The following is a 350,699-nucleotide window of genomic DNA, read 5'->3' as shown; positions in this document are numbered from 1 at the left end:
GCTGTGGCGGAAATCAGGCTCGGAAATCGCCGTGGCGTTACGCAACTAGCTGCGGGGTGGTGGGGCACCGAACTTGCGTGACGCTGTGGCGGAAATCAGGCTCGGAAATCGCCGTGGCGTTACGCAACTAGCTGCGGGGTGGTGGGGCACCGAACTTGCGTAACGCTGTGGCGGAAATCAGGCTCGGAAATCGCCGTGGCGTTACGCAACTGGCCTAGGGTGAGCGTGCGTGGAGATTTGCGTAACGCTGTGGCGGAAATCAGGCTCGGAAATCGCCGTGGCGTTACGCAATCAGCCGTTGAGGGCCTTGCGCAGGCGAGCGATGTCGTCGTCGGTGAGACCCGTCGCTTCGAGATAGCCCTTGAGAGAACCGAATTCGGAGTCCAGCGTGCGCCGGGCCGTGTCCAGGTACTCCTCGCGGACGCCGAGCACGGAGTCCGTGAGACGGGCCTCGGCGAGCTCCATGATCTCCGGAGCCTCGGCGGCCCTGGCCCGCACATTGGCGAGGATGCTTTCGCGCAGTTCCGGGACGGCGACGTTGCTCTGCAGGTAGTCAGCCATGATCGCGTCGCGGTCCACGCCGGCAGCCTCCAGCACAACGGCGATCGTGAAACCGGTGCGGTCCTTACCTGCGAAGCAGTGCGCCAGAACTCGCCGATCCGACCCCAGCAGCGTCACCACCTGGCGAACTGCCTTCTGCGCCAACGGAGCCGATGCGATACGCCCGTACTCCTCGGTCATGTACCGCGCCGCGGCGTCGGCGACCGCTTCATCGGCGGGCTTCTCGGTCATCATCCGCTGGAAGGCGTGCTCGTGTGGTGCCTCGTCGTCGGACGCGACCGTTTCCACGAACGGCAGGTGATGAATGTCGACACCCGAAGGGACAAGCCCCCGGCCGTGCTTCTCCAACTCCGGCAGTGAGCGAAGGTCGGCGACATCGGTGATGCCGTACCCGCTCATGGCCGCGCGTCCCGCGTCGTCGAGTTTCGAGAGCTCGCTGGCGCGAAAGAACCGGCCAGGCGCGATGCCGGTGTGTTCGGAGACGTCGCGGAAGTTCCACGCCCCCGAGAGCTCTCGGCCGGTGAAAGCCACTAGCCCGTCACCGCGGCCGCGAGAGCTGACTTCTCGCGGCCCAACTCGGCACGCGCGATGCTGCGGATGTGCACCTCGTCGGGACCGTCGAAGAGTCGCATCGCCCGGTGCCAGCCGTAGAGCCGCGCGAGCACCGTGTCGTCGCTGACGCCCGCCGCGCCGTGCACCTGGATGGCCCGGTCGAGCACGTTGCAGGCCATCTGCGGAGCGACGGCCTTGATCATCGCCACCTCGTTGCGGGCCTCTTTGTTGCCCTTCTTGTCGATGACCCACGCCGCCTTGTGGCACAACAGTCGCGCCTGGTCGATCTCGTTGCGCGACAACGCGACCTGTTGCTGCACCACACCCTGCTCGGCCAGCGGCTTGCCGAATGCGATGCGGTTGTTCGCCCGGTCCACCATCAACGCCAGCGCCCGCTCGGCGACCCCGATGGCGCGCATGCAGTGATGGATACGTCCGGGGCCCAACCGGGCCTGCGCAATCGCGAAGCCGGACCCTTCCTCGTGCAGCAGGTTCTTCGCCGGCACCCGCACGTCGTCGAAGCTGATCTCGCAGTGCCCGTGCTGGTCCTGCCAGCCGAACACCGGCAGCGACCGCTCGATGGACACCCCCGGCGTATCGGTGGGCACCAGGATCATCGACTGCTGCTGATGGCTGGCCGCATCGGGATTCGTGCGGCCCATCACGATCAGGATCTTGCAGCGGGGGTCGGCCGCGCCGGAAATCCACCACTTGCGGCCGTTGATGACGTAGTCGTCTCCGTCGCGCAGCATGGTCGTCTGGATGTTGCGGGCGTCCGACGAGGCCACAGCGGGCTCGGTCATCGCGAATGCGCTGCGGATCTCACCGGCCAGCAGTGGCTTGAGCCACTGCTCGCTCTGCTCGGGCGTGGCGAACAGGTGCAACGTCTCCATGTTCCCGGTATCGGGGGCGGCGCAGTTGGTGGCCTCGGGGGCGATCTCCATGCTCCAGCCGGTAAGCTCGGCCAGCGGCGCGTACTCCAGGTTCGTCAGGCCCGACTCCGACGGCAGGAACAGGTTCCACAGTCCGCGTTCTTTGGCCACCTTCTTGAGCTCCTCGACCACCGGCGGCACGGTGTGGTCCTTCGGCCCCTTCTCCTCGCGGTAGGCGTCGTAGGCCGCCTCGGCCGGGAAGACGTGCTCGACCATGAAATCGGTCAGCCGGTCGTAGTAGTCCTGGCCCTTGTCCGACATCGCGAAGTCCATGACCGCCACGATATGACATGTCTAAACAAGTGAGGTTCCCGGAGGTCCCCTGCCTGTTCAGGACTCCGCGCCACGCCCCTCTCGGCTGTTGTGGTACGCCGCACGGCGCAGCGAGGTCAGCCACCCGGGCAGCAGCGCCACATTGGTCCCGCTGCGCACCGTCGGGTCGAAGGGTTGGTCGCAGCCGGGCTCGTCGCCGCACAGTTCGCGGTCGAATGTCAAGGTGGCCAGCGGATGGAACGGCCCGATGCCGAACGCCTGCTCGACAGCGAATTCGATGGTGTCCGACGCGATGTGCTCGCGGATGGTGTCGAGTGACAGGCCGCCCCCTTCGAGGGTCGTCGTCATCGTGGCGCGCAACCAGAAGATGCCACTGGGATAGCCGAGGGGCATCAGAGTCGAATACTGTGCCGCGGCCCACGACCCGACGGGCCGTAGCGCAACGCGCGCCGCAGACGAGACCGTCAGGACATCCCACGGCTGGGAGCCGTCGGCGTCTTTCTGCATGCGCCATGCCAACCCGGCGAAATCCGGTAGTGAGCCGGGCGTTCCTGCGCCCTTCGAGATCCGCCCGACGACATCGCCGGACTCCAGCGGCAGCCCTTCGCCGGCCGGCGCCGTGCGTGTGACGGTGCCGCCGCACAGCACGCCCGTCGGATGGAAGAACCGCTTGTCGCGCAGCGCCGCTCCTGCGCGGACGGGCAACGTGGTCAGTTCCGAGATCGTCGTCATGGGCCCTGACTGCCCGGTCTCGGGGCGTTGAAACGACGCAGCGAGGGTGGGTCAGGCCACAACCCGGAAGCATTCCAGCGACGGGTCGGTCGCGTCGGGCAGGTTCATGCCGGCGGCCAGTCCGGAGCGTAGGTAGTTCACGACGGTGTCGTTGAGGCGCTCGCCGGGGATCGCGGCAGGAATGCCGGGTGGGTAGGGCGTGATCTGCTCGGCGCAGACACGTCCCACGGCGTCGGCGGCGGGCACCATCTCGGTCGGCCCGAAGAACGCGTCGCGGGGCAGCAGCACCGTTTCCAGCTGGAGCTCGTCGGGCCCGGGAAGGTGGATGGCCGAAGGACGGTCGAAATCCTCGGCTGCTTCTCGCCACGCGTGCAGTGCGTCGAGCAGCCGCTGCGCGCTGTCCCCGTCGTCGGCGGTGGACATCGTGGCGAGGATGCGCCGGTGATCACTCATGCCGACATCGATGCGGCAGTGTTCGCGCAGCCAGTCGTTGGCCTGATATCCGGAGGTGCCGGTCGCCGACACGTCGAGAAGCACCTGCAGCCGGTCCAGGTCGTGGGAGGCCTGCTCGCCGAGCAGCTCGTCCTCCATGACGTCGACCTGCGGGATCTCCGCGAGGGATGCACGCACCGACGACGCCAGGTGCAGGGCGTCTCCCAGCAGCGATTCGCCCCGCTCGACCATCTGCCGTCGCCAGCCGTCGATCGCCGAGTAGACGAGAACGTTGGGGCTGGTCGTCATCAACAGGTCGGCACACGCGCTCAACCGGTCGCGGTCGATCAGATCGCCCTGCACGTGGAACACCGAGCCCTGCTCGAAGCCCATGCCCATCTTGTGCACGCTGACCACGCAGACGTCGGCGCCCCCGTCCATCGCCCACGTCGGCAGGTCCTGGTGGAAGGGCAGGTGAGCGCCCCACGCCTCGTCGACGATGAGCGGCTTCCCGCGGCGATGGCAGATCTCGGCGATGCCGCTGAGGTCGGCGCACGTGCCGTACGGGCTCGGGCTGACGACCAACGCGCCATCGGCATCAGGATGGCGCTGCCAGGCCTCCTCGACCTGCTGCGGGGACGGAGGATGCGACAGGTGGCGGACCGGATCCCACTGCGGGGTGATCCAGCGCGGTTGCAGACCGCCGAAGATCAGACCCGCCACGATCGATTTGTGGCTGTCCCGGGTGACCAGGAGGCCGTCGCCTCCGCCGGCCACCGCCATCATCGCGGCCTTCACCGACAGTGAGCTGCCGCAGGTGGAGAAGAATGCGTACTCGGCGCCCACCGCATCGGCCATGAGCTCCTCGGCGCGCGAGAGATGGCCGCCCCGGGACCGGCGGTCATCGAGCCCGCCGCTGGCCAGCACGTCGTCGCGGAACGGCTCGATGCCGAGTACGTCTACGACCCGCTGGTCGACGCCTCGGCCCTGCCGGTGCCCGGGAGGGGTGAATCCGTATCGGCCCTGCCGGTGATAGTCGGCGAGCGCCTCGAGCAGTGGTGCCTGTGACTGGTCCACGCCGCAGGCGTTCCCGCTGCTGCCGACCGCAAACAGCGGCGTTTGGCGCGTTCGGCACCGGGTAAACCGCGCGCCATGGCTTCACTGTGGACCGACGGTCGAACCGAAACTGCTTCGCGCCCAGACGAGGTGGCCGACCAACGGACCGCCGACGTGGTCGTGGTCGGCGCCGGCATCACCGGATTGACCACCGCGCTCCTGCTGGCCCGTGCGGGCAAGAAGGTGGTCGTCGTCGAGGCGCGCCATGTCGGCGCATGCGCGACGGGAAACACGACCGGAAAAGTCAGCGTGCTGCAGGGCAGCAAGCTGGCGAACATCGCATCCAAGCACGGCACCTCGACGCTGCGCGCCTACATCACCGGAAACACCGAGGGCCGTGACTGGCTTCTGAGATATTGCGACGACCACGGTGTGAGCGTCCAGCGCGAGGACGACCACGCCTACGCCCAGAACGCCAAGGGTCTCGGTACGACCAGGCAGATCCTGTCGGCGTGCAGGGAAGCGGAACTCGATGCCCTCTGGGTCGACGAAGCCGACGTGCCGTTCCCGTTCGCAGGCGGGGTGCGCCTGCGAGATCAGGCACAGATCGATCCGATGCCGTACCTGTCGAGCCTGGTGACCGAACTCGAAAGGCACGGCGGCACACTGCTTCAGGGAGTGCGCGCCACGGCGGTCTCCGGGACCCGCCCCGTCACCGTCAAGCTAAGAATGACTGCAGACTCCCAGGACACCCGCGACGACCAGTTCGCAATCACCGCCCAGCGATGCGTGCTGGCAACGGGCATACCGGTTCTCGACCGCGGGTTCTTCTTCGCCAGGGCCGAGCCGATGCGTTCGTATTGCCTGGCTTTCGACGTACCGGGCGACATCACCCGGTCCATGTACATCTCCGTCGACTCGCCCAGCCGCTCGGTGCGGTACGCGCCGACTCCGACGGGCGACAAGCTGATCGTCGGCGGCGCGGGACATCCTGTGGGCAGGTCCGACCATCCCAAGGGTGCCGTCGACGAGTTGGCGCGGTGGGCCACGCTGCACTTCCCGGGCGCCCAGCAGACCCACTTCTGGTCGGCACAGGATTACCACCCCGCCGACGAGTTGCCTTACGTGGGCCCGCTACTGCCGAAAATGGAAAACATCCTGGTGGCAACGGGATTCGACAAATGGGGGATGACTAACGGGGTCGCCGCGGCGCTGGCGCTGTCGTCGCGCATCCTCGGCGGCCGGATGGACTGGGCGGAGGCGTTCGCGAGCTGGAGTCCGCATGAGCTCAGCGGGATTCCGACTGCGCTGCAGATGAACTTCGAAGTCGGGCTGCACCTGGCCAAGGGTTGGGTGGCCCCCGCGACGACACCGTCGCAGACCCCCGACGAGGGCCAGGGCCGGGTCAGTGGTCCGCCGTGGCGGCTCCGCGCGACCAGCGTCGTCGACGGAGTCGAGCGCACCGTGTCGCCGGTGTGCCCCCACCTGGGCGGCATTGTCGACTGGAACGACGCCGACAAGGCGTGGGAATGCCCGCTGCACGGGTCGCGTTTCGCTCCCGACGGCGAACTGCTCGAAGGACCGGCAACCCGCGGTCTGCGCTGATCAGTTCCTCAAAGTGTCAGAAGGATTGCGGCCGTAAGTCTTTCGATACATGGACGCGAAACGTCCGGTGTGCCCGAATCCCCAACGCGCTGAGACGATCTGAATTGTCGTCGTGGACGGGTCCGAAGTGACCAGTTCGCGGTGCGCGTGGTCCAGCCGCACCCGGCGCAGGTACTCCATCGGCGTGATGTCCAGATGCCTGCGGAACATGTACTGCAGGGCACGAGGAGTGATGTGCACGCTCGCGGCGATGTCGGCGAGCGCGATGTCCTCTTCCACGTTGCCTTCGATGTAGGCGATGGCGCGCCGCAGCAGCGGTGGCTTGCTGTCGACCCGGTCACGCGAGGTGGGCTCGGTCATCACATTGGTCGGCAGTGCCTCGATGACGACGGCAGCGAGCATGGACGCGGTAGTGGACGCCACCAGCGGGGTCGGCTCCGCGCCATCGGCGTGGACGACGGTGCGCACGTATTCGATGGCGGCGTCGAGCCGTTTCTGCGCCTGCTCCGATACCGGACGGTGACCGAGCAGGCGCACGTTGCCCTCGGCGCCGGCTTCCTCGGGCGTCGCGACCCGGTCGAGCAAGGCGGCATCGAACATCGTCAGGTCGTAGTTCGATCGGCACACGCGACCCGAGTAGGGCAGGTCGGGTTGTGTCAGCAGCGTCACGTCTCCCGGCTCGAAGACGTCCTGGCCCTGGCCGATGAAGTTCTCCTCGATGCGTCCCGTGTGCACCCGGCAGAGGCAGACCCGTTGAAGCGGATCCGCGTCGTAGGACATGTGGAAGTCCAGTTCGATCTCATCGAAACTGATCGGTCCGAGCCAACGCCGATCGATGCGTGCGGAAGCGCTTTCCCCTTCGCCTGCGGCGATGGTCATCTTCGTGTAAGTGCGTACGAGGAACTCCTCGGTTTCTCCGAGGTCGTTGCTGTCGAAAGAGAAGTTGTCGCCTGTGGGCAGTGGCGACGGCGCTGATTGCATGCTGCTACCCGCTGTGGTCCGCGGCTACAGGGCACTGGCTCGACCCCCGAGCCGTCCACAATACCGGGCCGGGCAGTTGCTGAGCGAGCAATCCCCCGGGGGCCACATCGCCCCCAACCGGTTCTAGACCTTTTCGCCGACCGACAGTGCCGCGTTGATCGCATCGACGCGGTCCTTCGCGTCACCGAACAGCATCTGGGTGTTCTCGCGGAAGAACAACGGGTTCTGTACACCGGCGTAGCCGGAGGCCATCGAGCGCTTGAACACGATGACGTTGTCGGCGTTCCACACCGTCAGCACCGGCATACCGGCGATCGGGCTCCCGGGATCCTCCGAGGCGGCGGGGTTCACGGTGTCGTTGGCGCCGATGACGAGCACGACGGAGGTGCCGTCGAAGTCGTCGTTGATCTCGTCCATCTCCAGCACGATGTCGTAGGGCACCTTGGCTTCGGCGAGCAACACGTTCATGTGACCGGGCAGGCGGCCGGCGACGGGGTGGATGCCGAAGCGGACCTCGACGCCGCGCTCGCGCAGCTTGCGGGTCAGGTCGGCCACCCCGTACTGCGCCTGAGCCACAGCCATGCCGTAGCCGGGGGTGATGATGACCGAGGTGGCGCCCGCGAGGAGTTCGGCCGCACCCTCGGCGGTGATCTCGCGGTGCTCGCCGTAGTCCTTGTCCTCGGCAGGCCCTGCCTCGATGCCGAAACCGCCTGCGATGACGGAGATGAACGACCGGTTCATCGCCTTGCACATGATGTAGGACAGGTAGGCACCGGAGGAGCCCACGAGTGCTCCGGTGATGATGAGCAGGTCGTTGCCCAGCAGGAAGCCCGAAGCCGCTGCGGCCCAACCGGAGTAGCTGTTGAGCATCGACACGACGACGGGCATGTCACCACCGCCGATCGAGGCCACCAGGTGCCAGCCGAGCAGCAGCGCCAGTACGGTGACGACGATCAGCAGCCACAGCTGTGGATCGATGACGAACCACACTGTCAGCGCGGCGAAAACCACCAGCGCACCGACATTGAGGAAGTTCTTGCCGGGCAACATCATCGGTGCGGACTTCATCCTGGCCGACAGCTTCAGATTGGCCACGACAGAGCCGGTGAAGGTGACCGCCCCGATGAAGACGCCGATGACGACCTCGGCCGAATGGATGCCCAGCATCCCCTCGTTCGCCAGCTGCGCGGCTTCCGCGCCGGCGGCATCGCCTTCGACGTGCAGGTAACCGTTCCAGCCCACCAGCACGGCGGCCAGGCCGACGAAGCTGTGCAGCAACGCGATCAGCTCGGGCATGCCCGTCATCTCGACGATCTTGGCACGCCACAACCCGATTGCCGCGCCGATGACCATCGCGACGATCAGCAGCACCAGACCCAGGGGCTCGATGTGGCGGGCCAGCGCCAGCGCGATCGTCGCGACCAGCGCGACGGCCATCCCGGCGATACCGAAACTGTTTCCCGCACGGGAGGTTTCGTGCTTGGACAACCCGGCCAGGGCCAGAATGAACAGCAGTGCGGCGACGACGTAGGCGGCGGTGGCCGCGGTCTCCAGTGTGAACATGTTCCTAGCTCCTCGAGAACATCGCGAGCATGCGTCGCGTGACCGCGAAGCCGCCGAAGACGTTGATGCTGGCCAGCAGAATCGCTGCGAAAGCCAGCGACGTCACGATGATGTCGCCGTGCCCTATCTGCAGCAGCGCGCCGACGACGATGATGCCGGAGATGGCGTTGGTCACCGACATCAGCGGGGTGTGGAGTGCGTGGTGCACGTTGCCGATCACGTAGTAGCCGATGACGATCGCCAGCGCGAAGACCGTCAGGTGCACCTGCAGGGCGGCCGGTGAGAGCGCGATCAACGCGAAAAGCGCTGCCGCGACGGCGAACGTGATGCCCAACCGGCGGCCCATCGTCATCGGCGCCTTGGCGGGCGTGGCCTGCACCGGCGCCGCTGCGGCCTTGGCCGCAGGTGCCGCCGACACCTGCACCGGCGGCGGCGGCCAGGTGATCTCACCGTCGCGCACGACGGTGACCGAGCGTTGCACGACGTCGTCAAAGTCGAGGGTCAGCTGACCGTCCTTCTCCGGCGTCAACAGCTTCAACAGGTTGACCAGGTTGGTGCCGTAGAGCTGTGACGCCGTCGCGGGCAGGCGACCGGCCAGATCGGTGTAGCCGATGATCGTCACGCCGTGGTCGGTGACGACCTTCTGATCCTTGACCGTGCCTTCGATGTTGCCGCCGTTGGCCGCAGCCATGTCGACGAGCACGCTGCCCGGCTTCATCGAGGCCACCATGTCGGCCGTGATGATGCGCGGGGCGGGCTTACCCGGGATCAGCGCGGTGGTGATGATGATGTCGACGTCTTCGGCCAGCTCGGCGTACAGCGCCGCCTCCCGGGCCTTGTAGTCCTCACCCATCTCCTTGGCGTATCCGGTGGCCGAGACCTCGCCGGCGTTCGGATCGACCGAGACGTACTCGCCGCCCAGCGAGCGGACCTGATCGGCGACCTCGGGGCGTGGGTCGGTGGCCTTCACGATGGCACCGAGGCTGCCTGCGGCGCCGATCGCCGCCAGACCAGCGACACCAGCGCCCACGACGAGCACCTTGGCCGGCGGCACCTTGCCCGCGGCGGTCACCTGGCCGGTGAAGAACCGGCCGAACTCGTGGGCTGCCTCGACGACGGCGCGGTAGCCGGCAATGTTGGCCATCGACGACAGCACGTCTAGCGACTGGGCGCGAGAGATGCGCGGCACCGCGTCCATCGCCAGCACCGTGATCGGGCGCGTCGCCAGCTTCTCGACGAGCTCGGGCCGCAGCGCGGGGGAGATCAGGCCGACCAGGGTCGTGCCGTCCTTCAGCTGCGCGATCTCGGCGTCGTCGGGGGCGTTCACCTTGAGTACGACATCGGCGGAGAGTGCCTCTTCGCGACTGCCGACATTGGCGCCCGCCTCGGCGTAGGCCGCATCTGCGAAGCTCGACGCGGCTCCGGCCCCGGATTCCACGACTACCTCGTAGCCGAGCTTGATGAGCTGGCCGACCGTCTGCGGGGTCGCGGCCACCCGCGTCTCCCCAGGTAGGGACTCTCTCGGTATCCCGATGATCATCGATGTCAGTCCGATCTAAGTGTCGCTCACGGCGCATGGAAAAGGTCAGTGTAAGAGTTCCTGCTACCGCCGGTCGCGTTCTGTAGCTCGGCTAGACAATTTGCGTGACGGATCGGTTCGCGACTGTAAACCCACGGGCGACCGCGACGATGTCGAACTTGACGGGCGTCAAGCGGGCGTTACGGTAGCGCATGCCCGAAACCACCGCGGTGTTGTCGTACGCACAAGGGGATCCGTTCGTCGTCGCCGATGTCAGGGTCGACGAACCGCGAGGTGACGAGATCCTGGTACGCATCGAGGCAGCCGGGATCTGTCACACCGATCTGGTCAATCGCGTTGCGGGAAACCAGGATCGGCCCGTTCTGCTCGGCCACGAAGGGGCAGGGACCGTCGAGGCGGTCGGCCCGCAGGTGCACGGCGTGAAGCCGGGGGATCGCGTGGTGCTGTCGTTCCGGTCGTGCGGCGTCTGCGTCAACTGTGCGGACCAGCGCCCGACATACTGCCGAAATGCGGCGAGGCTGAACAACTTCGGCGCGCGTAACGACCGTACGCCACGGGTTACTGTCGGTGGCCGGCCTGTGCTCGACGGTTTCTTCGGTCAGTCCAGCCTCGCCGGCTACGCCCTCGCGAGTCCGGACAACACCGTGGTGGTCGGGCCAGATGTCGATCCGGTCATCGCGGCGCCGATGGGTTGCGGATTCCAGACCGGGGCGGGCGCGGTGTTGAACCTGCTGAGACCGCGCCCCGCAAGCACACTGGCCGTATTCGGCGCCGGCGCAGTCGGTTTGGCGGGCGTGCTGGCCGCGCTGGCGGCAGATGTGGAGACCGTCATCGTGGTGGAACCGTCGGCGCAGCGGCGCGCGCTCGCCGAAAGCCTGGGTGTGCGAGCCGCTTTCGATCCAACGCAAGATCCGGTAGCCGGGATCCGCGAGATCACCGGCGGAGGGGTGGACTACGCCCTGGACACCACGGGCAGTCCGAACGTGCTCGCCGACGCGGTGAAATCACTTGCGGTCGGGGGTACCGCTGTCGCGGTCGGCCTCGGTGCCGGAGTACCCCCGATCGATCTGCGCGATCTCGTCATGCGGGGCAAGAGCGTGCACGGATGCCTGGAAGGCGACTCCGTGCCTTCGGTTTTCATCCCGCAGCTGCTGGCCATGCACGCCGAGGGGCGCTTTCCCGTCGACCGGCTCGTCACGTCCTTCGCCCATGGCGACGTCGAGGCCGCCCTGACCGCACAGCACACCGGTGACGTCGTCAAACCGGTGCTCACGTGGTGATCCGACTTTTGCTCGTGCTGATCGCAGCTATTCCCCGATCATGACGCATCCGTCAATGTCTGCCGGTGTCCGTTTTCGCCGATATCGCACCCGGCTCCGACTCTGACGCCCGTTCCCCGGCGCCGGGCCCCGACGCGCGTCGAGCACAGAACCGCTGGCGGGGCCTGCTGACCACGGTGGCGCTGCCGCTGCTGTCGGTCGTGATCTTCGGCCTCGTGTGGCAGGCCGCCGCCGCCAGCGGGATCTGGAACCAGACCTTTGTGCCGTACCCGGCGACGGTGTGGAACGCGTTCATCGACGTCTCGACCACCGACGACGGTGTCCGCGGGTACGCGGGCTACCTGCTGTGGGAGCACCTCTACATGACGTTGCGTCGGGTGCTCGCCGGCGTCGTGATCGGGGTTGTGCTCGGCGTGGCACTCGGACTTCTGATGGGCTCCGTCGGCTGGGTCCGCAGCGTCCTCGAACCCTGGCTGACGTTTCTACGGGCGCTGCCCCCGCTGGCCTACTTCTTCCTGCTCGTGATCTGGCTGGGCATCGACGAGGCACCCAAGGTGACGCTGCTCGCGCTTGCCGCGCTGCCGCCCGCCGCCGTCGCGACCACCGCCGCGGTCGTCGCCGCGCCCGTCGGGCTGCAGGAGGCGGCGCGGGCGCTGGGTGCTTCGCGACGTGACGTCATCCGTGACGTCGTCGTCCCGTCGGCGCTACCGGAGACGTTCACCGGCATCCGGCTCGCCGTCGGCATGGCCTACTCGTCGGTCGTGGCCGCCGAGCTGTTCAACGGCATTCCCGGAATCGGCGGATTGGTCAAGGACGCAAGCAATTACAACAACACGCCCGTCGTGCTGGTGGGCATCTTCGCGATCGGTTTCTCGGGTCTGGTCATCGACTCACTGCTGCGTTCGATCGAACGCCGCAGTGTCCCCTGGATTGGAAAGGTTTAGGACAAATCTAGATGAATTACAAAACCCTTCTCGCAGCGCTCGTCGCGGCCGTGCTGGCCCTGGCGGGTTGCTCGGTAGGCAATGGTGGGCAGTCCGGAGACCCGGACAGGCCCACCATTCGGATCGGCTATCAGACGTTCCCGAGCGGCGATCTGATCGTGAAGAACAGCAAGTGGCTCGAAGAAGCGCTGCCCGACTACAACATCAAGTGGACGAAGTTCGATTCGGGCGCCGACGTGAACACGGCGTTCATCGCCAAGGAGCTCGACTTCGGCGCCCTGGGTTCCAGCCCGGTTGCGCGCGGGCTGTCCGAGCCGCTGAACATCCCGTATCAGGTCGCGTTCGTGCTCGACGTGGCCGGCGACAACGAGGCGCTCGTCGTGCGTAACGACTCGAACATCAACACGATCGCCGAGCTCAGGGGCAAGCGCATCGGCACCCCGTTCGCCTCCACCGCGCACTACAGCCTGCTCGCCGCCCTGAACCAGAACGGCCTGTCGCCCAGCGATGTTCAGCTCGTCGACCTTCAGCCGCAGGCGATCCTCGCGGCGTGGGAGCGTGGTGACATCGAGGCCGCCTACACCTGGCTGCCGACGCTCGACCAGCTGCGTGCCACCGGCGAGAACCTGATCACCAGCAGGCAGCTGGCCAAGGACGGCAAGCCGACGCTCGACCTCGGCGTAGTGTCCGAGGAGTTCGCCGAAGCGCATCCCGATGTCGTCGACGTCTGGCGTCAGCAGGAAGCCCGCGCGCTGGATTTGATCAAGGACGATCCGGGGGCCGCGGCCACGGCGATCTCCGCCGAAATCGGCCTGACCCCGGAGGAGACGGCAGGCCAGATCAAGCAGGGCGTCTACCTCACCCCGCAAGAAGTGGCCTCCGCGGAATGGCTTGGCTCCGAAGGGAATCCGGGCAACATTGCCGCCAACCTGCAGAGCGCGTCGGAGTTCCTGGCCGAGCAGAAGCAGATCCCGGCCGCGGCACCGCTGAAGACCTTCCAGGACGCCATCTACACCAAGGGCCTTCCGGATGTCCTCGCGCAATAGCGGTGCGATCCAGATCAACTCGGTGTCGCACCGCTACGGCAAGGGCGGCGACGAGGTCACTGCGCTGGGCCCGGTCGACCTGACGGTCGACCCGGGTTCCTTCCTGGTCCTTGTCGGCGCCTCAGGGTGCGGCAAGAGCACGCTGCTGCGTCTGCTCGCCGGGTTCGAGTCACCGAGCCAGGGTTCGGTGCAGATCGCCGGTGAAGCACCGACTCCCGGCGTCACGGCCGGCGTGGTGTTCCAGCAGCCCCGGCTCTTCCCGTGGCGCACTGTCGGCGGAAACGTCGAGCTGGCCCTCAAGTACGCAAAAGTGCCGCGGAACAGGCGAACCGAGCGTCGCGACGAGCTCCTCGACCGCGTCGGCCTTGCGGGTACGGCGAATCGGCGGATCTGGGAGATCAGCGGTGGCCAGCAGCAGCGCGTGGCGATCGCCAGGGCGTTGGCCGCCGAGACGCCGTTGTTCCTGCTCGACGAGCCGTTCGCCGCGTTGGACGCGCTGACGCGGGAGCGGCTGCAGGAGGACGTGCGACAGGTGAGCGCCGAGTCGGGCCGGACCACCGTGTTCGTCACGCACAGCGCCGACGAGGCTGCGTTCCTCGGCTCTCGCATCGTCGTGCTCACCCGTCGACCCGGCCAGGTCGCGCTCGACATCCCGGTCGATCTGCCCCGGACGGGAGTGGACCCCGATGAGCTTCGACGCTCGCCTGAGTATGGAGAGCTGCGTGCTGAGGTGGGTCGGGCCGTGAAAGCAGCCGCGGCGTAGCCGGTTTGCTGAATGCTCACCTACCGGCTCGCACTCGACGTTCGTCGGTGTCATCTGGCAATCGCCTGCCAGGAGTCTGACGGCGCGCCGTGTCGGGTTTAGTTACCGGCCGGTAGGGCTACACCTCGCTCGGACAATGTGACAACGGTCACAGCCGGTATGCAGCGAGGAAGGGCGGTTCCGTGGCCGGACTGGTGAAAACGGTGGCGCGCTGGAGCAAGGCGCCCGCCCGCGACGTGGAGGCGCCGTCGGGCAGCTGGGTCAACATGGTGCGGGGACTGGCCGCGCGGGCGACGACCCCGCTGCTGCCCGACGACTACCTCTCGTTGCTGAATCCCCTGTGGTCGGCGCGGGAGCTGCGCGGAGAGATCATCGCGGTGCGGCCGGAGACCGAGGATTCGGCGACCGTCATCATCAGACCCGGCTGGGGGTTCTCCGCCGAGTACGCCGCCGGCCAGTACGTCGGCATCGGGCTGCGGGTCGATGGCCGCTGGCACTGGCGGTCGTATTCGCTGACCTCGGTGCCCGAGCAGGCCGACAACCAGATCTCGATCACGGTGAAGGCCACCCCAGAGGGTTTCCTGTCGACGCACCTCGTCGACGGTGTCGAGCCCGGCACGATCATTCGGCTCGCGGCGCCCAAGGGTGAGTTCACGCTGCCCGATCCACCGCCTCCGCGGCTGCTGTTCATCACTGCGGGAAGCGGCATCACGCCGATCATGGCCATGCTGCGGTCTCTGCGCGCCCGCGGGCAGCGCCCCGACATCGTGCACGTCCACTCCGCGCCTGACGAAGATGCCGTCATCTTCTGCGAGGAACTCCGCGAGCTCGAGCGGGCCCAGGACGGCTACCGCCTCCATCTGCACCTCACCCGCGACCGGGGCAAGGTCGACTTCGACCGATTCGACGAGCTGGTGCCCGATTGGCGCGAGCGGTCGGCGTGGATCTGCGGACCCAACGAGATGCTCGACACCGTCGAAGACCTTTTCACCGCCGAGGATCTCGCCGAGAACCTGCACATGGAGCGGTTCACCATCGCGGCCACCGACAAGGGTGGGGAGGGCGGCACGGTGACCTTCGCGCACGCCGACAAGTCGGTCGAGATCGACGGTGCCACATCGATTCTCGAAGCGGGTGAGAAGGTCGGCATCCAGATGCCGTTCGGCTGTCGGATGGGCATCTGCCAGACATGCGTGCTCCCGCTCGAAGACGGACACGTCCGCGACATCCGCTCCGGGACCGAACACGGTGCCGGCGACCGTATCCAGACCTGCGTGTCCACCGCGTCGGGCAACTGCACCATCAACATCTGAGGAGACCTCGACATGGCGATCACCGACATCAAGGCGTATGCGCACCTCACCGAAGCCGACGTCGAAGCGCTGGCCCAAGAGCTCGACCAGATTCGGGCCGACATCGAGGAATCCCGGGGCGAGCGGGACGCACGCTATATCCGCCGCTCGATCCAGCTGCAGCGGGCGCTGGCCGCGGGCGGCCGAATTGCGCTTTTCGCCAGCAGCAGTCGCATCGCCCGCTACGCCGGTACGGCAATGCTGGCCTCGGCGAAGATCATCGAGAACATGGAGTTGGGGCACAACGTCATTCACGGACAGTGGGACTGGATGAACGACCCCGAGATCCATTCGACGGAGTGGGAGTGGGACACCACCTGTCCGTCGGCGCACTGGAAGCACTCCCACAACTTCGTGCACCACAAGTACACGAACGTCGTCGGTCTCGACAGCGACGTCGGCTACGGCATCATGCGGGTCACCCGCGACGAGCCGTGGGAGCGGTGGATGATCGGCAACCCGATCTACAACCTGCTGCTGGGCACCCTGTTCGAGTGGGGAGTGGCCGCGCACCACATCGAAGTGGACAAGATCCGCAAGAAAGAGAAGACGTGGGCGCAGGCACGCAAGGATATGCGGTTGGCGGGCAAGAAGATCAGCAAGCAGGTGGGCAAGGACTATGTGGTCTTCCCGGCGCTCACCGGAACCAACTGGAAGCACACGCTCAAGGCCAATGTCGTGGCCAATCTGATCCGCAATTACTGGGCTTACATGGTGATCTTCTGCGGCCACTTCCCCGACGGCGCGGAGAAGTTCACCGTCGAGGAATTCGAGAACGAGACCCGTGGCGAGTGGTACCTGCGACAAATGCTGGGGTCGGCCAACTTTCACGCCGGGCCGGTCATGGCGTTCATGAGCGGGAATCTCTGCTACCAGATCGAACACCACCTCTTTCCCGATCTGCCCAGCAACCGGTACGCGGAGATGAGCGTGCGGGTGCGCGCACTGTGCGACAAGTACGATCTGCCTTACACCACCGGTCCGCTCTATCGCCAGTACTGGCAGTCGTTCTGGACGATCCTCAAACTCGCGCTGCCGGACCGGTACCTGCGGGCTGACAGCAACAACGCTCCGGAGACGAACTCGGAGCTGAGATTTGGTGATGCGGCGGCGCCGGCCGGCGACGGGCGACGGCGTGGCCTGCGCGCCGCGTTGCGAGAGGCCACCCGCAGCGCCGCCTGAGCCTCGTCGGCGGAGGTCTCGAAACGGCACCGATCGTGCATCGACCTCACATTGCTAGTGCGTCGGGCGCGGTGCGGGTCGCACGATATCGGCGTGAGCATGGTTGTCGAACGCGGATTGGCCCGGTGCCCCCGATGTGTCGCGGTGGCCGACTACGTCTTCGTGGAGACGTCGCAGCGGCCACCCAACGGATTGCGGTACGAGGTGCGCTGCCGCCGGTGCGGAGAGTGCTACAGCGAAGACAGTCGGCCCGTGGCGAATCTGCCTGCACTGGTGGAGGAGTCACTACGTTGGCCGCCCGATTGGCTTCCGGAGCCCGAGCGCGACTGGGTCAACGAAGCGCGGGAGAAGCTGACGGTGGTCGCTCAGCGGAGCAAGGCAGAGATGGATGCCCTGGGCCGGCACGTGCAGAGCGCATACGACCTCACCAGGGCATGGGTCAACGAGCGCCGAGCGGCGCGGATGCTGGGTCAGACCGGCGGGTACGCGGGAGGCGGATAGACCCCGCGCAGGATCCACGCGAACCAGTTGATGCCGTACTCGAGCTCGTCGCTTGCGTCGTAATCAGGGTTCGGGTCCACTGCGCCACCTCTCCGTTACCTCTGGCCACACGACGGCGGCTTGGGTCGAGTCTAGACCTGCAAGGCCCATGAGAACACCGCAACGGCCTAGACTGAACCAACCAGTTAGTAGGTCTGTGCCTGCGTCAGTTTTCCATGCCTATAGTGAATCGCCATGTCTGAATCCGTCACGACCAACGGGATGTCCCGCCGCGAGGAGCTGTTGGCGGTCGCCACCAAGCTGTTCGCCGCGCGCGGCTACCACGGCACCCGGATGGATGACGTCGCCGACGCCGTCGGCCTGAACAAGGCAACCGTCTATCACTATTACGCCAGCAAGTCGCTGATCCTCTACGACATCTACAAGGGCGCCGCCGACTTCACCGTCGATGCACTGCACGACGATCCGACAGCATCGGCGCGCGAGACGATCTACCACTTCACCCGGCGCCTGCTCGTCGGTATCGCCAGCGACATCGAGCGGGCGGCCGTGTACTTCCAGGAGGGGCCTTATATCTCGGAGTGGTTCACCGAGGAGCAGGTGGCCTACATCCGTGAAAAGGAAGCCCAGGTCTACGAACACGTCCGCGACGTCATCGACCGCGGCATCGCCAGCGGCGAGTTCTACGACTGCGACTCCCATGTGCTGGCGCTCGGCTACATCGGCATGACGCTCGGTTCGTACCGGTGGCTGCGGCCCCACGGCAGGCGCAGCGCCCAGGAGATCGCCGTGGAGTTCAGCACCGCGCTGCTGCGTGGGCTGATCCGCGACGAGGGTGTTCGCGAGCTGTCACCGCTGGGCGTCGGACTCGACGTCGCGGCGCGGACGCTCGAGGAAACCAACTAGCACCGCCGTCATCGCCGGAATTGCCGTCGTGGCGATCACCTCGTAACCGTGGGTGCTCATCGTCGGCAGGCAGAGCAGGCCGGCCTGCGCGCAGGCTCCGCTGGACTTCGAGTGCGACGCGTCTGATTCGAATGCTCCGAGCACGGCCGCCTGCGGTGCGAAACCGTGCTCGTCGGCGATGTCCATCAGCCGGTCGGCCACCCATTTGTCGTAGATACACATGGCGTCGCTGTAGGCCACGATCGGGCCCCCGCTGACGCTCGTCCCGTATTCCGGCTCCGTCGGGCCGACCTCCAACGCGAGTGTCAGATCGCCGGGCAGGGTCCGGCTGGCGAAGGTGCCGCCGAGCCCGCCGATCTCCTCGTTGGTCGTGAACACGAAGTAGACGTCGCCGGCGGGGCCCCGTCCGCTGCGAAGCTCGGCGGCGCACAGCAGCGCTGCGGTAGCGGCGGCACGGTCGTCGAGGAAGTAGGAGCCGAGGTAGCCGTGCCCGACGTCGAGGAGAGTGCGCCTGCTGCGGTCGATGCAGACGCGCGTTCCGGGGGTGACTCCGGCCTGCTCGACTTCGCGGGCGCTCAGACCGGTGAATACGTAAACATCGGGCCAGTCCAGCGCCTTGTCGCCCTGGTCGGGTTTCGTCTGCCAGATGCGGGGCGACTCGGCGGTCGTGTGTTCGGAACCCAGGGCGAGGACCCCGCACAGCGTCTTGTGGAAGCCGAGTATCGCCACGGCCCCGAGACCGAAGTTGCCGGGGTACATCGTGCCGAGCGGCGTCAGGTTCAGGGTGCCGTCCGGGTTGACCTTCTTCACCAGCATGGACAGCTCGTCCATGTGCGCCATCACCCGCACCGGGGGACCGTCGCCGCCACGCAGCACGCCGATCAGATTGCCCGCTGCGTCGACCCAGGTTTCGTCGACCACGGGTTCGAGCTCGCGCCGGCAGAGGTCGCGGACCGCATCTTCCTGACCGCACGGCCCGTACTCGAGCAGCAGCTCCTGCAGCAGCTTGCGATAGCCGTGCTCGTCGTCGGTCATACCTTCACATTGCCGGGCGCGGCCGGGCCAAACCCGGGTATCCGAACCGGGTGACCCTGCGTATCGGCACGTCGGGGTGGTCGTACAACCACTGGCGCGGCGTCCTCTATGAGCCCGGACTGCCGTCAACACGCTGGCTGCAACGCTACGTCGCCGAGTTCGACACCGTCGAACTCAACGGCAGCTTCTATCGGTGGCCCCGCGACGCACAGTTCGAGAACTGGCGCGATCAGCTCCCTCCCGGGTTCGTCATGGCGGTCAAAGCGGCCCGCGGGCTCACCCATGCCCGCCGGCTGCGGTCGCCGGAGGAGTGGGTCGAACGAATGGCACGGGGCTGGCGGGCACTGGGGGATCGCAAGGGACCGCTGCTCGTCCAGCTGCATCCGGCACTGGAACGCGACGACGGGCGGCTCGACCACTTCCTTGCGACCATGCCCGCCGAGATCCCCGTCGCGGTCGAGTTCCGGCACGCGTCCTGGGACCACCCGCAGGTGTACGAGATCCTCGAAAAGTACGACGCCGCGTACGTGGTGATGAGCGGCGCGGGACTGCCCTGCATCCTCAGAGCGACGGCATCGTTCGTCTACGTTCGGTTGCACGGGCCCGACCAGCACGCCATGTACGGCGGTTCCTACAGTTCCAACGACCTACGCTGGTGGGCCGACCGCATCACGGAATGGGACGGGCAGGGCCGTGACGTGGTGGTGTACTTCAACAACGACCTCGGCGGCAACGCCGTGCGCAACGCCTGGGACCTGCGTGCCGTGCTCGATCTCTGAGAAGACGACGGACGACGCCATCGAATGGGCAGTCGATATGCTCGGCCAATGCCTTTGGTGAGTAAGACGGTCGAGGTTTCCGCCCCGGCGGAGACGATCATGGCGATCGTCGCGGACTTCGAGAAGTATCCGGAGTGGAACGAGGAGATCAAGGGCTGCTGGATCCTCGCGCGCTACGACGACGGGCGCCCCAGCCAGCTGCGGCTCGATGTCGTGGTGCAGGGGCAGGCCGGTACGTTCATCAACGCGGTCTACTACCCGGGCGAGAACCAGATCATGACGGTTCTGCAGCAGGGTGACCACTTCACCAAACAGGAGCAGAGGTTCGCGGTCGTCGCGATCGGGCCGACGTCTCTGCTGACCGTCGATCTCGATGTCGAGGTCAGCATGCCCGTCCCTGCCGTCATGGTGAAGAAGGTCGTCGGGGACACGCTGGACTACCTCGCGGAGAACCTCAAGGCGCGCGCCGAGCAGCTCGCGACGCCCTAGCGCACCTCAGGTCCAGAGGCCGGCCTGATCCAGGTAGGCCATCATCAACGTCAGACCGTCGGTGAACTGACCCCTGGTCAGCTCGACCACCCGGTCCACGTCACGCCGTCGCAGCGCCTCGATCAGTTCGAGGTGGCTGGCCACAGCGCCCGTCCCCCACGCCTCGTTTGAGGCGAACAACTGCGGCGGCAGGTACCGGGTGGCGTGCAGAAGGAACCATGCCAGCTTGATCCGGCCGCCGGCCCGGTTGAAGGTGCGGTGAAAGTCGAACTCCGCCTGCGCAATCGGGCCGGGATCACGGTGTTCGATCGCGTCGGCCAGTACCGCGTTGAGCCGGGCGAGCTCATCGATCTGTTCGTCGGTGATCCGGCGGGCCGTGGTTGCGGCAAGCTCCTGTGCGATCGTCGACTGCAGCCAGAAGATGTCTTCGATGTCGGCCCGCGACAGCGGCATCACCCGATGGCCCCGGTGCGGTTCCAGCTCGACCATGCCCTCACCGCGCAGGGTGCGCAGTGCCTCGCGGACCGGGGTGATGCTCACCCCCAGCCGCGCGGCCGTCTCGTCGAGCCGGATGAACGTGTCCGGGCGCACCGTTCCCGTCATGATCTCGACCCGCAGCTGGGCCGCCACCTCGTCGGAGAGCTGCTCGCGGCGCACCCTGCCCAACGTCGAAGTCCTGGCAGGGGCATTCATGGGCAGCTGCCTTTCCCCGCTCCACGAGGGGGCCTTGTCCCCTCGGCACCGGGGCCATAGTGTGACCGGGGCAACACAATGTTTGATCAAATATCACGTGTGCGCAAGCCACCGAGCGGGAGCAGACGACGTTGACCGACCCCGGCACCGCGACCGAACAGCCCTATCTCGCGCGCCGCCAGAACTGGACCAATCAACTCGCCCGGCACGCCCTGATGCAACCCGATGCGACCGCGCTGCGCTTCCTCGGGAAGACCACGACGTGGGCCGAACTCGATCGACGGGTGACCGCGCTGGCCGGCTTCCTGCACGAGCGCGGGGTCGGATTCGGCGATCGGGTCCTCGTTCTCATGCTGAACCGGACCGAGTTCCTCGAAGCCGTACTCGCGACCAACAAGTTGGGCGCCATCGCGGTCCCCGTGAACTTTCGGATGACCCCGCCCGAGATCGCTTTCCTAGTCTCCGATTGCGCCGCCGAAGTCGTCGTCACCGAGTCGGTGCTCGCCAAGGTGGCGACCGCGGTGCGCGAGATCGACGCGACATTGGCCACGGTGGTCGTGGCTGGCGGCTCCTCTGAAGAAGGCGTCTTCGACTACGACGAGGCACTGGCGGAGGGAAGCGCGGTGTCTCCCGAGAAGGTCACCGTCGACATCCCGAACGACTCACCCGCGCTGATCATGTACACCTCCGGCACGACCGGTAAGCCCAAGGGCGCGGTGCTCACGCACACCAACCTGACCGGCCAGGTCATGACCCTGCTGTTCACCAACGGCGCCGACATCAACCACGACATCGGCTTCATCGGCGTCCCGTTCTTCCACATCGCGGGCGTCGGCAGCATCGTCTCGGGGCTGCTGCTCGGGCGACCGACGGTGCTCTACCCTCTCGGCGCGTTCGACCCCAACGAACTGCTCGACGTTCTGCAGGAGGAGAAGGTCACCGGCATCTTCCTCGTCCCCGCGCAATGGCAGGCGGTCTGCGCCGCGCAGCAGGCCAACCCGCGGGAGCTGAAGCTCCGGTTCTTGTCGTGGGGCGCCGCGCCGGCGTCCGACACCCTGCTCAAGCAGATGTCGCAGACCTTTCCGGGCGCGCAGATCCTGGCCGCGTTCGGCCAGACGGAGATGTCGCCGGTGACCTGCATGCTGTTGGGCGACGACGCGATCCGCAAACTCGGTTCGGTGGGCAAGGTCATCCCGACGGTGTCCGCCCGCATCGTCGACGAAGAGATGAACGACGTGCCGATCGGCCAGGTCGGCGAGATCGTCTACCGCGCTCCGACCCTGATGGAGGGTTATTGGAACAACCCGGAGGCGACCGCCGAGGCGTTCGCCGGCGGCTGGTTCCACTCCGGTGACCTGGTACGTCAGGACGACGAGGGTTACATCTGGGTCGTCGATCGTAAGAAGGACATGATCATCTCCGGCGGTGAGAACATCTACTGCGCCGAGGTCGAGAATGTCCTGGCGGCCCATCCGGACATCGTCGAGGTCGCCGTGATCGGCCGCGCGCACGACAAGTGGGGGGAGGTTCCCGTTGCTGTGGCGGTGCTGCGGAGTTCGCTGGGAGCAACCTCTGGGCAGAGTCTGGCGCTGGCCGACCTCGAGCAGTTCCTTGGCGACCGGCTCGCCCGCTACAAGCATCCGAAAGCGCTCGAAATCGTCGATGCGCTTCCGCGCAACCCCGCCGGGAAGGTTCTCAAGACGGAGCTGAGGACCAGATTCGGTGCCGACGATTCCATTGACGCCCGCGAAAGTTCTACTCCGCCAACGGTTTAAGCTGCGGCGCAACGGGATTAGCGGCGAGGAGGGCCATTTGCTAACGGTTGGATGCTCAATCCCGCGGATGCGGTACGCGGGGGCTACAGCATCGGGTACAGTCCTGTGGTCTGTAGCACTACTGGCCGGTAGGGAAACCGGCCTCACACGGACGGGGTTCAGGCTGGAAGGGAGCGTGCGACAGGTGCTGCCAGTGCGCTACGCCAGTTGTGGGGACGTCGCGGGAGCCCGCCGTTGACAACGAATTCGGGACTGTCGGGCTACGTCCGCGAACAGGTCAGGCCCGGCTTGTTGGCCGTGGGCGGATTCGTCCGCATGTGCGTTCTCGTCGGTAAGGCGACCTTCCGCACGCCGTTCCAGTGGCGGGAGTTCATCCTCCAGAGCTGGTTCCTGCTCCGCGTGGCGTTCCTGCCGACGGTCGCGGTGTCGATCCCGCTGACCGTGCTGCTGATCTTCACCCTCAACATCCTGCTGACAGAGTTCGGTGCCGCCGACATCTCCGGAGCGGGTGCGGCGCTGGGCGCCGTCACCCAGCTCGGTCCGCTGGTGACCGTGCTCGTCGTCGCCGGCGCGGGCTCGACGGCCATCTGCGCCGACCTCGGCGCCCGCACCATCCGCGAGGAGATCGACGCCCTCGAGGTCCTCGGCATCGACCCGATCCACCGTCTCGTGGTGCCCCGCGTCATCGCCTCCACATTCGTTGCGATGCTGCTCAACGGCGCGGTCATCACCATCGGCCTGGTCGGCGGCTTCATCTTCGGTGTCTACCTGCAGAACGTCTCCGCGGGCGCTTACGTGTCCACGCTCACCCTGGTCACCGGTCTCCCCGAGGTGCTGATCTCGCTGATCAAGGCTCTCACCTTCGGTCTGATCGCCGGGCTCGTCGGCTGCTACCGCGGTCTGACGGTCGCCGGAGGCGCGAAGGGCGTCGGGACCGCCGTGAACGAGACCCTGGTCCTCTGCGTCATCGCCCTGTTCGCCGTCAACGTGGTCCTGACGACCATCGGTGTTCGTTTCGGAACGGGGAGCTGACGTGTCCGATACCGCAGCAGTCCTGAGGTCACGGTTCCCGCGCGGCGTCGCGCGGGCCGAGAAGATCGTCGGAGCACCGGGTCGCGGGCTCGACAGCATCGGCCATGTCGCGTGGTTCGTCGTCACCGCGGTCGGCTCGATCGGCCACGCGGTGCGCTACTACCGCAAGGAGATGCTGCGGCTGATCGCCGAGATCGGCATGGGCACCGGCGCGATGGCTGTGGTCGGCGGCACCGTCGCGATCGTCGGCTTCGTGACGCTGTCGGGATCGTCGCTGGTCGCGATCCAGGGTTTCGCGTCTCTGGGCAACATCGGTGTGGAGGCGTTCACCGGCTTCTTCGCCGCACTGATCAACGTGCGTATCGCCGCGCCGGTGGTCGCCGGTCAGGCGCTGGCAGCCACCGTCGGCGCCGGCGCGACCGCCGAACTGGGCGCGATGCGGATCAGCGAGGAGATCGACGCCCTCGAGGTCATGGGCATCAAGTCGATCTCGTACCTGGTCTCGACCCGCATCGTCGCCGGCTTCGTCGTCATCATCCCGCTCTACGCGATGGCGATCATCATGTCGTTCCTGTCCGCCCAGGCGACCACCACGATCTTCTACGGCCAGTCCACCGGCACCTACGAGCATTACTTCCGCACGTTCCTGCGTCCCGACGACGTGTTCTGGTCCTTCGTCCAAGCCGTCATCATCTCGGTGATCGTCATGCTCAACCACTGCTACTACGGCTTCTACGCCAGCGGCGGCCCCGTCGGCGTCGGCGAGGCGGTGGGCCGCTCTATGCGCGCCTCACTGGTGGCGATCGTGTGCGTGGTGCTCTTCGCCTCGTTGGCGCTCTACGGCGTCGACCCGAACTTCAACCTGACTGTGTAGCGGCGATGACAGCACCCATCAACTCCAAGCGGCAGCCCCCGTACAAGATCGCGGGCCTGGTCCTCGCGCTGGTCGCGATCATCGCGCTGGTCCTGGTGTATCTGCAGTTCCGCGGCGACTTCCTGCCCCGCACCGAGCTCACGATGGTCTCGGCGAGGTCGGGTCTGTCGATGGACCCGGGCGCGAAGGTCACCTATAACGGCGTCGAGATCGGCCGCGTCGGCGAGGTCGAAGAGACCAACGTCGACGGGGAGCCGCGGGCCAAGATCATCCTCGAGGTCAACCCCAAGTACCTCGATCTGATCCCGCGCAACGTCGAGGCCGACATCAGCGCGACGACGGTGTTCGGCAACAAGTACGTATCGTTTCGCTCGCCGTCGGATCCGTCGCCGCAGCGCATCACGGCGTCGGACGTCATCGACGTCACCTCGGTCACGACCGAGTTCAACACGCTGTTCGAGACCGTCGTCGACATCGCCGCCCAGGTCGACCCGATCAAGCTGAACCAGACGCTGACCGCCACCGCGCAGGCCCTCGACGGACTCGGGGACCGGTTCGGCGAGTCGATCGAGAACGGCAATCAGATCCTCTCCGAGGTCAACCCACGGCTTCCCGACCTGCGCAGGGACAATCAGTTGCTCGCCGACCTCGGCGAGGTCTACGCCGACGCGGCGCCGGATCTGTTCGACGGACTCCAGAACGCCGTGACGACCGCCCGCACACTCAACGAACAGCAGGGCAACGTCGACCAGGCCCTGATGGCCGCCGTCGGCTTCGGCAACACCGGCGGCGAGGTCTTCGAGCGCAGCGGTCCGTACCTGGCGCGCGGCGTCGAAGACCTGATCCCGACCTCCGAACTGCTCGACGAGTACAGCCCGTCGCTGTTCTGCACGATCCGCAACTACCACGATGTCGAGCCGAAGATTGCAGATGCGTTGGGCGGCAATGGCTATTCGCTGCGCACCCGCTCGGAGGTCCTCGGCCTGGGCGCCGGAAACGCCTACGTCTACCCGGACAACCTGCCCCGCGTGAACGCCAAGGGCGGCCCGGGCGGACGGCCCGGCTGCTGGCAGCCCATCACCCGTGACCTGTGGCCGGCGCCGTACCTGGTCCTGGACACCGGAGCGTCGATCGCCCCGTACAACCACCTTGAACTCGGCCAGCCGCTGCTCACTGAGTACGTCTGGGGCCGCCAAGTCGGGGAGCACACGATCAACCCATGAAAATCACCGGAACCGCGATCAAGCTCGGCGCCTTCTCACTGGTGCTGCTGCTGTTCACCGGCATCATCATCGTGGTGTTCGGTCAGATGCGATTCGACCGCACCAACAACTTCTCGGCGATCTTCAGCAATGCCAGTGGTCTGCGGTCCGGACAGTTCGTCCGCGCCTCCGGCGTCGAGGTCGGCAAGGTCGAGAACGTCACTCTGATCGACGGCGGCTCGCAGGTCCGGGTCGACTTCAACGTCGACCGCTCGCTCGAACTCTTCGACGAGAGCACCGCATCGGTCCGGTACCTGAACCTCATCGGCGACCGCTACCTGGAACTCAAGCGCGGTGAGAGCAACACGAGAATGGCTGCGGGATCGACGATCCCGATCGAGCGCACCGAACCGGCGCTCGACCTCGACGCACTCATCGGCGGCTTCCGCCCCGTGTTCCAGGCGCTGGAGCCCGAGAAGGTCAACACCATCGCGCAGTCGATCATCACGGTGTTCCAGGGTCAGGGCGGCACCATCAACGACATCCTCGACCAGACCGCGACGCTGACCTCGGCGCTGGCCGACCGGGACCAGGCCATCGGCGAGGTGATCAACAACTTGAACACGGTGCTGGACACCACGGTCAAGCATCAGCAGCAGTTCGACGACACGATCAAGAACTTCGAAGTGCTGATCACCGGTCTGAAGAACCGCGCCGACCCACTCGCGGACTCGGTGGGCGACATCAGCGACGCCGCGGGCACGGTCGCCGACCTGCTGGCCGACAACCGTCCGCTGCTGCAGAGCACCATCGGCCGGCTGGAGACCATCCAGCAGCCGCTGGTCGATCAGAAGGACCAGCTCAACGACCTCCTCATCCGCTTCCCCGAGGCGCTCAAGATCATCGGTCGGTCCGGTGGCGTCTACGGTGACTTCTTCAACTTCTATGCCTGCGACGTCTCGTTGATGCTCAACGGTTTACAGCCGGGTGGCCCCGTCCGCACCGTGAAGGTCTGGAGCCAGCCGTCAGGTAGGTGCACACCGAAATGAGAGTCCTCGAAGGTTCCAACCGCGTCCGCGGCGGGCTGATGGGCATCATCATCCTGGTCGTCGTCATCGGCGTCGGGCAGAGCTTCGCCAGCGTCCCGATGCTGTTCGCGAAGCCGACGTACTACGCGCAGTTCGCCGACACCGGTGGCATCAACGTCGGCGACAAGGTCCGCATCGCCGGCGTGGACGTGGGCGTCGTGAAGTCCACCGACATCGACGGCGACCGCGTCGTCATCGGCTACTCACTCGACGGCACCGAGATCGGCACCGACAGCCGCGCCGCCATCCGGACCGACACGATCCTGGGCCGGCGCAACATCGAGATCGAACCGCGCGGCGACGAACCGCTGCAGGCCAACGGTGTTCTGCCGCTCGGGCAGACGACGACCCCTTATCAGATCTACGATGCGTTCTTCGACGTCAGCAACTCGGCGGCGAATTGGGACACCAAGACCGTTCGCGACTCGCTGAATGTGTTGTCCGAGACCATCGATCAGACCTACCCGCACCTGAGCGCCGCCCTTGACGGTGTCGCCCGGTTCTCGGACACCATCGGCAAGCGCGACGACGAGATCACCCAGCTGCTCGCCAACGCCAACAAGGTCGCCGGCGTGCTGGGCAACCGCAGCGAGCAGATCAACCAGCTGTTCGTCAACGCGCAGACGCTGCTCGCCGCGGTCAACGAACGCAACTACGCCGTCAGTCAGCTGCTCGAGCGCGTCGACAAATTCTCGACGCAGGTGCGCGGCGTCATCGACGACAACCCGAATCTGAACAGGGTCCTCGAACAGCTTCGCGTCGTCAGCGATGTGCTGCGGGAGCGCAAGTTCGACCTCGTGGACGCGCTGTCGGCGCTCGCCAAGTTCACCGTATCGCTGGGTGAGGCGGTGGCCTCGGGACCCTATTTCAAGGTCATGCTCGTCAACCTGGCGCCGTACTGGATCCTGCAGCCGTTCGTCGACGCGGCGTTCAAGAAGCGCGGCATCGATCCGGAGGAGTTCTGGCGCAACGCGGGCCTGCCGTCGTTTCGCTTCCCCGATCCGAACGGGGTCGGCTTCGAAAACGGCGCGCCCCCACCGGCACCCACGCCGATCGAGGGCACCCCGACCGACCCGGGCCCCGCCGTGCCGCCCGGCTCGCCGTGTTCCTACACCCCGCCGGCCGACGGCATCCCGAGCCCCGGCGACCCGCTGCCGTGCGCGGATCTGACACAGGGTCCCTACGGACCTGTCCCGGGCGGCTACCCGCCGCCGAACGTGGTCACCTCGGCGCCGAATGTCGATGGGCCGCAACCGCGTCCGGGTGTTCCCGCCGCGGCGATCCCCGGTCAGCTCTCGCCTGTCGTTCCGGGCGCCAACCCGCCGCTGCCGCCCGCGCCGCCCGGTGCCCGCACCGTGCCGCTGGCCCCGCAGCCGCAGCCGCCGGACTTCACCCCGGGTATCGCACCGTTGCCGCCTGCGCTTCCCGCTCCGGTGGTGCCGGGTCCGGGGCAGCAGTTGGCCCCTGCCGGGCAGCCGCCCCTGCCGGGCAACCCACCGTTTCTTCCGCCGGGATCACAGGGATAGGGGGTAGCAGACGATGTCGACCATCTTCAATGTCCGGAACATGAAACTGTCGGGTGTCTCGCGCACCGCCCTGGTCATCGGGACCCTCGTGCTGATCGTCGCCGTTGCGGGCGCGTTCCTCGGCTGGCACTTCTACAAGAAGGCGACCACCAACACCGTCGTCGCGTACTTCACGCAGACCCTGGCGCTGTATCCCGGGGACAAGGTGCAGATCATGGGTGTCCAGGTCGGCTCGATCGACAAGATCGAACCGGCGGGCGACAAGATGAAGGTCACCTTCCACTACGAGGACAAATACAAGGTTCCCGAGAACGCCAGCGCCTCGATCCTCAATCCGAGCCTGGTGGCGTCGCGCACCATCCAGCTCTCACCGCCCTACACCGGGGGCAACACGCTGCCCGACGGCGCGGTGCTCGACACCGACCGCACGCAGGTGCCGGTCGAGTACGACGACCTGAGGGATTCGGTGAGCCGGCTCCTGCGGGACCTCGGCCCGACGCCGGAGCAACCGAAGGGGCCGTTCGGCGACATCATCGAGTCCGCTGCCGACGGTTTCGCCGGGAAGGGCGAGCAGCTCAACAGGACGCTCAACGGACTGTCGGAGGCGCTGTTCGCGCTCAACCAGGGTCGCGGCGACCTGTTCAGCGTCATCAAGCGCCTGGCCCTCTTCGTCAACGCCCTGCACGAGAGCGACCAGCAGTTTGTGTCGCTGAACAACAACCTCGCGCAGTTCACCAACGCGTTCACCAACACCGACCGCGAGGTGGCCGACGCGCTGCGGGACCTCAACGAGCTGCTGTCGACGACGCGCGGATTCATCGAGGAGAACGGTGAGGTGCTCGCGACCGACATCAACAACCTCGCCGACACCACCAATGCGATCCTGCAGCCGGAACCCCTCGACGGCCTGGAGACGGGTCTGCACGTGTACCCGAACCTCGCCGCCAACATCCTGAACATCGCGTCGGCGAACTCAGGCGGCATCGTCAACATGCCGGTGATCTCGAACTTCGCCAACCCGATGGAATTCATCTGCAGCACCATCCAGGCCGGCAGCCGCCTCGGCTACCAGGAGTCGGCGGAGTTGTGCGCCCAGTACCTGGGGCCGATCCTCGACGCGATCAAGTTCAACTACCTGCCGTTCGGCGCCAATCAGCTGCAGGCAGCGATGACGCTGCCCAAGCAGATCGCCTACTCCGAGCCGCGACTGCAGCCGCCTCCGGGATACAAGGACACCACCGTGCCGGGCATCTGGTCTCGCGACACCCTATTCTCGCACGGCAACCACGAGCCGGGCTGGATCGTCGCGCCGGGCATGCAGGGCGTCGAGGTGCAGCCGTTCACCGCCAACATGCTCACTCCGGAGTCGCTGGCCGAGCTGATGGGCGGGCCCGACATCGTGCCGCCCGCCGCTCCGCCGGCCTTCGGGACGACGCGCAACGGGAACCTGCCCGGTCCGCCGAACGCGTTCGACCAGAACAATCCGTTGCCGCCGCCGTGGTACCCGCAGCCGGGTCCCCCGCCGGCGCCCGCCCCCGGGGTGATCCCCGGTGGTGGAAGTCCCCTCGGCGCGCCCGCAGCTGCGCCGGCACCCGGCCCCGCGCCCGCGGCGCCGTCGGGTCCGCTGCTGCCTGCCGAAGCTGGAGGTACGCGATGAACAGGCTGACCAAGGTCGCCAGGAGTGCCGTCGCGCTCGGGGCCGCGGCGGTAGTCCTCACGTCCTGCGGGTCGTGGAAGGGTATCGCCAACGTCCCGCTGCCGGGCGGGCCCGGCACGGGGTCGGGAGCCACCACCATCTACGTCCAGATGCCGGATACCTTGGCGCTCAACGTCAACAGCCGGGTGCGGGTCGCCGACGTCTATGTCGGCCGGGTCCGCGCGATCGAGTTGAAGAACTGGGTTGCGACGCTGACGCTGGACCTCGATCAGTCCGTGCAGCTGCCGACGAACACGCTGGCCAAGATCGGCCAGACCAGCCTCCTGGGTTCGCAGCACGTCCAGCTGGACCTGCCTCCGGATCCGGCGCCGGACAAGCTGCGGACCGGTGACACCATCCCGCTGAAGAATGCCTCGGCGTTCCCGACGACCGAGCGGGTGCTCGCGAGCATCGCGTCGATCCTGACCGGCGGCGGAGTCGCGAACCTGGAGACGATCCAGACCGAGATCTACAACGTGCTCAACGGCCGCGGCGACGAGATCCGGGAGTTCCTCGGCCGTCTCGACACCTTCACCGCGGAACTGAACCAGCAGCGCGCGGACATCACGCGGGCGATCGACTCGACGAACCGGTTGTTGACGATCGTCGCGCAACGCAACGAGACGCTCGACGCGGTGCTCACCGAATTCCCGCCGCTGATACAGCATTTCGCCGAGACCCGCGATCTGTTCGCCGACGCCGTCGAAGCACTCGGCCGCATCAGCGGCGCCGCAGAGGACGCGCTGGCCCCCGCAAGCGACAACCTCGACAGGAACCTCGACACCCTGCAGCGCCCGCTGCGGGAACTGGCGAAATCGTCGCCGTACCTGATCGGGGCCCTGAAGATGCTGCCCACCGCGCCCTTTAGTATCACGAACGTGCCGAAGGCCGTCCGCGGTGATTATGTGAACGTGTCGCTCACGGTGGACCTGACGCTGTCGGCGATCGACAACGGATTCCTCTCCGGTACAGGCGTTTCCGGAATGCTGCGGGCGCTGGAGCAGGCATGGGGTCGCGATCCGAACACGATGATCCCGGATGTGCGCTTCACGCCGAACCCGAACTCGGCGCCCAACGGCCCGCTCATCGAGAGGAGTGAGTGAGCGATGCTGACACGTTTCGTCAAAATCCAGCTGATCATCTTCTCGATCCTGACCATCCTCGCGGTCGGGGTGCTGGGCCTGTACTACCTGCGGCTGCCCAGCCTGGCAGGCGTCGGGCAGTACACGCTCTACGCCGACCTGGAGCGCTCCGGTGGTCTGTATGCCACCGGCAACGTGACCTACCGGGGCACCCAGATCGGCAAGGTCACCGAGGTCGAGCCCACCGCCACCGGCGCGCGGGCGACGATGAGCATCGACGAGAAGTACAGGATCCCGGTGGACGCGATCGCGAACGTGCACTCGGTGTCGGCGATCGGCGAGCAGTACCTCGACCTGGTGTCGCCGTCGGGAACAGACCGGTTCTTCAGCCCGGGCTCGACGATCAGCGAGAGCACGGTGCCCGAAGAGGTCGGTCCGGCGATCGACGCCGCGAACGAGGGCCTGGCCGTGCTGCCGAAGGAGAAGATCGACGCGCTGCTCACCGAGACGTCGGCCGCCGTGGGCGGGCTGGGTCCGTCCCTGCAGCGGCTCGTCGACTCGACGACGAACCTCGCTGAGGGGTTCCGCGAGAACATCCCCCAGGTCAACGACATCATCACCAACGCGGCACCGATCCTTGACAGCCAGGTCCAGTCCGGCGACGCGATCGAGCAATGGTCCCGGAACCTGAACGTCATCGCTTCGCAGACCGCCGAGCAGGACGGCGCTCTCCGGAGCGCGCTGCAGCAGGCTCCACCCACGCTCGACCAGGTGAACGGACTGTTCACCGACGTGCGTGACTCTTTGCCGCAGACGCTGGCGAACCTGTCCGTCGTGATCGACATGCTCAAGCGCTACAACAAGGGGCTAGAGCAGGCGTTCGTGATCTTCCCGCAGGGCGGTTCCGCCCTGCAGATGGGCTCGATCTTCGAGGACGGCGGCCTGCTGCACTTCGGTCTGTCCATCAACCAGCCGCCACCGTGTCTGACCGGTTTCCTCCCGGCGTCGGAGTGGCGCTCGCCGGCCGACACCAGCACGGCGCCGCTGGCCTCGGGCGTCTACTGCAAGATCCCGAAGGACTACCAGGGCAACGTCGTTCGCGGTGCGCGTAATTACCCGTGCGCCGATGTGCCGGGCAAGCGGGCGGCCTCGCCGAAGGAGTGCCGCAGCGACGAGCCGTACGTCCCGCTGGGCACCAACCCGTGGTACGGCGACCCGAACCAGATCGTCGCCTGCCCGGCCCCCGGTGCGCGGTGTGACCAGCGCGTCGCACCAGGTCAGGTGGTACCGGCCCCGTCGGTGAACAACGGCCGCAATCCGTTGCCTGCCGACGAGCTGCCCCCGCCGGCGTCGCTGGCACCGATCAGTGATCCGTTGAGCCCGCCGGGCTCGGGTACCGTCAGCTGCAGCGGCCAGCAGCCGAACCCGTGCATCTACACCCCGACGCAGGGACCTGCGGGCAGCGCCGCGGCGTACAGCCCCAGCAGCGGCGAGGTCGTGGGACCTGACGGCGTCAGATACAACGTTGGTAATTCGAGCAACCCAGGAGACGACGGATGGAAGGAGATGCTGGCACCAGCCGGCTGACCCCCCACATCGAAGACGTCGGAGAAGAGTCGTCGGCGGCCGCCACAGAGGCGGATTCCGCGGACGAAGCCCCGGTCGACACGCGTAGGCCCGCACGGCTGGGCAACGGCTGGGCGGCGGGTATCTGCGTCGTGCTGATCCTGCTGGCCGCTGGTGCCGTGGCCGGAGGCATCTTCGCGCTTCGTGCCAATGAGCGTGCCGCCGATGTGGCCCGCACCGATGAGGCCGCGCTGCAGGCCGCCAAGGAGTGCGTGGCCGCGACCCAGGCGCCCGACACGGCCGCGATGACGGCGGCCCAGTCGAAGATCCTCGAATGTTCGACCGGAGACTTCGGGGTTCAGGCTGGCCTGTTCGGCAGCGTGATCGCCGAGGCGTACTCCGCGGCCAACGCCACCGTGGCGGTCGACGACCTCCGTGCCGCCGTCGAACGGCACAACGAGGACGGATCGATCAACGTGCTCGTCGCGGTCCGCGTCAGGATCTCCAACTCCGAGGCCGCCGACCAGCAGGTCGGCTACCGACTGCGGGCGACGATGGCATGGGACGAGGGGCAGTACCGCATCGCCAGTTTGGATCAGGTCAACTCGTGACCGCGGTCCTCGACACCACCCCTGCGACCGCCGCGGACGAGCCCACACCCGGGCCTGCGCCTGCGTCGTGGCCGTCGCGGGCCGGGGCCCTCGCGGTCGATGTGCTGCCCGGCCTCGGCGTGATCGCGACGATGGTGCTGCTGGCGCTGGCCTCGCCGTCCGACGGCTGGGAGCGTTGGGTGTTCACCGTCCTGGGCGGACTGACGCTGTTCGCGATGGCAGTCAATCGGCTGGTGTTGCCGAACGCCCTCGGGTGGACGCTGGGGCGCGCACTGTTCGGCATCGCGGTCCTGCGCGATGGTGAACGGGTCGGAATCGTCCGCTTGACCGCGCGCGACGTCGCGCATGTGCTGGACACGCTCGCGTTGGGCATCGGCTGGCTGTGGCCGTTGTGGGACAAGAGGAATCGCACCTTCGCGGACATGCTGACCCGCACCGAAGTGCTTCGCGTCGACGCACCGACGTCGAACATGCGGCGCGTCGTCGCCACGGTGCTCATCGCGGCAGCGGTGCTCTCGGCCGCCGCGGCCGGGTTCGGTTACGGCGTCGTCTACCGGTACGAGCGGGCCGTGGATGGGGCGCGGCAGCAGATCGCCGAACAGGGCCCGCGCATCGTCGAACAGATGCTGAGCTACGGCGCCGACACGATGGCTGACGACTTCGCGAGGGCGCAGGGGTTGGCCACCGACGGGTACCGGGACCAGTTGATCGGCCAGCAGGAAGCCGTGCAGACGGGACCGCCGACGACCAACGAATACTGGGCCGTCAACAGCGCCGTGCTGACCAACCCGCCGGTGACACCGGATCACGCGGCGATGCTCCTGGCGATGCAGGGTCAGCGCGGAAACAATCCGGACGACCTCAAGTTCATCACCGCCACGGTCGTCGTGAACTTCGACAAGTCCTCCGACGGGCAGTGGCGCGTCGCGAACCTGACGGTGCTGAAGAAGCCGCTCATGAATCAGGCCGGCCAGTGAGCCCGCGTCGCAATTTCACCGGTACCGACGCAGACTCCGTCGACCCCGGCTACTTCCGGTCGGCCCCGAAACCCCCTGCGCGGTGGGGACTTCCCGTGATCTCGATACTGTCGGCCCTGCTGATCGCGGCCGCGATCGCCGGCAGCAGCTTCATGCTCGTCCGGCACGAGGAGGACCGTCGGGCCGCGGTCAAGAACGCGTCGGCGCTGGGTTACACCAGCGAGTTCATGGTGATGTACACCAGCCTGGATCCGTTCAACGCCAACGCATACGCCGACCGCATCACCGCGCAGGCCACCGGCGAGTTCGCGAAGAACTTCTCGGCACGCATCAACGAGATCCTGGTGCAGGTCGCCCAATCCGAACCGAGCACCGGCGAGGTGCTTTCGGCCGGGGTGCAGCGATGGCACGACGACGGTAGCGCCGAGGTGCTGATCGCCACCAAGGTCACGTCGAAGACGCCCGACGGCAAGTCGACGATGGAGAGCGGAAGTCGCTGGCTGGCAACGACTATCAAGGAAGGGCAGCAGTGGAAGATCAGCAACCTGGTTCAGGTGATCTGACCACCGAGGACCACGCCACTGCCGATCGGCCGCGTCGGCGGTTCTCCTGGCGTCGCTCGAAGCGCACGGCCGAGGAGCCAGGGATCGAGGCGCGCGAGGTCGTCGACACCGCGCCCGCGGCCGAGGCTCCCAAAGCGCCGATGGGCAAGGCTGCCCGCGCCGCCAAAGCCGAACCGGCACAGCCGGAGCCGGATGAGGCGGAGACCGAGACCGCGGAAGTGTCCGAGGAGCAGGCTTCCGAGGACTCAGTCGACGAGGCAGCAGAGGAACCGGCCTCCGAGGAGCCGGCTGTCATGGTGCCGCACCGTCCCGCGAGCAAGGGCATGATCGCGGCCGCGGCCGCCGCCTCGGTGGTGTTCATCGGCGCGAGCGCATTCGCGGGAGCCATGGTCCAGCCCTATCTGGCCGAGCGTGCACTGGTCGCGACCAAGCTGGACATCGCCCGCACCGCCACCGACGCGATCACCGCGTTGTGGACCTACACACCTGACGACATGAACACGCTGGCCGACCGTGCGACCGTGTTCCTGGGCGGCGATTTCGCCGACGAGTACCGCCGCTACATCGACGCGATCGTCGAGCCGAACAAGCAGGCTCAGGTCACCAACACGACCCAGGTGATGGGCGCGGCTGTCGAATCCGTGTCGCCTCCGTCGATTCCGACCGAAGCCACCGCGCTGGTGTACACGAACTCGGTGGCCACCAGTCCCGTTACCAAGAACATCCCCGCACTGCGGTACCTGTCATACCGGCTGACGATGCAGCGCGACGGCGGCGAATGGCGCATCACCAGGATGTCCACCATCACGTCGTTCGATCTGACACCTCAGCTCTAGCCTGCCTGCTGTGGCCATCGCCTCGCCGGTATCGCAACGGCAGACGGAGACCGCGCTCCTGCTGCTGACGTTCACGACGGGGCTGATCGATGCCGTCAGCGTGCTCGTGCTCGGCCACGTGTTCGTCGCGAACATGACCGGGAACGTGGTGTTTCTCGGCTTCTGGTTCGCGTCCCACACCGTCGTCGACCTCACCGCCGCGGTGGTGGCCTTCACCTGCTTCCTGTCGGGCACGATCCTGGGCGGCCGGCTGGTGCGGCACCTCAGCGGCGACGTGCGGGTGTGGATCGCGACGGCTCTCGGCGTCGAGGCCGTGCTGCTCGTCGTGCTGGCGATCCTGAGCGGTACAGGCGTGCTGCACTACCACGATGACACCAAACTGGTGCTGATCGCGGGCCTGGCAACAGCTTTCGGTATTCAGCACTCGACCGCGCGGCAGTTCGGCATCCAAGAGCTGACGACGACGGTGCTGACCTCCACGATCGTCGGCATCGGCGTGGACAGCAAGCTGGCGGGCGGCACCGGCGCGCGGCAGCCGTTACGCATCGCCGTCGTCGCGACGATGGGTTTCGGCGCACTCGTGGGTGCGACGTTGACGCGGTTCACCGTGGCGCCGATCATCGGAATGGCCGCGGCGGTCGTGGCCGTCAGCGCTGCCGTCTTCTGGTTCGGCCGGCCCCCGGAGTGAGTGGGGTGGCGTACGTCAAGCGTAATCCTCGCGCTCCCAAGGGTTTTTTCGCGTGTGAGGCCGCCGGTTTGCGGTGGCTCGCGGAGGCTGACGGCGGGGTGCCGTGTGCAACGGTCCTCGCGGTCGACGAGGCGTCGCTCACGCTGGAACGGTTGGCGCCGTCTGCGCCCACCGCGCATGCGGCCCGTGGCTTCGGCGCACGCCTGGCCCGCACCCACGACGCCGGCGCGAACGGCTTCGGGGCGCCGCCGTCCGGTTGGGCAGGACCCGGGTTCTTCGGTCCGCTGCACGAGCCGCTTCCGATGACCTATGACGACGAATCCTCCTGGGGTGCTTTCTACGCCGAGCACCGACTGGTCCCGATGGCTGCGCGCGCAGAGCTCGACACGGAAACGCGCGCCGCTGTGGAGGAGGTGATGAGACGTTGTAGCGCAGGCGTTTTCGACGACGACGAGCTGCCCGCCCGGCTGCACGGGGATCTGTGGAGCGGCAACGTCATGTGGACACCAGAGGGTGTGGTGCTGATCGACCCGGCAGCTCACGGTGGACATCGGGAGACCGACCTCGCAATGCTCGCGTTGTTCGGCTGCCCGCATCTGGACGCGGTGATCGGCGGCTACGAATCCGAGCATCGGCTACGGGAGGGCTGGCAAGGCCGTATCGGGTTACACCAGCTGTATCCGCTGCTCGCGCACGTGGTGCTGTTCGGCTCCGGATATCTCGCGCAGACGCGCGCCGCCGCCATCAGCGCATGCCGGCTCTAGGTGGGCTCAGTTGAACGCGAGCCACGCCGGCTGGGCGCGCTCCCGCGAGTCGCACAGCACCGCCATCGTGTCGCAGGAACCGCGGGGCGAGCCCGCGCCTGCCCACATGCCGCCGGTGTCGCGCCGCAGCACGATGGCCGAGGACCCACCGCCGTCGAGAAGCACCGCGGTGTCACTGCCCAGGCCGCGGAACAGATCCTGGATCTGGTCGGGGGTGTAGCTGCCGCCCTGGAACACGTACATCTCGTCGCGATCTCGGACGTAGGCGATCGCGGTGCGTGCCGCGCTGGGACCGGGATCGTTGAGCTGTCCCGTCTCGCCCGGCGCCAACAGGCCGAGGCCCGCGACGGCAACGAATCGGGTGCCGTCGTCGAGGAGCCGGGTGACGACAGGGGTGGCGGCGTCGAAGTCGTCGTCGCTTCTGGGTGGCACCACGAACGGTGCGCCCTGGACGGGGATGATCATCGTGGACAGCGCCATCCAGTGTTCGTCACCGCCCGAGAGGCCTTGCTTGCCCGCATAGGCAAGGGTGCCCGTGACGGCGGCGTTGGTCCGGCCCAGGCCGCGGGTGTTGTCGACGTAGGCGCCCAGCGGTGAGCTGCACCCGGTCGTTTTCCACGAGCCGCCCCGCTGGCCGCGCACGTCGAAGAAGTTGGCGTTGATCGCGATCGTGGGCTGGCCGAGCGCCTGCCACGCCTCCAGGGGCGAGAAGGTCTCGGACGCCTGGAGCAGTCCCTCGGACGTGCGAGCGCGGGGATCCCTTTCGCAGCGGGCCTGATAGCCGGCGTGGGAATCGGCGAGCAGACGGGGCGCGAGCCGCTGCGACGCCGACGTGATGATCATCAGCCGCCCGCCGTTGTTCAGCTCGTACCAATTGCCGGCAGCGTTGAGCATCGGCGCAGGGAAGCCGCCCCCGAAGTTGTAGACCAGATACGAGCCTTTGGTGTTCGCGATGGCAGCGGCGAGAAGCTCGCGCGCACTGGCGGCCTGCGCGGTCGGTGCGGCGACGATCCATGCGAGCAGCGCACACATCGTCACCGCGAAGACGGACCGCGTGCCCGAGACGAGGCGCCGGAAGTTTGCGGTCGGAGTCGTCACCGGCGGCTCCCATCGGAAAATTCGGACCAGGACTGATAACAGTAACCGCAGTAGACACACTGTCAACTTTCGTCACAGGGGCATCACAGGATGGTTCCGAGCCGGTCGCTGCGCCCTTTGCTGTACCCGGAGGCCGGCGAGGAACGATCGCCGGTTGCGTGTAGCCGACCCCGCAGCGGGTAGCAAGGACGTCATGAGGATCGTCATCACCGGAGCGTCCGGCAACGTCGGTACCGCACTGCTGCGCCGGTTGGCCGGCAGCGATGCCGACCACGACCTCGTCGGCGTCGTGCGCCGGCCACCGGAACCGGTCGGCGAGTACCGCCGGGTCGCGTGGCACGGTCTCGACCTCGCCAAATCCGAAGCGACACAACAACTCCGAGCAGTGTTCGACGGCGCCGACGCCGTTGTTCACCTGGCCTGGGGTTTCCAGCCGACGCGCAACACCAGCTATCTGCACCAGACCGGGGTGGGTGGCACAGCGGCGGTCGTGGAGGCGGCACACGCCGCCGGCGTGGGACAACTGGTGCACATGTCGTCCGTCGGGACCTACGCGGCCGGAAGCTACGGCCGCAGGGTCGACGAGTCGTGGCCGACCACCGGTATCCCGTCGTCGCCCTACAGCCGCGACAAGTCCGAGGCCGAGAAGCTGCTCGACGTCTACGAACAGAAACACGGCGCATCCGGGGTCACGGTCGCGCGCATGCGGCCGGGTTTCATCGTGCAACGTGTGGCCGCCAGCGGGTTGATGCGCTACGCGCTTCCCGGATACGTGCCGATGCTGGCGGTTCCGCTGTTGCCGTTGCTCCCGCTGGACCGGCGGTTGTGCATACCGCTCATCCACTCCGACGACGTGGGCGACGCGATCGTGCGCGTCGTGGAGCGCCGGGCAGCCGGGGCGTTCAACCTGGCGGCCGAGCCCCCGCTGACCCGAGACGATGTGGCGAAGGTGCTGCGAGCCAGGGCGATCCATGTACCCTCTGCATTGCTGGGGCCGCTGGTCGACCTGAGCTGGCGGGCGCGGTTGCAGCCGATCGACCGCGGTTGGCTGGACATGGCGTTCACCGTCCCGCTGCTGGACAGCTCACGGGCACAGCAACTGCTGGACTGGAGCCCCACGTGGTCGTCGGTCGACGCCCTCGCCGATGTCATCCACGGCGTGGCCCAGGAGGCGCACGCCGAAAGCCCGCCGTTGCGGCGGCGTTCGATGCTCGAGCAATTGCAGCGCGATCTCACCGAAGGGCTGCTCACCACCAGACGGCTGCCGTAGCCGATGGCGACTGCGGAGAAGGTGGTCGTCGTCGGCGCCGGGCCCTGCGGGTTGGCGATCGCACAGCGATTGCGACACGACCAGGGTGTCGACGCCCTCGTCATCGACCGCGCCGGGGCTCCCGCCTCGACATGGCGTGCCCGCTACGACGGGTTCCGCCTCAACACCTGCGGGTTCTGGTCGCATCTGCCGGGCCAGCGCATCCCGGCGCGGTACGGGCGCTGGCCCAAACGCGACGAGATGGTCGACTACTTCGACGACTACGTGCGGCGGCAGCGGATACCAGTGGCGTTCGGCTGCAACGTATCCCGCATCGATCGCGACCGCGCCGAGTGGCTGCTGAGCACCGACGACGCGCTGGTGCGGTGCGCCGCGGTGGTTGTTGCGACAGGCAACTACCACACCCCGACGTATCCGGCATGGGACGGGCTCGACACCTTCACCGGCGAGCTGTTGCATTCGGCGCACTACCGCAATGCGTGGCCGTTCGCCGGCAAGGACGTGCTGGTGGTCGGGGCGGGCAACTCGGCGACCGACATCGCGCTGCAGTTGAGTGACAACGTCGCCGCCCGCGTACGCATGGCCGTGCGTACCCCGCCACATCTGGTGCCGCGGGCCGCGGCAGGAATCCCCGTCGACGCGTTCAGCCCGGCCTTCGGCAAATTGCCGGTACCGGTGCTCGACGGCGCCGCCGCCGTGATGCGGCGGCTCTGGTTCGGCGACCTGTCCGACGCGGGACTGCCGCCCCCGCCGCAGGGCATCTACACCGCGCTGCTCGAGCAGGATCAGATCCCGACGCTCGGCGACGAGCTGGTTCCTCGCGTGCGCGAGGGGCGCATCGCGATCGTGCCCTCCGTGACCGCCTTCGACGGGGACGAGGTCGTGCTGGCGGACGGCTCCGCGATCACCCCGGATGCCGTGATCGCCGCAACGGGCTTCGAGCACGGTCTGGAGCCGCTGGTGGGCCACCTCGACCTGCTCGACGACGACGGCAAGCCGGTGGTCAACGGGTTGCCGGCCGCAGCGCCGGGGTTGTGGTTCGCCGGTTTCGACGAGCCGCTGATCGGGCCCTTGCAGTCGTTCCGGCTGGAGTCCGGCCCGATCGCACGCGACATCGCCGCGTGGCTCGCACCACTGACCTCGTGATGGGGTGAGTTTGCTGAAGATCGGGTAACCGCCCTAGATGCCTTCCGTTTCTCGCACCTTCACCGTCAGCCTGCCGCCGGAGAAAGTGATCGATTACCTCAAGGACTTCGAGCACGCGACGCAGTGGGATCCGGGGACGCAGTCCTGCGAGCGCATCGACCGGGGCCCGGTCGCCGAAGGCGCCTACTGGCACAACGTGTCGAAGTTTCTCGGGGTGAGGACCGAGCTGACCTACAAGCTCGAAGAACTGTCCGATCACCAGGTGGTCTTCGTCGGAGAGAACCAGTCCTCCCGCACCGTCGACACGATCACCGTCGACGCACAGGGCTCGGGCTCCGTCATCACCTATGTCGCTGATCTTGAAATGCTGGGCACCGCAAGGCTTCTGAGCCCCGTGATGAAGCTCGTCTTCGAGAAGCTGGCCGGTGACACCGAGCGGCAGATGTCGTCGGTGCTCAACACGCTCGCACCGACGACCGGTCAGGCCGGAGGCGCCAGCCGGTAGATCGCGTCGGCCGCGTCATCGGTGATGTAGACCGCGCCGTCGGGGCCGGCGACGGCGGCCACGGGACGGCCCCAGCGTGACCCGTCCTCGGCCTGGAAGTTGCCGACGAGCGTCTGCTGGTTGCCGAGCCCACCGTCCTGCCACGGATAGAACGACACCTCGGGCTCGCGCGGCGGTTGCCGGTTCCAGGACCCGTGGACGCCGATGAGGGCGCCGCGAGCGTACGGCTCGGGAAGTTCGCCGTCGACGAAGCTCAGGCCGAGGGGCGCCGAGTGTGCGCCCATGCTCTGCTCGACCGCGGGCAGCGCAGCGCAATCCATCTTCTCGCCGTCCGGGTTGGTCTGCACGTCGCGGATGAACGGCAGATCAGCCGGCCCGCCTACGTTGTTGCAGTACGGCCAGCCCAATTCACGGCCGGGCGTCAGCTTCGCGATCTGTTCCGGCGGGTTCTCGCCGACGTACTCGGGAAGCACCTGGCCGTAGGAGGGTCCCGGCTCGGGAAACTGCACGTTGTCGCGACCGTTGTTGGCCGTCCAGAGCGCACCGTCCGGAGCGACGGCCAGTCCGGTGCCGTTGCGCACTCCGGTGGCGAACGGCTCGGCGGGTCCGCCGCCCGGTGGCACCCGCATGATCGTCGCGCGGGGCGGCGTCGCGGTGCGGTCCTGTTCGGAGATGTTTCCCGTGGAACCAATGGAGAAGTAGACGGCGCCGTCGGGTCCGACGGCGACGCTCTTGAGCACATGCGAGTACGCACCGCGAAGATCGGGGCTGCGGTCATCCGGCAGGCCGCCCGCCACGGTCCGCGGATTCGTGGTCGCCCCCGCGGCGTAGTCGTACGCGTCGACCTGATCGCTCTGGGCCACATACAGGATCGAGCCCGCGAAGGCCAGCCCGTGCGGCTCGTCGAGACCGTCGAGCAGCACCGACTCTTCGGGCGGCCCGTCGGCTCCGGGCGTGTACTTCAGCACCCGGCCGGCGCTGGGTACCGACACCAACAGGCTGCCGTCGGGCGTCCACGCCATCAGCCGCGGCCGCGACGTCCGTGCCCACACCGACAACGTCCACCCCTGCGGCACCGTGGCCTGGCGCGGTTCATCGAACGGCGCGTCCGCGAGATCGTCCGGTACCTCAACTGTCACCGGAGCCGCGCCCGTCGGTGGCGCCGCGGCCGATGTCGAACTCGGGGAATCCGCTGAGGACGGCGGCGACTGAGTGGACTGCCCGCCGGTGCAACCGGCGAGCAGCGTCGCACTCAGGACCAGGACAGGAATTCGGTTATGCCGCAGCAAGTCCCGCATGCATCTCCCAGACTAGAATCTCGGCAGGTTCGGTGGCTGTCACGCGCTGGCCGCCGGAGGCGGTGAACCGCACCGCGTCGCCTTCGCGCAGGGCACCCGCGTCTTCGAGGACGACCTCGCCCCTCGGCACGAACAGGTGCAGGTACGGCGCCTCGGGGAGCTCGACGCTCTGCCCCGGCTCGAGCCGCGCTCCGTGCAACGCCGCGTACTTGTTTCGGATCGAGATGGCCGCGGCGTCACTGTGCTCGGGCATCCCCGACGCGATGGTCACCAGGTTGCCGCGCAGGAGTTCGTCGTCGATCTCGAGCTGCTGGTAGCCGGGCGTGATCCCCGACTCGTCGGGAACCACCCACATCTGGACGAAATGCACTGGCTCGCTGTGGCTTTCCTGACCGGTCAGCGTCCACGAGTCGTTCTTCTCCGAGTGCAGGATCCCGCGCCCGGCCGACATCCGCTGCGCCAGGCCGGGATAGATGACACCCGAGTGGCCGGTCGAATCCTGGTGCACGAGGGAGCCGCGCAGCACCCACGTCACGATCTCCATGTCGCGGTGCGGGTGGGTGTCGAAACCGCTGCCGGGCTTGACGATGTCGTCGTTGTTGACCAGCAGCAGGCCGTGATGGGTGTTGTCGGGTTCGTAGTGCCCGCCGAACGAGAACGAATGCTTGGAGTCCAACCACGCGATCTTGGTCTTGGCGCGATCGTCGGCACGCCGGACGTCGACGATGCTGGGGGCGGTGGTCATGAGCGATCACTCCTCGGGAGTCCCTGTCAGCCTAGGTGGCTGCCGTGCACTCGACAACATGCATGATGTGTCATGTATTCCGGCGCTACGCTGGACCGCATGGAATGGCTCACCGACGAGCAGCAGCGGATCTGGCGCGACTACCTCGCAATGACCAGCCGGCTGCACACCGCGATGCACCGTCAACTCCAGCAGGACTGCGAGCTGTCGCTGTCCGATTACGACGTGCTCGTGGCACTGTCGGAGCGCGGGTCGATGCGCATCAACGAACTCGGTGAGCTGATCGGCTGGGAGCAGAGCCGGCTGTCGCATCAGTTGCGCCGGATGCGCGGGCGCGGACTCGTCGATCGCGAAGGCGACGACGACGACCGTCGCGGGGCGACGGTCACGCTCACCGACGCCGGGCTGGCCGCACTGCGGACCGCCGCACCGGGTCACGTCGACCTCGTCCGCACCGTGGTGTTCGACGGGTTGTCCAAGGCCGAGCAACGCGCGTTCGGCGTCGCGATCGACGCGGTACTCAACCGGCTGCGCGCGGGCGGTTGACCCTCAGAGGGCGTCGGGAAGGCCGAACTTTGCGAAGAACCCGTCTTCCTTGAAAGCCACCACGTGCGCGATGCCCCCGGGGCGGATGTCGAGAACGTGCAACTGGAACGCTTCGTGATGGCCGGTCTGTGGGTTGCGCATGAACAGCGCGGCGACGGGCTGGCCATTGGCTGTTGTCGTCAGGAACCGCATATCCCCCGGCCCTTCGGCGGGACAGTGGTTCTTCGACAACGTGACGATGTCCGCAGGCCCCTGGTACCAGCCGTCGAACGGGGGCATCTCGAACACCGCGTCGGCGGTGAACAGCTCCACGAGTCGGTCCATGTCGTAGGCCTCGAACGCCGCGATGTACTTCGCGAGCAGATCGGCCGCCTCGGGTGACTCCGGCGGCGCGGGCTCCTCGTCGCGGGTGGGCTGGATTTCGTCAAGCTGGGCGCGAGCCCGCTGCAGCAGGCTGTTGACCGCGGCGGTCGAGGCGCCGATGGCCTCGCCGACCTCGGCCGCCTTCCACTGCAGCACTTCGCGCATCACGAGCACCGCCCGTTGCCGCGGCGACAGATGCTGCAGCGCCGCGATGAACGCGAGCCTTACCGACTCGCGGGACTCCGCGATCACCGACGGGTCCGACGGGTCCTCATGAGGGGAATCCGGCAGCGGCTCCAGCCACGCGACCTCGTGGCGCGCCGTGATGTCGTCGTTGGGGTCAGATGCAGGCCCGCCGAGCCCCGTCGGCAGCGGCCGGCGCTTGCGGCCCTCCAGCGACGTGAGGCAGGTATTGGTGGCGATCCGGTACAGCCACGTGCGTACCGATGATTTGCCCTGAAAGTTCTTGTGCGACTTCCAAGCGCGTAGATACGTTTCCTGGACCAGGTCTTCCGCGTCGTGCAGCGATCCGGTCATCCGGTAGCAGTGCGCCAGCAGTTCGCGCCGGTACTTCTGCGCATCGGCGAGAAATGCGTCCTCGGCACTGCCTTCGTCGAGAGCCAAGACGGTCACGAAAAGCAGCTTACGCACCGGGTGTGACACATTCGGCTCTGCGCGCACGGCTGTGGTCCAGGGCTGCCCGATAGTCTCCCTGACATGGCCGTGACCCACACCGAACGCAGTTTCGACGGCATCGGCGGCGTCCGGATCGTCTACGACGTGTGGGCGCCGGAGGCTCCTGTTCGCGGGGTCGTGGTCCTGGCGCACGGCTACGCCGAACACGCCCGCCGCTACGACCACGTCGTCGCACGGTTCGCCGACGCCGGCCTCGTCACCTACGCACTCGACCACCGCGGACACGGCCGCTCCGGCGGAAAGCGCGTCTACCTCCGCGACATCACCGAGTACACCGCCGACTTCCACACCCTCGTCGGCATCGCCCGTTCGGAGCACCCCGGCCTCAAGCTGATCGTGCTCGGCCACAGCATGGGCGGCGGCATCGTCTTCACCTACGGCGTCGAGCATCCCGACGACTACGACGCCATGGTGTTGTCGGGGCCCGCGGTCAACGCCCAGGCGGACATCTCGCCGTCGAAGAAGCTGCTGGCGAAGGTGGTGGGCAGGCTCGCGCCGGGCCTGCCGGTCGAGGACCTGCCCGCCGACGCGGTGTCACGCGATCCGCAGGTGGTGTCGGCCTACGAGAACGACCCGCTCGTCCATCACGGCAAGCTTCCCGCCGGCGTCGGCCGTGCGCTGATCGGGGTCGGCGAGACGATGCCCCAGCGGGCCGCCGCCATCACTGCGCCGCTGCTCGTCGTGCACGGTGACCACGACAAGCTGATCCCCGTCGCGGGCAGCAGGCGCCTGGTCGAGTGCATAGGGTCCACCGACGTGCACCTGAAGGTGTATCCGGGTCTCTACCACGAAGTGTTCAACGAACCGGAGCAGGCCGTGGTGCTCGACGACGTGACGTCATGGATCGAGTCGAAACTGTGAAAACGCTTACTGCGCTACTACTTTCGCTCCTGCTGCTGGTCGCGGGATGTTCGTCCGACGACAGCTCCGACGCGCAGCCGACGTGGACCGACGAGGACGTGACGTTCGAGGCCGACGGGCTGACGATGCACGGCACGTACCGGTACCGCGCTGAAGGACAACCCGCGCCTGCGGCGCTGCTGATCTCCGAGAGTGGGGGCACCGACCGCAACGGCGACAACGTCGTGGCGGGTCCGATCGGCAACATGCGCATGCTCGCCGAACTGCTGTCCGACCGCGGCGTCGCAAGCCTGCGCTACGACAAGGTCGGGACGGGACGCACCGGGCTGGGGCCGTTCAAGGACCGACCCGCCGACGTGGTCAGTTCCGTGTACACCTCGAACGCCAAGGCGGCGGTGACGTTCCTCGCCGAGCGCCCGGCAACCGACCCCGAGAGGATCTCGGTGTACGCGCTGGGGGAGGGCACCATCCACGCGATGGCGCTCGCCGGCGACACGTCGCCCGGCGCCCCGAAGATCCACTCGCTCGGCCTCTTTCAACCGCTGCCGGGACGCTACCTCGACATCATCACCAACCGGGTGAAGGCCGACGGGTCGCCGGAGACGGTCGCGACGTGGCAGGCGGCGGTGCAGGAGATCCGCACCAGGGGCACCGTCTCGGACAAACTGCCCGACGGGCTGAACTCGATCGTGAACGCGGGCAACATCAAGGCCGTCATCGAAGCCGACAAGGTGGACCCGCTGGCGCTCGCCGCCGCGATCCCTCCGGGCACCCCCGTGTTGGTCACGTGCTCGGATTCCGACAGCCAGGCGCGCTGCGACGCCGTGGCGCCCCTCGTCGACGCACTGGCGCACACCGACGTGACACTCGTGCAGCTCGAGGGCGTCAACCATGTGCTCCGCGACGACCCCACCGACAACATCGCCAACTACGCCAAGCAGGACCCGCTCTCGGGGCAGCTGGTCACCGCGCTGGACGGTTTCGTCAAGAAGTGATCCGTCGCGCTGGGGATGAAAGCTGGTGTGGGGATGGGGGATACTGGCGGCCAGTGAAACGTCGTAGAGAATTCCTAACCTCGCTGTCATGAGCACCGACGAAAAGATGCTGTCCCGTATCGCGGCGCTGTTGCGCCAGGCCGAGGGCACCGACAACCCGCACGAGGCCGAGGCCTTCATGGCGGCTGCGCAGCGGCTGGCCACCGTCACCTCCATCGACCTGGCCGTCGCCCGCAGCCACGGCGACAAGCGCACCAAGGCGCAGGCACCGGTGCAGCGCACCATCACCATCGGCGAGCCGGGTGCCCGCGGGCTGCGCACCTATGTGCAGCTGTTCGTGGTCATCGCGGCGGCCAACGACGTCAAGTGCGACATCGCGTCGAACTCGACGTTCGTGTACGCCTACGGGTTCGGCGAGGACATCGACGCCAGCCACACCCTGTACACGAGCCTCGTCATGCAGATGGTGCGGGCATCGAAGGACTACCTCGCGACGGGTGCGCACAAGCCGACCCCGACCATCACGGCGCGCATCAACTTCCAGCTGGCGTTCGGTGCGCGGGTGGGTCAGCGTCTGGCCGAAGCCCGCGAGCAGGCGCAGCAGGAGGCCAAGAGCGGGCCCGCCAGCATCCCGGGTACGGCGATCGCGTTGCGCAACAAGGATCTCGAGCTCAAGGACTACTACCGGCAGACGTCGAAGGCGCGCGGCACGTGGCGCGCAACCAGCGCGACAGCGGGGTATTCGTCGGAAGCGCGTCGCGCGGGCGACCGGGCTGGCCGGCGGGCTCGGCTCGGCGGTGGCACCGAGCTTGCCGGGGCCAGGTCAGCACTGGAGCGATGACCCGGGACGCGCAGCGTACAAAGGTCTACGCCGCAGAGGGGTTCGTGCGGACCATGTTCGACCGCGCCGCCGAGCGCGGCAATCCCGTGGTCGACTTCTTCGGAACCCAGCTGACGCTGCCGCCGGAGGCCCGGTTCGGTTCGGTGCAGTCTGTCGCGGCCTATGTCGAGCAGGTACTGGCCCATCCCGCCGTCCGCGAGCGCTGGCCCGCGACGACGCCGCTGCGGGTCCGGCCACGTCGTGGCGTCACGGCCGCGCACTACGAACGCACCGAGAACGCGGCGACGATCGCGGTGCCGGAGGGCCGAAGTGCTTGGGCGTTGCGGGAATTGGTGATCCTGCACGAGATCGCGCACCATCTTGTCGACGCCGACCCGCCGCACGGCCCCGAGTTCGTCGCCGTGTACACCGAGCTCGTTGGTGCTGTGATGGGTGCAGAGGTGGCTCACGTGTTGCGGGTCGTCTATGCGAAAGAGGGGGTGCGGTAGTGGAGACGACGCAGGTGGCCGTCGAGGACGTCGTGCAGGGCGACGAGTTGCTGATGACGAGCGACGACGATCCGAATCCCCAGGTGTTCCGCGTCGCGGCGGTCGAGCACGTACACACGATGGCCTACGGCGACGAGCCCAGAGTGGTGCTCACCTCCGAACCGACAAAGCCAGGCCGCGATCCGATGGTGCTCGCGTATCAGCGCGGCACGCGGCTGCGCAAGGTCGTCGGCTGACTGGGCGCTCGCACCCTGCAGTTTCGCGAGTACCGTCGACGCCGTGACGTCCCCGGAATGGACCGCGCTCGACGAACTGTTCACCCGCGTCTTGCACAGCGAGGACGATGCGCTGCGCGCGGCCCGGGAGGCCGCCGACGCCGCGGGCATGCCTGCCATCGAGGTGTCCGCCCAGCACGCCAAGATGCTGTCGCTTCTGGTGCGGATCTCCGGTGCGCGCCGCGTGCTGGAGATCGGCACGCTCGCCGGCTACAGCACCATCTCGCTGGCGCGGGCGGTCGGGCCGGACGGTGCCGTCGTGACGCTCGAATACGAACCCGCCCACGCCGAGGTCGCCCGGCAGAACCTGGAAAACGCGGGCGTGGCCGACCGGGTCGAGATCGTGGTCGGGGCGGCGCTGGACTCGCTGCCCGAGCTCGCCGGCCGCGAGCCGTTCGATCTGGTGTTCATCGACGCCGACAAGGAGAACAACGTCGCCTACGTCGGATGGGCGATCTCGCTCGGCAGGCCGGGCACCGTCATCGTCGTGGACAACATCGCCCGCCGGGGCCGCGTGCTCGACCCGCAGCCGGGCGACGAACAGGCTGCGGCGGTCCGTGCGATGTTCGACATGATGGGCGCCCACCCGCGGCTCGACACCGCCGCGATCCAGACCGTGGGCACGAAAGGCTGGGACGGCTTCGCCATCGCCGTCGTCGAATAGCAGCGGCTATCAGCTGATCCAGGCAGGGTCGGCCGCCGCCTCCCGAAGCGCGGACACGATCACCGATTCGTGGGCGCGGAAGCGCTCGCTCGGCGCGGGTACCGAGATCGCCACGATGTGTCCGCTCGACAGCCGGGTGGCAATGCCGGCGGCCGAGATCCCGGCGGTGTGTTCGTCGCGGTCGTACGCGACCTCCGAGACGCTCGCCGTCGCGTCGTCGAGCAATTGGAGCGCTGCCCTACCGTTGGCGGTGACGTGCAGCGGAAACCGCTCGCCGACAGCCGACACCGCGCGCAGTCGATGCGCCGACTCGATCTGGTCGATGAACCACATCTGCTTGCCGCGCAGCACCGAAAGGTCGACCGTCTCCTCGGTGGCCGCGGCGACCCGCTCGATCACCGGTCGGAACAGCGCCGCGAGGTTGGCGCCGTCCGCGCTCGCCAGGCCCAGCAACCGGTCCCCGAGGCGATAGCGTCCACCGTCTTCCACCGCCGCAAAACCCACATCGACCAATGCCACGAGAAGGCGGCGCGCGGTCGACTTCGCGAGGCCGAGGTTGGTGCCGAGATCGACCAGACGCAGCCGTCCGGGAGCGGTCGCGATCTCGTCGAGAGCAGCGGCGGCCCGGCGCAGGACCTGCAGTCCGTCCTCCCGACTATCACTGCCGTCAATTTGGTCGTTCTCGCCCGTCGCCGCCATCCCGTCACTATATTGATCCGCTGTACGGACCACCAAGATCCGGTATAAGAATCTCTCGGAGGGCGAGATGGATCTGCCGACACGACACTTCTTCCGCAACGACGACGGGTATGAGCAGGCCCGATCCCGGACCGTGTGGAACGCCCGCACCCCGCAGCGCTACCCCGACGTCGTCGTCCGGGCGACCGATGTCGACGACGTGGTCGCCACCGTCCGCTACGCCACCGAGCAGGACCTGCAGATCGGCATCCGATCCGGCGGGCACAGCTGGTCAGGCAACCACGTGCGCGGCGGCGGCGTCCTGCTCGACATGCACGACTTCAACGCCTGCGAGATCGACCTCGACGCCGGCACCGCGGTCGTCGGGCCCGGCGTGGGCGGCAGCGTTCTCGCGGGCATCCTGGAGGAGCACGACCTGTTCTTCCCCGCCGGGCACTGCAGGGGCGTGTGCATCGGCGGCTATCTGCTGCAGGGTGGCTACGGCTGGAACAGCCGCGTGCTCGGACCGGCGTGCGAAAGTGTCATCGGGATCGACGTCGTCACCGCCGACGGCGAGAAGCTGCACATCGACGCCGACAACCACCCCGATCTCTATTGGGCCGCAAGGGGTTCCGGTCCGGGGTTCTTCGCCGTGGTCACCGCGTTCCATCTCAAGCTTTACAAGAAACCCGCCGTCTGCGGCAGCAGCCTCTACGTCTACCCGATGGAACTGGCCGACGAGATCTACCCGTGGGCGCGGTCGATCAGCGCGGAGGTCGACCGGCGGGTGGAACTGCAGATCGCCGCATCGACGTCCGTGCCGGGGATGGGACTGAAGGCGCCCGGAATCGTCTTCGCCTCACCGGTTTTCGCCGACGCGGAACAAGACGCGATCGAGGCGCTCGCGCTGCTGGAGACCTGCCCGGTGCGGGACAAGGCCATCGCGGCCGTGCCGTACGCACTCGCCGACATGGAAACCTGGTACGCGGGCATCATGAGCAACTATCCCGACAACCACCGCTACACCGCAGACAACATGTGGACGTCGGCATCGGCCGACGAGCTCATGCCGGGGATCACCCGCATCCTGGAGACCATGCCGCCGCACCCGTCGCACTTCCTGTGGCTGAACTGGGGGCCGTCGCCGCAGCGGCAGGACATGGCCTACAGCCTCGAAGACGAGATCTACCTCGCGCTCTACGGCGTGTGGGAGGACCCCGCGGACGACGAAGAGTACGGCGACTGGGCACGATCCAACATGGCCGCGATGGAGCACCTGCAGAGCGGGATCCAGTTGGCCGACGAGAACCTCGGCCACCGCCCGGCGCCGTTCGCCACCCCCGAGGCCATGGCGAAGCTAGATCGGGTCCGCGCCGAGTACGACCCGAACGGCCGCTTCCACAGCTGGATGGGCCGTGTCTGATGGCCGGGAGTTCCTACCTGGGGTACCGCGGCGACGACGCGAACACCGACTTCGCGGAGTTCTTCGACCCGAAGATGGCGGCGCTGCCCGGCCATATCGTCGACGCACTGCACCACGGCCCGCAGGCAGACCAGGTGTTGCTCGACTTCGACAGTGCCGCACACCTTCTCGACGACGGCTATCACCAGACCGAGAACGGGTACGGACATCTGCGCAACGGCGGGTTCCAGGTCTCGGTGCGCACCGACATGCCCGGAGTCACCCCGCAGATGTGGGACTGGTGGTTCGGCTGGCACGGCAGCGACACCCGGCGCTACAAGCTGTGGCATCCCCGGGCGCACGCGTCGGCGCGATGGGCCGACGGCAACAACGATGGCAACGAGGACGGCCACTATGTCGGACGTACGTCGCTGATCGAGGAGTATCTCGGTTCGGCGTACGCCAAGGCCGCGATCCGCTTCCTTCCGCCCGAGCAGATGGGGCTGCCGGCGGATCGGCTCGGGGACTCCGTCGCAATCTGTGCGCGGCTGGGCTCGTCGGAGGTTCCGGTCGACATCGGCTGGTTCGTGCACCAGATCCGCCCTACACCGGACGGCGCCGAGATGCGGTCCCGGTTCTGGATGGGCGGCCCGTATGTTCGGGTGCGCCACGGAAATCTGTTGGCGAACACCGTCGTTCGGCCGGTGGCTGCGCGGCAGCTGCCTGACCCGCGGGACCTGATGGTGCACTGCGCCCAGGAGATGAACCATCTGGCCGTGTTCCTGCCCGCCCTCTACGCGAAGTTCGGGTGACGCCGGGCCGGGGTATAGGGCTGCCCATGTGGACGGTGAACAGGAAACTTGATGCTCCCGCGGACACGGTGTGGCAGATTCTCACCGACCTCGACGCGTGGCCGCGGTGGGGGTTGACCGTGGCCAAGGCGAGTTTGAACGGCGCAGCATTCGAGCTGGGCGCGACGGGCACGGTGTGGACGCCGGTCGGGGTGCCGCTGCCGTTCGTGATCTCCGAACTCGACCAGGGCAGAACCTGGGGCTGGACGGTCGCGGGCGTACCCGCGACCCGCCACGGTGTCGAGCCGCAGGATTCCGGGTCGCGCGTCTGGATGAGCGCCCCGGTGTGGGCGCCGGCCTACCTGCCGGTGCTCTCGCTGGCACTGCGGCGCATCGACGAGATGGCCGCGCAGTTTTGAAACGGCTGGTGACGGCAATAAGTGCGGCATGGCCGTCACCGAAAAGCGCGAGATCGACATCGAGGCGACACCCGACGAGATCCTCGCCGTGCTCTACGACCTCGAATCATTGACCGAATGGTCCTCGGCGCATCAGGAGATCGAGATCCTGGAGCGCGACGAAGAGGGCAGGCCGAAGCGGTCCCGCCAGGTCGTCAAGATCGTCGGTGTCAGCGACGAGCAGATCCTCGACTTCGACGTCTACGACGACGGGGTGGGCTGGACGCTGGTCAAGTCGCAACAACAGAAGGCACAGAAGGCGCGCTACACCCTCCGGCCTGACGGCGACACGACGCACGTGACGTTCGACCTGACCGTCGATCTCAATGTGCCGCTGCCCGGATTCCTGGTGAAAAAGGGTGCGAAAGGCTTGATGGACACCGCCACCGAGGGCCTGCGCAAGCGCGTGCTGGCAGTCAAGAAGTCGTGACGGCGGTGTCGCCGGAGGCGTAACTCTCCTTCACGACGTCCAGGTGTGTCCAGCTCTCCAGGCCACGGACCCCCGGTAGCGCGCGCACCGTGTCGAGCACCTCGACCAGTTGAGCCGCCGAGAAGGCCCGCACCGTGACCAGGACGTCGAACCGCCCGAGTGTGCGCGCGATGAAGATGACCGACGAGAGGCGGGCGAGCGCCGCGACCACATCGTGGTGCTCGCCGGCGAGCCGAATGCCGAAACCCATGGCGCTCTGCCGGTCCTGACCCGAATGGCGGACCACCGCGCCGATGCGGATCACCTTGGTCTCGATCAGCCGGACCACCCGGCGCCGCGCCCCGGCCGCCGACAAGCCGACCTTCTTAGCCAGGTCCACATAGGAGGCGCGGCCGTCGTCTTGGAGCGCGAGCAGAAGTGCCCAGTCGGTCTCGTCGAGATCGATGCTGACGTCCCCCACGGGCCCGATGACATCACGCACCACCTCGACGTAGGTCAGCGTGTCGACACCGGACACCCCGGGCAGGGCGCGCAGCTCGGACACCGCCCGATCCACGTCGCGCGGCGAGGCGGACCGGATCTCTGCCACCAGACCGTGCTGACCGCTCGTCAACGACAGGAACGGGACGTCGTCGCGCTCCGCGAGTTCGGCGGCGACGGGCGCGGCCGGGCCGTGAACGACGACGCTGACGTGGGCGAGCACCGGCCGTCCGAGGACGGCGGGATGGACGGCGCCGCGGATGATCACCTGACCGGTTGCGAGAAGGCGCGCAACCCGGGCCGCGGCAGCCGATCGGGAAAGCCCGACCCGGCGGGCGATCTCGCGGTGGGTGAGCCGGCCGTCGGTCTCGAGCAGTTCCACGATGGCCTCGTCGAGCTCGTCCACTGCGCCTCCGCCCCAAATTCACCCAATGATTTTTCGACCTGCTCAGGACGCCATATCGGTCGTCACGCACGCAAATTCCGTCCATTATGGGCGGAACTTCCGGTTCAATCCTGCGAATCGATATCGGAAACGTGCGCGTAACGAATGAACTGCTTGCAGGCGGTGGTGGACGGTCCTACGGTGATTCGCACCACACCCGCGGCCCTGGAGGACGTCATGGCATCCGATAACCTCGCGGCACCGCCGAAGGTCACCGAGGTGGAGGTGCACGGCGTCGAGCCGATCCCCGATGCCGAGCGCACAGCCCGCCCGTTGGATCTGTTCCGGCTGACGTTCGGCGGTGCGAACACCATCGCCACGGTCGTACTCGGCAGCTTTCCGATCATCTTTGGGCTGTCGTTTCGCGACGCGTTGCTCGCTACGCTGCTCGGTGTCGTTCTCGGCGCGGCGATCCTGGCGCCGATGGCGCTCTTCGGCCCGCGCAACGGAACCAACAACGCGGTGTCCTCGTCGGCGCACCTCGGCGTGCACGGCCGCGTCGTCGGCTCGTTCCTGTCCCTGCTGACCGCGGTGGCGTTCTTCTCGATCTCGGTGTGGACGTCGGGTGACGTACTGGTGGGCGGGGCCAACCGAGCCATCGGGCTGCCGGCCAATGATGTGGCTGTGGGCGTGGCCTACGGCATCTTCGCGCTGCTGGTGCTCGTCGTCTGCATCTACGGATTCCGATTCATGTTGCTGGTCAACAAGATCGCCGTCGTCGCGGCCACGGTGCTGTTTCTGCTCGGCATCATCGCTTTCGGTGGCACCTTCGACCCGTCGTACGCGGGCATCTTCGGCCCTGACGCCGATGCCGCGACCAATGCGCTGTACTGGCCGTCGTTCGTCGGGGCCGCGCTGATCGTGATGTCGAACCCGGTGAGTTTCGGTGCGTTCCTTGGCGATTGGGCCCGCTACATCCCACGCGAGACGCCGGCGTGGAAGCCGATGGCCGCGGCGTTCTGCGCGCAGATCGCCACGCTGGTGCCGTTCCTGTTCGGATTGGTGACGGCATCGGTGGTCGCGACCAACGCGCCGCAATTCTTCGACGAGGGCAACTACGTCGGCGGCCTCCTGGAGGTGTCGCCGGGGTGGTACTTCGTCCCCGTGTGCCTGATCGCACTCATCGGCGGCATGTCCACCGGCACCACGGCGCTCTACGGGACGGGCCTCGACTTCTCCAGTGTCTTCCCGCGTTTCAGCCGCGTGCAGGCGACGGTCTTCATCGGTGGTCTTGCCATCGTGTTCATCTTCATCGGCAGGTTCGCGTTCAACGTCGTCCAGAGCATCTCGACGTTCGCGGTGCTGATCGTCACATGCACCGCGCCGTGGATGGTCGTCATGATGATCGGCTGGCTGGTGCGGCGCGGCTGGTATGACTCCGACTCGCTGCAGGTCTTCAACCGCAGGCAGCGCGGTGGACGCTACTGGTTCGCGCACGGCTGGAACTGGCGCGGACTCGGTGCGTGGTTGGCGTCGGCGGCGCTGTCGCTGTGCTTTGTGAACCTGCCGGGCCAGTTCGTCGGTCCACTCGGCGATCTCGCCAACGGCATCGACCTCTCGATCCCCGTCGGGCTGGGCCTGGCCGCCATCCTGTATCCGATTCTGCTGATCGTGTTCCCGGAACCTGCCGACGCCTTCGGACCCGAGGGCTCCCGCCTCGTCCCCATGGGATCGGCGGCGGGTATCCCGATCACCTCCGTTGACCGACCGACCACAGAGGAAGTGCCAGCATGAGCGAGCGAGAAGCGGAGCGGGATCGCGCATCGAGTCCGGTCGGCCCTGTCGACGCGTCGAAGACGCCGCGATTCGCCGGCCCCGCCACCTTCGCGAGGCTGCCGCGACTGGACCAGGTGCCGCGCGCCGACGTCGCCGTGGTGGGCGTCCCGTTCGACTCAGGGGTGTCCTACCGGCCCGGAGCCCGATTCGGCCCGACCCACGTGCGCGAGGCCTCCCGGCTGCTGCGGCCCTACAATCCGGCCCTGGACGTGTCGCCGTTCGCCATCGCCCAGGTCGCCGATGCCGGCGATATCGCCGTTAACCCGTTCAACATCCACGAAGCGATCGAGACCATCGAGGGTGCCGCCGTCGACCTCACCAAGGGCGGCACGAAGCTCGTCACCATCGGCGGCGATCACACGATCGCGCTGCCCCTGCTGCGGGCCGCCGCGGCGGCACACGGGCCCGTGGCGCTGGTGCACTTCGACGCACACCTCGACACCTGGGACACCTACTTCGGTGCCGAATACACCCACGGCACCCCGTTCCGCCGGGCCGTGGAGGAAGGAATCGTCGACACCGAGGCACTCTCGCACGTCGGTACGCGGGGACCGCTCTACGGCAAGAAGGACCTCGAGGACGACCGCCGTTTCGGATTCGGCATCGTCACCTCGTCGGACGTCTACTACCAGGGCGTGCGCGAGATCGTCGACAAACTCCGCGACCGCCTGGGCGAGCGGCCCGTCTATGTCTCCATCGACATCGACGTGCTCGACCCGGCGCACGCACCCGGTACGGGGACGCCCGAGGCGGGCGGCATCACCAGCCGCGAGCTTCTCGAAATCCTGCGCGGCTTCCGCGGACTCAACCTGGTGGGCGCCGACATCGTCGAGGTGTCGCCGCCGTATGACCATGCCGAGATCACCGGCGTCGCCGCCTCGCACGTGGCCTATGACCTGGTGTCGCTGCTGGCGATGCGGTGTGAATCGGCATGAGCCGCAATGGTGGCGATGTCGTCGTCGAGACCCTGAGGGCCCTCGGGGTGTCGCACGTCTTCGGCATCCCCGGCCAGAACGCGCTCGCTCTGTTCGACGCGATCCGGCGCAGCGACCTGACCTTCATCAGCTCACGTGTCGAGAACAACTCGGCGTTCGGCGCGGACGGATACGCCAGGGCCACAGGTGAAGTGGGAGTGCTGTTCCTGTCCACCGGACCCGGAGCGCTGACGGCGCTCGGGGCCTTGCAGGAGGCGTACGCGTCCGGGGTGCCGCTGCTGGTGATCGCCAGCCAGGTTCCGCGATCGGGGGTAGGACTGCGGCGCGGAATGCTGCACCAGCTCGACGATCAGCAGCGCAGCGCCGTCAACGTCACGAAAAGCACCGCAGCGGCCCGTAACTCGGCAGAGATCCCGTCGCTCCTGGCCGACGCGTGGTCGCTGGCCCGGTCCGCACCCGCAGGCCCGGTGTGGGTCGAGATCCCGCAGGACGTCCTCGAGGAGCCCACCACGGCACCTCCGGTCGCCTCGGTCGTCACCGACGTCGTGGCCCGCCCGCCCCGCGCCGAGTTGATCGACGACGCGGCATCGCTGCTGCAGTCGGCCGACCGTCCCGTCATTCTCGCCGGCGGGGGAGTGCGCCGGTCTGCAGGCGGCGCCGATGCCCTGGTCTCGCTTGCGGAACTGCTTGACGCACCGGTGGTTTCGACGGTGGGCGGCAAAGGGGCGATACCGTTCTCCCATCGGCTGTCTGCGGCATCGTGGATCGAGGACCGCCACACGACCGAACTGCTGGAGAACGCCGATGTGCTCCTGGCCGTCGGCACCGCGATGGGCGAGGTGACGTCGAACTACTTCTCGTTCGCCCCCAAGGGCCGGCTGATCCACATCGACGCGGAACGGCGGGTGCTGGAAGCCAACCACCCCGCCCTGGCGATCCACGCCGACGCCGCGCGGGCCCTGACCGCGTTGGCGAAGCAGATCACGCAGCGGACCGGTGACGGTGCCCGGATCGCGAACGAGTTGCGGGTCGCCGTGGAGGACCGGCTGGCAGGTCAGGACGTCGCTTCCGAGCTTGCGCTGATACGCGACCTGCGTGCCGCGGTTCCCGCTGCCGCGCAGACGTTTTGGGACATGACGATCGCCGGGTACTGGGCGTGGTCGGCATGGGATCCGCAGGACGGCGAGTTCCATTCGGCGCAGGGCGCGGGTGGGCTCGGGTTCGCCTTTCCGGCCGCGATCGCGGCAGCGATCGGCTCCGGTCGGCGGACCTTCGCTGTCTCCGGTGACGGCGGCGCGATGTACTCGATCGCCGAGCTGGCGACCGCCCGGCAGCACGACGCCGACGTCACATGGCTGATCGTCGACGACGGCGGCTACGGAATCCTGCGGGAGTACATGACCGGAGCGTTCGGCCAGGCAACCGCCACCGAACTCGCCCGGCCTGACTTCGTGTCCCTGGCAACAAGTTTCGGCGTCCCTGCGCAGCGGGCGACGCTCGATGGCGTCGGTGAGGCAATCGCCGGCACGTTCGCGACCCGCGGCCCCGCGGTGATCGTGCTCCCCGCGCTACTGAAGATGTTCGCACCCACCTGATACAGGAGGCCCGCTATGGGCAAGCCACTCGACATCGTCATCATCGTCGTCTATCTGCTCGCAATGCTCGCCTTCGGGTTCTGGGGCAAGACGAGAACCAAGGACTCGGCCGACTTCCTCGTCGCGGGTCGCCGACTGGGACCCACGCTCTACACCGGCACCATGGCCGCAGTCGTGCTCGGTGGCGCGTCGACCGTCGGCGGTGTCGGTCTCGGCTACGAATACGGGATCTCGGGTATGTGGCTGGTGGTGGCGATCGCGGTCGGCCTGCTGTCGCTGAGCCTGTTCTTCGCCGGCCGGATCCAGCGGCTGAAGGTGTACACGGTCGCTCAGATGCTGCGGCTGCGGTACGGGGTCGACGCGACGTCGGCGTCAGGAATCGTCATGGTCGCCTACACATTGATGCTGTCGGTGACCTCGACGATCGCCTACGCCACGGTCTTCAACGTGCTGTTCGGTACCGACCGCACGGTGTCGGTGATCATCGGTGGCGCGATCGTGATGCTCTATTCGTCGATCGGCGGCATGTGGTCGATCACTCTGACGGACATGGTGCAGTTCATCCTGAAGACGATCGGCATCTTCGCGCTGCTGCTGCCGTTCACGCTTGCCAAGGCCGGCGGTTTCGACGGTATCCGGGAGCGCGCCGGTGATGCGGTGTTCGATCTCGGCGCGATCGGATTGCCCACGATCATCACGTTTTTCGTCGTGTACAGCTTTGGAATGTTGATCGGGCAGGACATCTGGCAGCGGGTGTTCACAGCCCGCTCGCCCGGTGTCGCGAAGTGGGGCGGTACGACGGCAGCGCTGTATTGCGTGTTCTACGGCGTCGCGGGCGCGGTGATCGGGATGGCGGCGTCGACATTTTTGCCCGACGTCGAGGTGAGCGACGACGTCTACGCGCAGATCGCCGAGACGATCCTGCCGGTCGGCATTAGCGGGCTGGTGCTTGCGGCCGCGGTGGCGGCGATGATGTCGACTGCCTCCGGTGCGCTGATCGCGACGGCCACGGTGGCGCGCACCGATGTGAAACCGTTGTTGCTCAGGCTCGTTGGGCGCCCGTCCGAGAACGAGGACTCGCAACGAGACCGGGGCGAGCGAAGCAACGGGGGAGATGACGTGCACTCCGACCGGATGTATGTGGTGGTGCTGGGCATCGTCGTGATCGTGATCGCGGCACTGCTCAACGACGTCGTGGCGGCGTTGACGATCGCTTACGACATCCTGGTCGGCGGACTGCTGGTCGCGATCCTGGGCGGGTTCATCTGGAAGCGGGCGACGGGTGCGGGTGCGCTGTGGTCGATGGGTGTCGGCACGGTGGTCACGCTGGCGACGATGGTCATCGTCGGCGATGTGCTCGCCAACGAGCCGATCTACTACGGCCTCGGCGCGAGCCTCATCGTCTACGTCGTGGTGAGCCTGCTGACGCCGCGCACCGCGCCGGGTGTCCTGCAGGTGTGGGACGACCGGCTGGCGGGACGGGAAGAGGCGGACACACGTGCGTCCGGATACGCCTAGCCTAACGGGATGCTCACCGAGCTCGTCGACCTTCCCGGTGGCTCGTTCCGGATGGGATCCGTCGACTTCTATCCCGAGGAGGCGCCGGTCCACACCGTGACCGTGGGCCCGTTCGCGATCGAGCGTCACCCCGTCACCAACAGGCAGTTCGCCGCGTTCGTCGACGACACGGGCTATCTGACCGTCGCCGAACGGGCCCTGGATCCCGCCGATTTCCCCGGGGTGCCGAAAGCCGACCTCGTCCCGGGCGCGCTGGTGTTCCGCGCTACCGCCGGTCCGGTGAACCTGCGGGACTGGCGGCAGTGGTGGACGTGGGAACCCGGCGCCAGCTGGCGGCATCCGCAGGGTCCGGAGTCCTCGATAGACGACCGTCTCGACCATCCCGTCGTGCAGATCGCCTATCCCGACGCCGCGGCGTATGCCGCGTGGGCCGGACGCCGGTTGCCCAGTGAGGCGCAGTGGGAGTACGCGGCCCGGGGCGGCTCGACGACCGCGTACGCCTGGGGCGACGAGGTGCGGCCGGGCGGGGGGCTGATGGCCAACACCTGGCAGGGCAAGTTTCCCTACCGCAATGACGGCGCCCTCGGCTGGTCGGGCACCAGCCCAGTGGGTACGTTCCCGCCCAACGCTTTTGGCCTCGTCGACATGATCGGCAATGTCTGGGAATGGACCACGACCCCGTACAGCCGCCGGCATCGACTCGACCGGCCGGCCGAGAACGGGTGCTGCCCTCCGTCGCCGTCGGGTGATCCGACGCGCAACCAGACGCTCAAGGGCGGCTCGCACCTGTGCGCCCCCGAGTACTGCCACCGCTACCGGCCCGCCGCGCGCTCGTCGCAGTCCCAGGACAGCGCGACAACCCACATCGGCTTCCGCTGCATCGCCTGACGGTCGTAATCCTCAGAGCGCCGGCGTCGTGGGTTGCAGCACGGCCGTCGCCACCGCTTCGGCCCGGAGATGCTCGAACTGTTGGTAGTCCGGGTCGCTGACCATGTCGACGAAATGCTGCCTGCTGGGATAACTGAACAGCGCCACCATGTCCCAATCGCCGCCTTCCGGGGGGACCAGTGACGGGTGTCCGGCGCCGCCGTAGACGACCGCCACCCCGTAGCGCTCCTTGATGCCGGAACTGCTGAACTGCCGGATGTACTGCGCGTACTTGTCGGCGCCGCCGGGCACGAACCTCACCAGATTCAGCATCACCACCGGGGCGGTGGGATCTGCGGCGACAAAGCGATCGAGGTCAGAAGGGTCGAGGGCAGACATGGGGTCTCCGTTCGTAGTTACTTGCTATACGACACACAACATAAGGCTGCGCACCGACAAGTTGGGATCGAGGAGAATGTCGGCCATGACGCAGGGGCGAGCCGTCCGACGCACCCAGGCCGAACGCAGCGCGCAGACGCGGAGCCGGGTGCTCGACGCGGCCGCCGCCCTCGTCGCTGCCCACGGATCGCACGCGGTGTCGTTGGCTGCCGTCGGTGCGGCTGCCGGGTACAGCCGCGGAATCGTCAACCACCACTTCGGAAGCAAGACGCGGCTGCTGGAAGAACTGATCCGCTACACACAGCAGTTCGACGTGGCCACCGATTCGCCGACGGGCCTGGGCCGGTTGACCCAGTTCATCAGGACTTATCTCGGCGGAATGCACGAGAGATCGCCACGTTCGGAAGCGTTCTTGAAGATGTGGGCTGAGTCCGCGGGCGCCGAACCCCTACTCGGAGCGCTGTTCGCCGAACGCGATGCGGCGTTCCGAGAGCACATCTCGGCACTCATTCGGGACGGGCTGATTGACGGCTCGATTGGGCGAACCGTCGATCCGACGGTGGCGGCAGTCGCCGTCATCGGCCTGTTGCGCGGGACCGCGATGATGTCGATGTCCACAGCTCGGGACGTCTCGGTCGCCGAGCTCTCTGCGGAGGTGGCGCGAGCCGTGGAACGCAGTCTGGCGCCGGTCGCGCCTTAACTCCAGGCCGTCAAACCCCAGTTGGCCATGACGGGCGCCACCAGCGAGGCATGAACGATGCGGCCGAACACGTCGTCGCTGTGGGCGTGCAGGATCGCGACGGCGGCGACCGTGCCATCGGGGTGGCGGGCGTACACGGGTGCTCCTGAGTCGCCGAGGTCGTCCCACGCCCGGAACGACACCTGCGTCTCGGTGATGGCAGTGATCGGGCCGCACGACAGCCCGGTGCGCGCGCCGGACTTGCACAGTTGGGGTTGTTCGCGGCGGAGGTCTTCGGCATTCATCACACGGGTCACGCGCATCGCGTCCACGTCGCTCACGAGGGGCACCGAACTGCCCGCGAGATCGACCAGGCCCATGTCGTGCACGCCGGGCAGCACCTCCCACCGGACATAGCGCCCGATGAACCGGTCGCCCGTCGGCGTGCGTTGCAACACCGTGTCGTTGGCCGGGTCGCGGCGGCAGTGCCCCGCGGTCAGCATTCCCGGCGCTCCGCTCGCCGTGCGGACGGTGAACCCGGCGGTGCACTGATAGGGCTGTCCGTTGCTCGCGAGCACCGTGCTCACGAGGAACGCCCCCGGGCTCGCCACCGGGTACTCGCCCAGGGCGTGGGCCGCGGGCATCTGCGCGACCAGCATCGCGGCAAGTGCAGCCCCCGCGGCACGAACGGCGAGCCTCAATCGGTTTCGCATCGACATCCTTCGTCCTCTCCCCCCGGGGTCGACTATTGCGAAGATCGCGTCGCCGAGGCAAGTTGGGCCGCTCCAGGCACCGACCATGCCCGGGAAACGAGGTCGGCGCACACCCTGCTGGTGGGCAGGATGTGCGCCGACACGCACTCAACTTTCAGACGCGGTCAGTCCGCGGCTCCCGCTGCGTCGCCTCCGGCTCCGCCGGAACCGCCTGCGCCGCCTTCGCCGCCCTGGGTGCCGTCGTTGTCGTCTCCGTCGTCACCGGGATCGCCGGGCTCACCCACATCCCCGCTGCCGCCGAAGCCGCCTGTGCCGCCGCCACCACCGGCGCCGCCGTCACCGCCTGTGCCGCCTTCGAGAGCGTCGCCGCCGGTGCCACCGTCACCGCCGGTGCCGCCGTCGCCGCCCTCACCGGGGCTGCCGGTCCCGCCGAGACCACCGGCACCACCGGTGCCGCCCTCACCGCCTGCACCGTTCTCGCCGCCTTCCCCACCGGTGCCGCCGTCGCCGCCGGTGCCGCCTGCGCCGCCGACGTCGCCTTCGCCGCCGGCACCACCCTCGCCGCCCTGGCCGCCGGCGCCACCGCTGGCGTTGTCGTCGAGATCCTGGCCGCCGAAGCCACCGAGGCCGCCGGTACCGCCGGCGCCGCCGGTCGACGAGCCTTCGCCGCCGTCGCCGCCGGAGCCGCCCTGGCCACCTTCGAAGCCTGCCGAACCGGAGCCGCCGGTCCCGCCGCTGCCGCCGACACCGCCGACCACGCCCTCGCCGCCGGTGCCGCCGTCGCCGCCCTGACCGCCTCCGAAGCCCTCGTCGCCGAGGCCGCCGAGGCCGCCGTCGCCGCCGGTGCCGCCGATGACGCCCGCGCCGCCGGTTCCGCCGTCGCCGCCGTTACCGCCGACGCCATCGACACCCAGAGGACCGTCGCCGCCGTCGCCGCCGTCGCCGCCGTTGCCATCGGGCCCTGCTTTTCCGAACAAGCCACCAGCACCGCCGTCACCGGCATCGCCACCGTCGCCGCCGTCGCCGGCTTCGTCGATGCCCAGGGGATCGGTGTAACCGTCACCGCCCGTGCCGCCCTTGCCGCCGGCCCCGCCGGAGCCGAAGAAGAATCCGCCGGTGCCGCCTGCGCCACCCTTGCCACCGGCCTGGCCCTCTTCTCCTGGCTCGGTGCCGTTGATGCCGGTTCCGCCCTGGCCACCGTTGCCACCGTTGCCGAAGAACAAGCCGCCGTTGCCGCCGCGGCCACCCTCGCCGCCGTTCACGCCCTGGCCGCCATCCCCGCCGTTGCCGAAGTACAGCGCGCCGTCACCGCCACGGCCGCCGGCAAATCCCTTGCCGCCGTTGCCGAACAGCAGACCGGCGTTGCCGCCGTTGCATGCGGCCCCTTCGCAGCCGGCCACCGCGTCGATGCCGTTTCCGATCAACCAGCCACCAGGGCCGACCACGCGGAAGATGTTGAAGTTGCCGTTCGCGCTCGTGACGGCCATGGCCGCAGGGCCGAAGAGGGCATTCGAGTTCGCCGAGTCGCTGCTTCCACGCTGGCCGTGCAGCAACCACCAGTCGTCGGGAAGGGCGGACTCTGTCGACATCAGCTGCACTTCCGGCGCCGCTGTGGCGGCTCCAGCGTCGTCGAGCAGACCGGCTGACAGCAGGCCTGCGCTGACCACGGCCGCGCTACCCATTCCTGCGGTGAGGAACTGACGAGCCGACACACCTGTCGTGCGCTTGCTCTCCGGTTTCGACATGAACCGCCCCCTTTGGCGTGATGTGTCAGGCCCCAGCGGCGGTTGCTCTGTGAGTTCGCTGACAGTTATCAGCAGCAATGTAAGGGCTTTGCTGGCAGCAGGTCAAGGATTGACCTGATATCCGATCAGCGATAGAAAAATTGACGAATTCAGTTATTACGGTCGGCGATAAAGGGCCGTATCAACACGTATATCGACCTTAGACTGCCGTCGCAATATTGCCGCCTGAGCAAATAATGGGCAGTTTCTGCGCGTTGCCTTGTTTTGTCATATTGACTTTGCCACAACAAAGTTGCGGCTGGCTTTTGATGTCGCCGCTTGCCGTGTCAGATCTTGTCGACGCGGCCCGCATCGACGCGCCATCTGCGGTCCAACCGGACGTTGGTCAGCATCCGGCGATCATGCGTCACCAGCAGCAACGCACCGTCGTACGAGTCCAGGGCCTGCTCGAGCTGCTCGATCGCCGGGAGGTCGAGGTGGTTGGTCGGCTCGTCGAGGACCAGCACGTTGGTGCCGCACGCCTGCAGCAACGCCATCCCCGCACGCGTCCGCTCGCCGGGCGACAGGTCGTCGACCGCACGCTCCACGTGGTCGGCGCGTAGCCCGAACTTCGCGAGCAGTGTGCGGACATCCGCAGTCGTCCAGTCCGGCACACGCTGCTCGAACCGATCGACCAGACGTGCCGAACCGGTGAAATACGAACGGGCCTGGTCGATCTCGCCGACTGCCACGTTCGCCCCGAGACTCGCGCGTCCCTCGTCGGGCTGCTGACGGCCCAGGAGCAACCGCAACAACGTCGACTTGCCCGCCCCGTTCGGACCCGTGATGCCGACCCGTTCACCCGCGTCGATCTGCAGCGACACCGGCCCCAGCGCGAAATCTCCCTGTCGCACAACAGCTTCGTCGAGGGTTGCGACCACGGCACTCGACCGCGGTGCGGCACCGATCGTGAACTGCAGCGTCCATTCCTTGCGCGGTTCCTCGACCTCTGCAAGCCGGGCGATCCGGCTTTCCATCTGACGGACCTTCTGTGCCTGCTTCTCGCTGGACTCGGTCTGTGCGCGGCGACGGTTCTTGTCGTTGTCGGGAGCCTTACGCATCGCGTTGCGCACACCCTGGCTCGACCATTCCCGCTGGGTGCGGGCGCGGGCCACCAGATCGGCCTTCTTCTCGGCGAACTCCTCGTACTGCTCGCGCCGGTGTCGGCGATTGACCTCGCGCTCTTCGAGGTAGCTGTCGTAGCCGCCGCCGAAGACGGCCGTCGTGTTCTGGGCCAGGTCGAGCTCGAGGACGCGGGTTACGGTGCGAGCGAGGAACTCTCGATCGTGACTCACCAGCACCACGCCACCGCGTAGCTCCTGCACGAACTGTTCGAGACGCGCCAGACCGTCGAGATCGAGGTCGTTCGTCGGCTCGTCGAGCAGCACGATGTCGAATCGCGACAGCATCAACGCCGCCAGCCCCACCCGTGCCGCCTGCCCGCCGGACAGCGCGGTCATCGGCGTCGAGTCGGGCACGATCGCCTCGGTGTCCAGACCGAGGTCGGCCAGCACCGCGGGCAGCCGGTCGTCGAGATCGGCCGCGCCCGTGGCAAGCCAGTGATCCAGCGCTGCCGAGTAGGCGTCCGCGCTGGCCGCCGAATCTGTCAGCACCGCGGCGGCCGCCTCCATGGCGTCGGTCGCGGCGCTGCATCCCGTGCGGCGAGCGATGTATGCGGCGACGGTCTCCCCGGGGACTCGCTCGTGCTCCTGCGGCAGCCATCCGACGAAGGCGTCGGCCGGTGCGAGGCTCACCGCCCCGTCGAGCGCTTCGAGATCGCCGGCAAGGATTCGCAACAGCGTGCTCTTGCCTGCGCCGTTGACGCCGACCACGCCGATCACGTCGCCCGGCGCCACCGTCAGGTCCACGCCCTCGAACAGGGTGCGGTGGGCGAATCCGCCCGCCACGTTCTTCGCGACGAGCGTTGCGGTCATGCGCTCATCGTCGCACCCCGCTCAGATCCAGACGGCCATCACTTCCACCGGCTTGACGGAGATCCCGTGACGGCCGTCGTCGTAGTAGATCAGCGTCCGGAGTTCCTCAGTCCTGACCGTCCAACCGTTCACCTTGTACGTCTGGCCGGTGCCGAGCACCACGTCCGAATTCGGGGGAGGGGTGATGGCGCCCGCCTCGTAGAACATCTCCCCCGTCCCCTGCACCACGGCGAGGTTCAGGTTCTTGGGCGAGGTCTGGAACGGGCTGCCGTCGGCGCGCCCGCAGATCGTCATCGGGCGACCCTGCCCTTCGAAGTCGGCGCTGATCAAGCAGCGGATCTGGCCGTCCATCACTCGAATGGTCTGGTCGCCGCCCTGAGCGGCCGCCACCGGGGCCGACAGGCCGAGGGCGAGCATCGCTGCCGAAGCCGCGGTCAACGTACGGATCATGCTGTCTCCACCGAAGAATGCGAAACGTGTGCTGAACAGCGATGCTCTCACGTCGGGGGCTGCCGGCATCGCGTTATCGCCGTCAGCGCGACGTGACTGCCATCCGCGCCGCGAGCGCCACGTAGGTCGCGGCGAAGGTGCGCCGCATCCAGGTGACGACCCTGGGCCGCCGGATGACGTGGGCGCGCACACCGGCCGCGAACGCACCGTACAGCGCGAACACCACGAAGGTCATCGCCATGAACACCGCGCTCAGAAAGAGCATCTGACCCACCGCAGGACGGGCCGGGTCGACGAACTGCGGCAGGAACGCGAAGAAGAAGATCGTCAGCTTCGGGTTCAGCACGTTGACCGCGACGGCCGTCCCCGTGATCCGCCACGGACTCGGCCGCACGGAATCAGCTGTTTCGGCGACCAATTCGGACTTGTCGCGCCATGTCGCCCACGCCAGGTACAGCAGGTAGGCGACGCCGGCCCACTTGACCGTCTGGAAGGCGACGGCGCTGCTGTGCAGGATCGCCGCGAGGCCTGTGACCGCAGCCAGCATCGCGGGCACGATCCCGAGCGTGCACCCCACCGACGCGAGCACCGCCGCCCGGGTGCCGTGCGCAAGACCGGTCGCCACGGTGTACAGAGCCCCCGTGCCCGGGGTCGCGACGACGATCAGGGACGTGAGCAGGAAGGCGAGCGTCATCGGCTCATTCTGCCCGGGCGGTCCCCCGATGCGTAGGCAAAAGGTATGACACGGGCGCCCGCTCGTCGCCGGGGGAGCCGGCTGCCCGGGCGAAGGGCCAGGCACCCATTGGGTACCGATCAGCTTGACGCCGATCGAGCCGCCTGCGGGGTAGTGCAGCCGGGCTGGCCGGCAGAAGTTCTGCTGCAGAAACACTTTCGGTCCCGTGGCCGTTTCTTGTCGGACCCTCCGGGCATGATGGGGTTGTGCGCCCGTCGACTCTTCCGTCCTTCCAACCGAGTCCCCCACGGGGGTTGCGATTGGAGGCGTTGTTCGATGAGCTGTCGGAACTTGCCGGGCAGCGCAATGCGATCGACGGTCGGATCGTGGAGATCGCGGCGGAGATGGATCGGGACGGGTTGTGGGCCGCGACGGGATGTAAGTCCATGGCCGAGTTGATCGCCTGGAAGATCGGGGTGTCGCCCCACAACGCGACATCGGTGATGACGGTCGCGCGCCGTTCCGAGGAGTTGCCGCGCTGCACCGTCGCTCTGCAAGAGGGTCGCCTCTCTTTGGATCAGGTGCAGGTCATCGCCGACAGGTCCGGTCCCGAATCGGACGCGCACTATCTGCATATCGCGGAGCGCATGACTGTGGCGCAGCTGCGTACGGCAGTAGCGCTGGAGCCCAAGCCGGTTCCTGACCCGAAACCCGAGCCGGGGCCGTCGATCTCGAAATCGGTCACGGGCGAGTACACGACGTATCGGATTCGGGTGAACAACGTCGAGGCGGCGAAGGTCGACGCGGCGCTCGCGTCGCATCGAGATGGACTGATCGGGGACTGGAAACGCGACCACGCAGATGCCGAGGCTGGCGCGCCAACGCCGCCGTTTCCCACCGCCAAGGACGCGTTCATGAGTTTGATCGACGCAGGCTGGGACGCTGATGTGGCGCGGCGCCCGCATGGTCAGCACACCACCGTGGTCGTGCACCTCGATGTCGAAAAGTCGGTCGCCAACCTGCATCTGGGGCCGGTGCTCTCCGGGGACGACCGCCGATACCTGCTGTGCGATGCCACCTGCGAGGTGTGGTTCGAACGCGACGGTCAGCCGATCGGGTCGGGGCGGGCCACCCGCACGATCAGCCGACGGCTACGTCGCGCGCTGGAGCGTCGTGACCACGGCACGTGCGTGGTGCCCGGTTGTGGCGCCACACGGGGTTTGCACGCCCATCACCTGGTCCATTGGGAGAACGGTGGGGAGACCGAACTCGACAACCTGGCCCTGGTCTGTCCGTTCCATCATCGCGCGCATCATCGAGGCGACATAACGATCGCCGGGCCGGCTCACGTTCTGACCGTCACCGACGGCGACGGGGACGTCATGCAACGAGGGTCGCTGGCCCGCCCACCGACCACCCCGCCACCGGCGGTCGCGCCCTACCGAGGACCGACCGGCGAACGTGCGCAGTGGAAGTGGTACCACCCCTTCGAACCACCGCCACCGACACCCAACTAGCTAGGTGCAGACCGCACCGACGGCCGCCGAGCCGACCAGTTTGGTGTACTTGGCGAGCACGCCGGTCTTGTAGACCGGGGGCAGCGGCGTGAAACCCGCCTTGCGCGACTCGAATTCGGCGTCGTCGACCAGGAGGTCGAGCGTGCCGTTCGCGACATCCAGACGAATGCGGTCACCGTCGCGCACGAACGCGATGGGCCCGCCGTCGACCGCCTCGGGCGCGATGTGGCCGACGCACAAGCCCGTCGTCCCGCCGGAGAACCGGCCGTCGGTCATCAAGAGGACGTCCTTGCCCAGACCCGCGCCCTTGATGGCGCCGGTGATGGCGAGCATCTCGCGCATGCCGGGCCCGCCCTTGGGGCCTTCGTAGCGGATGACGACGACATCGCCGTGCGTGATCGTGCCGTCCTCCAGCGCGTCCAGCGCAGCCCGCTCGCGCTCGAAAACCCTTGCCGTACCTTCGAACACGTCCGAGTCGAAGCCGGCCGACTTCACCACCGCGCCCTCGGGGGCCAGCGACCCGTGCAGGATCGTGATGCCGCCGGTGGGGTGGATCGGGTTGTTCATCGCCCGCAACACCTTGCCGTCGGGATCCGGTGGCTCGATGTGCGCCAGGTTCTCGGCCATCGTCTTGCCGGTGACCGTCAGGCAATCACCGTGCAGCAGGCCGGCATCGAGCAGCGCCCGCATCACAACGGGCACTCCGCCGATCTCGTCGACGTGCTTCATCACGTAGGCGCCGAAAGGCTTCACGTCGGCCAGGTGTGGCACCTTCTGCCCGATACGCGTGAAGTCCGCCAGCGTCAGCTCGACCTCGGCCTCCCACGCGATCGCCAGCAGATGCAGCACCGCGTTGGTCGAGCCACCGAACGCCATCACCACCGCGATCGCGTTCTCGAACGCCTCCTTGGTCAGGATGTCGCGGGCGGTGATCCCGCGGCGGAGCATCTCGACCACAGCCTCACCGGAGCGACGCGCGTACTCGTCGCGCCGCTTATCGATCGCGACCGGGGATGCGCTGCCCGGCAACGACATTCCGAGCGCTTCGGCGGCAGACGCCATCGTGTTGGCGGTGTACATCCCGCCGCACGCACCCTCGCCCGGACAGATCGCGCGCTCGATGATGTCGACGTCCTCGCGCGACATCAGCCCGCGTGCACAGGCGCCGACCGCCTCGAAGGCGTCGATGATGGTGACTTCCTTCTCGGTGCCGTCGGTGAGCTTGGCGGTGCCCGGCATGATCGAGCCGTTGTAGAGGAAGACGCTGGCCAGGTTGAGCCGGGCCGCGGCCATCAGCATGCCGGGGATCGACTTGTCGCAGCCGGCGAGCAGTACCGAACCGTCCATGCGCTCGGCCTGCATGACGGTCTCGACGCTGTCGGCGATCACCTCGCGCGAGACGAGGGAGAAGTGCATACCTTCGTGCCCCATCGAGATGCCGTCGGACACCGAGATGGTGCCGAACTCCAGCGGATATCCACCCGCCTCGTGCACGCCGCCCTTGACGGCCTGCGCCAGCCGCTGCAGCGACATGTTGCACGGGGTGATCTCGTTCCACGACGAACCGACACCGATCTGCGGCTTGCCCCAGTCGTCGTCGGTCATCCCGACGGCGCGCAGCATGCCGCGGGCGGCGGTCCGTTCGAGTCCGTCGGTGACGTCGCGGCTGCGCGGCTTGATGTCGATGTCGTTGGAGTCTGAGGGCATGGGGAGATTATGCGCCAGCGTGTTCCGCGCCTAAAACCCTGGTAGATACCCCCGAGGGGTACTAGTACGCTGTGCGCATGACGCCGATCGTCGTTCGCCTGATCGCCGCGCTGTCCGCGCTGTGTGTGCTCGCGGGCTGCGGCGGCGACGGCGAGGCGTCCAGTGACGCGACGCCCAGTTCGCTGATCCCGGAGACGGCCGTGATCACTGGCGCCCCGGCCGGCTACAACACTGCGGATGTCACGTTCGCCGAAACCATGGTCGGGCACCACAAGCAGGCCATCGACCTGTGCACATTGGCGTCGGAGCGCTCGGCTGATCCCGAGCTCCTGACGCTGGCCGGCGAGATCGTCGCCAAGCAGCAGCCCGAGGTCAACATCCTCAACGTGTTCCTGGTGCAGTGGAACGAGAATCCCGACGCACAGAACGACCCCGGGCCCGGGGACGACCCGCCCGAGCCGTCGATCCCGGGCACGGTCGACGATGCGACCGTCGCGAAGCTCGAGTCGCTGCGCGGCCCGGAGTTCGACAAACTGTGGCTGCAGTCGATGATCGGTCAGCTCCAGGGCGGCGTCACGATCGCCGATAACGAAGTCGCCAACGGCGCCAACGTCGACGCCATCTCGGTCGCCAAGTCGATCGCGGCGGGACTGCAACCGCGGATCGCGCAGATGAACACGATGCTGGAGGGGATGCCGTGAGCGCAGCGAACAGTTCGGCACCGAGTGAAACGCCGGACGCGGAAGCCGGCGAGCACGGCTACTCCGCGCAGAAGGAGAACTACGCCAAGCGCCTCCGCCGCATCGAGGGCCAGGTGCGCGGCATCGCCAAGATGATCGACGAGGACAAGTACTGCATCGACGTTCTCACCCAGATCAGCGCGGTGAACAGCGCGCTGCAGTCGGTCGCGCTCGGCCTGCTCGACGAACATCTCGGCCATTGCGTCACCCACGCCGTCGCCGCCGGTGGCTCCGAGGCCGACGCCAAGCTGGCCGAGGCGTCGGCCGCGATCGCCCGTCTCGTGCGTTCCTGAGCTGTTCGAGAGATCAGCCGACCGCGCTGATCGTCGCGTCGCAGATCGGCAGGAACACCTCGAGCACGCGCTGCTGGGTGTTGTCCGGCGGGATGACAGCCAATGTGCCTGTCCGCCCGCACTTTTCGCCCGTCGAGCTGTCGACTGTAGAGGACTCCACGTCCGCGCCCGCGTTGTCACCGGGCTCCAGCGTGAGGCGCGGTGCGGCGTTGGCGGGTCGCTTGGCCACGTGCACCAGCACGGTGCCGGACCCGCCGAGCAGGTCGGCCGTCGGATAGCTCACCAGACCGCACGCCTGCGACGACGTGTTCGTGAACGAGACGACGACGCGGCGCAGCGTGTCCGCCTCCTGGACGGGGCCGGCGCTGACCGTGAGGGCGGTGTCCGAGCACGGCGGGATCACACCTGGCTCCGCCGCGGCGGTAGGCGCGGCCGCCGGGGTTTCCGACGGTACGGGCGCCTGCGTTGCGGAGGCAGACGGTGCCTGCGTTGCGGAGGCCGACGGGGCAGCGCTCGACGGGGTCACGGTGACGGTTGACGGCGAGGCCGGGGTATCGGCGGGGTCATTCGAGCAGCCCGCGAACAGCAGTGCCGCGAGCACGGGCACGGAGACTGTCACGATCCCGGCGGCGGAGCGTCCGAGCATGGGTGGTCCTTTCAGGTTGGTTCCCGACGGCATCAGTTGACGTGGTCACGGCGCCTACCGATCACAAGTTGTTAGGGAAACGCGTCGACGTGGGTACCTAACCGGGCAACAGGACCCATCCGGACCCACCAGCCCCGAAGGAAGTGTCGATTGCTGCATGTCGCGCTGATCGCACACAACCACTTTCCGATACGGGAACCGTTCGCGGGAGGAATCGAGGCGCATGTCTGGCATCTCACCCGTGCGCTGGTCGGGGGCGGCCACGCCGTCACGCTGTTCGCTGCCGAGAACTCCGACCTGGCCCTGAGTCATCCCGCGCTGACCGTACGCACGCTGCCGCGCACCGCAGCCGCCTCTGTGCCGTTCCCGCTGCCCGGCGCTGTCAAGGAGTCTCACCACCAGGCCTTCGCCGAACTGATGGCCGAACTCGCGGAGCCGGGAAACGGCTTCGACGTCGTGCACAACCACAGCCTCAACTACGTGCCGCTGCTGAGCGCACCGCGACTGCGGACGCCGATGCTCACCACGCTGCACACACCGCCGTTCCCGATGCTCGAAGCGGCAGTAGGCGCCGTCGCCAAGTCCGGCGCGCGGTTCGCCGCGGTGAGCAGGCAGTCCGCCGCATCGTGGAAGCACGTCGGCATCCGACGAATGGCATTGGTACCCAACGGCGTCGACACCTCGCGATGGCCCCTCGGCCCCGGCGGCGACGATCTCGTGTGGTCGGGCCGCATCGTTGCAGAGAAGGCTCCGCACCTCGCCGTCGAGGCCGCGATGCGGTCGGGGCGCAGCCTCGTACTGGCCGGACCGGTCGGTAATCCCGACTACTTCAGGCGCAGCATCGAGCCTCGGCTCGGCGATCGCATCACGTACGTGGGTCACCTGGGCCAGCGAGACCTCGCCGCTCTGGTCGGCAACGCCGCGGCGACCCTGGTCACCCCGGCGTGGGAGGAGCCCTATGGGCAGGTGGTCGTGGAGTCGATGGCCTGCGGGACGCCCGTGGTGGCGTTCGCCAGCGGCGGCATCCCCGAACTCGTCGACGACCGCGGCGGCCGCGTGGTCCCGCCGAAGGACGTCGACGCGCTCGTGACGGCCATCACCGAGGCCGTGCAGCTGCCACGCAAGGTCGTGCGCGAGACCGCCGTCGCGCGACACGGTCTGCCCCGCATGGTCGCCGATTACGTCGCTCTGTACCGGCGGATGGTCGTGGAGTCGGCCTACCGAGCAGCGGCGTAGTCGGCTGTAGTCAGGCGAGTGCGTCGTCGATGCGCTGCACCTTCGCGGTGAGCTGACCGGTGAAGCCAGGCCGGATGTCGGCCTTGAGCACCAGGCTTACGCGCGGAGACACCGCCGCCACGGCGTCGACGGCCTGCTTCACGACCGCCATCACCTCGTCCCACTCGCCCTCGATGTTGGTGAACATCGCATTGGTCTCGTTGGGCAGCCCGGACGCCCGCACGATCCGGACGGCTTCGGCGACGGCGTCACCGACTCCTCCGGTCTCATCGGCGCCGGATGGACTGATGCTGAACGCGACGATCATGACTCCAGTCTCACCTCCTGCGGTGGCCTGCGTAACGCCAGCGGCTCCGCAGGCGATGATCAGTGCAGGTCAAGACCCTCGGCAGAGAGGGCACCGGGGTCCGGCGGTTGCCTTCGCCAGCAGGAACGAACTTGGTGCTGTGCCACACTGGGGTCAGTCGCTGGACTGGAGGTATACGCATGCGGCAGCGAAACAGGAGACGACTCATCGCCCTGCTGATGACAGCGGGCGTGGTCGCGGGATTGACGCTGGGTGCCCCGTCGGCACTCGCCCAGCCCGCTCCGCCACCGCCACCGCCGGCGCCGTTCGTGTTCCCGAACCCGTTCGCGCCGCCGCCACCGCCCGCGCCGGCCACCCCGGCGGGCCCGACGGAGGCGGACCCGTTCGCCGTCGTCCCCGGCCAGCCGATGGCGATCCCCGAGGGCACTCCGGCAGGACAGAACCCGACGCCGTTCGTCGGCCAGCCCCCGTTCGTGCCGCCGTCGTTCAACCCGACCAACGGGTCCATCGTCGGAGCGGCCAAGCCTATCTACATCAACTTCCAGCGCCCGATCGCCAACCGGCAGATGGCCGAGGATGCGATCCACATCTCGTCTGTCCCGCCGGTGCCCGGCCGCTTCTACTGGACCAGCGACACCCAGGTGCGTTGGCGCCCGCAGGACTTCTGGCCCGCAGGCACCGTCGTGAACATCGACGCCGCGGGCACGAAGTCGACCTTCTCCGTTCCCGAGCAGCTGGTCGCCACGGTCGACAACGACACCAAGCAGATGGAGATCATGCGCGACGGCGTTCTCGAGAAGACGTTCCCCGTCTCGATGGGCAAGCCCGGGTACGACACCAAGAACGGCACCTACTACGTGCTGGAGAAGTTCGACACCATCGTGATGGATTCCTCGACCTACGGTGTCCCGGTCGACGACCCCTCCGGTGAGGGCTACAAGCTGAAGGTCAAGGACGCGGTCCGCATCGACAACAGCGGCATCTTCGTTCACGGCGCACCGTGGTCGGAGGGGTCGCAGGGCTACAGCAACGTCAGCCACGGCTGCATCAACCTCAGCGCCGAAGACGCGGCGTGGTTCCGGCAGAACTTCGGCAGCGGCGACGCCGTGGTCATCAAGAACACCGACGGCGGGCTCTACACGCAACCCGACGGCGCCTCCGACTGGCAGATGTTCTGACGGGGTAACCCTTTCCGCGTCATCCGGCGCGCCTCCCGTGCCACGATGGCGCTGAGGGGCGATGAGGGGCGACGACAGGGCAGTGGGACGCACGATCGCGGTGATCGTGCTGATGACTCTGGCCCTCGTCGCGTTGCGGGGTTACCTGCCCGGCGCGCAGCGCCGTCCCGACTCCGAGGAGCTCGAGGCCGGGTCCGGCAGCATCGTCGCGGTCGTCGTCATGCTGGTCGTGTCGATCGCCGTCATCGCTATCGCGATCCTCTCCCAGGCACTTCGGCGTACGGACCGCCCCGGGCCGGGTGAACCCCAGCGGCAGTGGCGTAGCGCGCGCGGGCCGCTGCCGTGGCGGTCGCTGGCTGTCGCCGCGGTCGTGCTGCTCGCGTGGTCCCTGGTGTTGCTGCTGCTGATGCGATGGGCGGCGCCGCCCGCACTTGACGACGCTCCCGCCGCCGACACGGGGGCACCCGCCGCTCAAGCCCAGGAGGATGCCAGCGGCCAGTCGCGTCCGGGCTCGAACGACGACGGTGGCAGCGTGTTCGCGATTCTCGCGACGGCCACGGTCGTGCTGGTGCTGTTGTCGATCGCCTCGACGGTGTTCGGCCGGCGACGTCGCCCCGCCGAATCGCCGCCGCCCGCGACGACCTCGACCCCGCCGCCGGGGGGTGCGGCGGAACCCGACCTGGCTCGGGCGGCCGAGCTCGGTCTCGCCGAGATGGACGACCCGGACCGGGATCCCCGCGAGGCCATCATCGCGTGCTATCTGGCGATGGAACGCGAGCTGGAGAAGTCGCCGGGCACGACACCGCAGGATTCCGACACCCCGTCGGAGGTGTTGGCCCGCGCGATCGATCGACATGCCCTTCAGGCCGGTAACGCCACCGAATTGGTGGAACTTTTCGAAGAGGCCCGGTTCAGCCCGCACGTCATGAACGAATCGCATCGCGCCGACGCGGTGCGCGCGCTGCGTGCGGTGCAGCACGAACTGCAGGCGGTGTCATGACGAAAGTGATTGCGGCAGGGCTGCTTCTGGTCGTCGCCGTGCAGGCGTTCGCGTTTACACAGCTCGAGCGTGAACTCGTCGTCGCCGTCACCGGCGGCGCGATCGCCTGCGTGCTGATCGCCGTCCTCGCGCGTCTGGACCACGACGGGGTGATGGAGGAAGAGGCCGTGGCCGATGACGCCGCGGCGGCGGTGCGCCGATGGTTGTCGCGCACCGAGACGCTGATCTCGTGGTCGGAATCCACGCGGGCGGACTGGGATCGCAGGCTGCGTCCCATGCTGGCCCGTCAGTTCGAGTTGGCCGCGGGTCGGCGAAAAGGCAAGGATTCCAGGTCTTTCGACTCCACCGGCCGGATGGTATTCGGCGACGAGCTGTGGCAGTGGGTGGACCCGGACAACATCGCCCGGACCGGCGGCCAGGAACCCGGACCCGGTCGCCGCACGCTCGACGAGATCCTCGCGCGATTGGAGCGGCTGTGAGCACAACCGAGGTCACGACCGCCCGCTGCGAGTCGGTGCTCGACGAGATCGGAAGGGCTGTCGTCGGCAAGCGCGGCGCCCTCAACCTGATCCTGATGACGGTACTGGCCCGCGGACACGTGCTGGTCGAGGATCTGCCGGGGCTCGGAAAGACGTTGATAGCCAAGTCATTCGCGGCCGCGCTCGGTTTGGAGTTCACCCGCGTGCAGTTCACTCCCGATCTGCTGCCCGCAGATCTGCTGGGCTCGACGATCTACGACATGCAGTCGGGACGCTTCGAGTTCCGTCGCGGACCCGTCTTCACGAACCTGCTGCTCGGTGACGAGATCAACCGCACCCCGCCGAAGACACAGGCGGCACTGCTGGAGGCGATGGCCGAACGGCAGGTCAGCGTCGACGGTGTCACCCACCGTTTGCCCGAGCCGTTTCTCGTTCTGGCCACCGACAATCCGATCGAGTACGAGGGCACGTATCCGCTACCCGAGGCGCAGCTCGACCGGTTTGCGATTCGGCTGGAGCTGAACTACCTGTCCGAGCCGGAGGAAGCCACGATGTTGCGGCGGCGGCTCGACCGCGGCTCGGCGCCGGTGACGGTCCGACAGGTCGTCGACGCCACTGATCTGCTGCACATGCAGGAGTCGGTCGAGCAGGTGAGCGTGCACGACGATGTTGTGCAGTACGTGGTCTCGCTCGCCGCGGCGAGCAGGCAGCACCCGCAGGTCGCCGTCGGAGCGAGTCCCCGCGCCGAGCTCGACCTTGTCCAGCTGGCTCGGGCGCGGGCACTGCTGCTGGGCCGTGACTACGTGATCCCGGAAGACGTGAAAGCGCTTGCGGTGCCGACGATGGCGCACCGGATCAGCCTGCGTCCCGAGATGTGGGTCCGCAAGGTCCAGGGCGCCGACGTGATCGAGGAACTGCTGCGACGCACACCCGTGCCGAGGGCGCGCTGAGCATGGTGCCCGTCGAGTTACGCTGGCGTGCATCAGCTCTGGCCAGGTCGATCGCGACAGGCGCGGCCGTCGCGATCACAAGCGCGCTGGTGACGGGCAGGTGGGAGCTCGTCGCGTTCGCGGCACCGCTGGTCGGCGTGCTCTGCTCGATCGGCTGGCAGCGCCGCGTGCCGTCGGTGAACGTCGACGGAAACCCGCTGTTCCAACGATGTTTCGAAGACGAGCAGGCGCAGCTGACGGTGTCGGCGAGCGCCGACGACGGTAGCCCGGTGTCGCTGACATGCACCGCCGTCGCCGGTATGGAGCTTTCCAGCGAAGCCGGGACCGTGACCGTGCGGGCCGCTCGCTGGGGCCGCTACCCGATCAGGGCGACGGTGCGGGTCGGCGGCAGAGGCGGGCTCGTCGAGGGGACGGGCACCGCCGATGCGGCCGAGGTATGCGTATTCCCCGTCGCGCCACCGCAATCCACGGGCATCCCGCGCACCGACCTGCTCGACAGGCTCGGCACCCACCTCACCCGCCACACCGGGCCCGGCGTCGAGTTCGCCGACATCCGGCCGTACGTCCCCGGCGATCAGCTGCGCACCGTCAACTGGCCGGTCAGCGCACGGCGCGGCGCACTGCACGTGACCGAACGGCTCACCGACCGGGCCGCCGATGTCGTGGTGCTCGTCGACACATATCCGCAGCCGCCGGGGCCGGCCACCGCGGCGACCGAGCGGACGGCCAGAGGCGCAGCGCAGGTGGTTCAGAGTGCGTTGCGCTACGGCGACCGGGCGGGGCTCGTCGCCCTCGGTAGCCGCACCACCCGGTGGCTGGGCGCCGACATCGGCCAGCGCCAGTTCTACCGGATCCTGGACACCATGCTCGGCGCGGCAGACACCTACGAGACCGCGACGGGCACACTCGCGCCGCGCCCCGCCGTGCCGACCGGGGCGATCGTCATCGCGTTCTCCACCATGCTGGACACCGAATTCGCGCTGGCGCTCATCGATCTGCGCAAGCGCGGGCATCCGGTGGTCGCGGTCGACGTCCTCGAGGGCAGCCCGGTCGAAGGGGAGCACGACCCGCTGGTCCACCGCATGTGGGCGATGCAGCGCTCCTTCATGTACCGCGACATGGCCACCGTCGGCGTCGACATCGTGGGGTGGCCGGGCGACGCGACCCTGGACCAGGCCATGGCTCTGGTCCCCGTGCACAGGTCCCGGCGATGACGCGGACGCTGCTGCCGGTGGCCCTCGGCTTTCTGATGGTCGGCGCCGCCGCCTACCGCGCCGACGGCCCCGCGCTGGTGGTCGCCGGTGTCGCGGTGGCGGCCGTCATCGCATCGGCATGGTGGCGCCCCGCGGCCACCGTCGCGGTGCTGCTGGTGGTGGCGACGGTGGTGTTCGCCGACGCCGCGCCGATGCACACGCTTCTCGCCGGCTTGTCCGCCGCGGTGTATCTGGTGCTGCGGCATACCGATCCGACCGTGCCGACGATGACGTTCGCCGTCGGCTTCGCGCTGGCCGCCGCCGTGGTGGTCGTGTTGCCGGTGCATGTGCCGTGGCTGCCGCTGGCCGCCCCGCTGGCGCTCCTCGCGGGATACCTGCTGGCGCTGCGGCCGCTCCTCGCCTCGCGCTGACGCCGCGTTCCGTCGGTCACAGTCGGCATCTTTGCCGACGGCCGGGGAACTCTGCGAGCGGTACGAGGAGGTACTCATGAGCGAAACGACGACCGACGTGAAGACCGACGTGAAGACCGACGTGGCGCCCGCACTGCTGTACGACGGAATCTGCGGATTCTGCAACGGTGCCGTGCAGACCATTCTGAAGCTCGACCCCCACGGCGACCTGCGGTTCGCCGCCCTCCAGGGCGAATTCGCCGAGGGCGTGATCGAGCGACACCCGTTTCTGGCCGACGTCGACTCCGTGGTGTTCGTCGAGAGGCCGGGCCGGCCCGACGAAAAGGTGTCCGTGAAATCGGACGCCGCGCTGCGCGTGGCCGGCTACCTCGGTGGTCCCTGGCGGGTGCTGCGGGTTGCCGGTGTCGTCCCCGCCGCGCTCCGCGATGCGCTGTATGACGGTTTCGCGCGGGTGCGGTACCGCATCTTCGGCACCCACGACACCTGTCCCATCCCGGCACCGGACGTGCGGGCCCGCTTCCTGGACTGAGTTATTACGGATCCGTTCGCGCTGGTATCAGGGCACCGTTGCCGGGTATTGCGCCGATATGCACGATTTGACCGAGAGATTCGTGGAAGCACTGGGAGAGCTGCATCAGAGCGGCGACGTCGAACCGCTGATCGAGCTGTTCGGCGACGACGCGACGTTGAGCAAGGCGGGCATACCGCACGAGCAGCACGGCAAAGGCGGCGCACGGACGTTCTGGGAGCAGTACCGCGAGGTGTTCGACGACATCGACGCGACGTTCCGGCACACCGTCACCGACGACAACGTCGCCTATCTGGAGTGGACGTCGCACGGACATCTGCGTGACGGTGCGGACTTCGAGTACGACGGCGTCAGCGTGCTCGAAGGCGACGACGACGCGATCGTCGCCTTCCGCACGTACTACGACACTGCCAAGTTCCTGCCCGCATAGCGGGTACCCGCCGGGGTGTCAGTTCCAGATGTGGACGCGGCGCTCGGGCTCCAGGTAGAGCTCGTCGTCGGCACCGACGCCGAACGCGTCGTAGAACGCGTCCATGTTGCGGATGACCCCGTTGCAGCGGAACTCCGGCGGAGAGTGCGGATCCACCGCGAGGCGCCGGATCGCTTCGGCCTCACGCGATTTGGTGCGCCATACCTGCGCCCAACCGAAGAACACCCGCTGCTCGCCGGTCAGCCCGTCGATCACCGGGGCCTCCCCGCCGCCCAGTGAGAGCTTGTAGGCCAGCAGTGCGATCGAGAGGCCGCCGAGATCGCCGATGTTCTCGCCGACCGTGAAGGCGCCGTTCACATGGTGGGCCGGATCCAGGCCGCGCGGGGTGAACTGCTCGTACTGCTCGATCAACGCCTTTGTGCGCAAACCGAATTCGGCGCGGTCCTCGTCGGTCCACCAGTCCACCAGGTTGCCGTCACCGTCGTACTTGGCTCCCTGGTCGTCGAACCCGTGGCCGATCTCGTGGCCGATGACGGCCCCGATCCCGCCGTAATTCGCGGCGTCGTCGGCGTCGGCGTCGAAGAACGGCGGCTGCAGAATCGCGGCCGGGAACACGATCTCGTTCATGCCAGGGTTGTAATAGGCGTTGACGGTCTGCGGCGTCATGAACCATTCGTCGCGGTCCACCGGCCCGCCCAGCTTGCCCAGATCGCGGTCGTACTCTAGAACGTATCCCCGACGGTAGTTCCCGTACAGGTCGTCGCGCTTGATGACCAGCGACGAATAGTCGCGCCACTTCGCGGGATAACCGATCTTGGGCGTGAACTTGTCGAGTTTGACGAGCGCCTTCTCACGGGTCTGGGGCGTCATCCACTCGAGAGTGTTGATGCTGACCCGGTAGGCCTCCCGCAGGTTGGCGACCAGCTCATCCATCCGCGCCTTGGCCTGCGGCGGGAAGTGCCGCTCGACGTAGAGGCGACCCAGCGCCTCACCCATCAGGCTCTCGGTGACCGAGACGCCGCGCTTCCAGCGGTCGCGGATCTCCTCGGTGCCCGACAACCGCTTGCCGTAGAACGAGAAGTCCTCGGCGATGAGCTCGTCGGTCAGCAGGAACGTCCTGCCGTGGATGACGCGCCAGCGAAGCCAGTTCTTCCAGTCCTCGAGATCTTCGCCGGCCCACAGCCCCGCGAACGCGGTCAGGTAATCCGGCTGACGCACAACGACTTCGGACGCCTGCTCGGTGCTGGCGCCGAGGCCGCCCAGCCACCCCGTCCAGTCGAAGCCCGGTGCCTCGTCGGCGACCTCGGTGAAGGTGCGCAGGTTGTAGGTCAGGTCGGCGTCGCGACGCTTCACCACATCCCAGTGCGCGGCCGCGATCTTGGTCTCCAGCGCGACGATCTTCGCAGCGGTCTGGGCATGATCGCCGCCGTACACGAGCGCGAACATCGCAGCGATGTGCCCGGGGTAGGCGGCCAGGATCTCGGCGTGCTGCTCGTCGCGGAAGTAGGACTCGTCGGGCAGCCCGATTCCCGACTGGCTCAGGTGAAGCAGGTAGCGCGTCGAATCCTTCGAGTCGGTGTCCACGTAGAGGCCGGTGCCCCCGCCGATGCCGCTGCGCTGCAGCGAGCCCAGTACCGCGGCCAGCGCCTCGCGTGAGTCGGCGGCGTCGACGGTGGCCAGCTCGTCGAGCAGCGGCTGCAGGCCACGCTCGCGCACCGTCTCCTCGTCCATGAAGCTCGCGTACAGATCGCCGATGCGCTGCTGATCCGTGCCCTCGGGAGCATGGGCGTCGGCCGCTTCGGCGATGAGGTCGCGGATCTGTTCCTCGGCACGGTCGTAGAGCGTCCTGAAGGCGCCGTCGGTCGCCCGGTCGCCGGGGATCTGGTACTCGGCGAGCCAGCGGCCGTTGACGTGACCGAACAGGTCGTCCTGCGGGCGGGCATCAGCGTCGACGTAGCGCAGGTCGATACCGGACTTGAGATTCGGGGATGCTTCTACCGTCACCCCACCAGCGTGCCAGAAACGTCCAGGTACCCTCACGCGCATGCCCGACGACGAGCAGGTCCCCGAGCACGAACCGCGTGGTGGCGGCGTCTTCAGCGCCTTCGGAGTCGCCTCTGCCGTGCTGGGTGTGGTGGCCGTCGCGGCCCTGGTGCTGGCGGCGGTCGTGTGGGCGGGCCACCGCGGCGAGACCGACGAACTGCGGTACCGCACCCAGGTGCTGCAGACCGCCGCCGACTGGACGGGCGTCCTGATCAACATGAGCAAGGACACCGTCGACGCCGACATGACCAAGCTCCACGAGGGCACCGTCGGACAGCTCAACGCGGACTTCGAGACCAGCGTGGAGCCGTTCCGCAGGCTGGTGCAGACCCTGCAGTCCCAGACCAGGGGCCAGGTCGACTCCGTCGCCATCGAGACCATCCATCACGACCAGCCCGGCGCGCAGCCGCCCGACGAGGAGGACTTGTCGGGCTTTTCGCGGCGCACCGACACGGTGATGGTGATCGCGACGTCGCTGAGTGAGAACTCCGGCACCGAGGAACCCCAGACCGTGCGCTGGACGCTGCGGATGGACGTCACCGACGTCGACGGCAAGCTGCTCATCTCCCGGTTGGAGCCGATCCGATGAGGAACCGGCTCCGCGTGCTCGCCATCGACGTGCTCGCCCCCGCCGCCGCGGTGCTCGCGCTGGTGTACATCGGCATCGCGCTGGCGTGGCCGCTGTGGTGGGTGTCGGTGTGCTCGGTGCTGTGCGTCCTCGTCGTCGAGGGCGTCATCGTCAACGTCGCGCTCGCGCGCCGCGACGCCGTGACCGTCGGCACCGACGACGACGGGCCCGGGTTGCGGCTGGCCGTCGTCGGGATGGCCACCGCCGCGCTGGTGGCCGCCGCGGTCGTCGGCTACGTCCAGTGGACGGTCCCCGACCGCACGCTGAACGAGGACAGCGCCGAGGTGACCGGCATCGCCAGCAGCGTCGCCGAGGCCTCCGCCACGTTCACCCCGCAGAACCCGACCTCGTCGATCGACCGCGCCGCCGGCATGATGTCACCCGAGAGCGCGGAGCGGTTCAAGAACGAGTTCGCCGCAGTGGCAAAGGATCTGGGCAGCCGGAACATCTCGGCTCAGGCCAGCACCGTGTCGGCGGGCGTGGAGGCCATCGGCCCCGATGCGGCCAGTGTGGCCGTCATCCTGCGCGGCACCCAGTCCTCGCCCGGGCGACAGCCCGACACCGCGGTGCTCGCGCTGCGGGTCGCGCTGGCCAAGAGCGACGGCCGCTGGGTGGTCGAGGACGTCTCGCCGATCCACTCCCGCTGAGTTCGGCGCGGGGGGACTACTTGGGCCGCGCGGCGGGAACACCGTGGGGCCAGACGCGGGAGGAAGGGGCGCTGCCTTGGCGCAGGTTGTGGACGTGGACTGTCCGAAGCGAATGCAGTTCGGCCCCTGCGGTGGGGTCCGGCACGACGGGCAGTGCGAGATGCGGACCGGTCCCTGCGTGTTCCCCGATGTCGTCCCGTGGGACGGACCGGTGCCCGAGGCGTTCGCGGTCACCGCGCCGCTGGTCCTGACCGATTTCAGCTGCTCCCCTTTCGACCTGGAAGACATGACCGCCACGGCGGCGGCGCTTTCCGGGTCCTGCGACGCGGTGCTGGTCGGCGAGCACCAGAACCGTCCCGACTTTCCACCCGTCCTGACGGCGAGCACACTGCTCGACAGCGGTGTCCAACCGTGGATAACGCTGTCGTGCCGGGACCGCAACCGCGTGGTTCTGGAGCAGGAACTGCGCGGGCTGCAACTCGTCGGGGTACAGACGGTGCTGTGCGTGACCGGTGACGGGCGCGCCTACGACGTGCGCCCCGATGTCACCCAGACGTTCGACCTCGACGGCCCGCGGCTGGTCTCGCTGGCGGCGTCGCTGGAGATGACGCCGGCGGTTCCCGAAACCCCCACAGCGCCACCGGTTTCCCAGCGGCCACAGCGGCTGGTTCAGAAGCAGCGCGCCGGCGCCCGGCTGGCCGTCCTCAACCATGTGTCGACGCCGGCGATGGTCGCGGAGTTCATGGCCGCCGCCCGCGCGGCCGGTCTGACGATCCCGGTGCTCGCGGCGGCCGCGGTCGTGACCGACGAGGTGTCTGCCGCAGTGCTGCAGGGGCTTCCGGGTCTCGCACTCGACGATGCGGTGGTCAAGTCCATCCTTGCCTCGCCCGACCCGCGGGAGGCCGGCATCGCGGCGGCTGTCGACGAAGCTCGCGCCTTGCTCGCCATCGACGGGGTCGTCGGTGTCAACATCTCCGGTCTGGCCTCCTCCGCGGGCACGCGGGCTGGTGCGGAGATCAAAGCCGAAGTAGGACAGCGTATTCGAGCATTGGTGGCCAGCAATGAGTGAGGCGATGTCGGCCGAGTTCGACACGGTTGCCGAATGGACCGCAGAGGTCGCCCGCGACCTCGGCCCGGAGTTCTTCATCCCCGCGGGCTGTCGCGGCAGCGGCAATCCCGCCGCCCTGGACTGGCTCGTCGACGAACTCGAACTCGGGCAGGGAGAGTCGTTGCTGGACTGCGGCGCCGGCGTCGGCGGGCCCGCGGCGTTTGCCGAGCAGCGGCGCGCCGTCACCCCGGTGCTGGTCGACCCCGAAGGGGGCGCGTGCCGCGCGGCCCGGTCACTGTTCGGCTTCCCGGCCACGCGGGCCAGCGCGTCCCAACTGCCCTTCGGCGACGCGGTCTTCGACGCGGCGTGGAGCCTCGGTGTGTTGTGCACGATGCCCGACCAGGCCGGTCTGCTGGCGGAGTTGCGGCGCGTGACGCGGGCTCCCGGACGGCTCGGGCTCGTGGTGTTCCTCGCCGAGGCGGAGTTGTCGCCGCAGGACCAGCCCGAGGGCAATCATTTCCCGACCGAGGAGTCGCTGCAACAGCTCCTTTCGGCAGCCGAACTGACCGTCGTGCGTAGGCGCAGAACCGCCGACCTGCCGGAGATCCCTGCCGAGTGGCAGTCGAAGGTGGATGCGGTCGAGCATGCTCTGCGTCGGCGGCACGGCCACGAGGAGGCGTGGCGGCTGTCCGAGGAACAGTCCGACGAGATGGGTCGGCTGCTCGGCGACGGACGCGTGACCGGGCACGTGCTGAGCCTGCGACACGGCTAGGCGAGAAGGGCTGCCGCGACTTCTTCGGGATGGCTGAGCGCCGCCAGATGCCCGCCGGGGATCACCTCGACCTCGAGGCCGAGACGATCGCGGACCACCCGCCGCTGAAACTCCAGCGGGAACAGCCGGTCCTCGCTGCCGGCGAGCACGCGCGTCGAAACGCCGGGCCAGTCCGGCAGCGGCCACGGCTCGACGAACGGCGCATCCGACTGCTCGGGCTCGGGGCGGCTCAGCGCATCGTCGCGAATCTCGGGAGGCACATCGTGGAAGAAGTCCTCGACGGGATCGAAATCGGTTCTTTCCAGCCCGATTTCGCGAAAGTAGTCCACCTGCGCCTGCTTCTGGCCGGTGTTGGCCCACCAGTTGCCGGGAGATTCCCCGGGTGCGGGGACCATCGGGTTGAGCAGGATGAGCGACGCCGTCGGCAGACGCTCGGCCACGATCGGGGCGGTCATGGCCCCCAACGATTGCGCGACGACCGTCAGCGGGCCGTCGGCGTCCATCGCCGCGACGGTCGCGACGTCGGCGTAGGTCAGCAGGTCGGCTTCGGGGTCGTCGGCGGGAAGGTCGACTGCGATGACGGCCGTCCCGGCCTGTTCGAGGAGGGGGACGACGCGGTGCCAGTACCAGGCGCTGCCACCTGCACCCGGGATCAGCAGGTGGGCCATGGGTCAGTCGCTGCTGCGCTGCGAACGCATCTTGGCGAACCGGTCGGAGAGCCGGCCCATGCGGATCATCAGCGACGCCGCGGGGCTCTCACTGCCTCGCAGGTAGGCGGCGAAGTCCTCGGCGGGCACGCCGATGCGTGAGGCGAACTCCTGCTCGCCGAGCCCGGAGCGCTCCAGCAGCAGGTGCACGTGGCGGGCGACTTCGGCGCACTCGTTGGCCTCGAGGTGCTCACGGGTGCGGATCAGCACCTCCGACATGGCCCGGGACACCCCGTAGGGGCGGGCCGTCTCCAGCACTTCCTCGACCTGACGCGCGGTCCTGCCATACGGGTCGCGCTTGATCGCCACCACGATGCGCTGCCACACATTGAGGTCGTCGCTCTCCAGTGCCGCGCGGATCGCAGCGGTCGGCCAGAACTCCACCGGCCGGTTGTCGCCGGAAGGGGGCACGGCGCGACTGCGCGTCGAAGCGTCCGCAGCCCCTCGAATCTCAGGGGGCTTGGTCACGTTCGAGGTCACCTCGCTTCGTCCAGCATGGCCACCGCAACCGAGAGGCAGCGCTGCCTCACCCTGGCCCATTCGGTCTCTCCGTCAGCTCCGGCCGCCGCGATGTCCGGTCCGTCGGACGGCGCGGGCTCGGCCAGTCGACGCACCAACTGTGTTGCCACCCAGTGTCCGCGCGCCGATTGACCAGAGTAATACCGGTCCATGCCCGCCAGCACTTCTGCCGCGGTGTTGACGTCCATCGAATCCACCAGCTCGGCGAAATCGTTGTAGTCGCGGGCCGCGTTGCGCTCCATGATCAGGAAGCTCTTCAGCCGCAGCGTCTCGGCGCCGGTCGGAATCTGCAGCCTGTCACCGGTGGGCAGCAGCACGTTGGTGGTCTCCATCGGGCTGATCCGCTCGATGCGGGACGCTTCCTGAGCCGCCCGTGCGACGGCCAGCGCGTCGAGCGCGACGTCGAGCCTGCCGCGCCACATCGTCACCGGATGCTTGGGTAGCTTCACCGCGACGGTCTTGCCGTGCGCCCGGTTGGTCACCGCGGCCGTGACCCGCTCGTCGCGCCCGACCCGGGTGCCCGTCATCTTGCTGTACGGCTGGCAGCCACTGAAGGCGAGCGGGTCGGCAACGGTGATCGCTTGTGGCGCAAGGGTTTTGAACTTCGCGGCAGACTTCACCACGGTGCGCAGGTCGGACCCGGACGGGGCCAGCGCCGAGATGTCATCGGGGATGATGACCAGGTCGCCGATGTCGGCCTTGGGCAGCGGCTTCTCGAAGTCGACCGACGGCAGGATGCGGTCCAGCCAGCGCGGCAGCCACCAGTTCCATTCGTCGAACACGGCCATCAGCGCGGGCACCAGCACCAGGCGGACCACCGTCGCGTCCACCGCGATCGCGACCGCACACGCCACGCCGAGCTGGGCGACCAGCGGCATGCCCGCGAACGCGAAGCCGATGAAGACCGCGATCATGATCAGCGCCGCGCTGGTGATGGTGCGGGCGCTGGTCGACACCCCGTAGGCGACGGCGTCGCGGGTGTTGCCGGTCTGCAGGAAACGCTCTCGGATCCGGGTGAGCAGGAAGATCTCGTAGTCCATGGACAGGCCGAACGTCAGCGCCAGCACCAGGGGCGGGATGGTGCTGTCCAGCGAGGGGATCTTCTCGAAGCCCAGATCCTGCAACCAACCCCACTGGAACACGACCACCAGCGAGCCGTACGCGGCGGCCACCGACAGGACGGTCATCAGGACGCCCTTGAGGGCGAGGAACACCGAACGGATCGAGACCAGCAGCATCACGAACGCGATCAGCGCGACGAACGCGAACACCAGCGGCTGGGTCTCCGCGACGCGGTCGTCGAAATCCTTGATCAGCGCGGTCGGCCCGCCGACGTCGATGCGGGCCCCGTCCCCGGCGACCGGTGGCAGCTGCTCGCGCAGCCAGTCGATCGTGTCGCGGGCGCCCATGTCCTCGGGATCGACCGACAGCACGGCCGACAGCAGTGCGCTGCGGTAGTCGGTCCCGAACACCGGCGGGGACACCGACACCGTGTTGGGGGCCTCGGCCATCTTCTGCCGGAGCGTCTGCAGCAGGGGTTCTTTCGCGGGTGCGGAGGCCGCGTTGCCGTCGGGGAACGTGACGAGTACGCGCACGGGCCCCAATGCGCCGGGGCCGAGCGCCTCGGCCGCCGCGTTCACACCACCCCGGATCTCGTGGGTGGCGTCGAACTGCCGCTGCATGCTGTTGCCCAGCATCATCGAGAACGCGGGCGCGGCGAACGCGAGCAGCAGCGCGGCGGCGGCAATCGCCGACAGCCACGGCCTGCGCATCACCCAGCCGGTCCAGCGCGTCCAGAACTTCGACTGGGTCGCCTCGACGCCGCGGCCCCAGTGCAGATAGGACGATCGCTTGGCCGCACGCCTACCGAAGGTGGCCAGCACGGCAGGCGTCAGCGTCGTCGACGTCAGCACCGCGATGGCCACGGCCAGAATCGCGCCCGTGGCCATCGACTGCAGGACAGGGGTGTTGATCAGGTAGATGCCCGTGACCGATGCGATGACCGTGAGGCCCGACAGCACCACCGCGAGGCCCGAGGTCGCCATCGCGGCGTCGGCGGCGTCCTCGGGTTCTCGGCCCGCGCGCAGTTCCTCCCGGAACCGCATCAGGATGAACAGCGAATAGTCGATCGCGACCGCGATGCCGAACATCGACACCGTCGACGTCACGAACACCGACATCGTCATGTACATCGACAGGACGAAGACGACGCCCATCGTCACGACGACGGTGCAGATACCCAGCAGCAGCGGCATCGCCGCGGCGGCCAGCGAGCCGAACACCGCGAGCAGGATGACCAGCACGATCGGGAAGTTCCACTTCTCGGCCTGCGCGATGTCGTGCTTGGTGGCCTCCGTCGCGGCGGCGCCCAGCGCGCCCTGGCCGATGACGTAGAGGCGGACCTTGCCGTTCTCCATCTCGCCCGGCTCTTCACCGTCGACGCCGACCTTCTCCCGTAGTTGCTTGGCGATGTCGACCGCGCCGGTGTTCTCGAAGTCCAGCTGCAGGGTGATGACGTACGGGCGGTCGGGCTGCGGCGGCGGCTGGGCGGGGTTCGGCATCACCGTGATGCTGGGCACCTCGGCGGCCAGCCGTTCCAGATGCGCGACGGCCTGGTTCATGTCCTCGAACGACGCATCCGCGCGCGGCGCGGCGACGAGAGCCAGGGGTGAGGCGCCCTGATCGGGGAACTGGGCCTCGAGCTGGCGCTGCACGTACAGCGATTGGGAGCCGGCGACCTCGAAGCCGCCGCCGGTGAGGTTGCCGGCCTGGTTCATCGCCAGGTACACCGAGGGCACCAGAAGCAACAGCCACACGGTGAACACTGCCCAGCGGAACCGGCGCAGGTTGCTGCTCACGCGCATCATCAACTGCTGGATGGGAACTCCCCGCTTTCTCCCCGGCCTTTCGTAGCGGAAGCGTACAGCAGGTTGCTGTCAGGCGGCCGTCCCCAATGACCCTGCCAGCAATGCCTCATGCAGCTCTAATGCCAGCATGCGGGCCACTGAAGTGGTCGGCAGGCGCGGGGCGATGGCAGTATGTGGTTCGAGAGCTACCGGGTCGGGGACCCCGCGCAACGACACCGCTAATGATCGCAGTTTATTTGCCGAACGCCTGCGGCGTTAGCGAACTGTTAGGAGTTCGTCATGCATCCAGTCAGGGGCGCGACGCTGTCCGCCACCCGCGCGGCCGCGATCGCCGTGTTCGCCGCCGGGGCCACGGTGGTGTCCGGTCCGGCGGCCCAGGCCGCACCCGATCCATGCGCGGCCAGCGAGGTCGCCAAGACGGTGGCCGAGGTGGCCACCTACACGGGCAACTACCTCGAGGCCAATCCGAAAACCAACCAGGCGATCACCGCGATCTCGCAGCAGCAGGAGGGGCCGCAGTCGCTGGCCGCGCTGAAGGCCTACTTCGACGCCAACCCACAGGTCGCCTCGGACTTGCAACGGCTGCAGTCGCCATTGCAGTCGCTGTCGGCCCGGTGCAAGCTGCCCCTCACGCTGCCGCAGGCCCTCGGGCTCGTGCAGGCGGCCCAGCAGAGCCCGGTGTTGCCCGCGGCGCAGAACGCCGGCCTGCGGTAGTTCACCGCGGGATCGGCCTGCGGACTTTCTCACGATTGGTTAACCGCTAGGCAAGAAAGTGCGCGGCGCGTCTGCTTAGCTTTCTAGGATGGTCTCGACCGGCGGCCGATCTCGGCGCGGTCTGTCAACCTCTTCTGAAGAAGGAGCCTTCATGTTGAACTCGGCCCCCATGGTGCGCCGTGCGGTAGCAGGCGTGCTGGGCGCGGGTGCGGTGTCCGGCGCTGTGCTGTTCGGCGTCCTCGGTGCTGCGCCGGCTTCGGCTCAGCCCGTCCCGCAGAACGATCCGCCGAACTGCACCGCGGCCGACTTCGCCGGCGTCGCGTCCGGTGTCTCGGCGGCCACCTCGGCCTACCTGTTCACCCACCCCGAGGTGAACACCTTCTTCAGCAACCTGCACGGCGCACCGCGCGCGCAGATCGACGCCGAGGTCGCCGAGTACCTCGCCGCCAACCCGCAGATCGAGGCCGAGCTCAAGGGTGTCCGTCAGCCGCTCGCCGACATCAAGCACCGCTGCGGCTTCACCCCGCAGGATCCGGACGGACCCGACTTCTAAGCACGACGATGCGGGACAGGGTGGATAGTCCTCCCGCTCGCGCGGGGGAGCTGTCCGCCCAGGACGGCGCGGGCCGGACGGTTCTCATGGTGGACGACGACCCGGATGTCCGGACCTCGGTCGCCCGAGGTCTGCGACATTCCGGGTTCGACGTGCGCGTTGCGGCGACGGGCAGGGAAGCGCTGCGACTGCTGTCCAGCGAGTCCCACGACGCGCTCGTACTCGATGTGCAGATGCCCGAGCTCGACGGTGTCGCCGTGGTGACCGCGCTGCGCGCACTCGGTAACGACATCCCGATCTGCGTGCTGTCGGCGCGCGACACCGTCAACGACCGCATCGCCGGCCTTGAGGCGGGCGCCGACGACTACCTCACCAAACCCTTCGATCTGGGCGAGCTGGTCGCCCGGCTGCATGCGCTGCTGCGCCGGGCACACCACTCCGATCCGACCTCCGATTCGATGACGGTCGGTTCACTGACCATCGACACCGCGCGCAGGCTGGTGTTCGTCGCCGGCGAACGGGTCGAGCTGACCAAGCGGGAGTTCGATCTGCTTGCCGCACTCGCCGAGAATGCGGGCGTGGTGCTGAGCCGGCAGCGGCTGCTGGAGCTCGTCTGGGGCTATGACTTCGACGTCGACACCAACGTCGCCGACGTGTTCGTCTCCTATCTGCGCCGCAAGCTCGAGCGGGACGGGCTGCCCCGCGTCATCCACACGGTGCGCGGTATCGGCTACGTGCTTCGGGAAGAGCCCTGAGACTTCCCAGGTTTCTCCGGTCGGCGTCTCTGCGCACCAGGGTTGCCATCGCGGCGGCGGCCGCCGCGGCTGCGGTCGTCGCCGCCTTCACCCTTCTCACCTCGGTGGTGCTGGCCAACAACGATGAGGCGCAACTGGATCGGCGGCTCGACGCGATCGTCGACGCCAGTGGGTTTCCCGATCAGCTGAGCGACCCCCGCCGCGGCGTGCTGCAGACGGGGCGCTCGCGCTCCTCGGGGCAGGTCGTCTTCCAGCGCGGCTTCCAGTTGCCGGCGTTGCCGCCGGGCACCGAGACCGTGATCGTCAACGGCGTGGAGTATCGGGTGCGCACGATCCCGGTGGAAGAAGACGGCGGGGTGCTGATGTCGATCGGCATCCGCGCCGACAGCATCCTGTTGAGCCGCGCCCGGATTCCGTTCTACATCGGGGTCGGCGTGGTGACCGTGCTGCTGGCCGCCGTTCTCGGCTGGTTGCTGGCCGGTCCGGCGATCCGTCCACTGCGCAAACTGACCGAACACACCAAGCAGCTGGGCGACGGCAGCGAGCAGATCCCGGCCGTGCACGGTGTGCGCGAAGCCGAGGACCTCTCCGAAGCGATGAGCGCGATGTTGGACCGGCTCGCCGCCGCGCAGCGGGCGACCACGAACTCGCTGCAGGCCGCCCAGGACTTCGCCGCCAACGCCGCGCACGAACTGCGCACGCCGCTGACCGCGATGCGCGCCGACCTCGACACGCTGCGCATCCACAACCTGCCCGACGACGAACGGGCCGAGGTCGTCGCCGACCTGTCGCGCGCCCAGCGCCGGGTCGAAGGCATCATCACAGCGCTGGGCCAGCTGGCGTCCGGTCAGCTGGCCCAGGCCGAGGACCGCGAGGTGATCGACATCGCCGACCTGCTCGATCGCGTGGCGCGGGAGAACATGCGGGTGAGCCGCGACGTGCAGATCGACATCGAGGCGGCCGACGACCTCGGCACCGTGCTGGGGTGGCCCAGCGGGCTGCGGCTGGCCGTGGACAACCTGGTGCGGAACGCGATCACCCACGGCGCGGCCACCCGCATCGTGCTGGCCGCGCACCGGGACGCCAACGAGATCACGATTGTCGTCGACGACAACGGGCGGGGGCTTCCCGCCGACGAACACGAGACGGTGCTCGGGCGGTTCTCACGGGGCAGCAACGCCGCGCAGGGCGGCTCAGGGCTGGGGTTGGCGCTGGTTGCTCAGCAGGCCGAGTTGCACGGCGGGGCGATCGCGCTCACCGACGGGCCGCTCGGCGGGTTGCGTGCGACCCTCGTGGTGTCGACTTCGCCTGAGCTGCCCCAGGATTCAGAGACTGCCTCAGCGCCGTGAGAGCGCGTGGGTGGCCCCGCGCCACCCGAGCAGCAACACCGCGGTGGTCAACGACGCGACGACGATGAAGCTCGTCGCCGTGCCCTGCGAGGTCACCTTGCGCAGCAGCATCCCGACCACGACGGTCGCCGCCCAGACGATGACGCCGGTCGGCGCCGGCGAGACCGGGCGTCGCCAGCCTCGCGCGAGCAGCCATCCCACCCCGGTGCCCGTCAGGAACGGCCACGCCGTCTCGGCGATACCGGCGACGGTCAGACCTTCGGCGTGACTGCGCCGCCCTATGGTGCAGAACACCACGACGCAGAGAAGGTCGGCGGCAAGCGCCTTCAGAACGAGGGAACGGTCAGCGGTCGGCATAGGTCATCACATCGTAAACCAGTGGGCTGGTGCTGTTTTCGTCGCGCGGCGCGAAGCCCGGCACGAGTTCGGCTGGCTCGCCGTCGAGCAGGGGGTCGATGTCTGCGGTGGTTCTGGAGTCGACCCGGTAGGACCGGAACACGAACGGCGCACCGTCGGAGCGAAGCGGGTCCGGGGAGCTCATCACATGGAAGTGAAGATGCGGTGCGTCCGAGTTGCCGGTGTTCCCCAGCGATGCGATGGCCTGTCCGGTGGTCAGCCGGTCGCCGGGCTTGACCTTGACCGACCCGGTCTTCAGGTGCGCGTAGAACGCGTAGTTGCCGTCACCGAGATCCTGGACGATGTGGTTGCCGCCGTACTCGCCCAGCGTCAGTCCCGTCGGCGTGGCACCGGGGACCTGCTCCGGCAGCCCGTCCAGCACACTGACCACCGGTCCGTCGCCCACCGCGAGGATGTCGGCCCCGAAGTAGGGGTAGCTCCCCGTATCGGCTCTGTCGCCGGTGAACAGCCGGCCGTCGGGGCCGAGTTGCACGTAGTCGATGGCGAATCGTTCGGCCGCCCAGATGTCGCCGTTGATCGGGTTGAGCGCCATCCGGTGCGCGGTCATGTCGCAGCAGCTGTTGCCGTCCAGCCAGTTCGGGCCAGCCAGCGGCGGTGAGATCTCGACGGGCGTGCGCGTCGAGACGGTGACGGGGGCGACCTCTTCGGTCATCGCGCCGGGGAAAAGAGGCGGCATGGGGTCGGGCACGGTGATCGAGACGGCGTGGATCAGTTGCCGGGGGAGCGGATCGGTGGGCGGCAGCGCCACGTCGAGCCACACCGTCGCGGTTTGCGCGGCACCGATCACCGTTGTGGGCGTGGGGTTTCCGAGCACCCGGGTCCAGTACTGAAGGCGTTGGCGGGGCAGGGTGAGCAGGGCGTCGCCGTCGTGGTCGTCGGCGCGCACCTCGACCGACGTCAGGGTCACGTCCTGGGCCAGTGTGTTGGTGACCATCAGCTCGTAGGCCAGGTGGATCTTGCCGTCCGTGGCCGGTACCGGGATGGGTGCGGCGAGGACGCGGCCCACCAGCGGTGTGGCGACCGACGGGCTGTCCGCAGCCGAGGGCGCCGGAACGGGCGTGGCCACGGGCGGCGGGGCCGCACTGGTGGCTGCGGGCGTGGTCTCGGGTGAGGACGCGCACGACGCGCACAGCAGCGCTGCGACGGACAGGCCGGCAAGGGTCGAACGAATCTGCATGTGGCGCAGCTACTTTCGGGGTTCGCTGGGGTCTTGAGGGGGATCGCCGGAACTTTCCTCCGGAGCGTCCGGCGCTTCGGGGTCGGGGTCGATCCCGCTCTCGGTGCGGAACATGAAGAAGAACACCACCCACCCGATGGCCGAGATGAAAATCCAGCTGACGAGTCGGTAGATCAGCATCGCCGAGATCGCCGACGCCAGCGACATCCCGCTGGAGACCAGGCCGGGCACCAGTACCGCCTCCACGACGAGCAGACCACCCGGCATCAGCGGGATCGAGCCGACCGCGCGGGCGGCCGCGTACGCGACGGTGACCCCGGCCAGCGACGGATGCCCGCCGGTGGCATAACAGGCGAACAGCAGGCAGGCGACGTCGGCGACCCAGTTAAACAGTGACCAGCTGAACGCCTCGCCGAGGTCGCGACGGCCCAGCTGCACCGACTCCAGCTGGGCGAGGATCTCCCGCCATTTGGCCAGACCGGTCTGCGGCGGCTTGCCGCGTACCGAGTTCACCCACGTCAGCACGCGGACGCCGATGCCCTCGATGAGTTCGGGTCGGGTGGCCACCGCCTGGGCGAGCAGGACCAGCGCGACGAACACGCCCAGCGAGAAGATCAGCGACAGCGGGTTCTTGCTGGCGCCCAGCAGGAAGGCGCCGCCGAGGCCCAGCAGCGCGAGCCCGACGACCTGAAGCACGCCGGACATGACCAGCTGCCAGGAGGCCATCAAAGGCGTTGCGCCCCAAAGTCTTTGCTGCCGATAGATGAAGGTCGCCGACAGCACCGGGCCGCCGGGCAGCGTCGTCGACAGCGCGTTGCCCGCGTAGAACGCCGCCTCGGAGCGCCACTGGTGCACGCGCACCCCCGCCGACCGCAGCAGCGTGCGCTGGATCTGGGCGAAGCTGTGCATCGAAGCCATCGCCGCGCCCACGGCGGCCAGCACCCACAGCACGTTGGCCGACACCAGGCTCGCCCACGCCTTGGCCAGCTGATCGCGCACCAGCGCCAGCTCGACGGTCAGCACGATGACGGCCAGCGCGATCAGAACCCAACGCAGCCACCAGTACTTGCCGCGGGTTCGGTCCCGGCCGGCAGCTCCGGCCTGCGTGTCGCTCGCGGGCGCCTCGTGGGACACGCCCTACAGACTAAGCCGAACAGAGCCGGAAACCGCAGATCCGGGGCTCGGGCGGGCGAGCCCGTTACGCTACCGGGATGCCCGCCCGCCCGTCCCTCGACTCCTCCGCCGACGCGTCGGTCACACCCCTGGTGCGCCAGGCGGCGGCCTGGTCGTGGCGCCTGTTGGTGATCTTCGGCGCGGTGCTCGCCGTGCTGTGGATGACGCTGCGGCTCGAGATCATCGTGGTGCCCGTCGCGCTCGCGACCATCATCGCCGCGCTGCTGCTGCCCGTGGTCGACTTCCTCGACAGGCGAGGGGCTCCGCGTGGCGGTGCGGTCGCGCTGGTGCTGCTCACCAGCATCGCGCTGTTCGGTGCGCTGCTGGCGTTCGTCGTCACCCAGTTCGTCGAAGGTGCGCCGGCCCTGGTCGGCCAGGTGTCGACGAGCATCGAGGGTGTCGGCAAATGGTTGACGGACGGCCCGTTGCAGGTCAGCGACCAGCAGATCAACCAGGCACGTGACACGGCGATCGAGGCTCTTCAGAGCAACCAGGAGAAGCTGACCAGCGGTGCGTTGTCCACGGCGGGCACGCTGACCGAGATCGTCACCGGTGCGTTGCTGGTGTTCTTCACGCTGATCTTCCTGCTGCACGGCGGCCGCAACATCTTCGGGTTCGTCACCAAGGTGTTCCCCAAGCACGTGCAGGGTCGGGTGCGCGATGCGGGCCGGGCGGGTTTCCGGTCGCTGATCGGCTACATCCGCGCGACGTTCCTGGTCGCGGCCGTCGACGCGATCGGCATCGGAGTCGGCCTCGCGATCATGGGCGTGCCACTGGCGCTGCCGCTGGCCTCGCTGGTGTTCATGGGCGCGTTCGTGCCGCTCGTCGGTGCGCTGGTGACCGGATTCCTCGCGGTCGTCGTGGCGCTGATCGCGAAAGGCTGGATCTTCGCGCTCATCACGCTCGGCCTGATCATCGCCGTCCAGCAGCTGGAGGGTCACGTCCTGCAACCTCTGGTGATGGGCCGCGCCGTCGCGATCCATCCGCTGGCCATCGTGCTCGCGATCGCCGGCGGCGGCGTGCTCGCCGGGATCGTCGGTGCGCTACTCGCCGTGCCTGTCCTGGCGTTCCTGAACAGCGCGATCCGGGTGCTCGTCGCCGACGACCCCGAGGCCGAGGAAGCGGCGATGGAAGCCGACGACGAAGGCCTGGTCAACGCAGAACCCGACAACGTCGAAGCCACGGAAGGCTGACCCCGACATGGGCGAACTCGGATCCAACAGCGCGGCCCGCGCCGCCGACCTCGACCTCGACCACGAGGCGGTGCCCGGCGACCAACGTGTCGACGGCGACCCACGGACCGGGGCGGCGGAACTGACCGACTTCCACGGCGTCGAGGTGGGCGTCTGGGAGATGACGCCGGGCGTCGCCACCGACGTCGAGGTCGACGAGGTGTTCATCGTCCTGGCGGGCTCGGCGACCATCGAGTTCGGCGACGGCAGCCCCGCACTCCACGTCGGTCCCGGCGACGTGGTGCGTCTGGCCGCGGGCGCCGAGACGACATGGACCGTCACCGAAACCCTGCGCAAGGTCTACCTCACCCAGGCCTGACGCCGTCTCGCGAAAACGCGGGTGGCTACAGCCGGCCTTCGCGGCGCAGCAGGTCCTGCGCGCTGAGCCCGCCGCCACCGCGGCGGGGAGCCTCGTCGTCCGGGCGCGTGTTGAGCTTCTCCGTCGCGGCGTCGGCGTCGGTCTTGCGCTGAGCCGGGATGGCCCGCGTCGCCGCATCGTCGTCGGCGCTTTCCGGGGCGTCGCCCTGCGCCTGCGGGATCGCGGTGGTCGGCTCGTTGCTGCCGGTGTCGGGCATCGCGCGGGTCGGCTCGGCCGACGGCCGCAATGGCTGCGGGGGACCGGCCGGGGCGTTGGTGCCGCGCAGGTCGCCGAGCCACGATTCGATCTCGCGCTCCTCGCGGGGCTGCGGCGTCGCCGGCTTGTCGGGCCGTGAGCGCTGCGCGGCCGCGGCCGCGCCGCTCACCGCATTCCGCACCGCGTTCTTGGCGATCGACAGCCGGGTGGTCTGCGGCTCCGCCTCCGGCGCGGGAGCCGGCGGGGCCACCGGGGGCCGCGGCGGTCCGGTCGGGATGCGCGTCGTGCCCTGCGCAGACGGGTCGCCCGCACGCGGCGGCAACCCCGGCCGGGGGCCGGTGGGCGGACGTCCGGGCCCGGGACGGCCGGGTCCGGGATGGCCGGGATCGTGCGGCGGCAACCCCCGGCCGCCCGCCATCACCGGCGGCGGACCGCCGGCGCCGACGAGTGCCTCGGCGGGTTCGTCGCGCTCCTCGCGCAGGGTCGGGCGCTTGCGCTCATCGGGCAACTCCGTCTCGCCCAGGCCGAGCTTCTCCTGGATGCGCTTCATCCAGCGCGGCGCCCACCAGCAGTCGTCTCCGAGCAGCTTCATGATCGCGGGCACCAGGAACATACGGATGATCGTCGCGTCGAGCAGCAGCGCGATGAGCAGGCCGAACGCCAGGTACTTCATCATCACCAGGTCGGAGAACACGAACGCGCCCGCGACCACGGCAAGCACCAGGGCGGCGCCGGTGATGAGGCGGCCCGTCGTGGCGGTGCCGATGCGGATCGCCTCCGCGGTGGACATGCCGCGTTCGCGGGCCTCCACCATGCGGGAGACGAGGAAGACCTCGTAGTCGGTAGACAGGCCCCAGATCACCGCGATGATCAGGCCGATCATCGGCGCCATCAGCGGCTGCGGCGTGTAGTTCATCAGCCCGGAGCCGTGACCGTCGACGAACATCCACGTCAAAATGCCCATCGTCGATCCGAGCGTCAGCGCGCTCATCAGCGCGGCCTTGATGGGCAGCACGATGGATCCGAACGCGAGGAACATCAGGATCGTCGTGGTGACGATCAGCACGACCACCATCAGCGGCAGCTTGTCGAACAGGCTGTGGATGCTGTCCTGCTCCAGCGCCGGCGTTCCGCCGATGGAGATGTCGAGTCCGCGGGGAGGCTGGATCGAGCGGAGCTCGTCGATCTTCTGGGAGGCGTCGTTGCGGTTGACGAGGCCGTTCTGCAGGACCCGGATCGACGGGTCTTTCGAACCGCCCTCCTGGACCGAACGCTCCTGCCACATCTTGGACGGATCGTTGTCCGGGTCGATGAACCCGGCGATCGTCATCGCCTCGGCACGGACCTCGGCGAGCTGCTGGTCGGTGACCGCCTCGCCGTCCTGGCGTTCGATGACCAGCGTCAGCGGTTCGGTGCGGAAGCCGGGGAAGCTGCGGTCGAAATCCTCCTGCGCCTGGCGCACCCCGTTGTCCGGCGGCAGGTACTTCTCGCTGATGCCGCCGAGCGCGAGCTGGCCCAGTGGGATGACCAGCAGGATCATCACGATGAGGATCGGCGCGGCGAACGCGATCGGCCGCTTCATCACGACGTTGACGAGCTTGCCCCAGAAGCCCTTCTCGACTTCGGCGCGCGTCTTGGTCTTCTGCGTCTTCTCGGCCAGCCACTCGACCCACCACGTGATGGGCCCGCGCGCCAGCGGCACGTACCGCGCGAGTGCCAGACCGCCCGCGACGACGGCGACGAAGATGATCACGCCGAGCATGACCCAGTAGAGGCCACCGTCCAGGGAGTCCTTGTTGGACATGACCAGATAGGTGAGGCCGCCCAGCAGGCTGACGTAGCCGAGCGTGAGTCCGATGACCGTCAGCGGCAGTCCCTGCTCGCCGGTCTGCCGGATGCGTTTGCGCGCCAGGTGACCGAGCGCGATACCGACCGGCGGCACCAGCAGGCCCGTCGGGATCGACGCGATGGCCAGCGTGTTGGTCTTCGTGTTCGAGGGGTCCGAGCTGACGTCGGACTGGATGAACTTGAGCAGCCAGCGCACGCCGAGCGCGTCGACGCGGGGACCGAGGATGCCGAGCGCGGCGGGCAGCACGGTGATCGACAGGATCGCCGCGAGCATGACCGACGCGATGATCGCGTAGGTGATCGACTTCAGGAAGCCCTGTGGGAACAGCAGCAGCGGCACCGAGGACGCGACCAGGATGACGGCCGAGAACATGATCGTGCGGCCCGAGGTCATCACGGCTCGCCGCACGGCGGCCTCCGTGTCGTAGCCCTCCGCGAGTTCCTCCCGGAATCGGCTGACCATGAACAGGCCGTAGTCGATCGCGATGCCCAAGCCCATCAGCGTGACGACGGGCTGGGCGAAGAAGTGCACGGGCATGAACTCGGCGAACACCCGCATGATGCCGAGTGCGCCGGCGATGGTCAGACCGCCGATGATGCCGGGCAGCGCCGCGGCGATGACGCCGCCGAAGACGAAGAAGAGCACGACGCAGACCAGCGGGATGGCGGCCACCTCGGCACGCTTCTGGTCCTCGCCGATGGTTCCGGTCAGCTCACTGGCGAGCGGGTTCAGCCCGGCCAGCTGGATGCGGCCGTCGTTGACCTCGGACAGCTGGGGTTCGATGGCCTGATAGTTCTTGAGGATCTCGTCGTCGTCGTCGCCCTTGAGCGGGATGCTGATGAAAGTCTTCGACTCGTCGGCGGTCTTCATCTGCTGGACGGTCGGGGAATCGCTGTCGGGTGCGCGCAGCCAGCCGACCCAGCTGACGATCTGGTCTTCGTGGTCGGCGACCAGAGCGTTCAGCTCATCGGTGGTCGACTTGATCCACTCCGGATCGGTGACCTTCTCGCCGTCGGGCGGCGTGAGGATCGCCACGACGTGGCTGGTGCGGTCGCGGCCATAGGCCTCGTCGGATACCAGCGACGCGTGGACAGACTGGCTGCCTTCGTCATAGAACCCGCTCTGGGTGACGTGCTGTCCCAGGCTGATGCCGTAGACGCCGCCGCCCAGGCACAGTGCGACCATGACACCGATCACTATGTATCGGTACTGGTACACCGTTCGACCCCACCAGGCGAACACGTTCAGCTCCTTAAGCTTTAGTTTTCTAGACGCGCGAGGTCAGTAGCGACGACAGCGGCCTGAATGGCTGCAGCCAAGCGCCCTGCTCGGGTAGCGAATCGAGTCCGATCCGCGGTAACGGTTCCCGGAAGACACCAGCGATGTCCTCCAGATCGACGAACTCCAAGGTATCCGACGCTAACGCCCAACTGGCATGTTCGCGAAATCCGAGCACCTGGACCTTGACGCCGTTCCTGGCGATGTCCTCCAGCGGCAGTTTGAACGCCTGACCGTCGGCGGAGGCCACGATCAGACCGGCGAGCCCCTGGCTGTCGCGCAGGGCGATGTGGGCCAGCATGTCGCTGTCGACGTCGCTGTCTTCGTCCACCTTCGGCTTGGCGAACACCGCGAAGCCCACGTTACGCAGCGCTTCCACCCATGGCCGGACGACGTCGGCGCTGCCGGGGGCGATGTTGGTGAACACCGTTGCCTCGGGTTCCAGCGCCACCGACCGTCCGGTTCCCGCGTACTCGGCGGACAGGTCGGCGGTTCGGGACAGCAGCCAGCGGCCCAGGGCGTCGAATCGCGGCCGGTGCGCCGCGGTGGGGCGGCCGCCGAGGATCGATCCGAGACCCATGTCGAGGTTCGGGGCGTCCCAGACGAGCAGTACCCGGCCGGCCTGCGGTGCGGTCTCGGCGCCGAGCTCGGCGGGTGTGACGACCTCGGGGGTGTCGGTGAGGCTCACGGCGCCTTCTCCCAGAGCAGTTCGGTCACGATCGGACCTGCGAGCGCCTTGCGCTCGTACTTCGTCACGGGCCGGGACACCGAGATCGGCAGGTCTGCGGCGTCTTCGACGGCGACGCGGCGCAACCGGGGCTCGGCGTCGCCGACCTCGGCGATGTGCTCGGCATAACCCTGGTGGTCGGTGGCCGCGTGCAGCACCCCGCCGGGGCGGAGGCGGTCGGCGATCAGCGCCACGGTGTCCGGCTGCAGCAGACGCCTCTTGTGGTGGCGGGCCTTGGGCCACGGGTCGGGGAAGAACACCCGGACGCCGGTCAGCGACTCGGGCGCGAACATGAAGGTGAGCACGTCGACGCCGTCCCCGCGTATCAACCGGATGTTCGGCACGCCCTGACGGTCGATCGCGCTCAGCAGTTGCGCCAGCCCGCGCCGGTAGACCTCGACGGCGACGACGTCGATGCCGGACTCGGCCTGGGCCATCGCCAACGTCGAGGTGCCGGTGCCGCAGCCGATCTCCAGGACGACGGGAGCGTGCCTGCCGAACCACGCATCGGTGTCCAGCAGCCCCGCCGGGTCGTCGCCGTCGCGGGCCTGCCGCCCCAGCTCGGGCCACAGCCGGTCCCAGACGGCCTGCTGGTTGTCCGAGATGGTCGAGCGGCGGGCACGGAAGCTGGTGACGCGCCGGTTGAAATGCGGGTGAGGGGCCTCCCCGGTGTCCGGCGCCACGGACGCGGCGACCTCGGAACCGGTTGACTGCATCCGTCCATCGTCGCCTATCAAGGGCGTGCTCCCCGCATCGTGTTACAGATTGATACCCAACAGTTGCCTACTCCTGGTACGGCCGGTTACCCAGGCCGCCGACGGGCAAAAGAGGTGTCGTCACCCTCCCCGGACCGGTGCCACGATGTACCAGGGGGGCTGTATCCATGTCGTCAACGTGTCCGGCGCTGGCCGATGTTCTGGCACGCTACGCTGCGGTGTCGAGCGCACCGCGTCTGCACGCGATCGAAGCGCGATTGCGCGCTCCCGTCTCGGTCGCCGTGGTGGGCCGCCCCGGCGTGGGTCGCGGGGCGGTGGCCCGCGCTCTTACCGGCGCCGGGGTCGGCGTCGTGGCGGATGCGGCCGACGTTCGTGTCGTCGTCATCGCCGAGGCGCTCAAGCCCGAGGACCGGCGGGCGCTGCGCGGTGATCGTCCGTCGGTGGTCGTCGTGAACAAGGCCGATCTGTCCGGCCGGGTGGTCGGTGGACCGCTCGCCGCGGCGAGACGCGTCGCCGACGACATCGCCGTCGACGTGGGTCGGCCCGCCGTGCCGATGGTCGCCCACCTCGCCGATGTCGTGCTCGACGACCAGCTGATCGATGCGCTCCGGGCCCTGGCCGCCGCTCCCGCTGACCTGGCGTCTGTCGATGCCTTCGTCGGATCCGAGCATGTCGTTCCCATGCCCGTCCGGCAACGTCTGCTCGAACGCCTCGACCGCTTCGGCCTGGCCCACGCCGTGCTGGCCGTCGTCGAGGGTGAGGACGCCGTCTCGGTGGCGGCCGGACTGCGAAAGGTGAGTCAGGTCGACGACGTCGTCGCGAAGCTGGCCGACGTCGGTGCCGAAGTCGGATACCGGCGGGTGCGTGCCGCGCTGGCGGAACTGCAGCGGACGGCCACCGAATCCCGCGACGACGATCTCGCCGCGTTCCTGGCTTCCGACGAGGTCGTGATCGCGGTGATGGCGGCGGCTGTCGCCGTGGTGGAGGCATCCGGTGTCGGGGTCGACCCCGGCGATGACCCGGATGCCCACCTGCGCCGCGCGCTGCGGTGGCGCAGGTATGCCGATGGCCCGCTCGGCGCACTCCACCGCCGGTGCGCGGCAGACATCTCGCGCGGCTCGCTTCGCCTTCTCGGCGAGGTGTGATGAGCGCACCGGAGGTGGTGCTGGTGGCGGGTCCACCGCGTGCCGGGGTCACCGCCATGGTCGGTGCGCTGGGGCAGCGGATGCCGTCGACCCGGTTCGTCGAGTCCGGCGGGGTCACGGCGACCGACGCGGTGGCCGCGGTCGTCTTCGTCACGTCGGCCGTCGCGCCGCTGGTCGAATCCGATTGCGCAATATTGGGTTCCGTCCCGGATGCGGACCTGGTGATCGCCGTGGTGTCCAAGATCGACGACCATCGGGGTTGGCGGGATGTTCTCGCGGCCGATCGGGAGCTGCTCGGGCCTCATGTGGTGTGGGTCGGCGCGGCGGCGGCGCCCCGGCTGGGGGAACCCTCCGTGGACGAGCTCGTCGGCCTGCTGCACACCGAGCTTTACGATCCGACGACGCGTAACCGAAATCTGTTGCGCGGGAACGAGGCCCGTCTTGCTGTGCTCGGAGGGGAGCGGGACGAACTGGCACGGCGCAGGCGGCTGGCAGCCTCCGAGCGAGGGCGCAGGCTACGGAGCGAGGTCCAGCACACGCGGCTGACTCTGACGCAGGCTGCGCGCAGGCGGTGTGCGGACCTGCGCACCGAGCTGGTCGGCGAGGCCGCGTCGATGCGTCGCCGCGACGTGCGCGGTTTCGCCGACCACGTCAGGCACCGCTGCGGCGACGTGCTGGCCGAGATCGACAGCGACATCGTCGCGTACACCGACCAGGCGGCCCCGCCGTCACCGGTCGGCTTCGCGGATCCGCCGCTGCGATCGCGCCGACTGGAAAGCCGGTTGACGGCCGTGCTGGGGGCCGGTTTCGGGTTCGGGGTCGCGCTGGTGGTGACCCGGTTCGCGGCCGGGCTGGCGCCGGGGCTCGCCGCTGCGGGTCTGGCCGCAGGCGTCGGCCTGGGGGCGGCCACTGCGGTATGGGTGATCCGGGCCCGCGCCCTTCTCCATGTCCGGGCGGTTCTCCACGCGTGGGTGGCCGACGTCTGCGCCGCCGTGCGTGCCGCCGCAGAAGAGAAGGTGGCTGCCGGCATGCTCGACGCCGAAGCCGTTCTGGCGTCGGACGAAGCCGCTGCGGCATCGGAACGGGACGCCGAATTCGCCCGCAGAATCGCGTCGATCGACGTCGAAATTCGGAAACTCGCCCGTCTTCAGAAAGACCCCAGCTTGTTACCCACCGGTAGACCTCCCGGTGACGGCCATCTGAATCGTTCCTGTGAGTGAATGGACATAGTCCTGAATTCCCGCGGGTATGTCACCCGCGTTAACCTCAATACACAGTGACGGCCGTGGCTGCCACCGAGGGGACGAGCGTATGAACTCGCTTTTCGGCGCCGCCCGCGTTCTGGCAGACCTTTCGCAGAAGATGCAGGGAGACAACACAGCATGACCGCAGCGACCATTCCGGGACTGGATTCCGCACCGACCAAGCACCAGGGACTGCTCGCGTGGGTTCGCGAAGTTGCCGAGCTGACACAGCCGGATCGCGTCGCGTGGGCCGACGGTTCGCAGGAAGAGTACGAACGCCTCGCGCAGCAACTCGTCGATGCGGGCACGTTCCAGAAACTGAACAACGAGAAGCAGCCGAACTCCTACCTCGCGCTGTCCGATCCGTCCGACGTGGCGCGCGTCGAGTCGCGCACCTTCATCTGCTCGCAACGTGAGATCGACGCAGGCCCCACCAACAACTGGATGGACCCGGCCGAGATGCGCGGCATCATGACCGATCTCTACCGCGGCTCGATGCGCGGCCGCACCCTGTGGGTGGTGCCGTTCTGCATGGGTCCGCTGGACGCCGAGGATCCCAAGCTCGGCGTCGAGCTGACCGACTCCGAATACGTCGTCGTCTCGATGCGCACGATGACCCGGATGGGCAGCAAGGCGTTGGAGAAGATCGGCGAGGACGGGTTCTTCGTCAAGGCGTTGCACTCGCTCGGCGCTCCGCTCGAAGAGGGCGAGCAGGACGTGCCGTGGCCGTGCAACGACACGAAGTACATCACCCACTTCCCGGAGACCCGCGAGATCTGGAGCTACGGCTCCGGGTACGGCGGCAACGCGCTGCTGGGCAAGAAGTGCTACTCGCTGCGCATCGCCTCGGCGATGGCCCATGACGAGGGCTGGCTCGCCGAGCACATGCTGATCGTCAAACTCATCTCGCCCGAGAACAAGGCCTACTTCATCGCCGCGGCGTTCCCGTCGGCGTGCGGCAAGACGAACCTCGCGATGCTGCAGCCCACGATTCCGGGCTGGCGCGCCGAGACGGTCGGCGACGACATCGCGTGGATGCGGTTCGGCAAGGACGGCCGACTCTACGCCGTCAACCCCGAGTTCGGCTTCTTCGGCGTCGCGCCGGGCACCAACTGGGACTCCAACCCCAACGCCATGAAGACCATCGCCGCAGGCAACACCGTCTTCACCAACGTCGCCAAGACCGACGATGGTGACGTCTGGTGGGAGGGCCTGGAGGGCGAGCCCGATCACCTGATCGACTGGAAGGGCAACGACTGGATCCTGCGGGAGACGGAAACCAAAGCCGCGCACCCGAATTCGCGCTACTGCACCCCGATCTCGCAGTGCCCGACGCTGGCGCCGGAGTGGGACGACCCCCAGGGTGTGCCGATCTCGGCGATCCTGTTCGGCGGCCGTCGCAAGACCACCGTCCCTCTGATCACCGAGGCCCGCGATTGGCAGCACGGCGTCTTCATCGGCGCCACGCTGGGCTCCGAGCAGACCGCCGCCGCCGAGGGCAAGGTCGGCACCGTCCGCCGCGACCCGATGGCGATGCTGCCGTTCCTCGGCTACAACGTCGGCGACTACTTCCAGCACTGGATCAACATCGGCAAGCAGGCCGACGAGTCGCAGCTGCCGAAGGTGTTCTTCGTCAACTGGTTCCGCCGCGGCGACGACGGCCGCTTCCTGTGGCCCGGCTTCGGCGAGAACAGCCGCGTCCTGAAGTGGGCCATCGAGCGCATCGAGCACACGGCCGAGGGCAAGAGCACCCCGATCGGCATCGTGCCCACAGCGGCGGATCTCGACCTCGAAGGCCTCGACGTGAACCCGGCCGACGTCGACGAGGCGCTGAAGGTCAACGCCGACGAATGGCGTGCCGAGCTCCCGTTGATCGAGGAGTGGTTCGAGTTCGTCGGCGAGAAGCTGCCGACCGGCATCAAGGACGAGTTCGACGCGCTGAAGACCCGCCTCGCCGAAGAGGCCTAGTCCGCACTGGTAGTTCCTTCGCACCGCGAGCGCGCGTGTCTGCCCACAGACACGCCGCTCGCGTTGTGCATTTGCGCGCGCTCGCGGGCGGCAACGCGCTCGCCGCCACCACTTGACAGGTGTCAACTTTCGTTTTGTAGAGTCTTGCCATGCAGATCCGCGACACCGCCGTTGCCGCCCCTGACAAGCCCGCCATCATCATGTATCCGTCCGGAACGGTGGTGACGTTCGGCGAGCTGGAGGCCCGGGCGAACCGGCTGGCGCATCTGTTCCGCGAGGCCGGCCTCGTCGAGGGAGACGCCGTCGCGATCCTGATGGAAAACAACGAGCACGTGCACGCGGTCATGTGGGCCGCGCGTCGCTGCGGCCTCTACTACGTGCCGATCAACACGCACCTGACCGCGGCCGAGGCCGCCTACATCGTCGACAACAGCAACGCGAAGGCCATCGTCGGCTCGGGCAAGCTCAAGGACACCCTCGCCGGGCTCGGCCCCGAACTCCCCAAGGGCCTCCCCCCGGTGCTCATCATCGCCGACGGACAGCTCGACGGCTGGCAGAGCTACCCCGAATGCGTTGCAGGGCAGCCTGATACACCGATCGACGACGAGATTGAGGGCGACCTGCTGCAGTACTCCTCTGGCACCACCGGTCGCCCGAAGGGCATCAAACGCGCACTGCCGCACGTGCCGCCGTCGGAGTCCCCGGGCTTGATGGCCGCCCTGGTCTCGTTCTGGATGCACCCCGACGCCGTCTACCTGAGCCCCGCGCCGCTGTACCACACGGCGCCGTCGGTGTGGTCGATGCAGACCCAGGCCGGCGGTATCACCACGGTGGTCATGGAGAAGTTCGACGCCGAGGGTGCGCTCGACGCGATCGCCAAACACCGGGTGACACATGGCCAGTTCGTGCCGGTGATGTTCACCCGCATGCTCAAGCTCCCCGACGAGGTCCGCACCTCCTATGACGTGTCGAGCCTGGAGCGGGTCATGCATGCCGCCGCCCCGTGCCCCGTCGAGATCAAGAAGCAGATGATCGACTGGTGGGGCCCCATCGTCGACGAGTACTACGCGTCGTCCGAGGCCCACGGGTCCACACTCATCACCGCCGAGGAGTGGCTGACCCACCCGGGCTCCGTCGGGCGTCCGCTGGCCGGCGCGCTGCACATCGTCGGCGAGGACGGCACCGAGCTGCCCCCGGGTGAGGCCGGCGAGATCTACTTCGAGGGCGGCTTCGACTTCGAATACCTCAACGATCCCGACAAGACGGCGAAGTCGCGCGACACCCACGGCTGGAAGACGGTGGGGGACATCGGCTATGTCGACGAGGAGGGCTACCTCTACCTCACCGATCGCAGGCACCACATGATCATCTCGGGCGGGGTGAACATCTATCCGCAGGAAGCCGAGAACCTGCTCGTGACCCACCCGAAGGTGATGGACGCCGCGGTGTTCGGCATTCCCGACGACGAGATGGGCCAGCGGGTCAAGGGTGTCGTGCAGACCGTCGACCCCGCCGATGCCACCCCCGAGTTCGCCGAGGAACTGATCGGCTGGCTGCGAGACCGACTGGCGCACTACAAGTGCCCGCGCTCGATCTCGTTCGAGACGCAACTTCCGCGCACCGACACCGGCAAGCTCTACAAGCAGGAGCTGATAAGCAAGTACTCGTGAACGAACTGGCCGGGGGAGTGCTGGTCGCCGTCGGGGAGCCCCCAGACGGCCCCGACGGCGCGACCTTCACCTTGACCGAGGACGTCACCGACGACCCTCGCGCTGTCACCGTGACGTCGGTTCCCGACGCGCTCGCCGAGCTCACCGAGCGCTGCGAGCGCTGGCCGCAGGCGGCGGCGGTCTGCGGCGACGTGCTGCGCGCCTTCGACCCCGCGGGCTCCACGTTCACCGGCGTCATCACCGAATCGCTGGCCTACTCGACGCTGCAGTCCGGCCCGGAGTTCGCGCGCTGGCTGGCCGAGCGAGGTCCCGCCGTGGTGCCGCAGATCCCGAATCCTGTTGTCGCTGAACGTGACAGCGACCGGCTGACAGTCCGCTTCAACCGGCCTCAGCGGCACAACGCATTCTCCACCGATGCCAGGGCGGCCCTGCTCGAGGCCCTTGAGGTCGCACGCCTGGACCCCTCGGTGACCGAGATGGTCCTGACCGGTAACGGGCCGTCGTTCTGCAGCGGCGGCGACCTCGCGGAGTTCGGCACCTTCGCCGACCCGGCCGGCGCCCACATCGCCCGCACCCGGCACAGCCCCGCACTTGTGCTCGACGAGATCGCCGCCCGGCTGGGGCGGGGCTGCCGCGCGGAGATCCACGGTCAGGTGCAGGGCAGCGGCTTGGAGATGGCCGCGTACTGCGGATGGGTCACCTGCCATCCCGACGCGGTGCTCGGACTCCCGGAACTGGCGCTCGGCCTGATCCCGGGAGCCGGCGGCACCGTCAGCATCACCCGCCGTATCGGCCGGTGGCGCACCGCCTATCTCGTGCTGTCGGGCCGTTCCATCGACGCGGCGACCGCGCTGCGCTGGGGCCTCGTGGACGAAATCGGTTGACTGTCAGCGCTGCCGGGCGGGGCGGATGATCAGCTCGTTGACGTCGACGTCCGCGGGCTCGTTGACCGCGTAGGAGATGCCCCGCGCGATCGCGTCCGGGGAGATCGCGGCCGCCCGGTACTCCTGCATCGCCGCGGCGGCGGTCGGATCCGAGATCGTCTCCGCGAGTTCCGATTCGACGACGCCGGGCGAGACGGTCGTCACGCGGATCGACGGATCGGACTCCATCCGCAGACCCTCGGTGATCGCCCATGCGGCGTACTTGGTCGCGCAGTACACCGCCGCTGTCGGCACCACCTCGTGCGCCCCGATCGAGGCCACGGTGATGAAGTGACCGCCGCCCTGGCGCTCGAATTGGGGCAGCGCGGCGGCGATGAAGTTGAGCAACCCGCGGACGTTCACGTCGATCATCTGATCCCACTCGTCGACGAGCCCGGCGTCGAGCCGCGACAGCGGCATCACCCCGGCGTTGTTGACGACGACATCCACCCGACCGTGCGCAGCCACCGTCGCGTCGACGAACGCGGCGACGTCCGCGCGGTCGGTGACGTCGAGCCGGCGCGTCTCGATGCTGCCGCCGGCCTCTCGAATTGTCGCGGCGAGGTGGTCGAGGCGGTCCTCGCGACGCGCACCCGCGACCACATGGTGTCCGTCGGCGGCGAGACGCTGCGCCACCGCTTCGCCGATCCCGCTGCTGGCTCCTGTGACGACGATGATCTTCGATTCAGTCATGACCCCAGCATCAGCGCTGCATCGCTCGCGAACCAGGGTGCACTACACCCAGGCACGTGGGGAATGCGCGCCTAGGGTGGGGGAGTGGCCGAACTGGGTGACTACCTCAAGAGCAGGCGCGCCGCACTGCGTCCCGCCGATGTCGGGTTGACCAGTACCGGCGTGCGCCGCGTCCCGGGGCTGCGCAGGGAGGAAGTGGCACTTCTGGCCGGCGTCAGCGTCGACTACTACGGCCGTCTGGAGCAGGGCAGGGAACGGTCCCCGTCGGTGCAGGTGCTCGACGCCCTCGCCGCGACGCTGCGCCTCGACGACGACGGCCGCACACATCTTTTCAGGCTGGCAGGACACACCCCTCGGGCGCCGAGGCAGCCGCACCCCGACCGGGTCGACCCGGGTCTGATGCGGCTGATGGAGGCCTGGCCGGACAACCCGGCGCTGGTCTACAACCGGGCTTACGACATTCTGGCCGCGAACCCGATGGCCACCGCGCTGTTCGGTGAGCTCGGGGCGGTCGGCAACCTCATGCTGCTCGTCTTCACCGACCCGCGTGCCCGTGATTTCTACGCCGACTGGGAGGCCGTCGCCGCAGACTCCGTCGCCGGCTTCCGGATGGCCTATGGGGCCGCACCCGAGGACCCCCGCGCCCGGGCCGTGCTCGCAGATCTGCTCGCCTCAGACGAGTTCCGCACCCTCTGGGAGCGCCGCGATGCACGGCGGAAGTGTCTGGCACGCAAGACGTTCCGACACCCTGAAGTGGGCACGGTGACGCTGAACATGCAGACGTTCGACGTCCGTGCCGCACCCGGCCAGGAGCTCATCGTCTACGACGCCGACCCGGGTAGCCCCAGTGCCGACGCGCTCACGCTGCTCGGCAGCATCGCTGCCAGCCGCAACGATGACGGTCACCCCGAACGCTTCAACGTGACACGGTAGGTGTACTGCTCGGGCAGGAACTGGCTGACGGCGAGTTCTACGGGGCGGCTCGCGTCGTCGGAGTACAACCGGTCCACTCGCAGCATCGGATGGCCGGGCTCGCACGCCACCGCTGCTGCGGCGGCACCGTCGGCTGCGGTCACCGTGATCGACTGTGCCGCTTCGGCGATCGGCCTGTCCAGGTGCGGTTCGAGCAATCCGATGACGGTGTGCGTCGTCACCGCTCCCGACGCCAGCGACCGCGACCCGAGCACAGGGGCGGCCACCGCGGGCGGAAGGTGAACCACGGTGTGGCCGAATGCGATTCCGTCGTGCAATCGCCGGAAGACAACGGTGTACACCACATCGCCGTTCAGTCGCAACCGGCTGGCGGCGTCGATGTCCACGCGACGGCGCAGCCCGTCGAGGACCTCCATGGTGGTGTCGTCGGACAGGCTCATCAGGTCCTCGATGGATCCGAGCTGGCGCAGATAGCGCCTGCCCACCTCGCTCGCGTAGCTGCCGCGCCCCGGCACCCGGTACACCGAACCCTCGGCGACCAGATCCTGGAACGCACGCCGGACCGTCTGGCGCGACAGCCCGTGACGTGCCACCAGCTCCGATTCCGTGGGCAACCGGGTGCCGTCCGGGTATCGGCCCGCGGCGATCTCGTCTCGAAGCCGTTCCCGCAGAACCTGATACGCGGGCGTCATCAGATGCCGCCCCGGGCCACCAGCTGTCCGGCGATGACGTTGCGCTGGATCTCGTTGGTGCCTTCGCCGACGATCATCAGAGGTGCATCGCGGAAGTAGCGCTCGACGTCGTATTCGGTCGAGTACCCGTAGCCCCCGTGGATGCGGACGGCGTTGAGGGCGATGTCCATCGCGACTTCCGAGGCGAAGAGCTTGGCCATCCCCGCCTCCATGTCGGCGCGGGCCCCGCTGTCGTACCGGTCGGCGGCATAGAGGGTGAGCTGCCGGGCCGCGGTCAGCTTCGTCGCCATGTCGGCGAGGTAGTGGCCGACCGCCTGGTGCTTCCAGATCGGCTGTCCGAAGCTCTCCCTGTCCTGCGCGTAGGCGAGCGCATCCGCCAGTGCCGCCGATGCCACTCCCAGCGCCCGCGACGCCACCTGGATACGGCCCGTCTCAAGGCCTTTCATCATCTGCGAGAAGCCCCTGCCCGGCGCGTCGCCGAGGATCGCCGACGCAGGCACCCGGCACTGGTCGAAGGACAGCTCGCACGACTCGACGCCCTTGTAGCCCAGCTTCGGCAGGTCCCGTGACACCGTCAGACCTTCGGTCGGGTTCTCGACGAGAACGACCGAGATGCCGGCATGCCGCGGAGTCGCGTCGGGGTCCGTCTTGCAGAGCAGCGCGATCAATCCCGATCGTCGGGCGTTGGAGATCCAGGTCTTCGCCCCGTTGATCACGAGCTCGTCGCCGTCGCGCCGCGCGATCGTTCCCATGGCCTGGAGGTCAGAACCCCCGCCCGGTTCGGTCAGCGCCATCGTCGCGCGCAGTTCCCCGGTGGCCATGGCGGGCAGGTAGCGCTGTTTCTGCTCCTCGGTGCCGAACAGCGTCAGCAGTTTCGCCACCACGGTGTGGCCGCCCATCGCGCCGGCCAGGCTCATCCAGCCGCGGGCCAGCTCCTGGGTGACCAGCACGTAGCAGCGGGTGGAGACCGGGGCGCCGCCGTGGGACTCGGGGATCGCGAGCCCGTAGATGCCGATGCTCTTCATCTGCTCGATCCACGCCTCGGGGTAGGTGTTGGCGTGCTCGACGTCGCGGACGGTGGGCTTGACATCGCGATCGATGAAGGCGCGTACCGTCTCGACCAGCATGGCTTCTTCGCTGCTGAGTCCTTCGACCACGTGTGCACCTCCGCGATGTCCCAAATGTACGGCCATTTGGTAGCCATATTGACATGTGTCCAGACGCGGTGCCAGCATGCCGTCTGTGACTTTGTACGGCCAAAGACAAGGGGGCCCGTACTTCGACGACCTGCACGTCGGTCAGGTCTTCGATTCCGCCCCGTCGCTGACGCTGTCGCCCGGCGTCGCCGCGGCGCACCAAGCGATCATCGGGGACCGGTTGAGGCTGCCACTGGACACCGAACTGACCCGGGCGGTGACCGGAGCTTCGGCGCCGCTCGCCCATCCGGCGCTGGTGTGCGATGTCGCGATCGGGCAGTCCACGCTCGTGACCCAGCGGGTCAAGGCCAACCTGTTCTACCGCGGACTCACCTTTCACCGGTTTCCCGTCATCGGCGACAGCCTGTACACGCGCACCGAAGTGGTTGGTCTCAAGCAGAATTCGCCGAAGCCGGGACGGCCCGCAACCGGGCTCGCCGCATTGCGGATGACCACGGTCGACGCCACCGGCCGGCTCGTCCTGGATTTCTACCGTTGCGCCATGCTGCCGCTGAGCAGTGACGCCGTACAGACGGAACATCTCGACGACCTGTCGGACATCGGCGGGGGCGTCGATGCTGTGGCCGATCCGACGGCAGGCTGGGACGCCGACGCGTTCCGCGCCCGGGTGCCGGGACCACATTTCGACCCCGGCTTGGTGGGCCAGGTGCTGCACAGCACCGCCGACGTGGTCAGCAGTGCACCTGAGCTGGCTCGCCTGACGCTGAACATCGCGGCCACCCACCATGATTCGCGCATCGCCGGTAAACGGCTGGTGTACGGCGGCCACACCATCGGCCTGGCGCTCGCCCAGGCGACGCGGTTGCTGCCGAACCTTGTCACCGTCGTGGGCTGGGAGTCCTGCGACCACACGGGACCGGTGCACGAGGACGACACGTTGTACAGCGAGCTCACCGTGGAAGGCGCGGAAGCCCTCCCCGACGGACGCGGCGCGGTGGTCCGGCTCCGGTCGGCCGTCTACGCGGCAGAGGGCGAGGACCGGCAGGTCCTGGACTGGAAGTTCGCTGCGCTGCTGTTCTGAGGCCACAATGGTGAGGTGAGTCCCTTGCGAGTGCCCGCCGCAGTGCTGGCGCACGCGCGGGAGAACACACAGTCCATCGCCGTTCTGGCGGCGGTGCACGTCGACGCCGACGCAGCGATCGGCGGGCGGGCCGCGCTGCTCGGCCTGCAGCCGGCGGGACGCGTCTCGGCGGGCGGTGCGACGCGGCTGATGGAGGGGCCGGACGGGTGGTGTGCGTTGACGCTGTCCCGGCCCGACGACGTGGATGCTGTTCCGGCGCTCCTCGAACGCGACAGCGTGCCCGGCGAACCGTGGGACGCGGTCGCGCAGTGCGTCCGCGACCTCGGTGTGGCCGCCTTCTGCGAACGGGCGCGGATGCTCGGCCTTCCCGTCGGTGTACTGGGCGAAACCTGCTCAGCCTCAATGACTGTCAGCACCATCGGCGAACGCGGTAAGCAGGCTCCGCTGGCCGATCTGCTGGTCGTGGACCTGTCCTCGATGTGGGCGGGCCCGCTGTGCGCGCGGGTGCTCGCCGACGCGGGAGCGACCGTCGTCAAGGTCGAAAGCGCGCAACGGCCGGACGGCACCCGCAACGGCGCGGTCGAGTTCTTCGACTGGATCAACGCTGGAAAGCTCTCGTACGAGGCGGATTTCGGGGACACGACGGACATCCGCAGGCTGCTTTCGGCCGCGGATGTGGTCATCGAATCGTCGCGTCCCGCTGCGCTAGAGCGCCGCAGCCTCGGACCGGCGGATGTCGCGGCGCGTCCCGGGCGCACCTGGGTCCGGATCACCGGCCACGGCACTGCAGGCGAGCGAGCGGACTGGGTGGCCTTCGGAGACGACGCCGCGGTGTCGGGCGGACTCGTCGGCGGCACCGGCGCCGCGCCGACGTTCTGCGGCGACGCCATCGCCGACCCGTTGACAGGTATCCATGCGGCCCGTGCCGCGCTGGAATCACGCGGGCGTGGCGGCGGTGAGCTGATCGAGGTGTCGATGTCGGCAGTCGCCGCCGAGTATGCCCGCCTCGTCGACGATGACGAAACAGACTGCACCGCAGTGCCCGTGACCGCTGTTCCGGCCGCGCCACTGGGCGCCGACACCGACCTCGTACGCCGCATGGTGGCCGAACGACTGGTCGTCCCGTGCTGATCAGGCGCGCGGTCCTGCTCGACGGAACCGAGACCGACATCCGCGTCGAGGAGCAGATCGTCGACGTCGCCCCGGGGTTGGCGGCCGCACCCGGTGAGGTTGAGTACGACGCCGCGGGCGGCACGGTGGTGCCCGGACTGAACGACCATCACCTCCACCTGCGGGCGGCCGCGGCGGCGGTGCACTCCGTGCGGGTGGGCCCCGAGCATGTCCGCGACAGAAGCTCGCTGGCAGCGATTCTCGCGACCGCGGCACGGAGCGACGACGGCTGGGTGCGCGCGATCGGCTACCACGACTCCGCGGCGGGACCGTTGGATCGACATGCCCTCGACGGTGTCGCGCCCACCGTCCCGGTGCGCATCCAGCACCGCAGCGGAGTGCAGTGGACCCTCAACACGCCCGCGCTGATCCGTGTCGGTCTCGCCGAGCATCCCACCGGCATACTGCGCAGCTCCGATCCCAGCTGGGCATTGCCGCCGAGCGAGCCCGGCCTGGCCGAGCTCAGCGTGCAGTTGTGCCGCTACGGCGTCACCGGAGTCACCGACGCCACACCGGATCTCGGCGCGGGCGACATCACCGAGCTGCAGCAGCGGATGCGCCAGACGGTGCGGTGCCTGGCACCGGGTAAACGCATCCTCCACGATGACGAGTTGGACCTCGACGCGCTCACCCGCTGGATTCGCCACAGCCATTCGGTAGGGGTGCCGGTGGCGCTGCACTGTGTGACCGCCCCGCAACTGGTCGTGGGTCTGGAAGCAATCCGCGCCGCAGGCCGCCACCCGCTCGATCGCATCGAGCACGCGGCCGTCGTCCCCGACGGGACGCTGGCCGACCTTGCCGCGAGCGGCATCGCGGTGGTGACCCAGCCGAATTTCGTTGCCGAGCGCGGAGATCAGTACCTGGTCGAGGTCCCCGAGACGGAGCATCACGAGTTGTGGCGGGTGGCGTCACTGCTGAGCGCCGGCATTCCCGTTGCACTGTCCACCGATGCCCCATTCGGTAACGCGGATCCGTGGGCGGCGATGCGGGCGGCGGTGCATCGACGCACGCCGTCCGACATTGTCCTCGGCCCCGCCGAATGCGTCTCGGCGGCAACAGCATTGAGATTGTTCACGGGTAACCGACCGGGTCACCCCGCGCGCATCGAGGCGGGGACCGCCGGTGACCTGTGCATCCTGACGGCGCCACCGGCGGAAACGCTGGCCGAACTCGATGCCGGGGCGGTCGCCGCCACCGTCATCGGCGGCGAGGTCGTCTACGAACGTTGAGTCGGCGAGACTCGCGTCTCCGGCGAGGCCGCGGGCGCGAATGCCGTGCGCAGCAGAGCGCACTGACTCCGGAAGAACGACATCGACACATCGGCTTTCGGTGCCACACCGTCGAATCCGTGAAACGCACCGTCGACGACCTCCACCTCGCAGGGTACCCCCGCGGCCCGCAACCGCTCGGCGTAGGCCAGGTCCTCGTCGTGGAACAGGTCCAGGGTGCCGACGCCGATCCACGCCGGTGGAAGCCCCGCGAGGTCGTCGCGCCGCGCGGGCACGGCGACATCGGGGTCGGCGTTGCCGAGATAGGCCCGCCAGCCGAACCGGTTGCTCGCCTGATTCCACAGCCGATGCCCGGGGTTGTCCAGCCCGGTACGCTCCACGGTGCGGTCGTCGATCATCGGATATACGAGAAGCTGTGCGGCGAGCGGGATTTCGCCGCGGTCACGGGCGAGCAGGGCCAGTGATGCGGCGAGTCCGCCCCCGGCGCTGGCCCCGCCGATCGCGAGGCGGGCCGGATCGACCGCGGGCAGGGCGGCCAGCCAGCCCAGTGCCGAATAGCAGTCTTCGACCGGGGCGGGATACGGATGCTCGGGCGCGAGCCGATAGTTGACCGACGCCACGGTCGCACCGAGCTCACGGGCGAACCTGCGGCACAGCACGTCATCCTGCGCGGCGTCGCCGATGACATAGCCCCCGCCGTGGATCCACAGCAGCGCGGGAGCGGGAAGGGTGACCCCCGTTGGCCGGAAGAGCCGGACTCCGACCCCCGAATGCAGGGTGAGGACCTCGACGTCGTCGGCGGGAGCCTTGCGCCACATCATCCGCGACGCAGCGCGTATCAGCGGCAACGTCCGGGGGGTGATGACCTGCCTCGGCACCACACGTGCGGCGCGGCGGAGTTCGGGATGGAAATCGATGCTGTGCACCCGATCAGTATGCGTGTACTGCCCAGCGTGGATGGCGGCGTCCGTCAGCGAAGCAGCGGATCTCGCGGCAGCCCGAGGATCCGCTCGGCGATCGTGTTGCGGGTGATCTCCGAGGTTCCGCCCGCGATCGTCATCGCCCGGTTGCCCAGATAGCTGCGGGTCAGCTGCGGGGCCTGCTCGACCACCGCCGCCGTGCCTGCCAGCTCGAACGCCAGCTCGGTGAGGTGCTGACCGGACTCGGCGACCAGCAGCTTGGTGACATTGCCTTCCGGGCCCGGTTCGGCGCCGGCGATCGCGCGCGTGGCGCGGCGCAGGTTCAGCAGCCGCAGTGTGTGGATCTCCGCGATGACCTCGCCTGCCCGACGGACGTACGTCGCTGCGGCCGCCGGTGCGCTGTCGAGCAGTTTGATCAGGTGATCCGGTGTGGTGCCGGTCGGCGCCCCTGAGCCACCGCCGATCGAGATCCGCTCGTTGCCCAGCGTCGCCCTCGCGACCAGCCATCCCTTGTTCACGTCACCCACGACGTCGGCGTCCGGCACGAACACGTCGTCGAAGAACACCTCGTTGAAGTGGGAGTCGCCGGTGATCCCGCGCAGCGGATTGACCGTCACTCCCTCGGCGTTCATGTCGATCGCCATCATCGTCACGCCGGCGTGCTTGGGGGCATCGGGATCGGTGCGCACGGTGGCCAGTCCCCACTGGCACATGTGGGCCAGGCTGGTCCAGACCTTCTGGCCCGTCACCCGCCATCCGCCGTCGACCTTCTTGGCCGACGTGCGGACTGCGGCGGCGTCCGAGCCGGCGCCCGGCTCGGAGAACAGCTGGCACCACATCACCTGTCCGCGCAGCACCGGCTCCACCCAGCGTTCGCGCTGGTCGTCGGTGCCCGCCTGGGCGATGGTCAACGCCACCCAGCCGGTGATCCCCATGTCTGGGCGCTCGACCGGTGTCGATTCGCCCCCGCCCGCCGAGCCGAACTCCTCTTCGATGACGAGCTGTTCGAGGACGTTGGCAGCCCGGCCCCACGGTGTGGGCCAGTGCGGCACGAGATAGCCGGATTCGACGAGGAAGTCCCGCTGCTTGTCGGCGGGTAAGGATCGCACTGTTGCGGCGGCGTCGCGTGCCGGGCCGCGGAACTCCTCGGATTCCGGCGGCAGCGTGAACGACGCACCCTGCGCCCGGCCGCTGCGCTGGCCTTCCACCACATCGAGCACGGGGTCGGCGCCGTCAGCCATCAGCGCCGCAAGCGTTCTCGCTCTACGAAGGTAGAGATGCGCATCGTGTTCCCATGTGAAGCCGATACCGCCGTGCAGCTGAATATTGTTCTGCGCATTGGACACCTGGGCACGGATCGCCAGCGTCGCGGCAACCGCCGCGGGAAACCACGCACTGTCCAGATCGTCGGAGCGGGCCGCGTCCCAGGTGGCCGCCGTCGCGGTCTCGACGTCGACGAGCATGTTGGCCGCGTGATGTTTGACGGCCTGAAACGTTCCGATGGTGCGGCCGAACTGTTCACGCACCTTCGCGTACTCGACGGCCATGTCCAGCGCCGCCCATCCGACGCCGACCGCTTCGGCCGACGCCAAGATCCGGAAGACGGTCCTGGCGTGGCGCGCGGCACCGCGCAGCACCCGGTCGGAGGGTACGGAAACACCCGTCAAGGCCACCGATCCGATGCTGCGGGTGGTGTCGAGGCTTTCCAGCGCCGTCACCGTCACACCGTCGGCGGCGGAATCGACGACGAGGATGTCCTCGCCGGCGGCAAGGACCAGCAGGGCCGCGTCCGGCGCGCCGAGGACCGCGGAACATTCCCCGGCTGCACGGTGGTCGGTCGTGACGTCGATGGTGCCCGACACGCCGAGGGCGGCAACCGTCTCGCCGCTTGCAAGACCCGGAAGAAGTTCGGCCCGAACGGATTCCGCTGCGCATCGGTCGAGCACCACCGCCGCCGACGCGCTGGACAAGAACGGTCCGGGGGCAAGCTGGCGGCCGAGGCACTCGGCGACCACGGCGAGCTCGGCGAGGCCGTAGCCCGAACCGCCGTGCTCTTCGGCGATCGCCAATCCCGTCCAACCGAGATCAATTGCAGCAGACCAGATTTCGGAGGGATGAGTGGATCCGCCATCGAGCGTGGATCGCGCCTTGGCGAGGGTCTGCAACCGGGTCAGCTGACCTGCGGCGGCGTCCGCGAGGTCCTGGTGGTCGTCGGTGATGGCCAGCGCGGAGGTGCTCGCGGTCTTGCTCACGTGGGATGCCTTCTTCGGTGAAGTTGACGGATGTCAACCGACGCTATCGTGGTGCGAATTCCGCACCAGGTCTTGTGAGTCAGATCACAAATTGACCACATCTGAAAATCAGTAGACAACTTCGCTGCGATTGTCGTTTGAGATCTGTGTCACGGGGTACGCTCGCGCCCATGACGGAACGCCCGGATACGCGTTATCCCGGACCCACCTTGACTACCCGCGTGCAATGGTTGCTGAACGCGGGAATTTCCGACTACTTGCTGGCAGCGAGCGTCGCCTCGGCTTCGCTGCCGGTGATCGGGAAACACCTTGAGCCGCTTGGGGCACTGACGGCCGCGGGCGTCTGGGGCGCTCGGCATGCTCCGGACTTCGTCGGCGCACTGGCCAAGTCGCTGGTGACGCCCAACGACGCCGAGAAGAAGCAACAGGAGCGTGACTGCACCAGTGCAGTCACCGAGGCCGCTCTGCGGGGTGTTGTCTCGCCCAAAGACCTGGAGATCGAGTGGCCCGCCGCCGAGCGCACGCCGCCGATCTGGAAGATGCGCGAGCACCTGCGCAACGTGCACAAGACGTCGGTGCGGTACGGCCCGCGCCCGACTCAGCTTCTCGACGTGTGGCGTCGCGACGACACCCCCGCCGACGCGCCGGTGATGATCTTCGTCCCGGGCGGCGCCTGGGTGCACGGCGGCCGCATGCTGCAGGGCTATGCGTTGATGTCGCACCTGGCCGAGATGGGCTGGGTCTGTCTGTCCGTCGAGTACCGGGTCGCTCCGCACCACCCGTGGCCCGCGCACATCACTGATGTGAAGACCGCGATCGCCTGGGCCCGCGCGAACGTCGACAAGTTCGGCGGTGACCGTGACTTCATCGCAGTGGCCGGCACGTCGGCCGGCGGCCATCTCGCGGCGTTGGCCGGTCTGACGGCCAACGATCCCGAACTGCAGTGCGAACTGCCCGAAGGCTCCGACACATCGGTCGATGCGGTCGTCGGGATCTACGGACGCTACGACTGGGAGGACAAGTCCACCGTGGAGCGTGTCCGCTTCATGGACTTCCTCGAGAAGGTCGTCGTCAAACGCAAGTTCGCCAAGCATCCCGATGTGTTCCGCAAGGCCTCGCCGATGGCCCGCATCCATTCGGAAGCGCCGCCGTTCCTGGTCATCCACGGCACCGGTGACAGCGTCATTCCGGTGGCCCAGGCGCAGAGCTTCGTCGAACGGCTGCGCAATGTTTCACGCTCGGTGGTCGGCTACGTCGAGCTTCCCGGCGCGGGTCACGGCTTCGACATGACCGACGGCGCCCGCACCGGCGCCGCGGCCACCGCAATCGGCTTGTTCCTCAACCACATTCACCGAAACCGGAGCCTGATCGGGGCCAAAGAGGTTATATAGTCACCTCTGGCGCACGAGCGCTTGCGCGAGAAGCCGACGGGCGTTGGGAAGGTGGCGCGGTGAAGAGGCTTGCGCGATGAGAAGGCTGTCGCGGTGAAACGACTGCGCGGCTGGGACGCTGTGCTGCTGTACAGCGAGACGCCCACGGTCCACATGCACACGCTGAAGCTGGCGGTCATCGAGCTCGACGATCTGGGCGGAGCGACGTTCGGTGTCGAAGAGCTCCGCAAAGTCATCCACAGCAGGCTCTACAAACTCGAGCCCTTCCGCTTCGAACTGATCGACATCCCGTTCAAGTTCCACCATCCCATGTGGCGGGAGAACGCCGAGGTGGACCTCGAGTACCACGTACGGTCGGCCAGGGTCGCCGCGCCGGGTGGCCGACGCGAACTGGACGAGGAAGTCGGCCGGATTGCCAGCACGCCACTGGATCGCAGTAAGCCGCTGTGGGAGATGTACCTCATCGAAGGTCTCGCGGGCGGTCGCATCGCGGTGCTCGGCAAGATCCACCACGCCCTCGCCGATGGTGTCGCGTCGGCCAATCTGCTCGCGCGCGGAATGGATCTGCAGGACGGCCCGCAGGCCGACCGCGACTCCTACGCCACCGACCCGGCCCCGTCGAAAGGCGAGCTGGTGCGCACGGCCTTCACCGACCACCTCCGCCAGATCGCAAAATTTCCTGGCGTGGTGCGCTACACCGCGCAGGGCGTGCGGAGAGTACGCGACAGCGGAAACAAGCTCTCCCCGGAACTGACCCGCCCGTTCACGCCGCCGCCCACCTTCATGAACCACCAGATCGACGCGACCCGAAAGTTCGCCACCACCACACTCGCACTGGACGACGTCAAGGCCACGGGCAAACATCTCGGGGTCACGATCAACGACATGATCCTGGCGATGTCAGCGGGTGCGCTGCGAAAGTTGTTGCTGCGCTACGACGGTCACGCCGACCATCCGTTGCTCGCCTCCGTTCCGGTGAGCTTCGACTTCTCGCGCGACCGCATCTACGGCAACTACTTCACCGGCGTCCTTGTCAGCATCCCCGTGGAATTGGACGATCCGCTGGAGCGGGTCCGCGCCGCACACGACGCGGCCGTCGCCGGCAAGGAGAGCAACAACCTCCTCGGGCCCGAGCTCGTCAGCCGGTGGTCCGCGTACTTCCCGCCCGGCCCCGCCGAGGCCATGTTCCGCTGGTTGTCCCACAAAGACGGGCAGAACAAGGTGATGAACCTGCCGATCTCCAATGTGCCCGGGCCGAAAGAGCGTGCGCGCGTGGGCGGTGCGCTCGTCACCGAGATCTACTCGGTCGGGCCTCTGACGATGGGCAGCGGGCTCAACATCACCGTGTGGAGCTATGTCGACCAGATCAACATCTCGGTGCTCTCAGACGGTAAGACCGTTGAGGACCCGCATGAGCTGACGGCCGCGATGGTCGAAGACTTCGTCGAGATCCGGCGTGCTGCAGGGCTTTCCACGGAGCTGACGGTCGTCGAAACGGCCTTAGCCAATTAGTCGGCCCGCCGACGTGGCCAATTAGTCGGCCCGCCGATTCCTAGGCGGCGTCAGCGAGATGCCGCTCTGTTGCCGCCATGTTGGCGGTCGCATGCGCTGTGGTGACGGGGGCGGACTCGTTCCGGTACCGCGCCAGATATCGTTCGGCAGCCCGTCGATCCGTGTTGCCTCGTAAGGGGTCCATGCCCAGCACGATGGTGTCGGACGGATCCGCGGTGGCGATATGGCGGGCGCGAAGGACGAAGCAGAGCACTCCCAGTGCGTAACTCGCGACCATCGCTGCTCCGAGCCAGGGTGCAAGCTCGCTGTCCAGTGCCAGTGCAGCGGTGAAGCACCCCAGGAATGCGAAGCCGATCAGCGTCAGAACATATCCAACAGCCGGCAGGGGGGCGCGAGCGAACGATACGCGTCGCATCGAATACCTCCTTTCAACACGCTACGTGTAGCGTAGCGATACGTTTAGTGTAGCGTTGTTGCCGACGAGATGCACCCTGCGCGGGGAGGAGCGCGATATGGCGGCTCAGGACGATGTCGGCGCACGAATCCTCGACGCGGCGTTGGATATCCTGCGCGCCCGGGGGCCCAAGGCCGTCACCATGCAGGCGATTGTCGAAGCCACTGGCATCGCCAAGACCACCATCTATCGCCGCCATCCCAATCGGCGTGCGCTGCTGACAGCTGCTCTGGAGACCCTCGGCGAGCGCCCGTCGGCACCGCCGAGCGCAAGTCGCCGAGAGCGGTTGCGGTGGGCCATCGCCCAGTCCGTCGACGTCATCTCCCACGGCATCGGTGCCGGCGGTTTCGCCGCTCTGCTCACCGACGACGATCCGGACTTCAGCGGCGCGTTCCGGTCGATTCTGGTGACATACCGCAGGCAGGCGATAGATGCACTCGACATGGACGACACGGAGGCGGAGACGGTCATCGACATGATCGTCGGGAGCTACGTCGCCGAGCTGGCCAGAACGGGGTCAGTGAGCACCGATTGGGCCGCCAGGGTAGCGAAAATGCTTGGGGCCAAGCCGAATTGAGCCCCGGGCGAGTTCTAGCCGGCAGCCATCTTGCGGGTGGCCATGACCCACGACAGGAAGGCCTCGACGGCCTGCGCCGTGTAGTGCGCGCGCGGCGAGCCGTAGTAGAAGTCGAAAGCGTGCTGAGCATGCGGGATCTCGGCGTACACGACCGGTGACGTGGACACCGCCTTCAGCGCCTCGGCGAACTCCCGTCCCTCGGGCACGGGGATGATCGAGTCGTCCTGCCCGTGCAGGACGAAGAACGGCGGCGCGTCGGGACGCAACCGGTAGCTCGGCGACGCGTCGACGTACAGCTGCCGGTTCCCGGCGATCGGCTTTTTGACCACGAACTTCTGCAGGAACGCGATGAACTCTTTGCGGCCGTTGCCCTGCGCCGAAACCCAGTCGTAGCGACCGTAGATCGGCACCGCGGCGACCACCGAGGTGTCGGCGTCTTCGAAGCCCGGCTGGAACTGTGGGTCGTCAGCCGTCAGCGCTGCCAGCGACGACAGGTGCCCGCCCGCCGATCCGCCCGTGATCACGACGAAGTCCGGGTCGCCCCCGTATTCGGCGATGTGCTCCTTGATCCAGGCCAGGGCGCGTTTGACGTCGACGATGTGGTCGGGCCACGTGTTCTTCGGGCTGACGCGGTAGTCGATGGACACACAGATCCAGCCGTGGTCGGCGAGGTGGCTCATCAGCGGATAGCTTTGGGGCTTGCGCATGCCGATGGCCCAGGCGCCACCCGGAACCTGGAGCAGCACAGGGGCTTTACCGTCGCGTGGCAGGTCGGGCCGGCGCCAGATGTCTGCGCGGTTGACCCGGAGCGGGCCGTAATGCACGGTGCCGGCCTTCTCCACGTAACGGCGCCGGACGAAGTTGTTGGGCGGCACACCGATGAACCGGCGCCGCGAGGACTTCACCTTCTCGGCGATGGCCTGGTAGTCGGAGCCGAGCGCTTCGCGCAGCGGATCCTCGAAGAAAGGCCGAGACGCCACGTTGCGCCGGTGGGTCAGATACAGCACCACCCAGGCAATCGCGGTGAGCAGCAGCGCGATCCGCCCGCGAGTGCCACGGAAGTCGCCGCGAATGCCGCGCCGCCCCGCGTCCAGCATCGAGCCCGCCATGTAGAGCGGGGACAACTCCGAGGTCGGCCAGCCGAACGCGAACACCGGGATGGTCGGGTAGCCCTCACGGGCGAGCGGTTTGAAACCGTTGGCAGCATTGAGCAACTCTGCTGCCGCGCGCAGCAGCGGACGGCGTTTAGGCATCCCCGATACGGTCCTTCAATTCCTTGCGCGAGATCTTCCCGGTGATGCTGCGAGGAAGCTCGTCGAGCACCGTGATCTCCCTCGGCACTTTGTAGTTCGCGAGGTTGTCGCGAACGTGCTGTTTCAGCGCCTCCGGGGTAGCCGCCGCGCCGGGGTTCAAAACCACGAACGCGACGAGCCGCTGACCGAATTTCTCGTCGTCGACGCCCAGCACGTGGGCCTCGGCCACATCGGGATGGCTGGTCAGCGTCTTCTCCACCTCAATGGGATAGACGTTCTCCCCGCCGGAGACGATCATCTCGTCGTCGCGACCGACGACAAACAGACGCCCGACGACGTCGACGTAACCCAGATCGCCCGACGACATGAAGCCGTCGTGGAAGTCTTTCGTCTTACCGGATGTGTAGCCGTCGAACTGCGTCGAGTTCCGGACGTAGATGGCCCCGGTCTGCCCGGTGGGGACCTCGTTGAACTCGGGATCGAAAATGCGGATCTGGGTGCCCTCGGCCGGAACGCCCGCGGTGTCGGGTGCGGCGCGAAGATCGCGGGGCGTGGCGGTCGCGATCATGCCCGCCTCGGTCGCGTTGTAGTTGTTGTAGATCACGTCGCCGAAACGGTCCATGAACTCGATGACGACGTCGGGGCGCATCCGGGAGCCCGATGCCGCCGCGAATCGCAGCGAGCGCCCGCTGTACTTGTCGAGAACCTCGGTGGGCAGGTCCATGATCCGGTCGAACATCACCGGCACCACGCACAGCCCGGTGGCCCGGTACTTGTCGACGAGCTCCAGCGTCGCCTCGGGATCGAACTTGCGGCGCGTGATGATCGTGCACGACATCGACGCGGCGAAGGCCAGCTGGGAGAAGCCCCATGCGTGGAACATCGGGGCGACGATGACGACGGGTTGCTCTGCCCGCCACGGAGTTCGGTCCAGGATCGCCTTGAGCACGCTCGGATCGCCGCCGGAATGCTTGGCGCCCTTCGGCGTTCCGGTGGTGCCCGAGGTCAGCAGGATCACCCGACTCTTGTCGGTGGCGCGCACGGGCTCCTCACCGCCGTGCTCGGCGATCAGGTTCTCGACCGTCAGCCCATCGCCGGGGGTGTCGGTCCACGCGACGATGCGGGTGGTGTCGGGACGGTCGGTCAGCGCGCGGTCGACGATCTCGGTGAATTCGTCGTCGTAGACCACGGCGACGGTTTTCCCGTCACCCTCGCGCTCAAGCACCTCGGCCAGCGCCGGCCCGGCGAAGGACGTGTTGAGCAGCAGCACATCGGCGCCGATGCGGTTGGCCGCGATCAGCGCGTCGACGAACCCACGGTGGTTGCGTGCCATCAGCCCGATCACCTCCGGCTGCCCGCCGGGCAGCGCCTGGAGGGCCGCGGCGAACGCGTCGGCCCGGCGGTCGATCTGGCGCCATGTCAGGATGCCGAGCTCGTCGACGAGACCGGCCCGGTCGGGGCAGCGCTGTGCCGCCGCGGCGAAACCGGACGTGATGGCCATGTTCTCGCGCTGCATCGCGCCGACGATGCGCAGGTACTTGTCCGGGCGCATCGGGGCGATGACGCCCGCGCGCGCCATCGTCGAGAGCAGTCCGAAGGTGTTGGTGACGGGGTCGAGGAGGCCCATCTATCAGCCGAGCACCGGGAGCTTGCGCTCCTTGGCGAGTTCGTCGAGCGCGCGCTGCATCACCCGGCGCACGTGGGCGTCGACCTCGTCGATGTCGGGGTTCTCGCCGAACTCCTTCGCGATGTCGATGGGCGGAAGTGCTTTCATCGTGATCTTGGCAGGCAGGGGCACGTTTAGCGGGAGGACCACCGACAGCCCGAACGGGAAGCCGAAGGAGACGGGCACGATCTTGGCGCGGAACAGCCGTGCGACCGGCCCGAGGGCCTTGGCGACGTCGGTGCCGCGGGTCAGGAACAGCTGGCTCTCCTGGCCGCCGATCCCGACGGTCGGCACGATCGGGACACCCGCGTTGATGGCCGCCCTGACGTACCCGGTGCGGCCACCGAAGTCGATCTTGTTTGCCGACAGCGACGGACGGTAGACGTCGTAGTCGCCGCCCGGGAAGACCAGGACGACGCCGCCCGAGCGCAGGGCTTCGTCGGCGTTCTTGTGATTGGCAGGGATGAAGCCGGTCTTCTTGAAGAACGCGCCGGTAGGCCCGACCATCAGCATGTCGTGGCTGAGCGTGTAGACCGGCCGGTCATAGCCGAACTTGTCGTAGAAGCCGCTGGCGAACACGGGGACGTCCATCGGGAACAGCCCTCCGGAGTGGTTCGACACCACCAGGGCACCGCCGTTCGGGAAGTTCTCCAACCCGCGGACCTCGGCGCGATGCCACCCCTTGAGGAACGGCCTGAGGATGCCCATCACACGTTCGGTGAGAACCGGATCCCACTTCGTGAGCTCGGACGGAATGACGTCGGTCGCGTTCACAGCGGCCCCCTTGCAGCTTCGGCGTCGGACTGGAACATGTTCTAGTTTTGCTAGTGTACCCGCTGCTCACGGCTACCCCCGAAGCTATGACCAGCATCACTTGACCGAAGAATTCAGTACCGACGCCCGGCCGTCAAGCCCGTGGACTCGACATCTGTGCCTTGACCGTCCGGGTGAGTTCGTCGCCGATGATCTCGGTCGCCCCGGAGAGCAGACCGTCGAGGGCGAGCTCGGCCACCACCGCCGGATCGGTCTTCTGGTCGGCCGGGATGTCGCTGACCATGTCCGTGTCCATGTAGCCGACGTGCAGCGCGGCGACGTGGATGCCGCGCGGAGCGAGCTCGTCCCGAACGGCGTCGGTCATCGCCCACGCCGCGGCCTTGGCGGCCGAGTAGGCGCCGCTCGAGGCTGGGTGAAACCAGGACAGAACGGAGAGCACGTTGAGAATGGCGCCGCCCCCGCCCCCGGCGATGCTGCGTTCGATGACGGGGACGAAGGCGCGGGTGACTCCGAGGGTGCCGAAGAAGTGGGTGTCCATCTCGAGGTGGACGTCCTCGAAAGCGCCGTCCAAGAGTCCCGCGCGGGTCGAGACGCCCGCGTTGTTCACCAGGACGTTGACGTCGCCGGCGAGTTCGGCTGCGCGGCGCACGGACTCGGGGTCGGTGATGTCGAGCTGGATCGGGATGACCCCCGGAATGTCGACGGTGTCGGGTCGGCGTGCGCCGGCGTAGACCTTGGCGCCCCGAGCTACCAGCTGCTCGGCGAAGCGCTTGCCGAGACCGCGGTTCGCGCCGGTGACCAGCGCTGTGATGTGTTCGATGTTCGTCATGTCCACGACAACGCGCGGAACGCCTAGGTATAGTCCCGTGTACTCAGAAATGTGCAGGCAGCAGGTAACCGACAGGGTCGAAATGCGACGCAGCAAGACCTGGCCCCTGTAGTTTCAGAGGGCACTATGGCGGCACCCGGTCGGGGGATTCCGCCATAGTGCTTTTTCGGGCCTGCCGCCCTTGACCTGAACCGTCGTTGAGGTCGCACGATGGTCGCCATGTCCACCCTGCTCCACTCCTACTTCGCCCGGATTTCCTTCGCGGGCGCAGCCGAACCGACCCGCGAGACGCTGCACGCGATCGTCGCCGCGCACAACCGGACCATCCCGTTCGAGAACCTCGACCCGCTCACGGGGGTGCCGGTCGCCGATCTCTCGGCAGAAGCATTGGCCGACAAATTGATTCACCGACGTCGCGGCGGATACTGCTACGAGCACAACGGTCTGCTCGGCTTCGTTCTCGAAGCCCTGGGCTACGGCGTGCAGCGGCTGGCGGGACGGGTGGTGTGGATGCACGACGACGATTCGCTGCCCGCGCAGACGCACCAGGTGCTCGCGGTCACTCTCCCCGACGGGGAGGGTCCATACCTCGTCGACGTCGGCTTCGGCGGCCAGACGCTGACGTCGCCGATCCGCCTCCAGAGCGGGCCGGTGCAGCAGACCCGCCACGAGCCTTACCGATTGCTCGACCACGCCGAAGGATTCGAACTGCAGGCCGAGGTCCGCGGCACCTGGCACCCGCTGTACCTGCTGGACCCCTCGCCGCGGCCGCGGATCGACCTGGAGGTCGGCAGCTGGTACGTCTCCACCTACCCGAAGTCGGGTTTCGTCGTCGGGCTGAGTGCGGCGATCGTCACCGACGACGCCCGCTGGAACCTGCGCGGCCGCAACCTCGCCGTGCACCGCGCCGGTGGTTCCGAGAAGACCAGGCTGGAGACGGCGGGTGAGGTGCTCGAGGTGCTCGACACGACATTCGGCATCGACATCGGCGATCTCGGGGATCGCGCCGCGCTGGAGGCCCGCATCGGCGAGGTGCTCGACCGCTAGACAGCAGGAAATGTCATGTCGCCGTGGGCCGGCGGCGACGATACTCGGACACCGTGACAGACCCCGCCGAGCAATCTGCTCTTCGCGCGAGCGCTCATCGCCGACGAGACCGACTGCGCGAACTCCTCGACTCGGTCACCGACGTCGCCAACACCGACGTGGGGGACATGGCGCGCAGCAGCTTCGCCTCGGAGTTCCACTTCTCGCGCGAGGTGCGCCGGATGACCGGCGAATCCCCGGCCGCTCTGCGTCGCCGGGTCATGCTGGAGCGCGCGGCATGGCGGTTGCAGCGCGGCGAGGCCGTCAGTGCCGTGGCCGCCGACGAGGGGTGGTCCTCGGCGGAGGTGTTCTCCCGCGCCTTCAGACGCACCTACGGAGTTCCGCCGTCACAGGCGGTCGACGTCCATTTCCGGCTCCCGGCCCCCAACGGTCTGCACTTCCACCCGCCGCAGTCGCTGTGGTTGGACAGCGATCGCGACGAGACGGCGTCGGCGCTACCCGACGTGGCGCAGCTGATGGTCGCGCACGACCTGGACGACACGACGCACCTGCTGACCCAGGCGGCGCACCTGACCGCCGGGCAGTGGGTGGCCGAGGTGGCGCCCGGGCAGACCGTGCTGGAGTGGGACGGACCGGAACCCAGTATCGGCGCGGTGCTCGGCGCGATCGTATGGACCAAAGAGGTGTGGCTGGCGACCATCGCCGGTGACGACTTCCCGGCACGGACGTCGACGCAGCCCGACAGCACCGACGCCGCGGCCCTGCTCTCGCACCACACCGTGATCGCCAAGCGTTGGCGCGCAATGGTTTCCGAATACACCGCGGCCGGGCGGCTCGGTGACACCGTGATCGACGCACTGTGCGATCCGCCGGAATCGTTCCAGCTGTTCGGCATCGTCGCGCACGTCCTCACCTACTCGGCGCACCGCCGTGAACTCGCTCGCGCCATGCTCGCCGGCCACGGCGTCACCACCCGCCGCGGAGACCCGCTCGACTGGATGAGAGGAAGCTAGATGTCCACCGTCTACTACACCGCGTCAAGCCTCGACGGATACATCGTCGACGAGAACGACAGCCTCGACTGGCTGCTGTCCCGCGACATCGACTCCGAGGGCCCGTTCGCGATAGATCCGTTCATGGCGGAGGTCGGTTCCCTCGTGATGGGCGCCGACACCTACCAGTGGATCGTGAAGAACCAGCCGGGCGACTGGATGTACCCGCAGCCGTCGTGGGTGGTCACGCACCGGCCGGAGGTCGTCGTCGCCGGGCATCCGGTGCAGACGTTCGCCGGCGACGTCGCCGAACTGCATCCCACCCTGGTGTCGGCGGCCGACGGGAAGAACGTCTGGGTGGTGGGCGGCGGCGACATCGCCGCACAGTTCGTCGCCGCGGGCTTGATCGACGAGGTGATCGTCTCCTACGCACCGTGCACGCTCGGAGCGGGATCCCCCGTGCTGCCGCTGCGATCGGAATGGACGCTCGTCGGCTCGGCGGTCAACGGCGAATTCGTGTGCGCGCACTGGCGTCGCGCCTAACCCGGCCGTCCGGCCGTCGTACCCTGGCAGCACACTCGAAACGACGGGTATCACCGGAGGTCGGCCGCATGGGTCACTACAGAAGCAACGTCCGCGATCTGGAGTTCAACCTGTTCGAGGTGCTGGCGCTCGAAAAAGTACTCGCATCAGGCGAATTCGGTGACCTCGACCCGCAGTCGGTGCACGAGATGCTGCACGAGGCGGCCAAGGTGGCCGAGGGTCCCCTCGCCGACGCATTCGCCGAGACCGACCGCAACCCACCGGCATTCGATCCGGCCACCCACGTCGTGCGCATCCCCGAGCCGTTCAAGAAGTCGTTCCGCGCCTGGCATGACGGGGAATGGTTCCGCGTCGGCATGGCCGAGGACATCGGTGGGGTGCCCGCCCCGTCGATGCTGGAATGGGCGATTAACGAACTCGCGCTCGGCGCGCAGCCTGCGGTGTTCATGTACTCCGCCGGCCCCAAGATGGCCGACATCATCAACGCCATCGGCAATGACCTACAACGGCACTGGGCGGCGCTGATGATCGAGCGCAACTGGGGCGCCACGATGGTGCTCACCGAACCCGACGCCGGTTCGGACGTCGGCGCGGGCCGCACGAAGGCCGTCCCGCAGCCCGACGGCACCTGGCACCTCGAGGGCGTCAAGCGGTTCATCACCAACGGCGACACCGACGACCTGTTCGAGAACATCGTCCACGTCGTGCTGGCCCGGCCGGAGGGCGCCGGGCCCGGCACCAAGGGGCTGTCGCTGTTCCTGGTCCCCAAGTTCCATTTCGATCCGCAGACCGGCGAACCCGGCGCGCGCAACGGCGTCTACGTCACCGGCCTGGAGCACAAGATGGGCCTCAAGGCGTCGGCGACGTGTGAACTGACGTTCGGCCAGCACGGAAAGCCCGCGGTCGGCTGGCTGGTCAACGACACCCACAATGGCATCGCGCAGATGTTCAAGGTGATCGAGTACGCCCGAATGATGGTGGGCACCAAGGCGATTGCCACGCTGTCCACCGGATACCTGAACGCACTGGACTACGCCAGGACACGCGTGCAGGGGTCCGACATGACGCAGATGACGGACAAGACGGCACCGCGCGTGACGATCATCCACCACCCGGACGTGCGCCGTGCGCTGATGACGCAGAAGGCCTACGCGGAGGGCCTGCGGGCGCTGTACCTCTACACCGCCGCCCACCAGGACGCGGTCGCCGCCGACATCGTCTCCGGCGCCGACGCCGCGATGGCAGGCCGCGTCAACGACCTGCTGCTGCCGATCGTCAAAGGGGTCGGTTCCGAACGGGCCTATCAGTGCCTCACCGAATCCCTCCAGACGCTGGGCGGTTCGGGCTTCCTGCAGGACTATCCGATCGAGCAGTACATCCGCGATGCCAAGATCGACTCGCTCTACGAGGGCACCACCGCAATCCAGGCGCAGGACTTCTTCTTCCGCAAGATCGCCAGAGACCAGGGCGGCGCGCTGCTGCACGTGGTGACGAACCTGCGCCGGTTCCTGGACGATCCGGCCGCGCGCCCTGAGTTGGTGGTCGAGCGCGGCCTGCTGGCCACCGCAGTGGCCGACGTGCAGGAGATGGTCGCCTCCATGACGAAATGCCTTGTGGACTCTCAAGAGAACCCCCGCGAGCTGTACCGGCTCGGGCTGGAGTCGGTGCCGTTCCTGCTCAGTGCCGGGGATCTGCTGCTCGGCTGGCTGTTGTTGGCTCAAGCCGAGATCGCGCTCAACGCGCTGGACGGAGAGGTGAGCGAACGGGATCGGGCGTTCTACACCGGCAAAGTGGCCACCGGGAAGTTCTTCGCCAAGAACGTCCTGCCGCGGCTGAGCGCGCAGCGCGCCGTGCTGCAGGCGGTGGACCTGACCGCGATGGATCTGCCGGAGGCCGCCTTCTGAGCCGTCTTCGGTGGCCACGCGCGATGACTTCTCGCGGCGACGGAGGTCGGAACACATATGACCGATGATCAGAACACCGTCCGGGACGTCGTCGAGCGGTGGGTCGGGGCGATCCAGTCACGCGACCTCGACGGCGTCGTCGCCGCCCACACCGACGACATCGTGATGTTCGACGTACCACCGCCGCAGAACGGGATCAGGGGTCTCGCCGAATACCGGGACTGCTGGCCGCCGTTCTTCGAATTCATCGCCGGCGGCGCCGTTTTCGAGATCGTCGAACTCGACGTCACCGCCGGCGCAGAGGTCGCGTTCGCCCGTGCGCTGCTTCGGTGCGGCAAGCCCGACGAACTCGCCGCCAAGCCTGACCACCGCCTGCGCATCACCCTCGGGTTGCGCAAGGTGGACGGTGCCTGGCTGATCGCGCACGAGCACCACTCGTTCCCGCTGGCCTGAAACGCCGCGAGCGCACGGTTGTTGACGGAATCTGCGATGAATCCGTCAAGAACCGTGCGCTCGTCGACGTGTGCGGGTCAGGAAGGGGTGTAACCGAACGGCAGCAGGATGCTCTTGGGTTCGGTGTAGGCCGCGATGCCCTCGGGGCCGTTCTCGCGGCCGATGCCCGAGTTCTTGAAGCCGCCGAACGGTGCACCCGGGTCGAACGCGTACATGTTCACCGCGTAGGTGCCGGTGCGGATCTTGCGGGCGATCTTCAGAGCCTTGTCGTTGTCGGTGGTGTACACCGAACCCGCCAGGCCGTAGACGGAGTCGTTGGCGATGCGCACGGCGTCGTCCTCGTCCTCGTAGGCGATCACCGCGAGCACCGGCCCGAAGATCTCCTCCTGGGCGATCGTCATCGAGTTGTCGACATCGGCGAAGACGGTGGGCTGGACGAACCAGCCGCCGTCGAGGCCCTCGGGTCGGCCACCACCGGTGACCAGGCGCGCGCCTTCCTCGACACCCTTCTTGATGTAGCCCTCGACGCGCTCGCGCTGCTTCTCGGAGATCAGCGGCCCGATCATGGCGCCGGCGTCGTCGGGCAGCCCGACCGGCATCGCGGCCACGGCCGCGGACAGCTTTTCGACGACCTCGTCATAGCGCGACCGCGGGGCGAGGATGCGGGTCTGCCCGACGCAGGCCTGCCCGCAGTTCATCAGGCCGGAGAACACCAGCATCGGCAGCGTCGAATCCAGATCGGCGTCTTCGAGGATGATGGCCGCCGACTTGCCGCCCAGCTCGAGCGTGCACGGCTTGAGCTTCTCGGCGGCCAGCTTGCCGATCTCCTTGCCGACGCCGGAACTGCCGGTGAACGTGAACTTGTCCAGTTCCGGGTTGGCCGTGAGAGCGCGGCCGGTCTCCGGGCCGCCCGGCACGATCGAGAGCACGCCCTCGGGCAGGCCCGCCTCGGCGAACGCCTCGGCCATCGCGAAGACCGACAGCGGGGTCTCGGCGGCGGGCTTGAGGACGACCACGCAGCCGGCCAGCAGGGCCGGCCCGAGCTTGTTGGCGGCCAGGAAGAAGGGCACGTTCCAGGCGGTGACGGCGCCGACGACGCCGATGGGCTCTTTCACGACCAGCGTCTGGCCGTACACGCCGTCGCGGATGTCCTGCCACTGGAACTTGTCCGCCGCACCGACGAAGTAGTTGAACGCCGACATCGCCGCGCCGTACTGCATCATGTCGACGATCGTGGGCGGCTGCCCCGTCTCGGCGGCCAGCAGGAACTTCAGCTCCTCGGCCCGCTCCTCCATGATCTTGACGGCGCGCCCGAGAACCTCGGCGCGCTCGGCCGGGGACATGTGGGGCCACGGGCCTTCGTCGAAGGCCTTGCGCGCGGCGGCGCAGGCGGCGTCGACGTCGGCGGCCGACGCCAGCGGGACCTTGCCGACCAGCTCGCCGGTGGCGGGGGAGTGCACCTCGATCACGTCTGCGGTGGCAGGCTCGACCCACTTGCCGCCGATGAACAGCTTGTCCCACTCGGTCTTGAAGGCAGTGCTCTGGGTCATTTCGCTCCTCGCGTGCGCAGTGTCATACCGGTCACAGTACCGACAGTAGACAGAAACGAGAACCTGTTGCAGTCAGGAGATCAGGACGGGCTGAGCACAACCACCAGATTGCTCACGGCGAATTCCCGAAGACCGGGCACTCTGGTCAGTCCCCAGGCCCATCGTGGGTGGTAGCGGGGAAATGCGACGACGGGGAGACCCGTGCCCGCGGCCCATCGCAGGCCGTCTCGTGCGTGCACGGCGAACAACGACGAGCCGTAGTCGTTCTTGGGCCGATGACCGTGTTTACGGCTGTACCTCTCGGCCGCGCGGCGCCCGCCGAGGTAATGCGTGAGACCCATCTCGTGGCCACCGAACGGCCCCAGCCACACCGTGTAGGACAGCACGACCAGGCCGCCTGGCCGGGTCACCCGCAGCATCTCGTCACCGAGGCGCCACGGGTGTGGCACGTGCTCGGCGACATTCGACGACAGACACACATCCACGCTGCCATCGGCAAATGGCAATGCCATGCCTGAGGCTCGAACCAAGGTGCCAGCCCTGCTGTGGGTGCGGGGAGCGGCCGAGTGCATCTCCCTCGGGTCGGGTTCCACGCCGATGTAGCGCGACCCGGCGTCGGTGAACGCGGTCGCGAAGTACCCGGGCCCGCCGCCGACGTCGAGCACGGTCACGCCGTTCAGGCCGGTCCGAGTGGCTGAACGCCACAGGTCGGCGACCATCGCGACGGTATCGGTGGCCAGCGCGCCGTAGAAGCGGTCGGGATCGCTCTGTTCGAACCGGAACGCCGACAGCAGGCGCAGCGATCGCGACAGGGTCGCCCGCCGGGCGAACAGATCGGTAGCGACCACCCGGTCACCCTACGCAGGCCGGTTAGGCTGGCCGGGATGTCCGGCCCCCCGTCTGCGCTCGATCGCTCCTCGCGGCAAGTCCGCTCGGTGCTGCTGTTGTGCTGGCGCGATACCGGCCACCCGCAGGGCGGCGGCAGCGAGACCTATCTCCAGCGCATCGGCACTCAGCTGGCCGCGTCGGGCACCCGGGTCACGCTGCGCACCGCGAGCTATCCCGGCGCCGCGCGCCGGGAGGTCGTCGACGGGGTGGAGATCCAGCGACGCGGCGGTCCCTATTCGGTGTACGTGCGCGCGGGCCTGGCGATGGTCGCGGGACGCCTCGGGCTCGGTCCGATGCGCCGGGTGCGCCCCGACGTCGTCGTCGACACCCAGAACGGTCTGCCGTTCTTGTCCCGGCTCGCCTACGGCAGGCGGACCGTCGTGCTCGTGCACCATTGCCACCGCGAGCAGTGGCCCGTCGCGGGACCGGTGATGAGCCGCATCGGCTGGTTCGTCGAATCGCGGCTGTCGCCGCGGGTGCACCGGCGCAACCAGTACGTCACGGTGTCGCTGCCCTCGGCGCGGGACCTGACGGCGCTGGGCGTGGATCCGGCGAACGTCGCGGTGGTGCGCAACGGTGTCGATGCCGCGCCCGAGAGTTCACTGGCCATCGCGCGATCGGCGACCCCGCGCGTGGTCGTGCTGTCAAGGCTGGTGCCACACAAGCAGATCGAAGACGCCCTCGACGTCATCGCCAGATTGCGCGCCCGCATCCCCGATCTGCACCTGGACATCCTCGGCGACGGCTGGTGGTCCCAGAGGCTGGTCGAGCACGCCGCGCGGCTGGGCATCACCGATGCCGTCACGTTTCACGGCCACGTCGACGACGGCACGAAACACGCTGTGCTGCAGCGCAGCTGGGTACACGTACTGCCCTCCCGCAAGGAGGGTTGGGGGCTCGCGGTCGTCGAGGCGGCCCAGCACGGCGTGCCCACCATCGGCTACCGGTCCTCCGGCGGACTGACGGACTCCATCGTCGACGGGGTGACGGGCATGCTCGTCGACGGCTACCCCGACTTGGTCGACGGTCTGGAACGACTGCTCACCGACGACGTGCTTCGCGAGCAGTTGGGTGTCAAAGCGCAATTGCGCAGCGGCGAATTCTCCTGGGAACAGAGCGCTGACGCGATGCGCGCGGTGCTCGAGACGGTGCGTGCCGGCAGCCTCACGAGCGGTGTGCTCTAGGAACTACGCGGGCACTGCCGCCGGGGTGAGGCGCACCGGCATCGAGTGGATGCCGTTCATCAACACCGAGCGCACCCGTTCCACCGGCCCGGCGAGCTCGATCTGCTGTGTGCGGGTGAGTATTTCCCGGAATATCGCCGCGGCCTCGACTCTTGCCAGGCTGGCGCCGAGGCAGAAATGCGTTCCGCCGCCCCCGAAGGCCAGATGCTGATTGGGGGTGCGGCCGATGTCGAAGCGGTCGGGTTCGGCGAAGTGGTCCTCGTCGCGGTTCGCCGACGGGTAGAACAGCGCCACCCGTTCACCCTCGCGAATCTCGGTGCCCTGCAACGCCGTATCCCGGGTCGCGGTGCGGGTGAACACTGTCACGGGGCTGGTCCAGCGAAGCATCTCCTCGATCGCGGTCGGCATCAGCGACAGATCGGCCGCCAGCCGAGCCCACTGGTCGGGATGTTCGATCAGCGCGAGAGTCCCTGCGGCAACGAGGTTTCGGGTGGTGTCCCCGCCCGCGTTGAGCAGCAGCATGAAGAACAGGTTGAACTCCAGGTCGGTGAGCCGCTGGCCGTCCACCTCGGCGTGCAGCAGGGCTGTGGCGATGTCGTCGCGGGGGTTCGCGCGCTTGCCCGCCGCCAGTTCGGTCGCATACTCGAACAGCTGAACCTGGGCATCGATCAACTCGGGGTCGCCCATCGTGCGGGTGTTCATGATCTCGGTGAGCACGTAGAGGGCGCGGCCGTCGTCGAGCGGGATGCCGAGCAGTTCGGCGATCACGTAGGACGGCAAGGCTCCCGCCACGTCGCCGACGAACTCGCATTCGCCGCGCTCCATCGCGTTGTCGACGATGTCGCGGGCCATGTCGGCGGTGCGCTCGCTCAACCGCGCCACGTGCCTCGGGGTGAAGCCGCGGCTGATCAGCGCCCGCAGCGCGGTGTGCCGCGGCGGATCCATCGTCAGCATCATCAAGGCCAGTTGGTACGCCTCGTCGGGTGCCGGGACGTCGATGAAGACGCCCGTCGTCTGTGACGACCAGGTCTCGCTGTCACGGGAGACGGCATGGATGTCGTCGTGGCGGGTCAGCGCCCAGAAACCCCGCTGGTCGCCGTACGGGTGCCAGGCGACCGGCGCCCGGTGCCGCAGCTCTCGGAAGGCGCCGTAGGGCATCCCGGCGAGGTAGGTGTCGGGATCGGTGAGATCGACACCGCCGATCGCGATCGCGTCTGATGTGTTCCTGGGCACGACTACCTCCCGGCCGGTGGACACCACTCGGGGCGAACTCTAGTACCGACGGGCCACCGAAGACCCGGATTGGACAAGGTCTTCGAGTGAGCCGGTATTGCGCTAATCGGCCAGAACGATCATTAACATAGTGCCATGCTCACGTCGGTGCGCCGGGTCATGGACTACGAGATGACGCTGGCGGAATGGATCGGCGCCGGGCTGTTGCTCAACGCGCCGTACGGTGTGATCGGCGTGCTGTTCTCGGTCCTTCGACCCGACTATGTCGAGCACGCCGACGGTGTCGCGAAAGTGTTCGCCTTCGTGGGCTCGGTGCTGTTCTGGCCGGTGCTGCTCGTCACGGACGTATGCCCGTGATGAACCGCAACCGGGTTAACATCACGCGGCGGACCGCCCGCTGGACCGACGATCCGGTCCAGGTCGCCGACGCCATGGACTTCTGGTCGTTCGCCGCGGGCGCGGCCAACGTCATCATGCAGCTGTCCCGCCCCGGTGTCGGGCACGGCGTGGCCGAGAGCAAGGTCGACTCCGGGAATCTGATGAAGCACCCGTGGAAGCGGGCTCGCACGACGTTCCAGTATCTCGCGGTGGCGATTCTCGGCACGGACGACGACAGGGCAGCGTTTCGCGACACCGTGAACGAGGCGCATCGGCACGTGAAGTCGGGCCCGTCAAGCCCCGTGTCCTACAACGCTTTCAACCGCGATCTCCAGATGTGGGTGGCCGCCTGCCTGTTTGTCGGGTTGGAAGACACCTACCAACTGCTGCGCGGGCAGATGACCGAGGAGCAGGCCGAGCAGTTCTACCGGTCGGCGTGGACGCTGGGAACGACGCTGCAGGTCACCGAAGATCAGTGGCCGCCCACCCGGGCCGAGTTCGACGCGTGGTGGGACTCCGCCTGCCAGCAGGTGTCGATGGACGACGTCGTGCGGTCCTACCTCACCGACCTGCTCAACCTGAGGATGATCAATCCGATTCTGGCTCTTCCTTTTCGGCCGCTGCTGAAGTTCCTGACGGCGGGCTTCCTCGCGCCGGTGTTCCGAGACGCGCTCGGGGTGAGGTGGGGCCGCACGCGGCAGTTCCTGTTCGAGCGGCTGTTCCTGTTCGTGGCGTTCGCGAACCGGTTCCTGCCCGGCTTCATCCGTCAGGGCGGCAGCCGCGTGCTGCTCGCCGATGTCCGCAGCCGGGTCCGCCGGCACCGCCGGCTGGTCTGAGGAGAAGGCGATGACGAGCGTGCGTACCGCGACCCGCCGCGGATTGAGCAAGAAGGTGTCGGTCGGCGGCATGGTCGAGTTCGGGCTCTGGATGTTGATCCCGTACATCACGATGGGGCTGGCGTGGGCGTTCTTCCACGCCGGCGAGGTCCGCAGGCTCGAAGACCTGCTGGCGGGCGAGATCCCCGCGGGCGGCGGCATGGCGGCCTACCTATTGGTCGCTGCTCTCTGGCCGCTCGATGTGCTCGTGCCGTCGGTCTGTGTGGCGTGACCGCAGGCGCGAGATCGTCATCCCGAGCAGCCCGAGGAGCAGCTGGCCCAGCCAGATCACATGCGCGCCGACCAAAACGGCGCGGTGCGGTGACTCGGGTGCATCGCCGCCGACGTGGTAGACGACGAGATCGTCGTCGCGGTAGGCCCGCGGCAGCGCGAGCTCAGGCGCGTCCTCGGGATTCTCGACCACCACCCAGCCGACCCCGGCTGCCGCCAGGTCGTCGCGTCCGGCGCCCGCCGTGAGCATCCGCTGGATCTCTCTGGCACGACTGCCGTCGCCCGGCACCGTGACCCCCCCGATGGTGAGGTCTCCCGTACTCAGGACGTCGGCACGCACCCAGCGCGGCAACGGATCCAGGACGGGTGCCGCACCGGCCCAACCGAATTGACGCATGCTGTCGACCGGGAGGACCGCGACGGGTGCGGGATCGGCGTTGACGACGGCAGAGGCGGCAGTCCAGCCCGGGGGATAGTGGACCGGCGAGACACGTCCGCCGATACCCCACGCCAGGTCGGGCAGCGTTGCGATCAGCGCGGCGCAACACACCGCGGCGGTCGCCAGCGCCGGAACCCGCGGCCGAAGCGTGAGGACCGCGGCGGCGCCCGCCAGCGCGTAGGCGGGCATCGCCAGCGCCACCCATTTCTGGCCGTCCCGGAGCACGCCGAGGCCCGCAACCGCGTCGATCACGGTCTCGACCGCAGACAGGCCGGGGCCCGTGGCCATCGCTGCGGGCACGATCACAGCGAGGGCAGCCAGGATCATCAGCGGCACCGCGATTCGCCTGCGGAGCAGCTGCGGGACACCGATGGCGACGATCCCCACCAGGACGATCGCCGAGACCACCGCGAAAAGCGTTGTCCGCGAGGGCGGCACCGCGTCGGCGTTCCAGATGCCGCCCAGGCTGGCAAGGCTGCCGAGGGTGGCAAGGCCGGCTTCGGCGCGTGCTGCGAACGCCGCCACCCCCGCGCTCTGGTCGGCCGCCCACCCGGTGGCCAGCGCCGAGGCCACCAGCCACGGCAGCGCCGCCGTCACCGCCGCACCCACAGTCAGCCCCGCACACCACCATCGGGGGCGTCCTGCCCCCGGGGCCAGCGCGCAGGCCAGGGCGATCGTCGCGGCCAGCATCAGACCGGTCGGCGTCAGGCCCGCCAGCGCCAGCCAGAACACCAGCGCGCACACCGCACGAAAATTGCGTTCCGGCGATTGCCGAAGGGAGAGAACAGTCGCCGCGATCCACGGCAGACACCCGTAGCCCACCAGCAGGCTCCAGTGCCCCTGCAGAAGCCGCTCGGCGACATACGGATTCCAGATCGCAATGGTGACCGCCACGCACTGGCCGGGGATCCCGGCCGCCGGCAGCACGACGGCGACCAGACGTGCCGCTCCCCAGCCGGCCAACCACAGCCCGAGGACCAGCAGCGCCTTCACCACGACGCCGCCGTCGACGACGGCGGACGCCGTCGCCACAAAGAAGTCCTGGGGCAGCGCCCGCGGCGCGGCCTGGGTCAGGCCGAGCGCGGCGTCGGACAGATACGAGCGCGGGGTCGACACCGCGTCGCGCAGCAGCAGATAACCCGGCCCCAGCAGCGGCGCCGTCACGGCGAGCGTGAGCGCCAGCGCATACGCCGGCGCGATCAGCGCGCGGTGGAGGAACCCGATCAGACCGGTCTGTCCGGCGGCAGATCGGAGGGCCGCTGTGCGGGCAGCTTCTCGGTCTTGGCCTCGGCGCCGGGCACCGGCTCACCCTCGTCACCGCGGCCGCCGAAGAACCGGTTGCTGGTGTCGTCGAGCCCCGGGTCGATCAACATCGACTCGGCGCGCAGGCTGAACGACCCGAGCAGGGCGCCGCCGACGAGCGCGATCAACCCGAGCGCGGTGAACGTGATCGGCAGGATGCGGCCCCACAGCGACACCCGGTCGCGCTCATCCTGTGCGGCGGCCACCTGGGATTCGACTGATTCCTCGTTGGTCGTCACCGTGTAGTCGACGAATGTCACCTCGGGCCTGAGCGCCTCGCGCGCGTAGTAGTGGTAGGCCCGGTCGGTCTGCTTGACGATCGTGCCCGAGACCGGATCGACCCAGAAGGTGCGCTGCGCGGCGTAATACCGCGTCATCGTGATCTGCTCTTCGGGGTCGCCCTCGATGCCCCACAGCGCTGCGCGCGCGGTGACCTGGCTGTCGGCGTCATCGTCGTAGAGCGAGGCGTACTTGAGGGGTTCGACGAGCTCGCCGTCGGCGTCGAAGCCGATGTTCTGGGTGAACTTGTAGGCCGTCAGCCCGTTCACATCTTCTTCACCCGAGTAGTTCGCGTCGTAGGCCTTCTGGGCGATCGGGTCGAAGTACGGGTAGGTCTTCTTCTCGGTGTCGAACGGAAAGCGGTAGGCCAGCCCCTCGTGCGGCAGCGCGATGCTGGTGGGCGGGTTCTCGTCCTCGATGGCGCGCGGCTTCTGCACCGAGCCACCGGGGTTCGTCTCACTCGACACCGCGAGCGCGGTCTGCCGGTTCACGGTCACCGTGTCGACCATGGCCAGCAGCAGACCGTTGTCCTGCTGCTGATCGGAACGTCGCAGCGACGTGCCCACCTGCAGGGTGACCACGTCTGCGTTCGACGGCGATTCGACGCTCATCTGCTGTTGCATGACCACGGGAATGTCCTCGTTGACCACGAACCGCTCACCGAGCAGCGATGCCGGGTCGAAGGCGGTGCCGGTGCCGTCGCTGACGAGGGTGGTGTCGATGGTCAGCGGGATCTTGGCGATCTTGCCCTGGGTGTAGGTGGACAAGAGCAGGGCGGCGATGAGCAGGGCTGCTCCGAGGCCCATGATTCCGCACGCGGCGATCCTCAGCGCAACTGCGCGGTTCAATACCGTGTCTCCCTTCGCGCGCCGCCACGGGCGTGGCGGTGGCGGCGCCCAGCCAGACGCCCAAAAGTCCGTTCGACCCTAACAGCAGACATTAAGGTCGTCGCTTACTACGAGGCGTTCGACGGCCACGCCTGACTACCCGTTTTCGTGTCGGCCACGCGACGGGGGCACACTGTTCGGCGTGACCGGAACTCCGGACGCCGACGACACCGTGGGTGGGACGCGCGGGTTCCTGCCCGCGGTCGAGGGTCTGCGTGCGTGCGCGGCGATCGGCGTGGTGGTCACCCACGTCGCATTCCAGACAGGGATGTCGGGCGGCATCACCGGCCGGATCCTCGGCCGCTTCGACCTCGCCGTGGCGGTGTTCTTCGCGCTGTCGGGCTTTCTGCTGTGGCGCGGCCACGCCGCCGCTGCGCGCGGGCTGCGGTCGCGTCCTTCGACGGGGCACTATCTGCGGTCGCGCATCGTGCGCATCATGCCCGGCTACCTGGTGGCCGTCGTCGTGATCATGACGCTGCTGCCCGAGGTCAAGGCCGACTTCACCGTGTGGCTGGCCAACCTCACGCTGACCCAGATCTATGTGCCGCTGACATTGACAGCAGGTCTTACGCAGATGTGGAGCCTGTCGGTCGAGATGAGCTTCTATCTGGCGCTGCCGCTGCTGGCGCTGCTGGCCCGGCGCGTCCCTGTCCGCGCCAGGATCCCGGCCATCGTCGCGGTCGCCGTCGCGAGCCTGTTCTGGGTGCGGATCCCGTTCGACGCGGAGTCCGGGCACAACCTGTGGAACTGGCCGCCCGCGTTCTTCTCGTGGTTCGCCGCCGGGATGGTGCTCGCGGAGCTGACGGTCGGCCCGGTGGGCCTGGCGCACCGGCTGGCGCGGCGACGGGTGCTGATGGGACTGATCGCGCTGACGGCCTTCCTGATCGCGGCGTCCCCGTTGGCCGGCCGCGAGGGGCTGCACCCCGGCTCGATCGGGCAGGTGACGCTGAAGACCGCGATGGGGGCGGTCGTCGCGGGCGCACTGCTGGCTCCTCTGGTCCTCGACCGCCTCGACACCTCCCACCGGATCCTGGGCAGCCCCACGATGGTCACGCTGGGGCGGTGGTCCTACGGGTTGTTCGTGTGGCACCTCGCGGCACTGGCGATGGTGTTCCCGATCATCGGCGAGTTCGCGTTCAACGGACACTTCACGGTGGTGCTGGTGCTGACGGTGGTCTTCGGTTTCGCGATCGCCGCGGTCAGCTACGGCCTGGTCGAGTCGCCCTGCCGGAATGCGTTGCGGCGCTGGGAGCGCCGCAACGATCCGACACCGCTGGACTCGTCGGTCGACGAGGAGATCGAACCCGCCCGCGCCCGTTGACCACATCGGCGAGGGGGTCAGGGGACCAGGATGGTCTTGCCCGGTAGCCGGCCTGCGTCGTAGGCCTCGTGCACGTCCGCCGCTTCGGCGAGCGGACGACGGTCAGCCACGTCGACGCGCAGCTCGCCCGCGTCGACCCGGGCGACGAGCGCTGCCAGCTGCGCGCTGTCGCTGCGGACGAACACCCGTTGTGTGTGCAGGTCCCGCCGCGGCCGCTCCGGTCCTGACGTCATGGTGCCGACGTAGTGGCCGCCGTCGGCGACGACCGACGCGAGCGCCTCGGTCTGCTCCGGTGTGGTGGCGATGAGGTTGAGCACCACGTCGAACGGTGCGTTGTCCACCGTGAAAGGTGTTGCGCTGTAGTCGATGTAGTCGATCACGTGCCTGGCTCCCCGATGGCGCAGACGGTCGGCGTCGCCGGGCTTGGCCGTCGCGGTCACCACCGCTGCGGCGCTCGCGGCGAGTTGCGTGGCGTAGCTGCCGACCGCCCCACCGGCGCCGTTGATCAGAACTGTCTGCCCGGCGCGTAGACCCGCGATCTCGAAGAGCGCCTGCCACGCTGTGAGTCCCACGGTCGGCAGTGCCGCGGCGTCGGCGAGCGGCACGGACTGCGGCGCCGCCGCGAGCGAGCCGGCCGGGGCGAGTACGTACTCGGCTGCGGCGCCGTCGGCGTCCATGGGGAGCAGCGCCACGACGGCATCGCCGACGCTCCAGCCCTCGACGTCGTCGCCGAGCGCGGCGACCGTGCCTGCGACGTCGATCCCTGGTACATGCGGCAATTCGATGGCGAACACCTCGGTCAGGTAGCCGCCGCGGATGCCCGCGTCCACCGGGTTGAACGACGTCCCCGCCACCTTCAGCAGCACCTGGCCGCTGGCCGGTTCGGGTCGTTCGATCTCGACGTGATCGATGACTTCGCTGCCGCCGTAACGGCGGAACTGCACTGCTTTCATGACCTGCTCCACTTCTCCGATGTCATTGCTTCGATGTCGAAGCACCTACCCATCGTGTAACTTGCTTTGAGATCGAAGTAATCCCCCGGGATGGTGTGAGCGCCGTCTCACTGCTTCGATCTCGAAGCAGTACGATCGCGGCATGGCCAAGTCACTGGCACCCCAGCAGATGCAGACGTATTTCGCGCTCACCGAAGCGGCCAGCCTGCTCCAATACGCGGTGCGCCAACAACTGCAGAGCGAAGGCGAGCTGAGCTATGTGCAGTTCGAGATCCTGGCCAAACTCTCCGCCGCAGACGGTCCCCTCACCATGACGGAGTTGGCCGACGGCGTGGTCTACAGCCGCAGCGGCCTGACCCACCAGGCCGGGCTGCTCGAGACGGCGGGCCTCATCGCGCGCGAAGCCAGCCCCACCGACCAGCGGGCCACCCTCGTCGGCATCACCGACGCAGGCCGCGCACGCGTCGCACAGGTGCTGCCCGGCCATGTCGCGATCGTCCGAGGCCTGCTGTTCGACCCGTTGTCGAAACAGGACGTCGCCGCGCTCGGCGACATCATGGGCCGAGTGCGCGACCACATGCGCGCGCTGCCACCGCGATCGAGTCGGCCGCGCCGACGCTAGGACTGCGCGGCCCGCCGCGCTAGCACTTCGTCGCGGACCGCCGACCGTCGCGCCTTGCCCGCGTCGTCGCGCAACGGCCGGTCGGCGAACTCCACCGATCTCGGCAGCTTGTACGCCGCGATCCGCTCTGCCAGGAACGCGATGACGCCCGCCTCGTCGAGTCCGGCGGCCTGCACGATCGCGTGGGGCACCTGACCCAGATCCTCGTCGGGCACACCCACCACCAGACTCGACAGCACCGCAGGGTGCTCCGCCAGCGCCGACTCGATCTCGGCCGGGTACACATTGCGCCCGCCGACGGTGAACATGTCGACCCTCCGGTCGTTGAGGTACAGGAAACCGTCTTCGTCGAAATAGCCGAGGTCGCCCAGCGAATCCCAACCGTCCCTCGTTTTGGCGGTGCTGCCGATGTACCGGTACGTGGGCCGAGCGGCCGGCCCGGGACGCATGTAGATCTCGCCGACCACCCCGGGCGGACATTCGTTGCCGTCGTCGTCGAGAACCTTCATCTCCCCGGCGACGACGACGCCCACCGATCCGGGGTGGGTCAGCCACTGCTCGCCCGAGATGAAGGTCAGGGCCTGTAACTCGGTGCCGCCGTACAGTTCCCACACCGCCGCGGGACCGACGATCTCGATCCAGGCCTGCTTGACGGCGGGCGGGCACGGCGCGGCCAGATGCCAGAACCGTCGGATCGACGACAGGTCGAAGGCATCCGGCTCGGCACGGTAGGCGGGAAGCAGCCGCTGCATGATCGTCGGGACGGTCGCCAGGAACGTCACCCGGTGTTCGGTGACCAGCCGGAGGAATTCGCGCGGTTCGAATCGGGGCATGACGATGAGATGGTGGCCCTGCAGCAGACCGATGGCGAACGTCGTGAACCCGGTGTTGTGGCTCAACGGAACCGAGATCAGGTTCACGTCGCCTTCTTGAGCCCCGAGCGGATAGCCGATGGCCGGCGGCACCCGGCTGTTGTTGCCCGCCTCGATCAATTTCGGTCGTCCCGTGCTGCCGCCCGACGCCATCGACTTCCACACCGGAGACACCGCCTCGGGCAGCCCATCGGCGGAAAAATCGACGAACTCGGCGGCGAGATCGGTTGTGGTGCTTGTTGTCACACCGGTGGGGTCCGGCCTACCGACGAGCAGCGCCGGGCGGCGCAGCGTCAGCAGCGCGGCCAACTCCGCGTCGGGTAGCCGCGCCGACAGCGGCTGGGGAACCGCGCCGAGCTTCCAGCATGCGAGCACCGCGAACACCCAGTCCAATGAGTTCGGCAGCACGATGGTGACGTAGTCGCCCACCCCGACGCCGAGCGAGGCGAAGCCGCGGGCGATCCGGTTGGTGATCGTATCGAGCTCTGCACGGCTGACCGTCACGCCGGCACAGGTGACGGCGGGCGCATCGGGCGCCGCAGCGGCGAGCGCCGAGACCTGCGTGCCGATCGGCGCCACGGTGTCTGTCATGTCAGCCATCTTCGTCGTCAAGGCCTGGCGTGCGGTGTGATTCGGCGAACGTCACCGTCGACATCGCCACGGCGACCACCGACAGCAGGGCCAGGAATTGCACACCGGCCGAGTGCCCGAGATATCCGTCGACCGAGCGCCACGGGTATTGGCTGAGGACCGCGCCCGCGAGGATCAGACCGAAAGCGGCGGTGCCCACCGTGACCGCGTCCGCGATCCTGGCCCGCCGGCGCAGCAGATATCGGACACCGAGGCCGCCGAGTGCCACAAGCGCGCCACCAAAGCCGGAGATGACCAGTGCCGCAACGGTTGCCGCGGCGCCGATCGCGAGTGGGTGCGGTTGCCACAGCCGAGCGGGGTGGTGGCCGGCGCCGGTCCGCCGGGCGGGGACCAACGCCAGGGCGAGGAGCAGGGGAAGCAACGCGAGCCCGCCGATCAGGCCGGCCCGGTAGGTGGCGTTGGATGCGAAGTCCAGCGTGATGGTGCCCTCGGTGCCGGCGGGCACCACCCAGCCCTGCTGCCAGCCGTTGACGGTGACAGACGTCAGTTCGGTGCCTGCCGCGTCGCGCGCGACCCAACCCGGGCTGACGCTTTCCGGAACGACGAGGACCCGGGAGCGTTCCGACGCATCGACTGTGACCTCGCGGTGGTCGTTGCTCCACCCGCCGATGGTGACCGAAGATGTTGTGGCCGAGGTGATCTCGCCGGCACGGGGCGTGGCGAGCTGCACCCCGTCGACGATGAGCGCAGGGCCCGGACTGATCAGCAACTCCTGCTGGCCCGGCGGCAGAAGGATGGGAGCGCTGCGGCACGGGCGCGCCGGGACGGGCCTGCCGTCCAGCAGATCCCCGACCGTGGTGGTCACCGACGTCTGGACGAACTCCCCGGCGACGCCGATGACGGGTCCGCGCCCGCACGGCAGGCTCACGGTGCGCTTCCGGTTGGCCGCCGCATCGGCTGCTCCGATGGGGGCGCCGCGCTCGTCGAGCGCGACGATCTCGGCCAGGCCCGGCGGTTTGAGCTGGTCGAAACCGAGTGCCGTGCGGTCGATCACGTCCTCCCAGTCCAGCAGCCACACCTTGATCGAGTCGGTCACCCGGGGATGGAGGGAGAAGGTCTCCGTGCCCGCGACCATGCGCCGCACCTGCGGGCCGTCACCGAGGTCGACGGCGATCATCGTCGGGTGGGCGGGCAGCGGCGACGAGCTCGGCGTCACGCGGATCGAGGAGACGTTGCGCGGGCCGGGCAACGTGAGCGTCAGCGCGGGTGGGGTGCGCGGCTGCACGGTGCGCTGCGGGGCCGTCCAGGACGTGCCGGGGTCGCCGTCGGTGGCGGCATAGGCCGAACCGAGGACGTCGATCGGGTCGCTGTCTCCGGCCGCACGCGTCGTGTTCGGCGCCGCGATGAGGTCGGCCAGGTTGGGCCCCTGCCGCGCCCGCACCCACACCGTCGGCGTCACCGGCGTCGGCTCCGGGACCGTCAGCGTCCGGCTCAGGTTCACGGGCTCCTCGGCCGCCAACGCCATCGCCGCGGAGCAGCGGGTTCCGGTCGGGCTTTCGGCGCAGCCGGCTCGGCCCAGCAGCTCGGACCCCAGATCCCATTGCGCGACAACGGAACCCGCTGGTGGGCCGGGCACGTCGACGGTGTGCCGCAGGGTGACCGGATGAGCGAAGCCGTTCGCGTCGTACTGCGTGACGTTGATGTCGGTGAGGCCGAACTGCACGCCGGGCGAACCGTCGTCGGTGCCCGTCGCGGTGATCCGCACCCACGGCGATTCGCCGTAGGGCAACGCGACGGTTTGGGGTTTGCCCGCCTCTTCGAAGCGGACGGTGCTGGTGCCGTTCACCGTGGACACCTCGAGTCGTCGCACCTGGGCGCCGACCGCGGTCGCACTAGGAGTGACGGTCAGGGTCGCGTTGGTGACGGGATGGTCGAAGTCGATCTGCAGCCACTGGCCCAGCGCGGTCTGCAGCGAGTTCGACACCCAGCTGGTCGAGGAGTCGCCGTCGATCGCCGACGCAGGTCCCGACGACGGTGAGACGTTGGGCAGTGCCGTCGAATCCGACGCGGCGCTCGACACCGTGATGCGTCCACCGTCCCACTGACCGTAGACGGGCTCGGCGCCCTCGGACGGATAGTCGGGCACCCGGTTGAAGGTGTTGCGCGCGTCGTCGGGACCGCGGATCGCCGACGAGTGGTCGTCGACCCGGCCGTAGTCGGTTTCGCGGGCGGTCGGGGTGTCGGTGACGGTCACCACAGGGGCAGGCAAGCCGGCGCGTACAGCGTCCTGTGTCAACAGCATCGGGCCCAGCGGTGGCTGCCCCGCGAGTCTGCGGCGCTCGTCGAGGCGCTGCAGGGCCTCAGGTGCCCCATCGACGCGTGCCATGGTGTCAACCTCGGCCACATAGGGTTTCAGCGGTTGCTCGGCACCGTCGACGCGGTAGATCTCGACCGCCGGGTACCGCGGCCGCAGACCGCTGTCGGTGACGAACCCGTCCAGCGCGCCGGGACCCACCGGGTCACCGAACTCGGCGACCTTCGTCAGGCCCGCAGACCCGTCGATCGCACGGTGCACGAGGATGGGGCGCGCCGACCGCGACGAGTCGGGATCCAGATCGTTGCGCACCACCACGTACGAGATGCCCTGGCGGGCAAGGGTGTCGGCGAGGCCGTCGGACGGGCGTCCCGCGGCGAACAGCCGCTGCACCGAATCGAGAGCACGGATCGTCTCGGGCGGGTTGAGCGGGATGGAATCGCGCACACCCCATGCGCTGTCGCCGAGAACCTGCAGCGGCTCGTCATGGCTGTTGCCCCAGATCTGGGTCGCGAACGGGGCCCCCGGCGCGACGAGCACGCGGCCGCCGGAGTTGTTGTCGTCCAGCCATTCCGCGGTGTCGTGCCAGTACTGCGGGATCGCGTCGAACGCGCCGGGGGGAGTGAGCCGCCCGGTCCAGGCCAGCGCCGTCGCCGCCGTGAGCGCCGCCAGCAGCACGATGCCGACCGCGACGCGCTTGTCGTTCTCGGGGTGGGCGAACGCGTCGCGCCACACCCGGGTCGGTGCGCTGCCCGGCAGCGGGATACGTCCGAGCAGGTGGGCCAGGCCCAGAGCGAGGGGAAGGCGCAGCAGCGGTTCCAGCTTGTGCAGATTGCGCAGGGGGGTGCCGTCGGCGTCCAGAAATGCCTGCACCACCTGGGCGATCGGCGAACCCAGGCCGCCCGAGTACCCGGCACCCAGCAGGACGACGCCGACGAGCAGCATCGTGATCAGCCGGCCCCTGCCCGGCATCCGGGTCAGTGCGAGGCCGGCCAGACCGCCCGCGGCCACCAGCGTCGTCGCGAGCACCGCGACCGACCCGGTCACCAGCGGTGCGCCCGCGGTCGCCGTCGGCGCCACGTACGGGGTCCACGCCCCGGTGCCGCGCAGCATCTCCGTCAGCGACATCCACTGCGTCGTGACGCCGGAGGACTCGATGAAATCGAGGAACGGTGGGCTGATCCGACCGAGGTGCAGGAGCGCCACCACCCACCACGTCACCGCGAGAGCCACGCACGGCACCCACCAGGCGACGAAACGCCACCACGTGCGGTTGGGCCGGTGGCACAGCAGCCACACCGCGGCGCACAGGCACGCACTCAGCGTCGCGACGGCATTCACCGCACCCATCAACGCGATCGCCAGCGCGGACCTGGCCGCCAGCAGCCGCACGCGGGGGTCGCCCCGGAGAACGACTATCACCGGGAGCAGCACCCACGGCGCCAGCATCATCGGCAGCGTCTCCGACGAGATCGCGCCCAGCGTCGTCAGCACGCGCGGAGACAGCGCGAACGCGATGGCGCCGAGGATCCGCGACGTGGTGGTCCCGATGCCGAGCGCTTCGGCCACCCGCAGCAGACCCCAGTATCCGACGACGAGGATCAGCGCCCACCACAGGCGTTGTGTCACCCACCCGGGCAGGCCGAGCAGATCACCGGCCAGGAAGAACGTGCCGTGCGGGAAGAGGTAGCCGTAGGCCTGGTTCTGCGCCTGCCCGAACGGCAGTTCGCTGTTCCAGAGGGTGAACGCGCGCGAGAGGAACCGCAGCGGATTGGCGGTGAGGTCGAGCTTGGTGTCGGGGGAGATCTGTCCGGGCGACTGGGCGAATGTCAGGACCAGCGCCGCCGCGGCGGCCACCCACAACCAGCGCCGCGAGAGCGGCTGGACGTTCGTCAGCTTACGTACGGTCCCCGTACTCGACCCTGTTGAGGACCGAAGACGCCGGATCGCCCGCCTGCAGAGGAGGCTTGGTGTCCTGCTGCACCATCAGCGTCACCCCGAACACGGCCGCCGCGCCCAGCAGCAGGCCGACGACGATGCTGGCTGCGGCGGGCACGAGAAACCGATCCATGCGGCCCAAACTAGCACGGAGGCCGACGGGGCCTCGGCGCCCGCGAGCGGCGCAATCACGGCTCGGGCGGCACGATCAACACGGGACGGTGGCCGCGGCGCAACACATGATCGGCCACGCTGGACTGCAGCAACGACCGAAAACCGGTCGTCGCTCTGGTGCCCGTGACGATCAGATCGGCGTCGAGATCGTCGGCGGCCTCGATGATCGTCTGCCACACCGTGAACGCCACCGCTCGACGAAGGGGTTCGGCAGGCAGCCCCGCCGCGAGGGCGAGTTCGAGCCCTTCGTCGTTGACGCGCTGCGCCTCGGCCAACGCGATGTCGTCCTCATCGTCGTTGTGCGGGTCGGGGGGTCCGTCCAGGTCGAAATCGTAGGCACCTGGATCGCTGCCGCGATCCATCGGCGACCACACCGTCAGCACCACGGCGCGGTCGGCGGTCAGGAACCGGCCCGCGTACTGCACGGCGCGGCGCGCGGTCGGCGACCCGTCGAAGGCGATGAGCAGCACGGTCTTCTTGTCCCGGGGTACGGGGCTCTCCATCACCGCTCCTGTTCGCTGCGTGCCGTCGGGTTCCAGAATATTTGGTGGTGGCCTCAGACCAGCACCGTTTCCGGCGCTCCGGGCCGGTGCAACAGCCAGGCCATAGATCGAAGCGTGCACTGCTATTAGTGTCGTGACGATGCGCCCACCGAGGATCGTCCCGAACGCCCTGATCGGGGCCGTCGCGGCAACCGCACTTCTGGCCGGCTGCACCGCCCCCGCCGAGACCGAGCCCGCCGCGGCGCCCCACGCCGCCTCCGCCGAACCGTCCCTGGCCGCCGGGAATCTGCCCGCCGCGCCCGTGCCCGCGCCCCCTGCTGCCCCCGCCTGCGGTGATCCGGCGGCTGCCGTGGCCGGCATGTCGACGCGGGACAAGCTCGCCCAACTGCTGATGGTCGGGGTGAGCGGGGCAGCCGACGCCCGCGCGGTGGCCGCCGACCACCATGTCGGCGGCATCATGATCGGCAGCTGGACCGACATGTCGATGCTGTCGGACGGCTCGCTGCCCGACATCGTCAACGCGGGGCCGCTCCCGCTGGCGGTCAGCGTCGACGAGGAAGGCGGCCGGGTGTCGCGGCTGTCGGGACTGATCGGCAGCCAACCGCCCGCCCGGGTGCTCGCCGCGTCCAACACTCCCGAGCAGGTGTACGCGATCGCGCTCGAGCGCGGCAGAAAGATGCGCAACCTCGGCATCACGGTCGACTTCGCCCCCGTCGTCGACGTCACCGACGCCCCCGACGACACCGTCATCGGCGACCGTTCGTTCGGGGCCGACCCCACCACGGTCACCGACTACGCGGGCGCCTATGCGCGAGGACTGCGCGACGCCGGCGTGCTCCCTGTGCTGAAGCATTTCCCCGGCCACGGCGACGGATCCGGCGACTCCCACGCGGGCAGCGTCGTCACCCCGCCGATCGACCAATTGCAGGCCAAGGATCTGATCCCGTATCGGACGCTGGCCGCGCAGGCGCCCGTGGGTGTGATGGTCGGCCACCTCGAAGTGCCGGGCCTCACCGGCAGCGACCCGGCCAGCCTGAGCCCGGCCGCCTACGCGATGCTGCGATCCGGCGACTACGGGGGACCGCCGTTCGGCGGCCCGGTGTACACCGACGACCTGTCCGGCATGCAGGCGATCACCGACAGGTTCGGGATCGCCGACGCGGTACTGCGCGCGCTGCAGGCCGGGGCCGACGTGGCGCTGTGGCTGTCGACCGACCAGGTACCCGCGGTGCTCGACCGTCTCGAGGCGGCCGTCGGCGCCGGCGAGCTGACGATGTCGCGCGTGGACGCCGCGGTGATGCGCATCGCCGCGACGAAGCCCCCGTCGTCGCGGTGCGGCGGCTGATCGATCGGCAATTGCTTACCCTGTCATAGGGAAAGTGTTGCTCGACGGTCAGGGAAGGCGCGCGCATGGCAGGTGGAACCAAGCGGTTGCCGCGCGCCGTCCGTGAACAACAGATGCTCGACGCGGCTGTGGAGATCTTCTCGGTCAACGGCTATCACGAGACCTCGATGGACGCGATCGCGGCCGAAGCGCAGATCAGCAAGCCGATGCTGTATCTGTACTACGGCTCCAAAGAGGAATTGTTCGGCGCCTGTCTGAACCGCGAACTCGGCCGGTTCGTCGACGAGGTGAACAGCAACATCGATTTCAGCGCGGCGCCCAAAGAGTTGCTGCGCACCGCGGTGCTGGCGTTCCTGAACTACATCGACGCCCACCGCGCGTCCTGGATGGTGCTCTACACCCAGGCCACCAGCTCGCAGGCCTTCGCCCACACCGTGCGCGAAGGCCGGGAACGCATCATCGAGATCGTCGGCCGGCTCCTGCGCTCCGGGACACGCTTCCCCGAACCCGATACCGACTTCGACATGATGGCCGTCGCGCTGGTGGGCGCGGGCGAGGCCATCGCCTCGCGGGTGAGCACCGGCGACGCCGACGTCCACGAGGCGTCGGAGCTGATGATCAACCTGTTCTGGCTGGGCCTCAAGGGCGCGCCGTCGGCGGCGGTGGACGCCGAAGCCACCGACGCCACTGCGGTCATCTCAAGCTAGACACGGTGCCCGTCAGGTGCGGGTAGCCCTTCGACAGGTGCCGCAGTGTCAGCTCCCAGCCGTCGGTGTTGCGGTCGACGTACAGCCCGGCACGCGCCGGCAGCACCACCGGTTTGGCGAACCGCACCGAGTACTTGACCGCGTCGGGAAGCTGCCCCTCGATGTTCGCCAGAACCGCTGCGGCACTGAACATTCCGTGGGCGATGACGGTGGGGAACCCGAACAATTTGGCGGCGATCCCGTTGGTGTGGATCGGGTTGTGGTCACCGCCGACCGACGCGTAGTGCTTGATCTGGCCCGGCGTGATCTTCAGGATCGCGTTCGGTGGCGGCAGTTTCGGCTGCCTCTGCGGCGGCGCCTTGGGCTCGTCGGACAGACTGGTGCGCTGCTGATGCAGGAACGTGGTGACCTGCTGCCAGGCCAGTTCGTTGCCGACCTTCACGTCGGTGAGGATGTCGACAAGCAGACCCCTGCGGTGCTCGCGCATGTTCTCCGCGCGCACCGCGACCGAGACGGTGTCGGTCACCGCGATAGGCCGGAACTGGGTGATGTGATTCTCCAGATGCACCGAACCCATTGCGGCGAAGGGGAAATCAAAACCGGTGATCAGCTGCATCACCGTCGGGAACGTCAGCGCGAACGGGTAGGTCAGCGGGACCGAGTTGTCGAAACGCAGGCCGGTGACGGCGGCGTACTCGGCGACGTTGGCCGGGTCGATCGTGAGGTCCTCGACGGTCAGCGTGCGAGTGGGCAGCGTTTCGCTGCGCGGCACGAACGGCAGCGCACCCGCCGCGGCCAGGGCGAGGTTTCTCAGGCCCGAGGGCTGCTGTGCCATCTCAGGCCCCCAGCATGGCTTGGCCGCACACCCGGATCGTGTTGCCCGTCACGGCATTCGAACCCGGGCTGGCGAAGTACGCGATGGCCTCGGCCACGTCGACCGGCTGTCCGCCCTGGAACAGCGAGTTCAGCCGGCGGCCCACCTCACGGGTCGCCAGCGGGATCGCGTCGGTCATCTTCGTCTCGATGAAGCCCGGTGCCACCGCGTTGATGGTGATGTTCTTCTCCGCGAACTGCGGGGCCAGCGCGTCGGTCAGCCCGATCATGCCGGCCTTGGTGGTCGCGTAGTTGGTCTGCCCACGGTTGCCTGCGATGCCCGCCATCGACGACAGCCCGATGATCCGGCCGCCGTCGCCGATCAGCCCGCTCTCCACCAGGCCCTCGGCAAGGCGAAGGGGCGCAAGCAGATTCACTGCGATGACCGAATCCCAGCGGGACTCGTCCATATTGGCCAGCAGCTTGTCGCGGGTGATACCCGCGTTGTTGACGAGAATGTCCAGCTTGCCGTCATAGAGCTCTCGGACGTGCTCGGCGATGCGGTCGACCGCGTCGGCGGCGGTGACGTCGAGCGTCAGCGCCGTCCCGCTCACCTTGCTCGCGGTCTCTCCGAGCGCCTCGGCCGCCCCCTCGACGTCCACGCAGATGACCTTGGCGCCGTCGCGGGCGAACACCTCGGCGATCGTCGCGCCGATACCGCGTGCGGCACCCGTCACGACGGCCACCTTGCCATCCAGCGGTCGGTCCCAGTCGGCGGGCGGGGTGGCGTCGGCGGCACCGACGTGGAAGACCTGGCCGTCGACGTAGGCCGACTTCCCCGACAGCAGGAAGCGCAGCGTGGACTCCAGCCCCGTGGCGGCGGGCTTCGCGTCGGCCGACAGGTACACCAGCGCGGCGGTCGAGCCGTTGCGCAACTCCTTGCCCAACGACCGGGTGAATCCTTCGAGGCCACGTTGCACGGTGCGTTCGTGCACGCTGCCGGCCTCCTCGGGGGTGGTGCCGATGACCACGACGCGGCCGGAGTGGCCGAGGTTGCGCAGCAGCGGGGTGAAGAACTCGTAGAGGCCCTTGAGGCCTTCGGGCTCGGTGATGCCGGTGGCGTCGTAGACCAGCCCGCCGAACGAATCGGCCCAGCGACCCCCGAGGTTGTTGGCGACCACGTCGTAGTCGTCGACCAGCGCGGCACGGAGCGGCTCGACGACCCGCCCCTCACCTCCGATCAGCAGGGAACCGGCCAGCGGCTGCTCCCCCTGCTTGTACCGGCGCAGCGGCTCGGGCTGCGGCACCCCCAGCTGCTTGGCCAGGAACGAGCCCGGTCCGGAGTTGACGACTTGCGAGAGGAGATCGGAAGCCACTGTGCTGCCTTTCAAGAGAGGGCCGACCTTCTGGCGACCTGGGTGAGATCCGGATGAGTTCTACTTCGACGGCTCGGGGGTACCCCAACTGTCGCGTCCATCACCGAACTTACTCCAGAGTAAGAACGGTGGGTAGTATGACGCTCGACACCCAGGAGCAAGCCGGGAGGCAGACGTGGCTGACAGCAAGACAACCCGCCGGGTAGCAATCCTCGGAGGCAACCGGATCCCGTTCGCGCGGTCCGACGGGGCCTACGCGAAAGCGTCCAACCAGGACATGTTCACCGCGGCGCTCGACGGTCTGGCCGACCGCTTCGATCTCAAGGGCGAAAAGCTCGACGCCGTCATCGGTGGCGCCGTCCTCAAGCACAGCCGCGACTTCAACCTGATGCGCGAATGCGTGCTGGGCAGCTCACTGTCGTCCTACACCCCGGCTTTCGATCTCCAGCAGGCCTGTGGGACGGGTCTGCAGGCGACGATCGCGGCGGCCGACGGCATCGCGTTCGGCCGGTATGAGGTGGCGGCGGCCGGTGGTGTCGACACCGCCTCCGATGCCCCGATTGCCTTCGGCGATGACCTGCGCCAGGTGCTGCTCGGTCTGCGCCGCGCGAAGTCCAACGTCGAACGGCTCAAGCTCGTGGGTAAGTTGCCTGCCGCGCTCGGGGTCGAGATCCCCGTCAACAGCGAGCCCCGCACCGGCATGTCGATGGGCGAGCATGCCGCCGTCACCGCCAAGGAGATGGGCGTCAAGCGTACCGATCAGGACGAGCTCGCCGCGGCCAGCCACATCAACATGGCCGCCGCCTACGACCGCGGGTTCTTCGACGATCTGGTCACGCCGTTCCTCGGCCTCTACCGCGACAACAACCTGCGTCGTGACTCGTCAGCCGAGAAGCTCGCCAAGCTCAAGCCCGTCTTCGGGGTGCGCAACGGCGACGCGACGATGACGGCCGGCAACTCGACCCCGCTGACCGACGGTGCGTCGGTCGCGCTGCTGTCGTCTGAGGAATGGGCATCGGCGCGCTCGCTGCCCGTCCTGGCCTACTTCGTCGACGGTGAGACCGCCGCGGTCGACTACGTCAACGGCCGCGACGGACTGCTGATGGCGCCGACGTACGCGGTGCCGCGGCTGCTCGCGCGCAACGGCCTCACGCTGCAGGACTTCGACTTCTACGAGATTCACGAGGCGTTCGCGTCCGTCGTGCTGGCGACGCTGTCGGCCTGGGAGTCCGAGGAGTACTGCAAGGAGCGGCTCGGCCTCGACGCCGCGCTGGGCTCCATCGACCGGAGCAAGCTCAACGTCAACGGCTCGTCCCTGGCGGCGGGGCACCCGTTCGCTGCGACCGGCGGCCGGATCGTGGCGCAGCTGGCCAAGCAGCTCGCCGAGAAGAAAGCGCAGACCGGACAACCGGTGCGCGGCCTCATCTCCGTCTGCGCCGCGGGTGGCCAGGGCGTGACAGCCATCCTGGAGGCCTAGCTTCCGGCGAAAAAGTTTTCCGATCGCTGTAACGCCCGCTGGAACGCGATCGATAGATGAGATAGCTCCGTGTTGCCGTCTGACCCCCCGACCCGACGGCAACACGGGGTTCTTTTCGTCCAGGGATAGATTCCAGGCATGCAGATCAGCATGTTCGGACAGATCAACGCCCTTCACGACAGCGCGCGCGGTGGTTCGCCGATCGACGCGACCATCGCCTATCTCGGCCAACTGCGAGACGAGGGTTTCGCCCGCGTCTGGATCAGCCAGCTGCCCTACGAGCCCGACCTGCTGACGATCCTGGCCGTCGCCCTCCACGAGGTCGACACGATCGAGGTCGCCAGCGGCGTGGTCCCGATCCAGAATCAGCATCCGATGCAGATGGCACAGCGCGCGCTGACGGTCAGCCTCGCCTCCGGCGGCCGCTTCCTGCTCGGGCTCGGGATGACGCATGCGGCCGTCACCGAGGGCATGTGGGGCATCCCGTGGGACAAGCCCGTGCGCCGGCTCAACGAGTACCTCGACGGGCTGTTGCCGCTGCTCGCCGGAGAACCCGCCAATGCCTCCGGCGAGACCGTCACCACCCGCGGCGCCCTCGTGATCCCTGGCGCCCCGCGGCCCGACGTGTACATCGCCGCGCTCGGTCCGCAACTGCTGCGGCTGGCGGGCCGGCGCACCCAGGGCACCTGCACCTGGATGACAGGACCGAAGACGCTGCGCGACCACGTCAGCCCCACCCTGCGCCAGGCCGCCGCCGACGCGGGCCGTTCCGAGGATGCGGTGCGCGTCGTCGCCTCGCTTCCGATTGCCGTGACCGACGATGTCGACGCGGCACGCAAACAGGCCGCCGAGCAGTTCGCCGTCTACGGGACGCTGCCGTCCTACCGCGCCATGCTGGACCGCGAAGGCTATGCCGGACCCGAAGACGCCGCGATCATCGGCGACGAGGCGACCGTGCGCGATCGGCTGGCCGATCTGAAGGCGGCGGGAGTCGACGAGTACGTCGGCGCGGTGTTCGACACCAGTGCCGAGGGCCGCGATCGGACCCGTGCACTGTTGCGGCAAATCGGCTGAAATTGGTGTGCGACACCTCTTTTCCGAGGGTCCACCCAGGCGTAGCATCGACTGCACGACGGGTTCGGGAGTGACGGGTCCGAAGAGCCGATGAGGGATGAGAGTCGGCCGCGCGAGACGAATGAGGCGCACCCACATGTCCTCCCGAACCCGCCCTTATGTCCGGGGTGTGATCGGCCCCAGCACAGCGACCGCTAGAAATAGGTCATGACGGTGCTCAACGTGATGCAGCTGCTGACCTTTGTGGCTGCCCTCGGCCTCTTCGCCTACGCAGTGATTGCCCCGCGAGAAGCAAATCCGACGAAACGGGAACGCCGCACGCATCTGTACCTCGGTGCGTCGATGGTCGCCCTCGCAGCGTTCACGGCGACGTTGGCCCTCGACAGCGCCGGGTGGTCGAGCTACCTCAAGGGTGTCTTGGCGGCGGGTTTCCTCGTGGTGGGGCTGATGCGGATTTCGAAGAGTCGAAGGCTCAGTAGGTAGGTGCGGCAGCCGGCCCGAGCGGCGCGACAGGCCTGCCCGAGATCGCGCGGTACACGTACACCTGGTACAGGTAGGTGACCGGGATCGCGACGAAAAGGCCTACTAGGCAAGCTAATTGACCCACCGCGCCGAGTGCGGCTCCGATGAGGTACATCAGCAGCACCGGCACGACGTTGGCCTTGACGAGGCCGATGCTCGTCTTGAGCGCCTCGATGACGCCCAGCCCGCGATCCAGTAGCGCCAACGGCGCCAGAAGGGTGAAGAAGATGACGAGGATGCCCGGGACGATGCACAGGATCATGCCCACCGCTGCGGCGGCCATGACGAGTGACTGCAGGCCGAGCATCGCGCCGAGTCGGGTGGGCTTGAGGAAGGATGCCAGCGCCACCGGCTGACCGTCGGCGACCTTGAGAAAGCCCGTGAGCACTGCCGACGTCATGCACGCGACGGCGAACCACAGCAGAACGCACGCGACGATGATGAGCACGACGCTGGCTGCGCCGAACTCCATGGTCGACGTGGATGCGGAGTACTCGCTGTAGGCCGACGGGTTCGTCTCCGCCACCACGAACGCCATCGCATACGGGATACCGAACAGGGCGACGAAGGCCACCGCCCAGATCAGCAACGCCGCGACCATCGGAAAGGCGTTCTGGGTGAACGCATTCCACGCCCACCGCAGCCCGGCGCCGACATCCGTCCCCGGCGACGCAGGCGGTGGCCCGTATCCCGGTGGCCAGTATCCCGATGGCGGCGGGGGATAGCCCGGCGGTTGATCGTAGGGACGGTCGGTCATGGCATGGCCCCCTGGTCTGGAGATGGTGAGCAGAGACAAAATCGCACGAAATGGCAGCGACGTGGGCGTTTCTGTCTGCTCGCGGGGGAGCCGAAACGCAAGACGCCCCCGGGAAGAGTCCGGGGGCGTCTCGGGTCCGAAGCGATTCGAGGGGGGTCAGAAGCTCGCTTCGTCCAGTTCCATGACCTCGTTGTCGAGGTTTTCCACGATGGTCCGTGTGCTGGTCAGCAGCGGCAGGAAGTTCTTCGCGAAGAACGAGGCGACCGCGATCTTGCCCTCGTAGAAGGCGCGGTCGTCACCGGCCGCGCCGGCGTCGAGTGCCTCGATCGCCACGGCGGCCTGCTTCTGCAGCAGCCACCCGATCACCAGGTCGCCGACGCTCATCAGGAAGCGCACGGAGCCGAGGCCGACCTTGTAGATGCTGGCCGGATCCTCTTGCGAGGCCATCAGATAACCGGTCAGCGACGCGGCCATGCCCTGGACATCCTCCAGCGCGGTGGCCAGCAGTGCGCGCTCGGCCTTCAGGCGGCCGTTGCCGGTCTCGGCCTTGACGAACTCCTCGATCTGGCCTGCGACGTGGGCCAGCGCCACACCCTTGTCGCGGACGATCTTGCGGAAGAAGAAGTCCTGCGCCTGGATGGCGGTGGTGCCCTCGTAGAGCGAGTCGATCTTGGCGTCGCGGATGTACTGCTCGATCGGGTAGTCCTGCAGGAAGCCGGAGCCACCGAAGGTCTGCAGCGATTCGGTCAACTTCGCGTAGGCCTGCTCCGAACCCACACCCTTGACGATCGGCAGCATCAGGTCGTTGACCTTCACCGCCAGCTCGGGCTCGATGCCGTGCAGGGCCTTGGCCATGTCGGCGTTCTGGTGGGTCGCGGTGAACAGGTAGAGCGCGCGCAGACCCTCGGCGTAGGCCTTCTGGGTCATCAGCGAGCGGCGCACGTCGGGGTGGTGCGTGATGGTCACGCGCGGCGCGGTCTTGTCCGTCATCTGGGTCAGGTCGGCACCCTGGACGCGGTCCTTGGCGTAGGCCAGGGCGTTCAGGTATCCGGTCGAGAGCGTGGCGATCGCCTTGGTGCCCACCATCATTCGCGCTTGCTCGATGACATCGAACATCTGCGCGATGCCGTCGTGCACCTCGCCGACCAGCCAGCCCTGCGCGGGTACGCCGTGCTGACCGAGCGAGAGCTCGCAGGTGGTCGAGATCTTCAGGCCCATCTTGTGTTCGACGTTGGTGACGAACACGCCGTTGCGCTCGCCGGGCTCACCGGTCTCGCGGTCGAAGTGGAACTTCGGCACGAAGAACAGCGACAGACCCTTGGTGCCCGGACCGGCGCCTTCGGGGCGGGCCAGCACGAGATGCATGATGTTCTCGAACAGGTCGTCGGAGTCGGCCGAGGTGATGAACCGCTTCACGCCGTCGATGTGCCATGAGCCGTCGGGCTGCTGCACGGCCTTGGTGCGGCCCGCACCGACGTCGGAGCCCGCGTCGGGCTCGGTGAGCACCATGGTCGAGCCCCAGCCGCGCTCGGCGGCGAACTTGGCCCACTGCTTCTGCTCGTCGGTGCCGAGGTGGAAAAGGATGTCGGCGAAGCCGGCGCCCATCGCGTACATGTACACGGCGGGGTTGGCGCCGAGGATGTGCTCCTGCAGCGCCCAGGACAGCACGCTGGGCATCGCGGCGCCGCCGAGCTCTTCGCTGATCGACAGCTTGTCCCAGCCGCCGTCGGTGACAGCGCGCACCGACTTCTTGAACGCCTCGGGCAGCGTCACGGAGTGCGTCTTCGGGTCGAAGACGGGCGGGTTGCGGTCCGCCTCTGCGAAGGATTCCGCCACCGGGCCCTCGGCCAGCCGGGCCATTTCGCCCAGCATCTCCACGACAGTGTCCTGATCCAGGTCGGCGTATGCACCCTGACCCAGCGCCTTGTCGACGCCCAGAACTTCGAACAGGTTGAATACCTGGTCGCGAACATTGCTCTTGTAGTGGCCCACGATTCCTCCTCGATGAGAACGCCACGCGCGGTTGGGTACTCGTTGTTAAGTTACCCACCAGTAACTGTGCGCAACTATACCGCTCGGTAACTTCAACGCAAGAAGAGTGTGAGCAATTTCCGGCCCAAGGCCAACCGGGCGGTTGGCCGGGACCTGATTTGCCCGCGAAATGACCTCCTGATCTGGCCTTTTCAGACCCTGTGATCATCGTCACGTTTAGCCCGTTTAGGGTGTCTGCATGCAGAGGGCAATCGGCGTCGCGGTGTGGGGAACGGGCAACATGGGATCGACCGCGATCCGATCCGCGACGGCCTTTCCCGGGTTGCGCCTGACGGCCGTCATCACGTCCGCCCACGACAAGGCGGGCAAGGACGCGGCGGAGTTCGGCGGGCTGGGCACCGCGACGGGCACCGCCCTCACAACGGACGTCGACGCGGCACTCTCCAACTGCGACGCCGTCGCCTACATGGCCTCCGGCGACATCCGCCCCGAAGAGGCGGTCGCCGATATCGAGCGATGCCTACGGGCCGGCAAGCACGTCGTCACACCGTCGCTGTATTCCCTCTACGATCCGGCATCCGCACCGGTCGAATGGGTGGATCGCCTGACCTCGGCCGCCGAGGAAGGGCGCGCGACGCTGCTGGTCAGCGGTGTCGACCCCGGGTGGGGCAACGACGCCTTGGCGGTCACGGCGGCAAGCCTGTGCACCCGGATCGACACCATCACCTGTCAGGAGATCTTCGACTACTCGACCTACAACCAGCCGTTCGCGGTCAAGGTGTCGTGTGGTTTCGGGGGCTCGATGGACGAGACCCCGATGATGCTGCTGCCGTCGATTCCCACCATGGTGTGGGGCGGCAATGTCCGGCTCATCGGCCGCGGTCTCGGTATCGAGATCGACGACATCACCGAGGAGGTCGAACGGCTGCCGCTGGAGGAGACGGTCGACACCGTGATGGGCCCGTTCGAGAAGGGCACGCAGGGAGCGTTCTTCCTCAAGGTGATCGGCTGGTCCGGCGGCAGACAGCGCGTCGTCATCGAGCACATCACCCGTATCCATCCCTCCTGCGCACCGGACTGGCCGCAACCCGACGAGGGTGTCGGAGACCACCGCGTGATCGTCGATGGCGATCCGAAGCTGACGATCACCACCCGCGCCGACGTGCCCGGCGGCACGCGCGCCGACGGCGGCAACACCACGGCGGCCAACCGGCTGCTCGGCGCACTCAACTGGCTCGTGGAGCAGAAGCCCGGCATCTACGACGGGCTGCAGGTGCCGCTGCGCTCGGCGCTGCCCCCGGAGGCCGAAACCGCGCGCTGGAGTTAGTGGCCCGCCAGCCGTTTGTTGACGAGGCGGGTGAGCCAGGCCGGGGAGAACCGGGCCCCGGCCGCCAATGCCTTGGCCTGCAGCCCGACGGGAAAGTGCACCTGCGCCAGGGCTTTGCGGGTAGGGCTGACGTCCACCGCGGCGACGATGTCGGCGGCGATGTCCTGCGCGGTCAGGCGGATACCGAGTGACTGGGTGGTGCCGGTCTTGACGTCTTTGGTCATCGAGGTGTTCACGTACAGGGGCCACATGTCGATGACGCGGATCCCGTACCGGCCCCACTCGAGGTTCAGCGCCTCGGTGATGGCGCGCACGAAGAACTTGGTCGCCGAGTAGTTCGCCAGTTCGGCTTGGCCGTAGATCGCGGACGCGGACGCCAGATTGACGACGACCGCGCCCGGGGTGTCTTTCAAGTACGGGAACGCTGCGTGCAGGCCGTTGACAACCCCCTTGACGTTCACGTCGATCTCGCGGTGGTGGACCTTGAGCGGGATCTCCTCGAAGCGACCGGCGTTGAGCAGACCCGCGTTGTTGATCAGCACGTCGATCCGGCCGCCGGACTGTTCGGCGAACTCGGCAAGCCGCTGCGCGACCTCGTCGGCATCGGTGACGTCGAGGTGCCCGACGACCGGCGTGCCACCCACGGCGGCGACATCGGCGGCCAGCACGCGCAAACCGTCCTCGTCGAGGTCGTAGCCGCCCACACGGTAGCCGCGGTTGGCGTACAGCATCGCCGTCGCACGCCCGATGCCCGTCGCCGCCCCGGTGATGAACACGGATCTGGTCATGCCCTGATTCCGTCCTTCAGTTGTTGAGTTGCCAGACAGCGAAATTGAGGCTCAGCGCGAACGCCGACCACGCCACGTACGGCAACAGCATCGCACCGGCGATCACGCGGCGCCGCCAGAACGCGACGACGGTGCAGACGAGCACCACGAGCAGCACGCAGAGTTCGGCGAAGGCGATCCCGCGCCAACCGAGACCGAAGAACAAGGGCGTCCATGCCGCGTTGAGCACCAGCTGCACCGCGTACAAGGCCAGCGCGCGCGTCGTCTCCGCCGACGGTCCGGTCCGCCACACCAGCCACGCGGCGACCGCCATCAACACATAGAGGACCGTCCACGTGGGGCCGAAAACCCAGGACGGCGGCGCAAACCCGGGCTGCTCCAGGCGCCCGTATTCCTGCGCCGCGCTGCTGGTCGCCAGACCGCCGAGCGCCGACGCGGCGACCACCGCGAGCAACGAGACACCCAGGGCCAACGCCGATCGGGTCGGGGTTCGGGACAGGTCGGCCACCATGGACGGCAGGTTACCCCGCAGCTCCAGCCTCCCCCGCGGGTGCTTCGTGGCCATTCGATGACGTGTCGTCCGCGTCCGGCAACTGCCCGACCAGATACTCGGCGAGCCCGCCGATGGTCGGGTAGTCGAACACCGCAGTCGCGTTGATCGTGAACTTGCCCCCGAACTGGCTGTGCAGCCGGTTGCGTAGTTCGATCGCCATGAGTGAATCCGTGCCCAGGTCCAGGAACCGGCTGGTGGCCGCCGGCGGCGACGCCAGACGCAGGAAGTTCTGCACCTCGCGCTGGAGGAACTCGGTCACGAATCCGGCGCGCTGCGGCACCGGGATCTCCATGAGCTGCTTGAGCAACTCGCTGTCGCCGGTCACCTCACCTGCCGCGCTGGGCAGCACGAGGTCGAGGATCGGCGGACGCGAGGCGCCGAGAACCTTCGCCGCGCGCTGCCAGTTGGCCTTGATCACGGTGGCCTGGCCGGTTCCGTTGGCGATCACCTCGGCCAGTGCGCTCAGCGCCGCGGACGGATCCAGCGGAATGAGGCCCTGCGCACTGATGTTGGCGGTCGCCGCTTCCGACGAGGCCATGCCGCCCTGCGCCCACGGGCCGAAGTTGATGCCCGTGGCAGGCAGCCCCTGCGCCCTGCGCTGCGCGACGAGACCGTCGAGCAGCGCGTTGGCGGTCGCGTAGTTGGCCTGACCGGGCGAGCCGAACAAGCTCGACACCGAGGAGGACACCAGGAAGAAGTCCAGCTCGTCGTCCCGGGTGAGCCGGTCGAGGTGGCAGGCGCCGAACGCCTTGGGCGCCAACGTGGTCCGGAAGCGTTCGACGCTCTGCTGCGAGAGCAGGGCGTCGTCGAGCACACCGGCAAGGTGCGCTACGCCCGCCAGCGGCGGCAACTCGGCGCGGATCCGGTCCAGCAGAGCTGCCACGTCGGATCCGTCTCCGACATCGGCGGCGAACACGTGGATGCGGCACTTGAAGCGCTCGGTGATGTCGTCGATCACCTTCTGCGCGTGCGCATCGGGCGCCCGCCTGCTGGTGAGCACGATGTCGCCGGCACCCAGCTGGGCCAGGTAGGACGCCGTGTGAAGGCCGATCGCCCCGAGCCCACCGGTGATGAGGTAGCTGCGATCGGGCTTGGGCTGCAATGGATTCGGGATCTGCACGACGATCTTGCCGATGTGCCGGGCCTGCTGCATCCGCCGGAACGCGGCCCTCGCCTCGGTCAGGGGGTAGACCTCCGCGGGCAACGGCGTCCAGGCACCATCTGCCAGCCCGCCGGACACCTCGGTGAGAAGGCCGCGGATGCGCTCGGGTTCGGTGAACATCACCGTGTCCAGGGCGACGATCTCGTAGGCGATGTCGGGACGTGCCTGCGCCATCTGTTCGGTGGTCCAGATGTCGCGTTTGGCGATCTCGGCGAAGCGGCCGTTGGTGGCGGTGGCCCGCAGCGTCGCCTCGATGAAACCTTCGCTGGTGAGGCTGTTGAGCACCACGTCGACGCCGGCTCCGTCAGTGTCGGCCAGGATTTGGTCGGCGAAATCCGTTGTGCGCGAATCGTAGACATACCTCACACCGAGCTTGCGCAGTGTCGCTCGCTTGAAGGTGCTGGCCGTGGCGAACACCTCGGCCCCGCACAGCTGGGCCATCTGGACCGCGGCCAGCCCCACGCCGCCGCTGGCAGCGTGGATGAGCACCTTGTCGCCGGGCTTGAGCTGCGCCCAGTCGAACGCGAGGCGAACCGTCAACGCGGCGGCGGGGATCGTCGCGGCCTCGACGGCGCTGACCCCGTCGGGGATCGGTGCCAAGAACTGGGCGGGCACGTTGAACCGGCTGGCGAACGCGCCCTGCATCGAGCCGTAGACCCGCTGGCCCACCTCGACTCCCGTGGCACCCGCGCCCAATTGTGTGACCACACCGGCGAAGTCGCCGCCGATGGGTCCGGGGTCACCGGGGTAGAGGCCCAGCACGTTGAGCACGTCGCGGAAGTTCAGCCCGGCGGCCTCGACCCGCACCTGCACGTAGCCCTCGTCCGGCTGGGGTACGTCGGTCTCGGTCAGCCGCAGGTTGTCGATCGCGCCGCGTTCGGTGGGCGCAAGCACGTAGTCGCCGCCGCGCGGAACGGTCAGGTGACCGCTGCGGGCCCACGGCAACAACCGCGATGCCAACAGCTTTCCTTGCCGCACAGCCAGTTCCGGCTCATCGACCGGGGTCGCCAACATGCCGGCGAGCACCTGAACGACTTCCGGCGTTCCGTCGGAGTCGATGAGCTTGGCGCGCAGCGCCGGCTCCTCGTTGATCGTGGTGCGACCGAATCCCCACAGCGCAGCCTGCGCCGGGTCGACCGGCTCGCCGGACTCGGTCGCGACGGCGCGTTCGGTGACGATCCACAGGCCCCCGGGCAGCTTGATGTTGCCGCCCTGGACGGTGTGCACGGCGCTGAGGAGGTGGGCGATCTCGGCTTCGATCCGCGTTTCGACGTCCGCGGTGGACTCGCCGGCGCCCGGTGCTGCAGCGCGCCAGACGACGCCGGAGAACGGCAGACCGCGTTCCTGCGCCTCGGTGAGCACCTGGCCGAGCAGTTCCGGGTTCGTGGCGCGGTCGCACGGAACACAACCGGGCACCACGTTCGCGAGTTCGTCGAACCCGGCGATCAGCCAGGTGCCGCTGGGGGCCGCGCCGTCGGCGGGTGTGGGCGGAACCTCGTGCCAGCCGAGGGTGTAGAGCAGCCGGGTGGCGTCGCCGCCCAGTCCGCGCAGCAGAGCCTCACGCGGGGCACGCTTGACGGTGAACTCGCGGATTCCACCCAGCCGCTGGCCATCCCGGTCGAGGAAATCGAGGTCGAAGACCTGGGTCTCACTGTCGAGGGCGCTGTCGTGCCACTTCGCCCGGCAGTAGAAGCGGCGAGGCATCTTCTCCCGCAGCGACACCTGCCCGTACCGCAGCGGCAGGAACAGATCGTTCACACCTTGTTCTGCGGCCAGCAGGGCCGGGAACGCCGGGAACGCGACACCGGTGCAGAGGTCCATCAGCACAGGGTGCATCGGCTCGGTGCCGAGCTGCTCGGCGAGCTCGGCACCGACGAGGATGTCGCCGATCGCCTCACCCTCGCCGAGCCACAGGGACTTGAGGGAACCTGACCAGGTGGGTCCCCACGCCAGCTCCAGATCGGCGAACGTCTCGAACAACTCCTGCGGGCGCATGCGGTTCAGGCGCTCCAGGACGTCGTCGACCGGCTCGGCGCCGTCCTGCTCTGCCACACCGTCTTCGGTACCGCTGACCACCGTGCCCTCGGCGTTCAGCGACCACTCGGCGCCGCTCTCGCCGTACGGGCGGCTGTGCACCTGGAACGTCCACACGGCGCTCTCGGCCGGGTGCAGGGTCAGCTGCACCTCGCGAGAGGCCTTCTCGGGCAGGATGATCGGCTCGTAGAAGAACACGTCCTTCGCATGGGCCGGCGTGCCGACCGCCGCAAGGGCCATCGCCGCGTACGTCGCTCCGGGGACCACGACGGTGCCGTAGATGACGTGGTCGGACAACCACGGCTGCGATTTGACCGACAACCTGCTGGTGTAGACAGAATCACCGGAGGCGAGATCCTTGGCGCTGCCCAGGATTCCGGATCCGACCGGGCCGACAGACCCACTGACGGCGATCGAGCCGGCCTTCGGCCAGAAGCGGCGCCGCTGGAACGGATAGGTCGGCAATTCGAGCCGGCGTCCGGACTGCCGATGCAGCGCAGCGAAGTCGGGCCGGTGCCCGCCGACGTAGGCCGCCGCCAGCGCGTCGGCGATCTGCCGCCGGTCGCCGACGCTCTTGCGCAGCGAGGCGATCGCCCGCGGTGGAGCCAGGTGCTCCGGCCAGACCTGCACCGCGGCTCCGGTCAGCACCGGCTGCGGGCCGATCTCCATCAGCACCGAGCAGCCCAGCGCCGCCACGGTGCGCACGCTCTCGGCGAACTGCACGGGCTGACGTGAATGGCGGCGCCAGTACTGCGCGTCGAGCGGAGACTGCGCGGTCAGCACCGCGCCGGTGCGGTTGCAGACCAGCGGCATCGTGGGCACCGCGAACTCCAGTTGCGCGGCATACGATTCGAATTCGTCGAGCACCGGATCGAGCAGCTCGGAGTGGAACGCGTGGCTTGTCTGCAGCCAGGTGCACCGGATCCCCTCGCCGCCGAAGCGCTCCACGATCTGCTCCAGATCCTCACCGGGACCGGACAGGACGGTGTTGGGGCCGTTGTAGGCACCGACCGACACCCGCGGGAACTCACCGGCGACCTCCTCGACGTGCTTGGCGTCGGAGAACACGGCGACCATGCGCCCGCCCTCGGGGAGGCTGCCGAACAACCGGCCCCGCTCGGCCATCAGCCGCGCGCCGTCCTCGAGGCTGAACACCCCGGCGACACACGCCGCCGCGTACTGGCCCACGCTGTGGCCGAGCACCACGTCGGGCTGGATGCCCCACGACTGCCACAGCCGCGCCAGACCCATCTCGACGGCGAACAGCGCCGGCTGGGCGAACGAGGTGTGGCGCAACAACTCTGATGTCGCGCGATCGGCGGCGAACAGCACCTCCAGCAGTGGCCGGGTGACGATGTCGGCGACGGCGTCCGCACACCGGGTCACGGTGTCGGCGAACACCGGCTCGGTCTCGAAAAGTTCGCGCGCCATGCCCGGGTACTGGCTGCCCTGCCCGGTGAACAGCCATGCTGTCGTCGGATGCTGGGCGTTCTCGCCGCGGACGACGCCGGGCCGCAGGCGATTCTCGGCCAACTCGGCGAGGCCGTCTCGCGCGGTCTGCACCGAGTCGACCACCAGCGCGGCTCGGTGATCGAAGTGCGATCGGCCGGTTCCCGCGGTCAGGCACAGGCTCGCGAGGTCGATGTCGGGGTTCGCGCTGAGCCACCCCTCGTAGCGCCAGGCCATCGCCGCGAGCGCTTCCGGCGAGCGCGCCGACAGTGGCAGCACGCTCACCGGCTCGGTCGAAGCGTCCGAAACGTCCTCATCGGCCACGTCTTCGGCGATCGGCTCGGCGACGGCCGGTGCGGCCGCAGGCGCCTCCTCGATGAGCACGTGGGCGTTGGTGCCGGTGAACCCGAAGGAGCTCACCCCTGCGCGCCGAGGCCTGCCGTCGGTCTCCCAGGCAATCGCGTCGTCGACCACCCGCACCGGCAGCGAATCCCACGGGATGTGCGGCGACGGGTTGTCGAAGTGCAGGCTCTTGGGAATCAGACCGTGTTGCAGTGACAGCACCACCTTGATGAGTCCTGCTGCGCCGGAGGCGGATTCGGTGTGGCCGATGTTGGTCTTCACCGAGCCCATCAGCAGCGGCCGGTTGGGGTCACGGGAAGCGCCGTAGGCTGCGGCGGCCGCCTGCACCTCGATCGGATCGCCGAGCGGGGTGCCCGTTCCGTGTGCTTCGAGGTAGTCGACGTCGCCGCCCGACAGCCCGGCGCGGGCCAGCACAGACGTGATGAGCCGTTGCTGCGCACCGCCGTTGGGCACGGTCAGCCCGCTGGATGCGCCGTCCTGGTTGACCGCGCTGCCGGCGATCACCGCGCGGATCTGGTCACCGTCGCGTTGTGCATCGCTCAGCCGCTTGAGCACCAGGACGCCGCAGCCCTCGCTGCGCACATACCCGTCGGCCGACGCGTCGAAGGTCTTGCACCGTCCGACGGGGGAGAGCATCCGGGCGCGCGACGCGGCGACGACCGTGACCGGGCTCAGCAGGACGTTCACCCCGCCGGCCAGCGCCATGTCGCAGTCGCCGGACCGCAGGGCCAGGCAGGCCTGATGGACGGCTACGAGCGCCGAGCTGCACGCCGTGTCGATGGCGACAGCCGGGCCTTCGAGCCCGAGCGCGAACGCGACCCGGCCCGAGATGGCGTTGAGCGCGTTGCCGGTGATGAAGTGGGGCTCGATCTTGTCGACCGGCTCCGAGGACAGGAGGTGCGCGTACTCGTTGGCGGCCACACCGACGAACACACCGGTGCGGCTCCCGCGCAGAGAGGACGGCCCATACCCGGCCCGCTCCAGGCCCTCCCACACCGTCTCCAGCATCAACCGCTGCTGCGGCTCGATCCAGACCGCCTCGCGCGGCGAGATGCCGAAGAACTCGGGATCGAATCCGTCGATGCCGTCGAGGAATCCCCCGTAGCGGGTGTAGGTCTTGCCCGGCGCATCGGGGTCCGGATCGTAGAATTCGTCGATGTCGAAGCGGTCCTCCGGGACCTCCCGGATGGCGTCGATGCCGCCGGACAGCACGTCCCAGAACGCCTCGGGATCGGGCGCACCGGGGAAGCGGCAGGACACCGACACGATCGCGATCGGTTCGTCGGTGTGCGTGGTGACCACCGAGGCGGGTCGGGGCACCGAGGAGGCCTCGGCAAGTCCGAGCACCTCGCCGAGCAGGTAGTCGGCGACATCGGAGAGCCGGGGATGATCCATCGCGAGGGTCACCGGGATCTCGGTACCCACACCCTGTTCGAGGTGGCGCCGCAGCTCGACGGCCATCAGCGAATCCATGCCGAGGTCGAAGAACCCGGCGTCCTCGCGGATCTCGGCGGCGTCGACACGGGTCACCTCGGCCACCACGTTGCGCAGGTAGTCGATCAGCAGCTTCCTGCGTTGTTGCACAGGAGCATTGGTGAGACGTTCGACCAGCGCGGTCTTGCCCGAGCGCGTCGCAGGCGTCTCCGGCAGCTGTCCCGGTACCTCACGCTCCAGCTCGGCGAGGAATGACCGCCGGCCGGCCTGCTGGTAGAGCGGAAGGAAGCGCGCCCAGTCCACCCTGGCGACGACGCCCTGCGCCTGGCCCGATGCCGCGACGTCGGCCAGGCCGGCCAGCGCGTCGGTGGGGGACAACGTCTTGATGCCGCGCTGCTCCAGACGCGCACGGGATTCCGCGTCCGCCATGCCCGTCGACCACGGACCGAAGTTGACGCTGATCCCGGTGACTCCCTGCTCCCGCAGCCGCCACGCCAGCGCGTCGAGAAATGCGTTGGCCGCACCGTAGGCGGTCTGGCCGTAACCACCCCACACCGAGGCGATCGACGAGGTACTGAGGAAGAAGTCGAGCTTGAGGTCAGCGGCCGCTTCGCTGAGATGCCATGCACCCCAAACCTTTCCAGCGAAGACGCGGTCCAGCTCGGCATCGTCGAGACCGCTGAGCGCCGTGGTGCCGATCTCACCGGCCGCGTGGACGATGCCCGCCAGCGGCGGCAACTCGGCGGCCACCGTGGTCAGTAAGCGCGCGACCTGGTGCGCGTCGGCGACGTCGGCAGTGACGACCCGGATCTCGCAGCCGTGCTGCGCGGCGAGCATGTCGATGCGCTGCTGGGCTGCCTCACCGGGTGTGCGACGACTGGTCAGTACCAGGTGCCTGGCGCCGTTGGCGGCCAGGTACCCGGCGATCTCCAGCCCGATCGATCCGAGGCCGCCGGTGACGAGATAGCTTGCGTCGCTGCGTAATTGCAGAGACCCCCCGGCGGGCTGCGCCGCACGGCGGACGAGCCGGGGGACGAAGACGGCTTGATCGCGCAGGGCGATCTGATCCTCCCTGGCCGCCGAATCCGGCGGTGCGGCGATCCGGTCGACGAGCCGGGACCATTCGTCCGGGGTTCCCGCAGAGAGGTCGGCCAGCCCGCCCCACAGCTGCGGTAGCTCCAGTGCCGCGGCACGCCCGAATCCCCACAGGCAGCTCTGATCCGGCGACACCGCGTCGGTATCTGTGACCGACTGCGCGCCCCGCGTCACCACCCAGACGGGGCTGCGCAGCTCGGCGGCGAGAGCGGCGCGCAGCAGGCGCCGGGTGCCGCCCAGGACGCGGTGTTGCATGCGCAGCAGCGCCTGCATCGACGGAGCGGTCTGGTTGTCGAGGGCCGCGACGTCGATGATGCGCAGCGCCGAATCTCCGGCCGCCGCAGCGCGCAGTGCGTCCGCGAACTTCTCCTCGTCCGCGTCGGACACCGGCAGTCCCAGGATCCGGTACCGGAGGCCGCGCGCGGTCAGCACGTCTGTCAGGGGCGTCAGCGCGCCGGCGTCGTCGCCGATGAGGATCCATGAGCCGGTGTCCGCGGCGGGCGCGGGCGCCGTGGCTTTCTCCCACCGGAATTCGTAGCGATCATCGGCGATGGACTGCGACGAACGCTGCTGATTGTGTTGCGCGGCAAGCCTGTTGAGCACTTCGAGGGTCTGCAGGTCGCCTTCGGCGCCACCGAGTAGGGCGGCGAGCTCTTCGATGCGCCCGTCCTCGAGGAGGCGGACGGCCTGTGTTTGTGCGGCGCGTGCCTGTGGTTGCGCGGGCTTGGTGTGACTGTCGTTGAACCAGTACTGGCGATGCTCGAACGGGTAGGTGGGCAGGTCGAGCTTGCGGGCGTTCGCACGCCGGAACGCGGCGAAGTCCGGGGCATGGCCCAGGACGTACGCGTCGGCGACGGCTTCGGTGATCTGCCTGTGGTCGGCGGTGTTGCGGCGCAGCGACGCGATCGCGCGCGGTGCGTTCGCCGGGTCGGGCCACGCCCGCAGGGCCGCCGCGGTGAGCACCGGCTGGGGTCCGATCTCGACGAGCACCTTGCAGTTCAAACCGGCGAGGGTCCCCACGCTCTTGGCGAACTGCACGGGCTGTCGGGCATGCCTGCGCCAGTAGGCGCCGTCGAGTTTCACGCTTCGTCCGAGCGCTTCGCCGGTCCGGTTGTCGATCAGGATCCGTTGCGGTGCAGTGAAAGTGAACTTCGCCGCGTAGGCCTCGAACTCGTCGAGGATCGGGTCGAGCAACGCCGAATGGAAGGCGTGGCTGGTTTCCAGCCAGTCGCACCGGGTGCCGTCGGACGCCAGCACCGCGACGGCTTTCTCCAGATCCTCTGCTGGACCGGACAATACGATGTTGGCGCCGTTGTACGCGGCAACCGACAGGGTGGGGTACTCGTCGGTGAGGCGCTCCACGCGCTCGGCGGCGGCGAACACCGCCGCCATCCGTCCGCCCTCGGGCAGGCTGCCGAAAAGCCGTCCCCGCTCGGCCATCAACCGCATGCCGTCTTCGAGGCTGAACACCCCGGCGACACAGGCCGCCGAATACTGGCCGACGCTGTGGCCGAGCACCACATCGGGTTCGAAGCCCCACGACTGCCACAGGTGAGCCAGCCCCATCTCCACCGCGAACAGCGCAGGCTGGGCATAGCCGGTCTGCCGCAACGTCTCGCTGTCAGAATCGTCGAAAATGACGTCCAGCAAGGGCTTTTCGAGGACATCGGCGACCGCGTCCGCGCACCGCTGTAGCGTCTCGGCGAACACCGGCTCGGTGTCGAACAACTCGCGGGCCATGCCGGGGTACTGGCTGCCCTGACCGGTGAACAGCCACGCGGTCTTCGGTACGTCGTGGGTTTCGCCGCGGACCAGACCGGGCGCGGGGCGGTCGTCGGCGAGCGCACCGAGGAGTTCGACGGCCGCATCCCGCGAATCGACCACCAGCGCGGCGCGGTGCTCCAGGTGTGCGCGGCCCGCGCCCGCGGTGTAGGACAGGTCGGCCAGGGTCGCGTCCGGGTGGGCGTTGAGCCAGCTGCGGTATTCGCCGGCGAGGTGCACGAGGGCGGCCGGGGTACGCGCGGAGAGCGGCACGATGTTGAAGGTCGACGGCAGCGGCTCGGCCGGTTCCGGGGCGACGGCTTCGGGAGCTTCTTCGAGGATGACGTGGGCATTGGTTCCGGCGAATCCGAACGAGCTGACCCCGGCGACGCGCGAGCGGCCGTTGCGTTCCCACGGGGTGGTCTCGGTGACGACCTCGACGGGCAGCCGGTCCCAGGGAATGTGCGGCGACGGGTTCTCGAAGTGCAGATGCTTGGGCAGCGTCTCGTGCTCCAGCGACAGGATCACCTTGATGACGCCGGCGATTCCCGCGGCCGCCTCCAGGTGCCCGATGTTGGTCTTCGCTGAGCCGATCAACAGCGGCTGCCCGGGTTCGCGCCCGGCGCCGAGAACCTCGCCCGCCGCCTGCGCCTCGATCGGATCGCCGAGCGAGGTGCCGGTGCCGTGCGCCTCCAGGTAGGCGACGTCGCGAGGTTCCAAGCCGGCCCGCTTGAGCGCATCGGAGATGACCCGCTGCTGGGCGACACCGTTGGGCACCGTCAGGCCGCCCGATGCGCCATCCTGGTTGATCGCGCTGCCGCGGATGACCGCGCGGATCCGGTCGCCGTCGCGCAGCGCGTCCTCCAGCCGCTTGACGACGATCACGCCGCAGCCCTCGCCGCGCACGTAGCCGTCGGCGGCCGCGTCGAACGTCTTGCACCTGCCGTCGGGCGACAGCATCTGTGCGTTGGAGAACGTGATCATGGTCGCCGGGGTCAGGATGACGTTCGCGCCGCCGGCCAGCGCCAGGTCGCATTCACCCAGCTGCAGCGCCTGGCACGCCTGGTGGATCGCGACCAGCGAGGAGCTGCACGCGGTGTCGACCGCCACCGAGGGGCCCTGCAGTCCCAACCGGTAGCTGATGCGGCCGGCCGCCGCCGCGCTCGACGTGCCGATGGCCATGTAGGCCTCGATCTCGGGGTAGGTCAGCTCGTCCGACGCCATCCCGAGGTAGTCGTGGGTGGCCAGCCCGATGAAGACGCCGGTGTTGCTGTTCTCCAGCGACGTGGGTGCCGTGCCCGAATGCTCGATCGCACGCCATGCCGTCTCCAGCAGGATCCGGTGCTGCGGATCCATCAGCCGGACCTCGCGGGTCGACATCCCGAAGAACGGGGCGTCGAACCCGGTCACGTCCTCGACGAAGCCGGCCCGGCGGGTGACGACCTTGCCGGGCGTGCCCGGTTGCGGGTCGAAGAACTCGTCGACGTCCCAGCGGTCCTTGGGGATCTCCGACACGGCGTCGCGTCCCTCGCGCAGCACGTCCCAGAACTCGTCGGCGTCCCGGGCACCCGGGAACCGCGCCGCGTAGCCGACGATCGCGAAGCGCGGAGCCGACTCGTCGGCGCCTTCGACGGATGGCATGTAGCTGTCCTCCCCCACGATCAAAGTGGACCCCCCACGACCGAATGTGGACGGATCGTATGTCACTGTGCCCTGTCCCCGGGGGGTGTCGCTGCCCGGGGCTCGTCCGGTTAGCCGGACGATTTCGGCGCACTCTTCGGTATGTTGATCCGGCGACGAGCGACAGTGCTGTGGCCGGAGCCGATCCACGCGGAAGGACCAGGGGGACCCAGTATTGCGCATCGGAAAGATAACTGTTGGCGCACTTGAGGAATGGTCTCTGAATCCGGGGTCGGTCACCTCCTGGCATCCCACGGCCGCATCCGTGGAGAAGGCCCGGCAGGCGCCGGTCAGCTCGGTGCCGATCAGCTATATGCAGGGCCAACATCTGCGTAACTATTTCGAACGGAACGCGGCAGGTCGGACCTTCTCGCGTCAGATCATCGCCAGTTGCGAGGTCGCGGGGGAGTGCGACATCGCGGCGATGGACCACGCCGTCAACGCCTACATCCGCAGACACGACACCTTTCGGAGCTGGTTCGACAGGACCGACGACGGACAGTTCGTCCGGCACGCGCTCGAAGACCCCGCCGACATCGAGTTCGTGCCGATCGACCACGGCATGATGACCGTCGACGAGATCCGGGCTCACGTGGTGGACATCCCGAACCCGCTGGAATGGGGCTGCTTCACGTTCGGGATCATCCAGAGCGACGGCTATTTCGCCTTTTTCGCCGCAATGGATCACGTGCACGGGGACGCGACGCTGATCGGCACCACGATGATGGAAGCCAACGGCATGTATTCGGCGCTCAGCAGCGGCGGTGCGGCTCTGCAACTTCCCGATGCCGGAAGCTTCGACGATTTCTGCATCCGCGAACGCGAGTACACCTCGGAACTGACCGTGGATTCGCCCGGCGTACAGGCGTGGATCGATTTCGCCGAAGAGAACGACAACGGATTCCCCGAATTCCCCCTGCCCCTCGGCAATCCCCTGGAGACCACGACCAGCACGATGACCTCCGAGACCCTGATGGACGTCCCGCAGACGGAGCGCTTCGAATCGGCGTCGTCGGGCGCCGGGTCGCGCTTCGTCGGAGGCCTCTTCGCGTGCCTGGCGCAGGTCGAACACGAACTGACCGGCGCACTGACGTTCTACGGCCTCACGCCCAGGGATTCGCGCACCGCGTCGGACAACTTCATGACCCAGGGCTGGTTCACCGGGCTGATCCCGATCACCGTGCCGATCGGCGCGGCGTCGTTCGCCGAAGCGGCCGGGGCGGCGCAAGCCGCGTTCGATTCCGGTCTGAACATGGCGAAGGTGCCCTATTACCGGGTGCTGGAATTGGAGCCGTCGCTTAATTGGCCGCGGCCCAATTTCCCCGTCACGAATTTCCTGCACGGCGGTGCCGCCCCGCTGAATGCCATTCTCGCGGCAGGCGAAATGGGGCTTGCGAACAATATCGGCATCTATCCAGACGGCCGCTTCTCCTATCAGCTGACCATCTACATTTTCCGGTACGGCGAGGGCACGGTGATGGCGATCATGCACCCGGACAATCCAATTGCGAAGAAGTCGGTGCAGCGCTACATGCAGGCGATGAAGTCGGTGTGCGTGTCCGTTGCGGACAGCGGCACGTGGGGTCGCGTCGCGTAGCGTGGTGCAATTCGCAGGAGTTGGTTTCTTGCGGCGCGCAGCGTGCGGGCGGGGGGTGAGGCGATGAGACGGCTGGCCGACCTCGTGGTCAGGTGGCCCTGGGCCGTCATCGGCGTCTGGATCGCGATGGCGGTGGCGCTGCCGCTGACGGTCCCCTCCCTCGGCGAGATGGCCGCCAAGCATCCGCTGGTCATCCTGCCCGGCGACGCGCCGTCGACCGTCACCGCCAAGAAGATGTCCGAGGCGTTCGACGAGCCCGGCGCGGACAACCTCCTCGTCGTCGCGTTCGTCAACGAGGCCGGACTCGAGCCCGCCGACGAAGCCACCTACCGGCAGGTGGTGGACGCGGTGCGCGACGATGTCGCCGACGTCGTGTCCGTGCAGGACTTCGTCAGCACCCCCCAGCTGCGCCAATTCCTCACCAGCGAGGACAAGACCACCTGGGTGCTCCCGGTCGGTCTGGTCGGGGAGCTCGGCACGCCGCGCGCCTTCGAGGCGTTCAACCGGGTCGCCGACATCGTCAAGCACGAGGTCCCCGACGACGCCTCAGGCAGGTCCCTCGACGTCTACGTCACCGGCCCCGCCGCCACCGCCGCCGACCTGACCGTGGCCGGCGAGCAGGACCGCCTTCCGATCGAGGTCGCGATCGCGGTGCTGGTCCTGCTGGTGCTGTTCGTCGTCTACCGCAGCATCGTCACGATGCTGCTGCCGCTGGTGACCATCGGCTCGTCACTGCTGATCGCGCAGGGTTTGGTCGCGGCGTACTCCCAGCTCACCGGCGCGGGCGTGTCCAATCAGTCCGTCGTGTTCCTCAGCGCGATCATGGCAGGCGCAGGCACTGACTACGCCGTGTTCCTGATCAGCCGCTACCACGATTACGTGCGGGCCGGCGACGACCCCGACCGGGCGGTCCGCGCGGCGATGATCTCCATCGGCAAGGTCATCACCGCGTCCGCTCTCACCGTGGGCATCACGTTCCTCGTCATGAACTTCGCCCAGATGGGCGTGTTCCGGACCATCGGGGTATCCGCGGCGATCGGCATCGGTGTCGCGTACCTGGCCGGCGTGACGCTGCTGCCGGCGATCCTGGTGCTGGCGGGCCCGCGCGGCTGGGTCAAGCCCCGCCGCGAGCTGACGGCCCGGTTCTGGCGACGCTCCGGCATCCGTATCGTGCGCAGGCCGGTGCCGCATCTGGTCGCCAGCGTGCTGGTGCTGGTCCTGCTCGCGAGCTGCGCGATCCTCGTCCGGTTCAACTACGACGACCGCAAGGTGGTCGAGGCGTCGGCGCCGAGTTCGATCGGGTACGCGGCGATGGAGAAGCACTTCCCGATCAGCCAGTCGATCCCGCAGTACATCCTCATCCAGTCGCCGCGCGATCTGCGCACCCCGCAGGCGCTCGCGGATCTCGAGCAGATGGCGTCGCGCATCGCGCAGCTGCCGGATGTCTCCTTGATCAGCGGCATCACCCGCCCCCTCGGCGAAGTGCCGCCGGAGTTCCGCGCCACCTTCCAGGCCGGCATCGTCGGGGACCGGCTGGCCGCGGGTTCCGCCCAGATCGGGGAGCGGCGCGGCGATCTCAACACCCTCGCCGAGGGCGCCGACACGCTGGCCGACAGCCTCGGCGACGTGCGCGCGCAGGTCGACGACATCGCGCCGACCCTGGCGGGCCTCATCGACACCTTCTCGTCGGTGCGCACCGAGTACGGCGGCGACAAACTGGTGCGCGACGTCGCGACCGCGGCCAAGCTCGTCGACAGCGTCAACAAACTCGGCCTGTCCATGGGGGTCAACTTCCGCGCGGTCAAGGACATGTTCGCGTGGATCGGGCCCGTGCTCACCGCGCTGCAGGGCAACCGCGTCTGCGACGCCAACCCATCGTGCGTCGACACGCGGATGCAGTTCGAGAAGCTCGTCGCCGCCCGCGACGACGGACGGGTCGACGAGATCAACACGCTGGCAGGGCAGCTGCAGGGCGTCGACGACAGGCAGAGCCTGACTGCCACCGTGAACCAGCTCAACGCTGCCATGGCCAAGCTGACGAAGGCGATCTCGGCGATGGGTCTCGACACCCCCGCAGGTGCGCGGTCGGGACTCGACGATCTTCAGGACGGCGCCGGCCGGCTGGCCGACGGCAGCCGGCAGGTGGCAGGCGGCGTCGACGAGCTCGTCGCGCAGATCAAGGTGATGGCCGACGGGCTGGACCAGGCCGCGGCGTTCCTGCTGACGATGCGCAACGACGCGTCGACCTCCAACATGGCGGGCTTCAGCATCCCGGCCGAGGTGCTGGGCGCCGTCGAGTTCCAGAAAGCCTCCGAGGCCTACATCTCGCCCGACGGCCACTCGGTGCGCTACCTGGTGCAGACGAAGCTCAACCCGTTCAGCTCCGAGGCGATGGACCAGGTCAACACGATCAGCGACATCGCGCGCGGCGCACAGCCGAACACGGCCCTGTCGGACGCGACGATCTCGATGGGTGGCTTCCCGGCCGCGCTGCGCGACACCCGCGACTACTACGAGCGCGACATCCGCTTCATCATCGCCGCGACGCTGATCGTCGTGCTGCTGACGTTGATGGTGCTGCTGCGGTCGGTCATCGCCCCGCTGTATCTCGTGGGCTCGGTGGTCCTGTCGTACTTCGCCGCGATCGGCATCGGGGTGCTGACGTTCCAGTTCTTGCTGGGCCAGGAACTGCACTGGAGTGTGGCGCCGCTGGCGTTCGTCGTGCTCGTCGCGGTGGGTGCCGACTACAACATGCTGTTCGTGTCGCGCATGCGCGACGAATCTCCGCGCAGCATCCGGTACGGCATCATCCGCACCCTGAGCTCGACCGGCGGTGTGATCACCGCCGCGGGTCTGATCTTCGCCGCGTCGATGGCGGGTCTGCTGTTCTCCAGCATCGGCATCGTGATCCAGGGCGGCTTCGTGATCGGGGTCGGAATCCTGCTGGACACCTTCGTGGTCCGCACGATCACCGTGCCCGCGATCGCCGCACTGGTCGGACGAGCCAACTGGTGGCCGTCGAAGGTGAACCCGCCGCCGCAGGAGCACCGCGCAGGGGTTAGCGCGAGCACATGATCTGTGTGAAACTACCAACCGGGGCGGGGCGCTCAGCTATCCGAATTCGCGAGCACGCATCCCCGCGCCGCCGGATTCCACGAGTTGTTACGGACATGCTTTGACGCCTGCATCCCAGTCTTCGATTCTGTCGATGTTGCACGGTCGCGCCAGCATGCGCCCCGACGACGTCGCGTTCACCTTCACCGATTACCTGACGGATCCCGAAGGCGTGCGTGAGAGCCTGACGTGGTCGCAGCTATCCCGCCGGACGATGAACGTGGCGCGCGAACTGAGCCTTCACGGTTCCGCGGGCGCGACCGCGGTGATCCTGGCTCCCCAGGGGCTGGAGTACATCCTGGCGTTCCTGGGGTCGATGCAGGCCGGGCTCATCGCGGTGCCGTTGCCGCTGCCGCACCGCGGCAGCAGCCACGACCGCGTCAGCGCGGTCTTCGCCGACACCAAACCCGCGGTCGTGCTGACGACGTCGGCGGTCGCCGCGGACGTCGGGGACTGGGTCGACCAGTCGCCCATGGACACGGCCCCGAAGATCGTCGAGATCGACGCCCTGGAGCTCGACGCCGACGGTGGCGCCGCCCTCGAGCTGGCCGAGCTCCCCGCCATCGCCTATCTGCAGTACAGCTCGGGGTCGACCAGGCTGCCCACCGGTGTCGAGATCACGCACCGGAATCTGCAGGTGAACTTCGAGCAGCTGATGCGCAGTCTGTTCGCGGGCCCGCCGGTCACCTCGACCGCGGATCTGACGATCGTGTCGTGGCTGCCCTTCTACCACGACATGGGTCTGGTGCTGGGCGTGTGCGCACCGATCCTGGGTGGCTACCGCGCGGAGCTGACCAGCCCGGTGGCGTTCCTGGAGAAGCCGTCGCGCTGGGTCCGGGCGCTGGCCGAGAATCCGAACGCGTTCTCGGGTGCACCGAACTTCGCGTTCGATCTGGCCGCCCGCAAGACCAAGGACAGCGACCTCGCCGGGCTCGATCTCGGCGGGGTGCGGGGCATCATCAACGGCGCCGAGCGTGTGGAGCCGGCCACCCTGGAACGTTTCGCGGATCGCTTCGCCCACTTCAACTTCCGTGACCACATGTTGCGCCCCTCGTACGGCCTCGCCGAGGCGACGGTGTTCGTGGCCAGCTGTACCTGGCACGACTCGACCTCGCCGGAGAGCCGCGTCGTGCGATTCGACTCCGACGGCCTGGGGGAGGGCCGCGCAGAGCCGTGTGGGGCCGGCGCAGGCACCGCTCTGGTCAAGTACCGGCTACCGCAGTCCCCCGTGGTGCGCATCGTCGACGTCGGCACCGAACGCGAGTGCGCGCCCGACGTCGTCGGAGAGATCTGGGTGCACGGCGACAACGTCTCCACCGGCTACTGGGCCAGGCCCGACGAAGAACAGCAGTGCTTCGGCGCGTCGATCACCGAGCCGTCGGCTGGCACACCGGCCGGGCCGTGGCTGCGCACCGGCGATCTGGGGTTCATCCACGAGGGCGAATTGTTCGTCGTCGGGCGCATCAAGGACCTGCTCATCATCCGCGGCCGCAACCACCACCCCGAGGACATCGAGGCCACGGTGCAGGAGATCACCCGCGGCCGGGTGGCGGCGATCTCGGTCCCGGTCAACAGCACCGAGAACCTGGTCACCGTCATCGAACTGAAGAAGCGCCCCGATCTGAACAGCGATGCGCTGCACTGGCTGACCGAGGTCAAGAGCGACGTCACGTCGGCGATCTCCAACGCGCACGGCCTCAACGTCGGCGACCTCGTGCTGGTGTCTCCCGGATCCATTCCGACGACCACGAGCGGCAAGATCCGGCGCGCCGCCTGCGTGGAGCAGTACCGACAGGATCAGTTCACCCGGCTGGACGCCTGAGACAGGTAGGGTCATGTGATGCGCAGAGAGTTCGCTGCGGTGGCTGCCGCGGTAACCATCGGCGCCACAGGATGTTTCGGTTTCGGGATCGCGACGGCTGACGAACCGCCCCCGCCGCCTCCCGGGGCCGGTGCCGGTGGCCCGACGCCGTGGGGGACACCAGGCCGGGGCTATGCGCTCGGCGGCGCTCATGTGCTGGGCATCCCCTACGACGAATACATCATGCGTACGGGCGCGGACTGGTTCCCGGGCCTCGACCGCCAGATCGTCGACTACCCCGCCGGCCAGGTTCAGGGCCACACGTTGGAGCGGCTGTTCCCCGGCATCGGCGCGTTCGGAGACCGCGTCGCGCCCGGCCTCGGACTCGACGGTCCCAGTTACGGCGAGTCGATCGACGTCGGCGGCCCGAACCTGATCGCGGCGATCCGTGAAGGTGGTCCAGGCACGGCGATCGGGCTGTCCGAGGGCGCATCGGTGCTCGACGACGTCCAGGCGCGGCTCGCCTACGACCCCGCCGCGCCGCCGCCCGATCAGTTGAGCTTCGCCACGTTCGGGAACCCGGTGGGCAAGCATGCGTTCGGCGAGAGCTTCCTGACGCAGAACTTCCCGGTCGGCAGCGTGGTCCCGTCACTCGACTACCGCATTCCTGCCCCGGTCGAAAGTCAGTACGACACATACCAATTCGTGTCCGCCTACGACAGCATCGCCGACTGGCCGGACCGGCCCGACAACTGGCTGTCGGTCGCCAACGCGATCGTTGGCCTCGCGACCGGACATACCGCGGTCGCGTTCACGAACCCGAGCATGGTGCCGCCGCAGAACGTCAGGACCACCGTGAATTCCCGCGGGGCGAAGACGACGACGATCATGATCCCCGAAGAGCACCTGCCGCTCGTGCTGCCGTTCAAGTACCTCGGGGTCGACAAGAACACGCTGATGGAACTCGACAAGGTGCTGATGCCCTACGTCGACGCCGGATACTCGCGCAACGACAACCCGGCCACCGCGCCGGTCACCGTCGATCCGGTCAACGGCTACGACCCCGCCGAGGTCACCGCGCCGGCCACGCAGGCCGCATTCGGCGGCGGCGCCGACCCGGTGTCGCAGTTGCTCTCCGGTCTGCAGTACGTCCTGAACAACCCGCCGTAGTCATAGTCACCCCGCCCCACCTCACCGCGAGCGTGCGTGTCTGCGGCCAACACGCCGTCAGAATCGCGAACTTCGTGCACGCTCGTGGTGCTACAGGCTCGCGAATCCCACCGCCAGCAGTACGCAGCCGACGACGGCCATCAGTGCGCACACCCCGTAGCGGCCGCGCGCCCGGATCCAGTCGTTGAGGGTCGACAGCACCGCTCGGGTGCGGGCAGGCGCCACCAGATAACTCAGCAGCGGTATCTCGACGAGCGCGAAGGCCACCACGTTGAACGCCACCAGCGCGCCGAACTGCGTAGCCGCCGCGGCGCCGGACGCGGCAATCAGCGCGAGGGCGGCGAGGTAGTCCACCGACGGCAGCGCGATGCCGAGGCCCGCGGCCCCCGCCGTCCACAGCGACCGCCCCATGAGGAGTTGCCTGACGCGTGTCTGGAGTCGGCCCGGTTCGCGCTCAGTCACCCCACCGAGGAAACCGGCGCCTACCAGGGCGGCGGTGACGAGCACGACCAGACCGACCACGATCTGCACTTTGGGCAACGTGAAGTGGGCGTTGTCCACTGCGGGCCGCAGGACGAAGAGCACCGTCACGCCGACAACGGTGCCCATCACGAATCCCCCCGCGAGGAACGCGAACAGCTGCAGCAGCGGTCGTGGACGGTTCAGCATCACGACCGTCATGCCCATCCGGAACGGCTCCAAGCTGACGGCGACGGCCATCACCAGGAGCGGAAACCACATGATGGCGTCACGTTACCGGCTTGCGTTCAGGCTGATCGGGACGCTGGCCGGATGCACGCGGCGGGGTAGAAGATGGTGACGTGACCTCGGCGTACGGGTACGTGGAAGTATTGGCCTGATGAGCGGTGCCGAAGGCAGTCAAGCCCAGCCAGTCGACCTCACCCCGGCCTCGCTGCGGGAGGCGTTCGGGCACTTCCCCTCTGGCGTCATCGCCATCGCGGCCGAGGTGGACGGCACCCGCGTCGGGCTCGCCGCGAGCACGTTCGTCCCGGTCTCACTCGATCCGCCGCTGGTGTCGTTCTGCGTGCAGAACTCGTCGACCACCTGGCCCAAGCTCGCGGGCCTGCCCTACCTGGGCATCAGCGTGCTCGGCGAGGCGCACGACGACGCCGCGCGCACGCTGGCCGCCAAGACCGGCGACCGCTTCGCGGGGTTGGAGACAGAATCGTCGGAGCGTGGCGCGGTGTTCATCCACGGCACCAGCGTGTGGCTGGAGAGCAGCATCGAACAGTTGGTGCCCGCAGGTGATCACACCATCGTGGTGCTCAGGGTCAACGAGTTGAAGGTGCACCCGGACGTCGCCCCGATCGTGTTCCACCGCAGCACTTTTCGCAGACTGGGAGCCTGACGCGAAAGCGCGGGTGATACTCAGGGCCGGTCGGCCAGTTCCTCGCGGTACTTGCTGACGCGCTGGTCCAGTTCGGCGGCGTCGGCCGTGCGGCCCTCTTTGCGGGCGAGGTCGGCGCGGGTGCTGAGTTCGCGGATCGCAGTGCGAATGTCGTTGATGCTGTGAGGCTGCCGTAGCGACATCGGAGCCGCCTTTCGTCGGTGATTGGCTGCTTTGGTCAGCGTACCCGCGCAGCTGGGTCTCAAGCCTGGGCGCGAGCGTCGAACCCGGTGGGAATCACCGCGGTCAGATCGTCGGCGGCGCGCCGCGTGCGGCCCCGGGTCGTGACGATGGACAGTCCCTCCCTGGCCCAGTATTCGAAACCGCCGATGAGCTCGCGCACCCGTCGATAGCCCATGCCGCTGAGCGTGAACGCCGCCTTGGTGGCGCCGTTGCAGCCCGGGCCCCAGCAGTAGACGACGATGTCGGCGTCACGGTCCGGCAGGTCGCGGCCGGCGCGTTCGGGCAGGTGCGTACCGGGTATGTGGAGTGCGCCAGGCAGATGGCCCTGATCCCAGGCCGCTGCGGAGCGGGTGTCGACCACGATCGGGGCGGTTCCCGAGGACCGGGCGGCGGCCAGATCGGCGGCGTCGATCTCGTGGGCGAGCTTCGCGGCGAAGAACGTATGGGCGTCGATGGCGGTCATGGGTTCATCGAACATCGGCGCGAACCGGCGGGGAACCAGCAACCGACGGTGTAACGCGCGTTTGGCAGTGTGATCGACGGCGTCTGGGCGCTACGGCCGCATTTCATACGTTCCGTCGTGCGCTTTCACCTGTTCCCAGACGCGACCGAAACGGGCGGCATCGGTGGCCGGCTTGCGGACCGCCCCGAGCGCCCACCGCTGTTGCCCCTGTGTCGAACTCGGCTTGCCGTGCAGGGCGACCGCGTACGCGGAGAAGTCCCGCACCTGCACGTCGAAGATCTGGTCGACCAGGTCGTGCTCGAGGCCCGTCCGCTCTGCCTGTTCGAGAATCAGCTGCCCGTAGACGACCAGGCTGAACAGGTGCCCGACGACGAGCACGAAGTCGAGATCGCTCTGCTGGTCGGCGTCGGGCGCCGCGGTGGTGAGGAGGTCCTTGAAGGCCTTGACCTGCTCGTAGAACACGCCGACGTTCGGGATGCCGGTGTTCCTCTCGTAGACCGGGGCCCAGTCGGCGAACTGCACCTTGGACGCGCCGCGGGCCGGGCCCTGCGACCAGAAGAAGACATCGTCGGCGGGATCGCGGCGGGTACCGATCTCCGGGTAGTCGGCCGGGTTGAACATGTAGTTCGGCATGAACTTGAGGATCTGCGCGACGTTGACGTGGACGGTACCTTCGAGGCGCGGCAACGCCCCGATCAGGCGGGTCACCTGGCTGAAGTACGTGTTCTTTTCAAAGCCTTTCGCGGCCAGTACATCCCACAGAAGCGTGACAACCTTCTCGCCTTCGGAGGTGACCTTCGACTTGGTCACCGGGTTTAACAGGAGATAGCGGCGGTCCTGGGGCCCGGCGCTGCGGAAGTAGTCGATGGCGCGGTCGCTGAACAGCTTCATCGCGATCAGGCGCGCGTAGGCGTCGACGAAATTGGCACGCACGTGCGGGAAGTCGGTGACCGGGTTGCCGTAGAGGATGCGGTTGTTGGCGTGGTTGACCGCTTCGTAGAACGCGTGCTCACACATCCCGATCGAGCCGCTGCACAGGTTGAACTTGCCGACGTTGACGGTGTTCAGCGCTGCCGAGAACGCGTCGGGTCCGGTGGCGAGGATGTCTTCCTCGTAGACCGGATAGTCGTGCAGCGCAAAGTTGCTCACGAACATCTGCCCGTGCACGACGTTGTCGATCAGTTCGTAGTTGTCGTGCCTGCTGTCGGCGACGAACCACACGTACCCGTCGGCTCCCTCGACGTCGGTGCGCCGCCCGAAGACCGACACCATGCCAGCGACATTGCCGTTGCCGATGTAGTACTTCTCGCCGGACGCCCGGAAGAGAACACCCTCTTCGTCAGCCGCGGGGGACAGCAGCATGTCGGTGTTGTAGATGTCGGCGCCGTGCTCGCGCTCCGAGAGGCCGAACGCCATCACCCCGCCGGCTTCGAGCTGCGCGGCGGCCTTCTCCTTGGCCTTCATGTTGTCGCTCTGCCAGATCGGACCCAGGCCGAGGATCGTCACCTGTTCGGCGTACCAGTACGAAAGGCCGTAGAAGCCGAGGATTTCGCTGAGCACGGCGTTGCGCGAGGTGTCCCACCGCTTGTTCGGGTCGTCGCCGGCGAACTCCGACGGCGTGAGGAACGTCGCGAACAATCGTTCCTGCTTCACGAATTCCAGAAAGTCGCCGACCCAGGCGCCGTCCAGGTCGTCCTGCAGCAACCGCGCCTTCCCGCGCTCCTCAAACCACTGGATCAGTGCGCTTAGCTGGCGCCGCGACTCAGGGTCCAGGCCTTGCGGGTCGAAGTTGTTGGGGTCCAGCAGTACGGCGGTCATGACCGCGAATGTAGCGCGGTCACCTGAACCCGACGGCGCGTTCGATGCGATCATCGGCGGTATGGCGGACGCGAACGGGATCGTGCTGGACCGCACCGACGAGGCGATCCTTGGCGCCCTTCAGCGCGACGGCCGGATGAGCACCGCGGATCTGGCCAGGACGGTGACGCTGTCGCCGAGCGCCACCGCCGACCGGGTCCGCCGCCTCGTCGACCTCGGCGTGATCACCGGCTACACCGCGACGGTCTCTGCAGCGGCGCTGGGTTACACGATCACAGCGTTCGTCCGGCTGGCTTACCCGTCGGGCAACTACAAGCCGCTTCACGACCTGCTCGACGTCACCCCGGAGGTCGTCGAGGCACACCATGTCACGGGCGACGACTGCTTCATCCTCAAAGTGCTCGCGCGCTCGATGGCGGACCTGGAACGTCTCACCGGCCGCCTCGCCACGCTCGGCCCGATCACCACCAACGTCGTGTATTCCAGTCCGCTGACCGGTCGCGCGCTGGCTCCGGCCTGATCAGGCGGCGTGCACGTCGCGCAGGCCGACGGCGTTGCGCAGGCCGGTGCAGTTCACGCACCCGATGCACCCGATGCAGTCCTCGCAGTTGATACAGCCCACGCACGCTTTGCATGTCGTGCACGCAATACAACCCAGACATGCCAGGCAGCCTTTGCAGACGATGCACAGCACCGCCAGGACGCAGCCCGCGATCACGGCGCTGCCCGCGGTCGCGATCGACCCGGCGACGGCCGCACTACCGGAGGTGGCGATCGACCGCGCGACGCCCGCGCTGCCCGCCGTGGCGACCGACCCGACCACCACGGCGCTTCCCGCGGTGGCGACGGAGCCCGCCACCACCGCGCTGCCGTTCGTCGCGATCGAGCCGGCGACCACCGCACTGTCGGTGGTCGAGATGGAGCCCGCGACGGCGTAGCTGTTCTCCGTGTTCGGAGAGCGGACGACGGCGCGGGACCCCTCGAGCTCCTCGGTCACTTCCGCCGAAACAGCTTGTTGCCCAACCACACCACCGGGTCGTACTTGCGATCGGCGGCCCGCTCTTTCATCGGGATCAGCGCGTTGTCGGTGATCTTGATGTGCTCGGGACAGACCTCGGTGCAGCACTTGGTGATGTTGCAGTAGCCGAGCCCGTTGTCATCCTGCGCCTCCTCGGCCCGGTGGCCGTGAGTGTCCAGCGGATGCATGTCCAATTCGGCCTGCCGCATCAGGAAGCGCGGGCCGGAGAACGCAAGCTTGTTCTCCTCATGGTCACGCACAACGTGGCAGACGTTCTGGCACAGGAAGCACTCGATGCACTTGCGGAATTCCTGCGACCGGTTGACGTCTTCCTGCGCCATCCGGTACTCGCCGGGCTGCAGATCTTTGGGCGGCCGGAAAGCCGGTATCTCCCTTGCCTTCTCGTAGTTGAACGACACGTCGGTGACCAGATCGCGCATCACCGGGAACGTCCGCAGGGGGGTGACGGTGACCACCTCGTCCTCGCCGAAGGTCGACATCCGGGTCATGCACGCCAGCCGCGGGCGGCCGTTGATCTCCACCGAGCACGAGCCGCACTTGCCGGCCTTGCAGTTCCACCGCACGGCCAAATCCCCGGTCTGGGTCTGCTGCAGCCGGTGGATGATGTCGAGCACCACCTCGCCGTCGTTGACCTCGACGGTGTAGTCCTTCAGTTCGCCGCCGCTGGCGTCGCCCCGCCAGACCCGCATCTTCGCGTTGTACGCAGCCACGGTCTCAGCCCTTCCGTTGCGGGTGTTCGACGAGTTCGTCGTTGGTGTAGTACTTCTCGAGTTCGGACAGCTCGAAACACTCGAGCAGGTCCGGCCGCATCGGCACCTGCCGTTGCTTGTCCACGCTGACGTCGGGCACCACGGGGTCGTCACCCTCGGAACGGCACACCAGCAGCGCGTTGCGCCAGTCGGCGTCCATCTGCGGGTAGTCGTCGCGGGTGTGGCCGCCACGGCTCTCGGTGCGGGTGATCGCCGATTTCGCGACGGACTCGCTGACCAGCAGCATGTTGCGCAGGTCCATGGCAAGGTGCCAGCCGGGGTTGAACTTCCGGTCGCCCTCGACCTTGACCATCTTGTACCGCTGCCGCAGCTCCTGCAGCTTGTCGAGCGCTTCCTGCATCTCGTCGGACTTCCGGATGATGCCGACGAGGTTGTTCATCGTGTCCTGCATGTCGAGCTGCAGTGTGTACGGGTTCTCGGTCGCCTCTTCGCCGCCCGGCCCGTCGAACGGCGCGAGCGCCATCGTGAGGGCCTCGTCGACTGCGCCGTCGCTGACCGACGGCCGGTCCGAGAGGGCCCGCACGTAGTCCGACGCTCCGAGGCCGGCGCGGCGGCCGAACACCAACAGATCGGACAGCGAGTTGCCGCCGAGGCGGTTGGAGCCGTGCATGCCGCCCGCGCATTCGCCTGCGGCGAACAGTCCCGGTGTCGCAGCGGCCGCGGTGTCGGGATCGACCTCGATTCCGCCCATCACGTAGTGGCAGGTCGGACCGACTTCCATTTCGTCGGTGGTGATGTCGACCTCGGCCAGCTCGATGAACTGGTGATACATCGACGGCAGCCGGCGCTTGATCTCCTCGGCCGACATGCGCGATGCGATGTCGAGGTAGACACCGCCGTGGGGGGTGCCCCGACCCTCCTTGACCTCGGTGTTGATCGCGCGCGCGACCTCGTCGCGGGGGAGCAGGTCAGGAGTGCGCCGCGCAGAGTCGTTGTCCTTGAGCCACTGGTCGGCTTCTTCCTCGGTCTCCGCGTACTGGCCTTTGAAGACGTCGGGGATGTAGTCGAACATGAAGCGCTTGCCCTCGGAGTTCTTCAGCACCCCGCCGTCGCCGCGCACGCCCTCGGTGACCAGGATGCCCTTCACCGACAGCGGCCAGACCATGCCCGTGGGGTGGAACTGGATGAACTCCATGTTGATCAGCGCCGAGCCGGCACGCAGCGCGAGTGCGTGACCGTCGCCGGTGTACTCCCACGAATTCGAGGACACCTTGTAGGACTTGCCGATACCGCCGGTGGCCAGCACCACCGCCGGTGCCTCGAACAGCACGAACTCGCCGGTCTCCCGGTAGTACCCGAACGCCCCCGCGATCCGGTCGCCGTCTTTGATCAACTCGGTGATGGCCACCTCGTGGAACACGCGGATGCGGGCCTCGTAGTCGCCGAGCTCGGCCTTGTCCTCCTGCTGCAGCGAGACGATCTTCTGCTGCAGGGTCCGGATGATCTCCAGCCCGGTGCGGTCACCGACATGGGCGAGCCGCGGATAGGTGTGTCCGCCGAAGTTGCGCTGGCTGATGCGGCCGTCCTTGGTCCGGTCGAACAGCGCACCGTAGGTTTCCAGCTCCCACACCCGGTCGGGTGCTTCCTGGGCGTGCAGTTCGGCCATCCGCCAGTTGTTCAGGAATTTGCCACCGCGCATCGTGTCACCGAAGTGCACCTGCCAGGAGTCCTTGGTGTTCACGTTGCGCATGGCGGCCGCGCACCCGCCCTCGGCCATCACGGTGTGGGCCTTGCCGAACAGCGACTTCGTCACCACCGCGACGCGCAGGCCGCGTTCCCGGGCCTCGATCACTGCGCGTAGTCCAGCGCCGCCGGCGCCGATCACGACGACGTCGTACTCGTGCCTTTCCACGTGGCGGTCGTCGGTTTCGGGAGTCATGAAAACCTCATTCGTATCGATCTGTGAGCAGAAGAATCAGGGGAGGTGGCGGCGGGCGTCATCCGATGATGCGCAGATCCGGGAACCAGCCGGCCGCCAGGGCCATCACGTAGAAGTCGGTCAGCATCAACGTGCCCAGCGTGATCCAGGCGTACTGCTTGTGCCGCACGTTGAGCTTGCTGATCTGGGTCCACAGCCAGTACCGGACAGGGTGTTTCGAGAAGTGCTTGAGGCGGCCGCCTGCCACGTGCCTGCAGGAGTGGCACGAGATCGTGTAGGTCCACAGCAGAATCACGTTGGTGACCAGGATCAGGTTGCCCAGGCCGAGTCCGAAGCCGCCGTCGGGCTTGTGGAACGCGATGATCGCGTCGTAGGTGTTGATCACCGAGATGATCGCGGCGATGTAGAAGAAGTACCGGTGCGTGTTCTGCACGATCAGCGGGAACTTGGTTTCGCCGGTGTAGTGCACCCGAGGCTCTGCCACCGCGCACGCGGTCGGCGACTGCCACACCGTGCGGTAGTACGCGCCGCGGTAGTAGTAGCAGGTCAGCCGGAACAGCAGCAGGAACGGCAGGGACAGCGCCGCGTAGGGCAGCCACCAGACGTCAGGCAGGAACTGGCCGAAGTGACTCGCCTCGGGAACGCACCCGGTACTGATGCACGGCGAGTAGAACGGCGTGAGGTAGCCGTACTGCTCGACGTAGTAGTTGTTCTGCATGAACGCGCGCACCGTCGCGTAGATGATGAACGCGGCGAAGCCGAGGTTCGTCAGGATGGGGGACTTGAGCCAGTTGTCCGTGCGCAGCGTCCGCTGCGTGATCCGGGCCCGTCCAGGCGAGAAGACGCCGCTCGCTTTGCGGTCGGCGGTGGGTGCGCTCACAGTTGCCTTTCGATGAAGTTATGTCCCCCGAGGGGTGCCGCCTCTTCTGGGAGAAGAGGGGCACGCAATCTCAGCGCGTGCCGCCGAGACCCTCGTCGTCGACACCGCGCCAGAAATCGGTGTCGTACTGCGTGTCCGGAATCGGGATGCGCTCGGCGACGTGATGGTGCCGGCTGACACCACGGGCGAGCTCCAGCTCCTCCGCATCGATGTCGAGACGATCGATATCGTTGAGAATGCGTTCGGCGTCGTTGACGATGCGACGGGTGGCAGGGCTGTCTCCGTATCGCGACGCGAGCGACGTGACGCAACGCCTGAGGCTTCCGATCAGGTCGTGAAGCTGGGCGAGTTCGGTGGTGCTGGTGGCGGACAAGCGACCTCCTTGGGCTGAAGGGTGTCATGGATCACAGTACGCAACCGATGCTAGCTAAATCACCGGTGTTCGGCGTGAGACAAATCACTTTGAGCGAGGAAGCGGAGGACAGATGGCGACGAACGCGGATCTGAAGGCTCGTGCCGAGGCATTGCTGGCGTTGCACCAGCCCGGTAACCCGGTGGTGCTGCCGACCGTGTGGGATGCGTGGTCGGCCAACCTCGCGGTGAACGCCGGGTTCACCGCGCTGACCGTGGGCAGCCATCCGGTCGCCGACTCGGTGGGCAAACCCGACAACGAGGGAATGACGTTCGACGACGTCCTCACCCGCGTCGGTCAGATCACCGCCGCGGTGGACGTTCCGCTGTCGGTCGACATCGAATCCGGATACGCCGAGACACCGGGCCGTCTGATCGAAGGTCTGCTGTCGGTCGGAGCGGTCGGGCTGAACATCGAAGACACCGTGCACAGCGAGGGAGGCCGGCTGCGGTCCTCAGCAGAACAGGCCGAACTCGTCGGCGGGTTGCGCGCTGCGGCCGACGCGGCGGGGGTCAGGGTGGTGGTCAACGCCAGAACGGACCTGTTCCTGCGCCAGGACGGCGATGAGAGCGACCGGGTGGACCGGGCGATCGCCAGACTGAAGGAAGCCGCCGAAGCCGGGGCCGACGTGCTCTACCCGGTCGGTGTTCATCCGCCGGAAGTCATGAAGCGCCTGACCTCCGAGCTGCCGCTGCCCGTCAACGCGATCGCCCGCCCCGATCAGTCGGATCCGGCGTCCTACGGACCGCTCGGGGTGGCGCGGATCAGCTTCGGGCCGTTCTGGCAGGCGGCGCTGGCCGAACGGTCGAAGGAGATCCTGGCGCGCTGGGGGTAGCGGTTCAGCGGTGAACGTCGGTCACGACGACGGCGACGTCGCCGTCGTGACCCGTCGCCTCTGCGACGACGGACGCGACGTGTGCGCGGACCCGTTCGGCCGCGAGGGCCAGCTCGCTGCCGAAGCGACCGCTGACCTCGATGCGCACCGACTGCAGCGTTTCGCCGTCGAGCACCACCTCGATGTCGACGAGCGCCAGGTCCGGGTCGGTGGCCAGCTGGTGCGCGATCAGCGTGCGTACGGCGAGGTCGGTGACGCGGATGCGTCCCGGAGCCGACCCCGGGTCGGGATCGGCGACGGCGATCGGCCAGCCAGCGCGCGGCGTCCGCCGGACGGCTTCGATGACGGACTGCTCGATCGCTTCCCACCCCGGCTCCGGCGCAGCCCGCAGAATGCGGGACGCGCGCGCGAGCACGTCGTAGTCGCCTATCGCCATCGCTGCAGCCTTTGCTGGAGGGTTGTCCGGGCGCGGTGATGATGTCCCCGCGCGCCGTCAGGGCTCAGGCTCAGGATCTCGCCGATCGCAACGAAGGTCAATTCCTCCACCTCGCGCAGCACCCAGACGGCGCGTTGACGGGGCGGCAATTCGCCGAGCGCCGATTCGAGCGCAGCGAGGAACTCGGTGTTGGCCGCCGCGGCGAACGGGTCCGACAGCGCCGACGTGTCCGCGGGCTCCAGGAGCCGGTCGTCGAGCGGCTGAGCACGTTTGACCCGGTGCGAGTCGGCCACCTTGCGGGCGCAGATGGCGAAAAACCAGGTCTTGGGGCTGGATTCGCCCCGGAAACGCTCGATCTGTCGCCATGCGGCCACGAAGGTCTCCTGCACGATGTCCTGCACCGCGACGTCGTCGCGCGTCATCCTTCGTGCATAGCGGTGCAACGCCGGGCCGTGCCGTCTGACCAGCACCTCGAACGCGGCGCGGTCACCGGCGCGCGCCGCTGCTGCCAGTTCGGAATCGGCGGGCCCGTCTGCTTCGTCTTCCGGATCGATGTCTTCCGGATCGATCGTCACCCGGACGTCTCGACGACCAGCACCTCGGTCTTGGCGCGCCGCTTCACGAGGCGGGGCACGGAGCCGACGAGGCGACCGACCACAGAGTTCTGTCCAACGCTGCCCACGACGAGCAGATCGGCGCCCAGTTCCTCGGCGAGGTCGACCAACGCGTCGGCGGGTGCTCCCTCCAGGGCGCGGACGTCGACGTCGTGTGCGCCTGCACTCTTGGCGCGGTCGGCGGCGTCGGCGAGCAGATCGGACACCGGGGTGTCGCGCTGATGGCGCGGCTGATCTGGGTCCGGGCCGGCCGCGTCGCGCTGCGGGGTGTGAGCGGAGGCGACGACGAGCTTGGCGCCGGACTCGGCCGCCAGGGCGGCCGCTTTGTCGACGGCGCGCAGTGAGGTGTCCGATCCGTCGGTTCCGACGACGATCAGGCGGTAGCTGGGCATGGGAACTCCTCGCTCATCTTTGAGTGAACACTTGTTCTTACTTACAGTAAGAAGTGGGGTGAGGGAGGTCACAGCGATGCCACATTCGGTTTCGCTTTTCGGCTCCGACCAACAGTGGTGACGACAGAGAGAGGAGCAGAGATGAGCAACACCCAGAGCACTGCTTCGGCAGCGACGTCGGTGGTGGCGACCCAGCCCGGTCCGCTCACCACGACGCACGGGAAGACGAGCATCGCCGACACCGTGGTGTCGAAGATCGCCGGCTTGGCCGCACGGGAGGTGCACGGCGTCCACGCCCTGGGCGGCAGCGCGAGTCGCGCCGTCGGAGCCCTGCGGGAGCGCATCCCCGGCGCGACGGTCAACCACGCCCAAGGTGTGTCGGTCGAGGTCGGCGAGAAGCAGGCCGCGGTCGACATCGACATCGTCGCCGAATACGGCGTGTCCATCGCCGACCTCGCCGCGGGTATCCGCCGCAACGTGATCGCGGCGATCGAGCGCATGACGGGGCTTGAGGTCGTCGAGGTCGACATCACCGTGCACGATGTGTACGTCGGTGACGAGGAGACCGATGAACCGGCAGACAGTCGACTCGCCAGGGTCGAGTAGTGGGCTCGGTCGAACCCGCCGAACAGGCTGAACCCGTCGACACGATCGACAAGATCGTGCGGGCCGTGCCCGGCGTGGCCGATCTGCACTCCGGAATGTTCGGCGAGATCGCGACCCATCTCGCGGGCCGAAAGGTTGCGGGTGTCCGCATCGGTGATGACGCCATCGACGTGCACATCACGGCGTGGACCGGAACACCGGTGCGAGATACCGCCGCCGCGGTACGTGCGGCCGTCGTCGCCGAATTCCCGGATTTCGCGGTCGATGTCACCGTCGAGGCGGTGGCACTGAAACCGCAATCCGGCACGGACTGATGACGGACACCGCGCGACGGAGTACGCGTCGTGAGGCGATCCGCCGGCATCATCCCGATGCCGGCGGGTCGGTGGACGCGCTGATGGCGGCCCTGGCGGCCTCCGACCCGGGGCAACCGTCCCGGCCGACCATCGCGGTGTCGCGGCGCACCAGAACGCTGCGCGCGCTGAGCCGCCTCACCCGAAGATTTCGGCGACGTCGCTTTGCGACGCTGCACACCAACGCTTTTCGAACACACAGTGACACTGGAGGACACACATGACCACCGCAACCGCCGGTCTGCTGGCCGGTCTGCTTCTCGGGGTGGCCGCGGCTGCGGGCGGCTTCACCGGATTCCTGCTCGCGCTCGTTCTCGGCGCCGTCGGCTTCGTGATCGGAGGCCACCGCGACGGCGAGTTCGACGCGATGAGCATCCTGCGGGGCCGGGGCCGTGGTTGAGCAGTTCGGCGACGATGACCGGGGTGCCCGCGGCAGTTTGACCATTCGCGAAAAGGCAGTCGAGACAGTCGCTTTCGCGTCAGCTCTGGAGGTCGACGGTGTCGTCCGCTCCAGCCGGGGCATCGGGAAACTGGCGCTGCGCGAGCTTCCCCGCGTCGACGTCGTCGTCGCCGGTGACCACGTACGCGCCAGTGTGGAGGTGGCGGTGGCCTGGGGGGAGCCGCTGCCGGCGACCGCAGCCGAAGTCCGTCGCCGAGTCGGGCGCGGACTGTCCGAACTGAGCGGGCTCGTCGTCGACGGTGTGGATGTCCACGTCCGCTCCGTCGTCGCTCCTGAGCCCGGCGATCGACAGAGGGCACTGCAATGACACAGGTGAGGGCAGGTGCGCAACCGCTCGCGCCCGCGGGCGCAAGCTTCCTCGGGGCAGCGTCGGCGGTGCTTCTGATCGCGCTCGGCGCGCTCGGCGTCCGCGAAGCGCTCGTCGCCGCCGGATGGATCGGCGGAGCTCCCTGGATCGCCGACACCGTCACGGCGGCGGGCGGCTCGACTCCGATGCCGTGGACGCCGTTCGCCGGAATCGCCGCGGGGATCGCAGGGATCGCGCTCGTCGTGGTCGCGCTGAAGCCGCGACGGCGCCGCGCACTGCGGGCCAACGCACAGACCGCCGTCTACGTGGATCTGACCGATATCGCACGGATTGCCAGCGCAGCGGCAGAGGTGGTGCCCGGTGTCGTCTCGGCACGCTCAACCGCTTCCCGGCGGACGCTCACCATTCGCTGCGTGGTCTCCGGAACAGCGGACGCGGAGTTGCAGGATGCGGTGAACCGCGCCGCGACAACCGAACTCGCAGCATTGCAGCGCGCGCCTCGCATCCGGGTGCGCATGACCGGAAGGGAGTGAGCATGACGCGTGCAACCGTACTTCTGGATCGCATCGCAGTGTTCGTGCTCGGTCTGCTGCTCGTCGCCGCCGGTGTCGCAGCCGTGATGTGGTGGCAAGGGCGTCTCGCGGGAGGCGGGCCGGTTCAGCTGGCCGCGCCCCTGAAAGATGTCGACGCGTCCTGGTGGCCGTGGGCTTGCGGGGGAGTCGGCGCCACGCTCGTCATCGTCGGACTCTGGTGGCTGTCGGGCCATCGGCGCACACCGCGCGTGCGGGTTCTGCGCCTTCCCGACGAGGCGCGCACCGACGGCGCGTTGAGCGCCGACGCGGCGTCTGTCGCGTCCGCGGCGGCCGACGTTCTGGCACAGCATCCGGTGGTGCTCAAGGCGAGCGCCCGTGCCAGCGTGGAGAACAGTGCCCCGACCATCACAGTGACAGCGACGGTCGCGGCACGTCGCGCGCTGGAGCCCGCGGTGCGCGCAGCGGACGATATCGCCGCGACCGTCGCGCACATGCTCGGCGAGACGGTGGCGGTCCGCACCCGCGTCCGCGTGACGGCGCGCGATCGCAGGGGTCCGGTCGCCTAGCGAACTAGCCGAACTGGACTCGGTTGCCGCCGTTGCGCTTCGCGACGTACATCGCGGTGTCTGCCGACGCGATCAGCTCGTCGATCAGCGAATCGGCATCCCGGGCGCGCAGATGGTCCAGCGCGATGCTGCAGGTGCCGACGCTGGCGGTCACGTCCTGGGGTAATTCGGCGATGGCGCGGCACAGCTGTCCGGCGACGGATTCGACTCCCCCTCGCGGTGCGGCGATCGCGACGAGGAACTCCTCCCCGCCGGCTCGACAAATGGCGGCACCCGGTGGGCAGCGCTCACGAAGCAACTCCGCGACGGCCTTCAACGCGCGGTCGCCTGCGGCGTGGCCGTGCGTGTCGTTGACGAGCTTGAAGTTGTCGAGATCCACCATGACCAGCCCGAGGTGCGTCGCCGAAGGTGGTGCGTCGCCGAGTTGATGGGTGATCGCCTCGGCGAACCCGCGACGGTTGAGCAGCCCCGTCAACGGATCCGAGCCGGATTTCTCCGCGTAGGCACCCATGGCCTTGGTGATGCTGCGGATCGCCAGCGGAACCGTCACGTTCGGGAACCAGGCGAGCCAGAACGCGGCAACCGCGGTGCCGATGTCGGTGTCGGCGCCCAGCCGCCACGTCGCCGAGGTCGTGATCGCGATCGCCACGGCGAAGTTGAACAGGAGTAGCCGCGTGTTGTGGAAGAACGCGATGTAGCCGCCGGTGACGGCGGTCGCCGTGCAGGCCAGCACCGCGATGGACGTGTTGGGCTGGGCGACGCTCCAGATGGCGACGAACAGTGTGCCCGCGGTGACGGCGATCTCCGATTGTCTGCGGGTGGGCCAGCGCGACAGCCAGAACGCCGTCATCCCGAGGGTGAACAGGGCCCCCATCAGGCCCACGGCGAGCAGCGCCGCGGCCGGCCATCCCAGTCCGAGCACGAAACTCACCGTGACCAGCGAGGCCGAAGACGAGACGGTGGCCATCACGATCTGGGTGGAGCGCAGAAAGCCGCGCTGGCGGAGGAACTGGGTGACCCACTCGAAGTGGTCCGGCTCGTCCCACCATCGTCGAACTCTCGACGTCAAGCGGTTACCCCCAGCCGCGACGATTGTCAGCTAATTCATACCCTAGGCAACTATACAGATCACAAATATTCTCGCGGCAGAACAGCAATCTAGAGTCAGTCTAGAAGACCAGCCCGGTGGCCAAGCCCGTCAGCGGGACGGCAGAGCCCTCCGATCTCGCCGACGACGACTGCCGTTCGCCGGCGGCGCGCCGTCTCACAGGTCACGATCTGCGATCGTGAGAACACCGTGATGGGCCCTTCACACGAGGCGACATCGAGGCAATATCAGCTCCCTAGCGTGAGCGACATGGCTTCACACAAGCACGTCGTGGTCGTCGGCCACGGCATGGTCGGTCACCGGTTCGTCGAGGCGCTGCGGTCCAGGGACACCGAGAATGGCTGGCGGGTCACGATTCTTGCCGAAGAACTCGATGCGGCCTACGACCGTGTCGGGCTGACCGGCTACACCGACCACTGGGATCGCGCGCTGCTGGCGCTGCCCGGCAACGACTACAGCGGCGACGAGCTGGTGGACGTGCGGCTCGGCCGTCGCGTCGTGGCGCTCGACCCCGCCGCGAAGTCGGTCACCACCGACGACGGCACCCGATTCGACTACGACGCGCTGGTGTTGGCGACGGGCTCGTTCGCGTTCGTGCCGCCCGTGCCCGGGCGTGACCTGCCCGGCTGTCATGTGTACCGGACGCTCGACGACCTCGACGCGATCCGCGCCGCCGCGCAGCGGGCTCGCAGCGTCGGCGATGCGCCTGCGGGCGTGGTGATCGGCGGAGGACTGCTCGGCCTGGAGGCCGCCAATGCGCTGCGCGGTTTCGGACTGACCGCCCATGTCGTCGAGCGGTCCCCGCGGCTGATGGCCCAGCAGCTCGACGAAGCCGGCGGCACCCTGCTGGGCAGGATGATCGGCGAGCTCGGTATCACCGTGCACACCAACGTCGGCACAGAGTCGATCAAGCCGGCTCAGCGTAACCGGCCGCTCAAGCGCTCCGCCGAGGACGACTCGTTGCGGGTGACGCTCAGCGACGAGTCGTTTATCGACTGCGGTGTCGTCGTGTTCGCCGCGGGTGTCCGGCCCCGCGACGAGCTGGCGCGCGAGGCAGGCCTGGAGATCGCCGAGCGCGGCGGCGTGCTTACGGATCTGTCCTGTGTGACAAGCGATCCCGACATCTACGCGATCGGCGAGGTCGCCGCCATCGAGGGCCGATGCTACGGACTGGTGGGCCCGGGATACACCAGCGCCGAGGTGGTGGCGGATCGCCTGCTGGGCGGCGCGGCCGAATTCCCCGAGGCCGACATGTCGACCAAGCTGAAGTTGCTCGGCGTGGACGTCGCCAGCTTCGGCGATGCGATGGGCGCCACCACGGATTGTCTCGAGGTGGCCGTCAACGACGCGGTCAACCAGACGTACGCGAAGCTGGTGCTCTCCGACGACGCCAAAACCCTGCTGGGCGGCATCCTGGTCGGCGACGCATCCGCCTATGGCATCCTGCGGCCGATGGTCGGCGAGACGCTGCCGGGCGACCCGCTGGCGTTGATCGCCCCCGCCGGATCAGATTCGGGCTCCGCAGGTTTGGGCATCGGCGCGTTGCCGTCGGCGGCGCAGATCTGCTCGTGCAACAACGTCACCAAGGGTGATCTCACCGACGCGATCGGCACCGGTTGCTGCGACGTCGCGCAATTGAAGCAGTGCACCAAGGCGGGCACGTCCTGCGGGTCGTGCATCCCTCTGCTCAAGCAGTTGCTCGAATCCGAGGGTGTCGAACAATCGAAGGCGTTGTGCGAGCACTTCTCTCATTCACGCGCTGAGCTTTTCGAGATCGTCAGCGCTACTTCGATCCGCACGTTCACCGGTCTGATCGAGCGCTTCGGCACCGGAAAGGGTTGCGACATCTGCAAACCCGTCGTCGCCTCGATCCTGGCGTCGACGAGCTCGGAGCACATCCTCGACGGCGAGCAGGCGTCACTGCAGGACTCCAACGATCACTTCCTGGCCTACATTCAGCGCAACGGCAGCTACTCGGTGGTGCCGCGGGTGCCCGGTGGCGACATCACGCCCGAACACCTGATCCTGATCGGGCAGATCGCGAAGGACTTCGGGCTGTACACCAAGATCACCGGCGGCCAGCGCATCGACATGTTCGGGGCGCGGGTGGATCAGCTGCCCGAGATCTGGCGCCGCCTCGTCGAGGGCGGCATGGAATCCGGTCAGGCGTACGGCAAGTCACTGCGCACGGTGAAGAGCTGTGTCGGCAGTGATTGGTGCCGCTACGGCCAGCAGGATTCGGTCCAGATGGCCATCAACCTCGAGTTGCGCTATCGCGGGCTGCGTTCCCCGCACAAGATCAAGATGGGTGTCTCGGGGTGTGCGCGCGAATGCGCGGAGGCGCGCGGCAAGGACGTCGGCGTCATCGCCACCGAGAACGGTTGGAACCTCTACATCGGCGGCAACGGCGGCATGACGCCACGGCACGCCGAGCTGCTCGCCGGCGACCTCGATGACGAGACGCTGGTGCGCTACATCGACCGGTTCCTGATGTTCTACATCCGGACCGCCGACCGTCTGCAGCGCACAGCGCCGTGGGTCGAGGAGCGGGGTCTGGACCATCTGCGCGAGGTGATCTGCGACGACTCCCTGGGGCTGGCCGAGGAGTTCGAGGCGGCGATGGCCCGCCATGTCGACGGATATGCCTGTGAGTGGAAGGGCGTGCTGGAGGACCCCGACAAGCTGTCGCGGTTCGTGTCTTTCGTCAACGCCCCCGACGTCCCCGACCCGACGATCACGTTCACCGAGAACGACGGCCGCAAGGTCCCGGCACCTGTGGCCATCGGTATGCCGAAGGTAGGAAGGTAGCCCGCGATGACTGTGCTCAATGAGACCGTGAACGAGACCCGGGTGTGGACGACCGCATGCCGCTACGACTTCCTGATCCCCAACCGGGGGGTCGGAGTTCTACTGCCCGACGGTGAGCAGGCCGCGCTCTTCCGGCTCGACGACGGCAGCCTCCACGCGGTCGGCAACATCGACCCCTTCTCCGGGGCAGCGGTGATGTCGCGGGGCATCGTGGGTGACCGCGCCGGCCGCGCGACCGTGCAGTCGCCGATCAAGAAGCAGGCGTTCGCCCTCGACGACGGCAGCTGCCTCGACAACCCCGACCACGCCCTGCCCGTCTACGCCACACGGATCACTCCCGACGGCGACGTCCAGGTCGGCTCCTAACTCCCCGCGAAATATCATTCCGGGCTGCGGATCCGACGCTGACCGCGACCCGGAATGATATTTCGCGGCTACGAGGTGAGGACTTTAGGCCCCTGTGGACAGCCGGAGTGGGCAATACCGTTGACCGTATGACCTACGTGATCGGCAGCGCGTGCGTGGACATCGTCGACAAGTCCTGTGTGGCGGAGTGCCCGGCGGACTGCATCTACGAGGGCGACCGCGCCATGTACATCAACCCCAACGAGTGTGTGGACTGCGGCGCCTGCCGCATCGCGTGCCGGGTGGACGCGATCTACTACGAGACCGATCTCCCCGACGAGGAGATGGCGTTCATGGCCGACAACGCCGAGTTCTTCAGCCTGACGCTGCCCGGCCGCGACGAGCCGCTCGGCGATCCCGGCGGGGCACTGCGGGTCGGCCGCGTGGGCGTGGACACTCCGCTGGTGGCCGCCCTGCCCGCGTCAACGACGCCGCACCCCTAGCCCCTCGCCGACAGCGCGGCGACGACCGGTCGCCACGGGGCCAGCGCGGCACAGGCGCGCTGGAAGCGGTTGGCGATCAGCCGCGTCACGCCGGGGTGCGTTCCCAGCGGGTCGGTGACCAGGTCGGCGCCACTGTCGCGTAGGCGGTCCTGAAAGAGGCCCTCGGACAACAGGTATGAGGCGACCACAACGCGGCGTCCGCGACGTCGCACCCCGGTCACCGCGTCGGCGACCCGAGGTTCCCCGGTGGCGGCGAAAGCCAACTCGACCCGCGAGCCGATGGTCGCCGACAGCCACGTCGCGGTGGTGTGCAGGTCCCGCATCGCCGCCGGGTCCGACGTGCCCGCCGCAGCGAGGATCACCGAATCGTCGGGTCGCCAGCCGCTTTCGATCAACCGGTCGACCAGGACGCGGACCAGCGCTGGGTCCGGACCCAGAGCGCGGGCGACGGTGACGTCGTGATGGCCGCTCGCCGCGACGTGTGACGGGATGTCTCGGCTGACGTGGTAGCCCCGCGACAGAAACGCCGGTACCAGCACGGCCGGGCGGTCGGGGGTCTCGCCCAACAACTCCGACGGCGTCGGTCCGAGGACGTCGACGAACGCGACGCGCACGGGACGCTCCAGCGCCGAAGACACCTGTGTGGCAATGTCGCCGATCAGCGACACCCCGCTCTGCTTGCGCGTGCCGTGTGCCACCAGGATCAGGCTCATGACGCGAACGCCTCGTCGACCGGGAGCCGGTAGCCGCGCTTGACGACGGTGGCGACCATCTTCTTGTCGCCCAACGCCGTCCGCAGCCGCAACACCGCTGTCTCCACGGCGTGGGTGTCGGTGCCGCAGCCGGGAAGCGCCCGCAGCAGGTCCGTCCGCGACACCACCGCGCCCGGCCGCAGCGCCAGTGCCCGCATCGTCGCCATCGCCGCGGGGGACAGCGCCTTCACCGTGCCGTCGACGAGCACGCAGTTGCCGCGGATCTCCAGCAGATGGCCGGCGACCCGGACGGTGCGGGCCTGCAGCAGCGGAAGCTCGTCGGTGATGTGGCGGGCCAGCGCACCCAACCGCATCCGCTCGGGCGCCGACGTCGGCACCCCGAGCCGGACCAGCGGCCTGGCGGTGACCGGCCCGACGCACATCGCGTGGACGCCATTGCGCAACGCCGACAACACTTCCGCCTCGATGCCCATTTCCGTGGCACGCATCAGCACGGAGGCGACCGCGGGCGCGGACGTGAAACTGACCGCGTCGAATTTCTCCTCGGCGATGCCGGCCACCAGCGCGTCGAACTCGCCGTTGCGCGGCGCGGGATGCCAGCGGTACACCCGAATCGGGACGACTTCGGCTCCTGCGGAACGTAACTCGTCGAGGAACTCGGGGAACGGGTCCCAGTCCGCGGTGGCGCCGTGTAGCTGCACCGCGATGCGGGTTCCGGAGATGCCGCCTTCGACGAGGTACTGCAACACCTCGCGAGAGGATTCCGACTCCGGCGACCATTCCTCGGGCAGGCCGGCCGCACGCAGCGCGCCGGTGGCCTTCGGGCCGCGGGACACGATCCGAGCCTTGCCGAGGGCGGCGGTCAGCTCGGTCGCCATTCCCCAACCGTCGGCCGCCGCGACCCATCCACGGAATCCGATGCCTGTGGTGGCGATGACGATGTCGGGAGGGGTGTCGATCAGGGACTGCGTGCGCTCACGCAGCTCGTCGTCGTCGGGCAGCGGGACCATCTCGATCGCTGCGGCGCTGCTGACCGTCGCGCCGCGGCGACGCAGCAGCGCACTCAGTTCGTCAGCGCGCCGCGCGGATGTGACCGCAACCCGGAATCCGGTGAGCGGCGCCCAGTCCGGCTCACTCATGCCCAATGTCTATGCATGCCGTGTTTCGGCACGATTAAGCGACCGTTGCGCAGCTGTGTCACCCCCGCTCACGGGGTGAAATTCCGTTCACCGCGGCCCGGCTGTGCTTGTGAGATCAGTTCACCAGACGTCGCCGTTGCGCCAGTCGCAGGCAATCCCGGTGGCCGGATCCAATGTCACCGACGCGGGAAGCTCGCCCACCAGTACGAACACTCCGCCGTCGTCGTCGGGGGTGGGCACCAGCCCACCCGGCGCCAGCACCGCGGTCGGTCCTTTCCACTGGATCCAGCCGCGGCTCGTGTAGAGCGGCTCGCCGAGCTCGCTGGCACCCAGGGCTCCGAGGTGGTAGCCGCCGCGGACCACCTGCTCGACGGCGTCCATCAACACCCCGCCGAGGCCCCGCCCGCGGTGCTCCTCGGCGACCGCGACGCCCTCGACGTAGCCGCACCGCAACGCGACGTCGCCGTAGTAGAGCCTGCGCTGCACGACGGCCGCGTGCCCGATCACCTCACCGCGCTGGCAGATCAGCGCATGCATCCCACCGAGGGCGTGCTCCCAGTCGTCGTCGTCGAAGTCGCCGTCGAACGCGTCGACGACCATCCGGTGGGCATCCTCGCGGGTCTCGTCGTCGAGATCGGAGGTGTGAACGAGTCGTGCGCGCACACCCTGTGTCTACCAGCGATACGCGGGATTCGTCACTGCTCGCCCTTGAACGGGCGCCTCGGCCGCGACCAGTGCAGCCGCACCGTCTGTCCCGGCCGGGCCTGCGCGATCTTGTCGACGTCGTCGTCGGTGACCACTCCGATCACGGGGTAGCCGCCGGTTACGGGGTGGTCGGGGCCGAGGATCACCGGGAAGCCGTTGGGCGGGACCTGGATCGCTCCCCGGGTGGCGCCTTCGCTGGGCAGCTGGCGGTCCGGCCAGCGGTACTCCAGAGGCATGCCGACTAGTCGCATGCCGACGCGGTCGCTGCGGTTGGTGACCTGCCAGTTGGTGCGCACGAGCACGTCGGGGTCGACGAACCAGTCGTCGCGCGGGCCCGGTACCACCTTGAGCTCGAGCGGCGCGTCGACGATCGCCGCCACCGGTGCCTGGTCCAGTTCGGGGAAGTCGTCGGTGTGGACACCGACGGGAAGGACGTCGCCGCGCTGCAGTGGCAGCGGCCCGATCGCCGACATCACGTCATAGCTGCGCGATCCGAGCACCGGGTCGACGTCGATGCCGCCGCGCACCGCCAGATACGACCGCAACCCGGATCTCGGTGGACCAAGCGAGATCACCTCACCGTCGTGGGCGTGATGAATACTGTTGGTGCCGAACGGAATTCCGTCGACGGCGGGGTCGGCATCAGCGCCTGTGACGGCGATCGCCACGCCTTCGCCGTTGCCGCCATGCACACGCGCGGTGAAACCGCCGAGCGTGATCTCGACGGTGGCACGGTCGTCGGGGTTGGCGACGAGGCGGTTGGCCAGGGTGTGGGCGCGGCGGTCGGCCGCGCCCGAGCGGGTCACGCCGATGTGGGAGAGGCCCGCCCGGCCGAGATCTTCGACCAGGGCGAGCGGCCCGGTCTGCAGGATCTCCAGCGTGACGCCGCTCATGACCGCGTCTCCTCGAAGCGGACCCACATGCCCGGCGCCAGCAGCGCCGGTGGGTCGCGGTCGACGTCCCACAGCACCGCCGAGGTGCGGCCGATCAGTTGCCAGCCGCCGGGGGATTCCCGCGGATAGACGCCACTGAATTCGCCGGCCAGGCCGACGGAGCCGACGGGTACCTTGGTGCGCGGCTCGGACCGGCGCGGGACGGCGAGGCGCTCGTCCCCGCCGACCAGGTACGCGAAACCCGGTGCGAAACCGCTGAATCCGACGCGCCACAGCGTCCCGGTGTGGGCGGCGACGACCTCTCCTGCGCTCAGTCCGGTCAGGCGTGACACCTCGTCGAGGTCGTCCCCGTCATAGACGACGTCGATGACGACGTCGGCTTCCGTCGGGGCGGCTGACTCGGCCACCGCCTGTTCGGACAGTCGCAGGGCGCCGAGACGCTGCCGGGTCGGCTCCTGGTAGCGGCTGCCCGCCAGCTTGACCAGGATGGTCCTTGCGGCGGGCACGATGTCCACCACGCCGAGGAGGTCGGCTGCGCGCACGGCGGCTGTCCACGCCAAAACCTCTGTGTTGGTTGCGAATTCGAGCAGCAGGGCTCGATCACCGTAATCCAGAATCCGTCGTACGCCCCCGGTGCGCACTGTGTCGATCTCCTCTGCAGTCACGCTCATCCACCAAAGCTACCGCCGAGTAGCTTAGAAGTCTCCCCCCTCGGCAAACCTCTGTGAGCCTTGCCAGAGCGCCCTTAGGAACGGCTCAATTCCGGGAAGGCTCAGACGGCGGCCGGCTCGTATGTCGGTTCGCGGCGCTTGATGAAGGCGATCACCCGGTAGGTGATCGGCAGCAGCGCGACCTCGACGGCCGTCTTGTACAGCCAGCCCTGCGCGGTGTAGGCGACGAAGTCACCGAACGAGGTGATGCCGATGACGCTTGCCGCGATCGCGCAGAACACCACCGTGTCGCCCAGCTGCCCGACGAAGGTCGACCCCACCAGACGCGCCCACAGATGCTTCTCCTTGGTGCGTTCCTTGATCAGCACCAGCGACCACGCGTTGAGCGTCTGCCCGACGATGAACCCCGCGAGGCCGGCGATGATCAACCCCGTGTACGAATGCGCGATGTTCTCGAAGTGTTCCTGGTTTTCGTAGAAGTCGGCGGCGGGCAGATAGATGGTGACCCAGAGCGCGAGCGCGGCAAGGATATTCATCGCAAAGCCGGTGTAGATGGCCCGCCTCGCCGCCTTGAACCCGTACACCTCGGAGAGCACATCGCCGATCACATAGGTCAGCGGGAACACGATGAAGCCGCCGTCGGTGATGATCGGCCCGAACTCCACGCCTTTGGTCGCGGTCAAATTGGAGATGATCACCAGCGCCGTGAACACGGCGACGAGGACCGGATAGTAGGTCGATCCCACGCGCGCGAAGGAGACGTTCTGGTCGGCGGTCGGGTCAGTCACCGACCCATTAGACCTCAGGTCAGCGCTGTTGCCAGCATCGGCGGCAGCCGGTCGGCGACCACCGGATAGGACAGCGTGGAGGCGTAGGCGATGGCGCCCGTCAGCTCCTTGCCGGTGAACACGTGGCGCTGGGGCGCCCGCAGACTGGCGATGGTCGGGTCGGCGAGCAACGCAGCCTGTTCGGCGTCGTTCTCGGTGGTCCAGATCAGTACATCGGCCTCGTTCAGGACCTCTGCCATCCGGTCTCGTGGTAACAGAGGCTCTTCGGTCTCGATGACGGTCAGCCCCATCTGCGTGAGGAATTCGTGACGCCACGCGGGGCCGCTGACCTGCACGCTGTCCTCGGACAGCGCTCCGGACAGCAGCAGCGCCTTCTTGCCGGTGAACTGCGGGTTCGCGTCTTTGACCGCGGTGAACTTGGCGTCGACGTCGGTGACGAGCTTCTGCATGTCGTCGTGGCGGAACATCGCCTGCCCGATGGTATTCGCTTGATCGCGCCACGGCTCGAAGAACGCGGCCCGGCCGCTCTGGGCGACGGTCGGCGCGATGGCCGACAGCCGGCTGTACGTGTCCGCATCGAGGCCCGCGTCGGTGGCCACGATCAGGTCGGGCGCCAGGGCCGCGATCTGGTCGATCGGGATGCCGTCGGCCAGTGACAGCACGACGGGTTGCGCGCCGCCGAGCCGGGGCTGCGCCCACGGCCACACCCCGAACGGTTCCGCGCCGAACCAGTCCGTCACCGCGATCGGGACGACACCGAGCGCGAGCAGGTCGTCGGCGTCGGTCAGTCCCGCGCTGACGACCTTGGTGGGCGGCGCCGGGATCTTCGTCTCGCCGAACGCGTGGGTGACGGTGACGGAACCGTCGTCGGCGACCGCACCCGGTTTCTCGGTACCGCAGGCCGTCAGCAATGCCGCCGAACCCACCGCCATCCCGAGGAACCGGCGGCGGGACACCGAGCTGATCACATCGCGAGAGTAACTAGCCGATTTCGAAGTTTCCGAACAACACGACTGCGAGTCCGAGCGCGACCACGAAGGCGAAGATCAGGGACCAGGTGCGCAGGTCGTTGACGGTGGTGATGTGGGCCTTGTCACCGCTGTGCTGCAGATACAGCGTTCCGATGGCTGACGCTGCGATGAAGCCGAGCACGAACTTCGGGAAGTGTTCCTAGAACTGCCCGACAGCGCGTTCTCGGTGGTCTTGACGATCGCCGCAATTTAGAGCGCAACCTCCGCTACGGCACGGGTGCGGGCACCGGCACCGGCGGCCAGATCGGCGGCGGAGCCGACGCGGGGACCGGCGGCGAGCCGGGCGCGGCCGGCGGCGGCGCGAGGGCCGGGTCACCGTAGGGGGTGGGCGGTACCCACGTTGCCGGGTCCATCTGACCCGGACCGACGGTCTGCATGAACTCCGGTGAATTGCGCATGTTCCACAGGTCCCGCAGGAAGTCGAACTGACCGGTGTTGCCGAAGTTCGCGTTGGGCACCGGCGGGATGTACGGGGCTCCGGCCGGCGGCGGCGCGGGTGGTGCGACAGGACCGGACGGCGCTGCACCCGGTGAGCCGGGAGCGGCGCCCTCGGCGATCGGGATGTACTGGAAGACAGGGGTCGGCGGTTGCGCCGGTGCCGCGGCGGGCGGCGGGGGCGGCGGGTCGAACGGCACCGCCGGCTGCGCGCCGGCCTGCGTTGCGGCGGCCAGAGCGGCTCCACCGATGAGCGCATTCACTGCGGCGAGCTTGACGAGGTGCACGACTGTCACATCGACGAGGCTAGTGCCTTGCGTTACATCGCGACACTTATCGCACGATCAGCGAGATGCCGAGCCCGATCATCGTCACGGCGATCGCCGCGTCGAGGATGCGCCAGGTCCGGGGAGACGCGAAAAGGTGGCCGAGCCGTTTCGCTCCGAAACCCAGCGCGGCGAACCATACGGCGCTCGCGGTGACCGCTCCGATTCCGAACAGCCATTTGCTCTCCCGATGCTCGTTGGCGAGCGCGCCGAGCAGGATCACGGTGTCGAGGTAGACGTGCGGATTGAGGAACGTCAGTGCCAGGCAGGTGGCCAGCACGGCTGTCAGGCGCGCAGGCGCCGCATCGGCGGGGGTGAGGGTTCCGGGTTTGGCCGCGCGGCGGGCCGCCAGGAGTCCGTAGCCGATGAGGAATGCCGCGCCGCCGAGCGTGGTCAGGGTGACGATGTCGGGGTGCGCGGCGACGAGCGCGCCGAAGCCGGCAATACCCGCCGTGATGAGCAGCAGGTCCGACACCGTGCACACCGCGACGACGGGTAGGACGTGCTCGCCGCGGATCCCCTGACGCAGGACGAAGGCATTCTGGGCACCGATGGCGGCGATGAGCGCCATGGTCGTGGCGAAGCCACTGAGCACGACGAGATAGGCGGGGTTCACGCCGCCGACGGTAAGGGCAACCCGCAGAATCAGTACAGCTAATAATTCTGAAGCTGGATTAGCAGAACTTAAGCACGCTCACCTGGGGAAGCGAATTGCTCGGGGGGTGTAGGTTGCCATTCTCGATGGCGGCTTGCCATTTGAGCTGGCGGCAGTCGGCGGATCCGCCATCTGTATGGCAAATCGTATGACCTTTGTATGTCCGAACCTCACAGCGCGAGGTGCATCGCGACGCTGACGGCTCGCCCAACCGGACGGCGCACCGAGGGCAACCGCGTCCGCAACGACCTACGGCGCCCCTGTGCACGACACGAACTCGAGAACGAGGATAGTTTCAATGGATCAGCATTCTGCCCCGGTTGGAACCGACGACGTGTACGCGGCTCTGCCAAGGGCGTTGGAACTGGCGACCGAATACCTCCAGGGTCTGCCACACCGGCCGGTCGACGCGAATACGAGCTATGACGAGGTCGTCGACGCACTGAGCGGCCCGTTGCCCGACCAAGGTACGAATGCGGTCGCGGTAGTCGAGCGGTTGGCCGCCACTCTCAGTCCGGCAACCATTGCGTGCGCCGGCCCTCGCTACTTCGGCCTCGTCGTCGGAGGAACGCTACCCGCGGCGCTGGCTGCCGACTGGCTGGTATCGACCTGGGACCAGACCGCGTACAGCCGGATGTCGTCGCCGGCCGGCGCTGCGATCGATGCCGTCACCGAGCAGTGGGTTCTCGATGCTCTCGGGCTGCCCCCGCGCGCGGCCGTCGGGTTCGTCACCGGAGCCACGGCGGGAAACGTCGTCGGGTTGCTTTCCGCACGGCACGTTCTCTTAGCGCGGCAAGGCTGGGACGTTGAGGCCGATGGGCTCGCCCAGGCGCCCCGTGTTCGCGTACTCGTGGGCGACGAGGTCCATCCCTCCGTACTGCAGGCGTTGCAGATGATCGGTCTTGGATCGCGCCGCGTCGAGCGCGTAGCAGTCGACGCACAAGGAGCGATGAGAGCCGACGCGCTCGCCGACGCGCTCGCCGCCGACTCCGACCCCGCCATCGTGTGCGCACAAGTCGGCAACGTGAATTCTGGAGCATGCGATCCGATGTCAGAGATCGTCGCGGCGACCCACGAGCACGGCGGCTGGGTTCACGTCGACGGCGCATTCGGACTATGGGCTAGCGCATCGCCGCGACTGTCGGCACACGTCCGAGGTGTCGAGCTGGCCGATTCCTGGTCGACCGACGCACACAAGTGGCTCAACGTCCCCTACGACTGCGGCCTGGCCATCGTCGCCGATCCCCAAGCTGCCCGCTCCGCACTAGGCGCCAACACCAGCTATCTGCCCACAAGTGCCGAGCGCGAACCCGGCGTCCTGGTGCCCGAGATGTCCCGGCGTGCACGCGCGGTACCCGTCTACGCAGCATTCGCATCGCTAGGCAGGCAGGGGTTGCGACAACTGATCGAACGCTGCTGCGAACATGCCCGCCGCCTGGCCGAGACGATGCAAGCCTCCGACGGCTTTTCCGTATGCAACGACGTGGTGCTCAACCAGGTCCTGATCCGTGCCGACGACAGCGACGAGCGCACCTGGCATGTAGCTGAACTCGTGCGACGCAGCGGAGAGGCGTGGGTCGCGGGAACCGAATGGCACGGTCGAGCGGCGATACGCGTGTCCTTTTCCAACTGGACGACTGCAGACGACGACGTCGACCGTCTCGTTGAAGCGCTGCGGCAATCGCTGGCGGCGGCGCGGAAAGCTCAGCAGGAGTAAGGCCAAAGCTGCGGCTTAGCCGCGCCGTATGGCTGACGTGGCCCAGTGAATTTCCGCTGCCACCTAGGCCCCGGTCGCAGATGAGGCGATCGCGGCGGGGATCTTTCCAGGCGTGGCGTCCAGTCAGGAATGGGCTAACGAAGAAAGGCCTCGGGCGACATCGAGGCCACTGGCTCGTACGGAATCGCCCTGTAGCGCCTTGCCGATTTGGGTCCAACGTCATAGCGCTCCGATCAGCGACCTTGCCATAGGTTTGGCGACGCGTAACACCGCTCGCTCTCCTCTCCTAGCTCAGCCTGGAGTAACAAAAGGTCGAGGATGCCGTGGGTGATGCGTAATAATCATGCTGCCAGGCCAATTCACGAAATGTTGCACCCTGTTTCGGGTTTGGCGGTCCGGTCGACGACGTCGCCGGGGCAGTGCGTGCCACGGTGGCCGCGATGCGCCGCCTTCAGCCTGCTCACGGCACCGACGAGGCACGCGCGAAGGACCACATCTGGGCCACCCTTTCGATCTGGACGGAGGTGTGCCATTCGGTGCCTGCGGCGCGTGTTTGATACAAGTAGCTCCGCTTCGTTGGCGAAGATTCTCGGGGCGGCGTGTTGAACGGCATGTTGCAAGGGATTCCCCTAGTTGCCCAAATGTTCTCAGCAGCTATAGGTTGCGAGACGTACCGGCAAATCGCACTGGGTGCCGTCGAGCGGGGGGTCATGTTTGCAAGCGTTAGGCCGTATGTCACCGCGGGTGTGGCACTGGTTGGGGCGAGCGTCATCGCCGTCACACCGATCAGCCCCCCACCCGCGACGGCGGTGGTGGCGAGCCCAGCGGTGCAGCTGACCGCGATCCCGAGTCCGCTACAGCTCTACCCGCAGGTTCTTCAGACAACGCTCGCGAACGTGGATGCCCAGCTCGACGATTACTTCAGCGAACCCTTCCCGATCATCGCAGCGACCGTCGAGAACTATGCGCAGGCGTTCGACGACGCAGTCACCGCATTGCAGTTTGGCAGGTCCGACGAATTCTTCGTCTCCGTGGCCCGCATCGTCCTGCAACCGTTAAGGAGCATCGTGCTGAGCACCGGGGGCTTCCTCTACGAGGTGTATGGAGGACTCCCCGAAAACCTGTTTGGCGCGGCGATCGGCCCACTGTTGAACGGCATCGCCGCAACAGGTCTCGCGATCACCGACGTATTCGAGGCGATCACCACCTTCGACGTCGTCGGGCTAGTCAATGCCGTCATCAACATCCCGGCCCGCATCATCGACGGTGTGCTCAACGGTGTGCCGGGGACTTCGTTCGGCTCCTTCGACAACCTTCCCGGTCTGCTGACTCCAAGGTTCGCTCGCCCTTACAGTTCAAGCCTGATCACCTTGTTGATCCGCCTGGACCAGAATATGGGCAGGGCGATCACGCCTTACTCATCGTCGGCTGTCACCACGTGGTCCGGTCCCGGGGCGCAAAGCATGATGCTCACCACTGAGCCTGCGACGGAACCTGTTGCGGCGCAGAAGCAGTTGCCAACTCAGGACGAGGCCGCGCTGGAGGAGAGCGGCCCGGTGGCTGAGGAACTCGACCTGCCAACGTCCAATGTGCCCGGCGAAGAGGAACCCGCTCAGCCGGAAGAGCCCGCACCCGCCGGCGAGCAAGAGTTCACCGGCGACATGGGAACAGGGCCCACACCCGCTAAGGAAGAGCCCGCCGGCGACATCGGAGCAGAGCCCACACCCGCTGAGGAAGAGTCCACCGACGACACAGAGCCAGAGGACGAGGACTCGTCAGAGCCCGCGGGCGACACCGAAGGAGGCGACGGTGACGCGAACGGGAACGACTCGGGCGGCGAGGCTTCCTAGTCGCCCGCAATCTCGCGCATTCCGTTTGTCCTAAAACTCAGAAGTGTTAAGCGCTCTGCTCGAAGGATGCCACTCGCGGACCGTTGCCACGAACTCTTCAGACGCGTCGGACATCGGGTAGTGGCCGACGCGATGCAGCGTCCTCGTCGAGTGGTAGGGAAATGTGAGTTCCAACCGCTTGCGGTACTTATCGGTGAAAATAGGGTCTGAGTCGCCCCAGATGATCAGGGTCGGCAGCTTGGAAACGGGCGCAAGGTGTTCCGCTAGCTGGACGAAAAACTGCCGCGCGCCCACAAGGTCCGCTGGTTGTGTTGCGGAGGCACGCTGTTGTTCCGGCGTCGATGTCGCGCTGCGGTAGTGCGCCATCTCGGCGTCTGTCACCTTGCGCCGCTTATGCGTTGCCGGGATGAAGTAGTTGACGAGCGGGTTGAATCGCCCCATCAATGCGCGGCCAACAGGGTTGCCCATGCCGCGCGAGGCCACTTCGCTGAACAGATCGCCGTTGAGCGGCCACGCCCAGGTATTGGTCAGAATGAGACGTCTGAACAAATCCGGGCGTTGTTCTGCAGCGTATAGCCCGAGCGGACCACCCCAGCCGTGACCAACCAAGGTCAGCTCGCTCAAACCAAGATGGTCGAGGAACGACACGAGCAACTCCGCGTGGTCAATGGCGTGGTACCCATAACCGGGGGCTCCGGTAGATAGGCCGAAGCCCGGGAAGTCCAGTGCGACACAGCGAAACTGGCTTCGCAGAGCGATGATGACGTCGCGGTAGACGAAGGACCAGACAGGATTGCTGTGCAGCATCAACAGTATTGACCCTGAGCCCTCGTCGATGTGGTGCACAACGTTCCCGTCCAGCTCCGCGAAGCGGCTTTCGAACGGGAACATCGTGTCGTCGACCCATGCCGGCCTCACCGCAACGGTCATAAGAACCCCTTCTCCGACTATGTGGTTGATATAATCAAGACAGATTTAAAATATCAAGCGGACGGTGGAGATGAGTCGGAGCTACGGCCAATACTGCGGACTCGCGAGGGCGCTCGACATCGTCGGTGACCGCTGGAATCTCCTGATCATCCGTCAGCTTCTCGTCGCCCCGGCGCGCTACCGGCAGCTCGCTGAAGGGCTTCCTGGCATCGCAACCAACCTGCTCACAGATCGGCTACGCGACCTCGAATCGGCCGGCGTGGTCGAGCGCCGCCTAACCAATGACGGCGGACACATCGTGTACGCCCTTACCCAATGGGGCGCCGAACTGCGGGGTCCGATTGAGGGCCTCGTCCGTTGGTCCACGCCACTGATGATTCCCGGGCCTGAAGGTGACCAGTTCCGCTCTGAATGGCTTCTCATTGCCCTCCCCGCTCTCTTCGCGGGGCGAGTTCCCGCCAAGTGGCCGGCGACCATAGGGATAGCTGTTGACGGACGCCTGGTCCAAGTCCATGCGCTGCAGACAGGTGTCGAAGTAAAGCCCCACGATGGCCGAGAACTCGACGCCATCATCAGCGCCGACGCTCACATAACGCTCGGGCTGGCCTCCGGCATGCTCAACCTGGATCAAGTTCGCGAGATGGTCACCATCGAAGGCGATGAAGCCACCCTTCGGAGCGTCCTCACCGCGGTCGAATCAGGCGGCGGCGCATAACCGAGTCTTGTTTTTAGAGAACTGAGACGCTCTGAGCGCGTCGCCGGTCTGCCGCATAGCTCCAGGTCGAGGTATCTCGTTTTTCGTCTCATTCCGCGTGTCTCAGATCTGGACTGTCGGGCGATTTGACAGTGCGGAGCCTGCGTAGATTGCCGCGCGCGCGAATGAGGGCTCTGGGCAAGACTCGCCGGAAGAAACGCTTAACGACCGTGAAGTCCGCCAGGTGGGGCCAGGCACACTTTGCACGACCGTACGGTTCTAGGCTCCCGCCATTTAGATGGCAAAATCCCTCCGCCATCTCCATGGCAAAGCAAGAGAGACTGCAGGCCACACGACCGGCGTATGTCACGCAGTTTGGAACCTACGCCCTCAAAGGTAACGTCCACCGTGTGGGGCGGAGGCGCGGCGATCACGAGCGCGCGGTGCACGGTGATGACGGAGCTGAGCGCAGACTGCATCGAGAGATGCAGGGCGCCTTGGCGGAGGTGCGGACAGTGCAAGCGGCCGAGACGTTCCGCCAGATCGACTCGATTCTGTCGGCCACCCGCGATGGCGATGAGGTTGTCGAGATCGACTGTCTGAGGATGAAATACGAGCCGCCGCCGTTCGATCGGGTCGATTTGATCTCGCCGATCGCGCCACCGGCTCTCGAACGACCGCCCGCAGAGCCCGTCTTCCACCCGCCGCCGGAACCCACCGGCATGAGCAGGATGTTCGGCAACAAGGCCCATGCACAAGCAGTCGAGGCCGCCCGTGCGGAATGGCAAGCAGCGCATGCGCAATGGGCGTACTACGTCAACCGCGCGCTACCGCAGAAGAACGCTGCATTGCAGTCCCGGCACGCCGCCGCCGAGAAAGCACGGCGAGAGGAACTCGCCGCGGAGATGGCGCACTACGAGCGCCTCTGTGCTGACCAGAAGCGGCACGTCGAGGAAAGCAATGCCTTGCTCGAGCAATTCCGTGAGGCACTTGAGGCAGGCGACCGCACCGCCGTCGAGGACTACGTCGGGCTGGTGCTGAACAACTCTGTCTACCCCAAGGCGTTCGACGTCGATCACGATTACGGTTTCAAACCGGACGACGGCACGCTGACGGTCGAACTCACAGTCCCCGCGCCCGACACGGTTCCCGCGATCAAGGCCTACGAATACGTCGCGGCCGGCGACGAGATCCGGGAAATCCCGGTGACGGAGAACGAACAGCGGAAGCGCTACAACACGGCGGTGGCAGCCGTCGCCGTACGCACCTTTCGCGACGTGTTCACCGCAGATCGCGGCAAGTATGTGAAAGCCATCTCGTTGTCGGTCGGGACCGCGGCGATCAATCCCGCGACCGGCCTCACCGAAGACGTGGTCTTCATCAGAGCTGCAGCCGACCGCTCCGAGTTCCTGCGGCTCGACGCGGCTCACGTGGATCCCACAGCGACGCTGGCCTACCTGCGATCAGCGTTGTCCGACAACCCTTTCGCCCTTGAACCGGTGAGCGTCGGCTCACCACCGGTCCATCACGCCGAATACCTGCAACCCGTAGATGACGGCGACTGTGAGGAAGAGGACGAACACGAGTCCGACGACGACCATGCCGGCGATCGATACCGGTGTGAACCGCCGCGCCGGTAGTGGATCCCGGTTTGCCGACGCGGACAGCGATCCCGAGTCAGGCGGCGTGTCGCCGGGCTCGACGCTCCCGCCTTCGGACAACCCGGTGGTGTCGCTGGGGTCAGGGTCGGGAGGTAGCGCGGTCATACGTTCGCCGTTCCCCACTCCCGGCAACCTCTCAAACACGTTCGGCACCCACGGGACGTTTCGTCAGAGTTCGGTCACGACTGCCGGCGGTTGTTCACGTGGCAGACACACCTGGCATTCGGCCTTCCCGGAAGGCCTCTACGAAGTGGCGGTGATCGTCGCGAACCGTCGAGGCGTACGACAGCGCGAATTCGACCATATCGGTCACGAATTCGTCTTCGCGGTCCCCGATGACCGCCACGATCGCCTCCTCGGTCTGGAAATCGACGAGCGACTGGTCGCTGTCGGCGTCGCTGACGCAGTGCACCTTGGCGACCGCCTGGCCCAGTTGCTCGATGACTTCGGAGAGCTCATCGGGTTCGGTGAGCTCGCTCCAATCCAGATCGGCCTCGTACGGCGAGAGTTCGCTGACGACGAAGCCGACCCCGTCGATGTCGGTGTAGCCGAGCAAGGGGTCGGCGTGTGCCTGTAGTGCACGTTGGGACACCGCCGTGCGGTGGCCTTGGTGCTCGAAGTAGGCGTGCACCTCGGGGTCCTCGACGACGCGGCTCGGTGCAGCGACGTTTCCCTGCTTCATCGACAGCACGACGTCGTTGTCCAACGCCTGGTTGAATCCTTCGATCAGAACCGTATAGGACGGCAGACCGGCGCTGCCGATGCCGAATCCGGTCTTCGAGATGACATCCTTGACGTCGTAGGCGATCCCGCGGAAGCGCTGCGCTGTCGGGATGGTGTCGAGGTAGCGCGCGAACGCGGCCTCGACCTTCTCCCGTTCGGCATCGTCGAGTCGCACCACCCCGCTGAGCTCGCGGAAGCGGCGGTCGTTCTCATCGACGACGGTGATGTGGTTCAGCATCTCGGCGCGGGTGGACAGCCGCGCCGACTGCAGCGCAGTCAGCACCGCACCGCGGGCGGTCAGCAGATTGAGCGAGAAGGACGCATCGTCGTCGACGTCGACGAACCACCGCACCTGTCGGACATAGGCGCGGATGAACGTCGCAATCAATGCGGTGATGACGTCGTCGGAAAAGGCCTTCTGCTAACACATCAGCGCGACACTGGCCGCAAACCGCATGAGGTCCCAGGTGAAGTGCCCGACATAGGCCTCGTCGAAGTCGTTGACGTCGAAGATGAGGACGCCCGCGCCGTCCATGTAGGTGCCGAAGTTCTCGGCGTGCAGGTCGCCCTGTATCCACACCCGGCTGGTGCGCTCGTCGGCCCACCTGTCGTCACGGGCGGCAACGTCGGCGTAGAACAGGCAAGCGCTTCCGCGGTAGAACGCGAACGGATCGGCGGCCATCTTGCGGAATTTGGTACGGAATGCGTCGGGGTCGGCGGCCATGAGGTCGGAGAATGCGTCGACGAGGCTGTCGACGATGAATGTCTCCCGGTCCGTACCGCTCATCAGCCCAGAATGCCCATCCCGGGGGGCGTCGAATCCGCCCGGTCGCGGGCCCCCGAATGGCGAGACGCCAGCTCGGAGCAAGCAAACGGTTTGCGTGCGAACCCTTTTGCGGATGCGGCACAACAGGGATTAGATCCGACCAGTCGCGGGAATCCGGCAGCACGAGCAGGGACGCCTGAGTGCGGGCGTGTCTCGGCCTCACTGATTCTCGTCGAAAGAAAGGTGTGTCATGAACCGATTGATTGTTGCAGCCGGCGCATGTTCGGCCGCAGTAGCCGCATCTCTGACTTTCTCCGCAACGGCGTTCGCCGACCCCGAGGAGCCTGCTCCTGCGGTGGACGGCACGGCTTCCGAGGGGCCGAACGCAGCCGCCGAGATCGCGCGACTTCAAAGTGAAGGCAAGTCCGTGCAGGTCGTCGGTAACGACGGGGCGGCCCCGTTGGAAAGCTGTGACGTCGCGAACACGACCGAGGGCGAGGTGGCCAACACCGTGATGGTCGAGGTCACGTGCCCCGTCACTGACTTCTGACCGGTTTACGGCGCGGCGCTGGGGCAACGGGGCCCTGGTGCCGCGCTCGTCGTTTACCCGGCTCTGCGTTTCGAGTGGTTCGGAGCGGGCATCCAAGCCACATCACAGGGATGGGAGGAACGGCGTGACCGAACCAAGATCCGAGCCGTCGACCGGCGAGTTGGTCAGCCAACTCACCGAGCAGACGTCGCGACTCATCCGCGACGAGCTGCGGTAGGCGCAGAAAGAATTTCAGCAATCAGCGAAGCATGCGGGCATCGGTGCGGGGCTGGTGGGTACGGCGGGATTGCTCGCGGTGATTGGATTGATGACGCTCGTTGCCGCCGCCGTCGCCGCGTTGTCCCTCGTGCTTCCGGTGTGGGCAGCAGCAGTAATCGTCGCGGTGGTGTTGTTCGCCGCCGCGGGCGTGGCCGCCCTTCTCGGCAAGAAGCAAGCCGAACAGGTTCCTCCTCCGACGGCTGAATCCGTCGAGAGCGTGAAGGCCGACATCGTCGAGATCAAGGGAGCACGCCATGGCGTCAGAACCTGAGCCGCGTCCAGATGCCGGCATCGACGAGTTGAAAGCCGACATCGAGCAAACGAGGACAGAGCTCGGCGAAACTGTCGGCGCGTTGACGGACAAGCTGGACGTCAAGGGCCGCGCGGAGGATGCGATTCACGACGCCAAGGACACGGTTGTGCAGCGCGGCCACGATGCCGTCGACACCGTGAAGCAACAGCCGGCGGTGCCTGTGGCACTGGTGGTGGCGGCCGCGCTGGGCATCGGCCTGATCATCTGGCGACGACGACGCCGCTGAGCTAATCCTGGTCCGGTTCGGCGACTTCCGGTGCGATCTCGCGCGTCGCCATTCCGCCGTCCCGGCCGTGATCGGCCGGTCCCGGAGGCTCGAGGTCGCGATCGTTCGTGGCGTCTTCACGTGCGTGCCTGTCCATAGCGGCGGGGGTACCCCGGTGGACCAGCCGTCACACCGCGCTGTCGTCGTGGACCTTGCTGGTGAGGAACGCGCCGAACCACCGCGCCGCCGGATCGGCGTCGACGAGCATCGCCTTCGCCAACAGTGTCAGCGGAATGGCCAGAAGGGCCCCGAGCGGGCCGAGCACCCATCCCCAGAAGATCAGAGAAGCCATGGCCAGGGTCACCGACAGGCCGGCGGTGTCGCCGACGATCTTCGGCTGGATGACGGTCTGGACGACGAAGTTGATGACGCTGTAGACGACGATCACGATCAGCATCGTCACCGGCCCACCTTCGAGAAGACCCAGCAGCGCCGGCGGAACGAGACCCAGGACGAATCCGATGTTGGGAATGTAGTTCGTGATGAAGGCCAGCAGTCCCCACAGGAGCGGAAGCGGGATGCCCATGATCCACAACGCCATGACATCGAGTGCCGCCACGATCAGCCCGAAAACCGTTGACACCAAAAGGTATTGCCGGGTGCCGTGACTGAAAGTGCGTAACGCCTGCACCAGTTGCGGACGGTCCCGTTCCACGACGGCCAACCGGCGGCCGTAACCGGCGGCATCAGCTGCCATGAACAACGCCAAAGTGGCCACCAGAAGCAACGCCGACAACACGCTCACCGTGCTGCCGAGCGCGGCGCCGACCACGCTGAACACCCGGTTGGCGTCCACGTTGAGGGCCTTCTGCACCTGCTGCTCGCCGACGCCGTACTGGGCGAGAAGCTGTCGCGCCTGCCCCAGTAACTCATCGAATTTTCCTTGATACTGCGGCAGTATCGTCGCGAACCGGGCAACAGAGACCACCATCGCTGCGATGAGCCCGAGCAGGATCGCGTAGATGACCGTCAAGGCAATGGTGACCGTAGCCCATCCGGGAAGTCCCCTGCGGTGCAACCAGTCTCGCAGCGGATGAACGGCGATGACCAGCATGAGTGCCAAGACTGCCGGCCCCAGAATGCCGGCTGAGGCTTTCATGCCCGCGATGACGACCACTCCCGCGGCGAGGCCGAGCATGAGAAGCACGGCCCGCGGCAGCACCCGCGTCGACTCTCCCGAACCAGTGATGGTCACGGCCTTCCGATACCCCTGCTCCTGCGCGTTATCTGACCGCGGGGCGAACGTCAGCCGAACAGTGCGTCGGTGGCCGGGGGCTACGTGGTCAGGCGTACGCTGCTGGACGTGATCGAGATCTCCCTGAGCGAGATGCGCAGCTGGTTCGGCTTCGGCGTGGCGGGCAATTTCGCGGGCCACCTCGAACAGGCGGGCGAGGCGGTCGATTTCGTCAACGTCGCCAGCGAGGGCGCTGCCCCCAAGGGCATCTTCCCCTGGTACGCGCCCGGCTCGGATACGTTCCTGGGCGAATTCCCGCTGTCCAACGATGCCATCGTGCTTCCCGGCGAAAGTGACGGTCCCCTCAACCTGCAGATCGAGCCGGAGGTCGGGCTGGCGTGCCGGGTGGTCTGGGACGGTGACACCGTCGTCACCTTGCAGCCGTTCGCGCTCGGCGCGTTCAACGACTGCTCGATCAGGCGTCCCGGCGCCCCCAAGATCAGCGTCAAGAAAAACTGGGGACCGGAGTCCAAAGGTGTCTCGGGGCAATTCTTCGACATCAGCGACCTGACCCCGGACGGTCCGACCGCGACGTTGCGTCTGGTCTGCTATCTCGACAGCGGCGGCGAAAGGCACGAGTACGGCGTCGACAGTCCCCTGATCGGCTACTCGTATTACGGCGAGGTCCTTTTGGACTGGATCGTGGAGCGACTGGCGAACCAGAAGGGCTCGCCGGACACACCCCTTGAGGATGTCGGCGCGCTGATGGTCGCCAGCGGTCACCCGGAGAACGTGCTGATCGGTATCGGGGCCACGCGGTACACCCCGCTGGGGGAGTCCACGTTCCTGAAGACGGGCGACAACGCGATCGTGCGCGTGTACGACACCGCCTCCGACGCGTCGGCGGAGTTGCGCCAGAGCGTCCGGTAGGCCCGAATGTCGGTGGCAGGCCAGCGCGCCTTGGTGATGGGCGCGAGCGGCAATGTCGGAGCGTGCGTGGTCCGGCATCTGGCCACCGCCGGGGCTGACGTGCGGGTGCTCTTGCGAAAGACGAGCTCCACCAAGGGAATCGACGGCTTCGGGGTCGACCGTCAGGTCGGTGACCCTTTCGATCCTGAGGTGGCCGCCGCTGCCATGGCCGACCGCGAGGTCGTCTACTACTGCATCGTCGACACCCGAGCAGAATTGAAGGACCCCGCCCCACTGTTCGCGACCAACGTGGAAGGGCTGCGCGCGGTTCTCGAGGTCGCCGCGACCGCCCGGTTGAGGAAGTTCGTCTTCCTGAGCACCATCGGAACCATCGCCGTAGGGGCTGACGGGGAGGCCGTGGACGAGGACACCCCGTTCAACTGGGCGGATCGCGCGGGAAGCTACATCGAGTCGAGGCGGGCCGCTGAAGACCTGGTCTTGACGTACGCGACCGAGCGTGGCGTGCCGGCCGTCGTCGTCAACGTCTCGAACCCCTACGGCCCGCCCGACTGGCAACCCCGGCAGGGAATGTTCGTGCAGCTGGCCGCACTGGGCAAGATGCCGTTCTACGTGCGCGGCGTGGGCGCCGAGGTGGTGGGCATCGACGACGCCGCCGACGCGATGCTGCGTGCCGCCGACCGCGGCCGGGTCGGCGAACGCTACATCGCGTCCGAGCGCTTCATGTCGCACCGTGAACTGGTCACCACCGCAGCGGATGCCGTCGGCGCTCGCCGGCCGAGGATCGGAATCCCCATGCCGGTCGTGTATGCCATGGCCGCCCTCGCCGATGCGGTCGGATCCGTTCTGCCCGTGACCATTCCGATCAGCAGGCAGAGCGCCCGCCTGCTGGCCTTCACCTCGCCCGCCAGCCACGCCAAGGCCACCCGCGAACTCGGCTGGGAACCGAAACCCACCGAACACTTCATCAGGCTGGCCGCGGAGAACTATCTCGAACGCGCCAAGGCCACCGGCTGAGGCGGCTTCCGTGTTCCACGGCGCAGCGCGCGGCCTGCTATAGAGTACGTGCGATCCGCGCGACGTGGCGTCGCCGGCCAGCCCTGTTGGAGGCCCCGTGGCACAGAACGATGCCTCGCACCGCCTGGGCCCCTACCGAGACCCCCAGGTCGATACGCAGGTTCTGGATGCGGTGCGCGAGCTGCTGGTTGACCGCGGCTACCAACGAATCTCGATGGACGCCATCGCCGAAAAGGCAGGTGTCAGCAGGCCGACGATCTATCGACGTTGGCCATCGAAAGCGCATGTCGTCTATGACGCGGTCTATCCGGACACCGCGCCCCACGTCGAGGCTGCGGCAGCCGATGCCTTCTCGGAGATCAGAGGCGCGATCCGCGGCATCTTCGAGGTGATGGGCGAAGGCTACGCCCGGGAAGCGCTGCCGGGTCTGATGGCCGATATGCGCACCGACGCCACGCTGCAACCGAAACTTGCCGAGCGACACAACATCATGATCCGCACCGGTATCGAAGGTCTCATCCGCCGGAACGCCGAATCGATGCGCCAGGTCGATGCCGCCGCCCTGCTCGATCTCATCGTCGGTGCCGCTATCAGTGCTCTGTGCATCCGGGACATCGACGAAGTGGACGGATTCGTCGAGGCGGTCACCGACATTCTCCTCCATGGCGTGCTGAAGCACGCCGAGGCCGACTCGGACTAGCGCCGGGCGCTTCGGCGCGGCCGTCTGCTGATGCTGCCGTAAATTTTTGCTGGATTGCTCTTGAACCCGGGTGTGACCGCTGCTACATTGCCGTTACAACATGTAAATACAAGCTGTAATCGCTAGGAGAGCAATGTCGCCGCTGGCCCGCCGAAGTGCAGTTTCAATCTCGGAGAACGAATCCTTTGCTCGGCCTCGCGCGGGCCACGCAGGTTTCATCGGCCGTGTCGGCGCCCTTGCCGTGTTTCTGGGCGTGGGGACAGCCCTTGCTGTGCCAGGTGTGGCCGCTGCGGATTCGGCGGACTCGTCCGGATCCGGACCGTCGACCTCGCAGTCGGATGCGTCCGAATCCGACGCCGACCGCAATGCCGATGCGGGACAGGACAGCGACAGCGACAGCGCAGAGCAGAAGCGTCGTTCGACCAAGGCGTCGAATGAAGACGACAAGGCCGAAGACCTCGGTGAGGCCGACGAGGCCGACGAGGCCGACAAGGCCGACGACGTCGACGAGGCCGGCGACCACGAGGACGACGTCGAGGCGACGGTCCGGGACTCCGAATCCACTGAGGTGGTGGATATTCCGCACGGCGGCGATGACGAACCCGAGGCGCCGCCGGTAGAGCCCGAGCCCGCGATGGCAACCGTGGTCACCGCTTTGCTCACCGGAGTCTTGAACCCACAGGGAGCAGGCGACACCTCACCAACCCAGACACCTGCGAAGTGGGCGGCAGCGTCACTGGTGCGCAGACAAGAGGCCGACGCTGCGACCCCGACCGCAGGAGCGGTGCCCACCGCCGCGACGCAGGCGCTTTCACTCGAAGCCCAGGCGGCAGCGCCATCCGCGCCCCGCGCACCCTTCCTGCCCTTCACGCGGGCGGCGATCGGCAACGCGATCACCATGGTGCTTTCCCACCCATTCCAAGTGCTGTCGAAGCCCATCACGGCCGCGGTGTTCATCGTGAACTCGGTCGTCGACGGACTGCTGACCGATATGGGCCTCGTGCCCGCCCTGCCCTACGCGAACTCAGGCTGGGTGACCCTGCACGGAGATCCAGGCAACCGCAAGTTCCAGCCCGGGGTCGACCTGTCGCAGAATTACAACAGGTGGTCGGCACTGCAGGGCGCCGGAATCCTGGCCGCACCAACGATTCTGCCCAATGGAAACGTCGTGGTCACCACCGGTGTGGCCGCGGGCGGATCGAATCTGCACGTCATCGATCGTGAGGGCAACATCGTCTGGCAGGCGCAGCCGTGGGACGGTCAGGAGGGCGTCGACTCCGGCGCCGTACTGTCGAGTCCGATCATCGACCGTGCCGGCAACATCTATGTCAGCGACGGCGACCAGGTCTGGTCGTTCGCCGACGACGGGACGGTCCGCTGGGTGACCGCGTTGCCGACGGCACCGGAGAACCCGGCATTGAGGCCGGGGTCGCGCAACATCAACCCGTTCATCACCGCGACGCTGACCCATGACGGAACCGTGCTCGGCGTCACGGTCTACGGCCAGATCGTCGCGCTCGACGGCAAGACCGGCGAACTTGCGGCACCCATCTTCCAGATCCCGGGACCCCTGGCCGCCCGGGCCGCGACCGACCCGCCGCCCACGCTGTGGACCGGTGGTTACATGGATCCAACGATCATCGACCCGATCTGGCAGGTTGCCTTCGGCGGTCTCTACCGCACCACCAACACGCCGGGTGTCGATTCCAAGACCGGCCGGGTGTTCGTGGCCGCCACCGATATCGAGGCGGGCAAGGGCGCGCTGTACGGCATCGACTACATCTCCGCCACGCCCTTCTCGCAGGGCGAGATCAAGGTGGCGTTCGCGACTCAGATGGGTCCCGGCAGCGGTTCGAGTCCGACGGTGTCCACCGATGGCCGGGTGGTCTACGCCAGCGACGACGCGGGCGTGCTCTACGCCTTCAGCACGCGCACCGGTAAGCAGATCTGGGCGACCGCTTCCAACGCCGAAGCTGCCTCGGTCGCCGTCGACGGCAGTGGCAACATCTACGTGCTGACGCGTAACAACGTGATGTCGTCATTCGACTCGGCGGGCGAGTTGCGTTGGCTGGCAGACGTTTCAGCGCTGACGCAGGAGCTGCCCGTGAGTCCGATCCTGGGTGCTCCCGTCGCCATCGGCGGAGGCAACCCCACGGTGGTGAACGGTCGCGTCGTCCAATCTGTGGTGTACGGCTACAACTTCGTGGCCCAGGGGCGGACGGTGTTCGTGCCCGTGAAGGCCACGCTCGTCGAGTTCGACCCCGAGACCGGGAAAGGCATCCGGAACATCGTCGACACGAACGAGGGCACCGAGGGCATCTTGAACATCGCGCCGGACGGGCGGATGTATGCCAGCCTAGGCGCTATCACGACGACGTCGGTTGCACCTCTGGCTCCGATCATCAACTCGCTGTTGCCTGTAGGGCTCAAAGTCCTTACGCCGTCCGGCGGCTTCAACGGATTCACGCCCGCAGTGCTCTGAGCGTCACGCAACTTCTCGCAGAGTCGCCTCCCGCCAACCGGGGGAGCAGGTTGGGTGCTAGCCACCATTTCCGAACCGACTCCAGTCGAGTGGAATTTTCTGCAGTGCTCCAGACATTCCACTTGATAACGCCGCCGGAGCGGCCCGACTGAGGAGTAATTCATGTCCGATCGCCGTTCTGTTCGACGTGCTCTGATCATGGCCGGTGTCGGCGGTGTCGCCGCGGCAGGCCTGCTCGGCCCCGGGACCGCCAGCGCCCAAGCCGCCGAGTCCTGTTCCGATGTGGAAGTCGTCTTTGCCCGTGGCACAGCAGAACCCGCCGGCCTGGGTCTTGTCGGGCAGGCATTCGTCGACGACCTGCGGAACGCCCTCGACGGGCGCACCGTGAGCGCCTATGCGGTGAATTACCCCGCCTCATACGACTTCCTGCAATCGGCCCCGCTGGGTGCCGACGACGCCAGCGCCCACATCCAGGCAACCGCCGCCGCCTGCCCCGATACCAGCATCGTGGTCGGTGGCTACTCCCAGGGCGCCGCAGCCGTCGACCTGATCACCGCAGATCCCGGCGCCGCCTTCGGTTTCGGTCGGCCCATGCCGCCTGCCGTGGCCGATCATGTCGCCGCGGTCGCGGTGTTCGGCAATCCGTCGACGAAGATCGGCCGGCCGCTGACCGCCATCAGTCCGCTCTACGGCGGAAAGACCATCGACCTCTGCAACGGCGCCGACCCGGTGTGCTCCAACGGCGACAACCGTCCCGCGCACAGCCAGTACGTGCAGGCCGGCTTCGCCCAGCAGGCAGCCGACTTCGTCGCAGGCAGGATCCCCGCGCAGAGCCCGTCGGACGTGATTCGCAACACGTCGGGCGCGGTCGGCTGACGCGAATCACCGCGTACCGGCGCGCCGCCGTGCGACAGTGCCCACGTGGCGCAGCGCGTGGCGGTGATCGGAGCCGGGCCCGGTGGACTAATTTCGGCTCGCTGGTTGCTCAGCCAGGGCTTTGAGCCCACGGTGTTCGAGCAGGCGCCCATCCTGGGCGGCCAGTGGACAGGTCTGCGGGGCATCAGCGGTGTGTGGCCGGGTATGCACACGAACACCAGCCGGATCCTGACTGCCTTCAGCGACCTCGCCCACGGCGACGAGCGCACCTTCCTCCCCAGTGACGACGTTCTGGCCTACCTGCAGAGGTACGCCGCCCTGTTCGATGTGGAGCGTCGGATTCGGTTGTCCACCAAGGTCACTCGCATCGATCGGCAGGGTGGTCAATGGGTCGTCGAGCACGGCGGTGACGCCGAGGTCTTCGACAAAGTGGTGGTCGCGAGCGGGCGTTTTCGCGCTCCGGTGCTGCCCGAGGTGCCCGGGCTCGACACCTTCACCGGATCTGGCGGTGTCGCCACGACCTTCCAGTTCCGCGGGGCGGAGCGCTACCGCGGGCGGAGCGTGCTGGTCGCCGGTTGTGCGGTGAGCGCGCTGGAGATCGCGTCGGAACTGGCGCACAGCGGCGCGGCGCGGGTCGTCGTCACACAGCGACGACAGCGCTATGTACTGCCCAAGTTCGCCGCAGGCGTGCCGTCGGACCACAGGATCTTCACCCGGTACGGCACGTTGGCCGGCGAAGGGCTGCCGCCCGCCGAGGTCGATCGGCAGCTGCGTGAGATCGTCGTCGAAGCCGGTGGCAGCCCAGAGCAGTACGGAGCACCGGACCCCGGCCCGTCTCTGTTCGCCGCGGGAGTCACGCTGAGCCAGCAGTATCTGCCGCTGGTTGCCGAGGGCAGGATCGCGGTTCGCCCCTGGCTCCGATCGGTGTCCGGGAACGAGGTCGCCTTCGGCGACGGCGACACGGAACCGTTCGACGCGCTGGTCTTCGGGACCGGTTTCGCGCTCGACATCCCTTTCCTCAGCGAGGACGTCGCAAGGACGCTCGACGTCGACGCGGTCCATCTCGACACCGACCGCCACACGTTCCATCCCGACCTGCCGGGGCTGGCATTCGTCGGGATGTGGGATCAGTCCGGCGGCTACTTCGTCCCCCTCGAGCTTCAGGCGCGGTGGATCGCTTACACGTGGGGCGGCACCATACCGGCACCGGATCCGTCCGAACAGCGTGGCGCGATCGAGGCCTACCGCGCACGCCGCGGGATGCCGCAGAAGACTCGAATGAACCTGGCCGCGTTGATGTTTGCGCGTGCGGCTGGATGTGAGCCGGACCTGGACTCGTGGCCGGAGCTTCGACGGGCGCTGCTGTTCGGTCCGTTGGCACCCAGCTGCTTCCGTTTGGGTGGCCCCGATGCTCTGCCCGGCGCCGCCGACGTGTTCGCGCGTGAGGCCAGGGCGTTCGGCGCGATCGCCTCGAACGACATGACGCCGCGAGAGCAGGCGTACTGGAGCCTGCTGAGTTGATGCCGCTATGGCTCGCGAGCGCGTTTGCGTTCGTAGAGCTCGCGGTCGGCCGCCGCGAACAGCACGTCGAGCTCACGCCTGTCGGCCCGCCCGGTGGCAACGCCGTAGGTGACGTTCACGGCCAGGCCTTCACACATCTCGTCGGCAAGGGCCCGCGCCCGTTCCTCGCTGTATCCGCCGACGATGAGCACGAACTCGTCGCCACCGATTCTGCCGATCACCGTCGAGGGCGGGGCCAGCGCACGCCATCGCCGCGTGAGATCGCTCAACACGAGGTCGCCGACGGCGTGCCCGCGCTGGTCGTTGACGCCCTTGAAGTCGTCGACGTCGAACACCACCACCGAGACCTGCTGGCCCTTGCGCCGCGCCTTGGCCAGCAACCGGTTCGCCTGGCGCCGCATGCCCGCCCGGTTCCACACCAGCGTGAGGGGGTCTCGAAAGGCGGCGTCCAGCAGCGCGGAGTTGCCCAGCCCGAACACCTCCGCGGCGCCGACGATGCTCAAGACGTACAACGCCAACCACAACACGGGGACGGGCGCCGGCGCGACCATCAATGCGCCGGCGGCGGTGGCGGCCAGCGCAGGCACCGCGATCCGTGTGGTGCGCGGAGAGTGCCAGGTGCGAATGAAGATCGCGATGAACATCAACGGCACGACCGACCAGATCTGCGCAACCACCTGTTCGTGGAACACCACCGCGACGATCGGCGAAGCGCCGGCACACACCAACGCCGCGAGATAGCGCCACCCCATGAGGTCCCTCGGAAGGCACAGCGCGAGGCCGACCACCGTCAACGCCACCGAGAGCGACTCGCCGCGGGCATCGGTGCGCGGCACGTCGAGTGCAAGACTTTGGACCACGGCCAACGCATAGATGGCCAGGAGCAGCCCGAGGTAGGTGCACAGCATGCGGCGCCGCAGCAGCTCGTCCAGAGGCCGGCCCAGCGAATCGGCGTCGGCGCGGGCATTCACGACCACGGGATCAGCCTAGAAGACGATCCAGCCCGGTTCTTTGCCAGATCTGCATCAGTAGGACTGATGATTCTCGGTTTCGCTTAGCATTGTTGATGTGGCTGATCAGCTCGACACCGGCCAACTGGCAGCGCTGTCGGCGGTTGTCGAGGTCGGTAGCTTCGATGCCGCCGCGGAGCGCCTGCATGTGACACCGTCGGCGATCAGCCAGCGCATCAAAGCGCTTGAGCAGCGGGTCGGGCAGGTTCTCGTGCTGCGTGAGAAGCCCTGCGTGGCGACCGCGGCGGGCGCCCCGCTGCTGCGGTTGGCGACGCAGTTGGCCGTCCTGGAAGCCGAAGCGCTTTCCGAGATGCGCGGCGGCGTCGCCGAGTCACCCCGCGTGGCCCTCGCCGTCAACGCCGATTCGATGGCCACGTGGTTCACCGAGGTGTTTAGGCGGCTGCCCCATGTGCTGTTCGACGTCCGGATCGAAGATCAGGACCACTCCGCGCGACTTCTGCGCGAAGGCGTCGTGATGGGAGCCGTCACCACCGAACGCACTCCGGTCGGCGGTTGCCGCGTCAAGCCGCTGGGGGTGATGCGCTATCTGCCCGTGGCCACCCCCGCCTTCGTCGAACGCCACCTGCCCGACGGGTTCACCCCCGACGCAGCCGCCCGGGCGCCGTCGCTGGCGTGGAACAGAGACGATGCATTGCAGGACCAACTGGTGCGCAAGGTGTTTCGAAAGAACATTCGCCGGCCGACGCACTACATCCCGACGGCGGCGGGTTTCGGCGCCGCGGTACACGCCGGCCTCGGGTGGGGCATGTACCCGGACTCGCTGATCGACACATCGTTCGTCCCGATCGCCGACCAGCACCTCGATGTGCCGCTCTACTGGCAGTGCTGGAAGCTCGACAGCACAACCGTCACCGAGGTCACCGATGCTGTCGAGGCGGCCGCGGCAGGCCTGCTCCGCGGCCGCTGACCGCGGACAGGGACAATCGCTGGCATGGGCACGCCGGTCAGGGTCAGGATCCTCGGCGTCGGCATGGGTCCGCAACACGTCACCCCCGAGGTCGCCGAAGCATTGCGCACGGTCGATTACGTGTTGGCCGCCGAGAAATCCGACGACGACCGGCTGCTCGCACTGCGCAGGCAGATCGTTCAGGCCCACCCCGGCCCGGGCGGTCCCGCCGAACTCGTCACGCTGCCGGACCCCCGCCGCGACCGTTCGACCGGACTCACCACCGCCGGCTACGAGTCTGCCGTCGCCGACTGGCACGACGCCCGTGCAGCTCAGTACGCCGAGGTGCTGCGGGACCGGGGCGGGACGGCCGCTTTTCTGGTGTGGGGAGACCCGTCGCTCTACGACTCGACGATCCGCGTCGTCGACAAGGTGCGGGCCCTGCTGGAGTCGACGTCGGTCGACGTCGACTACGACGTCAGGGCCGGTATCAGCGCACCTCAACTCTTGGCCGCCAGGCACCGCATCGTGCTGCACGACGTTGGCAGGTCCGTGCACGTCACCACGGGCCGGCGCCTGCAGGAAGCCGTGGCGGCGGGCCAGGACAACATCGTGGCCATGCTCAATCCGCCGCCGGAGCGAATCGACTTCACCGGGCTCCAGGAGTGGACCATCTGGTGGGGCGCCAACCTCGGCGCATCGGGCGAGCGACTGCTGAGCGGCCGGCTCGGTGACGTGCTGCCCGCCATCGCCGACGCGCGTGCCGATGCCGAAGCCCACGACGGCTGGGTGATGGACGTGTTCCTGGTGAGGGCGAACCGATGACGGGGTTGCTGATCGCGGGAACCACCAGCGATGCCGGGAAGACGACGGTCGCCGCCGGGGTGTGCCGGGCGCTGGCGCGACGGGGGCTGAAGGTGGCGCCCTTCAAGGCGCAGAACATGTCGAACAATTCGATGGTGTGCCAAGGGCCCGACGGTCTCGGTGTGGAAATCGGTCGCGCACAATGGGTTCAGGCACTGGCGGCGCGCGCCACGCCGGAAGCCGCGATGAACCCCATCCTGCTCAAACCCGGTAGCGATCAGCGCAGCCACGTCGTCCTGATGGGACAACCCTGGGGGCATGTGGCCTCGTCCGACTGGCTGGAGGGCCGCCGCGTCCTGGCCGACGCCGCCCACGCCGCGTTCGACGACCTCGCCGCGCGATACGACATCGTGGTTGCCGAAGGTGCGGGCAGCCCCGCCGAGATCAACCTCCGCGCGGGGGATTACGTCAATATGGGGCTGGCTCGTCACGCCGCGCTTCCGGCCGTGGTCGTCGGCGACATCGACCGGGGCGGGGTCTTCGCGGCGTTCTTCGGTACCGTCGCGCTGCTCGCACCGGAGGATCAGGCGCTGATCGCCGGGTTCGTCGTGAACAAGTTCCGCGGCGACCTCGACCTGCTGAAGCCAGGTCTCCGTGATCTCGAAAGGCTCAGCGGCAGGAGGGTATTCGGAACCCTGCCCTGGCATCCCGACGTCTGGCTGGATTCGGAGGATGCGCTCGACCTGCAGGGCCGTCGCACCGCGCAGGATGGCGCCCGTCGGGTCGCCGTGGTGCGCCTGCCGCGCATCAGCAATTTCACCGACGTCGACGCGCTCGGCCTCGAACCCGGCCTGGACGTCGTTTTCGCCTCGCACCCGAGCGCGGTGGCGGATGCCGATCTGCTGGTGTTGCCCGGCACCCGGGCCACGATCTCCGACCTGGCGTGGCTGCGGTCGCGGGGCCTGGACCGTGCCGTGCTCGCCCACGCCGCGGCGGGAAAGCCGGTGCTCGGCATCTGCGGCGGTTTTCAGATACTCGGCCGCACCATTCGCGACCCGCACGGCGTGGAGGGCAGGCCCGCCGAGGTCGACGGCCTCGGGCTGTTGGACGTCGAGACGAATTTCATTGCGGAGAAAGCTCTTCGCCTCCCCGAGGCGAGCTGGCGCGACGCCCCTGCGGCCGGTTACGAGATCCATCACGGCCGTATCACCGTGGACGCCGGTGAGGAATTCCCCGGCGGGGCGCGGTCGGGTCAGGTGTTCGGCACGATGTGGCACGGCGCGCTCGAAGGCGACGAGCTTCGCTCGCAGTTCCTGCGCGAGACCCTCGGCATGGCACCGTCGGGTGTCTCGTTCGCCGCTGCCCGGGAGGGCCGGCTCGATCTGCTCGGCGATCTCGTGGAGGGCTGTCTCGACGTCGATGCTCTCCTCGAGTTGGCCACTCACGGTGCGCCACAGCATCTTCCGTTCCTGCCTCCGGGTGCGCCGTGACGAGGATCCTGCTTCTCGGCGGCACCGCGGAGGCGCGGACGCTGGCCGAGCTCCTCATCGCCGACGGCCTCGACGTGACGTCCTCGCTGGCGGGTCGGATCACCGACCCCCGCTTACCGGTCGGAGACGTACGCATCGGCGGATTCGGCGGAATCGACGGTCTGCGTGAGGAATTGGCGAACTACGCCGCCGTCGTCGATGCGACGCACCCGTTCGCCAAAACCATCTCCGCCAACGCCGTCACTGCCTGCGCCACCGCCGGCGTGCCGCTGTTGCGACTCGAACGTCCCGGCTGGTCCGCGCGATCCGGCGACTCGTGGTACTGGGTCGACAGCCACGAAGACGCCGCGGCCACCGCCGCGCAACTCGGCGGACGACCCTTCCTGACCGTGGGACGTCAGGAGATCGACCGCTTCATTCCCGACCTGCGCGACCATGCGGTGCTGGCACGGGTCGTGCAGGTGCCGGAGACGCCACTGCCCACCGGGTGGCAGCTGCTGACCAGTCGCGGTCCCTACGCACTCGAGGACGAACTGCGCCTGATGCGCGACCATCGCACCGACGTGCTCATCACGAAAGATTCTGGGGGCGAGCACACCTGGCCGAAGATGGCGGCCGCGGAAGCCTTGGGGGTGCCCGTCGTCATCGTGCGGCGTCCCGCTCGCACGGCAGGCGTTCCCACCGTCGGTGACATCACCGAGGCGGCGGCCTGGGTGCGCGCCCTGTCCACGGTGTCCGGGTGAAGATCCTCGTCACCGGCGGCGTCCGGTCCGGCAAGTCCCGCCACGGCGAGGCGCTTCTCGACGGTGCGGGGCGCGTGACCTATGTCGCCCCGGGACGGCCCGCCGACGGCAGCGATCCCGACTGGGATGCGCGTGTCGCGCAGCACCGGTCGCGACGGCCGGAGCACTGGCACACGGTCGAGACCATCGACGTCGCAGCCGCCGTGCGCGACGCACGTGGCGCTGTGCTCGTCGACTGTCTCGGCACATGGCTTACGGCCGTGATCGACGAGGGCGGGCTGTGGGAGGCCGACGCGCACACCGTGGCCGGCGTGATGGACGCCAGGATCACGGCGCTGTGCGATGCACTGTCCGGTGCCGCCGACGTCGTCGTCGTGACCAACGAGGTAGGACTGGGGGTCGTCCCGTCGCACCGCTCCGGCGTGCTGTTCCGCGATGTGCTCGGCACCGTCAACCAGCGCGTCGCTGCGGTGTGCGAGGAAGTCCATCTCGTGATCGCCGGCCGGGTGCTCATCCTCTGATGGCGTGCGGCCGTGCCTGAGGGCGACACCGTCTACGTGCTGGCGCGCAGGCTCGACAGCGCTCTGCGGGACCGCGTCCTCACGCGCGGCGAGCTGCGGGTGCCCCAGCACGCCACCGACGACCTCGCCGGATACACGGTGCACGCCCACGTCACCCACGGCAAGCACCTGCTCACCCGGCTGTCCGGGGGCATCACGCTGCACACGCATCTGCGGATGTCCGGGTCGTGGACCATCTCGGCCGAAGGCCGCTGGCTGCCTCGCGCGACGATGCCCGACGTGCGGGTCATCCTGCGCACGGACGGTCCCGCGGCCTACGGGGTGCGCCTACCCGTCGTCGATCTGCTCCGCACCGCCGACGAGCGCGATGTCGTCGGGCATCTCGGTCCGGATCCGTTGCGCGAGGACTGGGACCTCGAAGAGGCCGTGCGGCGTGTCACGAGCGAACCGGATCGCCCGCTCGTCGCTGTGCTTCTGGATCAGCGGTGTGTCGCGGGCTTCGGCAACCTCTGGGCCAACGAGCTGTGCTTCCTGCGGGGCCACAATCCCTGGACGCCGGTCGGGACGGTCGACGCGCACGCGCTGCTGACCCTGGGTGCGCGGGCGCTGCGCCACTCGGCCACCGTGCCGGGTGCGATGCAGGTGACGACCGGAAGCCGACGCAAGGGCGAATCACATTGGGTAGCAGGACGCGCGGGGCGGCCATGCCTGCGTTGCGGGACAAGGGTGCGTGTCGTCGCGGAGGTCGCCAATGACCCGGAGCGGCGCCGCACCTGGTGGTGTCCTGTGTGTCAGCCCGGTCCCGAGCCGGGTGAAGGAACGTGAGCCTCCCACCTGGCGCGCCGTTGCGCGTCCGTCTGCTCCCACCAGGGCGGGGATCCGCGTTCGCCCAGAGCGATCCTTGCTGCGTTGACCCCCGCGCGTGAGCCTGCCTCGTCGTCGGTGCCGCGGGTGCGGCGCACCTCGCGCCGCCACGCCATCAGGATGCGGGTCAGCTCGGCCCGACGTTCCTCGGGGATGTCCGGATCCGTTGCACGCCAACGGCGTCCGTTGACGACGATGTGGTGACCGTCCTCGGTCTTCGGCGGGTCAGAAGGCATAGCGAATCCGGCAGCCCGGCAGCTTCTCGGCGACGAGGTCTGCGAGCTGCTCTACCCAGCGGCCCTTCCATGCCGTCTTGTAGCGGACGTTCCACTGCCCGTTCTGACTCTTTTTGAGCTGCTGCAGGTCCGGACGCCACAGCAGGTCCTCGGCCTTGGGGTGCCAGCCCAGGTTGATGTCGTGCAGACCTTCGTTGTGGGTCAGGAAGATGACCTCTGCGGCGAGCTGGTCACGGGTGCGTTCGGCGGTGTTGTCGGCGATCTGCTCGAGGAGCTCGGACCAGTCGGCACGCCAGTTCTCATGCACGATCACCGGACTGAAGTTGAGGTGCACCTCATAGCCCGCCTCGACGAAGTCATCGAGGGCGGCGATGCGGTCGGCGACCTTCGAGGTGCGGATGTCGACGAGTTTCGACGTCTCGGCCGGCATCAGGCTGAACCGCACTCGTGTCCGGCCGCGCGGAGCGTAGGTCAGCAGCTCCCGGTTGACGAGCTTGGTCGCGAAACTGGCCTTCGCGTTCGGGAGGCGCGCGAACAGGTCGACGAGATCGCGGACGTTGTCCGACACCATCGCGTCGACCGAGCAGTCGCTGTTCTCACCGATGTCGTAGACCCAGTCCACCGGATCGCACTGATTGGGTTCGGGTTTCGTGCCCTGCCGCCCGGCGTGCCGTTCGAGGTACCCGGTGATCTTCTCGATATTGGTGAACACGGTGATCGGGTTCGCGTAGCCCTTGCGCCGCGGCACGTAGCAGTAGGCGCATGCCATCGCGCACCCATTGGCGGTGGACGGGGCAATCCAGTCACTGGAACGCTCGTTGCGGCGCGCAGCCAGGCTCTTCTTCTCTCCGAGGACGAGGACTTCCTGTTTGATCCGCACCCAGTCCTCGACGTTGCCGGCATTACCGTACAGACCGGGAATCTGTTGGTGCGTGGGGACTTCGATCAACTCGGCTCCCGAAAAACGCTCCACGACCTGACGCCCGCGCGGGGACTCGTCGACGCCGGGTTCGTGGTAGATCCGCTTGATGTCGAGCAGGCGATCGGCCAACGGCGACGCAGTCATGACCGGTAGTGCTCGTGATGCAGCACGCTCGACAGCGAAGAGCGGGCCCGCCATCCGAACCGCTCCAGATCCGGAATGTCGGGGAGGTCGGCGACGTGGCCGACACACAGCCAGGCGATCGGACGGACATGGTCGGGCATGCCGACGAGCGTGCGTAGGAACTGCTCGCGGTAGAAGGACACCCAGCCGACTCCGAGACCTTCGACAGTCGCTGCGAGCCAAAGATTTTGGATGGCGCACACCACCGAATACAGTCCGGCGTCGGGGATGGCGTGGCGACCCAGCACCTGCGGTCCGCCGCGGGTCGGGTCGTAGCCGACGACGATGCCGAGCCCGGACTCGCAGATCCCTTCGATCTTGATGCGCTCGAACGTCTCGGCCCGCTCGCCCGACAACCCGTCGGCGAACACGTCGCGTTCGCACGCGACGTGGTCGCGGAAAGTTCGCAGCGTCTCGGGCGACCGCACCACGACGAAATCCCACGGCTGTGACATGCCCACCGACGGAGCGGCGTGGGCCGCCAACAGGATTCGCTCCAGGACGTCATCGGCCACCGGCGCTCCCGTGAACTCCCGGCGGGTGTCGCGGCGCCGGTTGATGACGTCGTAGAGGACTGTCGCACAGTCGTTCACGCCAGTCCTCTGTTCTTCGCGCGAGCGCTCATCCCCGGCCCTCTGCTCTTCGCGCAAGCGCTCATCGCCGACCCTCCCGCGTGACCGAGCGATCCCGGGCCGGGTCGTAGAGGTGGCTCTCTCCGGCGCAGGGGTCCGGGCGTCCCGCCAGCGCGCGTCCCACCAGAATCACCGCGGCCTGCCGCAACCGGGCCTCCTCGACCGCGTCGGCGATGTCGGACACCGTGCCGCGCAACACCATCTCCTGCGGCTGCGACGCGCGATAGACGACGACCACCGGGCAACCAGGTCCGTAGTCGGGTTCGATCTCGGTCATCAGTTCTCTGATCCGGGTGATCGCCAGGTGCAGCACCAGCGTGGCCTTCGTCGCGGCAAACGCGTTGAGCGACTCCGTCTCCGGCATCGCCGTCGACCGCTGCCGGGTGCGGGTCAGCACCACCGACTGCGCGACGAGCGGTACCGTGAGCTCGCGACCGACCCGGGCGGCCGCCGCCGCGTACGTCGGCACCCCCGGTGTGACGGTCCACGGCACGCCTTCGACGTCGAGGCGACGCGTCTGCTCCGACACCGCCGAGTACACCGAAGGATCGCCGGACACCAACCGGACGACGCGAAGTCCTGACCGGTGGCCGGCGACGAGCCGGGCCACGATGGTGTCGAGATCGAGGTTGCCGGTGTCGACGAGCTCGGCGGCAGGTGAACAGTGCGCAAGCACCTCGGGGTCGAGGTAGGTGCCCGGGTAGAGCACCAGCTGGGCTTCGCCGAGCAGCCTGGTGGCGCGCACGGTCAGCAGATCGGCGGCACCGGGTCCCGCGCCGACGAACTGCACCGCACGACCATCCATCGGTGCGAGTCTAGGCGGGTGGCGCCTACGCGGTGGTCATCGCGGGGGGCTGCGTCGCCGCCGGATCGGGGTTGGCGATCGGCAGCCCCATGAAGCGCCGCGCGTTGTCGCCCATGAAGTCGTAGGTGCGGCGGACGTCCATACCTTCGGCGTACTTCCAGAAACCCTTCGGCTCGGCGAGCCCTTCGGGATGCGGGTAGTCCGAGCCGAACAGCACCTTGTCCCACCCGACGGTGTTGACGACGTCGGACACGCATCCCTCCCAGAACGGGCTGACCCAGATGTTGCGGCGGAACACGTCGAGTGGGTGCTCGGGGAAGTTCTGCGGCATCTTCTTGGCGAGCTCCTCGAAGTCGTTGAACAGCGGGAAGATCCACGAGCTGCCGTTCTCCACGCTGGCGATACGCAGCTTCGGGAAGCGGGTCAGCGTGCCGTGGCAGATCAGACTGGTGATCATGTCGGCAATCTCGCGATGGCCGAGGACCATCCAGCGGAAAGCACTCATCGCCATGAAGTTCTGGGTGTGGGGCGGCTCCCACGTGCCGACGTAGTCGTCGAGCGGCGGGTAGCTCGCGTGCAGCACGATGGGCAGCCCGGCGGCCTCGACGTCGCGCCAGAACGGGTCGAACTCAGGCAGCGCAGGCGAGCGCCAGCCGCGCAGGCCGTTGACCGGGCCCGGCTTGATCAGGGCCACCTTCGCGCCGTTGGCGAGCAGGTACTCGAGCTCACGCTGGGCGCCGTCGACCTCGGACAGGTTGATGATCGGGGTCGAGAACACCCGTCCCTGGTAGTCGAAAGTCCAGTGCTCGGCCATCCACTGGTTGAGGGCGTGGATGACGGCGAGTGTGAGTTCGGGATCGTCGGCGGTCGCGTGTTCGATGAGGCTCGCGAGCGTGGGGTAGTTGAGTGCTTCGCGCACGCCCTGCCTGTCGAGCTCCGCGACGCGGTCGGCGGGGTTGCGGGTGGCTTCGGGCGCTGCGATCGCCGGACCCTGCATCTCGCGCAGCGTCAGGCCCTCGGTGTTCTCACCGGCGAAGAACTTTTCGTGTGCGCCCGGCGCGGCGACGCGTTCGAAGGTCGGGTTGGGGATGAAGTCGGACACCCGGTTGTTGATCACGATCCGGGTGTGCCTGCCGAACTGCCCGTACTGGACGGCGCGCGAGTATCTCTCCGGCAGGTACTGGGTGAGGGCTTCGGCCGTCTCGTACATGTGCTGGTCGGCATCGAAGATCGGCGCATCCCGGAACTGCTCGGGGGAATCGGTCATGGGGCTACCTTACTGTAATACCAACGGTAGCGGTCCCGGGAGCGCGCGGCTAGTTGGGCAGTCCTTTGTCGAGAACGTCCAGTGCGGAGAGGATCGCGTCCCCGGCCAGCGGTGATTCGTCGGCGGTCACCATGAGAACGCCGGTGATCGCGCCGGCGACCACCGGGACTACGGGGTCTTCGCGGGGCCGGTTCAGCCGAACAGCCACCGCATCGGCGAGCGCGCGCATGGTGCGGAGGTACTCCTCGTAGAGCGCACCCTTGACCTCCGGCATGGTGTACATCAGGTACTGGCGTGACGCCATGACGCCGAACTCCACGCGCGGCATCGTCCCGAAGACCTGGGCCAGCGCGTACCGGTAGGCGGCCACGGGGGAGAGGTCGACGGGTGCCCGCACGAACGCGTCGATGATGGGCTCGATGCAGTCGTCGGCGATCAGCAGGGATCCTTTGGACGGAAAGTAGCGGAAGAAGGTACGCGGAGACACCTCGGCGGCTCGCGCGATCTGTTCGACGGTCGTGTTTGCGTAGCCGTTGCGCTCGAACAACCGGAAGGCCTCCCGCAGTACCGTCTCGCGGGTGCGCATCTTCTTGCGTTCCCGCAGACTCAGTTGCTGGCGACCGTCCATACCGCCAGTGTCGCAGGCACTACGCCCGCGCTACCGGGTCATTCGCCAGTCGGTTTGTGACATTCTGTTAACCATTGGAGTGTGCGGGGTCACGGGATCGGCTGTCGGAAAGGCCCAACTCCAGGATGCCGAGAGCCCTGAGAATGGCGTCCGAGCACATCGGCGAGAACCCGCATCTCGTCGTCGTCCGAATCGTGATCGAGTCGTTCGGCCATCGCGTCGGTGAGCATCCGGATTGTGCGGATGTACTCGTCGTAGAGTCTGCCCTTGGCTTCGGGCAGCGTGTACATCAGGCGCTGCCGCGCCAACGCATAGTCGTAGGCCGAGCCGGCCATGTTCGTGAACACTTCGCCCACCGCGTGGCGATACGCCGCCACCGGTGACAGTTCGGCCGGAGCGGCCAGGAACGCGTCGATGATCGGCTCGATGAACTGGTCGGTGATCAGCACCGATTCCTTGGTCGGGAAGTAGCGGAAGAACGTCCGCGGCGAAAGGTCGGCCGCTTCGGCTATCTGGTCGATGGTCGTCTGCCCGTAGCCATGGAGTTCGAACAGCCGGAAGGCCTTGCGACGCACAATCCGTGGGCTGAACTAGGGCCGGCCCCTCTTCCGGGGTGGCTTACGATTCGGGTCGTCGACGATGCCGGCCGCGACCTCGAGATCGTGCAACGCGGCCTCGACCTGGTCGGCGAGATCGGCGATGTCGGCAGCGATCTCGGGCGTGGTGATGAACCCGAAATCGATCCAGCCGCAATAGCTGAAGCACGTCACGTTGAGCGCGACGTCGAACAGAAGCGGGCCGAGCGGCATCAGATGCTCGACCCGGGCGCCCCCGAGGTAGAGGGGGAATGCCGGGCCGGGGACGTTGCTGATCACCACGTTCATCGGCGCGATGTTCTTGCCGATCCCACTCGCGGCGTACGCGCGGGACGCGAGCGCGAGCAGGCCCGGCGGCGTCGTCTCCGTGTATCCCATGATCTGGTGCGCGGTAAGGGCTTTCGTCATCTCCTTGGCGCCCTGGGTGTAGGAGTAGATCGCCTTGATGCGCTCGGCCGGGTCGGCGACGTCGGTCGCCAGCACCACCGTCATCGCGTTGACCTGGTTGCCGACGGTGTCGTCGTTCTCGGAACGGGTGGAGACCGGCACCTGCGAGACAAGGGATTTGGGCGGCAGTTCGTCGCGCTCCTTGAGATAGTTGCGCAGCGCGCCGGACACCAGCGCGAGCACGACGTCGTTGAGCTTCACGTCGAACGCCTGCTTGACGGCTTTCACCCGGTCCAGCGACACACTTGCACCGGCGACTCGCCGATGCGGCGAAATCGGCCCGTTGAAGCGGACTTTGGGCGCATCGAAGTAGCGGGGCGGCTTGTTGTCGATGTTGCGGACGGCGATCTGTTGGCGCACCGACTGCTCGACCAGCCGGGCGATTCGGTACGGCGTCTTGACCCAGACGTTGACCAGACCGTTGACCGCCTGGACCTCGCGCCGCGGCGGCTTCACGCCGACCAGGGATCGCTCGACGTCGACGGCCGCCTGACGCGGCTCCGGGGTGACGTCGAGCAGGATCTCGGACAGTCCGGCGCCGGAGACACCGTCGACGATCGCGTGGTGCATCTTGGTGATCACGGCGACCCGGCCGTTCTCCAGGCCCTCGATGAACCACAACTCCCACAGCGGCTTTGACCGGTCGAGCTTGTAGGACATCAACCGGCCGACCAGTTCGTCGAACTCGGCACGCCCGCCCGGTGAGGGCACTCCGATGCGGCGGATGTGAAAATCGACGTCGATGTCCTCGTCCTCGACGAAATAGGGCCTGTCGAGGCCCAACGGTGCACCCTCCACCCGCCACCGCAACTGCGGAAGCTCGGGCAGGCGGCTCACGATCAGGTCGCGAACCAGCTCGAAACTGAACGCCGGCGCCTCCGACGGGTCGCAGACGGCTATCGCGCCGATGTGCATGTGCCATTTGAGGTTTTCAGCGAACCAGAAGGCGGCATCGACGCTGGACAGACGCATTTGCAAGAGAGTACGGCGGTGGTGGTGCCGGCGAGGTGGATTGGGGTTATTGTCAGCCTTCGGTCACCGCGGCGGCACTCGACGAGCGTTTCCCGCGCGCCCGATGCCCGTTTCCAGCAAACGCGCCGGTCGTCAATTGTTGGGCGGGCCAGTGGTTCCGCGCACGATCAGCGTGGGTTCGAGCACGACGTCGCTGGCGCGTGCGGGCCCGTCGACGAGCATGGTGACCGCGAGTTCGACTGCGTTGAGTGCCATGTCGTGTGCGTCCTGGTGGATCGTCGTCAGGTCGATGCGGGGATTTTCCGACAGTCGGCTGTCGTCGTATCCCATCAGCGAGACCTGGCCGGGGACGTCGACTCCGGCGCGGGTGAACACGTCGAGGATGCCGAGCGCACAGCGGTCGTTGCCTGCCAGCACCGCGGTGGGTAGCGCGGGGGCGGCGAGCATCGCCCGCGCGGCCTCGGCGCCGGCCTCCTCATTGTGGGCGCCGGGGATGACGGTGATCTCGTCGGCAAGGCCCTGCGCGCGCATCGCCGTCTTGTAGGCCCGCAGCCGGTCGGCCGACCCGGGATCCGTCCCGCCGTCGACGTGGTGGATGCTGCGATGGCCGAGCCCGACGAGGTAGTCGATGGCCTGCCGAATTCCCTTGGAGTCGTTGGTGCGCACCGTCGCCAGCGGCGACTCTCCGGTCACGCCGGGAAGTCGTCGGCCTGCGACGACGACGGGTGCTCGGTCGGCCACCTGCCTCAGGAATTCCTGATCGGACCGGGGGCCGAGGAGCACGAGGGCGCCGCAGCGGTGGCTCAGGAGCGAGTCGACGACGGTTGTCTCGGTGCGGTCGGGCAGGTTCGCCGACAGAAGCACTTCGTAGCCCAGTCTCTCGGCCGCCGGGTAGATGTGGGTGACCAGCTCGGCCTGGAACAGCTGGCGCACATCCATCATCACACCCAACGTCCTGCTGCGTCCCTGGGCGAGCAGCCGCGCCGCTGAGTCGGGCCGGTAGCCGATCTCGTCGGCGATCGCGAGGACCCGCTGACGGGTCTCGTCACTGGCGCCCGGCTTGCCGTCGAGGATGAACGAGACCAAGGTGCGCGACACCCCCGCCTGCTGGGCGACATCGGCCATCGTTGGCCTGCGCGGCGCATCGCTCTGGCGGCGCCGACGGGGAGCGCTCACGGCGATCCCTCCTTTCAAGAGTGACGGTTGACACATTCGAAGGTGCGGTTCATAGTAGACCTCACGCGCGTTACTAACGCGCGTTAGTAGGAGAAACGAGGTACCCGATGTCCGTCCAGGCAACACCCGATCATTCGGGCCGCTTCCTGACCAAGCTCACCGTGATCGCCACGCTGGGTGGGCTGCTGTTCGGCTACGACACCGGCGTCATCTCCGGTGCGCTGCTCTACATGAAGGATGACCTTGCGCTGTCGGCATTCGGCGAAGCCACGGTCGTCAGCTCGCTGCTGTTTCCCGGCGCTGCCTTCGGAGCATTGTTCGGCGGGCGTGTCGCCGACCGCATCGGACGCAAGCGATCTTTGCTGGTGTGCGCAGGCCTGTTCCTCGTCGGTGCCATCGGCTGCGCGCTCGCCCCGAACGTCCAGATCATGGTCGCGGCCCGCATCGTCCTCGGGCTCGGCGTCGGTGCCGCGGCGGTGACATGCCCGCTGTACCTGGCCGAGATGGCGCCGGCCGACAGGCGCGGACGCATGGTCACCATCAACGAACTCATGATCGTCACCGGCCAGATGCTCGCCTTCGCGACCAACGCCCTGCTCGACCACCTCATCCACGACCCGCACGTGTGGCGCACCATGCTGGCCGTCGCCGCGGTGCCTGCGATCGCGCTGCTGATCGGGATGCTCGTGCTACCCGACTCCCCGCGCTGGTACGCGCTCAAGGGCAGGCTCCCCGAAGCCCGAAACGTGTTGTCGCTGAGCCGCAACCCGCAAGAGGCCGAGGCCGAGTACTCGGTGGTCGTCGAGCACACCAACCACATGCTCAAGACGACCCGCACACCGTTCTCCGTGATCCGCGACGTGCCGTGGATCCGCCGTGTCGTGCTGATCGGCTGCGGGCTCGCGATCGTGCAGCAGGCCACCGGCATCAACACGGTGAACTACTACGCGCCGACGATTCTCGAGCAGAGCGGGCTCGGTGTCAGCGCGGCGCTCGTCGCCACCATCGCCGTCGGCGTCACGTCGGTGGTCGCCACCATCATCGGGATCATCCTGCTCGGATTCATCGGCCGGCGCACGATGCTGCTCATCGGTTTCGCCGGAGTGGCGGCCTCCCAGGCCGCTCTCGCCGCGGCATTCCTGCTGCCCGTGAACGACACTCGCAGCTACACGATCCTGGCGTGCATGGTTCTGTTCGTCGCCTTCGTGCAGATGTTCATCGGCACCTGCGTGTGGCTGCTGCTGTCGGAGATCTTCCCGCTGTCGGTGCGCGGGTTCGCCATGGGCATAGCGGTGTTCGTGCTGTGGTGCACCAACGCGATCATCTCGTTCCTGTTCCCGCTTCTGAACAACGCGCTCGGCTCCACCGGCACGTTCGCGCTGTTCGTCGTCGTCAACGTCATCTCCTTCGTCTTCGTGCACCGCCTGGTGCCCGAGACCAAAGGCACCACCCTCGAACAACTCGAAGAACGCCTCGAAGCCGAGGGCACCTCGGCACGCACCGAAAGGACTGCAGTATGAGCACCATTCGCGTCGGCTCCGCCCCGGATTCGTGGGGGGTGTGGTTTCCCGACGATCCGCAGCAGACGCCGTACACCCGGTTCCTCGACGAGGTCGCCGCGTCGGGGTATGAGTGGATCGAGCTGGGCCCGTACGGGTATCTGCCGACCGACCCGGCGCAGCTCTCCGATGAGTTGGCCGCGCGTGGGTTGAAGCTGTCGGCGGGCACGGTGTTCGAACATCTGCACCAGGACGATTCGTGGTCGGCGGTGTGGAAGCAGGTCGAGGACGTCGCGAAGTTGACCGCCGCGGTGGGCGGCAAGCATGTCGTGGTGATCCCCGAGATGTGGCGCGATCCCTCGACCGGTGCGGTCCTGGAGGACCGCACTCTGAGTGCCGAGCAGTGGGCCAAGAAGACCGAGGGCATGAACGAGCTCGGCAAGGCGATGTTCGACACCTACGGGGTGCGTGCGCAATATCATCCGCACGCTGATTCCCATGTCGACACCGAAGAGAACGTGTATCGGTTCCTCGATGGCACCGACGGTCGGTTTGTGAACCTGTGCCTGGATACCGGGCACATCTCCTATTGCGGTGGGGACAACATCGCGATCATCCGCCGGGCGCCGGAGCGGATCGGGTATCTGCATCTCAAGCAGGTCGACCCGGTGGTGCGCGCGAAGGTCCAGGCCGAGGATCTGCCCTTCGGTGAGGCGGTCCGGCTGGGGGCGATGACCGAGCCGCCGCTGGGGATTCCGGAGATGGCGCCGCTGCTGGCGGAGGTCGAGCGCCTCGGTATCGATGTGTTCGCCATCGTCGAGCAGGACATGTATCCGTGCGAGGTCGACGCCCCCCTGCCCATCGCCCAGCGCACCCGCAACTACCTCGGGTCCTGCGGCATCCCGTCCGTCACGTTCACCTAGGAGCACCACACCATGTCCGACCTCCGCATTGCCGTCCTCGGCGTCGGCCTGATGGGCGCCGATCACGTCGCGCGCATCGCTTCTCGCATCTCGGGTGCCCGGGTGGCCGTGGTCAACGACTACGTCGCCGAGAAGGCCGAACAGATCGCCTCCGAGATCGAGGGCTGCCGCGCCGTCGCCGACCCTCTCGACGCGATCGCCGACCCCGACGTCGACGCCGTCGTGCTCGCCACCCCCGGCTCCACGCACGAGAAGCAACTCCTGGCCTGCCTGGAGCACCGCAAGCCGGTGCTGTGCGAGAAGCCGCTGACCACCGACGTCGAAACCTCACTGGAAGTGGTCCGCCGCGAGGCCGAGCTCGGAACCCGGTTGATCCAGGTGGGTTTCATGCGCCGCTTCGACGACGAGTACATGAACCTCAAGGCGCTCATCGACGGCGGCGAACTGGGCAACCCGCTGGTGCTGCACTGCGTGCACCGCAACCCCGCCGTGCCCGACCATTTCGACTCGGTGATGACGGTCCGCGATTCCCTCGTGCACGAGGTGGACGTCACCCGGTTCCTGTTCGGCGAGGAGATCACGTCGATTCAGATCGTGAAGCCGGTTGCGAATTCGCTTGCCCGCGAGGGTCTTTTCGACCCGCAGATCGCGATCATGAAGACCGCCGGCGGCCGGCATGTGGACGTCGAGCTGTTCGTCACCACCGGTGTGGCCTACGAGGTGCGCACCGAGCTCGTCGCCGAAAAGGGCAGTGCGATGATCGGTTTGGACGTCGGCATGGTCCGCAAGAGCGTCCCCGGCACCTGGGGCGGCGCCATCACGCCGAGCTTCAAGGAGCGGTTCGGGCGCGCCTACGACACCGAAATCCAACGCTGGGTCGACGCCGTGCGGACCGGCGGCACGACGGGGATCTACACCGATGGGCCCACCGCATGGGACGGCTATGCGGCCACCGCCGTCTGCGAAGCGGGCGTGCAGGCACTGCAGTCCGGTCAACCCGTCGCGGTCACGATGGTCGACCGCGCCTCGATCCCAGGAGCCTGAACATGAAGATCGCACTCGACCCCACGCCGTTCCACCACGACTACGACCTGCTCGAATTTCCCTCTCTGGTCGCGGAACTGGGCTACGAGTACCTGCAGCTGACGCCGCACCGGGACTTCATCCCGTTCTTCAACCATCCGCGCGCCGACGACGACCTGGTGGCGAAGTTCCGTAAAGCCTGTTCCGATGCCGGGGTGGGGATTGCCTCCGTGCTGCCCGTACTCCGCTGGTCGGGCCCTGACGAGGACGCTCGCGAGGCGGCGGTGCGCAACTGGAAGCGCGTCGTGCAGATCGTCGTCGACCTCGGCGTGAACGTCATCAACACCGAGTTCTCCGGCAGGCCGGAGAAGGCCGAGGAATCCGAGCGCGCGTTCTTCCGGTCGATGGAAGAGCTCGTGCCGATCTTCGAGCGAGAAGGCATCGATGTGCGCATCGATCCGCATCCCGACGATTTCGTCGAGGACGGACTGGAGGCGCTGCGCATCATCCGCGGCGTCAACTCCCCGAACATCGGCATGGTCTACGTGGCATGCCACAGCTTCCACATGGGCGGCAACATGGCCGAGATCATGGCCGCCGCGGGCGACAAGCTGCGTCTGGTCCATGTCGCCGACACGATGGATCACCATCGCAGCCACGGGCTTCGGTACATCACGAACCCGCCGGGCAATCCGGTGCGTGTGCACCAACACCTCAAGATCGGCGACGGTGACGTCGACTGGGACGAGTTCTTCGGCGGCCTGGCCAAGCTCGGCTTCTACGACCGTGAGGACACCGTGATGGTCTCCAGTGTCTTCGCCGAAGACGAAGCGGCTCAGGATGTCTCGCGCTACCAGCTCAAGACCATGACGGAATACGTCAACAAGTACCGGCACTAGGAGAATCGTGAAGCTGGGGCTTTACAACGCGATCCTGCACGATCGCCCGCTGACCGACGCCGTCGAGGTGATCGCCGGCCTCGGGCTGACCGGAATCGAGATCAACACCGGAGGGTTCCTCCCGCCGGTGCATGTCCCGAACATCGACGAAATCCTCACCAGCGACACCGCCCGTGACGACTTCCTCGGCGTGTTCGAAGGCACGGGAGTATCCATCGCCGGCCTGAACTGCAACGGCAATCCGTTGCATCCCGACCCCGCGATCGGTCCTCGGCACGCGGCCGACGTGCATCGGTCGATCAGGCTGGCGCAGCGGCTCGGTCAGCATCGCGTGGTGACGATGTCCGGTCTACCCGCCGGCGAACCCGCCGGGTCCCGTCCCCACTGGATCGTCAACGCCTGGAACTCGGCGGCACTCGACGTCCTGGACCACCAGTGGGAGATCGCCGCGGATTTCTGGCGGGAGACCGACCGGCTGGCCCGCGACTGCGATGTCAAGGTCGCCCTCGAGCTGCATCCGCAGAACATTGTCTTCAACTGCGCCTCGGTCCACGAACTCGTCGAACGCACCGGCGCCACCCACATCGGGGTCGAGCTGGACGCATCCCACCTGTTCTGGCAGCAGATGGATCCCGTGCAGGTGGTCCGGCACCTCGGGCACCTCGTCGTACACGCCGCCGCCAAGGACGTTCGTGTCAATCCCGAGTACGCCGCGCTGAACGGGGTGCTGGACAACAGCTTCCGCCGGCTCTCTCCCGAAGAGCCGCGCACCAATCTCGGTGGTGACGAATGGGCCAACGAGTGGCCGAAGAACTCTGCGTGGGACTTCGTCGCGCTGGGCAAGGGACACGACACGGGCTACTGGACCGAGTTCCTCCGTGCGCTTCACGACGTGGATCCCGACATGTGCGTCAACATCGAGCACGAGGACGTCGAGCTGGGGCGAATCGAGGGGATCGCCGTGGCTGCCGAGGTGCTCAAGGCTGCCGATGCCGCGCTCCGGAAGTCCTTGGCTCTGCCCGCCGAACTCACCGGGAGGCGGTGACGAGTGCGTCGATGAACTCGGCGACGAGCAGGTCGGCATCGGTCCGGAACAATGCACTCATCGCGATGGTCAGCGGCGTTCGGACCCGTACGGTCGTGATGCCGTTCTGCACGGCGGCAGAACTTGCGGGAACGAGTGCCACGCCGAGTCCGGCGGCCACCATCGCCAGCTGACTGCTGATCGACTGCGCCAGATGCTTGGCACGCGGGGTGAATCCGGCATTGCGACAGCACGCGGCGACCTGATCGTGGTAGTCGGGTGTCCCAAAGCGGGGGATCCAGACCCACGGCAGGTCGGCGGCTCTGGCCAGATCCGTACGCACGCCGCGGGGTAGGTCCCAGCCCGCAGGGGCGGCGAGGACGAACGGCTCGCTCGTCAGTGTGACGTGCCGAAGCCAGGGCCGGGCAGGCCCGTGACGCACGACCGCGATGTCGATCTCGCGTCGTTGCAACAGGTCCGAGCCCAGATGGGTGTCGACTTCGCGCACCGTGACGTCGACGGCCGGGTGCGAGCGGGCATGCGAAGCCAATGCTCGCGGTAGGACGTCTGTGAAAGACGTTGTCACGGCTCCGATTCGCAGCTCACCGAGCTGTCCTTCGGCCGCCAGCTGCGCCGCGGACCCGGCGTCTTCCGCCGCGGCGACCACCCGGCGGCAGCGGTCGAGGAACACAGTCCCCGCCGATGTCAGCACCACGTGCCGGGTCGTGCGGTTCAGCAGCAGCACCCCGAGTCGCTTCTCGATCGCTTTGACCGCTGACGACAGCGGCGGCTGCGACATCTGTAACCGCTCCGCGGCCCTGCCGAAGTTCAGCTCCTCGGCCACGGCGATGAAGTACCTGGCCTCCCGCACCTCAAGCATTGATATGTGCTTCCTATAACTGAAAGACGAAATCAGACCTTCACACGATAAATGACGTCCGGTGCAATGGTCGGGTGCCCATCAGTCCGCGTCCTGCGTCGATGACGGTCGAACGCCGCCTCGTCGTGACGTTGTGGTGCGCTGGTCTGGCTGCGTTCGCCGCGATGTACGCACCGCAGGGACTGCTGCCGCAGATCGCAGGCGACATCGAGGTGGAGGCTTCGCAAGCAGCGCTGCTCATTTCGGCTGCGACGCTGGGTCTCGCGCTGTCGGTGCTGCCGTGGGCGTGGGTGGCGGACCGGATCGGTCTGCAGAAGGCGATGCGGTTTGCTGCCGGGGCTGCGGCCGTATGCGCGGTCGCGGTGCCGTTCCTGCCCACCTTCGAGGCGATGCTTGCGGGCCGCCTGACGCACGGCATCGCGTTGGGGGGTATCCCGGCGCTCGCGATGACGCTTTCCCACGACATCGCCGTCCCGGCCCGGGCCGCAACCATCGCGGGTAGTTACGTCGCGGCCACATCGGTCGGCGGCCTGAGTGGACGCCTGCTCGCGGTTCCTGTAGCCGACCATTTCGGCTGGCGCACCGCCCTTCTCGTGCTGGGTCTGGTGGTCGCGGTGGCGATGATCGCAATGATCTGGGTCATTCCGGCCGGTACCGGGGCCCCCCGCACCGAGAGCGCTCTTCACACGGTTCGGGGGCATCTGGGCAACCGTGCGATGTGGCCGATTCTGGTTGTCGGCATGCTGTTGTCGGGCGCGGTGATGACGATGTTCAACTACCTGCCGTTCCGTTTGGCCGCCGCGCCGTACGGACTGGAGCCCGCGGTCATCTCGCTGGTCTTCCTGACCTACCTCGGCGGGACCGCCGGGTCCCGGGCCACCGGATGGCTCGGCAGGCGCTTCGGCCCGCCGATAATCCTGGGCGCCGCCGGCATGCTCGTGGTGGTCGGGGCTACCGTCACCACGGCGGGCCGGCTGCCGGTCATCGTCGCGGGAGTTGCACTGCTGACCGTCGGCTTCTTCGTCGGGCACGCCGTCGCGTCCAGTATGGTCGCAGCCCGTGCCGAGGTCGGTCGCTCGCAGGCCACCGCGCTCTACACCATCGCTTACTACTCGGGTTCGAGCATTTTCGGCTGGGCGGGCGGCATCGCGTGGTCGGGCGGGCAGTGGCGCGCGGTCGCGGTGCTGGTTGTCGCACTCGGGATCGCGGCGATCGTATTCAGCACTGTTGGTTCCCGAGCCGGCCCGCGGGCGCAGCCGTGCACGCAGTCTCGGCTCTAAGATCGCATCCGTTGAGATTCGACGGAAACACAATGCCGCGGAGCGGCGTCGCCAGCTGTGCGACGCCGCGATTGCGCTGTTGGCCGAGGATGGGCCGCGAGGCCTGAGCCACCTCAAGGTGGATCGTCGCGCGAAGGTGCCCGACGGAACGACGTCGTTCTACTACCGGACCAGGGCGGCGCTCCTGCACGGTGTCGCCGACCAGTTGATCCGTTACGACGCCGAGGCGTTCACCGAGGCGTTCAAGAATGCACCCAACAGCAGCGGGGAAGAGATCGCCGGCGTGCTGGCCGGCCAGATCCTGTCCATCCGCGACGAACCCCAGCTGTCGCGTACCCGGGCCCGCCTCGAGCTGACGATGCTCGCCAAAGGTGATCCTGATATCGCCGCGGGATTCCAGGAGATGGCGGAGAGCTTCCGGGCGGTCGTCGAACGCCTCGTCATCGCCACACAGTCCGGCAACGGGCCGCTCGACCGGGCACTGCTCGACGAACAGGCTTCGGTGGTTCTGTCCTATCTCGGCGGGCTGATCTTCGCCTTCGCCAACGGATCTCCCGAGCCGATGTCCAGGAACGACATCACGCGCCAGATCCGCGCGGTGATCGTTGGCGTCGCGGTGGAGAACAACTCAGAGCACGGCCGATAGGGGAGCCCGCACAGAGCTGCGGCACCACAGTAAGGTCGCCCTAACTAAGGGTGTACTTACTTTGTGGTGTCCGGGAAGGGTGGCTCCGAAGTGTCCGACAATTTCTCGCTGGTTCTGGGTTTCGCCACCGAGACCGGCAACTCCACGATGGTGGCCAAGAAGTTCGCGCAGGCCGCCAGGGGCGTCGGGATCGATGTCGAACCGCAGTACCTCAACGACCTGACCATGGAATCCCTCGCGGACGCCACACATTTCGTCGTCATCACGGCGACTTACGGAGACGGTGAGCTGCCCTACGACGCCGAGGTGTTCTGGGAGGAACTCAGCAGTCAGGGTGCAGACCGTCTCGACCACCTGTCATTCACCGTCTGCGGCCTCGGGGACAGCTTCTACCCCTACTTCAACAACGCCGCCAAGCTCGTCGACGCCCGCCTCGAGGAACTCGGCGCGACGCGGCTGCTCGACCGTGTCGACTGCGATCTGGAATTCGAGGAACCGTCCGAAGCGTGGACCGCCGAGGTGGTCGCGCTCCTCGGGGATCTGACAGCCGCACCGCCACGCGCAGAAGGCGCGGAAGGCGCGGAAGGCAAAGGTGCAGAACAGGATTCGGTACCGGAATCACCATGGACGCGGCGCCATCCGTTCCCTGCCCGCGTGGTGACGAATCGGTCGCTGACTGCGGCCGGTTCCGACAAGTCGGTGCGCCACTATGAGATCGACCTCGCCGACAGCGGCATCGTCTACCGGGCCGGTGACTCGCTCGGCGTGCATCCGGTCAACGACCCCGCGCTCGTCGAGGAAGTGCTGACACATTTCGGGGTGAGCGCTGAACACGCAGTGGCAGGACACGACCAACCGCTCGGAGTACTGCTCTCCGAGCACCTCGAACTCCGGATCCCGACCGGTGCGCTGCAGACGTTGGTCGCTGCACGCTCCCGGGACCTCGAGGCGGCCGCGATCCTGACCGGCGGGGACTCGGCTGCGCTGACCAGCTGGCTCTACGGGCGCGACGTCCTCGATCTGCTGCAGCTGGCCGACCTCAGCATCGACGAGGTCCTTCCCACCCTGCGACCGTTGCAGCACCGGGACTATTCGATCGCGTCGAGCCCGCTCGTGCATCCGGGACGGATCCACCTGACAGTGGCCACCGTCGAGTACGACTCGCGCGGTCGTGCGCACAGGGGCGTCGCGTCCGGCTTCCTCGCCGACCGCGCCGACACCGTGCGGATTCATGTGGCGCCCAACGACAGTTTCCGCCTACCCGCTCCCGACGCGTCGATCGTCATGGTCGGACCGGGCACCGGCATCGCCCCGTTCCGGGCCTTCCTGCAGGAGCGGCAGGCGACCGGCGCGCCGGGCAGGTCGTGGCTGTTCTTCGGCGACCGCCACCGCGCGAGCGACTTCTTGTACGGCGAGGAGTTGACCGCATTCCAGGAGTCCGGCGTGCTGACTCGGCTGAACTGCGCCTTCTCCAGGGATCAGGGCACCAAAGACTATGTGCAGCACCATATGCTGGCCAATGCCGCGGAACTGTACTCGTGGCTGCAGGACGGCGCCTACTTCTATGTCTGCGGGGACGCCGATCACATGGCCAGGGACGTCCACCGCGCCCTGCACGAAGTCGTCGCCACCGCAGGAAATATGGACGAGGCCCGCGCACACGCCTACGTCAACGACCTCATCACGACGCACCGCTACCGTCGCGACGTGTACTGAGGTGGGGTCAACCGATCAGTGACTCCAGCGGGGTCCGCGCGAAGTACACGGCGAAGCCCGCCGCCACGATCCACAACAGCGGGCTCACCTCACGGGCCTTGCCTGCCGCGGTGCGCATCACCACCCACGCGATGAAGCCGACGCCGATGCCGTTGGCGATCGAGTAGCTGAACGGCATGACCGCCACGGTCAGCACGACCGGCAGCGCGACGGAGAATTCCGACAGGTCGATGTGGCGCAGGTGCGAGACCATCATGGCGCCGACGACCACCAGCGCCGCGGCGGCGACTTCCGTCGGGACGATGGATGCCAGCGGCGCGATGAACATCGCGGCCAGAAACAGCACGCCGGTCACGACATTCGCCAGGCCGGTACGCGCGCCCTCCTCGATGCCCGCACCGGATTCGATGAAGACCGTGTTCGACGACGACGACGTCGCACCACCGACCACTGCGCCGGCACCTTCGACGACGAGTGCGGACCGCAGCCTCGGGAACGTGCCCTTTTCATCGGCCAGCCCGGCCTCCCGCGACAGGCCCGTCATCGTGCCCATCGCATCGAAGAAGTTCGCGAACACCAGCGTGAAGACGAGCATCACGGCGGCGAGCACCCCGATGCGGCTGAAGCTGTTGAGGCTGAACTCGCCGACCAGAGACAGGTCCGGCAGCGAGAACGGCGACCCGGACAGCGACGGAACCGACAGGCTCCATCCGCCGGGTTTGTCGACCGCGGACCCGAGATGCCAGATCGCCTCGATCACGACCGCGATGACGGTGCCGACCACCAGACCGATCAGAATGCCGCCCCGGACTTTTCGGGCCACCAGGATTCCGGTGAGCAGCAGCGTGAACACGAAGACGACCGTCGGGATGGTGCTGATCGACCCGAGCCCGCCCGCGCCGAGGCCGACCGGCGGCGACGGCACACCGGTGGAGGAGATGAAACCCGCATCGACCAACCCGATGAACAGGATGAACAACCCGATGCCGGCGGTGATCGCGAGCTTCAGCTGCATCGGCACCGCGTCGAAGACGAGGCGGCGCAGACCCGTCACGGCGAGGAGCACGATGATCAGGCCGTTGATCACGACCAGGCCCATCGCCTCGGCCCATGTCAGGGACCCGACCACGGTGGTGGCGAGGAAGGAGTTGATACCGAGGCCCGCCGCCAGGGCGAAGGGCAGCCGAGCGACCAGACCGAACAGGATCGTCATGACGCCGGCGGCCAGCGACGTGGTCGCCGACACCTGCGCGAAGTCGAGCGTGGCGCCGCTGACGTCGGCCGAGCCCGACAGGATGATCGGGTTCAGCACGATGATGTAGGCCATCGCGATGAACGTGACCACACCGCCGCGGATCTCGGTGCCCAGCGTCGACTGGCGGGCCGTGATTTCGAAGAAACGGTCCACTGGGTTCACAGAAGACCTAGTACCGGGACGTCGGAGCGGGAGGCGGCGGCGCAATCGGCATGCACAGGCCGGTCTGGGTGTCGAGGAACTTGCCGGGCACGCAGAACGGCGAGCACCCGTAGATCACGCCGGTCTGCCCCGGCGGGCACTGCGCGTTCGAGGTGACGGGAGCCGTGGCAGCGCTCGCGGCCAGTGGTGCCGCACCCGCCGCGACGGCGATCGCCGCCGCGCCGAGATACCGCCGAACGGTTCGGGACCTCAGTTCACGAAACATCTGCTTCCCCTCTCAGCTGGGCATCCCGGTGGCCACCCGAGGTGCGTCCCGTTCCTGCGCCACGTCGAGCACGAACGCGGCCACCCGGGCCCGGTGCTCCTCGGCGCTGCCGAGCAGCGCGGCGTCGGTGTAGGCCCGCTTGTAGTACAGGTGGGCCTGATGCTCCCAGGTGAATCCGATACCACCGTGGACCTGAATGGCGTCGGTCGCAACCCGGACGAACGCCGCCGAGCACGTCGCCTGGGCGATGCTCACGGCCAGCGCAGGATCATCGGATCCGTCGGTGAGCGCCCACACCGCGTGGAACGCCGTCGAACGCGCGTGCTCGAGCGCGACGAGATCGTCGGCCAGCCGGTGCTTGACTGCCTGGAACGACCCGATCGGCCTGCCGAACTGCAGCCGGTTCTTCGCGTAGTCGACCGAGAGATCGAGCAGATGCTGGGCAGCGCCGACCTGTTCGACGGCCAGCAGCGCGCCGCCGACATGCAGTGCATGGGCGATGACGCGGTCGGCTTCCTCGGGGCCGGCGACCAGTTGCGCCGGGGCCCCGGCCATCTCGACGTTGGCCTGCGGCCGCGTCAGGTCCAGGGTGGTCAGCGGGATACGTTGCACCGCAGTGCTGTTCGCGTCTATGGCGTACAGACCGACACCGTCGGGAGAGGTGGCGGCGACGAGCAGGACGTCCGCTGCGCCTGCGTCGACGACGCGCTCGACCGACCCGGACAGTGCCCAGCCCTGTTCGGTAGGGACGGCGTCCACCGATACCGACGAGGGATCGAAGGCGCCCGCATCGTCGCGGACGGCGAACGCCGCGGTGCGCGTGCCCTCGACGAGCGCGCCGAGCAGCTCACCGCGGTACTCGCCGCCACCGGACGCCGCGACCAGCGCCGGGATGGCGAGATACACCGTGCCGAACAGCGGCCCGCAGGCCAGCGCAGCACCGAGTTGCTCGACGGCCACCGCTTGGTCGATCAGTGAGCCGCCTGCGCCGCCGTCGGATTCGGGAACAGCCATCCCCAGCACGCCGAGCTCGGTGCCCAGCCGGGCCCACACCTTGCCATCGAACGGGGGATCGGAGGTCATCCAGCCGCGGACGGCGCTTTCGTCGACGTGGTCGGCGCAGAACTTGCGCACCGCCGCGCGCAGCTGGCCCTGCTCCTCGCTGAACACGAACTCAGTGCCTGCAGAATTAGCAGATCTGTCGGGCTGATCCGCAAGCTCCTCAGCCACGCGGGATCTCCTTCCACGCCATCCCCGCGTCCGCGCGCAGGTCTCCCGGTAGGCCGAGCACCCGCTCGGCGAGGATGTTGCGCATCACCTCGGAGGTGCCGCCCTCGATGGTGTTGGCGCGGCTGCGCAGGAACCGCTGCTGAATCGGGCCTCGCCAGTCGCTTGCGTCGCCCTCGTCCATCCCGTAGCTGTCGTACAGAATTCCCTCGGGTCCGAGCAGATCCATGCAGAACTCGTAGATGTGCTGGTTGAGTTCGGCGCCGACGAGCTTGCCGATCGAGCCTTCCGGACCGGGGCCGCCGACCGTCGCGGCCGCCCGCGACCGTTCCGAGGTCAGCCGTTGCGCTTCGCTACGCAGCCACAGCCCTGCCAGCCGATCCCGCAGGACCGGTGTCTGTAGATCGGGGCGCGACGTCCACAACGCCACCGCATCCGAGATGGTGCCTGCGCCGCGGCGGTTACCGCTGCCGCCGAGGGCGCTGCGCTCGTTCATCAGCGTCGTCATCGCCACCCGCCAGCCGTCGCCGACCGCTCCGAGGCGGAACGTGTCGGGTATCCGGGCATCGGTCATGTAGACCTCGTTGAACTCGGCGTGGCCGGTCAGCTGCCGCAGCGGACGAGTCTGGACGCCATCGCCGTGCATGTCGATGACGAAGTAGGTCAGCCCTTTGTGCTTGGGCATGTTCGGATCGGTACGCGCGAGCAGCAGCCCCCATTTGGCGCGGTGGGCGAGGCTGGTCCACACCTTCTGGCCGTTGACGATCCAGGTGTCCCCGTCGAGCACCGCCGTCGTGGCGAGCCCTGCGAGGTCCGAGCCGGCGCCGGGCTCGGAGAACAGCTGACACCAGATGTCCTCGGTGGTGGCCAGTGGACGGAGCAGACGCTTACGGACCTCATCGGTCTGAGCGTGCTCCCGCACCGTCGGGGCAGCCATCCCGTAGCCCATCGGGTTCAGTCCCAGCGGCACGGGCCCGCCTGCCCCTTGCAGGATGCGGTCGGCCACAGCCTGAAGGCCGCGGGACAGGCCAAGCCCGCCGAAGCCTTCGGGAAAATGGACCCACGACAAGCCTGCATCGAAACAGGCGCCGAGGAATTGCGGTATCGGAACGGACTTCGGGTCGTGCTCGTCGACGACGCGTCGCGCCGCGTCGGCTACCCGGTCGGCATCAGTGCCCATAGCTGCACACTAAATCAGTGCGCAGCGCCGCCGACAACGGCTCAGCGAGCAGTCAGCGCCAAACGCTCGTAGTGCGCCCTGTGGCGACGCTGGAGGAGGTACCGGAGCCACCGAACATCAAGTAACACAGTGATCCTTAAGCAGTCTTGGTGAGCAGGGGGAGCAGCTGGCGGCGCGCGACCATCGCATCGGCGAAATGGTTGAGCGCTTCGGGAACCGAGCCGGTCGCCGGGAAGTCGATCCCGGCGGCACTGAGGGTCTGCTCGACCGCACGGCTGGCGATCATGGACCACTCTTCGCCGGCGGCGGTGCAGAGGTCATCGATGACGAACAGCAGCGAAATGGCTTCCTCGGTAAAGGAATCGATGTCGCTGAGGTCCAGGACGAAGGGCTTCTCCGGAAGGATGAAGCGGTCGATGTAACGTCCGGCGCGCTCGACGTTGCGAACGTCGAGATGACCGGAGATCTTGACGACGGTGGCCAGCTGACGACAGTGCGCCCGAATGTCGGCGCCATCGCAGTGAAACGTCGGATTGCCGTACATCGCAGCCTCCCTCGAACTCGTTGGTTGTGGGCTCATCGGTGAGCGACACAATCATCAAGGTAGTGAGCCAATTTAAGGCCGCCGGCAGTAACGACTAATTGTTCGGTAAGAACCTGGACCGCCCGGCGACAGCAAACTCGCCGGTAACTTAGTCCCGGCGCAGCTGCTGGGCGCCCGTATAACCCACCCACGGGTTGTAGTCGGCGAGCAACTCCTCCTGGGGTGGGCGCTGGTCCGGTGCCACGTGCTGCAGGTTGATCCGGATCCGGTACCAGATCGAGCTGGGCCCCCGCATGCCGTCGACGAGAACATCTGCGGGCGCCAACTTTTCGGACGCCGACGGGTACTTGTCGCGCCACTGGGCCAACGCGGCCAGCGCCTCGTCCTTGGTCTTGGTCCGCGCGATCTCGATGAGCGGCATCACCGACGCTCGGCGTCCGTCGACGGATCTGTTCGCGCCTTTGGGCGCCTTCTCCGCCGGCCCCAGCTCGTCGGCGAGGTCGAGCAGGGACCCCAGACCGCCGGCGGTGTCGTCCATGCCTTCCCAGGGATCTCCGCGATCGGCGAACCGCCGCGGCACGGTGGCGACCGTGAACTCCTCGGGCCTGCATCCGGCGACCTCGTCCCAGAACAGCGGCGTCGACACCCGCGCGTCGGGGGTGGCGCGCACCGAGTACGCCGACGCGACCGTGCGGTCCTTGGCGTTCTGGTTGAAGTCGACGAAGACGCCGTGGCGTTCCTCCTTCCACCACCGCGCCGTCGCGGACTCCGGTGCCCTGCGCTCGACCTCGCGCGCGACGGTCTCGGCCGCCAGCCGCACGAACTTGAACGGCCACTGCCGGTGGATGCGCGCGTAGATGTGGAAGCCGCGCGACCCCGAGGTCTTGGGCCAGGCGACCAGACCGTGCTCCTCGAGCACCTCGCGGGCGACGAAGGCGACGTCGAGAATCTGGCGCCACCCCACTCCGGGCATCGGATCGAGGTCGACGCGGAGTTCGTCGGGGTGGTCGAGGTCGTCGGCGCGGACCGGATGCGGGTTGAGATCGACGCAGCCGAGGTTCACCGCCCAGATCAGCCCGGCGGGGTCGTGCAGCACCGCCTCCTTGGCCGACGTGCCCCGGGCGTACTTCAGTTCGGCCACGTCGACGAAGTCGGGGCGCTTCTCCGGGGCGCGCTTCTGGAAGACGGCCTCTTCGGCGATGCCCTTGACGAAGCGTTTGAGGATCATCGGACGGTCCCGCACCCCGCGCAGCGCGCCGTCGGCGACCGCGGCGTAATAGTGCATGAGATCGAGCTTGGTCAGCCCGAGTTCTCCGAACACCACCTTGTCGGGATTGGTGATGGGCACAACCTGCCCGCCGATCTCGAAATCGTCGTGAGCGGGCATTTCCTCATCGTAGGTTTCCCAGCCGGACTGCGACCGCCGTCACATAAGGTTGGCGCATGTCCAAGCTCAGCGATCTTCCGTTGCAGGCGCTCACCACGGTCCAACAGTCTGTCGGGAAATATCTGGAACGCGGTTCGGCTGAGCTGCACTACGCGCGCAAGATGTTCGAAGCGGGTGCGCTGAAACTGGAGCCGCCGCAGGACATCGCCGCATTCGTCGCCGACATGCGCCGGTGGGGAGAGATCGGGATGATTCCCGCCCTCAACGCGCGCCGCTACCCGAACCGCAACGCCGTCATCGACGACTTCGGCGAGTTCACGTTCAAAGAGCTCGACGACGCGGTCAACGCGGTGGCCAACGGATTGCTCGCCGAGGGGGTTAAGGGTGGCGACGGCGTCGCGCTCCTGGCGCGCAATCACCGCTGGTTCCTCGTGTCGGTGTATGCCACCGCCAAGATCGGCGCTCGCATCATCCTGCTCAACAGCGAGTTCTCCGGACCGCAGATCAAAGAGGTCTCTGAGCGCGAGGGCGCCAAGCTGATCATCTTCGACGACGAGTACACCGCCGCCGTCGCCCAGGCCGACCCCGAACTGGGCAAGCTGCGCGCCCTCGGCGTAAACCCGGACAAAGAAGAAGAATCGGGCAGCACCGACGAAACCCTTGAGGAATTGATTCAGCGCGCGAGCTCGACGCCGCCGCCCAAGGCGACCAAGCATTCGTCGATCATCATTCTGACCAGCGGCACCACCGGGACCCCCAAGGGCGCCAACCGCAGTGCCCCGCCGTCGCTGGCGCCGATCGGCGGCGTGCTGTCCTCGGTGCCGTTCAAATCCGGCGAGGTGACGTCGCTGCCAGCGCCGATGTTCCACGCACTCGGGTTCCTGCACGGCACCATCGCGATGATGCTGGGTTCGACGCTGGTGCTGCGCAGGCGGTTCAAGCCGGCGACGGTGCTGGCCGACATCGAGAAGCACAAGGCGACCGCGATCGTCGTCGTGCCGGTGATGCTGTCGCGCATGCTCGACGAGCTCGACAAGACCTCGCCCAAGCCGAATCTGTCGTCGCTGCGCATCGTGTTCGTCTCCGGTAGCCAGCTCGGCGCCGAGCTGGCCACCAGGGCGCTGAAGGAACTGGGCCCCGTCGTCTACAACCTGTACGGCTCCACCGAGGTGGCTTTCGCGACCATCGCTGGGCCGCAACATCTTTCGATCAACCCCGCCACCGTCGGTCCCGTCGTGAAGGGGATGAAGGTCCGCATCCTCGACGACAACGGCAACGACGTGCCCAAGGGTGAGGTCGGCCGCATCTTCGTCGGCAACTTCTTCCCGTTCGAGGGCTACACCGGCGGTGGCGGCAAGCAGATCATCGACGGCCTGCTGTCCTCGGGTGACGTCGGCTATTTCGACGAGAACGATCTGCTCTACGTCAGCGGCCGCGACGACGAGATGATCGTCTCCGGCGGCGAGAACGTCTTCCCCGCCGAGATCGAGGACCTCGTCAGCGGACATCCCGAGGTCGTCGAGGCCACCGCACTCGGCGTCGAGGACAAGGAGTGGGGTCACCGGCTGCGCTGCTTCGTGGTCAAGGTCGAGGGCGCCACCATCGACGAGGACGCCATCAAGGCCTACGTCCGGGACAATCTCGCCCGCTACAAGGTGCCGCGCGAGGTGATCTTCATCGACGAGTTGCCCCGCAACCCCACGGGCAAGATCCTCAAGCGCGAACTGCGCGAGATGGAGATTCCCGAGTAGCACCGCGTTCTGCACCGCGAGCGCGCGTGTCTGCACGGCGGCGCGCCGCCCAAGGCTGGAATTTCGCGCGCGCTCGTCGCCCGGAATACCGCGGCACCGCCGGTGGTAGTACTTCTGCGTGAACATTGATCTGACCGGAAAGACCGCGCTCGTCACGGGCTCCACCCAGGGGATCGGCCTGGCGATCGCGCAGGGACTCGCGTCCAGCGGGGCGCGGGTGGTCATCAACGGCCGCAGCCGCGACCGCGTCGACGAGGCGGCCGCGAAGATCGACGGCGACGCCGTCGGTGTCGCGGCGGACGTCGCGAGCGACGCCGGTGCCCAGGTGCTGTTCCGGGAGCTGCCGCAGGTCGACATCCTGGTCAACAACCTCGGCGTCTTCGGTGCGGTGCCTGCTCGTGAGATCACCGACGAGCAGTGGCGCACCTACTTCGAGGTCAACGTGCTGGCCGCCGCACGCCTCATCCGGCATTACCTGCCCGCAATGGTGGAACAGCACTGGGGCAGGGTGCTGCAGATCGCCAGCGACTCGGCCATCGTGATCCCCGAGGAGATGATCCACTACGGGGTCTCCAAAACTGCGCTGCTGGCGCTGTCGCGGGGTTTCGCCAAGGACGCGGCGGGCACCGGCGTCACCGTCAACTCCGTGATCGCCGGGCCGACCCACACCGCGGGCGTCGAAGACTTCGTCTACCAGCTGGTCGATCAGTCGCTGCCGTGGGAGAAGGCGCAGCGCGAGTTCATGCGGCTGCACCGGCCGCAATCGCTGATCCAGCGGCTGATCGAGCCCGAGGAGATCGCCAACATGGTCACCTACCTCGCCTCTCCGCTGGCCTCGGCGACAACGGGCGGTGCGTTGCGCGTCGACGGCGGATATGTCGACGCGATCCTGCCCTGACGCGCTGTTTCAGGAGGACACCGCGATGGCCTCGGCGACGCGACGGCCGCTGACGAGAGCCCCTTGAATCGACGCCGTGTCGCGGTGATCCCCACACACCCAGAGCCCGTCGCCGAGGTCGAGCGACCGCCGGACGCGCAGCGGAGGCGGCTGAACCGGCAGTGCTTCCGGGATCACATGCCGCGTGATCAGGCTCCACCGCGACGAGTCGGCGCCCAGGATGTCACCGGCGTGTGACTGCATGGCCGACGTCGAGGGTGGTTCCGATCCGGGGCCGAGCAGGGCGGACGCTGCGACGAGGTGCCGCCCCGCGGGCGCGTATGAGGGTGCGGCCTTGCTGATGACCGACGTGTTGACCAGTGGCCCTGAGGGTTTGGGCCGGGCATCGACCCACAGCATCGCCGGCCCGGGGAGGGGAGCGTCGGCCGCCCACCAGTCGGTGACCACGCCCTTCATGTGCGGAGCGGGAACGCCGGCAAGGGATTCCGCCGTGCGTGGATCGGTGGCCACCACGACGTGACGGGTGCGCAGCACGTCGTGTCCGTCGGAGACCTCCCAGCCGCTTCCGTCTCGCCTGAGATGACTTACCGTGCGGCGCAATTCGATTCGGTCGGCGATCGGCGCCGCGATCGCCTGGGGTAGCGCCTGCATACCGTCGGCGGGCAAGCCCGGCACGCCCAGCGCGAACATCCGGACCAGCAGCAGGATGAACGCGTTCGACGTCATCCCCCTGTCATCGAGGACGACTCCGGCGATGAACTGGTCCAGAACCCGGCGCGACAATCCGTGCACCCGTGCGCGTTCCAGGGCAGCGTACAGCGAATCGTCGTGCGTCGGCGCGGTCAATCCGCGAGCGCGCAGAGCCGGCGCCGCCCACCGCGCCAGCGCCCAGAGCTCCCGAACACCGAGTCCCGCCGACGACACCATCCGGGGCAGCCGGCCCGGCGAGCGGAGCGGATGAGCCCAGACCCGCGTCCGCTCCTTGTCTCGCAGCACCACCCCCGCCTCGAAGGGCTGCATCGTCAACGACGAGACGTCAACGGCCCGCGACAGTTCCGGGTACGCCGGGTTCAGCACCTGGAAGCCGTGATCACAGCGGTAGCCGTCCACGACATCGGTGCGGATTCGACCGCCGATCGCGTCCGCAGCTTCCCACACGGTCACGGCCAACCCGCGCTCCTGGAGAACCGATGCGCAACGCAGTCCGGCGATACCGGCACCGATGACGACGACGTCGCAGTCTGCGCCCGGGTACCGTTGCTCAGCCGCCATGGTGTGGTCGTACCCGGCACGCGCCGCGCCCCTGATGGCCGGAGCGGGGACGTCACAGATCGGTAAGCGGCGCGCTCCGGCCTCAGCGCACGCCGTCGACCATGAAGGCCGAGCCGGGAATCGCCAGTGCGACCAGCATCAGCAGCAGCAGGAACCATGCGATGCCCTGCCACGCGACCCAACCACCACCTGCCTTCCACACGCGGTAGGCACGCACCAGCGCACCCGCACCACCGAGGAACAGGAACAGCGGCACCAGCGAGGCGGCGTACACCGAATCGCGGGCGCCGAACGCATAGAACGCGAACGCGAGTCCCGCCAGCGCGACGACGGCCACGCCGTAGAGTGCGGCCGCCCGGAATGCGCCCGGCTTGTCCAGCCTCTTCTCGACGAAATCACGGTCGTTGGTCATCGACAGACGGGTTCCCCCGATTCCGCAATGCATACCTCGCTGCGGGGCCCCGTTCACTATCTACGCGCCCGCGCAGATACGTCCGCTCAAAACCGTTGTCATGCTGGCATTCTGCGAGGCCGATCGGTGAAATTCCCATTGCCGGCACCGCCTGTTTGATTCGTCGTAGAGTCGTCCGCGTGATCGGCGGCGTGCAGCGGCGGCGGGGCCACGACCGGACAGTCGTGCTCCGTCCACCGTCGCTGCACTAGGCCCCGGTCGATCAGTTGATGTTGAGGCGAAGTTCACTGGGCGTGCACGTCCGTAACTGGTGGCGCCAGGCCGATCATTTCGACTGGTTCCACGAGTACATGCAGTCACGGCGGCTGCTGCACGCCTCGCGCGCAGTCATCGTCGTCATCACCCTGTCGCTGGTGACGGTGGCGGTCGCGCTGAACCTGAGCCAATCCGACGCCCGGAGCGGTCTCGCGGCGGCACTCGGATGGACAGCGGTCGCCAACGGGATCGGCTGCGCGATGTTGTGGCTGGTCTCCTGGCCTTCGCGACCAGAGTCGGTGGCGTTCGTGGTGGTCCTCGACGTGAGCATCGCCATCGTCTGCCTCGTCCAGCCCAATCAGATGGTCGGACTGGTGGGCGTCACCGCGTTCGCGGTGACCGGCGGCTACATCGCGTGCTGTCATACGTCCCGCCTGATGCTCTACCACATCGCGACGGTGGTCCTCGTCGGCGCGTTCCTCGCATACGGCTACGTGACGGCCGGAGGCGACGCCTTCCTCACGCTGGCCGTCTTCGCCCTCGGGCAGGTCGTCAACACCCTGGTGCCCTTCTGGCTGCAGTTCGTCGTGCACACGCTCGGCGGAGACGTGGTGGACTCGGACCGCGATCCACTCACCGGCCTGCTCAACCGGCGAGCACTGTTCCAGCGCCTCAGCGTCGCACTGCTGTCGAAACGCTCGGGCGAGGAGTACCTCAGCGTGTCGATGATCGATCTGGACCGCTTCAAGAACCTCAACGACACGAGCGGGCACGACGTCGGCGACAGAGCCCTGGTCGCGGTCGGCGCCATCCTGCGGACGATGTCGCCGGACCGAACCCTCGTCGGCCGGATCGGCGGCGAAGAGTTCCTCATCGCGGAGTTCCTCGACAGCGACGATCCGGGACCGATCCCGCAGGACGTCTGCGACGCCATCGACCGGATGCCCTATCGGGTCACGGCCAGTGTCGGCGCCGCCGTCGGACGCATCGCCGACATCTCTCCGCGCGAGTTCGACGACTTCGTGTTCGCCCTCTACCGCAACGCCGACAGGGCGATGTACGAAGCGAAGCGCAACGGCGGCAACCAGATTCGACATCTGGTTGTCACCGACTGGCGTTAGGGGTCGCGGGGCAGTCCCAGCAGGCGCTCGGCGATGATGTTCAGCTGCACCTCGGAGGTGCCGCCGTAAATCGTGGTGGACCGGCTGGCCAGCAGGTAGTCCGCCCAGCGGCCGGTGTCCTCCCCGGGATCGCCGACCACGGCGTCGGTCCCGAACGAGGCCACCGCGAACTCGGCATAGCCCTGGCCGGTCTTCATCGACAGCAGCTTCGAGATCGCCGCGGCGGGCATCGGGTCGCCACCGGCCAGCGTCAGCAGTGTCGAGCGCATGTTGAGGACCTTCGCCGCATGTCCCTCGGCGATCAGGATGCCGGCGTGATTCTGCGCGATCTGGTCGAAGTGCCCCTTGCCGACGAACTCGACGAACCCGTTCAGGCTGGGCAGGAACGGCGGCTCGCTGCTGCCGATCGAAACCCGCTCGTTGGTCAGGGTGTTGCGGCTGACCTCCCAGCCGCGGTCGACCTCGCCGAGCACCAACTCGTCGGGGACGAACACGTCGTCGATGAACACGGTGTTGAACATCGCGTTGCCGGTCAGCTCACGCAGCGGCTTGACCTCGACGCCCTCGCTCTTCATGTCGAGCAGGAAGTAGGTGATGCCGTTGTGTTTCGGAGCGGACGTGTCCGTGCGCGCGAGCAGGGCACCCCACTGCGAGTACTGCGCACCCGTCGTCCAGATCTTCTGCCCGGTGATCCGCCAGCCGCCCTCGACCTTCGTGGCCTTGGTGGTCAGGCTCGCCAGGTCAGAACCTGCGCCCGGCTCGGAGAACAGCTGGCACCAGATCATCTCGCCGCGGAAGGTGGGCGGCAGGAAACGTTCCTTCTGCTCGTCGGTGCCGAACGCGACGATGGACGGGATGATCCACGCGGCGATACCCATGGCTGGTCGCTTCACCCGGCCGGTCGAGAACTCCTGCGCGATGATGATCTGCTCGATCGGGTTCGACGCCCGCCCCCACGGCACCGGCAGGTGCGGCTGGACCCAGCCACCCTCGGCGATCGCGGCGTTGCGCTCCTCCCGCGAGATCTCCTTCAGCGCAGCGACTTCGGCGCGGATCTCGTCACGCAGCTTCTCGGTTTCCGGGTCGAGGTCGATGTTGAGCTCTCGCATCCCCGTCGAGGTGGCGATGTCGACGACACGCTGCGGGTAGTCCGATGCGCGCCCGAAGCATGCCGCGAGCACCAGGGCGCGGCGGTAGTAGACGTTGGTGTCGTGTTCCCACGTGAAGCCGATACCGCCATGGACCTGGATGCAGTCCTGGGTGCAGTGCTGTGCGGCGGCGGGGGCCAGCGTGGCGGCCACCGCGGCGGCGAATTCGTAGGCGTTGTCCGGGTTGTCGCGGGCCTCGTCGATCGCCCGCGCGGCATCCCACACGGCGGCGGTGGCGCGCTCCGTCTCGGCGATCATGTTGGCGCACTTGTGCTTGATGGCCTGGAACTGGCCGATCGGACGGCCGAACTGTTCGCGGATCTTGGCGTAGGCGGCCGCAGTGTCGGTGGCCCAGCGCGCAACGCCGATCGCCTCGGCCGACAGCAGCGTCGACATCAGGGCGCGCGCATGCCCTCGGCTGAGGTTGCCGAGTACGCGCTCCCGCACCGCTTCGGGGCCGACCTCGACGGCGTTTGCGCGTACGTGGGCGACCGGCCGCAGCGGGTCTACGCTCTGCACGGGTTCAATCTCCAGGTCGGCGGCGTCGAGAACCACCCACTCCTCACCCGATTCGATCGAGACCGGTAGGACGAGCAGCGAGGCTTGCGCGGCCGCGGGCACGGCGCGGGCTTCACCCCGGATGACCAGGCTGTCACCCTGCCGTGTCGCCGTCAGGCCCGAGTCGAGGGCATACGCGGCGATGACCTCACCCGACGCCAGATCGTTGAGGACGGCAGCCTGCGGATCGTTCGCGGCGATCAGAGCGCTGGCGATGGCGGAGGGGACGAACGGGCCCGGCACCGCCCCGTAGCCGAACTCGGCGACGACGATGGCGAGCTCGAGGATGCCGAACCCCTGCCCGCCGACCGACTCCGCCAGATGAACACCCTGCAGACCCTGCTCGGAAGCCGACTTCCAGTACGGCGGAGGGTTCGGGATCGGCGTCTCGAGGGCTTCGTGAAGCACCTCCGACGGCGCGACCCGCTCCACGAACGCGCGCACGGAGTCGGCGAGGTCGTTGTGCTCTTCAAGGATCGCGATCGGCATGGCTACACCCTTCACCTCGTCGTGACCGGCCCCAACCGGTTGGTTGGGAACGAGGTTACCCCGCGACCTGGTTCACCACGTTGACCAGGTCGCGTCCGTCACGAAGCCGTTCGCAGTTGTCGACGGCGAACTCCAGGTAGCGGCGCATCGTGTCGGCGGTGTACCAGGTGACGTGCGGCGTGAGCACCACATTCGGCAGGGTGAGCAGCGGATTGTCGGTAGGGACCGGCTCGGCGGAGAAGACGTCGAGGCCTGCGGCCGCCAGGCCGCCGGAGCGCAGCGCGTCGACGAGCGCCGCCTCGTCGACGATCGGGCCGCGGGAGGTGTTGACCAGGATCGCGTCCGATTTCATCGACGCCAGCGCGTCGCGTCCGATCAGTCCGCGGGTGGCCTCGGTCAGCGGAAGATGCAGCGACACGATGTCGCTGTCAGCCAGCAGCGCGGACAGCTCGCGCCATCCCGGCTCGCCGTCATCGCGGGTGCTGGTGTGCAGCACGTCGGCGCCGATGGCCACCAGGATGCGTTCGACCTGCTTGGCCACGTTGCCGTAGCCCACGAGGCCCACCGTGCAGCCGCCGATGTCACGGACGGTCTCGCCGAGTGTGGGGTCGGACGGCCAGCCCTTGCCGGCGCGGGTTGCCCGATCGAGCTCAGGCAGCCTGCGGAGCGCGGCGAGCATCAGCAGCAGCGTGCCCTCGGCCACCGACGGGGCGTTCGCGCCCGGCATGTTCGCCACGGCGATACCGCGCGCCGTCGCGGCGTCGACGTCGATGGTGTTCACCCCGGCGCCCAGCTTGTGGACGAGTTTGGCCCTCGTCGCCCTGGCGAGATCGTCACCCGAAAGAGGCCGCAGCACATGCCAGATCACGTCGGCGAGGGGCAGCTCCCGGTAGAACGTCTCGTCGTCGTCTTCGGCGCAGTATCGAACGCGGAGCCAATCCGCTTGAGGGGCAAGGAAATCGATGACCTTGTCGCCCGGGACGAAGTGGGCGAGAACGGTCACCAGCGGCGCGTGATCCACTTCGCGATCGTATCCGCCTTCTCCGACCGCGATCCCGGCGTCGTGAAGTAGTGGTCGGTGTCCATCGAGTGCATCGTCTTGTCCGTGCTGCCGAGTGCGTCGTAGATGCGTCGCGCGTCGGACGGGAACACGCCGGTGTCCTGTTCGGCGTTGATGACCAGGGCGGGACAGTCGATACGAGCCAGGTGCGGCTCGGCCCGCGTCTGTGCGTGCCGCAGGCTCCACATCCCCAGCCAGTTGCGCAGAGTGCAGGCGGCCGCGATGCCGTGGGTGGACCGGTTGGCCTTGGCGGGGAGACCGGCGTAACACATGTTGGCGGGGCGCTTCGTGGGCTCCAGCGAGGGGTCGACCATGCGCGGATCGGCCCACGTGCGCATCACCGTGAACGGGCGGTCGGAGAATCCGGCGGCGCGCACGCGAAGCAATTCGTCCTCGGCCCAGTCGGTGATGGCGTCGTTGCGCGCGATCTGGGCGGTGCGATAGCGCTTCACAAAGTCGGCATCATATGCCGGACCATTGCGCTCGTTGAACAGGTCGAGATCGGGATCGGTTGCCACAGCGTCGGTTTCGTCGACAACCGAGGCGTCCATCCATGCGGTGAGCACATCGGGGCGTCCGGGGTGCGCGGCGCTGGCGATGTAGCCGTCCGCGGGCGGCAGATCGTCGAGACCGGCTGCGGGGCGCATGCCTTCGAGCGGCGTGACATGGCTGTCGACGGCGTTGGCCTGATAGGCCGCCATCAGCGACCCGCCGCCCGAATTGCCCAGCAGGATCACGGTTTCGATACCCTGCGACTCGCGCAGCCAGCGAACACCGACACCGATGTCGACGAGGGCGTGGTCGAGCAGGAAACTGCTCTCGAAACCCCGGAACCGCGTGTTCCAGCCGAGGAAGCCGATGCCGCGGGTGGCCATGTAGTCGGCGAGATAGTGCTCGGAGAAGTCGATCTGATAGTGGGTGGCGATCATCGCGACCTTGGGTTTGCGTCCCATCCCGCGGTGGTAGAGGCCCTGACAGGGGTGCCCGCCCGAACCTGCGCGCCGCGCCGTGGTCGAGTCGAGGCCGACGAATTCCCTGGTGACGCCGGGTGCTTGGGGGGCGGTGGTTCGGCTCATGGGTTCCGGTCTCCCGGTGGTTGTGGTCCGGCAGAAGATGTCGTCTTGATGATCCGAAAGTGGACCTGATGTTAGATTCAGTTCCTGCCCCGTGGCCAGACTTTTGGTCTTCCAGGAAGGCGCGATGATGATCAAGCCGCAGAACACCAACACAGAATTCGAGTTGGGCGGCATCAACCATGTCGCGCTGGTGTGTTCGGACATGGCGCGCACCGTCGACTTCTACAGCAATGTGCTGGGCATGCCGCTCATCAAGTCGCTCGACCTGCCGGGGGGGATCGGGCAGCACTTCTTCTTCGACGCCGGCAACGGTGACTGTGTGGCCTTCTTCTGGTTCGCCGACGCGCCGGACCGCGTACCGGGTATCTCGTCGCCGGAGGCGATCCCCGGCATCGGGGACATCGTCAGCGCCGTCAGCACGATGAACCACCTCGCGTTTCACGTGCCGGCCGAGAAGTTCGACGAATACCGGCAGCGGCTCAAGGCCAAAGGCGTGCGGGTGGGGCCGATTCTCAACCACGACGAAAGCGCGGCGCAGGTGTCGGCGACCGTGCATCCCGGTGTGTACGTGCGGTCGTTCTATTTCCTGGATCCCGACGGCATCACGCTGGAATTCGCCTGCTGGACCAAGGAATTCGGCGAGAGCGACACACAGGCGACGCCGCGGACGGCGGCGGATCGCCGTATCCCGGTCTAGTCGCGGTAGAGGGCGGGGTCGGCGAGCTGATCGATCAGCGCGCCGAGCTGGGTGGCCAACTGCGCCGGGGTGAAGGCGAGGTCGCCCGCAAGCCACGCGCTGAGCGTCTGCGCCACGCCCCCCACGACGAAATGCCCCGCGGCCTTGAGGCGGTCGTTCTGCTCGAGCCGTAGGGCACTCCCCGCGTGCTGGCCCGACAGCAGTGCGAAGAGTGCACCTGATTCCGCCCGCTTGCGGACCACCACGGGGTTGTCGAGATGGGCGCTGAAGAGCAGTCGTCCGACGCGGATGTCGCCGGAGATGGTGCGCACGATGTTGGCCATGCCCTCCCGGCTCTGTTCCCGGGCGGGTGCGGCGGCCACCGCGGCCTGCGTGGTGGCCGCGATATCGGCGATGACCCAGTCGAAGACGGCGCCGACGAACATGTCCTTGTCGGTGAAACTCTCGTAGAAATATCGCGCCGCCAAGCCGGATCGGGCGCAGATGGCCCGCACGGTGAGGTCGGCAGGGTGCGGATGCCCGCCCAGCAGATCCAGGCCGGCTTCCAAGAGCCTGCGTCGGCGCTCGGCGACCCGCTGCGGTGCCTCTACCCCGCGGTACGGACGGACCTGGGCCATAGCTCCCATATTGACACCTGGCTCACGGCGGGAGCAATATCAGGAAACGGGCGTTCGCACATTTGGCGGGCGCAGAGCGCGCCGTCGCCGAGAGGAGCACCATCCGATGACGCTGAACGAGTCGGTCGACGCACCGGAACCGCAGGTTCAGCAGCCCCCGGGCGGCGCCGGTACCCGGTCGCGCAAGCCGGCGCACGCCGACGACGGAATGCTGGGTCTCGGCCTGCTCGCCGGCCCGGCCAACGTGATCATGCAACTGGCGCGTCCAGGCGTCGGGTACGGAGTGTTGGAGAGCCGCGTCGAGAGCGGCCGCATCGATCGGCATCCGGTGAAGCGGGCCCGCACCACATTCACCTACCTCGCGGTGTCCACCACCGGCACCGCCGAGCAACAGGCCGCGTTCCGGCGGGCCGTCAACGGCGCCCACGCGCAGGTCTTCTCCACCGAGGAGAGCCCGGTCGAGTACCACGCCTTCGACAAGGATCTGCAGTTGTGGGTCGGGGCTTGCCTCTACAAGGGCGTGGTCGACGTGCACCGTCTCTTCGTGGGGGAGATGGACGAGGAGACCGCCGACCGGCTGTACCTGCAGGGTCGCGCGCTGGCCACGATGCTGCAGGTCCCCGAGAGCATGTGGCCTGCCGATCGCGCGGCGTTCGACCGGTATTGGGCTGCCTCCCTGGAAGACGTGCACATCGACGACACCGTGCGGGAGTTCCTCTTCCCGATCGCGGCATCCCGGCTGCGCGGGGTGAGGCTGCCGGCTCCGCTACAGCGGCGCGCGGAAGGACTGGCGCTGCTGATCACCACCGGTTTTCTTCCGCAGCGCTTCCGCGACGAGATGCGGCTGCCGTGGGATCCGCAGAAGCAACGCCGTTTCGACCAGCTGATGACCGTGCTGCGCGCCGCCAACCGCATCTCGCCGCGATTCGTGCGCGAGTTCCCGTTCAACCTGCTGCTCCGGGACCTGGACTGGCGTATTCGCACCGGCCGCCCCCTGGTGTGAGCGGGCCCGTCGGGCCGAACGGGTGCGTCTCGACACTGTGTCTGTGCGATGCTAACTTCAGCGCGAAGTTAGCTTAGCCATACATAATCCACGCAAGGGAGATGGCGGGGGGCCGGCGTCCAGAAGTGGGCAGATGACCCGTCCCGCGACACAGAGTTCATGGACATTAGTGACACCCTCGCGGCCCCGCCCGCTTCGGGCCGCGTCGATCAGGACGTGGTCAGCCGCTTCGCCACGTGCTGTCGCGCGCTCGGACTCGCCGTCCACGATCGTCGGCGTCCGGCCGACCTGACCGCCGCGCGCTCGGGCTTCGCCGCGCTGACGCGCATCGCCAACGACCAGTGCGACGCATGGATCGGGCTGGCCGCATCCGGCGATGTCTCACCGCAGGTGATCGAGGCCATCTGGGAGACATCGCCGGCCACCGCGGGCGTACTGCAACGCCACATCGAGCTTTCACCCGGCGCACTCGGCTTCACCTATGACAGCGGCCTGTACCTGCAGTTCCGGGCCGCCACGCCTGACGACTTCGCCCTCGCATACGCCGTTCGACTGTCCGACGCCCACCGCTACGAGGAGGCCGACGAACTGGTCAGCGCCCTTCTCGCTCGGCGCCGCGACTGGCTGGACGCCCGTTGGGTACGCGTGGCGATCTTCTACCGCACGTCCCGCTGGTCCGACGTCGTCCGGATGCTGACGCCTCTGGTCACCGACCCGACGCTCGACGAGACGTCCGCGCATGCCGCCCGCATCACGCTGGGCATCGCCCTGGCTCGACTGGGCATGTTCGCCCCGGCACTGTCGCACCTCGAGCGTCCCGAGGGTCCCGTTGCCGTCGCCGCCGTCGACGGCGGACTCGCCAAGGCGCTGGCGCTGCGCGCCCAGGGTGAGGACGACGAAGCCCAGCAGCTGCTGCAGGAGCTCTACGCCGCTGACCCGGAGAACCCGCAGATCGAAGAAGCGCTGTTGGACACCAGCTTCGGGATCCCGACGACGACGGCCGCGCGCATCGAGGCGCGAAGCAATCCGTGGGACCCGGAGACCGAACCGGGCGAGGCGGATTTCGTCGATCCCGGCGCGAAGGACCGCAAGGCGCACCTGCTCGTCGAGGCCGAAGCCGAACTCGCCGAGTTCATCGGGCTCGAGGAGGTCAAGTACCAGGTGGCGCGCTTGAAAAGTTCGGTGGCGATGGCGATCAGGCGCCAGGAGCGCGGTCTGACGGTCGCGCAGCGCACCAATCACCTGGTGTTCGCCGGGCCTCCGGGTACCGGCAAGACGACGATCGCGCGCGTCGTCGCCAAGATCTACTGCGGCCTCGGCCTTCTCAAGAAGGAGACGGTCCGCGAGGTGCACCGCGCCGATCTGATCGGTCAGCACATCGGCGAGACCGAGGCCAAGACGAACGCCATCATCGACAGCGCGCTCGACGGGGTGCTGTTCCTCGACGAGGCGTACGCGCTGGTGTCGACGGGAGCCAAGAACGACTTCGGCCTCGTCGCGATCGACACCCTGCTGGCGCGCATGGAGAACGACCGCGACCGGCTCGTCGTCATCGTGGCCGGTTACCGCAAAGACCTCGACGCGTTCCTCGACGCCAACGAGGGTCTGCGCTCCCGCTTCACCCGCAGCATCGACTTTCCGTCGTACTCACCGAAAGAGCTCGTCGAAATCGCCACGCGCATGGCCGAAAAGCGCGATTCGCGCTTCGAGGAAGCGGCCCGCTCCGACATGGAGAAGCTGTTCGCGCACCTGGCGGCGTCCTCGACTCCGGATGCCAACGGTGTGGAGCGCCGCAGCCTGGACATCGCGGGCAACGGCCGCTTCGTCCGTAACCTCGTCGAGCGTTCCGAAGAGGAGCGCGAATACCGGCTGGATCATTCGGAATCCGACGATTTCACCGACGACGAGTTGATGACCATCACCGCCGGTGACGTCGGCAACTCGGTCGCGCCTCAGCTGCGTGGCCTCGGCCTGTCGGTGCCCGAATGAGCGGCCCAGACGGCGAACGCCGTTCCTTCACCTCGCGGACGCCGGTCAACGAGAATCCGGATCGGGTCGGATACCGGCGGGGCTTTGTCACCCGCCACCAGGTCACCGGCTGGCGATTCGTCATGCGCCGCATCGCTTCCGGTGTCGCCCTGCACGACACCCGGATGCTCGTCGACCCGTTGCGCACACAATCGCGCTCCGTGCTCGTCGGCGCGCTGATCCTGGTGACCGGGCTGGTTGGCTGCTTCCTGTTCTCCCTGATCAGGCCTGCCGGCGATGCGGGCACCGATTCCGTTCTGGCCGACCGTGATACGGCGGCCCTGTACGTCCGGCTGGGCGATCAACTGCACCCGGTGCTGAACCTGACCTCGGCGCGGCTGATCACGGGCAGGCCCGACAACCCGGCGATGGTGAAGAGCAGTGAACTCGACCAGTTCCCGCGCGGGAACATGCTCGGTATCCCCGGCGCCCCGGAACGCATGGTGGCCGACGAGGGCCGTGACGCGCACTGGACGGTGTGCGACGCGGCGACCGGAAGCGTCACCGGCGTCACGGTGATCGCAGGTCCGCCCGCCGAGGGTGGCGAGCGCGCAGCGGCACTTCCAACAGGGCACGCGGTGCTCACCGAGAACGAGGGCAGGACCTGGCTGCTGTGGAACGGCAGGCGCAGTCCCATCGACCTCGCCGACCGCGCCGTCACCGGCGGTGTCGGGATCGGCGTGGACATTGCCGCGCCGCAACCCATCGCCTCCGGTCTGTTCAACGCGATCCCGGAATCGTCCGCGCTGGTCACACCGGCGATCGTCGGGGCGGGCTTGCCGTCGGATCTCGGCCTGCCGGAACCGTTCCCGGTGGGTTCGGTGGTCGTCGCCTACGACACCAACGGCTCGGCCGACACGCTGAGGCACTACGTCGTGCTGATGGAAGGCCTGCAGCCGATTTCGCCGGTCGTCGCGGCCATTCTGCGTAACAACAATTCCTGGGGCCTGGCGCAGCCGCCGCGACTGGAGGCCGACGTCGTCGCCCGCACCCCGGAGGCCTCCGAGATCGACACCGATGCGTACCCGGCAGAGCGTGTCACCCTTGTCGACACCGCGACCGAACCGGTCATCTGCGCCGCGTGGGCGGAACCCGAAGGCGCACAGACCAGTTCCCTGACCCTCCTCTCAGGAGCCGCTCTGCCGATCGCCGAAGGGCTGCGTACCGTCGCGCTCGTCAGCGCCGGCACCCCGGGCGGACCCGCCAACCAGGTCGCACTGCCCCCTGGTACCGGCTACTTCGTCGACAGCAGCGGATCGCTGTTCTGGGTGAGCGACATCGGCGTTCGCTACGGCATCGATTCAGGCGAGACGGCAGAGGTGCTCGGCCTCACCTCCGCACCGCTGCCGATCCCGTGGTCGGTGCTGTCCCAGTTCGCCGCGGGTCCCACGCTGTCGCGCAGCGACGCGTTGCTGGCCCACGACACGCTGGCGCCCAACCCCGCGCCGGCTCGAGTGGAGCAACTCACTCCTTTGGAGAACCCATGAGCAGGCTGATCTTCGAACACCGCAGGCGGGTTCCCGCACCGGTGGTTCGCAAGGGCACCATCACCATCGAGCCGCCGCCCGAACTTCCCCGGGTGGTCCCGCCGTCGCTGCTGCGCCGCGCGCTGCCGTACCTGATCGTCATCCTCATCGTCGGGATGATCGTCGCGCTCGTTGCGACGGGCCTGCGGCTCATCTCGCCGACCACCTTGTTCTTCCCCTTCGTGCTGCTACTGGCGGCCACCGCCCTCTATCGGGGCAGCGACAACAAGATGCGCACCGAGGAGGTCGACGCCGAGCGCGCCGACTATCTCCGGTACCTGTCGGTCGTCCGGGACAACGTGCGGGCCCATGCCGACGAGCAGCGCGCCGCCCTCGACTGGTCGCACCCCGAACCGGCTGCGCTGGGGAGTATTCCGGGCACCCGCAGGCAGTGGGAACGCGATCCGCACGACGCCGACTTCCTGGTGCTGCGTGCCGGTCTGCAGGATCAGGCGCTCGGCGCCACGCTGCGCGTGAAGGACACCGCCGACGAAGTCGACCTGGAGCCGGTGTCGCACACGACGCTGCGCGGCCTGCTCGACACCCAGCGCACCCTGCACAACGCCCCCGCGGGCATCGAGCTGACCCGGGTGTCGCGCGTGACTCTGCTCGGTGACGACAGCGAGGTCACCGGGGCGCTGCGCGCGTGGATCGCTCAGGCAGTGACGTGGCACGACCCGTCGGTACTCGGAATCGCCTATGCCGGAGCAGGGTTGGAAACCACCTCGTGGTCGTGGCTGAAGTGGCTGCCCCACGTCGACGTGCCAGGTCGTGTCGACGGTGTCGGTCCGGCGCGCTACCTGGCTTCCGACGCGGCGGAGCTGCGCAGGATGCTCGCGCCTGCACTGGCCGAGCGGGGCGCCTTCACCGGGGACGGCGCGACCAGCGCCAAGCACCTGCTCATCGTGGTCGACGATCCCGACGCCGACCCCGACGACTTCGTCGGCCGCGGCGTGGCGGACGTGACTTTGATCCATCGCTCGATGCGCGAACCGCACCGCGAGCAGTATTCGGACCCCGAACGACCGATCCTGCGGATTGCGGGCGGCCGGATCGAGCGCTGGCAGAACGGAAGCTGGGCCGCCTACATCGACAAGGCCGACCGGCTCGGGTCCGCCGACGCCCGGCACATCGCGCGCCGGCTGTCGCGGTGGGACTCCAATCCGAGCCACGGCCGGTCCACGACCACCAGCGGGGCGACGTTCACCACGCTGCTGGGCATCCCCGACGCATCGGCGCTCGACGTCGCCGCACTGTGGGCGCCGCGCAACCGAGACGACGAGCTGCGGGTTCCGATCGGTGTGACGTCGACGGGCGAGCCGCTGATCTTCGACCTCAAGGACGAAGCCGAAGGCGGCATGGGACCGCACGGACTGATGATCGGCATGACGGGCTCGGGTAAGTCGCAGACGCTGATGTCGATCCTGTTGTCGTTGCTGACAACTCATTCCGCCGACCGGCTGATCGTCATCTACGCCGACTTCAAGGGCGAGGCGGGCGCCGACATCTTCCGGAACTTCCCGCAGGTTGTCGCCGTCATCTCGAACATGGCCGAAAAGCGTTCGCTGGCCGACCGATTCGCCGACACCCTTCGCGGCGAGGTCGCACGCCGCGAACAGCTGCTCAAGGAGAGCGGGCGGCGCGTGCAGGGCAGCGCGTTCAACTCGGTCACCGAATACGAGAACGCCCGGCTTTCCGGGGCAGGAGATGCCGCCGACCTACCGCCGATCCCGACCCTGCTGGTCGTGGCCGACGAGTTCACCCTGATGCTGGCAGAGCACCCCGAGTACGCCGACCTGTTCGACTATGTTGCGCGCAAGGGCCGCTCGTTCCGCATCCACATCCTGTTCGCGTCTCAGACGCTCGACGTCGGCCGGATCAAGGACATCGACAAGAACACCTCGTACCGGATCGGCCTCAAGGTCGCGAGCCCCAGCGTGTCCCGCCAGATCATCGGCGTCGAGGACGCGTACCACATCGAATCGGGCCGCGACCACAAAGGCGTCGGCTTCCTGGTCCCCGCGCCGGGCGCCCTGCCGGTCAAGTTCCGCAGCACCTACGTCGACGGGATCTACGAACCGCCGCGCGTCGACACATCGATTGTGGTGCATGCGATTCCCAAGCCTCAGCTGTTCAACGCCGGCTGGGTCGACCCCGAGCCCGACACGGTCATCGTCGACGACGGAGCCGATGTCGAGGTGCTGCCGCCCCGCAAGCTGATCGCCACGATCGGCGACCAGCTCGCGCAGTACGGACCCCGCGCGCCCCGGCTGTGGCTGCAGCCGCTCGACGAGCCGATCCCGCTGCGCAAGGTGCTCGAGAATTCCGGTGTCTCGCCACGCCAGTGGCGGTGGCCGCTCGGTGAGATCGACCGGCCCTTCGACATGCGCCGCGACCCGCTGATCTTCGACGCGACGTCCGCGGCCGCCAACATGGTCATCCACGGCGGTCCGAAGTCCGGAAAGTCCACGGCGCTACAAACTTTCGTGCTGTCGGCAGCGGCGCTGCACGCTCCCGGCGACATCACGTTCTACTGCCTGGACTACGGCGGCGGCCAGCTGCGCGCGCTCGACGGTCTCGCGCACGTCGGCAGTGTGGCCTCACCGCTGGAGCCGGAACGGATTCGGCGTACGTTCGGTGAACTCGAACAGCTGCTGCGGGCCCGCCAGCGCCACGGAGCGGCGACCGGGAACAGCGACAGCGGCTCCGGATACCAGGACGGCTACGGCGAGGTCTTCCTCATCGTCGACAACCTGTACGCGTTCAGCAGGGACAACACCGACACTTTCAACACGCGAAACCCGCTGCTGTCCAAAGTGACCGAGCTGGCCAACACCGGAATGCCCTACGGCATCCACGTCGTCATCACGACCCCGAACTGGCTCGAGGTGCCGCTCGCGATGCGCGACGGGCTCGGGCTGCGGCTGGAACTGCGACTGCACGATGCCCACGACAGCAATGTGCGCGTCGCCCACGGAAACAACACAGCGCTGCGCCGGCCCGCGGAAAGTGTTCCAGCCGACCAGCCGGGACGCGGCCTCACGATGGACGCCGAGCACTTCCTGTTCGCGCGCCCCGCTGTGGATTCGATTCCGGCGCTCAACGCCCGGTACCCCGGGCAGAGCGCACCGCCGGTCCGGCTTCTGCCGACCAACCTCTCGCCGAGGGCGCTCGGGTCGCTGTACCCGGCCCCCGAGCGTGTGGTCGTCGGCCAGCGCGAAGAGGACCTCGCGCCCGTCGCGGTCGACTTCGCCGACAATCCGCTGATGATGGTGTTGGGCGACACCAAGACCGGTAAGACGACGCTGCTGCGTCACCTGATCCGCACCATCCGGGAAAACTCGCGGAGCGACCAGGTCGCGTTCACGGTGATCGACCGGCGGCTGCAGCTCGTCGACGAGCCGATCTTCCCCGACAACGAGTACACGCCCAACGTCGACCGGATTCTGCCCGCCATGCTCGGCCTGTCCTCGCTGCTCGACAAGCGCCGTCCGCCAGCGGGTCTGAGCCCGCAGGAACTCAGCGGGTGGACGTACCGCAACGGCGGCATTAACGGCAATGGCAATGGAGATGGCGCCGGCAACCATCTGCACTACCTGATCATCGACGACGTCGACCAGATCCCCGACGGTCCCGCGATGAGCGGTCCCTTCGCGGGGCAACGGCCGTGGACATCGGTGATCGGGTTACTGGCCCAGGCGTCCGAACTCGGCCTGCGGGTGATCGTCACCGCCCGCGCGGCAGGCTCGGCGCACGCCGTCATGACGGCGCCGCTGCTGCGGCGGCTCAACGACCTGCAGGCGACCACGCTGCTGCTGTCGGGAAATCCACAGGACAGCGGCAAGATTCGAGGCCACCGGTTCAGCAGACTTCCTGCAGGCCGGGCCATGCTGCTCGACGACACGGACACCCCCGCGTTCGTCCAACTCGTCAACCCCCTCGCCGACGAAGGGGCGACCGCGCAATCCGGACCCAGTGGAAAGGAATACAGCTGATGACACTGCGAGTAGTTCCCGAAGGTCTGACGGCGGCCAGCGCCGCCGTAGAAGCGCTCACCGCGAAGATGGCCGCTGCCCACGCGGCGGCTGCCCCCGCGGTGACCGCCGTCCTGCCACCCGCCGCCGACGCGGTATCGCTACAGACCGCAACCGGTTTCAGCGCCAGCGGTTCGCAGCACCAGGCGGCGGTGGCCCAGGGCGTCCAGGAATTGGGCCGTTCCGGGCTCGGTGTCGCCGAATCCGCCGCCAGCTACGCCGGCGGCGACGCGATGGCCGCGTCGACCTACCTGATCGCCCGCGGGGTTTAGATGACAGCCCCCGTCTGGATGGCGCTGCCGCCCGAGGTGCACTCGGCGTTGATCAGCAGCGGCCCCGGCCCCGGGTCGCTGCTGGCCGCAGCGGCCGCCTGGCAAGGTCTCAGCGCGGAATACGCCACCGCGGCAGCTGAACTCACCACGATCCTGGCCGGCGTGCAGTCGGGCGCGTGGGAGGGCCCGAGCTCGGAACAGTACGTCGCCGCACACACCCCGTACCTGACGTGGCTGGCCCAGCAGAGCGCCAACAGCGCAGCTGCGGCAGTTCAGCACGAGACGGCGGCAGCCGCCTACTCCACCGCGCTGGCCACGATCCCGTCCATGCCGGAACTCGCTCTCAATCACACCACCCACGCCGTCCTCGTCGGCACGAACTTCCTCGGTATCAACACGATCCCGATCGCACTGAACGAAGCCGACTACGTGCGGATGTGGATCCAGGCCGCCACCGCGATGGCGACCTATCAGGCCGTGTCCGGGGCGGCGCTCGCCGCGACGCCCGCGTCGACCCCGGCTCCCTTCGTGCTGAAGCCCGGAGTCGGGGAAGCAGGCAGGGCAGCCGCCGACTCCTCCGCGCTGGCCGCGCAGCCGATGGCCGCCGATGCCGGTTCGGCACTGAGTGTTTCGGGGATCATCGAGGACCTGCTGAGGTTCTACGGCGAGATCCTGCGCTTCCTGTTCGAGCCGATCATCAGGTTCTTGATGGATCCGATCGGCAACACAATCCAGCTGATCACCGACTTCCTGACGAACCCTTTCCAAGCCCTGATCACATGGGGGCCTTTCCTGTTCGCCGTCGTGTACCAGGTCGTCTCCTGGGTCGGCGCCTCGATCCTCTACCCGTCGCTGTTCCTGCTGCCGCTGCTGATCACCACGCTCGCGATCGTCGCGGGCGTGCTGGAGCGCCTGCTCGAGCTCTTCAACACCCCGCCCGCTGAAGAGCCTGCCGAGGAGCCCGCCGCGGAACGACCCGCGCCCACCCGCGCCGAGCAGTCCAACCCGCCTCCTGTGATGTCCGCGCCGCCTGCCCCCGGCACGGCCCCCGTTTCGCCGAGCACCGTCAGCACCGGGACGGCGCCTGCGTCGGGGACGGCCGCGACCGCCGCCGCGCCGTTCGTGCCTTACGTCATCGCGGGCCGCGATCCCGGCGAGGGCTTCTCGCCGACGGTGCGCGACACGACGAGCGCGAAGGCGCCCGCGTCGGGCATTCCCGCCGCGGCGTCGGGCGTGGCCGCCTCGGCAGCGGAACGACGCAAGCGCCGTCGCCGTCAGAAGGACGAGATCAAGGGCCGCGGCTACGCCGACGCCTACATGGATTACGAAGAGCCCGACCAGGGACCGCCCGTCGCGGCGCCCGAGCCCCGCGTCACCGCATCCGCTCGCGGTGCCGGGCCCATGGGATTCTCCGGAACCGTCTCGAAGGACACCGAGGAGGCCGCCGGCCTGGCCACGTTGGCCGGCGGCACATTCGGCGGGGGACCCAAGGAGCCCATGCTGCCGGGTTCATGGGATTCCTCAGAAGAACCAGATGATCGAGAGAACCACCACAACAGAGAGGAAAACCCATGAGCCTCTTGGATGCTCATATTCCGCAGATGGTCGCCTCGGAGGCGGCGTTCGGCGCCAAAGCGGCACTGATGCGGAGCACCATCGCCCAGGCCGAGGGTGCTGCGCAGTCCGCGCAGGCCTTCCACATGGGCGAGTCGGCAGGCGCGTTCCAGGCCGCGCACGCCCGCTTCGTCGAGGTTTCGGCGAAGATCAACGCGCTGCTCGACATCGCGCAGGCCAACGTCGGTGACGCCGCGGGCTCGTACGTCGCCGAGGATGCCACCGCCGCCAGCAACTACCCCGTCGTCTGATCGGAACAACTCGTATGTCGCAGATCATGTACAACTACCCGGCGATGCTCAACCACGCGGGTGAAATGGCTTCGTACGCAGGGGCATTGCAGGCCATCGGTGCCGACATCGCCGCCGAGCAGGCCGCGCTCAGGAGCGCCTGGCAGGGCGAGACCGGTATGACCTACCAGGCCTGGCAGGCGCAGTGGAACACCAGCATGGAGGAACTGGTGCGGGCCTACCGCGCCATGGCGAGCACGCACGAGATGAACACCACGTCGATGGCCGCGCGCGACCAGGCCGAAGGCGCCAAGTGGGGCTGACAGGTATCAGTGCGCGCTAATGCAGTCGAGCTGAACGCCGACTCGGCCTGGTTTCTCGCCGACATCCTCGGCGCGGGGTCGTATCCGTGGGTGCTGGCGGTCACGCCCGCCTACAGCGACCTGTCGCAGCGTGGGGCTTTCGAGCGGAACCAGGTCGAGCGGTTGACCCGCGCCGGGGTGCTGACCGCGGACCGGGTCATCGATCCTTCGGTGGCTCAATGGATCCGGAAGGTATGCAGGCCCACGCAATGGCTCGAGCTGCGATTCGTGGGTGCACGCGGCGCGATGTTGCGCGGCATCGTCGCGCGTGACGGGTCGGGCACGGTCGTGGCGCTGCGCAGCGGGGGACTGATCACCTTCACCGCGATGGACATCGACCATCCCCAGGCCCTGGTGCCGGCGCTGACGGTCGGGCTGTCCGGACGCGCGCCGGCCAGATTCGAAGGGTTCTCGCTGCCCGCGCGGGTCGGCGCCAAAGCCGACCACCAGATCCGCACCGGCGCTGCGGTTCACGAGCTCCTCGACTACCTGGGAATCCCGGCCGGCGCGCGCCCCGTCGTGGTGGCGGCGTTCGAGCAGCCCCGGACTTACGTCGAGATCGTGGCCGGCGAGCACCGCGACGGGCATCGGGTGAGCACCGATGTCGGCGTCAGCATCGTGGACACCGAACTCGGTCGGGTTCTGGTGAGTCCATCCAAGGCATTCGACGGAGAGTGGATCTCCACCTTCGCCCCGGGGACCGCGCCGGCGATAGCAGCGGCGGTCGAGCGCCTCAGCGCCGCACTGCCCGACGGCCCATGGTTTCCCAACCATGCGCTGACCCGAGACTTCGACGAACGTACTGCTGAGAGAGAAGAAGATAGATGCCAGAGTCTGCTCTGAGAACCAACAACGCGTTCGGTGCGGTGATGCCGATCGTGCGCGTCGCCGTGCTCACCGCGACGGAAACCGACGGCGAGCCCGACGGCAGCGGCCGGCTCACCGAGATCGCGTTGCCTGCGCAGCTCCCTCTGCGGGAGATCATCCCCGCGGTGCAGCGCATCGTCGCGCCCTCGGATGAAACGGCCGGCGCGGCTGAGCTCGTGAGTCTCGCGCCGATCGGCGGGGCGCCCTTCAGCCTGGATGCGACACTGAACACGGTCGGTGTCGTCGACGGCGATCTCCTCGCACTGCAGCCGATACCTGCCGGGCCGCCCGCTCCGCGCATCGTCGAGGACATCGCCGATGCCGCGATGATCTTCTCGGCCGAGCGTGAACGGCCTTGGGGCACAACGCAGATCCAGCGGGGGGCGACGCTGGCCGTCATCGGCCTGATCCTCGCCGCGACCGCGCTGGCCGTCGCCCACCGGCTCGCCACCGATTCGATGTTCGGGCTGTTCGCGGTCAGCGGCGTCGCTGTCGCCGCGGTGCTCGGGGCGCTTCTGGCCAGGGCGGGCTCGCCACGGCTGGCGACTGCGCTCGCCGCGGCCGCACTGCCCTCGGTCGCCGCAGCCTTCGCGCTCGCAGTGCCCGGCGAGTTCGGTTCGTCGGGTGTACTCCTTGGCGCCGCGGGGGTCGCGGCGTGGTCGATCATCAGCATCACCGTCGGGGAGCGTGCGATCGCGCTGTTCACCGCCGCCGCGGCGAGCGCGGTCGGTGTCGCGCTGGCCGCCGCCGCTGCGACGCTGTGGACGCTGGATCCGGTGAGCATCGGCAGCGCACTGATTCTGGTGGCTCTGCTGATCACCGTGCAGGCGGCTCAGCTGTCGGCGATGTGTGCGCGCCTTCCCGTCCCGGTGATCCCGGCCCCGGGAGACCCGACGCCGTCGGCCCCGCCCCTGCGGGTGCTCGAAGACCTGCCCCGTCGGATCCGTGCCGGCGACGCGCATCAGACCGGTTTCATCGCCGCGGGTGTGCTGTTGGCCGTCACCGGTTCGGTGGTCGTGCTGTGGCCTTCGATCACCGGTGACGGCACGGTGTCGCCGTGGACGTGGTATCTGGTCGCCGCCACCGCGATCGCCGCCGCCCTGCGGGCTCGGGTGTGGGATTCCGCCACCTGCAAGGCATGGCTGCTGACCCACCCCTACCTGCTCACCGTCGTGCTTCTGGGACTGTTCGCGTTATCGGGACAGTACTCCGCGGCATGGGTCACGTTGGCCGTGCTGGCTGTGCTGGTGGTGGCGTGGGCCATCGTGGCGCTGAATCCGCGCGTCGCACAGCCCGATACGTACTCGTTGCCCATGCGCCGCCTGCTCGGGTTCGTCGCCGCGGGACTCGACGCGTCGGTGATCCCGGTGATGGCCTACCTGGTCGGCCTGTTCACCTGGGTCCTGAACGGGTTCTGACGCATGAAGTTTGAGCGCGTGTTCGCCGTGCTCGCGGTGACGGCCGGTGTCTTCGTGATGAGCGGAGCGTCGGCGGGCGCGATTCCCCCGCCCGAAGTCGAACCCGCAGCCACGCCACCGGCAGGCAGCGCGGGACCCGTCCAGGCCATGGCACAACGCAACCCGTGTGTCACCAGTGGCGTCATCCCGGGCTCCGACCCCGCGGCGGTCAGCCCGATCCAGGTGTCGCTGGGCCTGTCCGAGGCGTGGACCCACAGCAAGGGAGAGGGCCAGCTGGTCGCGGTCATCGACACCGGCGTGAAGCCGGGGCCGCGCCTGCCCAACGTCGAGGCAGGGGGCGACTACCTCGAGGCCGGCGACGGGCTCACCGACTGCGACGGGCACGGCACACTGGTGGCGGGTCTGATCGCGGGACAGCCCGGGACAGACGGCTTCTCAGGTGTCGCGCCGGCCGCGCGCATCCTCGCGATCCGGCAGAGCTCACCCCGCTACACCCCGCGCGACTCCGGCGAGGATCCCGTCCTCACGCGCGCGACCGTGGACACTCAGACCCTGGCCCGCGCCGTCGTTCGCGCGGCCGACATGGGCGCCCGCGTCATCTCCATCTCCTCGGTGACCTGTATTCCGGCCGGCCTCGAGGTCGATCAGAACGAACTCGGTGCGGCCCTGCGCTACGCCGCCGTCGAGAAGAACGTCGTGATCGTGGCCGCCGCAGGCGACACCGGTACCGGCTGCACAACCAACCCGCTGTCCGACCCCGCGCTGCCCGCCGACCCGCGCAACTGGAACGGCGTCACCGCACTGTCGATTCCGGCATGGTGGCAGCAGTACGTGTTGTCCGTCGGTTCGCTGGGATCCACCGGGCAGCCCTCGCCGTACACGATGGCAGGCCCCTGGGTCGGAATCGCCGCCCCCGGCGAGAACATCACGTCGGTGAGCAATGACGAGGCGGGCGGCCTCGCCAACGGCATGCTCAACAACGAGCAGCAGATGGACCCCATCAGCGGCACCGGCTACGCGACGGCCTATGTCTCCGGAGTTGCGGCATTGGTGCGCAGCCGATTTCCCGCGATGACCGCGCAGGCGGTGGTCGACCGTCTGACCGGCACCGCGCACACCGCAGCGCGCTCGCCGTCGAATCTGGTGGGTGCGGGCACGATCGATCCGGTCGCCGCCCTGACCTGGAATGTGCCCGTCGACGCCGACGTCGACCCCGCCGCCGTGAAGCAGGTCGCCGCGCCGGCTGTGCCCGCGCCCGACGATCCGCTGCCACGGGTGGTCGCGTTCGCCGGGGTCGGCGCGTTGGCGCTGCTGGTACTTGCTGCGTTCGTGGTGAACGCGAAACGAAAGGACAGTTCGTCATGATCGTCCGCCTGACTCTGGCTGCGCTGTTCGTCGTGCCCGCGGCGATGGCCTATCCGTGGCAGACGACCGCGGATCGCTGGCTGCTCGGTGCCGCCGTTGCGGCCGTGGTGATCCTCTTCGCCTGGTGGCGTGGGCTTTTCATGACCACGATGATCGGGCGCCGCATCGCGATGCTGGCAGGCCGCACCGGCGCGGGCGCCCGGCCCGGCGAGTACGCCACCGTGGCGCTGCGCGTGGAGCCCGGCGAGACCGCCGAGCTGCCGTTGACGCTCGTGGCCGGTTACCTGGATCGCTACGGCATCAGCTTCGACAAGGTCCGGGTGCTCAGCCGCGACATCGGGGGTGCACGAACCACGTGGATCGCACTGACGCTCGGAGCGGCCGACAACGTCGCGGCCCTGACGGCGCGATCGTCGCGACTTCCCCTGCAGGACACCGCGCAACTGTCGGCGCGGCGACTGGCCGACCACCTGCGCGAGCTGGGCTGGGAGGTGTCGGTGGACGAGAACCCCGCCGCCCTGTTCGGCGAAAAGCCCAAGGAGACCTGGCGCGGCCTCGCCGACGGCGACGGCCACCTGGCGGCCTACCGGGTCAACGTCGACGACCAGCTGACCGAAACCCTGGACGCCGCACGGGCCTCCGGAGCCAACGAAGTCTGGACCGCCGTCGAATTCACCGGCAGCCGAACGCAACCCGAGGTGGCCGCGGCATGTGCGCTCCGCACCAGCGAGCGGCCGAAGGGGTCGGCGCCGCTGCCCAAGCTCACCCCTGAACGCGGCCGCCACCGCGCGGCGCTGTCGGCACTGGCTCCGGCGTCCGACCGACGGCTGTCCGCCCAACCCGCGCGCATCGACGAGCAGGCGCTGGCGCAGCTGCGATGGCCGACAGGTGCGGTACTCAGTCGAACATGAACGGCGCCAGGAATCGCGTCATACGACGCAGGTAATCCGGCTGGCTGACATGCAGCACATGGTTGCCAGGGAACCAGTGGAACGTGCAGCGATCCCAGTGCTCCCACAACATCTCGGCCTGCTCCGGTGGCGCCAGCCGGTCACCGAGGCCCGCGATGATGAGCCGTCTGTCTTTGGCCGGTAGCGGCCGGTAGTTCAGCGGTGACGAGTACATCGTGGCCGCCTCGACCAGCTCCGTGTCGGTGCCGGCGATCCAGTCCCGAAGCGCCACAACCTTGTTGGCGGGAAACCACTCGTCGACGGTGCGGTCGGGCGTGACGACGGGAACGTTCGGGATGACCGCCTGAATTCGGTCGTCGACGCTGGCGATCAGTGCCGAGGTGTATCCACCCAGCGACATCCCGGTCAGCGCGATCCGGTCCACACCGGTGTACTCCAGATAGTCGAGCAGCGACCGGAAGTCGTGCACCGCCTGGGCCATCGCCTCCGCGAAACCGGCCATGCCGTGCGCGAAGTAGCCGTGGCCGCTGAACGGCGAGTACTTCTCGGCCCGCCGACCGTGGAACGGCAGCGTGTAGAGCATGACGTCGTAACCGCAGCGGTAGAACCACGGCAGCGAGAAGAACAACCCGTTGAACAGGTATGCCGAGCCCATGAAGCCGTGAATGAGACACAGCGTGGGCCGCGGCCCGTCGTCGTGGCGCCAGTGCTGGGCGTGCACGACGTTGTTGCGAACGAAGCCCGCGCATTGATCGCGCATGTCCGGGTTGACGGCCTGGAAGTTGCTCCGGAAGCGGATGTTGCTGACGTTGCCCTTCGCCACCCACTCGGCGACCGGGTTGGCGGGTCGCGACGACACCCGCGGCAACTCCTGGGGCGAAGGGAAGGACACCTGCGGATCCTTGGCCGCGGCCAGCTCGGCATAAAACCTCAGCTGCTTCTGCTCGGCAACGGCTTCGGACCGGCGCAGAGCCCCCGCGATCGACGGCACCATCGTGGCGCTCAGAAGCGACGCGATCGACGTCCGTAGTGCGAGATCGGCGATCGCCGACGAATCGACGATCATCCGCTGCCGGAGGGTCAGATCCACCCGGCGCGGGAGCCCCCGTGCAGTCGCGTCGGCGCCGGGAACATCCGGAACCGGAATGGGCAACTCTTCGACGGGCAGACTGTCGGGCTCCACGCCTCGCATGCTAACGCGGCGTCTTGCGCCAGGCCCCTTCTCGCAGAAGTCGCAATCCGTTGAGTCCCACCAGAACGGTGGAACCCTCGTGCCCGGCGACCCCCAGCGGCAGCGGCAGATGGCCGACCAGATCCCAGGTGACCAGCACGACGATGAACGTGGCGGCGATGACGAGGTTCGCCACGACGACGCGGCGGGCGCGGCGGGCGAGGGCGACCACGGCAGGCAGGGTGGCCAGGTCGTCGCGGGTGATCACCGCATCGGCGGTGTTGAGCGCCAGATCAGAACCGGTGCGGCCCATCGCGACGGACACGTGCGCCGTGGCCATCGCGGGCGCGTCGTTGACGCCGTCCCCGACGAGCATCACCCGCGCCCCGTCGGCTTCGAGCGTCCGCACGGCGGCGACCTTGTCCTCGGGGAGGAGACCGGCGCGGACCTCACCGATCCCGAGTTCGTCGGCGAGTCGCGCCGCGGCGCGTTCGTTGTCCCCGGTGAGCAACACCGGCGGGCTGCCGGTGAGTTCGGTCAGCTGCGCGACGGCAGCCGCGGCGCCGTCCCTCGGGCTGTCGGCGAGACCCAGGACGCCCGCGGTGCGTCCGTCGACCCGCACCACGACAGCGGTGTCGCCGCGCCGCTCGATGGCGTCGGCGACGCGCATGGCGTCGACCGCACCGTCGGCGAGTCCGGGACTGCCCACCTCGACACGGTCGCCGTCGACCTCGGCGGTGACCCCGCGGCCGGGGGTCGACGAGAAGTGGGTGGCCGCAGATACCGCAAGGCCGCGGTCGCGGGCCGTCGCCACGATGGCGCGGGCCAGGGGGTGTTCGGACGGAGTCTCGGCGGCGGCGGCCACCGACAGCAGCTCGTCTTCGGATCCGCTTGCCAGCGGCCGGATCTCGGTGACGCGAGGCGTCCCCTCGGTCAGCGTGCCCGTCTTGTCGAGCGCGACCTGGCTGACGGTGGACAGCTTCTCCAGAACGACAGCGGACTTGATCAGCACGCCGTGGCGGCCGGCATTGGCGATCGCGGCCAATAGCGGCGGCATCGTCGACAGCACGAGCGCGCACGGTGACGCGACGATCATGAACGTCATCGCCCGCAGCAGCGATGATTGCAGACTCTCGCCGAGCATGAGGGGGACCCCGAACAGCGCGACGGTCGCGACCACCATGCCGACGGAGTAGCGCTGCTCCACCTTCTCGATGAACAGCTGCGTGCGAGCCTTGCTCGCCCCGGCCTCGGTGACCATCGCCGAGATCCGCGCGATGACGGTGTCGGCCGCGGGCCGTGTGACCCGAACCCGAAGCGTGCCAGTGCCGTTCACGGTGCCCGCGAACACGTCGTCGCCGGCCGTCTTGTCGACGGGCAGCGGCTCCCCGGTGATCGTGGCCTGATCCACTTCACTCGCCCCGTCGAGCACCACGCCGTCGCCACCGATCCGCTCGCCGGGTCGGATCACCAACACGTCGCCCACGTCGAGGGCGGCGGTGTCGACGATCTGTTCGCCACCGTCGGCGTTCAGCGTCGTCGCGGTGGGCGGCGCCAGATCGAACAGACCGCGCACGGAGTCCTCGGTGCGTTTGGTGGCGACCGCTTCCAGAGCACCGGACGTGGCGAAGATGACGATGAGCAGAGCGCCGTCGAAGACCTGACCGATCGCGGCGGCGCCGATCGCGGCGGCGACCATCAGCAGATCCACATCGAGGGTCCGCTGCCGCAGCGCCTTCACCCCGGCCAGCCCCGGCTCCCACCCGCCGCTGATGTAACACGCGAGGTAGAACGCCCAGAAATGCCACGCAGGCTGGCCGGTCACCTGTGCGAGCGCGCCGAGCGCGAAGAACCCCACCGCGACCAGTGCCCAGCGGACCTCGGGGAGCGTCCACGCGCCTGCCCCGACGTGCGGTGGCGCCGGCGCGTGGTGGGTGGGATCCGTAGTGGTGCACGTCATGACGGCCACCCTATCTGCATGCTCGTGCATATTCGCAAGTGCATGTCCAGATAAACAACTGACCAGCAGTATCGGGAGTATGCTCGCCCCGTGCACACGTCGATCCCCGGCTTCGCGATGCCGAGCGAGGAACAGGTCGGCCGGGCAGCCGAGGCGTTCCGGATGCTCAGCGACCCGACCCGGATCAAGGTGCTGTGGGCGCTGCTGCAGGGCGAGACGTCGGTGGCGTGCCTGGCGGAGCTCGCCGACGTTGCGCCTGCGGTCGTCAGCCAGCACCTGGCCAAGATGCGGCTCGCCGGGCTCGTGAAAGGCCGCCGCGAAGGAACGTTCGTCTACTACTCGGCCGCCGACGACGACGTCCTGCGCGTCCTCAGCCAGGCGCTGTTCGGCACGACCGCCGAGGTCGCCAAAGCCCGGTGACAGACTGGCGTCATGTGGAATCCGGACGTCTACCTCACGTACGCCGATCACCGGGGCAGGCCGTTCTACGACCTGATGGCGCGGGTCGGCGCGCGCGAGCCGCGCCGCATCGTCGACCTCGGCTGCGGTCCCGGCAATCTCACCGAGACGCTGACCGCCCGCTGGCCCGGCGCCGTCATCGAGGCGTGGGACTCCTCGCCGGAGATGGTGGAAGCCGCGCGAGAACGGGGTCTGGACGCGAGGATCGGGGATGTGCGCGACTGGACGCCCGCACCCGACACCGACATCGTCGTCAGCAATGCCACGCTGCACTGGGTGCCCGAGCATCCCGAGCTGCTGGTCCGCTGGGCCGGGCAACTGGCCGCGGGTTCGTGGATCGCGTTCCAGGTGCCGGGCAACTTCGATGCCCCCTCACACCAGTCGGTGCGCGCACTGGTGCGGCGACCCGAATGGTCGGAACTGTTGCGCGACTACCCCTTCGAGAAGTCCGAGGTCACCCGCCCGGCCGCGGGATACGCAGAGCTGATGACCGACGCCGGGTGCACGGCCGACGCGTGGGAGACCACCTACGTGCACGAACTCACCGGCGAGAACCCCGTGCTGGAATGGATCCATGGCACGGCGCTTCGCCCGGTGCGCGCAAGCCTGAGCGACGCGCAGTGGGAGCAGTTCAAGGCGGAACTGATCCCTCTGTTGGACGCGGCCTATCCGAAGCGTGCCGACGGCACCACGTTTTTCCCATTCCGGCGGATCTTCGTTGTGGCGCAGGTGAAATAGATCAGCCCCGGCGCTCGTCGAGCAGCGCGATCACCTGCGCGACGAGCTGATCGATGTCGGCGCCCGTGGTGTCCAGCACCAGGTCGGCATTCTCCGGCGGTTCGTAGGGTGCGTCGACGCCCGTGAGTCCTTTGAGCTCACCCGCCCGGGCCCTGGCGTAGAGGCCCTTCGGATCGCGCTTCTCGCACTCGTCGCGCGGTGTCGCCACATACACCTCGATGAAGGGCAGCTTCGCCGCATCGTTGAGGGCGCGTGCGATCTCGCGGTCTGATTTCAGCGGGGACACCAGTGAGGCCAGCGCGACCACGCCCGCGTCGGCGAACAACCGCGTGAGATGCCCTACTCGACGGATGTTCTCGGCGCGGTCACCCGCCGAGAAGCCGAGATCGTCGGACAGGCCGTGGCGGATGTTGTCGCCGTCGAGCAGATAGGCGACCTGCCCCGAATCGACCAGCGCGCGCTCGACCGCGACCGCGACGGTCGATTTGCCCGATGCCGGCAGGCCGGTGAACCAGATCGTCGCGCCCTTCTGCCCCGTTGCCGACTTCCGGTAGTCGCGCTCCAGAGACGAGGGATGCCAACGGATGTCGTTGCGGGTCTGCTCGCCGGGCTTGACTTCTCGGGCCTCGACGATGGTGCCGGCCCCGACCGTGTCGTTGGAGGACTCGTCGATCAGGATGAACGCGCCGCTGTCGCGGTTCTCGGTGTACGGGTCGGCGACCACGATCGAACTGGTACGCAGCGTGACCGAGCCGATGTCGTTGAGCACCAGTTCGACGGGATTGTCGATCTCGTCGAGGGTTTCGGGATCCAGCCGCGAGTGCAGTCCCTGCACGGTCGCCCGGACCGTCCGCGTGCCCTGCTTGAGCGCGAGCCGGTCACCGGCGCGCAACGGGGTGTCGCGGAACCAGCACACCGTCGCGTCGATCTCGCGGGCCAGCACCGGCAGCACGGCGTCGTCGTCTCCGCTGACGAACACGTCACCTCGGCCCACGTCGATGTCGTCGGCCAGTTCGATCGAGACCGACAGCGGCGCAACGGCGATCGGCCGGTCGTCGTCGAGGGTGTCGACGGCTGTGACGGTGGACCGGGTGCCCGCCGGGAGGCTGACGACGGTGTCGCCGACACTGAGGGTGCCCGCCGCCAGGCGGCCTGTGTAGCGGCGGCGCTGCTGCGGGCTCGGGCGGGACACCCACTGCACCGGAAGCCGCAGACTTCGCGCTTCTGCGTGCGGGGCCGTCAGTTCGACGGACTCCAGATACTCCAGCAGGGCGGGGCCGTCGTACCACGGGGTGTTGGCGGACCGGTGTACGACGTTGTCGCCGAGCTTGGCCGCGACGGGGATGACGGTGATGTCGGCGCCGCCGAGCCGCGCGGCCACCTGGTGCAGCTGCGCTTCGACCTCGCTGAAGCGGCCCTGATCGAAGTCCACCAGGTCGATCTTGTTGACCGCGGCCACAAAGTGCTTGATGCCCAACAACTTCGCGATCCTGGCGTGCCGATTGGTTTGGCGGAGAACACCCGCGCGCGCATCGACGAGCAGCACCGCGACATGGGCGTTGGAGGCGCCGGTGAACATGTTGCGGGTGTACCGCTCATGACCCGGGGTGTCGGTCAGGATGTAGCTGCGAGTCTGCGTCGAGAAGAACCGGTAGGCCACATCGATGGTGATGCCCTGCTCGCGTTCGGCGCGCAGACCGTCGGACAGCGCAGCGAGGTCGGCGACACCCTCCTCGTCGGTCACCGCCTCCAGATGATCGAGGGGCAGGCTGTCGGTGTCGTGCAACAGGCGCCCGATGAGCGTGCTCTTGCCGTCGTCGACCGACCCAGCGGTGGTGATCCGCAACAGCTGTCTCGTGGCGCCCATCAGAAATACCCCTCGCGCTTACGGTCTTCCATCGCCGCCGCCGACGTCCGATCGTCGGCGCGCGTCTCACCACGTTCCGACACTGTGGCCGCGGAGATCTCGGCGATCACCCCGTCGATCGTCGTCGCCTTCGAGCGCACGGCACCGGTGATGGTCAGGTCCCCGACGGTGCGGTAGCGCACCCATTCGACGGCCGAGGTCTCGCCGTCGCCCGGCTGGGCGTACTCGGAGACCGCGAGCAGGATTCCGTCCCGCTCGAAGACCTCACGCTCGTGGGCGAAGTAGATCGACGGCAGCTCAAGGCGTTCCAGCTGGATGTAGCGCCAGATGTCGAGTTCGGTCCAGTTGCTCAACGGGAAGACCCGAACCTGCTCACCCCGGCGGATCCGGCCGTTGTAGAGCGTCCACGGCTCGGGCCGCTGCGCCCGCGGATCCCACTGGCCGAACTCGTCGCGGAAGCTCAGGATGCGTTCCTTGGCGCGGGCGCGCTCCTCGTCGCGGCGGGCGCCACCGAACGCGGCGTCGAACCGGCCGGCCTCCAGCGCGTCCAACAGGGTGCGTGTCTGCTGCCGGTTGCGGGACGCTCCGGGTCCGGGGTCGGCGACCCGACCCGAGTCGATCGTCTCCTGGACCGACGCGACGATCAGCTTGTGGCCTTCCCACGTCACCCTGCGATCGCGGAACTCGATGACCTCGGGAAAGTTGTGCCCGGTGTCGACATGCATGACCGGGAACGGCAGCGGGCTGTTCCTCTTCCCGTCGCTTCGCTCGCCCTCGCGCCGAAACGCTTTCTCCGCCAGGCGAAGCAGCACGATCGAGTCCTTGCCCGCGGAGAACAGCAGGACGGGTCGTTCGAGCTCGGCGACGACCTCGCGGATGATGTGCACCGCTTCGGCTTCCAGCAGCCGCAGCTCGTCGACGTGCACGGTGTCGTACGTCGTGGCGGTCATGTCGGCAGGCCCTCCCTCTCGGCGTCGGCACGGTAGCGGTCTGCCCACTCGTCGGACCGCTGATCGGCCTGACGCTCCAGCACGGGGGCGGGCGCCAGCCGGGGATCCTGACCGAGCTGCTCCAGGACGGAAGCGACGACCTGGGTGAGGTTGCGCCACAACACCGGATACGGAACGTCCATGGGTTGTACGTCCTCCTCGGCGAACCAGCTGCGCCAACCCTCGTCCTGGGCGCGCAGCATGGTCACGACATGCGCGATGGCTCCTGCGTGGTATTCGGCCCGTGCGTCTCTGACCGGGTCGGGCCGTCCGCGCCACACCCGTGTCTGTACTGCCCGCCAGAACGAAACAGCCTGCGACACAACATCGGGGCGGTGGACGTAGATCAGCACGGGATCGCTGCCGATGACGTCGCGGATCGCCGACAGCAGCCCGGTGCCCGACCGGTCGGGCAGGCCTTCGGAACGCGCGAGCAGCAGCGGGGTCTGATTCCACATGAGCTTGCCGCCCCAGATCCCGTTCGGGGTGCGGCCCACGGTGCGGATGTAGTCCCGCCATATCTCCGGCGGAGCCAGGTCCGGCTTGCCTTCGTCGAGGGGATCGAGCAGTCGCAGGATGGACTCGTCCTCCACACCCTCGAACCATTGCCTCGGCTGCGGAGACTGGCTGGTGGTCGGCAGGTATTGGAAGAACTCACCCGGCTCGCCGGCAACGCCGGTCGCCCTCAGCGACTCGACCAGCAACGTGCTGCCGCTGCGCTGGGAGGCGAGCACCAGGTACGCCGTCGGGCTGGTCATGCGCGAGAGCTTAACCGCAATTTTTCGTGGTGGCACCACCGGGATTTCGGATCAGGATGAGCAGAACTATTGCCGGTGACCGTGGTCTTCGACGATGCCGCGATCGGCGGCATTGGCCTTGCGACTAGGCAACTCGAGCCCCTGCACCTGCCGGTAGGTGTCGGTGTAGCGCTCGGCGATCCGGGTACCGGCGAACTCCGACGGGATCACGTCGTTGGTCTTCTGCCGCCACTCGTTGAGCAGCAGCGCCAGCTCGTCGCCGATGGCCTGGGCGGCATCGGAGGCATCGCCATTCAGCAAATTGAACGACTCGGTCGGGTCCGCCATCAGATCGTAGAGTTCCCGCTCGGGCCTTGGCGCCTGGGACAGCGGTTCGAGCACCCGCCCCGGCGCGCTGTCGGCGATGTCCCACGGAAGGTCCAGCAGAGGACGTGCCGCGTAGTTCTCGATGTAGCTGTAATCCTTTGTCCTGACGGCACGTATCGGATCGAACGAGTCGTGATAGGTCTTCATGGTGTAAACCTCGGTGCGCACCGAATTGGCCGAGGGGTTGACCAATTGCCCTGCGTGCGAGAGCCCTTCGATGTCGGACGGTACGTCGACGCCGAGCAGGTCCAGGAGGGTCGGAACGAGGTCGACACCGCTGAAGAGTTCGTCATAGACGCTCGGCGTCAGGTTTCGGCCTCCGGGCGGCCGCACGATCAGGGAGATGCCCGTACCCGCGTCGTACAGCGTGGATTTGGCCCGGGGCAGAGCCGGTCCATGATCGGTGACGAAAACGACCCACGTGGTCTCGTCGAGGCCCGTCGCCTCGAGGGTGTCGAGCAGTTGCCCGACCGCCGCGTCGGCGACGGTGATGGAGCCGTAGAAGTCGGCCAGGTCCTGGCGGATGTCGTCGGTGTCGGGAAGGTAGTCAGGCAGCGTCACGGCGCGGGCGTCAGCGGGTTCGTAGCGGTCGCGCGGGTACGGCCGGTGTGTCTCGAAGAAGCCGGCGGTCAGGAAGAACGGCTTCTGCGGCGGGTCGGCGAGCCAGCGGGTCACCTGCTCGACGACGTATTCGCAGTATGAGTTCGACACGTCGAATTCGTCGAAGCCGAGCTTGGCCGGGTAGGACGTCTCGTGCTGCATCCCGAAAAGCGCCGTGTACCAACCCCGTTCGGTAAGGAGCTGTGGCAGGGTGCGGACGCCCGCTCGGTACTCCCAGCCGTGGTGGGCGAGGCCGACAAGGCCGTTGCTCTGCGGGTACCGTCCGGTGAACAGCGATCCACGCGAGGGCGAGCACAGCGGTGCGGTCGCGTGCGCGGCGGTGAACAGAATCCCCTCAGCGGCGAGCCGGTCCATTCGCGGGCTGTCGACATCGGCATGGCCGTAGGCTCCGAGGTGTCGGCCGAGGTCGTGCCAATGCACGAGGAGGACGTTGTCCCGCTGCGTTGTGGTCACTGCTGTCCTTTCGGCGTCGCCACTTCAACTCTCTGAAACACTCTGACTGCGAGGCTACGGTGGAGCCATGCGGGTCTTCGTCACCGGCGGCACCGGAGCCATCGGAGGCTATGCGGTGCCCGCGCTGGTCGCGGCGGGCCACGAGGTGACGGCCATGGCGCGAAGCGACGCCAAGGCCGAAGTTCTCAGACATCAGGGTGCCACGTCGGTGCAGGTGTCGTTGTTCGACCGGGACGGGCTCAGCGCGGCGTTCCGGGACCACGAGGCAGTGGTGAACCTGGCGTCGGCGTTGCCGTCGCCGGAGCGGTTCATGGTGAGGTCGGCGTGGAAAGACTGTCACCGCATCCGCATCCAGGGCTCGGCGAATGTCGTGGATGCCGCGCTCGCGGCCGGTGTTCCGCGGGTGCTGCAGGAGTCGGTGGCGATGATCTACCGCGACGGCGGCAAGAGGTGGATCGACGAGGACTGGCCGGTCGACCGCTATCCGATCTCGGCGGGCAACCACGGCGCCGAGGCGAGTGCTCGGCGGTTCGGTGAAAGTGGCGGCGACGCAATCGTTTTGAGGTTCGGGTTGTTCTACGGCCAAGGTGCCGGCCACAGCGAGATGATCATGGGGCTCGCGCGCAGGCACCTGGCGTTTCGGGCGGGAAGTCCGGGCAGTTACGTCTCGTCGATCCATCTCGCCGACGCCGCGGGCGCGGTCGTGTCGGCCCTGGGCGCAGAGCCTGGCATCTACAACGTCGTCGACGACTGTCCTGTCACCGCGAAACAGAACAGCACCGCGATGGCGGCTGCCGTGGGGGCCAGGCCGTGGCTTGCGGTGCCCGGTCGCGCAGCACTGGTTCTGGGCAATCGGTCGACGTCGATGACGCGGTCGCTGCGGGTGAACAACGCCCGCCTGCGCGACGCGGCCGGCTGGCGGCCGCGATATCCGAGCGTGTGGGACGGCTACCGGGAGATGGCCCGGCTCTAGGGGTGATAGGGCACGCCGACGGCGCGGAAGACGAATTCCGGTGGGGCGTCGAACGCGAGCGAGGTTCGGGGAAGCTGGGCGAGGACGTCCCGCGGGATCTGTTCCTTGTAGTGCAGCGAGAGCTCCCCGGAGCAGCGACTGTCGATGGCGGCGACGTCGACGTCGAGAGCAAGGCCGGTCTCGGAGAGTTCGGCCTTGACCGGCCCGGCTTGGGGGGCGTCCCATCGGAGGTCGATCGTGCGGCCCGCGAGCTTGGGCACCGACGACAGCGTGCCCAGCACGCGCTGTCTGGTCACCACCAACGAGCCGACATAGCTGGCGATGCTGCCTCCCGAGCGCAGACCAGGCACGGTGCCGCGAAATCGTCGAGTCACCGGGACGTACTCGGAGAGAAAGAGGACACCTTCGGCTTCGACCTCGGCGCGCAACGCACTGGGCAGCTTGCCGATTCGGAACAGCTTCCGGAGTAGAACGGCCATGCTCGAACGGTAGCTCAGCGCGGCACGCCGAGAATCCGGTAGACGAACGAGGGCGGAACGTCGAAGGCGAATGTGCGAGACGGCAGCCGCGTCAACTGATCAGCCGTCAGCTCGGTCTTGAACGTCAGCGAGAGCGTTCCCGAGAACTGTGGATCCACTCGCGACAGGTCCGCGATGTCGAGCACCAGACCGTCCTCGGACAGCATCCCCCGCACGGCTCCGGACTGGTGCGCGGTCCACGGCAGGTCCACCGCGCGCCCGGACTGCCCGGGTACCGCGCCCACCGTCGCGAGTACACGCTGGTTGGTCAGCACCAGTGCCCCGCCGTAGCCGCGGGTCAAGCCGACCGATCTGCGGCCCGGAATCTGACCGGTGAATCGCGCCCAGACGCCGATGCAGTCGGTCAGATGGATGATGCCCTCGGCCTCGGCCTGGGTGCGTGTCTCTGCCGGAAGTTTGCCAATGCGTAGCAGCCTTTTGAGGAATCCAGCCATATGCGGAGCATAGTCTCGGGCGGCGTATTTGCTCAGAGAATCGTGGTAGAGACTGGTCGGGTGAAAGTGCACGCCAGATGGCTGTTGTGCAGCGCCGCGGTCGCCATCGGCGTGTACGCATTCCTGTGGGTCGGCTACGTCCAGGGCTGGGTGTGGCTCGCGCAGTTCGATTCGTCGGCGCTCGACCCCGCCTATCGTTTCGGGTCGGGCCGCCCCGGCTGGGTGACGGCGTGGGACATCTTCTGCACTGTGCTCGGGCCCGGGGCATTCCGGATCGCGGTGCTGGTCGTCATCTGCGTGGCGTTCGCCCGTCGCCGCGTTCGGTTGGCGGTGTTCCTGATAGTCAGTGTGGAGCTCAGCGGCCTGGTCACCGAGACCGCCAAGCACTTCGCCGATCGCCCCCGGCCGGCGACCGCGATGGTCGATGCCTGGGGGACGTCGTTCCCGTCCGGCCACGCCCTCGGCGTCATGGCATGCGTGGCGGCGCTGCTGGCCGTCACCCTCCCGACGGTGGATGCGGCGAAGCGGAAATGGCTCGTCGCGCTGGGCGCGGTGGTCGTGCTGACCATCGGCATCGGCCGAGTGGTGCTGAATGTGCACCATCCGTCCGATGTGCTGGCCGGTTGGGCGCTGGGTTACGCGTACTTCGCGATCTGTGTGCTGCTCGTCCCGCCGAAGGTCACACGGCAGGACGAAAGACCGGAAGTGCGCGATACCGCACGCTGAAGCTGGCCTCGTCGAGTTCGGTACCGACCTCCCCGTCCAGCGCGAGCACGGTCGGTCCGTCGGGTGCCCGGAATGCGAACTGCGGTACGCGCAGCTCGTGGTAGAGCGGACTGCGAGTCAACCGCCCGAACGCCAGTGCCGTGACGATACGCAGCGTGCTCAGCCGCCGGCCGGTCTCCAGGATCCGGACGTCGAGCAGGCCGTCATCCATCCTGGTGCGCCGTGACGGCGCGAAACCGGTCGGTAGGTATGTCGAGTTGCCGAGAAAGAACAGCGACGTCTGCAACGTCCGGTTGTCGTATTCGATCCGCACCGGCTCGTCGCGCCGCAACGTGTGGAACATCGCGTAGATGCCGGCCAGCGGCTTGCCGATCTTGTGTTCCAGCTTCTCGCGAGTCTGAACGAAGCGCGGGTAGGCGCCGATGCTGGCGGTGTTGATGACCATTTGCTTCTCGTTGAGGCAGACCATGTCCACGCACGAGACCGCGCCCCGCTGAATTGCCTCGACCGTACGGGCCGTCGTGTCGCAGCCGATGTCCTTGGCGAAGTGATTGAACGTGCCCGCGGGGAAGACCGCGAGCGGTACGCCCGCATCGATTGCCACTGCCGCCGCGGTGGCGACCGTTCCGTCGCCGCCGCCGACGCCCAGCACCTCGCTGCGCTGCGCGGCGGACTTGAGCACGGCGACGACGTCGTCGTCCTCGGCGAGTTCCACGATCTCGGCCTTCGGCAATGCCGCACGGACCTCGTCGAGCACCCGGGCGCCGGTTCCGCTGCCGGACGCGGGGTTGATGACGACGGTGACCCCGCTGCCGTCGGGGCGCTCCGGGGTGTCCACGCGCAACGGCTGCCCGGCGCTGGGCAGTTGGGTGTCGACGACGGGCGGCACGACCCGCCCGCCCAGCACTGCGATGCCCGCGCCGACGCCAAAGCCGGCGAGGACGTCGCCCGGATAGTGCGCGCCGGTGGCAATCCGTGACATGCCGACCAAGCCGGCCAGCAGCGCCAGGCCCAGCCCTACCGCGGGGTTCTCCAGCCCCACGCCCACCGCGAACGCCGCGGCGCTCGCCGAATGCCCGGAGGGCAGCGAGTTCGAGGTGGGGTGGCGCCGGGTCTGTCGGGCCAGTGGTATCAGCGCCCAGTTGGGTCGGTCGCGCTTCCAGATCCGCTTGGCGCCCTGATTGGTGACAAGGCTCGTCACGGCGAGCGTGGCCACCCCGCGGGTGGCACCGCGCTTCATGGACGGGTTGCCGAATGCAGCCAGGGCCGCCGCGATCGCGAACCACAGCTTGGAATGGTCGGCGGCCCTGGTGAGCCGCGGCATCACCGCGTCGAGGAGGGGGCTCGGGGACTCTGCGACAGCTTCGAAGACCTCACGGTCCAGCGTGCCGAGACCCTGGCCGATCTGGCGAATCCCACGACCGCGACGACGGAAAGACCGCAAAGGATGGAGCTCCATGACGCCCAACCTATCGGGCCATGCTTGTTGACAGGAATATTTGTCAAGGCACAGGATGGCGTTCGTGCTGGATGTGGAGGTCATCACCGATCCTGCCGCCGCGGTCAGCGCCCTCGATCCGATCCGCGGCAGGCTGTTGGCAGAACTGGTGGAACCGGCGTCGGCAGCGACGCTCGCGTCGCGCGTCGGGATCACCCGGCAGAAGGTCAACTACCACCTTCGGGCGCTCGAACAACACCGCCTCGTCACCGCCGCCGGTGAACGCCGGTGGGGTGGGCTCACCGAACGGCTGCTGGTCGCCACGGCGTCGTCCTACGTCGTCTCACCCGGTGCGCTGGGGCCCGTGGCCGCTGATCCCGGCCGCGCCGGCGACCGGCTGTCCGCGAGCTTCCTGATCGCGGTGGCGGCTCGGGCCGTGCGCGAGGTCGGCGACCTGTGGCGCACCGCGAGAGACCGGCAGAAGCGGCTTGCGACGCTGACCATCGACACCGCGGTCACCTTCGCGTCGGCGGCCGAGCGCGCCGCATTCACCGACGAGCTCGCCACCGCCGTCACCGCACTGGTTGCGCGCTTCCACGACGAATCCGATCCGCGCGGCCGTCCCCATCGTGTGGTGCTGGCCGCCTATCCCATGCCTACTCGAAAGGACTAGCGATGGCGATCAAGAAGACCGACGGCCGCCGATGGGTCGAGATGGAGTTCCTCGTACCGGGAACGCCCGAACAGGTGTGGGACGCGATCGCCACCGGGCCCGGCATGAGTGCCTGGTTCACCCCGACGACGGTCGACGAACGTGTCGGCGGGGCAATCGAATTCGACTTCGGCGACGGCGCTGTCAGCCCGGCGGTCATCACCGAATGGCAGCCGCCGGAGCGGCTCGGGTACGAGGAGCACGGCTGGAGCGGTGACGCGCCGCCGGTGGCGACGGAGGTCGTCGTGACAAGCCGCTCGGGTGACCGGTGTGTCGTGCGGATGGTGCACAGCCTCTTCACCGACCGCGACGACTGGGACGGCGAACTGGAGAGCTTCGAGACCGGCTGGCCCGGATTCTTCGAAGTGCTCCGCCTGTACCTACGGGAGTTCACAGGGCAACGCGCTGCCAACGCTTTCGCGGTGACCCAGCACCCCGGTGACATGGTGCAGGCGTGGTCGACGTTGGCCTCGGCACTCGGGGTCGCCGGACTCGACGTCGGCCAACCCTTCGAAACACCCACAGGCACACCCGAACTGCGCGGCGTGGTGCACCGGGTCCACCAGACCGAGGACTTCCGCGACGTCATGTTGCGGCTCGAAGGGCCCTGCCCCGGAATCGCGGTGGTGGGCGGCTGTGCCCCCGGCGGTGAGGCCAGGGTGATGGTGAGCCTCTACCTCTACGGAGACGAAGCGGCCGACACCGCCGCGGCAGAAGCGCCGAAATGGCGTTCGTGGATGGCACAGTTGGTGCATGCCGACCGCGCCGCGACCTGACCGTCCACGCAAGTCCCTGCGGTCCGCGGTGCTGCTGTGCGTGGCTCTCGTCGCCGCTTTCCTTGTGGCACCGAACGCCTCGGCGTCACCACCGTGGTTCGCGAACTCCGTCGGGGCCGCCACCCAGGTGCTCGCCGTCACGGGCACGGGAGGCTCCGACGCGAAACTGGACGTGTGGGAGCGCACCGCCGCGGGCTGGGCGCCCGTGGCCGGCGGCGTGGGAATTCCCGCCAAGATCGGGGAAAAAGGCATGTCCCCCAATCATTTCGACGGCTCGATGATGACCCCGAAGGGGATCTACACGCTCGACTTCGCGTTCGGCACCCAGCCCGATCCGGGCAGCGGGCTGAAATACGTTCAGGTCGGATCGAACCATTGGTGGGACGGCGACATGAAAAGCCCGACCTACAACACGATGCAGGTGTGCGACGAGGCGAACTGCCCGTTCGACACGTCGCTGAGCGCGGGCACCGAGAACCTCGACATCCCGCAGTACGCGCACGCCGTCGTCATGGGCGTCAACAAGGCGCGCATCCCCGGTAAGGGCGGCGCCTTCTTTGTGCACAGCACCGACGGCGGAGCCACCGCGGGGTGCGTGGCCATCGACGACGCGAAGCTGGTGACGATCATGCGCTGGCTGCGGCCCGGCGCGGCGATCGCCATCACCGAATAACTCAGATGTTGAGGGCGCGACCGGCCTTGACCTTGAATTCGAGCGCGTCCAGCTTCATCGACGCGTCGTAGGTGCGGTCGTAGCCCGTCTCGCTGATCTTCCAGCCGTCGGCGGTCTTGCGGTAGCGGTCGTGGTAGAAGCCGGCCCCGATCAACATGAAGTTGAAGTCGGGGGCGATCACCCTGTCCTGCAGGTACCAGGTGGCGGTCGCCTCGTCGCCGTCGACGGTGATCTCGGGATGGTTGACCCGATGTTCGGTGAGGACTTCGGGCCCCAGCGAGTTGCGCATGAAACCGACGAGATCATCCCGATTGGTGAAGTGGTGCTCTTCGCCGATCGACTCCCCGTAGCGGCCGACGACGTCCTCGGTGAGCGTGTCGGCGAAGTCGTCCCAGTGCTTGGTGTCCAGGGCGCGGAGATAGCGGTATTTGACCTGCTTGATGTCGTCGATGTCACTCATGTCGACATTGCAACACACCACCCCCGGTCGTCGTATCGAGTGGCGACGATTGGGTTCTGCACAGACCCGCCGTGCGCCCGGGGCGCGGAGTGTCAAGTGCGGGCGCTTGCCGTCGCGGTCTAAGGTGTCGTGGATCATGAGCGACGCGTTGGGATTGTCTGTCGGCACCACCAACCTCGCCGCGGCCACCGTCGGCAATGAACCGGTGATCCGCCGCTCGGTGCTGACGATGTACGAGCACGGCGCCCCCGAAGTGGGTGACGCCGACGGTCGTGCGGGCGGGGTGGTGCTGTCCGGGTTTGTCGAGCGCGTCGGAGATCCAGTCCCGCTGGTCGGCGCCGACGGAAGCAGCTATCCCGCCGACCAGCTGGTCGTCGAGGCGCTCGAGTCGATGGCCGCGCTGGCGACGCGCGGCGCGGCCGCGGGCGTCGCCATCGCCGTGCCGTCGTACTGGAGCGGGGAGGCGACGGCCGCGCTGTCCAACTCACTCGCCGCGAGCAGCGTGCTGGCGCCGGCCGGAACACCGCCGCGGCTCGTCCCGGATTCCGAGGCGGCATTGACCGCGCTCAACGCCAACCCGGGCCTGGACCGTCGCGGTGTGGCCGTGCTGCTCGACTTCGGCGGTGGAGGCACCAGCATCACGGCCGCCGACGCATCGTCGGCGTTCACCGTCGTCGGCCGCACCGAGCGGTACTCCGAGTTCGCCGGTGACCAGGTCGACCAGGCATTGCTCGGCCACGTCCTCGCCGCGGCCGGCGGCGAGGTCGACCCCGGTCAGACCGCCGCCGTCGGGTCCCTGGCGCGGCTGCGCGACGAATGCCGCTCAGCTAAGGAGAGGCTGTCGTCGCAGACCGCGACCGTGATGACTGTCGACCTGCCCGGCCTGCGTCGCGACATCCGGGTGACCCGGGCCGAACTCGAAGAACTGATCGCCCGGCCGCTCAACGGTGTCTTCGTGACTCTCGAAGATCTGTTGGCGCGCAACAACATCGGCTGGAATGTTGTTACTTCGGTGGCGATCGTCGGTGGAGGTGCGGCCATACCGCTTGTCGTACAACAGGTTTCGCAACACTTGCGGGTCCCGGTGGTCACAACGCCCCAGCCTGCCCTCGACGCCGCGGTCGGTGCCGCCCTGTTCGCCGCGTATGGACGCAACGCGGACACCGCGACTCTGGCGGCCACCGCCGCGGCACCGGTTCTGCCACCACCGGCCGACAACGGCGACGGCGCCGACAGCACCTATGCGCTGGCGTGGTCGCAGGACGATTCGCCGACCGACGACGTCGTGCCCTACACAGGCGATGAACCCGAGGAGCGGCCGAACCCGTACGCGCTGCCGGAGTCCTTCGCGGCGACGGAGGTCATCACCCGAGAAGACGCGGACGGCCGGTCGCAATCCCGAATACCCCTCACGCTCACCGGGATCGTCGCCGCCGTCGCACTGCTCGCCGTCGGTGGCGTCGCCATCGCCTTGACCAGTGTCGACTCGTCCGACCGCACGCCTCCGACGCCGGGCAACGCGCCACTGAGCAGCGCGCTCGTGCCGACCAGTGCGCCGCCGCCGGGCGAGACCGTCACCATCCCGCAACAGACGCCACAGGCGCCGGTTGCGGTGCCCACGACCGCCGGGGCGCCTCCGCCACCGGTGGTCACCACACCGCCCACCACGGCACCGACCACCACCACGACGACCACGACCACGACCACCACCACCACCACCACGACGACGACCACCACGACGACGACGCCGTCTACCACGACGACGACCACGACCGTCCCGACGACCACACCGCCGACGACCGACCCACCAACCACGGTGCCGCCGACTACTGTGCCGCCGACTACTGTGCCACCGACAACCACGACGTACCTGGACATCCCGTTCCTGCCGGACCCGATCCCGATCCTGGTGCCCAACAACCCCTGAACCGCGGGCTTTATTTACCCGATGGTCATTCCCCGGGCAAGAAATAGGGTTTTCCCCGATTCCTCCCCGGGGCCCCGCCCGCCTAGGTTTACAGAGTCGGTCCGATCGGCTGCGGAGGGGACAGCCGATCGGCCGGCTTTTTTATGGTGCGAGGGTCATAGCAGGCCGACGAGCATTTCCAGTGTGCGTCCAGACCGTGAATCCAGTCGATCGCGCGATCTGAGCGCACGAAAGAAATCTCCCGTTGCCGCGGCGAGAACGGGCCTCGTCACCCCGTTGTCCGAGCGGACTTTTCGATCCATCGCCGGCCCTTCTTGGCGGCCCGGGCAAGGGCTCCGCATTCGCCGATGTACGCGGCAACGGCGCCGACACCGGGCAGCATGCCGAGGTACCTGATCGGGCCCCGCGGGTGCGGGCGCTTGGCGAGTTCGTCACCGATGGCATCGAAGAGGCCGACCAGATTCCACAGCGCCTTGGCAACGCCCGCCGGGCTGCTCGGTATCGACGTCAGGCGCCTGCTGCTGTCACCGTCGTAGACGACGACCGAGAGGTCCCTGTCACACAGCACCGCTGCCAGCATCCGCACCTGGGTGCGCTGATCTGTGATCCCGAGTTCGCGGGCCACCGCGCAGAGCACGGCGGCCTGGCTGACGAACCCGAGCAGGTCCTGGATAGGGAGCTGTCGCGCGACGAGGCCGAGCACCCCGGGAAAGGCCACGGCGACGGTGTTCAACGCTCCCACCCGCCACACCCACCAGCGGATCCGCGCGTCGACGTCCATGTCGTCCCACGCCGGGGTGCCCGGCACGTCGGCCGCGTTGAGCACCCATCCGATCGCGTCGTCGCGCTGTTTGAGCTTGAACGGATCAGTTCCCCAGAGCGTGTCAAGCAGTGGATTGATGATCCGCACCGCGCCGGCCAGCACCGCCTCGACTCCGGCGTCGGTGATCTCCACCTCGGGCGCGGGAAGGGACGTCATCAGCAGGTTCACCGTCACATCATGTCCGGTGCTCCCCCGCCTCAAACGTCGGCCACTGCCGGCCGGCGGGGCGGTCGCAAACAAGGGATGTCCCCGATTCCCTGCGCGTCAATATCTTCCTACCGTGGTGGAGTCCCATAGCACCAGCTCACGACACGGAGTCACCATGCACCGGCTTCTCCCCGCCGCGTTCCTCGCCACCGCAGCCTCCCTCGCCTTCGCCGGCCCCGCCGCTGCACAACAGGCACCGTTCCCGAACTGCGCTGCCGCTCGCGACGCGGGCTACTCGAACATCCCCTCGAACTCCCCGTATTACGGGACGTGGCTCGACCGCGATCGTGACGGCATCGGGTGTGAGAGCTAGAACTTCAGATAACCGCCGTCGAGGCGCAGCACGTCACCGGTGTGATAGGCGCTGGCCCTACTCGCCAGATACACCGCGACACCTGCGACGTCCTCGGCCGCTCCCCACCGGCGCACCGGGACGCGGGGCAGAACCCTCGCGCTGAACCGCTCGTCGGCCAGGCCCGCGGCCGTCATCTCGGTGTCGAACCAGCCCGGCGCGACGGTGTTGGCGCGGATGCCGTGCCTGGCGAGTTCGACCGCGAGGCTGTCCATCAGCGAGGTCACGCCGGCCTTGGATGCGGCATACGCAGGCTGCCGGGGCATCCCCTGGAACGCGCCGAGGCTCGACACCCCGACCAGGCTGCCGCCCCGCCCCGCCGCGATCATCTGGCGGGCCGCCTCTCGCAGCGTCAGGAACACGCCATCGAGGTCGACACGCGTGACCGACCGGAACTCCTCCAGGGACGTGTCGAGGACCGGGGTGAACTTGCCCCGTACCCCGGCGTTGGCGAAACACGAATCCAGCCGGCCGAATTCGTCCCGGATACGCGCCATGGCATCGGTGACGGCTTGCTCGTCGGCAACATCGCACACCACCGGCAACACGGGGTTGCCGTGAGTGCGCAGCGTTGCCGCGGCGTCGTCCAATCGCCGAGCGGTGCGCCCGACGATCGCCACGGACGCGCCCGCCCGGGCGAGGCCGTCGGCCATTCCCAGCCCGATACCTGAGCCGCCGCCGGTCACGACCGCCACATGGTCGCTGAGGTCGAAAGGATTGCCGTCAATTGTGGTCACGGGTGTGACCTTACGTGGGTTGTCTCCTGGCGAACTCCGGTGCGCGCTCCGGGAGAACTCCGACACCGACCAGGTAGGCGGGAACGGCCGCCAGCCACGGAAAGCGTTCGACGGCATTCGCGAACCTCGGCAGCGGTGCCGTACCGCCCCGCAGGATCGGGCCGAGCAGTCGTCGATCCATCAGACGCTGGAAACCCTGCGTCAGCGCGGTCGGTAGGACGCGGCGGCGCTGCACTGCGGCCAGGTCGCGTTCCGATACGGTTCCGCTGCGCAACGGTGCGGCGAGTAGTCGCGCGGCCGCCACCCCGTCCTGCACCGCCACGTTGATTCCGACGCCGCCGGCCGGCGACATCGCATGCGCGGCATCGCCGATGCAGAGCAGACCGTCAGTGTGCCAGCGGCGCAGGCGATTCAACCGGACGTCGAGCACCTTGACCTCGTCGAGGCTGGTGATCGTGTCCACGGTCTTGCCGGCTTCGGGCAGCAATTCGAGGATGTCGGCGCGGAATGCGTCGAGGCCGCGGGCCCGCTGTCGGGCGTCGCTGCCCTTCGGGATCAGCAACGCGATCTGGAGGTATCCCTCCCTGGGGATGACGATCATGGCCTTGCCCGGCATGACGCGCGGCACCAGTGTGTAGAGGGCGTGGTCTTCGTGCCGCGGCAGCCGGAACCACCACACGTCGAAGCTGACCGGGAACTCGCGGACGTGAAGGCCGGCGTCGCGACGTACGAGCGAGCCGCGGCCGTCGCACCCGATGGTCAGATCGGCCCGCAGCTCTCCTTCACCGCCCGCGTCGCGGTAACGCACACCGGCGATCCGGTTGCCCTCTCGGACAAGGCCGGTGACCTCGGTGCTCATCCGCAGGGTGAACGTGGGCTCGGCCTGCCCGGCTTCGGCGAGGAGGTTGAGCAGGTCCCACTGGGGGACCATCGCGATGTAGGGGTGTGGCATCCCGCGTAGCCGGCCGAAGTCGACCATCGTGACCGAGCGTCCGGGCGCCACGTCGAAACTGGCCTTGCTGATCCGACTGTGCGGCAGTGCGTCGAATTTCGGCCACAGGCCGAGCTCGTCGAGAAGCCGGAGGGTGGTGGGATGCACTGTGTCGCCGCGAAAGTCACGCAGGAAATCGGGGTGCTTCTCGAACACCGTGACGTCGACGCCACCACGAGCCAGGATCAGGCCCAGCACCATGCCTGCGGGACCGCCGCCGACAACCGCGCACGTCGTCTTGGTGGTCACCCCGTTATCGTGGCCGACTCCGCGCCGCCTCGCCAGCACTTGGCGCCAACTGGCAACGAATGAGGTCGGCCGCCTTTTCACCGATCATCATCGCGGCGGCATTGGTGTTGACGGGGACGATCCTCGGCATCACCGACGCGTCGGCGACCCGCAGCCCGGTCAGTCCGTGCACGCGCAGCGCGGGGTCGACGACCGCCTCGGGGCCGGTGCCCATCGCACAGCTCCCCACTGGGTGGTAGTAGGTGCCGGTTGCGCGGGACAGGAAGGACCGCAGGGCCATCTCGTCGGTGACGTCGACGCCGGGCAGCATCTCCCGACCCCGCCACGGCGTGAACGCCTCGGCGGCCGCGATCTCCCGGGCGACCCTGACGCCGTGCACCATTCGCCGCATGTCTGATTCCATGCCGAGGTAGTTCGGGTCGATGAGCGGCGGCATCGTCGGGTCGGGGCCCGCGAGCCGTATCGATCCGCGGGAATCCGGAACCGTCGCGACTGCCAACGTGAAGCTGTTCGGCGGCGCCACCAGGTGGGGAGGGTGAAACGGCACGTGGATGAACATCAGCTGCATGTCCGGTCCGGACAGTGAGTGCTCACTGCGCCACAGCAGTGACGTTTCGGCATGGTTCGTGCGCCCCGCCGGGATGGGTTGTGTCGCTTCGTAGATCACGCCGCACAGTGGATGGTCGTGAAGGTTGCGGCCCACGCCGGGTAGATCGTGCACGACGTCGACACCCACGGCGGTGAGCTCGTCACCCGGCCCGATTCCCGACAGCAACAACAAGCGGGGTGAGTCGACAGCACCGGCGCAGAGTATGACCTCGGCGCGGGCGTATGCGGCCACCGATCTCCCACGGTGAATGAAATCAACTCCGAAGCAGTGCGTTCCGGCGATTCGCAACTTGTGCACCCGTGCGTCCGTGACGACGGTGAGGTTGCTTCTGGTGCGGGCGGGATGCAGATACGCGTCGGCCGCGCTCTGCCGCGTTCCCTGTGTGATCGTGAGCTCGTGCCAGCCGGCACCTTCGCCGTGGGCGCCGTTGAAGTCGTCGGTCAGCGGGAAACCCGCTGCGACGGCGGCGTCCAGGAAAACCTGTGACAGTGGATTCGCGTCGGCGAGCGGGGCGGGCGCGGGAAACACCGGACCATCGCTTCCGCGGAAGCGCGGATCACCGCTTCCTACCGTCTCCATGCGTTTGAAGTACGGCAGCACCGAGTCGTAGTCCCAACCTATGCAACCCGATTGCGACCAGGAATCGAAATCGGCACGGTGCCCACGCAGATACACCATCGCGTTGATGCTGCTGCTGCCGCCCAGCGTGTGGCCCCGCGGCCAGTCGTGGGTGTACCCGGCGGTGCCCGGTTGCGGGACGGTGCGGTAGGCGTAGTCGATCTCGGTGCCCCACAGCGTCGGCCACGCCGGGGGTGCGGCGATGTCGGCACAGGTGTCGGGCGGTCCCGACTCCAGGAGCAGCACCGTGGTGGCAGGATCTTCGGACAGCCGGGTGGCGATCACGCAACCCGCCGAGCCGGCACCGATCACCACGTAGTCGTAATCGTTGAACTTCGTCATCTACTGGTCACTTCCTTTGGGGACAGCACGAAGTCGTACTGCGCGAGCAGCCACGGCACATCGCAGCGGCGCCCGTCTGGAGTCGGGCCGGGTGCACGGCGGTCGAACGGGACCACCAGCTCGGCCCGGGTGCCGAACACGACGTCGGAGTCGAGGTAAGGCGCGCCCTCCTCGAACAGATGAGTCACCAGCGGTTCGTGATCTGTTGCGGCGATGGCGAAATGAACATGGGCGGGACGGTGCGGACTGATGTCGGTGCGCGAGAGAAGTTGTCCGACGGGTCCGTCCATCGGAATCGAGTAGCCGAGGGGCGCGACGGTGCGCACGCAGTAGCTTCCGTCGTTGCGAGAGGTGTATCTACCGCGCAGCCGGGCCGTCGGCGAGTTCACCTGTGACTCGTACATGCCGTGCGAATCGGCCTGCCACACATCGAGAATCGCGCCCGCCAGCGGTGCGCCGGCGGGGTCGCGGATGGTGCCCGCGATCACGAGAGGGATGCCGGGCACCGGCGCTGCCATGTCTGCGCCGTAGTCCATCAACGGCGAGTCGGCGATGTAGAACGGGCCGAGCACCGTTGCGGGAGTGGCTCCGCCGCCGCGGGGGTGGTTCATCTCGACGACGAGCATCGACAACCCGAGGACGTCCGAGGCAAGGATGAACTCCGCTCGCCTGGCGTCGCTGATCTGCCCGGTTCGGGCGAGCCACGCCATCGCGGCAGTCCATTCCGGCTCGGTGAGGGCCACCTCGCGGGCGAAACCGTGCAGATGCCGGATCAGTGCCTGCATGATCGTCGACAGCCGCGCGTCGTGGGCGCTCGCCCATCGCCCGATGGCGAGCGCGGTGATGTCGTGATCGTGGTCGGCGTGCATGTCCGTCTTCCTTCGGTCTCAGCTATTGATCTCTGACGTGACTGCGGGCTTCAGACCGACGCCGCGGCCTGGAGGATGACGTCGGCGACGGCTGCGGGCTGGGATGCCGGGAGGGCGTGTGAGGCACCAGGCACCTCGACGGTCGAACGGGCCCCGGCGCGCTGCGCCATGAAGCGGAAGGTCTGCGCCGGGATCGCGAGGTCGAGTTCGGGATAGACGAACCAGGACGGGATCGACGCCCACGCCGGCTCGCCCGAGGGCTCGTTGAGCGCAGCGGTGTTGAACGGCCGCTGCGTGGCCGCATGCAGCGAGGCTTGCTCGGCGCTGAGATCTGCGCAGAAGTGTTGGTGGTAGGCGTTCTGATGAACGTAGACATCGGCGGTGCCGTCGGAGAGCGGCACTTCGTAGAGGTGGTCGCCGAGCGTGGCACCCGGATACTTTCCGAGAAGGTCAGGCGTCGATTCTCCGCTGTCGGGTGCCAGCCCCGCGACGTAGACGAGTGCCTTCACGTCGGCGTTGTCTCGCGCGGCGTTGGTGATGACCGCGCCGCCGTAGGAGTGGCCGACGAGCACGATGGGCCCCTTGATGCCCGCCATCAGGTCGGCGACCACAGTGGCGTCGGAGGTCAGGGAGCGCAGCGGGTTGGCGGCGGCGATGACTCGATGGCCGGTGTCGTGCAACAGGCAGATGACGTTGTTCCAGCTGGCGGATTCGGCGAACGCGCCGTGGACGAGAACGATGGTGGGTTTCACTGCGGGACCTCGCTTCTAGGCGGTGGCGGGGTGCGTAGGCGGGTGCCGTGCCAACCCCGCCATTCACCTTCGCGGCTCCCGGGAATTGGCGAATCAGTCGTCCTACTGCGGCATGCCAAGGAGCCTTTCGACCCCGTGCAGTCATTCGACTGTTCTCGGAGCGTGGCTGCGGTGAGTTGCCTACGTGCGCTGGACTGCGATATATTGCATATCGATCATGGCGGGAAGGTCCGTATGTCGCAGCGTGCACACGAAATCACCTGCGAAACAACAGGACTCGGGAGACGCAGCTCAGCTTTCGGCGGCGTACGCGTCCAGCGTCAACCAGTTCAGCCGCACCTCGTGGGCAGCGGCTTCGGCGTCGCCGGCTTCGGCATGCGCGATGATCCGCGCGTGCTGAGCGACCGAGTCGCGTCCCCGCAGCGACGCGAACCGGATGCGCTCGACGCGTCTGAGCACCGGCGTGTACTGATCCAGCACGGCCCGGATGGCCACGTTGCCCGCGCGGTCGACGGGAATCCGGTGGAAGGCGTCGTCGGCGTCGACCGCGGCGACCACGTCGCCGTCGTGCAGAGCGTCGGCGAAAATCTGGTTGGCCGAGCGCATACCGGCGAGATCGTCATCGGTGAGCAGCGGCACGGCGGTGCGTACGGCCAATTCGTTCATCGCCGCCGTCACCGCCTGGGCGTCAGCCAGGGTGCGGGGGTCGATGGGACTGACGATCGTGTAGCGACCAGGCTTCGTCTCGACCAACCCTGCCGCGTCCAGGCGGGCCAGCGCCTCCCTGATCGGCGTCCGGCTCACGCCGAGCCAGCCACTGAGTTCGTTGTCGAGCAGGCGTTCCCCGGGCTCGAGGGTTCCGTCGATGATCGCGTCGCGGATCCTCAGAAACACGCTGTCGCGCAGCAACTGCCGCCCCTCGGACGAGCTGGCAACGGGAACCGGCATACCTCATCATGCACCGTCGCGGTCCCGTCGTGGACGCCGGCCCGCCGCGCATTCCCGTAAAGAAACCACGAAACGAGGACCCATGTCGCTTGCCGACTTCGACCGTTATCCACTCCTGTTCGGTCCCAGCCCGATTCACCCGCTGGAACGCCTCAGCGACCACCTCGGCGGAGCGAAGATCTGGGCGAAACGCGAGGACTGCAACTCCGGCCTCGCGTATGGCGGCAACAAGACGCGCAAACTCGAGTACATCGTTCCCGACGCACTGGCCTGCGGCGCCGACACTCTGGTCTCGATCGGTGGTTACCAGTCCAATCACACCCGCCAGGTCGCGGCCGTGGCCGCACGGCTCGGTATGAAGGCCCGCCTGGTACAGGAACGCTGGGTGAACTGGCCTGACGTGGTCAACGACAAGGTCGGCAACATCCTGCTGTCACGGATCATGGGTGCCGATGTCCGACTGGACCCCAGCGGGTTCGGGATCGGTATCAAAGACTCGTGGGAAGCCGCGCTCGAGGAGGTGCGCGCCGGCGGCGGGGTGCCCTACGGCATCCCCGCGGGCGCATCGGAGCATCCGCTCGGCGGGCTCGGTTTTGCCAACTGGGCGTACGAAGTTCAGCGCCAGGAGCAGGAACTCGGCATCTTCTTCGACACGATCGTCGTCTGCACGGTCACCGGCTCGACCCATGCCGGGATGATCGCCGGCTTCGCGGGTCAGGACCGGCCCCGCCGCGTTCTGGGTATCGACGCTTCCGCAACCCTCGACACGACGCGTGCGCAGGTGGCCCGTATTGCCAGGAACACCGCGGAGCTCATCGGGCTGGGCCGCCCGCTGGACGACGAGGAGATCACCGTGCTCGAAGGTTGGGCGGGAGACCTCTACGGCATCCCGGTGCGGTCCACGATCGACGCGATCCGGCTCACGGCGAGCCTTGAGGGGATGATCATCGACCCGGTGTACGAGGGCAAGTCGATGGCCGGGCTCATCGACCTCGTTCGTACCGGCGAGATCTCACCGGATTCGACGGTCCTTTACGCCCACCTCGGTGGGCAGCCGGCACTCAACGCGTATGCGGGCGCGTTCGACTGACGAGCGGCGCCGGATGGCCTGACAGGGCGTCCCGCAGCCCCGCCCGCGACGACACGCCCAGCTTCGGAAAGACCCGGTAGAGATGCGCGCCCACGGTCCGATGGGACAGGTAGAGACGTTCGCCGATCTGCCGATTCGTCATGCCGCTGGCGGCCAAATGCGCGATCTCCAGTTCCTGGGCGGTCAACGAGACCGGTGCCACCGGCATGTCCTCGGATGACCGAAAACCACTGGCGCGCAACTCCTGCTGCGTGCGCAGGAGCCACGGCTGCGCTCCCATCGCGGCGAACCCGTCGCGCGCGGCGAGCAGGTGGCTGCGCGCCCGGTCGGTGACCCTGCGCCGGCGCAGGGTCTCGGCGAACGCCAGCCGGATGCGGGAGACCTCGAACAACCATCGGTTCGACGATGGCTCACCCAGCAGCTCTTCGAGCCGGCGGTCGGTCTCCTCACCGTCGGAGACCAGTGCGTCGGCACCGCGCAGGATCAGATCCATGCGGGGCGACATGGCCGCGACGTCCGCCTCGCGCATCGCGTCGACGTGTGCTCGGGCATCGGCACTGCGACCGGTGCGCACCGCCGCCTCCACCAGATCGAACATCACCCAGGTGCAGTGCGGCAGATGAAAAGACAACGCGCCGGCGGGGCTCAGAGCCGAGAGGTGACGGAACGCGGCATCGAAGTCGCCTGCGGCCGACGCTGCGAGCGCACGGGGATGGTGTGCGTACCGAAGCACGCTGGTGACCCCGCGGGGCTGTGCCCAGTGGCTGAGCTCGTCGGCCAGTGCGTACGCCGCGTCGGTGTGACCCCGCCCGGCGGCGACCACCGCGCGGTTGTAGAGGAAATACCAGTCGAAGAAGCTGAAACCGGTTGTTGCGCAGAGTTGGTGACCCTCAGCGGCGAGCTGCTCGGACTCGTCCCATCTGCCGGTGAGGAAATCGTCGAGACACAGATGCATCAGCGCTCCGATGTGTCTGCGCGGGGAGGCGCCCTCGCGTCCACGGCGCACCAACCGCCAGTGCGCCTCCCGATTGTCGGCCATCCGGTCCAGATAGACCGAGGCCGCACCGATCCGGACGATCTTGGACGGGTCGTCCTCGTCGGGAAGCGTGGCGAGGACACGTTCCAATTCAGGTATGGCTGCAGCGCCGGTGCGTATCGGATCGGCGAAGGTCCTGCTCACCAGCGCAAGGATGTCCGGCGGCTCGGGTGTGATCTTGCGCAGTGCGCGGAAGAACGGCTCCCAGTGTGCCGGTGTCCCCGCGTACCAAGCGAGGAGCAGCAGCGTGTGCATTGCTTCGATCAGCGCGCCGTCGTCGGCGCGGTATCCGTGGTCGGCGGTCTCGATGGCGCCCACGAGCAGCCGGTGGGCCGTGTCGACGTCTCCGTCGCCGTTGAGCATCAAGAACGTTGCCGCGTTTGCCGCGTGCAGTGACCCGCTGGGGTCCGGCCCTGCCCGACGCGCTTCGGCGAGAAGGGTTTCCGGGTCGCCGACGTCGCCGCCGCATTCGGCTCCGATGTAGGCGGCCTCGGCCAGCCTGCGGCCCCGCGCGGCCGTTGTGGTGCTCAGCTCGGCGGCGCGGATGAGGGCGGTGACTGCCCCCATCGCATCGCCGCGCATCGCGGTACGGCGCGCCACGCGTTCGAGCAATGCGGCGGCCGTCTCGTCCGGTCCGACCGCCGCGGCGGCGAGATGCCGGGCGCGCCGTTCCTCGTCACCGCGCAGCGCGTCGGCGAGCACGAGGTGGGCGTGGCGCCGTTCTTCATGGCTGGACATGGCGACGATCGTCGACCGAATCAACGGATGGCGGAACGAGATTCGTCCGGCGCCGTCGTCGACGAGTACGAGCTGCGCCTGCTCGGCTGCAGCGAGGTCGGTGAGGCCGGCTTCTTCGCCCGCGATTGCCCGCATCACCCGGATGTCCCCGGTGCCGGCGAAGGCCGCGATGAGCATCGTCCTGCGCGTGGCTTCCGGGAGGGCCGCGACGCGGGACACGAAGTGTGCCGACAGGCGCTCGCTGAGCGGCACGACGTCCGGTTGATCGAGCATTCGTGCCGGGACGTCCATGAGAGCATCCGGAAGTTCCACGAGCGCCAACGGATTCCCCTCGGCCAGCTCCAGCACCCGCAGGCGCGCACTCGGTGGCAGGTGCGGGAACCGGTCGTCGACCAGCTGCTCGGAGGCCTCGCGGGACAGAGGCTCCACGGTTTGTTCGGTCAGCCCGCGTCGATCGAGGAAACTCTCACCCCCGGTCCTGCAGGACTGGACCACGCCCAGACGGTGGCCGCTGACCCGCCTGGCGATGAATCCGACGACGACTGCGCTGGCCCTGTCCACCCAGTGGACGTCGTCCACCAGAGCCAGCACCGGTGTCTGCTCCGCAACTTCGGTGAGAAGCGAGAAGGCGGCATTGCAGACGAGCAGCGCGCCCGGGGGCGGACCGGGCCCGAATCCGAGCGCCACCGACAACGCTTCGCGCGACCCGGGCGGCAAGCGGTGCAGTTCGTCGCGCAGGGGGAGGAGCAACTGGTTGAGCCCGGAGTAGGTGACGTCGGCCTCGAATTCCGAACCCGAGGCGCGCAGCACGAGCATGCCGGCATCCGACGCCAGCTCGGCCGCGGCGTCGAGCAGGGCGGATTTGCCCACGCCGGGTTCACCGCGGACGAGCCGGGTGTCGCCGGCGTGTTGCACCCGCTCGAGGAACCGCGAGATCCGAAGCAGCTCGACGCCCCGGCCGAACAACAGAGTCATTCCCCTCCCAACGCCACCTCCATGCAATATATTGCATATCGATGCCTCATCGGGGAGAGTAAAGCCCGCTAATCGAAATAGCCGGTGGCTGCGAGTTTGGCTCGCGCAATCTCCATCAGTGTCTGCAGCCCTTCAGGTTCGACCCCGACGCATTCGGCGATGACGGCGTCCTTGACCCCGGCGTCGTGAAGACGCAAGGCCGTGGAATAGGGCAGGGGGAGCCGATCCAGTGCGTCGTCGCGAGTCTGTCGAGCCGGGGCCACCCCTTCGACGATGCCGCCGACAGGCGGTGTCGACGCGGGTAGTGCACTACCCCAATTTGACCTCGGGTGGCACACGCGCGTCCAGCAACGCGGCGAGCGCCTCGCGGGACGTCACGCCGTTGCGCTGGGATGCGCGAAAGATGTGACCCTCGATGGACCGGACCGACATGTGCAGCCGGTCGGCGATTTCCCGGTTCGATTGCCCGGCCGCGACCAGCGATGCGATTTCCCGCTGGCGCGGAGTCAGCTGTGCCCGGCCGCTGGTGGTCCGCAGCGCCGGGGTGTCTGCGCCGCACTCCTTGGCGAGCGCGGCCGCCGCCACACTCGCCGTCAATGCCGACCCCCGGGACCCGGCGGCCCGGAACGCCGCGGCTGACTGTGCTGCCGCGTCGGCGGCCGCCAGCTTGTCGCCGAATGCCCGGTAGCTCTCCGACACCGACATCAATTGCGGGCCATCGCCTTTGGCCAGGGCCTTGGCATGCGCGGCAGCAGCGGCTGCGCGAGGCCCCTCGACCGTGCCCGCGATCTCGGCGAGGCGCCCGGCGGTGCGGCGGTCGCCGAACTGAGTGGCCGTCTGCAGGCACCACAGTTCGCGGGCCGGGCGACCGGCCGCGCGCATCAGCTCTGCTCCGTCGCGCAGCGTCGCAAGGGCGGCGCTCACCTGACCGGCCGCAGCGTCAGCCCACGCCTTCGCGACGTGTTTGACGGGATCCCACAGCGCGGTCGCGACGAAAAGCCGTTGCGGCACCGTCTCCAGCGCTGCTCGGGCAGCCACGGAGTCCCCGGTCATGCCGTGCACGATGGCGAGCCAATAGCCGCTGTGCTCGCTGGCCCAGGAGATGTGTTCCGCGGCGGCCAGCGACTCACTGAGCCACTGGCGCGCCGATCTCAGGTCACCGCATGCCGCGCTCGTCATCCCCTGGACAAGACCGTTGATCACCAGAGAGTTCGGATGATCCAGAGCCTGTTCTTGAAGGCGGTCGGCGCCGACGATCATCTGCGGGTATTCGCCTGTCAGGCGCAGTCCGTCGGTGTGCATGACGCTGAGCCCGAAGCGCTGATGGGACGCCCGTGGATGTCCTTCGGCATAGCTGTAGCCGTCCCTGGCGACACGGTCGAGCGCGCGGAGATCTCCGACATCGCCCAGGGCCACCGCGAGGCCCATCACGCAGAACATCCGGGCAGTCGGATGGATATCGGGTTCTTCCAGCACGGCCGTCGCGCCGGCGACGGCGTCGGCGGTGTCCCCGCGGATGGCTGCGATGGAGGCGCGCAGGGCAGCGAAAGAAGCTGTCAGGCCGTACTCTTCGGCGGCATGCTGCGCGGCGTCGAGCACCGCCTCGGCATCGTGTGGCTGGCCGAAGTTCCACGCCAGGCTCGCGGCGCGAAACAAGGCTATCTGCGCGCGTTCCGGGGACTGGCCGGCGAGCTCGTCGGCGTCCCGCAGCACCTGTTCGCCTTCCTCTGCCCTGGCGGCCGTCACCAGGGCGAAGCCGTACAGGACTCGGGTGGCTATGCTTCCGTCGCACTTCACAGCGCGGGCTGCGAAGTCGACCGCCAAACTCAGATCCATCAGGTACAGCGCAGATTCGGCTGCCGCAGTGAGCAATTCGCTGTCGTGTGGACTTTCGGAGCCGGCGATGAGGATGGCGCGACGAACCAATTGCTGGGGCGCGGACGGGCAGTGCACGGCGATGGCATCGGCGATGCGCCGGCCCAATTCGGCACGGTGCAGGCTACCCATGCGTCTGCGGCGGGCCTCTCCGTAGAGAGGATGAGCCAGTCGCACGACACCTGCCTCGGAGTCGACGACGATGACGCCGCGCGTTTCGGCATCGCGCAGAGCCGAACCCGGAGCCAGCGATCGCAACACCGCGAGCTCGAGGGGGTCGGCGATGGCGACGGTGTCGATGACGTCGAGGACGGCGGAATCCTGCCGTCCGACATTCGATTCGATGAGATCGGTCAACGTGGGAGAGACCTCGGGGTGTCCGTTCCACACCCATATACCGGACCGCAGGGAGAGCTTGTGGTGCGCCCGTTCGTCGTCGAGAAGCTGGCGCAGGTAGAGGACGTTACCGTGGGTGTAGCGCCAAAGCCGTTGGGCGCTCGCCCTTTCCACCGGTCCGCCGAGTGCTTGCTCGAGCAGCGCCGCCACGTCCGTGGCTGACAGCGGTTGAAGCTCGAGTCGGGGTATCCCGTGGTCCTTGTACAGCGAGGTGATGGCGTCGGGTGCGGATTCTCCGTTGCGCATCGTGAGCACAACGGTCGCTGCCTTGCGCTGGACGAGCTGGTGCACCACGAGCGCGGACTGCTCGTCGAGCAGGTGCGCGTCGTCGACGCCGACGACTGTGGTCCTACTGGACTGGTCGTTGGTGAGCGCGGTGAGGACCTCCTGGACGCGGCGCAACGGATCCTCGCCGAACGACGAGGCGAATTCCGCGAAGACACCGAGCGGCACCGACCGGGCCGACGCCGTCGCGTACAGCCAGTGACAAGGCCGCCGGGCGCTGCGGGCGTGGTCGACGATTTCGCGGGCGAGGCGCGACTTGCCGACGCCGGCGGCACCCGCGAGCACGATGCCCCCTGTCCCCGACTGGGGGGCGATCGACTGACGCGCCATGGCGAACTCCTCGGCCCTTCCCACCAGGGGCGGTTGGCTCGTCACAGGCCGAGAATAACGAGGTGAACGGCCCACCGAAACACGGTGCACCCAAAATTCCCCCGCCGACATCGAACTTTCGCAAATCACACAGACGTAAGAAGCGCCACGGGCGCCGTGACGGCCGATTCGGCCATGGCATCGCGGCTAGGGTGACGCAATGACCGGGGTGAACATGGGAACTGCAGCAGCGCGGTGGGTTCTGCTGGCGACCGTGCTCGGGTCAGGTCTCGTCATGATCGACGGGACGGTCGTCAATGTCGCCCTCCCGCACATCGGCGCCGATCTGGGCGCGGATTTCGCCGGGCTCCAGTGGATCGTCAACGCCTACACCCTCACGCTCGCGTCGTTGATACTTCTCGGCGGGTCGCTCGGCGATCATTTCGGAAGGCGTCGGGTGTTCCTCGTCGGCGTCGTCTGGTTTGCGGTCGCCTCGGCCGCGTGCGGATTCGCGCCGACCACCGAGGTCCTGATCGCCGCGAGGGCTCTGCAGGGTGTCGGTGGCGCGCTGCTGACCCCTGGCAGTCTGGCGCTGATCTCGGCGTCCTTCGATGCCCGGGACCGGGGCGCTGCGATAGGGGCTTGGTCGGGTCTGGGTGGCATCGCCGCAGCGATCGGACCGTTCCTCGGCGGTTTCCTCGTCGAGTGGAACTGGCGCGCGGTCTTTCTCATCAATCTGCCGCTGGCCTTGCTCGTGATCGTCGTGGCGTGGCGGCATGTTCCTGAGAGCCGTGACCCTGCCGCACCCAAGGGGTTGGACGTCACGGGTGCCGCATTGGCAGCGGTGGGCCTCGGGGCTCTCACCTACGGTCTCACGGGATTGGGCGAACGCGGTCTGACGCCGACTGCCTTGGGGTTCGTCGCCGCAGGTGCGCTGGCCCTGGCGGCATTCGTCGTCGTCGAGCGCCGATCCGGGCATCCGCTGGTGTCGCCGAAGCTGTTCGCCGACAGAAGCTTTGGGGTTGCCAACGTCATCACGCTGCTGATCTACGGTGCTCTCGGAGCGGTGTTCCTGCTGCTGGTGCTGCAACTGCAGACGGTGGCGGGATTCAGCGCGTTGGCGGCCGGCACAGCACTGTTGCCGTTCACCGCGGTGATGCTGGTGTTCTCGTCTCGCGCAGGTGCGCTCGCAAGCCGGATCGGGCCGAGGGTGCCGATGACGATCGGCCCGTTGATCACTGCTGCGGGGTTGCTGCTGATGACGCGAATCGACGCCGACGCATCGTGGGTGGTCGACGTCGCCCCTGCGGCACTGGTATTCGGCGCGGGCATGGTGCTGGTGGTGGCACCACTGACCGCGACGGTTCTCGACTCCGCGCCGGCGAACCTGGCCGGATCGGCGTCCGGGGTCAACAACGCGGTAGCCCGTGCCGGCGGGTTGTTGGCGGTGGCGGTGCTGCCAGGTGTGGCCGGGATCGGCGGCGCGGATTACGCGGATCCCGTTGCGTTCTCGGCAGGCTTCCACATCGCCGTGCTGATCTCGGCGGGTCTCATGGTGCTGGCAGCGGCGTTGGCCGCCATCGGAATTCGCCGCCCCACGCCGCATCCCGAGCGGTTGCCGGTGGAGAGTTGCACGAACTGCGCAATCGCCACGCTGCCTGCGCACCCCGTGACGAACGGCCGCTAGCCCCTCTTCCGCCCCCTCCGCTGCGCACGCGGTCGGCATGGAGCAAAGAGCGACCCGGGCCCGTTGCCGGAAGCATGTTCCGGGCGTGACGGTCCGTCGCGCGGACGTGCGTGCACAACGTTCCGGACGCTGTCGGCGCGCGGGCGTGCGAGCTGTGTCCTGCAGACCTCGCAACGCCTCGGTGGCGGTCGCGTCGATGCGCGCCGGCCCGTGTTCCTGTTATTGCCGTCCCCAGGTCTCCGGGCATGGGTTGCAGCGGTTTGACACACGGGTGCCCTAGATCCGCAAAGCGCCCGATTGTCCACATCACGAAAACTCATTGCGGATATGGTTAGGCTCAGCTAACGTACCGATGCCGATTAGGTCAGCCTTACCTCATCAAATTCGGGAGACACAGTGCAATCAACCGTCAATGCCGACCAGAATCGCCGTTTCTGGTCGTCGCCCACCACGTCCTCCAGGGGTGAGGGCAAACTCATGGCCGCCGGCATCGCGCTGGCGGGTGCAGCGGTTCTCAGCGTTCCGGTCGCTGTGGACCCTGCCATCCCGACTTTGCGCGCTCTCACCGAGCGCCAGGTGGAACTGAGCGCGTTCCAGAATCCGTTCACCGCGTGGCAGAACGTCATCGCGACGGGGGCCACCAACCTCCGCGACCGCACCGAGGACATCTTCAGCCGCGGCATTCCCGCGCTCCTCGCGAGCAGCCCGGGCCTGGCGGAGGACTTCGCCGAGGTCGTCCGCAACCTGCTGACCGATCCTGCCGCCGGAAAGGCCCTCGCCGAGGCGCTCCCCGGTTTCGGGGAGACCATCCGGAAGGCGATCGCGGACACCCCGGCGGCCATCCAGGGTCAGCTCGACCTGTTCCCGGTGGCGTGGCAAGAGGCAACGGCCAAGCTCGAGGCGGGTGACATCTTCGGGTTCGTCCATCGTCTCGACGTGTACGCCGTGTACGCGCTGCGCGCCTTCACACCGATCCGGACCATCTTCACCATCCCCGGCGACGTGGCGGCGCTCCTGGGTTCTCCGGACCTCGAGCGCGTCCTGGACGGCGTCTTGACCGGTCGCGTGGTCAGCGGTTACGCGGAATCGGCTCTGTCCCCGATGGTCGGCGCCTTGTTTGCGGCGACCGAGGTGTTCGAGAGCGTCGTCGACGCGGTCAAGGCGGGCGACTTCGAGACGCTGGTCAGTGAGCTGATCAATGCCCCGGCGAAGGTCACCGGCGCATTCTTCAACGGCATCCAGCTGAAGTACTTCCCGGACGAGCCCCAGTACTTCATGCCGGGTCTGCTCTCGGCCGGTGGTCCGATCGACCGGTTCCTGGTCAGCGTGCCCGAGGCGCTGAAAGCCCTGGTCAACCCGGCTCCGGCCAACCCGGCGGCAGGGTCACTGGCCAAGGTCTCCTCGTCCGACATCAGCGCGTCCGGTGACGTGGTCACCCTCTCGCTCGACACCGGCGACGCCCACAGCTCGAGTGACAAGGCGTCCCTCGGAGGCGCCGAAGGGTCTGACGACACGCCGGCCGTGATCCCCGCCGCCGATGAATCCGAAGACGAGACGGTCGTCGACGGTGCGGAAGACGAGACGGTCGTCGACGGCGCCGAAGAGGACACGGTCGCCGACGGTGCGGAAGACGAGACGGTCGCCGACGGTGCGGAAGACGAGACGGTCGCCGAGGGCGCGGACGATGACGCGGTTGCCGACGGCGCGGACGATGACGCGGTCGACGCAGGCACGGACACCTCCGACGCCGGCACGGACACTTCCGACAGCTCCGATACCAAGAGCGGTAACGAGGAGTAGACGAGCGACGGCCCCCTCGGAGACGAGGGGGCCGTCGTCACCAGGCGTCGCGGGCCGGATCTCTACGCCGACGTCGTGGTTGCTGCCGGCTGTCGCGTCGGCGTGATCCGGCCTTTGACGCCGTACACAGAGGCGCGATCGAGCAGCTCTTCGTAGAACGCGTCGGAGACGACCGGGTCGCGAGTGAGCAGAAATCCACTGAAACCGGTCGAGTCTGTGACGACGGCCCAACCGTAGTCCGGGTCCAGATCGACGATCCAGTAGTTGCCGGGCGGAACTGCCGAGGCAGGCCCGAAGAACCGGACGTTGAGCTTGTTGTCGGTCGCATCCACCGGCAGCGCAGAACCGACGATGGTCGACTTCGGGCCATCGCTGAAGAAGTAGTTGCCCGAGTTCTCGACCTTGATGGAGCCGTCGGGGTTCAGGCTGTACACCGCCGTGGTGTTGACGAGACCGATCGAGAAGAACTGTTTGACGCTGCCCACTTCGAACCAGGTGCCCAGATAGCGGTCGAGATCGACGGCCGGTGGGGGCGCCAACACGACCCCGGCGGCATCACCCAGCACGAGGTACTGGTCGGGGGCGCCGTAGATGCCGGTGCCGTCCGCGGGTCCCAGGCCCTGATAGAGGTCGTTGATCCAGCCACTCGCCAGCGTGTAGACCGCCTGCGTGTTGCCGCGCGGCGAGATCCCGGTTGCCAGTTGGGCGAAGAAGTCGAAGAAGGCGTTGCCCCCGATCAGGGAGTCGACGTGTGATCCTCCTGCGAGGGTCACGCCGACGAACTGACCGGGACGCGCGGCGACCAGTTCCTTCGTGGTCGCGCCGCCCGAATTCCACGGTTGGGGCGGCGCCGCAACCTGATACACCGGCACGAAGGGGTCGTCGAGGCTCTGCAGGGCGTTGGCGACGACGCCGCCGAAGGAGAAGCCGTCGAACATGACGACGCCGCGCAGGTCGCTGCTGCCGGGCGCATCGTCGGCGTAGTAACCGCCTACCGCGGTGGCGAAGCCGCCACCCGCGGAATGCCCGGACATCACGAAGCTCTCGGGCAGCACCCCCGTGAAGCCCGCCAGGTTCGCGCTGGCCGTCAGCGATGCGCGATCGCCCAGGAACATTGTGGCCACCGCCTGCTGCATCGGTACGCCGTTGATCCAGCAGCTGGCGCACGCGAGCGGGAACGACGAGATGTTGGGCGCCAGCACGATGCTGTTCGTCTGAAGTGACAGCGTCTGAGCCAGTTTGGACATCGAGGACTTACTGCCCAGAAAACCGTGCTGTAGCCAGATGACCCCGGTAGCTGCGACGGAGCCGTCAGACTGGGTCGGCAGGTACCAGTCGGCGCGGGTCTTGTAGCCGTTGTCGCCCACCGGAATCGTCAACGCCGCCCGTCCGGTCGTGACGCCGGTGACTCCCGCCGGAACGGCCTGGGGAAGCGCTGCGGCGACGGCGGGGCTGGGCTCGACGACGTCGTCGGACGCGTCACCGTCGACGTCGTCCGGTTCCGTCTCTCGGCCGGCGCCGCGTTGCCCGGTCGGACTGTCGGCGGCGGCCGCCTCGCTGTCCGGTTCCGGTGATGAATCCTGTTCGCGTACAGCCTCTTCCGACTCTCGCGTGTCTTCTTCGTCGTCCCGGTCGCGCTTGGTGGTGCCCCGCGTGACGGACTCGGCGTCCTCCTTCGTGGAAGAGGCGGGGTCCTCGTCACGGTCGGAGGTCTCGGCCGCAGACTGACTCGAGGAATCCGCGCCCTCGGAGGTATCGCTGTCGGCGGCGGCCACGCCGTGGCCCGCTCCGAGCGCGATGCACGCCCCCGCGCCGAAGGTTCCCAACCAGAGCGCCCAGTGTCGTGACGTCATCGCCGGAATGTAGCCCGGCGAGGCCGCCGGCCCGTCGAAAATGTCGCAAACGTCAGCGAGTCGTCACCGTCGTCTGGGTTTGCCCGTCTGATTTCGCCCCGGCTCTGCCTGCAGACGCGGTGTTTGATTCTTCGATAGTCGGGTAGACCGCGCTCATGCTGCAGAAATACTGGAAGCTCGGCCCGACCGTGGCGGCTTGCGCCGCCGCAACCGCCTTTGCGGTCGCTCCTCTTGCCGCTGCCGGCGGCCCGCCGGGATGCGTCGACATGAACGGCACGGGATGTGCCGCACCTCCGCCTCCGCCGGCACCCGGGTACGCCCCGCCCGCCGGATGGGCGCCGCCGCCCCCGGCGCCTGGCTACGTGCCGCCGCCCGCGCCGGGCGTCGCCGGTGCGATTCCGGGTGGTCCCGGTGGTGTGGCTGGTCCGGGTGGCGCCGCGGGTGCGATTCCGGGTGGTCCCGGTGGTGTGGCTGGTCCGGGTGGCGCCGCCGGTGCGATCCCCGGTGGTCCCGCCGGCGCAGCCGGACCCGGTGGCGCTTCGGGTGTGATCCCGGGTGGTCCCGGTGGCGTGGCTGGTCCGGGCGGCGCCGCGGGCGCGATTCCGGGCGGTCCTTCCGGAGCTGCCGGCCCCGGTGGCGCGTCGGGCTGCATCCCCGGGGTGGGCTGCGGTAGCGTCCCGGCCCCGTAATTCGGCCTTAGCTGAAACGACCTCGTGACCTCACCACGGTGTGAGGTTACGAGGTCGTTTGCGTTGCGCGACTTACGCTCCGGTGCAACCGGACACGAGAATCTTGCCCCCGCCGTTCTTGGCAAGTGCGTCTGCTTCGGCGTCGTCCTGCCTCGGCGCCCGGCCGCCGGCCCAATGCGTGGGACTGTCGGCGAGCGCCATGCACCCGGTCGGTGCTGAGACAGCCACCCGGCAGTCGGTACCGCCGTTGGCGAAGCACTGGTCCATGGCCATTTTCTCGGCATCTTCCCTGGCTTTGCCGTTGTATCCGTAGCCGTATGCGGAGTTGGCGGGCGCGATGGCGATGGCAGCCCAGGTGCCGCCACCTGTGGTGTCGCTACCGGGGTTGTTCTTCTGATAGTTCGATTCGGTCGCGTCGTTCGCCGCCCAGTTCTCGCTGCGCACAGCAGGAGTCACACATATGGTGTCCCCCTCGAACGCCTCGCGCCACACGAACCCCGATGCGCAGGACAGTGGCCCCGAACCGCCGTTGGGATCCCTGTTGGCATTGGGATCGGCGTTCTCGGCGGCCGTGCGATCGCGGAATGCCGGTGTGACGCAGACGGTGTCACCATTTCTCGCCTCGCGCCAAACGAGGCCCTGGATGCAGGTTGCCGTCCCGTACGGCCTAGGGTCGGCCGACGCGGCCGCCGGGGAGACGAACGTGGTCACCGCCAGCACGGCGATCAGTGTGGCGGCATTCCGGTCGACGGTGAAAGCACTCATGACAAGTCTCCAGTCGGGGTGGGTTGTTCGGTCCCGAATGAAGCTAGGTACGCCGGTGATACGACGACTGCGTACCGGACTACCTGTCTTTTTGGTCGGCGATCGGTAGGTCCGCAGGTGGGTCCGCGGTGAAAACGCACCGCACGCCGAAGTGGTCCGACGGAAAGACGCGGGGGTGGTCGGGTGAAATGGGTTTGCTTCCAAGCAATTCGATGCTCTCGGGCTGCCACTGTCGACCTTTGAGCAGGACGCGGTCGAAGCGGACGTGGCGTTTCTTGCCAGTGCTGTCGTAACGCATGTCGTTGATCGAGGTGTCCTCGGTATAGCCGTGTTCGTCGGGCCGCAGTACGGGCCAGACATCGTGGAAGGGCGGCTCGATGAGGTGGTTTTCACCGTCGCGCATGTTGAAGTCACCGAGCACGACGGCGTCGGAATCCAAGGTGAGTGTTCCGAAGATGCGGCCGAGTTGACGTTCACGAATCGAAGCCGACCTCTTGCCGCTGTCGAGGTGGATCGAACAGATCACGGTGCGAGCACCGTTGATGCGGAGGTCGGCTCGCACGAAGCCGCGGCGGGCACGGGTGGGGAGGCGCGTGTAGGTCACCTCGGTCATCGGCACCCGCGTCAACAGGAGCATGCCGTAGGGCCCGACGCGCCTGCCGACGATCGAGGCGCTGAGAAAGTGCTTGCGAATCCACGGCTGCGCCAGAAGGACTTCGAGCGCCGCGTCGGTGATCTCCTGGAAAGCCATCACATCCGGCGGATCCGGGGCCAGCAGGTCTGCAATCGCCTGGTAGCGCTCCTGTGCGAAGAACGGATCGAACCAGACATTGAATGTCGAGACCGACAACTGGGACCGGGAGACGTCGCTGAGCGGGGTCGCGGCGACCCAGCCGGCACTGTTGTCGTATCGCAGCACCCTGATTCGGCGGCTGGGCCGCCAAGCGAAAAGCCCTCGGATCCAGTGCACGATCGTTCGATCGTATCGGGAATTCAGGTTGGTCCGCGCCCGGCCCTGCTCAATCAGTCTGCCGTTTAGCACATCTCGCAAAAGCGACGCGAAACCGCAGTTAGTGCAGAATCACCGGTCGAATCGCACGGGTTCGATTACGGTGCTGCTGTGCCTGAAATCGATCGTCGTAGTGCGCTGCTGGTGATGGGGCTGGGTGTGGCCGCGGTGGCGACTCCGTCCACCGCCCAGGCCCAGCCGCCCGTCGTGCCCGTCGAGCCTGGTCCAGAACTTGCCCAGCCTGGTCCGGTGATGCTGTTTCAGGACGAGTTCGACGGACCGGCAGGTTCGCCGCCCGACCCGGCCCGCTGGTTCATCGTCCCCGCCCGCGAGACGATCCGGAACCCCGTCGAGTGGGACAAGCCGTTCAACATGGGCCGCTACGTCACCGACCAGGAACACGTGTTTCAGGACGGGAACGGCAATCTCGTCATTCGCGCCACACGCGGCGAAGGCGCCAACATTCAGGAGAAGTACGCCAGCGCCAAGATCATGGGAGTGTGGCGCGGCGGTATCGGGACGACGTGGGAGGCGCGCGTCAAGCTGGACTGTCTGACCGACGGCGCCTGGCCGGCGTTCTGGCTCGTCAACGAGAATCCGGTCCGCGGCGGCGAAGTCGACCTCGTCGAGTGGTACGGCAACAGGGACTGGCCGTCGGGAACCACCGTCCACGCGCGCCTGGACGGCACGGCGTTCGCGACGGACCGTCATCCCGTCGACAACCAGTGGCACACCTGGCGGATGACCTGGCAGCCCACCGGCTTGTACTTCTGGAAGGACTACCAGCCGGGCATGGAGCCGTTCTTCACGGTTCCGGCGAACTCCCTGCCGGACTGGCCCTTCAACGACCCCGGATTCACGATGGTCCCCGTCTTCAACATTGCGGTCGGCGGCTCCGGTGGACGCGAGCCCGCCGGAGGCACCTACCCCGCGGAGATGCGGGTCGACTGGATCAGAGTTTTCGCCAGCTAGGTCACACCGCGGTCGACGGGCGCCGGAACGGTCCGGCGTCGATCAGGGCTTGCGCCGCAGCTTTCAGGCTGAGATCGGCGCGCAGCACCCCGAAGTTCTGTTCGCCGTCCGAGGGATCCGTCCCGCCGTCGACCAGCTCGTAGTACATCAGCGGTCCCGCCCAGTTCCACGACGCAACCTGATCGCGGGCCGCCAGCAGAATCGCCGCCTGCTGCGCCTCCGAGACCGCGTTGACGCTGGTTCCCGTCGGCGCTCCGAACTCGGTGATCCAGACCTGCTTGTTGCCGTCCCCGTGGGCGGCCATCACGGCCTGAAGCTCGGGCAGGTCGACGAACCCTCCGATCTGGCGCTGGTCTGGGTCCATCGGCAGGTGCGGATAGCTGTACGGATGCACGGCGATCCCGTCGGCGAGCTGTGCCGCCCCATTGCTGTAGAGCTGCTCCAGGTACACCGCCGGGGGGATCTCGGCGCCGGGCGTATCGTATTGCGGCCCAAGGCCACCGATGAGAAGCGTGGCCCGGGGATCGACTCCGCGGATCGACGTCGCGGCCGCGCGGAAAAGGCTGCCGTACTCGTTCGCGTCGGGACGCGTCGGCCAGAACTTCGCCGTGTTCGGTTCGTTCCATATCTCCCAGCTGCGCACCCCGAGCGGGGTGTAGCGCTCAGCGGCGAGCTTTGCGAAGTTGGCGAAGGCGGCGAGGTCCTTGGGCCTGGAGTGCCTCGGGTCCGAGAGGGACTTGGCGTCTGCCGGCTGCGCCCATGCCGGGGTGAACCCGAGCATCACGAGCACGTTCATGTTGTGGGCCACGGCCTCCTGGACGAGCAGGTCGGTCTGCTCCCACTGGAGCTTGCCGCGGCGCGGTTCGACTGCAGACCAGTCGATGTCGATCCTGACCCAGGTGACGTTCATGGTCGCCATGAGATCGAACTCGCGCTTGACCGTCGCCGCATCGGCACCGCGCAGATGCAGGGTCATGCCGATCCCACTGGCCGCATCGTCGTTGTTCAAGATCAAGTTGGATTGACCCGCCAGCTGGCCTGCGGTCGCCGTGCGCACGATCAACGCGCCGACAGCGCTGGTCAATTGGACGTACACCGCCTCGTCGGGCTCGTAGTCGGTGTCGCCGTACACAGTGACCGGAATGGTCGCTGTCGTCTGACCCGGCGCGAAGACCACGGAGCCTGTGGCGGCGGCGAAGTCCTGGCCCGCGGTCGCCTTGTATTGCAGCCCGGGGAAATTGGACACCGCGTAGTTGACCGTCACCGCGGTCGCGGACGCACCCGACAGCTGGACCGTCACCTGTTCGACCCTGGTTCCGCCGTTGCCTTCCGTCACGTAGGTGGCGCTACGCGGGAAGCCGACGGTCACGGCCGTGGTACCGCCGCTGCCGGGTTTGCCTTTGGTGCCCAGCATGCCGCTGCTGCCGCCGACGCCTGCGCTGGTGGCGGACAGCAGCGAGACCCCCGCGTCGCCGCCATCGCCGCCGTCGCCGGAGATCCGTCCACCGCTTCCGCCGTTGCCGCCGTTGCCCCCGGGAACACCGTCGCCGCCGTCGCCGCCGCGGCCGAACAATCCGGCGTCTCCGCCGTTTCCTCCGTTGAATCCGTGGCCGGCGCTGCCGCCGAGCAGCCCGGCGTTGCCGCCGTGGCATGCTGTAGTTCCGGTGCAGGACAACGCATCCCAGCTGAAGCCGTTGCCATACAGCAGCCCGGCATCGGGATTCTCGGCGGTGCCGTCGCCGAACAGTCGTGTCGTGGGCGCCGCGGTGCGACGACCTGTCGTGGCGGTGCTCAGCATCAAAGGAGCGACGGCCGGGGCGACCGGATCACCCCCGGAGTCCTGCGAGCGCAGGCCCAGCCAGGTGGAAATGAATGACGGGGCGCGGTCGAGGTTCTTCGGGGCCGCCACCGGCGCCGGTACGTCCGCGACCGCCGCGGTGGCGTTCCCAGCGGGCGGCGTCCACGACGTGACCTCGGCGTGCTTCGGCGTCGACGGCACTTCGGCGGTCTCTTCGGGTTCGTCGATCTCGACGGGCGCCTTCTGCGGCGCGGGGGACTTTGTGACGGCGGGCTCGTCGTCGGACGCCGGACGTGACCCCTTCGAGTCGTCATCGTCGGCCTTCTCGGCGACCTCGTCGTCAGCCGCGTCCCCGGTATCGGACGCGTCTTCGTCGGAGACGTCGCCGTCAGAACTGCGGGGCTCGCGGTCCTGTTTCACGGTTCTTGTGTGCGTCGTGTCGGTGTCCGATTCGGACGACGCCGCGGAACTCGACGCAGTGGCGCCCGCGGAGGTGTCGGAATCGGTATCAGCAAAGGCTGTCGCCGGCATCGATGCGATTGCCGCGCCGATGCCCAGGGCGACGGCGAGTGCACCGACCCGCCCCACGTAGGGGGAACAGCCGGCAAGGCGTCCGCGCTCTGCGCGAGATACTTCGCCGGCGGTGCCGTTGCTGCGTAAATGGGTTAACCGCAGTTGCCGAAGCTGGTTCCGCTCGGCCGAAACAGCGTGTCGCTGAGTTCTTTTCATGTCCGTCCCCCGCCTGCGCCTGATTCCACGGTGCCGAACGAAGTGCCTGCACGCTTATCGAGTTGATCCCGAGCAGCGTAGCGCGTAATGACGGTCTGGCAAATAAATACGAGCCAAACCGTCGGCGGGGTTCATCGAAGGTCTGCCCCGGTCAGCGGAGCAATTCGCATTGCGGATACACCCTCTCACGGCGAACAAATCAAGATCTTCCCCGCGCGTCAAAATACAGCGAAATGCCCAAGCTGGGGCCAGCGCGTCGATGCCGGTACGGCGGGACCGGCATCAACTGCTGCGACATGGTGGTGTGCCCCGACGAACGTGCGTCGGGGTCAGGTTTACAGCAAATGCATCGCAACGATCTTGAAAGCCTTCTCCTAGACCGGATTTCCTCGTTCGTCACAGGGGGGATTCACACCCTGGTCGATATGCGCCAAGGTGCGGGTCATTTCCGTCGGCGCAACGCTGCCGTGGCTACCGGAATAGGGGCGGTCCAAGAACACGACCACCAGCAGACCCGCGGTCACGAGCGCCGATACGAACGTGATCGGCAACGCCTGGATGAACCGGTTCTCTCGCGGATCAGCCTGCACGACCATGTAGGTCAGCGTGGCCGCTGCGCCGAGACCCAACGCGAACCACAGCGGAACCGGCAGGGTCGGAGCGGCCTCCGCGAGCCTCTGCCGCCGTCCGTCGCGACGCTGTGCCTCCTGGTCGAACCATTGGCCATACGCGGCTTGCTCTGCCCCCGTCCGGGGATCCGCGGCGTCGAAGTCGCGGTGCAACGAGCTGACCCAAGCTTCCACCAGCTCGCTGGATCCGCCCTCTCTCATGGCAGGCCACTCGTCGCTGATGACGGCCCGCCCGTAGCAGACCAGATCGCCGCGCAGGCTTTCGTCGGCCGGGGAGGGCAGCACGTCGGCGACCGAAGCCATCTCGGTGACGGCCACGCCCTCGATGCTCGCGCCGTCTCGGGCACGCTGAAAACTCTGCAGCGCGAACAAGATCACGAACGCGAGCATCACCGCGAACATCGTCCCGATGAGCGTCAGGGAACCGGCGCTGCGGGTGAGATCGGTGAACCACCCGCCCTCGGGCGCGCGGCGGCGCACCAACAGCTTGGCGGTAACCGCTGTCGCGACCACGGCCAGGACGATCAGCGGAGCCAGCCACATCAGCACGGCTGCTGACAGTAGTCAGGCGACCGTCAGGGCGTGAGCCACTCGCGGATCTTGACGTAAATCTCGGGATGGTTGAGCAGGTCAAAATGGTGCAGACCGGTCAGGGTGAGACCTGCGTCGTCGGCGAAAGGGAGCCGGCGCCGGCGGCCGCGACCGGAGGCGCTCGACGGGCGCACGAGGTGGTCGCCGAGCAGCAGGCCCAGAGCTGCCGGGCCGGCGGACGTCGCGACGAAGTGGTATCTGGCGCCGGGGAGGAAGGGCACTTCCGAGCAGCGGTCCCGCAGGAACTCGTCAGGATCGGCGGCGTCCCAGTCGCTGTCGAGGAGCGCCCCGTACCGCAAGTCCTTGATGCCGTCGCTGCGCAGGTTGAGCAGTTCGGCGACGGCGCGGCTCTCACCGAACTTCGACATGACCCAGGTTGCGGCGTTCACGCCCTTCTCCAGATCGGCACCCAGATGCGGTGATCCCAGGCAGATGACCTGACGCGTGCTGCGGGTCCAGCGGCGATTTCTCTCGTGGCCGTAATGGCAGGCGCTGCGCACCACCAGACCACCCATCGAATGACCGATCAGCGCGATACGGCGCACAGGTACCGGCCATATCTCCACCAGCCGGGTCAGAATCTCGTCCAGACTGCGGCCATTGGTCGAGATGTGCAGACCGGTGTTGTATCGGATGTCGATCGGAGTGAATCCGAGGTCCTCACAGAGGCGTTCACCATAGGGACGCTCGTCGACCTCCGCGGTGATCCTGGGCGGGCGCCGCCACGAGGCTTCGGTCTGGCACAGCCCGTGGACGAACACGGCGAGAGCGTCGGTGGGCCTGGGGAATTCGGCCGTGATGGCGTCGGCGGTGAGTGCCACCGGATGCCCGGCGACGCGGATGGACATCGGCGCGGCCCAGGGGCTGCCCCGCTCGGCGAGCTCGTCGCCGTAGATGCCGGTGAGCGCCGCGATCGCTTCCGCTATTCCCGGTCGTTCGTCCAGGGCCGGGTCGTCGTCGAAGGCCAGGCCTGCCGCCGCCCAGGTGGACAGTGCCGGGGGAATGCGATGTCCGGCGGAGTCGAGAGCGTTGTACACCGCGCCGGCGATGGCGTCGTGGACGACTTCGACGGGGCGCGCGGCGGGACCGATCGACGTGAAGACCCGGCGTGCGATGCCGCGGTGCGTGCCGCGCACCAGCGTGTTGAGGACGGTCAGGCCCTCGGCGGCGACGTCCCCGAGTGCCTGCATGTCGGATGTCCGCATGGTCTGTACTCCGGATTCAGTGAACAACTGTTCTCCGAATATAGCCCGAAATCGGCGAGGTCAATCACGGGGTGTGTGGGCGGGCCGACGAGTGTGCGGTGAGGGCGAAGATTGGGCGCTTTTTCCGCCCTGAGCGCACGCTCGGCGGGGGTCTTTTGATCGTGGAGCCGATGACGGGAATCGAACCCGCGTATTCAGCTTGGGAAGCTGATGTTCTGCCATTGAACTACATCGGCGGTGTGGCTAGTGAGACTAGCAGGGGAGTGACCGGCCCGAAGTGACAGCCGCCGGACGTAGCCCCCTTTTATGCATACCTGTCAGCTAGCCTTTGCTGCTATCAGCTTCCCAGTAAGTTCACAGGAGTCGAATTTTCATGGCGCACAGTGTGTTTCATCGGTCGCTCACCGCAGGAGTCGCGCTGGCCGGTGCCGGCGCCATCGCGTTCTCGACCCTGCCCGTGCTGCCCACCCATGAGGCTGCCGTGGCCCGCGCCGCGACCGTCGTCCAGCCCGTGGTCCCGCCTCGCGTCGTGACCACCGAGGTCGAGTACGTGGCATTGGTGAACGCCCTGCAGACCCTCGCTGCTGGTCTGGGCGACACGGTGGGCCAGGTCTTTGCGTCCTTCACCACCACGATTCCGGCACTCAATGACTACATCGGCATCGGGGTCCCCGGCGCTCCCTGGGAGGATGCCGACTATCTGCGGCTGAACCATTCGCTGTTCGGGAACATGCTGTTCGCGCCTATCGCGCCGGTGTTCGTCGGCGCCTTCACCGATGCCGTCATCGAGGTTGTGGCCCACGCATCCGGCGATCGCGAGGACGAGGTTCGCGAGAAGCTCACCGAGTCGGCCGACTACGCCTTCGCCCGGTTGGTCGGCCCGATCATCAGTGCCATCGGCGCGACCGGCGCGGTGCATCAGGAGATCTACCGGGCGGGAATGGCGGGAAACCCGCAGGGTCAGTGGGCGGCGTTGCTGCGGGCACCGGGCGTCATCCTCGACGGCTTCTTCAACGGTGGGTACGGCGACATCAGCACACTGCTCACCGGCGAGGTCGGTGGTGAGCGCGTCGCGGCGCCGGGCCTGTTCACGCCGTGGGGTGAATACCCGGAAGACCGCAGCGTGACCGATACCTTCCCGCCGTACACGCCGCCCGCTGAATCGGCTGCTTTCGATGGGTCGCACGGGTCCGGAGAGACCGTCACCCTGCAGATCGCCGAGATTGAAGAAAAGGCCGACGAGGTCGCATCGAAGGTCTCCACCGACGAGGTCGTCGACGCCACGGAAGGGACTGCGGTGACCCCGGTCTCCGACGAGACCACCGAATCCGAGGCTGCGGTCGCGGACGAGACAGAATCCGACGCGGCCGCAGCCGACGAGGACGACAAGCCGACCACCAAGGCGAGCCGGGCCGAGAAGACCGCCGCTGGGGAAAACGCCGAAAAGTCTGAGACGGCCGCCGACGCCGGCGATGCCGGCGATACCTCCGACAAGGACTCCGGAAGCGACAGCACGGAGTAGCGCCGGGATAGTCTCGTGCCGTGCTGCTCTCCGACCGCGACATCCGTGCCGAAGTCCACAACGGCCGGCTCGGCGTCGACCCGTTCGACGACAGCATGGTCCAGCCGTCCAGCGTCGACGTCCGCCTCGACAACCTGTTCCGGGTCTTCAACAACACCCGCTACACCCATATCGACCCCGCGCAGCGTCAGGACGACCTGACCACGCTGGTCGAACCCAAGGAGGGCGAGCCGTTCGTCCTGCACCCGGGGGAGTTCGTGCTCGGGGCGACGCTGGAGCGCTGCACCCTGCCCGACGACCTGGCGGGCAGGCTCGAAGGCAAGTCGTCGCTGGGCCGTCTCGGTTTGTTGACGCACTCGACGGCAGGGTTCATCGACCCGGGATTCTCCGGGCACATCACCCTGGAGCTGTCCAACGTCGCGAACCTGCCGATCACCCTGTGGCCCGGTATGAAGATCGGTCAGTTGTGTCTGCTGCGTCTGACCAGCCCCGCCCAGCACCCCTACGGCAGCGACAAAGTCGGCTCGAAATATCAGAACCAGCGCGGGCCCACGCCGTCGAAGTCCTACCAGAATTTCATCCGGTCCAGCTGACAGAAATTGACCACGGCGCAGACGCGGTCCCGGCTTGTAATGTCATAAGCACCGGCGCCACCGGTCGTCCGTGCCGCGCGTTCCGGCCAGGTCTTCACACGCTGTCAGCTAACAGCGTCAGGTGTAACGCCGCAGCTGATGGCGCCGATGAAGTATCTAGTTGTCGGCTCGTCGTGCGCGTTCGACCGGTGTCGGCCACCAGGCAGCAGCAAATGTTTTTGGAGGGTCAGTGGACATCGTATTAGGTGTGTCGATGACACCTACAACGGTGCGCATGGTGCTGGTCGAAGGCGAAAAGGCCGACGGGGTCACCGTCGACCACGACACCTTCGACGTCGGCTCCGTGGAGGGGTCGGCAAACGCCGCCGAGCATGTCGTCTCGGCGGTGATGGGCACCAAGGAAAGCGCCGAGACCGGCGGTCACCACCTCAAGTCGATCGGCGTCACGTGGAGTGACCACACCGAAGCCACGGCTCTGCGCGACGCGCTGGCCGCACACGGCATCAGTGACGTCATGCTCGTCTCGGAAGGGCACGCCGCGGCGTCGCTGGCCCAGGCCGTCGGCCGCGCCGTGGGTTACGACACCACCGCGCTGCTGTTCGTCGATCGCGACACCGCGACGCTGTCGGTCGTGCAGACCGACGACGGTTCGGTGGTCAAGGTGCTCAGCCGCTCCCTGCACAGCACCGACGCGATGGCCGTGCTGACCGAGATGGCCGAGGCTGTCGCTGCCCAGGCGTCCCCGCCGCACGGCATCTTCGTGGTCGGCTCCGGCGTTGACATCAGCTCGGTGAAATCGCACCTGGAGCACCTCGTCTCGCTTCCGGTCCATGCGCCCGACGACGCCGAGCTCGCCCTCGCCCGCGGCGCCGCGCTGGCGTCGGCCTCCGCGCCCTCCTTCGAGGCGACCACCGTCGGACTCGCCTACTCCCAGGATCCGGACGGCACCACGGCCGGATCGGTGATGGCCGGGCTCGCCGCCGCCAACACGCAGTTGGCTCCCGCGGGCGTCGAGGCCGGCGCTGACGTGGTGGACGAGTTCGCGCCGACGGAGATGCGCCCCGCCGACGAGGAACGCAAGCCGTTCCTGCTCGTCGGCAGCGCCCTGACGTCGCTGTTCGTGGTCGGTGTCGTCGCACTGGTCATCTCGCTGGCCATCAGCATCCGCCCGACCGCCGATCAGCGGCCCAGCCCCGCGCAGGCCGTGATCGTCCCCAGCAGCCAGGCGCCCGCGCCCGATCCGGCACCCGCGCAGCAGGAAGCCGCCGTCGTCCCGCCGGCTCCGCAGACGGCCGAGACGATCAAGCCTCCGGTGCCCGTCGTCCAGGAAGCGCCGCAGCAGGCCCCCAGGACCGTGTTCGTCGAGCAGGCGCCCGCGCCCGCGGCGCCCGCACCCGCCCCACCGCCGGCAGCTCCCGCGCCCGCGCCGGCTCCGGTCGCCCCGCCACCGGTCGTCGCGCCCGTGGTGGTTCCGCCGCCGGTGATCGTCCTACCGCGTCAGCCGCAGTGGACGCCGCCGCGGTGGCAGTGGCCCAACCAGCAGCCCGACGAGCCGGACGACGACTGGGATCCGCCGTGGCAGAACGACGACCCGCCCGTGACCCGTCCGCCGGTGACGACGAAGACGCCACAGGTACCGACGGTTCCCCAGGTTCCGACCGTTCCCCAGGTCCCGCAGCAGCCTCAATGGCCCGGCAGCGGATCGGGGTCCGGCTCGGGGTCCGGATCCGGTAGCAGCGGCCGGGGAGACAGTGGTCGCGGTGACGGTGGCGGCTCGCGAGGCGGCTCCGGCACCGGCGTCCCGGGCGATATCAACGGCGACGGCTGTTTCCTGATTTTCTGCGGTACCGGACGCAACTAGCGTTCGTCACCTTCCGTTGGTCTTACGCTCGGTGTCACTTTGGCTTCAGCTCATCGGAGGTGGGTACTGAGGGCGGTATGCGCTGTACCGTCTTCGGGACCGGATATCTGGGAGCGACCCACGCCGCGGGCATGGCCGAGCTCGGCCATGAGGTCATCGGTGTCGACGTCGACGCCGGCAAGGTCGCGAAACTCTCCGGTGGTGACGTCCCGTTCTACGAGCCCGGGTTGCGGGAGATGTTGCAGCGCAACATCGATGCGGGACGACTGCGCTTCACCACCGACTACTCCGAGGCGGCCGAATTCGCCGACGTGCATTTCCTCGGGGTCGGAACACCGCAGAAGAAGGGCGAATACGGCGCTGATCTGCGCCACGTGCACGCCGTCATCGACTCCTTGGTGCCGCTGCTGACCCGTCCGGCTGTCATTGTCGGCAAGTCGACCGTGCCGGTGGGTACGGCAGCCGAACTGGTCGAGCGGGCCGCGGGCCTCGCTCCGGAGGGCGTCACCGTCGAGGTGGCGTGGAATCCGGAGTTCCTGCGGGAAGGTTTCGCCGTTGCCGACACCCTGCACCCCGACCGCATTGTGCTTGGGGTGCAGGAGGATTCGCAGCTCGCGGAGAAGGTGCTGCGAGAGATGTACGCGGCGCTGCTGGCCGACGGGGTGCCGTTCCTGGTGGCCGATCTGCAGACCGCGGAACTGGTCAAGGTGTCGGCCAACGCTTTTCTGGCCACCAAGATCTCGTTCATCAACGCGATCTCGGAGGTCTGCGAGGCCGTCGACGCCGATGTGACGCTGCTGGCCGACGCGCTCGGTTACGACGCGCGCATCGGCCGCCGATTCCTCAACGCCGGTCTGGGTTTCGGGGGCGGGTGCCTGCCCAAGGACATCCGCGCATTCATGGCCCGCGCAGGCGAGCTCGGCGCCAATCATGCGCTGACGTTCCTCCGCGAGGTCGACAGTATCAACATGCGCCGCCGCACCCGCATGGTCGAACTGGCCACCAAAGCGTGCGGCGGCTCCCTGCTCGGCGCCAACGCCGCCGTCCTGGGCGCGGCGTTCAAACCCGAGTCCGACGATGTCCGCGATTCGCCCGCGCTCAACGTCGCGGGCATGCTCCAGTTGCACGGCGCAACCGTCAACGTGTACGACCCGCAGGCGATCGAGAATTCCCGGCGGCTCTTCCCGACGCTGAACTACTCCACGTCCGTGCTGGACGCGTGCGAGCGTGCCGACGCCGTGCTGGTCCTGACCGAGTGGCGCGAATTCGTCGACATGGATCCCGATGCGCTGGCCGAGGTGGTACGCGCCAAAGTGATTGTCGACGGCCGAAATTGCCTGGACGCCCGCAAGTGGCAGGACGCCGGCTGGCAGGTGCATGCCCTCGGCCGCAACCTCGGGCGAGCGATCCCGGCGTAACGTCGGTGCATGCCTGTCTACGCGCTGAACCTGTTCGACATCGCCGATCGCGACGAGTACCTGGCCTATTCGAAACGCTCTCCCGCCGAAGTCGCCAAGCACGGAGGCCGTGTCGTCGCGCTCGGACAGTTCCGCGAGTCCGTCACCGGTGACATCGAGCCCCGTACGGTGCTGATCCTGGTGGAGTGGGAATCCAAGGAGGCCTTCGACGGCTACCGCAACGACCCCGACCTCGCCGACCTGCACGCACACCGCGAAGATGGTTCGTCGTCCTACATCTGGCACCTGTTCGACCGCTTGGACGATCTGCGACCCCTGCTTAAGCTGAACTGATGGCGGGCGATCTTCTGCGACAACGGATCCGGTGGATGGCACTGCACGGTGTCATCCGTGGTCTGTCCAAGTTCGCAGCACGCCGCAGCCGCGATCCGCAGGCCAGGCTCATCGCCGATCCCGAGGCGCGCGCCGATCCGGCCCGGTTCGCCGACGAACTGCGCGGCGACGCGGCGGTGATCCGGTGCCGCGCGGTGCTGCTGACCGTCGACCATCAGGCGGCCAACGAGATCCTTCGCTCCGACGACTTCCGGGTGTCCTCGCTCGGCGCCGGGCTGCCGAAAACGCTGCAGTGGGTCAACCGCAAGACCCATCCAGGGCTGCTGCACCCCATCGAACCGCCGTCGCTGCTGTCGATCGAACCGCCCGACCACACGCGGTGCCGCAAGCTCGTCTCCTCGGTGTTCACCACCCGCGCCGTCACCGCGCTGCGCGACCGCGTCCAGCAGACCGCGGACGCGCTGCTCGACGATCTGGAACGCGAGACCGGCGTCGTCGATGTCGTCGAACGGTACTGCTCCCAGCTGCCCGTGGCGGTGATCAGCGACATCCTCGGCGTCCCTGAGAGCGACCGCAAGCACATCCTGCACTTCGGTGAACTCGGTGCGCCCAGCCTCGACATCGGGTTGTCCTGGCGCCAGTTTCAGCAGGTGCACGAAGGCCTCGTCGGCTTCAACGCATGGCTCGGCGACCACCTGGAGCAGCTACGTCGCAATCCCGGTGACGACCTGATGAGCCAGTTGATCCTGGCCAGCCAGGCCTCCGACGAGGCGAACCGGCTGACCGACCGCGAGTTGCAGGCCACCGCGGGCCTCGTGCTGGCGGCCGGCTTCGAGACCACCGTGAACCTTCTCGGCAACGGCATCCGGATGCTGCTCGACACCCCGCAGCACCTGGAGACGCTGGCGGCCCGCCCCGAGCTGTGGCCGGGCACGGTCGAGGAGATCCTCCGGCTGGATTCGCCCGTGCAGATGAGCGCCCGCTTCGCACGCCGCGACGTCGTCGTCGGCGGAACCGCGATAGACCGCGGCGAACTCGTCATCGTGCACCTCGCGGGCGCCAATCGCGACCCCAAGGTGTTCAGCGATCCGCACCGGTTCGACATCGAGCGCGACAATGCCGGAAAGCACCTGTCCTTCTCCGGCGGAAGGCACTTCTGCCTCGGTGCGGCACTCGCGCGCGCCGAAGGAGAGGTCGGCCTGCGCACGTTCTTCGAGCGCTATCCCGGCGCCCGGCTGGCAGGTGAGGGCAGCCGCCGGGACACCCGCGTGCTCCGCGGCTGGTCAACCTTGCCGATCACGCTTGGAAAGGCCCCAGCCGCGCTAGGTTCGTAGGGGTGGACTTCCGAGCAGCCCTGCTCGAGCAGACTCGAGCATTCGGCGAACTGATCCGATCGGGGGATCCGGCGACTCCGGTGCCCACGTGTGGCGAATGGACACTCAAACACCTGTTCCGTCACGTGGGTCGCGGAAACCGTTGGGCCGCACAGATCATCAGCGAGCGACGCAACCAGCCTCTCGACCCGCGGGAGGTGCGCGACGGCAGACCGCCCGAGGACCTCGACGCCTCCATCGATTGGCTCAACGCCGGTGCGCAGGCCGTCGTCGACGCCGTCCACCGCGTCGGTTCAGATGCGCGGGTGTGGACGTTCAACGGACCCAGGCCTGCGGGGTGGTGGACTCGACGGCGTGTTCACGAGGTGGCCGTGCACCGGCTCGACGCGGCGCTCGCGCTCGGCGCCGAGTTGGAGTTGCCCGCCGACCTCGCCGCCGACTGCCTCAGCGAGTGGATCGAGCTCGCCACCGTCGACAAGAACCGCCCGCCGGCGTTGGAGCACGGACAGTCGGTCCACCTGCACGCCACCGACGAGAAGCTGGGCCCGACGGGTGAGTGGACGATCGTGCACGACGACGACGGACTGTCCTGGTCACACAGCCACGGCAAGGGCGCGGTCGCGGTTCGCGGACCCGTCAACTCTCTGCTGCTGGCCACCGTGCGGCGCAAGACCGCGGCCGACGCCGGGCTGGAAGTCTTCGGCGACGAGGCCGTCTGGGACGCGTGGCTGGAACGCACACCGTTCTGAGGCGCTTACAGTCGAGGCATGACCACTTCGGAGCTGGCCACCGTCCTTGCCTGGCACGACGCGCTCAATGCCGCCGACCTCGACACGCTGCTGTCGCTGTCCAGTGACGACATCGAGATCGGCGACGCTGGCGGTGCCGCCCAGGGCCACGCCGCGCTGCGGGACTGGGCCCAGTCGCTCGACGTCAAGGTCGAGCCGGGCCGCATCTACGTCAACGACGGCGTGGTCGTCGTCGAACAGCAGACCGTGTCCGTGACCGGTGAGACCGGAACGGGTGCCTCGGCGTTCCGCGTCGTGCACGACCACGTCACCTCCATGTTCCGGCACGATTCGCTGGACGCGGCGCTGGCCGCCACGGAGCTCACCGAAGCGGACCTGACGGGCTGATGCGCGGAATCATCCTCGCGGGCGGTTCCGGCACTCGGCTGCATCCGATCACGTTGGGCGTCAGCAAGCAGTTGTTGCCTGTGTACGACAAGCCGTTGATCTACTACCCGCTCTCCACGCTGATCCTGGCGGGCATCCGCGACATCCTCGTCGTCACCACCGCGCAGGACGCTCCCGCCTTCCGCCGATTGCTCGGCGACGGATCGAATTTCGGGGTGAACCTGACCTATGCGGTGCAGGACGAGCCCGAAGGGCTCGCGCAGGCCTTCGTGATCGGGGCGTCGCACATCGGCGCTGAGCCGGTGGCCTTGGTGTTGGGCGACAACATCTTCTACGGACCCGGCCTCGGCACCAGCTTGCAGCGATTCCAGAAGGTCACCGGCGGGGCCATTTTCGCGTACTGGGTGGCCGACCCGTCGGCGTACGGGGTGATCGAACTGGATGCCGGCGGCAGTGCTGTCTCCCTGGAGGAGAAACCGGCAATTCCGAAGTCGCACTTCGCGGTGCCCGGGCTGTATTTCTACGACAACGACGTCATCGAAATCGCCAGGGGGCTCGGTAAATCCGACCGCGGCGAGTACGAGATCACCGAGATCAACCAGACCTATCTGAAGCAGGGCAGACTCGACGTCGAGGTGCTCGCACGCGGAACGGCGTGGCTGGACGCCGGGACGTTCGACTCGCTGCTCGACGCCGGCGACTATGTGCGCACCATCGAACGGCGGCAGGGTCTCAAGATCAGCGTGCCGGAGGAAGTCGCTTGGCGCGTCGGCTTCATCGACGACGACGCGTTGGAAAAGCGCGCCCACGCACTGCTGAAGTCGGGCTACGGCGCGTATCTGCTGGAGTTGCTGCAGCGCTGAGCAGGTCAGCTCAGCCCGGCGATCACCTTGTCCAGCGTGACGGGAAGCTCGCGGACCCGGACGCCGGTCGCGTGGTACACGGCGTTGACGACCGCCGCCGCGGCACCGACGATGCCGATCTCGCCCGCGCCGCGCGAACCCATCGGGTTGAGGTACTCGTCCACCTCGTCGAGCCAGATCGCATCGATGTCGGCGACGTCGGCGTGCGCGCTGATGTGGTATGTCGCGAGATCCTGTGTGACGACGTGCCCGAACCGGGGATCGCGCACGCTCTCCTCGTGCAGCGCCATCGACAGGCCCATCGTCATCCCGCCGATCAGCTGGGACCTCAGTGTGCGGGCGTTGATGGCCCGGCCCACCGAGAAGACCCCGAGGATGCGCGGTACGCGGATCTCGCCGGTGTATCGGTTGACGTGGGCCTCGACGAAGTGCGCGCCGAACGATTGCACGGTGACCTTGTCGGCTTCCGAACTCTCCGGTGACTCGGCAGTGGTGGTCGCGCCGATGGCGGGCGGATTACCATGGTCGCGCCGAAACTGTTGGGCCGCAGCGACAACCGCTGATCCCCATGACGTCATGCCCGACGAGCCGCCGGCGACCGAGGCGGGCGGCAGGTCGGTGTCGCCGATCTGCAGATGAATTGCCGCGAGCTCGCAGCCGAGCGCGTCCGCCGCGATCTGCGACAGCGTGGTCCAGGTGCCGGTGCCGATGTCAGCGGCGCCGATGTGCACGTCGTAGCGCCCCTCGGCGGCGTAGGTGATGCGGGCAGCGTTGCCCGGCATCGCCATTCCCGGGTACGTGGACGACGCCACGCCGGTGCCCGAGAGCCATTCGCCGGCAACACGTTTCCCGGGCTCGGGATCGCGCGCCGACCACTCGAAGCGTTCCGCGCCGGTGCGCAGGCACTCGACGAGGTGACGGCCCGACCAAGGCTTGCCCGTCTCGGGGTCGACGTCGGGATCGTTGACGATGCGCAGCTCGACGGGGTCCATGTTGAGGGCCACCGCCAGCTCGTCCATCGCCACCTCCGCGGCGTACGTCCCGGGGCACTCGCCCGGCGCACGCATCCAGAACGGCACCGGGACGTCGAGCGACGCGAGCCGGTGTGACGTCCTACGGTTCGGCGACGCGTACATCTTGCGCGACGTGACCGCCGTCTGCTCGGCGAATTCCTTGACCGCAGAGGTCTGTTCGACGACCTCGTGCACGATGGCGGTGAGCCGGCCGTCCTTGCCCGCGCCCAACCTGATCCGCTGGATCGTCGGGGTGCGGTATCCCACGAGTGAGAACATCTGCTGACGCGTCAGCGCCAGTTTCACCGGCCTGCCGCCGGCGCGCTGCGCCGCCATCAACGCCAGCACGTCGTGTGCGTGCGGAGCACCTTTGGACCCGAAGCCACCGCCGACATGCGGTGCGACGACCCGCAACTGCTCGGGTTCGATGCCGAAGATCGGTGCCAGAGTCTTGCGCACGACGTGAACGCCCTGGGTGGAGTCGTACATGGTGACGGCGGGGGCGCCGTTGTCGACGCTCCACTGTGCGATGCAGGCGTGTGGCTCCATCGGGTTGTTGTGCTCTATCGGCGTCACATACGTTTCGTCGACCGTGAACTCGGCAGCCGCGAGCGCTGCGTCGACGTCGCCGTCGTCACTGTCGGGCGGATAGGACGGATTCACCGACTCGGGTGTGTACAACCCTGGATGGTCCTCGCGCAATTCGACGTCGTGGGGTTCGGCGATGTACTCCGTGCGGACCAACGCCGCGGCCTCCCGCGCGATTTCGGCCGTCTCGGCCACCACGCCGCCGATCAGCTGTCCCCGGAAGTGCACCCGAGCGTCCTGCAGGATGGCGAGCTCACCGTCGGAGGCGTCGGCCAGCTCAGGGGCGTCGAAGACCGTGAGGACATCGAGCACCCCGTCGACCGCCGAAGCGGCACTGACGTCCATCGTGATGACGCGGCCCCGCGCAATGGTCGCCTGGACGGGATGCACGTACGCCGGTGTGTCTACCCTCTGCTCGAACGCGTAGGTGGCGGTGCCGGTGACCTTGGCGGGACCGTCGCGACGTGCCGCCGGCGAGCCGATGCTGCGCGGCTCCAGGAGCGTCATCGCAGCCCCCGCTCGGTCAGCATGCGGAGTTGCGCCATCAGGGTGCGACGGGTCAGTTCGACTTTGAACTCGTTGCCGGGCAGGGGCTCGGCGTGGGAGAGCTCGGCGTCGGCGGCCGCGGCGAACGTGTCTTCGGTGGCGGGAGCCCCCGTGAGAACCCGCTCGGCGTGACGGGCACGCCAGGGCTTGTGGGCTATTCCTCCCAAGGCGATTCGCGCGGTCGCGATCGCCTCGCCGACGAAGCTGAGCTCGGCGGCCACCGAGGACAGCGCGAAGGCGTAGGACGCGCGATCGCGAACCTTGCGATAATCGGACACCGCGTTCGGCGGTGGTGCCGGAAGTTCCACCGCGGTGATCAGCTCGCCGTGTTCGAGCACGGTGTCCCGGTGGGGCTCGTCGCCGGGGAGCCGGTGGAATTCGGTGGCAGGTATGCGCCGTGAACCGTCGGTTCCCTCGACGACGATCTGCCCGTCGAGCGCGCTGACCGCGACCGCCATGTCCGAGGGATGCGCGGCAACGCAGTGCTCGGAGGCGCCCAGAATGGCGTGATATCGGGTGTAACCCCCGATCGCCGAGCAACCGCTACCGGGGTCGCGCTTGTTGCACGGTGTCGTGACATCTTGGAAGTACACACATCTGGTGCGCTGCAAGAGATTTCCCGCAGTGGTCGCGGAATTGCGGAGTTGCCCGGATGCGCCGGAGAGCAGTGCGCGGGCCAGCACCGGATAGCGCGAGCGGATCATCGGATGGGCGGCGAGGTCGCTGTTGCGGACGTTGGCTCCGATGGTGACGCCGCCGTCATCGGTCTGCGTGACGTCGGTCAGGTCGAGGTGGCTGACATCGACGAGCAGATCCGGTTCTGCCACACCGAGTTTCATGTGGTCCACAAGGTTCGTCCCGCCTGCGAGGTAGGCGGCCTCGGGACGCTGGGCCAAGGTCGCGACCGCATCGGCCGGGCTGGTGGCCACGTGATACTCGAACGGTTTCACTGGATGGCCGCCCGCCCGATGGCGCTGACGATGTTCGGATACGCCGCACACCGACAGAGGTTGCCGCTCATGCGTTCTCGGATCTCGTTGTCGGTGAGCTCAGGAGACGCCTCCAGGTCGTCGCTGACGAAACTCGGTGCCCCGGCCTTGGCCTCGTCGAGCATGCCGACGGCCGAACAGATCTGGCCCGGGGTGCAGTATCCGCACTGGAACGCGTCCTCGTCCTGGAACGCCTGCGCCACGGGGTGCAATTCGTCGCCTTCGCCGAGCCCGGCCGCCGTGGTGATGCGCGACCCGGCCGCGGCGACGGCGAACGTCAGGCACGTCGTCAAGCGTCGGCCACCCACCAGCACGGTGCACGATCCGCACTGGCCGTGGTCGCAGCCCTTCTTCGGCGCGGTCGCGCCGAGCCGTTCTCGGAGGGCGTCGAGCAGAGTCATCCGGTTGTCGACGGTCAGCGTGTGCTCCCGGCCGTCGATTTCCAGGGTCACGTCGGAGGTGTGGAGGGGCTGGCTCACAGCCGCCGGTTACCCGAGGTAAACCCCACCAAACTCGGGGCTCAGTGACGGCTGTGTTGCGGCGTCGCCAACAGAGCGGCGATACCGGTCGTCAGTGGCACCGACAGCGCCAGCGCGATGCCGCCGACCGCGGAGCGGGCCACCTCGATGGCGACGCTCTCGCTGGTCAGAACGTCTCCGAGGGACCGGTTGGCGACGCTGAACAGCAACAGCAGGGGCAGCGCGCTGCCCGCGTACGCCAGGACGAGGGTGTAGACGGTCGAGGCGATGTGATCGCGGCCCACCCGCATCGCCCCGACGAAGACCTCGCGACGGGTCGTGCCGTCGCCGAGGGCGGCCAACTCGAACGCGGTCGACGCCTGCGTGACCGTGACGTCGTTCAGTACGCCGAGGGAACCGATGATGAACCCCGCCAGCAGCATGCCGGTGATCGACACGTTGCCCAGGTAGGCGGCCACCTCGTTGTTCTGGTCCTCCGAGAGGCCCGTCAGGTGGGCGAGTTCGATTGCGGCCCAGGACAACACCGCGGCCAGCAGCAGGGACGCCAGCGTGCCCAGCAGTGCGGCGCTGGTGCGCAGGCTCACCCCGTGGGCCAGGTAGATCACGGCGTACAGAATCGCCGCGGACGCCACCAGCGCAACGGGAACCGCCGGACCCCCGTCGCGCAGTGCGGGCAGCAGGAACACGACGAGGACGCCGAACGCGACGACGATGCCGACCAGGGCCCGGAACCCGCGCCAGCGGGCCACCGCGACGATCACGACCGCGAAGACCAGGGCGAACGCGGCCAGCGGCCACGCCCGCTCGAAGTCGTAGAAGGCGTAGGTGGTGGTGCCCGCGTCGTCGACCTGCCTGCTGAGCCGGATGTCGTCGCCCACCGCAAGGCTCGGTTGTCCGGGACCGACGCCGATCTCCAGCAGCGTGTTGGCGCCCTGGTTCGGGCCGGAGTCGATCGACACCAACGACTGCACACAGGATGCTCCCGCGCCCTCGGCGGGCAGTGGCGTCGAGGTGATGACCGATCCGGCCGACGGACTGCCGCACGTGGCCTCGGTACTGGACAGCACGTGACCCGATTCCGTCGTCACCGCACCGCCCGCGGCGTTCTGGAACGGCAGCGGAATGTCGGCCTTCTCACCGCTGGGCCACAGCAGCGCGGCGCCGATGAGGACCGCGACCCCGATCGCGACCAGCAGGCCGACGACGATCTTGGCGGCCAGCGGACCCAGCGGAGACGGGCCGCTCAGCGAGTGCGAGTGTGAGTGCGCCACCCGGACAGGGTAGTGGTCGTCGGCCGCGATTTTGGTGCGTGGCCACCCCGCCTGCCCCACTTAGCCTGAGGGCATGGTCAGAAGCGCAGCCTGGCGATCGGCATCGAAATCGGCACTGAGACGAGCTTACGAATCGGTTCTGTGCAACGAGATCGGGCCCGCACTTCGAGAGCACGGATTCACCCGGTTCCGGAACACTTTTCGCCGATCACGTGGACCGCTGTACGACGTCATCAACTTCCAGCCCAACTGGAACAACAGCGTCACACCCTGGTACGGCTTCTTCGTCAACGTCCGGGTCGGCTCCGTCGAGATCGATCGAGCCTGCCCCGGCCACGATCCGGGACTGCACCGTCCAGAGGAGTTCCTGCTGGACCGCCGGTGGGAGCATCTGGTGCACGATGCGCCCTATGAGCTGCGCTTCGACCTCGACACCGACATGCCGGCGTTCGCGGCGCGGGTGTGCGAGAACTTGATGTCGGTGCTCGCCGAGGTCGAACGCATACGTTCGACCGGCGACCTCGTTGCCTACGCCGTCGCGAACAACCTGCTGATCGCCTACGAGAAAACCTGCTGCTACCTGGCGGCGATCGAGGACTTCGACACCCTGAGCCGCTACGTCACGCGGCTACACGCGAGCTTCGGGCATCAGGACCGCTGGGCGATCTTCAGCGGCAGGATCAGCGCGGTGACCGGGCGCCCGGTCATTGCCGGTAGCTGACCAGGAAATTACCCAGCCGCTCGATCGCATTGGCCAGATCCCGAGCCCATGGCAGGGTCACGATCCGGAGGTGATCCGGTGTGGGCCAATTGAATCCGGTGCCCTGCGTGACGAGGATCTTCTCCTGCAGAAGCAGATCCAGCACCAGCTGCTCGTCGTCGGCGACGTCGTAGACCTCGGGGTCCAGGCGCGGGAACGCATACAGGGCGCCCTCGGGCTTCACGCAGGACACACCGGGGATCTCGTTGAGCTTCTCCCACGCCACGTCGCGCTGCTCCAGCAGCCGGCCGCCGGGCAGAACCAGGTCGTCGATGCTCTGATGCCCTCCAAGAGCCACCTGAATCGCGTGCTGGGCAGGGACATTGGGGCACAGCCGCATGTTGGCCAGCAGGCTGATGCCCTCGATGAAGCTGGTGGCGTGCTCTTTGGGGCCGGTGATGACCAGCCAGCCGGACCGGTAGCCGGCGACACGGTACGCCTTGGACAACCCGTTGAAGGTCAGTGTCAGCAGATCCGGCGCCAGTGAGGCGAGTGCGATGTGTTTGGCGTCGTCGTAGAGGATCTTGTCGTAGATCTCGTCGGCCAGCAGCAGAAGCTGGTGCTTGCGCGCCAATTCGACGATCTGCGTGAGGTTTTCGCGGGTGTACACCGCGCCGGTCGGGTTGTTCGGGTTGATCACGACGATCGCCTTGGTGCGGTCGGTGATCTTCGATTCCATGTCCGCGATGTCGGGCTGCCAGCCCTGGGTTTCGTCGCACAGGTAGTGCACGGGAGTTCCGCCGGCCAGCGACGTCGACGCGGTCCACAGCGGATAATCCGGCGCCGGGATCAGCACCTGGTCGCCGTTGTCGAGCAGCGCCTGCAGCGTCATCGTGATGAGTTCGGATACCCCGTTGCCGAGGAAGACATCGTCGATGTCGAAGCGGGGGAAGCCGTCGACCAGTTCGTAGCGGGTGAACACCGCGCGGCGGGCACTGACGATGCCCTTGGAATCTGAATACCCCTGGGCATAGGGCAGCGACTGGATGATGTCGCGCATGATGACGTCGGGTGCCTCGAATCCGAACGGCGCCGGATTGCCGATGTTGAGCTTGAGGATCCGGTGGCCTTCGGCTTCCAGGCGCGACGCGTGCTCGTGTACGGGACCGCGGATTTCGTACAGGACGTCCTGCAACTTGCTGGACTGCGCGAATTCGCGCTGGCGCCCGTGCTGGCCACTAGCCGTGTGCCAGGGCGCCTGATGCGTACTCATGACGGAATTCTCCCACGGTTGTCCACGCGTTTTTCCGCACCTGGTGACAGCCGTCGCCCATATGAGCCCGGGAGTTGTTGGCCGAAGGCGGTTTCGCGCGCCGACCCTTGTTCGGCCTACTTCCGGCCGGGCCGGCGTGCGCCCTTGGCGATACCCAGTCCCTTCACCGGAGGTTCGTCTCCGACGACGCGGGCGTCGCCGTTGCTCGATCCGTCGGACGCGGGTGCCGCCTCGGCTTCTGCCTCGGGCTCGGCTTCTGCCTGGGGCTCGGGCTCTGGCTCTGGCTCTGGCTCTGGCTCTGGCTTCGGGGCCGGGGCCGGCTTCTTTGCACCCGGCCTACGCGCGCCCGCCGCGATGCCGAGGCCCTTGACCTCAGGCTCAGGCTTGGGCGCATCGTCGAGACCACGGTCGGAATCGGCGGTGTCGCCCTTCGAGCCGGGCTCTGCCTGATCGGGGTCGACGTTCGGCGGCTGCGTGACCGTCGACTCGCCCTCATTGGGCGCGGCCTTGGGGGCGGCCTTCTTTGCGCCCGGCCGGCGAGCCCCTGTCGCGATGCCGAGGCCCTTGACCTCTGGCTCGGGCTTGGCGGGCGCCTCCGTCTCGGCCTCGGTGGGTGCTTCCGCGGCCGGCTCGGCCTTGGCGGCCGGCGCGGCAGACTTCTTGGCGCCCGGGCGCTTGGCGCCGCCGGCGATGCCGAGGCCCTTCACCTCCGGCTCGGCCTTGGCGGGTGCTTCTGCAGCAGGCGCGGCTTCGGCGGCCGGCGCTGCCGACTTCTTCGCACCCGGACGCTTGGCGCCGCCTGCGATGCCGAGGCCCTTCGCGGGAGCCGCCGCTGCGGGCTTGTCCTCAGCAGGCTCGGCGGCAGCGGCCTTCTTGCCGGGCTTCTTCGCCCCACCTGCGACACCGAGGCCGGTGACCGGCTTCGTTTCCGTTGCCGTCGATGCCTTGGCCTCGGCGGGCGCAGTTTCTTCGGCTTCGTCCTCGACCTCTTCGGTCGCGTCCACCTCGGCAGGCGCCTCGGCGGCGATCTTGGCCGCGCGCTCTTCGGCTTCCTTTGCCGCCGTGCCCTTTTCGGGCAGCGTGAAGGAGCTCTTGTCCAGCGACCCCAGGAGCAGCTGGGCTACGTCGAGCACCTCGGGGGCCTTTTCCAGGCTGCGGGTGGCGGTCACGTCGTCGACACCGTCGGTCATCATGACCCGGCAGAACGGGCAACCGGTCGCGATCGTCGAGGCACCGGTGTCGACCGCTTCTTCGGACCGCTCGACGTTGACGCGCTTGCCGATGTGCTCTTCCATCCACATCCGGGCACCGCCGGCCCCACAGCACAAGCCGCGATCGGCGTGCCTCGGCATTTCGGTGAGCTTCGCCCCCGACGCACCGATCAACTCACGCGGAGCGGAGTACTCCTTGTTGTGACGGCCCAGGTAGCACGGGTCGTGATAGGTGATGTCCTGCCCGTTCGGACTGCCATCGGTGCCCTTGACCGGTATCAGCTTCTTGTCCCGGACCAGGCGGTTCAACAGCTGGGTGTGGTGCAGCACCGTGTAGTTGCCGCCGAGCTGCGGGTATTCGCGGCCCAGCGTGTTGAAGCAGTGCGGGCACGTCACGACGACCTTCCGGTCGACCCGCTCGACACCTTCGAACAGCTCGCCGAGCGTCTCGACGTTCTGTGCCGCCAGCTGCTGGAACAGGAATTCGTTGCCGGAGCGGCGAGCCGAGTCACCGTTGCAGGTCTCACCCTCGCCGAGCACCAGGTACTTCACCCCGGCTGCCGCGAGCAGTTCGGCGACCGCCTTGGTGGTCTTCTTCGCACGGTCCTCGTAGGCGCCGGCGCAGCCGACCCAGAACAGGTACTCGAAGCCGTCGAACGATTCGACGTCCTTGCCGTAGACCGGGACGTCGAAGTCGACCTCGTCGATCCAGTTGGTGCGGTCCTTGGCGTTCTGGCCCCAGGGGTTGCCCTTGTTTTCCAGGTTCTTGAACAGCACGCCGAGCTCACCGGGGAACTCGGACTCCATCATCACCTGGTAGCGGCGCATGTCGACGATGTGGTCGATGTGCTCGATGTCCACCGGGCACTGCTCGACGCACGCACCGCACGTGGTGCAGGACCACAGCACGTCGGGGTCGATCACGCCGCCCTGTTCGAGGGTGCCGACCAGCGGCCGGGTGGCCTGCTCGGGGCCGGAGCCCATGATGCGCTCGAAGCCGGATTCCGGCACGTGCTCGTGCGCGTGCTCCTCGCTCTTCTTCTCGCCGCGGATCTCCTCGCCGAGACCACCCTCGGGGGTGTTCTCCAGCGGGCTTTCCTTGTCGCCCAGGATGTAGGGCGCCTTCGCGAACATGTGATCGCGGAGGTTCATGATCACGAGCTTCGGCGACAGCGGCTTACCGGTGTTCCAGGCCGGGCACTGCGACTGGCAGCGGCCACACTCGGTACACGTGGTGAAGTCCAGATAGCCCTTCCACGTGAAGTCCTCGATCTTGCCCCTGCCCAGCACTGCATCCTCGGCGGGATCCTCGAAGTCGACGAGCTCGCCCTTGGACTCCACCGGCAGCAGCGGTCCGAGGCCGTTCGGCATGCGCTTGAACGTGACGTTGACCGGCGCCAGGCCGATGTGGAGGTGCTTGGAGTGCAGCACGATCAGCAGAAACACCAGCATGACCGCGATGTGCGCGAGCAGGGCCAGCGTTTCGATCCACTCGTTGGCCGGCTCCCCGAGCGGATGCAGGATCCAGCCCATCGCCTGGGAGAAGAAGGCGCCGTTGCCGTAGGGCAGCGCGCCGGTGTTGACGGCGGCGCCGCGGACCAGTGCGTAGGTCCAGATGACGTTGAAGATCATGAACAGGATCAGCCAGGCGCCACCGGTGTGCGATCCGTAGAACCGGGAGTCGCGGCCGTGCTTCTTGGGTTCACGGACGATGCGGATGATCGCGAACGTGATGATGCCGAGCAGCACCGCGACGGCAAAGAAGTCCTGCAGGAAGCCCAGCGCGTCCCAGCGCCCGACGACCGGGATGTGGAAGTCGTGGTCGACGAGCTGGCCGAACGCCTCCAGGTAGACCGTGGCCAGGACGAAGAAGCCCCACATCGTGAAGAAGTGCGCGATACCCGGGATCGACCAGCGCAGCAGCCGGGTTTGCCCGAAGACCTCTTCGAATTGCGTGGTGATGCGCTTCTTGAGGTTGTCCTTGCGGTTGTTGCCTTCGCTCAACGGTTGCCCGGAGCGGATCAATTTGGTCAACCAGAGCACCCGTTTGACCGCGAGAGCGCCGACGATGGCGATCCCGAGGACCCCGACAACGATCCTGATCAGCATCTGCGTTTCCACGCGGGCCTCCGGATTTTCTTGTTACCCGAGGGTAACTTAGTCGATGTTACTTGAGAGTAACTTAAGCGCGGTGCCTGCTCATAGTTACATCAGGCAAGGAATCGGCGCTACGAAGGCTGACCTAACTAACCCGGTTAGACGAGTCAGGACCCCGCCGAGGGCGCGAGGTGGGCGCGCAGCATCGACAGCATTTCTGATCGGGATTCCGCACCCAGCCGCCGTCGAATCCGCGCCACGTGGTGCTCGACAGTCTTTGCCGAGATGAAGAGTTGCGCGCCGATTTCCCGGTACGGCATGCCCTGCAAGAGCAGTTCGGCGACCTCGCGCTCGCGGTTTGACAGGTGTGCCGCGCCGCGCTGTGCGAACGTGCGCGAGGACGTCTCATCCCGTTCGGGAACGGACGCCACGAGGTCCGCTTCCGGTGAGGTGGCGGCGTGCTTGAGGTCGCGCGCGAGCTGCAACATCGCCTGCGACACCCGTTGATCGGTGGTTTGGAGCGCGGCCTGACCGGCCAGCCGGGTCGCGTCCCAGGTGTGTCCGTGAAGGGCCAGACCCCGCGCCGCGACTGTCACGTCGGCCACGTCGACCTGGTTGGCGAGTACCCGCAGCCAGGTGCGACCGGCGACTGCCAGCGCTTTTGCGAACGAGCTGCCCGGGGCTGCGGCCGTAAGGGCCTGGCCGTGGGGCGCGACGGCGTCGGGCGCATTGGCCAGGATGCCGGCGTGGACGCCCGCCCAGTGCAGCGGCACCGCCCACAACACCGGATCTCCCAGCTCGGCCAGCAGCGCGAACGCCCCGTCGATCGCATGCTGCAGTCGATCGACCTGCCGCATCCGCGCCGCCGCGATCCACAGTTCGCCCAGCGGGAGGAGCGCGAACACGTCCGTCGAACTCTCCGCCAGCACCTCCATGGCGGAATACCAGTGCTTCTGCATGGCGCCGCTGTCGCCTGCCCGGCGGGCGACGCCGGTGTGCAGCGCTGCGGCCCACAGCGCGTCCCGCCGGTGCAGCGTTGCGAGGTCCCCGGCCGGCGCCGCAGCGGCGGCGGCGCTCAGGTGACCGTCCTGCATGTGCGCCCACCCGAGGAGCAGACGGTGCCGCTGAGTGACGAAGATCGCATCGGCCCGGTCGGGTTGTCCGTCGTTGTGCACCGCGCGTCCGATGACGCTGCGGGCGCGCACGGGGTCGCCGCTGTGCAGCGCGGCGAGGGTCACCAGGGCGGCGGAGGTGTCCGGCAGGACGCCGCCGTCGGCTCCCTCGGCGGACAACGACTGGCTCAGCCTCGCCACTGCCACCGGGTACGGCTGATCCAACGTCATCACCAGGCCCTCGGTGACGCTGCGGGCTGCCCGCGCGACCGATGTCGGCGGTCCGGACGGCCGCTCGTCGGCGGTGGCCCGGGCCGCCGCGGCATCACCTGCGGCCAGTGCGGCGATCGTCCAGGCAGCCGTCACGACCGCATCGGTGGTGGGACCGAGCCACCGGAACAGGTCTGCGGCTTGGGCGGCTCCACCGTCGTGCATCGCAATGCTCGCGGCGATCCGGACCGCCGCGGCGCGCTCCCCGTGATCCTGCGAGGTGAGCAGGTCGTCGCAGAGTCGGCCGGCCGTTGCACAGTCACCGGTCAGCGCCAGCGCGTCCGCCAGCTGACCGCTCAAGGCCGTCGCGCCCGCGTCTGCGGCGGCGCGGTAGAGCCGTGCTGCGCGAGCCGGATGTCCTCGGGTTCCGGCGGCGAAGCCGGTGAGCGCGGTCGCGAGCCGGTCGTCGCGCAGTCCGTGTTCGGCCATCCGCAGGGCAAGCTCGGCGGTCAGCGTCGACAGCTCCAGCTGCG

At 67.9% G+C, this 350,699-nt stretch carries 322 protein-coding genes, 1 tRNA gene and 4 pseudogenes (1 of these 327 cut by a window edge); 179 read left to right on the top strand and 148 right to left on the bottom strand.

Annotated features, from left to right (window positions below):
• Positions 1-291: 291 nt before the first annotated feature.
• Genes ACAG24_RS13165 through ACAG24_RS13150 form a run of 4 tightly spaced genes read right to left on the bottom strand, consistent with a single transcriptional unit; the run spans position 292 to position 4,559 of the window.
• Entirely contained in the window at positions 292-1,092 is an 801-nt protein-coding gene (locus ACAG24_RS13165) for a tyrosine-protein phosphatase (protein ID WP_370473494.1), read from the bottom strand.
• The gene (locus tag ACAG24_RS13160) at positions 1,092-2,318 is read right to left on the bottom strand and encodes an acyl-CoA dehydrogenase family protein (RefSeq protein ID WP_445206187.1); all 1,227 of its coding nucleotides are present in this window, start codon (positions 2,316-2,318) and stop codon (positions 1,092-1,094) included. The genes ACAG24_RS13165 and ACAG24_RS13160 overlap by 1 nt, the downstream gene beginning before the upstream one ends.
• A 57-nt stretch (positions 2,319-2,375) precedes the next feature.
• Positions 2,376-3,050 carry a phosphodiesterase gene (locus tag ACAG24_RS13155; RefSeq protein ID WP_370473493.1) on the bottom strand — a complete coding sequence of 225 codons (675 nt, stop codon included), beginning with the start codon at positions 3,048-3,050 and terminating at the stop codon, positions 2,376-2,378.
• 51 nt (positions 3,051-3,101) lie between these two features.
• On the bottom strand, positions 3,102-4,559 hold the full coding sequence (locus tag ACAG24_RS13150) for an aminotransferase class I/II-fold pyridoxal phosphate-dependent enzyme (protein ID WP_370473492.1): 1,458 nt from the start codon (positions 4,557-4,559) through the stop codon (positions 3,102-3,104).
• Positions 4,560-4,634: 75 nt separating this feature from the next.
• Between ACAG24_RS13150 and ACAG24_RS13145 the strand changes: the two genes are divergently transcribed.
• Positions 4,635-6,143, top strand: a complete 1,509-nt coding sequence (locus ACAG24_RS13145; protein WP_370473491.1) for an FAD-dependent oxidoreductase — start codon at positions 4,635-4,637, stop codon at positions 6,141-6,143.
• Here the strand turns inward: ACAG24_RS13145 and ACAG24_RS13140 are convergent, their stop codons facing one another.
• The 3 genes from ACAG24_RS13140 to ACAG24_RS13130 form a co-directional block, all read right to left on the bottom strand.
• The gene (locus ACAG24_RS13140) at positions 6,144-7,124 is read right to left on the bottom strand and encodes a helix-turn-helix transcriptional regulator (RefSeq protein WP_370473490.1); all 981 of its coding nucleotides are present in this window, start codon (positions 7,122-7,124) and stop codon (positions 6,144-6,146) included.
• A gap of 123 nt (positions 7,125-7,247) precedes the next feature.
• Positions 7,248-8,687: a Re/Si-specific NAD(P)(+) transhydrogenase subunit beta gene (gene pntB / locus ACAG24_RS13135; protein WP_370473489.1), complete on the bottom strand. Its 1,440-nt coding sequence runs from the start codon at positions 8,685-8,687 to the stop codon at positions 7,248-7,250.
• Between the two features lie 4 nt (positions 8,688-8,691).
• The gene (locus ACAG24_RS13130; protein ID WP_370473488.1) at positions 8,692-10,227 is read right to left on the bottom strand and encodes a Re/Si-specific NAD(P)(+) transhydrogenase subunit alpha; all 1,536 of its coding nucleotides are present in this window, start codon (positions 10,225-10,227) and stop codon (positions 8,692-8,694) included.
• A 191-nt stretch (positions 10,228-10,418) separates the two neighbouring features.
• Here ACAG24_RS13130 and ACAG24_RS13125 point away from each other — a divergent pair, with 191 nt between their 5' ends.
• From ACAG24_RS13125 to ACAG24_RS13095, 7 genes are all read left to right on the top strand, one after another.
• On the top strand, positions 10,419-11,507 hold the full coding sequence (locus tag ACAG24_RS13125) for an NAD(P)-dependent alcohol dehydrogenase (RefSeq protein WP_370473487.1): 1,089 nt from the start codon (positions 10,419-10,421) through the stop codon (positions 11,505-11,507).
• 65 nt (positions 11,508-11,572) lie between these two features.
• Positions 11,573-12,451 (top strand): ABC transporter permease, encoded by an 879-nt coding sequence (locus ACAG24_RS13120; RefSeq protein ID WP_370473486.1) that lies wholly within the window; start codon positions 11,573-11,575, stop codon positions 12,449-12,451.
• A gap of 11 nt (positions 12,452-12,462) precedes the next feature.
• Entirely contained in the window at positions 12,463-13,497 is a 1,035-nt protein-coding gene (locus ACAG24_RS13115; protein WP_370473485.1) for a taurine ABC transporter substrate-binding protein, read from the top strand.
• Entirely contained in the window at positions 13,481-14,260 is a 780-nt protein-coding gene (locus ACAG24_RS13110) for an ABC transporter ATP-binding protein (RefSeq protein WP_370473484.1), read from the top strand. The genes ACAG24_RS13115 and ACAG24_RS13110 overlap by 17 nt, the downstream gene beginning before the upstream one ends.
• 182 nt (positions 14,261-14,442) lie before the next feature.
• On the top strand, positions 14,443-15,573 hold the full coding sequence (locus ACAG24_RS13105) for a ferredoxin reductase (protein WP_370473483.1): 1,131 nt from the start codon (positions 14,443-14,445) through the stop codon (positions 15,571-15,573).
• A 12-nt stretch (positions 15,574-15,585) separates the two neighbouring features.
• Complete coding sequence (locus ACAG24_RS13100; protein WP_370473482.1) at positions 15,586-16,794, top strand: fatty acid desaturase family protein; 1,209 nt, start codon at positions 15,586-15,588, stop codon at positions 16,792-16,794.
• A gap of 99 nt (positions 16,795-16,893) precedes the next feature.
• Positions 16,894-17,295 carry a hypothetical protein gene (locus tag ACAG24_RS13095; RefSeq protein WP_370473522.1) on the top strand — a complete coding sequence of 134 codons (402 nt, stop codon included), beginning with the start codon at positions 16,894-16,896 and terminating at the stop codon, positions 17,293-17,295.
• Here ACAG24_RS13095 and ACAG24_RS13090 read toward each other — a convergent pair.
• Positions 17,265-17,375, bottom strand: a pseudogene (locus tag ACAG24_RS13090) (CAP domain-containing protein); the annotation flags it as partial. The gene ACAG24_RS13095 and the pseudogene ACAG24_RS13090 overlap by 31 nt on opposite strands.
• A 154-nt stretch (positions 17,376-17,529) precedes the next feature.
• On the opposite strand from ACAG24_RS13090, the gene ACAG24_RS13085 reads away from it, so the two are divergent.
• The gene (locus ACAG24_RS13085; RefSeq protein ID WP_370473481.1) at positions 17,530-18,201 is read left to right on the top strand and encodes a TetR/AcrR family transcriptional regulator; all 672 of its coding nucleotides are present in this window, start codon (positions 17,530-17,532) and stop codon (positions 18,199-18,201) included.
• On the opposite strand, the gene ACAG24_RS13080 is transcribed toward ACAG24_RS13085, so the two are convergent.
• On the bottom strand, positions 18,145-19,236 hold the full coding sequence (locus tag ACAG24_RS13080; protein WP_370473480.1) for a M42 family metallopeptidase: 1,092 nt from the start codon (positions 19,234-19,236) through the stop codon (positions 18,145-18,147). The two genes, ACAG24_RS13085 and ACAG24_RS13080, sit on opposite strands and share 57 nt — an antisense overlap.
• 50 nt (positions 19,237-19,286) lie before the next feature.
• Between ACAG24_RS13080 and ACAG24_RS13075 the strand changes: the two genes are divergently transcribed.
• On the top strand, positions 19,287-20,015 hold the full coding sequence (locus tag ACAG24_RS13075) for a DUF72 domain-containing protein (RefSeq protein ID WP_370473479.1): 729 nt from the start codon (positions 19,287-19,289) through the stop codon (positions 20,013-20,015).
• Between the two features lie 48 nt (positions 20,016-20,063).
• Entirely contained in the window at positions 20,064-20,504 is a 441-nt protein-coding gene (locus tag ACAG24_RS13070) for an SRPBCC family protein (RefSeq protein WP_370473478.1), read from the top strand.
• A gap of 6 nt (positions 20,505-20,510) precedes the next feature.
• On the opposite strand, the gene ACAG24_RS13065 is transcribed toward ACAG24_RS13070, so the two are convergent.
• Positions 20,511-21,197, bottom strand: a complete 687-nt coding sequence (locus tag ACAG24_RS13065; RefSeq protein WP_370473477.1) for a GntR family transcriptional regulator — start codon at positions 21,195-21,197, stop codon at positions 20,511-20,513.
• 131 nt (positions 21,198-21,328) lie between these two features.
• Between ACAG24_RS13065 and fadD5 the strand changes: the two genes are divergently transcribed.
• The 15 genes from fadD5 (at position 21,329) to ACAG24_RS12990 (ending at position 37,477) form a co-directional block, all read left to right on the top strand.
• The gene (fadD5, locus tag ACAG24_RS13060) at positions 21,329-22,972 is read left to right on the top strand and encodes a fatty-acid--CoA ligase FadD5 (protein ID WP_370473476.1); all 1,644 of its coding nucleotides are present in this window, start codon (positions 21,329-21,331) and stop codon (positions 22,970-22,972) included.
• A 234-nt stretch (positions 22,973-23,206) separates the two neighbouring features.
• On the top strand, positions 23,207-24,004 hold the full coding sequence (locus ACAG24_RS13055; protein WP_370473475.1) for an MlaE family ABC transporter permease: 798 nt from the start codon (positions 23,207-23,209) through the stop codon (positions 24,002-24,004).
• Between the two features lies 1 nt (position 24,005).
• Positions 24,006-24,878 carry an MlaE family ABC transporter permease gene (locus ACAG24_RS13050; protein WP_011891619.1) on the top strand — a complete coding sequence of 291 codons (873 nt, stop codon included), beginning with the start codon at positions 24,006-24,008 and terminating at the stop codon, positions 24,876-24,878.
• A 5-nt stretch (positions 24,879-24,883) separates the two neighbouring features.
• Complete coding sequence (locus ACAG24_RS13045; RefSeq protein WP_370473474.1) at positions 24,884-26,101, top strand: MCE family protein; 1,218 nt, start codon at positions 24,884-24,886, stop codon at positions 26,099-26,101.
• Entirely contained in the window at positions 26,098-27,129 is a 1,032-nt protein-coding gene (locus ACAG24_RS13040) for an MCE family protein (RefSeq protein ID WP_064280196.1), read from the top strand. Before ACAG24_RS13045 ends, ACAG24_RS13040 begins: the two co-directional genes overlap by 4 nt.
• On the top strand, positions 27,126-28,694 hold the full coding sequence (locus ACAG24_RS13035; protein ID WP_064280197.1) for an MCE family protein: 1,569 nt from the start codon (positions 27,126-27,128) through the stop codon (positions 28,692-28,694). Before ACAG24_RS13040 ends, ACAG24_RS13035 begins: the two co-directional genes overlap by 4 nt.
• A gap of 13 nt (positions 28,695-28,707) precedes the next feature.
• A complete protein-coding gene (locus ACAG24_RS13030; RefSeq protein ID WP_064280198.1) occupies positions 28,708-30,351 on the top strand; it encodes a virulence factor Mce family protein in 1,644 nt (547 codons plus the stop codon).
• Entirely contained in the window at positions 30,348-31,493 is a 1,146-nt protein-coding gene (locus ACAG24_RS13025) for a virulence factor Mce family protein (protein ID WP_370473473.1), read from the top strand. The genes ACAG24_RS13030 and ACAG24_RS13025 overlap by 4 nt, the downstream gene beginning before the upstream one ends.
• A gap of 3 nt (positions 31,494-31,496) precedes the next feature.
• A complete protein-coding gene (locus ACAG24_RS13020; RefSeq protein WP_370473472.1) occupies positions 31,497-33,059 on the top strand; it encodes an MCE family protein in 1,563 nt (520 codons plus the stop codon).
• A complete protein-coding gene (locus tag ACAG24_RS13015) occupies positions 33,029-33,649 on the top strand; it encodes an Rv1363c family protein (RefSeq protein ID WP_370473471.1) in 621 nt (206 codons plus the stop codon). The genes ACAG24_RS13020 and ACAG24_RS13015 overlap by 31 nt, the downstream gene beginning before the upstream one ends.
• Positions 33,646-34,626: an RDD family protein gene (locus tag ACAG24_RS13010; RefSeq protein WP_370473470.1), complete on the top strand. Its 981-nt coding sequence runs from the start codon at positions 33,646-33,648 to the stop codon at positions 34,624-34,626. Before ACAG24_RS13015 ends, ACAG24_RS13010 begins: the two co-directional genes overlap by 4 nt.
• Complete coding sequence (locus ACAG24_RS13005) at positions 34,623-35,189, top strand: Rv1363c family protein (protein ID WP_370473469.1); 567 nt, start codon at positions 34,623-34,625, stop codon at positions 35,187-35,189. Before ACAG24_RS13010 ends, ACAG24_RS13005 begins: the two co-directional genes overlap by 4 nt.
• Positions 35,156-36,025 (top strand): mammalian cell entry protein, encoded by an 870-nt coding sequence (locus ACAG24_RS13000; protein ID WP_370473468.1) that lies wholly within the window; start codon positions 35,156-35,158, stop codon positions 36,023-36,025. Before ACAG24_RS13005 ends, ACAG24_RS13000 begins: the two co-directional genes overlap by 34 nt.
• Before the next feature lie 10 nt (positions 36,026-36,035).
• Complete coding sequence (locus ACAG24_RS12995) at positions 36,036-36,713, top strand: YoaK family protein (protein ID WP_370473467.1); 678 nt, start codon at positions 36,036-36,038, stop codon at positions 36,711-36,713.
• Positions 36,714-36,718: 5 nt separating this feature from the next.
• Entirely contained in the window at positions 36,719-37,477 is a 759-nt protein-coding gene (locus ACAG24_RS12990) for a fructosamine kinase family protein (protein WP_370473466.1), read from the top strand.
• A gap of 6 nt (positions 37,478-37,483) precedes the next feature.
• Here the strand turns inward: ACAG24_RS12990 and ACAG24_RS12985 are convergent, their stop codons facing one another.
• Entirely contained in the window at positions 37,484-38,575 is a 1,092-nt protein-coding gene (locus ACAG24_RS12985; RefSeq protein ID WP_370473465.1) for a phosphodiester glycosidase family protein, read from the bottom strand.
• A gap of 193 nt (positions 38,576-38,768) precedes the next feature.
• Here ACAG24_RS12985 and ACAG24_RS12980 point away from each other — a divergent pair, with 193 nt between their 5' ends.
• From ACAG24_RS12980 to ACAG24_RS12970, 3 genes are read left to right on the top strand one after another with little or no spacing between them, the layout of a single operon-like run.
• Positions 38,769-39,845, top strand: coding sequence for an NAD-dependent epimerase/dehydratase family protein (locus ACAG24_RS12980; protein ID WP_370473464.1), 1,077 nt, complete (start codon positions 38,769-38,771; stop codon positions 39,843-39,845).
• Between the two features lie 3 nt (positions 39,846-39,848).
• On the top strand, positions 39,849-40,991 hold the full coding sequence (locus ACAG24_RS12975) for a flavin-containing monooxygenase (RefSeq protein WP_370473463.1): 1,143 nt from the start codon (positions 39,849-39,851) through the stop codon (positions 40,989-40,991).
• Between the two features lie 37 nt (positions 40,992-41,028).
• Entirely contained in the window at positions 41,029-41,496 is a 468-nt protein-coding gene (locus ACAG24_RS12970; RefSeq protein ID WP_370473462.1) for an SRPBCC family protein, read from the top strand.
• On the opposite strand, the gene ACAG24_RS12965 is transcribed toward ACAG24_RS12970, so the two are convergent.
• Both ACAG24_RS12965 and ACAG24_RS12960 read right to left on the bottom strand, forming a co-directional pair.
• Positions 41,472-42,794 carry a PQQ-dependent sugar dehydrogenase gene (locus ACAG24_RS12965; RefSeq protein WP_370473461.1) on the bottom strand — a complete coding sequence of 441 codons (1,323 nt, stop codon included), beginning with the start codon at positions 42,792-42,794 and terminating at the stop codon, positions 41,472-41,474. The genes ACAG24_RS12970 and ACAG24_RS12965 overlap by 25 nt on opposite strands.
• The gene (locus ACAG24_RS12960) at positions 42,772-43,539 is read right to left on the bottom strand and encodes a pirin family protein (protein WP_370473460.1); all 768 of its coding nucleotides are present in this window, start codon (positions 43,537-43,539) and stop codon (positions 42,772-42,774) included. Before ACAG24_RS12960 ends, ACAG24_RS12965 begins: the two co-directional genes overlap by 23 nt.
• 99 nt (positions 43,540-43,638) lie before the next feature.
• Here ACAG24_RS12960 and ACAG24_RS12955 point away from each other — a divergent pair, with 99 nt between their 5' ends.
• On the top strand, positions 43,639-44,085 hold the full coding sequence (locus tag ACAG24_RS12955; protein ID WP_370473459.1) for a MarR family winged helix-turn-helix transcriptional regulator: 447 nt from the start codon (positions 43,639-43,641) through the stop codon (positions 44,083-44,085).
• A gap of 3 nt (positions 44,086-44,088) precedes the next feature.
• On the opposite strand, the gene ACAG24_RS12950 is transcribed toward ACAG24_RS12955, so the two are convergent.
• Positions 44,089-45,111, bottom strand: a complete 1,023-nt coding sequence (locus tag ACAG24_RS12950) for a sigma-70 family RNA polymerase sigma factor (RefSeq protein WP_370473521.1) — start codon at positions 45,109-45,111, stop codon at positions 44,089-44,091.
• A 54-nt stretch (positions 45,112-45,165) separates the two neighbouring features.
• On the opposite strand from ACAG24_RS12950, the gene ACAG24_RS12945 reads away from it, so the two are divergent.
• From ACAG24_RS12945 to ACAG24_RS12920, 6 genes are all read left to right on the top strand, one after another.
• Complete coding sequence (locus ACAG24_RS12945) at positions 45,166-46,005, top strand: alpha/beta hydrolase (RefSeq protein ID WP_370473458.1); 840 nt, start codon at positions 45,166-45,168, stop codon at positions 46,003-46,005.
• On the top strand, positions 45,984-47,000 hold the full coding sequence (locus ACAG24_RS12940) for an alpha/beta hydrolase family protein (protein ID WP_370473457.1): 1,017 nt from the start codon (positions 45,984-45,986) through the stop codon (positions 46,998-47,000). The genes ACAG24_RS12945 and ACAG24_RS12940 overlap by 22 nt, the downstream gene beginning before the upstream one ends.
• An 88-nt stretch (positions 47,001-47,088) precedes the next feature.
• Positions 47,089-47,841, top strand: coding sequence for a DUF2786 domain-containing protein (locus ACAG24_RS12935; protein ID WP_370473456.1), 753 nt, complete (start codon positions 47,089-47,091; stop codon positions 47,839-47,841).
• Positions 47,838-48,329, top strand: coding sequence for a TIGR04338 family metallohydrolase (locus ACAG24_RS12930; protein WP_370473455.1), 492 nt, complete (start codon positions 47,838-47,840; stop codon positions 48,327-48,329). The genes ACAG24_RS12935 and ACAG24_RS12930 overlap by 4 nt, the downstream gene beginning before the upstream one ends.
• Positions 48,329-48,565 carry a hypothetical protein gene (locus ACAG24_RS12925; RefSeq protein WP_370473454.1) on the top strand — a complete coding sequence of 79 codons (237 nt, stop codon included), beginning with the start codon at positions 48,329-48,331 and terminating at the stop codon, positions 48,563-48,565. The genes ACAG24_RS12930 and ACAG24_RS12925 overlap by 1 nt, the downstream gene beginning before the upstream one ends.
• Before the next feature lie 43 nt (positions 48,566-48,608).
• A complete protein-coding gene (locus ACAG24_RS12920; protein ID WP_370473453.1) occupies positions 48,609-49,268 on the top strand; it encodes an O-methyltransferase in 660 nt (219 codons plus the stop codon).
• 9 nt (positions 49,269-49,277) lie between these two features.
• On the opposite strand, the gene ACAG24_RS12915 is transcribed toward ACAG24_RS12920, so the two are convergent.
• Positions 49,278-49,967 (bottom strand): IclR family transcriptional regulator, encoded by a 690-nt coding sequence (locus tag ACAG24_RS12915; RefSeq protein WP_370473452.1) that lies wholly within the window; start codon positions 49,965-49,967, stop codon positions 49,278-49,280.
• A gap of 67 nt (positions 49,968-50,034) precedes the next feature.
• On the opposite strand from ACAG24_RS12915, the gene ACAG24_RS12910 reads away from it, so the two are divergent.
• Genes ACAG24_RS12910 through ACAG24_RS12895 form a run of 4 tightly spaced genes read left to right on the top strand, consistent with a single transcriptional unit; the run spans position 50,035 to position 53,027 of the window.
• Positions 50,035-51,369 (top strand): FAD-binding oxidoreductase, encoded by a 1,335-nt coding sequence (locus tag ACAG24_RS12910; RefSeq protein WP_370473451.1) that lies wholly within the window; start codon positions 50,035-50,037, stop codon positions 51,367-51,369.
• Positions 51,369-52,160: a DAPG hydrolase family protein gene (locus tag ACAG24_RS12905; RefSeq protein ID WP_370473450.1), complete on the top strand. Its 792-nt coding sequence runs from the start codon at positions 51,369-51,371 to the stop codon at positions 52,158-52,160. The genes ACAG24_RS12910 and ACAG24_RS12905 overlap by 1 nt, the downstream gene beginning before the upstream one ends.
• Before the next feature lie 26 nt (positions 52,161-52,186).
• Positions 52,187-52,558, top strand: coding sequence for an SRPBCC family protein (locus ACAG24_RS12900; RefSeq protein ID WP_370473449.1), 372 nt, complete (start codon positions 52,187-52,189; stop codon positions 52,556-52,558).
• Between the two features lie 28 nt (positions 52,559-52,586).
• Complete coding sequence (locus ACAG24_RS12895) at positions 52,587-53,027, top strand: SRPBCC family protein (RefSeq protein ID WP_370473448.1); 441 nt, start codon at positions 52,587-52,589, stop codon at positions 53,025-53,027.
• On the opposite strand, the gene ACAG24_RS12890 is transcribed toward ACAG24_RS12895, so the two are convergent.
• The gene (locus ACAG24_RS12890; RefSeq protein WP_370473447.1) at positions 53,014-53,913 is read right to left on the bottom strand and encodes an Lrp/AsnC family transcriptional regulator; all 900 of its coding nucleotides are present in this window, start codon (positions 53,911-53,913) and stop codon (positions 53,014-53,016) included. The two genes, ACAG24_RS12895 and ACAG24_RS12890, sit on opposite strands and share 14 nt — an antisense overlap.
• Positions 53,914-54,093: 180 nt before the next feature.
• On the opposite strand from ACAG24_RS12890, the gene ACAG24_RS12885 reads away from it, so the two are divergent.
• Genes ACAG24_RS12885 through ACAG24_RS12865 form a run of 5 tightly spaced genes read left to right on the top strand, consistent with a single transcriptional unit; the run spans position 54,094 to position 60,664 of the window.
• A complete protein-coding gene (locus ACAG24_RS12885) occupies positions 54,094-55,686 on the top strand; it encodes a purine-cytosine permease family protein (RefSeq protein WP_370473446.1) in 1,593 nt (530 codons plus the stop codon).
• Positions 55,683-56,663, top strand: coding sequence for an agmatinase (gene speB / locus ACAG24_RS12880; protein WP_370473445.1), 981 nt, complete (start codon positions 55,683-55,685; stop codon positions 56,661-56,663). The genes ACAG24_RS12885 and speB overlap by 4 nt, the downstream gene beginning before the upstream one ends.
• Positions 56,660-58,258 carry a thiamine pyrophosphate-binding protein gene (locus ACAG24_RS12875; protein ID WP_370473444.1) on the top strand — a complete coding sequence of 533 codons (1,599 nt, stop codon included), beginning with the start codon at positions 56,660-56,662 and terminating at the stop codon, positions 58,256-58,258. The genes speB and ACAG24_RS12875 overlap by 4 nt, the downstream gene beginning before the upstream one ends.
• A gap of 15 nt (positions 58,259-58,273) precedes the next feature.
• Positions 58,274-59,776 carry a sodium:solute symporter family protein gene (locus ACAG24_RS12870; protein WP_370473443.1) on the top strand — a complete coding sequence of 501 codons (1,503 nt, stop codon included), beginning with the start codon at positions 58,274-58,276 and terminating at the stop codon, positions 59,774-59,776.
• Positions 59,777-59,785: 9 nt separating this feature from the next.
• On the top strand, positions 59,786-60,664 hold the full coding sequence (locus ACAG24_RS12865) for a formylglycine-generating enzyme family protein (RefSeq protein ID WP_370473442.1): 879 nt from the start codon (positions 59,786-59,788) through the stop codon (positions 60,662-60,664).
• Between the two features lie 12 nt (positions 60,665-60,676).
• Here the strand turns inward: ACAG24_RS12865 and ACAG24_RS12860 are convergent, their stop codons facing one another.
• On the bottom strand, positions 60,677-61,042 hold the full coding sequence (locus tag ACAG24_RS12860) for a DUF1330 domain-containing protein (RefSeq protein WP_370473441.1): 366 nt from the start codon (positions 61,040-61,042) through the stop codon (positions 60,677-60,679).
• A gap of 85 nt (positions 61,043-61,127) precedes the next feature.
• Between ACAG24_RS12860 and ACAG24_RS12855 the strand changes: the two genes are divergently transcribed.
• Entirely contained in the window at positions 61,128-61,742 is a 615-nt protein-coding gene (locus ACAG24_RS12855) for a TetR/AcrR family transcriptional regulator (protein ID WP_370473440.1), read from the top strand.
• Here ACAG24_RS12855 and ACAG24_RS12850 read toward each other — a convergent pair.
• The 5 genes from ACAG24_RS12850 to ACAG24_RS12830 all read right to left on the bottom strand — a co-directional run bounded on the left by ACAG24_RS12850 (position 61,739) and on the right by ACAG24_RS12830 (position 67,296).
• On the bottom strand, positions 61,739-62,434 hold the full coding sequence (locus ACAG24_RS12850; RefSeq protein ID WP_370473439.1) for a chymotrypsin family serine protease: 696 nt from the start codon (positions 62,432-62,434) through the stop codon (positions 61,739-61,741). The genes ACAG24_RS12855 and ACAG24_RS12850 overlap by 4 nt on opposite strands.
• A gap of 164 nt (positions 62,435-62,598) precedes the next feature.
• Positions 62,599-64,179, bottom strand: a complete 1,581-nt coding sequence (locus ACAG24_RS12845) for a hypothetical protein (protein WP_370473438.1) — start codon at positions 64,177-64,179, stop codon at positions 62,599-62,601.
• Between the two features lie 326 nt (positions 64,180-64,505).
• Entirely contained in the window at positions 64,506-66,152 is a 1,647-nt protein-coding gene (gene abc-f / locus ACAG24_RS12840) for a ribosomal protection-like ABC-F family protein (RefSeq protein WP_370473437.1), read from the bottom strand.
• 21 nt (positions 66,153-66,173) lie between these two features.
• The gene (locus tag ACAG24_RS12835) at positions 66,174-66,602 is read right to left on the bottom strand and encodes a hypothetical protein (RefSeq protein ID WP_370473436.1); all 429 of its coding nucleotides are present in this window, start codon (positions 66,600-66,602) and stop codon (positions 66,174-66,176) included.
• Positions 66,603-66,684: 82 nt separating this feature from the next.
• Entirely contained in the window at positions 66,685-67,296 is a 612-nt protein-coding gene (locus ACAG24_RS12830; RefSeq protein ID WP_370473435.1) for a LysE family translocator, read from the bottom strand.
• Between the two features lie 245 nt (positions 67,297-67,541).
• Here ACAG24_RS12830 and ACAG24_RS12825 point away from each other — a divergent pair, with 245 nt between their 5' ends.
• Positions 67,542-68,792 carry an HNH endonuclease signature motif containing protein gene (locus ACAG24_RS12825; protein WP_370473434.1) on the top strand — a complete coding sequence of 417 codons (1,251 nt, stop codon included), beginning with the start codon at positions 67,542-67,544 and terminating at the stop codon, positions 68,790-68,792.
• On the opposite strand, the gene ilvD is transcribed toward ACAG24_RS12825, so the two are convergent.
• Positions 68,793-70,499, bottom strand: a complete 1,707-nt coding sequence (ilvD, locus tag ACAG24_RS12820; RefSeq protein ID WP_370473433.1) for a dihydroxy-acid dehydratase — start codon at positions 70,497-70,499, stop codon at positions 68,793-68,795.
• Between the two features lie 77 nt (positions 70,500-70,576).
• Here ilvD and ACAG24_RS12815 point away from each other — a divergent pair, with 77 nt between their 5' ends.
• On the top strand, positions 70,577-71,200 hold the full coding sequence (locus ACAG24_RS12815; RefSeq protein WP_370473432.1) for a DUF305 domain-containing protein: 624 nt from the start codon (positions 70,577-70,579) through the stop codon (positions 71,198-71,200).
• Positions 71,197-71,532 (top strand): copper-sensing transcriptional repressor RicR, encoded by a 336-nt coding sequence (ricR, locus tag ACAG24_RS12810; protein ID WP_370473431.1) that lies wholly within the window; start codon positions 71,197-71,199, stop codon positions 71,530-71,532. The genes ACAG24_RS12815 and ricR overlap by 4 nt, the downstream gene beginning before the upstream one ends.
• A 13-nt stretch (positions 71,533-71,545) precedes the next feature.
• On the opposite strand, the gene ACAG24_RS12805 is transcribed toward ricR, so the two are convergent.
• Complete coding sequence (locus ACAG24_RS12805; RefSeq protein WP_370473430.1) at positions 71,546-72,178, bottom strand: DUF4232 domain-containing protein; 633 nt, start codon at positions 72,176-72,178, stop codon at positions 71,546-71,548.
• 150 nt (positions 72,179-72,328) lie between these two features.
• On the opposite strand from ACAG24_RS12805, the gene ACAG24_RS12800 reads away from it, so the two are divergent.
• Positions 72,329-73,414, top strand: coding sequence for a glycosyltransferase (locus ACAG24_RS12800; protein WP_370473429.1), 1,086 nt, complete (start codon positions 72,329-72,331; stop codon positions 73,412-73,414).
• 10 nt (positions 73,415-73,424) lie between these two features.
• Here the strand turns inward: ACAG24_RS12800 and ACAG24_RS12795 are convergent, their stop codons facing one another.
• Positions 73,425-73,721: a thiamine-binding protein gene (locus ACAG24_RS12795; RefSeq protein ID WP_370473428.1), complete on the bottom strand. Its 297-nt coding sequence runs from the start codon at positions 73,719-73,721 to the stop codon at positions 73,425-73,427.
• A 179-nt stretch (positions 73,722-73,900) separates the two neighbouring features.
• On the opposite strand from ACAG24_RS12795, the gene ACAG24_RS12790 reads away from it, so the two are divergent.
• From ACAG24_RS12790 to ACAG24_RS12755, 8 genes are all read left to right on the top strand, one after another.
• Positions 73,901-74,899 carry a L,D-transpeptidase gene (locus ACAG24_RS12790; protein WP_370473427.1) on the top strand — a complete coding sequence of 333 codons (999 nt, stop codon included), beginning with the start codon at positions 73,901-73,903 and terminating at the stop codon, positions 74,897-74,899.
• A 61-nt stretch (positions 74,900-74,960) separates the two neighbouring features.
• Positions 74,961-75,899, top strand: coding sequence for a DUF4129 domain-containing protein (locus tag ACAG24_RS12785; RefSeq protein WP_370473426.1), 939 nt, complete (start codon positions 74,961-74,963; stop codon positions 75,897-75,899).
• On the top strand, positions 75,896-76,378 hold the full coding sequence (locus ACAG24_RS12780) for a hypothetical protein (RefSeq protein WP_370473425.1): 483 nt from the start codon (positions 75,896-75,898) through the stop codon (positions 76,376-76,378). Before ACAG24_RS12785 ends, ACAG24_RS12780 begins: the two co-directional genes overlap by 4 nt.
• Positions 76,375-77,328, top strand: coding sequence for an AAA family ATPase (locus ACAG24_RS12775; RefSeq protein WP_370473424.1), 954 nt, complete (start codon positions 76,375-76,377; stop codon positions 77,326-77,328). The genes ACAG24_RS12780 and ACAG24_RS12775 overlap by 4 nt, the downstream gene beginning before the upstream one ends.
• 2 nt (positions 77,329-77,330) lie before the next feature.
• Positions 77,331-78,542 (top strand): DUF58 domain-containing protein, encoded by a 1,212-nt coding sequence (locus ACAG24_RS12770; RefSeq protein WP_370473423.1) that lies wholly within the window; start codon positions 77,331-77,333, stop codon positions 78,540-78,542.
• A complete protein-coding gene (locus ACAG24_RS12765) occupies positions 78,539-78,952 on the top strand; it encodes a hypothetical protein (protein WP_370473422.1) in 414 nt (137 codons plus the stop codon). Before ACAG24_RS12770 ends, ACAG24_RS12765 begins: the two co-directional genes overlap by 4 nt.
• A 76-nt stretch (positions 78,953-79,028) precedes the next feature.
• The gene (locus ACAG24_RS12760; protein ID WP_370473421.1) at positions 79,029-79,481 is read left to right on the top strand and encodes a thiol-disulfide oxidoreductase DCC family protein; all 453 of its coding nucleotides are present in this window, start codon (positions 79,029-79,031) and stop codon (positions 79,479-79,481) included.
• Positions 79,482-79,563: 82 nt separating this feature from the next.
• On the top strand, positions 79,564-79,911 hold the full coding sequence (locus tag ACAG24_RS12755) for a nuclear transport factor 2 family protein (protein WP_370473420.1): 348 nt from the start codon (positions 79,564-79,566) through the stop codon (positions 79,909-79,911).
• 18 nt (positions 79,912-79,929) lie between these two features.
• Here ACAG24_RS12755 and ACAG24_RS12750 read toward each other — a convergent pair whose 3' ends face one another.
• The gene (locus tag ACAG24_RS12750; RefSeq protein ID WP_370473419.1) at positions 79,930-81,915 is read right to left on the bottom strand and encodes a M13 family metallopeptidase; all 1,986 of its coding nucleotides are present in this window, start codon (positions 81,913-81,915) and stop codon (positions 79,930-79,932) included.
• Between the two features lie 40 nt (positions 81,916-81,955).
• Here ACAG24_RS12750 and ACAG24_RS12745 point away from each other — a divergent pair, with 40 nt between their 5' ends.
• The 4 genes from ACAG24_RS12745 (at position 81,956) to ACAG24_RS12730 (ending at position 85,049) form a co-directional block, all read left to right on the top strand.
• The gene (locus tag ACAG24_RS12745) at positions 81,956-82,543 is read left to right on the top strand and encodes a hypothetical protein (RefSeq protein WP_370473418.1); all 588 of its coding nucleotides are present in this window, start codon (positions 81,956-81,958) and stop codon (positions 82,541-82,543) included.
• Positions 82,540-83,229 (top strand): hypothetical protein, encoded by a 690-nt coding sequence (locus tag ACAG24_RS12740; RefSeq protein WP_370473417.1) that lies wholly within the window; start codon positions 82,540-82,542, stop codon positions 83,227-83,229. Before ACAG24_RS12745 ends, ACAG24_RS12740 begins: the two co-directional genes overlap by 4 nt.
• A gap of 112 nt (positions 83,230-83,341) precedes the next feature.
• Positions 83,342-84,298, top strand: a complete 957-nt coding sequence (locus ACAG24_RS12735) for a methylenetetrahydrofolate reductase (RefSeq protein ID WP_370473520.1) — start codon at positions 83,342-83,344, stop codon at positions 84,296-84,298.
• Entirely contained in the window at positions 84,291-85,049 is a 759-nt protein-coding gene (locus ACAG24_RS12730; RefSeq protein WP_370473416.1) for a class I SAM-dependent methyltransferase, read from the top strand. The genes ACAG24_RS12735 and ACAG24_RS12730 overlap by 8 nt, the downstream gene beginning before the upstream one ends.
• Here ACAG24_RS12730 and ACAG24_RS12725 read toward each other — a convergent pair.
• From ACAG24_RS12725 to ACAG24_RS12715, 3 genes are read right to left on the bottom strand one after another with little or no spacing between them, the layout of a single operon-like run.
• Positions 85,046-85,717: an alpha/beta fold hydrolase gene (locus ACAG24_RS12725; RefSeq protein WP_370473415.1), complete on the bottom strand. Its 672-nt coding sequence runs from the start codon at positions 85,715-85,717 to the stop codon at positions 85,046-85,048. The two genes, ACAG24_RS12730 and ACAG24_RS12725, sit on opposite strands and share 4 nt — an antisense overlap.
• Before the next feature lie 3 nt (positions 85,718-85,720).
• Positions 85,721-86,224: an XRE family transcriptional regulator gene (locus ACAG24_RS12720; RefSeq protein ID WP_445206186.1), complete on the bottom strand. Its 504-nt coding sequence runs from the start codon at positions 86,222-86,224 to the stop codon at positions 85,721-85,723.
• A gap of 8 nt (positions 86,225-86,232) precedes the next feature.
• Complete coding sequence (locus ACAG24_RS12715; RefSeq protein ID WP_370473414.1) at positions 86,233-89,142, bottom strand: MMPL family transporter; 2,910 nt, start codon at positions 89,140-89,142, stop codon at positions 86,233-86,235.
• Positions 89,143-89,421: 279 nt separating this feature from the next.
• Here ACAG24_RS12715 and ACAG24_RS12710 point away from each other — a divergent pair, with 279 nt between their 5' ends.
• The 4 genes from ACAG24_RS12710 (at position 89,422) to ACAG24_RS12695 (ending at position 92,513) form a co-directional block, all read left to right on the top strand.
• Positions 89,422-89,856, top strand: a complete 435-nt coding sequence (locus tag ACAG24_RS12710) for a hemophore (RefSeq protein WP_370473413.1) — start codon at positions 89,422-89,424, stop codon at positions 89,854-89,856.
• Between the two features lie 151 nt (positions 89,857-90,007).
• A complete protein-coding gene (locus tag ACAG24_RS12705; RefSeq protein ID WP_370473412.1) occupies positions 90,008-90,409 on the top strand; it encodes a heme-binding protein in 402 nt (133 codons plus the stop codon).
• A gap of 8 nt (positions 90,410-90,417) precedes the next feature.
• Positions 90,418-91,164, top strand: coding sequence for a response regulator transcription factor (locus tag ACAG24_RS12700; RefSeq protein ID WP_370473411.1), 747 nt, complete (start codon positions 90,418-90,420; stop codon positions 91,162-91,164).
• Positions 91,161-92,513, top strand: coding sequence for a HAMP domain-containing sensor histidine kinase (locus tag ACAG24_RS12695; RefSeq protein WP_370473518.1), 1,353 nt, complete (start codon positions 91,161-91,163; stop codon positions 92,511-92,513). Before ACAG24_RS12700 ends, ACAG24_RS12695 begins: the two co-directional genes overlap by 4 nt.
• On the opposite strand, the gene ACAG24_RS12690 is transcribed toward ACAG24_RS12695, so the two are convergent.
• From ACAG24_RS12690 to ACAG24_RS12680, 3 genes are read right to left on the bottom strand one after another with little or no spacing between them, the layout of a single operon-like run.
• The gene (locus tag ACAG24_RS12690) at positions 92,502-92,870 is read right to left on the bottom strand and encodes a DUF3054 domain-containing protein (protein ID WP_370473410.1); all 369 of its coding nucleotides are present in this window, start codon (positions 92,868-92,870) and stop codon (positions 92,502-92,504) included. The two genes, ACAG24_RS12695 and ACAG24_RS12690, sit on opposite strands and share 12 nt — an antisense overlap.
• Positions 92,857-94,107, bottom strand: a complete 1,251-nt coding sequence (locus ACAG24_RS12685) for a M23 family metallopeptidase (protein ID WP_370473409.1) — start codon at positions 94,105-94,107, stop codon at positions 92,857-92,859. Before ACAG24_RS12685 ends, ACAG24_RS12690 begins: the two co-directional genes overlap by 14 nt.
• Before the next feature lie 9 nt (positions 94,108-94,116).
• Complete coding sequence (locus ACAG24_RS12680) at positions 94,117-95,241, bottom strand: lysylphosphatidylglycerol synthase transmembrane domain-containing protein (protein WP_370473408.1); 1,125 nt, start codon at positions 95,239-95,241, stop codon at positions 94,117-94,119.
• A gap of 77 nt (positions 95,242-95,318) precedes the next feature.
• On the opposite strand from ACAG24_RS12680, the gene ACAG24_RS12675 reads away from it, so the two are divergent.
• Together ACAG24_RS12675 and ACAG24_RS12670 are read left to right on the top strand one after the other, a co-directional pair.
• Positions 95,319-96,473, top strand: a complete 1,155-nt coding sequence (locus ACAG24_RS12675; protein ID WP_370473407.1) for an AI-2E family transporter — start codon at positions 95,319-95,321, stop codon at positions 96,471-96,473.
• Positions 96,474-96,480: 7 nt separating this feature from the next.
• Positions 96,481-96,831: a cupin domain-containing protein gene (locus ACAG24_RS12670; protein ID WP_370473406.1), complete on the top strand. Its 351-nt coding sequence runs from the start codon at positions 96,481-96,483 to the stop codon at positions 96,829-96,831.
• A 25-nt stretch (positions 96,832-96,856) separates the two neighbouring features.
• Here the strand turns inward: ACAG24_RS12670 and ACAG24_RS12665 are convergent, their stop codons facing one another.
• The 3 genes from ACAG24_RS12665 to trmB are packed head-to-tail and all read right to left on the bottom strand — an operon-like array spanning position 96,857 to position 101,674.
• Positions 96,857-100,177, bottom strand: coding sequence for an MMPL family transporter (locus ACAG24_RS12665; protein WP_370473405.1), 3,321 nt, complete (start codon positions 100,175-100,177; stop codon positions 96,857-96,859).
• A 25-nt stretch (positions 100,178-100,202) separates the two neighbouring features.
• Positions 100,203-100,901, bottom strand: a complete 699-nt coding sequence (locus ACAG24_RS12660) for an NYN domain-containing protein (RefSeq protein ID WP_370473404.1) — start codon at positions 100,899-100,901, stop codon at positions 100,203-100,205.
• Positions 100,898-101,674 (bottom strand): tRNA (guanosine(46)-N7)-methyltransferase TrmB, encoded by a 777-nt coding sequence (gene trmB, locus ACAG24_RS12655; RefSeq protein ID WP_370473517.1) that lies wholly within the window; start codon positions 101,672-101,674, stop codon positions 100,898-100,900. The genes ACAG24_RS12660 and trmB overlap by 4 nt, the downstream gene beginning before the upstream one ends.
• Positions 101,675-101,823: 149 nt before the next feature.
• Between trmB and ACAG24_RS12650 the strand changes: the two genes are divergently transcribed.
• The 5 genes from ACAG24_RS12650 to ACAG24_RS12630 all read left to right on the top strand — a co-directional run bounded on the left by ACAG24_RS12650 (position 101,824) and on the right by ACAG24_RS12630 (position 108,567).
• Positions 101,824-102,801 carry a hypothetical protein gene (locus tag ACAG24_RS12650; RefSeq protein ID WP_370473403.1) on the top strand — a complete coding sequence of 326 codons (978 nt, stop codon included), beginning with the start codon at positions 101,824-101,826 and terminating at the stop codon, positions 102,799-102,801.
• The gene (locus ACAG24_RS12645) at positions 102,801-104,021 is read left to right on the top strand and encodes a hypothetical protein (RefSeq protein WP_370473402.1); all 1,221 of its coding nucleotides are present in this window, start codon (positions 102,801-102,803) and stop codon (positions 104,019-104,021) included. Before ACAG24_RS12650 ends, ACAG24_RS12645 begins: the two co-directional genes overlap by 1 nt.
• A gap of 162 nt (positions 104,022-104,183) precedes the next feature.
• On the top strand, positions 104,184-106,013 hold the full coding sequence (locus ACAG24_RS12640; protein ID WP_370473401.1) for a phosphoenolpyruvate carboxykinase (GTP): 1,830 nt from the start codon (positions 104,184-104,186) through the stop codon (positions 106,011-106,013).
• 149 nt (positions 106,014-106,162) lie between these two features.
• The gene (fadD4, locus tag ACAG24_RS12635; protein WP_370473400.1) at positions 106,163-107,683 is read left to right on the top strand and encodes a fatty-acid--CoA ligase FadD4; all 1,521 of its coding nucleotides are present in this window, start codon (positions 106,163-106,165) and stop codon (positions 107,681-107,683) included.
• Entirely contained in the window at positions 107,680-108,567 is an 888-nt protein-coding gene (locus ACAG24_RS12630) for an enoyl-CoA hydratase/isomerase family protein (RefSeq protein WP_370473399.1), read from the top strand. Before fadD4 ends, ACAG24_RS12630 begins: the two co-directional genes overlap by 4 nt.
• 3 nt (positions 108,568-108,570) lie before the next feature.
• Here ACAG24_RS12630 and ACAG24_RS12625 read toward each other — a convergent pair whose 3' ends face one another.
• Positions 108,571-109,299 carry an SDR family oxidoreductase gene (locus ACAG24_RS12625; protein ID WP_370473398.1) on the bottom strand — a complete coding sequence of 243 codons (729 nt, stop codon included), beginning with the start codon at positions 109,297-109,299 and terminating at the stop codon, positions 108,571-108,573.
• Positions 109,300-109,383: 84 nt separating this feature from the next.
• Between ACAG24_RS12625 and ACAG24_RS12620 the strand changes: the two genes are divergently transcribed.
• Positions 109,384-110,232, top strand: coding sequence for a helix-turn-helix domain-containing protein (locus ACAG24_RS12620; RefSeq protein WP_370473397.1), 849 nt, complete (start codon positions 109,384-109,386; stop codon positions 110,230-110,232).
• Here ACAG24_RS12620 and ACAG24_RS12615 read toward each other — a convergent pair.
• Positions 110,202-110,924: a GntR family transcriptional regulator gene (locus ACAG24_RS12615; RefSeq protein ID WP_370473396.1), complete on the bottom strand. Its 723-nt coding sequence runs from the start codon at positions 110,922-110,924 to the stop codon at positions 110,202-110,204. The two genes, ACAG24_RS12620 and ACAG24_RS12615, sit on opposite strands and share 31 nt — an antisense overlap.
• Positions 110,924-112,117, bottom strand: a complete 1,194-nt coding sequence (locus ACAG24_RS12610) for an acyl-CoA dehydrogenase family protein (RefSeq protein WP_370473395.1) — start codon at positions 112,115-112,117, stop codon at positions 110,924-110,926. Before ACAG24_RS12610 ends, ACAG24_RS12615 begins: the two co-directional genes overlap by 1 nt.
• 40 nt (positions 112,118-112,157) lie before the next feature.
• Here ACAG24_RS12610 and ACAG24_RS12605 point away from each other — a divergent pair, with 40 nt between their 5' ends.
• Genes ACAG24_RS12605 through ACAG24_RS12595 form a run of 3 tightly spaced genes read left to right on the top strand, consistent with a single transcriptional unit; the run spans position 112,158 to position 115,561 of the window.
• The gene (locus ACAG24_RS12605) at positions 112,158-113,162 is read left to right on the top strand and encodes a MaoC family dehydratase (protein ID WP_370473394.1); all 1,005 of its coding nucleotides are present in this window, start codon (positions 112,158-112,160) and stop codon (positions 113,160-113,162) included.
• A 15-nt stretch (positions 113,163-113,177) separates the two neighbouring features.
• The gene (locus tag ACAG24_RS12600) at positions 113,178-114,293 is read left to right on the top strand and encodes a CoA transferase (RefSeq protein WP_370473393.1); all 1,116 of its coding nucleotides are present in this window, start codon (positions 113,178-113,180) and stop codon (positions 114,291-114,293) included.
• Positions 114,287-115,561 carry an amidohydrolase family protein gene (locus tag ACAG24_RS12595; protein ID WP_370473392.1) on the top strand — a complete coding sequence of 425 codons (1,275 nt, stop codon included), beginning with the start codon at positions 114,287-114,289 and terminating at the stop codon, positions 115,559-115,561. The genes ACAG24_RS12600 and ACAG24_RS12595 overlap by 7 nt, the downstream gene beginning before the upstream one ends.
• On the opposite strand, the gene ACAG24_RS12590 is transcribed toward ACAG24_RS12595, so the two are convergent.
• Together ACAG24_RS12590 and ACAG24_RS12585 are read right to left on the bottom strand one after the other, a co-directional pair.
• On the bottom strand, positions 115,549-116,487 hold the full coding sequence (locus ACAG24_RS12590) for an alpha/beta hydrolase (RefSeq protein ID WP_370473391.1): 939 nt from the start codon (positions 116,485-116,487) through the stop codon (positions 115,549-115,551). The two genes, ACAG24_RS12595 and ACAG24_RS12590, sit on opposite strands and share 13 nt — an antisense overlap.
• A gap of 44 nt (positions 116,488-116,531) precedes the next feature.
• Entirely contained in the window at positions 116,532-118,733 is a 2,202-nt protein-coding gene (locus tag ACAG24_RS12585) for an acyl-CoA dehydrogenase family protein (RefSeq protein ID WP_370473390.1), read from the bottom strand.
• Positions 118,734-118,903: 170 nt separating this feature from the next.
• Between ACAG24_RS12585 and ACAG24_RS12580 the strand changes: the two genes are divergently transcribed.
• Entirely contained in the window at positions 118,904-120,124 is a 1,221-nt protein-coding gene (locus ACAG24_RS12580) for an alpha/beta hydrolase fold domain-containing protein (RefSeq protein ID WP_370473389.1), read from the top strand.
• Positions 120,125-120,217: 93 nt separating this feature from the next.
• Positions 120,218-121,636 carry a WS/DGAT/MGAT family O-acyltransferase gene (locus ACAG24_RS12575; RefSeq protein WP_370473388.1) on the top strand — a complete coding sequence of 473 codons (1,419 nt, stop codon included), beginning with the start codon at positions 120,218-120,220 and terminating at the stop codon, positions 121,634-121,636.
• Positions 121,637-121,676: 40 nt separating this feature from the next.
• On the opposite strand, the gene ACAG24_RS12570 is transcribed toward ACAG24_RS12575, so the two are convergent.
• On the bottom strand, positions 121,677-122,051 hold the full coding sequence (locus ACAG24_RS12570) for a hypothetical protein (protein WP_370473387.1): 375 nt from the start codon (positions 122,049-122,051) through the stop codon (positions 121,677-121,679).
• Between the two features lie 97 nt (positions 122,052-122,148).
• On the opposite strand from ACAG24_RS12570, the gene ACAG24_RS12565 reads away from it, so the two are divergent.
• Entirely contained in the window at positions 122,149-122,667 is a 519-nt protein-coding gene (locus ACAG24_RS12565; RefSeq protein ID WP_370473386.1) for a TetR/AcrR family transcriptional regulator, read from the top strand.
• 14 nt (positions 122,668-122,681) lie between these two features.
• On the opposite strand, the gene ACAG24_RS12560 is transcribed toward ACAG24_RS12565, so the two are convergent.
• From ACAG24_RS12560 to ACAG24_RS12545, 4 genes are all read right to left on the bottom strand, one after another.
• Positions 122,682-123,920, bottom strand: a complete 1,239-nt coding sequence (locus ACAG24_RS12560; protein WP_370473385.1) for an alpha/beta hydrolase — start codon at positions 123,918-123,920, stop codon at positions 122,682-122,684.
• Complete coding sequence (gene fadD12, locus ACAG24_RS12555; protein ID WP_370473384.1) at positions 123,913-125,547, bottom strand: acyl-CoA ligase FadD12; 1,635 nt, start codon at positions 125,545-125,547, stop codon at positions 123,913-123,915. Before fadD12 ends, ACAG24_RS12560 begins: the two co-directional genes overlap by 8 nt.
• Positions 125,548-125,550: 3 nt before the next feature.
• Positions 125,551-126,360: a lysophospholipid acyltransferase family protein gene (locus ACAG24_RS12550; RefSeq protein ID WP_370473383.1), complete on the bottom strand. Its 810-nt coding sequence runs from the start codon at positions 126,358-126,360 to the stop codon at positions 125,551-125,553.
• A gap of 133 nt (positions 126,361-126,493) precedes the next feature.
• On the bottom strand, positions 126,494-127,189 hold the full coding sequence (locus ACAG24_RS12545) for an SDR family oxidoreductase (protein ID WP_370473382.1): 696 nt from the start codon (positions 127,187-127,189) through the stop codon (positions 126,494-126,496).
• A gap of 219 nt (positions 127,190-127,408) precedes the next feature.
• Here ACAG24_RS12545 and ACAG24_RS12540 point away from each other — a divergent pair, with 219 nt between their 5' ends.
• The 5 genes from ACAG24_RS12540 (at position 127,409) to ACAG24_RS12520 (ending at position 132,128) form a co-directional block, all read left to right on the top strand.
• Positions 127,409-128,236: an arylamine N-acetyltransferase family protein gene (locus tag ACAG24_RS12540; protein ID WP_370473381.1), complete on the top strand. Its 828-nt coding sequence runs from the start codon at positions 127,409-127,411 to the stop codon at positions 128,234-128,236.
• A 53-nt stretch (positions 128,237-128,289) separates the two neighbouring features.
• A complete protein-coding gene (locus ACAG24_RS12535; RefSeq protein ID WP_370473380.1) occupies positions 128,290-129,249 on the top strand; it encodes a helix-turn-helix domain-containing protein in 960 nt (319 codons plus the stop codon).
• Entirely contained in the window at positions 129,250-129,771 is a 522-nt protein-coding gene (locus ACAG24_RS12530; protein ID WP_370473379.1) for a dihydrofolate reductase family protein, read from the top strand. It abuts the gene before it with no gap.
• Between the two features lie 68 nt (positions 129,772-129,839).
• On the top strand, positions 129,840-131,675 hold the full coding sequence (locus ACAG24_RS12525; RefSeq protein WP_370473378.1) for an acyl-CoA dehydrogenase: 1,836 nt from the start codon (positions 129,840-129,842) through the stop codon (positions 131,673-131,675).
• 57 nt (positions 131,676-131,732) lie between these two features.
• Entirely contained in the window at positions 131,733-132,128 is a 396-nt protein-coding gene (locus ACAG24_RS12520; RefSeq protein ID WP_370473377.1) for a YybH family protein, read from the top strand.
• A 77-nt stretch (positions 132,129-132,205) separates the two neighbouring features.
• Here the strand turns inward: ACAG24_RS12520 and ACAG24_RS12515 are convergent, their stop codons facing one another.
• Both ACAG24_RS12515 and ACAG24_RS12510 read right to left on the bottom strand, forming a co-directional pair.
• Positions 132,206-133,678, bottom strand: a complete 1,473-nt coding sequence (locus ACAG24_RS12515; RefSeq protein WP_370473376.1) for an aldehyde dehydrogenase — start codon at positions 133,676-133,678, stop codon at positions 132,206-132,208.
• Between the two features lie 80 nt (positions 133,679-133,758).
• Positions 133,759-134,526 carry a class I SAM-dependent methyltransferase gene (locus ACAG24_RS12510; RefSeq protein WP_370473375.1) on the bottom strand — a complete coding sequence of 256 codons (768 nt, stop codon included), beginning with the start codon at positions 134,524-134,526 and terminating at the stop codon, positions 133,759-133,761.
• A 36-nt stretch (positions 134,527-134,562) separates the two neighbouring features.
• Here ACAG24_RS12510 and ACAG24_RS12505 point away from each other — a divergent pair, with 36 nt between their 5' ends.
• On the top strand, positions 134,563-135,750 hold the full coding sequence (locus ACAG24_RS12505) for a glycosyltransferase family 4 protein (RefSeq protein WP_370473374.1): 1,188 nt from the start codon (positions 134,563-134,565) through the stop codon (positions 135,748-135,750).
• Between the two features lie 3 nt (positions 135,751-135,753).
• On the opposite strand, the gene ACAG24_RS12500 is transcribed toward ACAG24_RS12505, so the two are convergent.
• Complete coding sequence (locus ACAG24_RS12500; RefSeq protein WP_370473516.1) at positions 135,754-136,908, bottom strand: cytochrome P450; 1,155 nt, start codon at positions 136,906-136,908, stop codon at positions 135,754-135,756.
• Between the two features lie 210 nt (positions 136,909-137,118).
• On the opposite strand from ACAG24_RS12500, the gene ACAG24_RS12495 reads away from it, so the two are divergent.
• Genes ACAG24_RS12495 through ACAG24_RS12485 form a run of 3 tightly spaced genes read left to right on the top strand, consistent with a single transcriptional unit; the run spans position 137,119 to position 138,468 of the window.
• On the top strand, positions 137,119-137,340 hold the full coding sequence (locus ACAG24_RS12495) for a hypothetical protein (protein ID WP_370473373.1): 222 nt from the start codon (positions 137,119-137,121) through the stop codon (positions 137,338-137,340).
• Positions 137,340-138,197 carry an oxygenase MpaB family protein gene (locus ACAG24_RS12490; protein ID WP_370473372.1) on the top strand — a complete coding sequence of 286 codons (858 nt, stop codon included), beginning with the start codon at positions 137,340-137,342 and terminating at the stop codon, positions 138,195-138,197. Before ACAG24_RS12495 ends, ACAG24_RS12490 begins: the two co-directional genes overlap by 1 nt.
• Before the next feature lie 10 nt (positions 138,198-138,207).
• Positions 138,208-138,468, top strand: a complete 261-nt coding sequence (locus tag ACAG24_RS12485) for a hypothetical protein (protein WP_370473371.1) — start codon at positions 138,208-138,210, stop codon at positions 138,466-138,468.
• Here ACAG24_RS12485 and ACAG24_RS12480 read toward each other — a convergent pair.
• Both ACAG24_RS12480 and pgfA read right to left on the bottom strand, forming a co-directional pair.
• Complete coding sequence (locus ACAG24_RS12480; protein ID WP_370473515.1) at positions 138,409-140,106, bottom strand: MmpA family trehalose lipid delivery protein; 1,698 nt, start codon at positions 140,104-140,106, stop codon at positions 138,409-138,411. The genes ACAG24_RS12485 and ACAG24_RS12480 overlap by 60 nt on opposite strands.
• 23 nt (positions 140,107-140,129) lie before the next feature.
• Positions 140,130-141,335 (bottom strand): cell envelope lipid trafficking protein PgfA, encoded by a 1,206-nt coding sequence (gene pgfA / locus ACAG24_RS12475; RefSeq protein ID WP_370473370.1) that lies wholly within the window; start codon positions 141,333-141,335, stop codon positions 140,130-140,132.
• Between the two features lie 181 nt (positions 141,336-141,516).
• On the opposite strand from pgfA, the gene ACAG24_RS12470 reads away from it, so the two are divergent.
• Entirely contained in the window at positions 141,517-142,695 is a 1,179-nt protein-coding gene (locus tag ACAG24_RS12470) for an acyltransferase family protein (RefSeq protein WP_370473369.1), read from the top strand.
• A 17-nt stretch (positions 142,696-142,712) separates the two neighbouring features.
• On the opposite strand, the gene ACAG24_RS12465 is transcribed toward ACAG24_RS12470, so the two are convergent.
• The gene (locus ACAG24_RS12465; RefSeq protein WP_370473368.1) at positions 142,713-143,648 is read right to left on the bottom strand and encodes an NADP-dependent oxidoreductase; all 936 of its coding nucleotides are present in this window, start codon (positions 143,646-143,648) and stop codon (positions 142,713-142,715) included.
• A gap of 142 nt (positions 143,649-143,790) precedes the next feature.
• On the opposite strand from ACAG24_RS12465, the gene ACAG24_RS12460 reads away from it, so the two are divergent.
• A complete protein-coding gene (locus ACAG24_RS12460) occupies positions 143,791-144,270 on the top strand; it encodes a MarR family winged helix-turn-helix transcriptional regulator (protein WP_370473367.1) in 480 nt (159 codons plus the stop codon).
• Here the strand turns inward: ACAG24_RS12460 and ACAG24_RS12455 are convergent.
• The 4 genes from ACAG24_RS12455 to ACAG24_RS12440 are packed head-to-tail and all read right to left on the bottom strand — an operon-like array spanning position 144,267 to position 150,662.
• The gene (locus tag ACAG24_RS12455) at positions 144,267-145,733 is read right to left on the bottom strand and encodes an AMP-binding protein (RefSeq protein WP_370473366.1); all 1,467 of its coding nucleotides are present in this window, start codon (positions 145,731-145,733) and stop codon (positions 144,267-144,269) included. The genes ACAG24_RS12460 and ACAG24_RS12455 overlap by 4 nt on opposite strands.
• A gap of 1 nt (position 145,734) precedes the next feature.
• Entirely contained in the window at positions 145,735-149,943 is a 4,209-nt protein-coding gene (locus ACAG24_RS12450) for a DUF3367 domain-containing protein (RefSeq protein WP_370473514.1), read from the bottom strand.
• Between the two features lies 1 nt (position 149,944).
• Positions 149,945-150,118, bottom strand: a complete 174-nt coding sequence (locus tag ACAG24_RS12445) for a DUF2613 domain-containing protein (protein ID WP_003933939.1) — start codon at positions 150,116-150,118, stop codon at positions 149,945-149,947.
• 55 nt (positions 150,119-150,173) lie between these two features.
• Positions 150,174-150,662 carry a universal stress protein gene (locus tag ACAG24_RS12440; protein ID WP_370473365.1) on the bottom strand — a complete coding sequence of 163 codons (489 nt, stop codon included), beginning with the start codon at positions 150,660-150,662 and terminating at the stop codon, positions 150,174-150,176.
• Positions 150,663-150,801: 139 nt separating this feature from the next.
• On the opposite strand from ACAG24_RS12440, the gene ACAG24_RS12435 reads away from it, so the two are divergent.
• Together ACAG24_RS12435 and ACAG24_RS12430 are read left to right on the top strand one after the other, a co-directional pair.
• Positions 150,802-152,007 (top strand): glycoside hydrolase family 3 N-terminal domain-containing protein, encoded by a 1,206-nt coding sequence (locus ACAG24_RS12435; protein ID WP_370473364.1) that lies wholly within the window; start codon positions 150,802-150,804, stop codon positions 152,005-152,007.
• A 65-nt stretch (positions 152,008-152,072) separates the two neighbouring features.
• Positions 152,073-152,714, top strand: coding sequence for a TetR/AcrR family transcriptional regulator (locus ACAG24_RS12430; RefSeq protein WP_370473363.1), 642 nt, complete (start codon positions 152,073-152,075; stop codon positions 152,712-152,714).
• Here the strand turns inward: ACAG24_RS12430 and ACAG24_RS12425 are convergent.
• Positions 152,701-153,549: a MaoC/PaaZ C-terminal domain-containing protein gene (locus tag ACAG24_RS12425; protein WP_370473362.1), complete on the bottom strand. Its 849-nt coding sequence runs from the start codon at positions 153,547-153,549 to the stop codon at positions 152,701-152,703. The genes ACAG24_RS12430 and ACAG24_RS12425 overlap by 14 nt on opposite strands.
• 1 nt (position 153,550) lies before the next feature.
• Complete coding sequence (locus ACAG24_RS12420; RefSeq protein ID WP_370473361.1) at positions 153,551-154,903, bottom strand: 3-oxoacyl-ACP reductase; 1,353 nt, start codon at positions 154,901-154,903, stop codon at positions 153,551-153,553.
• A 175-nt stretch (positions 154,904-155,078) separates the two neighbouring features.
• On the opposite strand from ACAG24_RS12420, the gene ACAG24_RS12415 reads away from it, so the two are divergent.
• The 3 genes from ACAG24_RS12415 to ACAG24_RS12405 all read left to right on the top strand — a co-directional run bounded on the left by ACAG24_RS12415 (position 155,079) and on the right by ACAG24_RS12405 (position 157,937).
• A complete protein-coding gene (locus tag ACAG24_RS12415) occupies positions 155,079-156,380 on the top strand; it encodes an acetyl-CoA C-acetyltransferase (RefSeq protein ID WP_370473360.1) in 1,302 nt (433 codons plus the stop codon).
• A gap of 138 nt (positions 156,381-156,518) precedes the next feature.
• Positions 156,519-157,454 carry a TIGR03564 family F420-dependent LLM class oxidoreductase gene (locus ACAG24_RS12410; RefSeq protein ID WP_370473359.1) on the top strand — a complete coding sequence of 312 codons (936 nt, stop codon included), beginning with the start codon at positions 156,519-156,521 and terminating at the stop codon, positions 157,452-157,454.
• A 207-nt stretch (positions 157,455-157,661) separates the two neighbouring features.
• On the top strand, positions 157,662-157,937 hold the full coding sequence (locus tag ACAG24_RS12405) for a hypothetical protein (protein WP_370473358.1): 276 nt from the start codon (positions 157,662-157,664) through the stop codon (positions 157,935-157,937).
• Here ACAG24_RS12405 and ACAG24_RS12400 read toward each other — a convergent pair.
• The gene (locus ACAG24_RS12400) at positions 157,927-158,733 is read right to left on the bottom strand and encodes a DUF2189 domain-containing protein (RefSeq protein WP_370473357.1); all 807 of its coding nucleotides are present in this window, start codon (positions 158,731-158,733) and stop codon (positions 157,927-157,929) included. The two genes, ACAG24_RS12405 and ACAG24_RS12400, sit on opposite strands and share 11 nt — an antisense overlap.
• Before the next feature lie 156 nt (positions 158,734-158,889).
• Positions 158,890-160,725, bottom strand: coding sequence for an acyl-CoA dehydrogenase (locus ACAG24_RS12395; protein ID WP_370473356.1), 1,836 nt, complete (start codon positions 160,723-160,725; stop codon positions 158,890-158,892).
• Between the two features lie 238 nt (positions 160,726-160,963).
• Here ACAG24_RS12395 and ACAG24_RS12390 point away from each other — a divergent pair, with 238 nt between their 5' ends.
• The gene (locus tag ACAG24_RS12390) at positions 160,964-162,052 is read left to right on the top strand and encodes an NAD(P)H-dependent amine dehydrogenase family protein (RefSeq protein ID WP_370473355.1); all 1,089 of its coding nucleotides are present in this window, start codon (positions 160,964-160,966) and stop codon (positions 162,050-162,052) included.
• On the opposite strand, the gene ACAG24_RS12385 is transcribed toward ACAG24_RS12390, so the two are convergent.
• The 3 genes from ACAG24_RS12385 to ACAG24_RS12375 are packed head-to-tail and all read right to left on the bottom strand — an operon-like array spanning position 162,049 to position 174,332.
• Positions 162,049-162,840, bottom strand: coding sequence for an SDR family oxidoreductase (locus ACAG24_RS12385; protein WP_370473354.1), 792 nt, complete (start codon positions 162,838-162,840; stop codon positions 162,049-162,051). The two genes, ACAG24_RS12390 and ACAG24_RS12385, sit on opposite strands and share 4 nt — an antisense overlap.
• A 16-nt stretch (positions 162,841-162,856) precedes the next feature.
• Positions 162,857-163,351, bottom strand: a complete 495-nt coding sequence (locus ACAG24_RS12380) for a TspO/MBR family protein (RefSeq protein WP_370473353.1) — start codon at positions 163,349-163,351, stop codon at positions 162,857-162,859.
• A gap of 10 nt (positions 163,352-163,361) precedes the next feature.
• Positions 163,362-174,332: a type I polyketide synthase gene (locus ACAG24_RS12375; RefSeq protein ID WP_370473352.1), complete on the bottom strand. Its 10,971-nt coding sequence runs from the start codon at positions 174,330-174,332 to the stop codon at positions 163,362-163,364.
• A gap of 214 nt (positions 174,333-174,546) precedes the next feature.
• Between ACAG24_RS12375 and ACAG24_RS12370 the strand changes: the two genes are divergently transcribed.
• The 4 genes from ACAG24_RS12370 (at position 174,547) to pe (ending at position 182,053) form a co-directional block, all read left to right on the top strand.
• Entirely contained in the window at positions 174,547-175,968 is a 1,422-nt protein-coding gene (locus ACAG24_RS12370) for a condensation domain-containing protein (RefSeq protein ID WP_370473351.1), read from the top strand.
• Between the two features lie 63 nt (positions 175,969-176,031).
• The gene (locus ACAG24_RS12365; RefSeq protein WP_370473350.1) at positions 176,032-179,043 is read left to right on the top strand and encodes an MMPL/RND family transporter; all 3,012 of its coding nucleotides are present in this window, start codon (positions 176,032-176,034) and stop codon (positions 179,041-179,043) included.
• A gap of 100 nt (positions 179,044-179,143) precedes the next feature.
• Positions 179,144-180,904 (top strand): AMP-binding protein, encoded by a 1,761-nt coding sequence (locus ACAG24_RS12360; protein ID WP_370473349.1) that lies wholly within the window; start codon positions 179,144-179,146, stop codon positions 180,902-180,904.
• Positions 180,905-180,922: 18 nt separating this feature from the next.
• On the top strand, positions 180,923-182,053 hold the full coding sequence (pe, locus tag ACAG24_RS12355; RefSeq protein WP_370473348.1) for an acyltransferase PE: 1,131 nt from the start codon (positions 180,923-180,925) through the stop codon (positions 182,051-182,053).
• Positions 182,054-182,143: 90 nt separating this feature from the next.
• Here pe and ACAG24_RS12350 read toward each other — a convergent pair whose 3' ends face one another.
• Entirely contained in the window at positions 182,144-182,794 is a 651-nt protein-coding gene (locus ACAG24_RS12350) for a GAP family protein (RefSeq protein WP_370473347.1), read from the bottom strand.
• Between the two features lie 118 nt (positions 182,795-182,912).
• On the opposite strand from ACAG24_RS12350, the gene ACAG24_RS12345 reads away from it, so the two are divergent.
• Positions 182,913-183,422 carry a flavin reductase family protein gene (locus tag ACAG24_RS12345; protein ID WP_370473346.1) on the top strand — a complete coding sequence of 170 codons (510 nt, stop codon included), beginning with the start codon at positions 182,913-182,915 and terminating at the stop codon, positions 183,420-183,422.
• 20 nt (positions 183,423-183,442) lie between these two features.
• Here ACAG24_RS12345 and ACAG24_RS12340 read toward each other — a convergent pair whose 3' ends face one another.
• The 3 genes from ACAG24_RS12340 to ACAG24_RS12330 all read right to left on the bottom strand — a co-directional run bounded on the left by ACAG24_RS12340 (position 183,443) and on the right by ACAG24_RS12330 (position 185,925).
• Entirely contained in the window at positions 183,443-183,604 is a 162-nt protein-coding gene (locus ACAG24_RS12340; protein ID WP_370473345.1) for a hypothetical protein, read from the bottom strand.
• Between the two features lie 59 nt (positions 183,605-183,663).
• Positions 183,664-184,107, bottom strand: coding sequence for a rhodanese-like domain-containing protein (locus ACAG24_RS12335; RefSeq protein ID WP_370473344.1), 444 nt, complete (start codon positions 184,105-184,107; stop codon positions 183,664-183,666).
• Between the two features lie 90 nt (positions 184,108-184,197).
• Positions 184,198-185,925, bottom strand: coding sequence for an acyl-CoA dehydrogenase family protein (locus ACAG24_RS12330; protein ID WP_370473343.1), 1,728 nt, complete (start codon positions 185,923-185,925; stop codon positions 184,198-184,200).
• Between ACAG24_RS12330 and ACAG24_RS12325 the strand changes: the two genes are divergently transcribed.
• Positions 185,924-186,445: an Lrp/AsnC family transcriptional regulator gene (locus tag ACAG24_RS12325; protein ID WP_445206185.1), complete on the top strand. Its 522-nt coding sequence runs from the start codon at positions 185,924-185,926 to the stop codon at positions 186,443-186,445. The two genes, ACAG24_RS12330 and ACAG24_RS12325, sit on opposite strands and share 2 nt — an antisense overlap.
• On the opposite strand, the gene ACAG24_RS12320 is transcribed toward ACAG24_RS12325, so the two are convergent.
• The 5 genes from ACAG24_RS12320 to ACAG24_RS12300 all read right to left on the bottom strand — a co-directional run bounded on the left by ACAG24_RS12320 (position 186,446) and on the right by ACAG24_RS12300 (position 190,866).
• Positions 186,446-186,844, bottom strand: coding sequence for a hypothetical protein (locus tag ACAG24_RS12320; RefSeq protein WP_370473512.1), 399 nt, complete (start codon positions 186,842-186,844; stop codon positions 186,446-186,448). It abuts the gene before it with no gap.
• Between the two features lie 74 nt (positions 186,845-186,918).
• The gene (locus tag ACAG24_RS12315; RefSeq protein WP_370473342.1) at positions 186,919-187,674 is read right to left on the bottom strand and encodes a succinate dehydrogenase/fumarate reductase iron-sulfur subunit; all 756 of its coding nucleotides are present in this window, start codon (positions 187,672-187,674) and stop codon (positions 186,919-186,921) included.
• Positions 187,675-187,678: 4 nt separating this feature from the next.
• The gene (locus ACAG24_RS12310) at positions 187,679-189,613 is read right to left on the bottom strand and encodes a fumarate reductase/succinate dehydrogenase flavoprotein subunit (protein WP_370473341.1); all 1,935 of its coding nucleotides are present in this window, start codon (positions 189,611-189,613) and stop codon (positions 187,679-187,681) included.
• Positions 189,614-189,671: 58 nt separating this feature from the next.
• Positions 189,672-190,493, bottom strand: a complete 822-nt coding sequence (gene sdhC / locus ACAG24_RS12305; RefSeq protein WP_370473340.1) for a succinate dehydrogenase subunit SdhC — start codon at positions 190,491-190,493, stop codon at positions 189,672-189,674.
• A 70-nt stretch (positions 190,494-190,563) separates the two neighbouring features.
• Positions 190,564-190,866 carry an Rv0250c family protein gene (locus ACAG24_RS12300; RefSeq protein ID WP_370473339.1) on the bottom strand — a complete coding sequence of 101 codons (303 nt, stop codon included), beginning with the start codon at positions 190,864-190,866 and terminating at the stop codon, positions 190,564-190,566.
• Between the two features lie 112 nt (positions 190,867-190,978).
• Here ACAG24_RS12300 and ACAG24_RS12295 point away from each other — a divergent pair, with 112 nt between their 5' ends.
• Positions 190,979-191,740, top strand: coding sequence for an isocitrate lyase/PEP mutase family protein (locus ACAG24_RS12295; RefSeq protein ID WP_370473338.1), 762 nt, complete (start codon positions 190,979-190,981; stop codon positions 191,738-191,740).
• A 4-nt stretch (positions 191,741-191,744) separates the two neighbouring features.
• Here ACAG24_RS12295 and ACAG24_RS12290 read toward each other — a convergent pair whose 3' ends face one another.
• The 3 genes from ACAG24_RS12290 to ACAG24_RS12280 are packed head-to-tail and all read right to left on the bottom strand — an operon-like array spanning position 191,745 to position 193,182.
• Positions 191,745-192,176, bottom strand: coding sequence for a hypothetical protein (locus tag ACAG24_RS12290; RefSeq protein ID WP_370473337.1), 432 nt, complete (start codon positions 192,174-192,176; stop codon positions 191,745-191,747).
• Positions 192,167-192,751, bottom strand: coding sequence for an RNA polymerase sigma factor (locus tag ACAG24_RS12285; protein ID WP_370473336.1), 585 nt, complete (start codon positions 192,749-192,751; stop codon positions 192,167-192,169). The genes ACAG24_RS12290 and ACAG24_RS12285 overlap by 10 nt, the downstream gene beginning before the upstream one ends.
• A complete protein-coding gene (locus ACAG24_RS12280; protein WP_370473335.1) occupies positions 192,748-193,182 on the bottom strand; it encodes a universal stress protein in 435 nt (144 codons plus the stop codon). Before ACAG24_RS12280 ends, ACAG24_RS12285 begins: the two co-directional genes overlap by 4 nt.
• A gap of 141 nt (positions 193,183-193,323) precedes the next feature.
• On the opposite strand from ACAG24_RS12280, the gene ACAG24_RS12275 reads away from it, so the two are divergent.
• Both ACAG24_RS12275 and ACAG24_RS12270 read left to right on the top strand, forming a co-directional pair.
• Entirely contained in the window at positions 193,324-193,788 is a 465-nt protein-coding gene (locus tag ACAG24_RS12275) for an Asp23/Gls24 family envelope stress response protein (protein WP_370473334.1), read from the top strand.
• Positions 193,788-194,102: an Asp23/Gls24 family envelope stress response protein gene (locus tag ACAG24_RS12270; RefSeq protein ID WP_370473333.1), complete on the top strand. Its 315-nt coding sequence runs from the start codon at positions 193,788-193,790 to the stop codon at positions 194,100-194,102. The genes ACAG24_RS12275 and ACAG24_RS12270 overlap by 1 nt, the downstream gene beginning before the upstream one ends.
• Before the next feature lie 49 nt (positions 194,103-194,151).
• Here ACAG24_RS12270 and ACAG24_RS12265 read toward each other — a convergent pair whose 3' ends face one another.
• On the bottom strand, positions 194,152-194,283 hold the full coding sequence (locus ACAG24_RS12265) for a hypothetical protein (RefSeq protein ID WP_370473332.1): 132 nt from the start codon (positions 194,281-194,283) through the stop codon (positions 194,152-194,154).
• A gap of 78 nt (positions 194,284-194,361) precedes the next feature.
• On the opposite strand from ACAG24_RS12265, the gene ACAG24_RS12260 reads away from it, so the two are divergent.
• Genes ACAG24_RS12260 through ACAG24_RS12245 form a run of 4 tightly spaced genes read left to right on the top strand, consistent with a single transcriptional unit; the run spans position 194,362 to position 196,007 of the window.
• Positions 194,362-194,541, top strand: coding sequence for a hypothetical protein (locus tag ACAG24_RS12260; protein ID WP_370473331.1), 180 nt, complete (start codon positions 194,362-194,364; stop codon positions 194,539-194,541).
• Complete coding sequence (locus ACAG24_RS12255; RefSeq protein ID WP_370473330.1) at positions 194,534-194,908, top strand: Asp23/Gls24 family envelope stress response protein; 375 nt, start codon at positions 194,534-194,536, stop codon at positions 194,906-194,908. Before ACAG24_RS12260 ends, ACAG24_RS12255 begins: the two co-directional genes overlap by 8 nt.
• The gene (locus ACAG24_RS12250; RefSeq protein WP_370473329.1) at positions 194,905-195,441 is read left to right on the top strand and encodes a DUF6286 domain-containing protein; all 537 of its coding nucleotides are present in this window, start codon (positions 194,905-194,907) and stop codon (positions 195,439-195,441) included. Before ACAG24_RS12255 ends, ACAG24_RS12250 begins: the two co-directional genes overlap by 4 nt.
• 2 nt (positions 195,442-195,443) lie before the next feature.
• Positions 195,444-196,007, top strand: a complete 564-nt coding sequence (locus ACAG24_RS12245) for a hypothetical protein (protein ID WP_370473328.1) — start codon at positions 195,444-195,446, stop codon at positions 196,005-196,007.
• Positions 196,008-196,011: 4 nt separating this feature from the next.
• On the opposite strand, the gene ACAG24_RS12240 is transcribed toward ACAG24_RS12245, so the two are convergent.
• Positions 196,012-197,076 carry a GGDEF domain-containing protein gene (locus tag ACAG24_RS12240; RefSeq protein WP_370473327.1) on the bottom strand — a complete coding sequence of 355 codons (1,065 nt, stop codon included), beginning with the start codon at positions 197,074-197,076 and terminating at the stop codon, positions 196,012-196,014.
• A 288-nt stretch (positions 197,077-197,364) separates the two neighbouring features.
• Here ACAG24_RS12240 and nirB point away from each other — a divergent pair, with 288 nt between their 5' ends.
• The 3 genes from nirB (at position 197,365) to fdxA (ending at position 200,771) form a co-directional block, all read left to right on the top strand.
• Entirely contained in the window at positions 197,365-199,923 is a 2,559-nt protein-coding gene (nirB, locus tag ACAG24_RS12235; protein ID WP_370473326.1) for a nitrite reductase large subunit NirB, read from the top strand.
• Between the two features lie 6 nt (positions 199,924-199,929).
• Positions 199,930-200,289: a nitrite reductase small subunit NirD gene (gene nirD / locus ACAG24_RS12230; protein ID WP_370473325.1), complete on the top strand. Its 360-nt coding sequence runs from the start codon at positions 199,930-199,932 to the stop codon at positions 200,287-200,289.
• A gap of 128 nt (positions 200,290-200,417) precedes the next feature.
• Positions 200,418-200,771, top strand: a complete 354-nt coding sequence (gene fdxA / locus ACAG24_RS12225) for a ferredoxin (RefSeq protein ID WP_370473324.1) — start codon at positions 200,418-200,420, stop codon at positions 200,769-200,771.
• Here the strand turns inward: fdxA and ACAG24_RS12220 are convergent.
• From ACAG24_RS12220 to ACAG24_RS12175, 10 genes and pseudogenes are all read right to left on the bottom strand, one after another.
• Complete coding sequence (locus ACAG24_RS12220) at positions 200,768-201,484, bottom strand: sirohydrochlorin chelatase (protein WP_370473323.1); 717 nt, start codon at positions 201,482-201,484, stop codon at positions 200,768-200,770. The two genes, fdxA and ACAG24_RS12220, sit on opposite strands and share 4 nt — an antisense overlap.
• Entirely contained in the window at positions 201,481-202,623 is a 1,143-nt protein-coding gene (locus ACAG24_RS12215; protein ID WP_370473322.1) for a uroporphyrinogen-III synthase, read from the bottom strand. Before ACAG24_RS12215 ends, ACAG24_RS12220 begins: the two co-directional genes overlap by 4 nt.
• 120 nt (positions 202,624-202,743) lie before the next feature.
• Positions 202,744-203,286 carry a GNAT family N-acetyltransferase gene (locus ACAG24_RS12210; protein ID WP_370473321.1) on the bottom strand — a complete coding sequence of 181 codons (543 nt, stop codon included), beginning with the start codon at positions 203,284-203,286 and terminating at the stop codon, positions 202,744-202,746.
• A 32-nt stretch (positions 203,287-203,318) separates the two neighbouring features.
• Positions 203,319-204,221 (bottom strand): 5-oxoprolinase/urea amidolyase family protein, encoded by a 903-nt coding sequence (locus ACAG24_RS12205; RefSeq protein ID WP_370473320.1) that lies wholly within the window; start codon positions 204,219-204,221, stop codon positions 203,319-203,321.
• Complete coding sequence (locus ACAG24_RS12200) at positions 204,218-204,892, bottom strand: 5-oxoprolinase subunit B family protein (protein ID WP_370473319.1); 675 nt, start codon at positions 204,890-204,892, stop codon at positions 204,218-204,220. Before ACAG24_RS12200 ends, ACAG24_RS12205 begins: the two co-directional genes overlap by 4 nt.
• Positions 204,893-204,993: 101 nt before the next feature.
• On the bottom strand, positions 204,994-205,680 hold the full coding sequence (locus ACAG24_RS12195) for a queuosine precursor transporter (protein WP_370473318.1): 687 nt from the start codon (positions 205,678-205,680) through the stop codon (positions 204,994-204,996).
• Positions 205,681-205,694: 14 nt separating this feature from the next.
• Positions 205,695-206,648 carry an ABC transporter substrate-binding protein gene (locus ACAG24_RS12190; RefSeq protein ID WP_370473317.1) on the bottom strand — a complete coding sequence of 318 codons (954 nt, stop codon included), beginning with the start codon at positions 206,646-206,648 and terminating at the stop codon, positions 205,695-205,697.
• Between the two features lie 13 nt (positions 206,649-206,661).
• Positions 206,662-206,850: pseudogene (locus tag ACAG24_RS12185) on the bottom strand (putative sulfate exporter family transporter); the annotation flags it as partial.
• A 67-nt stretch (positions 206,851-206,917) separates the two neighbouring features.
• Positions 206,918-207,442, bottom strand: coding sequence for a hypothetical protein (locus tag ACAG24_RS12180; RefSeq protein ID WP_370473316.1), 525 nt, complete (start codon positions 207,440-207,442; stop codon positions 206,918-206,920).
• A gap of 37 nt (positions 207,443-207,479) precedes the next feature.
• Positions 207,480-208,043 carry a LysE/ArgO family amino acid transporter gene (locus ACAG24_RS12175; RefSeq protein ID WP_370473511.1) on the bottom strand — a complete coding sequence of 188 codons (564 nt, stop codon included), beginning with the start codon at positions 208,041-208,043 and terminating at the stop codon, positions 207,480-207,482.
• Positions 208,044-208,425: 382 nt separating this feature from the next.
• Here ACAG24_RS12175 and ACAG24_RS12170 point away from each other — a divergent pair, with 382 nt between their 5' ends.
• Complete coding sequence (locus ACAG24_RS12170; protein ID WP_370473315.1) at positions 208,426-209,844, top strand: pyridoxal phosphate-dependent decarboxylase family protein; 1,419 nt, start codon at positions 208,426-208,428, stop codon at positions 209,842-209,844.
• 827 nt (positions 209,845-210,671) lie between these two features.
• Positions 210,672-211,694 (top strand): hypothetical protein, encoded by a 1,023-nt coding sequence (locus ACAG24_RS12165; protein ID WP_370473314.1) that lies wholly within the window; start codon positions 210,672-210,674, stop codon positions 211,692-211,694.
• Positions 211,695-211,724: 30 nt separating this feature from the next.
• On the opposite strand, the gene ACAG24_RS12160 is transcribed toward ACAG24_RS12165, so the two are convergent.
• The gene (locus tag ACAG24_RS12160; protein ID WP_370473313.1) at positions 211,725-212,624 is read right to left on the bottom strand and encodes an alpha/beta fold hydrolase; all 900 of its coding nucleotides are present in this window, start codon (positions 212,622-212,624) and stop codon (positions 211,725-211,727) included.
• A gap of 70 nt (positions 212,625-212,694) precedes the next feature.
• On the opposite strand from ACAG24_RS12160, the gene ACAG24_RS12155 reads away from it, so the two are divergent.
• Positions 212,695-213,339, top strand: coding sequence for a winged helix-turn-helix transcriptional regulator (locus tag ACAG24_RS12155; RefSeq protein WP_370473510.1), 645 nt, complete (start codon positions 212,695-212,697; stop codon positions 213,337-213,339).
• Positions 213,340-214,829: 1,490 nt separating this feature from the next.
• On the opposite strand, the gene ACAG24_RS12150 is transcribed toward ACAG24_RS12155, so the two are convergent.
• The gene (locus tag ACAG24_RS12150; RefSeq protein ID WP_370473509.1) at positions 214,830-215,084 is read right to left on the bottom strand and encodes a DUF6480 family protein; all 255 of its coding nucleotides are present in this window, start codon (positions 215,082-215,084) and stop codon (positions 214,830-214,832) included.
• 94 nt (positions 215,085-215,178) lie between these two features.
• A pseudogene (locus tag ACAG24_RS12145) lies at positions 215,179-216,489 on the bottom strand (DUF2252 domain-containing protein).
• A gap of 229 nt (positions 216,490-216,718) precedes the next feature.
• Here ACAG24_RS12145 and ACAG24_RS12140 point away from each other — a divergent pair.
• The 3 genes and pseudogenes from ACAG24_RS12140 to ACAG24_RS12130 all read left to right on the top strand — a co-directional run bounded on the left by ACAG24_RS12140 (position 216,719) and on the right by ACAG24_RS12130 (position 217,815).
• A complete protein-coding gene (locus tag ACAG24_RS12140) occupies positions 216,719-217,018 on the top strand; it encodes a hypothetical protein (RefSeq protein ID WP_370473312.1) in 300 nt (99 codons plus the stop codon).
• A gap of 124 nt (positions 217,019-217,142) precedes the next feature.
• Positions 217,143-217,547: pseudogene (locus tag ACAG24_RS12135) on the top strand (phage holin family protein).
• The gene (locus ACAG24_RS12130; RefSeq protein WP_370473311.1) at positions 217,531-217,815 is read left to right on the top strand and encodes a DUF3618 domain-containing protein; all 285 of its coding nucleotides are present in this window, start codon (positions 217,531-217,533) and stop codon (positions 217,813-217,815) included. Before ACAG24_RS12135 ends, ACAG24_RS12130 begins: the two are co-directional and overlap by 17 nt.
• 1 nt (position 217,816) lies before the next feature.
• Here the strand turns inward: ACAG24_RS12130 and ACAG24_RS12125 are convergent, their stop codons facing one another.
• Both ACAG24_RS12125 and ACAG24_RS12120 read right to left on the bottom strand, forming a co-directional pair.
• Entirely contained in the window at positions 217,817-217,951 is a 135-nt protein-coding gene (locus ACAG24_RS12125) for a hypothetical protein (RefSeq protein ID WP_370473310.1), read from the bottom strand.
• A gap of 30 nt (positions 217,952-217,981) precedes the next feature.
• Complete coding sequence (locus tag ACAG24_RS12120; protein WP_370473309.1) at positions 217,982-219,049, bottom strand: AI-2E family transporter; 1,068 nt, start codon at positions 219,047-219,049, stop codon at positions 217,982-217,984.
• Between the two features lie 108 nt (positions 219,050-219,157).
• Between ACAG24_RS12120 and ACAG24_RS12115 the strand changes: the two genes are divergently transcribed.
• From ACAG24_RS12115 to ACAG24_RS12090, 6 genes are all read left to right on the top strand, one after another.
• Positions 219,158-219,958: a DUF5718 family protein gene (locus ACAG24_RS12115; protein WP_370473308.1), complete on the top strand. Its 801-nt coding sequence runs from the start codon at positions 219,158-219,160 to the stop codon at positions 219,956-219,958.
• 6 nt (positions 219,959-219,964) lie between these two features.
• Entirely contained in the window at positions 219,965-220,972 is a 1,008-nt protein-coding gene (locus ACAG24_RS12110) for an NAD-dependent epimerase/dehydratase family protein (protein ID WP_370473307.1), read from the top strand.
• Positions 220,973-221,069: 97 nt separating this feature from the next.
• A complete protein-coding gene (locus tag ACAG24_RS12105) occupies positions 221,070-221,672 on the top strand; it encodes a TetR/AcrR family transcriptional regulator (protein ID WP_370473306.1) in 603 nt (200 codons plus the stop codon).
• A 280-nt stretch (positions 221,673-221,952) separates the two neighbouring features.
• On the top strand, positions 221,953-224,154 hold the full coding sequence (locus ACAG24_RS12100; protein ID WP_370473305.1) for a BamB-related PQQ repeat family beta-propellar protein: 2,202 nt from the start codon (positions 221,953-221,955) through the stop codon (positions 224,152-224,154).
• 162 nt (positions 224,155-224,316) lie between these two features.
• Positions 224,317-225,030 (top strand): cutinase family protein, encoded by a 714-nt coding sequence (locus ACAG24_RS12095; protein WP_370473304.1) that lies wholly within the window; start codon positions 224,317-224,319, stop codon positions 225,028-225,030.
• A 45-nt stretch (positions 225,031-225,075) separates the two neighbouring features.
• The gene (locus ACAG24_RS12090) at positions 225,076-226,551 is read left to right on the top strand and encodes a flavin-containing monooxygenase (protein WP_370473303.1); all 1,476 of its coding nucleotides are present in this window, start codon (positions 225,076-225,078) and stop codon (positions 226,549-226,551) included.
• A gap of 5 nt (positions 226,552-226,556) precedes the next feature.
• Here ACAG24_RS12090 and ACAG24_RS12085 read toward each other — a convergent pair whose 3' ends face one another.
• Positions 226,557-227,528, bottom strand: coding sequence for a GGDEF domain-containing protein (locus ACAG24_RS12085; protein ID WP_370473302.1), 972 nt, complete (start codon positions 227,526-227,528; stop codon positions 226,557-226,559).
• Between the two features lie 91 nt (positions 227,529-227,619).
• Here ACAG24_RS12085 and ACAG24_RS12080 point away from each other — a divergent pair, with 91 nt between their 5' ends.
• From ACAG24_RS12080 to ACAG24_RS12055, 6 genes are read left to right on the top strand one after another with little or no spacing between them, the layout of a single operon-like run.
• Complete coding sequence (locus tag ACAG24_RS12080) at positions 227,620-228,489, top strand: LysR family transcriptional regulator ArgP (protein ID WP_370473301.1); 870 nt, start codon at positions 227,620-227,622, stop codon at positions 228,487-228,489.
• A 24-nt stretch (positions 228,490-228,513) separates the two neighbouring features.
• Positions 228,514-229,293, top strand: a complete 780-nt coding sequence (gene cobF, locus ACAG24_RS12075) for a precorrin-6A synthase (deacetylating) (RefSeq protein WP_370473300.1) — start codon at positions 228,514-228,516, stop codon at positions 229,291-229,293.
• Positions 229,290-230,762, top strand: coding sequence for a cobyric acid synthase (locus tag ACAG24_RS12070; protein ID WP_370473299.1), 1,473 nt, complete (start codon positions 229,290-229,292; stop codon positions 230,760-230,762). The genes cobF and ACAG24_RS12070 overlap by 4 nt, the downstream gene beginning before the upstream one ends.
• Entirely contained in the window at positions 230,759-231,505 is a 747-nt protein-coding gene (locus ACAG24_RS12065) for a cobalt-precorrin-6A reductase (RefSeq protein WP_370473298.1), read from the top strand. Before ACAG24_RS12070 ends, ACAG24_RS12065 begins: the two co-directional genes overlap by 4 nt.
• Positions 231,502-232,026, top strand: a complete 525-nt coding sequence (locus ACAG24_RS12060; RefSeq protein WP_370473297.1) for a bifunctional adenosylcobinamide kinase/adenosylcobinamide-phosphate guanylyltransferase — start codon at positions 231,502-231,504, stop codon at positions 232,024-232,026. Before ACAG24_RS12065 ends, ACAG24_RS12060 begins: the two co-directional genes overlap by 4 nt.
• Before the next feature lie 12 nt (positions 232,027-232,038).
• Positions 232,039-232,851 carry a DNA-formamidopyrimidine glycosylase family protein gene (locus ACAG24_RS12055; protein WP_370473296.1) on the top strand — a complete coding sequence of 271 codons (813 nt, stop codon included), beginning with the start codon at positions 232,039-232,041 and terminating at the stop codon, positions 232,849-232,851.
• Here ACAG24_RS12055 and ACAG24_RS12050 read toward each other — a convergent pair.
• From ACAG24_RS12050 to ACAG24_RS12010, 9 genes are all read right to left on the bottom strand, one after another.
• A complete protein-coding gene (locus tag ACAG24_RS12050) occupies positions 232,818-233,126 on the bottom strand; it encodes a hypothetical protein (RefSeq protein ID WP_370473295.1) in 309 nt (102 codons plus the stop codon). The two genes, ACAG24_RS12055 and ACAG24_RS12050, sit on opposite strands and share 34 nt — an antisense overlap.
• Positions 233,116-234,192 (bottom strand): spore photoproduct lyase family protein, encoded by a 1,077-nt coding sequence (locus ACAG24_RS12045; RefSeq protein ID WP_370473294.1) that lies wholly within the window; start codon positions 234,190-234,192, stop codon positions 233,116-233,118. Before ACAG24_RS12045 ends, ACAG24_RS12050 begins: the two co-directional genes overlap by 11 nt.
• Positions 234,189-234,824, bottom strand: coding sequence for a 5,6-dimethylbenzimidazole synthase (gene bluB, locus ACAG24_RS12040; protein WP_370473293.1), 636 nt, complete (start codon positions 234,822-234,824; stop codon positions 234,189-234,191). Before bluB ends, ACAG24_RS12045 begins: the two co-directional genes overlap by 4 nt.
• A 61-nt stretch (positions 234,825-234,885) precedes the next feature.
• A complete protein-coding gene (locus tag ACAG24_RS12035; protein ID WP_370473292.1) occupies positions 234,886-235,668 on the bottom strand; it encodes a cobalt-precorrin-4/precorrin-4 C(11)-methyltransferase in 783 nt (260 codons plus the stop codon).
• A 25-nt stretch (positions 235,669-235,693) separates the two neighbouring features.
• The gene (locus ACAG24_RS12030; RefSeq protein ID WP_370473291.1) at positions 235,694-236,935 is read right to left on the bottom strand and encodes an amidohydrolase family protein; all 1,242 of its coding nucleotides are present in this window, start codon (positions 236,933-236,935) and stop codon (positions 235,694-235,696) included.
• Positions 236,936-236,984: 49 nt separating this feature from the next.
• A complete protein-coding gene (locus ACAG24_RS12025) occupies positions 236,985-237,563 on the bottom strand; it encodes a TetR/AcrR family transcriptional regulator (protein ID WP_370473290.1) in 579 nt (192 codons plus the stop codon).
• Positions 237,564-237,652: 89 nt separating this feature from the next.
• Positions 237,653-238,138: a TetR/AcrR family transcriptional regulator gene (locus tag ACAG24_RS12020; protein WP_370473289.1), complete on the bottom strand. Its 486-nt coding sequence runs from the start codon at positions 238,136-238,138 to the stop codon at positions 237,653-237,655.
• A 15-nt stretch (positions 238,139-238,153) separates the two neighbouring features.
• Complete coding sequence (locus tag ACAG24_RS12015; RefSeq protein WP_370473288.1) at positions 238,154-239,578, bottom strand: WS/DGAT/MGAT family O-acyltransferase; 1,425 nt, start codon at positions 239,576-239,578, stop codon at positions 238,154-238,156.
• 132 nt (positions 239,579-239,710) lie between these two features.
• Positions 239,711-240,703 carry a LacI family DNA-binding transcriptional regulator gene (locus tag ACAG24_RS12010; protein ID WP_370473508.1) on the bottom strand — a complete coding sequence of 331 codons (993 nt, stop codon included), beginning with the start codon at positions 240,701-240,703 and terminating at the stop codon, positions 239,711-239,713.
• A gap of 158 nt (positions 240,704-240,861) precedes the next feature.
• On the opposite strand from ACAG24_RS12010, the gene ACAG24_RS12005 reads away from it, so the two are divergent.
• Genes ACAG24_RS12005 through ACAG24_RS11985 form a run of 5 tightly spaced genes read left to right on the top strand, consistent with a single transcriptional unit; the run spans position 240,862 to position 246,143 of the window.
• Entirely contained in the window at positions 240,862-242,274 is a 1,413-nt protein-coding gene (locus ACAG24_RS12005) for a sugar porter family MFS transporter (RefSeq protein ID WP_370473287.1), read from the top strand.
• Positions 242,271-243,176, top strand: coding sequence for a sugar phosphate isomerase/epimerase family protein (locus ACAG24_RS12000; protein ID WP_370473286.1), 906 nt, complete (start codon positions 242,271-242,273; stop codon positions 243,174-243,176). Before ACAG24_RS12005 ends, ACAG24_RS12000 begins: the two co-directional genes overlap by 4 nt.
• Before the next feature lie 12 nt (positions 243,177-243,188).
• Positions 243,189-244,220 carry a Gfo/Idh/MocA family protein gene (locus ACAG24_RS11995; protein ID WP_370473285.1) on the top strand — a complete coding sequence of 344 codons (1,032 nt, stop codon included), beginning with the start codon at positions 243,189-243,191 and terminating at the stop codon, positions 244,218-244,220.
• 2 nt (positions 244,221-244,222) lie between these two features.
• Positions 244,223-245,098, top strand: a complete 876-nt coding sequence (locus tag ACAG24_RS11990; protein ID WP_370473284.1) for a sugar phosphate isomerase/epimerase family protein — start codon at positions 244,223-244,225, stop codon at positions 245,096-245,098.
• Positions 245,099-245,105: 7 nt separating this feature from the next.
• The gene (locus ACAG24_RS11985) at positions 245,106-246,143 is read left to right on the top strand and encodes a sugar phosphate isomerase/epimerase family protein (RefSeq protein ID WP_370473283.1); all 1,038 of its coding nucleotides are present in this window, start codon (positions 245,106-245,108) and stop codon (positions 246,141-246,143) included.
• On the opposite strand, the gene ACAG24_RS11980 is transcribed toward ACAG24_RS11985, so the two are convergent.
• Entirely contained in the window at positions 246,127-247,002 is an 876-nt protein-coding gene (locus ACAG24_RS11980; RefSeq protein WP_370473282.1) for a LysR substrate-binding domain-containing protein, read from the bottom strand. The two genes, ACAG24_RS11985 and ACAG24_RS11980, sit on opposite strands and share 17 nt — an antisense overlap.
• Before the next feature lie 74 nt (positions 247,003-247,076).
• Here ACAG24_RS11980 and ACAG24_RS11975 point away from each other — a divergent pair, with 74 nt between their 5' ends.
• From ACAG24_RS11975 to ACAG24_RS11965, 3 genes are all read left to right on the top strand, one after another.
• Positions 247,077-248,282 carry an MFS transporter gene (locus tag ACAG24_RS11975; protein WP_370473281.1) on the top strand — a complete coding sequence of 402 codons (1,206 nt, stop codon included), beginning with the start codon at positions 247,077-247,079 and terminating at the stop codon, positions 248,280-248,282.
• A 16-nt stretch (positions 248,283-248,298) separates the two neighbouring features.
• Positions 248,299-248,928, top strand: coding sequence for a TetR/AcrR family transcriptional regulator (locus tag ACAG24_RS11970; protein ID WP_370473507.1), 630 nt, complete (start codon positions 248,299-248,301; stop codon positions 248,926-248,928).
• Positions 248,929-249,075: 147 nt separating this feature from the next.
• Positions 249,076-250,644, top strand: a complete 1,569-nt coding sequence (locus tag ACAG24_RS11965; protein ID WP_370473506.1) for a diflavin oxidoreductase — start codon at positions 249,076-249,078, stop codon at positions 250,642-250,644.
• Between the two features lie 7 nt (positions 250,645-250,651).
• On the opposite strand, the gene ACAG24_RS11960 is transcribed toward ACAG24_RS11965, so the two are convergent.
• The 6 genes from ACAG24_RS11960 to ACAG24_RS11935 all read right to left on the bottom strand — a co-directional run bounded on the left by ACAG24_RS11960 (position 250,652) and on the right by ACAG24_RS11935 (position 256,664).
• A complete protein-coding gene (locus tag ACAG24_RS11960; protein WP_370473280.1) occupies positions 250,652-252,061 on the bottom strand; it encodes an NCS2 family permease in 1,410 nt (469 codons plus the stop codon).
• Positions 252,062-252,068: 7 nt separating this feature from the next.
• Positions 252,069-252,326 carry a hypothetical protein gene (locus tag ACAG24_RS11955; protein ID WP_370473279.1) on the bottom strand — a complete coding sequence of 86 codons (258 nt, stop codon included), beginning with the start codon at positions 252,324-252,326 and terminating at the stop codon, positions 252,069-252,071.
• 12 nt (positions 252,327-252,338) lie between these two features.
• Entirely contained in the window at positions 252,339-253,556 is a 1,218-nt protein-coding gene (locus ACAG24_RS11950) for an acyl-CoA dehydrogenase family protein (RefSeq protein WP_370473278.1), read from the bottom strand.
• On the bottom strand, positions 253,549-254,733 hold the full coding sequence (locus tag ACAG24_RS11945) for an acyl-CoA dehydrogenase family protein (RefSeq protein ID WP_370473277.1): 1,185 nt from the start codon (positions 254,731-254,733) through the stop codon (positions 253,549-253,551). The genes ACAG24_RS11950 and ACAG24_RS11945 overlap by 8 nt, the downstream gene beginning before the upstream one ends.
• 136 nt (positions 254,734-254,869) lie before the next feature.
• The gene (locus ACAG24_RS11940) at positions 254,870-255,277 is read right to left on the bottom strand and encodes an STAS domain-containing protein (RefSeq protein WP_370473276.1); all 408 of its coding nucleotides are present in this window, start codon (positions 255,275-255,277) and stop codon (positions 254,870-254,872) included.
• Positions 255,278-255,425: 148 nt separating this feature from the next.
• Positions 255,426-256,664 carry a DNA polymerase domain-containing protein gene (locus ACAG24_RS11935; protein ID WP_370473275.1) on the bottom strand — a complete coding sequence of 413 codons (1,239 nt, stop codon included), beginning with the start codon at positions 256,662-256,664 and terminating at the stop codon, positions 255,426-255,428.
• A gap of 56 nt (positions 256,665-256,720) precedes the next feature.
• On the opposite strand from ACAG24_RS11935, the gene fadD2 reads away from it, so the two are divergent.
• Both fadD2 and ACAG24_RS11925 read left to right on the top strand, forming a co-directional pair.
• Positions 256,721-258,415 (top strand): long-chain-fatty-acid--CoA ligase FadD2, encoded by a 1,695-nt coding sequence (gene fadD2 / locus ACAG24_RS11930; protein ID WP_370473274.1) that lies wholly within the window; start codon positions 256,721-256,723, stop codon positions 258,413-258,415.
• 118 nt (positions 258,416-258,533) lie between these two features.
• Positions 258,534-259,313, top strand: coding sequence for an SDR family NAD(P)-dependent oxidoreductase (locus tag ACAG24_RS11925; protein ID WP_370473273.1), 780 nt, complete (start codon positions 258,534-258,536; stop codon positions 259,311-259,313).
• A gap of 9 nt (positions 259,314-259,322) precedes the next feature.
• Here ACAG24_RS11925 and ACAG24_RS11920 read toward each other — a convergent pair whose 3' ends face one another.
• Positions 259,323-260,585 (bottom strand): flavin monoamine oxidase family protein, encoded by a 1,263-nt coding sequence (locus ACAG24_RS11920; protein ID WP_370473272.1) that lies wholly within the window; start codon positions 260,583-260,585, stop codon positions 259,323-259,325.
• Positions 260,586-260,667: 82 nt separating this feature from the next.
• Positions 260,668-260,997 (bottom strand): hypothetical protein, encoded by a 330-nt coding sequence (locus ACAG24_RS11915; RefSeq protein WP_370473271.1) that lies wholly within the window; start codon positions 260,995-260,997, stop codon positions 260,668-260,670.
• A 269-nt stretch (positions 260,998-261,266) separates the two neighbouring features.
• Between ACAG24_RS11915 and ACAG24_RS11910 the strand changes: the two genes are divergently transcribed.
• Complete coding sequence (locus ACAG24_RS11910) at positions 261,267-262,373, top strand: GGDEF domain-containing protein (RefSeq protein ID WP_370473270.1); 1,107 nt, start codon at positions 261,267-261,269, stop codon at positions 262,371-262,373.
• On the opposite strand, the gene ACAG24_RS11905 is transcribed toward ACAG24_RS11910, so the two are convergent.
• Genes ACAG24_RS11905 through ACAG24_RS11895 form a run of 3 tightly spaced genes read right to left on the bottom strand, consistent with a single transcriptional unit; the run spans position 262,370 to position 266,704 of the window.
• Positions 262,370-264,568: an acyl-CoA dehydrogenase family protein gene (locus tag ACAG24_RS11905; protein WP_370473269.1), complete on the bottom strand. Its 2,199-nt coding sequence runs from the start codon at positions 264,566-264,568 to the stop codon at positions 262,370-262,372. The genes ACAG24_RS11910 and ACAG24_RS11905 overlap by 4 nt on opposite strands.
• 55 nt (positions 264,569-264,623) lie before the next feature.
• Positions 264,624-265,571 (bottom strand): 2-hydroxyacid dehydrogenase, encoded by a 948-nt coding sequence (locus ACAG24_RS11900; RefSeq protein WP_370473505.1) that lies wholly within the window; start codon positions 265,569-265,571, stop codon positions 264,624-264,626.
• Entirely contained in the window at positions 265,568-266,704 is a 1,137-nt protein-coding gene (locus ACAG24_RS11895) for an alpha/beta hydrolase (RefSeq protein ID WP_370473268.1), read from the bottom strand. The genes ACAG24_RS11900 and ACAG24_RS11895 overlap by 4 nt, the downstream gene beginning before the upstream one ends.
• Before the next feature lie 127 nt (positions 266,705-266,831).
• On the opposite strand from ACAG24_RS11895, the gene ACAG24_RS11890 reads away from it, so the two are divergent.
• Positions 266,832-267,401 carry a VOC family protein gene (locus ACAG24_RS11890; protein ID WP_370473504.1) on the top strand — a complete coding sequence of 190 codons (570 nt, stop codon included), beginning with the start codon at positions 266,832-266,834 and terminating at the stop codon, positions 267,399-267,401.
• Here ACAG24_RS11890 and ACAG24_RS11885 read toward each other — a convergent pair.
• On the bottom strand, positions 267,398-268,027 hold the full coding sequence (locus ACAG24_RS11885) for a TetR/AcrR family transcriptional regulator (protein WP_370473267.1): 630 nt from the start codon (positions 268,025-268,027) through the stop codon (positions 267,398-267,400). The genes ACAG24_RS11890 and ACAG24_RS11885 overlap by 4 nt on opposite strands.
• A 97-nt stretch (positions 268,028-268,124) precedes the next feature.
• Between ACAG24_RS11885 and ACAG24_RS11880 the strand changes: the two genes are divergently transcribed.
• The 12 genes from ACAG24_RS11880 (at position 268,125) to eccE (ending at position 283,648) form a co-directional block, all read left to right on the top strand.
• Positions 268,125-269,021 (top strand): oxygenase MpaB family protein, encoded by an 897-nt coding sequence (locus ACAG24_RS11880; RefSeq protein ID WP_370473266.1) that lies wholly within the window; start codon positions 268,125-268,127, stop codon positions 269,019-269,021.
• A 159-nt stretch (positions 269,022-269,180) separates the two neighbouring features.
• Complete coding sequence (gene eccA / locus ACAG24_RS11875) at positions 269,181-271,010, top strand: type VII secretion AAA-ATPase EccA (protein WP_370473265.1); 1,830 nt, start codon at positions 269,181-269,183, stop codon at positions 271,008-271,010.
• Positions 271,007-272,536 (top strand): type VII secretion protein EccB, encoded by a 1,530-nt coding sequence (gene eccB, locus ACAG24_RS11870; protein ID WP_370473264.1) that lies wholly within the window; start codon positions 271,007-271,009, stop codon positions 272,534-272,536. Before eccA ends, eccB begins: the two co-directional genes overlap by 4 nt.
• Entirely contained in the window at positions 272,533-276,570 is a 4,038-nt protein-coding gene (gene eccCa / locus ACAG24_RS11865) for a type VII secretion protein EccCa (protein WP_370473263.1), read from the top strand. Before eccB ends, eccCa begins: the two co-directional genes overlap by 4 nt.
• On the top strand, positions 276,570-276,881 hold the full coding sequence (locus ACAG24_RS11860; RefSeq protein ID WP_370473262.1) for a PE family protein: 312 nt from the start codon (positions 276,570-276,572) through the stop codon (positions 276,879-276,881). The genes eccCa and ACAG24_RS11860 overlap by 1 nt, the downstream gene beginning before the upstream one ends.
• Entirely contained in the window at positions 276,882-278,456 is a 1,575-nt protein-coding gene (locus tag ACAG24_RS11855; protein ID WP_370473261.1) for a PPE family protein, read from the top strand.
• Positions 278,453-278,746: a type VII secretion protein EsxS gene (locus ACAG24_RS11850; RefSeq protein ID WP_370473260.1), complete on the top strand. Its 294-nt coding sequence runs from the start codon at positions 278,453-278,455 to the stop codon at positions 278,744-278,746. The genes ACAG24_RS11855 and ACAG24_RS11850 overlap by 4 nt, the downstream gene beginning before the upstream one ends.
• A 14-nt stretch (positions 278,747-278,760) precedes the next feature.
• Entirely contained in the window at positions 278,761-279,048 is a 288-nt protein-coding gene (locus ACAG24_RS11845) for a WXG100 family type VII secretion target (RefSeq protein WP_370473259.1), read from the top strand.
• A 9-nt stretch (positions 279,049-279,057) separates the two neighbouring features.
• Positions 279,058-279,930 carry an ESX secretion-associated protein EspG gene (locus tag ACAG24_RS11840; protein ID WP_370473258.1) on the top strand — a complete coding sequence of 291 codons (873 nt, stop codon included), beginning with the start codon at positions 279,058-279,060 and terminating at the stop codon, positions 279,928-279,930.
• A complete protein-coding gene (gene eccD / locus ACAG24_RS11835) occupies positions 279,912-281,372 on the top strand; it encodes a type VII secretion integral membrane protein EccD (RefSeq protein ID WP_370473257.1) in 1,461 nt (486 codons plus the stop codon). The genes ACAG24_RS11840 and eccD overlap by 19 nt, the downstream gene beginning before the upstream one ends.
• 3 nt (positions 281,373-281,375) lie before the next feature.
• Positions 281,376-282,737, top strand: coding sequence for a type VII secretion-associated serine protease mycosin (gene mycP, locus ACAG24_RS11830; RefSeq protein ID WP_370473256.1), 1,362 nt, complete (start codon positions 281,376-281,378; stop codon positions 282,735-282,737).
• Entirely contained in the window at positions 282,734-283,648 is a 915-nt protein-coding gene (eccE, locus tag ACAG24_RS11825) for a type VII secretion protein EccE (protein ID WP_370473255.1), read from the top strand. Before mycP ends, eccE begins: the two co-directional genes overlap by 4 nt.
• On the opposite strand, the gene ACAG24_RS11820 is transcribed toward eccE, so the two are convergent.
• Both ACAG24_RS11820 and ACAG24_RS11815 read right to left on the bottom strand, forming a co-directional pair.
• On the bottom strand, positions 283,635-284,840 hold the full coding sequence (locus tag ACAG24_RS11820; protein ID WP_370473254.1) for an alpha/beta hydrolase family protein: 1,206 nt from the start codon (positions 284,838-284,840) through the stop codon (positions 283,635-283,637). The two genes, eccE and ACAG24_RS11820, sit on opposite strands and share 14 nt — an antisense overlap.
• 1 nt (position 284,841) lies before the next feature.
• A complete protein-coding gene (locus ACAG24_RS11815) occupies positions 284,842-286,779 on the bottom strand; it encodes a heavy metal translocating P-type ATPase (protein ID WP_370473253.1) in 1,938 nt (645 codons plus the stop codon).
• A gap of 90 nt (positions 286,780-286,869) precedes the next feature.
• Here ACAG24_RS11815 and ACAG24_RS11810 point away from each other — a divergent pair, with 90 nt between their 5' ends.
• Together ACAG24_RS11810 and ACAG24_RS11805 are read left to right on the top strand one after the other, a co-directional pair.
• Complete coding sequence (locus ACAG24_RS11810) at positions 286,870-287,199, top strand: ArsR/SmtB family transcription factor (RefSeq protein ID WP_370473252.1); 330 nt, start codon at positions 286,870-286,872, stop codon at positions 287,197-287,199.
• Positions 287,200-287,211: 12 nt separating this feature from the next.
• Complete coding sequence (locus tag ACAG24_RS11805) at positions 287,212-287,976, top strand: trans-aconitate 2-methyltransferase (RefSeq protein ID WP_370473251.1); 765 nt, start codon at positions 287,212-287,214, stop codon at positions 287,974-287,976.
• 1 nt (position 287,977) lies between these two features.
• Here ACAG24_RS11805 and cysC read toward each other — a convergent pair whose 3' ends face one another.
• The 4 genes from cysC to ACAG24_RS11785 form a co-directional block, all read right to left on the bottom strand.
• A complete protein-coding gene (cysC, locus tag ACAG24_RS11800; RefSeq protein WP_370473250.1) occupies positions 287,978-289,843 on the bottom strand; it encodes a sulfate adenylyltransferase subunit CysN in 1,866 nt (621 codons plus the stop codon).
• Complete coding sequence (cysD, locus tag ACAG24_RS11795; protein ID WP_370473249.1) at positions 289,843-290,793, bottom strand: sulfate adenylyltransferase subunit CysD; 951 nt, start codon at positions 290,791-290,793, stop codon at positions 289,843-289,845. The genes cysC and cysD overlap by 1 nt, the downstream gene beginning before the upstream one ends.
• Complete coding sequence (gene stf0, locus ACAG24_RS11790; RefSeq protein ID WP_370473248.1) at positions 290,790-291,590, bottom strand: trehalose 2-sulfotransferase; 801 nt, start codon at positions 291,588-291,590, stop codon at positions 290,790-290,792. Before stf0 ends, cysD begins: the two co-directional genes overlap by 4 nt.
• A gap of 66 nt (positions 291,591-291,656) precedes the next feature.
• A complete protein-coding gene (locus tag ACAG24_RS11785) occupies positions 291,657-293,030 on the bottom strand; it encodes a sulfatase family protein (RefSeq protein ID WP_370473247.1) in 1,374 nt (457 codons plus the stop codon).
• A gap of 67 nt (positions 293,031-293,097) precedes the next feature.
• On the opposite strand from ACAG24_RS11785, the gene ACAG24_RS11780 reads away from it, so the two are divergent.
• A complete protein-coding gene (locus ACAG24_RS11780; RefSeq protein ID WP_370473246.1) occupies positions 293,098-294,003 on the top strand; it encodes an NAD-dependent epimerase/dehydratase family protein in 906 nt (301 codons plus the stop codon).
• On the opposite strand, the gene ACAG24_RS11775 is transcribed toward ACAG24_RS11780, so the two are convergent.
• Both ACAG24_RS11775 and ACAG24_RS11770 read right to left on the bottom strand, forming a co-directional pair.
• Positions 294,000-294,482, bottom strand: coding sequence for a hypothetical protein (locus tag ACAG24_RS11775; protein WP_370473245.1), 483 nt, complete (start codon positions 294,480-294,482; stop codon positions 294,000-294,002). The two genes, ACAG24_RS11780 and ACAG24_RS11775, sit on opposite strands and share 4 nt — an antisense overlap.
• A gap of 14 nt (positions 294,483-294,496) precedes the next feature.
• Positions 294,497-294,976, bottom strand: a complete 480-nt coding sequence (locus ACAG24_RS11770) for a hypothetical protein (protein ID WP_370473244.1) — start codon at positions 294,974-294,976, stop codon at positions 294,497-294,499.
• Between the two features lie 60 nt (positions 294,977-295,036).
• Between ACAG24_RS11770 and ACAG24_RS11765 the strand changes: the two genes are divergently transcribed.
• Positions 295,037-295,702: a phosphatase PAP2 family protein gene (locus ACAG24_RS11765; RefSeq protein WP_370473243.1), complete on the top strand. Its 666-nt coding sequence runs from the start codon at positions 295,037-295,039 to the stop codon at positions 295,700-295,702.
• Here the strand turns inward: ACAG24_RS11765 and ACAG24_RS11760 are convergent.
• On the bottom strand, positions 295,656-297,161 hold the full coding sequence (locus tag ACAG24_RS11760) for a bifunctional phosphatase PAP2/diacylglycerol kinase family protein (protein ID WP_370473242.1): 1,506 nt from the start codon (positions 297,159-297,161) through the stop codon (positions 295,656-295,658). The genes ACAG24_RS11765 and ACAG24_RS11760 overlap by 47 nt on opposite strands.
• A gap of 64 nt (positions 297,162-297,225) precedes the next feature.
• Here ACAG24_RS11760 and ACAG24_RS11755 point away from each other — a divergent pair, with 64 nt between their 5' ends.
• From ACAG24_RS11755 to ACAG24_RS11745, 3 genes are read left to right on the top strand one after another with little or no spacing between them, the layout of a single operon-like run.
• Positions 297,226-297,813, top strand: coding sequence for a helix-turn-helix domain-containing protein (locus ACAG24_RS11755; RefSeq protein WP_370473241.1), 588 nt, complete (start codon positions 297,226-297,228; stop codon positions 297,811-297,813).
• Between the two features lie 2 nt (positions 297,814-297,815).
• Positions 297,816-298,628 carry an SRPBCC family protein gene (locus tag ACAG24_RS11750; protein WP_370473240.1) on the top strand — a complete coding sequence of 271 codons (813 nt, stop codon included), beginning with the start codon at positions 297,816-297,818 and terminating at the stop codon, positions 298,626-298,628.
• Positions 298,606-299,301 (top strand): L,D-transpeptidase family protein, encoded by a 696-nt coding sequence (locus ACAG24_RS11745; RefSeq protein WP_370473239.1) that lies wholly within the window; start codon positions 298,606-298,608, stop codon positions 299,299-299,301. The genes ACAG24_RS11750 and ACAG24_RS11745 overlap by 23 nt, the downstream gene beginning before the upstream one ends.
• Before the next feature lies 1 nt (position 299,302).
• Here the strand turns inward: ACAG24_RS11745 and ACAG24_RS11740 are convergent, their stop codons facing one another.
• Entirely contained in the window at positions 299,303-299,761 is a 459-nt protein-coding gene (locus tag ACAG24_RS11740) for a nuclear transport factor 2 family protein (protein WP_370473238.1), read from the bottom strand.
• Positions 299,762-299,897: 136 nt separating this feature from the next.
• On the opposite strand from ACAG24_RS11740, the gene ACAG24_RS11735 reads away from it, so the two are divergent.
• Positions 299,898-301,688, top strand: coding sequence for an Hsp70 family protein (locus ACAG24_RS11735; protein WP_370473237.1), 1,791 nt, complete (start codon positions 299,898-299,900; stop codon positions 301,686-301,688).
• 268 nt (positions 301,689-301,956) lie between these two features.
• Here ACAG24_RS11735 and ACAG24_RS11730 read toward each other — a convergent pair whose 3' ends face one another.
• Entirely contained in the window at positions 301,957-302,679 is a 723-nt protein-coding gene (locus tag ACAG24_RS11730) for a hypothetical protein (RefSeq protein ID WP_370473236.1), read from the bottom strand.
• A 154-nt stretch (positions 302,680-302,833) separates the two neighbouring features.
• Here ACAG24_RS11730 and ACAG24_RS11725 point away from each other — a divergent pair, with 154 nt between their 5' ends.
• Complete coding sequence (locus tag ACAG24_RS11725) at positions 302,834-303,031, top strand: excalibur calcium-binding domain-containing protein (RefSeq protein ID WP_370473235.1); 198 nt, start codon at positions 302,834-302,836, stop codon at positions 303,029-303,031.
• Here the strand turns inward: ACAG24_RS11725 and ACAG24_RS11720 are convergent.
• The 6 genes from ACAG24_RS11720 to ACAG24_RS11695 all read right to left on the bottom strand — a co-directional run bounded on the left by ACAG24_RS11720 (position 303,028) and on the right by ACAG24_RS11695 (position 309,186).
• Complete coding sequence (locus ACAG24_RS11720) at positions 303,028-303,807, bottom strand: SDR family NAD(P)-dependent oxidoreductase (protein ID WP_370473234.1); 780 nt, start codon at positions 303,805-303,807, stop codon at positions 303,028-303,030. The genes ACAG24_RS11725 and ACAG24_RS11720 overlap by 4 nt on opposite strands.
• A 10-nt stretch (positions 303,808-303,817) precedes the next feature.
• Entirely contained in the window at positions 303,818-305,047 is a 1,230-nt protein-coding gene (locus ACAG24_RS11715; protein WP_370473233.1) for an FAD-dependent oxidoreductase, read from the bottom strand.
• Positions 305,048-305,051: 4 nt separating this feature from the next.
• A complete protein-coding gene (locus tag ACAG24_RS11710) occupies positions 305,052-306,617 on the bottom strand; it encodes a GMC family oxidoreductase (RefSeq protein ID WP_370473232.1) in 1,566 nt (521 codons plus the stop codon).
• Positions 306,614-307,486, bottom strand: coding sequence for a dioxygenase family protein (locus ACAG24_RS11705; protein WP_370473231.1), 873 nt, complete (start codon positions 307,484-307,486; stop codon positions 306,614-306,616). The genes ACAG24_RS11710 and ACAG24_RS11705 overlap by 4 nt, the downstream gene beginning before the upstream one ends.
• Before the next feature lie 50 nt (positions 307,487-307,536).
• Entirely contained in the window at positions 307,537-308,238 is a 702-nt protein-coding gene (locus ACAG24_RS11700; RefSeq protein ID WP_370473230.1) for an alpha/beta fold hydrolase, read from the bottom strand.
• A gap of 291 nt (positions 308,239-308,529) precedes the next feature.
• On the bottom strand, positions 308,530-309,186 hold the full coding sequence (locus tag ACAG24_RS11695) for a GntR family transcriptional regulator (RefSeq protein WP_370473229.1): 657 nt from the start codon (positions 309,184-309,186) through the stop codon (positions 308,530-308,532).
• A gap of 82 nt (positions 309,187-309,268) precedes the next feature.
• Between ACAG24_RS11695 and ACAG24_RS11690 the strand changes: the two genes are divergently transcribed.
• Positions 309,269-310,276, top strand: a complete 1,008-nt coding sequence (locus tag ACAG24_RS11690) for a 1-aminocyclopropane-1-carboxylate deaminase (RefSeq protein WP_370473228.1) — start codon at positions 309,269-309,271, stop codon at positions 310,274-310,276.
• On the opposite strand, the gene ACAG24_RS11685 is transcribed toward ACAG24_RS11690, so the two are convergent.
• From ACAG24_RS11685 to ACAG24_RS11675, 3 genes are all read right to left on the bottom strand, one after another.
• A complete protein-coding gene (locus tag ACAG24_RS11685; RefSeq protein ID WP_370473227.1) occupies positions 310,248-313,025 on the bottom strand; it encodes an ATP-binding protein in 2,778 nt (925 codons plus the stop codon). The genes ACAG24_RS11690 and ACAG24_RS11685 overlap by 29 nt on opposite strands.
• Positions 313,026-313,093: 68 nt before the next feature.
• Positions 313,094-313,288 carry a hypothetical protein gene (locus ACAG24_RS11680; RefSeq protein ID WP_370473226.1) on the bottom strand — a complete coding sequence of 65 codons (195 nt, stop codon included), beginning with the start codon at positions 313,286-313,288 and terminating at the stop codon, positions 313,094-313,096.
• A gap of 46 nt (positions 313,289-313,334) precedes the next feature.
• Positions 313,335-315,956 carry a LuxR C-terminal-related transcriptional regulator gene (locus ACAG24_RS11675; RefSeq protein WP_370473225.1) on the bottom strand — a complete coding sequence of 874 codons (2,622 nt, stop codon included), beginning with the start codon at positions 315,954-315,956 and terminating at the stop codon, positions 313,335-313,337.
• A 154-nt stretch (positions 315,957-316,110) separates the two neighbouring features.
• Here ACAG24_RS11675 and ACAG24_RS11670 point away from each other — a divergent pair, with 154 nt between their 5' ends.
• Complete coding sequence (locus ACAG24_RS11670; protein WP_370473224.1) at positions 316,111-317,577, top strand: MFS transporter; 1,467 nt, start codon at positions 316,111-316,113, stop codon at positions 317,575-317,577.
• Between the two features lie 396 nt (positions 317,578-317,973).
• Entirely contained in the window at positions 317,974-319,377 is a 1,404-nt protein-coding gene (locus ACAG24_RS11665) for a hypothetical protein (protein ID WP_370473223.1), read from the top strand.
• A 62-nt stretch (positions 319,378-319,439) separates the two neighbouring features.
• Here the strand turns inward: ACAG24_RS11665 and ACAG24_RS11660 are convergent, their stop codons facing one another.
• Complete coding sequence (locus ACAG24_RS11660; protein ID WP_370473222.1) at positions 319,440-321,230, bottom strand: lipocalin family protein; 1,791 nt, start codon at positions 321,228-321,230, stop codon at positions 319,440-319,442.
• Between the two features lie 155 nt (positions 321,231-321,385).
• Here ACAG24_RS11660 and ACAG24_RS11655 point away from each other — a divergent pair, with 155 nt between their 5' ends.
• Positions 321,386-321,919 (top strand): hypothetical protein, encoded by a 534-nt coding sequence (locus ACAG24_RS11655; RefSeq protein ID WP_370473221.1) that lies wholly within the window; start codon positions 321,386-321,388, stop codon positions 321,917-321,919.
• Between the two features lie 72 nt (positions 321,920-321,991).
• Here the strand turns inward: ACAG24_RS11655 and ACAG24_RS11650 are convergent, their stop codons facing one another.
• Together ACAG24_RS11650 and ACAG24_RS11645 are read right to left on the bottom strand one after the other, a co-directional pair.
• Positions 321,992-322,684, bottom strand: a complete 693-nt coding sequence (locus tag ACAG24_RS11650; protein ID WP_370473220.1) for a DUF4189 domain-containing protein — start codon at positions 322,682-322,684, stop codon at positions 321,992-321,994.
• 79 nt (positions 322,685-322,763) lie between these two features.
• Positions 322,764-323,654, bottom strand: coding sequence for an endonuclease/exonuclease/phosphatase family protein (locus tag ACAG24_RS11645; protein WP_370473219.1), 891 nt, complete (start codon positions 323,652-323,654; stop codon positions 322,764-322,766).
• Positions 323,655-323,813: 159 nt separating this feature from the next.
• Here ACAG24_RS11645 and ACAG24_RS11640 point away from each other — a divergent pair, with 159 nt between their 5' ends.
• Complete coding sequence (locus ACAG24_RS11640) at positions 323,814-324,665, top strand: glycoside hydrolase family 16 protein (protein WP_370473503.1); 852 nt, start codon at positions 323,814-323,816, stop codon at positions 324,663-324,665.
• Between the two features lies 1 nt (position 324,666).
• On the opposite strand, the gene ACAG24_RS11635 is transcribed toward ACAG24_RS11640, so the two are convergent.
• From ACAG24_RS11635 to ACAG24_RS11620, 4 genes are all read right to left on the bottom strand, one after another.
• Positions 324,667-326,883, bottom strand: a complete 2,217-nt coding sequence (locus tag ACAG24_RS11635) for a Calx-beta domain-containing protein (RefSeq protein WP_370473218.1) — start codon at positions 326,881-326,883, stop codon at positions 324,667-324,669.
• Positions 326,884-327,566: 683 nt separating this feature from the next.
• Positions 327,567-328,364 (bottom strand): bestrophin-like domain, encoded by a 798-nt coding sequence (locus tag ACAG24_RS11630; protein WP_370473502.1) that lies wholly within the window; start codon positions 328,362-328,364, stop codon positions 327,567-327,569.
• 32 nt (positions 328,365-328,396) lie between these two features.
• Complete coding sequence (locus ACAG24_RS11625) at positions 328,397-329,617, bottom strand: esterase/lipase family protein (protein ID WP_370473217.1); 1,221 nt, start codon at positions 329,615-329,617, stop codon at positions 328,397-328,399.
• Between the two features lie 162 nt (positions 329,618-329,779).
• A tRNA-Gly gene (locus ACAG24_RS11620) sits at positions 329,780-329,853 on the bottom strand.
• A gap of 137 nt (positions 329,854-329,990) precedes the next feature.
• Here ACAG24_RS11620 and ACAG24_RS11615 point away from each other — a divergent pair.
• From ACAG24_RS11615 to rfbA, 9 genes are all read left to right on the top strand, one after another.
• The gene (locus ACAG24_RS11615; RefSeq protein WP_370473216.1) at positions 329,991-331,139 is read left to right on the top strand and encodes a hypothetical protein; all 1,149 of its coding nucleotides are present in this window, start codon (positions 329,991-329,993) and stop codon (positions 331,137-331,139) included.
• A 20-nt stretch (positions 331,140-331,159) separates the two neighbouring features.
• A complete protein-coding gene (gene dcd / locus ACAG24_RS11610) occupies positions 331,160-331,732 on the top strand; it encodes a dCTP deaminase (protein ID WP_370473215.1) in 573 nt (190 codons plus the stop codon).
• Positions 331,733-331,961: 229 nt separating this feature from the next.
• Positions 331,962-333,593, top strand: coding sequence for a DUF7159 family protein (locus ACAG24_RS11605; RefSeq protein ID WP_370473214.1), 1,632 nt, complete (start codon positions 331,962-331,964; stop codon positions 333,591-333,593).
• A gap of 77 nt (positions 333,594-333,670) precedes the next feature.
• Positions 333,671-335,011 (top strand): UDP-glucose dehydrogenase family protein, encoded by a 1,341-nt coding sequence (locus ACAG24_RS11600; RefSeq protein ID WP_370473213.1) that lies wholly within the window; start codon positions 333,671-333,673, stop codon positions 335,009-335,011.
• 9 nt (positions 335,012-335,020) lie between these two features.
• Positions 335,021-335,344 (top strand): DUF1330 domain-containing protein, encoded by a 324-nt coding sequence (locus ACAG24_RS11595; RefSeq protein ID WP_370473212.1) that lies wholly within the window; start codon positions 335,021-335,023, stop codon positions 335,342-335,344.
• On the top strand, positions 335,344-336,678 hold the full coding sequence (locus tag ACAG24_RS11590) for a cytochrome P450 (protein WP_370473211.1): 1,335 nt from the start codon (positions 335,344-335,346) through the stop codon (positions 336,676-336,678). The genes ACAG24_RS11595 and ACAG24_RS11590 overlap by 1 nt, the downstream gene beginning before the upstream one ends.
• Before the next feature lie 2 nt (positions 336,679-336,680).
• Positions 336,681-337,427, top strand: coding sequence for a maleylpyruvate isomerase family mycothiol-dependent enzyme (locus ACAG24_RS11585; protein WP_370473210.1), 747 nt, complete (start codon positions 336,681-336,683; stop codon positions 337,425-337,427).
• A gap of 18 nt (positions 337,428-337,445) precedes the next feature.
• Positions 337,446-337,814, top strand: a complete 369-nt coding sequence (locus ACAG24_RS11580; RefSeq protein WP_370473209.1) for a nuclear transport factor 2 family protein — start codon at positions 337,446-337,448, stop codon at positions 337,812-337,814.
• Complete coding sequence (rfbA, locus tag ACAG24_RS11575) at positions 337,814-338,677, top strand: glucose-1-phosphate thymidylyltransferase RfbA (RefSeq protein ID WP_370473208.1); 864 nt, start codon at positions 337,814-337,816, stop codon at positions 338,675-338,677. The genes ACAG24_RS11580 and rfbA overlap by 1 nt, the downstream gene beginning before the upstream one ends.
• 5 nt (positions 338,678-338,682) lie before the next feature.
• On the opposite strand, the gene ACAG24_RS11570 is transcribed toward rfbA, so the two are convergent.
• Genes ACAG24_RS11570 through ACAG24_RS11555 form a run of 4 tightly spaced genes read right to left on the bottom strand, consistent with a single transcriptional unit; the run spans position 338,683 to position 343,563 of the window.
• Positions 338,683-340,785, bottom strand: coding sequence for a xanthine dehydrogenase family protein molybdopterin-binding subunit (locus ACAG24_RS11570; protein WP_370473207.1), 2,103 nt, complete (start codon positions 340,783-340,785; stop codon positions 338,683-338,685).
• A complete protein-coding gene (locus ACAG24_RS11565) occupies positions 340,782-341,774 on the bottom strand; it encodes an FAD binding domain-containing protein (RefSeq protein WP_370473206.1) in 993 nt (330 codons plus the stop codon). The genes ACAG24_RS11570 and ACAG24_RS11565 overlap by 4 nt, the downstream gene beginning before the upstream one ends.
• Positions 341,771-342,292: a 2Fe-2S iron-sulfur cluster-binding protein gene (locus ACAG24_RS11560; RefSeq protein ID WP_370473205.1), complete on the bottom strand. Its 522-nt coding sequence runs from the start codon at positions 342,290-342,292 to the stop codon at positions 341,771-341,773. Before ACAG24_RS11560 ends, ACAG24_RS11565 begins: the two co-directional genes overlap by 4 nt.
• A gap of 41 nt (positions 342,293-342,333) precedes the next feature.
• Positions 342,334-343,563: a YibE/F family protein gene (locus ACAG24_RS11555; protein WP_370473204.1), complete on the bottom strand. Its 1,230-nt coding sequence runs from the start codon at positions 343,561-343,563 to the stop codon at positions 342,334-342,336.
• Positions 343,564-343,636: 73 nt separating this feature from the next.
• Between ACAG24_RS11555 and ACAG24_RS11550 the strand changes: the two genes are divergently transcribed.
• Entirely contained in the window at positions 343,637-344,284 is a 648-nt protein-coding gene (locus ACAG24_RS11550) for a DUF4304 domain-containing protein (protein ID WP_370473203.1), read from the top strand.
• Here ACAG24_RS11550 and ACAG24_RS11545 read toward each other — a convergent pair.
• The 3 genes from ACAG24_RS11545 to iniR all read right to left on the bottom strand — a co-directional run.
• Positions 344,268-345,536 (bottom strand): pyridoxal phosphate-dependent aminotransferase, encoded by a 1,269-nt coding sequence (locus ACAG24_RS11545; RefSeq protein WP_370473202.1) that lies wholly within the window; start codon positions 345,534-345,536, stop codon positions 344,268-344,270. The two genes, ACAG24_RS11550 and ACAG24_RS11545, sit on opposite strands and share 17 nt — an antisense overlap.
• A gap of 116 nt (positions 345,537-345,652) precedes the next feature.
• Entirely contained in the window at positions 345,653-348,868 is a 3,216-nt protein-coding gene (locus tag ACAG24_RS11540) for a (Fe-S)-binding protein (protein WP_370473201.1), read from the bottom strand.
• A gap of 143 nt (positions 348,869-349,011) precedes the next feature.
• Positions 349,012-350,699, bottom strand: the 3' portion of a protein-coding gene (gene iniR / locus ACAG24_RS11535; protein WP_370473200.1) for an isoniazid response ATPase/transcriptional regulator IniR. It continues 805 nt past the right edge of the window; the window shows 1,688 of its 2,493 coding nt (coding positions 806-2,493); the start codon falls outside the window, past its right edge — the gene reads right to left on this strand; the stop codon is at positions 349,012-349,014.

Origin of the sequence: Mycobacterium bulgaricum, assembly GCF_041287165.2 — a bacterium.
In the GTDB taxonomy this organism is placed as follows: Bacteria; Actinomycetota; Actinomycetes; order Mycobacteriales; family Mycobacteriaceae; genus Mycobacterium; species Mycobacterium bulgaricum.
This window is presented reverse-complemented; position numbering and strand designations above follow the sequence as displayed.

Coding starts and splice junctions, on each gene's coding strand:
- ACAG24_RS13160 (WP_445206187.1), bottom strand. CDS start 2,318: ATGGACTTCGCGATGTCGGACAAGGGCCAGGACTACTACGACCGGCTG.
- ACAG24_RS13155 (WP_370473493.1), bottom strand. CDS start 3,050: ATGACGACGATCTCGGAACTGACCACGTTGCCCGTCCGCGCAGGAGCG.
- ACAG24_RS13145 (WP_370473491.1), top strand. CDS start 4,635: ATGGCTTCACTGTGGACCGACGGTCGAACCGAAACTGCTTCGCGCCCA.
- ACAG24_RS13140 (WP_370473490.1), bottom strand. CDS start 7,124: ATGCAATCAGCGCCGTCGCCACTGCCCACAGGCGACAACTTCTCTTTC.
- pntB (WP_370473489.1), bottom strand. CDS start 8,687: ATGTTCACACTGGAGACCGCGGCCACCGCCGCCTACGTCGTCGCCGCA.
- ACAG24_RS13130 (WP_370473488.1), bottom strand. CDS start 10,227: ATGATCATCGGGATACCGAGAGAGTCCCTACCTGGGGAGACGCGGGTG.
- ACAG24_RS13125 (WP_370473487.1), top strand. CDS start 10,419: ATGCCCGAAACCACCGCGGTGTTGTCGTACGCACAAGGGGATCCGTTC.
- ACAG24_RS13115 (WP_370473485.1), top strand. CDS start 12,463: ATGAATTACAAAACCCTTCTCGCAGCGCTCGTCGCGGCCGTGCTGGCC.
- ACAG24_RS13110 (WP_370473484.1), top strand. CDS start 13,481: ATGTCCTCGCGCAATAGCGGTGCGATCCAGATCAACTCGGTGTCGCAC.
- ACAG24_RS13100 (WP_370473482.1), top strand. CDS start 15,586: ATGGCGATCACCGACATCAAGGCGTATGCGCACCTCACCGAAGCCGAC.
- ACAG24_RS13095 (WP_370473522.1), top strand. CDS start 16,894: ATGGTTGTCGAACGCGGATTGGCCCGGTGCCCCCGATGTGTCGCGGTG.
- ACAG24_RS13085 (WP_370473481.1), top strand. CDS start 17,530: ATGTCTGAATCCGTCACGACCAACGGGATGTCCCGCCGCGAGGAGCTG.
- ACAG24_RS13080 (WP_370473480.1), bottom strand. CDS start 19,236: ATGACCGACGACGAGCACGGCTATCGCAAGCTGCTGCAGGAGCTGCTG.
- ACAG24_RS13070 (WP_370473478.1), top strand. CDS start 20,064: ATGCCTTTGGTGAGTAAGACGGTCGAGGTTTCCGCCCCGGCGGAGACG.
- ACAG24_RS13065 (WP_370473477.1), bottom strand. CDS start 21,197: ATGAATGCCCCTGCCAGGACTTCGACGTTGGGCAGGGTGCGCCGCGAG.
- ACAG24_RS13045 (WP_370473474.1), top strand. CDS start 24,884: ATGACAGCACCCATCAACTCCAAGCGGCAGCCCCCGTACAAGATCGCG.
- ACAG24_RS13040 (WP_064280196.1), top strand. CDS start 26,098: ATGAAAATCACCGGAACCGCGATCAAGCTCGGCGCCTTCTCACTGGTG.
- ACAG24_RS13035 (WP_064280197.1), top strand. CDS start 27,126: ATGAGAGTCCTCGAAGGTTCCAACCGCGTCCGCGGCGGGCTGATGGGC.
- ACAG24_RS13030 (WP_064280198.1), top strand. CDS start 28,708: ATGTCGACCATCTTCAATGTCCGGAACATGAAACTGTCGGGTGTCTCG.
- ACAG24_RS13025 (WP_370473473.1), top strand. CDS start 30,348: ATGAACAGGCTGACCAAGGTCGCCAGGAGTGCCGTCGCGCTCGGGGCC.
- ACAG24_RS13020 (WP_370473472.1), top strand. CDS start 31,497: ATGCTGACACGTTTCGTCAAAATCCAGCTGATCATCTTCTCGATCCTG.
- ACAG24_RS13015 (WP_370473471.1), top strand. CDS start 33,029: ATGGAAGGAGATGCTGGCACCAGCCGGCTGACCCCCCACATCGAAGAC.
- ACAG24_RS12980 (WP_370473464.1), top strand. CDS start 38,769: ATGAGGATCGTCATCACCGGAGCGTCCGGCAACGTCGGTACCGCACTG.
- ACAG24_RS12975 (WP_370473463.1), top strand. CDS start 39,849: ATGGCGACTGCGGAGAAGGTGGTCGTCGTCGGCGCCGGGCCCTGCGGG.
- ACAG24_RS12970 (WP_370473462.1), top strand. CDS start 41,029: ATGCCTTCCGTTTCTCGCACCTTCACCGTCAGCCTGCCGCCGGAGAAA.
- ACAG24_RS12965 (WP_370473461.1), bottom strand. CDS start 42,794: ATGCGGGACTTGCTGCGGCATAACCGAATTCCTGTCCTGGTCCTGAGT.
- ACAG24_RS12960 (WP_370473460.1), bottom strand. CDS start 43,539: ATGACCACCGCCCCCAGCATCGTCGACGTCCGGCGTGCCGACGATCGC.
- ACAG24_RS12955 (WP_370473459.1), top strand. CDS start 43,639: ATGGAATGGCTCACCGACGAGCAGCAGCGGATCTGGCGCGACTACCTC.
- ACAG24_RS12945 (WP_370473458.1), top strand. CDS start 45,166: ATGGCCGTGACCCACACCGAACGCAGTTTCGACGGCATCGGCGGCGTC.
- ACAG24_RS12940 (WP_370473457.1), top strand. CDS start 45,984: ATGGATCGAGTCGAAACTGTGAAAACGCTTACTGCGCTACTACTTTCG.
- ACAG24_RS12935 (WP_370473456.1), top strand. CDS start 47,089: ATGAGCACCGACGAAAAGATGCTGTCCCGTATCGCGGCGCTGTTGCGC.
- ACAG24_RS12930 (WP_370473455.1), top strand. CDS start 47,838: ATGACCCGGGACGCGCAGCGTACAAAGGTCTACGCCGCAGAGGGGTTC.
- ACAG24_RS12915 (WP_370473452.1), bottom strand. CDS start 49,967: ATGGCGGCGACGGGCGAGAACGACCAAATTGACGGCAGTGATAGTCGG.
- ACAG24_RS12910 (WP_370473451.1), top strand. CDS start 50,035: ATGGATCTGCCGACACGACACTTCTTCCGCAACGACGACGGGTATGAG.
- ACAG24_RS12905 (WP_370473450.1), top strand. CDS start 51,369: ATGGCCGGGAGTTCCTACCTGGGGTACCGCGGCGACGACGCGAACACC.
- ACAG24_RS12900 (WP_370473449.1), top strand. CDS start 52,187: ATGTGGACGGTGAACAGGAAACTTGATGCTCCCGCGGACACGGTGTGG.
- ACAG24_RS12895 (WP_370473448.1), top strand. CDS start 52,587: ATGGCCGTCACCGAAAAGCGCGAGATCGACATCGAGGCGACACCCGAC.
- speB (WP_370473445.1), top strand. CDS start 55,683: ATGAGCGAGCGAGAAGCGGAGCGGGATCGCGCATCGAGTCCGGTCGGC.
- ACAG24_RS12875 (WP_370473444.1), top strand. CDS start 56,660: ATGAGCCGCAATGGTGGCGATGTCGTCGTCGAGACCCTGAGGGCCCTC.
- ACAG24_RS12870 (WP_370473443.1), top strand. CDS start 58,274: ATGGGCAAGCCACTCGACATCGTCATCATCGTCGTCTATCTGCTCGCA.
- ACAG24_RS12865 (WP_370473442.1), top strand. CDS start 59,786: ATGCTCACCGAGCTCGTCGACCTTCCCGGTGGCTCGTTCCGGATGGGA.
- ACAG24_RS12860 (WP_370473441.1), bottom strand. CDS start 61,042: ATGTCTGCCCTCGACCCTTCTGACCTCGATCGCTTTGTCGCCGCAGAT.
- ACAG24_RS12855 (WP_370473440.1), top strand. CDS start 61,128: ATGACGCAGGGGCGAGCCGTCCGACGCACCCAGGCCGAACGCAGCGCG.
- ACAG24_RS12850 (WP_370473439.1), bottom strand. CDS start 62,434: ATGCGAAACCGATTGAGGCTCGCCGTTCGTGCCGCGGGGGCTGCACTT.
- ACAG24_RS12845 (WP_370473438.1), bottom strand. CDS start 64,179: ATGTCGAAACCGGAGAGCAAGCGCACGACAGGTGTGTCGGCTCGTCAG.
- abc-f (WP_370473437.1), bottom strand. CDS start 66,152: ATGACCGCAACGCTCGTCGCGAAGAACGTGGCGGGCGGATTCGCCCAC.
- ACAG24_RS12835 (WP_370473436.1), bottom strand. CDS start 66,602: ATGATCCGTACGTTGACCGCGGCTTCGGCAGCGATGCTCGCCCTCGGC.
- ACAG24_RS12830 (WP_370473435.1), bottom strand. CDS start 67,296: ATGACGCTCGCCTTCCTGCTCACGTCCCTGATCGTCGTCGCGACCCCG.
- ilvD (WP_370473433.1), bottom strand. CDS start 70,499: ATGCCCTCAGACTCCAACGACATCGACATCAAGCCGCGCAGCCGCGAC.
- ACAG24_RS12815 (WP_370473432.1), top strand. CDS start 70,577: ATGACGCCGATCGTCGTTCGCCTGATCGCCGCGCTGTCCGCGCTGTGT.
- ACAG24_RS12805 (WP_370473430.1), bottom strand. CDS start 72,178: ATGCTCGGACGCTCCGCCGCCGGGATCGTGACAGTCTCCGTGCCCGTG.
- ACAG24_RS12795 (WP_370473428.1), bottom strand. CDS start 73,721: ATGATCGTCGCGTTCAGCATCAGTCCATCCGGCGCCGATGAGACCGGA.
- ACAG24_RS12790 (WP_370473427.1), top strand. CDS start 73,901: ATGCGGCAGCGAAACAGGAGACGACTCATCGCCCTGCTGATGACAGCG.
- ACAG24_RS12785 (WP_370473426.1), top strand. CDS start 74,961: ATGAGGGGCGACGACAGGGCAGTGGGACGCACGATCGCGGTGATCGTG.
- ACAG24_RS12780 (WP_370473425.1), top strand. CDS start 75,896: ATGACGAAAGTGATTGCGGCAGGGCTGCTTCTGGTCGTCGCCGTGCAG.
- ACAG24_RS12770 (WP_370473423.1), top strand. CDS start 77,331: ATGGTGCCCGTCGAGTTACGCTGGCGTGCATCAGCTCTGGCCAGGTCG.
- ACAG24_RS12765 (WP_370473422.1), top strand. CDS start 78,539: ATGACGCGGACGCTGCTGCCGGTGGCCCTCGGCTTTCTGATGGTCGGC.
- ACAG24_RS12760 (WP_370473421.1), top strand. CDS start 79,029: ATGAGCGAAACGACGACCGACGTGAAGACCGACGTGAAGACCGACGTG.
- ACAG24_RS12745 (WP_370473418.1), top strand. CDS start 81,956: ATGCCCGACGACGAGCAGGTCCCCGAGCACGAACCGCGTGGTGGCGGC.
- ACAG24_RS12740 (WP_370473417.1), top strand. CDS start 82,540: ATGAGGAACCGGCTCCGCGTGCTCGCCATCGACGTGCTCGCCCCCGCC.
- ACAG24_RS12735 (WP_370473520.1), top strand. CDS start 83,342: ATGCAGTTCGGCCCCTGCGGTGGGGTCCGGCACGACGGGCAGTGCGAG.
- ACAG24_RS12730 (WP_370473416.1), top strand. CDS start 84,291: ATGAGTGAGGCGATGTCGGCCGAGTTCGACACGGTTGCCGAATGGACC.
- ACAG24_RS12725 (WP_370473415.1), bottom strand. CDS start 85,717: ATGGCCCACCTGCTGATCCCGGGTGCAGGTGGCAGCGCCTGGTACTGG.
- ACAG24_RS12715 (WP_370473414.1), bottom strand. CDS start 89,142: ATGATGCGCGTGAGCAGCAACCTGCGCCGGTTCCGCTGGGCAGTGTTC.
- ACAG24_RS12710 (WP_370473413.1), top strand. CDS start 89,422: ATGCATCCAGTCAGGGGCGCGACGCTGTCCGCCACCCGCGCGGCCGCG.
- ACAG24_RS12705 (WP_370473412.1), top strand. CDS start 90,008: ATGTTGAACTCGGCCCCCATGGTGCGCCGTGCGGTAGCAGGCGTGCTG.
- ACAG24_RS12700 (WP_370473411.1), top strand. CDS start 90,418: ATGCGGGACAGGGTGGATAGTCCTCCCGCTCGCGCGGGGGAGCTGTCC.
- ACAG24_RS12690 (WP_370473410.1), bottom strand. CDS start 92,870: ATGCCGACCGCTGACCGTTCCCTCGTTCTGAAGGCGCTTGCCGCCGAC.
- ACAG24_RS12685 (WP_370473409.1), bottom strand. CDS start 94,107: ATGCAGATTCGTTCGACCCTTGCCGGCCTGTCCGTCGCAGCGCTGCTG.
- ACAG24_RS12675 (WP_370473407.1), top strand. CDS start 95,319: ATGCCCGCCCGCCCGTCCCTCGACTCCTCCGCCGACGCGTCGGTCACA.
- ACAG24_RS12670 (WP_370473406.1), top strand. CDS start 96,481: ATGGGCGAACTCGGATCCAACAGCGCGGCCCGCGCCGCCGACCTCGAC.
- ACAG24_RS12650 (WP_370473403.1), top strand. CDS start 101,824: ATGTCGTCAACGTGTCCGGCGCTGGCCGATGTTCTGGCACGCTACGCT.
- ACAG24_RS12645 (WP_370473402.1), top strand. CDS start 102,801: ATGAGCGCACCGGAGGTGGTGCTGGTGGCGGGTCCACCGCGTGCCGGG.
- ACAG24_RS12640 (WP_370473401.1), top strand. CDS start 104,184: ATGACCGCAGCGACCATTCCGGGACTGGATTCCGCACCGACCAAGCAC.
- fadD4 (WP_370473400.1), top strand. CDS start 106,163: ATGCAGATCCGCGACACCGCCGTTGCCGCCCCTGACAAGCCCGCCATC.
- ACAG24_RS12625 (WP_370473398.1), bottom strand. CDS start 109,299: ATGACTGAATCGAAGATCATCGTCGTCACAGGAGCCAGCAGCGGGATC.
- ACAG24_RS12615 (WP_370473396.1), bottom strand. CDS start 110,924: ATGACGCCCGCGTATCAGGTTCTGCGGGAACGGCTTCGAGACGAGATC.
- ACAG24_RS12610 (WP_370473395.1), bottom strand. CDS start 112,117: ATGGCCGTACATTTGGGACATCGCGGAGGTGCACACGTGGTCGAAGGA.
- ACAG24_RS12605 (WP_370473394.1), top strand. CDS start 112,158: ATGCCGTCTGTGACTTTGTACGGCCAAAGACAAGGGGGCCCGTACTTC.
- ACAG24_RS12580 (WP_370473389.1), top strand. CDS start 118,904: ATGACGGAACGCCCGGATACGCGTTATCCCGGACCCACCTTGACTACC.
- ACAG24_RS12570 (WP_370473387.1), bottom strand. CDS start 122,051: ATGCGACGCGTATCGTTCGCTCGCGCCCCCCTGCCGGCTGTTGGATAT.
- ACAG24_RS12565 (WP_370473386.1), top strand. CDS start 122,149: ATGGCGGCTCAGGACGATGTCGGCGCACGAATCCTCGACGCGGCGTTG.
- ACAG24_RS12560 (WP_370473385.1), bottom strand. CDS start 123,920: ATGCCTAAACGCCGTCCGCTGCTGCGCGCGGCAGCAGAGTTGCTCAAT.
- fadD12 (WP_370473384.1), bottom strand. CDS start 125,547: ATGGGCCTCCTCGACCCCGTCACCAACACCTTCGGACTGCTCTCGACG.
- ACAG24_RS12545 (WP_370473382.1), bottom strand. CDS start 127,189: ATGACGAACATCGAACACATCACAGCGCTGGTCACCGGCGCGAACCGC.
- ACAG24_RS12540 (WP_370473381.1), top strand. CDS start 127,409: ATGTCCACCCTGCTCCACTCCTACTTCGCCCGGATTTCCTTCGCGGGC.
- ACAG24_RS12530 (WP_370473379.1), top strand. CDS start 129,250: ATGTCCACCGTCTACTACACCGCGTCAAGCCTCGACGGATACATCGTC.
- ACAG24_RS12525 (WP_370473378.1), top strand. CDS start 129,840: ATGGGTCACTACAGAAGCAACGTCCGCGATCTGGAGTTCAACCTGTTC.
- ACAG24_RS12520 (WP_370473377.1), top strand. CDS start 131,733: ATGACCGATGATCAGAACACCGTCCGGGACGTCGTCGAGCGGTGGGTC.
- ACAG24_RS12515 (WP_370473376.1), bottom strand. CDS start 133,678: ATGACCCAGAGCACTGCCTTCAAGACCGAGTGGGACAAGCTGTTCATC.
- ACAG24_RS12505 (WP_370473374.1), top strand. CDS start 134,563: ATGTCCGGCCCCCCGTCTGCGCTCGATCGCTCCTCGCGGCAAGTCCGC.
- ACAG24_RS12500 (WP_370473516.1), bottom strand. CDS start 136,908: ATGCCCTACGGCGCCTTCCGAGAGCTGCGGCACCGGGCGCCGGTCGCC.
- ACAG24_RS12495 (WP_370473373.1), top strand. CDS start 137,119: ATGCTCACGTCGGTGCGCCGGGTCATGGACTACGAGATGACGCTGGCG.
- ACAG24_RS12490 (WP_370473372.1), top strand. CDS start 137,340: ATGAACCGCAACCGGGTTAACATCACGCGGCGGACCGCCCGCTGGACC.
- ACAG24_RS12485 (WP_370473371.1), top strand. CDS start 138,208: ATGACGAGCGTGCGTACCGCGACCCGCCGCGGATTGAGCAAGAAGGTG.
- ACAG24_RS12465 (WP_370473368.1), bottom strand. CDS start 143,648: ATGAAAGCAGTGCAGTTCCGCCGTTACGGCGGCAGCGAAGTCATCGAT.
- ACAG24_RS12460 (WP_370473367.1), top strand. CDS start 143,791: ATGGCCAAGTCACTGGCACCCCAGCAGATGCAGACGTATTTCGCGCTC.
- ACAG24_RS12455 (WP_370473366.1), bottom strand. CDS start 145,733: ATGACAGACACCGTGGCGCCGATCGGCACGCAGGTCTCGGCGCTCGCC.
- ACAG24_RS12445 (WP_003933939.1), bottom strand. CDS start 150,118: ATGGATCGGTTTCTCGTGCCCGCCGCAGCCAGCATCGTCGTCGGCCTG.
- ACAG24_RS12440 (WP_370473365.1), bottom strand. CDS start 150,662: ATGGAGAGCCCCGTACCCCGGGACAAGAAGACCGTGCTGCTCATCGCC.
- ACAG24_RS12435 (WP_370473364.1), top strand. CDS start 150,802: ATGCGCCCACCGAGGATCGTCCCGAACGCCCTGATCGGGGCCGTCGCG.
- ACAG24_RS12430 (WP_370473363.1), top strand. CDS start 152,073: ATGGCAGGTGGAACCAAGCGGTTGCCGCGCGCCGTCCGTGAACAACAG.
- ACAG24_RS12425 (WP_370473362.1), bottom strand. CDS start 153,549: ATGGCACAGCAGCCCTCGGGCCTGAGAAACCTCGCCCTGGCCGCGGCG.
- ACAG24_RS12410 (WP_370473359.1), top strand. CDS start 156,519: ATGCAGATCAGCATGTTCGGACAGATCAACGCCCTTCACGACAGCGCG.
- ACAG24_RS12405 (WP_370473358.1), top strand. CDS start 157,662: ATGACGGTGCTCAACGTGATGCAGCTGCTGACCTTTGTGGCTGCCCTC.
- ACAG24_RS12400 (WP_370473357.1), bottom strand. CDS start 158,733: ATGACCGACCGTCCCTACGATCAACCGCCGGGCTATCCCCCGCCGCCA.
- ACAG24_RS12390 (WP_370473355.1), top strand. CDS start 160,964: ATGCAGAGGGCAATCGGCGTCGCGGTGTGGGGAACGGGCAACATGGGA.
- ACAG24_RS12385 (WP_370473354.1), bottom strand. CDS start 162,840: ATGACCAGATCCGTGTTCATCACCGGGGCGGCGACGGGCATCGGGCGT.
- ACAG24_RS12380 (WP_370473353.1), bottom strand. CDS start 163,351: ATGGTGGCCGACCTGTCCCGAACCCCGACCCGATCGGCGTTGGCCCTG.
- ACAG24_RS12375 (WP_370473352.1), bottom strand. CDS start 174,332: ATGCCATCCGTCGAAGGCGCCGACGAGTCGGCTCCGCGCTTCGCGATC.
- ACAG24_RS12365 (WP_370473350.1), top strand. CDS start 176,032: ATGAGACGGCTGGCCGACCTCGTGGTCAGGTGGCCCTGGGCCGTCATC.
- pe (WP_370473348.1), top strand. CDS start 180,923: ATGCGCAGAGAGTTCGCTGCGGTGGCTGCCGCGGTAACCATCGGCGCC.
- ACAG24_RS12350 (WP_370473347.1), bottom strand. CDS start 182,794: ATGTGGTTTCCGCTCCTGGTGATGGCCGTCGCCGTCAGCTTGGAGCCG.
- ACAG24_RS12345 (WP_370473346.1), top strand. CDS start 182,913: ATGAGCGGTGCCGAAGGCAGTCAAGCCCAGCCAGTCGACCTCACCCCG.
- ACAG24_RS12340 (WP_370473345.1), bottom strand. CDS start 183,604: ATGTCGCTACGGCAGCCTCACAGCATCAACGACATTCGCACTGCGATC.
- ACAG24_RS12335 (WP_370473344.1), bottom strand. CDS start 184,107: ATGACCGCCATCGACGCCCATACGTTCTTCGCCGCGAAGCTCGCCCAC.
- ACAG24_RS12325 (WP_445206185.1), top strand. CDS start 185,924: ATGACCGCGAATGTAGCGCGGTCACCTGAACCCGACGGCGCGTTCGAT.
- ACAG24_RS12330 (WP_370473343.1), bottom strand. CDS start 185,925: ATGACCGCCGTACTGCTGGACCCCAACAACTTCGACCCGCAAGGCCTG.
- ACAG24_RS12310 (WP_370473341.1), bottom strand. CDS start 189,613: ATGACTCCCGAAACCGACGACCGCCACGTGGAAAGGCACGAGTACGAC.
- ACAG24_RS12295 (WP_370473338.1), top strand. CDS start 190,979: ATGGCGACGAACGCGGATCTGAAGGCTCGTGCCGAGGCATTGCTGGCG.
- ACAG24_RS12290 (WP_370473337.1), bottom strand. CDS start 192,176: ATGGCGATAGGCGACTACGACGTGCTCGCGCGCGCGTCCCGCATTCTG.
- ACAG24_RS12280 (WP_370473335.1), bottom strand. CDS start 193,182: ATGCCCAGCTACCGCCTGATCGTCGTCGGAACCGACGGATCGGACACC.
- ACAG24_RS12275 (WP_370473334.1), top strand. CDS start 193,324: ATGAGCAACACCCAGAGCACTGCTTCGGCAGCGACGTCGGTGGTGGCG.
- ACAG24_RS12260 (WP_370473331.1), top strand. CDS start 194,362: ATGACCACCGCAACCGCCGGTCTGCTGGCCGGTCTGCTTCTCGGGGTG.
- ACAG24_RS12250 (WP_370473329.1), top strand. CDS start 194,905: ATGACACAGGTGAGGGCAGGTGCGCAACCGCTCGCGCCCGCGGGCGCA.
- ACAG24_RS12245 (WP_370473328.1), top strand. CDS start 195,444: ATGACGCGTGCAACCGTACTTCTGGATCGCATCGCAGTGTTCGTGCTC.
- nirB (WP_370473326.1), top strand. CDS start 197,365: ATGGCTTCACACAAGCACGTCGTGGTCGTCGGCCACGGCATGGTCGGT.
- nirD (WP_370473325.1), top strand. CDS start 199,930: ATGACTGTGCTCAATGAGACCGTGAACGAGACCCGGGTGTGGACGACC.
- fdxA (WP_370473324.1), top strand. CDS start 200,418: ATGACCTACGTGATCGGCAGCGCGTGCGTGGACATCGTCGACAAGTCC.
- ACAG24_RS12220 (WP_370473323.1), bottom strand. CDS start 201,484: ATGAGCCTGATCCTGGTGGCACACGGCACGCGCAAGCAGAGCGGGGTG.
- ACAG24_RS12215 (WP_370473322.1), bottom strand. CDS start 202,623: ATGAGTGAGCCGGACTGGGCGCCGCTCACCGGATTCCGGGTTGCGGTC.
- ACAG24_RS12205 (WP_370473320.1), bottom strand. CDS start 204,221: ATGAGCGGCGTCACGCTGGAGATCCTGCAGACCGGGCCGCTCGCCCTG.
- ACAG24_RS12200 (WP_370473319.1), bottom strand. CDS start 204,892: ATGAGCGTGACTGCAGAGGAGATCGACACAGTGCGCACCGGGGGCGTA.
- ACAG24_RS12175 (WP_370473511.1), bottom strand. CDS start 208,043: ATGGCGCTCATCGCCGCCATCGGTGCCCAGAATGCCTTCGTCCTGCGT.
- ACAG24_RS12170 (WP_370473315.1), top strand. CDS start 208,426: ATGGATCAGCATTCTGCCCCGGTTGGAACCGACGACGTGTACGCGGCT.
- ACAG24_RS12160 (WP_370473313.1), bottom strand. CDS start 212,624: ATGACCGTTGCGGTGAGGCCGGCATGGGTCGACGACACGATGTTCCCG.
- ACAG24_RS12155 (WP_370473510.1), top strand. CDS start 212,695: ATGAGTCGGAGCTACGGCCAATACTGCGGACTCGCGAGGGCGCTCGAC.
- ACAG24_RS12150 (WP_370473509.1), bottom strand. CDS start 215,084: ATGACCGCGCTACCTCCCGACCCTGACCCCAGCGACACCACCGGGTTG.
- ACAG24_RS12140 (WP_370473312.1), top strand. CDS start 216,719: ATGAACCGATTGATTGTTGCAGCCGGCGCATGTTCGGCCGCAGTAGCC.
- ACAG24_RS12130 (WP_370473311.1), top strand. CDS start 217,531: ATGGCGTCAGAACCTGAGCCGCGTCCAGATGCCGGCATCGACGAGTTG.
- ACAG24_RS12125 (WP_370473310.1), bottom strand. CDS start 217,951: ATGGACAGGCACGCACGTGAAGACGCCACGAACGATCGCGACCTCGAG.
- ACAG24_RS12110 (WP_370473307.1), top strand. CDS start 219,965: ATGTCGGTGGCAGGCCAGCGCGCCTTGGTGATGGGCGCGAGCGGCAAT.
- ACAG24_RS12095 (WP_370473304.1), top strand. CDS start 224,317: ATGTCCGATCGCCGTTCTGTTCGACGTGCTCTGATCATGGCCGGTGTC.
- cobF (WP_370473300.1), top strand. CDS start 228,514: ATGGGCACGCCGGTCAGGGTCAGGATCCTCGGCGTCGGCATGGGTCCG.
- ACAG24_RS12070 (WP_370473299.1), top strand. CDS start 229,290: ATGACGGGGTTGCTGATCGCGGGAACCACCAGCGATGCCGGGAAGACG.
- ACAG24_RS12050 (WP_370473295.1), bottom strand. CDS start 233,126: ATGCCTTCTGACCCGCCGAAGACCGAGGACGGTCACCACATCGTCGTC.
- ACAG24_RS12045 (WP_370473294.1), bottom strand. CDS start 234,192: ATGACTGCGTCGCCGTTGGCCGATCGCCTGCTCGACATCAAGCGGATC.
- ACAG24_RS12035 (WP_370473292.1), bottom strand. CDS start 235,668: ATGGATGGTCGTGCGGTGCAGTTCGTCGGCGCGGGACCCGGTGCCGCC.
- ACAG24_RS12030 (WP_370473291.1), bottom strand. CDS start 236,935: ATGACCGATTCCCCCGAGCAGTTCCGGGATGCGCCGATCTTCGATGCC.
- ACAG24_RS12025 (WP_370473290.1), bottom strand. CDS start 237,563: ATGGACGGTCGCCAGCAACTGAGTCTGCGGGAACGCAAGAAGATGCGC.
- ACAG24_RS12015 (WP_370473288.1), bottom strand. CDS start 239,578: ATGCGTCTGTCCAGCGTCGATGCCGCCTTCTGGTTCGCTGAAAACCTC.
- ACAG24_RS12010 (WP_370473508.1), bottom strand. CDS start 240,703: ATGGCCGATGTCGCCCAGCAGGCGGGGGTGTCGCGCACCTTGGTCTCG.
- ACAG24_RS12005 (WP_370473287.1), top strand. CDS start 240,862: ATGTCCGTCCAGGCAACACCCGATCATTCGGGCCGCTTCCTGACCAAG.
- ACAG24_RS12000 (WP_370473286.1), top strand. CDS start 242,271: ATGAGCACCATTCGCGTCGGCTCCGCCCCGGATTCGTGGGGGGTGTGG.
- ACAG24_RS11995 (WP_370473285.1), top strand. CDS start 243,189: ATGTCCGACCTCCGCATTGCCGTCCTCGGCGTCGGCCTGATGGGCGCC.
- ACAG24_RS11990 (WP_370473284.1), top strand. CDS start 244,223: ATGAAGATCGCACTCGACCCCACGCCGTTCCACCACGACTACGACCTG.
- ACAG24_RS11980 (WP_370473282.1), bottom strand. CDS start 247,002: ATGCTTGAGGTGCGGGAGGCCAGGTACTTCATCGCCGTGGCCGAGGAG.
- ACAG24_RS11965 (WP_370473506.1), top strand. CDS start 249,076: ATGGTGGCCAAGAAGTTCGCGCAGGCCGCCAGGGGCGTCGGGATCGAT.
- ACAG24_RS11955 (WP_370473279.1), bottom strand. CDS start 252,326: ATGTTTCGTGAACTGAGGTCCCGAACCGTTCGGCGGTATCTCGGCGCG.
- ACAG24_RS11945 (WP_370473277.1), bottom strand. CDS start 254,733: ATGGGCACTGATGCCGACCGGGTAGCCGACGCGGCGCGACGCGTCGTC.
- ACAG24_RS11940 (WP_370473276.1), bottom strand. CDS start 255,277: ATGTACGGCAATCCGACGTTTCACTGCGATGGCGCCGACATTCGGGCG.
- ACAG24_RS11935 (WP_370473275.1), bottom strand. CDS start 256,664: ATGCCCGCTCACGACGATTTCGAGATCGGCGGGCAGGTTGTGCCCATC.
- fadD2 (WP_370473274.1), top strand. CDS start 256,721: ATGTCCAAGCTCAGCGATCTTCCGTTGCAGGCGCTCACCACGGTCCAA.
- ACAG24_RS11920 (WP_370473272.1), bottom strand. CDS start 260,585: ATGGCGGCTGAGCAACGGTACCCGGGCGCAGACTGCGACGTCGTCGTC.
- ACAG24_RS11915 (WP_370473271.1), bottom strand. CDS start 260,997: ATGACCAACGACCGTGATTTCGTCGAGAAGAGGCTGGACAAGCCGGGC.
- ACAG24_RS11910 (WP_370473270.1), top strand. CDS start 261,267: ATGTTGAGGCGAAGTTCACTGGGCGTGCACGTCCGTAACTGGTGGCGC.
- ACAG24_RS11905 (WP_370473269.1), bottom strand. CDS start 264,568: ATGCCGATCGCGATCCTTGAAGAGCACAACGACCTCGCCGACTCCGTG.
- ACAG24_RS11895 (WP_370473268.1), bottom strand. CDS start 266,704: ATGAGCCGAACCACCGCCCCCCAAGCACCCGGCGTCACCAGGGAATTC.
- ACAG24_RS11890 (WP_370473504.1), top strand. CDS start 266,832: ATGATCAAGCCGCAGAACACCAACACAGAATTCGAGTTGGGCGGCATC.
- ACAG24_RS11885 (WP_370473267.1), bottom strand. CDS start 268,027: ATGGGAGCTATGGCCCAGGTCCGTCCGTACCGCGGGGTAGAGGCACCG.
- ACAG24_RS11880 (WP_370473266.1), top strand. CDS start 268,125: ATGACGCTGAACGAGTCGGTCGACGCACCGGAACCGCAGGTTCAGCAG.
- eccA (WP_370473265.1), top strand. CDS start 269,181: ATGGACATTAGTGACACCCTCGCGGCCCCGCCCGCTTCGGGCCGCGTC.
- eccB (WP_370473264.1), top strand. CDS start 271,007: ATGAGCGGCCCAGACGGCGAACGCCGTTCCTTCACCTCGCGGACGCCG.
- eccCa (WP_370473263.1), top strand. CDS start 272,533: ATGAGCAGGCTGATCTTCGAACACCGCAGGCGGGTTCCCGCACCGGTG.
- ACAG24_RS11860 (WP_370473262.1), top strand. CDS start 276,570: ATGACACTGCGAGTAGTTCCCGAAGGTCTGACGGCGGCCAGCGCCGCC.
- ACAG24_RS11855 (WP_370473261.1), top strand. CDS start 276,882: ATGACAGCCCCCGTCTGGATGGCGCTGCCGCCCGAGGTGCACTCGGCG.
- ACAG24_RS11850 (WP_370473260.1), top strand. CDS start 278,453: ATGAGCCTCTTGGATGCTCATATTCCGCAGATGGTCGCCTCGGAGGCG.
- ACAG24_RS11845 (WP_370473259.1), top strand. CDS start 278,761: ATGTCGCAGATCATGTACAACTACCCGGCGATGCTCAACCACGCGGGT.
- eccD (WP_370473257.1), top strand. CDS start 279,912: ATGCCAGAGTCTGCTCTGAGAACCAACAACGCGTTCGGTGCGGTGATG.
- mycP (WP_370473256.1), top strand. CDS start 281,376: ATGAAGTTTGAGCGCGTGTTCGCCGTGCTCGCGGTGACGGCCGGTGTC.
- eccE (WP_370473255.1), top strand. CDS start 282,734: ATGATCGTCCGCCTGACTCTGGCTGCGCTGTTCGTCGTGCCCGCGGCG.
- ACAG24_RS11820 (WP_370473254.1), bottom strand. CDS start 284,840: ATGCGAGGCGTGGAGCCCGACAGTCTGCCCGTCGAAGAGTTGCCCATT.
- ACAG24_RS11815 (WP_370473253.1), bottom strand. CDS start 286,779: ATGACGTGCACCACTACGGATCCCACCCACCACGCGCCGGCGCCACCG.
- ACAG24_RS11805 (WP_370473251.1), top strand. CDS start 287,212: ATGTGGAATCCGGACGTCTACCTCACGTACGCCGATCACCGGGGCAGG.
- cysC (WP_370473250.1), bottom strand. CDS start 289,843: ATGGGCGCCACGAGACAGCTGTTGCGGATCACCACCGCTGGGTCGGTC.
- cysD (WP_370473249.1), bottom strand. CDS start 290,793: ATGACCGCCACGACGTACGACACCGTGCACGTCGACGAGCTGCGGCTG.
- stf0 (WP_370473248.1), bottom strand. CDS start 291,590: ATGACCAGCCCGACGGCGTACCTGGTGCTCGCCTCCCAGCGCAGCGGC.
- ACAG24_RS11780 (WP_370473246.1), top strand. CDS start 293,098: ATGCGGGTCTTCGTCACCGGCGGCACCGGAGCCATCGGAGGCTATGCG.
- ACAG24_RS11775 (WP_370473245.1), bottom strand. CDS start 294,482: ATGGCCGTTCTACTCCGGAAGCTGTTCCGAATCGGCAAGCTGCCCAGT.
- ACAG24_RS11770 (WP_370473244.1), bottom strand. CDS start 294,976: ATGGCTGGATTCCTCAAAAGGCTGCTACGCATTGGCAAACTTCCGGCA.
- ACAG24_RS11760 (WP_370473242.1), bottom strand. CDS start 297,161: ATGGAGCTCCATCCTTTGCGGTCTTTCCGTCGTCGCGGTCGTGGGATT.
- ACAG24_RS11750 (WP_370473240.1), top strand. CDS start 297,816: ATGGCGATCAAGAAGACCGACGGCCGCCGATGGGTCGAGATGGAGTTC.
- ACAG24_RS11745 (WP_370473239.1), top strand. CDS start 298,606: ATGCCGACCGCGCCGCGACCTGACCGTCCACGCAAGTCCCTGCGGTCC.
- ACAG24_RS11740 (WP_370473238.1), bottom strand. CDS start 299,761: ATGAGTGACATCGACGACATCAAGCAGGTCAAATACCGCTATCTCCGC.
- ACAG24_RS11735 (WP_370473237.1), top strand. CDS start 299,898: ATGAGCGACGCGTTGGGATTGTCTGTCGGCACCACCAACCTCGCCGCG.
- ACAG24_RS11725 (WP_370473235.1), top strand. CDS start 302,834: ATGCACCGGCTTCTCCCCGCCGCGTTCCTCGCCACCGCAGCCTCCCTC.
- ACAG24_RS11710 (WP_370473232.1), bottom strand. CDS start 306,617: ATGACGAAGTTCAACGATTACGACTACGTGGTGATCGGTGCCGGCTCG.
- ACAG24_RS11705 (WP_370473231.1), bottom strand. CDS start 307,486: ATGCACGCCGACCACGATCACGACATCACCGCGCTCGCCATCGGGCGA.
- ACAG24_RS11695 (WP_370473229.1), bottom strand. CDS start 309,186: ATGCCGGTTCCCGTTGCCAGCTCGTCCGAGGGGCGGCAGTTGCTGCGC.
- ACAG24_RS11690 (WP_370473228.1), top strand. CDS start 309,269: ATGTCGCTTGCCGACTTCGACCGTTATCCACTCCTGTTCGGTCCCAGC.
- ACAG24_RS11685 (WP_370473227.1), bottom strand. CDS start 313,025: ATGACTCTGTTGTTCGGCCGGGGCGTCGAGCTGCTTCGGATCTCGCGG.
- ACAG24_RS11670 (WP_370473224.1), top strand. CDS start 316,111: ATGACCGGGGTGAACATGGGAACTGCAGCAGCGCGGTGGGTTCTGCTG.
- ACAG24_RS11660 (WP_370473222.1), bottom strand. CDS start 321,230: ATGACGTCACGACACTGGGCGCTCTGGTTGGGAACCTTCGGCGCGGGG.
- ACAG24_RS11655 (WP_370473221.1), top strand. CDS start 321,386: ATGCTGCAGAAATACTGGAAGCTCGGCCCGACCGTGGCGGCTTGCGCC.
- ACAG24_RS11650 (WP_370473220.1), bottom strand. CDS start 322,684: ATGAGTGCTTTCACCGTCGACCGGAATGCCGCCACACTGATCGCCGTG.
- ACAG24_RS11630 (WP_370473502.1), bottom strand. CDS start 328,364: ATGTGGCTGGCTCCGCTGATCGTCCTGGCCGTGGTCGCGACAGCGGTT.
- ACAG24_RS11625 (WP_370473217.1), bottom strand. CDS start 329,617: ATGCGGACATCCGACATGCAGGCACTCGGGGACGTCGCCGCCGAGGGC.
- ACAG24_RS11615 (WP_370473216.1), top strand. CDS start 329,991: ATGGCGCACAGTGTGTTTCATCGGTCGCTCACCGCAGGAGTCGCGCTG.
- ACAG24_RS11600 (WP_370473213.1), top strand. CDS start 333,671: ATGCGCTGTACCGTCTTCGGGACCGGATATCTGGGAGCGACCCACGCC.
- ACAG24_RS11595 (WP_370473212.1), top strand. CDS start 335,021: ATGCCTGTCTACGCGCTGAACCTGTTCGACATCGCCGATCGCGACGAG.
- ACAG24_RS11590 (WP_370473211.1), top strand. CDS start 335,344: ATGGCGGGCGATCTTCTGCGACAACGGATCCGGTGGATGGCACTGCAC.
- ACAG24_RS11580 (WP_370473209.1), top strand. CDS start 337,446: ATGACCACTTCGGAGCTGGCCACCGTCCTTGCCTGGCACGACGCGCTC.
- rfbA (WP_370473208.1), top strand. CDS start 337,814: ATGCGCGGAATCATCCTCGCGGGCGGTTCCGGCACTCGGCTGCATCCG.
- ACAG24_RS11570 (WP_370473207.1), bottom strand. CDS start 340,785: ATGACGCTCCTGGAGCCGCGCAGCATCGGCTCGCCGGCGGCACGTCGC.
- ACAG24_RS11550 (WP_370473203.1), top strand. CDS start 343,637: ATGGTCAGAAGCGCAGCCTGGCGATCGGCATCGAAATCGGCACTGAGA.
- ACAG24_RS11545 (WP_370473202.1), bottom strand. CDS start 345,536: ATGAGTACGCATCAGGCGCCCTGGCACACGGCTAGTGGCCAGCACGGG.